This is a genomic window from Micromonospora humida (assembly GCF_016901255.1).
In the GTDB taxonomy this organism is placed as follows: Bacteria; Actinomycetota; Actinomycetes; order Mycobacteriales; family Micromonosporaceae; genus Micromonospora; species Micromonospora wenchangensis.
In genome coordinates, this window is the sequence record NZ_JAFEUC010000004.1 from 57,672 (window position 1) to 481,601 (window position 423,930).

Here is a 423,930-nt window from a genome sequence, read left to right on the forward strand (position 1 = left end):
CCACCCCGCGCGCTCATCGCTGAGCGTCCGGCGGGGCAGGTGCCAATTCCGTCCCCGCCGCAGGGTGCGATGCGGGGAAAGATGAGAGGAATCGACATGACGTCGACGCTCGCCGCCCCCGGTATCGACACCGCCGCCAGCCCCGCCCGTGCCCTGGTCTGCCGCGCCTGCTCCGCCCGCTATCCGCTCGCCGCGCAGCACGCCTGTTACGAGTGTTTCGGCCCGCTGGAGGTCGACTACGACGCCGCCGCGCTGGCGCGCGTCACCCGCGAGCAGATCGAGGCCGGCCCGCAGAACATCTGGCGGTACGCCGCCCTCCTGCCCGCCGGTCAGGACCCGGCCACCCGGGTCACCCTCGACCCGGGGCTGACCCCGCTGGTGGCGGCACCCCATCTCGCCGCCGAGCTGGGCATCAGCGCGCCGCTGTGGGTCAAGGACGACAGCGCCAACCCGACCCACTCGTTCAAGGACCGGGTGGTCTCGGTGGCGCTCACCGCCGCGAAGGCGCTCGGCTTCGAGCGGTTCGCCTGCGCCTCGACCGGCAATCTGGCCAACTCGGTGGCCGCCCACGCGGCCCGTGCCGGCGCACCCTCGGTGGTCTTCATCCCGGGCGACCTGGAGCAGGGCAAGGTGATCACCACCGCCGTCTACGGTGGCGACCTGGTCGCCATCGACGGCTCGTACGACGACGTGAACCGGCTCTGCGGCGAACTGGTGGAGACCGACGAGTTCGAGGACACCGCCTTCGTCAACGTCAACGTCCGGCCCTACTACGCCGAGGGCTCCAAGACCCTCGGGTACGAGGTGGCCGAGCAGCTCGGCTGGCGCATCCCGGCCCAGGTGGTCATCCCGATGGCCTCCGGTGAACTGCTCACCAAGATCGACAAGGCGTTCACCGAGCTGGTCGAGATCGGCCTGGTCGAGGCCCCGGCCGGAGGCTGGCGGGTGTTCGGCGCCCAGTCGGCCGGCTGCAACCCGATCGCCGCCGCCCTGCACGCTGACACCGACACCATCACCCCGGTCCGGCCGACCGGCATCGCCAAGTCCCTCAACATCGGCGACCCCGCCGCCGGCCTGTACGCCCTGGAGGCGGTGCGGCGTACCGGCGGCTGGATGGAGTACGTCGACGACGACGAGATCCGCGCCGGCATCCGGCTGCTGGCCCGCACCACAGGCGTCTTCGCCGAGACGGCCGGTGGGGTGACCGTGGCGGTGCTGCGCAAGCTCGTCGAGTCCGGCCGGCTCGACCCGACCGCCGAGACGGTCGTCTTCAACACCGGCGAGGGCCTGAAGACCATCGACGCGGTCGCCGGTCAGGTCGGCCCCACCCACCGGATCAAGCCGTCCCTGCGGGCCGCCCGCGACGCCGGCCTCCTCTCCTGAACCCGGCGCACCGCCCGCCCCTGCGTCGGTGGTCGACCCATCGGGGCGCGGGTTGCGGTGTCAGCCGGCCGGGATACCGCCTCTTCGGCCCCACTGTGTCGATCATGGGCGCAGGACGGCCCGAGTGGATCTCTGGGTGACCGGGTTTTCGCGGTGCGTGGTGAAAACCCGCCGGGAAGGACTTGACGGCAGGAACCGGGCGGCGGAAGATGCTCCGTGCGGGAGGGCTTTCGCCGGAGACTTTTCAAGTTCTTGCGACCCAACGCCGGAGGCGTTGTGCGAACGTCCCTCCCGACCAACGTGAACCGGGGGCCAGCGGAAATCCGCTGGCCCCCGGTGTCGTCCACGGGAAGACTCGCGGCGTGGCCCTGGACATCGCGACGATCGACCGGACCGATCAGCCCACCCTCGACGCCCTCTACCGGATCGCGGCGACGGTCGAGGCGACGGAATCCCCCGACCTCCCGCCGCTCTGCCGGCGACGCTTCGAGGCACCGCTGTGGCACCCGATGCCCGGCATCGACACCCGGTGGTCGGTGGCCCGGCTCGACGGGGTGCCCGTCGGCTGGGTCCGGGTCAACCTGCACCTGCTGGACAACACCGAGAACGCCAGCATCGAGCTGGCGGTGGACCCGGCGTACCGGCGGCGCGGGGTGGGGCGGGCGTTGTTCGCCCACGCCCGGCGGCTGCTCCGGGAGGCCGGCTGCAAACGGGTGGTCGGCTCCACCGTGACCCCGCTGCCGGACGGGCCGGTCGGGGCGACGCCGGGCGGTCCGGGTGGGACGACACCCGATGAGCCGGGTGCGTCGGCGTCGGGCGGGCCGGGCGGGGAGTCGTCGGTCGGCGCGGTCGGGGTCACCCCGGTGGGGGAGTTTCCCGGGGCCGCCTTCGCGGCGGCGCTCGGTGCCCGGCCGGCGCTGGTCGACGTCCGTCGCCGGCTCGACGTCACCGCGCTCGACCGGGACCGGCTGGCGGCGCTGCGGGCCGGGGCGCGGTCGGCCGCCGCCGGCTACCGCACGGTCCGCTGGCACGGACACCCGCAGTCGGAGCATCTCGCCGACCTCGCCTACCTGGAGGGCCGGTTGCTGGCCGACGCACCCCTGGGTGACCTGGAGTGGGAACCCGAGCGGATGGACGCCGAGCGCATCCAGGGCATGGAGCGGGCGCTGGACGCGCGGGGCGTCCGCCGGTACAGCGTCGCCGCGGTGCACGGGGAGTCCGGCCGGCTGGTCGCGTGGAGCGTGCTCAGCCTGGCCGCGAACACCACCCGGCACGCCTGGCAGCAGATCACCATCGTCGACCCGGCCCACCGGGGGCACCGGCTCGGCCTGCTCTGCAAGGCCGAGAACCTCGAACACACCCTGGCGTACGAGCCGGAGCTAAGCGTGGTCGACACCTACAACGCGGCGGCGAACAGCCACATGATCGCGATCAACGAGCAGCTCGGGTTCCGGCCGGTGGCCGGGTCCACGGAGTGGCAGTCGACCATCTGATCTGTGACACGCCCCTACTGATCTGGTCGTCATCTGTTGCATGATGGCGGGCATGACGGAGACCCCGCACCCGCTGTACGACAGGCACGCCGACACCCTCCACCGGGCGCTGACCGCGATCACCGAGCGGGGGTACTGGTCCGCGTATCCCGAATCACCCAGCCCCCGGGTGTACGGCGAGACGGCCGCCGCCGACGGGAAGGCCGCCTTCGAGGCGTACCTCGGTGGTGACTTCCCGCTCGACCAGCCCGGCACGGCCGACCGGGTCGCCACCGAGACGAGCCCGTTCGGGGTGGCCCTGGACGTGCGCTACCCGCACCCGGGCGCGGACGAGGTGGTCGCCGCCGCCTCCGCCGCCCTGCCGGCCTGGCGCGACGCCGGCCCGCAGACCCGGGTGGGGGTCTGCCTGGAGATCCTCGACCGGCTGCACAAGCACATCTTCGAGCTGGCCAACGCGGTGCAGTTCACCAGCGGGCAGGCGTTCGTGATGGCGTTCCAGGCCGGCGGCGCGCACGCGCTGGACCGGGCCCTGGAGGCGATCGCCTACGCGTACGCCGAGATGACCCGGCACCCGGGGACGGCCGGCTGGGAGAAGGCCGCCGGCAAGGGCGACCCGCTGCGGATGACCAAGACGTTCCACGTGGTGCCGCGCGGGGTGGCCCTGGTGATCGGCTGCAACACCTTCCCGACCTGGAACTCGTACCCCGGGCTGTTCGCCTCGCTGGTCACCGGCAACCCGGTGGTGGTCAAGCCGCACCCCCGCGCGGTGCTGCCCCTGGCGATCACCGTGAGGTACGCCCGGGAGGTGCTCGCCGAGGCCGGCTTCGACCCCGACCTGGTGCTGCTCGCCCCCGAGGCCCCCGGCGAGAAGCTGGCCTCGACGCTGGCCCTGCACCCGGCAGTGAAGATCGTCGACTTCACCGGTTCCACCGGGTACGGCGACTGGCTGGAGGCCAACGCCCGGCAGGCGACGGTCTACACCGAGAAGGCCGGCCTGAACACCGTCGTGATCGACTCCACCGACGACTTCGCCGGGATGTGCCGCAACCTCGGCTTCACGCTGACCCTCTACAGCGGGCAGATGTGCACGACCTCGCAGAACATTCTGATCCCGGCCGGGGGCATCGCCACCGACCAGGGGCACAAGAGCTTCGACGAGGTGGCCGCCGGCATCGCCGCCACCATCGGCAAGCTCACCGCCGACCCGGCCCGGGGCGTCGAGCTGACCGGCGCGATCGTCAACGACGGGGTGCTGGAACGGCTCGACGAGGTCACCAAGGTCGGCGAGACCGTGCTGGAGTCGCGTACCGTCGCCCACCCGGCGCTGCCCGACGCGGTGGTCCGGACGCCCACCGTCGTCAAGCTCGCCGCCACCGACACCGAGGTCTACGGCCGGGAGTGGTTCGGGCCGATCTCGTTCGTCATCGCCACCGACTCGACCGCGCACAGCATCGAGATCATGCGGTCCACCGTGGGGGAGTCCGGCGCGCTGACCGCCGCCGTCTACTCCACCGACGAGGCGGTGCTGGACGCCGTCGAGGCCGCCGCGATCGACGTCGGGGTGCACCTGTCGGCCAACCTCACCGGCGGGGTCTTCGTCAACCAGTCCGCCGCCTTCTCGGACTTCCACGGCAGCGGCGCGAACCCGGCCGCCAACGCCGCCCTCACCGACGGCGCGTACGTGGCCAACCGTTTCCGCATCGTCCAGTCCCGCCGCCCCGCCTGACCCGCCCCCCGGCCTCCCCCGCTCCGCCCCGCCCCCGCTTCCGCCCCGGTGATCAAGAAGTTTGCGTCAGATCGGGGCCTCCGGTTGACCTGAACCTCTTGATCACCGGGGCCGGGTGGGCGGGGTCGGGGTGGCGCGGGGGACGGTCGGGGGTCGGGCGGTCAGGGGCGGGGTGAGGGTCAGGCGGGGCGGCGCATCTGGAGTTCGTTGAGGGCCGGGATCTTGGGGTGCGGGACGCGTACCCCGGTGTCGGTGAAGCCCAGACGGTGGTAGGCCCGGCAGGCGCGGTCGTTGCCGACCACCACCTCCAGCATGAGCTGCGGTCGGCCGCAGGCGCGCGACCAGTCGGCGACCTCGTCGATCAGCGCACCGAGCAGTCCGCTGCCCCGCCAGGAGGGGGTCACGTAGACCGCGTAGACGACGGTCAGGCCCGGCTCGTCGGGGGAGAGGGTGCCGCCCGCGTGCCCGACCAGCCGGCCGCCGGGGTCGGCCACGAACTGGGCGGTGTGACACCCCTGGGACACGTACGCGATCCGGGCCGCGTAGTCGGCGTGCGGCCGGGCGGCGGCCTCGGCGACGGTCTCCAGGAAGGCCAGTGGCGCGTCCGCGAGCATCTCCAGCCGCAGCGCCCGCATCCGGGCCGCGTCCTGCGGACGCACCCGGTGCACGGGGGCCGTGCGGGTCACCGGTGGGGCCGGGGCAGAGGTCATGGAGGCATGCATACCGCAGCGACGTTCACCGATGGGTAACCGGGTCGATACCCGTCTGATTTGACCCCATTTGTGGTCGTGCGCTGTCGTCACTCCTCGTGTAGCGTGCGATTTCGGTCACCGATTCAGCGGCCCTCACCGACCGCCGCAACGGTGGCTCTCCGCTGTCGGCCCGCCGGCAATCCGGAGTTGGAGAACGCCGCGCAGAGTGAGGAAGTGCACCGTGGCACAGGGCACCGTCAAGTGGTTCAACTCCGAAAAGGGCTACGGCTTCATCGCCGTCGACGGCGGGCAGGACGTCTTCGTCCACTTCTCCGCCATCGAAATGGACGGCTACAAGGCGCTCGACGACGGTCAGCGGGTGGAGTTCGAGATCGCCCAGGGCCAGAAGGGCCCGCAGGCCGAACAGGTCCGCGTCATCGCCTGACCTCCCGCCGGTCCCGCCCCGTCCCCGGTGACGGGGCGCATCGGGTTCCCACCCCGGGCTGTTGCCCCGGCGGCCGGGCGGGTTCCCACCCGTCGGGTGCACCGGGTGACGGCTGGCGGTAGCGACCGGTGCCGGGAAAGATCGTGAACCGTCCAGGCGTCCCCGCTGAGGAGGGTTCATGTCCGACCAGTCGCCTTCGGGTCCGCCCGACCCCGCTGCCGGGTCTCCGGGTGGTCCGTGGGGGCAACCCCCCTGGGGCACGCCCTCCGGCCAGCCCGGCTGGGGCGCGCCGCCCGGTCAGCCCGGCTGGGGGACGCCCGGGGCCTGGGCGCCGGGCTGGGGCCATCCGCCCGCCGGTAGTCTCCCGCCCGGGGTCGGTCCGTATCCGGGCCAGGGCGGCGGTCCCGCGCCGTACGCCGGCCCGTGGGGCCCCGAGGACCCGCTGGTCAACCCCCCGTACGCCGGCCTGGAGGGGTGGTTGAGCCGCTGCGCCGGCGCGGTGCGGCGCAGTTGGCGGCCCCTGCTGCCGCTGATGCTGCTCACCCAGGTCGTGCCGGCGGTGGCGGTGTCCCTGCTCTCGCTCGGCATGGGACCCGACGCCACCATGCTGCCCGCCGACGGCTCGCTGCCCGAGGACTACCTCAGCGACCTGGTGATCTACGGCGTCTCGGTGTTCCTGGTCGCGCTGGCGTTCGGGGTGGTGCAGGGCATCGGCTGGGCCGGTGGGACCTGGGTGGTGGCCCGGCAGGCCGCCGGCCAACCCGCCGACCTGCCCGGCGCGCTGCGCTACGGCGCGCGCCGCTGCCTCGGCCTGTGGGGCTGGATGCTGGTGCTGGGCGTGCTCGTCGGTGTCGGGTTCTGCCTCTGCCTGCTGCCCGGCATCTACCTGGCCTTCGCCCTCGCCCTGGCCGGCCCGGTCTACCTGTTCGAGGGGCAGAACCCGGTCGGCCGCTCGTTCCGCATGTTCCACGACCGGCTGGGCATGGTGCTCGGCCGGGTGGCGCTCGTCGCCCTGGCGGTGTTCCTCGGCAGCGTGCTCGGCAGCGTGGTGGAGTCGGTCGGCACCGTGCCGTTCGGCACCGACCCGTTCACCGCGCCGGGCACCGCCGTGGGCGCGGTGGCGGTGATCCTGGTCAGCGCGGTACTGGTCGTCCCGGTCTACCTGGTGCAGCTGGTCGGGCTGGTCGTGACGTACGCCGAGCAGCGGGCGCAGGAGGGGCCGGTGAACGTCACACGACTGGTGGCGGAACTCGGCTGACCGGCCCCATCGTGCTTGCACTCGGCAGGGGAGAGTGCTAAACAAGTCATTGGCACTCGCATACGATGAGTGCCAATGGTCGGGGCGGTAGGGCCACGGTCACACAGACGTCTCGATGGCGTCGGGGTGGCACATGGCCGGTCGTCGCGGGCTGTCCGGCCCGACCGAGGAGGACGTCGTCGTCGCCAGGTGGCGACGTCCCCAAGGTGCGTACACCAGGCGGCCCGTCCGGGGCACAACACCCGGGTGGCCCGTGAGTGTCCAGGAGGACAACGCCGTATGGCCAAGATGATCGCGTTCGACGAAGAGGCTCGCCGCGGCCTCGAGCGGGGCATGAACCAGCTCGCCGACGCCGTGAAGGTGACCCTCGGCCCCAAGGGCCGCAACGTGGTGCTCGAGAAGAAGTGGGGTGCCCCCACCATCACCAACGATGGTGTGAGCATCGCCAAGGAGATCGAGCTCGAGGACCCGTACGAGAAGATCGGCGCCGAGCTGGTCAAGGAGGTCGCCAAGAAGACCGACGACGTCGCCGGTGACGGCACGACGACGGCGACCGTCCTGGCCCAGGCCCTGGTGCGCGAGGGTCTGCGCAACGTGGCCGCCGGTGCCAACCCGATGGCCCTGAAGCGGGGCATCGAGGCCGCCGTGGCCAGCGTCTCGGAGGAGCTGTCCAAGCTCGCCAAGGACGTCGAGACCAAGGAGCAGATCGCCTCCACCGCCTCCATCTCCGCCGGTGACAGCACCGTCGGCGAGATCATCGCCGAGGCGATGGACAAGGTCGGCAAGGAAGGCGTCATCACCGTCGAGGAGAGCAACACCTTCGGGCTGGAGCTGGAGCTCACCGAGGGCATGCGCTTCGACAAGGGCTACATCTCCGCGTACTTCATGACCGACCCGGAGCGTATGGAGGCCGTCTTCGACGACCCGTACCTCCTGATCGTCAACAGCAAGATCTCCTCGGTGAAGGACCTGCTCCCGATCCTGGAGAAGGTCATGCAGTCGGGCAAGCCGCTGCTGATCATCGCCGAGGACCTGGAGGGCGAGGCCCTCGCCACCCTGGTCGTCAACAAGGTCCGGGGCACCTTCAAGTCCGTCGCCGTCAAGGCGCCGGGCTTCGGTGACCGCCGCAAGGCCATGCTGACCGACATCGCCATCCTCACCGGTGGCCAGGTCATCAGCGAGGAGGTCGGCCTCAAGCTCGACGCCGTCAGCCTCGACATGCTGGGCCGCGCCCGCAAGGTCGTGGTGACCAAGGACGAGACCACCATCGTCGACGGTGCCGGCGACGCCGACCAGATCCAGGGCCGGGTCAACCAGATCCGGGCCGAGATCGACAAGAGCGACTCCGACTACGACCGCGAGAAGCTGCAGGAGCGGCTGGCCAAGCTGGCCGGCGGCGTCGCGGTGATCAAGGTCGGCGCGGCCACCGAGGTCGAGCTGAAGGAGCGCAAGCACCGCATCGAGGACGCCGTCCGCAACGCGAAGGCCGCCGTCGAGGAGGGCATCGTCCCGGGTGGTGGCGTCGCGCTGGTGCAGGCCGGCAAGACCGCCTTCGACAAGCTGGACCTGACCGGCGACGAGGCCACCGGCGCGCAGATCGTCAAGATCGCGCTGGACGCCCCGCTGCGGCAGATCGCCGTCAACGCCGGCCTGGAGGGTGGCGTGGTCGTCGAGCGCGTCCGCAACCTGGACGCCGGGCACGGCCTCAACGCCGCCAGCGGTGAGTACGTCGACCTGCTGGCCGCGGGCATCATCGACCCGGCCAAGGTGACCCGGTCGGCGCTGCAGAACGCCGCGTCGATCGCGGCGCTCTTCCTCACCACCGAGGCCGTCGTGGCGGACAAGCCGGAGAAGACCCCGGCCGCCCCGGCTGGCCCGGGTGGCGGGGACATGGACTTCTGAGTCCAGCTCCAACACCGGACGGGGCGGGCCGCGCGAGCGGTCCGCCCCGTTCCGTGTCCGTGGCCCGTGCCCACCCGGGCCGGCTCACCCCGGCGACGGGGAGCGGTCAGCGGCGGGCCGCCCGCACCGCCGCGTACGCGTCGACCAGCCCGGCCCCGCTCGACGCCGTCACCGGGCCGCAACTGAGGTCGGCGGGCCCGGCCGGTTGAGCCGTGTCCCGCAGGATGCTCCGGGTCCGGGCCAGGTCGCCGACCAGCGTCGGATTCGCCGACCACATCAGCGCCACCACACCCGCCACCTGCGGGGTGGCCATCGAGGTGCCGTCCAGCGTGGCGTAACCGCCGCCGGGCATCGCGGAGGTGATCCCCTCCCCCGGGGCGACCAGATCCGGCTTGACCACCCCACCCGCGACGGGACCCCGGCTGGAGAACTCGGCGACCACCCGGTCCCGGTTCACCGCCCCCACCGTCAGCACGTCCGCGTACGGGGCCGGCGGGTCGACGATCGACCGGCAGTCCGGGCCGGTGTTCCCGGCGGCGGCCACCACCAGGATGCCCGCCGCCTCCAGGGCGGCGGTCGCCGGACGTAACGCCCCCGGGTCACAGCCCTCCACCGGTGGGCACCCCCACGAGTTGGTCAGCACGTCCGGGGCACGCGCCGGGCGTCCGTCGATGAACGGGTCGCCACCGGCCGGGAACGGGGCCAGCATGAACTGGAGACAGTCCAGGTAGTGCGCCGGGCTGCCCAGGTTGCGATCGAGGTTGACGCAGCCCACCCACTGCGCACCGGGAGCCACCCCGATGCCGTCCCGCCCCACGGCGCTGCCCGCGGTGTGGGTGCCGTGGCCGCCGGAGTCGGCGGGGGAGCGGGTGTGGTTCCACGGGTCGTACCAGGAGTCGTCGCCGCCCCGGAAGCCGGCGGCCAACGCCGGGTGGGTGCCGTCGACCCCGGAGTCCGAGCTGCCGATCACCACGCCGGTGCCGGTGACGGACAGCTCCGACCAGACCCGGTCGGCCCGGATCATCCGCAGGTTCCACTCCGGCCCGGTCGGTGCGGGCTGGTCGCCCCGGCTGACCGGGGCCGGTGCGGGCAACGGGCGGAGCCGTTGACTGACCAGCACCCGGGCCACCTCGGGCCGACCGGAGAGCCAGGCCCGCACCGCCGGCCCGCCGTCGGTCTCGATCGCGTTGACCAGGTAGTACGGCGTCGGGTCGAGGCCCAGCCGGCTCAGGTCCCGGCGTAGCCCGCCCTGGGTGCGTTCGGCGGTGGCGACGAGCCGGCGGTAGACCTCGGCGGTCCGCGCCTCCCGGCCCGCCCGGCCGGGCGTACCGGCGGGGATGCCGGAGAGGTCGGCCTGCTCGCGGAGCACCACCAGCAGCCGCTCGCCGTACAGGCCGGGCTGGCCGGCGGCCACGTCGACCACCCCGACGGTGAGCAGCAGGACCGCCGCGCCCGACGCGGCGACCAGCCGGCGCGGCGCGCGCCCGCGTGGCCGGGCGAGCAGCACCCCGTACCCGATGGCCAGCAGGAGCGCGACGGCGAACCCGACGCCGGACGCGACCGCGACCCAGTACGGGACGTCGCGGGTGGTGGCCAGCAGGACCGAGATCTCCTCCGGGTCGGTGAGCGCCAGCGGGCCGAACACCGCCAGGCCGACCAGCCAGCGCACCGGCGCGGCACCGGCGGGCCGGCCGGCCCGCCGGGCAGCCACCTGGCACGCACCCAGCGCGAACCCGACGGGCGGGACGAAGAGCAGCGCGGGAAGCTGCACGCCGGAGTGGCCGGTGCCCGCGCCGACCAGCAGCAGGACGACCCCGGCGACCAGGCCGCCGACCAGCACGGTACGGGCGGCCCGGGGTGGCCCGTCGCCGGTGAAGGGGGCCCAGAACCGGTCGTCGAGCAGTGCCCCGGCCAGCAGACCGACCGCCGTCGCGGCGAGCGCGGCGAGCACCGTCTCCAGCAGGCCGCCCAGCGCGCCGAACCGGACCCACGGCAGCAGCAGCGCCAGCCCGGCGGCGATCGCCAGCAGGGTGACCGCCTGCGGCCGGCCGACCCCGCCACCCGGTCCGCGATCGTGGTCGGTCTGCTGGCTGCGCTGCCGGCCCTGGTCGGCGGGTGTGGCGGGCCCGCGCGTGGGGTCGGTGCCCTCGGGGGCGGTGGTCGGGGCGGGCGTGGCGGCGGCCGGCTGGGCGGGGGTGGGTAGCCGGCTGGCCAGCAGCGCGAGCAGGGTCGCCGTCGCGGCCAGCGCGGCCAGGTACGCCTCGTGGTGGACCTGCGGCAGTGCCCGTAGCGACCCGAGGGCGACCAGGGCGAGCGCGGCGGCGAGCCAGGCCCGGCCGGTGACCCGGACCCGGGGTGAGCGGGGGAGCAGGGCCAGCAGCAGCGCGGGCAGGCCGACCAGCAGAGCGGTGGCCAGGCTGAGCGCCGGCCAGAGCCACGCCTGCCGGTCCCATCCCGCGGCGACCTGCAACTGCTCGACCGACCAGCCGACCGCCTGGAGCAGCACGGCGAGGGTGACCGTCCAGCCGCCGGCGAGGGCGGCGGCCACCACCGGCCACGGGCTCGACGGACGGGCGGCGGCGCTCGGCGGGAAGCCGTAGCCCGGCGGAGGTGGTGTGTCGGCCAACATCCGGAAACAGTACGACGTACGTCGCCGTCCGTCGGCGGTGCCGGTCCGACGGCGGTCCCCGCCCGTCGGCGGTGGACCCGGGGCGCGGACCTGCGCGGTCCCCGCCCTCGCGCGGCTCGGCTCCGCCCTGTCCGCCTCGGCGTCCACCTCCCGTGTTCCGTCGTTCTCCCCGGTCGCCGGCTCCGTCCCATGGTCACGGAAAGTGACGGAAGGTGGGGGTGTGGACCTTCACCTCCGGATCCTTTGCTCTGCTGCCCTGGATGCGCCGATCACTGAACGTGCGCGTCGCGTGAAGAGCAGCAGAGCAAAGGATCCGAGGGTGGGAGGTGGGGGGTGGGTGGGGGATGCGGCGATCGGGCTGGTCGCGGCGGTGAGGGGCGGTGTGGGAGGCGGAGGGGATCGGCGGGAGGTGGGCTACGGTGAGTAGTCGAGTTGATCCGGGCGAGTGTTGCTCAGCGTCACCGGGCGGACGGTGGGGAATCCGGCCGGTTCCGGGCCTGCTGCGGGTGGGACCTGGCGGGTTACGGTGGACGGGTGCGTGACCCCAATGTGACCCGATCCGCCGCCGGTCAACTCTCCCCGCAGCGCCGCGCCGCGGATCTGCGCCGGCTGCGGGCCGAGCGGTTCGACGTGCTGGTCATCGGAGGCGGGGCGACCGGGGCCGGTGCCGCGCTCGACGCCGCCTCGCGGGGGCTCAAGGTCGCCCTGGTCGAGGCCCGCGACTTCGCCGCCGGCACCTCCAGCCGGTCCAGCAAGCTGATCCACGGCGGCCTGCGCTACCTGGAGCAGTTGGAGTTCCACCTGGTCCACGAGGCGCTGACCGAGCGCGGGCTGCTCGCCACCCGGCTCGCCCCGCACCTGGTCCGGCCGGTCCCGTTCCTGATCCCGCTCCCCGCCGGGCGGGGGCTGCGCGACCTGCCGGCCCGGCTGTTCCGCCGCTCCTACTACGGGGCCGGCGTGGCCGCCTACGACGCCTTCGCCGGGCTGTTCGGCACCGGCCGGGGGATGCCGCTGCACCGGCACCTGACCCGGGAGGGTGCCCGCCGGGTCTTCCCCAGCCTGCGGGCCGACGCGCTGGCCGGGGCCATCCGCTACTACGACGGGCAGGTCGACGACGCCCGGCTGGTGGTGACCCTCGCCCGCACCGCCGCCAGCCTCGGCGCGACCGTGGTGAGCAGCGCCCGTGCCGTCGGGCTGGTGCGGCAGGCCCGGGAGGTCACCGGGGTCCGGGTCCGCGACCTGGAGGCGCCCCCCGGCTCCCCGGACGCCGAGTTCGAGGTACGCGCCCGTACCGTCATCGCCGCCACCGGCGTGTGGAGCGACGACATGTCCCGGATGCTCAACGACGTCGGGCTGCGCCCCGGCGTGCGGGTCCGGGCCTCCAAGGGGGTGCACCTGGTGGTGCCCCGCTCGGCGATCACCGGCGAGACCGGGCTGATCGTGCGCACCGCGACCAGTGTGCTGTTCGTCATCCCCTGGGGCGGGCACTGGATCATCGGCACCACCGACACCGACTGGCGGCTCGACCGCTCCCATCCGGCCGCCTCCGCCCGCGACATCCAGTACCTGCTCGACCAGGTCAACCTGGTCCTGGACCGGCCGCTGTCCAGCGCCGACATCGAGGGCGTCTACGCCGGGCTGCGTCCGCTGCTGGCCGGCGAGGCCGACTCCACCTCCAAGCTCTCCCGGGAACACGCCGTCTTCGAGCCGATGCTCGGGCTGCTGCTGGTGGCCGGCGGCAAGTACACGACCTACCGGGTGATGGCCGCCGACGTCGTCGACCGGGCCGCCCACCGGCTCGGCGGCGTACGTCCCTCGCGCACCGCCGACCTGCCGCTGCTCGGCGCCGACGGGTACGCCTCGATGTGGCGGGACCGGGCCGACCTGGCCCGCCGGCACGGGGTGCCCGTCGGCGTGGTCGAACACCTGCTGGAGCGGTACGGCACGCTCACCCTGGAGGTGCTGGCGCTGATCGCCGCCGACCCGCTGCTCGCCTCACCGCTGGCCGGCGCACCCGAGTACCTGGCCGCCGAGGTGACCTACGCCACCCGCTCCGAGGGGGCGCTGCACCTGGAGGACGTGCTGACCCGGCGTACCCGGATCTCCTTCGAGACGGCCCACCGGGGCCTCGACTCGGCCGGGCACACGGCGGAGTTGATGGGGGCGGTGCTCGGCTGGGACGCGGCCACCCGGGAGCGGGAGATCGCGCACTACCGCGCCCGGGTCGAGGCCGAGCGGGAGTCGCAGCTCATGCCGGACGACGCGACCGCCGACGCGGCCCGCCTCGGTGCCCCCGACGTCCGGGGTTTCGCCGCCGACCGGGGTGTCGACGGTGTCGAGGACGGCCCGCTGCACCTGCCGACCTCCTCCCGCTGACCGGCCCCGGGGCCGGTTCCACCAGGCGGTGCGGGGCCGGTCGGCCGGTTCCGGACGGCACCGGGGTGGGATAGGTTCCGGCCCGTGGTTCCCCCTCAGTGGTCACGCGCGCTCCTCGTCCCCGCCGTCATGACGGTCACCCTGACCGGCTGCGCGATGGTCGACCGGGAGGGCGGGTCCACAGCGGAGGGCCGGGGCGCGACGACAGCGCCGGGGGCGACCCGGGTAAGCCTGATGCAGAAGCTCGGCGAGGACGGTCCACTGCGCTCGCTGACCGTCGAGCCGGACGGCCGGTGGGAGTGCGCCGACTGTGCCGGTGACGGGGTCACCTCGGCCGGTTCCCTGGACCCGGAACAGGTCCAGCGGTTGCACCGGCTGCTGGCCGACCCGCGGCTGGCCCAGGAGACCGACCAGGCCCGCCGGTACCGGGCGACCTGCATCGACGCGTTGACGTCCAGCCTGCTCACCACGGCCGGCCTGATCACCTCGCAGGACTGCCCGGGTGAGGAACGACCGGCGGTGGCCGGCGAGATCCTGCTCCTGCTGACCCAGGCGACCCCGGCCGAGCCGACCCGCTGAGCCTTCCCGACCCGCTCAGCCTTCCCGACCCGCTGAGCCTTCCCGGCCCGCTCAGAACACCTTGCCCGGGTTGAACAGCCCGGCCGGGTCGAGCGCCGCCTTGATCGCCTGGTGCACCCGGACGCCGACCGGCCCGATCTCCCGGGCCAGCCAGTCCCGCTTGAGCAGCCCGACGCCGTGCTCGCCGGTGCAGGTGCCACCGAGTTCCAGCCCGAGCCGGATGATCTCGTCGAAGGCCCGTCGGCCCCGTTCCAGGCTCGCCGGGTCGGCCCGGTCCACCACGATGTTCGGGTGCAGGTTGCCGTCACCGGCGTGGCCGACCACCCCGATCGGCACCCCGCACTCGGTGGCGATCCGGGCCACCCCGTCCAGCAGCGTCGCGAGCGCCCCCCGGGGCACCGCCACGTCGTCGATGATCAGGCCGCCGTTGCCGTCCGGGTAGGTGTCGACGGCGAACTTCTCCATCGCCGGGTGGGCCAGCCGGCGGGCCTGCAGCAGCGCCGCCGCCTCCACCGCGTCGGTCGCCGCGTACACCTCCTGCGCGCCGGCCGCCGCGCAGACCTCGGCGATCCGGGCCAGGTCGTCCGCCGCCCGGGGGCCGGTGTCGGCGGCGGCGAGCAGCAGCGCCTGCGCGTCGGTCCGCAACCCCATCGGCCGGTACGCCTCGATCGCCCGCAGGTGCGTCCGGTCCAGCAACTCCAGCAGGCTCGGGGTGAGCCCCCGCGCGGCGATCCCGGCGACCGCCGTACCCGCCCCGCCGGTCGAGCCGAAGACCGCCACCATGGTCAGCGACTCCTCCGGGGCGGGCCGCAGCGCCACGGTGACCTCGGTGATCACGCCGAGGGTGCCCTCCGCGCCGACGAAGAGCCGGGTCAGGTCGTACCCGGCCACGCCCTTGGCGGTACGCCGGCCGGTGCGCAGCACCTCACCGGAGGCCAGCACCACCTCCAGCCCGAGGACGTACTCGGTGGTCACCCCGTACTTGACGCAGCACATCCCCCCGGCGTTGGTGGAGACGTTGCCGCCGATGGTGGAGGACTCCCAGGACCCCGGGTCGGGCGGGTAGTACAGGCCCTGTTCCCGGACGGCGCGGGCCAGCGTGGCGTTCACCACGCCCGGCTGCACCACGGCGATCCGGGCCACCGGGTCGATCTCCCGGATCGCGGTCATCGCGACGGTGCTCACCACCACCGCGCCGTCCACCGCGTTCGCCGCACCGGCCAGGCCGGTCCGCGCCCCCTGCGGCACCACGGGTACGCCGTGCCGGGCCGCCGCCCGGACCACCGCCACCACCTGTGCGGTGTCCCGGGGGCGGACGACCACCAGCGGCGTGCCGGCGGCGCAGAGGTCCGCCTCGTCGCGCCGGTGCAGCCGGAGCAGGTCCGGGTCGGTGAGGACGGCCTCGTCGCCGAGGGCCGCCCGCAGGTCGTCGAGGAGGGGGGAGCCAGCCATGCGGCCGAGGCTAACCGGCGGCTAGATTGGCCGCCATGCTGTACCTGGACCGGCCCGCCTGGCCGTGGCGCGGTCGGCTCTGGTCGCACCTGATCAGCGACGTCTCCCCGGCCGAGCTGCACGTGTTCGCCGAGACGCTGGGGGTGCCCCGGCGCGGGTTCGACCGGGACCACTACGACATCCCCGCCGACCGGTTCGCCGTGGCGGTGTGGCTCGGTGCCCGGGTGGTGCCCAGCCGGGAGATCGTCCGCCTCCTGTACGCCTCCGGCCTGCGCCGCCCCAAACACCTCGACCCGGGGCGCCGGTGACGCCGGACGGTGGATCAGCGTAGCCCGGACAGCTCGCGGCGGAGGTTGGCGCGGGCCGGTTCCTCCCACCGGGCGGCCAGCGGGGGCAGCCGGAACAGGGCGGGCAGGGCGAGCAGCCCGTCGAGGACCCGCGCCCGGCCGGTACGGAAGTCCGCCTCGGGCACGTGTGCGTACTCGGCGCGGATCGCGGCGGCGTACCCGTCGTACACCTCGGGGGGTGTGGCCAGGACGGCCAGGTCGGCGTCGCAGAGCAACGCGCCGTCACGGTCGCCGGGCGCGGTACGGTGCCCGGCGGTGAGCAGCACCAGCCGGCGGACCTCGGCCACCGTGGCGGCCGGCACCCCCAGCCCGGTGAGCAGGGTGCCGGCCAGCTCCGCGCTGGCCCGTTCGTTGGCGTCGGCGGCGCGCGGGTCGTAGACGGCGTCGTGCGTCCACGCGGCGAGTGCGACCCGTTCCGGCCGGTCGGCCAGGTCGGCGTGCCGGTCGACCACGTCCAGCACCGCCCGCAGGTGGTGCGCCGTGTGGTAGCGCCGGTGCGGTTCCCGCCATCGGGTCAGCAGGTCGGCCCCGGCGGCGGTGAGCGCCGGCCCGTCGGCGGCCCCGGCGGCGAGCGCCGCCGCCATCCACCTGTCGATCAGCTCGGTCACCCGGACGATTGTGCCGCAGGGATGAACCGGTGTGGCGTGGGTAGTCCCCGCCATGGCGCTGGCCCGGGACCGACGACCGTCGCTGCTGCATCGGGCCGGGCTGCGTGACGCCGGCGACGACGTCGACACCGCGCGGATCGCCGAGGCGGTGGCCTACCTGCGCCACCGGGGTCGGGCCACCCTGCGCGACCGGCTGCACCAGGTGCACCTGGCGACGGGCCTGGCCGTGCAGGCGGGGCTGGCCGCCGCGCTGGCCTGGATCGTGTCGCACCACCTGCTGGGCAACCCGCAACCGGTCTTCGCGCCGATCTCGGCGGTCGGCACCCTGGCCGCCTCGGTCGGCCAGCGGCTGCGCCGGACCGTGGAGCTGATCGTCGGGGTGGCGGTGGGGGTGTTCCTCGGCGACGTGCTGATCTACTTCCTCGGCACCGGGGGCTGGCAGCTCGGGTTGGTGGTGACCGCGGCCATTCTGCTCACCACCTTCTTCGGGGCCAGCGTCGCGGTGGTGATCCAGGCCGCCGCGACGGCCGTGCTGATCGTCACGCTGAGCCCGTCCACCGAGGATCTGGAGCTGCCCCGGTTCGTCGACGCGTTCGTCGGCGGCGGCATCGCCCTGCTGGTCACCGCGATCCTGCTGCCGCTCAACCCGCTCCGGGTGATCAACCGGGCGGCCCGGCCGGCGCTGGACCTGCTCGCCGACCAGCTCGACGTCTGCGCGCAGGCGCTGCGCGACCGGGACCGGGGAGCCGCCCAGCGGGCGCTGGACCGGCTCCGCGAGAACAAGGAGGAGCTGGCCACCTTCACCGAGGCGATCGAGGGGGCCAAGGAGACCAGCACGCTCTCCCCGGCCCGCTGGCACCGGCGCAGCGAACTGACCCACTACGCCGAGGCGGCCGAGCCGATCGACCGGGCGATGCGCAACAGCGGCACCCTGATCCGGCGGTCGGTCACCATGATCGAGGACGACGAGCCGGTACCCGACCCGATGCCGGACGCGGTGGTCCACCTGGCCGAGTCGGTCCGCCTGCTGCGGCACGAGTTCGCCGTCGGGGACGAGCCGGAGCGGGCCCGGGAACGGTCGCTGCGCGCGGTCAGCGAGGCCGGCCGGGCGTACGACCAGGGGGTCGGGTTCTCCGGCAGCGTGGTGATCGCCCAGGTGCGTACCACCGCCAGTGACCTGCTGGTCGCCTCGGGGATCGAGCAGGAGGACGCCAACCGGCTGATCCGGCAGGCGTTCGGCGACAAGGACAAACCGGGTGGCGGTCCGGCCGAGCAGCACGCCGCCCCGAAACCCCCGACCGCGCCGCCGCTGGGCTGACCCCGGCCGTGGACCGTGCCGCCCCGCACCGGGAGAGCCCGGCCGAACGGGCCGGGGATGACTACGCTGATCCACATGGCCGACACCCCGCCCGGCGGGCCCCCGCCGCCGCCCGCGCCCGCCGTACCGTCGCCGGACGCCGCCGCGCCCCGGATGCCGCTGCGCCGGCTCGGCTGGCGGCGGGTCCTGGTGCTGGCCGGGGTGGTGCTGCTGATCGCGGCCTGCGCGGTCTACATGCTCTACACGCTCGGCTCCAACCTGGGTCTGGACGCGCTGCTGGTCGGGGTGACCGCGGCGATCCTGCCGGTGCCCGTCCTGGTGGCCTGCTTCCTCTGGCTCGACCGGTACGAACCCGAACCGCTGAAGTACCTGATCTTCTGCTTCGCCTGGGGCGCGTTCGTCTCGACCGCCGCGTCGCTGACCGTCAACAACAGCTTCGCCGCCCTGTTCAAGGAGTGGGGGGTGTCGTCGTCGCTGACCGGGGTGCTGGTGGCCCCGTTCATCGAGGAGCTGACCAAGGCGCTCGGCCCGATCCTGCTGCTGATCTTCCGCCGCCGGGAGTGGTCCGGGATCACCGACGGCCTGGTCTACTGCGGGCTGTCCGCCGTCGGGTTCGCCATGGTGGAGAACATCCTCTACCTGGGTGGCCTCGGGTACGCCTCGGGCGTCGACCAGTGGGGGCCGGCCACCGGCGTACGCAACGTCATCGTCATCTTCATCTCGCGGATCCTCTTCTTCGGCTTCGCCCACCCGCTGTTCACCTCGATGACCGGGGTGGGGCTGGGCATCGCCGCCCGCACCGCCGACCGGCGGGTACGGGTGCTCGCCCCGATCGCCGGCCTGCTGCTGGCGATGATGCTGCACGGCACCTGGAACCTGATCCCGACGCTGGTCCAGGCCACCGGCCAAGCGGTGATCTTCTTCTACGGGATGGTCGCGGTGATGGTGCCGATCTTCTTCGGCATGGTCGGTTTCGCGGTCTGGCTGCGCGCCTGGGAGGGGCGGCTCACCGAGCGGACCCTGCCCGACTACGTGCGGGCGGGCTGGTTGAGCCCGCCCGAGGTGGCCGCCCTGGGCAGCCTGGGCCGGCGGCACGCCGCCCGTACCTGGGCGCGGCGGGTCGGTGGGGACGCCGGGCTGCGCGCGATGCGCGGCTACCAGTTCGCCGCGACCCGGCTGGCGCTGCTGCGCGACGGGATGCGGCGCGGCCTGGACCGCAAGCCGGCGGAGCGGGAGAACACCCTGCGGGAGGAACGGCAGCTGCTGGAGACGATCGCGGCGTACCGGTCGTTCTTCGTCGGCCGGGACCCGCAGACGCCGGTGGGGGTCTGGGACGGTCAGCGCTACCACCTGCGGTTCCCGGACGGTAGCCAGCGGACGGTCGACGCCCCGGACTCGCCGGTGGTGCCGATCCCGGTGGTGCTGACCCCACCGCCGCCCCCGGCCTACCCGGCGGGCTACGGCCCGCCCGGCTGGTACGGCCCCCGCCCGGCCGCCCCGTGGCCGCCCGGCCGGTACTGACCGCCGAACTCTGCCCGGGACCTCCCGCCGCCCGCCGAAGTGGGCGTCGGGCGTCGGCGTGTGCACCGTCCCCGGCCCACGTATGGGCGCGTCGCCCGGGTGGCGGATTCATGAAGAGATTCCGCCTCTCCCTGTTGTCTCCTCGCTGTAGCAGAAACCCGCATATTCGGACGAATCGGTCGAATATGCTATGAGTCGCCCGTAAATGGCTTTAGGTCGCAGACGGGTAGCTCTGGGTATCTGGGTGGCTCTCTGGAGGGGTTCATGAGTAACAGCCGACGGCTGCGGCGGGGACTGAAGCATGGTCGCGCCGCTTCAGGGCTGAGTTCCGCCCTGATGGTGGTCGGGATGACGGGTGGGCCCGCAGTCGCAGCGCAACCCCTGGAAGCCGCGCCGTCCACGCAGGGCGTAGGGACCGGCGCGTCCGTTCCGCTGCACCAGTACGGCGGATGGCCGGAGTCCCGGTCGACGGTCCGCCAGGATGGTGGCGGCCCTGATGATTCGTGGGACAGCTACCCCGACGAGCCGTCGGACTGCGGCCCGCAGGGCTGGCAGGGGCCGTGGGGTGGGCACGACGGCGGCAAGGGCCACTACCCGCACGGCCCGAAGAAGGGCCCCCAGGGCCCACAGGGTGCCCAGGGCCCCCAGGGCGATACGGGTGCCCAGGGCGCGCAGGGCGCAACCGGCGCGCAGGGCACCCAGGGCGCGACCGGCGCGCAGGGCGCGACCGGGGCGCAGGGTGCCCAGGGCGTGCAGGGCGCGCAGGGTGACACCGGTGCTCAGGGTGCCCAAGGGGAGACTGGTGCTCAGGGGCCTCAGGGAGCCCAGGGTGACACCGGTGCGCAGGGCGCTCAAGGCACGCAGGGCGCGCAGGGCCAGACGGGCGCTCAGGGCTTCCAAGGTGCGCAGGGGGACACGGGCGCTCAGGGTGCGACCGGTGCCCAGGGCCCTCAGGGCCCGCAGGGTGACGCTGGCGCGCAGGGTGCTCAGGGCGCGCAGGGCACTCCCGGTGAGACGGGTGCTCAGGGCGCCCAAGGAGCGCAGGGTGCTACCGGTGCTCAGGGGCCGCAGGGTGAGACCGGTGCGCAGGGCGCACAGGGCTTCCAGGGTGCGCAGGGTGAGACCGGCACTCAGGGCGTCCAGGGCCCCCAGGGTGCACAAGGCGTCCCGGGTGAGACAGGCGCTCAGGGTGCTCAGGGCGACGCGGGTGCTCAGGGCGCGCAGGGTCCGCAGGGCGTGCCGGGTGCGGCAGGTGTTCAGGGTGCGCAGGGTTTCCAGGGTGCTCAGGGTGACGCGGGCGCGCAGGGACCGCAGGGCGTGCCGGGTGCGGCGGGTGTTCAGGGTGCGCAGGGTTTCCAGGGTGCTCAGGGTGACGCGGGCGCGCAGGGACCGCAGGGCGTCGCAGGCGTGCAGGGTGCGCAAGGCGACGCAGGCGCACAGGGTCCGCAGGGTGCGGCAGGTGCGCAGGGCGCGCAGGGTGTCGCGGGCGAGACGGGTGCCCAGGGCGCGCAAGGTGCGCAGGGACCGCAGGGCGACACAGGCGCGCAGGGTACTCAGGGCGCGCAGGGTCCGCAGGGCGTAGCGGGTGCGGCGGGTGTTCAGGGTGCGCAGGGTTTCCAGGGTGACGTCGGCGCGCAGGGTGCGGCAGGTGTTCAGGGCCCGCAGGGCGCACAGGGCGATATCGGTCCACAGGGCATCCAGGGCGTCCAGGGTGCCCAGGGCGACATCGGTCCGCAGGGCCCTCAGGGTGCGCAGGGGCCGCAGGGCGACGCGGGCGTCCAGGGTGCCCAGGGCGCGCAGGGAACGGCGGGCAACGGAATCCAGGCGGCCTACATTCAGGGCCCGTTGACCGTCATCGCGGACACCCCCGTTGATTTCGGCTGCGTACCCGGGGACATCGCTGTCGGAACCGGCTACCAGCTCTCGGGTGCGGGCGTGAATCCGGTGCTGATCCAGCCGCTCTCGATCAGTGGCTACCAGTTCACCTTCACCGGCGGCGGTGCCGACATCTGGGTTTCCTGCATCTCGCCCAGCACGCCGGTGGCATTGAATGCCCCGGCGGTCGGCGGCAAGTCGGATCGGGCAACGGCGAACGGTAGCCGTGCCAGCCGGCCGAACCGCAAGTCGGACCGCCCCGGAACCGTCAAGGAGGAGAAATGAGCACACGTCAGATACTGGGTTCACTCGCCTGTGGTGCGGTCCTGCTCGCCGGAGTGCCGGCGTGCAGTGCGAAACCCGCCGACAAGCCGCAGCCCAGCAGTTCCGGTAGCAGCGACAGTACGAACGGCGGTTCCAGCGCCGGAAGCACTGCGGCGGATCTGCTGAAGCTCGGTGTCGAGCAGGGGCAGGCCGGTGACTACGACGCGGCGAAGGCCAGCTTCGAGAAGGTGCTGGCCGCCGAGGCCGACAACAAGTTCGCCTGGTTCAACCTGGGCTTCATCGCCCAGTCGCGCAATCAGGCCGACGAGGCCATCAGCAACTACGACAAGGCGTTGGCGGCCGACGCCGACTACAAGCCGGCCCTCTACAACAAGGCCATCGCCCTGGAGGGCAGGGAGCCGACGACGTCGATGGAGATCTACCGCAAGGTCGTGTCGATCGACGACAAGTCGTCCACCGCCTATCTCCGACTGGGCATGTTGCTGGCCAAGTCCGGTGACGAGGAGGCGGCGCGGGACGCCTTCAAGGCGGCCGTCCGGCTGGACAAGGGGCTCACCTCTTCCGTTCCGGCGAAGTACCGCCCGACGCCGACCGCCCGTTCCTCCGCCTCGGCGGGCAGGTGACCGGCCCGTGCACACACCGCGCGTAACGGTCTTCACCGGAAGCAACCGCACCCGGTTCATCGACGAGTGCTTCCGCTCGCTGGCGGCGCAGACCTTCACCGACTGGGAATGGGTGGTCGTCCTCAACCAGGGGTCCCGGTGGCGGCCCGAGACCCACGACGACCGCATCCGGCTCATCGTCCAGGACGACCTCAACGGCGTGGGTGCCGTGAAGGGGTTCGCCTGCGCCGAGGCCGCCGGGGACATCCTGGTCGAGCTCGACGACGACGATCTGCTCAGCAGCGACTGCCTGCAGGAGATCGTCGACGCCTTCGACGCCCACCCGGAGGTGGGGTTCGTCTACAGCGACACCGCCCAGATCCAGGAGGACGGCGGCCGTTGTGAGGACCGTTTCGCGAGTTCGTTCGGCTGGCGGCACTACGACGAGAAGGTCGACGGCCGCGAGGTGCTGGTCTGCCGGGCGTTGCCGCCGACGCCGCACAACGTGAGCTACATCTGGTACGCGCCGAACCATGTACGCGCCTTCCGGCGGGACATCTACGAGAAGGTCGGCGGATACGACGAGTCGCTCGACGTCGCGGACGACGCCGATCTCATGGCTCGGATCTACCAGGTGAGCGAGTTCCACCACATCCGGAAATGCCTCTACCTGCAGCGGATGCACGCCAAGAACACGCAGCGTATTCCGGAGTTCAACGCCCGCATCCAGCAGCGCACCGTGGAGATCTACGACCGAAACATCCAACAGAACGCGCTGGCCTGGTCGCGGCGTCAGGGACTCCTGGCGCTCGACCTGGGTGCGGCCCACAACAAGCCGGAGGGCTATCTCGGGCTGGACCACCACGACGGGCCGGGCGTCGACATGGTCTGCGATGTGACGAAGGGAGTCGATCTGCCGGACGGCAGCGTCGGGGTCATCCGGGCCGTGGACTTCCTGGAACACATTCCGGACAAGATCGCACTCTTCAACGAGTTGTACCGGTTGCTCGCTCCGAACGGGATGCTGTTGTCGCTGACCCCCAGCACCGACGGCCGGGGCGCCTACCAGGACCCGACGCACGTGGCGTTCTACAACGAGAACTCGTTCTGGTACTTCACGGACGCCAACTACTCCCGTTTCGTGCCGGAGATCCGGTGCCGGTTCCAGGCGTCGCGGTTGGTCACGTACTTCCCCAGCGAATGGCACCAGACGCACAACATCCCGTACGTCTCGGCGAACCTCATCGCGATCAAGGACGACACCCTGCGCAACGGCGGAGTGCTGAACCTGTGACCTGTGGGTGGGACGCCGCCGCGTCGGCGGTCGCTTCCCGCCCGGCCGTGGCCGGTCAGGTCATCAAGGTGGTGAGGAAGTCGCCGAGGCCCTGGGCCATCGCCATCAGGGCCGCCCCGATCCCCTTGAACATCTGGGCGGCCCCGTCCGGGCGGAACGCCATGAAGTAGATCAGGAAGGCGACGCTGCCCCAGAGCAGCACCTTCTTCACGAGTACCGGCATCGTCCCTCCCCAGGGCACCTGGACGTGCCTGGCTTCCCGCCGGGAAGCGGGACAAACCGGTAGACCACCCGGGACGGCTCCCGGGGGCCCCGGGAGAGACCGGACCTACAGGTAGAGGCCGGTGCTGCCGGTGGACTCGCTCTCCACCCGTTCGGCGGCGACGGCGTGCACGTCCCGCTCGCGCAGCAGGACGTACCCCCGGCCGTGCAGTTCGACCTCGGAGCGGTCGTCCGGGTCGAAGAGCACCCGGTCGCCGGCCACCACGGCGCGTACGTGCGGGCCCACGCCCACGGCGGTGGCCCAGGCCAGCCGCTTGCCGACGGCGGCGGTGGCCGGGATGACGATGCCTGCGGTGGAGCGGCGTTCGCCCTCGCTGCCGTCCACCTTCACCAGCACCCGGTCGTGCAGCAGGCGGATCGGCAGGCCGGTGTCGAGGTTCGGGTCGGCGGTCACGCCACGACGCTACCGTGTGGCCCGGTGGCGTCGACCCGGTGGTTGAGCCGATGCGGCACGGGGCAATGAGTGGCGGAACTGCCCTACGGTGGCGGGCGTACGGACGTACCCTGTCCGGGCCGTCGCCGTGGGCGTCCCGGTGTCGTTTCTCAGGAGGTGCGCTTGAGCCGCTTCGAGCGGGTACGCGGCCGACTCCGCCGCGCGTACGAGTCCGGACGGGAGTCGGTCCGCGCGGGGCGCGCCGATCCGACCGACGCGCCCGAGGGGGCCGGAGTGGCCACACCCGCGTCCCCCGGCCCGCCGGCCGCCCCGTCGGCGACGGTGGTCGGGGTCGAACCCCCGGCGGCCATGCACAACTCCACCTCCAGCCGCGACGACGCCGACGTGCCGCACGCGCTGCGGATCGCCGCCGCCTGGTCGTGGCGGTTGATCGTGATCGGCGTGGTCACCTGGGCGCTACTGAAGATCGTCGGGACGATCAGCATCGTGATCATCCCGCTGGCGGTGGCGCTGCTGCTCTCCGCGCTGCTCGCCCCGGCGGTGGGCTGGCTGCTGCGGGCCCGGTTCCCCCGGTCGCTGGCCACCGCGGTGGTGATGGTCGGCGGGCTGGCCGCGGTGGTGGGCACGCTGACCCTGGTGGTCAACGAGTTCATCCAGGGCGTGCCGGAGCTGAGCGAGAAGTCGTCGCAGGGCGTCCGGCAGATCCAGGACTGGCTCAAGACCGGCCCGCTGCACCTGTCGGACAGCCAGCTCAACCGCTACATCGAAGAGGCACAGGGCTGGATCAACGGCAACACCGAGAAGTTCACCAGCGGTGCGCTCGCCACCGCCACCACGCTGGCCGAGCTGCTCACCGGTGCGGTGCTGGTGCTCTTCGCCACCTTCTTCTTCCTGCGCGACGGCAGCCGGATCTGGCGGTTCCTGGTCCGCCTGCTGCCGGTCGCCGCCCGGTGGAAGGTCGACGACGCCGGACGGGCGTCCTGGGCGACGCTCGGCGCGTACGTGCGGGCCACCGTGCTGGTGGCGTTCATCGACGCGGTGGGCATCGGCATCTTCCTGGTCGTCTTCGACGTCCCGTTCGCCTTCCCATTGGCCGCGCTGGTCTTCCTGGGGGCGTTCATCCCGATCGTCGGCGCGTTCCTCTCCGGGGTGGTGGCGGTGCTGGTGGCGCTGGTCGACAGCGGCCCGGTGACCGCCCTGATCATCCTGGGCGTGGTGATCGGCGTGCAGCAGGTCGAGGGTCACCTGCTGCAACCGTTGATCATGGGTCGGGCGGTGGCCATCCACCCGCTCGCGGTGATCATCGGGATCGCCGCCGGGGTGGTCCTCGCCGGCATCACCGGCGCGCTGGTCGCGGTGCCGCTGATCGCGGTGCTCAACACCGCCGTACGCCGGCTCGCCGCCCGCACCGTGCCCGACACCCCACCGGACGCCGTGGTGGTCGCCTCCCAGGCGCCCTGACCCGGACCGGCCGCCGCCCGTTCCCCGCCGGGGAGCGGGCGGCGGCCGTGCGGGGGTCAGGCCTTGGCCAGGCGCTCCAACGCGCCCCGGGCCACCTCCGGCCGGGTGGTGTACCAGAACGGGGGCAGGGAGCGGCGCAGGAACGGCCCGTAGCCACGCGCCGTCTCCAGCCGCGAGTCGAGGACCGCGACCACCCCCCGGTCACCGGTGGCCCGGATCAGCCGGCCCACCCCCTGCGCCAGCCGGACCGCCGCGATCGGCACGCTGACCGCCGAGAAACCGGACCCGCCGCCCGCGTCCACCGCCGCCGCGCGGGCCGCCGCCAGCGGCTCGTCGGGACGCGGGAACGGCAGCCTGTCGATCACCACGAGCTGGCACGAGTCGCCAGGCACGTCCACCCCCTGCCAGAGCGACATCACCCCGAACAGGCAGCTCGACCGTTCCTCGCGGAACCGCCGTACCAGCAGCGGCAGCGCCTCCTCGCCCTGGAGCAGCACCGGCAGGTCGGTGCGCGCCCGCAGCAGCTCCGCGGCCTGCTGCGCGGCCCGCCGGGAGGAGAACAGCCCGAGGGTACGACCACCGAGCGCGCCGACCAGCCGCAGCAACTCCTCGCCGGCCGCCTCGGGCAGCCCGGAGACGCTGGGCCGGGGCAGGTGCGCGGCGACGTACAGGATGCCCTGCCGGGCGTAGTCGAACGGTGAGCCGACGTCGAGCGACGACCAGCCCGGCCCCGACGTGGCCGGCACGACGCCGGTGGCGGCCCGGCTGCCCGGGGCGCTCGCCACCCCGCCGGTATCCGGGCCGGCGGCCCCGACCGCCGTACCGCCGCCGACGACCCCGGTCGACCGGCCGGCAGTGGCGGTGGCCAGCGCGGCGGCGGCCGGGGACGGTGGGGCGGGCGGCGGCGCCTCCAGGCCGAGCGCCCGCGCCACCGTGTCGAACCGGCCGCCCAGCGCCAGCGTCGCCGAGGTGGCGACCACGGTGCGCTCGTCGTACAGGTGGGTGGCGAGGGTGCCGGCGACGGACAGCGGCGCGACCACCAGCGCCCGGCGGCTGCCGTTGTCCGGCTTCTCCACCCAGGCGACGTCGTGGTCGGCCTCCTCCAGCAGCCGCTGCGCGGTGGTCGACAGCTCGTCGAGCACCGCCTTGGCCTGCTGCTTGCGGACCGGGTCCGGATCGTCGGCCTTGATGTCGCCGATCGCGTCGAGGGCGGCCCGGGTGGCCGCGTCCAGCAGCGTGCACGCCTCGCGCAGCGGGCCGGGCAGACCGCCGGTGAGCCGGCCGGCCGGGGCCTCGGCCAGCCCGACGGCGAGCGCGTCGCCGGCCTCGGTGAGCCGGTCGGCGACGTCCGGTCGCAGTAGCGGGCGGGCCCGTCGGGCGGAGCGGTCGATCTGCTCCGGCACCAGCTCGGCCTGGGCTGCCGAGGAGACCCGGTCGGCCAGCTCGTGCGCCTCGTCGACGATCAGCAGCTTGTGCGGCGGCACGATGTGCCGGCCGGCCAGCATGTCCACCGCGAGCAGGCTGTGGTTGGTGACCACCACGTCGGCCTCGCGGGCGCGGGCCCGGGACGCCTCGGCGAAACACTCCTGGCCGAACGGGCAGCGCGACGCCCCCACGCACTCGCGGGCCGGCATCGAGACCAGCCGCCACGCCTGGTCGTCGACGCCCGGGTCCAGCTCGTCCCGGTCGCCGGTGTCGGTCTTCTCGGCCCAGTCGCGCAGCCGCTGGATCTGCTTGCCCATCCGGCCGGCCTCACCGAGCCACTTCGTCCCGCCGGCGGGACGCTCGGCGGGGGCGTCGAAGAGGGTGTCCTCCGGCTCGTCCTCGGTGGAGTTGTCCAGCCGGGCCAGGCAGAGGTAGTGGTGCCGCCCCTTGAGCACGGCGAAGGTCGGGCGGCGGCCGAGCAGCGGCTCGACCGCGTCGGCGAGCCGGGGCAGGTCGTGCTCGACCAGTTGGGACTGCAACGCCAGGGTGGCGGTGGAGACCACCACCGGCCCGTCCACGGTCAGCGCCGGGGCGAGGTAGCCCAGCGACTTGCCGGTGCCGGTGCCCGCCTGCACCAGCAGGTGCTCGCGGGCGGCGACGCTGCGTTCGATCGCCTCGGTCATCTGCTGCTGGCCCGGCCGGGTCGCGCCGCCGGGCACCGCGCCGACCGCCGCCGCCAGCAGCTCGGTGCCGCTCGGCCGGCCACCGCGCCGTCGGCCGGAGCGGGCCGAGGGGGTACTGGGGCCGGCGGCGGTACGGGGCGGAGTCACCGTGCGACGGTACCCGCCGCCGCCGACAGTGGACGTGCCCCCGCCGCCCCGCGTGGCGCGGTCACCGTCCGGATTGCCGTGACCTCGGACGGGTCAACTCGCTGCGGCGGGGAGGGGCCGGAATCGGCTAGGGTGCGATTCATGCCGAGCGACGTGGTCCGCGTGATCTACCGCAAGTACGACGGCAGCGCCCACCGCGACTACCCGGCCCGCCGGCTGGCCGAGGACGACCTCGGGGTGTGGCTGGGGGTGACCGAGGGCACCGCCTCGGTCTACCACGGCCGGCCCTCGGTGGAGCAGATCCCCTTCGTCCTGCTGGTGCCGCACCACGCCTGGTGGACGGGCATGTTCAACCCGCCGCCCCGGACCAGCGAGGTCTACTGCGACATCGCCACCCCGGCCCGCTGGGAGGGCGACGACACCGTCCACCTGGTCGACCTCGACCTGGACGTGGTGCGCCGCCGGACCACCGGTCTGGTGGAGCTGCGCGACGAGGACGAGTTCGCCGAGCACCGGGTCCGGTTCGGCTACCCGGACGACGTGGTGGCGCAGGCACAGGCGGCGGCGGCGAGGCTGCTCACCGCCCTCGGCGACGGCACCGAACCGTTCGCCTCGGCCTACCGGAAGTGGCTGGCTCTGGTGGTCTGACCTGGGTGTGGCCCGACCGACGCGGGGTCACCAACCGATTCCCGGGAGGCGGTCGGTGCGGTGGTGGGCGAGGATCGGGGGATGCGCGCAGACGAGGAGACGGAGGTCGTCGTACCCGAGGGGGCGACGATGCGGCAGTTGTTGCGGGTGCCCGGTGGTGGCGGCCCGGTCGACCTGGGGGCGGTCGATCCCCGTGCCACCCCGGGGTTGCCCGCCGTGGCGGGCCGGGGCCGGGACCGTAAGCCGTGGGCCCGCCGGCAGGTGGAGCTGGTCGGCGCCGGGTTGGCCCGACAGCAGGAGATGCTGTTCGCCACCGCGCGGGCGGCCGGCGAACCGGGCCCGTCGGTGTCGGCTTCCGCCCGGGACGGGGCGCGGCTGGGCCGGGGCCGGCCGGGTCGGCTGCTGCTGGTGCTCCAGGCGATGGACTGCGGGGGCAAGGACGGCACGGTGAAGCGGGTGGCCGGCGCGATGAACCCGCTCGGCCTGCACATCCGCTCGTTCGGGCCGCCGACCCGGCAGGAGTTGCGGCACGACTTCCTGTGGCGGGTCCGCCGGGCGCTGCCCCCGCCCGGGTACGTCGGCGTGTTCAACCGCTCGCACTACGAGGACGTGCTGGTGGCCCGGGTCGACGCGCTGGTGCCGGAGCAGACCTGGCGGGCCCGCTACGACCAGATCAACGCCTTCGAGCGGGAGTTGACCGACGGCGGGGTGACCCTGGTCAAGGTGATGCTGCACATCTCGCCGGACGAGCAGGCGCGGCGGTTGGCGCAGCGGCTGACCGACCCGACGAAGTACTGGAAGTACCAGCCCAGCGACCTCGACTCCCGGGCCCGCTGGGACGACTACCAGGCCGCGTACGCGGAGGCGCTGGGGCGGTGCGACACGGACGCCGCGCCCTGGTTCGTGGTCCCGGCGGACCGCAAGTGGTACCGGGACTGGGCGGTGGCGCACCTGCTGCGGGAGACGTTCGAGGGTCTTGATCTGGGGTATCCGGCTGCCGGTTTCGACGTGGAACGGGAGCGCCAGCGGTTGGCGAGTGGCGGCGGTGACGGCCGAGGTGAACAGCAGATGAACGAGCGGTGAATCGGTTCTGACCAGGGGTAGGCCGGCGGAGACCCGCTCCGGTGGGGTACCTAGCATGCATCAGCGGACGCCCCCTGGGGCGGCGGCCACCCTTCCACCGACACGACGAGGTCCGTGCTGTGAAGTTTTCCTTCCGTCCCACCGAGGGCGCCTTCTACGAGCTCTTCACCAGGGCCGCGCAGAACCTGGTGAAGGGCACGGAGCTGCTCAACGAGCTGGCCCTGCCCGGCGTCGACGTGCAGTCGGTCAGCGAGCGGCTGACCGAGGTCGAGCACGACAGCGACCAGATCACCCACGATCTCTACAAGAAGATCAACTCCACCTTCATCACCCCGTTCGACCGGGAGGACATCTACCGGCTGGGCTCGCTGCTCGACGATGTGATGGACCACCTGGAGGCGGTCGGCAACCTGCTCTACCTCTACGGGCTCACCAAGCTCCCGTCGCTGCCGCGCGAGCTGCACGAGCTGGTCAACGTGCTCGACCTCCAGGCCAAGCTGACCGCCGAGGCGATGCCCCGGCTGAAGTCGATGAAGGATCTCGAGGACTACTGGATCGAGTGCAACCGGCTGGAGAACGACGGCGACCAGGCGTACCGGATGCTGCTGGTCCGGCTCTTCTCCGGCGAGTACGACGCGCTGACCGTGCTGAAGATGAAGGAGGTCGCCGACGAGCTGGAGGCCGCCTGCGACGCCTTCGAGCACGTGGCGAACACCGTCGAGACCATCGCGGTCAAGGAGTCCTGATCCTGTGAGTCCCGAACTCATCGCCGTGCTGGCGGTGATCGCGGTGGCCCTGGCGTTCGACTACACCAACGGCTTCCACGACGCCGCCAACGCGATCGCGACAAGCGTCTCCACCCGGGCGCTGACCCCCCGGATCGCCCTGGGCCTGGCCGCGGTCGGCAACTTCGTCGGCGCGCACTTCGGTGCCGGCGTGGCCAAGACCGTCGGCGACGGCCTGGTCACCCTCCCCACCGGGGTGGGCAGTCTCGGGGTGGTCTTCGCCGGGGTGCTCGGCGCGATCGCCTGGAACCTGATCACCTGGTACTTCGGCCTGCCGTCGTCGTCCTCGCACGCGCTGTTCGGCGGGCTGGTCGGGGCGACCCTGCTCTCCACCGGTGGCGTGGTGCAGTGGGTCACCATCGGCGAGAAGGTCATCCTGCCGATGGTGCTCTCCCCGATCATCGGCCTCACCCTCGGTTACCTGCTGATGCTGGCCATCCTGTGGGCGTTCCGTAAGGGGCAGCCGGGCAAGCTCAACCGGGGCTTCCGGTGGGCGCAGACCGCCTCGGCGGCGGCCATGTCGGTCGGCCACGGCATGCAGGACGCGGCCAAGACCATGGGCATCGTGGTGCTGGCCCTCTACACCGGCGGATTCCAGGACGACAAGACGCACATCCCGGGCTGGGTCTTCTGGACCTCGGCGACCATGCTGGCGCTCGGCACGTACGCCGGTGGGTGGCGGATCATCCGGACCCTCGGCCGTAAGATCATCGACCTGGGTCCGCCGGAGGGCTTCGCGGCCGAGACGGTGGCCAGCGCGGTGCTCTACTTCAACGCCCTGGTGCTCAAGGCCCCGATCTCCACCACCCACACGATCACCTCGGCGATCATGGGGGTGGGCGCGACCAAGCGGCTGTCCGCCGTCCGCTGGAACGTGGCCGGCAACATCGTGCTCGCCTGGATCATCACGTTCCCGGCCGCTGCCCTGATCGCCTGCCTCACCTACCTGCTGGTCCGCCCGCTGTTCTGACCGCCGTCGCCGAGGGTGCCCCGACCCCGGGGCACCCCTCGGCGACGCCGTGCTCAGGCGTAGTCGACGCCGATCCGGCCCCGGATGTCGTCCAGCAGGGCCATCACCTCCAGCGTGACCGCGTGCGGCACCAGCGGGCTCTCGGTCAGCCCGGCCGCCAGGCAGCGCTGCACCTCGGCGGCCTCGTACTGGTAGCCGCCGCCGGCCGGGTCGTCGGTGAGCGTCTCCGGCTCGGCACCGGCCCGGTGCAGCACTGCCGAACCCGGCCGGAAGAACGGCTCGGGCAGTTCGATCCGGCCGGTGGTGCCGGTGATCGCGGCGGTCAGCGGGGTCGCCCCCACCATGCCGCAGCCCAGCGTGGCGACCGCGCCCGAGTCGTACCCGAAGACGATGCCGGTGTTCTCGTCCACCCCCTCCGGGCTGAGCTTCGCCCACGCCTGCACGTGCTGCGGCACGCCGAGCAGCAGGTGCGCCAGGCTCACCGGGTAGACGCCCAGGTCCAGCAGGGCGCCGCCGCCCAGCGCCGGGTTGCGCATCCGGTGCTCCGGCGGGAACGGCCCGGCCACCCCGAAGTCGGCCCGCACACTCGTCACCTCGCCGATCGCCCCGGCCCGGACCAGCTCGACCAGGCGCAGGATCAGCGGGTTGCAGCGCATCCACATGGCCTCCATCAGGAAGACCCCCCGCGCCCGGGCCAGCTCGACCAGCTCGGTGCTGGTGGCCAGGTCCAGGGTGAACGGCTTCTCCAACAGCACCGCCCGCCCGGCCTCCAGGCAGATCCGGGCGGCCTCGTGGTGGGCGGCGTGCGGGGTGGCCACGTAGATCGCGTCCAGCCCGTCGTCGGCCGCCAGCTCGGCCCATGAGCCGTACGCCCGGTCGGCCCCGTACCGGCCGGCGAACTCCTCGGCGCTCCCGATGGTCCGTGAGCCGACCGCGACCAGCTCGGCCCCCGGCACCAGCCCGAGGTCCTCGGCGAACCGGCCGGCGATGTGGCCGGTGGACAGAATCCCCCAACGTGTCATGCGCCCACGCTAACCCGCCGCTCGTCGCCGGTCGGCGGCCTGTCGCCGTCGTCCCGCCCGTCGGTGGGCCCGCCGGCCGGGGGCGTCGGCCGGGGGTCGGGCAGGGGGCGGGGTCGCCGATCCGGGGGCGGTCCGGGCGGCGGGGCTAGGCTCGGCGCATGACGATCGACGGCACCGGTTTCCCCGCCCCGCCGGCCCTGGTCGAGCACGCCCGTCGGTTCCACGCCGAGGGCGGCACCCCGGCGGCACCCCGGGTCGCGGCCACCGTGCTGCTGCTCCGCCCGGCCGGCACCGACTTCGAGGTGTACGTCATCCGCCGGGTCGCCGCGATGGCCTTCGGCGGGGTGTACGCCTTCCCCGGCGGCGGTGTCGACCCGTCGGACTCCGAGGCGCACCTGGACTGGGCCGGGCCCGACCCGGCAGCCTGGGCGGGGCGGCTGGGTGTCACGCCCGAGGCCGCCCGGGCGGTGGTGTGCGCCGCCGCGCGGGAGGTCTTCGAGGAGGCCGGGGTGCTGCTGGCCGGCCCCGACCCGGACACCGTGGTGGGCGACGTCAGCGGTGACGACTGGGAGGCCGCACGGCAGGATCTGGAGGCACGTCGGCGGGGCTTCGCCGGGCTGCTCGCCGAGCGGCAGCTCACCCTGCGGTCCGACCTGCTGCTGCCGTGGAGCCGGTGGATCACCCCGGAGTTCGAGCCGCGCCGCTTCGACACGTACTTCTTCGTCGCTCTGCTGCCCCGGGGGCAGCGGACCCGGGACGTCTCCGGCGAGGCCGACCACACCATGTGGGTCCGCCCGGCGGACGCCCTGGCCCGCGCGCGGGCCGGCGAGCTGACCATGCTCCCGCCCACGCTGGTCACCCTGGCCGAGGTGGTCGCCGCCGCTGGCGGTGGTGCGGCTGCCGGCGGTGCTGGCGCTGGTGGCGGTGGCCTGGCTGCGGTGGCGCGTGCCTCGGCGGCCCGGGACGCGGCCACCCCGGTGACCCCCCGCCTCCACGTCGCCGAGGACGGCACCCCGCACTTCACCCTCGCCTGACCCGCCCCGCCTCCCGCGTCGGGCGAGCGGTCCGGGGCTGCCGGCCCCGCTGCACCCGGTACCGCCGCGCCCACCGTGCAGGTCCACCGAGTGCGCGCCCGGCCCGCCCGCACCGGACCCCGGCCCTGTCACGGCTCCGCACGCCCGGCCCCTTGCTCCGACCTGCGGACGGTCCGGCCCCGCGCGCCTGGCGCAGCGGAGTGGACGGAGGTCAGCCGAAGCGGCCGGTGATGTAGTCCTCGGTCTTCTTCTGGCCGGGGTTGCTGAAGATCTTCTGGGTGTTGTCGTACTCGATGAGCCGGCCGGGGTCACCGGTCTTCTCGATCGAGAAGAAGGCGGTGCGGTCGGAGACCCGGGCCGCCTGCTGCATGTTGTGGGTGACGATGATGATGGTGAACTTGTCCTTGAGCTGGAACATCAGGTCCTCGATGGCCAGCGTCGAGATCGGGTCCAGCGCCGAGCAGGGCTCGTCCATCAGCACCACCTGCGGCTCGACCGCGATGGTCCGGGCGATGCACAGCCGCTGCTGCTGACCGCCGGACAGGCCCGCGCCGGGCTTGCCGAGGCGGTCCTTGACCTCGTCCCACAGGTTCGCCGCGCGCAGCGCCTTCTCGGCGGCCTCGTCCAGGATGGACTTCCGGCGGACCCCGTTGAGCCGCAGCCCGGCCACCACGTTCTCGAAGATGCTCATGGTGGGGAACGGGTTCGGGCGCTGGAACACCATGCCGATCATGCGGCGGACGGCGGTCACGTCGACGTCGCGGTGGTAGACGTCCTGGCCGTCGATGGTCAGGCTGCCCTCGACCCGGGCACCCGGCAGCACCTCGTGCATCCGGTTGATCGACCGCAGGAAGGTCGACTTGCCGCAGCCGGACGGCCCGATCAGGGCGGTGACCGTCTTCGGCTCGACCGTCAGGTTGATGTTCTCGATCGCCTTGAAACCGCCGTAGTACGCGGTCACGTCGGTGGCGTCGATGCGCTTGGCCATGGTGGTACCTCCGGGGTTCATCGGCCGAGCCGGTTGCGGCGGGCCAGCAGCTTCGCGGCGACGGTCAGGACGAGCACGAGGACGACCAGGGTCAACGCCGCGGTCCAGGCCCGTGCCGGGGAGTACTTCGACGCCTCGCCGGCCTGCTGGTAGACGAAGAGGGCCAGCGACGACTGGTTGTTCTCGAACGGGTTGAAGTTGATCGCCGCACCACCACCGGCGACGAGCAGCACCGGGGCGGTCTCACCGGCGGCCCGCGCGATGGAGAGCATGATGCCGGTGACGATGCCGGGCAGCGCGGTCGGCAGCACCACCCGCAGGATGGTCTTCCACTTCGGCACGCCGAGGGCGTACGCACCCTCCCGCAGCGGCGCGGGGACCAGCCGCAGCATCTCCTCGGTGGAACGGACCACCGTGGGCAGCATCAGCACGCTCAACGCGAGCGCGGCGGCGAAGCCGGAGAAGCCGGGCTGGCCGTCGTTGAACCACGGGGACACGATCAGCACCCAGAAGGCCAGCACGAACAGGCCGGTGACGATGGACGGGATGCCCGTCATCACGTCGACGAAGAACCGGATGGTGAAGGCGAACCGGCCCCGGCCGTACTCGACGATGTAGATCGCGCAGAGCACGCCGAGCGGGACGGTGATCGCGGTGGCGATGCCGACCTGCTCCAGGGTGCCCACGATGGCGTGGTACGCGCCGCCGTTGGCGTCCCGGGCCCCGATGTTGTTCATCGAGCTGCCGAAGAAGTCACCGTCGAGCCGGGCGGTGCCCTTGCTGACCAGCGTCCACACCACCGAGGCCAGCGGCAGCACGGCCAGCACCAGGGCGGAGTGGATCAGCGCGCTCCAGAACCGGTTGCGGGCCGAGCGTCGGCCCTCCACCGCGTTCGCCGCGACGAAGAGACCGGTCAGGTAGAGCAGCGCGCCGAGCACCACGACCAGGACCGGGCCGCCGAGGTCGACGCCGTAGACGATGCCGGCGGCGACCAGCAGGGCCAGCACCGCCAGGGCGGGGGCGGCGTACCCGGGCAGGCGTTTCGCCCGCAGGCTGTCCGGCTGGGCCGGTGGGCGGGAACGGCGGGGGGTGAGGGTGGTGGTCATGCGGCCGACTCCGTGAACTCGCGGCGGCGGTAGATGATCGCCCGCGCGGTGATGTTGACGACCAGCGTGATCGCGAAGAGCACCAGGCCGGAGGCGATGAGCGCGCCCCGGCCGGTCTCGTTCGCCTCCGCGAACCGGTTGGCGATGTTCGCGGCGATGCTGTTGCCGCCGTTGGCGAGGATGTTGAACGAGATGGCGTACGTCGAACCGAGGGTCAGCGCGAGCGCGATGGTCTCGCCGAGCGCCCGGCCGAGGCCGAGCATGACCGCGGCGATGATGCCCGGCCGGCCGTACGGCAGCACCGCCGTGCGCAGCATCTCCCAGCGGGTGGCGCCCAGCGCGAGGGCGGCCTCCTCGTTGGCCGTCGGCGTCTGGAGGAACACCTCGCGGGAGAGTGAGGTGATGATCGGCAGCACCATGATCGCCAGGACCAGCGACCCGAGCAGGATCGAGTTGCCGTACGGGCCGTCGCCGAAGATCGGAATCCAGCCGAAGTACCTGTTCAGCCAGGCCGACAGGTCGGCGACCGGCCCGACCAGGTAGTCCCGCCCCCACAGGCCGAACACCACGCTCGGCACGGCGGCCAGCAGGTCGATCACGAAGCCCAGCGCGGTGCCGAGCCGCCGGGGCGCGTAGTGCGACAGGTAGAGGGCGATGCCCAGCGCCACCGGCACCGCGACCAGCAGCGCCAGCAGGGCGGTGAGCACGGTGCCGAAGGCGAGCGCGCCGATGCCGAACGTGGGTGGATCGTCGTTGGGGAACCACCCCTCGAAGGTCCAGAAGTTCGCACTGTTGGCCCGCAGCGCCGGCACGGCCTTGGCGATCAGGAAGACCGCGATGGCCGCGATGATGACCAGCACGGCGACGCCGGCGGCCAGGGTCACGCCACGGAACGCCCGTTCCGCGCCGAACGCGCGGGCCCGGGGCAGCCCGCCGCCTCCGCCGAGGCCACGGTCGTCATCGGGGGTACGGGGGCTGACTGGTGCCTCGGCCACACGCGCCGAGGCACCGGCGGACCGCTCGTGACCCAGGGTCACGGGGTGTCCGCCGGTGCCGGCGTGTGCCGAGCGGTGAGGGGTTTCACCCATCTGCTCGCTCGCTTCGACTTGAGGGGGTGTTGTCGCTCGGGACGGTCAGGCCAGGTTCTTGACCGCGGCCTCGACCTTGGTCCGGACCGAGTCGGGCAGCGGGGCGTAGCCCAGCTCGACCAGCTCGGCCTGGCCCTCGGTGCTGGCGGCGTGGCCCAGCAGGCCCTTGACCAGCGGCAGCTTGTCGGCGGCGATGCCCTTGCTGCACACGATCTCGTAGGTCACCAGGACGATCGGGTACGCCCCGGCCTCCTTGGTGGCGTAGTCGATCGACATCTTGAGGTCGTCGCCCTGGCCCTCGATCTTGGCCCCGGCGATGGTCTTGCCGGCCGACTCGGCGGTCAGCTCGGTGTACTCGCCGGCCCCGTTCTGCACCTTGGCCTTCTTCAGGCCGGAGTTCTCGGCGTACGACCACTCGACGTAGCTGATCGTGCCCTCGGTGCTCTTGACCTTGGAGGCGACACCGTCGGACTTGGGGGCACCGAGGCCACCGGGGGCCTTCCACGCCTTGTTGTTGCCGAAGGTCCACTCGGCCGGCGCGGTCTTCGACAGGTACTTGGTGAAGTTGTCGGTGGTGCCCGACTCGTCGGAGCGGTGCACCGTCTGGATCGCCGAGGCCGGGAGCGTGGCGTTCGGGTTGTCGGCCTTGATCGCCGGGTCGTCCCACTTGGTGACCTTGCCGGCGAAGATCTGCGCCAGGGTGGTCGGCTTGAGCTGGAGGTTATCCAGGCCGCCGACGTTGTAGACGACCGCGACGGGGCCGATCACCATCGGCAGGTTGAGCGCCGCGCCGCCGGTGCACTTGGCGTCGGCCTGCGGCTGCTCCTCCGGCTTGAGGGCGGAGTCGGAACCGGCGAAGTCGGCGGTGCCGGCGATGAACGCCTGGATGCCCGCGCCCGAGCCGGTCGACTCGTAGTTGATCGTGGTGCCGCTGCACTTCTGCTGGTACGCCTTGATCCACTCAGCCATGGCGTTCTTCTGCGCGGAGGAGCCCTGCGCGTTCAGGGTGCCCTTGCCGCAGTCGGCCGCGCTGGCCGAGCCGGAGGCGGAGGCGCTGGCCGGCTCGTTGTTGTCCGAGCCGCAGGCGCTGAGGCCGAGGACCGCAGTAAGAGCGAGGCAGGCAATGGCGCCGTGCCGCTGGAGCTTCACCTGAGGGGTTTCCCTTCACGTCTTTGGTCAGGTCGCCCGGATGGGGCCCGAGTGCCGGCGCTGACCGGCTGACACGAAAGCTAGAAGTGCCAGGTAGACGGTTCGCCGGTCGGAAGTGAACGGGGCATGAACAGCCCCGGCCGGGAAGGTGACCGCTGCCTGAGGGAGGGTTGTCCGTTAGGTGAACTGCCGTCCCGGTATCCGCATTGATGCGACATATCCGGGCAGCCGTTATCCGTGCGTGGCCCCGCCGTTACCGCACGGAGACAACGCCGGTCATGGCCCCGGCCGGTCACCGGCCGGGGTGGAGTGGACGGGAGAGCGTCAGCCCAGGTGGTAGTTGACGTGCCCGCACCAGCGGGCGAACCCGAGCCGTTCGTAGAGCGCGACGGCGGCCGTGTTCGACTCGTCGACGTAGAGCATCACCCGGTCCAGCCCGCGCCGGTCCCGCAGGTAGGCCAGTCCGGCCGTGGTGAGCGCCCGGCCCAGGCCGCCGCCGTGGGCGTCCGGGTCGACCCCCACCACGTAGACCTCACCGGTACGGGCCGAGCCCGGCCGTTCGTGCACCTTGGTCCAGTGGAAGCCGAGCAGCCGCCCGGCGGAGTCGACGGCGAGCAGGAAACCGTCCGGGTCGAACCACGACTCGGCCAGTCGGGCCCGCAGGTCGTCGGTGGTCCACCGGCCCTGCTCGGGGTGCGTGGCGAAGGCACGGGCGTTGAGCGCCAGCCAGGCGTCGTCGTCCGCACCGGGGCGGAAGGACCGCAGCGTCACCCCGTCGGGCAGGTGGGGTGGCGACACCGGGGCGGTCAACGAGCGGCGCAACTGCCAGAGCACCCGGGCCCGGGTGAAGCCGAGGTCGACGGCGAGCGCCGCGGCGGACGGGTGGTCGCCGTGCGCCCAGGCCCGCAGCGGGCCGGTGGCCGCCGCGAGGACGCCCCGGACCAGCGCCCGTCCGGTGCCCCGCCGCCGGAGGGCCGGGTGCACCACCAGCTCCACCCCGACCCCGGACTCCGGCTCGGTGGTGTCCAGGTGGGCGTACCCGGTCAGGGTGCCGTCTGCGGCGCGGGCGGTCAGGTGCCCGGCCGGCGCGTGCGGGTCACGCAGCCGCAGCAGGGTGTGCTCGTCGAACGGGTCGGCCCCGTCGGCGTCGCCGCCGAGCCGGGCCAGGGCCAGCACCTCGGTCACCTCGTCCGGGGTGAGGCGGTCGGTGCGGGCCACCCGGTCGACGGTCGGTTCGACGCTGCTCATCCCGCCACCGTAGTCGGCGTCGCCCGCCCGGTCGGCCCCGCCGGCTCAGTTGGCCCTGCCGGCTCAGTTGGCCCCGCCGGGCGGTAGCGCCTCAAGCTGGAACCGGCCGGTCAGGTCGGGCAGCAGCCGACGCAGCGCGTCCACGGTGCCCTGCCGGTCGCCACCGGCGTCGTGCATGAGCACGACCGCGCCCGGCCCGGTGTCCCGGGAGACCGTCGCGGTGATCTTCGCGGCCCCGGGGACCTGCCAGTCGTTGGGGTCGACGGTCCAGTGCAGCGGAGTCATCCCCAGCCCCTCGGCGACCGACACGACGGGGTACGTCCAGGCCCCGCCGGGCTGCCGGAAGTAGCTGACCGGGGCGTCCGGCACGGCGGCGTGGATGGCGTCGTTGGTGCGGATCAGGTCGGCCCGGATCAGGGCGGGGGAGCGCTTGCCGAGCAGTACGTCGTGGTGCCACGAGTGGTTGCACAGGGTGTGCCCGTCGGCCACGATCGCGCGGATCAGGTCCGGGTGGTCCTGGGCGTTCTCGCCGACCACGCAGAACGTCGCCTTGACCCCGTACGCGCGCAGCACCTCCAGCACCTGCGGGGTGTACGTCGGGTCGGGGCCGTCGTCGAAGGTCAGCGCGACCTCACCGGTGCCGGTGCTGGCGTGGCTGCCGAACGGGCCGTCACCGCCGCTGGCCGGCTGCGGCGTGTCCGGGTCGGCCCCGGTGGTCGGGGTGCCGGCCGGGCTGGACCCGTCGGGGCGGGTGGCGGGCGGCGCGGCCGGGTCGGCGGGTTGTTCGCCGTACTGGGCCCCGTCGACCTGCGCCGATGCGCCGAGAGGCTGACGGGGTGGGTCGGGGATCATGCTGCGACCTAGCGCGTACGCGGACCCGAGCAGGGCGGCCAGCACCAGCGTGACGACGCCGACCGTCCCGACGGTCCCACTGGTCGACCGGGTGCGCATCAGCGCCACCGCCGGTCCGGATCGCGGGACGGCCCTCTCGTCGCCCCCGTGGTCAGTGCACGCACCGTAGCCCCCTTCGCCCCTGCTGATTACGGCACCAAGAATAGAACCGGCAACAGGGGCAAAAGGGGCGTATTGGAAATAGTCCTATCGGGGTGCGGTAATACCGCCCGGGGATCAGACCGGCAGCGGGGCGGGCTCGGACTCGGGCAGCGACCGGGACGACGGAGGGACCACGAACTTGTAGCCCACCTGGCGGACCGTGCCGATCATCGACTCGTACTCCGAGCCGAGCTTGGCCCGCAGCCGCCGGACGTGCACGTCCACCGTCCGGGTGCCGCCGAAGTAGTCGTAGCCCCAGACCTCGCGCAGCAACTGGTCCCGGGTGAACACCCGGCCCGGGTGCTGGGCAAGGAACTTGAGCAGCTCGAACTCCTTGTAGGTGAGGTCGAGCGGCCGGCCCTTCAGCTTCGCCGCGTAGGTGTCCGGGTCGATGTTCAGCTCGCCGGCCCGGATCGAGCCGCCGGCCCCGGACGTGGCGTTGCTCAGCCGACCCACGGCGAGCCGCAGCCGGGCCTCCACCTCGGCCGGCCCCGCCCCGGCCAGGATCACGTCGTCGACGCCCCAGTCGGCGTTCAGGGCGATCAGGCCGGCCTCGGTCACCACCGCGACCAGCGGCACGCCGAGGCCGGTGGCGTGCAGCATGCGACAGGTGGCACGGGCCTCGCTCAACTCGGACCGGGCGTCGACCAGCACCGCGTCCGGGCTGGGCCCGGAAACCAGGGTGCGGACGTCACGCGGTGCGGTACGGACCGAATGCGGCAACAGGTCGAGTGCCGGCAGCACCGCCGAGGGCTCACCTGCGCGCGCGGTCACCAGCAGCAGGAGCTCCACACGATCACCTCCGTCCCGGCGGCCCTTCGGCCGCACGCGACCAGCTGCCCCGCGGGTGGGCAGGGCGCTGAGAACTTGCGTGGGTCCCGGCGTCGCTGACGGGCGGGTAACAGCCTGAGCCTAACCGATTGCGCCGCTGTCACCTCGGCGTCCTTTCCTGTTTGTCGGATCTGCCCGTGATCACCGGTCAGGTTTTAACGTCGCCGAAACCGTGATCCCCGTCGGGCACCCCGTGATCCCCGCCGATCCCCGTCGGTCTGGCACGATCGGGGCGTGTTTCCCTCCACCTCGCCCGAGACCGGCCGTGACCCGTGGGCCGACGACGCCCCCGACGGGCCCGCCGGCCCGGCCGGAGGGCCCGCACCCGGTCCCGCCCCCGACGACGACGCCGGGAGCCGCCGCCAGCGCGGCCCGCGCCGGTTCCGCAAGGGCGGCCAGCCGCGACGCAGCGAGGACGACGAGGTCGAGCCGGACGAGGAACCGGTCGAACCGGTCGAGGTGCGCCGGCCGCTCTCGCTGACCGTCGCCGGTTTCGCCGCCCTGCTCGGCGTCGGCCTGGTGCTCGGCGCGCAGACCGCCGGCCCCGGTCACCGGCTGCCGTTTGCGATCATCGTGTTCGGCGTACAACTGCTCTTCGTGCTGGCCTGGACGATGGCCATGCGCCCGCCCGCGTTGCTGCTGGTCGCGCTGACCAGCGGCGTGGTCGCCGCCGCGGCCGACGTCGCCGCCGTGCAGACCGACGTGGCCGGCCTGGCCCCGCTCGGGTACGTGGCGCTGGGCGGGTTCCTGGTCGGGGTGCTCGGCCAGCTCGTGCGCCGGGTGGACCGGGTCCGGGTGACCGACTCGCTCGGCACCACCCTGCTCATCGTGGTCGGTGTGGTGGCGTTCGCCACCCTGATCACGCTCAGCCGGATTCCCGCCGGCACCCAGGCGATCACCGTCTGCCTGGTCGCCGCCGGCGTCGCCCTCACCGTGGCCCGGCTCACCGACGCCGTGCTCGCCTGGCCCCGGCTCGCGCCGCAGGTGCCCCGGGGGGCCGCCGGGGTGGTCGTCGGGGCGATGGTCGGCACCCTCACCAGCGCCCTGCTCGGCAGCTACCTGGTCGGCTTCACCCCGACCAGCGCCGCGGTGATCGGGCTGGTCACCGCCGCCACCGCCGTGCTGGCCGACCTCGCCGTCGGCTACGCCGAGGCGGGCCGCTTGATGGCCGGCGAGCCACCCACGATGTGGATCGCCCGGCACATGCAGGGGCCGCTCGGCGGGTTCGCGCTCGCCGCTCCGGCGGCGTACGCCATGTGTGTGCTCTTTCTCTGATCCTCCGACGCCGGCTGAGGCCGGCTGACGCGGTGGGGCGCGCGGCGCGATTGGGCGCGGCGGCGCTCGGGTAGTAGCGGTGCGCCGAGGGTGGCGGCATCGATGACCGGCACGTCGCGCACCCGCGACGGCGACGACGGACGGAGACGGGCGTGGCGCAGACGTACGAGGAGCGGCCCCGGCGGCGCGGGCGCAGGTGGCTCGTCGTACTTGTCGTCCTGGTGCTGATCCTGGGCGGGTTGCTGGTGGTGGCCGACCGGGTGGCGGCCGGGCTGGCCGAACGCGCCATCGCCGACCAGGTGCAGCAGGCGATCACCGATCAGGACGCCAGCTCCGCGCCGCCCCAGGTCGACGTGGGCGGCTTCCCGTTCCTCACCCAGGTCGTCGACGGCCGGTACGAGCGGATCTCCATCGTGCTGACCGACGTGCAGGGGTCGGTGGAGGGCAACGCGGTCAGCCTGCCCCGGCTCGACGTGGACGCCCGCAACGTGCGCGCCCCGCTGGACACCATCCGCTCCGGGCAGGGCGAGGTGGTGGCCGAGACGGTGGCCGGCACCGGCACGGTCACCTACGACAGCCTGGCCAAGCTGCTGGACCGGCCGGGGCTCAAGCTCGGTGAGCAGAACGGCAAGCTGGCCGTCACCGCGCCCGTCGACATCCTCGGCCAGAAGCTCACCGTCACCGGCACCGCCGAGGTCACCGTGGCCGACGGCGGGAAGGTGTCGCTGAAGTTCAGCGACCTCAACGCCCAGGGGCTGCCGGCGGTGCCGCTGGCCCGGACCCTGCTGAACAACTACGCCCGGGGCATCTCGGTCGACGTGCCCCTGCCGTCGCTGCCGTTCCAGCTCAACGTGCGCAAGGTCGAGCCGCGCCCGGAGGGGCTCGCGGTGACCGCCGACGCGAAGAACGTCCCGATCAACTCGCCGAGCTGACTCGCCGCTCAGTTGTGGACGCGGACCCGCCCGGCGCTGCCCGCCAGGTGGGTCTGCGTCCCGCATGTTGGTCGTGAGCTGGCACTCTCCGGGACGGCTGGTAGGCTCCGAGCCCATGGGGACGCACCTCACCAAACGGCGCGCGGTCGACCTGTGCCGCGTGGCCACCTGCCTGTGTCGCTCCGTCATCTGACGGCGGGGCTGTCTCCGGCCGCCTAGCGGCCACCGCACCCAGGGTCCTTCCGACCTTCGGTGCCAACCCTCCGAAACGCCCGGCAGCGGCGCCGTCGCACGAACCCGTGATCCGTTCCTCTATGGGTCCCGCGCATGGTGCGACATCACCGATCTCCACCACCCGCGCTGGCTCACCACCCATCCTCACCAGGGAGTGATCTGATGAGTCGCGACACCGCACTCGTCTCGGCCGAATGGGCCGAGAAGAACCTCGACGCCCCGGGCGTCGTCTTCGTCGAGGTCGACGAGGACACCTCGGCCTACGACACCGGCCACATCGCCGGCGCGATCAAGCTCGACTGGAAGACCGACCTGCAGGACCAGGTCCGCCGGGACTTCGTCAACAAGGCCCAGTTCGAGGCGCTGCTCTCCGAGCGGGGCATCGGCAACGACGACATCGTGGTCCTCTACGGCGGCAACAACAACTGGTTCGCCGCGTACGCGTACTGGTACTTCAAGCTCTACGGCCACCGCGACGTCAAGCTGCTCGACGGCGGTCGCAAGAAGTGGGAGCTGGACGCCCGCCCGCTGGTCACCGACGCGGTCACCCGCCCGGCCACCCAGTACGTCGCGCAGGAGCCGGACACCTCGATCCGGGCCTTCCGCGACGAGGTCGTCGCCGCGATCGGCACCAAGAACCTGGTCGACGTGCGCAGCCCCGACGAGTTCGCCGGCCGGCTGCTGGCCCCCGCGCACCTGCCGCAGGAGCAGGCGCAGCGGGCGGGGCACATCCCCACGGCGATCAGCGTGCCGTGGTCCAAGGCGGCCAACGAGGACGGCACCTTCAAGTCCGACGACGAGCTGCGCAAGATCTACGCCGACGCCGGGCTGGACGACGGCAAGGAGACCATCGCCTACTGCCGGATCGGCGAGCGCTCCTCGCACAGCTGGTTCGTCCTGCAGGAGCTGCTCGGCCACCCCAACGTGAAGAACTACGACGGTTCCTGGACCGAGTACGGCTCGTTGGTCGGCGTGCCGGTGGCGCTCGGCGACGAGCCCGGGGAGGCCTGAGCCATGACCGCTCCCACCGCCGCCGGTTGCGCCGCACCGGACCAGTCCGCGCCCCTGCCGGCCAGCCTGGACCTGGAGAAGGAAACCGTCATCACCGGCCAGGTGCTGGCCGAGTCGGGCGACGTCGTGCCCGGCGCGTACGTCCGGCTGCTCGACTCGACGGGTGAGTTCACCGCCGAGGTCGTCACCTCCCCGGCCGGGCAGTTCCGGTTCTTCGCCGCGCCGGGCAACTGGACCCTGCGGGCGCTGTCCCGGCACGGCAACGGCGACACCGCCGTGACCGCCAACCGGGGCATCAACGAGGTCACCGTCACGGTGGCCTGACCCACGCTCACGATCGGCCCGGGGCCGGTCACCCCATCCGGGGTGACCGGCCCCGCGCCGTTCCACCCTCCGGCGGCCCGCCCGACAACCGGATGTCCGCGCCCGGCAGGCACGAGGTGCCCGTCGCCCGGCAGCCCGGGTGTCCGCGCCGGTCGCCCGGCAGCCCGCCCACCGGGCCGTCGCCCGGCCAGCGGTGTCACGAGGTGCAGCCGCCCTGGTGGTCGACCCGCCGGACACAGCGGCGACGCCCACCGAGCCGCCGATCACAGAACACCTGGTGCTGCGGGTCCGTCACGCCCTCCTCGGAGACGGTCGTCTCACCGAGCACCAGCTCCGGCAGGAACGCCAGCGACCTGCCGATCGCGCGGGCCAGCAGCCGCGCCGCCGGCAGGCCGTCGGCGGCGACAGTCAGGTGTACGACGAACCGCTCGCGTTCGGTCGCGGCGGTCACACCCGCACCACCCGGGGCGCGAACCGGGACTGCCAGTCGCGCAGCGCACCCTTGATCCGTGCGTTCTCCTCCCGGGTACGGGCCAGCTCGGCGTGCAGCACGGTCAGCTCGTCGGCGATCCGATGCAGGAACCCGTCCACCTCGGCCGGGTCCAACCCGTGTCGGGACCGCCGGAACCGCTGCTGCCGCACCTGACTCGTGCACAGCGGCCGGTACCCCACCGGTTGGTGCCGGTGCGCCACCGGTCGGTGGTGGTGTGCCGCCGGCCCGTGGTGCCCGGTGTTCTGCCGCCCCGGCGGCCGGGACGGTTGGACGAGACGGTTGCCGGTCCGGTTGCTCGCGGGATGTCTGGCCGGGGCTTGGTTGGCCGGGGGCCGGTTGGTGACCCGGTGCCGGGCGGACGGCCGCTCGACCGCCCCGGGCTGCCCGGCCGTACTGGGCCGGTCGTTTGTCACGGGCCGGTCGGTTGCCGTCGACCGGTTCCGGCGGAACAGCCGGAGGAACCTGCACACGATGGGACCACCTCTCCGCAGGGGCAGCGGGGGATCGTGCTGCCGTGAAAGGTGGCCGGGGCGGGCGGTTTCCCTTCCACTGCACCCACCCCGGCCGGGGGAGAGCCCTGCTCGTTGCCACGCGAGGAGCGCTCGCCGACCAACTTATGTGCGGAGGTGACCCTCGTCAAGCATGTGATCCAAGTCGACTTCCTCTTGTCTCGCGCAGGTGTCTCGTGATCGAATTGGGGTGCCACGCGAGGAGTGCTATGCCTGCATTGCCTGACTACCTCCGAGTTTCGGATTCGATCATGTCGGACACGCGGAGCGGCCGACTCAAGCCGGGGGACAAGCTGCCCTCGATCGCTGAGCTGTGCGAGCTGCACCGGGTGAGCGCGTCAACCATCCGGCAGGTCTTCATCCGGCTTGAAGCGCTCGGAGTGATCGATCGCTATCAAGGCAAGGGCGTCTTCGTCACCGATCCGGCGACCTGGCTGCGCAAGCCCTGACCTGAGTCTGATGGCGCTTTCGGGCTGCGCCGGTGTTGTCTGCGTGCCATTGCCGTTGTCTGTGCGCCGGCCGCCGCTGCCCGCCCGCCGCTGAGTGGCCGGCACTCCGTGATAGCTGGACACCTACACCTGCACCGGCGCTCGGGGCGGGGACAGCGCTGTCCTACTGCTCTGCTGCCCTACTGAATCCGATGGGGGACGCTGTCCCCACAGACAGGTATGCCTGTGAGTCATGAATATGACCCACAGGCATACCTGGTTCCGAACATGGGGTGGCTCCCCGAGCCGCCAGAGAGATCGATCCCCGGCGACCGAAGCTCGACAGGGTGCCGCGGCCAGCACATTGGCGGCGATGTAGCGGTATCAGGGCGGGCGGATACCGCTACATCGGCCCAATAGCGTCGATCACGAGGGACGGACGCGGGGCGGGGCGGGGGGAGAGATGGCGGTGGCCGCCGACCCCGGGCGGGGTCGACGGCCACCGGGTGGGGCCGGTCAGCCGGTCACAGGCCGGATGCCCGGACGCCCGCGCAGGTCGACGTCGGGGTCAGCCCGAAGTTGAGCGTCCCGACGATGCCCGCTTCCACGACGGTGCGCTGGACCTGGGGCACCCAACCGTCCTTGGCCACGATCACCTCGTACCTGCCCTTGGGCAGCCACCAGGCGTAGCGACCCTGGGCGTCGGCGGTGAGCGTGACGCCGGTGGTCGAGCCGACCAGGTTCAGCCGGATCGTCGCCGGGACGCCGACGGTCTGGCCGCCGCAGGTCACCCCGGTCACCGTGCCCTGGATCTTGCCCCAGTTGTTCGGCGGCGAGACGTTCATCTCGACGCCGACCGACGACACCGGGTACGGCGTGTTCGAGGTGAGCCCCAGCTCACCCGAGTACGCCCCGGGCTGGAGCACCCCGGCCGCCGCCGTGGCGGTCAGCGTGACGGTGACCGTCTGGGACGCCCCCGGGGCGAGCGTGAAGCTGGTCGGTGCGGTCGACAGCCACGGCAGGTCACTGGCGTCCGAGCAGCCCTCCAGCCCGCCGAGCCGTTCGCTGTCCGCCGAGCCGACGAACGAGCTGGGCGAACCACCGATCTTGTACGCCCCGCAGGCGGCGGCACCCCGGTACCTGCTGAACTGGGCGTTCGGCAGGTTCTTCCAGGCCCCTGCGACCGGGTCGAAGCCGAGCGTCCGGTTGGTGACCGACGTCGAACCGCCGGTCACCCCGCCGGCCAGCACCAGCATGCCGCCGGCCGACGCGTACTGGGAGCCCCACAGGTCGACCGGGAGGTTCGGCAGCGGGCTCCAGGAATCCGACGCCGGCTCGTACCGCCAGGTGTCGGTGTACTCGTCGGCGGCGACCCCGCCCGCGCAGTACACCTGGCTGCCGATCCCGCCGCAGGACACCCAGGAGACCGGGTGCGGGTACGCCGTGCCGGTGCGGAACGTGCCGGTACGCGGATCGAACACCACCAGCTTGTTGCTCTCCGTGCAGGTGCTGTCGACGCAGCCGCCGACCAGGTACACCTTGCCCCCGGCCACGGCGGTGCCGGCCGCGGCGGCGGGTGCCGGGTTGACCGCCCCGGCCAGGGTGCTCCACGCCCCGACGCCCGGGTCGAAGACGTCCACCGACGGCTCCATGCCGTCGCCTGCGCCCCAGCCGCCGATCACGTACAGCTTGCCGCTGATGCCCACGGCCGACGGCTTGGAACGGGCGTGCGGCAGGTCGGGCAGCGCCGTCCAGACGCCGGTGGCCGGATCGAACACCCAGGCCTTGCGCTCGTTGCCGGTGTCGCCACCGCCGCCGACCGAGTAGACCTTGCCGTCCAGGTTGGCCGCCGCGTTGTCGTAGATCGCGGCGGGCAGGTTGGTGATCCGGGCCCACGCGTCGTCGGCCTGCGGCGCGGCGTCGGCGTTCCCGCCGCCGTAACGGGCACCGGTACGGCCGGTGCTGATCCCCTTGACCACCTGCTCCCGCAGCGGCGCGCCGCCGGTGGACAGCACCTCGAACCCGCCACCGCGTTCCAGCAGCTCCACGGTCGCCGGGGCGGAACCCGTGTTGCGGACCGTCACCTTGGCGGTGCGGGTGCTGCCGTACGGCTGGTGGGCCTCGATCGTGGTGGTGCTGACGGTGAGCCGCCCCGCGGTCAGGGCCAGGTCGGCCCGGCGGGTGCTGTCGGCCACCACGGTCACCTGCTGGGTGACCGGGGTGTACGGCGGCTTGGCGGCGGTGAACGGGTGGGTGCCGGTCAGCCCCGAGAAGAGGTGGTAGAAGCCGTCCGGCAGGTTCGGGTCGTCCGGGGTGGCCGCCGAGACGGCCGTGTCGGTGGGCCGGTCGACGCTGGTCACCGTCACCCCGTTGACCGCCGCGCCGGTGTTGCGGTCGGTGGTGTTACCGACCACCAGCCCACCCGGGACGGGCGTGCAGTCCCGGTTGACCAGCTGGACGTCGTCCACCTGCCACCACCAGGCGAAGGTGCCCTTGAACCGGAAGCGCACCAGCGCCCCCGTCGCACCGGCCGCCGGGGTCAGCGGCACCTCCTCGACCCGGGGGCCGCGCCGGCTGGCGGTCTGGTGCCAGACGTTCGTCCAGCTCGTCCCTGCGTCGGTGGAGACGTCCACGTCGGCGGTGTCGCTGATCCCGACGGCCCGCCAGTCACTGCGGAAACGCAGCAGCGGCGCGGCCGAGGCGGACAGGTCGACCGGCGGGGCGACCAGGTCGGTGTCCTGGGTGTTGCCGGTGCCGAGCTTGTCGCTGTCGATGATCGCGAACCCGCCGGTGCCGCCGGTCAGGTTGCCCCGCGCGCCCGGGTCGTTGAAGACCCAGCCGCCCTTGTCGGTGCGGTTGCGCACCGTCCAGCCCTCGGGCGCGGTGGTGCCGTCGAAGCTCTGCGACAGCAGGGGCGCGCTGAGGCTGCCGGTGTAGCCGGCCGCGACACAGGCCGCCTCGACCGGGACCGGGACGTCGGCAGTGGTGGCCGTCGACCCGACGGTCAGGTCCTTCGTCACCGTCCGGTAGCCCGGGTACTTAGCGGTGACGGTGAGCTTGTAGTCGGTGTTGCCGGCCACGGTGAACGAGTACCGGCCGGTCACCGGGTCGGTGAAGACGGGTCCGCCGGGGCGGCCGGCGACCTCGATCGTGGCGTACAGCGGCCAACCGTGCCCGGAGCCGTCGGTGACCCGGCCGGAGACGGTGACCGTCGGCGTGGCCGTCAGGGCGAAGTCCCGGGTGACCGAGCCGTCCTCCGGGACGGTCACGGTGCCGGTCGCCGTGCGGAAGCCGTACGCGGAGACGGTCAGCGTGGTCTCGCCGGCCGGCACGGTCAACGAGTACCTGCCGTCGGTGCCGGTGCTGACGCTGCGCGCGCCCGTGGCGACGGTGGCACCCGCCACCGGGTCGCCGGTCGCCTCGTCGGTGACCCGGCCGGCGACCTGCCCCACCGGACCGCGCGGGGCCTGCCGGACCGCCTCGTACGCGTTGAGCCGACCCTCGCCGAAGACGTTGTTGTCGGCGGCGGTGCCCCCGCAGGTGGTCGCGTCGACGTCGGTCGCGGTGCGGTCGAGCAGCTCCTCGGTGCCGGTGATGTCCCCGCGCAGGCTGGGCGCGGCCGACCAGATCAGGGCGATCGTGCCGGCGACGTGCGGTGCGGCCATCGAGGTGCCGTTGAACGACGCGTACCCGTTACCGGGGACGCTGGAGCGTACGTTGCTGCCGGGCGCGGCGATGTTCGGCTTCAGCCCGGCCGGGTCGGTGGCGTCGCCCCGGCCGGAGAACCCGGAGATGGCGTTGTTCACGTCGTACGAGCCGACCGCGTACGCGTTGGGGTTGTCACCGGGGGAGCCGGCGCTGCCGCAGGCCGGGCCGTCGTTGCCGGCGGAGAAGACCGGGAACATCCCGGCGGCCCGCCAGGCGGCCACGGTCTGCTGGTACCACGGATCGCCGCCGTCGCCGCCCCAGGAGTTGTTGACGATGTCGGGGCGCAGGTCGGGGCGGGGGTTCTGGCCGTTGAGGTCGGTCGGGGCGAGCACCCACTGGCCGGCGGCCAGCAGCGAGGCGTCCGAGCAGTTGTTGGACTCGCAGCCCTTGGCGGCGATCCACTTCGCGCCGGGGGCGACCCCCACCTGGTTGGCGGACCCGTCGGTGCCGACCATGGTGCCCATGGTGTGGGTGCCGTGGTCGTTGTTGTCGCAGGGGGCGTCCTGCGGGCAGATGCCGGCCGGGTCGTACCAGTCGTAGTTGTGGTCGAACGTCCCGCCACCGAGGTTGCCCCGGTAGGAGTTGACCAGCGCGGGGTGGTCGAACTGCACGCCGCTGTCGATGTTGGCGACGACCAGGCCCTCACCCCGGTCGCCGAACTCGTCCCAGACGCGGGGTGCGCCGATGTTGGTCAGTCCCCACTCGACGGCGTCGGTGCCGGCGCGGGCGGCGGTGCTGCGGACCGGACGGATCAGCGGGTAGCTGCGGGTGGCGGCGATCCGCTCGACCTCGGGCCGGGCGGCGATGGTGTCCAGCAGCGCCCGGTCCCCGGTCACCCGCACCGCGTTGGCGATCCAGTAGGCGGTGTAGGTGGCCTTCCGGTCGTCCAGCACCGCCCGCAGGTCACGCTGGGTCCGGTCGGCGGTGGTGGTGAGCAGCCGGTGCACCTCGGCGGCGCGGGCGTCCGGGCTGCGCAGCCGGGCCGCCTGCCCGAGCGGGGCCTGTTCGCGCAGGTAGACCAGGAAGGTCTCGGTGCCGTCGGCGAGTCCGTCGAGGACCTGCCGGTCCACGGTGGCCCGGGGTGCGGCCGGCGCGGCCCCGGCGGGTAGTGCGGGCTGGGCGGTGAGGCCCAGGAGTCCGGCCGCGAGCGCGGCCACCAATCGCCACCGGGACGGTCGTCCGGTCGGTCGTCTGAGCACGCTGTTCCTCCCCACGTCGTCGGGCCCGATCGGTTCGGGCCCGGCCGCGTGTGCCGGGGTCGCGGCCACGCGGAGCGGCTGAGGAGGTGGCCGGTGTCGGGTGCTGCGTGGGCCCCCACGGCCGCTGTGCATCATGCTCAGCCGGAGAACCAAGCTGATCAATGGATCGGGTCGGTCAGTATTCGGTCAGTAACCGGGCGCCACGCTGACCGCTAGGCTGACGGCAGGCCGCGCCGGCCCCCGTCGTGGGCAGACGGGCCCGTCGGGCAGCGGGCGGCGGGTGCGGTCCTGGGGAGGACGGGTGACCGGTGTCGACATCCCTTTCGTGGTCTGTGTCAGCGCTGACGTCTCGGTCCGGGAGCGGGTGGTCCGCCGGCTCGACGACCTCGGCCCGGTGGTGATCTGCGCCGACCTGGCCGAGCTGCGCGCCATGCTCTTCCCGGGCCCGCCGGTGCCGGCTCCCGCGCCCCCGCCGGAGCAGGGTCCGGTGCACTGCGGCGACCTCCTCGTCGACCCGGCCCGCCACCTGGTCACCTGGCGGGGGGAGCCACTGGCGCTGACCCGGCTGGAACGGGAGCTGCTGGCCCGGCTGGCCGGCGACCCCGGGGCGGTCTGGAGCTACGAACGGATCTTCGGCTCGGTCTGGGGCGGCACCTGGCTGGGCGACGCGGCCATCCTGCACTCGGCGGTCAAGCGGCTGCGCCGCAAGCTGCGCGAGGTGGCCGGTGGCCCGCAGGTGCAGACCGTACGCGGCGTCGGCTACCGGCTCGCCGTACCGCGCGGCTGACCCCGGACACCGGCGGGCGGGCCGGCGGCGGGGGCGTGACACGATGGCCCGGTGAACGGTGCCGTCCAGCAGGGGTACGCCCCACCGACCGGTCCGTCCGCGCCACGCCGCCGGCTGGCCTGGCTGTTGGCCGTGACGGTGACCTGGGCGGTGGTGGTGGGCGGGCTCACCTGGTGGTCGGCCCGGCACGACCCGCCGACCGTCAAGGAACAGCGCACCCTCGCCGACGCCGGCCCGGTGGTCGACCGGGCGCTCGGTGAACTGGTCGCGGCGGTCGGCGACGGGGCCTGGGCGCTGACCGGCCCGCAGGTCGAGCGCGGCTGCCGGATCACCCCGATGGCCGACGGCGCGACCCTGACCCGGGGGCTGGACGTGCTGGTCGCCGAGGGGGGCGAGCGGGCCCTGCTGGACCGGGTCGCCGACCGGCTGCCGGCCGACTGGCGGGCCGGGGTGCGGGCCGGCGCGTCCGGTCCCCGGTTGCGCGCCGACGCCGGGGAGTTCGTCGCCGTGCAGGGCCGGGTCACCAGCGGCGGCCGGGTCCGGTTCACCGCCGACACCGGCTGCCGCCCGGTCGGTGCCGGCTATCCGCAGCCGTCGGCGGCCCCCGCCGACCCCACGCTGGACGCCGCGCTGCGGGCGCTGGGCCGCCCGGCACGGTCCGCCCCGGAACAGGTCACCGCGCCCTGCCCGGGTGGCGGCACCGCCCGTACCGTCGCCGTCTCGGCCGGCGACGCGCCGGTCGCGCTGACCGGCCTGCGTCCGCTGGCCGCCGGCTCCCCGGTGGCCGACCTCCCCGAGGTGTACGCCTACCGCAGCGGCCCGGCCACCGTGCTGGCCGACGGCACCGGCGCGCAGGTACGCCTCGCCGCCTCCACCGGCTGCCCCGGCTGACCCGCCCGCCCGGTCAGCGGCGGGGTCCGTGCTCGCGCGGGGTCCGGCTGCGGCCCAGGGCGTCGACCCGACCCCACCGGCCCGGGATGTCCAGCAGCTCGACCCGACCCATCCCCTCCGGCACCAGCGGATCGATGATCAGGTGCTCACCCTGCGGTTCCAGGCCGAGGATCACCCGCAACAGCAGCAGCGGCGTACCGGCCGACCAGGCCTGCGGGCTGCACGCCGTCGGATACTGCACCGGGTAGTCGGTGAGGGTGCGTTCGAAGCCGGCGAACGCCTCCGGTAGCCGTCCGTTGAAGAACCGGGAGGCGTCGAACATCGCCTCGCAGATCCGCCCCGCCTCCTCCCGGAAGCCGTACCGGCTCAGGCCCCAGGCGATGAACGCGTTGTCGAACGGCCACACCGTGCCGACGTGGTAGCCGATCGGGTTGTAGCGGCCCTCGTCGGTGGCCAGGGTGCGCACCCCCCAGCCGGAGTAGAGCCGGGGACCGAGCAGGTGTTCGGCGATCCGGGCCGCCCGGGGTTCGTCGACGATGCCGCTCCACAGCAGGTGGCCGATGTTGGAGGTGAGCGAGTCGACGTGCCGGCCGTCCGGGTCCAGGGCGACGGCGAAGTACTCCTTCTCCGGAATCCAGAAGTCCCGGTTGAAGCGTTCCTTGAGCGCCGCCGCCTCCCGTTCCAGCCGGTCGGCGTACTCGGGGTCGTTCCAGAACAGCCGGGCCATCCGGGCGCCGCGCCGCTTGGCGTCGTAGGCGTACCCCTGGATCTCGCAGGTGGCCCGGGGGAAGCCGGGCAGCCGGCCGTCGGCGTAGGAGATGGCGTCCCAGGAGTCCTTCCAGCACTGGTTCTCCAGGCCGGTCTCCGGGTTGCGGCTGCGGTACCAGACGTACCCGGTGCCGAGCAGGTCGCCGTAGGTGTCGATCCAGTGCAGGGCGGCGCGGGCGGCGAACTCCAGCCGTTTGACCAGCGCCGCGTCCCCGGTCCACCGCTCGTACTCGTCGAGCAGGATGAGGAACAGCGGGGTCGAGTCGGCGGCCCCGTAGTAGGGGGAGTGCGGCTGCTCCTCGAAGCCGGCGGTCTCGCCGTACCGCAGCTCGTGCAGGATCTTGCCGGGTTCCTCGTCGCGGAAGTCGTCGAGCCGGTAGCCCTGTAGCCCGGCCAGCATCAGGATCGTCGGCGGCACCAGCTCCGGCAGGAACGGCAACACCTGCAACGAGGTGAGCATGCTGTCCCGCCCGAACAGGGTCATGAACCAGGGCAGACCGGCCGCGAGCAGCCGTACGCCCAACGTGATCGACTCGTACCGGAGCGCGGCCAGGTCGTGCAGGCTCTGCCGGTACGCCCCGGCGAGCGGCTCGCAGTCGCAGCCGAGTTGCGGTGCCCGGGCGACCAGGTCCTCCTGTTCGTCGCGGATGACCGACGGCCCGCGTACCGCCCCGAGCGCGGTGATGGCCCGGACGTCCTCGCCGCGCGCGCCGTGGATGACCGGCGTCACGGTCAGCCGGGTGTTCCACTCGCTGTGCGGGGCGACGGTGATCGACCAGGTCATCCCGGCCTGGTCGACGCGGGCGTCGGTGCTGCTGGTGATCATCGCCTCGCGGTGGAACGCCTCCCGCCGGTAGGTCAGCCGCAGCGTGTTGTCCCCGGCGACCGCGCTGGTCCGGCCCTTCTTCGGCTGCTGGTGCTTGATCTCGAAGAGGTCGGCGAAGTCGGAGCCCATCTCCAGCCGCAGGTCGAAGCGCATCTCCCGGCCGGAGTGGTTGAGCACGGTGAGTTCCTCGGTGAAGTTCCCGCCGATCGACCGGGTGCGGATCATCGACACCTTGGCGTCGAGGTAGTGCGTCGGCTCGCCCGGGACGAGGAAGAACCGGGTCTGGTAGGAGTGCGCGTCGTCGACCGAGAGGGCGTGCAGCCGCTCGCCGTCGAGGGTGAGCAGCCAGGTGGACAGGAACCGGGTGTCGAACGAGAACAGCCCGGTCGGGAAGTCGAACGACGGTTCGACGTCGCCGCGCCCGTCGCAGACCAGGAAGGTGTTGCCGTCGAGGATGCTGACCCGCTGCTGCATCACGCCCGCCCGGTCTGCTCACGGGCGGTCTCCCGGGGGTCGCGCACCCCGGGCGGGGTGGGGAAGAACTGCCGGAACACCAGGAACAGCATCACGTTGCCGCTGAACGTCGACTCGTTGCGCAGCACCGCCGCGACGCCCTGGGCGCACCCGGTGACCAGCCGTTCGAAGAGGTCCGCGCTGCTGCTCCAGACCGCGTCCGCCGGGCCGCTGGCCCGTTCCACCACCGCCCGGCCGGGGCTGATCCGCACCTGCCAGTGGTCGGTGTGGTCGTCGTCGACCAGGTCGATCTGCAGCGTTCCGGTGACCGGGGCACGCAGCACCGCCGGGGCACGCGCCGGCAGTGCCGCGAAGAACTCGTCCGTCGCCCGACTCACCTACGCATGGTAGGCAAAATGCGTACATACAGGTGCAAAATCGGCACCGCCCGGTGCGGCCGGGTCAGTAGACCAGCGCCTGCGCGCCCTCGGCCATCGCCTCCTCGACGAAGACCGCCGCGCCGGCGATCCGGACGCCGGGCAGCACGTCGTCCGGGCCGATGTCCCGGCGGGCGGCGCACTGCGTGCAGGCGGTGACCTGGCCGGTGGCGAGGATGACGTCCAGCAGGTCGGTCAGCGGCGCCGAGTGCGGCAGGGTGAACTGCCCGGCCCGACCGGGCACGGCGAACCAGGTGGACTCACCGGTCAGCCAGAGCGACACGGTCACCCCGGCGGCGGCGGCCGTGGCGGCGACCGTGAACGCCTGCGCGCACCGCTCCGGGGCGTCCGCTCCGGCGGTGGCCTTGACGACGAGAGTGCGGCCCATGGGGCCCAGCATAGGATGACCATGATGGTTACCGAGATCGGGTTCGTCAGCCTGCTGGTCGCCGGCCTGGGCGCGCTCGCCGGTGGCCTGGTCTACCTGGCCGTACGCCTGTCGAGAGGTAAGTGGTGAGCGCGAGGAGTGAGCCGGGTTTGCGAGCCCCGCAGTCGCGAACGAAGGAGATCCGGTGAGCGACGAGAACCCCCTTCAGCCGCCGTGGTTGAACGCGCCGCCGGTCGAGGAGTACCCGTACCAGGAGAGCCACGACCTGCGGGTCGGTCCGAAGCTGCATCCGGCGCTGGACGGGCTGCTGCCGTACGTCGGGGTGTGGCGGGGGCGGGGGCGGGGTGGTTTCCCCACCATCGAGGACTTCGACTACGCCCAGGAGATCCGGATCAGCCACGACGGCCGGCCGTTCCTGTTCTACGAGTCCCGGGCCTGGCTGCTCGACGAGGAGAGCCGTCCGGTCCGGCCGGCCGGGCGTGAGGTGGGCTGGTGGCGTCCGGTGCTGGACGGCGAGCGGGTCACCGACGAGCTGGAGGCGTTGATGACCTCGCCGACCGGGATCATGGAGTTGCACATCGGCCGGCGCACCGGTACGCAGATCGAGTTCGCCACCGACGCGGTGGTGCGTACGGCCACCGCCAAGGAGGTGACGGCGGGCGCCCGGCTCTTCGGCATCGTGGAGGGGGCGCTGCTCTACGCCCAGGAGATGGCGGGCATGGGCCACAGCCTCTCCCCGCACCTGTCCGCCCGGCTGATCCGGGTGGCCGGCTGACGTTGATCGACTCAGGTGAGCCGATGTTGCGGCGTCCGCGAGCGGAGATACCGCAACATCGGCCCCGTCGTGTCGATCACGCGAAGCCCAGCAGCCCCCGGAAGCGGGGGGTGTGCGGGGAGGCCGGGCGGGGCTCGCCGTCGAGGGTCCTGACCTCGACCAGGCCGCGTACCGACGAGGTCAGCCAGATTCCGGCGGCGGCGTGCAGCCCGGCCGGGGTGACCATCCGCTCGCCGGGCGTCAGGCCCAGCCCGGTCACGTGGTCGAGCAGCCAGCCGCAGGTGGTGCCGGGCAGGATGCCGGTGCGGTCGGCCGGGACCGTGCACAGGGTGTCGCCGTCCAGCCAGACGACGTTCGCGCCCGGGGCCTCCAGCACGTAGCCGTCGGTCGAGACCCAGAGCACGTCGTCCACGCCGGTCCGGGCGGCCCAGCGGCGCGCGGCGCTGTTGGTGGCGTACGAGATGGACTTGATGCCCGTCGGCAGCCAGGACAGTTCGGGGCGGCCCGTGGCCGGCACCCCGAGGGGCAGGGTGGCGACGGTGACCCCGGCGTGGCGCAGCCGCTTCGCGGCGGCCGGCACCTCGGCCAGGGTGGCGTAGACGGTGGGCAGCCCGCCACCCTCCGGCCCCCGGGTGCAGACCAGGCGCAACGCGCCCTCGATCCCGTCGGGCCAGCCGTCGACGAGGGTGTCCAGCAGCTCCACCAGTGCCGCGTCGGGCGGCAGCGGGAGTTCCAGGGCGGCGGCTCCGACGCGCAGCCGGGCCAGGTGGGCGGTCAGCAGCCAGGGGCGTCCGCCGCGCAGGTGCATGGTCTCGAACAGTCCGTCGCCGCGCAGCGCACCCAGGTCGTCCCCGCGCAGCACCGGCCTCGTCGCGGGGACGACGCCCCGGCCGAGTACGGCGATCCTCGATGCCACCACGACCGCCGAGCCTAGCGGCGGCACGACGTGGCCGGGCGCGGGCCGGCGGCCGAACTATGATCGGACGGTGTCCGAATCCTCGCTGGCGGAAATGCTCCGCTCCCGCGGGTTGCGGCTGACGGCGCAGCGGCAACTGGTCCTCCAAGCCGTGCTCGACCTGGGTCACGCCACACCGGAGCAGGTGCACACCGCGGTCCGTGAGGTGGCCGCCGGGGTCAACATCACCACCATCTACCGGACGCTGGAGCTGCTGGAACGGCTCGGCCTGGTGACCCACACCCACCTGTCGCACGGTTCGCCGACCTACCACGCGGCGGGTGAACACCAGCACATCCACCTGGTCTGCCGCGAGTGCGGCGCGGTCGACGAGATCGACCCGGAGCTGATGCGTCCGCTGGCCGACCAGCTCGCCACCGGGCGGGGCTTCCGGGTGGACATCGGGCACGTGGCGCTCTTCGGCGTCTGCCACAACTGCGAGGACGGGGAACCGACATGATCGACATCGGGGGAGCGGTCGCCGTCGAGGCGATCGACGAGGCCAGCCGGGACCAGCCGGACGCCGAGCACCGGGCGGCCGGGGTACGGGGTGTCGCCGCGCACTACGGCGACCCGCTGCGCGAGCAGCGCACCCTGGCCACCGGGGTCGGTCTGGTGGACCGCTCGCACCGGGGGGTCGTCGCCGTCTCCGGCCCGGAGCGGATCGGTTGGCTGCACACCCTGACCAGCCAGCACCTCGCCGCGCTCGGCCCCGGGCAGGGCACCGAACTGCTGGTGCTCAGCCCGCACGGGCACGTCGAGCAGCACGCCATGGTCACCGAGGACGGCACGACCACCTGGCTGGACACCGAACCGGGGATGACCGCCGGCCTGCTGACGTACCTGGAGAAGATGCGGTTCTTCAGCCAGGTCGAGCCGCGCGACGCCACCGCCGACCATGCGCTGTTGTCGCTGGTCGGGCCGCAGGCCACCGACGCCGTCGCCACGCTGGGCGTGACCGGGCTGGCCGCACCCGAGGTGCTCGCGGTGCCGGGCCCGAAGTTCCGCTCCGGCGAGCTGCCCCCCCGCCCCACCGTCCGCTACGACGTGCAGCCGCTGACCGGTGGCGGGTGGGCCCGACGGGTCCCGCTCGGGGTGGACCTGCTGGTGCCCCGGCCGGCCCTGGACGGGGTCGTCGCCGAACTGCGTGCCGCCGGGGTGCCGGCGGCCGGGCTGTGGGCGTACGAGGCGGTGCGGGTGGCCGCCCGACAGCCCCGGGTCGGGGTGGACACCGACCACCGGACCATCCCCGCCGAGGTGGGTCTGATCGCCCCGGCGGTGCACCTGGACAAGGGCTGCTACCGGGGCCAGGAGACGGTCGCCCGGGTGCACAACCTGGGCCGGCCGCCGCGTCGGCTCGTCCTGCTGCACCTGGACGGGGTGACCACCGACCAGCTTCCGGCGGCGGGCACCCCGGTCACCCTGGACGGCCGGACGGTCGGCTTCGTCGGCACCGCCGTGCACCACTTCGAGCTGGGTCAGGTCGCGCTGGCCGTGGTCAAGCGCAACCTCGCCGACGACGCCCGGCTGTCGGTGGGCGACACCGCCGCCGCCGTCGACCCGGAGTAGCCGACCCGACGACAAGGATGCCCATCTGCTGCCGCAGGGGCGGGAATTTCTTCGCGTAGTTCCCTGCGATGGTGCGGTTCTTCCTGTCCCGGCCCGGCTGTGGCATCGACCTCGGGCGGCCTGGGCGGTTACCATCGCCGGCATGACGACAGGGACGTTGATCACGGTTGCCCCGACCGGCGCGGAGTCGGCCAAGGCGGAGGTGCCGGCGCTGCCGGTGACCCTCGACGAGTTGCTGCTCACCGCCAAGGAGTGCGAGGCGCTCGGCGCTTCCGTGATCCACGTCCACATCCGGGACGACGAGGCCCGTCCCACCCTCGACCAGGGGCGGCTGCGGGAGACGGTGGCGGCGCTGCGCGAGGGCACCGACCTGATCGTGCAGCTCTCCTCCGGCGGCGCGGTGACCGACCCGGAGGCCGACCGGCTGGCCGTGCTGGACGCCGCCCCGGACATGGCCTCCTGCACCATGGGCACTGTCAACTTCGGCGACGACGTCTTCCTCAACCGGTGGGAGTTCATCGTCGACCTGCACACCCGGATGCAGGAACGCGGCATCCTCCCCGAGTACGAGATCTTCGACCTCGGTCACCTCGCCGCCCTGTCCCGCCTGCTCGACCGGTACGGCCTGCCGCACGGCGGGCACGTGCACGTCGACTTCGTGATGGGGGTGCCGGGCGGGATGCCGGGCACCACGGCCACCCTGATCGCCGCCCAGCAGATGCTGCGTGACCTGCCGGCGGGCACCACCTTCTCGGCCACCGGCATCGGCCGCAGCACCATCCCGGTGATGCTGGCCTCGCTGTCCACCGGCGGTCACCTCCGGGTCGGCATGGAGGACACCGTGACGTACGCCAAGGGCCGCCCGGTGGAGTCCAACATGCAGCTCGTCGCCCGCGCGGTCGGCTTCGCGCAGCTCGCCCAGCGCCCGCCGCTGACCACCACCGAGGCCCGTCGGCTGCTGGGCCGGTAGCCCGCCGGCCCGCGCGTCGGCCCGCCCTGGGGCGGTCCGGCGTCGGTAAGCCACGCCCGGCCCGGCGCTCCGTACCCTCGTGGCTGGCGTCGCAGGTCACCCGGGTGCCGGGCGTGTCGGCCCGCGTCGGTACCTTCCCAGGGTGACCAAGACGTACGAGGGTGGCGGGCCGCTCGCCGAGGTGGTCCGGTCGGGGTTCGTGGAGGGCGTGCACCGGGGCTCGGTGGTGGTGCTCGACGCCGCCGGCGCACCGGTTGCCGGTGCCGGGGACGGCACCTCGCCGATCTTCCCCCGGTCGGCCAGCAAGCCGTTGCAGACGCTCGGCATGCTCCGGGCCGGGCTGGCGGCGACCGACCCGGCCGACGTCGCGCTCGTCTCGGCGAGCCACGCCGGTGAGGAGTTCCACCTGGCCCGGGTGGCGGCGCTGCTGCGCTCCGCCGGCCTCGACCCGGACGCCCTGCACTGCCCGCCCGACCTGCCGTTCGGCGAGGCCGCCCGGGAGGCCGTGCTCCGGGAGGGAGGTGGCCCGAGCCGGCTGGCGATGAACTGCTCCGGCAAGCACGCCGGGATGCTGCTGACCTGCCTGGCCGCCGACTGGCCGCTGGACGGGTACTGGCGGCCGGAGCACCCGTTGCAGCGGCGGCTGACCGCCACCATCGAGGAGTTCACCGGGGAGCGGGCGGCGGCGGTCGGGGTGGACGGCTGCGGTGCGCCGGTGCTGGCGGTCTCGCTGACCGGGCTGGCGCGGGCGTTCCTGCGGTTGGTGACCGCCGAGCCGGGCTCCCCGGAGCGTACCGTCGCGGACGCGATGCGGACGCATCCGGAACTGGTCGGCGGCACCGGGGCGGACGACACCCGGCTGATGCGGGGCGTGCCGGGGATGCTGGCGAAGATCGGCGCGGAGGGCGTGCTCGCCGCCGCGCTTCCCGGCGTCGGCGCGGTTGCCCTCAAGATCGACGACGGGGCCACCCGGGCCCGGATGCCGGTGCTGGTCTCCGGGCTGCGCCGGCTCGGCGTGCAGGCCCCCGTCCTGACTGAGTACGCCGAACTGCCCCTGCTGGGTGGTGGTCTCCCCGTCGGCGCGGTCCGTCCCGTCTGGTGACCCGCTCCCACATCCTCACTGTCAGGGGAGGAAGGCGCGCAGGGCGTCGGCCACCGGGGTCGGGCGTTCCAGCGGGACCAGGTGGGCGGCGTCGGGGACGTCGGGGAGGCGGCGGGCGTCCGGGGCCTCGGCGGCGATCCGGTCGGCCAGCCGGATAATGTCCGGAATGTCGACGGCACCGGCGGTGACCAGCACCGGCATGCTCAGCTCGCCGAGCCGGTCGATGGCGGGCGGGTCGAGTTCGACGACGTCCACCGCGCTCAGCGCCTGCTCGGCGGCGAGGGCCCGCCGGTCGGACTCCTCGGCGAAGGCGACGAGCGCCGGGTCCAGATCCTCGGGCCGCCGGTACGGCCCGACCACCCAGAACCGCACCTCACCGGCCGCGCTCGCCGCGAGATCCTCCTCGTCGACCTCACCGACGAGGGTGTTCCACAACTCCTCGGTCTGCTCCGACCACTCGTGCCCGGAGACGGCGGTGCCGAACAGTGCCAGCGCCGACACCCGCTGCGGGTACGCCAGCGCGGTGTCGATCGCCACCGCCCCGCCGAACGAGCAGCCGACCAGGGCGGCCTGCGCGATGCCGAGCGCGTCCAGCGCAGCCCGGACGTCGTCGTGGTGGGCGAAGGACTCCGGCGGCAGCGCCGACTCCCCGTAGCCGCGCAGGTCCAGGCAGATCACCCGGTGCCGGTCGGCGAGGGCGTCCCGGACGCCGTGCCACATCCGCCGGTCGGCGATCCCCGCGTGCAGCAGGAGCACCGGGCTGCCGCTGCCCGTCTCGTCGTACCCCAGGGTGGTGCCGTTGACGGCGATATTCGTGGTCACGCCGTGCAAGGTACGGACCGGGCATCAGGCGTCGCAACGCGGTTTTGTTACCTCGCTAACTCTGGCAAGCGTTTTGCTTGCTGGAGCTAGCAGCGCGGACTACGGTTGGGGCATGGCCGCACCCAAGGATCTACCCGACGTCGGCGGATTCATCCGTGACCTGCGGCGGAACGCCAAGATCTCACTCCGCCAACTCGCCGAGCAGGCGGGGGTGAGCAACCCCTACCTCAGCCAGATCGAGCGGGGCCTGCGCCGGCCCAGCGCCGAGGTGCTCCAGCAGCTCGCCAGCGCGCTGCGGGTCTCCACCCCGGCGATGTACCTGCGGGCCGGGCTGCTCGACGACAAGGAGGGTCAGGGGGTGCTCGCCGCCATCGCGGTCGACCCCGACCTCACGATGGCCCAGAAGCAGTCCCTCAGCCAGATCTACGAGACCTTCCGCCGGGAGAACACCCGCCTGGCCGAGGCCGAAGCCGCCGCCAACCCGTCCGCCGAGGACGAGCCGGTGGCCCCGGCCGGGCCCACCGGCGCACCCGCCGGACCGGCCACCGCCACCGCACCGGACCCGTCCGCTGCGGGCCGGACCGAGACCGCCGTCACCGATCGGACCGCCGTCACCGACGGGACCGCCGCGGCGGCCGTCACCGACGAGACCGCCGTCACGGATCAGCAGCTCGTCACCGACGGGGCGACCGTCACGGATCAGCCGGTCGTCACCGACCGGACCGCCGCCGCGGCGGACCGGCCGGAGACGCCGGCCCCGACGGGCGGCCCGTCCGCGCCGGCCGTGCCGACCGGTGCGGCAGCCGGGATCACCCCGGCGGCCACCGGCCCGGTCACCCCGGAGGGCACCCCGACCGAGGCCGTCCTGGAATCGGTCGCCCGCACCGAGGCGGGCACCGCCCCCGCCCCGACCGGAGCGGGCAGCGCCGGGACGGCACCGCACTCCCCGGACACCGCGCCCACCACCGGCACCCGCGCCGACCGGGCGGATGCCGCATCCACGACCAGCACCAGCAGGGCCGCCGGAGCGGCCGAGGAGGAGTTGTCATGACCCAGCCGAAGACCAACCGCATCCCTGCCCCGCTCTACGCCGCCGCCGGCGCCGGAGAGCTGGCCTACCAGCAGCTACGCAAGCTGCCCACCGTGGCGACCGAGCTGGGCAACCGGGTCGTCGCCGACGGCACCAAGGTCGTCGCCGAGCTGGGCGGCCGGGCCGTCGTCACCGGGGTCGAGCTGCGGCAGAAGGCCACCGAGACCTTCCGTACCGCCAACCTGACCGCCACCGGCCTGCGTGAGCGGGTCGCCCCGACCGAACTGAACCTGGACAAGCTCCGCGCCGAGCTGGACCTGGACAAGCTGCGGGCCGAGCTGGACCTGGACCGGCTGCGCGGTGCCGCCACCCGCAACGCGGCCGTCGTGGTCGCCGGGGCGCAGGCCGCCCAGGAGCGTGCGCTGGCCGCGTACGGTGCGTTGATCGCCCGGGGTGAGCGGGTGGTCGGTGCCGGGGTGCTGGAGGCCGCCGACACCGTCAACGCCGACATCGAGGCGACCGACGCCACCGTGCGCACCGGGACCACGGCGGACACCACGACCGGCCCGGCGGACACCGTGACCACCAGCCCTTCGGACACCGTGACCACCAGCCCTGCGGGCGGGGCCGCCGCCGACCACACGCCGACCCCGGCGGACGTGGCCGAGGTCGTCGAGGCGAAGCCGGCCGCCGCCAAGGCCACCCGGACCCGGGTCAGCAAGGCCGCCAAGGCCACCAAGCCGGCGGCGACCGGGTCGACCGCGACCGGTACGCCGGCGAAGCCGAAGACCACGAAGCGGACCCGCCCGACCGCCGAGTGACCGTTGCCGACACCGGCCCCGGGGGCGTCCTGACGGACGTTTCCGGGGCCGTCGGCATATGCTGGCCGACATGGCCATCGCCGCGCCGATCTTCGTGTTCCACCTCGTCTACGTGATCGACCTGGTCCTGCTCGTGTTCGCACTGGCGGTGCAGGGCATCTCGCTGGTGCACGCGTTCACCCAGCGTTCGGACGCCTTCCCGGCGATCGGGACCCTCCCCAAGGGCGGATGGATCGCCATCCTGGCCGTCTGCATGCTGCTCACCCTGCTCGGTTTCGGCGCGCTGAGCATCTTCGGGCTGATCGGCATCGCGGCCGGTCTGATCTACCTGCTCGACGTCCGGGTGGGGCTGCGTGACCTGCACGACGGCAAAGGGTTCTGGTGAGAGGTTTCCGCTGGCCGCCACCACCGGACGGCGGGCCCCGCACCTGGGGCCCGGGGCCCGGGGCGCCGCGTACCGGGCGACCCGCCCTGCCGGAGCCGGAGACCGAACTGGTCGCCACCCCGCACGACGTGCACCTGGAACGGCTGGTCACCGGCATCGGTGACCCGGTCACCGTGTTCGCGCACGGGTTCGGCAACGGCATCGCCACCACCCGACCGTTCGGCAGCGCGGTGGCCGGTCGCCGGGTCTTCTTCCAGTTCCGGGGGCACGGCCGCTCCGACGCGCCGCCCGGCCCGTGGAGCTACCTCGACCTGGCCCGCGACCTGCGGGCGGTGGCGGATCTCAGCGGCGCCACCCGGGCATTCGGGGCGAGCCTCGGCGCGGGTGCGCTGTGCCGGCTGCTCGCCGAGAGCCCGGACCGGTTCGAGAAGCTGGTCTTCCTGCTCCCCGCCGTCCTCGACCGGCCGCGTGGCCCGATCGCCCAGCAGCGGCTCGCCGACCTGCTGGCGGCGGTGTCCGGCGGCGACGCATCGGCCGTGGCGGACGCGGTCGCCCTGGAGTTGCCGCCGTCGGTCCGCAACACCCCGGCCGGTTGGGCCTACCTGCGCCAACGCCTCGACCAGTTGCTCCGCGACGGGCTCGCCGCCGGCCTGGCGGACCTGCCGGAGCAGTCCCCGCTGGCCGACCTCGCCGCCCTGGCCGGGGTGACCGCCCCGGCCCTGGTGATCGGCTGCGTCGGCGACGACCTGCACCCGACCCACATCGCCGCCGAGCTGGCCGAGGCGTTGCCGCAGGCGACCCTGCACGTCTACGACCGCCCCGGCTTCGCCTGGACCGACCGCGCCGACCTGCGGGACCGGATCTCCACCTTCCTCAACGACTAGCGTCCGCGCCCGCCGTCGGCAGGTGGGCGGCGCGGACGGCACGCAGCCAGCGTTCCACGGTGGCCTCGTCGGGCCGGTCGGGCAGCGGGGTGCGGAGCCGGTCGAAGTCCCGCTCCGCCTCGGCGACCAGGGCTTCCGCCTCGGTGAGCGCGCCGCCCGCGACCCGCTCACCGAACGCCCGGAACCACTGCGGGTCCGCCAGCCGGATCTCCAGCACGCCGGTGGCGTAGAGGGTGCGCCCCTGGTGCAGCAGCCGGGCCAGGTGCCGGGCGTGCTTGGCGCAGCGGCGTCGACCGCCCACCGTCGCGTCGCGGGTCGTCAGCTTGCGGAACTGCTGACTCGCGTACCCGAGGTAGGCGTCGCGGACGCGCGGCGCGCTGAGGAACGCCGACCGGATGGCGATCAGGCGGTCACCGAGTTCGGTGCGGGTCTCGTAGCAGTCGTCGGGGAGCCAGATCAGCTCGGTGGCCGTCGGGTTGCCGCTCAACGCCAGCCGGGCGTACTTGCCGGCCTCGTGCAGGGTGACGTCCGGGTCGGTGGTGACCACCGACTCCCGGGGCGGCCGCAGGCCGTGGAAGGCGACCGTCGGGGCGGCGAAGACGCCGATCCGGTCGACGTCCGAGCCGGGGCCGGCCAGCCCGTAGGCGACCGAGCCGACGATCCCGGAGAGCAGCAGGTGCATGCCGGGAGCATGCCGGATCGAACCGGCACGCGAAACCGGACTTCGGTTGTCAGGTATCACTGCCACCCTCGACGGTATGACGACGACACCGTTGGAGGGAAAGGTCGCGCTGGTGGCCGGCGCGACCCGGGGCGCGGGCCGGCAGATCGCGGTCCAGCTCGGCGCGGCCGGAGCGACGGTCTACGCCACCGGCCGCACCAGCCGGGCCGGCCGCTCCGAGCTGGACCGTCCCGAGACCATCGAAGAGACCGCCGAGCTGGTCACCGCCGCCGGGGGCACCGGCATCGCGGTCCGGGTCGACCACCTGGTGCCCGAGCAGGTACGCGACCTGGTGGCCCGGATCGACGCCGAACAGGGCCGGCTCGACGTGCTGGTCAACGACGTGTGGGGGGCCGATCCCCTGATCACCTGGGAGAAGCCGGTCTGGGAGCAGCCGCTGGACGCCGGGTTCCGCACCCTGCGGCTGGCCGTGGACACCCACATCGTCACCAGCCACTTCGCGCTGCCGCTGCTGATTCGCCGCCCCGGCGGGCTGGTCGTCGAGATCGGCGACGGCACCCGGGCGTACAACGACACGCACTACCGGCTGTCGGTCTTTTACGACCTGGCGAAGGTGTCGGTGACCCGGCTCGCGTACAGCTGGGGGCACGAGCTGTCGCCGCACGGGTGCACCGCCGTGGCGCTCACCCCCGGCTGGATCCGGTCCGAGGCGATGCTGGAGCACTTCGGGGTGACCGAGGAGACCTGGCGCGACGGCGCGGCGAAGGACCCGCACTTCGTGATCTCGGAGACGCCGGCGTTCGTCGGGCGAGCGGTCGTCGCCCTGGCCGCCGACGCCGAGCGGGCCCGCTGGAACCAGGCGTCCGTCTCGGCCGGCGAACTGGCCCGGGTGTACGGCTTCACCGACCTCGACGGCAGCCGACCGGACGCCTTCCGCTACCTCAGCGAGGTGGTCGAGGCGGACCGGCCCGCCGACCCCACCGGCTACCGCTGATCCGGGGGTACGGGGGCGACGCCGTAGAGGGCGGCTGAGCGGGCCGCCGCGTCGACCAGGCGGGCCCGCAGCTCCGGTGGGTCGAGCACCTCCGCCTCCGGGCCGAAGGCGAGCAACTGGGCGTACGCCACCTCGACGGACTCGACGGGCAGCCGGGTCACCACCCACCCCTGCCCGTCGGGTGCCCCGGCGGCGGCCAGCGCCTCCTCGTACGCGAAGGGGGTGTCGGCGAGGAAACGCAGCAGGCGCAGGCCGACGGGGCTGACCCGCACGGTGACCCGCTCGGCGAGCATGCCCCGCAGGAACGACTCGGCCTGCTCCCGCCAGTAGCCGCCCAGGTCGAAGCCGTCGTCGCGGACGAACGTCGCCGGGTCGGGCACGACGTCGACCACCCGGTCCACCCGGTAGGTACGCATCGCGTCACCGACCCGGCCGACGAGATACCAGGTGCCGCTCTTGAGCACCAGCCCGTACGGCTCGACCCGGCGGGTCACCTCCCGTTCGCCGCGCCGGTACCGCAGCACCACCACCCCGTCCCGCCACACCGCGCGGGCCAGCTCGGTCAGCCAGCGGGGCGGGGTGGACTCCCGGAACCAGCCGGGCACGTCCAGGTGGAACCGTTGCCCGGTACGGGCCGGGGCGTCGCGCAGGCTCGGCGGCAACGCGGCGAGCACCTTCAGCTCGGCGGACGCCACCGCGTCGGCCAACCCCAGGTCACCGGCGGGGCCGGGGAGCCCGGCGAGGAAGAGCGCCTCGGCCTCGTCGCGGGTCAGCCCGGTCAGCCGGGTCCGGTAGCCGCCGAGCAGCCGGTACCCGCCGGCCCGTCCCCGGTCGGCGTAGACCGGCACCCCGGCGGCGGACAGCGCCAGCACGTCCCGGTAGACGGTCCGCTCGGACACCTCCAGCTCCCGGGAGAGTTCGGCGGCGGTCATCGTCTCCCGGGCCTGCAACAGCAACACCAGGGAGATCAACCGGGACGCCCGCACCCCTGCATCCTGCCGGCCCGGCCCGGCGCGCGACGCCACCGGGTGTCCGGTGGCGATGGTGTGCGGCCGATAGGCTCTGCGGTCGTGAACGGACCCCGTACGATCGCCGCGCCGGTGACCGGCGCCACCCGTCGTTTCTTCGGCGGCGTGGGCCTGCTCCTGCGCGGCCTCGGCCTGTACGTCCGCAGCCCAGGGCTGATGCTGCTGGGCGTGGTGCCGGCGCTGCTGTCCGCCGCGCTCTTCGTCGCCGCGTTCGCCACCCTGATCTACTTCGTGGACGAGCTGGCGGCGTGGGTGACCCCGTTCGCCGACGACTGGTCGGACACCCCGCGCAGCCTGGTCCGGGTGATCGCCGGGTTGGCTTTCCTCGGGCTCGGCGGGCTGCTCACCGTGGTCGGGTTCACCGCGGTCACCCTGGTCATCGGCGACCCGTTCTACGAGAAGATCTCCGAGCGGGTGGAGGACCGGCTCGGCGGCACCCCCGGCGCGGTGGAGGTGCCGTTCGGGGCGTCGTTGCGGCGCAGCATCGTCGACTCGCTCCGGCTGATCGGGCTCTCGGTGCTGTTCGGCATCCCGCTGTTCCTGGCCGGGTTCATCCCGGTGGTCGGGCAGACCGTGGTGCCGGTGGTCGGTGCGGCGGTGGGCGGCTGGCTGCTCGCCGTGGAGCTGGTCGGTGCGCCGTTCTCCCGGCGCGGGCTGCGGCTGCCGGACCGCCGGGCCCGGCTGAAGGCGGACCGGGCCACCTCGCTCGGCTTCGGGGTGGCGGTCTTCCTGTGCTTCCTGATCCCGCTCGGTGCGGTGCTGGTGATGCCGGCTGCCGTCGCCGGGGCGGCGCTGCTCGCCCGCCGCTCGCTGGGCCAGCACATCGAGGAGAGCTGACGTGGAGGTGACCCTGGTCGAGGGGGACATCACCGCGCAGCGGGTCGACGTGATCGTCAACGCGGCCAACTCGTCGTTGCTCGGCGGGGGAGGGGTCGACGGGGCCATCCATCGCCGGGGCGGGCCGGCGATCCTGGCGGAGTGCCGGGCGCTGCGCGCCTCCCGGTACGGCCGGGGTCTGCCCACCGGGCAGGCGGTCGCCACCACCGCGGGGGACCTGCCGGCCCGTTGGGTGGTGCACACCGTCGGCCCGGTCCACTCCACCACCGAGGACCGATCTGCCCTGCTGCGGGACTGCTACGCCAACAGTCTCGCCGTCGCCGACGGGTTGGGTGCGACCACCGTCGCGTTCCCGCTGATCTCCGCCGGCGTCTACGGCTGGCCGATCGACGACGCGGTACGCCAGGCGCTGACCGTGCTGCGCCCTGCGACGCCGGCCCAGGTCACCGAGGCCCGCCTGGTGCTCTTCGGCGTCGATACCCACGCGATCGCCACCCGCGTCCTCGCCGAGGGCTGACCGGCGGCCGGGCTTCCCCGTGGTGGGGTGATCCGGCCGGATGCGTCGTCAGGTGAGTTCGCGGAGGCAGGACCAACTGGATGCCGTCTGGCGGTAGCCGAGTCGGGTGTTGATCGCCAGCATCGGGGCGTTGGCCTCGTCGTTGGCGGTGTAGGCAGTCCGTACCCCATTGCCGGCGGCCCGGTGCAGCGCGGCCTGCTTGGTCAGTCGCGCCAGCCCTCGGCCCCGGTACTCCGGCCGGGTCGCGGTGTAGTCGGACCACATCCGGTCGCCGTCCCGCTTGACCAGACTGAGCGCGACCAGCGCACCGTCGACCTCGGCGACGGTGCTGGCGTCCCGGTCCAGCCCCGGGTTCTCCCAGCACTCCGACCGCCAGTAGGAGTAGCTGGTCGCGTCCACCGGCACGTCGCCCGGCTCGTCCGGAGCGGCGGCGTCGTCGAGGAGATAGACCTGGTACGGGTCGAGCCCGGTGAGCGGGAGCAGACGTACCCCGGCGGGCGGTTCGGGCATCGGTGGTGCCGGGCGGAGGTCGAGCGCCGAGTAGCGCAGTTCCCGGCTCGGGGTGAACCCGTGCCGGCGGGCGTACGGCAGGGAGTCGGTCAGCGCCCAGGTCCGCACCCGGCGGACCCGGAGCGACCTCAGGTGCGCCAGAGCGGCGGTGAGCAGCGCCGTTCCGGCCCCCCGGCCCCGATGCCCCGGATGCACGTGCAGGGTGGAGATGTCCCCGAAGTCCGGCTCGGAGGTCTGAGCGTTCCGGAACGCCGAAACCCAGCCGGTGATCTGCCCGTCCGTCTCGGCGACCCAGGCCGCCCAGTTCTCCTCGGGTGGTGGTTGGGCGATCATCTGCCGGGTCGACGCGATCCCCCGCACCAAATACGGATGGACGAGCGACCGCAGCGCCACCACCCTCGGCGCGTCGTCTGGTCGGGCGGTACGGATCAGCACCCGTGCCACCCCGCCCCCGGCCGGACTGCGGAGCGCTTTTCCTCGTCGCCGGGAGGCACGGGCGAGGGACGACGCGATACAGCGGTGGCAGGCATGCCCGCGAGCGTAGGCATCCGTCGCAGCCGACTGCTACGGCTTTACGTCGTCCCCTACCGTCGTCGCTCTGGGTAGCGGTTGAGAGGGAATGCGACCGTGGCTACTCCAGGTAATCGCCCGCCCACCCCCATCACCTCTCACTTCCTTCCTTTGCTCTGCTGCCCTCTGCGCAACAGGCGTCTGACCTGGCGCAGGGTGGGCGGACGCCCGGCTGACGCTTATCGCGGACGACTACTCACGGTGCCTGTCGCTTGGATGGCAGCAGAGCAAAGCGTCGAGGTGGGATGTGGGCGGGCTGCGGCTATGTCGCTCAAAGTGATTATGCCGGGCGATGCTCAAATATGCCGGGTGGCCGGGCGGCGGGAAGTGCGGGGAGCAGGGGGCGGGGAAGGGAGCGTCGGGCCGGGAGCGGGGCGGGGGGAGGGAACGGGCGGAGGGAACGGGCGGAGGGGTCAGGCGGACTGCCGGATCACCAGCTCGGTCGGCAGCACCACCGCCCGCTCCACCTCCGCACCATCGGCCAGGGCCAGCAGCAGCCGGGTCATCTTCCGGCCCAGCTCGACGATCGGCTGTCGCACGGTGGTCAGCGGCGGCTCGGTGTAGGCGGCCGTCTCGATGTCGTCGAAGCCGATCACCGCGACGTCGTCCGGCACCCGCCGGCCCGCCTCGTGCAGCGCCCGCAGGGCGGCGTGCGCCATCAGGTCGGAGGCGGCGAAGACCGCGTCCAGATCGGGGTACGCGGCGAGCAGCCGACGCATCGCGATGGTCCCCGACTCGCGGGTGAAGTCGCCGTACTCGATCATCTGCGGCAGGCCGGCGGCGACCACGGTGTCGCGGTAGCCGGCGAGCCGTTCGATGCCGGCGACCATGTCCTGCGGGCCGGCGATGGTGGCGATCCGGCGACGACCGTTGTCGATCAGGTAGCGGGTCGCCCTGGCGACCCCCCCGATGTGGTCCACGTCGATGTAGGGCACGTCGGCGGCGTCCAGCGGCCGGCCGCTGCACACCACCGGGATGCCCAGCCGGGCGAGCCGGCCGGGCAGCGGGTCCTCCCCGTGCAACGAGGCGAAGAGCACCCCGTCGACGTGCCGGCCGGTGGTGTAGCGGGCGACCCGGTCGTGCCCGGCGGGCGAGCCGGCGAGCATCAGCACGAGCTGCTTGTCGGCGGCCTCCAGCTCCTGGGCCGCGCCCCGGATGAGCCCGGGGAAGACCTGGTCGTCGGAGAAGACCCGGGTGGCCGCCTCCGGCAGCACCAGGGCGACCGAGTCGGTCCGCTGGGTGACCAGGCTGCGGGCGGCCAGGTTCGGCACGTACCCCAGCTCGGCCACCGCCCGGCGGACGGCCTCCTGGATCGGCTCGGCGACCGTGGTGGAGCCGTTCACCACCCGGGAGACCGTCGCCCGGGACACGCCGGCCTGCCGGGCGACCTCCTCCAGGGTGGGTCGCTGTGCCGCCGTCATACCCGCCACCACCACCTCGTCACAGCCCGTTCCGGGAGATCACCTCCTGGTACCACCGGGCGCTCGACTTCGGGGTGCGCCGCTGGTTCAGATAGTCGACGTGGACGATCCCGAACCGCTTCCGATAGCCCTCGGCCCACTCGAAGTTGTCCAGCAACGACCATACGAGATAGCCGCGCAGGTCGACTCCGCGGGAGATGGCCTCGTGCGCGGCCCGCAGGTGCCCGTCCAGGTAGGCGATCCGGTCGGCGTCGTGGATCCGGCCCGCCGCGTCGGCCGCCGGGCTGCTGCCGTCGTCGGGGAACGCGCCACCGTTCTCGGTGATCATCAGCGGGAGCCCCGGGTAGTCGGTGGCGATCCGCACCAGCAGCCGGGTCAGCCCGGCTGGCTCGATCTGCCAGCCCATGTCGGACACCGGCCCGGTGGCGGGCAGGAACTCCACCGCCCCCTCGGTGCCCGGGTAGGCGCTGCTGCCCGCCCCGTCCGGGCGGCCCGCGACGTAGGTGGGCGAGTAGTAGTTGATGCCGAGCAGGTCCAGCGGCGCGGCGATGATCTTCTCGTCGCCGTCCCGGACGAACGTGGGCTCCACCATCCGGGCGACGTGTTCGAGCACGTCGGCCGGGTAGCCGGCGCCGGTCAGCGGGTCCAGGAAGATCCGGTTCTGGAGGCCGTCGACGAGACGTACCGCGGCGGCGTCGGCGGCGCTGTCCGGGTCGGCAGGCGCGACGTCCGCCGGGTTGAGGGTGATCCCGACCGTCCGCGCGCCGGCCGCCCGCAGCGCCCGTGCCGCCAGACCGTGCCCCAGCAGCAGATGGTGTACGGCCCGGAACGCCGCCCCCGCGTCCCGCTCACCGGGGGCGTGCACCCCGTTGCCGTACCCGAGGTACGCCGAGCACCACGGCTCGTTGAGCGTCGTCCAGGTGCGGATGCGGTCACCGAGCCGGGCGTGCACCGCCAGGGCGTAGTCGGCGAAGTGCTCGGCGGTCTCCCGGCTGGCCCAGCCGCCCCGGTCCTGCAACGTCTGCGGCAGGTCCCAGTGGTAGAGCGTGACGATCGGGTCGATGCCCCGGTCGAGCAGCGCGTCGGTCAACCGGTCGTAGAAGTCCAGGCCGCGCGGGTTGACCGGGCCGGTGCCGTCCGGCCTGATCCGGGGCCAGGCCACCGAGAACCGGTACGCGGCCAGCCCCAGCTCGGCCATCAGCGCCACGTCGTCGGCGTACCGGTGGTAGTGGTCGCAGGCGACGTCACCGGTGTGCCCCGCGAACACCTTGCCCGGCGTACGGCTGAAGGTGTCCCAGATGGACTCACCGCGACCGTCGTCGCGGGCCGCGCCCTCGATCTGGTACGCGGCGGTCGCCGCGCCCCACACGAAGCCCTCCGGAAATCGAACCTCATTCACGCTTTGACCGCACCTTCCATGATGCCGCCGATGATCTGGCGGCCGAACACGACGAACACCAGCAGCAGCGGCAGCGTCGCGATCGCCGTGCCGGTGAACACCTGCGACATGTCCTGGTAGTAACCATCGGAGAGGGCCCGCAACGACAGCTGCACGGTCGGGTTCTCCGGGTCGTTGAGCACAGCGTACGGCCAGAGGAAGTCGTTCCAGGTCGTCATGAACGTGAGCAGGCCGAGGACGGCGGCGGCCGGGCGCAGCGCGGGCAGTACCACGTTCCAGTAGATCCGCAGCGTGTGGCAGCCGTCGACCCGGGCGGCCTCGATCAGCTCGGTGCTGACCGCCTGGGCCGCGTACTGGCGCATCATGAACACGCCGAACCCGGTGACCAGGGCCGGGACGATCACCGCCGGCAGCCGGTCGTTCCAGTTCAGCTTGGTCATCAGCAGGTACAGCGGGATGACCCCGAGCTGGGTGGGCACCATCATGGTGGCAATGATGATCATGAGCAGCGCGTTGCGGCCCCGGAACCGCAGCTTGGCGAAGGCGAACCCGGCCAGCGTGGAGAAGAGCACCACCGAGAAGGTGACGCTCACCGCGACGATCGTGGAGTTGACCAGGCCGGTGAGGAAGTGCGCGTCGGGGTTGGCGAACAGCCGGGTGATGTTCGCGCCGAGGTTGCCACCGGGGGTGAGCGGTGGCGGAACCTGGCCCATCGCGTCGCTGCTGCGGCTGGCGACCACGAACATCCAGTAGATCGGGAAGATCGACAGCAGGGCGGTGAGCGTCAGCGCCGGGTAGGTGAGCCGGCCGGCCGACCAGATGCGGGTCATCGGTCCCCCTTGCGGGCGCCGCCGCCGAGCCGGCGCAGGATCAGTACGTTGATCGCCGCAACCACCGCGATCAGGGCGAAGAGCAGCCAGGCGACGGCCGAGCCGTAGCCGAAGTTGTAGTGCGGGGCGAAGGCGTTCTCGAACATGTACATGGTCATCGTCTGGGATTCGCGCAGCGGCCCGCCCCGGATCGCGTTGGTGCCGGAGTTGAACAGCCGGGGCTCGGTGAACAGTTGCAGTCCGCCGATCGTGGAGATGATCACCGCGAAGATGATCGTGGGTTTGAGCAGCGGCACGGTGATCGACCAGAACTGCCGGGCCCGCCCGGCCCCGTCGATCGAGGCGGACTCGTACAGGTCGCGCGGGATGGCCTGCATCGCGGCCAGGAAGATCAGCGCGTTGTAGCCGGTCCACCGCCAGTCGACCATGGCGGAGATCGCCGTCCAGGCGGCGAACCGGTTCGCCTTCCAGTCGATCGCGTCGACGCCGACCAGGTCGAGCAGCCAGTTGATCATGCCGAACTCGCGGCCGAAGAGCACCGCGAAGACGATCGCCACCGCCGCCGTCGAGGTGACGTTGGGCACCAGCACCGCCATCCGCCAGGTGGTCCGTGCCCGTAGCCGGCGGTTGAGCAGGTTGGCCAGCCAGAGGGCGGCGAGCAGTTGCGGCACCGTGGAGAGGACGAAGATGCCGAGGGTGTTCACCACCGAGTTCCAGAAGTCGGCGTCGGCCATCAGTTGGGTGTAGTTCTGCGCGCCCACGAAGGCCGGGTCCACCCCCAACAGGTCCCAGTCGTGCAGCGACACCCAGAACGTGTACGCCAGCGGATAGAGCCCGAAGATCGCGAAGAGCAGGAAGAACGGCGTCACGTACAGGTAGGGCGAGTACCTGACGTCGAGCCGGGCCAGCCGGTGCTCCCGCTCCGGCCGTCTGCTCCGGGTCCGTACCGCACCCGGCGGCGGACCGTCGACCTGAACAACCATCTCCCGTGCTCTTCCTCTCGTGGTCCCGGCCTGCACCTGCCCGCCCGGCCGGGGGCGGGGCCGCGGATCGGGCCCGCGGCCCCGCCCCCGCACGGGGTTACTTGGCGGCGGCCTTGCGGGCGTTGGTGGTGGCGTCGGTCCAGCCCTGGGCGGGGTTGCGCTGGCCCAGCTCGACGGTGCGCACGGCGTTCTCCACCTCGGTGCGGACGGCCTGGTTCTTGGGGCCCATGTAGACCGGCTTGAGGCTCTTGGCGCCGGCGGCGAAGATCTTGCCGACCGGGGCGTCGGAGAAGTACGCATTCGTCGAGTTGACGATCGCCGGGTCGTCCAGCGCCTGCGGGGACGACGGCAGCGGCCCCTTCTCCTGGAACGCGCCGATCTGGCCCTTGGCGCTGGTCAGGAACTTGGCCAGCTCGATCGCCTCGGCCTGGTGCCGGCTCTGCTTCGGCACCGCCAGGTAGGAGCCGCCCCAGTTGCCGCCGCTGCCGGGCACCTGGGCGATGTCCCACTTGCCCTTGGCGTCCGGGCCGGCGTTGCCCTCGATCACCCCGGTCATCCAGGCCGGGCAGGCGATGGTGGCGAACTTGGCCTGCTTGAAGGCCGACACCCACTCCTCCGACCAGGCCCCGTACCGGCCGGACAGGCCGGAGTCGATGATGTCGACGGTGGTGTCGTACGCCTGGCGTACCGCCGGGTTGCTGTCGACCACCAGCTTGTCGGCGGTGTCGTAGTAGCTGTAGCCGGTGGTGTTGCCGGCGGTCTGCAACAGGATGGTGTTGAAGGTGTTGGTGGCGGCGTCCAGGAAGGCCGCACCGGTGTTCCTGGCCTTGAACTGCTCGCCGACCCGCACGTAGTCCTGCCAGGTGGGCCAGAGCTTGGACACGGCCTCCCGGTCGGTGGGCAGGCCGGCGGCGGCGAAGAGGTCCTTGCGGTAGCAGATCGCCATCCCGCCGACGTCGGTGCCCAGCCCGATGAGCTGCTTGCCGTCGGCGGTCAGCCCGCCGTTCCACTTCCACTCCAGGAAGTTGCCCCTGAGGTCGGCGGCCCCGTGGTCGAGCAGGTTGACGAAGTTCTGCGGGTTGGCCTTGTACTCGACCAGCAGCCCCTCCTCGATGGCGACCACGTCCCCGGCGCCCTTGCCGGCGGCGAGCCACTGGGTGAGCTTGGGGGAGTACTCGTCGAGGTTGCCGCCGGTGCCCCGCTCCACGATCTTGATGCCGGGGTGGTCGGCCTCGTACTCCCGGTAGAGCTTCTCGTAGCCGAACTGGCCGAACACGTCGACGGTCAGCGTGACCGGCCCGCCGTCGGCGGCCTCGTCGTCGCCGCCGCAGGCGGTGGTGGAGAGCAGCGCGGTGGTGGCCACCAGGGCGATCGCCGCGAGGCGGCGGCGGGAAAAGACACCCATGGGTCGGGACCCCTCTCAGGTCGGTGGTGGGGTGGTGCGTGTATGCGCGGGCCACGTGAGGCGGCGGCCCGGACTCGATCGCGGTGAGAGAGCGCTCTCACGACAGGGTGGTGGGTCGGTCGACTCCTGTCAAGAGAGCGCTCTCTCGCGCCGTCGTCGAACCACACGGCCGACCGCCGGAGCTACGCCGGGAACGCCGTGAGCAGCCGGCCCGGAGCTAACACCGGGAACGCCGAGAGCGGCCGTCCCGGCAGGAACGGCCGCTCCCGGTACGCGGCGTGCGGTGGTACGCGGCGTGCGGTGGTACGCGGGCCGCGGTGGTGCGCGGACCTCAGCCCACGCGCAGGCCCTCCAGCAGGGAACGGTCCCCCGCCACCCCCAGGGTGTCGAAGCTGATCCGGCCCCAGAGGGCCAGCAGCAGGTCGCTGGCCGAGCCGGTGACCTGCACCCGGGCGTGGTGGTCGTCGTGCCCGAAGACCGTCGCGGTGTCCAGCAGGGCCACCCCCTCGCCGCGCATCCGCAGGTACCAGTCCTGGGCGGCGTCGGTCGCGGTCAGGTGCACCACCCCCTGCCACTGCCCCCGGTTGCGCCGACGACCGGACGGCAGCCAGGTGTCCAGCACCTCGCTCACCCCGTCGGCGGCGAGCTTCGCCTCGATCGGGTCACCGGCGGCGATGGCGAGCTGGGCGTCCCACCGGTGCACCGCCGTCTCGTGCGCCACCCGACGCGGCCAGAAGCCGGCCTTCTTGGGCTGCGGCATCGGGTTCCAGGCCGGGGCCTCCGGGTCGAGCGCGTCGAACAGGGTCATCAGTTGGTCGTACTGGTGCTGCCAGAGCTGGAGGGGGGACACCCCGGCGGGCAGCTCGGCGGTGTCGTCGGGGCGGGCCGGCTGGGCGGTGTCGCCGGCACCGGCGAAGGAGTGCACCCAGTGGTAGAGGCCGGCCAGGTGCAGGGTCAGGTCCGCCACCGTCCACCCCGGGCAGGACAGCACGGGTGTCTCCGGCGGGGCCTCGGCGACGGCCGCGGCGAACGCCGGGCCGTCGACCCGGAGCGCTCCCAACCAGAAGTCCTTCGTGGCGTGCAGTCTGCTCATCGCAATCCTCCCCGGGGTGACCCGGCGACCAGTGGGTGCCGCGGCTACCCCTCAGCCTAGGGTGAAAGGCGTGTCAGACGTCTACGCCAAACCGACAACGGACGCGCAACCCGCCGATCCGGCCGCCCTGGCGGAATACACCACCCTGCGCCTCGGTGGCCCCGCCGCCCGCTGCGTGGCCGCCACCAGCGCCGACGAGATCGTCCACCGGGTCCGCGAGGCGCACCGGCGCGACGAACCGGTGCTGGTCCTGGCCGGCGGCAGCAACGTGGTCGTCGGGGACGTCGGCTTCCCCGGCACCGTCGTGCTGATCCGGTCGCGGGGCTTCGCCGTGGTCGCCGAGGACCCCGACACCGTCACCGTACGCGTCGAAGCCGGCGAACCCTGGGACGACCTCGTCGCTGCCACCGTCGGCAACGGCTGGTCCGGCCTGGAGTGCCTCTCCGGCATCCCCGGTTCGGCCGGCGCCACCCCCATCCAGAACGTCGGCGCGTACGGCCAGGAGGTCGCCGAACGGATCACCGGCGTCCAGGTGTACGACCGCGTCGAGGACCGGCTGACCACCGTCGCCGCCCAGGACTGCGGCTTCGCGTACCGGGGGAGCATCTTCAAGTACAGCGACCGCTGGGTGGTGCTCTCGGTCGACTTCCGGCTGGACCGCTCGCCGGTGTCCGGGCCGGTCCGCTACGCCGAACTGGCCCGCTCGCTCGGTGTCGAGGTCGGTGACCGGGTGCCATTGGCCGCCGCCCGGGACACGGTGCTGACCCTGCGCGCCGGCAAGGGCATGGTGCTCGATCCCGCCGACCCGGACACCTGGTCGGCCGGCTCGTTCTTCACCAACCCGGTGCTCGACCGGGCGGCGTACGACCTGCTGCGCGAGCGCGCCGCCGACATCGGCGAACCCCCCTCCTGGCCCTGCCCCGGTGACCTGGTGAAGGTCAGCGCCGCCTGGCTGATCGACAAGGCGGGCTTCGCCAAGGGGCACCCCGGGCCGGGTGGCACCGCCATCTCCGGCAAGCACACCCTGGCCCTGACCAACCACAGCGGCACCGCCCGGACCGCCGACCTGATCGCCCTCGCCCGGGAGATCCGCGACGGCGTCCACGCCCGCTTCGCCGTCCCCCTCCACCCCGAACCCGTCCTCATCAACTGCACCCTCTAACCCCCACCCGCCCCCTCCCACCCCGCCGGCCCCGCCCGCCCCGCCCGTGTTGATCAAGAGGTTTGCGTCATCCTGGCCCCGGGCGGATTCTGACGCAAAGCTCTTGATCAACACGGGCGGGCGCGGGGCACGGGCGCGCAGGTGCGGGTGGGAGTGGGGGTGGGGGTGGGGCGGTCAGGCGGGGGCGATGGTGGGCCAGGGCAGGGTGAGTTCGCCATGACGCCAACGGTGGGGGCGGTCGAGGACGGGCCAGCCGGTGGACCGGAGGGTGCCGACGGCGGTCAGCCACCGTTGGCGGGGACCGAACGGGGCCAGCCCGGCGGCTGCCTGCCAGGCGTCGTCCAGGGCGCGGAGCAGAGCGTGGATACGTTCGCCCGGCACGTTGCGGTGGATCAGCGCCTTCGGCAGGCGCTCGGCCAACCGGGCCGGGCTCTCCAGCGTGGCCAGCCGGGCGGCCAGGGTCAGCGTCCGGGGGCCGGTGGAGTCGATCAGCAGCCAGCCGGCCAGCCGACCCAGCTCGTCGCAGGTGCCCTCGACCAGCACCCCGCCCGGGGCGAGCCGGTCGGTGACCGTCCGCCAGGCGTCGGCGACCTCGCTCTCGTCGTACTGGCGGAGCACGTTGAACGCCCGGACCACGGTGGGCCGCAACCCGGCCAGTTCGAAGCCGCCCCGGGCGAACGTCAACCCCGGTGGGTCGGCGGCCGGCGCGGCGGCGGCCACCCGTACCGGATCGATCTCCAGCCCGACCACCCGGACGTCGGCGCGGACCCGGGCGGCCAGCCGGTCGCGCAGCTCGACGGCGGTGACCGGGGTGGCACCGTAACCGAGGTCCACCACCAGCGGGCCGGCGGCGGCCCGTAGCCGGTCGCCGCAGGTCTCGATGATCCAGTTGTCGACCCGGCGGAGCCGGTTCGGGTTCGTCGTCCCCCGGGTCACCAACCCCACCGGCCGCTGCCGACCCCGGTCAGCCATCCCCGCTCACGACCCGACCCGGTGCACCTTGTGCTGGGCGGCCTGGGCCAGCGGGCGGACCACCAGACGGTCCACGTTGACGTGGTGCGGGAGGGTGGCGCACCAGGCGACGCACTCGGCGACGTCGTCGGCCACCAGCGGCTGCGCCACCCCGGCGTAGGTGGCGTCGGCCTTCGCCGCGTCCCCGCCGAAGCGGTTCAGGCTGAACTCCTCCGTCCGGACCATCCCGGGGTCGATCTCCACCACCCGGACGGGCCGGCCGCACAGCTCCAACCGCAGGGTGCCCGCCACGGCGGTCTGCGCGTGCTTGGCCGCGCTGTATCCGCCGCCGCCCTCGTAGACGGTGAAACCGGCGGTGGACGAGAGCACCACGACCGTTCCGGCGCCGGAGCGCTCCAGGGCCGGCAGCAGGGCCTGGGTGACCCGCAGCGTGCCGAGCACGTTCACGTCGTACATCCACTGCCAGTCGGCGATTGAGCCGGTCTCCACCGGGTCCAGCCCACGCGCCCCGCCGGCGTTGTTGACCAGGACGGTGACCGGGCCGGGGGCGTCGGCGGCGGCGCGGGCCAGCCCGGCCACCGACTCGTCCGAGGTGACGTCGCAGGCCACTGCGGTGGCGCTGCCGCCGGCCGCCGCGATCTCGGCGACCAGACCGGCGAGCCGGTCGGTGCGGCGGGCGGCGGCGAGCACGTGGAAACCCTCGGCGGCGAGCCGGCGGGCGGTGGCCGCGCCGATCCCGCTGGACGCCCCGGTGACGATCGCGACAGAGGTCATCGGGCCATTCTCACCCTGGCGGCGTGACCGGCCGCTCCGGGCCCCGTGATGAGGTCCGTCACGCCTGCGGGCCGGGGCGAGGCATTTCCGAAGCCCGATGGGGAAGATTGCATCCGGCGCGAAGGTTGTCCGAGGAGCGCCGGTCGTGCGGGACGGCATCAACCGTGACAGAAGGAGCGGACGTGGCGGATCAGCACACCGGTGTCGGTCGTCAGCGAGGTTCCCTGCCGTGGCCGCGGCCCCGCCGGATCGCCACCCTGTCGGTGCACACCTCACCGTTGCACCAACCGGGCACCGGCGACGCGGGTGGCATGAACGTCTACATCCTGGAGGTCGCCCGCCGGCTCGCCGAGGCGAACGTCGAGGTGGAGATCTTCACCCGGGCCACCTCCGGTGACCTGCCCCCGGTGGTGGAGATGGCCCCCGGGGTGCACGTCCGGCACGTCACCTCCGGCCCGCTGGAGGGGCTGACCAAGGAGGAGCTGCCCGGTCAGCTCTGTGCCTTCACCGCCGGGGTGCTGCGGGCCGAGGCGGCCCGCCCGCCGGGCCACTACGACCTGATCCACTCGCACTACTGGCTCTCCGGCCAGGTCGGCTGGCTGGCCAAGGAGCGCTGGGGGGTGCCGCTGGTGCACACCGCGCACACCCTGGCGAAGGTGAAGAATGCCCAGCTCGCCGCCGGTGACCGGCCGGAGCCGAAGGCCCGGGTGATCGGCGAGGAACAGGTGGTCGCCGAGGCCGACCGGCTGGTCGCGAACACCCGGGCGGAGGCCACCGACCTGATCGACAGGTACGCCGCCGACCCGGCCCGGGTGACGGTCGTCGAACCGGGGGTTGACCTGGCGCGGTTCCGACCCGTCGCCGGGGACCGGGAGGTCACGACCCGCGCCGCCCGTCGCCGGCTGGGCCTGCCCACCGACGGGTACGTCGTCGCGTTCGTCGGCCGGATCCAGCCGTTGAAGGCCCCCGACGTGCTGGTCCGCGCGGTCGCCGCGTTGCGGGAACGCGACCCGGCCCTCGCCGACCAGGTGACCGTGGTGATCTGCGGCGGCCCGAGCGGCAGTGGCCTGGACCGGCCCACCTCCCTGATCGAGCTGGCCGGTTCGTTGGGGGTCGCCGACCGGGTGCGTTTCCTGCCGCCGCGTACCGGGGACGACCTGCCCGCCCTCTACCGGGCGGCCGACCTGGTGGCGGTGCCCTCGCACAACGAGTCCTTCGGGCTGGTGGCCCTGGAGGCGCAGGCCTGCGGCACGCCGGTGGTCGCCGCCGCCGTGGGTGGCCTGGTCACCGCCGTGCGGGACCAGGTCAGCGGCGTGCTCGTGCACGGCCACGATCCGACCGACTGGGCCCGTACGCTGGCCCGGCTGCTGCCCGACCGGGCCGGTCGGGAGGCGCTGGGTCGGGGGGCCGCCCGGCACGCCCGCAGCTTCTCCTGGGAGCGCACCGTCTCCGGGCTGCTCGCCGTCTACGGCGAGGCGGTCACCGGGCACCGGGAGCGGCTGGCGGCCCGGCTGGCCGACGGTCCGGCGCTCACCGGCTCCTGGTGACCGGATGCCCCGCCCCTCGTCGCCGGGTGGGCCGGCCACGGCGGCCGTAGAGTGGGTCCGATGAGCGCGAAGAGCGAGCTGGCGGCCCTGATCGAGGCGGTCTGCACCGAACGGGAACTGGACTGGGAAGCCACCGGCGAGGGCTCGTACGCGGTCACCCTGCCCGGCACCCACAAGCTCAAGACGATCTGCAACCTGATCGTCGGCGAGCACGCGCTGCGGGTCGAGGCGTTCGTGATGCGCCAGCCCGACGAGCGGCGCGAGGAACTGTGGGCGTGGCTGCTGCAACGCAACGCCCGGATGTACGGGGTGGCGTTCTCGATCGACGCGGTCGGCGACGTCTACCTCACCGGGCGGGTCAACCCGTCCGCCGTCGACGCCGACGAGCTGGACCGGCTGTTCGGCGCGGTGCTCAGCTACGCCGACGAGTCCTTCGACACCATGCTGGAGATCGGGTTCGGCAGTTCCATCCGCCGGGAGTGGGAGTGGCGGGTCAAGCGGGGCGAGTCGACCGCGAACCTGGCCGCCTTCGCCCACCTGTTCACCCCGTCCGCCGGAGGTTCGGACCGGTCCTGACGGGTATGCCGCAGCGCTGCGGCGCGGCAGTGTGGGACCCGCCGCAGGCCGAGGACGGACTGTCGAGGAGCGTGTCATGGCTCAGCGGAACAGCTCAGGTCGCGGCGCGACGGCGACCGGGACCACGCGTCAGGCCGGCAACCGGACCCCGAACACGCCGGGCATCTCCGAGTCGGAGATCTCCCGGATGAGGGTCGACGAGATCCGGGGTCAGTTGCGTCGGCGGGGGGTCTCCGGGATCTCCGCGTTGCGTAAGCCGGAACTGGTGAAGGCGCTCGCGCGGACGTTGCGCGCGGAGGGCCGGGCCGGCGGCGCCGCCCGCCGCAGCACCGGCCCGTCCGGCCGGGCACCCGCCCGCCGGAGCACGGCCGGGGCCGCGAAGGCCAATCCGTCGCGCACGCGGGCGAAGGCGACGCCGGCGAAGGCCGCCCGCGCCACGGGCGTGCGCACCGGCCGGTCCACCTCCCGTTCGGTGCGCTCCGCGCAGCTCATCACGTCTCCGGCGGACCGTCCGGAACGTCCCGGGCGCAGCCTGGTGACCACCAACCACCAGGTGATCCGGAACTGGGCCGCGGCCCGGGGTGCCAAGCCGGCGACCATCGCCGGTACCGAGCGCAACGGCCGGCCGGGGGTGCTCACCTTCGACCTGCCGGGTTACCGGGAGAGCCGTCGGTTGCGGGTGGTGAGCTGGGACGACTGGTTCCGGACGTTCGACTCGCGCAAGCTGAACCTGATCTTCCAGGAGCAGTTGCGGGACGGCCGGCCGAGCAACTTCTTCCGGACCGAGTCACCCGATCGGGAAGACGGCTGAGGGGTTTACCGGAATGGCTGCCGGGTAGCCGCGTGTTGGCAGTCACGGAGCCCGGAACAGGAGCACCGGAGCGGGGACGGTCGGTGTTGTGACCGGCGAGACAGTGCTCGAAGGTTGAATCCGGAATCCGGGCGAACTAACTTTATTGCACCGCGTCACGCTCGGAAACGTTCGGGGGAGCGGCGGATCGATCAGATCCGTGCACCGAGCGAGACGCAATCGGGTGGGTCACGCCGTTGGGGGACGGTGCCACCCGGGAACCGGCGGCGCGAGCGGGCGACGCTTACGGGGGTGAGGGTCGCCCGCCGCCGCCGGGCAGGCGGTACGAGCGCCCACCGCGACCATCGGTCGCCGGTGGGCGCTCTGCCGTTTGAACCGGTGCCACCGCAGGCGCGGCGGGGGCGTACTCAGGCGGGGGTGCGGGCCGGGACCGGCTCGGCGGGTGCGGTCGCGGCAGCCTCGGCCGACTGCGGGGCCGGCGGTCCGACGGCGGTGACCGGCACGACGGGAACCTCGGGGCGGCGCAGGCGGGTCGCCCGGCGTTCCCGGGCCGGCCCGGAGAGCAGGTGCGCCAGCGCGGTCGCCACGCCGATCGCGGCGCAGCCCAGCCAGAGCGTGGCGTTGCCGGCGTGTTCCCGGACCAGTCCACCGAGCAGTGGGGCGACCGCCCCGGCCACCTGCCAGGACAGCGAGAAGACACCCTGGTAGCGGCCCCGTAGCTCGGCCGGGGAGAGTTCGGCGATCAGGGTGGCGTTGGACGGGGAGTTGAGCATCTCGCCGAGCGTCCAGATCAGCACGGTCAGCCCGAAGAACCAGGCGGCGTCGGCGAACGCGGTCAGCCCGAAGCCGACCCCCATCACCACCGAGGCGAGGGCGAGCACGTGCGACCGGCTCCGCCCCCGGATCAGCCGGGGGACGAAGAGCTGCCCCACCACGATCAGCACCCCGTTGAGCGCGATCACCGAGCCGTAGGTGGCGGGGGACAGGCCGGCGTCGCCCATCGCGATCGGCAGCATCGAGATGTGCTGGAGGAAGACCAGCGCGCCGAAGAGGTTGAGCACGACGAACCCCAGGAACACCCGGTCGGCGGCGATGGTGCGCAGCGCACCCACCCGGGGCGGGCCGCTCGTCGCACCCTTGACGGCGCTGGTCGTCGGGGCGCGGCGGGTCTCGCCGACCTTGACGAAGATGATCAGCGCGGTGACCAGGGTGGTGGCCGCGTCGACCACGAACAGCAGCAGGTAGCCGGCCTCGGCGGCGAGGCCGGCGAGCACGGCGGCGCAGGCGAAGCCCAGGTTGATCGCCCAGTAGTTGAGCGAGAACGCGCGCAGCCGGTCCCGCTCCGGCACCACGTCGATCATCATGGCCCCGAAGGCCGGCCGGGCGGCCTCGGCGAACGTGCCGAGCAGCAGCGCGCCCACCGCGACCGCCCAGAGCGGCCGGGCGAAGCCGAGCGTCAGCATCATGGTGGCCGCGCCCAGGTGGGCGGTGAGCAGGGTGGGCCGCCGTCCCCACCGGTCGACCAGGGTGCCGCCCACGGTGGTGCCGACCGCGCCGCCGACCCCCCACAGGCCCATCACCAGGCCGGCCTGGGCGGCCGAGAAGTGGCGGGCCTGGGTCAGGTAGATGGCGAGGAAGACCAGCACGAACGAGCCGAGCCGGTTGATCAGGGTGCCCGTCCAGAGGTACCAGAAGGTCCTCGGTAGCCCGCCTGTGGTCTCCCGGAACCAACCCCGTACCGTCCGCACGCCCGCGCCCCCGCTCAGGTAATGACCGCTGTCCTTGAAGCGCCTTACAACCTAGTTCCGGGGGCGGACACCGGTCATCCGTTTTTCCACGTGGTGGTCGTCACCACCACCGCCCGCGTGTCCCCGGACGCCGTGCGGCAGGATGATCGGCATGACTGCGAGCGAGGGGCCCACCGTCGGGACGCTGGTCCTGCTGCGGCACGGCGAGAGCGACTGGAACGCGAAGAACCTCTTCACCGGCTGGGTCGACGTCGACCTGACCGCCAAGGGTGAGGCGGAGGCGCGCCGCGGCGGCGAACTGCTGCGCGAGCACGACCTGCTGCCGGACGTGGTGCACACCAGCGTGATGCGCCGGGCGATCCGCACCGCCGAGCTGGCGCTGAACGCCGCCGACCGGCACTGGATCGCGGTGCGCCGGTCGTGGCGGCTCAACGAGCGGCACTACGGCGCCCTGCAGGGCAAGAACAAGAAGCAGACCCTTGACGAGTACGGCGAGGAGCAGTTCATGCTCTGGCGTCGCTCGTACGACACGCCGCCGCCGCCGATCGCCGACGACGACGAGTTCTCCCAGGTCGGTGACCCGCGCTACGCGCTGCTGCCGACCGAGCTGATGCCGCGCACCGAGTGCCTCAAGGACGTGGTGGCGCGGATGCTCCCGTACTGGTACGACTCGATCGTGCCGGACATCCTCGCCGGCCGCACCGTGCTGGTGGCGGCGCACGGCAACTCGCTGCGCGCCCTGGTCAAGCACCTCGACCAGATCTCCGACGAGGCGATCGCCAAGCTGAACATCCCCACCGGCATCCCGCTGCGCTACGACCTCGACCCGCAGCTGCGCCCGCTCACCCTGGGCGGGACCTACCTCGACCCGGCCGCCGCCAAGGAGGCCGCTGCCGCCGTCGCCAACCAGGGCCGCTGAGCTGACGACAGGGCTCCCGGCCCGGCGGAGATCGCCGGGCCGGGAGCCCTGTCCCGTCGTCGGGCGGGTGCGGGTCAGCCGGCGGTGGGGGTGGTCTCCCCGGTGATCAGGTAGACCACCCGCTCACCGGCGTTGACCGCGTGGTCGGCGAACCGCTCGTAGAACCGGCCGAGCAGGGTGGCGTCGATGGCGGTCTCCACCCCGTACGGCCACTCGTCGCCGAGCAGCATGCCGAACAGGCTCTTGTGCAGGTCGTCCATGACGTCGTCGTCGCGGTCCAGTTCGGCGGCGATGTCGGCGTCGGGGGTGGCCAGCACCTTGGCGATCTTCTCGGCCATCCGGTCGGCGACCGAGGCCATGTCGGTGAAGACGGGCCGCAGCTCGGCCGGCACCGCCGGGGAGGGGTGCCGGCGCAGCGCGGTCTTCGCCACGTGGTCGGCCAGGTCGCCCATCCGCTCCAGGTCGGCCGCGACGTGCAGCGCGGTGATCATCGCGCGCAGGTCGGAGGCGACCGGGGCCTGGCGGGCGAGCAGGTCACAGACCCGCTCCTCGACGTGCTGGTAGAGGTCGTCGATCTCGGCGTCCCGCGCGATCACGGCCTCGGACGCCTCGCGGTCGGCGGTCAGCAGGCCGCGGGTGGCCTGGCGCATCGCGGCGCGTACGCCGTCGGCCATGTCCACCAGCAGTTGGCTGACGATCTGCAGGTCGGCCCGGAACTCGTCGCGCATCGTCACTTCCTGGGGTCGGTGCCGCCGGTGGTCGCGGGGACCGTTGGCGTACGGGTTGAGCAGGTGCGCGACCCACCGTAGGCGGGGGTGACGGGAGCCCAGATGAACCCGGATGAACGACGCGGGGCCCGGGAGTGAATTTCTGCCAAAGCGAGTGTGGTTCGTCCTGTTATGGGCGATAGCCAGGTTAACAATGACCCTACGATCGCCGCATGGAATGGGCGGTGGCGATCGGGGTGGCCCTGGTGACCGGACTGGTCGCCGGGCTGCTGCTGGCGCGTCCCGTCCAGACCTGGCGACGCCGTGCGGCGTCGTCCGGGGGCGAGGGCCCCCACGGGGACCTGGGGAGGCGTGCGATTCCCGACGACCAGTCCGGCGGGCTCAGCGGGCTCGGCCGCAAGACCATCGACTCGCTGCGCGCCGGCGTCGTGGTGCTCGGCCCGGACGACGTACCGGTGCTGGTGAACCCGGCCGCCCGGGCGATGGGACTGCTCCGTACCGGCGCCACCCCCGGCTCCATCGCGGCCCACCCGCTGATCCGTACCCTCGCCGGACAGGTCCGGCGGACCGGGGTGCGACGCGAGATCGAGCTCGACCTGCCCCGTGGCCGCGACAACGCCGGGGAGAACCCGCTCGGCGTGCACCTGCGGGCGATGGGCATCGGCGGCGGGTACATCGCCGTCGAAGCCGCCGACGTGACCGAGTCACACCGGCTGGCCCGGGTCCGGCGGGACTTCGTGGCCAACGTCAGCCACGAGCTGAAGACCCCGATCGGGGCGCTGCAACTGCTCGCCGAGGCGCTCGTCGACGCCACCGAGCCGGCCGACGGTGCACCCGACCTCTCCGAGGACATGCTGGCCGCCCGCCGGTTCGCCGAGCGCATCCAGCACGAGTCGACCCGGCTCGGCCGGCTGGTGCAGGAGCTGCTGGAGCTGACCCGGCTCCAGGGCGCCGAGCCGCAACCCGCGCCGGAACCCGTCGCGGTCGACTGGGTGATCGCCGAGGTGCTCGACCGGACCCGCACCTCGGCCACCGCCCGCCGGGTCCAGGTGGTCACCGAAGGACAGCGGGGCCTGACCGCGTACGGCAGCGACAGTCAGCTCGCCACCGCCGTGTCCAACCTGGTGGAGAACGCGATCACCTACTCCGGCGAGGACACCACCGTGCGGGTCGTCACCCGGGCCGACGACGACCACGTCACGGTCTCCGTCACCGACCAGGGCATCGGCATCGCCCCCACCGACGTCGACCGGATCTTCGAACGGTTCTACCGGGCCGACCAGGCCCGCTCCCGCGCCACCGGTGGCACCGGCCTCGGCCTGGCCATCGTCAAACACATCGCCAGCAACCATGGCGGCCGGGTGGAGGTGGCGAGCACCCTGGGTGGGGGGTCGACGTTCACCCTCCGGCTACCCGCCAGCCCTCCGGACGCCCTGGAGTCGCTACTGCCGTCCGCTGGTATCGAGCCCGGCCCGACCGACCCTGCGCCGGGCCTGACCGTAGGAAAGGAAACACCCCGTTGAGCCGCGTACTGGTGGTCGAGGACGAGGAGTCGTTCTCCGACGCCCTGTCGTACATGCTCCGCAAGGAGGGTTTCGAGGTCTCCGTCGCCGCGACGGGCACCTCCGCCCTCACCGAGTTCGACCGGACCGGCGCGGACATCGTGCTGCTCGACCTGATGCTCCCGGAGATGTCCGGGACCGAGGTCTGCCGGCAGCTGCGGCAGCGCTCGCACGTGCCGATCATCATGGTGACCGCCCGGGACAGTGAGATCGACAAGGTGGTCGGGCTGGAGATCGGCGCCGACGACTACGTCACCAAGCCGTACTCGCCCCGGGAGCTGGTGGCCCGGATCCGGGCGGTGCTGCGCCGGCAGAGCCCCGAGGTGACCGAGTCGGGGGCCCCGACGCTGGCCGCCGGCCCGGTCCGGATGGACATCGAACGGCACGTGGTCACCGTCGACGGGGCCGCCGTGCAGCTTCCGCTCAAGGAGTTCGAGCTGCTGGAACTGCTGCTGCGCAACGCCGGCCGGGTGCTCACCCGGGGGCAGCTCATCGACCGGGTCTGGGGGGCCGACTACGTCGGGGACACCAAGACCCTCGACGTGCACGTCAAGCGGCTGCGTTCCAAGATCGAACCGGAGCCGTCCGCGCCCCGGTTCATCGTCACCGTGCGCGGGCTGGGCTACAAGTTCGAGCCGTAGGCCGGCACACCGTTCACCCCTGCGGGCTGGCCGGGTGCGGGGCGATCTGACCCTGGCCCAGCCGGGCCGCGCACAGCTCGGCCAGCCTCGCGTACGCGGGCGCGCCGACCAGCGCGGTCAGCTCCGGGCCGTACGACAGGTACATCGGCTCGGTGCCGACGTGCGCGTCGGTCGACGAGGTACACCACCAGTCCAGGTCGTGCCCGCCTGCGCCCCAGCCCCGCCTGTCGAACTCGGCGAGCGTCGACACCAGCACCTTCGTGTCGTCGGGGCGGGTGGTCCACTCCTGGTCCCGGCGGATCGGCAGCTGCCAGCAGACGTCCGGCTTGTACTCCAGCGGGTGCACGCCGTCGCGCAGCGCCTGGCCGTGCAGCGCGCACCCGCCCCCGCCGGGGAAGTCGGCGTCGTTGAGGAACACGCACGGGGCGTCCTCGCCCCGGGTGGCGGTCCGTCGGGCCGGGTTCCTGCCGTCGATCGTGTCGGTCGCGGTCCAGTTCTTCGTACCCTTGCGGAAGTGCTGCCAGGTCTGCGGGGTGAGCCGCTTGACGGCCGCCCGGACCCGCTTCTCGTCGTCGGTGTCGGTGAAGAACGCGCCGTGCGAGCAGCAGCCGTCGGCGGCCCGGCCGGCGACGATGCCGTGGCAGCCCCGGCCGAACACGCACGTCCAGCGGGACAGCAGCCAGGTGAGGTCGGCGCGCACCAGGTGCCGCTCGTCGGCCGGGTCGACGAACTCGATCCACTCCCGGGGGAAGTCCAGCCCGACCTCCCGGCTGCGGGGGTCGTCGGGGGCGTCCACCAGCACGTGCAGCTCCACCTGGCTCGTCACCCGGCCCAGCGTACGCGCGCCCGGTGCGGCCGGCCGGCGTGCCACCGAAACCCGGTGGCCCTAGGGTCTTCCCATGCGGCTGGGTGTGCTCGATGTCGGTTCCAACACGGTTCATCTGCTGGTGGTCGACGCCCACCACGGCGCTCACCCGTGGGCGGCGCACTCCGAGAAGGTGGTGCTGCGGCTGGCCGAGCAGATCGGCCCGGACGGCGCACTCACCCGGGCCGGTGCCGACGGGCTGGTCGAGGCGGTCGGGGCGGCCCGGGCATCGGCCACCGCGCTGGCCGCCGACGACCTGCTGGCCTTCGCGACCAGCGCGGTGCGCGACGCCACCAACGCGGCCGAGGTGCTGACCCGGGTGCGGGAGGAGACCGGCGTACGGCTGGAGGTGCTCTCCGGTGCGGACGAGGCGCGGGCGACGTTCCTCGCGGTCCGGCGCTGGTTCGGCTGGTCGGCGGGGCGGTTGCTGGCGATGGACATCGGCGGCGGCTCGCTGGAGCTGGCCGCCGGCATCGACGAGGACCCGGAGGTGGCGGTGTCGCTGCCGTTGGGGGCCGGCCGGCTGAGCCGGGACCGGCTGCACGTCGACCCGTCCGGGCTGACCCCACCGACCGCCGAGACCGTCGAGGAGCTGCGGGAGTACGTCGACGCGCAGCTCGACCCGGTGGTGGAGAAACTGGCCGGGGTGGGCTGGGAGCGGCCGGTCGCCACCTCGAAGACCTTCCGGACACTGGCCCGGCTGGCCGGGGCGGCCCCCTCCTCGGCGGGCCTGTGGGCGCGGCGCAGCCTCACCCGCACGGGGCTGCGGCAGGTGCTGGGGTTCGTCCGGCACATCCCGCCGGCCCAGCTGCCCGAGCTGGAGGGGGTGAGTGCCGGCCGGGCCCACCAGCTGCTGGCCGGGGCGGTGGTGGCCGAGGCGGTGCTGCGCCGGCTCGACGTGCCGGCGGTGGACATCTGCCCGTGGGCGCTGCGTGAGGGCGTCATCCTCAGACGGTTGGATCAGCTCGAACCGATGTGACGTACGCCGGTCGTTGCGCGGCTTTTGCTGCTGCTCGTCCGGAACTGTGGTGGCGGCCCCGGTTACCCTCGGGGATGTGACTTCCCGCGTCCCGGTGCTCCTGTCCAGTTCCTCGGTCTTCCCTGAGCGGACCGCGGCGGCGTTCCAGCTCGCCGCGGCACTCGGCTACGACGGGGTCGAGGTGATGGTCTGGACCGACGCCGTCAGCCAGGACGCCGGGGCGCTGCGCGGCCTCGCCAAGCACTACGGCGTCCCGGTGCTGTCCGTGCACGCCCCCTGCCTGCTGGTCACCCAGCGGGTGTGGAGCCCCGACCCGTGGGAGCGGCTGCGGCGGGCCGCCGAGCTGGCCGACACGCTGGAGGCACCCACGGTGGTGGTGCACCCGCCGTTCACCTGGCAGCGCGACTACGCCCGCAACTTCGCCGACGGGCTGCGCACCGTCGCCGACCGGTTCACCGGGCTGCACTTCGCGGTGGAGAACATGTACCCGGTGCGGATGGCCGGCCGGCAGTTCGTGCCGTACGTGCCCGGTTGGGACCCGACCGAGGTCGGCTACCCCGCGTACACCCTCGACCTGTCGCACTGCGCCGCGTCGCACAGCGACCCGCTGGCGATGGCCGACCGGATGGGCACCGGCCTGGCCCACGTCCACCTCGGCGACGGCACCGGGGAGGGCCGCGACGAGCACCTGGTGCCCGGCCGGGGCACCCAGCCCTGCGCCGAGCTGCTGCGTTCCCTGGCCGGACGCGGCTTCACCGGCTCGGTCGCGGTGGAGGTGACCACCCGGGGCGCCAAGAGCCGCGCCGTCCGCGAGTCCGACCTCCGCGAATCCCTGGCCTTCGCCCGCGCCCACCTAACCGCCCCCACCCCCCTCAACGCCTGACCCCCGCCCGCCCCCGCTCTCCCGCCCCTCCCGCTCCGCCCCCGCCCGCCCTGCCCCCGGTGATCAAGAGGTTTGCGTCATGTCCGGGCGTGAATCTGACGCGAACCTCTTGATCAACTGACGCAAAGCTCTTGATCACCGAGGCGGCGCGGCAGGGAGGCGGCGCGGTGGGAGCGGTGAGGCGGGCGGGGGAGAGTGGGAGAGCGCGGGGGAGGGGTCAGGGGACCGGGGTGAGGGTGGGTTGTTCGGCGGCGCGCTTGCGGGCGCGGTGGGCGGCCACGTGCGAGCGGGTGGCGCAGCGCTCCGAGCAGAACCGGCGGCAGCAGTTCGACGAGGTGTCCAGGTAGACGTTGCCGCAACGTTCGTCGGCGCAGACCCCGAACCGGGCGCTGCCGTACTCGCAGAGCCACACCGACAGGCCCCACGCCGCGCCGGCCAGGTATTCGGCGCTGACCGAGGCGCCCCGGCTGGTCACGTGCATGTGCCAGTCGCTGGAATCGTGGCCGGAGATGCGCGGCTGCACCGGGAACGCCTCCAGCAGCGCGTTCAGTTCGGCCACCGCCTGGGCGTCGCGCCCCGAGGTGCCGTACTCGAAGACGTCGCGCAACCGCTTCTGCGCCCGTCGGAAGACCGCCAGGTCCCGGTCGGCCACCTCGTCGCGCATCCACGCGTTCTCGTCCGGAATGAGGGCCCGCAGGTCGTCGAGGTCGTCCAGGTGGGCGTTGACGAGGTCAACCCCGGTCCTGGCGTACGCGTCGAAGTTCACCCGACCAACGGTAGACGACTCACGCGGCACGCGGCGCGTCGATGTAGTGCGGCAGGAAGCGCGCGTAACCGTCGGTGATCAGACTCTCGCTCTCCCGGATGCCGACGCCTGCCGACTCGCCGTCGACGATCCAGCTACCCAGCACCATCCGACCCCCGTCGAACTGCGGCAACGGCCGGAACTCCTGATAGCAGAAACCCTCGTCGCCATAGATCCCGGGATTGCTGATCTCCGTGTCGCCGGTCACGATGCGTACCGAACCACCCTCGCGGCCGAGCAGCGGCTTCGCCACGTACTCCGGCATCCCGCGTGGCGAGTCCAGGTACGCCGGCAGCAGGTACTCGTGCCCCGGGTACAGCTCCCAGAGCACGGCCAGCAGCGCCTTGTTCGACAGCAGCAGCTTCCAGGCCGGTTCGATCCAGGTGGTCGGGGTGCCCGGCTCCAGCGCCGGTCGGCCGTACGGCTCGGCCAGCATCCACTCCCACGGGTAGAGCTTGAAGCAATTGGTGACCGGCCGGTCGGCGGCGTCGACGAAGCGCCGGCCGTCCCAGCCGACGTGCTGGATCGGCAGCAGGGTCACGTCCAGCCCGGCCTGCCGGGCCGTCTCGGCCAGGTAGCCGGCGGTGATCTGGTCCTCGCCGGACTCCTCCTCGTTGGACCAGCACACGTGCACCCGCCGGTCGTGCAGCCCCGCCCCGATCTTGGCCCACGCCCCGACCAGCCGCTCGTGCAGGCTGTTCCACTGGTCGGCGTCGGGCCGGGTGTCCTCCAGCCAGTACCACTGCACGATGCTCGCCTCGACCAGGGCGGTCGGGGTGTCGGCGTTGTACTCCAGCAGCTTCGGCGGCCACGTGCCGTCGTAGGCGAGGTCGAACCGGCCGTACAGGGTGGGTGGGCGCTCGTGCAGCGACCGGGCGACCGCCTGCGCCGCCCACGCGGGGATGCCGAACTCGGCGTACCGGCTGCGGGCCACCACGTGCTCGGCGGCGGCCACCGACATCCGGTGCAGCTCCTCGGTCGCCTCCTCCAGCCGCAGCACCTCGTCGAGGTCGAAGGCGTACGCGGCGGACTCGTCCCAGTACGACATGATCTCGCCGTCGGGCAGTTCGGTGTCGACGTACACCAGGCCCTGGGTACGGATCACCGCGTCGAAGTCCGGTCGGGGGGTGACCCGCTCCCGGCGCACCGTCAGCCGCCGCAGGAGGCGAGATGGGTGCCGAATCCGCCGCGCTCCGGCAGCGCGCCGGCCACCGGGTCGGGCGCGGCGGCCCGGGGGTCGATGCCCACGGTCGGCACCTGCATGGCGAGCGCCACGGTGTCCCCGCCACCGACCGGCCCGAGGGCGCAGTCGTCATCGTCGTCGTCGGAGGTGAGGTTGCAGCCGGAGAGGGCGAGTGCCAGCGCGGTGAGCGCGCCGAGCTGCACGGAGGCCGACCGCAGCCGGCGGCGGGGGTGTCGTTCCACGTTCATGGTTGTAACTGATCCACGCCACCGGCGCGTCCCCTGACCGGCCTGCTGCCGTGGCCGGAACCGGTCCGCCCGGCCGCCGGAACCGGTCCGCCCCGCCGCCGGGCGCGGCCGCACGGTCGGGCGTTACGCTCGGCTCATGCTCCGTTCCGTCATCCTCGCCGCCTCCCGGTCATCCCAGGTCGAGCGGCTCGTCGCGACGGCCCCGTTCACCCGGGACGTCGTCCGCCGGTTCGTCGCCGGCACCGGCACCGACGACGCGTTGCGCGCCACCCGCGAACTCGTCGCCGACGGCCTGACGGTCACCCTCGACAACCTCGGCGAGGACACCGTCACCCCCGACCAGGCCACCGCCACCCGGGACGAGTACCTCGCCCTGCTGCGGGCGCTCGACGCCGCCGGGCTCACCCCGGCCGCCGAGGTGAGCGTGAAGCTCTCCGCCCTCGGTCAGCGCTTCGACGAGCAGCTCGCCTACGACAACGCGCGGGCGATCTGCGTGGCGGCCGACGAGGCGGGCACCACGGTCACCCTGGACATGGAGGACCACACCACCACCGACTCGACCCTGGACACGCTGGTCAAGCTGCGCAAGGACCACCCGTCGACCGGAGCGGTGCTCCAGGCGTACCTGCGGCGCACCGAGTCGGACTGCCGGGAGCTGGCGGGTGCCGGGTCGCGGGTCCGGTTGTGCAAGGGCGCGTACGCCGAGCCGGAGTCGGTGGCGTACCAGTCGGCCCGGGAGGTGGACAAGTCGTACGTGCGCTGCCTCAACGTGCTGATGTCCGGGGCGGGCTACCCGATGCTGGCCACCCACGACCCGCGCCTGATCGCCATCGGTGAGGACCGGGCCCGCTGGTTCGACCGGGGGCCCGGCGAGTTCGAGTTCCAGATGCTGTACGGCATCCGCCCCGAGGAGCAGGCCCGGCTGGCCGGCGAGGGCTACACGGTGCGCACCTACCTGCCGTACGGGGAGGACTGGTACGGCTACCTGATGCGCCGTCTCGCCGAGCGCCCCGCGAACCTGGTCTTCTTCGGTCGGGCCCTGGCCTCGAAGAAGTAGGCCACCGGGGAACACCAGGTCACGACCGGGTGAACGACGCCTGGAGCGCGATCAGTTGTGGGAAGGGATCGCGCAGGTCACAGCCGCCCCGCTACCGTACTGGTAACACGCGCGTTGCCGGCCCGTACGGGAGCTCCGTCGGGTGGCGCGCGCCGGGCATGGGATGGGTCGGGTGAGCCATGGCCGGGTCGCAGTCCTCCGACGGTCGGCTGTCGGACGTCAGGTTCCTCACGGTCGCCGAGGTGGCCTCGGTGATGCGGGTCTCCAAGATGACGGTCTACCGCCTGGTGCACAGCGGTGAACTCACCGCCGTGCGGGTGGGCCGGTCGTTCCGGGTGCCCGAGCACGCGGTGCACGACTATCTGCGGGGGGCGTTCCAGGAGACCGCCTGACCCCGCCGATCGCGACGTAACGGGCATCGACGGGGGCGCGTTGGTCCTGCTGACGCTCTCCGGCTACCCTGGAGCCCGATCTGACCGTGCGCCGGTGCGCCCCGACGCCACCAGGCTGGTCCAGGTCCGTTGTCCGTAAAGCGGCCACCGGCGTCACCATCTCGACGCCGAGGGTCCGTCCCGAACGTTGCATTGAAAGGCTGTCGTATGGGCTCGGTGGTCAAGAAGCGTCGCAAGCGCATGGCTAAGAAGAAGCACCGCAAGCTGCTGCGCAAGACCCGCGTCCAGCGTCGCCGTCTCGGCAAGTGACCGACGCCGGGTCACCCCCGGCGTCCGGTACCACTTGCCAACTGTCGACCCCCGGAGGCTCAGGTGATCAGGCCGCGGACATCCCGGCTCGATCACTCCTGCCGGTCAGGGCGTGCACGATGACCCCCGGTGGCACCTCAGGTGCTCCGGGGGTCGTCGTCGTGACCGGGGTCGGTCGCTACCTCGGCGCGCACGTCGCCGCCCGGCTCGCCGCCGACCCCCGGATCGAACGGGTGATCGGCATCGACCCGGCCACCCCCGGCCCCGAGTTCGCCGGCCTGCTCGACCGGGTGGAACGCGTCCGGCTGGACCTCGACTCGCTCGGCGGCCTGCTGGCCGACCTCGACGTCGCCGCCGTGGTCCACCTCGCCCTGGTCACCGCCCCCGACCCGCAGCACGGCGGTCGGGGGGCGATGAAGGAACAGAACGTCATCGGCACCATGCAGCTGCTCGCCGCCTGCCAGCGGGCGCCCCGGCTGCGCAAGCTGGTGGTCCGGTCGTCGACCGCCGCCTACGGCGCGTCCTTCCGCGACCCGGCGGTCTTCACCGAGGAGACCGAGCCCCGTGAGGTGCCGCGCGGCGGTTTCGGCCGCGACATCCTCGACATCGAGGGGTACGTGCGCGGCTTCCGCCGCCGTCGGCCCGACGTGACCGCGACGGTGCTGCGGTTCGCCCCGTTCATCGGCTCCACCGCCGACACCACGCTCACCCGCTACTTCTCCCGGCCGGTGGTGCCCACCGTCTTCGGCCGTGACCCCCGGCTCCAGTTCGTGCACTTCGACGACGCCCTGGAGGTGCTGCACCGGTCCGTCGCCGAGGACCACCCGGGCACGTACAACGTGGCCGGGCCGGGGGTGCTCTCGCTGTCCCAGGCGATCCGTCGGGCCGGCCGGGTGGCCGTACCGGTGTGGGAGCCGGGGCTGTCCGGGGCTGCCGCGATCGCCCGTAACCTCGGCTTCGGCCGCTACGGCCTCGACCAGGTCGACCTGATCGTGCACGGCCGGGTGGTCGACACCCGCCGACTGACCCGGGAGTACGGCTTCACCCCGCGTACCACGGCGGCGGCGTTCGACGACTTCATCCGGGCCCATCACGGCGGGGTGGTGGTCACCCCGGACCGGCTCGCCTCCGCCGAGCAGGCGGTGCTGGAGAGCATCCGGCAGGTCCGCTCCGCCGTCCGGGACCGTACGTGACCGCGCAGAACGGCCACCGTCGGCTCACCACGCCACCCGCCCTTGCCTCGCGCAACGGCTCGGGCCCCGACCCGACCGTCCCCGCGACGCCCCGTCCCACCCCGGCCGCCTCCGATCCGGCCGGCTCCGGTCCGGCGGGTGGGCGCTCGCCGGGGGTGGAGCGGCCCGGTGACCAGTGGGACCGTCGGGTCGCCTCCGGGCTGGCGTTCCTGCGCCGCCGCCTGTCCGGCCAGTACGAGGTGGACGAGTTCGGCTTCGACCCGGAGCTGACCGGGACGGTCTTCCACCCGCTGCTGCGGCTGCTCTACCGCGACTGGTTCCGTACCGAGGTCACCGGCCTGGAACACGTACCCGCAGACGGCGCCGGCCTGGTGGTCGGCAACCACTCCGGCACGGTAGCCCTGGACGCGCTGATCCTCTCCGCGGCCCTGCACGACCAGCATCCCGCCCACCGCTACCTGCGGCTGCTCGGCGCGGACCTGGTCTTCCGGATGCCCGTCGTCTCCGAGTTGGCCCGCAAGACCGGCGGTACGGTCGCCTGCAACCCGGACGCCGAGCGGCTGCTCGGCAACGGGGAGCTGGTGGGCGTCTTCCCGGAGGGGTTCAAGGGCATCGGCAAGCTCTACTCCGACCGCTACAAGCTGCAACGCTTCGGTCGGGGTGGTTTCGTCTCGGCGGCGTTGCGCACCGGCACCCCGATCGTCCCGGTCGCCATCGTCGGCGGCGAGGAGATCTATCCGATGCTCGCCGACATCAAGCCGCTGGCCCGGCTGCTCAAGCTGCCCTACTTCCCGGTCACCCCGACGTTCCCGTTGCTGGGGCCGCTGGGCATGGTGCCGCTGCCGAGCAAGTGGCTGATCGAGTTCTGCCCGCCGATCCCGACCGCGCACCTGACCGACTCGGCCGACGACCCGCTGGTCGTGTTCAACCTCGCCGACCAGGTCCGGGAGACCATCCAGCAGACCCTGCACCAGCTCCTGGAACGCCGCCCCGACCCGTTCGGACCCTGACCGCTCCCCGGAGCCCGGGCGACGCGGTGGCCCGGGTCAGGCCGGGCGGCGGCGTCGGTGCAGTGCCCGACCGGCGGAGACCGCGCCGGCCAGCAACCCGAGCGCGGCCGTCGACGGTACGGCGATCCGCGCGGCCCGGCGACCGGTGCGGAAGTCCCGCACCTCCCAGCCCCGTTCCCGGGCCACCCGCAGCAACGCGCCGTCCGGGTTGACCGCCACCGCGCGTCCCACCGTGGTGAGCATCGGCAGGTCGTTGCTGGAGTCGCTGTAGGCGGTGCAGCGGGGCAGGTCGAGCCCTTCGACCATGGCGAGCTGGGTGACCGCCTCGGCCTTGGCCGGCCCGTGCATCAGCTCGCCCACCAGCCGACCGGTGTACGCCCCGTCGACCACCTCGGCGACGGTGCCGATCGCGCCGGTCAGGCCGAGTCGGGCGGCGATCACCCGGCCGATCTCCACAGGCGCGGCGCTGACCAGCCAGACCCGCTGCCCGGCGTCGAGGTGCCGCTGGGCGAGCCGACGGGTGCCGGCCCAGATCCGGGGCGCCATCAACTCGTCGAAGATCTCCTCGGCGAGCCGTTCGACGTCACCGACCCGCCAGCCCTCGACGAAGGCGAGGGCGGCCTCCCGGGCCTGTGACATGTCGCCGGCGTGCTCGGTGGCCAGCACCCGGTACCGGGCCTGCTGCCAGGCGAACCGGGCCAGGTCGCCGGTGGTGAAGTAGCGGCGGGCGGCGAGCCCCCGGGCGAACCAGTAGATCGACGCGCCGCGCATCATCGTGTTGTCGACGTCGAAGAACGCGGCGGCGCGGGGGTCGGTCGGCGTGGGCCCGACGGCCGTCGCGTCCGCCCATCCGGTGGTGTGTCCGTGGGCGTCGGTGCTGACCGTGACCCTTCGGGTGCCGGCCATGGCGCCTCCCCTCCGACGAGCGACCCTTCATGATCGAGCCTAGTCCGGGCGCGGACCGTGGCCGGCCGGTCGGCACGGGAAGTGTGGCGTGCGGCTCCGTCGCCGGTCAGCGGTCGGTCGGGCAGGTGCCGGGCACCGGGCCGAGGGCGTCGCTGCCGACCGGGGCGGGCAGCGCGCAGGCGAGCGCGGTACGCAGCGCGTCGGAGCGCCGGCGGATGGCGTCGAGCAGGGCGAGGGACTGCCTGGTGCGTTCCCGTTCGGCGGAGCCGGCCCCGTCGAGCAGGCCGCCGACCGCCCGGCGCTGCCCGCTGACGAAGGTGTTCACCGCGTCCAGCGCCGCCGGATCGCCGTGCTGCACGGCACCGCCGGTGAGCAGTCGTACGCCCTGGCGGGTGTCGGCGTCCATGTCGTCGAGCACCGCGCCGAACCCGGTCGCGTCGTCGCGGAGCGTGGCCGCCTCGTCGAGCCGGGTCCGGGCGAAGTCGAGGAAGAGTTGCCCCCGGCTGACGTCCGAGCTGGCCAGGGCGAGCTGGGCGCGTTCGGTGGAGCGCTTCATGCCGTACAGGGCGTCGCCCGGTACCGCGTTCTCGCTGGCGGCCGAGATGCCGGAGACGGCGACCGCCCCGGCCGCGATGCCGACCAGGATCGCGCCCCGGGCGCGGGCCCGTCGGGCGGTCGCCCCGCCCAACAGGGAGCCCCGGCCGGTGGCCTGCGACGTGCCGTCGGTGACCGGTTCGGTGGCGTGCTCGCGTTCGGCGGCGGCCACCAGCATGGCCCGCAGGCCGGCGCGGAACTCGACGTCCACCCGGATGTCGGGTCGTTCGGCGACGAGTCGCTGCCCGACCGCCACGAGCCTGGTGAGCTGGTCGTCGGCGCGGGACCGGACGTGGTGGCGTCGGCCGCCGTTGGCCTCGTCGAGAAGCTGGGCGAAGCGTACGGCCCGACGACGGGAGAAAAGGTCGCTGTCCACCGCAGGCACCCCCTCTCGCTGGTCACGGCCGGTCGGCCGCGGTGGTCCACGCGACCGGCGGCGGCGTGCACCGTCGTACCAGGGTCGTGGTCGGCGGCGCTGCTCCGGACCGGGACGGGTCCGGGGTGCGCCGGACAACCACCGGCCGCACCCGGAGAAACGCTCCGTGCCGGGCCCCGGTTACGGGACGGTCGGGAGTGAAATCACGAAGAGTGATCGTCGCGGCAGGTCAGGGCTGGAAACCGTCCGGAAGCAGACGGGCCAACGCGCGGACCGCTCGGTACTGCAACGCCTTGATCGCTCCCTCGTTCTTGCCCATCGCGCGGGCGGTCTCGGCCACCGAGAGACCCTGGAGGAAGCGGAGCACGATGCACTCCTGCTGCTCCGGGTTGAGCCGGGTGACGGCGGTGAGCAGCGCGACGTTGGTGATGTGCTCGACCACCGCCGCCTCGGGGCTGCCCTCCGGGCCGCGGTCCTCCCGGTCGGCGTCGAGCACGTCACCGGTGGTCACCTCCAGCCGGTAGCGGCCGGACTTGAAGTGGTCGGCGACCAGGTTGCGGGCGATGGTGACCAGCCAGGCTCCGAGGTCGCGGCCCTGCCAGGTGAAGCTGCCGATCCGCTTGAGGGCGCGCAGGAAGGTGTCCGAGGTGAGGTCCTCGGCCAGCTGCCGGTTGCCGACCCGGAAGTAGACGAACCGGAAGACGGTGTCGACGTACCGGTCGTAGATGAGGCCGAACGCCTCGGCCTCGCCGGCCTGGGCCCGCTCCACCAGCGTCCAGACCTCGGTGGCCGGGTCGGACGGGTCGGGGCGGCTCGGGAAGCCGGTGGGGGAGGTGCCGGCGGGCGGCGTCGCGGTGGCGGGCGGTCCGGCGGCCGGGACCGTCGGCTGCCCCCCGGGTACGGCCGGGATCAGGGCGGTGTCGTCGGCGGGTACGGCCGGGATGACGGCGGTGTCGTCGGCCGGCACCACCGGTATCACGGCGGTCTCCCCGCCGGCGGGATCGGTGGTGGCGGGCGGCTCGCCGACCCGTCGGGTCTGCGTCGGCATGGGGGGGCGGGAGTGGGAGGCCACCCGGCCGGCCGGCGTGGCGTTGCCGCCGGGGGCGGCGGGCCGGGGGGCCGCCTCGTTGGGGTGCGGACGCTGGTGCGGCCGGCGGGGCGTCGCCTCCGGGCGGGCCGGGTCGAGCCGTTCGTTGACCGACGCCCGGGGCGTCGGCCCGGTCAGTCCGGTGGGATGATCCGGGTAGCCGAAGGCGGTCACCGGGCCTCCCCGCAGCGGGTCACGACCGTGACCGGACGGCGGCGGGCGGCCGCCGTGCCGGGTCTGCCCCGGACGGGCAGGGCCGTGTGGGGGGGTGCCGACGCGCGGCAGATCCCCTTGAGGTGCTGGTCCAATGCGCGCACAGGCACGGGGGCCTCCTCGGGCTGAGGGGTGTCGACTCACGGCAAATGGGGTGAGCCGACCCGAGTGATGATAGGGCCAACGTCACCCGCGTGTGCCAAGTCCGTTACACAGGGCCAAAGTATTTGCCCGGCCCGCCGACCCCTGGCGGACCGGTTGTCCGTCGTGGTCGGTTGACTTTCACGTCGCGACTTGTTCCTTGATGGAAATTGCAGCCCAGGGGGGTCGTGGAGGGTCACCGGCACCCCGCCCGGCCGGTCCGGCGACGGGGGCCCACGGGCCCGTCCGGCACCGCCCCGGGGGCGGTCGTGTCGGCCCCGTTCGGGTGGTCCCGGTCGACGCTGCGTGACGGTTCGGTGTGTGGGCCTGGCCGGGCGGTCGACGGCGTGCCAGACTCAGCCACCGCGCGACCGGCTCGGGCGTCCCGGGTGTGCCGCACCCGGGGACGGGCGAGACTGGGCGGGCGTGCCCGGCCCGCCGCCGGGCATCCGGCACCGGTGCGCGGCGGTCCGTCCACCGCGCGCATCCCCGTCGCGGCCGAGTCCGGCCGCCCTCACCCGGAGGTCCCGATGTCCACTGCCGCCCGGCTCGCCCTGATCACCCGCCCCGGTTGCCACCTGTGCGACGACGCCAAGGCCGCGCTGGAGCGGGTGGTGGCGGTCACCGGGGACCGGTGGGTGGAGAAGGACGTCACCGGCGACGTGGAGTTGGAGCGTGAGTACGGCGACCGGCTGCCGGTGGTGCTGCTCGACGGCAAAGAGCACGGCTACTGGCGGGTGGAGGAGGAGCGGTTGCTGCGCGACCTGACCACCCCCCAGCTCTAGGGTGGCGCGGATCACGCTGGGTCATCGAGCAAGCGCGATTGGTGAGAGAAGTCGGGATTGCGCAATAATCGCGCGGCGGCACCGCTGGCGTGCCCGATCGATCTTGTGAGATGGGGGAGCAGGTGCAGGGGGGCCGCGATTCAGCAAGATCGCGATTTGTGCACGTCTTCACAAGCGCCTACTCTGTAGTTTCGACGCGCCCTGCTAGCACGGCCGGCTCGCCCGGCCACCGGCGGGGGTCCCCCAACGGGCGGGCACCGGAGCCGGCCGAGGATCGCACCGCACGGAGTCTCATGAGTCAGCACCGTCACCCTGGCGCGCCCGGCCGCGCCGGTGCCGTACCGGCGCTCCCGGACCTCCCGGAGGCGACCGTCGCGCGGCTCCCCGAGTATCTTCGCGCCCTGCACAACCTTGCCGACGCCGGCCACGAGACGGTCTCCAGCGAGGGCCTGGCCGGGGCCGCCGGGGTCAACTCGGCCAAGCTCCGCAAGGACCTCTCCCACCTCGGCTCGTACGGCACCCGGGGGGTCGGCTACGACGTCGCCCTCTTGATCGACCAGATCGAGTTCGTGCTCGGGCTCACCCAGCGCCGGGCGGTCGCCCTGGTCGGGGTGGGTAATCTCGGTCACGCCCTGGCCGGCTACGACGGCTTCGCCAGCCGGGGTTTCCGGATCGCCGCCCTGTTCGACGCCGACGCGTCGCGGGTCGGCGAGATGATCAACGGGCTGGTCGTCCGGCACGTCGACGAGCTGCCCCGGGTCGCCGCCGAGGAGGCGATCTCGATCGGCGTGATCGCCACCCCCGCGCCGGCCGCCCAGGCGGTGGCCGAGCAGTTGGTCGCCGTCGGCGTCACGAGCATCCTCAACTTCGCGCCGTGCGTACTCTCGGTGCCGGACGGGGTCGACGTACGCAAGGTCGATCTCGCCATCGAGCTTCAGATCCTGTCCTTCCACGAGCACCGCAAGGCGTCGTTGACCGCGCTGCCCGCCGCCGGCGGCTCCGCCCTCACCGCCCTGCCCGGCGGGCTCGCGACCCCCGACACCCAGGAGGCGATCGGCACGTGAAGCTGCTCGTCGTCGGCGCGTCCTACCGCACCGCTCCCGTGGCCACGCTGGAGCAGCTTGCCGTCGCCCCCGCCGACCTCACCCGCACCCTGGACCGCCTGGTCGCCCAGCCGTACGTCGCCGAGGCGGTGCTCGTCTCCACCTGCAACCGGGTGGAGGTGTACGCCGCCGTGTCCGGTTTCCACGGCGGTCTCGGCGACGTCTGCGCCGTTCTCGCCGAGCAGGCCGGCGCGCCGCCCGCCGCCTTCGCCAGCCACCTCTACGTGCACTACGACTCGGCCGCCGTCGACCACGTGTTCCGGGTCGCCGCCGGGCTGGACTCCATGGTGGTCGGCGAGGCGCAGATCCTCGGCCAGCTCCGCGACGCCTACCACTGGGCCTCCGGCGCGGACACCGCCGGACGGCTGCTGCACGAGCTGATGCAGCAGGCGCTGCGGGTCGGCAAGCGGGCCCACGCCGAGACCGGCATCGACCGGGCCGGGCAGAGCGTCGTCACGGCCGCCCTGGACCTCACCGCCGAACTGCTCGACGGCGACCTCGCCGGCCGGCCGGCCCTGGTGGTCGGGGCCGGCGCGATGGGCGCGCTGAGCCTGGCGACGCTGTCCCGCCGGGCCGCCGGGCCGCTCACCGTCACCAACCGGGGGGCCGACCGGGCCGTCCGGCTGGCCGAGTCGTACGGGGCGAACGCCGTCCCGATCGCCGGACTCGTCCCCGCGCTCTCCACAGTGGACATCGTAGTGGCCGCCACCGCGGCCACCGAACCGGTCCTCACCGTCGACGTGGTGACCCGGGCGCTCGACCGCCGCGACCCCGACCGGGGGCCGCTGGTCCTGCTCGACCTCGCCGTGCCCCGCGACGTCGCACCCGAGGTGGCCGGGCTGCCCGGCGTCGAGGTGATCGACATCGACCGGATGGCCGCACTGCTCGCCGACGGCCCGGCCGCCGCCGACGCCGCCGAGGTGGGCCGGATCGTGGCCGCCGAGGTCGAGGCGTTCCTGAGCTGGCTGCGCGGGGCCGACGTGGCGCCCACCGTGGCCGCCCTGCGCGGACGCGCCGACGACGTGGTGACCGCCGAACTGCGCCGGCTCGCCCAGCGTCGCCCGGACTTCAGCGACGACCAGCGCGCCGAGGTGGCCCGCACGGTGCACCGGGTGGTGCAACGGCTGCTGCACCAGCCCACCGTCAAGGTCCGCCAGCTCGCCGCCGAACCGGGCGGTGACCAGTACGCCGCGCTGCTGCGCGAACTGTTCGACCTGGAGGTGCCGCAGACCTCCGGGGTCGACGCGGTGCCCGACGTGGTCCAGACCGTCGACGGCCGTGGTTCGTTCGGGGTGGCCGACGTGCCGGCGACCGACACCGACCAGCCGCCCACCGGAGGTGAGCGATGAGTACCCCCCTGCGCCTCGGCACCCGGGGCAGCGCCCTGGCGATGGCCCAGTCCGGCCACGTCGCCGAGGCGATCACCGCGGCGACCGGCCGCGCCGTCGAGCTGGTCGAGGTGGTCACCGCCGGGGACCGGTCGTCCGCGCCGGTGCAGCGCCTCGGCGTCGGCGTCTTCGTGTCGGCGCTGCGCGACGCGTTGACCGCCGGCACCATCGACCTGGCCGTGCACTCCTACAAGGACCTGCCGACCGCCGGGGCGAGCGGGCTGCACGTCGCGGCCGTGCCACCCCGGCAGGACCCGCGCGACGCGCTGGTCGCCACCGGTGGGCGTACCCTCGCCGAGCTGCCGCCGGGGGCCGTGGTCGGCACCGGCGCGCTGCGCCGCATCGCCCAGGTGCACGCCCTCGGCCTGCACCTGGAGGTCACCCCGATCCGGGGCAACGTCGACAGCCGGCTCGCCCGGGTGCTCGGCCCGGACGCCGACCTCGACGCCGTCGTCGTGGCACGGGCCGGGCTGGCCCGGCTCGGCCGCACCGACGTGATCACCGAAACGCTCGACCCGATGCTGATGCTGCCCGCGCCCGCCCAGGGCGCGCTGGCCGTGGAGTGCCGGGCCGACGACTCCGACCTGGTCGAGCTGCTCGCCGTGCTCGACCACGCACCGTCGCGGGCCGCAGTCGTCGCGGAACGCGCGTTGCTGGCCACCCTGGAGGCCGGGTGCTCCGCCCCGGTCGCCGCCTACGCCGAACTCGCCGAAGGCGACGCCGGTGATGAGATCTACCTGCGCGGGGCGGTGATCAGCCCGGACGGTTCGCGAGACATCCGGCTGTCCCGCACCGGAACGCCCGCCGACGCGGCGGAGATCGGCAAGGCACTCGCCGCCGAACTCCTCGAACTCGGCGCCGACTCGATCCTCGGCCACGAAGGAAGCACCGGCCCGGGGACCCAGCAATTTGGGAGCACAGAATGACCCGCACCCGTAAGCCCGTCGGCCGCATCGCGTTCGTCGGTGCCGGACCCGGTGACCCGGGCCTGCTGACCCGCCGGGCCCACGACGCCCTGGTCGACGCCGACCAGGTGGTGTACGACCGGGGAGTCCCCGAGACGCTGCTCGACGTGGTCCGGGCCCAGGCCCGGTCCGACGCCCAGTTCAGCCCCGCCGAGGGCGTGCCGGGCGACGTGGCGAAGATGCTCATCAGCGCGGCCCGCTCCGGGCTCAACGCGGTGCACCTGGTCGCCGGTGACCCGTTCGGCCACGACTCGGTGGTCAAGGAGGTGCAGGCGGTCGCGCGTACCGCCGCGCACTTCGAGGTGGTGCCGGGCGTCGGCCAGGCCGAGGGCGTCGCCACCTACGCCGGGGTGCCGCTGCCCGGGGTACGCACCGCCGCCGACGTGGAGGACGTCGGCGCGCTGGACTTCGACGCGCTCGCCGCGGCCGTCGCCCGGGGTTCGCTGGCCCTGGCGGTCGACGCCGGTGACCTGGCCGCCGTGCGGGACGGTCTGCTGGCCGCCGGGGTGGACGGCAGCACCGGGGTCGGGGTGACCGGCGACGGCACCGGCGAGACGCAGTACACCACCACGTCGAGCGTGGACTCGTTCGTCGCGGCGGCGCTGGGCTTCACCGGCCGGGTGGTGCTCACCGTCGGCGAGGGCGTCGGCCAGCGGGACCGGCTGAGCTGGTGGGAGAACCGCCCGCTGTACGGCTGGAAGGTGCTCGTCCCCCGGACGAAGGAGCAGGCCGGGGCGATGAGCGCCCGGCTGCGCGCGTACGGGGCGATCCCGTGCGAGGTGCCGACGATCGCGGTGGAGCCGCCGCGTACCCCGGCGCAGATGGAGCGGGCGGTCAAGGGGCTGGTCGACGGCCGGTACGCCTGGGTGATCTTCACCTCGGTCAACGCGGTCCGGGCGGTCTGGGAGAAGTTCGCCGAGCACGGTCTCGACGCCCGGCACTTCGGCGGCGTCAAGATCGCCTGCATCGGTGAGGCCACCGCCGACGCGGTGCGCGCCTTCGGCATCCAGCCGGAGCTGGTGCCCGACGGGGAGCAGTCCTCCGAGGGGCTGCTGGCCGAGTTCTCCCCGCACGACGAGATCCTCGACCCGGTCGGCCGGGTGCTGCTGCCCCGCGCCGACATCGCCACCGAGACGCTCGCCGCCGGGCTCACCGAGCGCGGCTGGGAGGTCGACGACGTGACCGCGTACCGGACGGTCCGGGCCGCCCCGCCGCCCGCCGAGATCCGCGACGCGATCAAGTCGGGCGGGTTCGACGCGGTGCTCTTCACGTCCTCCTCCACGGTGCGTAACCTCGTCGGTATCGCCGGGAAGCCGCACGCGCGTACCGTGGTTGCCGTCATCGGGCCCAAGACGGCGGAGACCGCGACGGAGTTCGGCCTGCGGGTCGACGTGCAGCCGCCGCACGCCTCGGTGCCCGACCTGGTCGAGGCGCTCGCCGCCTATGCCGTCGAACTGCGGGAGAAGCTCGCCGCCATGCCGGCGAAGCAGCGTCGGGGTTCGAAGGTGCAGGGGCCCACCGCGCTCAGGTTCCGCTAGCCGTACTGGGAGGCCCCTCATGCCGTACCCCGAGATCCGGCTCCGCCGGCTGCGTCGCAACGCGGCCGTGCGGCGGCTGGTCTCCGAGACCCGCGTCGACCCGGCCGAGCTGGTCGTGCCGATGTTCGTCAAGGAGGGGCTGACCGAGCCACGGGCCATCGCGTCGCTGCCGGGGGTGCTCCAGCACTCCCGGGACTCGCTGCGCAAGGCGGCCGTGGAGGCGGTCCAGGCCGGGGTCGGCGGGATCATGCTGTTCGGGGTGCCCGAACGGCGCGACCCGACCGGCTCCGGCGGCATCGACCCGGCCGGCATCCTCAACGTCGCCATCCGCGACGTGGTGGCCGAGGTCGGCGACGCCACCGTGGTGATGAGTGACCTGTGTCTCGACGAGTTCACCTCGCACGGGCACTGCGGACTGCTCACCCCCGAGGGCGGGGTGGACAACGACGCGACCCTGGCCGCGTACGCCGAGATGGCGGTGGCGCAGGCGGACGCCGGGGTCGGCATGGTCGGCCCGTCCGGGATGATGGACGGCCAGGTGGGCGTGGTCCGCCGGGCCCTCGACGCCGCCGGCCACGCCGACGTGGCGGTGCTGGCGTACGCGGCGAAGTACGCCTCCGCCTTCTACGGCCCGTTCCGCGACGCCGTCGAGTCGGCGCTCGACGGCGACCGGCGCACCTACCAGCAGGACCCGGCGAACCTGCGGGAGTCCCTGCGCGAGGTCGAGCTGGACGTGGCCGAGGGTGCCGACCTGGTGATGGTGAAACCGGCCCTGCCCTACCTCGACGTGGTGGCGGCGGTCCGGGCCGCCGTGGACGTCCCGGTCGCCGCCTACCAGGTCTCCGGCGAGTACGCGATGGTCGAGGCGGCTGCCGCGAACGGGTGGATCGACCGCGAGCGGGTGATGCTGGAGACGCTCACCTCGATCCGTCGGGCCGGCGCGCAGGTCATCCTCACCTACTGGGCGGTCGAGGCCGCCGCTCTGCTGCGCCAGCGCTACTGACCCGGACGCGCTGCCCGCCCTCGGGGCCGCAGCCCGTCCTGAGCGCTGTCACCGGCCCTCGTTCGCGCCACCCGCCCCGGGGGCGTCACCGTCATCCGTCACCGGCGTTCGCCGCCGCTGGTGGCCGCTGCCACCGGACGGGCTGCTGGTTGGGCTGCCACCGGTTGGGCTGCTGCTGGTTGGGCTGCCACCGGTCGGGCTGACCCTCGACCGCGTCGTCCGCCGCCCGGCTTCCGGCACAGGGTGGGCTGGCTCTTGGCCGCCTGCCCGGTCCCGGCACGGGGCGGCTGCCCCCTTACCGCCTCGCCCGCCTGCCTGGTTCCGGCACGGGATGGCTGCCCTCCACCGTCTCGTCTGCCTGCCCCGTTCCGGCACGGGGTGGCTGGCCCTCATCGGCGTCGCCCGCCCGGTTTCGACACGGCTTCGGTTACTGTCCGCATTTGATCGCCCGTCCACCCCTACCCTCCCTCGCACACTTTGCTCTGCTGCCCTCCACGCGACGCTTGCTCTGGGTGTCCGTCGCGGATGGGGCAGCAGAGCAAAGCGTCGGTATGGGGGTGGGGTCTGGTCGGCGATGAAATCCTATTGCCGCAGGTGGGGCGGATTTCGCGGATCTTGAAGGCGTCGGTGAGGTCGACCACCGGGTTACTCCTAGTGACTGAAGCGGTCCGGGCGGCAGAGTCACTTTCTGTAGTCGAGATGGTCGGTCGTTGAGGGAGGGTTTTCCACAGGTGGCGGCGTTGTCCACAGGTGGCGTGGGCGGGGTTGCGACGGTGCCCGGCCGGGCGCGACGGTGGCGACATGACCGACTCCGTCCCGCCGCACGGACCCGCCGCCCATCCCACCCCTGCCGCTCATGCGCCCCCTGCCGCTCATGCGCCCCCAGCCGTCTATGCCACCCCGGCTGCTCATGCCGCCCCGGACGTCGGTTCTGTTCCGGCTTCCGGGGCCATTCCGGGGTCGGCCTGCGGCCCGGCCTCTGGGCCTGATGCGTCCGGGGACGCGCCTGAGGCGTCCAGGGACGCGCCTGAGGCGTTCGGGGGCGCGCCGGGTCGTGCGGGGGACGAGGGGCGGTCGGCGGGGCGATGGGAGGACGAGCCGCCGACCTTCCTCAGCAAGCCGTACGAGCTGCCCTGGCCGGCGGCCGGCATCGTGCGGGCGGTGCGGCGGCGCGCCGACGCGAGTCAACGGGAACTGGCGCGCTGGGCGGGGGTGCACCACGGCACGGTGGGGCGGATCGAGGCGGGTGCGCTCACCCCGAGCATCGCCCTGCTGCGCCGGATCATCGCGGCGGCCGGTTTCCGGCTGGCCGTGGTCGACGAGTTCGGTCGGGTGCTCACCCCGATGCGGGACCGCGACGACATCCGCGACGGTGCCGGCCGCCGCTACCCGTCACACCTGGACACCATCCTCGACCCGGAACCGGGTGAGTGGTGGGCGGACGTCTACGGGCTCGCCCGGCCACCCGAGACGTTCTACCGCAACCGGGCCTACCGGGACGCGATGCGCCGCCGGAGCCAGTGGGAGGTGCGGGTGGCGAAGTACCGCAACGTGCCACCGCCGCCCCGGGTGGTGCGCCCGCAACGGTGACGGCCCGCCGGACCGGCGGGAAGCCGGACCGACGGGCCGTCGGAGGTGCGCGACGCTCAGTCGTCGTCGGTGATGGTGCCGGTCGCCAGCAGGTCGGCGTACCGCAGGTTCAGCGGACCGGCCACCGCGAACGCGATCTTCTCGTCCGCCTCCCGCTTGCGGTCACCACGCACGGTCACCGGGAACGCCAGCGAGGTCTGCCCGGCGGGCAGCGTCCGGCAGCCGACGTACGGCTCGAAGTCCAGCACGACCGTCGCCGTCAGCCCCACCGTGGCGGCGCAGAGCGTGGTCGGCTGGGACAGCGGGCGGGACACGGTGACCTGGAACGTCATCGTGCTGGTGCCCCGGTCACCCTCCACCACGGTGGCGTCGGCCACCCGCAGCGACGGCTGGCTGCGGAACCGGGCCACCTGCGGGTCGTGGTCGCTGGCCCCCCGGGTGCCGTCCCCGGTGAACTCCGCCGGCCAGTCCGCGTTGACGTGCGCGGCCCGGATCTGCACCAGGTCGGCATGCAGCGCGTCGTTGACGAACAGGTTGTCCAACGTCTGCGCCGACCCCTGGAAGCTGTACGAGTACGCCGCCGACGGCACGTCGGCCACCAGGTCGTCCCAGAGGTTGCGCAGGCCGGCCCGGTAGAGCGGTCCGAGCTGGTCCGACGGGGTCGGGTTCGCGCCGGTCGCGATCGGGTCGTCCGGGCGGGGGAAGACGTTCAGGTCCCCGCCGTACACCACCCGGGCGTCCGGGTCGGCCGCCTCGATCGCGGTGACGATCGCGGCCCCGTACGCGGCCTGCTCGGTGCGCTGCCCGACCCGGCTGTCCGGCCCCGACGAGTAGTGGTTGCTCAGCGCGTACAGCAGGTAGGACTCCGACCCGCCGGGCGTCGCCTTCACCACGAACTTGCCCAGCTGCGGGGCCCGGGTGAAGACGTTGTTGCCGTCCTTGCCGGTCGAGGTGTCGGTGTCGGCCGGCAGCACCGCGTTGAGCGCCTTCGGGTTCTGCACGTCCGCGTTGGACGCCAGCCCCGCCGACCGGTACTGCACCGTGGGCGCGGAACCCAGCAGCGGATCGGTGGCGCTCGCCCCGGCCAGCGACAACCGGTCGGTGCGGTACAGGAACGCCGAGGTGATGCCCCGGGCGTCCGCGCCGGTGCGGTCGTACGCCGCCGTGTAGGCGGGACCACCGGCGGCCCGGATCGCCAGCGCCAGGTCCTGGAGGGTGTCCGGCGCGCCGTCGGCGTTGTCGGTGGTGCCGCAGACCAGGCTGCCGCCGGAGACCGAGCAGATGTCCTGGTCCTCGGCCTCCTGCACCAGGATCAGATCCGGGGCGTGCAGGTCGGTGCGGATCTGCGCGGCCAACTCGGACAGGTGCTCCCGGTAGTCGGCCTCGCCCGCCGGCACGTAGTCGAACGGCGGGGACACCCCCGGGCAGCCCGCGTTGCCGGTGAAGTCGCAGCCGTCGAACGGGTCGTCGCGGAAGTCGTACAGGTTCTCCACGTTGTAGGTCGCCACCGCGACCTCCCGGGCCCGGTCCGCCGGACGCGGCGGGTTGTTCGCCGCCGGATCCACCCCGGCGGTCAGGGCCAGCGACTCCGGCTGCACGCTGAACTTGCTGAAGCCGTACGACACCGCGCCGAACGCGTCGGCGGTGAGGGTGTCGAAGGTACGCGCCGGCGGGAGCAGCGCCGTCGAGTCACCGGCGGTGGCCTTCACGCCGCCCCCACCGAGCAGGATGCGCTGCCCGTTGCCGTTGTCGAAGAGCTGCCCCGGCACGTCGTCCAGCGGGTGGGTGTCCCGGAAGACCCGGCGGGCGTACGGGTCGGCCCGCTTCAGCAGCGGATCCGCCCGGTCCACCACCCACACCTCGGAGTCGGCGGTGGAGCCGAACACGTCCCGGGGGCCGGTGACGCCGGAGCCGCTGCGGACCCGCAGCCGGGCCCCCTCGTGCCGCTCCCAGAACCGGTCGGCCGCCGCCGCGTCGGCCGGCGGGACCGCGTCGTCCACGGTCACGGCGGTGTTCACGTCGAGCCCGGTGTCGAGCCGGCGGACCAGCGAGGCACCGGAGAGCTGGGTCTGGTCGAAATACTCCGACACCCGGCCGCGCAGCACCACCTCGTCGCCGACGGTCGGCGCGTAGCCACCGATCAGCGTGGTGAACGCGCCCATGAAGACGAAGATCCCGTCCGAGCTGAGCGGGTCGCCGTCCTCGGTGCCGGTGCGGCTCTGCAGGTAGAAGCCGTACTGGTCGGCGCCGGCCGAGGTGCGGGTCAGCGACTTCTGGGTGATCACGCCCCGCACGTCGTACAGCAGCGGGCTGGTGCCGGTGCCGGAGGGCGGGGCGAGCGGCGAACGGTCGGTGCGCGGGTTCTCGTCGTCGCGGGTCGGGCCCTGCACCTGGCCCACCGACAGCACCCCGTTGGCCTGCACGGTGAGCGGGCAGGTTGCGGTGCCGCCGTCGGCGTCCGTCGCGGTCACGGTGACCGTGTACGTGCCGGCGGGCAGGCCGGTGGCGGTGACCGTCGCGGTCGCCGTGCCACCCGGCGCGGTCGCCGGGGTGAACGCGGTACGGCTGATCGAACCGCCCGCCGGGGCCGGGGTGACCGCGGTGACCGCCAGGTCGACGATCGTGTCGTCCGGGTCGGTGCCGGTGACCTGCCGGGTGCCTGTCGCGCCGGCCTCGATGGTCAGCGTCCCGCCGCAGGTCAGCACGGCCGGCTGGTCGACCGGGCCGCCGCCGTCGAGGGTGTGCGCGCCCAACCCGTCGAAGGTGTCGGTGGCGTAGCCGGCCCACTGGGTGGCCGGGTCGAACGCGTCGGACGGGTCGGTGTCCCCGCTGGACACCGACGGCAGCCGGCGCAGCGTGTTGTCGGCGGTGCTGGTCAGCCCGCTGCCCCACTCGGTGCCCGGGTCGACGCCGACCTGCCCGATCGCGTCGAGCACGACGGCACCCCGACGCAACACGATCGCGTCGTCGCCGTTGAACAGGCTGGCGCCGGTGGTCTGGTCGGCCTGGGCGAGGATCGCCGGGCCGGCCGACGCGGCGGCGAAGACGAAGACGTCCCCGGCTGCGACGGTGCCGGTGAGGGCGATCGTGGTGGCCGTGGTGGACCCGTTGAAATAGAGCTGGAGCTGGTAGCCGCCGGCGGTCAGGTCGATCGCCGCGCCGGTGCCGTTGTACAGCTCGATCGCCTTGTTGTTGGACGAGCCTTCGACGTACTCGGAGATGAACAGGTCGGTGGGCGCGGCGGTGGCCGCGGTGGGAGCGACGCCGAGCACCGGTACGGCGACGACGGCGACGGTGGCGAGCGCGGCGAATCTGCGGCGCAGGCGCATGGGGCCTCCACGATGGGTGGACGGGAACCAACGCACGTTAAGGTGCGTCGCTGTCCGCCGTCCATCCCCCCGGAGGCGATGTGGTGAATTCGCGACAGTGCCGCCCAGCGCCTCCGATCGGACGCCGCCGGCCGCCCTGCTCAGCGGTGGGTGTCGAGCCGGTGCACCAGCTCGGCGACGTCCACGCTGTACTCGCACCAGTCCCGGTCGGGCTGGTAGCCCAGCTCGGCGTTGACCTTGAGCATCGCCTCGTTGGCCTGGGCGTTCCAGGTCTGCACCTCGGTCAGCTCCGGCTCGGCGGACCGCAGCTCCAGCAGCATCCGCGCCTTGATCGCCCGGTCGATGCCGTAGCCCTGGTGGTCACGCACCACGATGGTGTCGTACTGGTCGGCGCGGGTGGGGTGCTGGACCGGCACCACCACCTCGGTCAGGCCGGCCACCGTGCCGGTGCGCTCGTGCAGGGCGAGCACGATGTACGGCTTCATGCCCCGCCGGTGCAGCGTGTCGAGGCTGTCCCGCAGCCGCTGCGGATCGTACGAGCTGGGGCGCAGTTCGCCGTCCTCGACGTCGCGGACCTCGGCCTTCGCCCGCGCGTACGCCTCGATCAGGTCGTCGGACGGCCCGCCCGGGTAGAACTCCAGGTGGTAGCCCGGGTCGACGGCGGCGGCCATCTCGGTCAGCGCCGTCCAGTCGACCGTGCCGAGGTCGAGCACGCTGCGGGTCTCGACGTACTCCCGGGTGAAGCCCAGCGACGAGTAGAACCCGATCGCCGGGGTGTCGCCGACCACCTCGACGCCGATGGACCGGAAGCCCTCCTGGTAGACCCGGCGGGCGGCGGTCAGCACCAGTTCCCGGCCCAGCCCGCTGCGGCGTACCGCCGGGTGCACCAGCACCTCCAGCACGCCGATGTCACCGAGCAGCAGCACGTGTACGTGCCCGATGATCGGGGCGGGACCCCCACCGGGCGGCGGATCGGCGTGGGCCACCCAGGAGATGCGTCGTTCGCCGGGCATCACCTCGGAGAGGTACTCCCGCAGCGAATCCTCCCGCCACGGCGGGTCCTGCGGGAGGTCGGCCGCGAGAACCGCGTTCAGCGTGTCCAGCACGGAGCCGATCTCGGCGGACGACGCGGTCCGGGGGTCCCATTCGCGCACCATCACGTGTCTAGCTTGCCGTCAACGGCTCTTCGGGGGAAGTGTCCGGTCCGGCAATGTATGCGAACGATCACCTCACGTACGGCTTGCGCTCCCGTACTCCTGGGCCTTGTCGAAGACGGCCTGCGCGTAGCGGCGCACGTCGTTGTAGGAGAGGATGGCGCCCCACCAGTCACCGGGGATGGTCATGTTCCGGCCGCCCTGGCACAGGTAGTTACCGGCGGCGAGGGCGGCGTCGTCCAGGTCGTGCGGGTCCTTACGGCCGTCGTTGTCGGCGTCCGCGCCGACCTGCTGCCAGGTGGTCGGGATGAACTGCATCGGCCCGATGGCCCGGTCGTAGACGGTGTCCCGGTCGAACAGCCCCCCGTCGGTGTCGCGGATCAGGGACCGCCCGCCCTTGCCGTCGAGCGGATCACCGATGATCTCCGGTACGGCCCTGCCGTCCGGCCCGAGGGTCGCGCCGTTGGCCTGCCCGTGCCGGGACTCCACGTAGCCGATCGCGGCCAGCGTGGTCCAGCTCAGCTGGCAGCTCCGGTTCGTCTGGGCGAGCACCAGCTCGGCGTAGCCGTACGCCTGCATGGCGACCGGGGAGACGCCCACCTTGCTGCCCACGACCCGGGCCCAGTCGCCCAGCGCGTCGGCGGGCCGGCCGGCGGCGGGCGGTACGGCCGGTCCGCTCGGCACGGCCCCGGCCGACGGAAAGCCGCCCAGCGGCAGGGTGGGGGCGGCGTTACCCGGGAACACCGGCACCCCGGTGGTCGCCCCGGCCGACGGGACCCCGGGGCCGGCGCTGGCGCTGTCGTCCACGGCGACCGGTCGGGGTGCCCGGACCGCGCCCGGCACCACCACCGCACCGACCGCGGCGGTCGCCGCGACCAGCGCGAACAGGAACAGGCCGGGGAGGGTCAACCGGCCGCTGGGGCGGCGTGACCAGGCCCGGGTGGCCCGGGTCGCGGCCCCCATCGCCTGCCGGGGCGGCGGCAGCCGGACGGCGTGCGCGAACGGCACCCGTCGTCGCCGACCGATCTTCGCCCCGGTCGCGGCGCTGCCGCCCGTGCCGCTCTCCCCGGTCCCGTCGCTTTCCCCGGTCCCGTCGGTCTTCGCGGCCGGCTCGGTCTTCGCGGCCGGCTCGGTCTTCGCGGCCGGCTCGGTCTTCTCCGCGGCTTCGGCTTTCGCGGCCGGCCCGGTCTTCGCCGCGGCTTCGGTCTCCGCGGCCGGCTCGGAAGCCTCCCCGTCGTCGGTCTTCGCGGTCCCGTCGGTCTTCGCGGCGGGTCCGGCGGCCGGCTCGGCGGGCTTGGTCCCTTGGCCCGGGGCGGCCTGCTCGGCGGGCCCGGTCCCGCCGTCCTGGGCGGCCGGAGCGTCGGACCCGGGACGGGCGTCCGTCCCGGCGGCCGGCTCAGGAACAGCGGCCGGCTCAGGAGCAGCGGCGGGGCCGTCGCCGGCCGGGACGGCCGGCAGGGTGAGGGCGTCGTGGCGGGGACGGCGGGGGCGGGGGAGCCAGCCGCGTCGTGGAGCGGGGGGCACATCCTCGGGTGGGGTCGCTGCGCGCAGGGGCCGTTCCGTCGAATCTTCGCCGCTCACCACCGTTTGAGTATCACCCATGTCGGCCAGGGAGTCAGGTCCGGCCGTAGGGTGGGCCCATGCCCCGGTACGAGTTCCGCTGCCGCGCCTGCGGCGACACCTTCGAGGTCAACCGACCGATGGCCGAGGCCGGTGCGCCGGCTGACTGCCCCCAGGGGCACGCCGACACGGTCAAGCTGCTGTCCACCGTGGCGGTCACCGGCCGTGGGGGCGGCTCCGCCACCGGTGGCGCTCCGGCGGGTCCCGCCGCCGGCGGTGGCTGTTGCGGCGGCGGCTGCGGCTGTTGACCTGACCGGATCGGCTGGCGCCGGAAGCGGCCGATGTAACGGCTCGACGCACCGGTGCGCCGAGATCAGTGACCCCTTGGGTCTGATATCGCCCGACCGTTCTCACGATGCGTGACCGGTCGACCATAGGGCAGCATGAACCCGACGTCAGGGGTGGAGGTCACGCATGTCGCCACGGATGCACCTCCCGAGCGGTTGGGTGACCTTCGTTTTCACCGACATCGAAGGTTCCACCCGGTTGGCGCAACTGCTCGGGTCCGACTACCGCCCGGTGCTCTGGGAGCACCGCCGGCTGCTGCGTGACACCCTGGCCGAGACCGACGGCGCGGAGCTGCTGACCGAGGGGGACTCGTTCTTCCTCGCCTTCCCGGACGCGTCGGCGGCGCTGACCGCCTGCCTGACCGCGCAGCGGGCGCTGTCCACCCACGACTGGCCCAACCCGGAGGCCGCGCCGAGGGTACGGATGGGGCTGCACACCGGCTTCGCCGAACCCCGCGACGGCGAGTACGCCAGCCCCGAGGTGCACCGGGCCGCCCGGGTGGCCGCCGCCGCGCACGGCGGGCAGGTGCTCTGCTCGGCGTCGACCCAGCGGCTGGCCCACCCGTTGCCCGCCGGGGCGACCCTGATCGACCTGGGCCTGCACCGGCTGCGGGGCTTCGACGACCGGGAACGGTTGTTCCAGCTCGTCGCGCCGGGGCTGGAACGGCAGTTCCCCCGCCCGAACACCGCCGAGGCGCTGGCGCACAACCTGCCCACCCAGGTCACCTCGTTCGTCGGCCGGGACACCGAGCGGGTGGAGCTGGATCTGCTGATCCGCCGCCAGCGGTTGGTCACGGTGGTCGGCGCGGGTGGGGCCGGCAAGACCCGGCTCGCCGTCGAGGTGGCCTCCGGTCAGGTGGAGGCGTACCCGGACGGCGTGTGGTTCGTCGACATCGCCACGGTCACCGACCCGGGGCTGGTGGCGTTCGCGATCGCCGCCGTGCTCGGGGCCCGGCCGGAACCGGGCCGCCCGATCCTGGACACCCTGGTCGAGTACGCGGCCGTCCGGCGGATGCTGGTGGTGCTCGACACCTGTGACGCCCAGCCGGCGGCCTGCGCCGAGGTGATCTCCCGGTTGCTCGCCGGAGGCAGCGGGCTGCGGGTGCTGGCCACCAGCCGGGAGGCGTTCGGCCTGCCCGGCGAGGTGGTGTGGCGGATTCCGCCGCTGGCGGTCGACCCGCAGCCGGGGCGTACCGAGAGCGACGCGGTGGCGCTGCTGCTGGACCGTACGGCGGCGGCCCGGGGTGGCCGGCCGCCGGAGTGGACGGAGGCCGGCGACCTGCGCCGGGTGGTGCAGCGGCTGGACGGGTTGCCGTTGGCGATCGAGCTGGCCGCGGCCCGGTTGCGGGTGCTCTCGGCCGGTCAGTTGGCGGCCCGGCTGGACGACATGCTGGGCACCCTCGACGCCGGCCGGGGCGTGCCGGAGCGACCCCCCGAGCGGGGCTGGGCGGGCAACCAGCAGGACACGGTGGACCTGGTCGCCGCCGCCTCGGGCCAGACGCCGCCGAGCGCCGCGCACCGGGCGGTGCAGCGGTCGGCGACCGAACGGCACCTCACCATGCAGGCCACGGTCACCTGGTCGTACCGGACGTTGGGGCCCCGTGCGGCCCGGCTGCTGCACTGGTTGGCGGTCTTCACCGGGCCGGTGGACCTGGCCACGGTGGAGTGGCTGATCGGTGACGACCCGCTCGACCCACTGTCGGTGCTGGTGGACAAGTCGATGGTGCTGGCCGAGCCGCACGCCTCGGGCAGCACCTACCGGATGCTCGACCCGATCCGGGCGTACGCGGCGCGCAGGCTGGTCGAGACCGGCGAGGAGCAGGCCGCCCGGGACCGGCACGTGGCCTGGGCGCAGCACGCGCTGCACCGGGCCCACCTGGGGGCGGACGGCCGCCCGGTCACCCTGTCGCTGTACGCGGTCGACCCGCTCGCCGGTGAGCTGCGCTCGGCGCTGCGCTGGTCGGCCACCGGGGGCAGTGCCCGGGCCGGGCTGCTGCTGGCCGGTGGGCTGGACCAGTGGTGGCGGGAGCGCGGGCTGTCCCGGGAGGCCCGGCTGTGGCTGTTCCGGCTGTACGGGCGGATCGCCGAGACCGGCGAGGCGATCCCCGAGGCGGAGCTGGCGGCGGCGTACCACCTGCACTCGCTGCACGCCGGTGCGGACGGCGAGTTCGCCGAGGAGCTGCGGTTCTCGCAGCGCGCGGAGGCGGCGGCCCGGCAGGCCGGCGACGCGGGGCTGCTGGCCCGGGTGCTCGCCGGGCGGGCCGTGCCGCTCGTCGACATGGGGCAGTTCACCGAGGCGGAGCGGGTCTGCCGGGAGGTCATCGACTGGGCCAACGAGCAGGAGGTCGGTGGGGACGCGTTGCTCGCCGTGTACCACCTGGCCGAGCTGCTGTGGCGGCGGGGCGCGCTGGTCGAGGCGGCGGAGCTGCTGGGGCGGGCCCGCCCGGTGGAGGCGGCCCGCCCGGTGGAGCGCGGGCGCCGCTCGGTGGACATGCTGCTGGGCATGGTGGCGCTGGCGCGGCGTGACCTGGTGGCCGCGCACGAGCACCTGCTGGTGGCGTTGCGGGCCCGGATGGGGCACGGCTACCACGGGCGGGCCTGCGACACGGTGAACGCGGTGGCGGTGCGCTGCGCGTTGGGCGGGGAGCCGTTGACGGCGGCCCGGCTGTTCGGCGCGGCCCAGGCCACCCGGGCCCGGCTGCGCGGCACCCCGGGCATCTACGGCTCGTACTGGCTCCAGCAGCAGGCCGAGCTGCGACGCATCCTCGGCGACGCGGCCTTCGACGCCGCGTACGGCGAGGGTGGTGAGCTGGGCCTGGAGGAGGCAGCGGCGTTGGCGTTCGCGGTGGAGCACCCGGACATGGCGGCCGACTCGATCCGGTTTCGGGCGACCGGCGTGGTGACGCCCCGGCCGGTCGGCCGCCGCGAGGCGGACCGCCGGGAGGAGTGGGCCTGACCCGTCGTGCCGTCCAGGGTCGCCCGGACGGCACGACGGGCCGGGCGTCGGTCAGCCGCGCCGGGCGGCGGCCCGTTCGGCGTCGGCCTTCATCCGGGCGGCCCGGTCGAGATCGGCCTGCGATACGGCGGCGACCGAACCGAAGATGCTGACCGCCTGGTAGTACGTCCAGGCGAGGCTGGTGCAGGCTGGTCGGACGACGGAGTTGTAGGTGGCGCAGACCCGCTTCAGGTCCTCGTAGAAGGCGCTGTCCAGGCGGGCCTTGTTGGCCGAGAAGATCCCCATCGCCTTGTGGTTGCGGTAGCCGAAGTCGTGCCGGTAGCAGGAGAGGTTGAAGGTGAAGCCGAGCGGGTTGTCCGGGCTCGACGAGCAGTAGTCGGTGGACCAGTCGAAGCCGTAGTCGGCCCAGGCGGCCTGGTTGAGGCGGCCGGCGTTCCAGGCGTTGTAGCTGCTCGCGCTGGTCTGGGTCCAGCTGCTCAGCACGCTGAGCTTCTGCGAGGTGCTCACCGCGGCGGACGCGGGTGAGCCGACGCCGAGCATGCTGAGCAGGGCGAACGTGCCGGCGGCGAGGGCGGTGGCGAGACGACGGGACAAGTTTTCCTCCGCGGGATGGGCGGTACGGTGCGTCACCGGATGGTCACCGGAGTTCGATCAGTCTCGATCAATATCCGGTCGGTGGGGCGTGGCGGAGGCGACGTATTGGTGACATGCGTCGAAACAGACGAATGCCCCGGGTGCGTGGGCACCCGGGGCGTCCGAGGTCGATCAGATCAGCGCACCACCCGGGCCGGCGAGGCGGCGCTCTCGTTCCACAGCCGGTCCAGCGCGGTCACCTGGTAGGTGTAAGCCCGGCCGGGCTCGGCGGTGCCGTCCACCCAGGACTGCGGTTGCCCGGGGGTGGCCCGGACCGTGCCGACCAGGTGCGCGGCGTCCGCCCGGCCGCACCCGTCGACCGGGCCGGACCCGTCGAAGCGGTAGACCGCGTACGAGGTGGCGTCGGCGAGCGGGCCCTTCCCGTCCGCCGGCTGCCGCCAGTGCAGCCGTACCCCGTCGGCGGTGCGCTCGGCGCGGGTGAACACCGGGCGCGGCAGCGGCTTCGCCGGCAGGTGCGCCATGGCCGGCACCAGCGCCGGGCGGGAGTAGTGCGCGGCGGCGTAGCGGCTCGTCGCGCCCAGCCGGTCGGCCCGTACCTGCACGGCCGAGAAGTGCACGTTGCCGAGCACCTCCGGGTACGCCCGGTTCAGCGTCAGGTGGTCCGACAGTTCCTGCGGGTTCATCCAGTACGTGCCGTACGCCGGGTCACCGCTCTTGTAGTCCGCCTGGCCGATGTAGAGCTGCACCCGGGTGCCCCGCACCGTCTGCGCCCACCAGGGCACCAGCCGGGCGTAGTCGGCGGCCGGATACTGGCCGATGTACCAGTAGAGCTGCGGCACGATGTAGTCGATCCACTCCTGCTTGACCCACCTGCGGGTGTCGGCCGAGATGATGTCGTACGACTGGCTGCCGGTGGTGTCCGAGCCGTCCGGGTCGGCGCTGGCGTTGCGCCAGATGCCGAACGGGCTCACCCCGAACTTCACCCACGGCTTGACCGCCTTGATCCGGCCGCCCATCTCCTGGATCAGCAGGTCGATGTTGTCCCGCCGCCAGGCGGCCCGGTCGGTGAACCCCCGGTGGTACGCGGCGAACGTGGCGTCGTCGGGCACCGGGTAGGTGCCGCTCGGGTACGGGTAGAAGTAGTCGTCGAAGTGCACGCCGTCGAGGTCGTACCGGCGGACCGCGTCCAGCATCGCGGTCTGGACGAACTCGCGGACCTGCGGGACGCCGGGGTCGTAGTAGAGCCGGCTGCCGGCGACGCCGGCCGGCGGGTAGGCGAAGGTCCACTCCGGGTGCTGCCGGGCCGGGTGGTCCGGGGCGAGCTGCCCCAGGTCGGCGCCCGCACCCCCGGGTGCCGGCATGGAGATCCGGTACGGGTTGAACCAGGCGTGGAACTCCAGGTTCCGCAGGTGTGACTCGGCGACCAGGAAGGCCAGCGGATCCCAGCCCGGGTCCTGCCCCCGTACCCCGGTCAGGTACTCCGACCACGGCTCGTACGGCGACGGCCAGAACGCGTCGGCGGTCGGCCGGACCTGCACCACCACGGCGTTGTGGTGCAGCCGCTGCGCGAGGTCGAGCCAGCCCCGGTACTCGGCCTGCTGGGCGGCGATCCGGTCGGGGGCGGTACGCGAGCCCGCGCTCGGCCAGTCGATATTCACCACCGACGAGATCCACATGGCCCGGAACTGCCGCTTCGGCACCGCCGGATCGACCACGCACTCGTCACCCGCCGTGGCGCTGCCGGCGGCCACCCCGGTCGTCGCGGCACCGCCACCCCCGCCGGTGGCCGCGGCTGTTCCGGTTCCCCCGCCGGTGGCTGCCGCCGTTTCGGTTCCCCTGCCGGTGGCCGCGGCCGGCCCGCTCCCCGCGAGCCCGCTGACCGCTACCAGCGCCAACCCGACCACACCGATCCCGAGTCTGCTCACCACACTCTCCCTCCTCCGGTACCGGCCCACCCGCCCGCCTCCTCCGCCGCTCGCCCTAACACCCCTCCGACCGCTCGCCCTTCCGCCTCCCCGCCCCGCCTCCGGCCGCTCCCCGACGCCCCCACCTCGCGGCGGTGATCAAGAGGTTTGCGTCAGCGGAAGCGCCAGAATTGACGCGAACCTCTTGATCACCGGGGCGGGGCGGGGCGGGGCGGGTGGGGGCGGGGAGCGAGGGGAGGGTGGCGGGAAGTGGCGGGTTGGGTGGGGGGATGGGAGGAAATTTTCATACTTGGGGGTGCTGGTGCAAGGGGTGGTTGCAGGGGATGTGGGTGGGGGTGACCGAAAGTGGTTAGCGGGGGACAGGGCGTTGATATGGGTGGGGTGATTGGGGTGGGGTTGGGGTGGGTAGCAACGCCCGGCACCGGCCGTCAGCAGGGCGGTCGCGGTGGTGGGAGGGGTGAGCGCAGTGTCCGTGCTGCGAACCAAACCGATCAAGGACGTGGTTGCCCAGGGCAACGCCGACGGCAGTGACGGCACCCCCGGTCTGAAACGACGACTCGGAGCCCGCGACCTCACCGGGTTCGGCATCGGCATCGTGATCGGCACCGGCATCTTCACCCTCACCGGCATCGAGGCGCGCGACAGCGCCGGGCCGGGTGTGGTGATCTCGTTCGCCATCGCCGGGGCGGTCGCCCTGCTCGCCGCCCTCTGCTACGCCGAACTGGCGTCCAGCGTGCCGACCGCCGGCAGCGCCTACACCTACGCGTACGCCACGATGGGCGAGATCGTCGCGTGGATCATCGGGTGGGACCTGCTGTTGGAGTTCGCGCTCGGTGCGGCGGTGGTGGCCCGGGGCTGGTCCGGTTACCTCGCCGAACTGTTCGGCCTGCCGAGCACCTGGTTCGCCGAAGAGGGCAGCGTGGTCAACGTCGGGGCGATCGGCATCGTGCTGCTGCTCGGCGTGGTCGCCATCGTCGGCATCCGCGAGTCGGCCCGGATCACCAACCTGCTGGTCCTGGTAAAGGTGGGCATCTGCGTCTTCGTCGTGGTCGCCGGGTTGTTCTTCGTCAAGGCGGCCAACCTCACCCCGTTCATCCCGCCGGCCGAGCCGGCCGGTGCCGGCGACGACGGGATCAAGCAGCCCGTCACCCAGGCGCTGTTCGGGCTGGAACCCTCCGTCTTCGGTTTCGTCGGGGTGCTCACCGCCGCCGCCGTGGTCTTCTTCGCGTACACCGGCTTCGAGGCGGTGGCGAACCTGGGTGAGGAGACCAGGCGGCCCAAGCGGGACCTGACCCTGGGGCTGTTCGGCACCCTGCTGATCTCCACCACGCTCTACATCGCAGTCTCGCTGGTCGTGGTCGGCATGGTGCCGTACACCGAGATCGACCGGGGTGCCCCGATCGCGGCGGCCTTCAACGCGGTCGGGGCGGGTTGGGCCGGGGTGCTCGTCTCCATCGCCGCCGTCGCCGGCCTGACCAGCGTGATCCTGGTCGACCTGGTGGCCATGGGCCGGATCGGCTTCGCCATCTCCCGGGACGGCCTGCTCCCACCCGCCGTGGCGAAGATCCACCCGCGCTGGGGGACGCCGTACCGGATCTCGGCGGTGATGACGGTCGCGGTGGCGCTGCTCGCCGGGTTCCTGCCGCTGTCGGCCCTGGCCGACCTGGTCAGCATCGGCGCGCTCTGCGCCTTCATGATCGTCTCGATCGCGGTGCCGATCCTGCGCCGCAAGCGCCCCGACCTGGAACGGCCGTTCCGGGTCCCGTTCTCCCCGGTGCTGCCGATCTTCACCGCGCTGGCCTGCCTCTACCTGACGCTCAACCTGTCGGTCGAGACCTGGATCAGGTTCCTGGTCTGGATGGCGCTCGGCGGCGTCGTCTACTTCTGCTACGGCTACCGGCGTAATCGCCTCGCCGTCCAGGAGGCCGAGGAGCGCGCCAAGGAACCCGCCTCCGCCTGACCGCCCGGCGGGTGCCGGCCGGGACCACCGGCCGGCACCCGCCGGGCCCGGTGGGGTCAGGGGCGCGGTGCGAAGCGCAGCAGATTCCAGGAGATCCCCGGCAGGCGTACGACGCAGCGGTCGCCGTCGACGGTGCCGGTGGGCAGCTCCCGGGGGGTCACCCGGTCGGGCTCGGCCTCGGTGTTGACCGCGTCCGGGTCGTCCCCGGCGACGAGGGCGAGGTGCTGCACCGGGTGCAGCCCCGACAGGCCCCGCAGGTCGAGATCCAGGGGGAGGTCGTCGGTGCCCCGGTTGACCGCGAACACGGTCAGCGCGCCGGACTCCTCGTCGTGCAGTGCGACGGTGTCCAACACCGGCACGTCGCCGTACCGCTTCGTGGCGTAGTGCGGTGAGACCGGCTCGGTGCGCAGCACGGTGCCCGTGGCGTACCGGGCGGTCAGGGCGAACGGGTGGAAGATGCTCTGCCGCCAGGCCGGCCCGCCGGTGCGGGTGCGGATCGGGGCGATCACGTTGACCAGCTGCGCCTGGCAGGCCACGCCGACCCGGTCGGCGTGCCGGAGCATGGTGATCAGCAGGTCGCCGACGACCACCGCGTCGACAGCCGTGTACTCGTCTTCGAGCAGCTCCGGCGCCTCGACCCAGCCGCGCCGGTCCAGGTCGGCCTGGACTCGGGACTGGTACCAGACGTTCCACTCGTCGAAGGAGATCTTCAGCTTGCGGGTCTGCCGCAGCCGGGCGGCCACATGGTCGGCGGTGGCGACGACCTCGCTGATGAACTGGTCCATGTCGACGGCTGAGGCGAGCAGGCTGGCCCGGTCGCCGTCGGTCGGGTCGTAGTAGGTGTGCGCCGAGACGTAGTCGACCTGCTCGTAGGTGTGTTCCAGCACGGTCGCCTCCCAGGAGGCAAAGGTGGGCATGCCCCGGCCGGAACTGCCGCAGGCGACCAGGCTGACCGAGGGGTCGATCAGCTTCATCGCCCGCGCGGTCTCGGCGGCGAGCCGGCCGTACTCCTCGGCGGTCTTGTGGCCGACCTGCCAGGGGCCGTCCAGTTCGTTGCCGAGGCACCACAACCGCACCCCGTACGGCTCCTGCGCGCCGTGTGCGCGGCGCAGGTCGGACAGCCGGGTGCCGCCCGGGTGGTTGGCGTATTCCAGCAGGTCGCACGCCTCCTGCACGCCCCGGGTGCCGAGGTTGACCGCCATCATCGGCTCGACCTGTGCGGCGGTGGCCCAGGTCATGAACTCGTCGAGGCCGAACGCGTTGGTCTCGATGGTCTTCCAGGCCAGGTCCAGCCGGCGGGGGCGGTCGTCGACCGGGCCGACGCCGTCCTCCCAGCGGTAGCCGGAGACGAAGTTGCCGCCGGGGTAGCGGACCACGGAGACGCCCAGTTCCCGGGTCAGCTCCAGCACGTCGCGGCGCAGGCCGGACGGGTCGGCTCCGGGGTGCCCCGGTTCGTGGATGCCGCCGTACACGCAGCGGCCCAGGTGTTCCACGAAGGAACCGAAGAGCCGGCGGTCCACCGGGCCGATCGTGAAGGCCGGGTCGATCGTCAACCGCGCTGCACGCACGGGCCCCACCTCTTCCCTGAGCTGCTCGGAGCGACTGCGGTCGATGCACCGCCCCGCGTTTGTATACCGTTGTCGCCAACGTTGTAAAGGATCTGTCGCGGGCCACCGTCGGCCGGCGGACGTGGGAGGGAGCGGGGACGTGCGCCACCGCCTCAAGGACGTCGCCGAGCGGGCCGGGGTGTCGGTCAAGACCGTGTCGAACGTGGTCAACGGCTACCAGCACGTCCGTCCGGAGACCCGGGCCCGGGTCGAGGCGGCGATCGCCGAACTCCGCTACCGACCCAATCTGTCGGCCCGCAACCTGCGCAAGGGGCGTACCGGCGTGATCGCCCTCGCCGTGCCGGAGCTGGACGTGCCGTACTTCGCCGAGCTGGCGCGGCACGTGGTGGCCGCCGCCGCCGACCACGGCTGGACCGTGCTCATCGACCAGACCGGCGGTGGCCGGGAACGGGAGAAGGTGGCCGCCGCCGGCGTGGGCGACCACATGATCGACGGGCTGATCTTCAGTCCGCTGTCGCTGTCCGCCGACGACCTCGTCGGCCTGGAACTGCCGATGGTGCTGCTCGGCGAGCGGACGGACCACGGCCGGGCCGACCACGTGATGATCGACAACGTGGCCGCCGCCCGGGAGATGACCGCCCACCTGATCGGTCTCGGCCGCCGCCGGGTCGCCGCCGTCGGCGCGCAGCACACCCCCGAGGGTGCCGGCGCCCGCCTCCGGCTGGCCGGCTACACCGCCGCCCTGGCCGACGCCGGCATCGGGTACGACGAGCGCCTCGTCGCCGACACGCCGGCCTGGCACCGCGCCGACGGGGCCGCCGCCATGCGTCACCTGCTCGCCTCGGGTGCCCGCCCGGACGCGGTCTTCTGCTTCAGCGACACCCTCGCCCTCGGCGCGCTACGCGCCCTGCACGAGGCCGGTCTGCGGGTTCCCGCCGACGTCGCCGTCGCCGGCTTCGACGACATCGAGGACGGCCGGTTCAGCGTCCCCACCCTGACCACGGTCAGCCCGGACAAGGAACGGATCGCCCGGCTCGCCGTCGACCTGCTCGCCGGACGGCTGGCCGGTGAGCGGGACGCGCCTGCCCGGGAGGTCACCGCACCGCACCGGCTGGCCTTCCGGGAAAGCACCGCCTGACGCCTTCGTCCGCCCGCGCTACCGGCCCCCGGCGGCTGCCGTTTCGCCACAGCCACAGCCACAGCCACAGCCACAGCCGCAGGCACTGGCTCACAGTCAGTCGAAGAAGCGGGCCAGGTGGGCGGGGGACACCGGTGGCGCGTCGGCGGGCAGCGGGGTCAGGTCGGCGAAGATGGACGCGCCGTCGCAGCCGGCGTGCAGTGGATACCAGCGTGGGGTCCCCGGCGGGCGCTGGCCGCACACCCCCTTGATCGTCTGTACGTCCAGCAGCCGGACGTGGGTCGGGTCGGCCACCGCGTTGACATGCCCCCACCAGGGGCTCATCACGTGCAGCACGCCACCCGGGCGGAGCACCCGGTGGCACTCGTCCACCAGCGGCAGGAAGTCGATCAGGTGCTCCAGGATGTGCACCGTGAAGATCACGTCGACGGAATCGTCGGCCAGCGGCAGCGACCCGGACAGGTCCGCCACCGCGTCCACCCCCGGGGCGGGGAAGATGTCCAACCCGAGGTTCGCCGGATACTGCTTCTGACCGCCGCAGCCCAGGTCCACCACCACCGGGTCCCGACCGGCGACCCGCACCCGCCCCCACACGCCGTACACCCCGGCCAGCCGGCCGACCAGCTCGCGGACCAGCCGCAACTGCTCCGGTCCGGGCACCTCCCCGCTCAGGTGGGCGACCCCCCGGTCGAACCGCACCGCCACGGCGAGCCCGCGTAACCGCTCGTCGTGGCGGGCCTGCTCGGCCCAGGCAGCTTCGAGGAACCCGTCGAGCGCCCGCAGCCGTTCGGCCGAGGGCGGTGCCTGCGCCAACGCGACCATGGCCACCTCCCGCCGGCCGTTACCCGCTTCCCGGCCCGGCACACCACCCGATCTGCTTCGCCAGCGCCGGCCGGGTCAGCCGCCGGCACGTCGGGTGGGCCGGCCGACGGCCCGGATGCGCTGCCGGGGCGCACCTGCCGCCTTCGGGCGCTTGAGGTGATAGCGGTGCAGCTCGTTGTGGCCCTCCAGGGACGGGTCCTCGCTCATGCCGACGAGTTCCCAGCCCTGGTCACCGGCCCGGTTCAGATGCGCCAGCGCGGTGTCACCGTAGGCGGTGACGTCGGTCATCGAGCCGTCCGGGCCGTACCAGACGAAGACGACCTCCCAGCTGAGGTCGGAGGCGGTCGGCTGGCGACGGCGGACCAGCAGCGCGTACTCCCATCTGAGCATGACCCCATTGTCACCCGGCGGCCGACGGGTGACGCCGATCAGTCCTCGGCGATCCGTCCGTCGGCGACCCGCAGCCGCCTGTCGACGCTGACCGCCTCCAGCATCCGCCGGTCGTGGGTGACCAGCAGCAGCGTCCCCGGGTAGCCGGCCAGCGCCGACTCCAACTGCTCGATGGCCGCCAGGTCGAGGTGGTTGGTCGGCTCGTCGAGCACCAGCAGGTTGACCCCCCGGCCCTGCAGCAGCGCCAGCGCCGCCCGGGTCCGCTCGCCCGGCGACAGCGTCGCCGCCGGCCGCAGCACGTGCGCGGCGCGCAGGCCGAACTTGGCCAGCAGTGTCCGCGCATCCGCCGGTGCCATTTCCGGTACGGCGGCCCCGAACGCCTCCAGCAGCGGCTCGTCGCCGAGGAACAGCCCCCGGGCCTGGTCGACCTCGCCGACCACCACCCCCGGGCCGAGCGCGGCGTGCCCGGCGTCGAGCGGAAGCCGACCCAGCAACGCCCCCAGCAGGGTGGTCTTGCCGGAGCCGTTCGCCCCGGTGATCGCCACCCGGTCGGCCCAGTCGATCTGGAGGTTCACCGGCCCCAGGGTGAAGGCGCCCCGGCGGACCACCGCGTCGCGCAGCGAGGCCACCACCGCGCCGGCCCGGGGCGCGGCGGCGATCTCCATCCGCAGCTCCCACTCCTTGCGGGGCTCCTCGACCACGTCGAGGCGTTCGATCAGCCGCTCGGTCTGCTTCGCCTTGGCCGCCTGCTTCTCCGTCGCCTCGGCCCGGAACTTCCGGCCGATCTTGTCGTTGTCGGTGGCCTTGCGGCGGGCGTTCTTCACGCCCTTCTCCATCCAGGCCCGCTGGGTGCGGGCCCGGGCCTCCAACGCGGCCCGGGTGTCGGCATACTCCTCGAAGTCGGCCCGGGCGTGCCGGCGGGCCACCTCCCGCTCCTCCAGATACGCGCCGTAGCCGCCGCCGTAGTGCCGGACCTGCTGCTGTGCCGGGTCGAGTTCGAGCACCCGGGTCACCGTCCGGGTCAGGAACTCCCGGTCGTGGCTGACCAGCACCGTGCCGGCGCGCAGCCCGGTGACGAACCGTTCCAGCCGGTCCAGGCCGGCCAGGTCCAGGTCGTTGGTGGGCTCGTCGAGCAGGAAGACGTCGTAGCGGCTGAGCAGCAGGGAGGCCAGCCCGGCGCGGGCCGCCTGGCCGCCGGACAGGCCGGTCATCGGGTGGTCCAGGTCGACGGTGAGCCCCAACTCGGCGGCGACCTGCTCGGCGCGTTCCTCCAGGTCCGCCCCGCCGAGGTCGAGCCACCGCTCCAACGCCCCGGCGTACGCGTCGTCGGCACCGGCCGTGCCCGCGGTGAGCGCTTCGGCGGCCGCGTCCAGGGCGGCCTGCGCGCCGGTGACCCCGGTCCGGCGGGCCAGGAAGTCGCGGACGGTCTCGCCCGCCCGGCGTTCCGTCTCCTGCGGCAGGTAGCCCACCGAGGCCCCCGGCGGGCTCAGCGTGACGCTGCCCTCCTCCACCGGCTGCACCCCGGCCAGCGTGCGCAGCAGTGTCGACTTGCCCGCCCCGTTGACCCCCACCAGCCCCACCACGTCGCCGGGAGCGACGACCAGGTCGAGGTCACTGAAGAGCATCCGCTCCCCGTGCCCGGCGGCGAGTCCCTTGGCGATCATCGTGGCGCTCATGAGGCCCCGAGCCTAGCGCCCGCCGATCCGGGGCGGGGACACCGCGCGGCCCGGCCCGGCCCGCTGCCGCCCGGTCGACGGGGGCGGTGGTCCGTGCGCCAGATCGTGGAGAGTTCTTGCGGCCATGGCGACAACAACTCTCCACGAACCTGCGCCCTCGCCGCCTATGCAGGTCACCGCCGCCCGTCGCCACCGCCGGCACGTCTCCCGGGTCGGCCGGTGGTCGGGCTGCCGGCCCGCGTCGGCGGAAGGTGGGGGACGGGCGGGAGAAACGGGGGCGGGTGGGGCAAGGTGGGTGGGTGGGATTGACGTTGGCGATCGACTGCGGCGGCGGCGGCATCAAGGGCTCGGTGCTGGACGGGGACGGCACCCTGCGGGCGTCGGTGATCCGGGTGGACACCCCGTACCCGTTGCCGCCGGAGCTGTTCGTCAAGACGCTGCTGGAGCTGGCCGGCCGGCTGCCCCCGGCGGACCGGGTCACGGTGGGGATGCCGGGCATGATCCGGCACGGGGTCGTGGTGGCCACGCCGCACTACGTGACCCGGTCCGGGCCGCGCAGCCGCGTCGACCCCGACCTGCTCGCCGAGTGGTCCGGGTACGACGCGCGGCGGGCGGTCACCGAGGCGTTCGGGATGCCGGCGCTGGTGCTCAACGACGCCGAGGTGCACGGTGCCGGGGTGGTCGCCGGGACCGGCTGCGAGCTGGTGCTGACCCTCGGCACCGGGCTGGGCAGCGCGCTCTTCGACGGCGGGCGGCTCGCCCCGCACCTGGAGCTGTCCCACGCCCCGGTCCGTTGGGGCACCACCTACGACACGTACGTCGGGGAGCCGGAGCGGCGGCGGCTCGGCGACGCCTTCTGGTCTCGCCGCATCCGGCAGGTGGTGGACGGGCTGCGCCCGGTGTTCCGCTGGGACCGGCTCTATCTCGGCGGCGGCAACTCGCGGCTGATCCGCCCCGAGCAGGTGGCCCGGATGGGCGACGACGTGGTGATCGTGCCCAACACGGCCGGAATCGTCGGCGGTGTCCGGGCCTGGCAGTTGACGGGCGAACGGGACGACCCGGCCTCCTGAGTCACAAGTCGACCCCCAGGAACACTCGCGGTACGCCCGGTGTTGTGCCAGCGTCGGAGCAATGGCGACGTGACGCGAGGGGGTGGGTCGGGATGGATCTTCTGGCGGAGTACCGACGGGCGACCATGTACTTCGAGATGGGTGACCCGAGCGGAGCGGTCCGGCTGCTGGAGCCGATCGTGGCGGCCGAGCCCGGCAACTCCTCCGTACGTCAGCTGCTGGCCCGGGCGTACTTCCAGACCGCCCAGCTCGGCCGCGCCGAGGAGCAGTTGCGGGAGCTGGTCGACCGGGACCCCAGCGACCACTACGCCCACCACGTGCTGGGCCGGACGCTGGAGCGGCTGAACCGCTACCCGGACGCATTGCGCCACCTGCGCATCGCGGCGGCCATGCACTCGACCAACGACGACTACGTGACCGCGCTGCGCCGGGTGGAGAGCCGGGTCGGCAACGGTCGCTGAGTCGGAGACCGCGCCGGGCCGGGGGAAGGGGTTACTACCCTTCCCCCGGCCCGGTTCCGCGTCTGGTCCAGGCCAGGAACCGCTCGAACAGCTCGGCCGGGGTCGGTACGGCGTTCGGGTTGAGGGTGACCAGGTCGCCGGTGGCGTCGAACAGTTGCCCGGCCATGTGGACGGACAGCCCGACCCGGTCCCGCCGGTATTCGAGGATCAGCAGCAGCCGGGCGGGCTGACACGGCCAGGGCGCGGCGCACACCCGGCACAGCCAGAGCGGCCGCATCGGTACGTGTGGCCGGACAGCCCCGCCTGGGCGGGCATGCACCGCCGATGCGTTCGAACTGCGTCGAGTTCCGGTATCGAACCGGTCACGCGGTCTGCTGGCACTGCTCCGGCTGAGGTCCATCGAGTTCTCCGTGGCGTCGACCATCAGCGTGTGGGACGAGCGGGCCGTGCGGGCTGCTGCGACATCAGTCCAGCGTGTGGGCCTGCTCGCCACTTGTCAAGGTGCAAGGGTGTATTTGCCAAGGTGCAGTCTGACTAGCTGCGGTTTGACCACTGGCGGTCTGGCTACTCTCGCGCCGTGCCACGCCACCTCTACGGGGCGGGCGAGATCACGACCCGGCTCGGCGTCAGCCGGCAACGGGCACGTCAGATCATCGACCGGCCCGACTTCCCCAAGCCGTACGACCGGCTCGGGATGGGTGCCGTGTGGCTCAAGGCCGAGGTCGAGGCGTGGATCCGCGAACACCGCCCCCACCTCGGCGAGGCGGACCACGACGAAGAGTCCGCCTGACTCGGCCAGTGGTCGTCGACGGGGTGCTCATGCCGGAGCACCCGACGAAGCCTGAGCCTCGTCCCGACGCGTGCCGGCCTACGATTGGCCTGCCATGGCGGCTGCGCAGGTGGGGGAGGCGGGATGAAGCTCAAGCTGGACCTGCACGACATCTTCAACAAGGGCCACGACATCGACCGCGCCCTGCGCGGGATCATGGACGAGGCGGTGGCGAAGAAGGCCACCCTGGTCGAGATCATCCCGGGTAAGGGATCCGGCCAGCTCAAGAAGAAGGTGCTGCGCTTCCTCGACCAGAAGGACGTCAAGCAGCTCTACCACCGGGTCGAGAAGGACTCCAAGAACTTCGGCCGCCTCTTCGTCCACTTCCGCTGGAAGTAGCGCTGTTAGGCGGCGGTTCCTGTGCTCACGTGGACAGCGACGACCGGAGCGTGTCTCCAGCGGGTACGTCGCATTGTTGGGGGAGTTAGCGGATCGATGAGAGCGCGGGGTGGCGCTGGCTGGAACATCTGAGGTGCTCGTATGGCTCATCCTGACGTTGTAGCTTTGGTCATAGGTCGATGACATTCTGTGGTGGTGACGACGACCACTAAGCCTCGTGCTGAGGGTGCTGGCGAGCGAAAGAACCTTCCCCCAGCGATGTTGGCCGCTCTCTGGACCGTCAGTAACGGCCAGTGCTATGCCCCCAACTGCCCAATGCCGGTCGTGCTGGAGGTGCGGCCCGGTGTGTACCAGAAGAACTCTCAGGTAGCCCACATTTACGGCGTGAAGCCGAAGTCTGCCCGGTTCCAGGGAGAGATGTCTGCGGAGGAACGTGACTCGTTTGCCAACTTGCTCCTACTCTGCCTGGCCCATCACGAGGAGGTGGACGGCGACGAGAGCCGGTATACGCCCGAGGTGCTGAAGTCTTGGAAGGCTCGGCATGAGGGTGAGGCGGGCGCCGTGCTTGCCAGGTTGCGAGTACCCGACACTGAGACCCTGGGCAGGGTGCTGACGGAACTCGCGGAACCTCCACTAGAGCGGCTTGAGGCTGTGACCAAGCGGTTGGAGGAGACTGGCGTGGCCAACTCTGAGACCGTCGCGGAGCTTAGAGGCATCATTGCGACCATTGCGGCGGTTGGAGGTGGGGTGAGCGGCCAGACGGCACGGTCCCTTGCTTACGCGGCCGAAGTGTTCGGCGAAGGCAGTTTCGACCGTAGTGCCCGCGCTGCTGCATACGCTGCGGAGGTGTTCGAGGGTGACAGTTTCGGCCGCAGCGTCCGCGCGGCTGCCCAGGTCGCCGATACTTTGCCTCACTTGGTCAAGCAGCTAGAGCGGGCAGTTCGGCGGATGAGTCAGTTCCAATAGTCCCAGGTACGATCACGACGGCCGGTCAGAAGTCCAGGACGGCGACCGTCTCCCCCTCGCTCTGCTCGCCGGTCGGCCGGAAGCCCAGCTTCAGATAGAAGCCCTCCGCCCCGCCCTCGCGGGGCACCCAGGTGACGTACGCCCGGTTGCCGCCCCGGGCGCGGATCTCCGCGCACACCGCCTCGACGGCGAACCGCCCGTAACCCTTCCCCTGGGCGTCGGCGGCGATGTTGAGTTTCCAGAGGCCGGACCGGACGTCATCGGGGTTGTCGCCCCACGCGTAGTCGAGGAAGGCCATCAGGAAGCCGACCAACCGGTCGCCATCGAAGATCAGCCTCGGCCAGGCGATGTCCGGGAAGACGTACGCCTCGGCCAGTGACTTGACCACCGGCCCGACCAGATCCTCCTGATCGGGCCGCACCGACAGTTTGAGCGCCGCCTCGTAGTTCTCCGGGGTGACCTTCTCCAGCCGCATCCTGCGGACCGTAGTCCGCCCCGCCGGTCCGGGCGACCGGTTATCCGGGCCATCCGGGGCGCCCCACCGTGTTCAGGCTGCCGACAGCCTCCGTACGACGTACTGGTTGAGGCTCATCCCGTCTTCTGCGGCATGGATGGCCAACTCGCGGTGCAGGCTTTCACCGACGCGCACGTTGAATTTGCCCGAGTACCTCCGATCGGCATACGGCTCCGGGACTTCCTCGCCCTGCTGCTCCAGGTCTGCGACCACCTCACAGAGTAGGTCGCGGAGTCCTTGCAGGGCTTCGATCTGCGAGGGGGCCAGCCAGGACAGCGAGGGAAACTCGGCGCAGGTGGCGACAAACTCGTTGTCCTGCGCCGACCACGTGACGCGATAGGTGTAGTGACTCACCTCGGGGCGAACGTCCTGCATCACATGGCCTCCCACGCTCCGGACATATGGTATCGCCTGTGGTGCTAGCGGCAGGCGCTCGTCAGAGTGGATAGGTGCGGGCGACCGCCAACATCTCCGAGGTGTGCGACCCCACCACCCCCACCCCCGCAGGCCGGGGACGGAACCCCGGCAGCCCTTCCAGCCCGTCGCTGGCGTCCATCGCCCGCAACGCCACCTGCCCCGCCCGGGGCCGCACGGTCAGGGTGATCTCGACCCCGTCGGCAGGTGGGGCGTGGAACACGATCCCGAAACCCCACCGGTCGAGCGACGCCTCCTCGACCGTCAGTTGCCGTCCGACCGGCACCTCATGCCCGGCCACCTCGGCCCGGGTCACCTCGGCGGTGGTGGCGTCCACGTGCAGGGTGGCCAGCCGGACGGTGCGCTGGGGGAGCAGCCGCAGCCGCAGGGTGCGCAGCCCACCGGCGGTGGTGTCCGCCAGCACCTGCACCGTGGGAGCGGTCAGGTTCGCCGCCGGTGCCGGGCCGCCGCGCAGGTCGGGATCGCCCAGGCCGGGGAAGCCGTCGACGGCGGCGGGACCGTCGACGTATCCGGCGGTCCACGGCTGCGGGTCGGCCTCCCGGGTGAGCCACTGCGCCTCGCTGGTGTCGGCGTCCAGGGCGTACATCAGGTGGGTGGGCACGGGGTGGTCGGCGTCGAACCGGTCGACCGCCAGGCCGACCCCGGCGAACAGGGTGGCGGCGAGCGCGGCGGCGACGGCCGGCAGCGCGCCGAGCCGGCGGGCGCGGGCGGCGACCATGCCCCGCTGGCCGCCGGCCGCCGGGTGCAGCAGGTCGAGCACCGGCAGCGCGGCCAGCCCCAGCAGCACCGCGAACAGGGCCGCGACCCCGCCCATCGCCATCCCCAGCGCGGGGAAGAGCAGCACCACCGTCGGTAGCAGGATCACCACGGCGACCGCGCCGGCCAGGGTCACCGCGACCACCGGCCACGGGCCGTCGATCCGGGTACGCAGCGCCACCAGGCCGGCGAGCGCGCCGGCCAGCGCCGGCAGGGTGGCCAGGTACGCCCCGCCGGGCACCAGCGCGGCCAGCACCACCCCGAGCAGGGCGAGCCAGCCGAGCCCACCGACGGCCAGCGCCGCCGGGCCGACCCGGCGGCGGGCCAGCGCGTACCAGGTGAGCAGGATCGCGGCGGCGAGCGCCACCACCGCCAACCGGTACCAGACCGGACGGTACGGGTCGAGCAGCTCGGCGTAGCCGGGGCGCAGCGCGGTGATCCCCGCCCACAGCAGTTGGGCGGCGACCGGGGCGGCCACGATCGGCACCAGCGCCAGCCCGAACCCGGCGAACAGGCGACCGGTGCCGGCCCGGCCGGTGTGCCGGACCTGCCAGCCCAGCACCAGCACCCCGAGCACCGCCAGGGCGGCCAGTGGCCAGGTCAGCCAGCCGGGGTAGCGGACCAGTCCGCCCGGCATCGGGAAGTAGGTGGCGTCGTGGCCGGACTTCAGCGCCGTCAGGTCGGCGCGGCCGAACTCCCGGGCCAGCCCGAGCGCGTTGTCGCCGTGCATCTGGAGGCTGCCCCGGTCCATCGCCGCCGGGGTGTCCAGCGGGGTGTGGTAGATCGCGCCCCCGTCGATGTACGCCGCGTTCAACCCGACGAAGTCGTTGTCGAGGAACGCGGTGAAGTCGGTGTCGTTGGGCAGCGCCCGGTAGATCTCCACCGCGAACGAGGTGCCCACCGGGTGCGGGGCGCCCCGGCCGAAGGCGGCCACCAGTTCGGCGTTGTTCCGGGACGTCTCGAACATGATCACCGGGCCGGTGGAGCCCCGCGCCTCCAGGTTGAGCACCACCCCGCCGTCGGCGGCCAGCGGGTGACTCGCCGCGAACGCCGCCGCCCCGCACAGGCAGGCCTCCTCGGCGTCGGTCAGCACGAACACGACGTCGTTGCGGGGCCGGGGACCGGCGGCCAGCGCGCGGGCCACCTCCAGCACGGTGGAGGTGCCGGCCGCGTCGTCGTTGCCACCCGGGCCGGTCTGCACCGAGTCGTAGTGCGCCACCAGGAAGACCCGGCCGGTGGAGGCGGTCCCGGGCAGCCGGGCCACCACGTTGCGGACCCGGGCGAAGGTGGCCCCGCCGGCCGCCCCGCTGAGCTGCCCGGCCTCCGGGGCGACGGTGTCCTGTACCTCGGTCTGCAGGCCCAGCCCGCTCAGCACCCCGACCAGGTGCTCACGGACCTGGTCGTTGGCGGCGCTGCCGGCCGGGTGCGGGCGTTGCGCCACCGTCTGCACCGTCCGGTACGCCCGCCCGGCGCTGAACTCGTCGGCCGGGGCGTCGACCGGCCGGGGCGTCGGGGTGGCCAGGGTGACCAGCACGACCGCGCCCACCGCGACCAGCGCCAGCAGGGCGGCCAGGGCGGCGGGCGGGCGACGCCGGGGCCGGGCCAGCGCCCGGTCGGCGGCGGAGGCGGGGGGTGCGCCCACGGGAACTCCTCGAAGGTGGTGCGGAGGTGGTGCACCATCCTGCCCCCGCCGGGGCGCGGCCGGGGCGTACCGGAACCGAACCGTGACGCGCGGCGCTGACCGGACGCTCACCTGGTGACGGCCTTGCCCGGGAACGCCCGGACCGGGCGGACCGTGTTGTGTGCGACCGTTGTCTAATACAGGATCAGCAGGGCACTCGGAAGGAGCCCGACATCACCAGCGAACTCCCGCGTCTCGCGGCGGTGACCCGGTCGCACCGGGGGCCTGGCCTGGCCGGGCCCTCCGTCGCGCCGTACCCGCACGGCGGGCTCGGGCCCCACCCCAACCTGCCGCCGGGCGAACGGCTGCGGGTGCTGCTGGTCGAGGACGACGAGGGCGACGCCTTCCTGGTCGGTGAGCTGCTCGCCGAGACCAACTCGATGATCGACCTGCTGGTCGCCACCAGCCTCAGCGAGGCCCGGCAGCGCATCGCCGGGGTCGACTGCGTGCTGCTCGACCTCGGCCTGCCCGACGCGCAGGGCCTGGACGGGCTGCGCCGGGTGCTGGAGATGTCCAGCGGCGCGGCGGTCTGCGTGCTGACCGGACGCTCCGACGAGCACCTCGGCATCGTCGCGGTCGCCGAGGGTGCCCAGGACTACCTGGTCAAGGGGCAGGTCGACGGGGTGCTGCTGACCCGCGCCCTGCGCTACGCGGTGGAACGCAAGCGGGCCGACGAGAACGCCCGCCGGCTGCGCGAGGTCGAGCTGCGCCAGGCCGAGTCGGCCCGACTGGAACGGGGCCTGCTGCCCCAGCCGCTGATGACCACCGACGAGGTGGCGGTGCACACCTTCTACCGGCCGGGCCGGCACGCGGCGCTCATCGGCGGGGACTTCTTCGACGTGGTGCAGACCCGGCCGGACCGGGTCGACCTGATCGTCGGCGACGTGTGCGGGCACGGCGTGGACGAGGCCGCCCTCGGTGTCGAGCTGCGGGTGGCCTGGCGGGCGTTGATCCTGGCCGGGGTGCCCGACGACGAGGTGCTGCCCGCCCTGGAGCAGGTGCTGATGAGCGAGCGCCGGCTACAGGAGATCTTCGCCACCGTCGCCACCGCCCGGCTCGACCTGGCCGCCAACCGGGCCACCGTCCGGCTGGCCGGCCACCCGCCGCCGCTGCTGCTGTCCGGCGGCAAGGTCGGGCCGGTACCGGCCCGGGGCGGCCTGCTGCTCGGCGTACGACCCCGCCGTCCCGTCGCGTTCGACCTGGAGTTCGACACCGATGACTGGTCCCTGCTGATGTACACCGACGGCCTGATCGAGGGGCGGGTGGGTGACGGCGACGACCGGTTGGACGTCGACGGGCTGACCGGCCTGCTCCAGGAGCGCGCCAACCACGCCGTGCCGCTGTCCGAGCTGCCCGCCTGGCTGGTCGGTCGGGCGGAGCAGATCAACGGCGGGCCGCTCGCCGACGACGTCGCCATGCTGCTGGTCACCCGGGGCGGTGGCCGGTGAACACGTACCGCCGGGGGTGGACCCTGCGTCGTCGGGTGCTGGCGCTGCTGGCCGTGGTCGGCGTGCTGCTGGTCGGGCTGGCCGTGGCCGAGGCGGTGGTGGCGGCGAAGAACCGCGCCTACACCGACGCGCTGCTCACCCGCACCGGCCCGCTGCGCGTGCAGGGGCAGGAGATGCTCAACGCGCTGCTCGACCAGGAGACCGGCATCCGGGGGTACGCGGTCAGCGGCAACCGCGCCGACCTGGCCCCGTACGAGCAGGGGGTGCAGCAGGAGCGCGACGTGGCCGCCACGATCGCCGACCTGAGCCGCGACTACCCGGCGGTCGCCGCCGCGCTGCGCACCGCGCAGCAGCAGGCGGCGGACTGGCGGCGGACGGTGGCCGAGCCGGTGATCGCCACCACCGGGAGCAGCGGCACCGCCGCCGGTCAGGCGTTGATCACCGCTCAGGCCCGGCAGCAGTTCGACGAGATCCGGGCGTCGGTGGGTGACCTCCAGACGGCGATCCTGACCGAGCGGGAGAAGGGCGCCCGGGACATCGAGCGCACCGGCAACATGCTGGTGATGCTGCTGATCGTCGCGGCGGTGGTGGTCGTGCTCGCGGGCACGCTGATGCTGCTCTCCCTGGAGCGGATGGTGATCCGGCCGCTGACCGGCCTGGCGCAGCAGGTGCGGGAGGTCGCCGCCGGCGACTACCAGCACCACATCGCCGGGTCGGGGCCGCCGGAGTTCCGCCGGCTCGCCGACGACGTCGACGTGATGCGGCAGAAGATCGCCAAGGACCTGGCCGAGGTGCGGGCCGCCCGGGAGAACATCGAGTGGGTCAACAGCCAGTTGCAGAAGCAGGCCGAGGAGCTGACCCGTTCCAACCGTGACCTGGAGCAGTTCGCCTACGTCGCCTCGCACGACCTGCAGGAGCCGCTGCGCAAGGTGGCCAGCTTCTGCCAGCTGCTGCAACGCCGGTACGCGGGGCAGCTCGACGAGCGGGCCGACCAGTACATCGCGTTCGCGGTCGACGGCGCGCAGCGGATGCAGCGCCTGATCAACGACCTGCTGGCGTTCTCCCGAATCGGCCGGCTCACCACCGGCTTCGTCGACGTCGACCTGAACAAGGTGATGGGCGACGTGGCCAGCCAGACCGAGCCGGGCCGGCAGTACGCCGACGCCGAGCTGACCTGGGGCGAGCTGCCGGTGATCCGGGGCGAGGAGCCGCTGCTCACCAACCTGCTGGTCAACCTGGTCAGCAACTCGGTGAAGTTCCGCCGCCCGGACGTCGCGCCGAAGGTGCGGGTCTCGGCCCGGCTGGTCGGTGACGAGTGGGAGATCACCTGCCAGGACAACGGCATCGGCATCGAGGCCGAGTTCGCCGACAAGATCTTCGTGATCTTCCAGCGGCTGCACGCCAAGGACGCCTACCCTGGCACCGGCATCGGCCTGGCCATCGTCAAGAAGATCGTCGAGTACCACGGCGGTCGGGTCTGGGTCGACACCGACCAGGCCGAGGGAACGGCGATCCGGTTCACCCTGCCGGCCCGGCCGGAGGACGTCGAGGCGGCGAAGGCGGCGGCCGAGGCGGACGCGGCGGCGACCGCCGGGGACACCGACGTGCCGGCCGACGGGCAGAGCCCGGCGACCACCGACGACGCCGCTCCCGGCCCGGTCGGGGAGACGGCCGACGAGGCCGGCCCGGCGGCCCGACCGACGCCGGTCGGCCGGCAACCGGACGGCACGCAGGACGAGGACCCACCCGGCGGGCCGCCGGGGCACGGCACGACGGGTGGCACGAAGGAGAGGGTCGGATGACCGCGCCGGCGGACGGCAAGAGCCCGATCGAGGTCCTGCTGGTCGAGGACGACCCGGGTGACGTGTTGATGACCCAGGAGGCGTTCGAGGAGCACAAGCTCCGCAACCGGTTGACGGTCGTCTCCGACGGTGCCGAGGCGCTGGCCTACCTGCGGCGCGAGGGCCGGTACGCGGACGCGGTGACCCCCGACCTGATCCTGCTCGACCTGAACCTGCCCCGACGGGACGGCCGGGAGGTGCTGGAGGAGATCAAGAACGACGAGGAGCTGCGGCGCATCCCGGTCGTGGTGCTGACCACCTCCCAGGCCGACGAGGACATCCTGCGCAGCTACCAGCTGCACGCCAACGCCTACGTGACCAAGCCGGTGGACTTCGAACGTTTCATCTCGGTGGTCCGGCAGATCGACGAGTTCTTCGTCAGCGTGGTCAAGCTGCCGCCGCGTGGCTGACCACCTGCTCGACGACGTCGACGCGCTGCTGCGGGAGACCGCGGCGAGCGTGGTGTTGCCGCTGTTCCGCAAGCTGGACGACGCCGACGTCACCGAGAAAGCCCCGGGCGACCTGGTCACCGTCGCCGACCAGCGCGCCGAGGAGCGGATCTCGGCGGAACTGCGCCGGTTGCTGCCGGGTTCCCTGGTCGTCGGCGAGGAGGCGGTCGCCGCGGACGGGTCGCTGCTGCGTCACCTGCGCGGCGACGGCGACGTGTGGGTGGTCGACCCGGTCGACGGGACGGGGAACTTCGCCGCCGGGCGGCGACCGTTCGCGCTGATGGTGGCCCTGCTCTCCGGCGGCGAGCCGGCCGCGTCCTGGGTGTTCGACCCGCTGGCCGGGACGATGGCCGTGGCCCGAGCCGGGGCCGGCACCCGGCTGGACGGCCGGCCGGTCCGCGAGACCCCCGTCCTGCCGCCGAATCGGCTGCGCGGCACCGCGATGGTGCAGTACCTGCCCCGGGCCACCCGGGACCGGGTGGCGGCCGGCCGCAGCCGGATCGGGGAGCTGCTGCCCGGCCAGCACTGCGCCGGGCGGGAGTACCTCGACCTGCTCACCGGTGACCAGCAGTTCGTCCTGTTCTGGCGGACCCTGCCCTGGGACCATGCCCCCGGCGCGCTGCTGGTGCGCGAGGCCGGCGGGGTGGCCCGCCGCTTCGACGGCACCGACTACCACCCGGCCGACGACGGCACGGGCCTGCTGGTCGCCTCCGACGAGCAGACCTGGCACGAGGTCCACGACGCCCTGCTCGGCGACTGACCCGCCGGTCCGGCTCCGGGGCTCCGGCGGGCCGCGCCACCGGCCCGGCCGCCGGTTCCACCGCCTGAGGAATCGACGACGGTGGACCCTCGGCTACCGGTTCGACACTCCCGGTCGAGGGTCGCCGTCCGGTGCCGTCACGGGCCTGGTGACCGGGCGTGATTGCGGTAATGTGACCGGCGGTCTCCGCCCCCAGGCCGCCAACCGGGGCCGGCGGGACCGCCGCCGCACCGGCCCCCGGCCGGGCGTCGGCGGCAGAGGGAAGGACACCTGCGTGCCCAGGACCAACCTGACCCGGCCGTTGACCGTGCTGCTCACCGCGGTGGCGCTGCTGCTCGGCGTCGGCGCGGTGCCCGCCGCGGCGGAGCCCGGCGAGGGTGGCACCAAGCAGCTCAAGGACGCGCTGACGGCGGCGGCGAAGGGGCACATCGAGGCCAAGGCCAAGCTGGACACCTCCAAGCGGCGGCAGGCCGCGCTGACCGCCGAGCTGAAGGTGATCGAGGGGCGGCTGGGTGAACTGACCACCCAGGTGGGCGAGGTGGCCGCGCAGTCGTACCGGGTGGGCCGGTTGACGCCGACGTCGATGCTGCTCAACACGGCCAGCCCGGAGGCGTTCCTCAAGCGGGCCGCCGACCTGGACATGATGGCCCAGCGGGACGGCAAGCAGCTCCGCGCCCTGGCCGAGGCCCGGCAGACCGCCGCCGAGGCCACCCTCGCCATCAACGCCGAGGTCCGCGAGCAGCAGAAGCAGCTCGCCACGCTGGCGAAGAAGAAGCGGGACGCGGAACGCGCCCTGGCCACCGTCAGCTCGGGTAGCAGCGCCGGTTTCAGCGGCGGATCGAGTTCGGCGAAGCCGGCCCCGCGCAACTCCGACGGGTCGTGGCCCAGCGAGTCGTGTTCGGTGAACGACCCGACCACCTCCGGCTGCATCACCCCGCGCACCCTGCACGCCATGCAGCAGGCCAAGGCGGCCGGCTACAAGCGGTATGTGTCCTGCCACCGCAGCGGCGGGGGCGGCGAGCACCCCAAGGGGCGGGCCTGCGACTTCTCGGCCGCCACCAGCGGCTTCAAGGACGAGACGGCCACCGGCGGGGACAAGGCGTACGGCGACAGCCTGGCCAACTACTTCAAGAACAACGCCAACCGGCTCGGCGTGCTCTACGTGATCTGGTACCGGCAGATCTGGATGCCGAACACCGGCTGGCGGGCGTACAGCGGGTCGGGCAGCCCGGCCGCCGACCACACAAACCATGTTCATCTTTCGATGTACTGACCGTCGGGCCCAGGAACGGGACGTAGCATCGCGACGGTGAGCAGCTCATCGTCCGACGTCGTGACAGTTCCGACGCCTCCCGCACCGACGCCCTCCCGGGCCCTGCCCAACGGGCTCGCCGCGTTCCTGGTCTTCTTCGCAAGTGGCGCGGTGCTGGTGCTGGAGACGGTCTCGTTGCGCCTCGTCGGCCCGTACGTCGGGGTGACCCTCCAGGTGACCAGCTCGGTGATCGGCATCGCGTTGGCCGCCATCGCGTACGGGGCGTGGACGGGCGGCTGGCTGGCCGACCGGCGGGACCCGCGCGGGCTGCTCGCCCCGGCGCTGATCCTGGCCGGCATCGCCGCCGCGGTCACCCTGCCGGTGGTCAGGTACGCCGGTGAGCTGCTGCGCGGCGGCGCGGTCAGCGGCATCCTGCTGCTCACCGCGTTGGCCGTGTTCGTGCCGGCGGCGCTGCTGTCGGCGGTCACCCCGCTGGTGGTGAAGCTGCAACTGTCCGACCTGCGGCGTACCGGGCAGGTCGTCGGCCGGCTGTCCGGCATCGGCACCCTCGGCGGCATCACCGCCACCCTGGTCACCGGGTTCGTGCTGGTGGCGGCGCTGCCCAGCACGGTCATCCTGATCGGGCTGGCGGTGGCGCTCGGCGTGGCCGGGCTGGCGCTCGGGGTCTATCTGCGCCGGCAGGAGGCCGCCGCGCTGCCCGGACCGACCCGGGCGAAGGCCGCCCTGGCGGTGCTCGGGCTGGTCGCGGCGGGGCTGAGCGCGGTCGCGCCGAACCCGTGCGACGTGGAGACCGCCTACCACTGCGCCCGGGTGGAACGTGATCCGGACCGGGCCGGCGGGCGCACCCTCTACCTCAACTCGGCCCAGCACTCGTACGTCGACCTGAACGACCCGACCCACCTGGAGTACGAGTACACGCAGTGGATCGGCGCGGTCGCCGACGTGCTCGCCCCGAAGGGGCAGCGGCTGGACGCGCTGCACCTGGGCGGGGGCGGGTTCACCATGCCCCGCTATCTGAGCGCCACCCGGCCGGGCACCGACAACGTGGTCTTCGAGATCGACGGTGAGCTGGTCGACCTGGACCGGCGGGAGTTGGGCGTCCGGACCGGGTCGGGGCTGCGGGCGGAGGTGGGCGACGCCCGGATGCTGGTCGGCGGCGAGCCGGCCGACAGCCGGGACCTGGTGGTCGGGGACGCCTTCGGGCACCTGGTGGTGCCGTGGCACCTGGCGACCCGGGAGATGGCGGCGGAGGTCGACCGGGTGCTCCGCCCCGGCGGCATCTACGTGCAGAACGTTATCGACTACCCGCCGGGCCGGTTCATCCGCTCGGAGCTGGCGACCGTGGCCGCCGAGTTCGAGCACCTGGCGCTGGTCGCGCCGCCGGAGGCGATCGCCGGGCGGCAGGGCAGTAACTTCCTCATCGTCGCCTCGAACGCCCCGCTGCCGCTGGAGGCGCTGCGGACCCGGCTGGGCACGGTGGCGAAGATCCCGGACATGCTCGCCGGCAGCGAGGTGACCCGGTTCGTCGACGGCGCGCTGGTGTTGACCGACGACTACGCCCCGGTGGACCAACTGCTCGCGACCGCCTGATCGGGTGACTTTCCTGACCGATTACGACCACCGAGGTGTAGGGCGGGCCGTCCCGGGCAACTCGGTCGACCATGGGTGCAGGAGTCCGGAACGCCGCCCAGCTCCTCGGTGAGCGGTACCGGCTGATCGAGCAGCTCGGCGCGGGCGGCATGTCCGTGGTGTGGCGCGGCTACGACCAGGTGCTCGGCCGTCAGGTCGCGGTCAAGGTGCTCGCCTCGCGGCTGGCCAGCGACCGGGCCTTCCGGCACCGGATCAGGATCGAGGCGCAGGCCGCCGCCCGGCTCTGCCACCCCAACATCACCAACGTGTACGACTACGGCGAGTCCGAGCAGGTCGGGCTGACCGTGCCGTACGTGGTGATGGAGCTGGTGGACGGTGGCCCGCTCACCGCGCGGCTCGGCCGCGACGGGCAGCTTCCCTGGCGGGAGGCGGTGACGATCGGCGCGGAGGTGACCTCCGCGCTGGCCACCGCGCACGCCCGGGGGGTGGTGCACCGCGACGTGACCCCGGGCAACGTGATGCTGACGGCGACCGGGGTGAAGGTCGTCGACTTCGGCATCTCGGCACTGGTCGGGGAGAGCGAGAAGGGGCCGGACGGCGCACTGCTCGGCACCCCCGCCTACCTCGCCCCGGAACGCCTCGACAACGGCCAGGTCTCCCCGGCCACCGACGTGTACGCGGTCGGGCTGCTGCTCTACCGGATGCTCACCGGGCGGTTGCCCTGGCAGGCCAGCACCACCACGCAGATGCTGCGGGCGCACATGTACCACGACCCGGAGCCGATGCCCCCGGTCCGCGGGCTTCCCGACGAGGTGGTCGAGCTGGTCGGCCGCTGCCTGGCCAAGCGCCCCGAGGACCGGCCGTCGACGGCCGAGGTGGCCCGTACCCTCGCCTCGGCGGCCGGGATGGTCGCGGCGGTGCCCGTCCCACCGGCACCCGGGCGGGGTGACCCGGCACTGCTCGCCAACGCCGGCACCACGATCCTGCCCTGGTCGGCCGACACCGACGCGTTGCCCTTCTCGGGCCGTACCCGCACCCGCCGGGCCGCTGCCCGCCGCCGACGGATCGAGGCCGGGGTGGCCGCCGCGAGCCTGGTGGCCGTCACCGCGGCCATCTGGGGGGTGACCTCGCGCAGCCCCGCCAGCGGTGGCGTCGACCCGCCCACCGAGGCCCGGATGGGATTGCCCGAGACCATCGGGTGCGAGGTCGAGTACGCGCTGCGCAGCGACTCCGGCAAGGACTTCGCCGCCCAGCTCACGCTGACCAACACCGGTCCCCGGGAGCTGCGGGACTGGACGATGAGCTTCGCGTTCCCCGGCCAGCAGACCATCACCACGACCACCCCCGGGATACGCCAGGAGGGTCGCATGGTGCGGGTCACCCCGGCGGCCGGGCGGGCCGCGCTGGCCCCGGGCGGGTCGGACAAGGTCGCGCTGACCGGCCGGTACACCGGGGGCAACCCGCTGCCGCTGGAGTTCACCGTCGGCGATTCGAGCTGCGGGGTACGGGTCTCCGGGGTGGCCGGTAGCGCACCCGTGGTGAAGCCACCGGCGGCGAAGAAGCCGGCGGCCAAGAAACCGGCGAAGACGTCAGGCAAGGGCGGTTCCGGCGCGGCCGGGCCGGCGAAACCCAAGCCGAAGGCCGAGAAGCCGGCCAAGGGGCCGGGCCCGGCGGCGGGTAAGGGAGCGGGTGCGGCCAAGGGAAAAGCGGGAAAGTGACGGGGAAGGGAGGCAAGGGCGCAGGTGGCGGTGGCCCGGGTGGCGGTCCCGGTAAGGGGCCCCGGGGCTGAGGCCGAGGGCTGCGACCCGGTCGCGGTGGGAGGTCGGTGCGGTCAGCGTAGGGCGGCGAACCGCTGCACCTGGGCGATCCCGCCCTCGACGACGAGGATGCTGCCCGGTCCGAGCACCGTGTCCGGGTCGGCGTACCGGAAGCGTTCCCCGGCCGGTTTCGCACCGACCACCATCACCCCGTAGCGTTCCTGCACGGCCAGGTCCCGCAGCCGGTGACCGACCAGCGGCGGGGGCACCGGCACCTTGGCGATGGCGAAGTCGTCGCCGAACTCCATGAAGTCGAGCATCCGGCTGACGATCAGGTGGGCCACCCGTTCCCCGGTCTCCGCCTCGGGGAAGACCACGTGGTGGGCGCCGACCGAGGCGAGGATCTTGGCGTGTTTGCGGGACGTGGCCCGCGCCCAGATCTGCGGTACGCCCACCTCGGTCAGTGCCAGCACGGTGAGCACGCTGGCCTCCACCGAGGCGCCGATGGCGACCACCACCCGGGTGAAGTCGCCGATACCGAGCTGCCGCAGCGCCTGTTCCTCGGTGGCGTCGGCCTGCACCACCCGGTCCAGCGACACCGACCAGCGCTGCACCCGGTCGGGGTCGCGGTCCACGGCGAGCACCTGGTGGCCGAGCCGGGTCAACGCCCCGGCCAGGTGGCAACCGAACCGGCCCAGCCCGATCACGGCGATGTCGCCGTCGCCCTCGTCCCTAGCCGACAACGGGTTGCTCCTTCGGGTAGCGGTACAGCCGGCGTCGGGTGTTCAACGCGATCGCCGAGCCGAGGGTGAGTGGCCCGATCCGCCCGACGTACATCAGCACGGTGAGCACCAGTTGCCCCGAGGCGGGCAGGTGCGGGGTGAGCCCGACGGTGAGGCCGGCGGTGCTGAACGCCGAGGTCACCTCGAACAGCGTCTCGTTGGACCGGACGTCGGTGGTGAGCACGGTCAGGCCGAGCGTGCCGACGGTCACCAGCGCGACGCTGAGCAGGGCCACCGTCAGTGCCTGGCGTTGGCTGGCCACCGCGATCCGGCGGCGGCCCACGGTGACGTCCGGCTCGCCGCGCAGCTCCGCCCAGATGACGAAGCCGAGCAGGAAGAACGTGGAGACCTTGATCCCACCGGCGGTGCTGGCGCTGCCACCACCGATGAACATCAGGGCGATGAGCAGCGGGTAACTCTCCTCACGCAGCGCGGCCACGCCGATCACGTCGAATCCGCCGGTACGGCTGAGCGCGATCTGGGTGAACGTGGCGAGCAGCTTGTCCGGGGTGTCGTAGGTGCCGATGGTGAACGGGTTGTCCCACTCGGTGGTGAGCAGCCCGACGAAGCCCACCGCCACCAGCACCACACTGCCCCAGACGGTCAGCTTGGTGGCCACCGCCCAGCGGCCCGGTCGGCGACGCTGGCGGAACGCCTCGAACAGCGCGGGGAAGCCCAACCCGCCGACGATCGCGCCGAACGCCAACGGCAGCGCCACCCACGGGTCACGGGCGAAGCCGACCAGCCCGTCGGTGTAGAGGGTGAAACCGCCGTTGTTGAACGCCTGGATCGAGTGGAACACCCCTGACCACAGCGCCCGGCCCGGGGGATAGTCGTAGGCGAGCCGGAGCCGGGCGGTGACCACCGCGGTCATCACCAGTTCGCAGCCGAACACCGTGCCGGCGATGCGCAGCAGCAGCCGGCGCAGGTCGGCCGGGCCGTACTCGGCCGTCTCGGCCTGCACCAGCAACCGGTTGCGCAGCCCGAGTTGCCGGGTGACCGCCAGGCTGACCAGGGCCGCGCCGGTGAGGATGCCCAGCCCGCCGACCTGGGTGAGCACGGTGATCATCACCAGCCCGAACCCGTTCCAGTAGTTCGGGGTGTCGGTGACCGCCATGCCGGTGACCGAGACCGCCGAGGTGGCGGTGAACAGCGCGGTGACCGGCGGGGTGTAGCGGTGCGCGCTGGTGGCCCAGGGCAGCATCAGCAGGCCGGTGCCGATCGCGATCGTCACCAGGAAACCGAACGGCACCAGCCGGACGGGGTGACGAAGGAACCGGCGCACCAGACAATCCTGTCGATTCCGGCGGGATCGGGTCGGTGAATCGCGTATCCCGGCCCGGTCCCGGTTTCCCCGCAGGGTTCACCTGGCGGCCAGTCGGCGACCAACTGGCGGTCAGCCGCGCCCGGTCTGCTGTGAGCGCCCGTTGGGGCGTACCGGCGCTCGGCCGGGTGCCCATACGACCAAGGAGACCGCGTTGCGACGTACCCTTTCCGCTCTCGGTGTGGCCGGCGCGCTGCTCGCCGTGGCCGTCGCCGTCCCGGTGGCCGTTCCCGGCGCCGCCTCGGCCCGCGAGGACGACGCGGACCGCGCCGACCGGGCCACCCACCGGCCCCTGGTGATCGCCCACCGGGGGGCCAGCGGCTACCGCCCGGAACACACCCTGGAGGCGTACCGGCTGGCGATCCGGATGGGCGCCGACTACATCGAACCCGACCTGGTCTCGACCCGGGACCGGGTGCTGGTCGCCCGGCACGAGAACGAGATCTCCGGTACGACCGACGTGGCGGCCCGCCCGGAGTTCGCCGGCCGCAAGGCCACCAAGACCATCGACGGGTTGCCGGTCACCGGCTGGTTCACCGAGGACTTCACCCTGGCCGAGCTGAAGACGCTGCGGGCCAAGGAGCGGCTGCCCCAGGTGCGGGTGGCGAACACCGCGTTCGACGGCCGGTTCGCGGTGCCCACCTTCCAGGAGGTGCTGGACCTGGCCCGGGCCGAGTCGAAGGCGCGGGGCCGCACCATCGGCGTCTACCCGGAGACCAAGCACCCCACCTACTTCGCCTCGATCGGGCTGCCGCTGGAGGAGCCGCTGGTCACGGTGCTGCGCCGCAACAAGCTGACCCACCGCGACGACCCGGTCTTCATCCAGTCCTTCGAGACCGCCAACCTGCGCACCCTCGACCGGATGATCGACGTGCCGCTGGTCCAGCTCCTCGACGCCACCGGCCGGCCGTACGACTTCACCGCCGCCGGTGACCCGCGCACCTACCAGGACCTGGCCACCGCCGCCGGTCTGCGTGGGATCGCCCGGTACGCCGACGGGGTCGGCCTCAACAAGAACCTGATCATCCCCCGGGACGCCACCGGCAAGCTGCTCGCCCCGACCACGGTGGTCCGCGACGCGCACCGGCACAAGCTGCTGGTGCACGCCTGGACGTTCCGCGCCGAGAACCAGTTCCTCCCGGTCGACTTCCGGATCGGCGCCGACCCGAACGCCCGGGGCGACATCACCGCCGAGTACGAACTCTTCCTCGGTCTCGGCCTGGACGGCGTCTTCGCCGACCAGGCGGACACCGCCGTCGCCGCCCGCGCCGGTCTCCCCACCCGCTGATCCGGCGGGTGGTTCGGGTTGGTGCGGGCTGTGTCGTCGATGTGGCGGTGTCCCCTCGCTCGGACACCGCTACATCGGCCCACAGGAGTCGATCGAGACGGCGGCCGGCGCCCTAGAGTCGGGGCATGGGCGTTGACAGGGTGCCGCCGGCAGGAAGCGCCGGTCGGGTACGTGCCGTCTACCCCGGCAGCTTCGACCCCTTCACCCCCGGGCACCTGGACGTGGTGGGCCGGGCCCGCGCCCTCTTCGACGAGGTGGTCGTGCTCGTCGCGGTCAACGGCAGCAAGCGCCCGGGCGTCGACGAGGAGCAGCGGGCCGCCGACGTCCGGGCGGGCCTGCCGGCGGGATGGACCTCCGTCACCGTCGCCGCCTGGCGCGGATTGACCGCCGAGTACTGCCTCCGCCACGGGGCGGGAGTGATCGTCCGGGGCGTGCGGAACACCACCGACTTCCAGGCCGAGTGCCGGCTCGCCGCGATGAACCAGTCGCTGGGCGTCCCCACGGTCTTCCTGCCCGCCCAGCCCGAACTGGCGGCGATGTCGTCGACCGTCGTACGCACGCTCGGGAAGCCGCTGCCGCGATAGCCCGGCTCACCGGGCGGTCAGGCGCTTGATCCGCGCGATGTCGCCGATGTTGCGGTATTCCTTCGCCCGGACACCGCGACATCGGCCCAAGGGGGTGGAGGTACCCCGGGTCTCGGGCGGGTGGGCGCGGCGACCGGGGTCGGGACGTGGATCAGTCGCCACCGGCGCGACGGCGTGCCGCCGGAAGTCCGGTCACAGACTCCCACCCCCGGTGCTGCGGAGGTTGCTGCCGTCCGTCGGGTTCCGGTGATCGTCCAGGCGGCGGCGGGCCTGCTCCGATGCCGCCAGGTCACGTACCTGCCGGTCCCCGTCGGTCACCGGCCGGCGGCTACGACGCCACCATGCCACTGCTGCGAGGGCCACGAGTACGACGATGAGGATGATGAGCCAACGCATTTCCGCCTCCAGAGGGTGAGGGCTCTGCCACCCAGAGTGGACCCCCGGGTCAAGGAGCCCCGACCCAGGGGCGGGGCGGTTCCTCACGCTTGCCGGGTGCGCCGGTCCGGCGGCCGGCGATGCGTGCACGCCCGGTCGCCCCGGTGATCAAGAACTTTGCGTCACCCTGAGCGCGGATCATGACGTAAACCTCTTGATCAACTGCGTGGGAGGTCGGGGTGTCCGGTCGGGGTGGTAGGAATGCCGGATGAGTGGGGATCGGACGGCGGTGCGGGAGCGGGCCGAGGAGGTGCTGCGGCGGCTGGCCGGCGCGCACGCCCGGCTGCGGGAGGACCAGTGGCGGGCCATCGAGGCGCTGGTGGTGGACCGGCGGCGGGTGCTCTGCGTGCAGCGCACCGGGTGGGGCAAGTCGGCGGTCTACTTCGTGGCCACCGCCCTGCTGCGCGAACGCGGCGAGCACGGGCCGACGGTCATCGTCTCGCCGCTGCTGGCGCTCATGCGTAACCAGGTGGAGGCGGCGGCCCGCGCCGGCATCCGGGCCCGCACCATCAACTCCGCCAACCTCGACGAGTGGGACGAGATCACCGCCGAGATCCACGCCGGCACGGTGGACGTGCTGCTGATCAGCCCCGAGCGGCTCAACAACCCCGACTTCCGGGACGCCGTCCTGCCGAGGCTGGCCGCCACCACCGGGCTGCTGGTGGTCGACGAGGCGCACTGCGTGTCCGACTGGGGGCACGACTTCCGGCCCGACTACCGCCGGCTGCGTACCTTCCTGGGCAACCTGCCGGAGCGGACCCCGGTGCTCGCCACCACCGCCACCGCCAACGAGCGGGTGACCCGGGACGTCGCCGAACAACTCGGCACCGAACCCACCCCGCCCGCCGCCGGCCGCCACGCATCCGCCGCTGAGCGCGCCGTGTCGCCCGCCGACGCCGGTGCGTCGACCGCCGATCCTGCGGTGCCGCCCGCCGACGCCGGTGGGCGACGGGCCGACGTGCTGGTGCTGCGGGGCACCCTGGACCGGGAGTCGTTGCGCCTCGGCGTGCTCGACCTGCCCAGCCCGGCGCACCGGCTGGCCTGGCTCGCCGACCACCTGGACGCGCTGCCCGGTTCGGGGATCATCTACACGCTCACCGTGGCGGCGGCCACCGAGACCGCCGACTTCCTGCGCGGGCGCGGCTGGTCGGTGGCCTCGTACACCGGCCAGGCCGAGGACGCCGACCGCCGCGCCGCCGAACAGGACCTGCTCGACAACAAGATCAAGGCGCTGGTGGCGACCAGTGCGCTCGGGATGGGGTTCGACAAGCCCGACCTCGGTTTCGTGGTGCACCTGGGTGCGCCGCCCTCGCCGATCGCCTACTACCAGCAGGTCGGCCGTGCCGGTCGGGCCGTCGAACACGCCGAGGTGCTGCTGCTGCCCGGCGTCGAGGACGCCGCGATCTGGCGCTACTTCGCCTCGCTCGCCTTCCCGCCGGAGGAGCAGGTACGCGCCGTGCTGGCCGCCCTGCACACCGACCGGCCGCTCTCCACGCAGGCCCTGGAACCCCTCGTCGACCTGCGCCGGACCCGCCTCGAACTGATGCTCAAGGTGCTCGACGTCGACGGCGCGGTCCGCCGGGTGCGCGGGGGCTGGCTCGCCACCGGCGAACCCTGGACCTACGACGAGGCCCGGTTGCGCCGCGTCGCCGAGGCCCGCACCGCCGAGCAGCAGGCCATGCGCGAGTACGCCGCGACGCCCGGCTGCCGGATGCGGTACCTGCGGGACTGCCTCGACGATACCGGGGCGGACGACTGCGGCCGGTGCGACCGCTGCGCCGCGCCCCTGTTCACCGCCGACGTGTCCGATCCCGCGCTGACCGCCGCGCAGACCTTCCTCGGCCGCCCCGGGGTGCAGATCGCCCCCAAGAAGCTCTGGCCGACCGGCCTCGACGCGGTCGGCGTACCGCTGAAGGGGCGGATTCCGCCGACGGAGCAGGCGCTGGCCGGTCGGGCCGTGGGGCGACTGTCCGACCTGGGCTGGGGCGGCCGGCTGCGGGGCCTGGTCGGCCCCGGCACGGCCGACGGCCCGGTGCCCGACGACGTGACGGCGGCCGTGGTGGAGGTGCTGAAGGCCTGGGCCCACGGCGACGACCCGTGGCCGCGCCGGCCGGCCGGGGTGGTCGCGGTCGGCTCCCGCAGCCACCCGACCCTGGTCGCGTTGCTCGCCGAGCGGATCGCCACGGTCGGTCGGCTGCCCCTGCTCGGCCTGGTCATCCCCTCCGGTCCGGCCGGGGGCGGCGGGCCGCGCGGCAACAGCGCCCAGCGGGTACGCGCCCTGCACGACGCCTTCACCGTCACCGACGAGACTGCCGGTGCGTTGGCCGGGCTGGACGGCCCCGTGCTACTCGTCGACGACCTGGTCGACTCCGGGTGGACGATGACGATGGCGGCCCGCCTGCTGCGCCGGGCCGGCGCCCCCGACGTCCTCCCGCTGGCCCTCGCCGTCGCCGGCTGACCCAGGCCCGGGTCGATGGCGGCGGTGAGCGGCTCCGCCGGAGGGTCGACCACCGGCCGATCCGGCTCGGGTCGACCGAGGCGGCGAGCGGCCATTCCACGCCGCCGGCAGCCGGTGGGTCGATCCGGGTCGCGGACCTACCGGCGGTCGACGGGGCGGGCGGAAAAGTTCCCCGGCCGGCCGTGATGCGACCGCCGCCACGGTGTCCGGCCGTCGCCCCGGTGCCGCCGGGGTCGACGGTACGGTGGGCGAATGGCCGACCAGCGATCCGTCACCCGGCCCGCCGGCCCGGCAGGCCATGGCGGCCCGGCCCCCGACCGGGACACCCGGGTGGGCCGGCCGGGCCGGGGTGCCGACGCGGGCACCGCGCCCCCGACGGACCAGCAGGACCGGGGCAGCGACGCAGGGGTCGCGCAGCCGGCGGACCAGCAGGACTCGGGCGGCGCGGAACCCGGCGGATGGACCCTGTCAGGCGGCACCACGGCCCGGGACGGGGCGTCGACGATGGGGCCGGACCGGGCCACGCTGCGGCTGGCGCTGGTGGTGGGCGGTCTGGTGCTGGCCGTCCTGCTCGGCTTCGGGCTCGGCCGGGCCAACGGGCGGCCGACCGACCGTACGGCGGCGACCGTCGCGACCGCCGCCGGGGACCACACCCACGCTCCGGGCACCGGGGCGCACCAGCACGACGGCACCGGCGGGGACTCCTCCGGTGATGCGGCCACCGGCCTGTCCGTCAGCTCCGGCGGTTACACACTCGTCCCGTCGGGCGGGGAGTTCACCGCCGGGCGGGCCGGTGAACTGCGGTTCCAGATCCGCGACGCGCAGCGCCGGCCGGTCACCCGGTTCGCGATCGTGCACGACAAGCCGATGCATCTGGTGGTGGTACGCCGCGACCTCACCGGATTCCAGCACCTACACCCGACGATGGCCGCCGACGGCACCTGGTCGATCCCGCTGACCCTGCCGCAGCCGGGCGTCTGGCGGGCGTACACGGATTTCACGGCGGTCGCCGACGACGGCCGGCAGACCCCGGCGACGCTGGGCGTGGACCTGGTCGCCCCGGGGGAGTACGCGCCCCGCCCGCTGCCCGCCCCGGCCACCCGGGCGGCCGTCGACGGGTTCACCGTCGACTACGAGGGCACCCCGCAGGTGGGCGCCGCCGTGCCGCTGCGGTTCACGGTCCGGGACCCGGCGGGACGCCCCGCCGCCCTGGAGCGCTACCTCGGCGCGTACGGGCATCTGGTCGCCCTCCGCGAGGGGGACCTGGGCTACCTGCACGTGCACCCGGGCCCGGGGCCGGCCACCGACACGGTGACGTTCTGGCTGACCGCGCCCGGACCCGGCAGCTACCGGATGTACCTGGACTTCCAGGTGGCGGGCGTGGTTCGCACCGCCGAGTTCACCCTGACCGTGCGCTGAGGCCGGTGGCCCCGGGCGGGCCCCGGCGCGGCCCGGATCGACCGGGGGACGGCGCGGCGGTCAGCCGGCGCGGCGGACCGGGCGGCGGGCCAGGTAGCGCAGCAGGTCCCGGATGTGGTGTTTCTCCTCGGCGGGTACCGCCGGATCGGCCAGCCGGTCGAGGATCACCCGGACATCCGCCTCCACCGGCCCGTCGTCGGCGCGGCGGCGGGGGGTGGGCCCCGAGTCGGGCAGGCCGAGCGCCCGGAATGCCGCCGCGACCGGCAGGTCGAGGGCGGCGCAGAAACCGCGCACCTTGGCCAGCTCGGGGTAGTCCTGCCAGTCACCGGCGAGCCAGCGGAACACGGTGGACCGACCGACACCGGTGTGGGCAGCGAGGTCGCTCACCGTCCAACCCCGCTCGTCACGGGCGTCGTCGATGGCCCGTCGCACGAAGCGGGCGAACGCCATCTGGGGTGAAACCTCTGTCGAACCCATGCCTGGAGATCGTCCTCTTCGGGTGGGAGCCGGGGTGTCCGGTGCGCCCTCCGAGGGTAGTACGACGACGGTCCGGTGCAATTCCCCGTACCGGTCGTCCGAGCGCCGTTACAACGTCCACCCGGGGTAACGGCGCAGGTCGTGGCCGGTTGCGGCGCCGGTCGTGACGCAGCGTCAGTTGCCGTAGGTCAATTGAATCCGGCGGGTCCGTCCACCCGTCGCGCATCCGGTGAGGAGCAGCATGGCCGAGTCCGACCGTCCGGTGCCGCACCGCCCGGGTGCGGTCAGCCTCTTCTTCGTCGTCAAGGCGGCGGTGTTCGCCCTGGGTTTCTGGAGCTGGCTGCTGGTGCTGGTGTTCACCGGTGACGCAGTGACCGGGGCGCACGTGCTGGCGGCCGCCGGCGCCGTCACCACCACCCTGGTGGGGGTGCTGCTCGGCGTCCGGCTGGCCCTGCAACGCAGCGCCGCTGTCCGGCACGCCGAACTCAAACGGCTCCTGGTCGACATCTCCTGGAACGCGTTCGCCGCCGCCGGCAACGCCGAGCTGTCCGGCACCGTGGTGCCGTTCCCCACCGCGCCCGGCGACGACGAGCGGGGGCCGCGTCAGCGGATCTCCTCGATCGTCGACCGGGGGCCGGGGGAGCGCCCCGGCGGCCGGCGGCGCTGAACCCGGCTCAGCGCGGCGCGGTGACCGTGCCGCCGTCCCGCACGGCGTCCCCGTCCGGGTCGGCCAGCAGCGTGGCCAGGCGCGGGGTCACCTGCCACTGGTCGACCAGTTGCCGGTACTCGGCCGACTGCGGGTCGCCGCCGCCGGTGCCGGTCCGGCGGGCCCGGATCAGCAGGTTCCGGGGGGTGTGCCGGGAGTCGACGAACTCGACGACCTCGGCCCGGTAGCCGTGCGACCGCAGCAGCCCGGCCCGCAGCGCGTCGGTGAGCACGTCGGCGAAGCGTTCCCGCAGGATGCCCTGCCGGGTCAGCAGCTCGTACGGTGCCGGGGCCGGCCGGGCGCGTAGCTGCGCCGCGAGGTCGTGGTGGCAGCACGGCGCGGCGAGGACCCACCGGGCGTTCCAGCGCACCGCGCGGGCCAGCGCCTCGTCGGTGGCGGTGTCGCAGGCGTGCAGGGCGAGCACCAGGTCGGGGGCGGGTTCCACCACCGCGTCGGCGATCGTCCCGGCCACGAAGGTGACCCGGTCGGCCCAGCCGAGGCGTTCGGCCAGCTCGCTGTTGCGCTGCCGTTGGTCCTCCCGCACGTCCACCCCGACCAGTTCCACGTCGAGCCCGCGGCCGGTCAGGTAGCGGTAGGCGGCGAAGGTCAGGTAGGCGTTGCCGCAGCCCAGGTCGACCACGCGCAGCCGCCCGGTGAGGTCGTCGGGCAGGGTGGCGGCCAGCGCCCGCAGGAAGGCGTCCACCTGCCGGCGTTTCGCGGCGTTGCCGCCGATCTCGGCGAAGATCGGGTCACCCGGGTCGAGCAGGTACTCCTTGGCCCGGTCGTGGTCGTCCGCCGGCGCGGCCGGCCGGCTGGCCGTCGCCCGGTGCACCTGCGCCTCGCCGGACTTGGTCACCCGCAGCTGGAGGGTCGCCCCGGCGGTCTCCACGTGCCAGTTGCCGAAGGGCTCGGCGAGCAGCGCGTCGACCGCCGCGCCGGCCTCCGCGCCGGGGGCCACGTTCCGGGTGTACGGCCGGGCGCCGTCGGACGTGGAGATCTGCAACCGGGGGCCGGCCTTGAGGGCGACCGGGCGGAGTTCGGCCCGTACCACCGACGGGCGCTGGCCCCGGCGTCGGCCGGCGGCGACGGCACGGGTCAGGGCGGGGTCGAGCAGCAACGCCCGGACCTCGGTCAGGGCGGCGTCCAACGGTTCCGGCATGGGTCCATCATCCTTTCCACCCCGGCGGCTGCCGCTCCCGGCCCGCCCCGGCTGGGACGTCGGCCACCGGTGTGTGCCGCCTCCGGGCGGGCTCCGGCAGGGGTGCGGGCCCGGTAGGGCGTGGGGCCGCCGGGGCGACGTGTCCACCGGCGCAGACGGGACATCCCCCGGACCGTCGGACGGCCGGGGGATGTCGTCGGTGCTGTCGGGTCAGTCGGCGGTGGCCTCGGCCGGCGCGTCCGCGCCGGAGCCGCCCCCACCGCGCCGGCGACGGCGGCGACGCGGCCGGCCCGGCTCACCCTCGGTGGCCGACCCGGCGGCGACGGCGGGCTCGCCGGTCGGGCCGGCGGCGGTGTCGGTGGACCCGCCGGTGGTCACCGTGGTCGACTCGCCCCCGACCACCTCGCCGGCCCGGCGACGACGCCGGCTACGAGGGGTACGGGTGCCTTCCTCGGCGGCCTCCACGGGCGTTCCGGTGGCGTCCGGCACGTCGGAGTCGGGGCGGGCCCGACGCCGGTCACCGCGTCCACCGCCCCGGCCGCTGCTCTCGCCCCGGCCGCTGCTCTCGCCGCGCCCCCGGCTCTCGCCGCGCCGACCGCCCCGGCCACCGCTCTCGCCCCGGCGGGGCCGCCCGCCCAGGTCCTCCTCGACCTCGGCGGAGAGCCCGGCGCGGGTCCGCTCGGCGGTCGGCAGGGTGCCGGTCATCTCGGGGGAGATGTCCAGGTCGGTGTAGAGGTGCGGGGAGGTGTGGTAGGTCTCCGGCGGCTCGGGCATGTCGAGGCCGAGCGTCTTGTCGATGATCCGCCACCGGGGCATGTCGTCCCAGTCGACGAAGGTGACCGCGACCCCGGTCGCCCCGGCCCGGCCGGTACGACCGATCCGGTGGGTGTAGGTGTCCTGGTCCTCGGGGCAGTCGTAGTTGATGACGTGGGTGACGCCGCTGACGTCGATGCCCCGGGCGGCCACGTCGGTGGCGACCAGGGTGTCGATCTTGCCGGCCCGGAACGCGCGCAGCGCCCGTTCCCGCGCGCCCTGGCCCAGGTCGCCGTGCACGGCGGCCACCGCGAAGCCCCGGAAGTCGAGGTCCTCGGCGACCCGGTCGGCGGCCCGCTTGGTCCGGGTAAAGATCATGGTCAGCCCGCGCCCCTCGGCCTGGAGGATCCGCGCCACGATCTCGATCTTGTTCATCGAGTGGGTGCGGTACGCCAGCTGCTGGGTCTGCGGGGACGGGCCGGTCTCGGCGGTGTGCCCGGCGTGGATCGTCACCGGCCGGCGCAGGAACCGCCGGGAGAGGGTGACGATCGGGTCCGGCATGGTCGCCGAGAAGAGCATGGTCTGCCGGTCCTCCGGCAGCATCGCCAGGATCTTCTCGACGTCGTCGAGGAAGCCCAGGTCGAGCATCCGGTCGGCCTCGTCGAGCACCAGCGCGCGGACCCGGTCCAGCCGCAGGTGCTTCTGCTTCTGCAGGTCCATCAGCCGGCCGGGGGTGCCGACCAGGATCTCCACGCCCTTGCGCAGCGCGTCGATCTGCGGCTCGTACGCGACGCCGCCGTAGATCGGCAGCACCCGGACGCCCCGGGTACGGCCGGCGGCGGCGAGGTCCTTGGCGACCTGGATGCCCAGCTCGCGGGTGGGTACGACGACAAGCGCCTGCGGCACTCCGTCACTGCCCTCGCCCGGGGCCAGGAGCCGCTCCAGCAGCGGTACGCCGAAGCCGAGGGTCTTGCCGGTGCCGGTCGGCGCCTGCCCGATCATGTCGGTACCGCGCATCGCGATCGGGATCGCGTACTCCTGGATGGCGAAGGCGCGGGTGATGCCCGCCGCGGCCAGGGCCTCGACGGTCTCGGGTCGCGCGCCGAGCGCGGCGAACGTGGGGGCCTCCGGGCGGACCGGGGCGGTGGGGGCCAGTTCCTGGCCCTCCAGTTGGTCGAGAATTTGTTCGCTCATCTGGATCTGGGGGTGCCCTCTCGTGGTGCGCCCCGTGGTGTCCTCAGGGCGCGGTCGGTATGGCGTGGGCCACGCGATCGACGGCGGAGAATCGCCGTGTCAGACCGGGCCGCACGCGCGCCGTGGGCAGGACTTCGATCAAATCGGCGCCCACGGCAACTACCTCATCCTACCCGAGCGGGTGGGTACACACCCCTGACCTGGGTGGTCGGCTTTTCGGCAGGGGTGAAAAATGTGACCCGCGTCACCGGGTCGCCCTGCGGCGGGCAGCGCCCGCCGCAGGGTCGGACCGGTTCAGCGAACGGTGAAACCGACCGCGCGGGCGGACGCCTCGGCGATCTCGACGTAGGCGACCTTGGTGACCGGCACGATGACCCGTCGACCCTTCTCGTCGGTCAGGGAGAGCGTCCCCTCCGCCTTGGCGAAGGCGTCGGTCACGATCTGCTCGATCTCGGCCGGCGACTGCGCGCTCTCCAGAACCAGCTCGCGCGGCGCGTACTGCACGCCGATCTTGACCTCCACTGTGCCTCCTCAGGTGGGCGAGATAGCCGCCGATCGGAAGGCTATCCGATCTCGGGGCCGGATGTTCAGGCCGACTCACCCTGGAGCGGGAAGCTCGCGATGCCCCGCCACGACAGGGCCGCGACCAGCGCCTCCGCCTCGGCCTTCGGCACCTGCCGGCCACCGGCCAGCCAGAACTGGGCGGCGGTCTCGGCCGCACCGACCAGGCCGGAGGCGAGCAGCTCGGCGTGGGCTTGGCTGACCCCGGTGTCCGAGATGATGGTGTCGGTGATCGCCGCGATGCAGCCCTGCTCCACCCGCTCGACCCGTTGGCGCACGGCCGGGTCGTTGCGCAGGTCGGATTCGAAGACGAGCCGGAACGCCTCGCTCTCGTGGTCGACGAAGTCGAAGTACGCCTGCACCGACGCGCCGACCCGCTCCTTGTTGTCGTTGGTGCCGCGCATCGCGTCGTGCACCTTGGCGACGATGGCGTCACAGTGCGTGTCGAGCAGCGCCAGGTACAGATCCATCTTTCCCGGGAAGTGCTGGTACAGCACCGGCTTGGAAACCCCGGCCCGCTCGGCGATGTCGTCCATGGCGGCGGCGTGGTAGCCCTGCGCCACGAACACCTCCTGCGCCGCCGCGAGTAGCTGCTTACGGCGTGCCGAACGGGGCAGCCGGGTGGGCCGGCCGGCAGTCTGCGCACCGTTCCCCACAGCGGTCATGGGAACCTCCGAGTTTCGTCATTCCAGCCGGCACTTTTACCCCGTACCGGTCAGGGCACTCACCCCGGCCCCGGAATTGGCCCGCCGCTGTAACTTATCGCCACTGTCACCACACGGTAGCCTCAGCGGGGGCGACCAAGGAGCGCGCGGTGAGTGAAACAGGGCAACCCGGTGCCGCCACCCCGGGAGAGCACGGCGACGGGACGGGTCAGCAGGACGACCTGGCCCGTTCCGCCAGTGGGTGGGCACCTGCGACCGGGTGGTCCGGCGGCGGCGACGCCCCTGGTTACCGGGAGGCCGGATCGCCGTGGAACCGACCCGACCCCGCCGGGGGCTGGGGTGGCCAGCCGGCACGGCACGGTGATCTACCTGCGCCGTTCGCCACGCCGCCGGCCGAGGAGGAGACACCCCGCAACGGCCGGGCGCACCGTAATGGTCACGACTCGGCACCGGATTTCCCGGCCCCGCTGCGTCGCCCGGTGAGCGCCCCGCCCGGCAGGCCGGGTGACCCCGTCGTCGATCCCCGGGTCACCGACGGTGACCGGCTGGCCGTGCCGGCCCCCCGGCCGGCGTCCCCGACCGGGCCGCCCGACCCGGAGGCCGCCCGGCACGCCTCCGACGACCCCGCCGCACCCCGGCCGGCCCACTGGCCCGCAGGCGACCTGCCCACCTCGGCCCCACCCGCGGTGCAGGTCCCCCCGGTGGGCACCGCCGCCTCCGGCTTCGAGGTGCCCCCCGGCTTCCACGCCCCCGAGCGGGGCGGGGCCGGTTCCGCCCCGCGCGACGACCCCCGCGACCGCTTCGCCGGGCCGTTCGGGCCACGCGGGACCGACCGCCCCGAACCCACCGCCGGCACCGGGCCGTCCGGGACGGACCCCCGGGGCGTCGGCGCGCGCGGTGCCGGGGAGCCGTCGCCGGGCGAGCGCCGGGCGACCGCCGGGCCGGACGAGCCGGACTGGTCCGGACCGAGTTGGAACCGGCCGAGCTGGGGCGGGACCTGGGCACCCTCCTGGTCGCGGGACGAGGAACCCCCCGCCGGCCGACGGACCCGCGCCGAACGCGCGGCGGAGTGGTCGGCCGAGGCCGCCCGCCCGTACGAGCCGGTGCGTGCCGAGCCGGCCCGCCCCTACGAGCCGGTGCGTGCCGAGCCCGCCCGGCCGTACGAGCCGGTGCGCTCCGAGGTGCCCCGCCCGTACGAGCTGACCCGGACCGAACCGGCCACCCCACCGACCCTCCCGGAGCCCACCGTGGAGCGGCCCGGTCGGGAACGGCCGGCCGCCGAGCGGGTCGCCCCGGGGCGTCCCGGTGTCGACAACCCCGAGCGCGCCTGGTCCGGGCACACCGGGGAACACCCCCTGCCGAACCGGGACGAGCGCGCCGACCGGTCGGAACGGCACGAGCCCACCGACCGCTCCGAGCGCGACCGGCCCGGCCCGGACTGGTCCGAGCGGGGCACCCGACCGGAGCGGGACTGGTCCGACCCCGCCGGGCGGGACTGGGCCGACCGTTCCGGGCGGGACTGGGCCGACCGGTCCGAGCGGGACTGGGCCGAGCCGTCCGGGCGGACCTGGTCCGCTTCCGGCGAGCGGGACCGGTCGCCGGTCGAGCCGCCCGCGCCGCAACGGTTGCACCCCGCCGACCGGCCCGGCTGGTCGACGGGGGGATCCGCCGAGGCGCCCCCCGCCCCCCGGGACGTGCCGGCCGGCCCGCCGTCCCCGCCCCGGGACGAGCCCGCCGGTCGGGACGAGCCGGGTGCCGTGCCGCCCCCGACCCGCGACGAGCCCACCGGCCTGCGGGAGGAACGGGCCGCCACGCTGCCCGCCGCCGTCCGCGCCGACCAGCCGTTCCGGCTTCCGCGCGACGAACCGTCGCCCCGGCCGGCGACCCCCCCGGCCGTCCGCGCCGACCAGCCGTTCCGACTCCGGTCGGTACCGACCGAGCCGGCCGCCCCCACCGACCTGCCTGGCCACCCGCCGGAGCCCGCCTCCACCGCCGGTGCCCCCGCCACGAGCGGGCCACGCCGCCTGGACCAGATCCCCGCAGCGCCCGCCCCGACGAGCGCGCCCCCCTACGCGGCCCGCCGATCCGCGCCCGACCCGCTGACCACGACCGAGCCGGTGGTGGACGGACGGAGACCGGAGCGGGGCACGGTGGTGCTGCCGCAGCGCGTCCCCGCCGAACCGGACGTGCCCGTCGTGCCGGAGCCGCCAGCCGTGGAGCCCCCCGCCGAGACCCCGGAACTCGCCCGGATCGCCACCCACCTGCGCCGCGACGACGAGCCCGCGCCGCTGCGGGAACGTCCCGAGGGCTTCGACGTCAACGCGATCCTGGACGCCGTACGTGAGGTGGCCGGGGTCCGCGACGCGGCGCTGCGACGTACCCCGGCCGGGGCGCACAGTCTGCGGCTCGACCTGTCCGACGGGGCCGACCCGGCGGAGGTGAGCCGGCTGGTGGCCCGCCTGCTCCAGGAGCGGATGGGTCTCGCCGCCGCACCGCAGAGCCTGTCCGGTGAACCGAGCGCCGCGGTGCCGCCGCCGATGCGCCGCCGGACCGGTGAACCCCGCGTCGTCGAGCCGACCGCCGGGCTGCCGACCCCGGCGGCCGAGCGGCCGGCCGGTGATCCGGCCCGGTCGGCGGCGGAGTCACCGGCCGCCGGGGCGCGCACCGACACGACGACCGGCGGCCCGGCGCGTGACGCCGAGGACCCGCCGGCAGAGCAGTCACCGATGGTGTCCGGGGTGCCCCGGCGACGCCGGCAGTCGACCCCGCACCGGGGCCGGGCCAGTGTGGAGGAGACCCTCCCGGGGGCCCTACCGCCCACCGGCAGCCCGGCGACGCTCAACGCGTCGTACTCGGGCGGGCAGATGACCACGACGGAGACCGCGCCCTCGCGCCCGCTGGACACCGGCGGCGTGCCGGGGCCCCGGGTGGTCATCGACCACGTCCAGGTGAGCACCTTCGGCCTGGACGCCAACGTCGAGGTGCGCCTGCTCACCGCCGGTGAGCCTGCCTCCGGGCACGCCACCGGCCCGGCCGTGGACGGGTACGTCCTGCGGCTGTGCGCGGTGGCCGCCGCCGCGGCGGTCGACGAGTTGCTGCGGCACGCCGAGCGCACCGCCGAACGGGGGCGGTGCTTCGTCGAGCACGCGGCCGTGGTGCCGTTCGGCAACTGCGAGGTGGCGACCGTGGTGGTGCTGCTGGTCTGTGACGGCTGGGTGGAGCAGCTGGCCGGGTCGGCGCTGGTCTCCGGTGACCCGCGTCAGGCGGTGGTGCGGGCGACCCTGGCGGCGGTCAACCGTCGCCTGGAGGCGTTGCTCGCCTGATCTGTCACATTGTCGGTACGGGGCCGGAACGGGAACACTTGCCGGTATGAAGCGCGCCGCCCTCTGGCCCGAGGAGCACCTGCCCCCGCACCGGCTGCCCCCGCCCTGGCCCGGCCGGCCGGTACGCCTCGACGGCACGGTCACCTATGTCCGGGACACCCCGGCCACCGGCCCGGACGCGGAACCGGCGCTGTACGTGCACGGGCTGGGTGGTTCGTCGCAGAACTGGACGGACCTCGCCGGACTGCTCGCCGACCGGCTCGACGGGCAGGCCATCGACCTGCCGGGCTTCGGGCGCAGCGAGCCGGGGCTGCGGTACACGATCCCGGCCTTCGCCGACCGGGTGGTGCGCTGGATCGAGCATTCCGGGCGGGGCCCGGTGCACCTGTTCGGCAACTCGCTGGGCGGCGCGGTCTCGGTGTACGTCGCCGGTCGCCGGCCGGACCTGGTGCGTACCCTGACGCTGATCTCCCCGGCGCTGCCGTTCCTGAACTTCGGCCGCTCGTTGCAGGGGCGGATGCTGCCGCTGCTGGCCATCCCGCGCGGGGAGCGGCTGGCCGCCTGGCGGCTGGCCCAGCTCGCCCCGGAGGTGATGGCCCAGCAGGCGATGGAGGCGTGCGTGGCCGACCTGAGCCGGATCAGCGAGCAGCGCCGGCAGGAGGCGTTGGAGGAGATCCGGGTCCGCTACGAGGCACCCCACTACGCCGCCGCGTACGTCCGCACGTTCCGGGGGCTGGTCGCCAGTTTCCTGCGGTCGTACCTGCCGGGGCCGGAGTCGCTGTGGCGGATCGCCGCCGGCATCGGCGCACCCACGCTGGTGGTCGGGGGGATGAAGGACCGGCTGGTGGACGTCCGGGTGGCCCCGCAGACCGCCCGGGTCATCCCGGACAGCCGGCTGATGATGCTGGCCGACGTAGGGCACGTGGCCCAGTTGGAGGTGCCGCGTACGGTGGCCCGCGCCGTGTTGCACCTGCTCGCCGAGTCGACGCCGGGTCCGTCGCCGCAACGGCCCGTGACCCTGCCCGGTGATGACGCGCCGGGGTCCGGCGATGACGGAAGGTGGCGTCCCGGCGTGGCATCCTGAGCCGGATGTCTGCGCTCCCCTCCCGTGGCCCCCGTCCGATCCGGCTCCCGCGGCCGACGTCCGGCACCGCCCGGTGGCGTCCGATGGCGCTGGTGCTCCTGCTGCTGGTGGTGACCTCCGGCGGGCTGGCCGTCGCCACCCCGCCGCCGGCTGCCGGTCGGCCGGTCGCCGGTCCGGCGGTGACGCCGGGCGGCCCGGAGAACGCCGGTCGCCCGCTGGGCCCGGCCGGTCCACCCGGCGTACCCGCGTCCGGTGTCATCGCCGGACCGCCCGGTCTCGCCGGATCATTCGGTGCCGGGGGATCGTTCGGTGGTGGCGGGCCGGTCGTGGGGGCCGGGCCGGTGGGTGCGCCCGCCGGGGTCGGGTCGGTCCCGCCGGTGTCGGCGTCGGCCGGTGCCGTGGCCCCGGCGGGGACCGTGCCGCCGTTGGCGCTGTCCGGTCCGGTGCCGGTGACCGGCCGGGGCACCTTCCGCTACGACGACCGGGCCGGGTCGACGCTCGGCCGCTCGGGCGGCCTGCGGCGCTACCGGGTGGCCGTGGAGGACGGCTCCGGCGAGGACGTCCGGGACTTCTCCGACCAGGTGCAGACGGCCCTGGCCGGGCCGGGGAGCTGGGTCGACGGCGGCCGGTTGCGGCTGCGCCGGGTGCCGGGGAACGCGCCGTCCGACTTCACCGTGCTGCTGGCGACCCGCAGCACGGCGGGGCGGCTGTGCCGGGCCGGGGGTGTGGACATCCGGGTCGGTGGCGTGCCGTACACGTCGTGCCGCGCGCCCGGGAAGGTGATCATCAACCTGGACCGGTGGCGGACGTCGGTGCCGCACTTCGTCCGGGCCGGGGTGCCGCTGCCGGTCTACCGGACGTACGTGGTGAACCACGAGGTGGGCCACCAGTTGGGGCACCGCCACGAGGGGTGCCCGGGGGCGGGCCGGCCGGCGCCGGTGATGCAGCAGCAGTCGCTGTTCCTGCGGGGCTGCACGGCGAACCCGTGGCCGTACCGCGACGGCCGCCGGTACGCCGGCCCGGCGCTCTGAGTTCCCGGTGGTGTGTCCGGGCAGGCGCCGGTTGTCGGACGGTTACCGAGAAGTGAAACATGTTCTTGTAATTTGCGGCAATAGCGCATTTATGCCCGATTAGTCTGCCATGCTGGCCGGGTGAGCACCGAGTCCGCCGAGCGCCCGGAGCCGCCGGCCGCCGGCCGGCCCGACCCGCGCCACACCGACCCGTACCGGGCCGACCCGCGCCCCACCGAGGCGTACCCGCGTCACGCCGAGCCGTACCGGGCCCGGCCGCGCCACGTCGGCCCGCGCTCGGCGTGGTGGCACGGCGAGCCGGGCGTCGGGCCGCGCTGTAGCCGCCGGATGCGCCGTCGGCGACGGCGGGCCGTCCTGCTCGGCCTGGCCCTGCTCGGTGCCGGCGTGGGCGGGTTCGTCACCCTTCAACCGGAGCGCGGCCCGAGCAGCCCCGAGCAGGTCGCCGGCCGGGTGGCCGACGGGGCCGGCGGTGGCCGGCTGCCCGACGGGATACGCGCGGAACGGACCACCGTCGCCTATCCGCGCAGCGGACCCGGCCGCTTCACCGCCGCCGACGGCCGCTCCGAGGTGTACGGCTTCGACGGCCCGCTGCACCGCTACCGGATCGAGGTGGAGCAGGACACCGGGCAGGACGTGGACGCGTTCGCCGCCGCCGTCGACGCCACGCTAGGCGACCCGAACAGTTGGATCCGCTCCGGCGAGCTGCGCCTGCAGCGGGTGCCGGAGATCGCCGCCGCCGACTTCACCATCTATCTCGCCACCCCCGCCACCTCCGAGCGGATGTGCGCCGAGGGTGGGCTCGACACCGAGGGCTACACCTCCTGCCGACTGCCCGGTCGGGTGGTCATCAACCTGGCCCGCTGGATGGAGGCGGTGCCGGACTACGGCGCACCCCTGTCGGTCTACCGGACGTACGTGGTGAACCACGAGGTGGGGCACGAACTCGGCGAGGAACACCAGGCCTGCCCCGGCCACGGTGAGCCGGCGCCGGTGATGCAGCAGCAGACGTACGGGCTGGACGGCTGCGTGGCGAACGCCTGGCCGTACGTCGACGGCTCGCTCTACTCCGGCGATCTCGTACCCGGCAGTTGAGATATTCCCGCTCCCGCATGTCGGACGGGGTGTCACTGCTCATGGCCGAAGGGTGGTCGTCCGAGCAACAATGGCTCGGTTCGCCATCTGCCGATCACCGGGGAGTCCACCGTGTCGTTGCCCCCGCTCGTCGAACCCGCCGCCGAGCTGACCGTTGACGAGATCCGTCGCTACTCCCGTCACCTGATCATCCCCGATGTGGGGGTCGAGGGGCAGAAGCGGTTGAAGAACGCCCGGGTGCTCTGCGTGGGTGCCGGTGGCCTCGGTTCGCCGGCCCTGATGTACCTGGCCGCCGCCGGGGTCGGGACGCTCGGCATCATCGACTTCGACACCGTCGACGAGTCCAACCTGCAGCGCCAGATCATCCACGGCGTCTCCGACATCGGCCGGTCCAAGGCCGAGTCCGCCGCCGCGTCGATCCGCGAGATCAACCCGCTGGTCCAGGTGGAGATCCACAACACCGCCCTGGACCGGGAGAACGTCCGGGAGATCTTCGCCCAGTACGACCTGATCGTCGACGGCACCGACAACTTCGCCACCCGCTACATGGTCAACGACGCGGCGGTGCTGCTCGGCAAGCCGTACGTCTGGGGGTCGATCTACCGGTTCGACGGCCAGGCGTCGGTGTTCTGGGCCGAGCACGGCCCCTGCTACCGCTGCCTCTACCCGGAGCCCCCGCCGCCCGGCATGGTGCCGTCCTGCGCCGAGGGTGGCGTGCTCGGCGTGCTCTGCGCGTCGATCGGGTCGATCCAGGTCAACGAGGCGATCAAGCTGCTCGCCGGGATCGGTGAGCCGCTGGTCGGCCGGCTGATGGTCTACGACGCCCTGGAGATGAGCTACCGCAAGATCAAGGTCCGGAAGGACCCGAACTGCGTGCTCTGCGGGGAGAACCCCACCGTCACCGACCTGCTGGAGGACTACGAGGACTTCTGCGGCGCGGTCTCCGAGGCCGCCCAGGAGGCGATCGTCGACGCGACCATCACCGCCACCGAGCTCAAGGAGTGGCAGGACGCCGGCAAGGACATCTTCCTGGTCGACGTCCGGGAGCCCGCCGAGTACGAGATCGTCCGTATTCCCGGCTCCACCCTGATCCCCAAGGGCGAAATCATCTCGGGCGAGGCGCTGGCCAAGCTCCCCCAGGACAAGCAGGTCGTGCTGCACTGCAAGTCCGGGGTCCGCTCCGCCGAGGCGCTCGCCGCGCTCAAGGCGGCCGGGTTCCGCGACGCGGTGCACGTCCAGGGCGGGGTGCTCTCCTGGATCAAGCAGATCGATCCCTCGCTGCCGGCGTACTGACCTGGGCCCGGGGCCGGGGGCGGTGCCGAACCGTCCCCGGCCCCGACCGATTCCCCGAGGCGGGATCGCGTTCGCGCCGGTAGCGTCAACGTCGTGGTGGACTTGGATGCCGCGGTCGGCTTCGTCGTGGCGCACGGCGACGCGGTGGATCGCGCCCGACTGTCCCGGTTGCGCACCGGTGCGCCCGTACCCCCCGACCTGCTCGACGCGGCCGAGGTCGGGCAGACCCTCGACGGCGGCTGGCCGGCCCTGCTCGGCGGTGACGTGCCGTCCATCGACGCCACCTGCTTCCGCCTCGCCGAGTTGGACGACCTCGGCGCGCTCGGTCGGCCGGCGGCCCGGCACGCCCTGGACTGGCTGGCCGCCCGGCAACTGCCCGACGGCGGCTGGGACGAGGACCCGAGGCTGGCCGGCAGTGCCCCCGAATGGGCCACCCCGGGTGACCCGGAGGCCCGGCTCTACCTCTCGGCCAACGCCGCGTACTGGCTCAGCGTGGCCGGTCGGGACGCCCGCGCCGCCGGACCGCTCGACCACCGCGTCGGCGGCGCGTACGCGGGGGTGGTGCAGGCGGCGGCGCAGGCCCTGGCCGGTCAGCTCGCCCCCGACGGGAGCTGGCCGTCGTTCCTGGCCGCCGGCTGGTTGAGCGCGGCCGTGCTGCACCGCCAGCAGCTCTACTACGAGTCGGCCCGGATCCAGGCGGTGCTGGCCGAGCGCATTCCGAAGCTCTCCCCGGCCGACGTGGCCGCGCTGGCCGCCACGCTGCGCCGGGTCGAGGTGGGCGAGGAGCAGTGGGTGCTGGTGTCGGCCCGCCGACGGCTCGCCGAGACCCAACGCAGCGACGGCGGTTGGGACAGCGACGACGGCCACCAGTTCGACGTGCACACCACGCTCACCGCGATCCGCGCCTGCCGTCCGATCGGCCCGGTCCTCCCGCCCGGCTCCCCGAGCGCCCCGATGGGCTCGCCGGTGACGCCACCCGGCTCACCTGTCGTGCGCCGGGCCCGGCCGGTCCCGCCGACCGACGACGAGCCCGGCACCTGGTGACCCCGGGTCCGGGCGTGGCCCGGGGCCGGGTGGCTCAGCGCAGGTGACCGTCGCCGGTCACCACGTACTTGGTGGAGGTCAGCTCGGGCAGCCCCATCGGGCCCCGGGCGTGCAGCTTCTGGGTGGAGATGCCGATCTCCGCGCCGAAGCCGAACTCGCCGCCGTCGGTGAACCGGGTGGAGGCGTTGACCATCACCGCCGCCGCGTCGACCCGGGCCACGAACTCCCGGGCGGCGGCCTGCGAGTCGGTGACGATCGCCTCGGTGTGCCCGGTGCCGTAGCGGCGGATGTGCGCGACCGCCGCGTCGAGCGAGCCGACCACGGCGACGGAGATGTCGGCCGAGAGGTATTCGGTGGCGAAGTCCTCGTCGGTGGCGGCCACCACGGCGGGGGAGTACGCGGCGACCTCGGGGGAGCCGTGTACGGTCACCCCGGCCTCGGCGAACGCGGCCAGCACCGCCGGCAGGAACGCGTCGGCGACGTCGGCGTGCACCAGCAGCGACTCGGCGGTGTTGCAGGTGGAGAGGCGCTGGGTCTTGGCGTTCAGGGCGATCGCCACCGCCTTGGCCGGGTCGGCGGCGGCGTCCACGTAGACGTGGCAGTTGCCCACCCCGGTCTCGATCACCGGCACCGTCGACTCCTCGACCACGGTGCGGATCAGCGACGCACCGCCGCGCGGGATCAGCACGTCGACCAGGCCCCGGGCCCGCATCAGCTCCTTGACCGAGTCGCGGGAGGCGGCGTCGAGCAACTGCACCGCGTCGGCCGGCAGACCCGCGCCGGCCACCGCGTCGCGCAGCACCGCCACCAGCGCCGCGTTGGAGTGCGCGGCCGAGGACGACCCGCGCAGCAGCGCCGCGTTGCCGGACTTCAGGCAGATGCCGGCCGCGTCCACCGTCACGTTCGGCCGGGCCTCGTAGATGATCCCGACCACCCCGAACGGCACCCGCACCTGCCGCAGCTCCAGCCCGTTGGGCAGGGTCGAACCCCGGACCACCTCACCCACCGGGTCGGGCAGCGCGGCCATCTCGCGCAGCGCGTCGGCGATGCCTGCCACCCGGTCCGCGTCGAGGGCGAGCCGGTCCAGCACGGCCGCGCTCAGCCCGGCCTCCCGCCCGGCCGCCAGGTCCGCCGCGTTCGCGGTGAGGATCTCCGGCGTACGCGTCACCAGCGCGTCGGCCATCGCGTGCAGCGCGGCATCCTTGACCGTACGGGTGGCCACGGCGAGGGCTTCCGCCGCGTCCCGGGCCCGCCGGGCCTGCTCGACGACGCTCATTGCGTACTCCTTCGGATCTTCCGGAAGCGCCCGCGTGGGACGCCTGACGTCACAGCAGCACCAGGTCGTCGCGGTGGACGACCTCACGTTCGTACGCCGGGCCGAGCGCCGCGGCGAGTTCGGAGGTGGAGCGGCCGAGCAGTCCGGGCAGCTCCACCGCGTCGTAGTTGACCAGCCCCCGGGCCACCGACGCCCCGTCGACGTCGACCAGGTCCACCGGGTCCCCGGCGGTGAAGGTGCCGTCCACGGCGGTGATCCCGGCCGGCAGCAGCGACTTGCGCCGGCCCACCACGGCCTGCACCGCGCCCGGGTCCAGGTGCAGCCGGCCCCGGGGGGCGGTGGCGTGCGCCAGCCAGAACAGCCGGGCCGCCGGGCGTCGCCGGGCCGGGTGGAAGAAGGTGCCCACCGGTTCCCCGGCCAGCGCGTCGCCGGCCAGCGGGGCGGCGGTCAGCACCACCGGGATGCCGAAGCCGGTGGCGATCCGGGCCGCCTCGACCTTGGTGACCATGCCGCCGGTGCCGACCCCGGCCCGGCCGGCCCCGCCGATGTCGACGCCGGCCAGGTCGGCCTCGCCGCGTACCTCGGTGATCCGGGTGCTGCCGGGGCGGGTCGGGTCGCCGGTCCAGAGCGCGTCGACGTCGGAGAGCAGCACCAGCAGGTCGGCGTCGACCAGGGCGGCGACCAGGGCGGCCAGCCGGTCGTTGTCGCCGAACCGGATCTCCTCGGTGGCGACCGTGTCGTTCTCGTTGACGATCGGCACCGCCCGCAGGTCGAGCAGCTTGCGCAGGGTCCGGTACGCGTTGCGGTAGTGCGCCCGCCGGGTCACGTCGTCGACGGTGAGCAGGACCTGCCCGACGGTGAGCCGGTGCCGGGCGAAGCCGGCCGCGTACCGGCCGATCAGCAGGCCCTGGCCGACGCTGGCGGCGGCCTGCTGGGTGGCCAGGTCGCGCGGACGGCGGGGGAGCCCGAGCGGGGCGAGCCCGGCGGCGATCGCACCGGAGGAGACCAGCACCACCTCGCGGCCGGCGGCGGCGAGCGCGCCGAGCGCGTCGACCAGGGTGTCGACCCGGGCGTCGTCCAGGCCGCCGGTCGCGGTGGTCAGCGAGGACGAACCGATCTTGACGACGATCCGTCGGGCCTGGGTGACTGCTTCGCGCACCCGCCCATTCTGCGTGGTCGGTGCCGGCGGACCCCGTCGCGTTCCCATATCCTGGCCGGTCGTGACGCCTGAGGAGTACGTGGAGGCGGTGCTCGCGCTGGTCGAGCGGATTCCGCCGGGCCGGGTGATGTCCTACGGGGCGATCGCCGACGCGTTGGCCGAGCGCTCCGGGCGGGCCTCGGCCCGGCTGGTCGGCGCGATCATGGCCCGGCACGGTGGTGGGGTGCCCTGGCACCGGGTGGTGAACGCGGCGGGCCGGCTGCCACCCGGGCACGAGGTGCGGGCGCGGGCCCTGCTGCGGGCCGAGGGCTGCCCGCTGCGCGGTGCCGGGGTGGATCTGGATGCCGCCAAATGGTGGCCGGATGAGGGGCGGTGACCCGGCGGTAACGTGAGTAACATTCGGCCGCATGGAAGCGCCACCGGCCGGGCCCGGCTCCCCACCCGGCGGCCCGCCCGCGTCGGCCGGCGGCCCGCGTGCGTCGGCTGACGGCCCGCGTGCGTCGGCTGACGGCCCGCCCGCGCCGACCGCCGGGCCGACCAGGTCGACCGGTGCCGACGGGGCCGAGTTGCCGCGTCGGGTGCACGCCGGCTACGCGCTCGGCTCGCTGGCCACCGGGGCGTTCGGGACCGTGCCCGGGTTGCTGCTGCTGCCCTACCTGACCGACACCCTCGGGGTGGCCGCCGGACTGGCCGCCCTGCTGGTGCTGCTGCCCAAGGCGTGGGACGTGCTGGTCAACCCGGTCGCCGGGCGGATCTCCGACCGCACCCGCTCCCGCTGGGGGCCGCGCCGGCCGTGGCTGCTCGGCGCCGGGCTCGCCCTGGCGGTGCTCTTCGCCGCCATCTTCGCCGCGCCCTTCGGCGTCGGGCCGGCCGCCGGGGCGTACGTGGCCGTCGCGTTCCTCGCCACCGCCACCGCGTTCGCCTTCTTCCAGGTCCCGTACGTGGCGATGCCCGCCGAGCTGACCGATGACGCGGCGGAGCGTACCCGGCTGATGGGCTGGCGGGTCGCGGTGCTGGCGCTGGCCATCCTGATCTCCGGCGCGGTGGCCCCGGTGGTGGTGACCGCCGGCGGCGAGGGGGTGGCCGGGCACCGCTGGATGGGGGTGTTCGTCGCCGTGCTGATCGCGCTCGGCGCGCTCGGCGCGTTCCTCGGCACCCGGTCGGCGGCGACCGGCACGGTGACCGCCACCGAGCCGACGCTGCGCGCCCAGCTCGCGGTGGTCGCCGCCGACCGGCCGTTCCGGGCGCTGCTGCTCTGCTTCGTCGTCCAGTCCGCCGGGGTGGCGACCGTCCTGGCCGGGGTCAGCTACTTCGCCGCCCAGATCCTGCGCGACCCGACCACCGGACCGACCGTGCTGTTCGCCTGCTTCGTCGGGCCGGCGCTGCTGGTGATGCCGCTGTGGACCCGGCTCGGCGCGCGCCTGGGCAAGAAGACCGCGCTGGTCGCCGCCTCGCTGCTGTTGGCCGCCGGTGCGGCGGCGCTGGTGGCCGCGCCGGTGCTGCCCGCCGTCGCCGTCTACGCGGTGGTCGCGCTGCTCGGCGTCGGGTACGCCGGCCAGCAGGTCTTCGCGCTGGCGCTGCTGCCCGACTGCGTGGCCGCCTCGACCGCGCGTACCGGTCGACGCCAGGCCGGCGTCTTCACCGGCCTGTGGACCGCTGGCGAAACCTTCGGTCTGGCCCTCGGCCCCGGCATCTACGGCCTGGTCCTGGCCCTCTCCGGCTACGTCTCCTCGGCCACCGGCACCGCCGCCCCCCAGACCCCCACCGCCCGCCTGGGTGTCCTCCTGGGCTTCACCCTCGTCCCCGCCCTCCTCATCGCCCCCGCCACCCTCCTCCTCCGCCCCCACCCCTACCTCCCCCCACCCCACACCCCCACCCACCTCGTCGATCATGGAGTTGCGGCGGGGACGGAAGCCGCGAAAACCCACGGAGAGGCCACCACAAGTCCATGATCGACAAGAACGGGGTGCCTGCCGAGCGGGTGCTGGACGAGATCCGACAGCTCAGGGCGGGGGATCGGCCGGTGCACGGGGGGCGGCTGTTCGCCTACGTGTACGACCCGGGCGTCGGCGGGCTCGACGCGTTGGGGGCGGCGGCCCACGCGGAGAGCGCCCACGTCAACGGGCTCGACCCGACCGCCTTCCCGTCCCTGCTGGCGATGGAGAACTGGCTCGTCGGGGCGGCCGGCGGGCTGCTCGGCGGCGGGCCGGGCAGCGCCGCGCCCGACGTGGTCGGCAGCGTCACCAGCGGCGGGACCGAGTCGCTGATCCTGGCCGTCAAGGCCGCCCGGGACGCCCGCCCGGAGCTGACCGCACCCCGGATCGTGGTGCCGGCCAGCGGGCACGCCGCCTTCGCCAAGGCCGCCCACCTGCTGCGGGTCGGCCTCGACACGGTTCCCGTCGACCCGGTCACGTTGCGCCCGTCGGTGGCGGACATGGCCACCGCGATCGGCCCGGAGACGGTGCTGGTCGCCTGCTCCGCCCCGTCGTACGCGCACGGCGTGGTCGACCCGGTGGCCGGGATCGCGCAGGTCGCGGCGGCGGCCGGGGTGCGCTGCCACGTGGACGCCTGCTTCGGCGGCTGGACCCTGCCCTACCTGCGTCGCCTCGGCGTGCCGGTGCCACCGTTCGACTTCACCGTCGACGGGGTCACCTCGATCTCCGTCGACCTGCACAAGTACGCGTACGCCCCGAAGGGGGTGTCGGTGCTGCTGCACCGGGACGCGACGCTGCGCTCCCCGCAGTACTTCGCGTACGCCGACTGGCCCGGTTACACCATGGTCAACCCGGTGCTCGCCTCGACCCGCTCGGGTGGCCCGATCGCCGCCGCGTACGCCACGCTGCGGCACCTCGGCGACGACGGCTACCTGCGGTTGGCCGCCACCACCCGGGACGCGGTCGGCACCCTGGCCGCCGCCGTACGCGGGGTCGACGGGCTGCGGCTGATGGCCGAACCGGAATCCACCGTGGTCTGCTTCACCGGCACCGACCCGGCACTCGACCTGTTCGTCCTGGTCGACGAGCTGACCGCCCGGGGCTGGCACACCCAACCCCAGCTCCGGTACGCGGACCTGCCCGCCAGCGTGCACCTCACGGTGACCGCCTCGGTGGCCCCCCGGGTGGCCGAATTCGGCCCGGACCTGACCGCCGCGGTGGCCGCCGCCCGCCAGGCCGGGCCGGTCGAGCTGCCGGCCGACCTGGTCGCCCTGGCCGGATCGTTGACCCCGGAGGCGCTCACCCCCGAGCTGATCGGTGGACTCGCCGCCGGCCTCGGGCTCGGTGCCGGGCCACCGGACCGGATGGCGGTGGTGAACACCCTGCTCGACGCCGCCCCCGCCGCGCTGCGGGAACGGCTGCTGGTGGAGTTCGTCGGCCTGCTGCAACGCCCCACCTGGTGACCCTGCGTCCCGGCCGGCGGCCGGGACGGGTGGTCGCGGTGGCGGGGCGGCGTCGTCGGAAGGTCTCCGCCGGGGCGCGGGGACGGCCCTGGCCGGACCGGCGGGTGCACCGGGCGGCTGTGGTTGACTGTCCGTGGGCGGACAGCGGGTCGGCGGGGACGGGAGGCGGTCGTGCAGTTGCCGGGAGTGCTCGGCGAGCCGATCCGGTTCGTCCTCAACTGGGGTCGCCGCTACTCGCTCTGGGTGTTCAACTTCGGCCTGGCCTGCTGCGCGATCGAGTTCATCGCCACCAGCATGGGTCGGCACGACTTCATCCGGCTCGGCGTCATCCCGTTCGCCCACGGCCCCCGGCAGGCCGACCTGATGGTGGTCTCCGGCACGGTGACCGACAAGATGGCCCCGGCGATCAAGCGGCTGTACGACCAGATGCCTGAGCCGAAGTACGTCATCTCCTTCGGGTCCTGCGCCAACTGCGGTGGCCCGTACTGGGACTCGTACTCGGTGACCAAGGGCGTCGACCAGCTCATCCCGGTCGACGTCTACGTGCCCGGCTGCCCGCCCCGGCCGGAGGCGCTCCTGCACGGCATCCTCCGCCTCCAGGAGAAGATCGCCGCCGAACAGTCCGGCATCGGCGGCGTGGACCGCACCGACCCCCTGGCCTCCCCGGCCGACGCCGGGGCACCACCGGCCGGCGGCCCGTCCTCCCGTTCGGTGGAGTCGCTGACCGCCCCACCGATACACCGCCCCGACTGAGGCGCCGCCCGACCGAGTCCCGCCGCGACGTCCCGATCGAGCGCACGTGACAGATGCGGGCCTCGGCAGGACACCGTGTCCGGGCCCGGTTCGCGCGTGCCCTGCCCCGGCATAATCAGCCATGGTGAAGCTCGATGTTCCGGGTGGCACGCCAGCGGCCCGAGGCGAGGAGGGAACCGCGGTGGTAGCGCCAGAAGACGTGCCGAGGAACCAGAGTTCCGACGAGCGGCCGACCCTGCGGCGACGCCTGAGCCGCCACTACAACGAGAGGCTGGACGGCAGCGGCCGGGGAGCCGTGCTGAGCGCCCTCATCGGCCTGGTGACAGCCCTGCTCGGGGCTGCGGTGGCGATCTACGTGGCGACCAAGGGCGACGACAAGAACGCGCCACCGGACGCCAGGCCGAGTGCCGGAGCGAGTAGCCCGGCCAACGCCCCGCCGGTGCCGAGTTCACCGGCCGCGCCGAGTCCCACGGCCACCCCGAGCCCTACGGCTGTTCCGTCGACCGAGGCGGGCCCCACCACGGCCGCCCCGTCCGACGGCGCGGTCCGGTGGAGCGGCGAGGTGCGGTTCGCCACCTACGGCGTCGATCTCGACACCGTGCCGGCGACGGTGCAGAGGTACTGGTCGACCGACGCGGACCTCAGTCGGGATTCGGCGAGCGCGGATGACGGGCTGCACGCGGAATGGGGACAGCTCGCCCTGTGGCCGGGGCCGGGCACGCCCTCGCGGCAGCAATGCGCCGAGCGCGTCTCCACGCACGGTGCGGAGCGGGTTCACATCCCGGTCGGCAGAATCGGTTGCCTGACCACCAACAAGGACCACGTTGCCATGTTCACGGTCATCCGCTATCCGGACGACTCCTTCCAGGTGACCGCCCACGTCACGGTCTGGACCCCGGCAGAGGGCTCCTGATCCACCGCCTCCCGCCCCGCTGGCGTGAAACGGCCGGACACGCGCCGCGACGGGCTGCCGAGCCACCTCGCCGCGAGGCTGCCGTCGAGCTGGGCGCAGCCGTCCACCGCCCACCTGCCCGGTTGACCGAGCGCTTCACCGGCTGGGCGCGACCGGGGGGTGGGTGGGCCGGGCGGGACGGTGGCGGGCGGGGATTAGCGTGCGGGGCATGACCGACTCCGTGGACCGACGGTCCGCTTTCATCGTCGACGTGTTGACCGAGGAGTTCGGCGCGTCGATGGCGCTCGACCCGGCGGCGTTCCGCCGGAAGTTCCGCAAGATGGCCGCCTCCCCGTTCGCCTTCTACCGGGGCAGCGCCTCGTTGTTCTACGCCGACCAGCGCGGTGACTTCGCCGACGACGCGTTCCTCGACGAGCAGACCAGCCGGGTGTGGATCCACGGCGACCTGCACGCCGAGAACTTCGGCACCTACATGAACGCCTCCGGGCACCTCGTGTTCAACGTCAACGACTTCGACGAGGCGTACGTCGGGCCGTTCTCCTGGGACCTGAAGCGACTCGCCGCCAGCGTGGCGTTGCTCGGCTACGCAAAGGCCCTGTCCGACCGGGCGATCGGTGAGCTGGTCACCGGGTTCGCCCGGTCGTACCTGACCGAGCTGCGGGCCATCGCCGCCGGTGGGGACGACGCGATCGGCTCGATCACCCTGGACAACGCCGACGGGGTGCTGCGCCGGGTGCTCCAGGAGGCCCGGCTGAACACCCGGGTCGACCTGCTGGCCGCGCAGACCACCGTCGACAACTACGAGCGGCGGTTCTCCCTCGGCGACGGGGTGTTCGAGATCGACGCGGAGACCCGCAAGAAGGTGTGCGCCGCGTTCACCGGGTACCTGGACACCCTGCCCCCCTCGACGGCCCGGCTGCGACCGGTCGCCACCCAGATCAAGGACGTGGTGCTGCGCAAGGGGGTGGGCATCGGCTCGGCCGGGCTGCCGTCGTACAACCTGCTGCTGGAGGGGCACACCGAGGCGTTGGAGAACGACGTCGTCATCTACATGAAGCAGGCGCAGGTGCCGGCGGTGGCCCGGCACATCGACGACGAGCGGGTCCGGGGCTACTTCCGGCACCAGGGGCACCGCACGGCCGAGTCGCAGCGGGCGTTGCAGGCGCACGCCGACCCGTGGCTGGGCTTCACCGAGCTGGACGGGGCGGGTCAGCTCGTCGCCGAGGTCTCCCCGTACGCCGCCGACCTGGACTGGTCGGACGTCAACGAGCCGGAAGAGCTGGCCGGGGTGCTCGCCGACCTGGGTCGGGCGGTGGCCCGGATGCACTCGGTCGCCGACGACGAGTCCAGCCACGACCTGGTCGACTACTCCACCGAGGAGGCGATCGTCGCGGCGATCGGCGACGACACCGACGGCTTCGTCGGGCACCTGGTCGAGTTCGCCCACGCGTACGGCGTCCGGGCCCGCACCGACCACCAGCTCTTCGTGGACCTGTTCCGCAACGGCCGGCTGCCCGGCATCTGAGCCGGGCCGGCGGGCGTCACAGCCCGAACTCCAGCACCACCTTGATGTCGTCGTCGGCGTGGGCGTACGCCTGTGCGTACGCCGACACCGGCACCCGGCGGGTGATCAGCGCGTTCAGCCACGACTGGTCGGCCCGGGCGAGCGCCCGGGCGGCCAGGTCCCAGTGCCGCCGGTTGGCGTTGACCGAGCCGAACACCACGTTGTTCTCCAGCACCAACGCCCGGTTGAGCGCCCCGGCGTCGAAGTCGATGGTCCGCCCGCCGCTGGACACCCCGGTCAGGCAGACGATCCCGGCGGGGCCGACCTTGCACATGGTCTCCAGCACCACGGTCGGCGCGCCGGTGCACTCGACCACCACGTCCGGCTCGAAGTCCAGCTCGTCGACCGGCACCGTGTGGTACGTCGCCCCGAGCGCCCGGACCAGGTCCGGCTTCGGACCGGTGGTATTGCGGTCCAGCACGTGCACCGACAGGCCACGCTGGACGGCCAGCAGGGCCGCCAGCAGCCCGATCGGCCCGGCCCCGGTGACCAGCACGGTCTGCGGTTTCCACTCCGCCCGGGTGCCGATCTGCGCGATGTGGTCCCACGCCTTCGCCACCACGCTCGCCGGCTCCAGCAGCATGCCGACCGGGGCGAGGACGGGGTCCAACCCGACGGCGAACTTCGGCTGAACCCGCCACCGGTCCCGGGCGAAGCCGGTCAGCCCCTTGATCCCGTGCTCGGTGTACCGCCCGTTGCGGCACATGTCCCACTCGTCGACGGCGCAGTTCGGGCAGGGCACCGGGTCGGGGTGGCGGACGATGCCGGCCACCAGGTCGCCGGGTTGCAGGGTGCCGGACGGGTCCTCCAGCACCCGGCCGAGGGACTCGTGGCCGAGCACCAGTTCCCGCTGGCCGGGCGGGGCCTCCCCGTAGTCCCCGGCGATGATCTCCTGGTCGGTGCCGCAGATGCCGACGGCGACCGCCTCGACCAGGATGGCCCCCTCCTCGGCCGGCGGCTCCGGCCAGTCCTGCACCAGCCGCAGCGAGTCGCGGACCCCGGGAGTCACCGTCACAGCGCGCACGGCCCCATCTTTCCCCGCCCCGCCCCGCCCCGCCGGCCAAAGTGCCAGATGCCCGCCCCCGCCCCGCCGGACGAGCCCGCCGGGCCCGCCGGACGACGCCCGCCGGAACTGTCGTACGGCGTGACGCGGGGCCGTCCGTTCACCTCATCCAGGTGTCCGCCGGGCGCGTACGACCGGGCGGGCGGGCCCGGCGTCGGGGCGGCGGCCATAGGATCAACCGCATGACTCCGGAAGAGGTCGGTCGGCGGGTGGTCGCGCTGCTCACGCCGGTCGAGGCGACCGCGTCGGTGTCCGGCGGGCAGGCCCACGCCCGGGCCACCGTCGACGTACCCCCGGTGGCCTGGGCGGACACGCTCCGCGCGGTGCGCGACGACGCCGAGCTGGCCTGCGACTTCTTCGACTGGCTCTCCGCCGTCGACGAGTTGGCCGCCGGCTTCGACGTGGTGGTCCACCTGTGGTCGACCCGGCACCGGCACGGCGTGCTGCTGCGGACCCGGGTGCCGAGACAGTCGCCGACGGTGGCGTCGGTGGTCGACGTGTTCCCGGGCGCGGCCTGGCACGAGCGGGAGACCCACGAGATGTTCGGTGTCGACTTCACCGGCCACCGGGATCTGGCCCCGCTGCTGCTGCCGCCCGAGTTCGAGGGGCATCCGCTGCGCAAGGAGTTCGTGCTCGCCTCCCGGGTGGCCAAACCGTGGCCGGGGGCGAAGGAACCAGGCGAATCCGAGGCCGGTGGCGGTCGTCGGGCGGTCCGCCCGCCCGGGGTGCCCGCCCCGGGGGAGTGGGGCGCGGTGCCGGCCCCGGCCGGCCCGGTGACGGTGGGTGAGGGCGCTCCGGCCCGCGCGCCCCGGGAGCGGCCGGCCCGGCCCGCCGCGGGGGCCCGTCCGCCGCGTACCCCCCGCTCCGGCGCGGCCGGCGACGGCCCGGCGCGCGGTGACCAGGGTGGCGACCAGGGGGGTACGGCCTGATGCCGACCTGGTTGGAGCTGGTGATCCGGATCGGCGGGGTGCTCGTCGCCTTCCTCACCCTGCCGCTGATCGTCGGTCAGGCCGAGCACAAGGTGATGGCGCACATGCAGGGCCGGCTCGGTCCGATGTACGCCGGTGGCTTCCACGGCTGGGCGCAGCTCGTCGCCGACGGGATCAAGTTCGTCCAGAAGGAGGACATCACTCCGCGCGAGGCGGACCGGGCGGTGTTCCGGCTGGCGCCGGTGGTGGCCCTGGTGCCCTACCTGCTGGTGTTGCTGGTGATCCCGCTCGGCCCGGACGACCTGGTCGGGCAGCCGCTGGACATCGGCCTGTTCTTCGTCCTGGCGGTGGTCGGGGTCGGCGTGGTGGCGGTGCTGATGTCGGCTTGGGCCTCGGCCAACAAGTACAGCCTGCTCGGTGGGTTGCGCGGGGCGGCCCAGCTACTTGGCTACGAGCTGCCGTTGGTGCTGGCCGCCGCCTCGGTGGCGGTGGCGGCCGGGACGCTGAGTCTCGGCGGGATCGTCGAGGCGTGGCAGCCGTGGTGGCTGCTCTGGCAGGCCCCCGCCATGATCGTGTTCTTCGTGGCCGGGCTGGCCGAGATCCGACGGCCCCCGTTCGACATGCCGGTGGCCGACTCGGAGCTGGTGTTCGGCTACATGACCGAGTACACCGGCCTGCGGTTCGCGTTCTTCCTGCTCGCCGAGTACGTCGGGATCGTGGTGATCGCCGCGCTGACCACCGTGCTGTTCCTCGGTGGCTGGCAGGGCCCGTTCGCCGACGCACAGCTCGGGTGGCTGTGGACCCTGCTGAAGGTCTTTGCCGTCTCGTTCGTCATCATCTGGCTGCGGGTGTCGTTTCCCCGGCTGCGGGAGGACCAGCTCCAGCGGCTGTGCTGGCTGGTCCTGGTGCCGGCCGCACTGGCGCAACTGGTCCTCACCACCGCCGTACGCCTCACCCTGAACTGAGCGCCGGCCCGGAGGGGCCCCGGGACACTGTCCGGGGCCCCTCCGGCGCGCTCACGGCGCGGCGTAGAGCAGGCGGTTCGGGGAACCGACCCCCGGGTTGACGACCTTGCCGGTGGTGGCGGCGGTGATCAGGGCGCTCTTGGCGGTGGCGAGGGTCGCCGACGGGTTGGTCTGCCGGTAGCGGGCCAGCCAGCCGGTGACGTGCGGGGCCGCCATCGAGGTGCCGGACCAGCCGCTGGCGACGGCGGTGTTCGAGGCGATGCCGGCGGAGGTGATGTCGACCCCCGGGGCGAAGATGTCGACGCAGGTCCCGTAGCTGGAGAACGAGGCCCGGTTGTCGTTGATGTCGGTGGCCGCGACGGTGATCCCCCGGGTGGAGCGGGGGCCGTTGGTGCAGGCGTCGGTGTTGAAGTTGTTGGCGATGAACACCGGGTACACGCCGTGGTCGATCAGGTTCTCGATCGAGGTGTTGGCGGAGGTGCCGTAGCCCTGGAGGCTGAAGTTCGCCACCGAGACGGTCGCGTGGTTGGTGGCCAGCCAGTCGACGCCCTCGATCAGGTCGGTGCTCCACCCGGAGTTGTCGCACTGGAGCACCCGGACCGCCCGCAGCGTCACCGACTTGGCGACCCCGTAGGTGGTGCCGCCGATGGTGCCGGCGACGTGCGTGCCGTGGCCGTGGCAGTCGTTGGTGCCGTTGCCGTCACCGACCGCGTCGTAGACCCCGGCGGCCCGGGTGCCGAAGTCGACGTGGGTGGCCCGGATACCGGAGTCGACGATGTACGCGGTCACCCCGGAACCGGTCGAGGTGTAGCCGAAGCTGTTGCTCAGTGGCAGGTTGCGCTGGTCGATGCGGTCCAGCCCCCACGACGGCGGGTTGCTCTGCACGGCCTGGATGGACACGCCACCGGCCTGGGCCCGCTCGGCGCGGGCCGTCGTCGGTCCGGTCCGGTCCGGGGTGGTGCTGGTCAGCCCGCCCTCGATCCGGGTGTCCCGCTCGACGTACTGCACGGCCGGGTCGTTGCGGACGGCGGCGAGGGCGGCCGGCGGCAGCACGGCGGCGTACCCGTCGAGGACCTGGGTGTAGCGGTTCAGCACGGTGCCGCCGGCCCGCTCGGCGACGGCGGCCGACTGGTCGGTGCGGGCGAGGCGGGCGGTGCGCTCGCCGCTGACCGGCTTGTCGGAGAGGACGACGATGTACCGGTCCGGCGCGGCTTGCGCGCTGCCGGCCAGCAGCGGCGCGGGCGCGGCCCGCCCCGGGCCGGGGGTGGCCGGTGCCGCGACGGCGGCGTTGGTGGTGGTGGCGAGCGCGCCGGCGAGAACACCGGCGAGTACGCCCAGACGTGCGGTCCTGCTACCCAGCTTGCGCAAGGCTAGATCCTCCTCAAGAGGGGAGTCCGTAGTGGACTGGTAGCCCGTCGACGGGAATCGCGGCGACGGACATCCCCTAGTCGAACAGGTCATATTGACCATCGTGTTAACTCTTGGGCACTGAAGGTGAATGTGCGACAGCTCTCAGTGTCCGGATTCGACTGTGGTCCGGCGACCGGCCGGAACGGCGGTGGCCCGGTGACCGCCCGGCCGTAGTGGCTCGCGTTCAGGTGGGGCGACGGCAGCGCGCCCCCGCCCGGTGGTCCGGGCGGGGGCGCGTGGCCGGTGGCGGTTCAGCCGATCGGGGTGTGCTCCGCCGGCACCTGCTCGGCCGGCAGCGGGGGCGGCGGGGGCGTGCCGTCGCCGAACGGTCGGCCGCCGAGCGCCTCCCGCCCGTGCGGGCTGAGCCAGTTGACCAGGTCCGGGCCGAGCGGCACCACCCCGGTCGGGTTGATGTCCCGGTGCACCTCGTAGTAGTGCCGCTTGATGTGGTCGAAGTCGATGGTGTCGCCGAACCCGGGGGTGGTGAACAGGTCCCGCGCGTACGCCCACAGCACCGGCATCTCGCTCAGCTTCTGCCGGTTGCACTTGAAGTGGCCGTGGTAGACCGGGTCGAAGCGGACCAGCGTGGTGAACAGCCGCACGTCGGCCTCGGTGATGGTGTCCCCGACCAGGTAACGCTGGTTGGCGAGCCGGTCGCTGAGCCAGTCCAGCCGGTCGAACAGCCGCCGGTACGCCTTCTCGTACGCCTCCTGCGAACCGGCGAACCCGCACCGGTACACCCCGTTGTTGACGTCGGCGAACACCACCGCGTTCACCTCGTCGATCTCGGCGCGCAGCGCCTCCGGGTAGAGCTGCGGGGCGCCCTCGCGGTGGTACGCCGTCCACTGGGTGGACAGGTCCAGGGTCATCTGCGCGTAGTCGTTGGTGACCACCTGCCCGGTCGGCACGTCCACGATCGCCGGCACGGTGATCCCCCGGTCGTAGTCGGGGTAGCGGGCGAAGAACGCCTCGGCCAGCCGTTCGATGCCGAGCACCGGGTCGCGCCCGTCCGGGTCCAGGTCGAACGTCCAGCTCCGGGCGTCGTGGGTGGGCCCGGCCACCGCCATCGGCAGCGCCTCCTCCAGCCCGAGCAACCGCCGTACGATGATCATGCGGTTGGCCCACGGGCAGGCCCGGCTGACGACCAGCCGGTAGCGGCCCGGCTCGACCGGGTAGCCGTCCCGCCCGTCGACGGTGATCCGGGTGGCGATGTAGCGCTGGTCCCGGGTGAACTCACCGCCCGGCTCGACGTACTTGCCGCCGGTCTGGGTCGCCGTCGTGCCGTTGCTCTCCGCCATCGTGTCGCCTTTCGTCCGCTTCGGCTCCCATCATGGCGGGTCCGGCGTCCGGTGGCACGGTAACGCGGGCCTAGGCTGCCGGCATGATCGACGTGGAGGTGGTGGCCCGGCGGTTCGTGGCCGACGTGTGGAACGCCGGCCGCGAGGAGTCGGCCGACGAACTGGTCGCCGAGGAGTGCCCGGGGCTCGGCGGCACCGGCCCGGCGGCGGTGCTGGCCTGGCACCGGGACCGCCGGGCCGCCTTCCCCGACCTGCGCTACAAGCTGGTGGACGTGGTGGCGGCCGGGGACCGGGTGGCGCTGCGCTGGCGGGCCGCCGGCACCCAGGCGGGACAGTTCGGCCCGGTGCCGCCGACCGGGCAGGTGGTCAGCTACTCCGGGGCGACGTTCCTGCGCTTCGACGCCGCCGGGCGGATCGTCGACGTGTGGAGCGTCAACGAGCTGTTCCAACTGCTGCAACAGTTGGGTGTGGAGATGCTGCCGCCGCTCACCGACGCCGGGGCGTGATCCGGGCGATCGACAGGTTCACCGGGAACGGCTCACCGGTGTCGACGAACTTCGTCCACCGCCCGGTCTCCAGGTAGACCTCGTTCACCGCGTCGATCTTGTAGGTGTGCACGACCAGACCGTCGTCCTCCACCTCGATCCGCCAGTAGAACGGGATGCCGGCCTGCGCGTAGAGGGTCGGCTTGAGCACCCGGTCGATGGAGCGGGTGCTGGGGGAGACGATCTCGACGGCCAGCACCACCTCGTGCGGCTCGTACCGGGACGGTTCGCGGGCGGCGGCGGTGGACGTGGTCACCAGCACGTCGGGAATGAACGAGCGGGTCCGGTTGATCCGCACCTCCACGGCCTGGGTCACGTCGTAGTCGTCGGGGCACTCCTCTTCGAGCGCGACCATCAGGCGGCCGGCGATGGTCTGGTGGACACGGGTGGGGGAGGGGGACACGATCAGCACTCCATCGAGAAGTTCGCGGCGGCGGCCGTCCTCGGGCAGCGCGTCCAGATCGTCAGTCGTCCAGCCGCCCTCGGGCGGATGGTCGTTCTGCAGCGCGGCGGTCATCGGTCGGTCCTTCCCGGTGCGTCGTTCTCCCCGCCTGTCAGGGTAACGCCGGCAAACGCCGGGTGGTGGTCGCGCACGCCGTGGCCACAGGGCAGGATGACCCCATGAGCGAGCGAGTCGGGGCGACACGGTGAGCGAGCACGGCGGGGGCACCGGCGGCGGGCTGGTGAAGGGGCTGGCGGTCACGTTGAAGACGATGACCCGCCGGTCGCACACCCAGCAGTACCCCGACGTCGCCCCCGAGTTGCCGCCCCGCTCCCGGGGCGTGATCGCGCTGCTGACCGAGAACTGCACGGTCTGCATGCTCTGCGCCCGCGAGTGCCCCGACTGGTGCATCTACATCGACTCGCACAAGGAGGAGGTGGCGGTGGCCGGCGCGGCCCGTCCCCGCCAGCGCAACGTCCTCGACAAGTTCGACATCGACTTCTCGCTCTGCATGTACTGCGGCATCTGCATCGAGGTCTGCCCGTTCGACGCCCTCTACTGGTCGCCCGAGTTCGAGTACGCCGAGTACGACATCAAGGACCTGCTGCACGACCGGGACCACCTCGGCCAGTGGATGGCCACGGTGCCGCCGCCGCCCGCGCACGACCCGCACGGCGAGCCGGCCAAGGAGGAGACCACCGCCGCGCGCAAGGCCGCCGCCCCGACCAGCTCCGCCGCCCGCCCCACCGTGGTACGCCCCGAGCCCGGCCCCGCCGACGACGGAGGTGCTCCCCGGTGACCGGTGCGGACGTGCTGCTGCTCGCCCTGGGCGCGGTGGCGGTCGGGTCGGGGGTGCTGGTGGTCGCCACGAAACACCTGGTCCGGGCCGGCCTCTACCTGGTGCTCTGCCTGGGCGCGCTGGCCGGCGACTACCTGGTACTCACCGCCGAACTGGTCGCCTGGGTGCAGGTGCTGATCTACGTGGGCGCGGTGGTGGTGCTGCTGCTGTTCGCGGTGATGCTGACCCGGGCCCCGATCGGGGCGTCCGACGACCTGGACCGGCCGGGCTGGCCGGCCGCGCTGATCGGCGCGGGCACCGGGCTGGGCCTGACCGCGCTGCTGGTCGACGCGTTCCGCTGGTCGACGGTGGAGCTGCCCGCGGCGGGCACCGCCGAGGGCATCGGCGAGCAGGTGTTCCGCTCCTGGGTACTGCCGTTCGAGGTGCTGTCGGTGCTGCTGCTGGCCGCCCTGGTCGGCGCGGTCATCCTGTCCCGCCCCGACATCGGCCGCCGCCCCGACACCGCCCCGTCGTCGTCGCGCACCGAGGTCATCCGGTGAGGCCGGTCATCCCGTACGTCACGGCCGCGCTGCTGTTCGGCCTGGGCGTCTACGGCGTGCTGCGGCGACGCAACGCGGTGCTGGTGCTGATGGCGGTGGAGCTGATGCTCAACGCGGTCAACCTGATCCTGGTCACCGCCGACACCACCGTGCGGGCGGTCCTGCCGCACTCCGGGCAGGTCTTCGCGCTGTTCGTGATCGTCCTGGCCGCCGCCGAGATCGGTGTCGGGCTGGCCATCGTGCTCCAGCTCTACCGGCTGCGGGCCAGCGTCACCGTCGACGACGTGCCGCTGACCGAGCCGACCGGGGACCGGGCCGGTCCGACGGGTGACGTCACGGTCGGGTCGGCCGGCGTCCGCGCGGAGGCCGGGCGGTGACCGGGCTGCTCGGGGCGGCGCTGCCGGTCGTACCCCTGGTTGCCGGGTTGCTCGGGTTGCTGCTGCCGCCGGCACCGCAGGGCGCGACCACCGGGGAGGGCGCGGCCCGGCGGGCGGCGATCGGCCTCGGGGTGGCCGGCGCGGCCGGCGCGCTGCTGGTCGCGGTGCTACTGCTGGTACGGGTCGGCGACCCGGTGGAGACCAGCACCACCTGGATCGACCTCGGGGGGCTGCGGGTCACCCTCGGGGTACGGCTGGACGGCGTCGCCGCGCTGGTCGCGGTCGCCGTGGCGGCGGTGGCGCTGGCGGTGCAGGTCTACTCGGTGGCCTACCTGCGGCGCGGCCCGCACGACGACGTCGAGGTGGACCACCGCTATCCGCCCTACGCCGCGCAGATCAGCCTGTTCACCGCCGCGATGCTGCTGGTGGTGGTCAGCGGCGACCTGATCCTGCTGCTGGTCGGCTGGGAGGTGATGGGCCTCTGCTCGTACCTGCTGATCGCCCACGACCGACGGCTGCCCGAGGCGCCCGCCGCCGCGATGAAGGCGTTCCTGGTCACCCGGGTGGGTGACGTCGGGTTCCTGCTCGGCATCGCGCTGCTCGGCGTCTCCGCCGGCAGTTTCCGGATCGCCGACGTGCTCGCCCACGACCACTCCACCGGCATCCTGACCGCCGCCTGCCTGCTGCTGCTCGCCGGGGTGGCCGGCAAGAGCGCCCAGTTCCCGCTGCACACCTGGTTGCCGGACGCGATGGCCGGCCCGACGCCGATCTCCGCGCTGATCCACGCCGCGACCATGGTCGCCGCCGGGGTGTACGCGGTGACCCGGCTCTACCCGCTGTTCACCCGGGCCCCGGTGGCGCTGGCGGTGCTCGGCGTGCTCGCCTCGATCACCCTGCTGCTCGGCGCGCTCGCCGCCACCGCCCAGGACGACCTGAAGCGGGTGCTCGCCTGGTCGACGGTCTCCCAGCTCGGCTACATGACCGGCGCGCTCGCCGTCGGTGCCCCGGCCGCCGCGCTGTTCCACCTGCTCACCCATGCCGCGTTCAAGGCGCTGCTGTTCCTCGCCGCCGGTGCGGTGATCCACGCCGTCGGCACCACCCTGCTGTCCCGGATGGGTGGGCTGCGCCGCAGCATGCCTGTCACCTTCTGGTGCACCCTGATCGGCCTGGGCGCGCTGGCCGGGGTGCCGCCGCTGTCCGGGTTCTGGAGCAAGGACGGTGTGCTCGCCGCCGCCGAGGCCGCCGCGTTCGACGGCACCGGCCCCGCCCCGACCTGGGTGGGGTGGCTGGTCTGGCTGGCCGGGCTGCTCGGGGTGCTGCTCACCGCCGCGTACGCCACCCGGCTGCTGCTGCGCGCCTTCTTCGGCGAGCCCCGGCTGCCGCTGCTGCACCCGCACGACCCGCCGGCGGCGATGCGTTGGCCGGTGCTGCTGCTGGCCGTCCCGGCCGCGCTGCTCGGCCTGGCCGCGTTCTGGCCGCCGTTCACCGACCGGCTGCGGGGCACCGCCGCCGACGTCGACCTGGTCCACCTCGCCCCGGCGGTGCTGTTGCCGATCGTGCTGCTGCTGGCCGGGGCGGGGCTGGCCTGGGCCGGCTGGCGGCGGGACCCGGCAGCCGATCCGGCCCGCGCGCTGGGTCCGCTGCGGCCGGTGTTCGCCCGCGCCTTCCGCCTCGACGACCTGCAACACACCCTCGTGGTACGCCCCACGACGGCGCTCGCCCGGGTGACCCGTACCGGTGACGAGGTCGGGGTGGACGGCCTGGTGGAGGGGATCGGCCGGGGCACCTCCACCCTCGGTGCCGGGCTGGCCGCGCTGCACCGGGCGGCGCTGCCCCGCGCGACGGCGGCGGTGCTGGCCGGTGCCCTGCTGATCGGCCTCGCCGCCGCCCTGATCGGAGTCTCCTCATGAGCGCGAGGAGTGCAGCGCAGCGGAGCCCCGCAGTCGCGAATGAAAGGTCGGTTCGGTGAGCGCGAGGAGTGCAGCGCAGCGGAGCCCCGCAGTCGCGAACGAGAGGCGGGCCCGGTGAGCGCGAGGAGTGCAGCGCAGCGGAGCCCCGCAGTCGCGAACGAGAGGCGGGCCCCATGACTGTTGGGCAGGTGTTGCTGGTCGCGGTGCTGGTGCTGCCGGCGGTGGGGGCGGCGCTGGTGGCCGTGCTCCCCGGGGAGCGGGCGGCCCGGCTGCTGGGTACGGCGGTCGCCGGCCTGACCCTGGTCGGGGCGGCGCTGCTGGTGCTCGGCGACCACGGCTGGTTCGGCTACGGTCCGGCTCCCGCCGTACAGCCCTGGCACGAGGTCGACCTGCCCTGGGTGCCCGGCCTCGACCTGCGTTTCCACCTCGGGGTGGACGGCATCTCCTGGCCGCTGGTGGTGCTCACCGCCCTGCTCACCCTGCTCTGCTGCGGCTACACCGTGCGCCGGGTGCCCGAGGGCCGGGGGAGCGGCCGGGCGTTGGTGGCGTTGCTGCTGGTGGTCGAGGTGGGCATCCTGGGCACCTTCCTCGCCCTCGACCTGGTGCTCTTCTTCGTCTTCTTCGAGGTCGTCCTGCTGCCGATGTACGCGATCATCGCCGGCTGGGGCGGCACCGGCGATGACCTGCCGGCACGCGACGCGGCCCGCGCGGCGGCCCGCAAGTTCGCCCTCTACACGCTCTTCGGCTCGGTGCTGCTGCTGGTCGGCGTGTTCGTCGTGGTGGCCGCCGCCGGCACCGCCGACATCGTCGCGCTGACCGGCGGGGTGGGGCTGTCGCGGGGCACCCAGTTGGCCGCGTTCGCCCTGCTCGGGTTGGCGTTCGCGGTGAAGGCCCCGCTCTGGCCGCTGCACACCTGGCTGCCCGACGCGCACACCCAGGCACCCACCGTCGGCAGCGTCATCCTCGCCGGGGTCCTGCTCAAGATGGGCACGTACGGCCTGATCCGGGTCGCCGTCGGGGTGGCCCCGGAGGGTGCCCGCTGGGCCGCGCCGATCCTCGGGGTGCTGGCCGTCGCGGCGATCCTCGTCGGCTCCCTGGTCTGTCTGGCCCAGGACGACCTGAAGCGGCTGATCGCCTACTCCAGCGTCGGACACATGGGGTTCGTGCTGCTCGGGGTGGCGACGCTGACCGCCACCGGCATCCAGGCGGCGCTGATCGGCAACGTGGCACACGGGGTGATCACCGGGCTGCTGTTCTTCCTCGCCGGGGCGGTCAAGGACCGGGCCCACACGGGGGCGCTGGCCGAGTTGTCCGGGCTGCGGGAGACCGCGCCCCGGCTGGCCGGTCTGCTCGGCTTCGCGGCGGTCGCCTCACTCGGCCTGCCCGGCCTGGCCGGGTTCTGGGGTGAGGCGTTCGCGGTGGTCGCGGCCGTCGAGCGGGGCGGGCCGCTGTGGACCACGCTGGCGGTGCTGGCGGCGGTCGGCGGGGCGCTCACCGCCGCGTACTTCCTGCGGTTGCTGCGCCGGGTCACCCACGGCCGGCCCAGCCCGGCGGTGGGCCGGTTCACCCCCGCCCTGGCCGGGGTGGAGCTGACCGCCTGGGTTCCGCTGGTCCTGCTCGCCCTCGCCGTCGGCCTGGCACCCACCCTGGTGCTCGGCTACGCCACCGGCCCGGTGGACGCCCTGGTGGCGGTGGTCCGGTGACGTCCGCAGTCGCGAACGGAGGTGAGCACCGATGAGCGTGGTGCAGAGCGTCGACAACGTGGCGTTGCTGCCGGCGTACCTGGCGGCCGGCACCGCCGTACTCGTGCTGCTGGCGGATCTGCTGGTCGGCCGGGCCGGCGCGACGGTGGCCGTGGCCTGCGCGGGCGTCGTCGCCACCGGGGTCGGTGCGGTGGTGGTGGGCGGGGCCGGCACCCGGCGGACCTTCTGCATGGGGGCCGACTGCTCGTGGGTGTTCGACGGCCGGGCGGCCCTGGTCGCCGGGGTCTTCGCCCTGCTCACCCTGGGGGTGCTCGGGCTCTCCGGGCCGCTGCTGCGGGGCGGTCCGACGCCCGTCGGGGAGTACTGCTTCCTGCTGGCCTGCTCGATGACCGGTGGCGTGGTGCTGGGCGCGGCCGGTGACCTGATCACCCTGATCGTCGCCCTGGAGACCCTGACCCTGCCGTTGTACGTGCTGGTGGGTCTGCGCCGGGGCAGCCTGGCCAGTGCCGAGGCGGCGGTCACCTTCTTCGTGGTGAGCGTGGTGGCCACGACGGTCACCCTGCTCGGCGCGGCCCTGCTCTACGCGGCGACCGGCGGTCTGCACCTGGACCGGCTCGGCGGGCTGCTGGCCGACGCGCCCGACGTGCCGCTGGTGCCGGCGGCGGTGGCGTTGGTGGTGCTCGGGCTGGCCTTCAAGGTGGCGGCGGTGCCGTTCCACGCCTGGGCGCCGGCCACCTACGACGGGGCGCCCCTGCCGGTGGCGGCCTACCTGTCCACCGCGTCGAAGCTGGGCGGGGTGGTGGCCCTGCTGGCGGTGGTGCAGCGGGCGCTGCCGGCCGAGGTGACCGGCCCGGTGCTGGCCCTGCTGGCGGTGCTCACCATGACCGTGGGCAACCTGGTGGCGCTGCGCCAGCGGCGTACCGTCCGGTTGCTCGCCTGGTCGTCGGTGGCCCAGGCCGGCTACATCCTGGCGCCGCTGGGGGTGCTGGCGTCGGCCGCCGGCCGGGCCGACGACGTCCGGGCCGGCGCGTACGCCGCCGCGGTGGCGTACGCGGTCTTCTTCGTGGTGGTGGAGCTGGCGGCGTTCGCGGCGCTGGTGGCGCTGCGTCCGGCCGGTGCGGACGGCGGCGCGGTGGCGGACCTGCGTGGGGTGGGCCGGCGGCGGCCCTGGGCCGGGGCGGCGTTCGCGTTGGCCCTGGTCGGGCTGGCCGGCCTGCCGCCCGGGCTGGCGGGGTTGTTCGCCAAGGTGACCGTGGTCCGGGCGGTGCTGGACGGCGGGGCCGGCTGGCTGGCCGTGGCGGTGGCGCTGAACGCGGTTATCGGCCTGGCCTACTACCTGCGCCTCGCCGCCACCCTGTACGCCGACCCGACCGCTCCTGCCCCTGCCGGGGAGCCGGCCGCGACCGGCGTCCCCGCCCGAACCGGGCAGCCGGCCGCGCCCGTCGGGGTCGCGCCCGGGGTGACGCCCGGCCGGGTGGCCTGGCCGGTCTCCGTGGCGCTGGCCGGGGCGACCGCGCTGGCCGTGGTGATCGGCTTCGCCCCCCAACTGGTGCTGGATCTCGCCTCCCGCTGACCGGCCCGCTCGGAGCTTGCGCGCCGGCGGGCCGGACGCCCCCGACCTGGTGTCCCGGGTCGTCCCCGGTGTCCGGTCCGTTCAGCGGGTTCCCAGCTTCTGTCAGTCAACTGCCAGTCATGAGCTGGATGGTTGGCGGGTACCGGTGACGTTGTACCGGTCAGCGGGTCCCGCGTGATCCGCGCACCGAAGGAGCGATCGTGCATCACAACCGTCTGAAGACCGCAGCGCTGCTGGGCCTGCTGACCTCGCTGATCCTCGCGGTCGGCTACTGGTTCGGTGGGAGCGGTGGCCTCGTCGTCGCCGTCGTCGTCTCGTTGCTGATGAACGGCGTGACCTACTTCTTCTCCGACAAGCTCGCGTTGCGCTCGATGCGGGCGCAACCGGTCAGCGAGGCGCAGTTCCCCGAGCTGTACCGGATGGTGCGTGAGCTGGCCACCGAGGCCGGGCAGCCGATGCCCCGGCTGTACGTGAGCCCCACCTCGCAGCCCAACGCGTTCGCGACCGGTCGTAACCCGGCCAACGCGGCGGTCTGCGTCACCCAGGGGATCACCGAGATCCTCGACTACCGCGAGCTGCGCGGGGTGATCGGCCACGAGCTGTCCCACGTCTACAACCGGGACATCCTGATCTCCAGCGTGGCGGCCGGGCTGGCCGGCATCATCACCATGCTGGCGAACCTGGCGTTCTTCATCCCGCTGGGCGGCAGCAACGACGAGGACGGCCCGAACCCGGCCGTGCTGCTGCTCACCATCATCCTCGGCCCGATCGCGGCCACCGTGATCCAGTTGGCGATCAGCCGCAGCCGGGAGTTCCAGGCCGACGCCTCGGGTGCGCAGCTCACCCGGGACCCGTTGGCCCTGGCCAGCGCCCTCCGCAAGATCCACCTGGGTACCCAGGCCCGGCCGCTGCCCGCCCAGGGCCAGCTCACCAGCACCGCCCACCTGATGATCGACAACCCGTTCAAGCGGGATGGCGGCATCGCCGCGCTCTTCTCCACCCACCCCCGGATGGAGGAGCGGGTGGCCCGGCTGGAGCAGATGGCCCGCAACACCGGCCCGGTGCAGTTCCAGCGCTGACCCCGACCGACACCGCGCCCGCGTCCACGTTCCGGACGCGGGCGCGGTCGTCTGCGCGCGGCGCCCCCGCGCCGGGACCACCGGCGCGCGGTGGTCGGGGTCAGCGGTCCATCGCGGTACCCCCGCCGGGGAGCCGGGCCGCCGGAGGGGGTCAGTGCGGGGAAACGGTCGGTTGCGGGCCGGCGTCGGCCGGCAGCCGGTCGGGGCGGGTCAGCAGCACCACGACCAGGAGCAGCACCCCGGCCAGCAGGTAGGCCACGGCCGGCCCGAACAGCGCGGCGGCCGACCCGAGCAGGAAGATCCCGCAGCCGGCGACGACGATGTTGGCGGCCACGATGGTCGCCTCCACCTGCCCCATCCGCTCCACCGGGGCCAGCTGGGCAAAGGTGGCCTGCGCGCCGATCAGCCACCCGCCGCCCGCCCCGATCAGGGCGTTGGCGCAGGCCAGCGCCCACACCGGGGCGTGCGTGGCGACCAGCAGGGCGGCCAGCAGCAGCGCCCCGGCCAGGGCGGCGGCCACGGTGACCTGCCCGGCCAGCCGGCCCAGCCAGGTGCCCCGCCCCAACACCAGCACGAAGACCGCGCCGCCCAGCGCCGAGGAGGCCAGCACCACCGGCCGCCAGGCCCCGGCGGCGAGGTCCGGGGCGAGGGTCTCCGGTAGCGCGCCGGAGAGCACCGTGGCGAGGGTGAGCAGGGCCACACCGCGCAGCACCGGGTGCCCGGCGATGGTCCGCAGGCCGGCGGTGGCCGGCGGGCGCGGCCCGCGCCGCCGCTGCTGCCCGGTCGGCAGACCGGCCAGCACCACCGCCGCGACGAGGAACGAGACCAGGTCGATCAGGAGCGCCACCCGGGGGCCGAGGGCCACGGTGATGCTCGCCCCGGCCAGCAGCCCCACCACCTGGCCGATCTGGTTGGCGAAGGCCGACAGCCCGAACAGCGGCAGCCGCAGCGGGGCGTCCACCGACTCGGCGGCGACCGCCACGTTGACGCTGGAGTAGGCGGCCCGGACCGCGCCGAGCAGACCGGCCGCGACGATCGCCGGCACCGGCCGGGGCACCGCGAAGGGGACCGCGATCAGCACCGCGCCGGCCACCGAGAGCCAGACCAGCAGGGTACGGCGGGCCGGCACGTCCAGCCAGCCGCTGAACACCGTGGCGACCAGCAGGGCGGGCAGGGCGCGGGCGGCGTACACGGCGGCCGGCCCGAGGACCGACTGCGTCTGGTCGTACGCGAGCAGCAGCAGCGCGGCCAGCCCCACGAAGTCGCCCAGCTCGGAGATCCCCCGGGCGGTGACCAGGCGGGAGGCGACCGGATGCCGGAACAGGGCCAGGTAACCGGGGGGCGGTGAGAACCGCTCGTCGGCGTCGGTCATCAGGTCGTCGGGTCCGCTTCCTCGACCCCGTTCTGCTGGTGACTGGTGCTCTTGCGGAGCACCGGGGCAGCTTCCCGGCGGCGGCTGCCCGGGGACGCCGGGCCGGGCCGGCGGCGTTCGGTCGTCGTGCCGACCATTGGACCTCCTACGACATCGGGGGCGATCCAGCGGTGTATGTATCTGGGTCGATCAGCAAGTTACCCTCTCGCAGCCACCGGGTCAGCGGCCCCGGATGTGAGTGAATCGACCATTCCCGGAGCGACCTGCGGCGTTAGGGTCTACAGGGTTCTGAGTCGTTACCTGATCGTCTCCTGGGAGGTGTGCCGTGTCCGCACTGCGCCAGTACCTGGGCGTCTGGCGGATTCCCGGCGCCCCACTGCTGCTGCTCCTCGGCGTCGTCGGCCGGCTGGGCATCGGCATGACCCCGCTGGCGTTGCTGCTGGTCGTGGAGCAGGTCACCGGGCGGTACTCCCTCGCCGCCGTGGCCGGCGGAATCTACGCGCTGTCCGGTGCCGCGCTCAGCCCGGTCGCCGGCCGGATCGCCGACCGGGTCGGGCCCACGCCGGTGCTGCTGGTCACCGCCGTGGCGCATCCGCTGGCCCTGTTCGCGCTGCTCGGGGCCAGTCGCGCCGAGAACGCCGACCTGCGCCTGATCTACCTGGCGGCCGGGCTGGCCGGGGCCACCTACCCGCCGCTGACCGCCGCCATCCGGGGTGCCTGGAACGACCTGACCGCCCCGGCGACCGGCCGCTACCAGCTCCGCAACACCGCGCTGGCCGCCGAGACGTCGCTGTTCGAGGTCGTCTTCGTGCTCGGCCCGCTGCTCGTGGCCGCCTTCGTCCTGCTGGCCGACGCCGCCGCCGCACTGGTCGGCGCGGCCGTGGTGACCCTGGTCGGCACCGGCGGGGTGGCGCTGGGCCGGGTGATGCGCGCCTGGCGCCCGCACGCCCGCGAGCACCACGCCCGGGGCCTCGGCCCGCTGCGGGTCGGCGGGTTCCCGGCGCTGCTGGTCTGCGTGGCGAGCCTCGGCATCGCGTTCGGAGCGGCCGGGGTGATCGTGCCGGCGTTCGCCGGCAACCAGCCCACCGACGACCCACAGAGCCTGGCCGGCCTGCTGCTCGCCGTCTGGGGGGTGGGCAGCGCCGTGGGTGGTTTCTGGTTCGGGGTACGCCGCCCGGCGGCCAACATGACCCGCCAGTTCGCCTGGCTGCTCGGGGCGGTGGCCGGCACCCTGGCGATCTTCGCGGTGATGCCCGGCCCGGTGTCCCTCGGCATCGCCCTGGTGATCGGCGGAGCCACCATCGCCCCCGCGCTGACCCTGGAGAACACCCTGGTCGGGCGGATCACCCCGACGGGCATGCTCAACGAGGCGTACACCTGGGTGGTGACCATGTCGGTGGCGGCGAGCGCGGCCGGCGGCGCGGTCGCTGGCCTGATCGTCGACCACGCCGGCGGGGTGCCCTGGGCGTTCCTGTTCGCCGCCGGGGCGGTCGGCGTCGGGGCCGGCGTCGCGGCGCTGCCCGGCGGCCCGATCGCCCGCGCCGAGGCCGCCGCCACCCGCGCCGAACACCCCGTTACCGTCTGACCATCGTGCGCGCCCCTCGGGGGTACGCGGTCCCGCTGTCGTCCGGGGTCCGTGCGTGCGCCGGGCGGCCGTCCCCGTGGGGACGACCGCCCGGCCGGGTGGAGCCTGGCTACCGGGTCAGCGGTAGTTGGTGAACTGGAGGGCCACCCCGAAGTCCTCGCCCTTGAGCAGCGAGATGACGGTCTGGAGGTCGTCCTTCTTCTTGCCGGTGACCCGGAGCTGGTCGCCCTGGATCTGCGCCTGGACACCCTTCGGGCCCTCGTCGCGGATCTTCTTGCTGATCGCCTTGGCCTTCTCCGACTCGATGCCCTGGATCACCTTGGCGTCGATCTTGTAGACCTTGCCCGAGGCGCGGGGGTCACCGGCGTCCAGGGACTTCAACGAGATGTTCCGCTTGACCAGCTTCTCCTTGAACACGTCCAGGGCGGCGCTGACCCGCTCCTCGGTCTCGGCCTGAAGGCTGATCGCCTCCTCACCCGACCAGGAGATCTCGGCGCCGGTGCCACGGAAGTCGAACCGCTGGGCAAGCTCCTTCTCCGTCTGGCGAAGGGCGTTGTCGACCTCCTGCCGGTCGACCTTGCTCACGATGTCGAACGACGGGTTCGCTGCCATGCTGATGCTCCTGCTTGTCCGGCGGTCTGTCAGGGTCGTCGCGGTGCTGACCAGCCCCACGACCCTCTGACGGTACCCGGTTGCCACGCCCCCGGGGGCGACCGCTATCCTTGCTCCGCTGCCGCGTTACGACGCGGCGGTGTGCCCTGGCGGGTTGCCCGAGCGGCCAATGGGAGCGGACTGTAAATCCGTCGCGAAAGCTACAGAGGTTCGAATCCTCTACCCGCCACCAGGAGCACAGAGAAGCCCCTTACCTGCTGAAACGCAGGTGAGGGGCTTCTCTCGTCGATCCCACTGAGTCTCACTCAGTGCCGTTGGATCTCCCTCGTCACGGCAAATACGCGGCGGAGTTCGGTCAAGATCCTTCCTGGTCCTCGATCCTGAGCGCATTCTCGATCCGCCTCTTGGCGGCCTCCTGCTGACCGTCGATACACTTCGCGTAGACCTTCATCAGGACGTGCACACTGTGCCTGGCCCACTCGGCGACCTGCGGAGAGGGAACCTCGGGCTGCCGTCCGAGTCGGTCGATGACCTGTAGTAGAAGCTCTCCCGGGAGAGGGCGCTGACCGAAGCGCAGGTCGCCTCGCCGCTCGTTCGCCGGCCACACGACCTACGTCACGTGGCGGCCTCGCTCTGGCCGAACACCAGCGTTCTGCCGAGCGAGGCTGCCCGGAGCCTGGGCCACGGCACCGCCGTCCTGCTCCCTGTCTACGCCAACTGTATCGACGGGGGAGATGACATCGTGAATGGCAAGATCAGCGATGCGCTCGCATATGTGCCGGCGGTTCGAACCGGCAGAGGTGGGAGTCGGGATAAATAGAGAGTGGCGGTGGACCGTCGATCGGGAGCGGCTTGACCAGACGGGGACACTCGTAATCATGTGGCGACCATGTGTAGCTTGCTCGGCGTCGAGGGTTTCAGCTCAGGCAGGCGGTACACGGTGAAGGTGCATTCTGCTTGCGATCGGGAGGTGGCAACGGCGGGCACCCGAAGCCTTGCACCAGTACGGCGATATCGAGACCGCGCCATGTGGTTGACGCTTATCCCGCTGCTCCTAGCGCTGGTACTCGCGGGCTGCGACCCGGAGGGGGAGGGCAAGGGCAAGGTCAAATACAAGCCTGCGCTGCTGCCGGTGGCCCTGACAGTCGGTCCGGATGGCGTTGCGGTTGAGGGCGAGACGAGCATCGTCACCCCGATCGGCGAGTTCTCAATCGGAGCGGAGTACTCCCTCCCACCTCGAGATGGAAGCACGATCTACGTCTTGCTTCGGGACCGCAAGAAGGGTGCCACCGGGTTCGACAGTGTGTTCAAGGTTCAGACCGGACGCGACCAGCTCACCGTGGTCGTGAACGGAACCACCACCATCCAGGTCAAGGATGGCCAAGTCTTGATCGACGTCACCGGTGGCGCTGTCAAGAGGATCCAGTTCAAGCGAGTGGATCAAGCGAACGTGAAGGAAGGTGGGGACTCGTACTGGTCCAGCATTGGCGTGAAGTGGAGCCAGGGCTGGGACTCCTCCCTCTACAAGCCCTTCGTGCTCACCCGCTGGGCATACGACGACTCGACAATCGACAAGTGGTACGGCCTGGGGTTTGTCTGGTTCCTGCTGCGCTTGGCGCTCACCCTTGTGCTGCTGCTCGTAGATTTGGTGCTGAGTTCGATCTTCTTGCTGGCGCAGATCGCCTATTTGATCTTCGGCTCGACTGGACGGAACGTTGTATGGGGGGTTGTCATCCTGCTGGCGGTCATCGGGGCGATCCGCGGGTTCCTCTACTACTGATCTGGACGTTCTGCGTGTGGGTAGATTGTGGACGGCCAGCACCTCAGTCTCGTATCCGTCCCCTCCGACCGGTCGACTGGGCCGACCGTGTCATACACGTGTCGCTGTTCGATCATGTTCACGAGGGAGCGAGGCCCGATCCAGCGGGTGCCTGTCGGGCGGCAAACCGGGTGCACCAGGCCAGTGTGGCGTCGTCGTACGCCTTGGCGCGCGGCCACCGTCTGCCCTGCGGATCGCCGGCCTCCGCCGCCCGGACCCGCCGGATCACCTCGCCCGGCCCCTCTGCGGCGATGAGCGCGAGCACCTCCGGCCAGTCCGCCAGCGCGAACTGGTCCACGATGCGGCTGGCCCCGTCACTGAGCAGGACGGCACCCCTGATGTCCGCGACAGGACGGCTCCCGGTCAGCGCTTCCGTCGCCACCCCAGGATCGTCGGCGGCGACCCAGAACCCGCCGGGCCGGTTGCGATGGACGCGCGTGCTTTCGATGTATTCGCGCAGCGCCCGGTCGTGTTCGGCGCTCCCGTTCGGGGTGGCGTCCATCGCGGCGCGGTAGCGGCTGCCGACGGCGTCCACCCGCCCGTCGGTGATCACCTCGGGGGCGTTCCCGGCGTGGTCGAGGACCAGCACGGAGTCGGCGAGCGCGAGGTGGTCGGCGCGGTCGTCGTCGATCCGGAAGATGGTGACGGTCGCTGACGGACTGCTCGGGTCGCCGATGTCGCAGGTGTCCCGGTGCGCGTCGGCGACCTCCGCGATGGCCTGACCGAGGATGGCGGTGAGTTCCCGACCGTCGTCGGCTGCGAGCTGGGCGAGCAGCGCCCCGCCGAGCCGGCGGGTGTACCAGGCGACGCCATGCCGGCAGGTCGAGGTGGTGCCGGCCAGCCCGGCCCCGTCGAGCAGGACGACGGCATTCGGTACGGCACCGACGAAGTCCTCATTCGGCTGGTCGGGCTTGGCCGGGCTCGTTGCCATGACGACCTGCATCAGCGTCCTCCATGCCGTTCAGGGACCGATGAACCGTGGCGTCGGTGGCCGGCTTCGGGGCGGTGACCCATGGGCAGGTCCGTCCGAACCACCCGAGGTACGAGGATCGCTGGTCGATGTGACGTGCGGGTTATCCGATTTCGGTGGACCGTCGCCGGGTCAGGGTGACCCCGGCGAGGACCAGGGCGATACCGACCACGATCGCGGTCGTGACAGCCTCGCGGAGGATCGCCCAGCCGAGGATCACGGCGACGACGGGCAGCAGGTAGGTGACCACCGAGGCGGCGGTCGGCCCCTCGTCGTCGATGATGCGGTAGTTCAGGACGTAGGCGGCCCCGGTGCCGAGCACCCCGAGAACGAGCAGGCTCGCCACCGCGTCGAGCCGCCACACCGGCGACTCCAGGCCGGCGAACGGCAGCGCAGGCACCAGCAGCACGGTGGCCGCGCCGAGCTGGGCCGCCGACAGTACGAGCGGCGGGATCCCGCGTCCAGACAGGAACCGGCCCATGTAGACGTAGCCGAGTCCGTAGCTGGCGGCTGCGGCGAGGCAGGCGAGGCCGCCCCAACTGGCGATCTCGCTCGCGGATTCCCACGGCGAGAAGATGACCACGACGCCGAGGAACCCGAGGGTGAACCCGGCGGCCTTCTTGACGGTGACGGCCCGGTCGACGCCGACGAGGAACGCCAACAGCAGCGTCCACAGCGGCGTGGTCGCGTTCAACACCCCCGCCACGTTCGACCCGATCGTCTCCTCCGCGACGCTGAACAACAGGTACGGCACGGCGTTGGCGACCAGGGCCGCGACGAACAGGTGACCCCACAGCCGACCCTGCCTCGGGAAGTGGAGTCCCCGGGACAGGGCGATCGGGGTCAGGACCAGGAAGCCGAGCAGGAGCCGGGCGAACACGATCTGCACCGGGTTGAAGCCCCGCAACGCGAGCTTGATCCAGAGGAAGCCGGAGCCCCACAGCAGCGCGAGACCGGTGACCCGGGCGATACCTGCCCGGGTCACCCGCTGGCGGTCAGTCTTCACCGAAATCCCGTCATTCAGGGTGTTCGCATCGGTTCGGGTCATGTGGATGACTTACCTGATCCGCTCGCGGAGGAACAGGGCCCGGTCTCCCGGAGCAGGTCGACGGGAGTTGACCGGGCGCGCGGATGATGCGGGCACCGGTGGGCGGGCCGGGGGAGGAGCGGTGAGCGGGGCGGCCCACAGCGGCGCGCCCCTGCGGCGTCGGCGAGGATCGCGGGATGTCCGACGACCGCTTCATGCGTATCCACAGCCCCGAGTTCCAGGCGATGGCGGCGAGGGTGCTGCGGGCCACCGAGTTGACCTCCCGGCTGAACGTGCTGCCCTTCGACGACGAGGCCGGCCGGACGGAGCTGTTGGCGCAGCTTCTCGGCCGGCCGCTGCCGGCGCGGGTCACCATCTATCCGCCGTTCTACACCGATCACGGCCTCAATCTGGAGATCGCGGAGCGGGTGTTCATCAACCAGAACTGCACGTTCCTCGACTATGCCGGCATCCGGCTCGGCGAGGGCGTCATGATCGGCCCGAAGGCCACCTTCATCACCCTCGGTCACCCGGTCGACCCCGTGCAGCGGCGGGAGTGGCTGACCGGTGCGCCCATCGACGTGGCGGAGAACGTCTGGATCGGGGCCGGCGCGACGATCCTCCCCGGCGTCCGCATCGGCCGCGACGCCGTGGTGGCGGCCGGCGCGGTGGTCGCCGACGACATCCCGCCCGCCACCCTGGTCACCGGCCCCAAAGCGGGTGTACGCCGCCAGTGGTGACCCCCGGCCGCCGCGCCGTTGGGTCGAGGTAGCGGTATCGGGGTGGGGCGGATACCGCTACCTCGGCCCAGTTGCGTTGATCATGCGCGACGCCCGTCCCGGTCGGGGAGGCCGCGCGGGCTACGGCGTGGCCTCGTGGCCGGGCATGCCGTGGGTACGCCGCCGCTGCTTCATCTCCGCCTCGTAGAGGTGCCGCCGGCCGTCGGCCAACATCTCCCGGGCGTACCGCTCGATCTCCTGGAACGTGGCGTAGTAGCCGTCGTCGAACTCCTCCACGATCTGGAACGTCCACCGGCCGGGCAGCAGGTTGCGCCCCAGCAGCTCGTGTTCGACCCGGTCGGCCACCTCGTCGTGCCCGGCCCCGCGCAGCAGCTCCACCACCCGGTCCAGGGTGAGGTCCGCGCCGCCGACGAGCTGGTGCGCGGAGTAGAGGTGACCGCGCACCCGGTGGATCGTCTCCAACGCCTCGCTCAGCTTGCCCAACGCCTCGACCGTCGCGTCGTCGACTCCCGTCGGCCGCGCGTGCTCCTCGTCCACCGCACCGTTCTGACCTGCCATAACCCCCGACATACCCCCAAACCGCCCCAGCTATCCCGCCCCTGCTCAATCCGCCAGGCGGAACGCCAGCTGCGTCTTCCACGTGCTGCGGTCGGGGTCGTCGTCCGGGCCGAGGTGGTATATCTCCAGCCGGCAGCCCCAGCGTTCACCCGTCCCGGTGTCGCCGGCGTCCCAGCGCAACCCGTGGCGCCGGGCCCACTCCAGGAACGCCCCGGTGACCGCCACCAGTTCGTCGGGGTCGCCGACGTGGGTGGTGGTGAGGTAGCGGCCGGCCGGCAGCACGCCGGTGCCCAGGGGCGCCTCGACCGCGAGCTGCGTGCCGGCCGGCAGCGGCACGCCCGCCTCGACCTCCAGCTCCCGCGCCATGTCGATCACGTGGTAGCGCAGGAAGTCCGGGCCGGCCGGGGTGATCCCCCGCGCGGTCAGCCAGTCGGCCAGGTCCGACAGGGCGGCCGCGGCGTCGCCGATGGTCGCCATGGTCACCGTGCGTCTGATCCCCAGATACGGCTGGGCCGCCCGTTCCTCGATCACCGGCGTCGCCGGTGTCTGCGATGTCATGGATTCACGACATCATCGGGGTACGACATCACGGGGCCCGCCCGCCTCGGCGGGTGTTTCACCTGCTCGCGCCGGCTCGCCACCGTACGCGCGTTTTGTCGTTGATCTGGTGCGGAGTCCGTCGACTCCCGACAGGCCGCTTCCGTACCTGACGAAATGAGCTATGGTGATCGATGTGACGGTTCCGGGAGCAGTCGTCGCGGCCCTCGACTACGACGGCCGCACCGCTACCCGGAGAACGGCCCCGCGCCGTTAAGATCGGGTTTGCGTCGATAGTGACATTGGGCGATTCGTGGAGGCTGTTACCCGTCCTGGTGCCGCTGATCTGGCACGGGGAGGTGACGGTGGTGGGCCGAACGGCGGAACCTCTCCGCTGCTCGGACCAGCGCCGCTCTCCCCGCTTTTCTGGGTACCCGAGGTGTGGCACGATCGTGGAACCTCCACCATCCCCCGTGAACACTCTCTCGACAGGAGCAATCATGTCTGGTCGAAGGCTGGGCCGGCTGTTTGGCTCGCTCCTCGTGCTCGCCACCATCCTGGGTGGACTCGCCGTCGCCGGCGTCCAGTCCATCGACGGCAGCGCGCAAATGGCGGACGTCGTCTGGACGATGGGCGGCGCGCGCTAAGCCCCCGCGTCGTCCCCGCTCCCGGTGTCCTGGGGGTGACGTCTCTCAGGGAGAGGGTGGCGCATGGCCAGCCGAGATCAGCGGCGTAAGTCCACCGAACGCGCCTGGTTCATCACCGCCCCCCTGGCCCTGCTGGCCATCGTCTTCAGCACCGCGATCGGTGTCCTGCGACCCGAGTTCGGGAAGTGGGGCCTGGCGTTCGTTCTCTTCGTGGCGATGACGGGGATCAGCATCCCGGTCCTCAACGTCATAGTCCGGCGGCAGTCCGTCGGGGTGACGTTGACCGAGGTGCCCCTCGTCGTCGCGCTCTTCTTCCTGCCACCGCTGATCGTGGTGCTCATATACACGCTCTCCGTGCTGATCTGGAGCGCGTCACACCGGTTCGCCCCGGCCAAGCTGTGGTTCAACGTCGCGAAGGCGGCGGCGGCCACCTCGTTGGCCGGGCTGCTCCTACTGGCCCTGCCCCCGCTGGAGGGGGTGGGGCCGGGCACCTGGGGCATCCTGTTCCTGGCGGTCAACACCATCACCCTGGTCAGCCTGCTCTCGGTGGCCGGGGTGCACGTGCTGCTACAGGGCTGGCAGGCCGGCCGGGAGGCGCTGCGTACCGCGCCGTCGGTCTTCCTCACCACCTCGATCAACGCCTCGGTGGGCCTGCTCGTCCTGATCGCGTTGAAGACCACCTGGTGGTCGGTGCTGCTGCTGGCGGCGTTGTTCGCGGCGTTGTTCCAGGTCTACCGCTCCTACTCACAGTTCTTCCGGCAGCACCGCACCCTGACCGGCATGTACGACCTGACCCGGTTGCTCACCAACAGCGCCGAGGGGGCGCTCGCCGACATCCTCCTCGACCGGGTGCGGGCCCTGATGCAGGCCGAGTACGCCACCCTGTGGCTGCCTGCCCAGCGTCGGCACCCCGAGGTGCTGCTGACCGCCCGGGTCGACACCCCGGGCCTGCTGGACTTCGCGCCCACCCCGACGGTCTTCCGGGAACAGGCCCGTGAGCTGGGCAAGACGCTGTCCATCGGGCGGCTGCTCGGCGACGACACGGCCCTGCGCCGGGAGGTCGGCGCGCAGCAGGTCAAGGACGCGATCGTGGTGCCGCTGCGGTCCGGCCAGGCGGTGATCGGCACCCTGGAGGTCACCAACCGGCTCAGCGACATCGGCCACTTCACCACCAGCGACATCCCCGTCTTCGAGACCGTGGCCGCGCACGCCGCCGTCGCCCTGGAGAATTCGCGGCTGGTCGACCGGCTGCGCCACGACGCCTACCACGACGCGCTGACAACGCTGCCCAACCGGCGGCGGATCACCGCCGCGCTGGCCGAGGCGGTCAAGATCCGGGCTCCCGGCGAGGTGGTCGCCGTCCTGCTCTTCGACGTCGACGGCCTGCGGCAGGTCAACGAGTCACTGGGCCACGCGGCGGGGGACAAGGTCCTCGTCGAGGTGGCCGAGCGGCTGCGCGCCTGCGCCCCCTCGTCGGCCCTGGTGGGTCGGGCCGGTGGGGACGAGTTTCTGGTGACGCTGCGGCTGGAGAACGCCGAGGCGGCTCTGGAACTGGCCGCCCAGCTCCGCGAGCAGATCCGCGACGAGATGGTCTTCGACGCGCTCACCCTCGACGTGGACACCGCGGTCGGGGTGGCGGTGCACCCGGATCACGGCAGTGACGCCGCCGTGCTCCTGCAACGGGTCGACCTGGCGGCCACCGCGGCCAAGGCGGTGCCGGGCAGCGTGCAGTTGTTCAACCCGGCGCTGGAGTCGCGGTCGCTGCGCCGGCTCGGGCTCGCCGGTGACCTGCGTCGCGCCCTCGACGAGGGGGAGCTGGAGGTCTACTTCCAGCCGAAGGTGACGCTGCGGGACCGCCGCCTGCTCGGGGTGGAGTGCCTGGCCCGCTGGGAGCACCCGGCGCACGGCACGGTCTCCCCGGAGGACTTCGTGGCGGTCGCCGAGCACACCGGGCAGTTGGGACGGCTCACCGAGTTCGTCCTGCGGGAGGGGCTGCGCCGCAGCCGGGACTGGAGCCGCACCGGGCAGCCGTTGGCGGTGGCGGTCAACATCGCCGCCCGCTCGCTGACCGACAGGCACTTCCCGGACCGGGTCGGTGAGCTGCTGACCGAGTACGGTGTCCCGCCGCAGCTGCTGACCGTGGAGATCCCGGAGGCGGCGGTCCTCGACGGCACCGAGCGGCCCATCCCCACCCTGCGCCGGCTGCGGGACCTCGGCGTCCGGCTGGCGGTGGACGACTTCGGCACGGGCAACTCGTCGCTGGCCCAGCTGCGTCGACTGCCGGTGCACGAGGTGAAGGTGGACCGGTCGTTCGTGCAGGGGATGGCGACCGACCCGGGGGACCTGGCGATCGTGAACGCGGTGGTGTCGCTGTCCCAGCAGTTCGGCCTGTCGGTGGTGGCCGAGGGGGTGGAGAGCGAGCTGACCCTCGAACTGCTCCAGGACATCGGCTGCGAGATCGGGCAGGGCTTCCTGTTCAGCCGGCCGCTGCCGTACGAGCGGCTGGAGGCCTGGTTCGGTGCCCAGACCGACCAGGAGGCGATCGACCCGGACGCGCTGCCGAGGCTCCGCGTCGTACCCTGAGCTGCGGCGATGCGGGACAGGGGGATCCCATTTCACCCCCGGCGCGGTGCCGTGTAATGTATCCCCTGCGCGACGCCCTCCGGGGTGATCGGGTAGGCCCCCTTAGCTCAGTCGGCAGAGCGTCTCCATGGTAAGGAGAAGGTCTACGGTTCGATTCCGTAAGGGGGCTCAGAGGGTCCGGCTGGACCCGCCTGCGGCGGTGTAGCTCAGATGGCAGAGCAAGCGGCTCATAATCGCTGTGTCGCCGGTTCAAGTCCGGCCACCGCTACTCTCGTCCTTCGGGCTCATCCCCGGTGGTCGGTGGGACGGGCGCCACTGGCGCCCGCTTTGCATGTCCAGGCGCTGTCCGCGTAGGCTGATGCGCTGTAGTTGATATCCGTAGCGAGGAAGGCACTCCGCCGTGGCGAAGGCGACCGATGTCCGGCCGAAGATCACTTTGGCGTGTGTGGAGTGCAAGGAGCGCAACTACATCACGCGCAAGAACCGCCGCAACGACCCGGACCGCATCGAGCTGAAGAAGTTCTGCCCCCGGGACGGCAAGCACACGATCCACCGCGAGACCCGCTGACCTGCGGCCGGCAGTAGCCGGCCCGGTCCGCAGCGCTTCCCCGGACGCCGATCCGCACGGTTGGCGCGACCCTTTTCAGGGTCGCCCGCCCGTACGGGTCGGCGTTCGTGCGTCCCGTGTAGGTTCGGCGGCATGTCCCTGGACCCGTCCTTCGTCGGCCGGACGTACCCGCCGACCGCCCCCTACCAGGTGGGCCGAGAAAAGATCCGCGAGTTCGCCACCGCCATCGGCGCGACCGACCCGGCCCACCACGACCCGGCGGCGGCCCAGGCGCTCGGCCACCCGGACGTGGTCGCCCCGCCCACCTTCCCGGTCCTGATCACCATGGCCGCCAGCCAGCAGATCGTCGACGATCCGGCGCTCGGGGTCGACTACAGCCGGGTGGTGCACGGCGACCAGCGGTTCGCCTACACCCGGCCGGTGGTGGCCGGGGACGAGTTGGTCTGTGTGAACACCATCGAGGAGATCAGCTCCCGCAGCGGGCACGGCTTCCTCACCACCCGCACCGACGTGACCACCGTGGCCGGTGAGCCGGTGGTCGCCGTCTGGTCCAAGCTCGTCGTCCGTGGGGAGTCCTGACGTGGACCTGTCGACCCGTACGTTCCGGGTGACCCGGGCGGACCTGGTCCGCTACGCGGGCGCCTCGGGGGACTTCAACCCGATCCACTGGAGCGACCGGACCGCCACGAAGGTGGGGCTGCCCGGGGTGATCGCTCACGGCATGTTCACCATGGCGCTGGTCGGTCGGGCGGTCACCGAGTGGGCCGGCGCGCCCGACGCGGTGGTCGAGTTCGGGGTGCGGTTCACCCGGCCGGTGGTCGTCCCCGACGACGACGAGGGCACCGAGATCACCGTCGACGCGGTGGTCAAGGAGGTCACCGAAACCGGCCTGACCAGGCTCGATGTGACCGCCCGGTGCGGTGGCGAGAAGGTCCTGTCGCAGGCGCGGGCGACCGTGCGGACGGCCGACTGAGGGCTCGTCGGCACCGACCGGGCGGGACCGGTTGGGAAAGTCGGGGTGCTACCCGTACACTGGTCCGCCGTGGGGCAAGTGACCCCTGCTCGGCCGTGCAGGCCGGGTGGGGCGAGCGTTGCCGCACAGGGGTGTAGCTCAATTGGCAGAGCAGCGGTCTCCAAAACCGCAGGCTGCAGGTTCAAGTCCTGTCACCCCTGCGCCTCAGGCCTGACCGTTCCCGTGGGTCGCGCCGCCGCAAGGCGGCGTCCGGCCCGTGGTGGTGGCATCGGCGGGGTGGCTTCGAGGCGACTCGGAGCCCTTCGTCCGGTCCGCCGGCCGCGGCCCGTCGCGGGACGGTTGGTCCGGCCGGCGTGACCAGCGCCGCGTACGCCTCCCGGCGTACGAACCGACATCCCGCGACGGAGGGCGAAGTGGCCGAGAGCAAGCGGCGCGGCGAGGACGCCGGCGACGACGGTCTGCGCGACGAGCGTGACGAGGTCGTCGACGAGGTGACCGCCGACAGCGACGCCACCGACGACGACGCCACCGACGCGGACGAGCCGGTATCCCGGGGTGGCACCGCGACCCGGTCGCGGACCCGTGCGGGTGCCGCCGACAGCAAGTCGAAGACCCGCTCCGAGACCGACCGGGTGGGGCCGTTCGGCCGCATCGCGCGTTTCTTCCGCGAGGTCGTCGCCGAACTGCGTAAGGTCATCTGGCCGACCCGCAAGGAGCTGCTGACCTACACCGCCGTGGTGGTCACCTTCGTCGCGGTGATGCTGACCATCGTGGGCCTGCTCGACTTCGCCTTCGCGAAGGGCGTGCTGTGGGTCTTCGGCAGCCCCAGCTGACCGGCCGACTGAGCCGATAGTGACGGAAGTGAGCAAGCGTGCCTGAGTACGACGAGACCGCCGGGACCACGGACGACCAGTCCACGGTCGCGACGGCGGCGAGTGACGAGTCGGTCGAGGCCGCCAGCGAGCCGGAATTCCCGACCACGGAGCCGGAGCCGGACGAGGACTACGACCCGGTCGCCGAGCTGCGCCAGAAGCTGCGCTACGCGCCCGGCGACTGGTACGTGGTGCACTCGTACGCCGGTTACGAGAACAAGGTCAAGACCAACCTTGAGACCCGGATCACCTCCCTCGACATGGAGGAGTTCATCTACCAGGTCGAGGTCCCGACCCGGGAAGAGGTCGAGGTCAAGAACGGCAAGCGTTCCCAGATCCAGGCCAAGGTCTTCCCCGGCTACATCCTGGTCCGGATGGAGCTGACCGCCGAGTCCTACTCCTGCGTGCGCAACACGCCGGGGGTCACCGGGTTCGTGGGGGCCACCGACCGGGCCGACCGGCCGGCGCCGCTGAGCCTCGACGAGGTGCTCAAGTGGCTGGCCCCGGCGGTGGAGACCGAGCAGAAGAAGGCCAAGCCCGAGATCAAGGTCCTCGACTTCGAGGTGGGCGACTCGGTCACCGTCACCGACGGGGCGTTCGCCTCGCTGCCGGCGACGATCAGCGAGATCAACGCCGACCAGCAGAAGCTCAAGGTGCTGGTGTCGATCTTCGGCCGGGAGACCCCGGTCGAGCTGAACTTCAACCAGGTCGCCAAGATCTGACGTCGTTGTCGTCGCCGGCGGTGGGCCACGGCCCGCCGCCGGCGACGTCGTTACGCCCCGGCGTGGACCTCGGCGCAGAGGGTCGCCGGGCGCTGCGCTACCCTTGAATGTCGTCGCTGTGGCACCGCGCTGACCGTGCGCGCCCGTGGCCGGCACCTTTCCCAGTTCCAAGCCCCAGGAAGTGACATGCCTCCGAAGAAGAAGCTCGTCAAGACGTTCACGCTTCAGCTGAAGGCGGGCCAGGCGACCCCGGCACCGCCGGTGGGCCCCGCGCTCGGTCAGCACGGCGTGAACATCATGGAGTTCTGCAAGTCCTACAACGCGCAGACCGAGTCCCAGCGGGGCGACATCGTCCCCGCCGAGATCAGCGTCTACGAGGACCGCTCCTTCACCTTCGTCCTGAAGACCCCGCCCGCCGCCCGGCTGCTGCTCAAGGCCGCCGGCGTGGACAAGGGCTCCGGCGTGCCGCAGAGCCAGAAGGTCGGCTCGGTGAGCCAGGCCCAGGTGCGCGAGATCGCCGAGAAGAAGATGGTCGACCTCAACGCCAACGACATCGACCAGGCTGCGAAGATCATCGCCGGTACCGCCCGGTCGATGGGCATCGTCGTCAACGACTGACGCCCGTCAGTCCCCCAGACCAGTTCGTGGGAGGGCGCGCGTCGACCGCGGCCCGCCAGAGACCACAGGAGTAACCCGAGATGCAGCGCAGCAAGACGTACCGCAAGGCCGCCGAGGCGATCGACAAGTCGAAGCTCTACACCCCGGCCGAGGCGGTCAAGCTCGCCAAGGACACCACCAGCGCCAAGTTCGACGCCACGGTCGAGGTCGCCATGCGCCTCGGCGTCGACCCCCGCAAGGCGGACCAGATGGTCCGCGGCGTGGTCAACCTGCCGCACGGCACCGGTAAGACCGCCCGCGTGATCGTCTTCGCCGCCGGCGCGAAGGCCGAGGAGGCCGCCGCCGCCGGTGCCGACGAGGTGGGCACGGACGAGCTGGTCGCCCGGATCCAGGGCGGCTGGCTGGACTTCGACGCGGCGATCGCCACGCCGGACCAGATGGCCAAGATCGGCCGGATCGCGCGGATCCTGGGCCCGCGCGGCCTGATGCCGAACCCGAAGACGGGCACGGTGACCATGGACGTCACCAAGGCCGTCTCGGACATCAAGGGCGGCAAGATCACCTTCCGGGTGGACAAGCACTCCAACCTCCACCTGATCATCGGCAAGGCCTCGTTCTCCGAGACCCAGCTGATCGACAACTACGCCGCGGTGCTGGACGAGGTGCTCCGCGCCAAGCCGTCCGCGGCCAAGGGCAAGTACCTCAAGAAGGTCACCCTGGCCACCACGATGGGTCCGGGCGTCCCGATCGACCCGAACGTGGTGAAGAACCTCCAGGAGACCGCCGTCGAGGGCTGATCTCGACCGCTCCCGCGCAGGGGCCCCGCCACGCACCGTGGCGGGGCCCCTGCCGTGTGTCGGGCTGTGGCAGGCTCACCCCATGCGACTGGAGGACGTCCGGCTCCGCTACCGCCGGGGCGGCCCCTGGGTACTGCGCGGCGTCTCGGCCCGCCTCGACCCGGGCGAGGTGGCGGTGGTGCTCGGCCGCAACGGGGCCGGCAAGTCGACCCTGCTGCAACTCTGCGCCGGGGTGCTACGTCCGGTCCGGGGCCGGGTGGTCGACCGCCCGCACCGGGTCGGCTGGGTGCCCGAGCGGTTCCCCGCCGACCAGCCGTTCACCGTGACCCGCTACCTCACCGCCATGGGCCGGGCCGCCGGCCTGGGCCGGGCCGACGCCGACCGGGCCGTCGACAGGTGGATCGACCGGCTGGGCCTGGCCCCGTTCCGTGCGGTCCGCCTGCCCGACCTGTCCAAGGGCACCGCGCAGAAGGTCGGCCTGGCCCAGGCGATGCTGCGGACCCCCGGTCTGCTGGTCCTCGACGAGCCCTGGGAGGGGCTGGACGCCGCCGCCCGGGGTCTGGTCCCGGAACTGGTCGACGAGGTGCTGGCGGCCGGGGGAGCGGTCCTGGTCAGTGACCACCGGGGCGAGACGGTCCGGCTCCCCGGGGCCCGGCACTGGACGGTCGCCGACGGCCTGGTCACCGACGAGCCGGCCGCCGGTGACGCCGCCGCCGCCGCCGTCGCCGTCGCCGTGGTCGAGGTCGCGGTGCCGGCCGCGCGGGTGGCCGGCACCGTCGCCCGGTTACGCGCCGACGGCCACCAGATCCTGCGGGTACGCGAACCCGCCGGCACGCCCCCGGGGGCGGCTGCGCCGCCGGCACCCGTCCCGCCCACCGGGGCCGGGTCGGCGGGTGAGCCGGTGCGGGACGGCCGGGCGGGGGAGGTGGCCCGGTGAGCGCGCTGGTCCGGATGCGGCTGGCCGGCTTCCTGCGTACCGGACGGGCGCTGGCGCCGCTGCTGGCCGGCCTGCTGGCCCTCGGCATCCTGTACGGCGGCGGCCGGGCCCGCCCGGCGGAGGCGTACGGCGTCAGTGCGGTGGTGCTCTTCCCGGTGCTGGCCTGGCAGACCAAGATCCTGCTGGACGTCGAGCCGGACGTGCAGCGCCGGCTGGCGCAGGTGCTTGTCGGTCCGGTCCGTGAGCGGCTCGCCGGGCTGCTCGCGGCGGTGCTCGCCGGGGTGGGCACGGTGCTGGTCGCGCTGCTCTTCCCGTGGCTGGTCGGCGGGGTGGCCGCGTCCGGTCCGGGTGATCCGCCGGTGGTGGCGGCGTTGGCCCTCGGCCTGTGGGCGCACCTGCTCGCCCTGCTGCCCGCGGTGGCCCTGGGCGCCCTGGCCAGCCGGGCGCTGACCCGCAGCGCCGGGTACGGCGTCGCCGTGCTCGCCCTGGGCGCGGTCGGCACCCTCGCGCTGGGCCTGCGCGGCTCGGTGGCGCCCTGGCTGGTGCCGCCGGTGCTGGCCACCGCGCGGGCGCTCGCCGGTTCCCTGCCCACCGGCACCGCGCTGCTCCTGTCGGCCTGGGCGCTGGCCTGGGCGGGGGCGGCACTGGCCGGCTACGTGCGGTGGCGGCGGGTCCGCCCGTGACCGGCGGAGGGCGATTTGGTGATGGCCGGGCCGTCGCGTAACCTGGTGCGGTAGTTCCACCCAGAGACCGCTGGTCACCGTGCTCCGGCACGGTCGAAGGCTCCGCGATGACGGGCGACCCGCGCAGGGCGGTAAGCGTAGTTCGGTTCCTCCCCGTGGTCCGCCGACCATGGTGATCGGCCCCGCCCTCGCCCCGCGCGCCCTGCGCCGGGGCTTTTTCGTTGTCGTGACGCCTCCGGCGCCGTCACCGAGCCCCGTGCTCCCCGACGGCGACCAGCTCCGAGTAACGAGAGAGGAGGGACATGGCGGACAAGCCGATCCGGGCCGACAAGGCCACGGCCGTCGCTGAGCTGACCGAGAGCTTCCGTACCTCGGGCGCTGCGGTGCTCACCGAGTACCGTGGTCTGACGGTTTCCCAGCTCACCCAGCTGCGGCGCTCGCTCGGCAAGGAGACCACCTACACGGTCGCGAAGAACACGCTGGCCAAGCGTGCCGCGACCGAGGCGGGCATCTCCGGCCTCGACGAGCTGTTCACCGGTCCTACCGCGCTGACTTTCGTTTCGGGCGACGTCGTCGAGGCGGCGAAGGGTCTTCGCGACTTCGCGAAGGCCAACCCGAAGCTCGTCATCAAGGGCGGTGTGTTCGAGGGCAAGGCCATTTCCGCGGCCGAGGTCACGAAGCTCGCCGACCTGGAGTCCCGTGAGGTGCTGCTGGCCAAGCTGGCCGGCGCGATGAAGGGCAACCTGAGCAAGGCCGCGGCCCTGTTCCAGGCGCCGCTCTCCAAGGCCGCCCGCGCGGCGGCCGCCCTGGCGGACAAGAAGCGCGAGCAGGAGGGCGCCGAGGCGGCCTGAGGCCTCCCGGCGCACCACGTTCTTTAATTTTCATTGCGAGAAAGGACGCCAGACATGGCGAAGCTCAGCACCGACGAGCTGCTCGACGCGTTCAAGGAGATGACGCTGATCGAGCTCTCCGAGTTCGTGAAGCAGTTCGAGGAGACCTTCGAGGTCACCGCCGCCGCGCCGGTCGCGGTCGCCGCCGCGGGTGGTGCCGGTGGCGCCGCCGCCGCGCCGGTCGAGGAGGAGAAGGACGAGTTCGACGTCGTCCTCGAGGCCGACGGTGGCAAGAAGATCCAGGTCATCAAGGTCGTGCGTGAGCTGACCGGCCTGGGCCTCAAGGAGGCCAAGGACGCGGTCGAGGCCGCGCCGAAGGCGATCCTGGAGAAGGTCAACAAGGAGACCGCCGAGAAGGCGAAGGCCAAGCTCGAGGGTGAGGGTGCCAAGGTCACCCTCAAGTGACCTGGGGTCGGCCCCTGTGGTCGACCGTGGCGCGTGTCCGGCTCGGGTGAGCCGCGGCACACCGCACAATGAACGGGCGGTGATCCGACAGACGGATCACCGCCCGTCATGCTTGGTGACTCCGGGTATCAGTGGTGTGAGCAGGGTGTTCGCACTCGTGGTGCGACATGGCGGTGTCGCGGTGGGTAGCCCATCCGTGGGAAACCCGGCGAGCAGGCGCTTGGAGCCTCTTGACGTGGCCCCGGCCTGCCAGGCACGCTGACACCAGCAAGACCTTCCGCGCTTGCGACGGCCCCCTCTTGGGTAAGGCTGCGGCAGCACCAGCAGCCGCTCCACCCGAGCGGTCCGACAGGAACGTCGTGTTCCGAGCGGCCCGGTACGACCCCCTTCTCCGGGGTCCCGAGGCGCGTTCCGCGACGACCTGCGGGATGGGCTGGACAGCGGTTAGCCTCTCGGCTACACTGCTAGTTTGCGCTGCCTTCCGACTTGACCCCTGCTCGGAAATGTCCGGTTACGGATATTTCTGGTGGGGTCATTGGAGTGCACGCGTACCAGCCGTTCTGCAGCACCGGTCCTCGGAAGGACGCATCTTGGCAGCTTCCCGCCCTGCGAAGACCAGTCGTACGTCGAGCGCTTTCGCGCCCCGCCGAGTTTCTTTCGGCAGGATCACCGAACACCTCGAGGTCCCCAACCTCCTCGCCATCCAGAACGAGTCCTTCGACTGGCTCGTCGGCAACGAGGCTTGGCAGGGCCGGTCGGCGGACGACCCGCACGCACGCTCGGGTCTCGCGGAAATCCTCGACGAGATCAGTCCCATTGAGGACTTTTCCGGCACCATGTCGCTGTCCTTCTCGGCACCGCGCTTCGACGAGGTCAAGGCCTCGATCGAGGAGTGCAAGGAGAAGGACCTGACCTACTGCGCCCCGCTGTTCGTGACGGCGGAGTTCACCAACAACACCACCGGCGAGATCAAGAGCCAGACGGTGTTCATGGGTGACTTCCCGATGATGACGCCCAAGGGCACCTTCATCATCAACGGCACCGAGCGCGTCGTGGTCAGCCAGCTCGTCCGGTCCCCGGGCGTCTACTTCGACAAGCAGCCGGACAAGACCTCCGACCGCGACCTCTCCAGCGTCAAGGTCATCCCCAGCCGGGGTGCCTGGCTGGAGTTCGACATCGACAAGCGCGACACGGTCGGCGTCCGTATCGACCGCAAGCGCCGGCAGGCCGTCACGGTCCTGCTCAAGGCCATCGGTTGGTCCGCCGAGCAGATCCGCGAGAAGTTCGGCTGGTCCGAGCTGATGATGACCACGCTCGAGAAGGACCACATCGCCGGCCAGGACGAGGCCCTGCTCGACATCTACCGCAAGCTCCGCCCTGGCGAGCCGCCGACCCGCGAGAACGCCCAGACCCTGCTCGACAACCTCTTCTTCAACCCGAAGCGGTACGACGTCGCCAAGGTCGGGCGCTACAAGTTCAACAAGAAGCTCGAACTCGACGTGCCGATCACCACCGGCACGCTCACCGAGGACGACGTCGTCGCCACCGTGGAGTACCTCTGCCGGCTGCACGCCGGTGAGGACGGCTACGAGGCCGACGACATCGACCACTTCGGCAACCGTCGCCTGCGTACCGTGGGCGAGCTGATCCAGAACCAGGTCCGGGTGGGTCTCTCCCGGATGGAGCGGGTCGTCCGCGAGCGGATGACCACCCAGGACGTCGAGGCGATCACGCCGCAGACCCTGATCAACATCCGCCCGGTGGTGGCGGCGATCAAGGAGTTCTTCGGCACGTCGCAGCTGTCCCAGTTCATGGACCAGACCAACCCGCTGGCGGGCCTGACCCACCGGCGGCGGCTGAGCGCGCTCGGCCCGGGTGGTCTGTCCCGGGAGCGGGCCGGCTTCGAGGTCCGCGACGTGCACCCGTCCCACTACGGCCGGATGTGCCCGATCGAGACGCCGGAAGGCCCGAACATCGGCCTGATCGGCGCGCTGTCCACCTTCGCCCGGGTCAACCCGTTCGGCTTCATCGAGACGCCGTACCGGAAGGTCGTCGAGGGTCGGGTCACCGACCAGATCGACTACCTGACCGCGGACGAGGAGGACCGGTTCGTCAAGGCCCAGGCCAACGCGCCGCTCAAGGCCGACGGCACGTTCGCCGAGGACCGGGTGCTGTGTCGCCGTAAGGGTGGCGAGACCGAGGACGTCGTCCCCGGCGCCGTCGACTACATGGACGTGTCGCCGCGGCAGATGACCTCGGTCGCGACCGCGATGATCCCGTTCCTGGAGCACGACGACGCCAACCGCGCGCTGATGGGCGCCAACATGCAGCGTCAGGCGGTGCCGCTGGTCAAGGCGGAGTCGCCGCTGGTCGGCACCGGCATGGAATACCGTGCCGCGGTCGACGCCGGTGACGTGGTGGTGGCCGAGGTCGGTGGCGTGATCGAGGATCTCTGCGCCGACTACATCACCATCCACCAGGACGACGGCCACCGCCGGACGTACCTGCTGCACAAGTTCCGCCGCTCCAACGCCGGCTCCTGCGTCAACCAGAAGCCGGTCGTCTTCGAGGGCGACCGCGTCGAGGCCGGCCAGGTCATCGCCGACGGTCCGTGCACCGACGAGGGCGAGATGGCGCTCGGACGCAACCTGCTGGTGGCGTTCATGTGCTGGGAGGGCCACAACTACGAGGACGCGATCATCCTGTCGCAGCGTCTCGTGCAGCAGGACGTGCTCACCTCGATCCACATCGAGGAGCACGAGGTCGACGCCCGGGACACCAAGCTCGGCCCGGAGGAGATCACCCGGGACATCCCGAACGTCAGCGAGGAGATGCTCGCCGACCTCGACGAGCGCGGCATCATCCGGATCGGCGCCGAGGTCGTCCCCGGCGACATCCTGGTCGGCAAGGTCACGCCGAAGGGCGAGACCGAGCTGACCCCGGAGGAGCGGCTGCTGCGCGCGATCTTCGGTGAGAAGGCGCGTGAGGTCCGGGACACCTCGCTGAAGGTGCCGCACGGCGAGACCGGCACGGTCATCGGGGTGCGGACCTTCTCCCGCGAGGACGGCGACGAACTGCCGCCGGGCGTCAACGAGCTGGTCCGGGTGTACGTCGCCCAGAAGCGCAAGATCCAGGACGGCGACAAGCTCGCCGGCCGGCACGGCAACAAGGGTGTCATCTCGAAGATCCTGCCGATCGAGGACATGCCGTTCCTGGAGGACGGCACCCCGGTCGACATCGTGCTGAACCCGCTGGGTGTGCCGTCCCGGATGAACATCGGTCAGGTCCTGGAGACCCACCTCGGGTGGGTGGCCAAGACGGGCTGGAGCGTGGACGGCGACGACACCGAGTGGAAGCGTCAGCTCCGCTCGATCGAGGCGCACGAGTCCGAGCCGGACACCAACGTGGCCACGCCGGTCTTCGACGGTGCCCGCGAGGAGGAGATCTCCGGTCTGCTCTCGTCGACCCTGCCCAACCGGGACGGCAAGCAGCTGATCGGTTCCTCCGGCAAGGCGCAGCTGTTCGACGGCCGTTCCGGCGAGCCGCTGCCCGACCCGATCGCGGTCGGCTACATCTACATCCTGAAGCTCAACCACCTGGTCGACGACAAGATCCACGCCCGGTCGACCGGACCGTACTCGATGATCACGCAGCAGCCGCTGGGTGGTAAGGCGCAGTTCGGTGGCCAGCGCTTCGGTGAGATGGAGTGCTGGGCCATGCAGGCGTACGGCGCCGCCTACGCCCTGCAGGAACTGCTGACCATCAAGTCCGACGACGTCCTGGGCCGGGTCAAGGTCTACGAGGCGATCGTCAAGGGCGAGAACATCCCGGAGCCGGGCATCCCGGAGTCGTTCAAGGTGCTGCTCAAGGAGCTCCAGTCGCTGTGCCTGAACGTCGAGGTGCTCAGCAGCGACGGGGTGGCCCTGGAGATGCGCGAGACCGACGACGAGGTGTTCCGGGCCGCGGAGGAGCTGGGCATCGACCTGTCCCGGCGCGAGCCGAGCTCGGTCGAAGAGGTGTAAGTGGTGCGGGTCGGGGGCCGGCTGTCCGGCTCCCGACCCCGCCCGTGATCTAGCTGTAAAGACGACGACATAGGGGACATAGTGCTCGACGTCAACTTCTTCGACGAGCTGCGCATCGGCCTCGCGACCGCGGACGACATCCGTCAGTGGTCGCACGGCGAGGTCAAGAAGCCCGAGACGATCAACTACCGCACCCTCAAGCCGGAGAAGGACGGGCTCTTCTGCGAGAAGATCTTCGGTCCTCAGCGGGACTGGGAGTGCTACTGCGGCAAGTACAAGCGGGTCCGGTTCAAGGGCATCATCTGTGAGCGCTGCGGCGTCGAGGTGACCCGCTCCAAGGTCCGTCGTGAGCGGATGGGGCACATCGAGCTGGCCGCTCCGGTGACCCACATCTGGTACTTCAAGGGCGTGCCGAGCCGGCTGGGCTACCTGCTGGACCTCGCCCCCAAGGACCTCGAAAAGATCATCTACTTCGCCTCGTACGTCGTGACGAGCGTGGACGCCGAGGCGCGTCACCGTGACCTCTCGACGATCGAGAACGAGATCCTCGCCGAGAAGCGGCAGTCCGAGAACAGCCGCGACTCGGAGATCGAGAAGCGGGCCGCCAAGCTGGAGGCCGACCTGGCCGAGCTGGAGGCCGAGGGTGCCAAGGCGGACGTCCGGCGCAAGGTCAAGGAGGGCGGAGAGCGCGAGATGCGCCAGATCCGCGACCGGGCCCAGCGCGAGATCGACCGCCTCGACGAGGTCCTCGACACCTTCCGCAAGCTCGACTCCAAGCAGCTGGTCACCGACGAGCTGCTCTACCGCGAGCTGCGTGACCGGTTCGGCGAGTACTTCACCGGTGGCATGGGCGCCGAGGCGATCAAGGCGCTGGTCCAGAACATGGACCTCGACGCCGAGGCTGAGAGCCTGCGCGAGACCATCCGCTCCGGCAAGGGCCAGCGCAAGATCCGCGCGCTCAAGCGGCTGAAGGTCGTCGCGGCGTTCCTGAACACCCGCAACTCGCCGCTGGGCATGGTGCTGGACTGCGTCCCGGTCATCCCGCCGGACCTGCGCCCGATGGTGCAGCTCGACGGTGGCCGCTTCGCGACCTCCGACCTGAACGACCTGTACCGCCGTGTGATCAACCGGAACAACCGGCTCAAGCGGCTGATCGACCTCGGTGCCCCCGAGATCATCGTCAACAACGAGAAGCGGATGCTCCAGGAGGCCGTCGACGCGCTGTTCGACAACGGCCGTCGCGGCCGGCCGGTCACCGGCCCGGGTAACCGCCCGCTCAAGTCGCTGTCCGACATGCTCAAGGGCAAGCAGGGCCGGTTCCGGCAGAACCTGCTCGGCAAGCGCGTCGACTACTCCGGCCGTTCGGTCATCGTGGTCGGCCCCAAGCTGAAGCTGCACCAGTGCGGCCTGCCCAAGCAGATGGCGCTGGAGCTGTTCAAGCCGTTCGTGATGAAGCGGCTGGTCGACCTCAACCACGCGCAGAACATCAAGTCCGCCAAGCGGATGGTCGAGCGGCAGCGCCCGGTCGTGTGGGACGTGCTGGAAGAGGTCATCGGCGAGCACCCGGTGCTGCTCAACCGCGCGCCGACGCTGCACCGCCTGGGCATCCAGGCCTTCGAGCCGCAGCTGGTCGAGGGCAAGGCGATCCAGATCCACCCGCTGGTCTGCACCGCGTTCAACGCCGACTTCGACGGTGACCAGATGGCGGTGCACGTGCCGCTGTCGGCCGAGGCCCAGGCCGAGGCGCGGATCCTGATGCTGTCGTCGAACAACATCCTCAAGCCGGCCGACGGCAAGCCCGTCACCATGCCCACCCAGGACATGGTCATCGGCCTCTACCACCTCACCCACCTGACCCCGGGCGGGGTCGGCGAGGGCCGGGCGTTCAGCTCGGACGCCGAGGCGCGGATGGCCTTCGACGCGGGCGAGCTGCACCTGCAGACCCCGGTCAAGATCCGGCTGCGGGACGTGATCGGTGTCGACAACGGCAACGGCGCGGAGCCGTGGGTCGCCCCGGAGGGCTGGGTCGAGGGTGAGCCGCTGACCGTGGAGACCACGCTCGGCCGGGTCCTGTTCAACGAGACGCTGCCGCAGGGCTACCGCTTCGTGAACTACGAGATCCGCAAGGGTCAGCTCTCCGCGATCGTCAACGACCTCGCCGAGCGCTTCCCCAAGGTGGCGCTGGCCGCCACCCTGGACGGCCTCAAGGAGGCCGGGTTCCACTGGGCCACCTGGTCCGGCGTCACCATCGGCATGGAGGACGTCATCGCTCCGCCGCGCAAGCGGGAGATCCTGGAGCGGTACGAGAAGGAAGCCGACCGGATCGACAAGCAGTACCAGCGTGGTCTGATGACCGCCGAGGAGCGTCGCGGCGAACTCATCGAGATCTGGACCAAGGCGACCAACGAGGTCGCCAAGGAGATGGACACCGCGCTGCCGCAGGAGAACCCGCTGTGGAAGATGATCAACTCGGGTGCCCGCGGTAACCTGCTTCAGCTCCGGCAGATCGCGGCGATCCGTGGTCTGGTGGCCAACCCGAAGGGCGAGATCATCCCGCGACCCATCAAGGCGTCGTACCGGGAGGGTCTGTCCGTGCTGGAGTACTTCATCTCCACGCACGGTGCCCGTAAGGGTCTGGCGGACACCGCGCTGCGGACCGCCGACTCGGGTTACCTGACCCGTCGTCTGGTGGACGTCTCGCAGGACGTCATCATCCGCGAGGAGGACTGCGGCACCGACCGGGCGATCCCGATGCAGATCGGCGAGCGTCTGGAGGGTGGCCGGCTGGTCGTCCACGAGCACGCCGAGACCAGCGTGCACGCCCGTACCCTGGCCGACGACATCAAGGGGCCGGACGGCACCGTGGTGGCCCACCGGGGTCAGGACATCAACTCCATCGGGGTCGACAAGATCGTCGCCGCCGGGGTGGAGACGGTCCGGGTGCGCAGCGTGCTCACCTGCGAGTCGAAGCTGGGCGTCTGCGGTGCGTGCTACGGCCGTTCGCTGCCGACCGGCAAGACCGTGGACGTCGGCGAGGCGGTCGGCATCATCGCCGCCCAGTCGATCGGTGAGCCGGGTACCCAGCTGACGATGCGTACCTTCCACACCGGTGGTGTCGCGGGTGAGGACATCACCCAGGGTCTGCCGCGTGTCCAGGAGATCTTCGAGGCCCGTATCCCGAAGGGCAAGGCGCCCATCGCCGACACCCCGGGCCGGATCCGGATCGAGGACGGCGAGCGGTCCCGGAAGATCATCGTGGTGCCGGACGACGGCAGCGACGAGATCGTCTACGACAAGATCTCCAAGCGGGTCCGGCTGCGGACCCACGACGGGGACCACGTCGAGGTCGGCGAGAAGCTCACCGAGGGCACCATCGACCCGCACGAGCTGCTGCGCATCCTCGGCCCGCGCGCGGTCCAGGTCCACCTGACCCAGGAGGTCCAGGAGGTCTACCGCTCGCAGGGTGTGCTCATCCACGACAAGCACATCGAGATCATCATCCGCCAGATGCTCAAGCGGGTGACGGTCATCGACTCCGGCTCGACCGAGTTCCTGCCGGGTGTGCTGGTCGACCGGGCGCTGTTCGAGTCGGAGAACCGCCGGCTCGTCGGTGAGGGTGGCGAGCCCGCCGCCGGTCGTCCGGTGCTGATGGGTATCACCAAGGCCTCGCTGGCCACCGACTCCTGGCTCTCGGCGGCCTCCTTCCAGGAGACCACCCGGGTGCTGACCGACGCGGCGATCAACTCGCGCAGCGACTCGCTGGTCGGCCTCAAGGAGAACGTGATCATCGGTAAGCTCATCCCGGCCGGTACCGGCATCAGCAAGTACCGCAACGTCCGGGTCGAGCCGACCGAGGAGGCGAAGGCCAAGGTCTACTCGATGACCGGCTACCCGGAGACCGACTACGGCTTCGGGCCGGCCAGCGGCCAGGCGGTTCCGCTGGACGACTTCGACTTCGGGTCGTACCGCTGAGCACCAGCTGACGAGGAAGGCCCCCGGCGTCGCGCCGGGGGCCTTCCTCGTTTCGGGCCGGTGTCCGTCGGCACGTGTCCGGTACGGCCGGCGGCCGGGCATGATGGTGGGCATGACGACCGCAGCGGGGCAGGTGCCGTTGGCGTACCAGCCACCACGTCATCCGCTCGACCCCGACCCGGTACGCGCCACCAAGGCACGGGCCGTTTTCGCGCTCGGGTTGATCGGGGCGTTGACCGGGCTCTTCGTCGGCGGGGTGGTGCCCGCCACGATCGCCCTCCAGTTGGCCCGGCAGGCCCGCCGGGAGGCGTACGCCTCGGGTGGGTTCCTCACCGGCGCGGCCTGGCTGCGGCGGGGGGAGCGGCTGGCGCGGGTGGGCCTGGTGCTGGTCGCGGTCGCGGTGGTGACGTTGGTGGTGATCGGCGTGGTCCGGCTGGCCGGTTCCCCGTACGGGCAGGACTTCGCCCCGAACGTCGACTGACCCGTCGGGGTGATGATCCGGCAGGGGGCACCCGCTGTGCGCGGCGGCGGTAGCCTGGCCGGGGTCCGTCGCGTGACGGTGGACCCACATCGCGACAGGAGGACCACGTGACGGAACCGGCGCCGCCGTCGGGAGGCGACCCGGGCCGACCGCCCGCCGGCTCCCCGGAGCCGGCCGCGCCCGGCACCGACGCCGGAGCGAACCGCCCACCCGACCCGTGGGCCGCGGGCCCGTGGGGCGCGCCGTCCGAGCCCGGCCCGGTGCACGGTGCCGGCATCCCGCCGGAGGCCACCCCCCTCGGGTACGCCCCTCCGCCGACGTCCGGGGCCGGCGGCACACCGTCGGGTGGCGGGCCGGCCGGCGCTGTTCCGTTCGGTGGTGGTCCGTCAGGTGGCGGGCCGTTCGGCGGTGGGTCACCGTCGGGTGGCGGGCCGTTCGCCGGGGTCGGCGGACCGCCCGCCGGGCCGTCGCCGTATCCCGGCCCGGGTGCGGCGTACCCCGGGACAGGCGCGCCCGGGGCGTACCCGGGACAGCCGGCGGCCGGGACGGGCTGGCGGGCGCCGTCGGGGCACGGGCACGGACCGCTGCCCCCACCGCCACCGGACGCCCCGCGCGCCCCCAAGCGGGTCGACGCCGTGCCGGGCACCCCCTTCGGGGTGGTGCACCTGGACGTGCCGGCGGTCACCTCCGGGCCGGCGGTGGGCTCGTTGATCGCCGGCATCGGGTCGATTCTGGTGTCGTTCCTGGTGATCTGCTTCGGCGTCGGGGGAGCGCAGCTCGGCGGGGCCTGGGCGGCCGGTGCGTTCACGGTGCCGGGGGTGCTGGCCGGTGCGGCGGCGATCGTCGCCGGGCTGCTGGCCCGCCGGCAGATCCGCCGGGCCGCGCCACCGCCGGCGGTGCGGTTCACCGGCCGGGGGCTGGCGACGGCCGGGATCAGCTGCGGTGGCGTGGGGTTGGTGCTCAGCCTGCTGGGCCTGGGGCTGGCGTTGCTGGTGCAGTTGGCGTGACCCCCGTCGCCCGGGGGTGACGGGCTGCGGCGCACGGCAGCCGGTACACTGGACAGCCTAGGGGCCCGTCACGGGCGAGCAGGCAGGGCGCAGGGCGCGACCGACGGGGATCTGAGACCCGGCGGACCAGCCCGTTTTGACCTGCGAGGCTGTGGTAGGTACTCTTTCCCCTTGCGCCCGGGCATGCCCGGGCGACTCGTGCGTGCGCGGGATCCGGATTGATCCGGAGATCGAGCGGCCGTACGACACAGTCGACAGGACCCGGCGGGCGGACGACCACGCGCCGGTGACAGAAGCCGGTGCCACCCGCGCGAGCGACGGCACCGGGACCGCGAACCGGGCGACACACCCGACCGCGGGTACCGGGACCGCCGCGAGGTGGATCCGGTCGGAATGTAGGAGAGTCGGCCATCAGGTCGGCTAACGAGCAGACGGCGCGGTCGCGTGATGCGGCCGAAGGGAGCGGAGAAACCCGGTGCCCACCATTCAGCAGCTGGTCCGAAAGGGCCGCCAGGCCAAGACGACCAAGACCAAGACCCCGGCGCTGAAGGGATCCCCTCAGCGGCGCGGTGTGTGCACCCGCGTGTACACCACCACCCCCAAGAAGCCGAACTCGGCGCTCCGCAAGGTCGCGCGTGTCAAGCTCAGCAGCCAGATCGAGGTGACCGCCTACATCCCGGGCGTGGGTCACAACCTCCAGGAGCACTCGATCGTGCTCGTTCGCGGCGGCCGGGTGAAGGACCTCCCCGGCGTGCGTTACAAGATCGTCCGCGGTTCGCTGGACACCCAGGGTGTCCGCAACCGCAAGCAGGCGCGCAGCCGGTACGGCGCGAAGAAGGAGAAGAGCTGACATGCCGCGTAAGGGACCCGCTCCGCGGAAGCCGCTGGTCGCTGACCCGGTGTACAACTCGCCGCTGGTCACCCAGCTGGTCAACAAGATCCTGATGCGCGGTAAGCGTCAGCTCGCCGAGCGCATCGTGTACGCCGCCCTGGAGGGCTGCCGCGAGAAGAGCGGCACCGACCCGGTCGTCACGCTCAAGCGTGCGATGGACAACGTCAAGCCGACCCTGGAGGTGCGCAGCCGCCGGGTCGGTGGCGCCACCTACCAGGTGCCGGTCGAGGTCCGTCCGGCCCGGGCGACCACCCTCGGTCTGCGCTGGCTGGTCACGTACTCCAAGGCCCGCCGCGAGAAGACCATGGTCGAGCGGCTGATGAACGAGCTGCTCGACGCGAGCAACGGTCTGGGCGCCGCCGTCAAGCGACGCGAGGACACCCACAAGATGGCGGAGTCCAACAAGGCCTTCGCGCACTACCGCTGGTAACAGCCTGGTTCCGGCGCCGGACCGGCGCCGGAACCGCCACCGGTCGAGTCGAGACGACGATAAGTAGGGATTGAAGTGGCCGCCGCAGACGCGCTCGCCAACGTACGCAACATCGGCATCATGGCGCACATCGATGCCGGTAAGACCACGACCACCGAGCGGATCCTGTTCTACACCGGTATCACCTACAAGATCGGTGAGGTCCACGAGGGCGCTGCCGTCATGGACTGGATGGAGCAGGAGCAGGAGCGTGGTATCACCATCACCTCCGCTGCCACCAAGTGTGAGTGGAAGGGCCACACGATCCAGATCATCGACACGCCCGGTCACGTCGACTTCACGGTCGAGGTCGAGCGGTCGTTGCGGGTGCTGGATGGTGCGGTCGCGGTCTACGACGGCGTGGCCGGCGTGGAGCCGCAGACGGAGAACGTCTGGCGGCAGGCCGACAAGTACCACGTCCCGCGGATGTGCTTCGTCAACAAGCTCGACCGCACGGGCGCGGACTTCTTCCGCTGCGTTCAGATGATGATCGACCGGCTCAACGCCACCCCGCTGGTGCTCCAGATCCCGATCGGGCTCGAGGGCGACCACATCGGCGTCGTCGACCTGATCGGCATGCGCGCCCTCACCTGGCGCGGGGAGACCCAGAAGGGTGAGGACTACGCCATCGAGGAGATCCCGGCCGACCTGGCCGACTCCGCGGCGGAGTGGCGCGAGAAGCTGATGGAGACCCTGGCCGACGTCGACGACGCGGTGATGGAGAAGTACCTGGAGGGCGAGGAGATCTCCGTCGAGGAGATCAAGGCCGCCATCCGGCGGGCCACCATCGCCAGCAAGGCCAACCCGGTGCTGTGCGGCTCGGCGTTCAAGAACAAGGGCGTGCAGCCCATGCTCGACGCCGTGGTCGACTTCCTGCCGTCGCCGCTGGACGTGCCGGCCATCGAGGGCACCGCGACCGACGGTGAGACGCCGTTGCAGCGCAAGCCGTCGAAGGCGGAGCCCTTCTCCGGCCTGGCCTTCAAGATCCAGACCGACAAGCACCTCGGCAAGCTCACCTACGTCCGGGTCTACTCGGGCGTGGTCGAGACCGGTAACCAGGTGGTGAACTCCACCAAGGACCGCAAGGAGCGGATCGGCAAGATCTACCAGATGCACGCCAACAAGCGGGAAGAGCGCGGCTCGGCCCAGGCTGGCGACATCATCGCGGTGCAGGGTCTCAAGCAGACCACCACCGGTGACACCCTCTGCGACCCGGCGAACCCGGTCATCCTGGAGTCGATGACCTTCCCCGAGCCGGTCATCGAGGTCGCGATCGAGCCGAAGACCAAGGCCGACCAGGAGAAGCTCAGCACCGCCATCCAGCGGCTGGCCGAGGAGGACCCGACCTTCCGCGTCAAGCTGGACGAGGAGACCGGTCAGACGGTCATCGCCGGCATGGGCGAGCTGCACCTGGACATCCTGGTCGACCGGATGCGCCGCGAGTTCAACGTCGAGGCGAACATCGGCAAGCCGCAGGTGGCGTACCGTGAGACGATCCGCCGCAAGGTGGACAAGATCGAGTACACCCACAAGAAGCAGACCGGTGGCTCCGGCCAGTACGCCCGCGTCATCGTGAGCATCGAGCCGCTGCCGCTGGACAACGAGTCGCCGACCTACGAGTTCGCCAACGCCGTCACCGGTGGCCGCATCCCCCGGGAGTTCATCCCGTCAGTGGACGCCGGTGCGCAGGACGCCATGCAGTACGGCATCCTGGCGGGCTTCCCGCTGGTCGGTGTCAAGCTGACCCTGCTGGACGGCCAGTACCACGAGGTCGACTCGTCCGAAATGGCATTCAAGATCGCCGGTTCGATGGTGATGAAGGAGGCGGCCCGCAAGGCCGACCCCGCGCTCCTCGAACCGATGATGGCCGTTGAGGTCACCACTCCCGAGGAGAACATGGGTGACGTCATCGGCGACCTCAACTCCCGCCGCGGCATCATCCAGGCGATGGAGGAGCGCAGCGGCGCCCGCATCGTGAGGGCCCTGGTGCCGTTGTCGGAGATGTTCGGCTACGTCGGCGACCTGCGGTCGAAGACCCAGGGCCGGGCAAGCTACAGCATGCAGTTCGACTCCTACGCCGAGGTGCCGCAGAGCGTGGCGAAGGAGATCATCGCCAAGGCGACGGGTGAGTGACGCTCACCTGCTGCTGATCCGGTGAGCCGGGGCCGGTCGCGGACGGGAGTCCCGCCCGCGACCACCTCGGTCGGGTTGTGTGAATCCGGGCCTGTAGGCTTCATCGCCGCAGAACCCACCAAGCTCTCCGGCCGTTGGCCGGAAAGGCTGTCGACAGAGTCCTAAGCGCCGTCCGGCGCGCCGGGGCGAGAAGAACCAAGAAGTCCACAGGAGGACACCAGTGGCGAAGGCGAAGTTCGAGCGGACTAAGCCGCACGTCAACATCGGCACCATTGGTCACATCGACCACGGTAAGACGACGCTGACGGCGGCCATCACGAAGGTCCTGCACGACCAGTACCCGGACCTCAACCCGTACACGCCGTTCGACGAGATCGACAAGGCGCCGGAGGAGAAGGCCCGCGGTATCACGATCTCGATCGCGCACGTCGAGTACCAGACCGAGGCGCGGCACTACGCGCACGTCGACTGCCCCGGGCACGCCGACTACATCAAGAACATGATCACCGGTGCCGCCCAGATGGACGGCGCGATCCTGGTGGTCGCGGCGACCGACGGTCCGATGCCGCAGACCCGCGAGCACGTGCTGCTGGCCCGTCAGGTCGGTGTGCCGTACATCGTCGTGGCGCTCAACAAGAGCGACATGGTCGACGACGAGGAGCTCCTGGAGCTCGTCGAGCTCGAGGTCCGCGAGCTGCTGTCGGCGCAGGAGTACCCGGGTGACGACCTGCCGGTCGTCCGGGTCTCGGCGCTCAAGGCCCTCGAGGGCGACCCCGAGTGGACCGGCCGCCTGCTGGAGCTGATGAACGCGGTCGACACCGCGATCCCGCAGCCCGAGCGGGAGACCGAGAAGCCGTTCCTCATGCCGATCGAGGACGTCTTCACGATCACCGGTCGTGGCACCGTCGTCACCGGTCGCGCCGAGCGCGGCATCCTCAAGCCGAACGAGGAGGTGGAGATCGTCGGCATCCGCGAGAAGTCGCAGAAGACGGTCTGCACCGGCATCGAGATGTTCCGCAAGCTGCTCGACGAGGCCCGCGCGGGCGAGAACGTCGGTCTGCTGCTGCGTGGCATCAAGCGCGAGGACGTCGAGCGCGGCATGGTGGTCGTCAAGCCGGGCACCAGCACCCCGCACACGGAGTTCGAGGCGACGGTCTACATCCTCTCCAAGGAGGAGGGCGGCCGGCACACCCCGTTCTTCCAGAACTACCGCCCGCAGTTCTACTTCCGCACCACCGACGTCACCGGTGTCGTCACCCTCCCCGAGGGCACCGAGATGGTCATGCCGGGCGACAACACCACGATGGCCGTCAAGCTCATCCAGCCCATCGCGATGGAGGACAACCTCAAGTTCGCGATCCGCGAGGGTGGTCGTACGGTCGGCGCGGGTCGCGTCACCAAGATCATCAAGTGACCCAGGTAACCCCGATTAGCGTCGCCGCCGGTCGTGCGGCATACTAGTCAGGTTGCGTAACGACGGTTAGTCGCCCGTGTCCGGCGAAGGCTGGACCTCCGGGAAGACCAACAGTCGCGCGTAGGGTGGTTGATCGCCCCTGGCGGTCAACCACCCTCGCACGGCGTCCAGATCGCTGTGATGCGATCGGCGCCTTGACCCACCGCGTGGTCAGAGGATCGCTCCGGAGTCCCGGGGCGGAGCCTGGTCCGAGGGCGCGACACGCCCGACCGCGGGGGTCGGCGAAGTGGGCCTGTGCCAGCCGGTACAGGTGCCCGCAACACAGCGGCATCGAGAGAAGGAACAGAAGCCACCATGGCGGGACAGAAGATCCGCATCCGGCTCAAGGCCTATGACCACGAGGTCGTCGACTCCTCGGCGCGGAAGATCGTCGAGACGGTGACGCGCACCGGGGCGCAGGTCGCGGGCCCGGTGCCGCTGCCCACGGAGATCAACCGTTTCTGCGTCATCCGCTCGCCGCACAAGTACAAGGACTCGCGCGAGCACTTCGAGATGCGTACGCACAAGCGGCTGATCGACATCATCGACCCGACCCCGAAGACGGTCGACTCGCTCATGCGCCTCGACCTGCCGGCTGGCGTCGACATCGAGATCAAGCTGTAGGGACCGGACAAATGGACAGGCAAGTCAAGGGGATCCTGGGCGCAAAGCTCGGCATGACCCAGGTCTGGGACAACAACAAGGTTGTCCCCGTGACCGTGGTTCAGGCCGGCCCCTGCGTCGTCAGCCAGGTTCGTAGCGCCGAGAAGGACGGTTACTCCGCGGTCCAGCTCGCCTACGGCACGATCGACCCGCGCAAGGCCAAGAAGCCGCTCGCCGGGCACTACGCCAAGGCGGACGTGGCGCCGCGCCGGCACATCGTCGAGCTGCGCACCGTCGACGCCGCGGACTACTCGCTCGGCCAGGAGGTCACGGTCGAGGAGTTCCCGGTCGGCGTGGTCATCGACGTCACCGGCAAGACCAAGGGCAAGGGCTACGCCGGCCCGATGAAGCGGCACGGCTTCCACGGTCTGCGCGCCAGCCACGGTGTCGAGCGCAAGCACCGCTCGCCGGGCTCCATCGGCGCCTGCGCGACCCCGGGTCGCGTCTTCAAGGGCACCCGGATGGCGGGTCGGATGGGTGGCGTGCGCTACACCGTCCAGAACCTGACCGTCCAGGCGGTCGACACCGAGAACAACCTCCTGCTCGTCCGTGGTGCCATTCCCGGCCCCAAGGGCGCGCTGGTCCTGGTCCGCACCGCGGCCAAGACGAAGGCGAAGAAGGGCGGTGTGGCCAAGTGACCACCGTTGACGTCCGCAACGTCGAAGGCGCCACGAGCGGCTCCGTCGAGCTGCCGGCCGACATCTTCGACGTCCAGGCCAACATCGCGTTGATGCACCAGGTCGTGGTGGCTCAGCTCGCGGCGGCCCGGCAGGGCACCCACAAGGCCAAGACCCGTGGCGAGGTCGCCGGCGGCGGCAAGAAGCCGTACAAGCAGAAGGGCACCGGTCGCGCCCGGCAGGGCTCGATCCGCGCGCCGCAGTTCGCCGGCGGTGGCGTGGTCCACGGCCCGGTGCCGCGCGACTACAGCCAGCGGACCCCGAAGAAGATGAAGGCCGCCGCCCTGCGTGGCGCCCTCTCCGACCGGGCCCGCGCCGGCCAGGTGCACGTCGTCGAGGCCTTCGTCTCGGGCGAGAAGCCGTCGACCAAGGCGGCCCTGGCCACCCTGGCCAAGCTGACCGAGGCCCGGCGGGTGCTGGTCGTGCTGAGCAGCACCGACGAGCTGAACTGGGTGTCGCTGCGCAACGAGCCGCGGGTGCACCTGATCGAGTCCGGCCAGCTCAACACGTACGACGTGCTGGTGGCCGACGACGTGGTCTTCACCAAGGACGCCCTGGACGAGTTCCTGGGCGTGCCCGCGGAGGCCGGCCCCGCGGCCGAGTCCGCCGAGACCACCGAGGAGGGTGGCAAGTGAGCACGATCGCCGACCCGCGGGACGTCATCGTCGCGCCGGTCGTCTCGGAGAAGAGCTACAGCGAGCTGAACCGGAACTGGTACACCTTCCTGGTGCACCCGGACGCGAACAAGACCGAGATCAAGATCGCTATCCAGCAGATCTTCAACGTCCGCGTCCTGACGGTCAACACGCTCAACCGCCAGGGCAAGCGCAAGCGCACCAAGACCGGCTTCGGTCAGCGCAAGGCGACCAAGCGGGCGATCGTGAAGCTGGCTGACGGTGACCGTATCGAGGCCTTCGGCGGCCCGGTCAGCTGAGGGGTGTAGACAATGGCTATCCGTAAGTACAAGCCGACGACGCCGGGCCGACGTGGCTCCAGCGTTGCCGACTTCGCCGAGATCACCCGGTCCACGCCGGAGAAGTCCCTGCTGGCCCCGCTGCCGAAGAAGGGCGGACGCAACGCCCACGGCCGGATCACCGCCCGGCACCACGGCGGCGGCCACAAGCGGCAGTACCGCCTGATCGACTTCAAGCGGGTCGACAAGGACGGCGTGCCGGCGAAGGTCGCGCACATCGAGTACGACCCGAACCGCACCGCGCGCATCGCGCTGCTGCACTACGCCGACGGCGAGAAGCGCTACATCCTCGCGCCGAAGGACCTGAAGCAGGGCGACCGGGTCGAGTCCGGGCCGGGCGCCGACATCAAGCCGGGCAACAACCTGCCGCTGCGCAACATCCCGGTCGGTACCACCGTCCACAACGTGGAGCTGCGTCCGGGCGGCGGCGCCAAGCTGGCCCGTTCGGCCGGCGTCGGCATCCAGCTGCTCGGCCGGGAGGGCGTGTACGCGACCCTGCGTATGCCGTCCGGTGAGATCCGGCGGGTCGACGTGCGCTGCCGCGCCAGCGTCGGCGAGATCGGCAACGCCGACCAGTCGAACATCAACTGGGGCAAGGCCGGCCGGATGCGGTGGAAGGGCAAGCGCCCGACCGTCCGTGGTGTCGCGATGAACCCGGTCGACCACCCGCACGGTGGTGGTGAGGGTAAGACCTCCGGTGGTCGCCACCCGGTGAACCCGCAGGGTAAGCCCGAGGGCCGCACCCGTCGTAAGGGCCAGCCGAGCGACCGGCTGATCGTCCGCCGCCGCTACGCCACGCGTAAGCGCGGCTGAGGGAGATAGAGCATGCCTCGCAGCCTGAAGAAGGGCCCGTTCATCGACGACCACCTGCTCAAGAAGGTGGAGACGCAGAACGACAAGGGCTCGAAGAACGTCATCAAGACCTGGTCGCGCCGCTCGACGATCATCCCCGAGATGCTCGGGCACACGATCGCCGTGCACGACGGACGCAAGCACGTCCCGGTGTTCGTGACCGAGGCCATGGTCGGGCACAAGCTCGGCGAGTTCGCGCTGACCCGCACGTTCAAGGGTCACGAGAAGGACGACCGGAAGAGCCGCCGGCGCTGACGCCGCGGGCATACGGATAGAGGAACAAGGGGTTACAGCGATGCCAGGAAAGGGCGACGCTCCGGTGCTTCCGGGCGCGCGGGCGGTTGCGCGACACGTGCGCATCTCGCCGATGAAGGCGCGCCGGGTGGTCAACCTCGTCCGCGGCCTGCCCGCGAAGGAGGCGCTCACGGTGCTGCAGTTCGCGCCGCAGGCGGCGAGCGAGCAGGTGTACAAGGTGCTCGCGAGCGCGATCGCCAACGCGGAGAACAACGAGCGGCTGGACCCTGACGCGCTGCTCGTCAGCGAGGCGTTCGTCGACGAGGGCCCGACCATGAAGCGGTTCCGGCCGCGGGCGCAGGGCCGGGCCTACCGGATCCGCAAGCGCACCTGCCACATCACGGTGGCGGTCGAGGCGGTCGCGCCGGCCGCGCCGAAGAAGTCCGCGGCGAAGAAGGCGGCACCGGCGCAGCAGGCCGAGCCCGCAGCGACCGAGAGCAAGACGGAGGGTGCCGAGTAATGGGTCAGAAGGTTCACCCCACTGGATTCCGGCTCGGCATCTCGACCGACTGGAAGTCCCGCTGGTTCGCGGACAAGCTCTACAAGGACTACATCGGCGAGGACGTCAAGATCCGCCGGATGATGTCCAAGGGCCTCGAGCGTGCCGGCATCTCCAAGGTCGACATCGAGCGCACCCGGGACCGCGTCCGGGTCGACATCCACACCGCCCGGCCGGGCATCGTCATCGGCCGTAAGGGTGCGGAGGCCGACCGGATCCGCGGCGAGCTGGAGAAGCTCACCGGCAAGCAGGTGCAGCTGAACATCATCGAGGTCAAGAACCCCGAGTCGGACGCGCAGCTGGTCGCCCAGGGCGTCGCCGAGCAGCTCTCCAGCCGGGTCAGCTTCCGTCGGGCCATGCGCAAGTCGATGCAGTCGGCGATGAAGAACCCCGTCTGCAAGGGCATCCGGGTCCAGGTCTCGGGCCGCCTCGGTGGCGCCGAGATGAGCCGGACGGAGTTCTACCGCGAGGGTCGGGTTCCGCTGCACACGCTGCGGGCCAACATCGAGTACGGCTTCTTCGAGGCGCGTACCACCTTCGGCCGGATCGGCGTGAAGGTCTGGATCTACAAGGGCGACGCCGTGCCGGGCCGGGAGGCTCCGGCCGAGGCCGGCCCGTCCCGCCCGCGTCGTGGTGAGCGTGGCGACCGGCCCGAGCGGCCGCGTCGTGGCCGGTCGGGTTCGTCGGGTACGACCGCCGGTGGTACCGAGGCCGGCCGGGCTGCCGCGACCACCATCGCGCAGCAGGCCGAGACGCCGAGTGGCGAGCCGGTCGACAGCTCCGCTGTCGCCGCGGCCGCCACCCAGCCGGCAGAAACGCAGCAGGAGGGCTGACAGATGCTGATGCCGCGCAAGCCCCCGAAGGGCTTCCGCAAGCCGCACCACCCGGACCGCCACGGCGCGTCCAAGGGCGGTAACCGGGTGGTGTTCGGCGAGTTCGGAATCCAGGCTCTCGAGCCGGCGTACGTGACCAACCGGCAGATCGAGTCGGCACGTATCGCCATGACCCGGCACATCAAGCGTGGCGGCAAGGTGTGGATCACGGTCTTCCCGGACCAGGCCCTCACCAAGAAGCCGGCCGAAACCCGGATGGGTTCCGGCAAGGGCTCGCCCGAGTGGTGGGTCGCGAACGTCAAGCCGGGGCGGGTTCTCTTCGAGATGTCCTTCCCCAACGAGCAGATCGCGCGAGAGGCGATGCGTCGCGCGATCCACAAGCTCCCGATGAAGTGCCGCATTGTTACGCGCGAAGTGGGTGAATCCTGATGGCAGCGGGCGTCAAGCCCTCCGAGCTGCGTGAACTCTCCGAGGAGGAGCTGGTCACGAAGCTGCGCGAGGCCAAGGCGGAGCTGTTCAACCTCCGCGTGCAGGCCGCGACCGGTCAGCTGGACAACAACCGGCGGCTGCAGGTCATCCGTCGGGAGATCGCCCGGATCTACACGATCATGCGTGAGCGCGAGCTGGGTCTCTCGGCCGCGCCGACTGAGGTGACTGCATCATGAGTGAGACCGAGAACACCGCCACCACCGTGCGGGCCCGCCGTAAGGTCCGTGAGGGCCTGGTGGTCAGCGACAAGATGGACAAGACCGTCGTGGTCGAGGTCGAGGACCGGGTCAAGCACGCGCTGTACGGCAAGATCATGCGCCGTACCAGCAAGCTGAAGGTCCACGACGAGCAGAACGCTGCCGGCATCGGTGACCGGGTCCTGATCATGGAGACCCGGCCGCTGTCCGCCACCAAGCGTTGGCGGATCGTGGAGATCCTCGAGAAGGCCAAGTAGCGAAGGCTCGAGCTCGGCCGGTTTCGGTCGGGCGCAGGTTCCGCCAGGCTCCGGCCGTCCGCGAGGGCGGCCGGAGAACCGGCAGACATAGGAGATAGACGTGATTCAGCAGGAGTCGCGACTGCGCGTCGCCGACAACACGGGTGCCCGGGAGATCCTGTGCATCCGGGTTCTCGGTGGCTCCGGTCGGCGCTACGCGAGCATCGGCGACGTCATCGTGGCCACCGTCAAGGACGCGATCCCGGGTGCCGGTGTCAAGAAGGGCGACGTCGTCAAGGCCGTCGTCGTCCGCACCGCCAAGGAGAGGCGGCGGCCGGACGGCTCGTACATCCGTTTCGACGAGAACGCCGCCGTCATCATCAAGGACGGCGGGGACCCGCGCGGGACCCGCATCTTCGGCCCGGTGGGCCGCGAGCTGCGGGACAAGCGGTTCATGAAGATCATTTCCCTCGCGCCGGAGGTGTTGTGACCGTGAAGGTCAAGAAGGGCGACACGGTCATCGTCATCGCCGGCAAGGACAAGGGTGCCAAGGGCAAGGTCATCGCGGCCTACCCGCGGCAGGACAAGGTCCTCGTCGAAGGCGTGAACCGGGTCAAGAAGCACACCCGAGTCAGCACCACCCAGCGCGGCGCCAAGACCGGTGGCATCGTCACCCAGGAGGCCCCGATCCACGTCTCGAACGTGCAGGTCCTGGACTCCGACGGGAACCCGACCCGGGTCGGCTACCGGTTCGACGACAACGGCCAGAAGGTCCGCATCGCGCGTAGCACCGGTAAGGACCTGTGATGACCACGGCTACCGAAACCAAGACCCTGCCGCGCCTCAAGGAGCGGTACCGCAACGAGATCGTGGCCAAGCTGCAGGAGCAGCACAGCTACGGCAACCCCATGCAGGTGCCGCGGCTGGTCAAGATCGTCGTCAACATGGGCGTGGGCGAGGCCGCCCGCGACGCCAAGCTGATCGACGGCGCCGTCCGCGACCTGGCCACGATCACCGGCCAGAAGCCGCAGGTGCGTCGGGCCACCAAGTCGATCGCGCAGTTCAAGCTGCGTGAGGGCATGCCGATCGGCGCGAAGGTGACCCTGCGCGGCGACCGGATGTGGGAGTTCCTGGACCGGCTGCTGTCGATCGCGCTGCCGCGTATCCGTGACTTCCGCGGTCTGGACGGACGCAAGCTCGACGGGCACGGCAACTACACGTTCGGTCTGACCGAGCAGTCGGTGTTCCACGAGATCGACCAGGACAGGATCGATCGCCAGCGGGGCATGGACATCACGGTGGTCACGACCGCCACGACCGACGACGAGGGCCGGGCGCTGCTCAAGCTCCTGGGCTTCCCGTTCAAGGAGAACTGAGATGGCCAAGAAGGCGCTGATCCTCAAGGCCGCCGCGAAGCCGAAGTTCTCGGTTCGCGCGTACACCCGCTGCCAGCGGTGCGGGCGTCCGAAGGCGGTCTACCGCAAGTTCGGCCTCTGCCGGGTGTGCATCCGGGAGATGGCCCACCGCGGTGAGCTGCCCGGCGTGTCCAAGGCTTCCTGGTAATAGCCCGGCGCGCTCCGCGCGTCAGCTGAACTGTCTCTTCGCCGTAGGCCCCGGGCCGTGCCCGGGGAACCCCGGCGAGAAAGGTTGACGAATTTCATGACGATGACCGACCCGATCGCAGACATGCTCACGCGTCTGCGGAACGCCAACCAGGCGTACCACGACCGGGTGACGATGCCCTACTCGAAGATCAAGGCGAACATCGCCGAGGTCCTCAAGGCCGAGGGTTACATCGCCACCTGGTTGGTCGAGGAGCCCGAGGAGGGCGCCGTCGGCAAGCGACTGGTCGTCGAGCTGAAGTACGGCCAGAACCGGGAGCGGAGCCTGGCCGGCATCAAGCGCGTGTCCAAGCCCGGTCTCCGGGTGTACGCCAAGTCGGACGGGCTCCCGCGGGTGCTCGGCGGGCTGGGCGTGGCGATCATTTCGACGTCCCAGGGGCTGCTCACCGACCGGCAGGCCCGCAAGCGGAGCGTTGGCGGGGAAGTCCTCGCCTTCGTCTGGTAACGGGAGACAGGTAGAAATGTCGCGTATTGGACGTAAGTCGATCCCGGTGCCTTCCGGCGTCGACATCACGATCGAGGGCCAGACCGTCAAGGTCAAGGGCCCCAAGGGCGAGCTGTCCCACACGCTCGCCGAGCCGATCTCCGCGGAGCGGGGCGAGGACGGCCAGCTGCACGTCAACCGGCCGAACGACGAGCGCAAGGCCAAGGAGCTGCACGGCCTGAGCCGTACCCTGGTCGCCAACATGATCGTCGGGGTCACCGAGGGCTACCGCAAGAGCCTGGAGATCGCCGGCACCGGTTACCGGGTCACCGCCAAGGGCAAGGACCTGGAGTTCGCGCTCGGGTTCTCGCACCCGGTCCTGGTCCCCGCGCCGGACGGCATCACCTTCACGGTGGAGCGGCCGACGCTGTTCCACGTGGCCGGCATCGACAAGCAGCAGGTCGGTGAGGTCGCCGCCAACATCCGGAAGATCCGCCCGCCGGAGCCCTACAAGGGCAAGGGTGTCAAGTACCAGGGCGAGGTCATCCGCCGCAAGGCCGGAAAGGCAGGTAAGAAGTGAGCGCCACGCTGCTCAAGCGCCGCCGCGGCGTCGCCGCCAAGCGCGCCGTCGGCCGTGCGCGTCGACACTTCCGGGTCCGCAAGAACGTCAGCGGCACCGCCGAGCGTCCCCGCCTGGTGGTCACCCGCTCGCTGCGGCACATGGTCGCCCAGATCGTCGACGACACCAAGGGTCACACCCTGGCGTCGGCCTCGACCCTGGACGCGTCGCTGCGCGGTGCGGAGGGCGACAAGAGCGCCCTGGCCGGCAAGGTCGGCAGCCTGCTCGCCGAGCGGGCCAAGGCCGCCGGTGTGTCCAAGGTCGTCTTCGACCGTGGTGGCAACCGGTACGCGGGGCGGGTCGCCGCGCTTGCCGACGCCGCCCGCGAAGCCGGGCTCGAGTTCTAGAAACCCCGTCACGAGAGATAAGGAAGGCTGCTGATGCCAGGTCAACAGCGCCGTGGCGGCGGGTCCGGTGGCAACGAGGGTGGTCGCCGCGACAACCGCCGTGAGGGCGGCCGCGGAAACGCGCCCGTCGAGAAGACCCCGCACCTCGAGCGGGTCGTCGCGATCAACCGCGTCGCCAAGGTCGTGAAGGGTGGTCGTCGCTTCAGCTTCACCGCCCTGGTGATCGTGGGCGACGGCGACGGCACGGTCGGCGTGGGCTACGGAAAGGCCAAGGAGGTGCCCGCGGCGATCGCCAAGGGCGTCGAGGAGGCCAAGAAGCACTTCTTCAAGGTGCCGCGGATCGGCCAGTCGATCCCGCACCCGATCCAGGGTGAGGCCGCGGCCGGTGTGGTGCTGCTCAAGCCGGCGTCCGCCGGTACGGGCGTCATCGCCGGTGGCCCGGTGCGTGCCGTGCTGGAGTGCGCGGGCATCCACGACGTGCTCTCCAAGAGCCTCGGCTCGTCCAACCCCATCAACATCGTGCACGCCACGGTGGCGGCGCTGAAGGGGCTCGAGTCCCCGGAGGCCGTCGCGGCCCGTCGTGGCCTGCCGGTCGAGGACGTGGCACCGGCCGCCATGCTGGCGTCGCGGGCGGGGGTGGCGTCCTGATGGCACGCCTGAAGGTCACCCAGATCCGGTCCGAGATCGGGAGGAAGCAGAACCAGCGGCACTCGCTGCGTTCGCTCGGCCTGAAGCGGATCAATGACGTGGTGGTCAAGGAGGACCGTCCCGAGATTCGGGGCATGATCTTCACGGTCAGCCACCTCGTGAAGGTCGAGGAGGTCGAGTAATGACGATCAAGGTTCACCATCTGCGTCCGGCCCCGGGCGCCAAGACCGCGAAGACCCGGGTGGGTCGCGGTGAGGGCTCCAAGGGCAAGACCGCCGGTCGCGGTACCAAGGGCTCCAAGGCCCGCAAGAACATCTCGGCGGCGTTCGAGGGTGGGCAGATGCCCATCCACATGCGCCTGCCGAAGATGAAGGGCTTCAAGAACAAGTTCAAGGTCGTCTTCCAGGTGGTCAACCTGGACCGGCTGGCCGAACTGTTCCCCAACGGCGGCCAGGTCGGCCCGCTGGAGCTGGTCGAGGCCGGCGCGGTCCGCAAGGGCCACCCGGTCAAGATCCTCGGCACCGGCGACCTCGGCGGCGTGACCCTCCAGGTGTCGGCGCAGGCGTTCAGCGCGTCGGCCAAGGAGAAGATCACCGCTGCCGGCGGCTCGGTCACCGAGCTGTAGGTCAGGCAGACCATGGCGCCCGCTCAGTTCATCGTGACTGGGCGGGCGCCCTGGTCTACCCGGAGCGTGTGCGCCGGGTAACATCGGATTCGGTTTATGTAGCCGGGCACACCTGCCCGGAGCGGGATCGGGCTGTTAGAGTCCCTTCCCAGCCATGGATATCGGGCACTTGCCCGGCACCCACCCCACCCGCCAGGGACCACCACCGGGCGGCCCGCGCGCAGGAGGAAGAAGTTGCTGTCCGCCTTTCTCAGTGCGTTCCGTACGCCTGACCTGCGCAAGAAGCTGCTGTTCACAGTAGGCATCATCGCGGTCTACCGGCTCGGCGCCACTCTGCCCAGCCCCGGCGTCTCGTACGGCAACGTGCAGAAGTGTCTCGACAGTCTGCAGGGCCAGAACACGGGCGTGCTCAACCTGCTCGACCTGTTCTCCGGCGGCGCGCTGTTGCAGCTCTCGGTCTTCGCGCTGGGCATCATGCCCTACATCACCGCGTCGATCATCCTGCAGCTGCTGACGGTGGTCATCCCCCGGCTGGAGCAGCTCCGCAAGGAGGGCCAGGCCGGCCAGGCGAAGATCACCCAGTACACCCGCTACCTGACCCTCGGCCTGGGCATCCTCCAGTCGTCGGCGTTCGTGGCGCTGGCCCGTTCCGGCCAGCTGTTCCAGAACCGCTGCGACCAGTTCCCGATCGTGCCCGAGGGCACCGGCATCCCGGACTGGCTGACCCTCAGCATCCTGGTCATGACGATGACCGCCGGCACCGGCATGGTGATGTGGCTCGGCGAGCTGATCACCGACCGGGGCGTCGGCAACGGCATGTCCGTCCTCATCTTCACCTCGATCGCGGCCCGGCTCCCCAGCGAGGGCTGGAAGATCAAGACCAACGAGGGCTGGGGCAAGTTCGCCCTGGTGCTCGCCCTGGTCCTGGTGGTCATCACCGCGGTCTGCTTCATCGAGCAGGCGCAGCGCCGCATCCCGGTGCAGTACGCCAAGCGGATGATCGGCCGGCGGATGTACGGCGGCACCTCCACCTACATCCCGCTGAAGGTGAACCAGGCCGGTGTCATCCCGGTCATCTTCGCCTCGTCGCTGCTCTACCTGCCGCAGCTCGCGCTCCAGTTCTTCGACCAGAACGACCCGGGCAAGACCCAGGCCTGGATCCAGAACAACATCGTGCAGGCCGACGCGCCGCTGCACATCGTGATCTACTTCCTGTTGATCATCTTCTTCACGTACTTCTACGTGTCGATCACGTTCAACCCGACCGAGGTCGCGGACAACATGAAGAAGTACGGCGGCTTCGTGCCGGGCATCCGCCCCGGCAAGCCGACCGCCGACTACCTCGACTTCATCCTCAGCCGGATCACCCTGCCGGGCGCGCTCTACCTGGGTATCGTGGCGGTCCTGCCGAACTTCTTCTTCATCTGGCTGAACAGCCAGCAGTTCCAGAACTTCCCGTTCGGCGGCACCGCTGTGCTCATCATGGTCGGCGTCGGTCTGGAGACCGTGAAGCAGATCGAGAGCCAACTCATGCAGCGGAACTACGAAGGGTTCCTGCGGTAGATGCGACTCGTTCTGGTTGGCCCGCCGGGCGCGGGCAAGGGCACACAGGCGGAGTTCATCGCCGCACACCTCTCGGTGCCGAAGATCTCGACCGGTGACATCTTCCGGGCCAACGTCTCCCAGGGGACGCCCCTGGGAGTCGAGGCGAAGCGGTACATGGACGCGGGCAAGCTGGTTCCGGACGAGGTGACCATCAACATGGTCCGGGACCGGCTCGCCGAGCCGGACGCCTCCGAGGGCTTCCTGCTCGACGGGTTCCCGCGTACCACCCCGCAGGCCGCCGCGCTGGACAAGCTCCTCGCCGACCTGGGCACCGCGCTGGATCTGGTGCTGGAGCTGGTCGTCGACGACGACGAGGTGATCCGGCGGCTCTCCGGCCGGCGCACCTGCCGGGGCTGCGGCAAGATCTGGCACGTCGAATTCGACGCCCCCAGCCGGGAGGGTGTCTGCGACCGGTGCGGCGCCGAGCTGTTCCAGCGCGACGACGACAAGCCGGAGACCATCGCGGCCCGCCTGCGGGAGTACGCCGACAAGACCGCTCCGCTGGTCGACTACTACGGCGCGCAGAACAAGCTGGTCGGGATCGACGCCACCGGCCCGGTGGAGGACGTCACCGTCCGCGCGATCGACGCGCTGCGCTCGTACGGCGGCTGACCTCCCGCCGGGGCCCGGCGGATAGAGTGCGAACAGCGGGGTACGCGACGTGCCCCGCTGTTTCGCTGTGCAAGGCAACGAAAGGTGACCGCTCCATGCGCCGTGCCCAGCTGGACATCCAGCTGAAGACCCCTGACCAGATCCAGAAGATGCGGGCCGCCGGCCTGGTGGTCGCCGAGGCCCTGCGCCGGATGAGCGCGGCGGTCGCCCCCGGGGTGAGTACGGCAGACCTCGACGCCATCGCCGAGGCGACCATCCGCGAGGCGGGCGCGATCCCGTCGTTCAAGGGCTACCACGGCTTCCCCGCCTCGATCTGCTCGTCGGTCAACGAGCAGGTGGTGCACGCGATCCCCGCCGCCGACCAGGTGCTCAGGGAGGGCGACCTGATCTCGATCGACTGCGGCGCGGTGCTGGACGGCTGGCACGGCGACGCGGCGGTCACCGTCGGGGTGGGCGAGGTCGACCCGGCGCTGTTGAAGATGGCCTCGGTCGCCGAGGACGCCATGTGGGCCGGGATCGCCGCCGCCGCGCGGGGTGCCGCGAACGGCCGTGGCCGGCTCACCGACATCTCGCACGCCGTCGAGACAGCCGTGCGCCGGGGTGGCCGGTACGGCATCGTCGACGGCTACGGCGGCCACGGCATCGGCACCGAGATGCACCAGGATCCGCACGTGCTCAACCACGGCCGGCCCGGCAAGGGGCCACGCCTGGTGCCGGGCATGGCGCTGGCGATCGAGCCGATGATCACGATGGGTTCCCCGCGTACCGTCGAGTTGTCCGACGGGTGGACGGTGGTCACCCGGGACCGGTCGATGGCGGTGCACGTCGAGCACTCGATGGCGCTGCTGGAGGACGGGGTCTGGGTGCTGACCGCGTTCGACGGCGGGCGGGCGCGGCTCGGCGACCTGGTGACCGCCCGGCAGCCGGCCGACTCCCCGGCCACCTGACCCGTCACGGTTCCCGACCTACGGCCTCCGCCCCACGGCCACACCCGCACGAGGCCCCCCGCGCTACGGCTCCGGCCCCCTGCCCGGCCGACGTCCGCCTCGCCGGTGTCTCTCGTCGCCGCCGGCCCGGTCGAGGCACGTCCCGAGCTGGCTGGTTCCCCGGGCGGGGTGGTTCCCTGGGCGGGCGGTGTCCGGTTGGGGCGTGGCCGGGCGGTGCGGTGGTGCGGTGTCGCGGTTGCGGTGTCCGGGCGTGCTGTTCTCGGTGGTTCACGCCGTCGTGTCCCGTTCTCCGGCGGGGCCGATGCCGGTAGAGCACCCCGGGTCCTTTCGAGCTGATGTGGTTGACGACTCAACCGCCGGCCGGGAGCGGACGTGATCCCCGTCGTGGGCGGAGGGGAGCGTCGGTGGATCGCAGGCCGTGAAGATCACCCGGGGCACGGAAGAGGCACCTGAATCGCTGATGTCATCAGGTCGAAAGGACCCGAGGACGGATGCGGTGGGGAGGGGCGGTCACCGGTGAGCGGAGACACGGGTGGCCCTTCGCGGAGAGCGCCGAAGCGGCCCGACGACCCCTCGGGGTCGGTTACCGAGAGGACCGCCCGGTAGCCGCGGACCGGGCTGGTCGGGGCCGGTGTCGGTGCCGTTGCGCCGGCCGGGCCAGCGCCGTGCGGGCCAGCGCCGGCCGGGCCAGCGCCGTGCGGGCCAGCGCCGTGCGGGAGTGCCGGTCGGGCCAGCGCTGGCCAGGTCAGCGCCGGCCAGCGGTGACGGTGACGGTGGCGGTGCCCCCCGGTCCGGTAGTCGCCCTGTGGCCCGGTGGGCGGTTGCGGGTTCGGCGGCGGTGGACCCGTGGTGTCATGCTTGCCGGCATGGAGGGGCGAGCCGGCACGCCGGGGCGGGAACGGATGCGGGCGGCGGACGCCGACCGGGAGGCGACGGCGGAACGACTCCGGGTCGCCCTGGAAGAGGGCCGGCTGGACCTGCACGAGTACGACGAGCGCCTGCAACAGACGTACGGGGCGAAGACGTACGCGGAGCTGGACACCGTCCTGGCTGATCTGCCGGCACCGGCGTCCGCGCAGCGCTCCGCGCTGGCCCCGCTCGACCCGCAGGCCCCGCCGGTGTCCGGTTCCGGGGAGTCGGTGCCCGACCGGGAGGTGACGCCGGAGCCGCCGGTGACCGGGGGCACCGTGGTGGGCGAGCCGGTGCCCGTGGGTGCCGGCTCCGGCCGGTGGCCGGTCGAGGTGTGGGTGCCCTGGCTGCGGGTGGCGGCCCTGCTCACCGTGATCTGGGCGATCTCCTCGGTCGGCAGCCGGGAACTGCTGTTCTACTGGCCGGTATGGGCGCTCGGCCCGTGGGGGGTTCTGCTGCTCCTGCGTACCACGGGCGGGGTTGCCGGCGGCGCTCCCGCCCGGCGGGACCGCCGGCGGGCGGCGCGCGACACGCGGCGGCGCAAGCGCCGCAAGTAGCGCCGGAACGACCGCCGACAGCCGGGCGTTGCGGGGGAGGACGCCCGGTTTCGTCCGGATGGGCGACACCACCGGTGGCCGGTTTGGCGACCACCAGTGGGCGGGCGTACACTTTCAGATCGGCGCACAGCGTCCACTCCGGCATGCCCACCACGCGCTTCGGTGGGAGCCCGGAGCCGCGGCTGGCGCGGGTCCCCGATGACCGTCGGGCGGCCCGTGTAAGACGTTGTGGGTCGTCCGGAACAACCGACGTCAGGACAGCGGAGTACATGCCGAAAAAAGACGGAGCCATCGAGATCGAGGGTCGGGTCATCGAGCCTCTGCCGAACGCCATGTTCCGGGTGGAACTCGCGAACGGCCACAAGGTGCTGGCTCACATCAGCGGCAAGATGCGGCAGCACTACATCCGCATCCTGCCGGAGGACCGGGTCGTCGTCGAACTCTCGCCGTACGACCTGACCCGCGGACGCATCGTCTACCGCTACAAGTAAAGCCTGACGGCGGCCGGGAAGTCCCCGTGTCCGTCTTCGACGTCCGGAGTCGCGGTCACCGCGTCACCGGGCCGGATGGGAAGTAAGGCAACCGTGAAGGTCAAGCCGAGCGTCAAGAGGATCTGCAACAAGTGCCGGGTTATCCGCCGGCACGGCCGGGTCATGGTGATCTGCACCGACCCGCGCCACAAGCAGCGCCAGGGCTGATCCGAGCCCGCCCTCCGCGTGACGGAGGGCGGCGGACCGGTCCGGGTCGCGCAGATCCGACGACAACACGTCACCAGCTCGTCCCAGCCGCGGAACGTACGCATGCGTACCTTCTCGTGGCCAACCCCCGGTCGGAGGCCGGGGCCCGCTCGGGCAGCGGCCGTCCGGTCGCCGGCGCACGACGCGCCGGACCCGGAACTGGTCGGTAGCGGGGTGGGACGGGTCCACACCTCCGCCACACATCACGAGGAGTACGCCCGCACATGGCACGTCTAGTCGGCGTGGATCTCCCCCGCGAGAAGCGGATGGAGATCGCGCTCACCTACATCTTCGGGGTCGGTCGCACCCGTGCCCAGGAGACGCTCGCCGCTACCGGCATCTCGCCGGACAAGCGCGCTCGGGACCTCACGGACGAGGAGCTCGTTCAGCTCCGCGACCACATCGAGTCGAACTACAAGGTTGAAGGCGACCTGCGCCGCGAGGTCGCCGCCGACATCCGCCGCAAGGTCGAGATCGGCTGCTACGCCGGCATCCGGCACCGCCGGGGCCTGCCCGTGCGTGGCCAGCGGACGCGGACCAACGCCCGCACCCGCAAGGGCCCGAAGCGGACCGTGGCCGGCAAGAAGAAGCCCGGCAAGAAGTAATTCCCACGCCGGCGCCCAGGCGAAGAGCCAGCAGCCGATCGAGAACCCATACAGGAGCGCAGAAGACTTATGCCACCGAAGGCTCGTGCCGGAGCCGCAGTCAAGAAGGTCCGGCGCAAGGAACGCAAGAACGTCGCCCACGGGCAGGCGCACATCAAGAGCACGTTCAACAACACCATCGTGTCCATCACGGACCCGACCGGTGCGGTCATCTCCTGGGCCTCCGCCGGCCAGGTTGGCTTCAAGGGCTCCCGCAAGTCGACCCCGTTCGCCGCGCAGCTGGCCGCCGAGGCCGCCGCGCGCCGGGCGATGGAGCACGGCATGCGCAAGGTCGACGTGTTCGTCAAGGGTCCCGGCTCCGGCCGGGAGACCGCCATCCGTTCGCTGCAGGCCGTCGGGCTTGAGGTCGGCCAGATCGCCGACGTCACCCCGCAGCCGCACAACGGGTGCCGTCCGCCGAAGCGTCGCCGGGTCTGAGAGGTTAGAGAGAGATGGCTCGTTACACCGGTGCTGACTGCCGCCGTTGCCGGCGGGAGAAGATGAAGCTGTTCCTCAAGGGCAGCAAGTGCGATGGCCCGAAGTGCCCGTTCGAGTCCCGGCCGTTCCCGCCCGGACAGCACGGCCGTGGCCGCACGAAGGAGACGGAGTACCTGCTCCAGCTCCGCGAGAAGCAGAAGGCCCGCCGCGTGTACGGCGTGCTGGAGAAGCAGTTCCGCGGGTACTACGAGGAGGCCGTGGCCAAGCAGGCCAAGACCGGTGAGGTCCTCCTGCAGATCCTCGAGTCGCGGCTCGACAACGTGGTCTACCGGGCCGGGTACGCGCACTCCCGGGACATGGCCCGCCAGCTTGTCAAGCACGGTCACTTCACCGTGAACGGCAAGAAGGTCGACATCCCGTCGTACCGCGTCAAGGAGCACGACATCATCGAGGTCCGGGGCAAGAGCAAGGAGCTCACCCCGTTCATCGTGGCGCAGGCCCAGGCCGGCTCGAAGACCGTTCCGGCGTGGCTGGAGGCGATCCCGAGCCAGATGAAGGTCCTGGTGCACTCGCTCCCGGCCCGCCAGGTGATCGACACCCAGGTCCAGGAGCAGCTGATCGTCGAGCTCTACTCCAAGTAGGGCCCGTTGCGGTGGCCCGTCCTGCGGGGCGGGCCACCGGAACAGTTTGTGTCGTGGACGTCATATAGCGGGCGTCCCGGAAGAGAAGAGAAGAAATGCTCATCAGCCAGCGACCGTCTCTCTCCGAAGAGTCGATCAACGAGACCCGATCCCGGTTCACCATCGAGCCGCTGGAGCCCGGCTTCGGCTACACCCTGGGCAACTCGCTGCGGCGTACGCTGCTGTCGTCCATCCCGGGTGCCGCGGTCACCTCGATCAAGATCGACGGTGTGCTGCACGAGTTCACCACGATCCCCGGGGTCAAGGAGGACGTGGTCGAGCTCGTCATGAACATCAAGGAGCTCTGCGTCAGCTCCGAGCACGACGAGCCGGTCAGCATGTACCTGCGCAAGCAGGGGCCGGGCGACGTGACCGCCGGTGACATCCAGCCCCCGGCCGGTGTCTCGGTGCACAACCCCGACCTGAAGCTCGCCACCCTCAACGGCAAGGGCCGGCTCGACATGGAGCTGACCGTCGAGCGGGGTCGCGGCTACGTGACGGCGGCGCAGAACAAGCAGGCCGGCGCCGAGATCGGCCGGATCCCGGTCGACTCGATCTACTCGCCGGTGCTGAAGGTGACGTACCGCGTCGAGGCGACCCGTGTCGAGCAGCGGACCGACTTCGACCGGCTGATCATCGACGTCGAGACCAAGCCGTCGATGGGCCCGCGTACCGCGCTGGCCTCCGCCGGTTCGACGCTGGTGGAGCTGTTCGGGCTGGCCCGGGAGCTGGACGAGACCGCCGAGGGCATCGACATCGGGCCGTCCCCGCAGGACGCCCAGCTCGCGGCCGACCTCGCCCTGCCGATCGAGGAGCTGGACCTCACCGTCCGCTCCTACAACTGCCTCAAGCGCGAGGGCATCAACTCCGTTGGTGAGCTGATCGGGCGTACCGAGGCCGACCTCCTCGACATCCGCAACTTCGGTCAGAAGTCGATCGACGAGGTCAAGATGAAGCTCGCCGGGATGGGTCTGGGGCTGAAGGACTCGGCTCCGAACTTCGACCCGGCACACGTCGTGGACGCCTTCGGTGAGGCCGACTACGACACCGACGACTATCGCGAGACCGAGCAGCTCTAGTCCGCGCTGCCGCCACACCTGAGGAGCACCAAGCATGCCCACGCCCACCAAGGGCCCCCGCCTCGGCGGCAGCCCCGCGCACGAGCGGCTGATGCTGGCCAACCTGGCCACCGCGCTGTTCCAGCACGGCAAGATCCAGACCACCGAGACGAAGGCCCGGCGGCTGCGTCCGCTGGCCGAGCAGCTCATCACCAAGGCCAAGCGGGGCGACCTCGCCTCCCGCCGTCGGGTGCTGGGCGTCGTCAAGGACAAGGACGTGGTCTACTCCCTGTTCGACCAGATCGCGCCCCGGTACGCCAACCGCAACGGTGGCTACACCCGGATCGTGAAGACCGGCCCGCGCAAGGGTGACGCCGCTCCGATGGCGATCATCGAGCTGGTGGAGGAGCTTCAGGTCGCCGAGCCGAAGGCGAACAAGAAGACCGCCGCCCGCAAGTCCGCCCAGCAGGACAAGGTCGAGGCGCTCGCCCCGGCCGAGGAGACCCCGGCGGCCCCGGCCGACCAGGACTCCGAGGCGCCGGTCTCGGCGTCCGGTGACACCGCCGCCGCCCGCGAGGACAGCGACGAGGCTACCGAGACCGAGGCCACCGAGAAGAAGGCCTGAGCAACGGCAGCACCGTCGGGCCCGGCATCCCTTCCTGGGGTGCCGGGCCCGACGTCGTGAACGGGAGGTACGAGATGGACGAGCGGATCCGGCTGCGGCTGGACGTCTCGTACGACGGCACCGACTTCTCCGGCTGGGCCGCCCAGCCGACCCGGCGCACGGTGGCCGGGGTGCTGGTCGCGACGCTGGACCTGGTGCTCGGGGCGGGCACCGTGACCGGCCTGACCGTGGCCGGGCGGACCGACGCCGGGGTGCACGCCACCGGGCAGGTCTGCCACCTCGACCTGCCCGCCGCCGTCTGGGCGGAGCACCGGGAGCGGCTGCTGCGCCGGCTGGCCCGGCTGCTCCCCGGTGACGTCCGGGTCCGGGCGATGACGGAGGTGCCGGCCGACTTCGACGCCCGTTTCTCGGCCACCTTCCGCCGGTACGAGTACCGGGTGACCGACGCCCCGTGGGGTGCCGAGCCGCTGCGGCGGTGGGACACCCTCGCCTGGCCCCGGGCGTTGGACCCGGCCGCCCTGAACGTCGCGGCGGCCGGCCTGGTCGGGGAGCACGACTTCGCCGCGTACTGCCGGCGCAAGGAGAACGCCACGACGGTGCGCGAGGTGACCCGGCTGGACTGGCGGCGGGACCCGGACGGCATCCTGGTCGCCACCGTGCAGGCCGACGCGTTCTGCCAGGCGATGGTGCGCAGCCTGGTGGGGGCGATGCTGACCGCCGGGGACGGTCGACGTCCGGTCGGGTGGCCGGCGGGGCTGCTCGCCCGGCGGGAACGCTCAAGCGAGGTGACGGTCGCGCCGGCGCACGGGTTGACCCTGGTGGCCGTCGGCTATCCGGCCGACCCGGCCGACTACGCCGACCGCGCCGACCGGACCCGCCGGTTGCGGCTGCCGGTGGAGTCCTGACCCGGGGCTACCGGCGGGCGGCGGCGTTGCGCTGGCGTGCCGACTCGTAGAGCACGACGGTCGCGGCGGCCGCCGCGTTCAGGGAGCTGGCGGCCCCGGACATCGGCACCCGGACGAGCTGGTCGCAGGCGTCCCGCCAGCCGACGCTGAGACCGGTGGTCTCGTTGCCGATCAGGGTCAGCGTGGGCTGCGTGAAGTCGTAGTCGGCGGCATCCAGTGTGGCGTGCTCGTCGGCGCCCGCGATGCCGATGTGGACACCGCCGGCCCGCACGTCGGCGACCCACGACAGCACCGCCTGGTGCGAGGGTGCCCGGACCACCGGCAGCGCGAACAGTGAGCCGGTGCTCGCCCGTACCGACTTCGGGTCGTACACGTCGGCGGCGTGGCCGGTGACGACGACGCCGGACGCGCCGAAGGCGTCCGCGGACCGGATGAGGGTCCCGATGTTGCCGGGGCTGCCGGGCCTGTCGAACACGACGGTGAGCATGGTCGGCCCGACCGGGATGCGGCGCAGGTCGTCCTCGGGTAGGGCGACCACGGCCAGCAGCTCCGGCACCGTGTCCGCCTTGCCGCCCAGCTCGTGCATCAGGTCGGGGGCGACGGCGTACCGCTCGGCCCGGACGGTGTCCAGGGTTGCGCGGGCCCAGCCGGACAACTGGACGTCGGCGTCGTAGAGCAGCTCCCGGACCTGCCAGCCGTGTTCGACGGCCATCGCGATCGGGCGTACGCCCTGCACGAGGAACTCGCCGCGACGCTGCCGCTTGGTCCGGTTGCGCAGCAGGGCCTCCCACTGCTGGAACCGCGCGCTGCGGCCACTCACCCGTCCCCTCACCGGTGGTCCCGCCTCCCCGGTACCGCAGGGTCGGGGGTGTCCTGCCCGAGTCCCCGGCGGATCGCGATCTCCACGGGCGAGTACGCGCCGTCGGGTCGTTCCAGTTCGTACGGTGCCGCCGGCATCAGCGGCGGCTGGGCCATGAAGCGCGGTCGCGTCCCGTGGTGCGGCTGCGCCGCGTGCACCAGGAACGGATGGCAGAGGAAGACGTCACCCGGGGACCCGGTGGCCAGGGCGACCGGCCGGTGGTCCGACGCCGCCACCAGGTCGGGCGCGAGGTCGAGGCCGCTCGCCCCGTCCTCCCCGTACTTTTCGAGCACCTTCGGCACGTCGAGGTGTGAGCCGACCCTGATCCGGGTCGGGGCGTCCCCGTCACCGACCTCGCTGAACAGGAACAGCATCAGCAGTGCCCGACCCCGGGAGCGGATGTTCGTGAAGTACCAGTTCGCGCCCTCCGGAAGGTAGCTGCCCTCGATGTGCCAGCCCGCGTCGTCCGGCTCGTCGGGGTGTGGGAAGCGCAACGGGAACGTGCCCAGTGAGTAGCGCGGCTCCCAGCGTCCCGCGCCGACGAGCAGGTCGTACGCGTGGTGGAGGAACGGGGAGTTGGGCGCGGCGGCGAACGGCCCCTGCGCCATGCCGGGCACCCAGTGCACGGGTTTCGTCCAGGTGTCCGGGTCGTCCGGGTCGCAGCCGGTCTCCCGCCACAGCAGCCGCGCGCAGTCCGTGGCCACGCGCGGCGCGACGGCGCCCGCCAGCTTCACGAAACCGTCGCGCAGGAACCGGGATACCAGTGTCGTGTCGTCCATGCGCCCATCGTGTGGCGGCACCGGTACCGACCGCCCGACACTTCCCGCTCCGCTTCTGTCGGGTGTGCCGCCCGCGCGTCGGCCCACGATACGAACGACCGGGTCGCCCCGCACCACGGCTCAGGTTCCGCCGCAGCGCCGAAGGGAACGAACGCATGGACACCCGCATCGTCGGCCGTCCCGCATTCCGGCTCGTGGGGCACGCCACCCGGGTTCCCCTGATCCACCGGGGCGTCAACCCGTACATCAAGCGGCATGTCGCGGCGCTGCCGGCGCAGGAGCACCTGCGCCTGAAGACGCTCGGTGACGCCGAGCCGGCCGGTCTGCTCGCGGTCTGCGACGACCTCGACGCGGACTACGACGAGGGCAGCGAGCTGACGTACCTGCACGGGGTGGCCGTGTCCCGGTGCACGCCGGTCCCGGCCGACCTGGACGTGATCGAGGTGCCGGCGGGCCGTTGGGTGGTCATCCGGGTCGTGGGGCCGTATCCGCAGATCCTGCAGCGGACCTGGGCGGCTGCCGCGACCGGGTGGTTCCCCTTCAACCCGTGGCGTCTGAGGCCGGGCCCGGAGATCGTCGCGGTGCCCGAGCCGACGGACGACCCCGGCAGTCCGACCCGCGAACTCTGGTTGCCCGTCGAACCGGCGTAGCGACCGGGCACGCCGCCGGCCAGTCCCAGGCCGGCTCCTCAGACGCAGGCCCGGCCGCTCCGGCCGGGCCTGCGTCGCCGGCGGTCAGTCGCCGGGCAGTTCGTCGGTGTCCGGGTCGTCGCCGGGCGGGGAGGCGGTGGGCGTCCGGCGGGTCCCGGCGGACGGGGTGGCCGAGGCGCCGCTGGCCCTGGCGGTGGGCTGGTCCACGCTGACGCCGGCCGCGCGACGGTCCAGCACGCCCTTGTCCAGGTGCAGCTCGATCAGGTCGTAGATGATCTCGCGGACGTCGCGGTCACCGGCCGGGACGGCACCGGCGTCGTCCCGGGTGACCAGGCAGTAGGCGACGTAGTGGCCGCGTACCTGCCAGGCGACACGGGCGGCGGCGGTGGCGACCGACTCGGTGTCCTCCCCGGCGGGCATGCCCCGGAACCGGCCACGCCGGTCGTCGAGCAGCGGCCTGATCCGTTCCCGGACGCGTTGCGCGGTGGCCAGGTCGGTCAGGTTGAGCAGGCCGGCGGTGAGCAGGTGGTCGCCGTCGGGGGAGCGCAGGGTGGCCCGGACCACCTGGCTGCATCCGAGGGTGACCAGCAGGTCGGCGATCTCACCGGTGGCGGCCACGGCGCAGTTCGCGCCGGCCTGGGTCTTGAGCACCTGGTACTCGTGCCGGTCGACGCCGACGACCAGGGTCTTGTCGGGGAAGACCTCCTTGACGGTCAACGGCTGCCGGTCGACGTCCCGGGAGTCCAGCGGACCGGTGGCGGCCTGGTCGGTCGGGGCGGCGCTCACCGTCGCCGTCGGCGCCGCCCCGTTCTGCGCCGGGTCGTCGGTGGCGGTGCGGTCGATGAGCAGCAGGGCACCGCTGATGCCGCAGAGGCCGAGCAGCATCAGCACCGCCGCCCCGCCGACGGCGATCTGCCAGAGCCGGCCGCCGCGGGCGTCGCCGGAGCGGCGGGACCGGGACCGCTGCGGCGAGGACGTCGGGGCGGGCACCTGGACGGCGGAGCGGATCGGGACGGGATCGGCCTCCGGCGGTGCCGGCCGGGTGGTCCGGGGCAGGGAGGGGGCCGGGAAGCGGGACGGGGAGGGCCCGGCCGGTGCGGTCGGGCCGGGTTGCACCAGCGGCAGGTCCGCCCCGGGCCGCGGGTTCTCCTCAAACGCGTCCTCAGCGGACTCGTACCGATATACCATGTCGCCCAGAGTAGGGTTCATTGCCCCTTTAGGGGATAAAACTAGGAAATACCGCGCATGGCGCGTCGGGTCCACGGACCACCACCCCGGCGACCCACCGGGCACACCGACCGCCGACGACGGGACCGGTCGGGGCCGGTGGAAGAATGCCCCGGTGACCGGCGACCACTACTTCACCCCGGAGCCCAGCGCCCCGGCCCACCCCCGCGAGGTCGAGTTCCACGTCGCCGGGCGCGACTACACGCTCGTCTCCGCCAGCGGGGTCTTCTCCGCCGCCCGGCTCGACCCCGGCACCGCCGTACTGCTGCGCAAGGCCGCGCTGCCGACCGCCGACACCGGCGGTCACCTGCTCGACATCGGCTCCGGGTTCGGGCCGATCAGCTGTGTGCTGGCCGACCTCGCGCCGACCGCCACCGTGTGGGCGGTCGACGTCAACGCGCGGGCCCGCGAGCTGACCGCCGCGAACGCCGCCCGCGTCGACGCGGCCGACCGGGTGCACGCGGTCGCCCCGGACGAGGTGCCGGCCGAGGTCACCTTCACCCAGATCTGGTCCAACCCGCCGATCCACATCGGCAAGCCCGAACTGCACGCGCTGCTGCGCCGCTGGCTGCCCCGGCTCGCCCCGGACGGCGTCGGCTGGCTGGTGGTGGCCCGGCACCTCGGCGGCGACTCGCTGCACCGCTGGCTGGGCGACGAGGGATTCACCGTCGTGCGGCAGGCCAGCCAGCGGGGCTACCGGGTGCTGCGGGTCACCCGGTAATCGAGTGTCGCCCGGCCCCGCGCCTCGGGCAGGATGCCGACGTGGGATACGTGGACGTGGCAGCGGTCGGGTACATCCTCCCGGACGGTCGGGAACTCTTCGCCGACGTGTCGTTCCGGGTCGGTGAGGGCGCCAAGGTCGCCCTGGTCGGGCCGAACGGCGCCGGCAAGACGACGCTGCTGCGGATGGTCGCCGGTGACCTGCCGGTGCGTACCGGCGTGATCGCCCGATCCGGTGGGCTCGGCGTGATGCGGCAGTTCATCGGCATGATCGGCGACGAGTCGACACTGGCCGACCTGGCCCTGTCGCTGGCCCCACCGGCGCTGCGCGCGGCCGGCCACCGGCTCGCCGACACCGAACGGGCCATGCGTGAGGCCGAACTGCGCGGCAAGTACAGCACCGCCGCCGGCAAGGCCCAGCTGGCGTACGCCGACGCGCTGGCCGCCTGGGGTGAGGCCGGCGGGTACGACGCCGAGGTGCTCTTCGACACCGTCACCACCACCGTGCTCGACCTGCCCTGGGAAGCCTCCCGGGACCGCCCGGTGCGCACCCTGTCGGGCGGGCAGCAGAAGCGCTTCGCCCTGGAGTTGCTGCTGCGCGGCCCCGACGAGGTGCTGCTGCTCGACGAGCCGGACAACTTCCTCGACGTACCCGGCAAACGCTGGCTGGAGCAACGGCTGCGCGAGTCCACCAAGTCGGTGCTGTACGTCTCGCACGACCGGGAACTGCTCGCGCACACCGCCGACCGGGTGGCCGCCGTCGAAGGGGGCAGTGCCTGGGTGCACCCGGGCGGCTTCGCGAGCTGGCACGAGGCCCGTACGGCCCGGCACGCCCGCCTCGACGAACTGCGCCGCCGCTGGGACGAGGAACACCAGAAGCTGCGCGAGCTGATGCTGATGTACAAGCAGAAGGCCGCGTACAACGACGGGCTCGCCTCCCGCTACCAGGCGGCACAGACCCGGCTGCGCAAGTTCGAGGAGGCCGGGCCGCCGCCCGTACCGCCGAAGGACCAGGACATCCGGATGCGGCTGGCCGGCGGGCGGACCGGCAAACGCGCGGTGATCTGCGAACAGCTGGAGCTGGACGGCCTGACCTACCCCTTCGACCTGGAGCTGTGGTACGGCGACCGGGTGGCGGTGCTCGGGGCCAACGGCACCGGCAAGTCGCACTTCCTGCGCCTGCTGGCCCGGGGCGGCACCGACCCCGACCCGGCCAACGGCCCGGTGGACGGGGCCGCCGCGCTGGCCCCGGTGGCCCATGCCGGGGTGGTCCGGCTGGGCGCCCGGGTCCGGCCGGGACACTTCTCGCAGACCCACGACCGGCCGGAGCTGATGGCGAAGACCCTGGTCGAGGCGCTGTGGCGCGGTGACGAGCACCGGGACGGGATGGACCGGCACGCGGCGATGGCGGCGCTGAGCCGCTACGAGCTGGCCGGCCAGGGCGACCAGCGGTTCGGCACCCTCTCCGGCGGCCAGCAGGCCCGGTTCCTGGTGCTGCTGCTGGAACTGTCCGGGGCCACCCTGCTGCTGCTCGACGAGCCGACCGACAACCTCGACCTGGCCTCGGCGGAGGCGTTGGAGGCGGGACTGACCGCGTTCGCCGGGACGGTGGTGGCGGTCACCCACGACCGCTGGTTCACCCGCTCGTTCGACAGGTTCGTGCTGTTCCGGGGTGACGGCGACGTGGTGGAGACCCCGGAGCCGGTCTGGGACGTCGGCTGAGCCGGTCGCGCTCATCGTGAGGCGACGACCACGCCTGGTCATCGGGCGCGGTCGTCGCCGGTCGGGGCCGATCCGGGCGGCATAGGGTGGCTCTCGTGACTGAGATGACCTACCGCCGGCTGGGCGACTCCGGGCTCGTGGTGTCCGTGGTCGGCATCGGCTGCAACAACTTCGGCCGCAAGCTCGACATCGACGGCACCCGGGCGGTGGTCGACGCCGCGCTCGACGCCGGGATCACCTTCTTCGACACCGCCGACATCTACGGCGAGCCGCCGGGCGGTTCGGAGGAACTGCTCGGGCAGGCCCTCAAGGGGCGGCGCGACGACGTGGTGCTGGCCACCAAGTTCGGCATGTCGATGGGCGGGCGCAACGGCCGCGACTTCGGGGTACGCGGCTCCCGGCGGTACGTGGTGCGGGCCGTCGAGGCGTCGCTGCGCCGGCTCGGCACCGACCACATCGACCTGTACCAGCTGCACGAGCCCGACCCGGACACCCCGGTCGACGAGACGCTCGCAGCCCTCGACGACCTGGTCCGTGCCGGCAAGGTACGCTACCTGGGCAACTCCAACTTCTCCGGCTGGCAGATCGCCGACGCCGACTGGACGGCGAAGACCCGGGGGCTGACCCGGTTCATCAGCGCGCAGAACCACTACAACCTGCTCCACCGGGACGCCGAGGTCGAGATCATCCCGGCCTGCGAGCGGTTCGGCCTCGGACTGCTGCCGTTCTTCCCGCTGGCCAACGGCCTGCTCACCGGCAAGTACCGGCGCGACAGCGCCCCGCCCGCCGGCAGCCGCCTCGCCGGTGGCGGCCGGTACGCCGAACGGCTCGCCGCCGCCCGCTGGGACACCATCGAGGCGCTGGAGGCGTTCGCTGCGCAGCGGGGGCTGACGCTGCTCCAGGTGGCCATCGGCGGGCTGGCCGCCCGCCCGGCGGTGGCCTCGGTCATCGCCGGCGCCACCACCGCCGAGCAGGTCCGCGCGAACGCCGCCGCCGGCGGTTGGCAGCCCACCGACGACGACCTCGACGCGCTGGACGCCCTGCTCTGAGCACACCGGCCGGACACGGTCGGGCCCGGACACCGTCGCGGTGTCCGGGCCCGACCGGTCACGTGGTGCTCAGCCGCCCAGGCCGGCCGGTTCGTCGGGCCCGGGGTGCGCCCGGCGACGCCACCACAGCAGCGTCAACCCGGCGACGACCACCACGGCGAGGCCGCCGGCCAACCACCGCCACCAGACCGTTCCGGTCTCCCGCGCCCCGGCCGCCGGGCGTTCGACGGCGACCGGCGACGGCGACTGGGCCACCCGGGCCTGCACCTGCGCGGTCGCCGTGCTCTGGTAGGGGGCGGGGGCGCTGACCGTCACCCGCCAGTCGCCGGGGGAGAGCAGCGGGCCGCTGCTGTAGAAGCCCTGCCCCTCCCCGGACGGCTCGATCTGCACCGGCCCGGCCGTCCGGCCACCCTCGCCCTCGGCGGTCAGGGTGAGCCGGACCGGTTGGTCCAGCCGGTGTCCGTCGGCGTACACGGCCATCACGGTCACCCCGCCGGCACCGTCACCGGCCACCGTCAGCTTGACCTTCCCGCCGTGCGCCGCCGCCGGCCCCGCCGGCAGGGCCACCAGGGCCGCCACGACCAGCGCGGCGAGGGCTCTCAAGCTACGCATCGACGTCTCCCTTCCGATGTGGAGGGGCCGCCCCCACCGTCGGTGTCGACGGTGGGAGCGGCCCCGTGGTGCTCCTTACAGCGAACCGCCCTTGGCGATCCGGGTGGGGTCGGCACCGAGCCGGCCGGCCCCGTCGACCGACTTGTTGTTGTTCGCCTTGACGCCGGCCTTGGTGGCCGCGCCGCCGAGCCGGACGATCATGGCGTCGGCGTCACGGACCAGCACGTCCCGCACGTCGGTGTCGGTCACCACCGCGGTGTCGGTGGCCAACGCCTTGAAGGCGGTCAACTGCTGCACCGCCCGCTTGTCGTTGCCCGCCGCCTCGGACTCCCGCACCGCGTCCAGCTTGTTGGACAGCTGACGGTGCGCCTTGGTGGTGAGTCGTCCGGTCGCCTTGAACCGGTCCAGCAGGTTCTGCATGTCCCGGAACGAGGTGGTGACGAAGAACCGGACCGTCGAGGTGGTGGAGTTGCCCGCCTTGTCGGTCGCGGTCACCGTCAGCTCGTGCAGGCCGAGCGGCAGCTCGTACAGCGCCTGCAGGGTGCCGCTGGTGTACGCCCGGCCGTCCAGCACGCCGGAGGTCGTCTTGATGCCGGAGGTCGGGTCGACCGCCTGCCACGAGATCCGGACGTCCTGGCTGTCACCGTAGAGCTGGCCGTCGGCGATGCCGGAGACCAGCAGCGTCGGCTTGGTGCCGTCGATCTTCACGACCGCCGACTTCAGCGCCTCGACGTTGCCGGCGGCGTCGGTGGCCCGGTACAGCAGCTCGTGCGTGCCGTCCCCGGTCACCTCGACCGGCGTGGTGTACGCCGTCCAGGCGCCGCCGTCGAGCGACCACTCCAGCTTCTTCACCCCGGAACCGGCGTCGGTGGAGGTGATGACCACCGGGACGGTGCCGTTGTGCCAGCCGTCGTCGTTGGCCGGGGCGAACGACGCCGAGCTGACCGGCGCGGTGGCGTCGATCTTCACGGCGACCTTCTTCGTCGCCTCCACGTTGCCGGCCGCGTCGGTCGAGCGGAACCGCACCTCGTGGGTGCCGTCCCCGGTGACCTGCACCGGCTCGGTGTACGCGGTCCACGTGGTGGCCCCGTCGAGCTGGTACTCGGTGCTCGCCACCCCGCTACCGCCGGCCTCGTCGGCCGCCGCCAGCGTCACGGTGACCGGGCCGGTGTACCAGCCCTCGGTCGGGGTGCCGGAGACGGTGGCCGTGGTCACCGGGGCGGTCGTGTCGGCCGCCTTGGTGGAGAGCCGGAAGTAGTCGAACGAGGCCGTCTTCGAGGTGGCCGCGTTCGCGCCGAGGGTGAACAGACCGATCTTCGGGGTGGCCCCGACGGCGGTGTTCGTCACCGTCTCGAACGTGGTCCACTCCTGCCCGTCCGCCGAGTAGGACGCGGTGAAGGTGTCACCGGCCCGGGCGAGGCGCAGGTACCACACCCCCGAGGTCAGGTTGGAGACCTGGGGCTGCGGGTTCTGCGTCACCCCGGCGAGTTCGCCACGGAACTCGATCCGCCGGGAGACCGCCTGCCCGGCCTGGTTGTCCACGATGTAGTCCAACTTGACGTAGTTGTCGTCGTCGGCGTGGACGATCAGACCGGCCTGCTGGTACTGCTCGGCCAGCGCGCTGCCGTCGACCTTCGTCTCCAGGGTCCAGTCGCCGCTCGGCGCGGTCTGGAGGATGAAGTTCGTCGGCCCGGTGTTGCTGGTGCCGTAGATGTCACCCTTCGGCACGTCGATCTTCAGTGCGCCGTCGGCCACCCGGTAGGCGGCCGGGTCCTCCCGGAGCACCGCGTTCCACCGGCACTTGTCGAGCGTGGTGCCGGTGAACTCGTCCGACGGGCTGACCGGGCCGGCCGGGGCGTCCGGCGAGACCAGGAACGAGTCGAACACCGCGTCCACCACCGGGGCGGTGGTGCCGCCGTTGAGGGCGAGCAGACCGATCCGCGGGTTGGTGATGCCGGCCAGCGCGGCGGACCGGCCGACCGGGGTGAACGTGGCACCGTCGGTCGAGAACTGCGCGGTCAGGTTGGTGCCGTCGCTGATCAGCCGCAGCCAGATGGTGTCACCGGCCGGGGCGGCCACGGCGTCGGCCGCGTCGTTGCGCGGAGTCCCGGCGGTCTCCCGGATGAACTCCACCTTGCGCGACCCGCCGTAGAGCAGGTCCACCTTGGCGTAGTTGTCGTCGTCGCCGTAGATCAGCAGGCCGGCCTGCTGGTAGTCGGCGGTGACGGGCACGGTGACCTTCGTGGTGGCCTGCCAGGCCCCGCTGGGTGCGGGCTGGAGCACCAGGTTGGTCGCGTCGTTGCGGGAGCCGTACAGGTCACCGGAGGAGGTGGGCAGCCGCAGCGACCCGCCGGAGACCGAGTAGAGCTGGTTCTCCCGGACCACCGTCCAGCGGTCCTTGTCCAGGGTGTTGCCGGTGAACTCGTCCGACCGCGCCCCGAGGCAGGAGTTGTTCGGCGCGTCCACCTTGACCGGGACGGTCGCGTAGGACTTCGCGCCCCGGCTGTCCGTCACCGTCAGGGTGGCGGTGAAGGTGCCCGGGGTGGTGTAGGTGTGGGTGGCGTTCAGGGTCGTCGCCGTCCCGCCGTCACCGAAGTCCCAGGCGTACGTCAGCGGGGTGTCACCCTCGGTGTCGGTGGCCGTGCCGGTGAAGGTCACGGTGACCGGCGCGGTGCCGGTCGCCGGGGTGGCGGTGGCCGTCACCTGCGGCGGCGCGTTGTCGGTCACGCCCCGTCCGATGAAGTCCATCCAGTTGACGTTGAACAGCGAACCGGTGCCACCGGCGGGGTCCTTGGCGACGAAGTACAGCGCGCCCTCGGCACCGGCCGTCACCGGCGCGGTCACGTCGACGAACTGCTGCCAGCCGCCCGTGCCGGGCACGGTGGCGGTGGCCACGACCGGACCGTCGACGGCACCGGCGTGCACGTCGATCCGACCGCCCTGGACCTCGGAGGCCACCCGGAACCGGATCTGCTCGACCCCGGTCAGGTTGGCCGGGACGAGCGACCACCAGTCGCCGTCCTCGATGAAGCCGATGTTCTGGCCGCCACCGGCGGGGTCGGTGGTGGTCTCCTTCTGCACGCCCGGGTCACCGCCGCCGGTGCTGCCCGGGGCCCGCCCGGTGGCCGTGAAGTACTCGGCCTGCTTGCGCTTGGGCTGGAGGATCTCGATCGCCCGGCCGGTCAGCGGGCCGGCGCCGCCGGTGCCGCCGTCGTCGGTGTAGGTGGCCTCGAAGACGGCGAAGACGTTCGCCTCCGCGCCGTGCCCGGACGCCAGCGAGGTCTGCACGGTGCCGGTGCAGCCGGTGTGCTGCTCCAGCGGGTGGGCGTGCTCGTCGTGGCCGAGCAGCACCTGCAGCTGCACCCGGTCACAGTCGACGGTGCCGTCCTCCGGGTCGGTCACCTTGATCGTGTACTTGACCTGGTCGCCCCACTCGAAGAAACCGCCGCTGGGCGGGAACTCGATGGTCACCGTCGGGGCGGTGTTGCCGACCGTCACCGGCACGTTCGCCACGGCGGTACGGCCCTTGGGGTTGGTGACGGTGAGCTGCGCGGTGTAGTCGCCGGCCGCGGTGTAGGTGTGGGTGGGGTTCGCCTCGGTGGAGGTCTGCCCGTCACCGAACTTCCACGCGTAGGTCAGCGTGCCGCCGTCCGGGTCACGGGACCCGGCGCTGGAGAACTTCACGGTCAGCGGTGCCGCCCCGGAGGTGGGGTCGGCGCTGGCCTCGGCGATGGGGGCGCGGTCACCTGCGGTGTAGTCGATCCGGTAGATCCCGGAGTCGTCGTTGTTGCCGCCGAAGCCGGTGCCCCACTCGATCATGTAGAGCGCGCCGTCCGGACCGAACTCGAAGTCCATCGGGCGGATCATCGGCATGCCGGTGAGCAGCTGGTTGATGTCGATCAGCGTCTTGCCGTCCGCGCTGACCTGCATCGTGTACATCTTCGACTGGTTCCACTCGCCGAGCAGCGCCTTGCCGTCGTAGTACGCCGGCCACTTGCGGCTCGACGTGCTGTCGGCGTCGTAGCGGTAGACCGGGCCACCCATCGGGGCGCCGCCGCCGCCGATCTCGGGGAAGCGCGGGTCGCCGGCGTAGCCGTAGTCCACGGTCGCCGCGATGGCCGGCGGCAGGTTGGTCAGGCCGGTGTTGTTGGGCGAGTCGTTGACCGGCGCGGCGCAGTCGAACTTCGCCCCGCTCGGCCCGGACGGGAAGGTGTAGTCGTTGTACGCCTTGTTGTTGCCGGTGCAGTACGGCCAGCCGTAGTTGCCGGCCGTGGCGACGATGTTCCACTCCACCAGGCCCTCGGGGCCACGGTTCGGGTTGGCCGCCGAGGCGTCCGGCCCGTAGTCGGCGACGTAGAGGGTGTCGGTCTTCTGGTCGACGCCGATCCGGAACGGGTTACGGAAGCCCATGCCGAAGATCTCCGGACGGGTCTTCGCGGTGCCCGGGGCGAACAGGTTGCCCGTCGGGACGGTGTAGGTGCCGTCGTCCTCCGGGTGGATCCGGATCACCTTGCCGCGCAGGTCGTTGGTGTTGCCGGCGCTGCGCTGCGCGTCGTAGTCCTGCCGGCCGGCCCGCTCGTCGATCGGCGTGAACGCGTTCGACTCGAACGGGTTGGTGTTGTCGCCGGTGGCGAGGTAGAGGTTGCCCTTCGAGTCGAAGGTCATGCTGCCGCCGGCGTGGCAGCAGGTGTTGCGCTGGGTGTCGACCTGGAGCACGACCTTCTCGGTGGCCTTGTCGATGGTGTCACCGTTGACGGTGAACCGGGACAGGTAGTTGCGCGGGGCGCCACCGGCCGGTGCGTAGTACAGGTAGATCCACTTGTTGGTGGTGAAGTCCGGGTCGAGGCGCAACCCGAGCAGGCCGTCCTCGTTGCCGGTGAACACGTCCAGCCGGGTCGCGGTGACCGTGTTGCCGGTGTCCGGCTTCACGATCTGCACCCGGCCGTCACGCTCGGCGTAGAACACCCGGCCGTCCGGAGCGATGTCCAGCTCCATCGGGTTGTTGGTGTTGCTGTCGAGGGTGATCTTCTCGAAGTTCGAGGTCTTGGTGGCGCCGCAGTCGGCGTTCTCGACCCCGGCCGCGGTGCGGATGCCGCCGAGCAGGTGGCTGAGGAACTCCGGCTCGGTGTACGACGCCTGGGTGTGGCCGCCGCCGGTGTACCAGGAGCGACCGCCGTCGTAGTCCTGGCACCAGGCGGTGGGGTGGTCGGCGCCCATCGCGCCGGCGCCCGGGCTGTAGGACTTCTCGTCCAGGCTGGCCAGCACGTGCACCTTGGAGCGGGGGTTGGTGCGGAAGTTGTACCACTCGTCGAACCGGGACCAGCGGGCCGGCAGGTCGGCCGTCGACGGGTGCGCGGGGTCCTCGACCTTGACGGTGGCCTGCTGGTTGGCCGGGTGGCCGGAGAAGTACGCGCCGACCAGGTTGCCGTACCAGGCCCAGTCGTACTCGGTGTCCGAGGCGGCGTGCACGCCGGCGTAGCCGCCGCCGGCCTTGATGTAGCGCTCGAACGCGGCCTGCTGGGTGGCGTCGAGCACGTCACCGGTGGTGGAGAGCCAGATCACCGCCTGGTATTTCGCCAGGTTGGTGTCGTTGAAGGCGGCTCCGTCCTCGGTGGTGTCGACGGTGAACCCGTTGTCGGTGCCGAGCTTCTGGATCGCGGCGATGCCGGCCGGGATGGCGTCGTGCCGGAATCCGGCGGTCTTGGAGAAGACCAGGACCGAGAAGGGTTCGGCGGCGGCTGCTGCCGCCGGTGCCGGTGCGGCCTGTGGCAGGGCCGACGCGGCGGGAGCGGCCTGGGCGGCGGTGCCGCCGATCAGGCCGCTGGCGAGTAGGGAGAGGGCCAGTAGACCGGCACCCAGTGGGCCGCGACGTGCGCGGCGATGGCGGGATGGAGACACTCCATGCTCCTTTTGTCCGTGCTGGACAGTGGTGGGGGCATGGGGACGACTCGCCGCAGACCGTCCCCGGTCGGATCGGTGTGGGCCCGCCGAGGTCCGCACCAGTGGCGATCAGGTGCGGGCCACGCCGAGGCTCCGCACCGGAATAATGTCGATCGGTTGAACAAATTAGCGCCGCTGGATTGGTTTCCGGCAAGGCATGAGCATGTAACGATTCGGTATCGGCGACTCGCTTTTCCGGCCTTATGTGGATACAAGCCGACAACCGTATGCATCGATAGTCCTGGATCAATCTAACACCCCTTGGCGGATCAGCGGATCTGTCGTACGGTCACAGACACGTGACCCACGGGAGCCCGGTACACCGGGCTGAGAGGGGGGCTGAGAGCCCCCGACCGTAGAACCTGATCCGGGTAATGCCGGCGCAGGGAGGAGAGTTGCCGTGCCGTCCCTCGGCCGACTGCATCTGATCACCGACACCCGCCCCGGGTGCGACCCGCTCGCCGTCGTACGGGCCGCCCTCCCGGTGGCCCGCGCCGACCTCGTCGTCCAGGTACGGGTCGACGACGACACCACCGACCGGCAGGCGTACGACCTGGCCCGACGGGTACGCGCGCTCTGCGTGCCGTACGGGGCGACCTGCCTGGTCAACGACCGGCTGCACGTCGCCCTCGCGGTGGACGCCCACGGCGGCCACGTCGGCGCGGACGACCTACCCGTCGCGGCGGCCCGCCGGGTCCTCGGCCCCGCCGCCGTGCTCGGCGCGACCGCCCGGGAACCGGGTACCGCCGCCCGGGCCGTCGCCGCCGGGGCCAGCTACCTGGGCGTCGGCCCGTGCCACCCCACCGCCACCAAGACCGGCCTGCCCGACCCGATCGGCCCGGCCGGCATCCGCGCCGTCGCCGCGGCCGTCGACGTGCCGGTGATCGCCATCGGCGGGGTCACCGCCGCCACGGTGCCGGCGCTGCGGGCCGCCGGGGCCCACGGGGTGGCGGTGGTCGGGGCGCTGTCCGCCGCCGCCGACCCGGGCCGGGCCACCGCCGAACTGATCGCGGCACTGACGTGCTGACCCGGCCCGACGTCGCCATCGTGGGCGCGGGGCCGGTCGGGTTGGCGATCGCCTGGCGCTGCGCCACCCGGGGCCTGCGGGTGGCCGTGCACGACCCGGCCCCCGGCTCCGGCGCGTCCCGGGTCGCCGCCGGGATGCTCGCCCCGGTCGCCGAGGCGTACTTCGGGGAACGGGAGCTGACCGGGCTGCTCACCGCGTCCGCCGCCCGCTGGCCGGGTTTCGCCGCCGAACTGACCGAAGCCACCGGAACGGAGTTCGGCTACCGCACCGACGGCACCCTCGTCGTCGGGCTGACCGGGGACGACCTGGCCGAGGCACGCCGGCTCTGGTCGTACCAGCAGGGGTTGGGGCTGCCGATCAGCGCGCTGCGGCCGTCGCAGCTACGGGAGCGCGAACCGGCGCTGACCCCCCGGCTGCGCGGCGGCGCGGTCGCCCCCGGCGACCACCAGGTCGACCCGCGCCGGCTGGTCGACGCGTTGCGGGTCGCCGCCGGACAGGCCGGCGCGACCCTGCTGCCCGGCGCGGTGACCCGACTGGCCGAGGTGGACGCGCCCGTCGTCGTGGTCGCCGCCGGCTGCGGCGCCGCCGCGCTGACCGGGCTGCCGGTCCGCCCGGTCAAGGGTCAGGTGCTGCGGCTGCGCGCGCCCGACCACCGCCCGCCCGGCTTCCGGCACGTCATCCGGGGGTACGCCGACGGCGAGTCGGTCTACCTCGTCCCCCGCGACGACGGCGAGGTGGTGCTCGGGGCGACCGTCGAGGAACGCACCGACACCGAGGTGACCACCGGGGCGGTGCTGCGGCTGCTGCGGGCCGCCGTCGACCTCGTCCCCGAACTCGCCGAGTACGCGCTGACCGAGGCGACCGCCGGGCTGCGCCCCGGCACCCCGGACAACGCGCCGATCCTCGGCCCGCTGCCCGGCCGGCCCGGCGTACTCGCCGCCACCGGCCACCACCGGCACGGCATCGTGCTCACCCCGGTCACCGCCGACCTGATCACCGACCTGATCGTCACCGGTCAGCCGGACCCCCTGCTCACCCCCTTCACCGCCGACCGGTTCCACTGAGGAGGAAGACGTGCGACTGATCGTCAACGGCGTCGGACGCGAGCTGACCGGCGGCACGACCGTCGCGGACCTGGTCGCCACGGTCACCGGGCAGCGGCGCGGCCTCGCCGTCGCGGTCAACGGCGAGGTGGTCCCCCGGGGCGGCTGGCCGGCGACCGTGCTGCGCGACGGCGACCGGGTCGAGGTGCTCAGCGCCGCCCAGGGCGGGTGACCCGGATGCCCCTCACCATCGCCGGACGGACCCTCACCTCCCGGCTCATCCTCGGCACCGGCGGCGCGGCCAACCTGCACGTGCTGGAACAGGCGATCCGGGCCTCCGGAACCGGACTGGTCACCCTCGCCCTGCGCCGCGTCGACACCGCCCCCGGCACCGCCGGTGGCCTGCTCGACCTGCTCGACCGGTGCGCGGTGCGGCTGCTGCCCAACACCGCCGGCTGCTACACCGCCGCCGAAGCGGTCAAGGTGGCCCGGCTGGCCCGGGAGGCGTTCGACACCGACTGGGTCAAGCTGGAGGTGATCGGCGACGAACGCACCCTGCTCCCCGACGGGGTGGAGCTGCTGCGGGCCGCCGAGGAACTCGTCGCCGACGGGTTCGTCGTGCTGCCGTACACCTCCGACGACCCGGTGCTGGCCCGCCGGCTGGCCGACGTCGGCTGCGCGGCGGTGATGCCGGCCGGTGCGCCGATCGGTTCCGGACTGGGCATCACCAACCCGCACCACATCCGGCTGATCCGGCAGAGCGTCGACGTGCCGGTGATCCTCGACGCCGGGATCGGCACCGCCTCCGACGCGGCGCTCGCCATGGAACTGGGCTGCGACGGGGTGCTGCTGGCCAGCGCCGTCACCCGGGCCGCCGACCCGACGGCGATGGCCACCGCCATGCGGTACGGCGTACGGGCCGGGCGGCTCGCGTACACCGCCGGGCGGATCCCCCGCCGCTTCCACGCCCTCGCCTCCACCCCCGACGACGGAAGACCCGACCTGTGACCCCGCGCGGGGTGGTGCTGCTGACCGACCGGCTGGTGGCGCGTGGCGACCTCGTCGACGTGGTCGCGGGGGCGGTACGCGGTGGCGTGCGGTGGGTGGTGCTGCGGGAGAAGGACCTGCCCCGCGCCGAACGGGCCGCCCTCGCCGTCGACCTGCGGGCCGTCCTGACGCAGGCCGGCGGCACCCTGATCGTGGCCGGCCCCGACCCGCTGGACGGGGACGCCGTCCACCTGCCCGCCGCCGGACCGTACCCGCCGCCGGCCGTCGGGCTGGTCGGCCGGTCCTGCCACGCCGCGGCGGAGCTGGCCCGACTCGGCACCGAGGACTACGTGACGCTCTCCCCGGTCTGGCCCACCCGCAGCAAACCCGGTTACGGCCCACCGCTGCGCCCGGACAAGCTGCGCGACCTGATCCGGCGCAGCCCGGTGCCCGTGCTCGCCCTGGGCGGGATCGAGACACCGGAGCAGGTGACGGCCTGTGTCGACGCGGGCGCGGTCGGGGTGGCGGTGCTCGGGGCGGTCATGCGGGCCGCCGACCCGACCGCGGTCGCGGCGACCCTCACCAGGGTCTTCGCCACCCGCACCCCGATCACCGACGCGTCGCCCGAGGAGACGACATGACACCGACGACAGTGCTCACCATCGCCGGTTCCGATTCCGGCGGCGGCGCCGGCATCCAGGCCGACCTGAAGGTGTTCGCCGCCCTCGGCGCGTACGGGACCAGCGTGCTGACCGCCGTCACCGCGCAGAACACCCGGGGCGTGGACGCCGTGCTGCCGCTGCCGCCGCGCACCGTCACCGAGCAGCTCGACAGCGTGCTCGGCGACTTCGCGGTCCGGGCGGTGAAGACCGGGATGCTCGGCACCCCGGCGGTCGCCGACGCGGTGGCCGAGGCGGCGAAGGCGGGCCGGCTGCCGCACCTCGTCGTCGACCCGGTGCTCGTCGCCACCAGCGGACACCGGCTCGGTGTGGTGGCGGCGGTCGAGCGGCTGCTGCCGTACGCCCGGGTGGCGACGCCGAACTGCGCGGAGGCCGCCGCCCTCACCGGACGCCCGGTGACCACGGTCGAGGAGATGGTCGCCGCGGCGCAGGCCCTGGCGGCCGGCGGCCCCGAGTACGTGGTGGTCACCGGCGGCGACGTCGACGCGGCGGGCGAGTCGGTCGACGTGCTGGCCGGCGGTGCGACGACCACCCTGCTGCGCGCCCCCCGGGTGGACACCCGGCACAGCCACGGCACCGGCTGTTCGTTCTCGGCGGCGATCGCCGTCCGGCTGGCCGCCGGCGACCCGGTGCCGGTCGCGGTCGCCACCGCCAAGGAGTACGTCACCCGCGCGCTGACCGGCGCGCGGGGTTGGGAACTGGGCGCGGGACGCGGCCCGCTCGACCACTTCGGCTGGTCCCGATGACCATCAGGGAGGCTGTCATGCAGGCACGTCGCAAGGTCTACGTCGAGGGGTCCCGGCCGGACGTCCGGGTGCCGTTCGCCGAGGTGGAGCTGGCCGGGGACAACCCGCCGCTGCGCCTCTACGACACGTCGGGCCCCGGCTCGGATCCGGAGGTGGGGCTGCCGCCGCTGCGCGGGCCGTGGATCGCCGAGCGGGGTGACGTCGCGCCGGTCCGGGGCGCGGGCACCCCGCTGGCCGGCGTCGACGCCAGGCGACCCACCCAGCTCCGGTACGCCCGCGCCGGGGTGGTCACCCCGGAGATGGAGTTCGTGGCGATCCGGGAGGGGCTGCCGCCGGAGCTGGTGCGCGACGAGATCGCCGCCGGCCGGGCGGTGCTGCCGCTCAACGTCAACCATCCCGAGTGCGAGCCGGCGATCATCGGCAAGGCGTTCCTGGTGAAGGTCAACGCCAACATCGGCACCTCGGCGGTGACCTCGTCGGTCGCCGAGGAGGTGGAGAAGCTGACCTGGGCCACCCGGTGGGGCGCGGACACCGTGATGGACCTGTCGACGGGCAAGCGGATCCACGAGACCCGGGAGGCGATCGTCCGCAACTCGCCGGTGCCGATCGGCACCGTGCCGATCTACCAGGCGCTGGAGAAGGTCGGTGGCGACCCGGTCAAGCTGAGCTGGGAGGTGTTCCGGGAGACCGTCATCGAGCAGGCCGAGCAGGGCGTCGACTACATGACGGTGCACGCGGGGGTGCTGCTGCCGTACGTGCCGCTGGCCGTCGACCGGGTCACCGGGATCGTCTCCCGGGGCGGCTCGATCATGGCGGCCTGGTGCCTGGCGCACCACGAGGAGAACTTCCTCTACACCAACTTCCGCGAGCTGTGCGCGATCCTCGCCCGCTACGACGTGACGTTCTCCCTCGGCGACGGCCTGCGCCCCGGCTCGATCGCCGACGCCAACGACGAGGCCCAGTTCGCCGAGCTGCGCACCCTGGGCGAGCTGACCCGGATCGCCTGGGAGTACGACGTGCAGGTGATGATCGAGGGCCCCGGTCACGTGCCGATGCACAAGATCAAGGAGAACGTGGACCTCCAGCAGGAGTGGTGCCACGAGGCCCCGTTCTACACCCTCGGCCCGCTGACCACCGACATCGCCCCCGCGTACGACCACATCACCTCGGCGATCGGGGCCGCGATGATCGGCATGTACGGCACCGCGATGCTGTGTTACGTCACCCCGAAGGAGCACCTCGGACTGCCCGACCGGGACGAAGTGAAGGCGGGCGTGATCGCGTACAAGATCGCGGCGCACGCGGCCGACCTGGCCAAGGGGCACCCCGGAGCGCAGGCCTGGGACGACGCGCTGTCCAAGGCGCGGTTCGAGTTCCGCTGGGAGGACCAGTTCAACCTGTCGCTGGACCCGGAGACCGCCCGTTCCTACCACGACGCGACCCTGCCGGCGGAGCCGGCGAAGACCGCCCACTTCTGCTCCATGTGCGGCCCGAAGTTCTGCTCCATGAAGATCACCCAGGAGCTGAAGGAGTACGCCGCCCAGGGCATGCAGACCAAGTCGGCGGAGTTCCGCTCCACCGGCAACCGCGTCTACCTCCCCCTCGCCTGACCGGTTCTGCTCCGGTGATCAAGAGCTTCGCGTCAGTTTCCGCGCGGCGGATGACGCAAAGCTCTTGATCACCACCCTCCGCCGGCTGCTCGCCCGTTTCGTCCTGGTTGTTGTTCGGTGATCAAGAGGTTTGCGTCAGGTCTTGCCGGGCGGGTGGGGTGACGCAAAGCTCTTGATCACCGGGGGCAGACCGGGGGTGGGGTGGGCTGGGTGGGGGGAGTGGGGGTGGGGGGTTAGTCGCGGTGGTGGTGGCGGCCGCTGGTGCGCAGGGAGCGTCGGCCGCTGTCCCGGTCCGGTTCGTTGTCGGCCAGGGGCTTGCCCAGGCCGGTGACCCAGTCGACGTACTCGTCGTCCGGCGTCGCCGACTTCGGGTCGACTTCGTCCGTTGGGGCGTCCTGCGGGGAGCGGTTACGCCGGAACAGTCCCCGTCGGCCCCTGGCCTTCCCGGTCTGCTCCGGCGCGTTGCCGTCGCCGGGCGCGTTGCCGTCCTCCGGAGCGGGCCCGGACTGGTCAGGGTCGGCAGGCGGACCGTCCACCGGCGCGGTGCCGCTGGACTCCTCCGGCTCCCAGCGGAGACTGACCGGCTTCGGGGCGTCCGTCTGCTCGGTGGCACCCGGTTCGGGAAACGGCAGGGCGGCCCGGGCCGGTGCGGGCCGGTGGGCACCGGCCGGGCCACCCGTACCGCCGAGATCCGGCAGGTGGTGGCGGGGGCGGGGGGTGGCCTCGACGCCACCCGGCGCGACGTGCCGTACGCCGGCCACCGGCGGCACGTCCTCGGTGATCGGCGTGGCCGCAGCGGTGCCGCCCCGGCTGGTGGTCTCCGGTGCCGTCGTGCCGACCGGGGCGGCGTTGACGCCATCCGGTGTCGGGCTGCCGGTCGGGCCGGAGCCGGCCGGTCGGTCCTCCCCGGTACCGCCTGTCTCTGCGACGGGCGAGGGTTCGGGGCGTCCAGCGGGGACGGCCGCAGCTCCGGTCGCGGTGGACCGGGCGCGGCTGGCCCGCTTCGCCCGGGGCTTGGGCGTGGCCATGGACTCCTCCCCGGTGGCCGGCCCGGCACCTGCTGCCGGCCGCACTGCGCCGACCTCGCTGCCCGCCTGTTCGGCGGCTGCCGCCTTCCGCTGGCCTGAGCGGCTTCGCGGCGACCCGGCCCGACCAGCTCCCGCCCCCGCGGACGACGTCGCATCCGGTGCGTCCCCGGCCGGCCCGTCCGGGGTGGCTGCCGCCGGGTCCGGCCCGGTCGGGGCCGGCCGGTTCGGGCTCGGAGCCGGCTCGATCGGGGTCGAGCCGCTCCAGGTCGCCCCGGTCGTGCTCGCCCCGGTCGGGGTCAGGCCGGTCGGGGCCGCAGCGGCCGGGGCCGCGCCGGTCCGGCTCGGTTCGGGCCTGGTCGGGGGTGGGGTGGTGCGGGAGGCGTGCCGGTCGGCGACCGTGGCGGCGGGGTCCGGCCAGTCCCAGTGGGCCGGGTGGCGGCCGGTGCCCGGCGCGTCAGGCGACGGCCACCCCGGACCGGTGCCCGGTACCGCCGGCACCCCGCCGACCCCCGACGCGATGTCGGCCGAGGACCCGGAGGCCATCGCGGAGGCGGCGGCAGCGGGCCGGTCGGTGGCGCGAGAGCGGGCGGCGTCCGGTCGGTCGGGGTGGAGGGCGCGGGTGGCGGCGCTCAGGTCCACGGTGACCGGCTCGTCCGCGCCGGTGCCGGCCAGCTCGGAGCCGGTGAGATCGGAGCCGGTCAGGCCGGTCCGGTCCGGTCCGGAGCCGGCAGCGGCGGTGCGGGCCGGGTCGGACACGGCCGGCAGCGGGGCGAGGATGTCGGTCGGCTCGATCGCCGTCCCGCCGTCGCGGCGGGCGGCGCGGGCGGGCAGCAGCGGCCAGCGCGCCACGGTGGCGGCGACCGAGCCGAGCGCGCCGGCGACGACCGCGATCACCGCGCCGTAGTACGGGGCGAGCTGGTACCGGTCCACCTGGTCACCCGGCCCGGCGGTCAGGTAGGCGAAGGCGAGCAGCACCGGCCCGGCGACCCCGGTCGCCCCTCCGGTCAGCGGGGGGTGTCCCCGTCGCCGGGCCAGCCCGCCGGTCACCGCGCCGGCCACCAGCGCGATCACGGGCAGCAGCAGCATAGCCAGCCGCTGTGCCTGGTCCGCCCCGAGCCAGGAGGGTTCCAGCACCCCCAGGCGTACGGTGCGCAGCGGCTCGCTGGACAGCACCGCCGGTGCGACCGACAGGAGCGCGACCAGCCAGATCGTCCCGCCCAGCAGGGCGACGTTCCAGCCCAGCGGGGGGCGCAGCAGGACGGCCGAGGCGGCGCCCGCGCCGACCACCGCCCCGGCGACCGCGCAGATGCCGACCGCCCAGACCGGGTCGACGGCGGTCAGGTCGGCGGCCCGCGCGGGCTGCATGCAGAGCGGGGCGACGACCAGCGCGCCGAGCGCGGCGACACCGGAGATCGCGAGCTGGACGGGGGTGCCCTCCGGCAGTCCCTCGCGCCGGGCGAGCCGGCCGGTGAGGACCGCGCCGACCACGGCGGCGGTCACCGCGAACCAGCCCACCCAGGCGAGCTGGGCCGGCCAGCGGTTGACGTCGGTGAAGTCGCCGGTGAGTCGGACGATGCCGAAGCCGTACGCGATGCCGAGTTGGCCGGCCCCGGCCAACATGCTCACCCCGAGTGCGGTGAGCAGCAGTTTGCCCCACGTCCGAAAGGCCATGTGGCGCACGTTACGGCCCGGTGCCCCCGATCGCCACTGCGGCGCGGCGCGGCCGGGACGACCTGTTACCCAAGCTCTACCAGCGACTACTTCAGCTCGACCAGGCGGGCCAGGTAGGTCGTGTCCCCGACGTTGGTGAGCATGTGGACGGCGCCCGGGTCCCGGTAGACCACCCCGCCGGTGGGTTCGTCGGCGTCGATCCGGGTGCCGTCGATCGTCTGCACCACGTTCTTCGCGCCCTCGATCGCGACCACCAGGTACGGGTGGTCGTGCCGGTGCAGCGGCTGCCGCTCGCCCGGGGCCAGCCGGATGTGCCAGACCCGCACCCGGTCGTTCTCGAAGACGATCTCCTGGCCGACCGGGCCGAGTTCGAGGTCGTGCGTCACGTCGGTCATCGGGTTCCGTCCAGTTGGGGGAGCACCTCGGCGGCGATGAGCTCCAGGTGGTCGAGGTCGTCGAGGTCGATCAGCCGCAGGTGCACCCGGGTCGCGCCGATCGCGGCGAACTCGCCGATCCGGTCGACCAGTTGGGCGGGGGAGCCGACCACCGGGTCCTCCGGCGGCAGGGCGCTCTTGACGTGCAGCGGCGCGGCCCGGCGGTGGGCTTCGGCGTCGGTGCGCCCGATCGCCACCACGATCCCGGCGGAGAGCACCAGCGGGGCCCGCCCCGACTCGGCCCGGCCGGCCCGGTCGCAGGCTTCCCGTACCCGGTCGTACGCCTCGGCGGTCTCCTCGACCGACTTGAACGGCATGTTGAACTCGTCGGCGTACCGGGCGGCGAGGTCGGGGGTGCGCTTCGGTCCCCGGCCGCCGACGATGACCGGCGGGCCGGGCTGCTGGACCGGTTTGGGCAGGGCCGGGGCGTCGACGAGCCGGTAGTGCTCACCGGCCCAGCTGTACGTCTCGCCGACCGGGGTGCGCCACAGCCCGGTGACGATCTCCAGTTGCTCGGCGAGCCGGTCGAAGCGTTCGCCGACGCCGGGGAAGGGGATGCCGTAGGCGGTGTGTTCCCGCTCGTACCAGCCGGCGCCGATGCCCAGCTCGACCCGTCCGCCGCTCATCTGGTCGACCTGGGCGACCATCACGGCCAGCGGGCCGGGCAGCCGGAAGGTGGCCGAGGTGACCAGGGTGCCGAGCCGGATGCGGGAGGTTTCGCGGGCGAGCGCGGCCAGGGTCAGCCAGGCGTCGGTGGGGCCGGGCAGCCCGGGTTCGTCGCCCATCGCCCGGTAGTGGTCGGCCCGCAGGAACCCGTCGAAGCCGCCGGCCTCGCAGAGCTGGGCGAACCGGAGCTGGTCGTCGTAGCTGGCACCCCGGTGGGGTTCGGTGAAGATCGCCACCCGCACGGTCATCATCCCTCCACCCCGGCTGTCGCCGGCAGGTCCCGCTCCATCAGCAGTTCGTGCAGGTCGGCGCTGACCCGGGCGACGTCGGCCAGGTGCGCGTTGCGGCCGAGGGTACGGGGCCGGGGGATGTCCACGTCGACGATCTTGCGGATCCGGCCGGGGCGGGGGCTGAGCACGACCACCCGGTCGGCCAGCAGCACCGCCTCGTCGATGGAGTGGGTGACGAAGACGACTGTCGCGCCGGTCTCCATGTGCACCCGTTGCAGTTCCCCGGAGAGTTCCTCGCGGGTGAGCGCGTCCAGGGCGGAGAAGGGTTCGTCCATCAGCATCACCCGGGGCTCGCCGATCAGCGACCGGCACAGTGACACCCGCTGCTGCATGCCGCCGGAGAGTTCGTGCGGCAGGCGTTTCTCGAAGCCGGCCAGGCCGGAGAGTTCCAGCAGCTGGCGGGCGCGGTCGCGGTGTTTGGCGCGGCTCCAGCCGAAGATCTCGGCCGGCAGCAGCACGTTGTCGAGCACGGTGCGCCAGGGGAGCAGGGCCGGCTTCTGGAAGAGCATCGCGACGTCCCGGCGGGGCCGGGTGATCCGGCTACCGGCTACGGTGATCTCGCCGCCGCTGACCGGCAGCAGCCCGGCGATCATCCGGAGCAGGGTGGACTTGCCGCAGCCGGAGCGGCCGAGCACGGCGACGAACTCGCCCTCGGCCACGTCGAGGTCGATCCCGCGCAACGCCTCGACCCGCCCGGAACGGCCGTCGAACGTACGCGACACATCGGACAGTCGGATCATCGCCGTCGGTCTCCCCTGATTCGGCGGTCAGGAATCCGACAAGGATATCCCCAGCGTGCTGGCCGCTCACTGTCCGGGGTGGAACGCAGTTGTTTCCGTTCCGCAACCCGATCCGCCTGGTGTGGTGACGGTAAGTGTCTCGTACTCTGTGCCAGCGAAGAGTCCCTTCACGACGGCGGCTCGGTGCCCCCTCACGCCGTGCCGCCGACCGACAACCCCCTCCGGGTACACCGCCCGGTCGGAAAGGACATGGTGCACAGATGACAAGGCTGACCCGCACGGTCGCCGCGGCCACCCTGGCCACCGCCCTCGCCCTGGTCTCCGCCTGCAGTGGCGGGTCCGACTCGGCGGATGCAAAGACCGGCGACGGCTCGTCGCTGGAGAAGGTGACCTACCTCACCTCGTTCGGCAACTTCGGCCGTGACTCCTACGCCTGGGTGGCGAAGGACAAGGGCTTCTTCAAGGAGGCCGGCTTCGACGTGGAGATCAAGCCCGGTCAGGGCACCGGCGCGGTGATCCAGACCATCGTCGGCGGCCAGGCCGACTTCGGTCCGATCGACCTGACCGGTGGCCTGCTCCAGGTCGGCAACGGGCAGGCCAAGGACTTCGTGGCGGTGGCCGCGATCCAGCAGCGCACCATGGCCGCCATCGTCTCGGTCGAGGGCAAGAACATCGCCACGCCCAAGGACCTGGAGGGCAAGAAGCTCGCGGACACCCCCGGCTCCGTCGTGCGCAACCTCTTCCCGACCTACGCCCGGATGGCCGGGGTGGACTACACCAAGGTCACCTGGGTCAACGACCAGGCGCAGAACCTGATGGGCACGCTGGCCTCCGGCCAGGTCGACGGCATCGGCCAGTTCGTCGTCGGCCAGCCGACCGTCGAGGCGGTCACCAAGAAGAAGCCCGTCGTGCTGCCGTACAGCAACGTGATGCAGGACCTCTACGGCAACGCGCTGATCACCTCCAGCAAGATGGCCAAGGAGAACCCGGACAAGGTGAAGAAGTTCACCGCCGCGCTGCTCAAGGGCCTGGAGTACGCCCTGGCCAACCCGCAGGAGGCGGCCGACATCCTGAAGAAGAACGTGGCCGCCACCAACCCGGCCGCCGCCGCGGCCGAGCTGCAGCTGATGGCCGGTTACGTCCGTTCCAGCAACTCCGGCACCGCCATCGGCACCCTGGACAGCGACCGGGTGGCCAAGAGCATCGCCATCCTCCAGGGCGCCGGCGCGCTCAAGTCGAACATCACGCCGGACCAGATCATCAACTTCGACCTCGTACCGAAGGCCTGACCGACACCGACGGTGCCACGGGGGTGCGACCCAGCGGGACGACCGGTGGGCGCACCCCCGTCGTGTGCCGGCCCTGGTGCCGGCAGGAGAGGAGGACCCTGTGACGGAGTCGATCCGGACCCGTCCCGTACCCGGGTCGGCCGGACCGCCGAGCGCCGTGCCGACCGTGCCCCCGACGCCCGGCCGGTCACCCTGGTCCCGGATACGCCCCGCGACGGTCGGCCTGCCGCTGCTCGGCCTGGTGGTCACCGTGGCCGTCTGGTGGGCGGTCACCTCCGGGCTGCACCTGGTGCACCCGGCGTCCCTGCCGCCGCCGCAGGCGGTCGGGACGTCACTGACCTCCTCGGCTGACGTGCTCTTCCCGGCGCTGGGTACGACCACGCTGATGACGGTGCTCGGCTTCCTGCTGTCGGCGGTCGCCGGGGTGCTGATCGGGATGGCGCTGGCCGCCTCCCGGCGGGCCGAGCGGATGTTCGCCCCGCTGCTGGTGGCGATCAACGCGGTCCCGAAGATCGCGCTCGGGCCGCTGCTGGTGGTTTCGGTCGGCTGGGGGACCAAGCCGATCCTGACCATGGTGTTCCTGCTCTGCTTCTTCCCGATCGTGCTCTCCACCGCCACCGGCCTGACCACCACCCCGGCCGACCTGGCCGAGTTGGCCCGGTCACTGAACGCCTCCTGGTGGCAGTCGTTCCGCAAGGTCCGGTTCCCGGCCGCGCTGCCGCAGATCTTCGTCGGGCTGAAGGTGGCGATGCCGCTGGCCGCGATCGGCGCGGTGATCGGGGAGTTCTACTCTGACAAGCCGGGGCTGGGCTACCAGATCCTCCAGTACAACGGCGTCGGCGACACGGCGACCGCGTGGGCGGCGATCGTGCTGATCGCCGCCATGAGCATCCTGCTCTACTCGGCGTTGTCGCTGGTGGAGCGGCTGGCCCTGCCCTGGGTGCGGGCCACCACCTCGGCCCGCTGACCCGTCCCGGGGCGACACCCCGACGCCACTGACGGGCCGACCCCACCCGGGGTCGGCCCGTCAGCGAGCGGTGGTCAGCCCGCCAGCCGCCACCGGCCGCCGCGCGCGACGAGCGTGGTCAACGCCTGCGGCATCAGGCCGGAGTGGTTGTCCGGGGTCATCCGGATCGGCCCGGACAGACCGTCGAGCTGGGACGTCTCCAACACGTCGCGCAGTCCGTCGCGGTCGACCCTGCCGTCGGAGCCGCCGGAGCGCAGCGCCGAGTCGGCGATCAGCTGCACGGCGTCGGCGGCGAACGACGACAGTCCGTTGTAGCCGCCGAACCGGGCGGTGTAGTCCTGGAACCACTGTCGACGGGCGGCCTTGGCCGGGGTGGTGGCGATGACGTCGTCGATCACCATGGTCTGCGTGAAGATCAACGTGGCCCGTTCGGTGGCCTGGCCGGAACCGCCCAGGAAGAGGTCGCCGGCCGCGGCGGCGTCGAAGAAGAGCGATCCGCCGTAGCCGGACTGGTCGGCGGCGGTGGCGGCGAGGGTGGCCTGCTCCGGCGGGGTCCAGATGATCAGGGCGGCGGGGTCGCGGTTGGTCAGCCGGCGCACCGGCGCGGCCAGTTCGGTGTCGGTGGTGCGGACGGCCTCGGCGCGTACCCGCTTGATGGTGGTCTTGCCGAACTCGGCGTCCAGCGCGGTCAGGCCCTCACGCCCGTAGTCGTCGTCGCTGTGCAGGACACCGACCTCGGTGATCCCGCGCCGCCGCAGCTCGGCGGTGAGCGCGGCGGCGCTGTCGGTCGCGTTCGGCGCGAGCTTGAACACGTACCGGCGTTCGGGGACCGGGTTGGCGACCGCACCGGACGGGGCGAGCGCGATGGTCGGGACCTTCCGCTCGTTGATGGTGCGCACGGCGTCGACGGCGCACTGGTTGCAACCGCCCATGATGATGGCGTTGACCGTGGCGTCGTTGCTGAAGTCGCCGATGTTGCGCAGCGACTCGGCGGCGTCGGAGCGGTTGTCCTTGACCACCAGCCTGATCTTCCGGTCGCCCAGGGCGCCGGACGAGTTCAACTGGTCGACCTTCAGTTCCAGGGCGCGCTGGTACGCCTTGCCGACCGGTGCGGCGACACCGGAGAGTTCGAGATCGGCGGCGATGGTGATCGGGCTGCTGTCCTTCTCTGCCGCGCCGAACGAGCAGCCGGTGAGCGTGGCGGCCAGCACGGCCGATGCGAGCGCCACGATGGTCGCGGAGCGGATGGGGCTCAACTCAGTCCTCCAGGTGCGGCGCGGGCGGAGCCCGGTCACCGCCGCTAGTCCGTCCTCAGTGGAGAAACGGGATTGTGTGCCGTACGGTGTGCGCGAAAGCCTGCAAAACCTTGCCAATGCGGGGGCGTGCGGTCAAGCGCGATGCTGACGGCGGTTTCGGGACGCGAATCTCACATTGTGGGGACATCAGATATTTACCCATGCTCACTCATCAGAGGCGAACGAACACTCTGGAGTGACATGCCCTGTTCAGGGGTGGCCTGCTCAGCAGGGAAAATGGTGACCAGACCACTGGTCGCCCGATTCCTGTCCGAACGCGGCTTCCCAAACAGGATCTTCTCTGATGAAATCGCGGCCGTGCCGCGCGTGGCGCTGTCCGTCGCACCAGGCGCGGGTCGGCGGGTCAGGCGTATGGAAGATACGACGGAGGCGATGTCGTGAGCACCGGACCGACGACCCTGCCCGAGCCAGGCGAAAACGCCCGACCCGAACGGGAACGCCGACTGCCCCGGTTGCGGGATGCGCGGATTCGTTCCAAGCTCGCCCTCATTCTGGTCGTACCGGTCGCCGCGGTCATCGCGTTGGCAACAATCCGACTTGTTTCCACTACTGAGGGTGCTGTCGACGCGACCCAGATCCGGTCGCTGACCGCACTGTCCATCGACGTCTCCGCGCTGACGCAGGATCTGCACAAGGAACGGATGGCGGCCGCCGCCTACCTGGCGAACCCGCAGCTGCGCCCGGACGACTACAACCTGCGGGTGCGGGCCACCGGCGAGCGGATCAACGAGTACCGGGCCGAGCGGGCCGACCTCGGCGAGGTCCCGTCCGCCGTACGGGACCGGCTCAAGGTGATCGACGACCACCTGCGCACGCTCGACGCGACCCGGCAGGAGGTGCTCGACCGCCGGCAGATGCCGGTCGCCGAGGCCACCCTGCGGTACGGCGTGATCCTCACCGACCTGGTCTCGTACGGCGACACCCTGGCCCAGTTGCCCGGCCAGGAGAGCCTCGCGGACGCCCGCCGCGCGGTGGCCGCGTTCAGCCGGGCCAAGTCGGCCGTCGCCGAGGAGGAGGCGGTCGCCTACACCGCGCTGGTCGGCGGACGCCTCGACGAGGAGCAGTTCTCCTCCTTCGTGGCGACCCTGACCAGCCAGCAGGAGGCGCTGCTCGGCTTCGCCCTCGCCGCCGACCCCACCCAGCGCGCACTCGTCAACAGCGCGGTCTCCGGTGACGCCGTCGGCCTCGCCGACCGGGTGGCCGCCGACATCACCCGCTCGGTCGGTCAGCGCAGCCCGGTCAGCGCCGGTGATGCCAGCGCCGCGATCGGCGCGGTCAACGACCTGATGCGGTGGACCGAGATCCAGCTCCAGGACACCCTGCTCACCCGCTCCGAGCAGGCTCGCAGCGACGTCATCCAGCAGGCCGTCATCGAGACGGTGCTGGTGCTGCTCACCCTCATCGTGGCGATCACCCTCGCGGTGGTGCTGGCCCGCTCGCTCAACCACTCGCTGCGCCGGCTGCGGGAGGGCGCGCTGTCGGTGGCCAACCACGACCTGCCGGACGCGGTCAAGCGGCTGCAGAACATGGGCAGCGTCGGCGACGGCGGGGTCGACGAGATCGTCCGCCAGGTGCGGGACCCGATCCGGTTGACCAACCGGGACGAGGTCGGCCAGGTGGCCCTGGCGTTCAACGTCGTGCACCGGGAGGCCGTCCGGGTCGCCGCCGAGCAGGCGGCGCTGCGGACCAGCGTCTCGGCAATGTTCCTCAACCTGGCCCGGCGCAGTCAGACCCTGGTCGACCGGATGATCGGCGAACTGGACGCGATCGAGCGCGGCGAGGAGGACCCGAAGCGGCTCGCCCAGCTCTTCGAGCTGGACCACCTCGCCACCCGGATGCGCCGCAACGACGAGAACCTGCTGGTCCTGGCCGGTGCCGACTCGGCCGTGCCGCGCCGCGACGACGCGCTACTGGTCGACGTCCTGCGCGCCGCCCAGTCCGAGGTGGAGCTGTACAACCGGATCGAGTTCGGCACCGTCGACACCGACATCTCGGTCGCCGCCCACGCCGTCAACGACGTGGTACGCCTCGTCGCCGAGCTGCTGGACAACGCCACCCGCTTCTCGCCGCCCACCACCACGGTGGTCGCCGACGGCCGGCGCATCCGCGACTACGTGCTGATCCAGATCGAGGACCGTGGCCTCGGCCTCACCGACGAGCAGCTCGACTCGCTCAACCGCCGACTCGCCGCCCCGCCGACGGTGGACGTGGCCGCCTTCCGGCTGATGGGTCTCGCCGTGGTCAGCCGGCTCGCCAGCCGGTACAGCATCCGGGTGGAGCTGCGCCGCAACGTCGAGGGCGGCACCGTCGCCCAGGTGACGCTGCCCAACGCCACCGTGGTGCTCCCCGCCCACCGGGGTCGGGACCAGGCGATCAGCCGGCCCCGTCAGCCGCTGGCGGTCGAGCAGCCGCCCGCCCCCGCCGGTATCGGTGGGGCCCTCAACGGGGCCCGCAGCGCGTCGGCGACCCTGACTGACCAGTGGCGCAACACCCCGCCGGCCCCGGCCCCCTGGCAGCCGCCGGTGGACGCCCGGGACACCGCCCCCGCCGTGCAGTTCGGCGGGCCGGTCTCCGCCCCGCCGTTCGCCCCGGCCCCCACCCCGGCGACCGCCGACTCCGGATTCAACGCGTTCTCGGCCGGCAGCCCCACGGTGGCGAACCCGACCATCGACCCGCTGCCACGGCGGGCCGCGCCCGGCGAGCCCGCCCCGGTGCTGCCGACCGGCCCGGTCGCCGGTGCCGCACCGCACCCGACGGAGTCGTATGGCGCGGGCGCCATGCCGTTCGCCGGCGCACCGGCCGCGGCCCCGTACGCGGGAGCACCGGCGGCGACCCCGTTCGCCCCGGCCGCCGCCGCGTCGTTCGCCCCGGCCGCCCCGCCGGCCGCGTACGCCGCCCCCGCCGCACAGCCGTACACCGCGCCGGCCACCTCGTACGCCCCGCCGGCCCCGTCGACGCCGGTGGTGGCCCGACCGGACCGGCCGGCCGACTCGCCGATCTTCCGGGAGATGGAGGCGGTGTGGTTCCGGTCCCACGGGGACGACGCCACCGCGATCTTCACCCGGCCCCGGTTCGACGAGGAGCCGCCGACCGCCCCGGCCCGCCCGAACGGCGCGACCACGCCGTCGCGCCCGCCGCTGCCCACCCGGGTGCCGACCGCGCCGACCGCCGCCGGCACGCCGACCGTGACGCCCGCCGCCCCGGAAGCGCCGGCCGCGACCGGTCCGGTTCCGCCCGCCGCGACCGGTCCCGTTCCGCCGGCCGCGACCGGTCCCGTACCGCCCGCCGCCACCGCGTCGCCGACATACGGCACACCCCCGCCGGCCGCCCCCGAGGCACCGGCGACCCCGCCGGCCACCGACGCCGACGCGTGGCGGACGGCGGCCGACGACGGCTGGACCCGGGCCAGCCAGGCGGCCGAGCCGGCCAACGCCGGCACCACCCGGTCCGGCCTGCCCAAGCGGGTTCCCCAGGCACAGCTCGTGCCCGGCGGGATCGAGCCGAAGAGCGGCCGGGACCGCAGCCGCCGCACCCCCGACGAAGTACGCGGCCTGCTCTCGGCCTACCACCGCGGCGTGCAGCGCGGTCGCACGGCGGGCGCGGACCCCAACAGCACCTCGACCAAGGAGACGAACCGATGAACAGGCCAGCTGCCATGCAGGACATGGGTTGGCTGCTCACCAACTTCGCCGACAGCGTGGCGGGTATCGCCCACGTGGTGGCGGTGTCCGCGGACGGGCTGCTGCTCGCCTCCTCGCGGGACCTGCCCGCCGACCGGGCCGACCAGCTCGCGGCGATCACCTCCGGCGTGGTGAGTCTGACCGAGGGTGCCGCCCGGATGTTCAGCGCTGGCGGGGTGCTGCAGACAGTGATCGAGATGGACAGCGGCTACCTGTTCCTGATGTCGATCAGCGACGGGTCGTCCATGGCGGTGCTCGCCGCCCGCAGCTGTGACGTGGGTCAGGTCGGCTACGAGATGGCGCTGCTGGTCGAGCGGGTGGGCGCGGCGCTGGTGCCGCTGCCGCGGGACGCTGTGCGTTCGTAGCCACGGCGGGGGCCGGGCGCGACCGCGTCCGGCCCGAGTGACGAAGCATCCGGGCCCGGACCCGGGCGGGAGGAGGTGATCGAGGGATGGACCCCCGGCGGGACCCACGTGGAGCGCTGGTACGTCCGTACGCGGTCACCCGGGGCCGCACCGAACCGAGCCGGGACATCGCGCTGGAGGCGGTGCTCAGCTCCAACGCGACCCAGGTGGCCGAGTCCCGCTTCGCCGGGCACGACAAGTACCGAATCGCCACCGTCTGCGAGGGACGGGCGCAGTCGCTGGCGGAGATCGCCGCGTACACCCGGATGCCACTGGGCGTCACCCGGGTGCTGGTCGCCGACCTGGTCGCCGACGGTCTGCTCACGCTACACACTGCCGCTCCCGCCGAGGGGTTCGAGGAGCGAATGGAAATCCTTGGAAGGGTGCTAAGTGGACTTCGCAGGCTATGACCCCGCCGGGTCGCGCCAGAGCCGGGGAATCGTCTCCGCGAAGATCGTGGTCGCGGGCGGCTTCGGCGTGGGCAAGACGACCCTGGTCGGGGCGATCTCCGAGATCACGCCGCTGACCACAGAGGCGCTGATGACCGCCGCCGGTGTCGGCATCGACGACCCGTCGAAGGTGCCCGGCAAGGAGACCACCACGGTCGCCATGGACTTCGGCCGGATCACCATGGCGCAGGACCTGATCCTGTACCTGTTCGGCACGCCCGGCCAGACCCGGTTCTGGTTCATGTGGGACGAGATCATCCGGGGCGCGGTGGGCGCCGCCGTCCTGGTGGACACCCGCCGGATCACCGACGCCTTCGCCCCGCTGGACTACTTCGAGAACCGCAAACTCCCGTACGTGGTGGCGCTGAACCGGTTCGACGGCTCGGACCTGTACGAGCCGGAGGAGGTCCGGGAGGCGCTGGCCATCTCGGCGGACGTGCCGCTGGTGATGTGCGACGCCCGCGACCGCGAGTCGGTCAAGCAGGTGCTGGTGACCGTGGTGGAACACGCCATGATCCGGCTCCAGGCCGAGCACGGACGGGGCTTCCCCACCCCGGTGGGCTGAACCTGACCCGGCCCGCCCCGCCGCGTGACGGTGGGGCGGGCACCCGGGTCACTCCACCCGGAGCCGGTAGCCGCGCTTGACCACGGTCTGCACCACCCGGGGCGCGCGCAGCCCCACCCGCAACCGGGCGACCGCCATCTCCACCGCGTGCTCGTCGGCCCCCCGGGGCAGCGTGCGGAGCAGTTCCGTCCGGGACAGCACCCGGCCGGGCCGGGTGGCCAGGGCCCGCAGCACCGCCATCGGGGCGGGGGCCAGCGGGCGCAGTTCCCCGTCGATGACGGCGGCGTGCCCGCGCAGGGTCAGCAGGTGCCCGGCCGCCTTCACGGTGACGGTACGGCGGGGCAGCTCGTCCACGATGGTGCGGACCAGCGCGCCGAGCCGGGCCCGGCTCGGCGCGCTGACCGGCACCCCCCGCCGGACCAGGGGTTCGGCGGTCACCGCGCCGACGCAGCTGACCAGGACGTCCCCGCGCAACGCGGCCAGGACCGTCTCGGTCCGGTCCCCGGCGGCCCGCAGCAGCGCCTCCGCCGCCGGGGCGGAGGTGAAGGTGACGGCGTCGACCAGACGGCCGGCGACCAGGTCGATCAGCCGGTGCAGCGGGGCCGGGTCGGTCGGTGGGGCCCACCGGTAGACGGGCACCTCGATCACCGTGGCGCCGGCCGCCTCCAGCGCCTCGGTGCACTCCGGCTGCCGGTCGCCGTGCAGTTGCATGGCTATCACCTGCCCGGCCACGCCGCGCCGGCACAGGTGCTCCACCACCTCCTCGCAGCTCTCCGAGGCCGGCGACCACTGGTCGTGCAGGCCGGCGGCGCGGATCGCCCCCCGCGCCTTGGGGCCCCGGGCCACCACGTAGGCCCGGGACAGCACGCCCTTCAGCGGCTCGGCCAACCCCCAGCCCTCGGCCGCCTCCAGCCAGCCGCGCATGCCGATGCCGGTGTTGGCCATCAGCACGTCCGGCGGCCGGTCCAGGCAGGCCCGGGTGGCGTCCCGCAGGTCGGTGTCGTCGGCCAGCGGCACGATCCGCAGGGCCGGGGCGAGCACCACCCGGGCACCGCGCCGTTCCAGCAACGCGGCCAGTTCGTCGCGTCGCCGGTCGGCGGTCACCCCGATGGTGAAGCCGGCCAGTTCGTCCCGCATCACTCCTCCTGTCGCAGCCGCACCTCGACCAGGCCGTCCCGGCAGCGGACGTCGTACCGGGGCAGGGTCACCCCGGGCAGGTCCAGGCAGAGCCCGGTTCGCAGGTCGTACACCTGCTTGTGCAGGGGAGAGGCGACGGTGGGCGCCCCGTCCCGGCTGCCGACGATGCCCCGCGACATCACGTACGCGCGGCTGAGCGGGTCGAGATTGTCCACCGCGAACAGTTCGTCGTCGATCCGGAAGATCGCCACCTGGACGCCGTCGACGAGAGCGGCGACGCCCCGTTCGGGCTCCAGCCGGTCCAGCGGGCAGACCCGGGTCCAGTCGACGGTGACGGTGCCGCTCATCGCCGCACCTCCGGCAGGCCGAGGGCGACCGGCTGGCGACGTCGGGCGGGTGCCCCGTCGGGTGGTGCGCCCCCGTCGGGTGGGACGGTGGCGGGCCGGGTGTCGCGCGTCGGCACCGGCTGGCCGCGTTCCACCGCGAAGGTGATCGACGGGTCCGGCACGTCGGGGGCGTTGACGAACGAGGTGAACCGGCGCAGCCGGTCGGGGTCGTCGAGCACGTCGCGCCACTCGTCGGAGTAGGAGGTGACGTGCCGGGCCATCGCCGCGTCGAGTTCGGCGCAGAGCCCCAGCGAGTCGTCGACGATCACCGAGCGCAGGTGTTCGAGGCCGCCGTCCATCGCCTCGATCCAGGCGGAGGTGCGTTGCAGCCGGTCGGCGGTGCGGACGTAGAACATCAGGAACCTGTCGATCAGCGTGATCAGTTCCTCGGTGGTCAGGTCGGTGGCGAACAGGTCGGCGTGCCGGGGCCGGAAGCCGCCGTTGCCGCCGAGGTAGAGGTTCCAGCCGGTGTCGGTGGCGATGATGCCGAAGTCCTTGCTGCGCGCCTCGGCGCACTCCCGGGCACAGCCGGAGACGGCGGACTTGAGCTTGTGCGGGGCGCGCAGTCCCCGGTAGCGCAGTTCCAGCGCGACGGCCAGGCCGACCGAGTCCTGCACCCCGTACCGGCACCAGGTCTCGCCGACGCAGGACTTCACCGTGCGCAGCGCCTTGCCGTACGCGTGGCCGGACTCGAAGCCGGCGTCGACCAGCCGCCGCCAGATCTGCGGGAGCTGCTCGACCCGCGCACCGAACAGGTCGATCCGCTGCCCGCCGGTGATCTTGGTGTAGAGCTGGAAGTCGCGGGCCACCTCGCCGATCACGATCAGCTTGTCCGGGGTGATCTCGCCGCCCGGGATCCGGGGCACCACCGAGTAGCTGCCGTCGCGTTGCAGGTTGGCCAGGAAGTGGTCGTTGGTGTCCTGCAGTGACGCCTGCTCGCCGTCGAGCACGTGGCCGGTGCCCAGCGAGGCGAGGATCGAGGCCACCACCGGCTTGCAGACGTCGCAGCCCCGGCCCCGGCCGTGCTCGGCCACGAGCTGCGAGAACGTCCGGATGCCGCGCACCCGGACGATGTCGAACAACTCCTGCCGGCTGGCGTCGAAGTGCTCGCACAGCGCCGTGGACTGCTGCACCCCGGCCGCGTCGAGCAGTTGCTTGAGCATCGGAACGCAGGAGCCGCAGCTCGTCCCGGCCCGGGTGCACGCCTTCAACGCCGGCACGTCGCATGCCCCGCCGGCGATCGCCGCGTCGATGTCGTCGCGGGTCACCGCGTTGCACGAGCAGACCTGCGCCGCGCCGGGCAGCGCGGTCACCCCGCCGCCGCCCTCGCCGGCCGGGGCGAGCAGCGTCAACGGGGGAGCGGGCAGCGGGCCGCCGACGCTGGCCCGCAGCGTCGGGTAGGCGGTCGCGTCCCCGACCAGCACCCCGCCGAGCAGCGTCCGCGCGTCGTCGGAGAGGACCAGCTTCGCGTACGAGCGGGTGGCCGGGTCGGTGAACGTGACGTCCAGGCAGCCCGGGGTGGTGCCGTGGGCGTCACCGAACGAGGCCACGTCGACGCCGAGCAGCTTGAGTTTCGTGGCACTGTCCGCGCCGGGGAAGGTGGCCGCGCCGCCGAGCAGCCGGTCGGCCACCACCTCGGCCATCGCGTACCCGGGGGCGACCAGACCGTGGCAGGTGCCGTCGACGGCGGCGCACTCGCCGACCGCCCAGATCCGCTCGTCGTCGCTGCGGCAGGCCGCGTCGACCAGCACCCCGCCGCGTGGGCCGAGGGCCAGGCCGGCGGCGCGGGCCAGCTCGTCGCGCGGCCGGATACCGGCGGCCACCACGACCAGGTCGGCGTCGACCGTGCCGCCGTCGGAGAGGTCCAGGGCGGCGACCGTGCCGGCCGGGCCGGGCCGCAGCGCGGTGGTGCCGACCCCGAGGTGGGTGGTGACGCCCAGCTCCTCGACGTAGCGGCGCAGCATCGCCCCGCCCGCCTCGTCGACCTGCACCGGCATCAGCCGGGGCGCGAACTCCACCACGTGGGTCCGCAGCCCCAGCAGGCGCAGCGCGTTGGCGGCCTCCAGCCCGAGCAGGCCACCGCCGATGACCGCCCCGGTCGACCGGCCCCGGGCGTGCTCCCGGATCGCCTCCAGGTCGTCCAGGGTGCGGTAGACGAAGACGCCGGGCAGGTCGGTGCCGGCCACCGGCGGGACGAACGGGTACGACCCGGTGGCCAGCACGAGTGCGTCGTACGGGTGCTCCCCGGTCGCGGTGGTCACCACCCGCCGGTCCCGGTCGATCCCGGTGACCGGCTCACCGAGGCGCAGCTCCACCCCGTCGTCGGGGGTGTGCAGGTTCAGTTCCTCGGCGGTGACCCCGTCGAAGAACGCGGACAGTCGGACCCGGTCGTACGCCGGGCGGGATTCCTCGGCGAGCACCGTCACCTGCCAGTGCCGGTCGTGGTCGCGGGCGCGCAGCGCCTCGACGAACCGCTGGCCGACCATGCCGTTGCCGACGACGACCAAACGTCCACCGGTCATCGGGTCACCTCCTCGTGGTGTCATCACGGTCATCGGGTCGTCCCCACCGAGTCCACTCCGGACAGCCAGTCGACGATGCCGCCGACGGCCTGCCGGCAGCCGCCGCAGCCGGTTCCGGCCCGGGTCGCGGCGACCACCTCGTCGACCGTCCGGGCGCCGGCCCGCCAGCAGCGGACCAGGGTGCCCTTGTCGACGTCGTTGCACTGGCAGACGGTTGCCGCGTCCGGCATCAGCGCCGGGGACGCGGCGGGTGTCGCGGGGGCGTTGCCGATCGACCGGCCGAGCAGCAGTGCCCGCCGGTCGGTGGGGACCGGGGCACCCCGGTCGAAGAGCTGCACCACCGTGCCGACCGCCGGGTTGTCGCCGAGCAGGATCGCCCCGGTGAGCCGGTCGTGGTGGATGCGTATCCGGGCGTACGTCCCCCGGGTCGGGTCGGCGAAGGTCAGTTCCTCGCCGGGGCCGCCGGCCGGGTCGCCCATCGCGGCCAGGTCGATCCCGGCGGCCTTGAGCCGGGTGACCACCGGCCGGGGCCGGTAGCGGGCGGCGGGGTCCTCGCCGGTGAGCAGCCGGGCCACCACCCGGGCCTGCGCCCAGGCGGGCGCGACCAGCCCGGTCGGGCCCTGGCCGGGTGGCCGTGCGCAGTCGCCGATCGCCGAGATCGCCTCGTCCGCGGTGCGCAGCCGGTCGTCGACCAGCACCCCCCGGTCGACGGCCAGCCCGGCGGCGGCGGCCAGGTCGGTGTCGGGACGGACCCCGCAGGAGAGCACCAGCAGGTCGGCGTGCAGGGCGGTGCCGTCGGCCAGGTCGAGCCGGACCCCGTCAGGGTCGCTGGCCAGCCCGGTCGCCGGCACCCCCAGCCGGGTGGCCACGCCGAGCCCGGCCAGCGTGCCGGCGAGCACCGCGCCGGCGGTCGGGTCGAGCTGCCGTTCCATCAGGTGCGGGTGGGGGTGGACCACGGTCACCGCGAGCCCCCGGGCGGCCAGCCCGCGCGCCGCCTCCAGGCCGAGCAGCCCTCCGCCGAGCACCAGCGCGGTGCGCGCCGAGCGGGCGGTGGCGAGGATGCGGCGGCAGTCGGCCAGGGTACGGAAGACGGCCACCCGGGGCGGCAGGTCGGCCGGGTCGAGGCCGGCCAGCGGGGGCACCACGGCCCGGCTGCCGGTGGCGAGGACCAGGTGGTCGTAGTCGAGGTCGCCGTCGGGGGTGCGCACCGTGCGGGCCGCCCGGTCGATCGCGGTGACCGGCGCGCCGGTCCGCACGTCGGTGCCCTGCCCGGCGACCTCGGCCAGCTCCACGTCGGGCTCGTCGACCTTGCCCGCCAGCAGCGTGGACAGCATGATCCGGTTGTACGCCCGGTGCGGTTCCGCCCCGAGCACGGTGACCTTGCGGTCCCCGTTGCGGGCGTGCAGCTCGGTGGCGAGCCGGGCACCGGCCATGCCGTACCCGACGATCACGATGTGGCCGGTCATGCCCGCTCCACCCGGACCGCGCAGATCTTGAACTCGGGCATCCCGGAGACCGGGTCGAGGGCGTCGTTGGTGACCGAGTTGGCGCGGGCCGCCCCGGGCCAGTGGAACGGGGCGAAGACGGTGTCCGGCCGGATGGTCGGGCTGAGTCGGGCCGGTGCCCGCAGCTCACCCCGGCGGGAGGCGACCCGTACCTCGTCGCCGTCGCCGACGCCGAGCCGGGTGGCCAGGTCGGGGTGCAGTTCGACGAAGCCGTGCGGGGCGGCCCGGCGCAGCGCGTCGACCCGCCGGGTCTGCGTGCCGGACTGGTACTGGGCGAGTACCCGCCCGGTCGTGAAGTGCAGCGGATAGTCGGCGCAGACCGGCTCGGCCGCCGGCCGGTGCCGTACGGCGTGGAACCGGGCCCGGCCGGTCGGGGTGGGGAACGTGTCGGCGAAGAGCCGGGGGGAGTCCGGTCCGTCCGGGTCGGGGCACGGCCAGAAGACCCCGTCGGCGGATTCGATCCGCTCCCAGCTCACCCCGGCGTAGTCGGCGACGCCACCGGCGGAGGCCCGGCGCAGCTCGGCGAAGACGACCCTCGGGTCGGTGGGGAAGCGGTCCACGGCGGGACCGGCGGCGGGGCCGGTCGGCACCGGGTCGGGGGCGTCGAGGCGGGCCGCGAGGTCGGCGAGGACCGTCAGGTCGGTGCGGACGCCGGGCGGCGGTCGACGCAGCGCGCGGCGGCGCAGCACCCGACCCTCCAGATTGGTCATCGTGCCGTCCTCCTCGGCCCACTGGGCCACCGGGAGCACCACGTCGGCCAGTTCGGCCGTCTCGGAGCGCAGGAAATCGGCCACCACCAGTAGGTCCAGCCCGCGCAGGCGGGACTCGACCCGGGCGGCCCGGGGCGCGGAGACCACCGGGTTGGAGCCGAAGACCAGCAGCGCGCGGGGGCCGTCGGGGGTGCCGAGCGAGTCGAGCAACTGGTAGGCGGGCACCCCGGGGCCGGGCAACTCGGCCGGGTCGACGCCCCAGACCCCCGCGACGTGGGCGCGGGCGGCCGGATCGTCGATCTTCCGGTAGCCGGGGAGCTGGTCGGACTTCTGGCCGTGTTCGCGTCCGCCCTGGCCGTTGCCCTGACCGGTGAGGCAGCCGTACCCGGAGTGTGGGCGGCCGGGCAGACCGAGGGCGAGGGCGAGGTTGACGTAGGCGCTGACCGTGTCGACGCCCTTGGCGTGCTGTTCGGCGCCCCGGGCGGTGAGGATCATCGCCGAACCGGCGGTGCCGAGCGCGCGGGCGGTCGCCTCCAGGTCGGCCACCGGCACCCCGGAGAGCCGTTCCACCTCGGCCGGCCAGTACTCGGCGACGGTACGGCGTACCGCGTCGAAGCCCTCGGTGCGGGCGGCGACGTACTCCCGGTCGATCAGCCCCTCGGTGAGCGCGATGTGCAGCAGCGCGTTGGCGACCGCGAGATCGGTGCCGGGCAGCGGTTGCAGGTGCAGGTCGGCCTGGCGGGCGGTGGCGGTGAGCCGGGGGTCGACCACGATCAGCCGGCCGCCCCGGGCCCGCTGGTCGGTCACGTGCCGCATCAGCGGCGGCATGGTCTCGGCCGGGTTCGTCCCGACCAGCAGCAGGGTGTCGGTGCGGCCCAGGTCGGTCAGCGGGAACGGCAGCCCCCGGTCGACGCCGAAGGCGCGCAGACCGGCGGCCGCGGCCGAGGACATGCACCACCGGCCGTTGTAGTCGATGTGCCGGGTCCGCAGCGCCACCCGGGCGAACTTGCCGAGGGCGTACGCCTTCTCGTTGGTGAGCCCGCCGCCGCCGAAGACGGCGACCGCGTCCCGCCCGTGGGCCCGCTGGACGGTGCGCAGCCCGTCGACGATCCGGTCCAGCGCGGCCGCCCAGGTCGCCGGGCGCAGCGTGCCGGACGGATCGCGGACCAGCGGGGTGGTCAACCGGTCGGGGTGGTCGAGCAGGTCGGCGGCGGTCCAGCCCTTCTGGCACAGCCCGCCGCGATTGGTGGGGAACTGTCGGGGCTGGACCTCGATCCGGCCGTCGTCGGTGTCCCGCAGGACCATGCCGCACTGGAGCGCGCAGTACGGGCAGTGCGTTTCCGCCTCGCGGGGTGGCTGCCCCGTTCGTGTCGCGGCGCGTGCACCGTCTGTCATGTCCGCAAAGCGTGCCGCCGGCCGGTTTCCGACCGGGGTCCCTTCTGTTTCGGTCCTGTCAAGAGCGGTTCACACCGCACCGGGGCATCGGAGCGGACGGTGGGGTCTATAATATGAGACAGGTTTCCTAATATGTGAGAGGGGTGGATCGTGGACGTGACGGCGGCCTTCGATGCGGTGGCGGGCTCCTACGATCAGGCCCGCCGCCGGCTCGTCCCCTGCTTCGACGACTTCTACGGCACCGCCGTCGAGGTGGCGGCCCCGCCGCTGCGGGCCGCGCTCGCCGCCGGTCGTACCCCCGAGGTGCTCGACCTGGGCGCCGGCACCGGGCTGCTCTCGCTGCTGCTCACCGCAGCGCTGCCCGGGGTGCGGGTGACCCTGGTCGACGGGGCGGCGCGGATGCTCGCGGTGGCCGCCGACGGACTGACCGCCCGGGGGGTGGCGCACCGCACCGTCGTGGCCGACCTGGCAGATCCGCTGCCCGTCGGCCGGTACGACGCGGTGGTCTCCGCCCTGGCCGTGCACCACCTCGACGACGACGGCAAACGCGCCCTCTACCGGCGGGCGGCCGGCGCGCTCGTCCCCGGCGGGGTGTTCGTCAACGCCGAGCAGGTGGCCGGTCCCACCCCGACCCTGGACCGTCGGTACGACGACGTCTGGCTGGCGCAGACCGCCGCCCGGGGCTCCGACGCCGACGAGATCGCCGCCGCCCGGCAGCGGATGCGGCACGACCGTCCGGCGTCGGTGGCCGACCAGTGCCGGTGGCTGGCCGACGCCGGCCTGGTCGACGTGGACTGCTTCTACAAGGCGTGGCGGTTCGCGGTCTTCGGCGGGCGCCGCCCGGCCTGACCCGGGCTGTCGCGGGCGGCGGTCCGGGTCATGGGGATGACCGGTGGTCATACCCGGGGTAGGATCAGCGGCATGACTGCCAAGGTGACCCTCTCGTTCTCGGACGAGACGATCGAGGAGGCCCGCCGGTTCGCCAAGCGGGAGGGGCTGTCCCTCTCTGCCTGGATGGACCAGGCCGCCCGGGAGAAGGCCCTGCGGGAGGTCTTCACCGCACACGCCGAAGCGGTCGGCCGGGCCGGGCTCGACCTGGAATCCGCCGCCCTCGCCGACGCCAGCGAGGTGGGGATGGTCGCCGACGTGCTCTTCGGTGGTCGCCCGCGTGCTGCGTAGGGGAGAGGTCTGGCGCATCGAGGGCGCCCGGGAACGGCTCGGCCTGGTGATCAGCTCCGACGTCTACAACTCCACCGACGTGCCGATCGTGATCGTCGCCGAGGTGGTCGAGACGGCGCTGCTGCGGGACTCCCCGCTCGCCGTGCCGATGGGTGGCAACGTGGTCATGCCCGACCGGCTGTCCGCGCCGATGAAGAAGTGGTTCACCGAGTGCGTGGATATCGCCGACACCGAGACCATGCAGCGGGTGAACCGCGCGCTGCGCATCCTCCAGGAACTCTGACCACCTCACGGCAGGCCGCCGGGCGACGTGCGGTTCCCGTTTCCGGAACGACCCAACCGGGCCACCACCGGGAAACCGGCACTGCTTAGCATCCCTCTTCATATCGATGAGGAGGAATCGCCGTGAGTACGCTCGCCAGTAGCAGCAACTCCGCCGCCGACCCGGCGGGCGCCATCGACGCACAGCCGGAGGCCGATCCGTCGACTTCCGCCGATCCGCCTGCCGCCCGGGGCGCCGGACGCCGGCACCGGCTCGACGACTGGCGGCCCGAGGACCCCACCTTCTGGCGGACGACCGGAGCGCCGATCGCCCGCCGTAACCTTTGGGTGTCGATCTTCGCCGAGCACGTCGGTTTCTCGGTGTGGAGCCTCTGGTCGGTCACCGTGCTCTTCCTCGGCCCGGCGTACGGCATCGACCCGGCGGGCAAGTTCCTGCTCACCGCCGTGCCGGCCGCGCTGGGCGCGGTGCTGCGGCTGCCGTACACCCTGGCCGTGGCCCGCTTCGGCGGGCGGAACTGGACCATCGTCAGCGCGCTGCTGCTGCTCGTGCCGGCGGTGCCGATGACGGTGCTGCTGGAACCGGGGGTGTCCTACACCACGCTGATGGTGCTGGCCTGCCTGACCGGGGTCGGCGGCGGCAACTTCGCCTCGTCGATGGCGAACATCAACCTGTTCTTCCCCGACCGGCTCAAGGGCCGCGCGCTCGGGCTCAACGCCGGCGGCGGCAACCTCGGCGTACCGGCCGTGCAACTGGTCGGGCTCGCGGTGCTGGCCACCGCCGGGGCCGCGTACCCCCGGCTGGTGCCGGCGGTCTACCTGCCGCTGATCGTGCTGGCCGCGCTCGCCGCCGCCCGCTGGCTGGACAACATCCCGGACGCCCACAACGAGCCCGGCGCGCTGCGCGAGGCAGCCCGCGACCGGCACACCTGGGTGATGTCCCTGCTGTACGTGGGCACCTTCGGCTCCTTCATCGGCTTCGGTTTCGCCTTCGGCCAGGTGCTCCAGCTCCAGTTCGCCGAGCGCTTCCCCACCCCGGTCGACGCGGCCTGGCTGACCTTCCTCGGACCACTGATCGGTTCGCTGATCCGGCCCGTCGGTGGGCAGCTCGCCGACCGGCTCGGCGGGGCCCGGGTGACCTTCTGGAACTTCGTCGCGATGGCAGTCGGCGCCAGCCTGGTGCTCTTCGCCGCCCGGGAACGGTCGTTCCCGCTCTACCTGACCGGGTTCCTGTCGCTGTTCGTCTTCTCCGGCATCGGCAACGGCTCCACGTACAAGATGATCCCGGCGATCTTCCGGGCCCGCGCGACGGCCGAGGCGGAGCTGACCGGTGACCCGGCCGCCGCGCAGCGCCGGGCCCGGCGGCTCTCCGGTGCCCTGATCGGCATCGCCGGAGCGGTCGGCGCCTCGGGCGGGGTGCTGGTGAACGTCGCCTTCCGGCAGTCCTTCCTCACCTCCGGCAACGCGGACGCCGCCTATCTGGCCTTCATCGGGTGGTACGCGCTCTGCTTCGTGGTGACCTGGACGGTCTACCTGCGGCCCGGCCCGGGTAGGCTCACCGGAGTGTGACCATGGTCATGCGGGAAAACCGCAGGCCACGCCGGTCTACCCCCCGTTTTGACCAGCCGACGGGGCGGCGGGTATCGTTGCCTGCTGTTGTACGACATCCAGAGGCGTGCCGCTCAGGTACGCTTGGTCGTTCGTGCGCGCTGGTCCGGCCGGGAAGCCTCTGGTCACCTCGGCGCGCGACCCCAGACCGACGACGAGACAAGGTAGACCTGTGCGTACGTACAGCCCGAAGCCGGGTGAGATCGAGCGTCAGTGGCACGTTATCGACGCCTCTGATGTCGTGCTGGGCCGCCTGGCCACCCACGCCGCCACGCTGCTGCGCGGCAAGCACAAGCCGACTTTCGCGCCGCACGTCGACACGGGCGACTTCGTCGTCATCGTGAACGCGGGCAAGGTGGCGCTGACCGGCAACAAGCGGCAGACCAAGGTCGCCTACCGGCACTCCGGTTACCCGGGCGGCCTCAAGCAGGTCGGCTACGAGGAGCTGCTGACCAAGCGGCCCGAGCGGGCGATCGAGCTGGCCGTGAAGGGCATGCTCCCGCACAACAAGCTGGGCCGTCAGCTGATCAAGAAGCTGAAGGTCTACGCCGGTGCCGAGCACCCGCACCTGGCGCAGCAGCCGGTGCCGTTCGAGATCAAGCAGATCGCGCAGTGAGCGAGGGCGAAGGAAACAGCATGACCGACATCACCGAGACCGAGGTTGCCGCGGAAGTCCCCGAGGCCACCGAGGCGCCCGCGCCCGTCGCCCGCGCGCCGCGTGGTGACCGCCCGATCCAGACCGTCGGCCGCCGCAAGGAGGCCATCGTCCGGGTCCGCATCGTCCCCGGCAGCGGCAAGATCACCTGCAACGGCCGCGACCTCGAGGCCTACTTCCCGAGCAAGGTGCACCAGCAGCTCATCAAGGACCCGCTGGTCACCGCCGAGAAGCCCGAGGCGTTCGACGTCATCGCCAACCTGCGTGGCGGCGGCACCACCGGCCAGGCCGGTGCGCTGCGGCTGGCCATCGCCCGCGCGCTGATCGTCAGCGAGCCGGACGACCGTCCGGCCCTGAAGAAGGCCGGCTTCCTCACCCGGGACGCCCGGGTCAAGGAGAGCAAGAAGTACGGTCTCAAGAAGGCCCGTAAGGCACCCCAGTACTCGAAGCGCTGATCACCGACAGCGCGTTGTACTTCTGACGGACGGCCGGGTCCGCCTCCCCCAACGGGGAGGTGGCCCGGCCGTTCCGCTTTCTCCACTCATCGCAGTCGCACCGGAGGTTGGCGGGTATGGGTCGGTTGTTCGGCACGGACGGCGTACGCGGGCGGGCGAACGTCGACCTCACCCCGGAACTGGCGCTCGCGGTGGCCGTGGCCGCCGCGCACACACTGGCCGAGTCGGACCGCAGCCACCCGCCCCTGGCCGTCGTCGGTCGGGACACCCGGGCCAGCGGCGAGATGCTGGAGGCCGCCGTGGTCGCCGGCCTCACCAGCGCCGGGGCCAGCGTCGTCCGGGTCGGCGTGCTGCCCACCCCCGCCGTGGCGTTCCTGACCGCCGAGGCCAAGGCCGACCTGGGCGTGATGCTCTCCGCCTCGCACAACCCGATGCCGGACAACGGGATAAAGCTCTTCGCCGCCGGCGGGCACAAGCTGCCCGACGAGATCGAGCTGCGGATCGAGGCCGCCGTCGAGGCCAACGCCACCACCGCCTGGGACCGCCCCGTCGGTGCCGGGGTCGGCCGGGTGCACGACCTGCTCGACGGCGCCGACCACTACGTGCAGCACCTCGTCGGCACCGTGCCGCACCCCCTCGACGGAATCAAGGTGGTGGTCGACTGCGCCAACGGCGCCGCCGCCGAGGTCGCCCCGGTGGCCTACCGGGAGGCCGGTGCCGAGGTCATCGCGATCCACGCCGAGCCGGACGGCCTCAACATCAACGACGAGTGCGGTTCCAACCACCTCGACGGCCTGCGGGCCGCCGTGGTCGAGCACGGCGCGCACCTGGGCCTCGCCCATGACGGCGACGCCGACCGCTGCGTCGCGGTCGACGCCAACGGCGAGGAGGTCGACGGCGACGAGCTGATGGCGATCCTCGCGCTGGCCCTGCGCGACGCCGGCGAGCTGACCCGGGACACCCTGGTCGCCACCGTGATGAGCAACCTCGGCCTGCGGCTGGCCATGTCCGCGCAGGGCATCCGGCTGGTCGAGACCAAGGTCGGCGACCGGTACGTGCTGGAGGAGCTGCGCGCCTCCGGCCTCGCCCTCGGCGGCGAGCAGAGCGGACACCTCGTCATGCCCGCGCACGCCACCACCGGCGACGGGGTGCTCACCGGCCTGCACCTGATGGCCCGGATGGCCGCCACCGGCCGGTCCCTGGCCGAGCTGGCCTCCGTGGTCACCAAGCTGCCGCAGGTGCTGATCAACGTGGCGGTCGGGGACCGTACCGTCGGTGCCACCGCGCCCGCCGTCACGGCCGAGGTCGAACGGGCCGAGGCCGAGCTGGGGGAGACCGGCCGGGTGCTGCTGCGCCCGTCGGGCACCGAACCGTTGGTGCGGGTGATGGTCGAGGCGGGCACCGAGGAGACCGCCCGGTCGGTGGCCGAACGGATCGCCGAGCAGGTCCGCACCGCCAGCCCCGCCGGCTGACCGGCCCCGGGTCCGCCGCCCGCCGGCCCCGGCGGGATCAGCGGGTGGCGGCCAGTTCGCGTAGCCGGGTGACGGCCTCGGTCAGCACCCCGGGGCGCTTGCAGAAGGCGAACCGGACCAGCCGGCGGCCGGCCTCGGCGTCGTCGTAGAAGACCTGGGTGGGTACCGCCACCACACCACAGCGTTCCGGCAGGGAACGGCAGAACTCCAACCCGTCCCGACCGCCGAGGTCGGTGATGTCGGCGGTGACGAAGTACGTCCCCTCCGGGGTGAGCACCGCGAAACCGGCGTCGGTCAGGCCACCGATCAGCAGGTCCCGCTGCCGTTGGAGGCTGTCGCGGAAGCCGGTGTAGTAGTCGTCGGGCAGGGCCAGCGCCACGGCGACCGCCGGTTGCAGCGGCCCCGCGTTGACGTAGGTGAGGAACTGCTTGACCCGCAGCACCGCCGACACCAGCGGGGCGGGCCCACTGACCCAGCCCACCTTCCAGCCGGTGCAGGAGAAGGTCTTGCCGGCCGACGAGATGCGCAGGGTGCGTTCCCACATCCCCGGCAGGGTGGCCAGCGGCAGGTGCGCGGCGGCGGCGTCGGTGAAGACGAGGTGCTCGTACACCTCGTCGGTGACCGCGTACACGTCGTGTTCCCGGCAGAGGTCGGCGACCAGGGTCAGCTCCGGTGCGGTGAAGACCTTCCCGGTCGGGTTGTGCGGCGAGTTCAGCAGAACCAGCCGGGTACGCGGCCCGAACGCGGCCCGCAGCTCGTCGGGGTCGAAGGCGTACCGGCCGTCGTCGCCGGGGCGCAGCGTCACCGGTCGCCGTACCGCCCCGGCCAGGGCTATCGATGCCGCGTACGAGTCGTAGTACGGCTCGAAGCAGATCACCTCGTCACCCGGCTCGCAGAGCGCGAGGATGCTGGCGGCGATCGCCTCGGTGGCCCCGGCGGTGACGATCACCTCGCCGTCGGGGTCGTACGTCAGGCCGTGGAAGCGGAGCTGGTGCTCGGCGACGGCCCGACGCAGCACGGGCACCCCCGGACCGGGCGGGTACTGGTTGTGCCCGGAGCGCAGCGCCTCGGCGGCGGCGGCCAGCATCTCCGGCGGCCCGTCGGTGTCCGGGAAGCCCTGGCCCAGGTTGACCGCACCGGTCCGGACGGCGAGCGCGGACATCTCCGCGAAGACGGTCGTCCCGAACGGACGCATCCGGGCCACCAGCGGGTCGACATCGGTCGGTGTCGTCACGCCCGTCAGCCTACGGCCCGAGACCGCCCCTGCCACCAGGGCTCGTCACCGCCTTTCCGCCGCCGAGCCGCCCTCCCGCGCTGCTCCGGCGTGCCGCCGGTGATCCGTCGTGGTCAGCGGATCGGGTTGGCGTGGCACTGCACCCGCCAGTCGTCCGGACCGGCCACGTCGGTGACCCGCGGTCGGGTGCCGACGGTGGTGGCGCACCGGAACCCGCCCGGGTTGCCGTCGGAGCGGGCGGCGCTGACCAGCACCCGGTTCGGATCGTCGGTACGCAGCTCCATCCGCCAGGGCAGCCGTACCTTCTCCTGCTGGATGAAGTAGCCGTCCCCGTCGTAGAACTGGAGGTCCACCGGGCCGGTGCCGGTCACCTCGTAGGTCACCGGGTACCGGCCGGGGCCGTCGGCCGGCCGGGTGGCCGGTGCGGAGGGTTGGAACGGCTGCGGCGGGCTCCAGCTCGGCTCGGGTTCGTCGTCGTAGTAACCGCGACCGTAGGGGTCCTCGGTCGCCGTGTCCGGCCCGGTCCCGCCCAGCAGGGCGCCGCCGCCGCAGAAACAGGCGCAGCCGACGAGGGCGAGCACCACGACCACCGCGACCACGATGCCCACCACCGCGCCGGCGCTGGTGGAGGTGCGCCCGCCAGGTGGCGGGTAGCCGGGGTGGGCGAACGGCGGCGGATAACCCGGCGGCGGCCAGCCGTGACCGGGCGGTCCGCCGGGCCAGCCGGTGGGTTGCCCGCCGGGGACTCCGGGTGGGCCGGCGGGCCAGGCGGCACCGGGGGCCGGGCCGGGCCGGTCGCTACCGGGCCAGCCGGGGCCGGGTGGTGCTCCGGGTACGCCGGGCCAGCCTCCCGGGACCGCGCCGGCCCAACCTGCGGGCGGGGAACCGCCGGGGCTCCCGGCGGACCAGTCACCCGGAGTGACGGGCGTGCCGGACGGATCGGCGGGCGCGGCCGACGGATCAGCCGATGTGCCGGGAAGAGTCGGGCCGGGGAAGGCCGGACCGTGCGGGTAGGGAGACGTCGGGCCGGCCGGGCCGGGGTAGGGGGCGGCGGTCGGGTCGGGTGTCGATCCGTGGGCCCAGGGGGTGGGGGCCACCCAGGGCTGCGGGACCGCGAGTGGGTCCGGCGGGGCCCATGCGGACGGGCCCGTGGTGCCGGCGGGGCCGGGAGCCGGGTCGCCGGACGCCTGGGGTGTCGGGCCGCCGACCGCGGGAGCGGGGTCGCCGGGTGGGGGCGCGGGATCGCTGGGGGATGGCGTGTCGGACATCGCTGCTCCGGGGACGGAAGGGGAGGAAAGGGGCGAGCGGGCCGTCCCAGGGACGTTCCAGGGGTCGCCGAGAGACTGACGTACCGGCGGGCCACCCGCAACCCCGTACGTCCGGACGGGGGTGACGGTCGTCCGGTTGCCGCCCGTCACCGCCCGATCGCTCAAATTCGGTGATCGTTTGCCCGGCTTCCGCGCACACGAGGTGAGCGAAACTGGGTTAGGCTGCGAACCATGTGTGGAATCGTGGGTTACGCCGGCGCGCGCCCGGCGCTCGGCATCGTGCTCGACGGATTGCGGCGGCTGGAATACCGGGGATACGACTCGGCCGGGGTCGCGATCGTCTGCGACGACGAGCTGCTCACCGAGAAGAAGGCCGGCAAGCTGGCCAACCTGGAAAAGGTCCTCTCCGAGCGGGCCGCCACCAACCCCGACGACTGCGCCGCCAGCCCGGTCGGCATCGGCGACGGCACCACCGGCATCGGCCACACCCGGTGGGCCACCCACGGCGGCCCGACCGACCGCAACGCCCACCCGCACGTGGCCCCCGACGGCCGGGTCGCCGTGATCCACAACGGCATCATCGAGAACTTCGCCAAGCTCCGCGCCGAGCTGGAGGACGACGGCGTCCAGTTCACCAGCGACACCGACACCGAGTGCGCCGCCCACCTGCTCTCCCACGCGCTCGCCGAACTGCGGGCGGCCGGCGGCACCGACGGCCCGCAGTTGCTCGCCGCCGCGATGCGGGTGGTGTGCCGCCGGTTGGAGGGCGCGTTCACCCTGCTCGCCGTCGATGCCGCCATCCCGGGCGCGGTGGTCGGCGCCCGGCGCAACTCGCCGCTGGTGGTCGGCCGGGGTGACGGGGAGAACTACCTGGCCAGTGACGTGGCGGCGTTCATCGAGCACACCCGCGAGGCGGTCGAGCTGGGCCAGGACCAGCTCGTGCTGATCACCGCCGACAGCATCGAGATCACCGACTTCGACGGTCAGCCGGCCACCGGCAAGGACTTCCACATCGACTGGGACTCCTCGGCCGCCGAGAAGGGTGGTTACGACTGGTTCATGCTCAAGGAGATCGAGGAGCAGCCGCAGGCCATCGCGGACACGCTGCTCGGCCGGCTCACCGAGACCGGGGAGATCGCCCTCGACGAGGTCCGCCTCAGCGACCAGGACCTGCGCGACGTCGATAAGATCTTCATCGTTGCCTGCGGCACCGCGTACCACTCGGGCATGGTCGCCAAGTACGCCATCGAGCACTGGACCCGCATCCCCTGCGAGGTGGAACTGGCCAGCGAGTTCCGTTACCGCGACCCGGTGCTCGACCGGTCCACCCTGATCGTGGTGATCTCGCAGTCCGGCGAGACGATGGACACCCTGATGGCGCTGCGGCACGCCAAGGAGCAGAAGGCCCGGGTGCTGGCCATCTGCAACACCAACGGCTCCACCATCCCGCGCGAGTCCGACGCGGTGCTCTACACCCACGGCGGCCCGGAGATCGCCGTCGCCTCGACCAAGGCGTTCCTCACCCAGCTGGTCGCCTGCTACCTGATCGGCCTGCACCTGGCCCAGGTGCGGGGGATCAAGTTCGCCGACGAGGTCGGCGCGGTCGTCGCCCAGCTCCAGGAGATGCCGGGCAAGCTGCGGGAGCTGCTGGACCGGATCGAGCCGGTGCGGGAGCTGGCCCGGGAGCTGAAGTCGGAGCCGACGGTGCTGTTCATCGGCCGGCACGTCGGCTACCCGGTGGCCCTGGAGGGCGCGCTCAAGCTCAAGGAGCTGGCGTACATGCACGCCGAGGGGTTCGCCGCCGGTGAGCTGAAGCACGGGCCGATCGCCCTGATCGACAAGGGCACCCCGGTGATCTGCGTGGTGCCGTCGCCGGTCGGCCGGGGCATGCTGCACGACAAGGTCGTCTCCAACATCCAGGAGGTCCGGGCCCGGGGCGCCCGGACCATCGTGATCGCCGAGGAGGGCGACGAGGCGGTGGTCCGCTACGCCGACCACCTGATCTACGTGCCGCGTACGCCGACCCTGCTCGCGCCGCTGGTCACCACCGTGCCGTTGCAGGTGCTCGCGGCCGAGATCGCCGCCGCCCGGGGACACGACGTGGACCAGCCGCGCAACCTGGCGAAGTCGGTCACCGTGGAGTAGGACGCCGCTCACCGGCCCAGCACGATCCGGGCCATCCCGTCCAGGGCGGGGTTGTCGGGCTCCCAGTAACCGGTGTGGCCGCCCCGACCACTGGGGAAGGTCCGGCCGCCGAAGCCCGGATCGCTCGGATCGTGCCCGAACCACAACCGGTGGTCGTCCGGGCGGAACAGCGAGGCGGCGCTCGCCAGCGGCGAGGTGGCCAGCACCGCCCGGCCGGCCAGCTCCCGGGACGGCTCGACCAGCCGGATCACGTCATCGCCGGCGGTGCTCGACCAGACCTGCCCCGGTGGCAGGCCGAGCGCCCCGGCCCGGTCCACCCCCACCCCCGGTGACCCGACGAAGGCCAGCGCGTCGGCGGCCAGCCCGTGGTCGCGGGCGGCGCTGCCCACCACCAGCGAGCCGTAGCTGTGCCCCAGTACGGTCTGCCGGGCCGCCGGCCCGTCGTGGGTGGCGCGCAGCCCCTCCTGGAAGCGGTGCAGGTCGGGCCCGGCGTCCCGGGCCTGGGCCGGTGAGGACGCCTCGGGCAGGAAGTCGGGGGCGTCGTAGTCCAGCCAGAGCACCGCCGCCGTCTCGTCACCGGGGGCGAGGGCGGTGCACCGGTCCTGCACCCGGGCCGCCCGACCCAGCTCGCCGGGGACGTCGGCGAGGTCACTTGTCATCCCCGGCACGTAGGTCAGCACCCGGTGGGCCCGGTCCGGGTTGCCCAGCGCGACGATCGCCCGGCCGTCGCCGCGCGGGTCGAGTCCGAGCAGGTAGGGCCGGGGTCCCGTCGTCGCGGCGAGCCGCCCGGCGAGGCCGTCCAGGGCGGCCAGCGTCCGGTCGATCCGGCGCAGCCGGGAGCGCCCGCCCGACCCGCTGGCCGACACCGTCCGGCGTTCGGCCAACAGGGCCTCCCGGTGCCCGGCCAGCAGCAGCCGGTTCGCCTGGTCCCGGGCCGCCGCCGGCACCCCGTCGCGCGGGCCGATCCGGGCCGGCTCGTGCAGCACCAGCCAGCGCCGCTGGGCCGGGGTGAGGCCGTCCCACCAGGCGCGGACCGCCGCCGGCGTGGCATCGTCGGTCGGCCGGCCCGGTGGTGGCCGCTGCACCCAGCCGGTGCGGGCCGCCCCGGTCAACTCGGCCAGCCGGCCGGCGACCTCCCGGTCGGCCACGTCGGCCAGCGCGAGCGCCTCCCGCAGCGCCGCCGCCACCTGGGCCACCGCCGCCGGCGATCCCGCCCCGCCACCGTTGCCACCCCCGCCGCCGGACAGGCCGGGGCGGGCACCCGCCCAAGCCGGCAGCACACCCGACTCGGGGCCGCGCCAGGTCGGGGGGACCGCCCGCAGTCCGCCGTGCCGGTCGACCGCCACGCCGGTACGGTCGGCCAGCGCCACCGCCTCGGCGAGCCGGCCCTTGGCCACCCGCAGCCGACCGGCGAACTCGGCGAGCACCTGATCGGTCTCGACCAGCGCCGGCAGGATGGTGCCCAGCTCCGCGCGCAGCCCGTCGAGCCGGCCGCCGGCCCTGGTGGCCGCCCCACCCGACCAGCCCGTCCGCAGCGTCGCCGCCCGCTCGGCCAGCCCGGACCGCCGTCGGGTGACCGGCGCCTCCAGCCCGCGCCAGGCCACCCCCGCCGCCACCCAGTCGCTCGGGGAGGCGGCCCAGAGCTGGGCGTACCCGATCATCGGGGTCGACCGGCCAGCCGCCCGGCGGCCCGGTCGTCGGCTGCCGCGTACGCTTCGGCGGCGTCGCGCAGCGCGGTACCGGTCTCGGCGACCCGTACGCCGAGCACCCCGTGCCAGGCGTGCACCGCCGACTCCAGCCCGGCCAGGGCGGCCTCGGCCCGCCAACCCGGCGAGGACAGCACCAGCCCGGGGTGACCCGCCAGCCCCCGGGCCAGCGCGTACGCCTCGTCGGCCAGGCCGCCGGCGGTCGCCCGCAGCACCGGCAGGTCCACCCGCACCGGCTCGTCCGTCATCGTCCGCCTCCCGCCCCCGCCCGGCCCGCCGCCGTGACCTGTGCCGCCGACGCTAGGTGGCGGGGCGGTCGGCCGGTGGGCCCTGTGGACGACGGGCGGTGGGCGTACCCCCGGGTTGTCCACAGGTCTTGCCGGCCGCGACGCCGGTGGGTAATCTGCCGCCTCCACCGCCGGTAGGGTGATCCCGACCACGGCGGACGGGCCCGACCGGGACGGGCGGGACGGCCGCCCGGCGGCGCAGACGGGGGTGGCATGAGATCGGTGTGGCGGGTGTCGGACGTACGCGCGGCGGAGGCCGGCCTGATGGCCACCGTGCCCCCGGGGACGCTCATGCAGCGGGCGGCGGCCGGGCTGGCCCGGCGGTGCGCCCTGCTGCTCGCCGACCGGGGCGGGGTGTACGGCGCGCGGGTGCTGCTGCTGGTCGGCAGCGGCGACAACGGCGGCGACGCGTTGTACGCCGGTGAGCGGCTGGCCCGCCGGGGTGCCCAGGTCGCCGTGCTGGCGACCGCCCCCGGGCGGGCGCACGCCGACGGACTGGCGGCGCTGCGGGCCGCCGGGGGTCGACTGGTCGACGCCCCGCCCGCCACGGTCGACCTGGTGCTCGACGGGATCGTCGGGATCGGGGGCACCGGCGGGCTGCGGGACGCCGCCGACGAACTCGTCGCCGGCCTGCCCGGCTTGCGGGGCCGCGACGGCGGCCGGGCCACCGTCGTCGCGGTGGACGTGCCCAGCGGGGTGGCGGTGGACACCGGCGACGTACCGACGGACGGGACGGGCCGGCCCCGCGCCGTGCGGGCCGACGTGACGGTGGCGTTCGGCGCGCTCAAGCCGGCCCTGGTGGTCGGTCCGGCGGCACCGCTGGCCGGGCAGGTCGAGCTGGTCGACATCGGGCTCGGCCCGTGGCTGCGCGGCACCCCCGCGCTGCGGGTCACGCAGTGGTCGGACGTGCGCGACTGGTGGCCCCGCACCGGTGCCGCCTCCGAGAAGTACAGCCGGGGCGTGGTCGGGGTGGCCACCGGCTCGCGGACCTACCCGGGGGCGGCGGTGCTCTCGGTGGGTGGCGCGCTGGCCGGCCCCACCGGCCTGGTCCGGTACGCCGGTGGTGCCCGGGACGAGGTGGTCCGGCAGCACCCGTCGGTGATCGCCACCGAACGGGTCGCCGGGGCGGGTCGGGTGCAGACCTGGGTCTGCGGCTCGGGCCTGGGCACCGACGAGCAGGCCGGGGCGGAACTGCGCGCGGTACTGGCCGCGCCGGTGCCCGTGGTGCTCGACGCGGACGCGTTGACCCTGCTGGTGGACGGCTCGCTCGCCGACCGGCTGCGCAACCGGGACGCCCCGATCGTGGTCACCCCGCACGACCGGGAGTTCGCCAGGCTGTGCGGCGAGGAGCCGGGGGCCGACCGGGTCGCCGCCGCGCTGCGGCTGGCCGCCTGGATGAACGCGACGGTGCTGCTCAAGGGGGACCGCACGGTGGTCGGCACGCCGGACGGCCGGGCGTACGTCAACCCGACCGGCAGTCCCGCGTTGGCCACCGGGGGCACCGGGGACGTGCTGGCCGGGCTGCTCGGTTCGCTGCTCGCCGCCGGGCTGGCCCCGGAACGGGCGGCGGCCGTCGCGGCGTACCTGCACGGGCTGGCCGGCCGGGAGGCGGCCTGCGGCGGCCCGGTGACCGCGCCGGACGTGGCGACCGCACTGCGTACGGTGGCGGCCCCGCTGCTCTGAACCGGGGCGGGCGGGGTGGCCGGGGTCGGCGTCCACCGACCGGGTGATCACCGACGCCAGTAGGCTGGGCGTATGTGGCAGGCCGAGGTACGTGTCGATCTGGACGCGATCCGTCAGAACGTGGCCCGGCTCCGGTCGGGCACCAGCGCCGAGCTGATGGCGGTGGTGAAGGGCGACGGGTACGGCCACGGCATGGTCCCGTCGGCGCGGGCCGCGCTCGACGCGGGGGCGGACTGGCTGGGGGTGTGCACCCTCGACGAGGCGTTGACGCTGCGCCGGGCCGGGATCACCGCGCCGGTGCTGGCCTGGCTGCTCGACCCGGGGCTGCCCCTGCACGAGGGGGTGGCGGCCGGGGTGGACCTGGCCGCCGCGAGCCTGTCCCAGCTCGCCGAGATGGTCGAGGCGGGCCGGGCGGCCGACCGGCCGGCCCGGCTGCACCTGAAGATCGACACCGGCCTGGCCCGGGGCGGGGCCACCGTCGCCGACTGGCCGACCCTGCTGGACGCCGCCGCGAAGGCCCAGGCCGACGGCCTGGTCGAGGTGGTCGGCGTGTGGAGCCACTTCGTGTACGCGGACTCGCCCGGCCACCCCACCACCGACCGGCAGCTGGCGGTCTTCCACGAGGGGCTGGCCATGGTCGAGCGGGCCGGCCTGCGCCCGCGCTACCGGCACCTGGCCAACTCCGCGGCCACCCTGACCCGCCCCGACACCCACTTCGACCTGGTCCGACCCGGGATCGCCGTGTACGGGCTGTCGCCGATCGCCGGTCAGCAGTTCGGGCTGCGTCGGGCGATGACCGCGCGGGCCCGGGTGATGCTCACCAAGCGGGTCCCCGCCGGCACCGGTGTGTCGTACGGCCACACCTACGCCACCGGGGCGGAGGCGAACCTGGCGGTGGTGCCGCTCGGCTACGCCGACGGGGTGCCCCGGCACGCCTCCAACGTCGGCCCGGTGCAGCTCGGCGGGAAACGACGCACCATCTCCGGCCGGGTCTGCATGGACCAGTTCGTGCTCGACTGCGGCGACGACGAGGTGGCCGCCGGTGACGTGGCCACCCTCTTCGGCAGCGGCGACGACGGCATGCCCACCGCCGACGACTGGGCCGAGGCGGTCGGCACGATCAACTACGAGATCGTCACCCGGTTCGGCGGGGTCCGGGTGCCCCGGGTCTACGACGGTGAGCGGTCGTGAGCGCCGTCAGCCGGTTCCGGGTGCCCCGGCCGAGGACCGCCGCCGGCAGGGTCGCCGGCGTGGTCGGGGCCGCGGTGGGGGTGGCCGCCGCCGGGCTGGCCGCCGGGGTGGCCACCGAACGGGCCCTGGTCCGCCGGCTCAAGGCCGACCCGGCCGACCCGTACGCCGGGGAGGACTTCGGCGCGCAGCGCTACGACGAGGCGTACCGGCTGGAGTTGCCGGACGGCACCGACATCCACGTCGAGGTGGTCGAGCCGACCCGGCCGGTGCCGGGGCACCCGACCGTGGTGCTGGTGCACGGTTTCTGCCTGGACATGGGGACGTTCCACTTCCAGCGCAAGCTGCTGGCCGAGCGGGGCGACCACCGGATCGTCGCGTACGACCAGCCGGGGCACGGCCGGTCGGGCCGGTTGGAGACCGGCGAGTACGACCTCGCCGCGCTCGGGCACACCCTGCGCAAGGTGATCGACGCGACCGCCCCGGAGGGGCCGTTGGTGCTGGTCGGGCACTCGATGGGCGGGATGACCATCATGGCGTTCGCCGAGGCGTACCCGGAGTTGTTCGGTGACCGGGTGGTCGGCACGGTGCTGATGGCCACGTCGGGCGGGTTGCTCGCCGAGACGAAGCTGGTCGCCCCGGCCCTGCTCGGCCGGGTCGGCTCGCCGGTGCTGTTCATGATGAACAACGCCACCCGGTACGGCGGGATCGTGATCGACCGGGCCCGCAGGTCGACGTCCAACGTGGCCTGGCTGCTGACCCGCCGTTACGGCTTCGGCACCCCGAAACCCAGCCCGGCCCTGGTGTCGTACGTGGAACGGATGAACTCCCGGACGTCGGCCGACACGGTGACCCGCTACCTGCGCACCCTGGCCACCCACTCACGGTTCCCGGCGCTGGCCGCGCTGAGCGGCACACCGGTGCTGGTGGTGGTGGGCGACAAGGACATGATCACGCCGGTAATCCACTCGGACGAGATCGTCCGCCGGTTGCCGCACGCCGAATACCTCAAGATCCATGACAGTGGGCACGTGGTGATGCTGGAACACGCCGACGAGGTCAACGCCGCGCTGGAACGCTTCCTGGAGGCGTTGTGAGCGTGCGCGTCACGCTGCCCACGGTCGAGGACACGCACGCCTTCGGCCGCCGGCTCGCCGGGGTGCTGCGCGCCGGTGACCTGCTGCTGCTCACCGGCCCGCTGGGGGCCGGCAAGACCGCCCTCACCCAGGGGCTCGGCACCGGGCTGGGGGTACGCGGCGACGTCACCTCGCCGACCTTCGTGATCGCCCGGGTGCACCGACCCGACCCGGCGCGCGGCGGCACGGTGGCCCTGGTGCACGCCGACGCGTACCGGTTGGGTGACGCGACCGACCCGCGCGCCGAGATCGACGACCTGGACCTGGACGCCTCGGTGGACGACTCGGTGACCGTGGTCGAGTGGGGTGAGGGGCTGGTCGAGCAGCTTTCCGACACCCACCTGCGGGTACGCATCGACCGGCGCGACGACGACACCCGGGTGGTCGAGTTGGAGCCGGTGGGCGGGGACTGGGCGGACCGCCTGACCGCGCTGCGTTGATCCGGCCCTGGGGCGTGGGGTGTCGTACCCGCTGCCTAGAGTGCCGGGGACTTCGTTGTGAAAGGTTGCCGATGCCCGACGACACCCCCACCCTCGACCTGCTCGCACTGCTGCCGCAGGAGTGGCGTGCCGTGCTCACCCCGCACCTGGACCCGGCCCGGACGGCGGCGCTTGCCGAATTCGTGGCCCGCGAGTACGCCACCCAGACCGTCTTCCCGCCGCAGGAGGACCTCTTCTCCGCCTACCGGCTGTGCGGCCCGGAGCAGTGCCGGGTGCTGATCCTCGGCCAGGACCCGTACCACAAGGCGGGGCAGGCGCACGGGCTGAGCTTCAGCGTGCGTGAGGGGGTGTCCGTGCCGCCGTCGCTGCGCAACGTCTTCAAGGAGTTGAGCGAGGACCTCGGGGTGCCCAAGCCGCGCAGCGGCAACCTCGACGGGTGGGCGGCGCAGGGTGTGCTGCTGCTCAACGCGGTGCTCACCGTCCGGCAGGCCAGCCCCGGTTCGCACGGCAACAAGGGCTGGGAGGAGTTCACCGACGCGACCATCCGCGCCCTGGACGCCCGGGACGAGCCGGTGGTGTTCCTGCTCTGGGGCGGGTACGCCCGCAAGAAGGCGGCCCTGGTCACCAACCCCCGGCACGTGGTGCTGGAGGCCGGTCACCCGAGCCCGATGAACCCGCGTGGCTTCCTCGGCAGCCGCCCGTTCAGCGCCACCAACAAGGCCCTCGCCGACGCGGGCCTGCCCACGATCGACTGGGAGCGCTCGGCCGGCTGACCCGCCCGCCCACCCGGCCCGCCCCTCGCGGCTGTCGGCCGCCCGTCCCACCTCCTCGGCCACCGGCCACCTCCCTGGCCCACCTCCCTCGGCCCGCTGCCCAGGGAGGCGGGTGGCCGAGGGGTGGGTCGACTCAGGTGCGGTCGGCGGCCGAGCGTTGGCGGTGTCGGTGCAGCAGGGCGGCGGCCTGCGGGTCGGTCAGCTCCACCATGACCAGCGGGACCACCCGGTAGCTGCGGTCCCCGTGTCGCACCTCGATCGCCTCCGGGAACTCGTCGCACAGTTGGGCGCGGATCCCGCCGTACCGGGTCATCCAGTAGTGCTCGCCCGGCTCCTCCGGCTCCAGGTACAGTCCGCCGAACTCCCGCCACCTGGCGTTCCAGCGCTGTCCGTAGGCGGCTTCCAGCCAGGCGGTGAACCGGGCGGAGTCGCGCCACCGGACGGCGATCTCGACCGCGTCGACCGGCACCGGCGCGCCTTGGAGCAGCGCGGCGGTGCTGCCGGTCAGCAGGTGGGGCAACTCGCCCAGCCGATCGAGCAGCCGATCCAGCCCCAGCTCGTCGATCCGGTCGGCGAGCGACCGCGCGGCAAGGGCGTCCATCTCGGCGTCGAGGTGGCTGTCGAGCGGCTGGGCTGTGACGGCGAGTTGCCGGCCGAGGGCGGCGAAGAGTCGCTCTACCAGATCGAGGCTCGGCACCCGCCCACCGCGCTCGACGCGGGCCACCGCGCTCTGACTCGTCCCTGCCCGTTCCGCCAGTTGCTGCTGGGTGAGCCGCTGGACGCTGCGTTCCCGACGAAGCAGGGCGGCGATTTCCGTGGCGAGCCGACTACTCTCAGGCATCCCTGGATGATGATATGCCGGCAGTGAGCGGTATGCCTGTGGGTCATATTTATGACCCACAGGCATACCGCTCTACGTCGGATATCACTCCCCGCCTGGCCGGCTCCCCATCCGGTGGTCCGTCGACGGGGCCAGGAGCCAAGGATCTTCTGTCGAAGACCAGAAGCCGAGGCAGCACCGACGGCCGGAGCCCAGGGGCGGTGGCAGGGGTGAGGACGGAGTCGGGGCGGGGAATGGGAGCGCGGGCGGGGTGTGGCCGGGCGGCGCGGGTGGACGGCTAGGCTGGCTTACCGTGCTCGTACTGGTGGTGGACTCCTCGACCCCCGCGGTCACCGCGGCGCTGGCCGAGGTCACGGCGGACGGCGTCGCGCTGCGGGCGCACCGGTGCACGGTCGACGCCCGCGCCCACGGTGAACTGCTCGCCCCGCAGGTCGAGGCGGTGCTCGCCGACGTCGACGCCAGGCCGGCCGACCTCGGTGCGATCGTCGCCGGGCTCGGTCCCGGCCCCTTCACCGGGCTCCGGGTCGGGCTGGTCACCGCCGCCACCATGGGCCAGGTGCTCGGCATCCCCACGTACGGCGTCTGCTCGCTCGACGGCATCGGCCATCGCGGCCCGGCCCCGGCCGGCACTACCGGCGGCACGGCCGTGGGGGAGCAGCGGGTGCTGGTCGCCGCCGACGCCCGGCGCAAGGAGGTCTACTGGGCGGTCTACGACGGCACCGGCCGGCGGATCGTCGGTCCGGAGGTGGACGCCCCGGCGGTCGCCGCCGCCCGCGCCCGGGAACTGGCCGTCACCGAGGCGGTCGGGGACGGCGCCCACCGCTACGCCGACGTGCTCGGCCTGCCGCTGCGCGCCGAACCCCGCTACCCCGAGGCCGCCGCGCTGGTCGCCCTGGCCGCCGAACGGATCCGGGCGGGTGCCCCCGGCGAGACGCTCACCCCGCTGTACCTGCGCCGCCCGGACGCGGTCGCGGCGACCAGCCGCAAGTCGGTGCTCCCGTGACGGTACGCATCGACCGGTTCCGCTGGTGGCACATCGCCGAGGTAATGCCGATCGAGGCGGACCTGTTCGGCCCCGAACAGTGGTCGCCGGCGATGTTCTGGAACGAGCTGGCCAGCGGCCGCCACTACCGGGTCGCCCTGGACGACGACGGGTCGCTGCTGGGCTACGCCGGCCTGGCCGTCGACCCGGACGGCGAGTCGTGGGTGCAGAACATCGCGGTCCGCCGGGACGCCCAACGGCGCGGGATCGGCCGGGCGCTGTTGGAGGACCTGCTCGCGGAGACCGCCCGGCGCGGGGTCGGCAGCGTCCTGCTGGAGGTGGCCGTCGACAACGCCCCCGCCCAGCGGCTCTACGCGGGGTACGGGTTCGAGCCGATCGGCGTACGGCGGGGCTACTACCAACCGAGCAACACCGACGCGCTGGTCATGCGGCGCGACGCGGAACCGGGCGCGGACGGGACGGACCATGGCTGACGAACCGCTGATCCTCGGGATCGAGACCTCCTGCGACGAGACCGGGGTGGGCATCGTGCGCGGGCACACCCTGCTCGCCGACGCGCTGGCCTCCAGCGTGGACGAACACGCCCGGTTCGGCGGGGTGGTGCCCGAGGTGGCCAGCCGGGCCCACCTGGAGGCCATCGTGCCGACCATGGACCGGGCGCTGCGCGATGCGGGGGTGACCCTCGCCGACATCGACGCGATCGCGGTCACCTCCGGTCCCGGCCTGGCCGGGGCCCTGCTGGTCGGGGTGGCCGCCGCGAAGGGTTACGCGCTGGCCGCCGAGAAGCCGGTGTACGGGGTGAACCACCTGGCCGCCCACGTCGCGGTGGACACCCTGGAGCACGGTGCGCTACCCGCGCCGGCGATCGCCATGCTGGTCTCCGGTGGACACTCCTCCCTGCTGCGCGTCGACGACCTGGCCCGGGGGGTGACCCCGCTGGGCGCGACCATCGACGACGCGGCAGGTGAGGCGTTCGACAAGGTGGCCCGGCTGCTCGGCCTGCCGTTCCCGGGTGGCCCGTACATCGACCGGGAGGCGCGCTCCGGTGACCCGGCGTCGATCGCCTTCCCGCGTGGCCTGACCGCCGCGAAGGATCTCGTCGCCCACCGCTACGACTTTTCCTTCTCCGGATTGAAGACGGCGGTGGCCCGCTGGGTGGAGGCGCGGCGGCGGGCCGGTGAGTCGGTGCCGGTGGCCGACGTGGCGGCCGCCTTCCAGGAGGCGGTCTGCGACGTGCTCACCGGCAAGGCGTTGGCCGCCTGCCGGGAACACGGGATCGACACCCTGGTCATCGGCGGGGGCGTGGCGGCGAACTCGCGGCTGCGGGCGATGGCCGAGCAGCGGGCGCAGCGGTACGGCATCCGGGTCCGAACGCCCCGGCCGGGGTTGTGCACCGACAACGGCGCGATGGTCGCCGCGCTCGGGTCGCATCTGGTGGCCGCCGGGGTACGTCCGAGCCGGCTGGACCTGCCCGCCGACTCGGCGTTGCCACTGACCACGGTCAGCGTGTGAGGGGAGGGACCGACGTGATCGTACGGATGTGGGAGGCGCGGGCCGAGTCGTACGGCTTCGCCGACCTGATCACCTGGGTGTGCGAGACGGCGCTGCCGGAGTTCGAGCACGATCCGCTGCACCTGTCCAGCGAGGTCTTCTCCTCCACCGACCACCGGGTGGTGGTCATCTCGAAATGGCGCAGCAGCCCCCGGTCGCTGCCCGAGCCGCCGGCCACCCTGGTCGCCCGTCCCCCGCACACCTGGGACTTCACCCAGGTCGACCGCTGACCGGTCCGTCCCCGGCGGAGGGTGCGGAAAGCCCGACGGCCCGCCGGCGGTGGTGCCGCCTGCGGGCCGTCGGGTCAGGTGCGCCTGGTCAACTGCGGCGCGTGATCCGCCAGGTGGCGTAGCCGCCCGCGCCGAGCGCGAGCAGGAAGACCGCCCAGACGACCGTGGTGCTGATCGCGACCGACGGGCCGGCGGCACCGGCCTGGGCGGCGGCGACCAGCGAGTCGTTCTGCGCGGCCGGGATCGCGGCCGGCGGCATCTGCTGCCAGCGGACCAGTCCGGTGCTCTCCAGCATGGCCATGTGGTCGTTGACGAACTTGTTGGCCTCGTCGGCGAGCTTGCGGACGGTGTTGTCCCGGGTGCTGGCCCGGACCGCGCCGATCACCGGGAAGATCTTGCCGTGGGCCACCCGGAGCCGGGTCACGAAGATCTGGTCGAACTGAGCACCGGAGGCGTTCTGCATCTCGGTCAGCCACCCCTTCTGCTCGGTGGTGGGATCGCTCGGCAGCGTCGCGCCCAGCTTGTTGGCGGCCTGCACCACCAGCTCGTCGAGGACGCCGTGCTGCCGGGCGATCTCCGCGCCGACCTCCCGCACCCGCGCGGACTGGCCCTTCTCGGCGGCCATCGTGCCGGCCGGCATCTCCCAGAGCCCGGCCAACCGGACGCCGTTGAGCAGCGTCATGTCGGCGGCGTTCATCTGGTTGCCGGGTGCGGCGACCGCCATGCCGGGTAGCACGACCAGCCCGGCCAGGAAGGTGACGACCAGCACCGCCACCCGGTGGGTCCGGTTCCCTCGCCGACGACGTACGGAATCCAGCGGTGCCATGCTGCGGTGCCTCCTCGATCCGGGCCGACCTGTCCTGCCGGGCAGCGACCCGCCGGCTGCCCGTCCGTCCACTGGTACGGACTGTCGGGCCGATCAGTTCACCCGGCGGGGCACGAGTCGGGAGGTTCCGTTCAGGCGGCGTCGAGCGGGTCGGCGAGGAGCCGTTCGAAGGCCAGCTCGGCCGCACCGACCAGGGCCGCGTCGTCGCCGAGTTTCGGGGTCCGCAGCCGGACGTGTTCCAGGCAGGCGGGCAGCCCGGTCTCGTTGAGCCGGCTGCGGACCTGGGCGGCGGCGGCCAGGTAGAGATCCCGCATCGTGCCGCCGAAGATGACCATCTCCGGGTTGAAGATGTTGACCAGGTTCGCCACCCCGAAGCCGAGCCAGTCCCCGGCGTGCCGGACGGCGGTCTGGGCGCGGGCGTCACCCCGGTCGGCGGCGTCGAACACGGCCAGCAGCGCGTCGCGGCCCCGGGCCTCGGAGCGGCCGGCGGCCCGCAGCAGCCCGTACTCGCCGATCTGGGTCTCCCAGCAGCCCCGGGAGCCGCACTCGCAGGGGGTACCGTCGCGCACCACCACCATGTGTCCGACCTCGCCGCCGTAGCCGCCGTGGCCGGTCAGCCGGCGGCCACCGGCGATGATGCCGGCACCGACGCCGACGTCCCCGTACAGGTAGATGACGTTGTCGCAGCCGGCGGCGACGCCCCGGGCGTGCTCGGCGAACGCGGCGACGTCGGCCACGTTGCCCACCGTGACCGGCAGCTCGACGCCGAGTTCGACGGCGAGGGCGGCCCCGATCGGCTCGTCCACCCAGCCGGTGGTGGGGCCGAGCCGGACCAGCCCGTCGGCCCTGCGGACCATGCCGCAGACGGCGACGCCGGCACCGACGCAGATCGACTCCGGGGGTACCCGCTCCCGCATCTGCTTGAGGGCGCCGGCCAGCATCGGGACGGTCTCCCCGGCGTCCAGGTCACGCGGCCGGTCCAGGTCCCGGCGGTCGAGCACCTCGCCGCCGAGCCCGACCCGCGCGGCCCGCAGCCGGTCCACCTCGATCGAGTACGCGTACGCGTAGACCCGGTCGGACTCGGGCCGGACGACCAGTGATGGTCGTCCGGCCCGGCCCGTCTCCTTCGGTGTGCCCTCGCTGACCAGTCCGGCCCCGGCGAGGTCGGCGGTGAGTGCGCCGATGGTGCTGCGGTTGAGCCCGAGGGCGGTGGTGAGTTCCGCGCGGGAGGTGGCGCCGTGCACGTGGACGTGCCGGAGCAGCGCCCCGAGGTTCTGCCGTCGGATCTCGTCCTGGCTCGGTCCTACCCGCATCGTCGCTGGCACCCCACGTTCCGCCGCTGGAGTACGCGGATCAGCGCGTTCCGGAGGCGGCGGCGCGACGGCGCGACAGCGCGTCCACGCTGGCCGCGAGGAGCAGCACCACACCGGTGACGACGTACTTCACCCCGGCGCTGTAGCCCATCAGGCCCATGCCGTTGTCGATGACGGCGACCACCGCGCCACCGAGCACCGCGTCGAGGACCCGGCCCTTGCCGCCGAAGAGGCTGGTGCCGCCGATCACCGCCGCGCCGACGGCGTAGAGCAGCACGTTGCTGCCGCCGGTGTTCGGGTCGACCGAGTTGGCCCGGCTGGCCGCGACGATGCCGCCGACCGCCGCCATGGACGAGCAGATCACGAAGACCGAGATCCGGATCCGGTCGACGTTGATGCCGGCCCGACGGGCGGCCTCCTTGTTGCCGCCGACGGCGTAGACGTGCCGGCCGTAGCTGGTGCGCTGGAGCACGAAGGTCCAGACGATCAGCAGCACCGCGATGACCGGCACCACGATCGGCACGCCCTTGAGCGAGTTGATCAGGACGTTGCGGCTGCGCTCCTGGTTGAGGATGTAGACCGCGATTCCGAGGATCAGGGTCAGACCGCCGATGCGGGCGAGCACCACCGCCATCGGGTCGGTGGTCAGCCCCCGGGACAGCCGCTTGCGATGCCGCAGCAGTTGCACGGCGGCGTACCCGCCGATGGCGACGGCGGCCAGCCCCCAGCCGACGGCCGGGGGCAGGTTGCGGTTGGCGATCGCCACCAGCACCTCGTCGTTGACCGAGATGTTGGCGCCACCGCTGATCAGCATCAGCACGATGCCCTGGAAGGCGAGGAAGCCGGCCAGGGTGACCACGAACGACGGAATACCGATCTTGGCGACCAGGAAGCCGAGCACGGTGCCGATGACCACGCCGGTGATGATCGCCGCGAGCACGGCCACGTACCAGGGGTAGCCGGCCTTGGTGGCGACGTTGGCCAGGATGGCCGCGCACACCCCGCTGGCGAAGCCGGCGGAGAGGTCGATCTCGCCGAGCAGCAGGACGAAGACCAGCCCCATGGCGATCAGGGTGACCGCCGCGCCCTGGGTGAACAGGTTGGCGAAGTTGCCGGCGGTGAGGAACGACGGCCGCATGATCGAGAAGACGGTGCAGAGCACGATCAGCCCGAGTACGGCGGGCAGCGCGCCGATGTCGCCGCCGCGGACCCGGCTCCAGTAGCCGCGCAGGTGGCTGCCGACGGTCGGCGGCGGCGTGACCGCCGCCGGGCCTTCCTTGCGCACGGCGGTGGTGGTCATCGAACGCCTCCTGGAGTGGTGTCGGCGGGCCCCGCGCCGGTGCCGTTGCCGGCGGTGACCGGTTCGCCGGTGAGACCGAGGTTGCCGGAACGGCCGGCGGTGATCAACTCGACGACCTGCGAGTGGGTGATGTCGGTGGTCTTCACCTGGGCGACCATCTGGCCGAGGTAGAGCGCGGCGATCCGGTCGGAGACCGCGAAGACGTCGTTCATGTTGTGCGAGATCAGCACCACGGCCAGGCCCTTGTCGGCCAGCCGGCGGACCAGTTCGAGGACCTGGGCGGTCTGTGCCACGCCCAGCGCGGCGGTCGGCTCGTCGAGGATGACCAGCTTGCTGTTCCAGAGCACCGCCTTGGCGATGGCGACGGTCTGCCGCTGCCCGCCGGAGAGGCTGGAGACGTGCTGGCGCAGCGACTTCACCGTCCGTACGGAGAGCCCGGCGAGGGTCTCCGCCGCCATCTGCTCCATGATCGGCTCGTCGAGCACCAGCCCGCTGTGCTTCTCCCGGCCGAGGAACATGTTCTGCACGATGTCGAGGTTGTCGCAGAGCGCGAGGTCCTGGTAGACGACCTCGATGCCCAGGTTGGCGGCGTCCCGGGGGCTGGTGATGGTCACCGGTCGGCCGTCGAAGAGGAACTCGCCGGCGTCGGCCGGGTAGATGCCGCTGATGCACTTGACCAGGGTGGACTTGCCGGCGCCGTTGTCGCCGACCAGTGCGGTCACCTCTCCGGCGTGGGCGGCGAGGGCGACGTCGCGCAGGACCTGGACGGGACCGAAGCTCTTGTCGATCCCGCGCAGTTCCAGCAGGGGGGTCGCGGACACGGGGGTCTCCTTCGGACGGAGGGAAGATCTCGGAGCCCGTCCGGCGGCGAGCGCCGCCCGGCACGAGGTTCCGTGCCGGGCGGCGTCGCGTCGGCGGGGTACGACGCTCGTCGTACGGTCAGCTGATGCCGTTGGCGGTGCAGAGCGCGGCGTACGCGCCGGTGCAGAGCTTCGCCTTGTCGACGTAGCCGTCGGCCACGACGTCCTTGACGGTCGCCTTGTCGATCGCCTTCGGCTCCAGCAGCACGGACGGGACGTCCCGGCCGCTCTCCGGGTCCTTGACCGTCTGCCCGGTCTCCTTGCGCTCGCCCTTGGCCACGGCGATGGCCAGCTCGGCGGCCGCGTCGGCCTCCTTCTTGACGGCCTTGTAGACGGTCATGCACTGGTCACCGGCGAGGATGTTCTGCAGGCCGGTCACGTCGGCGTCCTGGCCGGTCACCGGGACCTTGCCGTTGAGCTTGTTCTTCTTCAGCACCGAGACGGCCGCGTTGCCGAGACCGTCGTTGGCGGAGAGCACACCGTCGATCTTGCCGCCGGTCTGGGTGAGCATCTGCTCGAAGATCGTGGCGGCCTGCGCCGGGTCCCAGTCCGGCACCGACTGGTCTGGGCCCTTGGTGTATTCCTTCGACTCGAACTTCGGCTTGAGCACCGAGTCGTAGCCGTTCTTGAACAGGGTGGCGTTGTTGTCGGTCGGCGAGCCGTTGAGGTAGGCGACCGTCGGGTTCTTGACGCCCTTCTCGGTCAGGCACTTGACCAGGCCCTCGCCCTGGAGCTTGCCGACGGCCTCGTTGTCGAAGCTGACGTAGTACTGCGCGGACCCGCCCAGGGTGAGCCGGTCGTAGTCGATCGTGGCGACACCCTGCGACTTCGCCTTGTCCAGCACGGCCTTGCCGGTGCCGGAGTCCAGGTTGACGATCATCAGGGTGGTGACCCCGCTGGTGATCATCTGGTCGGCGATGGTCTGGAAGGCGTTCTTGTCGTTCTGCGCGTTCTGGATGTCCGACTCGACACCGGCGGCGTCGAAGGCGGCCTTGAGGAACCTGCGGTCGGCGGTCTCCCAGCGGGCGGAGGACTTGCTGTCCGGCAGGATCACGCCGATCTTCGGCTTCTTGGCGGTGTCGCCGCCGGCCTCGTTGCTGCTGGAGTCGTCGCCGCAGGCGGCCATGCTGCCGGTGGCCAGCAGGCCCACGGCGGCGAAGGTGAGGAAGCCCTTGCGCATCTGCACGGGTCCTTTCGAGGGTGGGGGAGGAGTGGTCGGTGTTTTGTTGTGTCCGGCAACGTATTCCCGGCCGCGAGTCGGGCGCAAGACTGCCGAGGTCAGAAGTTTGTTGGCGGCGGTAACAATTCAGCAACGCGGTTGTCACCCCCGGGACACCCGCCCCGCAATCACGCTGCGTGTCCGGTCTGCAACCGGTCACCCGGGGTCGTCTCAGCCGGCGGCGATCCGCACGGTGCGGGCGTCGGTGAGGGCCACCAGGTCCGCCGGGGCGAGCTGGAGCTGCAACCCCCGCCGGCCGGCCGACACGTAGACGGTGTCGTGGTCCAGGGCGGAGACGTCGACCACCGTCGGTAACCGTCGCCGCTGGCCCAGCGGGCTGATCCCGCCCCGCACGTAACCGGTGCTCCGCTCGGCGGCGGCCCGGTCGGCCAGCGCGGCCCGCTTGCCGCCCAGCGCCGCGGCCAGCGCCTTGAGGCTCAGCTCGCCGGTGACCGGGACGACCGCCACCGCCAGTGCCCCGTCGACCTCGGCGACGAGCGTCTTGAACACCCGCTCCGGTGGCACGCCGAGCGCCGCCGCGACCAGCGCGCCGTAGTTCGGCGCGTCCGGCGCGACGTCGTACGGGTGGGTGCGGTGGGCGATCTTCCGCTTGGTCAGCAGCGCCGTCGCCGCGGTGGCCTGTCCCGCCATGCCGGACACGCTAGCCCGGCGGGCCCCCGTCCGCGACCGGTCGGCCGACCAGCACCGTCGGCGCCCCGGCCACCCGGGTCAGCACCAGGCTGGCCGGATTCTCCCCGGCCAGTCGCAGGTCCCGGCGTAGCTGCTCGGGCGACAACGCCGAGCCCCGCTTGAGGATCTCCACCCGGCCGACCCGGCGCTCCCGCAGCAGTGCGCGCAGCCGCTTCAGCGAGAACGGCAGCACGTCGACGATCTCCAGGCACCTGCCGAACGGGGTCGGGCGTGGGACGTCCGCGTAGAGGTAGGCGATGCTCGGGTCGGCGAGCGTCGCGTCGAGGGTGTCGGCCAGTTCGGCGACCAGGTGCGCCCGGACCACCGCCGGGTCCGGGTCGTACAGGTAGCGCCGTACCGGCCCGACTCCCGCCTCGACGTCACCCGTGCCGGTCAGTTGGTGGCTCCGCTCCGGCAGGTCACCGGGGACGGCCGGCTGGTGGCCGTCGGTCGCCCCGGCACCGGGACCGGTGGGCCGGTCCCCGGGGGTCGCCTGGCCGCCCGCCGGCCGCTGCCGGTCGGCGGGCCCCGCCCGCAGCACGGTCGCCCGGCGGGGCACCCCGGCGAGCGGGCCGCCCCACAGGGCCGCCTCGACCAGGTCGCCGTCGACGCTGACCCACTCCGCCTCGGCGTCGGCCGGGATCCGGGCGTGGTCGATGCCGGGGGCCACCTTCACCACCGTGTGCGGCACCCGCGCGGCCAGCCCGGTGACGAAGTCCCACGGCGGCGAGTAGGCGTCCGGGTCGAAGATCCGCCGTCCGGTGCCGGCCCGCCGTCGGGCCGGATCGCAGAAGACCGCGTCGACCCGGGTCACGTCGAACGCCGTCGCGTCGCCGCACTCCACGGTGAACCGGTCGGCCAGCCCGACGGCCTCGGCGTTCGCGGCGGCCAGCGCGGCGGTGACCGGGTCGGCCTCCACCCCGTACACCCGGATGCCGGCGCGGGCGGCGGCGAGCGCGTCGGCACCGAGGCCGCAACCCAGGTCAGCGAGGGTGCGCACCCCGGCGGCGGCGAGCCGGGCGGCCCGCCGGTCGGCGACCACCCGGCGGGTGGCCTGCTCCAGGCCGGGTCGGGTGAGGAACATCCCGGCCGCCTCCGGGCCGAACTTGCCGACCGCGCGGCGGCGCAGCTCGGCCTGGGTCAGGGCGGCGGCGGCCAGCCCGGCCGGCACCCCGCGCGAGCGCAGCGCCGCGGCCGCGACCAGCGGGTCGCCGCCGGCCACCCCGGTCGCCGCGGCGAGCGCGGCCGACCCCTCGGCGGTACGCAGCGCGGCGAACTGGTCGAGATCCACCCGCCCATTGTCCGGCTCGGCCGGGAGATCGACTCAGGCGGGCCGATGTTGCGGTGTCCGAGCGGTGTCGTCACCGCAACATCGTCACCCTTGAGTTGATCATGGCGGGCGGCGACACGAAGGGCGGCAGATTGGCACTCTCCTTGACGGAGTGCTAGCCGAGGAATAACCTGCGATTAGCACTCTCACCCCGAGGGTGCCAGCGTTCGGGCCGTCCGGCCCGGGTGCTGAACGCCAGGCGGACCGGCACCCGCGACGACGGCCCCGCCCGGTGGCATGTGGCAGATTGACGCTGGTCGGACTCTCGGCCGGCAACGAAACCAAGTACCCCAGGAGGGTATGCCCGTGACTACCGCGACCAAGGTTGCGATCAAGCCGCTCGAGGACCGGATCGTGGTCCAGGCGAACGAGGCTGAGACCACCACGGCGTCGGGCATCGTGATCCCCGACACCGCCAAGGAGAAGCCGCAGGAGGGCACCGTCCTCGCCGTCGGCCCCGGCCGGATCGACGACAAGGGCAACCGCGTGCCGCTCGACGTCAACGTCGGCGACACCGTCCTCTACTCGAAGTACGGCGGCACCGAGATCAAGTACGCCGGCGAGGAGTACCTGGTGCTCTCCGCCCGCGACGTTCTCGCGGTCATCGAGAAGTAACCAACCGATTCCCGTGTCGTCGCCCCGGTCCGGCTCGCCGGGCCGGGGCGACGTCGCTTCGAAGGGACATTCATGGCGAAGATCCTGAGCTTCTCGGACGACGCCCGGCACCTGCTGGAGCACGGTGTCAACGCCCTCGCGGACGCGGTCAAGGTCACCCTCGGCCCGCGCGGGCGCAACGTCGTCCTGGACAAGAAATTCGGTGCGCCCACGATCACCAACGATGGTGTGACCATCGCCAAGGAGATCGAGCTCACCAACCCGTACGAGAACCTCGGCGCGCAGTTGGTCAAGGAGGTGGCGACGAAGACCAACGACGTCGCCGGCGACGGGACCACCACCGCGACCGTGCTGGCCCAGGCCATGGTCCGCGAGGGCCTGCGCAACGTGGCCGCCGGGGCCAACCCGACCGGCCTCAAGCGGGGCGTCGACGCGGCGGCCACCAAGGTCTCCGAGTCGCTGCTCGGCCGGGCCGTCGAGGTGGCCGACAAGAAGGCGATCGCGCACGTCGCGACGATCTCGGCGCAGGACGCCACCATCGGTGAGCTGATCGCCGAGGCGATGGAGCGGGTCGGCCGTGACGGTGTCATCACCGTCGAGGAGGGCTCCACCCTCAGCACCGAGCTGGAGGTGACCGAGGGTCTCCAGTTCGACAAGGGCTTCATCTCGCCGAACTTCGTCACCGACTCGGAGTCGCAGGAGTCGGTGCTGGAGGACCCGTACATCCTCATCACCACGCAGAAGATCTCGGCGATCGAAGAGCTGCTGCCGCTGCTGGAGAAGGTTCTCCAGAACAACAAGCCGCTGCTGATCGTCGCCGAGGACGTCGAGGGCCAGGCGCTGTCCACCCTGGTGGTCAACGCGATCCGCAAGACCGTCAAGGTCTGCGCGGTCAAGGCCCCCGGCTTCGGTGACCGCCGCAAGGCGATGCTCCAGGACATGGCGATCCTGACCGGCGCCGAGCTGGTCGCCCCGGAGCTGGGCTACCGGCTCGACCAGGTCGGCCTGGAGGCGCTCGGCACCGCCCGGCGCGTCGTGGTCGACAAGGAGAACACCACGGTCGTCGACGGCGGCGGCAAGTCCGCCGAGGTCGCCGACCGGGTCGCCCAGATCCGCAAGGAGATCGAGGCGTCCGACTCCGACTGGGACCGGGAGAAGCTGGCCGAGCGGCTGGCGAAGCTCTCCGGTGGCATCGCGGTCATCAAGGCGGGCGCGGCGACCGAGGTCGAGATGAAGGAGCGCAAGCACCGCATCGAGGACGCGATCGCCGCCACCAAGGCCGCGGTCGAGGAGGGGACGGTTCCCGGCGGCGGTGCCGCGCTGGCCCAGATCCGCTCGGTGCTCGACGACGACCTCGGCCTGACCGGCGACGAGAAGGTCGGTGTCTCGATCGTGCGCAAGGCGCTGGTCGAGCCGCTGCGCTGGATCGCCCAGAACGCCGGCCACGACGGCTACGTGGTGGTGGAGAAGGTCGCCGGCCAGGACTGGGGCCAGGGCCTCGACGCCGCCCGGGGCGAGTACGTCGACCTGGTCAAGTCCGGCATCATCGACCCGGTGAAGGTGACCCGCAACGCGGTCACCAACGCCGCGTCGATCGCCGGCCTCCTGCTGACCACCGAGAGCCTGGTGGTCGAGAAGCCGGAGCAGCCGGAGCCGGCCGCCGCCGGTGGGCACGGCCACGGCCACGGTCACGGCCACCAGCACGGCCCGGGTTTCTGACCCGGTAGCACGCCAGCTCAGGGCGCACCGTCGTACTTCGGCGGTGCGCCCTGACGCGTACGGTGACCGCTGCTTACGGAACGGTGACGTGGTTGGCGGCCGGCCCGGTCGATCGACGACACTGGCCGGATGAGCACCACCCCCCGTGGCTTCGCCGCGCTGGCCGGGGTCACCGCCGCCGTGGTGGCCATCGGTGTCGCCGAGCCGGTCGCCGTCCTCACCGGTCCCCGCTCCGCCCCGCTGATCGCGGTCGGCGGGGTCGTGGTCGACACGGTCCCCGAGCCGCTCAAGCAGTTCGCCATCGACGTCTTCGGCAGGTACGACAAGATCGCCCTGCTGGTCGGCACGGCGGTGCTGCTGGCGGCGTTCGCCGCCGGGATCGGTGTGCTCGCCGCGCGTCGGCTCGCGGTCGGGCTGGTGGGCATCGCGGCGTTCACCGGTCTCGGTGTCGCCGCCGCGCTCACCCGGGCCGGCGCGGATGCCGCCGATGCGCTCCCCGCCCTGGTCGGCGGGGGGTTGGGCGGGCTGGTGCTCTGGGCCTTCGTGGCCGGTCCCTGGCAGCTCGACCCGTGGCCCTGGCAGCCGCCCACCCCGCTGCCGGCCGCCCACCCCGGGCCGCCCCCGGTGCCCGGGACGTCGCCGGCCGTCGGGTCGCTTCCGGCCGGTGGGCCGCCGGTGGCCGGTCCAGCGGTGGACCGGGGCGACGGTGTGCCGGCTGCCGGGTCGACGGCGGGCGAACGCCGGGGGGCCGACGGGCCGGGTACCCCTGCGGGTCCGGCCGGCGGGTCGCCCGTCGGCAGGGAGCCGTTGGAGTCGACCGACCCGGAGTCCCGGCGGCGGTTCCTGCGTGGTGCGGGTCTGCTCGCGGGCGTGGCGACCGTGGCGGGGCTGGGCGGGCACTGGCTCGCCGGGCGGCGGGGGGTGTCGGCGGCCCGGGAGGCGGTCGCGTTGCCCACCCCGTCGGCGGTGGCGCCGACGGTGCCCGCGGGGGCAGACCTGTCCCTGGCGCAGCTCGCCCCCTACACCACGCCGAACGGCGGCTTCTACCGGATCGACACGGCGCTGGTGGTGCCGCAGGTGGATCCGGAGACCTGGCGGCTGCGCATCCACGGTCGGGTGCGCAACCCGATCGAGTTGACCTTCGCCGAGTTGCTCGCCCGCCCGATGGTGGAGCGGTACGTCACCCTCGCCTGCGTCTCCAACGAGGTGGGTGGGGATCTGATCGGCAACGCCCGGTGGCTGGGCGTACCGATCCGGGAACTGCTCGACGAGGCGGAACCGGAGGAGGGGGCCGACCAGGTGGTCGGCCGCTCGGTCGACGGTTGGACCTGCGGCACCCCGACGGCGGCGCTGCGCGACGGGCGGGACGCCCTGCTGGCGGTGGGGATGAACGGCGAGCCGCTGCCCGTCGAGCACGGCTTCCCGGTGCGGATGGTGGTGCCGGGCCTCTACGGGTACGTGTCGGCCTGCAAGTGGGTGACCGAGCTGGAGCTGACCAGTTTCGCCGACTTCGACGCGTACTGGGTGCCGCGTGGCTGGTCGGCGCAGGGGCCGGTGAAGACGCAGTCGCGGATCGACACCCCCCGCGCGCGTAACCGGCTCACCACGGGCGAGGTGACGGTGGCCGGGGTGGCCTGGGCGCAGCACCGGGGGATCAGCCGGGTCGAGGTACGCGTCGACGGCGGCACGTGGCAGGAGGCGACCCTCGCCCCGACGGTGTCGGTGGACACCTGGGTGCAGTGGTCGTGGCGGTGGGCGGCGACCCCGGGTGAGCACACCCTCCAGGTGCGGGCGACCGACCGGGACGGCGAGACGCAGACCCCGTTGACCGCGCCGGTCGCCCCGGACGGAGCGACCGGGTGGCACAGCGTCACAGTTACCGTGCGCTGATTCCTCATCAGCGTTAAGTCATCAAGATTGATCAATGTGCGGATAGCCGAAAATTCCACAGTGATATCGAGGGTTGAGGCTGTGGGAGCGCTCCCGTAACATACCTGACGCGACTGTTAACGTTAACCTAACAACGGCCACCACCAATGTGCAGGTCGCCATCCCGTCAGGAGGGTGTTTTATGTCCAGATCCAGATCGGCCAATGTCGGCCTGATCTCGGCCGGTGTCGCGTTGCTGGCGTCGGCGTCGGTAGTCACCGCGCTGCCCGCAGGCGCGGCGGCGGCGGGATGCTCGGTGAACTACACCGTCTCCTCGGAGTGGGGCGGTGGCTTCGGGGCCAACGTCGCCATCACCAACCTGGGCGACGCGCTGAGCAGTTGGACGCTGACCTGGTCCTTTGCCTCCGGGCAGTCGGTGACCCAGGCGTGGAACGCGACCGTGACGCAGAGCGGCTCGGCGGTGACCGCCAAGAACGTCAGCTACAACGGCGCGATCCCCACCAACGGCTCGGTGTCGTTCGGCTTCAACGGGGCCTGGACGTCCAGCAACCCCGTCCCGACGAGCTTCGCGCTCAACGGGGTGGCCTGCAACGGTGGCACGACGCCGACCAACCCGCCCACCACGCCGCCGACGACCGCGCCCCCCACCACCCCGCCCCCCACGACCCCGCCGCCGACCACGCCCCCGCCGACCACCCCGCCGCCGACGGGCAACTGCTCCCTGCCGACGTCCTACCGCTGGTCGTCGACCGGTCCGCTGGCGCAGCCGAAGGCCGGCTGGGCGTCACTCAAGGACTTCACCATCGCCCCCTACCAGGGCAAGCAGTTGGTGTACGCCACCACCCACAGCAGCAGCGCCACCGGCGGCTGGGGTTCGATGAACTTCGGCCTGGTCGACAACCTCAACCAGCTCGGCACGGCGCCCCAGAACACCATGAGCCAGAGCACCGTCGCGCCGTCGCTGTTCTACTTCGCGCCGAAGAACATCTGGATCCTCGCCCACCAGTGGGGCCCGACGTCGTTCTCGTACCGCACGTCGACCAACCCGGCCAACGCCAACGGCTGGTCGGCCGCGCAGACCCTGTCGACCGCGAAGATCACCGACTCCGGCACCGGCGTGATCGACCAGACGATCATCGGCGACGACCAGAACATGTACCTGTTCTTCGCCGGTGACAACGGCAAGATCTACCGCCAGATCATGCCGATCGGGAACTTTCCGGGCAGCTTCGGCTCCAGCTACACGACCATCATGAGCGACACCTCGGAGAACATCTTCGAGGCGCCGCAGGTCTACAAGGTCGCGGGCCGCAACCAGTACCTGATGATCATCGAGGCCCGGACCAGCGGCTGGGAGCGCTACTTCCGCTCGTTCACGGCGACCAGCCTGGGCGGCACCTGGACGCCGAACGCGACGACCTACAACAACCCGTTCGCGGGCAAGGCCAACAGCGGTGCCACCTGGACCAACGACATCAGCCACGGCGAGCTGCTGCGCACCAGCGCGGACCAGACCAACACGATCGACCCGTGCAACCTGCAACTGCTCTACCAGGGCCGCGCCACGAACTCGGGTGGTGACTACGGCCTCCTGCCCTACCGGCCGGGTCTGCTGACCCTGCAGCGCTGACGGCGTGACGCAGGTACGACCCCGCTGTTCCTGACTCCCGCGACCGGCGGCGAAAGCCGTACCGGGTGAGCCGCACGACGGCTCGGAGCAGGATCGGGTGGAATGAAGGGGCGGGTCCGGCACAGCCGGGCCCGCCCCGCTTTTCGTACCTGCCGGCCCGGCGTCGGACCACGGGCCGGGAAACGACGAGGCCGCACTCCGATTTCCGGAGCGCGGCCTCGTCGAGGTGTGGCGGGTCGGTCAAGCGATCTTGCGCTGGGCCGGTACGGCGGTCTTGTGCGAAGCGCCGAGCCGGGCCTCCATGCGGGCGATGTCCACCCGGGTCTGCCGGCGGTCGGCCAGGTCCTCCCAGCCGAGGGCGAGCAGCCGCAGCCGCTCGGACTCGCTGAGGCCGCCCCAGACGCCGTACGGCTCCCGCACGGACAGGGCGTGCGCCGCGCACTCGGCCCGCACGGGGCAGGCCTGACAGACGGACTTGGCGCCGGACTCCCGGCGCAGCCGGGACGAACCGCGCTCGCCGTCCGGGTGGAAGAACTGCGCGCTGTCCCGACCCCGACAGGCGCCGAGACGCTGCCAGTCCCACAGATCGACGATGGGTCCGGGCAGTCTACGTACGTTCGACATCAGCACCCCTCCTCCCGCGCGGCACCGCGGAGATCCTCGTTGAACCGGCGTCCGGGCTGTGGTCCGCGCTGGCGTACCCCGTTTCCGGCGTGGAGCCTCGGTACCCGAACCCTCGCCGACTCACACGTGTTGAGATCGAAAACCCGAAGCCTCCTGCGTCATATGACCCAAATGTCGGAAAAGTTCAGAGGATTGCCCGGAACCTCCTCCCCGGTGGACCCCGTCATGGTCTGCTCGTGTCCGGAGAGGAGACCACCGTGCGTACCGTTCTCGTATGCGTTCGGACACCGATCGCCGCGCAGCAGTTGACCAACGCGGCGGCGCGACTCGGCCTGGCCGCGGTCGTCCGGACAGCCGTCTCCGATCCCGAGGTGATGCTGCGGCTCGCCGAGCGCCCGGTCGACGTGGTGCTGGCGGACACGGCGCTCACCCGACCGGACAGCGCCGGCTTCGTGCGCCGGGTGCTCGCCCGCGCCCCGCAGGCCGCGGTGCTGCTGCTCGGCACCGAGGAGTCGGAGGCGGCGGCGGCCACCATCAGCGCCGGGGCCCGGGGCCTGATCCAGGGTGCCGACCACGACCTCACCAGCGCGGTGGCGAAGGCGTTGCTGCTGCTCGCGGCGCCCGGCCGGTCCGCCCGGCACCGGGTCGCCGACCCCGCCCGGGACACCGCCGCAGTCGGCGCGCCCCCGCGACCCGGTCGCCCGCCCGTGCCGGGCTGGTCGCCGCCGCCGGCCGACGGTACGCCCGGCGCGCCGTCGGTGGTGCCCGTGCAACGCGGCGACGACGAGGTCGAGGGGGAGTCGGAGGGCACGCCGGCCGAGCCGGCCCCGGCCACCGGGTTGCCGCGTCCGACCTCCGGCGCCCGCGCCGGCCGGACCTCGGTCGGGCTGACCGAACGCGAACTCCAGGTGCTGCTCGGCATGGCCGAGGGCAAGAGCAACGCGGAGATCGGCCGGGAGTTGTTCGTCTCGGAGGACACGGTCAAGACGCACGCCCGGCGGCTGTTCCGCAAGCTCGGCGCGCGGGACCGGGCGCACGCGGTGGCCGCCGGCTTCCGCGCCGGCCTGGTCGCCTGACCGCCCCCGCCCCGGCGGTGGCGGGTCGGGTTGGCCCGGGGGTCAGTCGTCGGAGTCGGTGTCGTCGCCCGCGGACTCGGTGAGCGTGTCGTGCACCCCGTCGGCGTAGCCCCGGGCGTAGTCCCAGGTGACGTAGTGGTCCGGGTCGGGATCGTAGGCCGGCTCGTGCACCCGGGGCCGACCCGAGCTGAGCAGGTGCCGCAGGTTGCCCCGGAGCAGGTCCCAGTCGAAGTAGTGCGGCTCGCGACAGTCCTCGCACTCGATGACCAGCCCGCGCACCCCGATCGGGGACAGCAGGGCCTGGTAGATCTCCAGGTCGGCGAGGTCTTCCAGCACGTCCTGCCGCTCGACCTCGGTCAGCGGGTCGAGCGGGGCGTCGTCGCCCGGATCGTCCAGCCCCGCAGCCGGATCGGCCGGGTCGCCGTTGAACGGGTCGATGGGCTCGTCGTGCACCCCCTCACCGTAGACCCAACCCTCGCCGCACGCGCCCCCCGGCGGTCGCTGTGGCGTCGCCGACCCCGACCGGTCGCCGGCGAGGGCCGCCCTGCTCAGTGGGTACGATGAGACGACTCGCCGTCACCCCGGCGTGCGCCGGTTGCCGCGCGCGCCGCCTCGCTGAATCCCGTCCGAGCAGCTCAGGGGAGCAATCGTGGAGAATTCGCCCAGCACCGATCTTCCTGCCGGCACCGATCTTCCGGCCGGTGTCGACAGCGGCGAGTGGGGCGGCCACCTGCCGGAGCTGCCCGCCGGGTCGGCGCGGGTGGTGCCGCTCGGCCTGACCTTCGACGACGTGCTGCTCCAGCCCGGCGAGTCGGACGTGGTGCCCAGCCGGGTGAACACCCGCACCCGGCTCACCCGCAACGTCGAGCTGTCCATCCCGCTGCTGTCCAGCGCGATGGACACCGTCACCGAGGCCCGGATGGCGATCGCGATGGCCCGCCAGGGCGGCATCGGCGTGCTGCACCGCAACCTCTCCCTGGAGGACCAGGCGCTCCAGGTCGACCTGGTCAAGCGCTCCGAGTCCGGCATGATCACCAACCCGGTGACGGCCAGCCCCGAGGACACCCTGCGTGAGGTCGACGAGCTGTGCGGCCGGTACCGCATCTCCGGCGTCCCGGTGGTCGACGGCGAGGGCCAGCTCGTGGGCATCGTCACCAACCGGGACATGCGGTTCGTCTCCGACCCGGCCACCCCGGTCCACGCGATCATGACCCGGACGCCGCTGGTCACCGCCCCGGTGGGGGTGAGCAAGGACGACGCGCTCTCCCTGCTGCGCCAGCACAAGGTCGAGAAGCTGCCGATCGTGGACGACTCGGGACGGCTGCGCGGCCTGATCACCGTCAAGGACTTCACCAAGAGCGAGCAGTACCCGGACGCCACCAAGGACGACGCCGGCCGGTTGCGGGTCGCCGCCGCCATCGGCGTCGGCGAGGACGCCTACAAGCGGGCCCGGACCCTGGTCGACGCGGGTGTCGACGTGCTGATCGTGGACACCGCGCACGGCCACCAGCGGGCCGTGCTGGACATGGTCCGCCGGCTCAAGGCCGACGTGACGATCGACATCGTGGGCGGCAACGTGGCCACCTATGCCGGGGCGAAGGCCCTGGTCGACGCCGGTGCCGACGGCGTCAAGGTGGGGGTCGGCCCGGGTGCCATCTGCACCACCCGGATCGTCGCCGGGGTCGGCGTGCCGCAGGTGACCGCGATCATGGAGGCGGCCCGCGCGGCCCGTCCGGCAGGCGTCCCGGTGATCGGCGACGGCGGCATCCAGTATTCCGGTGACATCGCCAAGGCCCTGGTGGCCGGTGCCGACACGGTGATGCTCGGCAGTCTGCTGGCCGGCTGCGAGGAGAGCCCCGGCGAGCTGATCTTCGTCAACGGCAAGCAGTTCAAGGCGTACCGGGGGATGGGCTCGCTGGGCGCGATGCAGTCCCGGGGCCAGGCCAAGTCGTACAGCAAGGACCGCTACTTCCAGCAGGACGTGCTCAGCGACGACAAGCTGGTGCCGGAGGGCGTGGAGGGCCAGGTGCCCTACCGGGGGCCGCTGTCCCGGGTGGCCCACCAGCTGGTCGGCGGGCTGCGGCTGGCGATGGGGTACGCCGGCGCGGAGAACATTCCCGACCTGCACCACCGGGGCCAGCTCATCCGGATCACGGCGGCCGGGCTCAAGGAGAGCCACCCGCACGACATCCAGATGACCGTCGAGGCCCCCAACTACCACACCCGCTGACCCACCACCCCAAACCACCTGGAGTCCCTCATGCGTGACGTGGTCGAGATCGGGCTGGGCAAGACCGCGCAGCGCGGCTACCACCTGGACGACATCGCCATCGTGCCCAGCCGGCGGACCAGGGACGTCGACGACGTCTCCACCGGCTGGCAGCTCGACGCCTACCAGTTCGACATCCCCTGCGTCGCCCACCCGTCGGACGCCACCATGAGCCCCGCCTCGGCCGTCCGGCTCGGGCAGCTCGGCGGCCTGGGCGTGCTCAACGTCGAGGGCCTCTGGACCCGCTACGAGAACCCGACCAAGGTGCTGGAGGAATTGGCCGGGCTGGGCGAGGACGCCCGCGCGACCAAGCGGCTCCAGGAGGTCTACGCCGAGCCGATCCGCCCCGACCTGATCGCCGAGCGGGTCCGCGAGCTGCGGGCCGGCGGCAGCACGGTGGCCGTGCGGGTGTCCCCGCAGCACACCCTCGCGCTGGCCCCGGTGATCCTCGACGCGGGCGTCGACATCCTGGTCATCCAGGGCACCATCGTCTCGGCCGAGCACGTCTCGACCACCGACGAGCCGCTGAACCTCAAGGAGTTCATCGCCGACCTCGACCTGCCGGTGGTCGTCGGCGGCTGCACCGACTACAAGACGGCGCTGCACCTGATGCGTACCGGCGCGGCCGGGGTGATCGTCGGCATCGGCGGTGACGACTGGTCGACCAGCGAGTCGGTGCTCGGCATCCGGGTGCCGATGGCCACCGCGATCGCCGACGCCGCCGCGGCCCGCCGCGACTACCTCGACGAGACCGGTGGACGCTACGTGCACCTCATCGCCGACGGCGACATCCAGACCTCCGGTGACATCGCCAAGGCGCTCGGCTGCGGCGCGGACGCGGTGATGCTCGGCGAGCCGCTGTCGCTGTGCGAGGAGGCCCCGGCCGGCGGCGCCTGGTGGCACTCGGCGGCCAGCCACCCGTCCCTGCCGCGTGGGGCGTTCGAGGTGGCCGGCGAACCGCTCGGGGAGATGGAGCGGCTGCTCTTCGGCCCCGCCGACGAGCCGGACGGCCAGCTCAACCTGTTCGGTGGGCTGCGTCGCGCGATGGCCAAGTGCGGCTACCGCGACCTGAAGGAGTTCCAGCGGGTCGGGCTGGTCCTCGACCGCTGACGCGGGTCCGTCGCGGCCGGTCGGCTCCACCATGGGGCCGGCCGGCCGTACCGTCGCCCCGATCGTCGTGCGGCGTTGCAGGCACCCGGGGCCGGCCGGATCGGTAGGCTGCGCGGACGGCGGCGGCGAACGGGGGACGAAGGTGGCCATGAGCCGGAACCGGCGCGGGCTCGCGCTGCTCGTCACCGTGGCGCTCGCCCTGGCCGGCTGCACCGCCGACCCGGAACCCCGGCGGGAATCCCGGTCGACTCCGACGCCTGAGGCGACCCCGGGGGTGACCCCCGGCCCGGCCGGCGTCGGCGACCCGTACTTCCCGACCGCCGGCAACAGCGGGTACGACGTCGAGCGGTACACCCTCAAGGTCCGCTACGACCCGACCAGCGACGAGCTGCGCGGCGACGCCACCGTCCGGGCCACCGCCGACACCGATCTGCCGCTGTTCCACCTCGACCTGGCCGGGCTGACGGTGCGCCGGGTGACCGTGGACGGCACCCCGGCCCGGCACACCCGCGAGGGCACCGAGCTGGTGGTCACCCCGGCCGCGCCGGTCCGCGCCGGGACGGCCTTCACCGTCCAGGTCGGGTACGACGGCCGGCCGGAGCCGCTGCGCAACGAGACGATCGGCGAGGGCGGCTGGCTGCACACCGCCGACGGCGCGGTTGCGCTCGGCCAACCCGAGTCGGCGAGCACCTGGTTCCCGGTCAACGACCACCCCTCCGACAAGGCCGCCTACGACTTCGAGATCACCGTGCCGAAGGGGCTGGTCGTGGTCGCCAACGGCGTGCCGAAGGGGCAGCGCCCGGCGGCCGGCGGCTTCACCACGTGGCGCTGGTCGGAGGCCGCCCCGATGGCCAGCTACCTGAGCACGGTGGTGATCGGGAAATACCGCACCAGCACCGGCGAGCACCGGGGCCGGCCGGTGTTCAGCGCGGTCGCCGCCAGCCTGCCCCGGGGGGCGGCCGACGAGTCGGTCGCCCGCACCGTGGCGGTCGCCGACTACCTGGAGAGCGTCTTCGGGCCGTACCCGTTCGCGGCGTACGGCGGGGTGGTGGTCGACGAGCCCCGGATCAGGTACGCGTTGGAGACGCAGAGCCGGCCGGTCTACTCGGCCAACTTCTTCCGGGGCGGCGAGAACACCGGGGTGGTCGCGCACGAGCTGGCCCACCAGTGGTTCGGCGACAGCGTGTCGGTGGCCCGCTGGTCGGACATCTGGCTCAACGAGGGGCTGGCCACGTACGCCGAGTGGCTCTGGGCCGAGCACCAGGGCCGGGACACCGCCCAGGCCGCCTTCGAGCAGCGGTACGCGTCCTCCGACGACCAGGTCTGGCGGGTGCCGCCCGGTGCGCCCGGGGTGGCGAACCTGTTCAGCGACTCGGTCTACGAGCGCGGCGGGATGACCGTGCACGCGTTGCGGGTGACGGTCGGCGACGACGCCTTCTTCCGGCTCCTCAAGACCTGGGCGGCCGACAAGCGCAACGGCAACGCCACCACCGCCGAGTTCGTGGCGACCGCCGAGCGGGTCTGCGGGCAGCAGCTCGACGACCTCTTCGCCGCCTGGCTGTACGGCACCGAGCGTCCCGCCCCGCCCACCCGCCGCTGAGCACGTCCCCCGGCGGTCAGTTCTTCACCCGCAGCTCGGGGTGGGCGTCCAGGTACTTCTCGGCGTCACCGGCCTTGAGCGCGGGCAGGAATCCCTTGCCGACGCTGGTGAGTTGCTCGCCCCGGTAGCTGCCGCCCTTGCCCACCCCGTCGCCGGGCAGCCCGACCAGGGTGATCCGGTCGGCGCTCAGCCCGCCGAGGGCGTACGCCAGGTCGACGATGCGCGGGCCGCCCGCGTAGACCAGGGTGTCGCCGAGCGCCGACACCACCTGCTCCACCCGGTCGGGTTGGCGGGCCAGGTTCTCGTTGAGGATCTTGGCGGCCAGCGCCCGGAGGAGCTGCTGCTGGTGGCGCTGCCGGGCGTAGTCGCCGCCGGCGATGTAGCGCTGCCGGGCGTAGTCCAGCGCCTGCCAGCCGTTGAGGTGCCGCTCACCCTTCTCGTAGACCATCTGCGGGCCGGTGTATCCGCCGCCGCCCCGGGCCGGCTCGCGGTATTTGCCGTCCGGCCGGCGGTGCAGCGAGGGGACCCGCTGGTCGACGTAGAGGTCCACCCCGCCGAGGCTGTCGACCAGCCGGTCGAAGCCGTTGAAGGTGACCACCGCACCGGCGTCGAAGCGCAGCCCGGTGTACCCGGCGACCGTGCTGCGCAGCAGCTCGTACCCCTGGGCGGCGCTGGGGTTCTTGGGTTTGCCCGGCACCCGGCTGCCGTAGCTCATCGCGTGGGTGAGTTTCGTCCGGCCGCCCCCGTAGCCCGACTTCGGGAACTTCGGTATGTCGACCACCAGGTCGCGGGGGAGCGAGAAGAGGTACGCCCGGTCCAGCCCGGCCGGCACGTGCAGGATCAGCACCGCGTCGCCGTGCGGTTCCCAGCCGGGCACGCTGACCCGGGTGTCCACCCCGACCAGGAGCAGGTTGAGCGGGCCGGTGATCGAGGCCCCGGGGGGCGGGGTCGGGCTGGGGGTGGGGCTCGGCGTCGGCGTCGGGCCGGTGGTCGTGGCGGCCGGCCCGGCCGTGCGCCGTGGCTCGTCGTCGCGGACCACCCGGGTCACCACCAGGGCGGCCACCCCCATCAGGACGACCACGGCCAGGGCGGCCAGCCCCCACACCCAGCGTGGTCGTCCCGTTCCGGTTTCCTGAGTCATCGCTCGCCACCCCCGTCTGCACAACGCTTCGACCGGCCCTGCGGGTTGCGGTCGGCGACGGTCAGCATGATCGCGCGAAATCCGGCACTGGCGCGATGGCTACCCGCCGGTAATGATGCGGTCATGCGGTACGACGTGCTCGTCATCGGCTCCGGCTTCGGCGGCAGCGTCACCGCGCTGCGCCTGGCCGAGAAGGGCTACACCGTCGGTGTGCTGGAGGCGGGCCGGCGGTTCGCCGACGACGAGTTCCCGCAGACCTCCTGGCGGCTGCGCCGGTTCCTCTGGGCCCCCCGCCTGGGCTGCTACGGGCTGCAACGGATCACCCTGCTCCGCCCGGCCGCCCGGGGTGCCGCGAGCGGGGTGCTGGTGCTCTCCGGTGCCGGCGTCGGCGGTGGCTCCCTGGTCTACGCGAACACCCTCTACCAGCCACCGGACGCCTTCTACACCGATCCGCAGTGGCGTGACGTCACCGACTGGCGGGCGGAACTCGCCAGCCACTACGACCAGGCCGGACGGATGCTCGGGGTCACCCCGTACCCCCGGCACACCGGCGCGGACCGGGCGATGCGGGCGGTGGCCGAACGGATGGGGGTCGGGCACACCTTCGGTCCGACCCCGGTGGGGGTGCACCTCGGCCGCCCCGGGCAGCGGGTGGCGGACCCGTACTTCGGCGGGGCGGGGCCGGAGCGCACCGGCTGTACGCACTGCGGTTCGTGCATGACCGGCTGCCGGCACGGCGCCAAGAACACCCTGGTCAAGAACTACCTGTGGCTTGCCGAACGGCTCGGCGCGCGGGTCCACCCGCTGACCACGGTCACCGCCGTACGGCCGGCCGACGGCGGCGGCTACCTGGTGCACGCCGTGCGTACCGGTGCCTGGCTGCGGCGGCGTCGCCAGGTGTTCCACGCCGACCAGGTGGTCTTCGCGGCCGGCGCGCTCGGCACCCAGCGGCTGCTGCACGCGATGAAGCAGACCGGCGCGCTGCCGCACCTGTCGGACCGCCTCGGCGCGCTGACCCGGACGAACTCGGAGGCGATCCTCGGCGCGTCGGTCGACCGCCGGCAGGCCCGGCGGCGGGGGCTGGACTTCACCGACGGGGTGGCGATCACCAGCTCGTTCCATCCCGACCCGCAGACCCACGTCGAGCCGGTCCGCTACGGCCGGGGCGCGAACGCGATGGGGCTGCTCCAGTCGCTGCTCGTCGACGGCGGCCCGCACCGGGTGCGGCGCTGGCTGGGCGCGATCGTGCGGCACCCCCGGCTGGCCGCCCGGATGCTCTCGGTGCGGCACTGGTCCGAGCGGACGGTGATCGCCCTGGTGATGCAGTCGACTGACAACTCGCTGACCACCCGCTGGCAGCGGGGGCCGCTGGGCCGGCGGCGGCTGGTGTCCGGCCCCGGGCACGGCGCACCCCATCCGACCTGGATTCCGGCCGGCAACCGGGCGGTCCGGCTGCTCGCCGAGGAGATCGGCGGCACCCCGGGCGGGGCGCTCACCGAACCGTTCGACGTCCCGCTGACCGCGCACCTGCTCGGCGGGGCGGTGATCGGCGCCACCCCGGCCGACGGCGTGGTCGACCCCTGGCACCGGGTGTACGGCCACCCGGGGCTGCACGTGGTCGACGGGGCGGCGGTCTCGGCGAACCTCGGGGTGAACCCGTCGCTGACGATCACCGCGCAGGCGGAGCGGGCGATGTCGTACTGGCCGAACCGGGGGGAGGCGGATCCCCGGCCGCCGCTCGGGTCGGCGTACACCCGGGTGGCGGCGGTGCGTCCGCGGCACCCGGCGGTCCCGGCGGACGCCCCCGGCGCGCTGCGCGGCTGACCGGCGCTGACCGGGCGCGGCGCGCCGGGGGCGGCCCGTGCCGGGGGCGGGTGTGACTGTCGGTAGGCTTTGCCCACATGAGCACGCCTCGCCCCGTCCTCGTGGTGGACTTCGGAGCCCAGTACGCCCAGCTCATCGCGCGCCGGGTGCGCGAGGCGAAGGTCTATTCGGAGATCGTCCCGCACTCCATGCCGGTCGCCGAGATGCTGGCGAAGGACCCGGCCGCGATCATCCTGTCCGGCGGCCCGTCCAGTGTCTACGCCCCCGACGCCCCGCAGATCGACGCCGGGCTGTTCGACGCGGGCGTCCCCGTCTTCGGTATCTGCTACGGCTTCCAGGCGATGGCCCAGGCGCTCGGCGGCACGGTCGCCCGGACCGGCAACCGGGAGTACGGCGGCACCCCGCTGCGTCCCCGGCTGCTCGACCCGGGGGTGCTGCTGCGGGACCTGCCGGCGGACCTGCCGGTCTGGATGAGCCACGGCGACGCGGTGACCGAGGCCCCCGCCGGGTTCACGGTGACCGCCGAGTCGGCCGGCGCCCCGGTCGCCGCCTTCGAGGATCTGGCCGGCCGTCGGGCCGGTGTGCAGTTCCACCCCGAGGTGGGGCACACCGCGCAGGGGCAGGAGATGCTCCGCCGTTTCCTCTACGACATCGCCGGCATCGAGCCCACCTGGACCCCGCAGAACATCATCGACGAGCAGGTTGCCCGGATCCGGGCCCAGGTCGGGGACAAGGAGGTCATCTGCGGCCTGTCCGGCGGGGTGGACTCGGCGGTCGCCGCCGCGCTGGTCCACGAGGCGGTGGGCGACCAGCTCACCTGCGTCTTCGTCGACCACGGCCTGCTGCGCGCCGGTGAGGCCGAGCAGGTGGAGAAGGACTACGTGGCGGCCACCGGCATCAAGCTGAAGGTGGTCGACGCGGCCGACCGGTTCCTCGGCGCGCTGGCCGGGGTGACCGACCCGGAGCAGAAGCGGAAGATCATCGGCCGGGAGTTCATCCGGGTCTTCGAGGCCGCCGCCCGGGAGATCGCCGCCCACGGCGACGTCGAGTTCCTGGTGCAGGGCACCCTCTACCCGGACGTGGTCGAGTCCGGCGGCGGCACCGGCACCGCCAACATCAAGAGCCACCACAACGTCGGCGGGCTGCCGGAGGATCTGAAGTTCGCCCTGGTCGAGCCGCTGCGCACGCTGTTCAAGGACGAGGTCCGGGCGCTCGGGCTCCAGTTGGGCCTGCCCGAGGCGATGGTCTGGCGGCACCCGTTCCCGGGGCCGGGGCTGGCCATCCGGATCATCGGCGCGGTCGACCGGGAGCGGTTGGCGCTGCTGCGCCAGGCCGACCTGATCGCCCGGGAGGAGTTGACGGCCGCCGGCCTGGACCGGGGCGTCTGGCAGTTCCCGGTGGTGCTCCTGGCCGACGTGCGCAGCGTCGGGGTGCAGGGTGACGGGCGCAGCTACGGGCATCCCGTGGTGCTGCGCCCGGTCTCCAGCGAGGACGCGATGACCGCCGACTGGTCCCGGCTGCCCTACGAGGTGGTGGCCCGGATCTCCACCCGGATCACCAACGAGGTCGCCGAGGTCAACCGGGTGGTCCTGGACGTGACCAGCAAGCCGCCGGGCACCATCGAGTGGGAGTGAGCGGGGTTCAGCCGGCCGTCGGCGGGGCCGCCGGCGGCTGAGGCTGCCCTCCGGTCGCCGGCCAGGTGGCCGGCTCCGCCGGCGTCGGCCAGGTCGGCTGCGGCTGCGCCGTCGGGTCCGCCGGGTGTGGCCAGGCCGGCGCGCCGGCCGGCTCCTCGGGCATCAGGAACCACATGATCGGGTACGCCAGGGCGGCGACACCGCCGGTGAGCAGGGTCGCCACCGCGAACAGCACCCGGACCAGGGTGGGGTCGACGGCGAAGTAGCGGCCGATGCCGCTGGCGACGCCGGCCACCATGCGGTCGGTGGTCGGCCTGCGGAGTTGTTTGTACGGGGCGTGGGGGGTGCTCGTCGAGGTCATGTCTCCACGGTCCGCGCCGGCCGCCCCGTCGACCTCGGTGACCGCCCGGAGTCCTACCCTGATCGATCCCTGAGTGGCCAGCCCTGAGTCAGGAATCCGACTCTTTTCCGCGTCGGTAACGCGACCCGGGGAGAATTTGGCTCCGTGACCACCTTGCTGGAGCCGCTCCGCAGGATCGCGGCATATGCAGTCTGTGCAGATTCAGTCGGCCGAGTGTTGCTGGTCCGCGCATCGGAGCGCTCCGGCACCCCCGGCGTATGGTCCCTGCCCGGTGGGGCGGTCGACCACGGCGAGGACCCGAACCACACCGTCGTCCGGGAGACCGCCGCCGAGACGGGCCTCTCGGTCGCCGTCGCCGGCCTGGCGGACGTCCTGGCCGACATGCGCGCCCTGCCCGAGCGGGGCATCACCATCCACACCGACCGCCTGATCTACCAGGTGTCGGTACGTGGCGGCACCCTCACCGACCGGGTGGACCGCTCCACCGACCTGGCCCGCTGGTACACCCTCGACGAGGCACGGGAGCTGCCGCTGCGGGCCTTCACCGCCCGCGCGCTCGGGCTGCCGGCGTCCTCGGCCGACGTGGTCCCCGACGAGGCCCCCGAGTTCCCCTCGTTCTACGCCGTGCCCGGCCCGGACGGGCTGCACCGGGCGCAGCGCTTCGCCGCGTACGCGGTGGCCACCGACCCGGAGGGTCGGGTGCTGCTGACCCGGGTCTCCGACGGCTACCCGGGTGCGGGCTGCTGGCACCTGCCCGGCGGCGGCACCGACTACGGCGAGCAGCCGGGTGCGGCGCTGATCCGGGAACTGGTCGAGGAGACCGGGCAGACCGGCCGGCTGGTCGAGCTGCTCGGGGTGGCCAGCCACCGCGACGCCGCCTCGCTCGGCCCCGAGGGCTACCCGATCGACTGGCACGGCGTGCGGGCCTTCTACCGGGTGATGGTCGACCAGCCCGCCCCGCCGACCGTCACCGACGTGGGCGGCTCGACCTGCGAGGCCCGCTGGTTCGCCCGGGACGAGTTGGGCGCCCTGCCCACCGACCGGCTCACCGAGGTCACCGCCGAGGCGGTCCAGGCCGCCCGGCTCACCGCCTGACCTGCCCCGCCCGCCGGCGGCGTCGATGCGCCCACCGGTGGCCCGGCACGACGGCACCCGCCCCGCCCGGACGACCGCTAGCCTCATGATCGACGGCGGATCGGGGAGGGCGACGTGCAGGAGCGACGACGGATCGCGGCGCACGGCTGGTGTACGGACGAGGCGGGCCGGGTGCTGCTGGTACGCGGGCGGCGCGCCGCCGGCGACACCACCGGCGACCCGGCGTCCGATCCGGCGGCGGGGTTCTGGCGGCTGCCCGGGGGCACCGTGCGGCACGCGGAGCATCCGGCCGACACCGTGGTCCGCGAGTGCGCCGGGCAGTCCGGGCTGGCCGTCGCGGTCGCCGGGATACGCGCCGCCGTGGCCGACCTGACCGCTGCGGACCCGGCGGACCCCGCCGGGCCGGTGCACACCGACCGGTTGGTGTTCGACGTCACGATCCCCGGTGACCGGCCGGTGGCCGCAGGAGCGCCGCCGGCGGTGGCCGGCGGCGGTGACGGCCCCGGTGAGCTGGCCTGGTGCACCCCGCAGGAGGCGGCGACGCTGCCGCTGGTGCCGTTCACCGCCGACCTGCTCGGCCTGCCCGTCCCGCCGCCCGCCGGCCCACCACCCGGCGTGCCGGTCGAGCCGGTGGCGGCGGAGTCGGCCGACCGGCGGCAGCGGTTCGCCGCGTACGGGCTGGTCACCGATCCCGGCGGGCGGGTGCTGCTCACCATGATCGCGCCCGGCTATCCGGGTGCCGGACTCTGGCACCTGCCCGGCGGGGGGACCGATCACGGTGAGCAACCGGTCGACGGGCTGTTACGGGAGCTGGTGGAGGAATCGGGTCAGTCTGGTCGGGTGGACCGGCTGATTCTGGCCGACAATCTCCACAATCCGGGCGCGATGGGCCCCGAGGGGCGTCCGCTGGACTGGCACGGCGTGCGGGTGATCTACCGCGTGCTTGTCGATGAGCCGACCGAGCCGGTGGTGACCGAACAGGCCGGTGGATCGACGGCTAGCGCTGCCTGGTTTACGTATTCCCAGCTCAGCGGCTTGGAGATGACGGATGTCGCGGTTCTGGCGACCCGGTGGCCGGTCGGCTGACGGACGCTCGCCGAGCCGACCTGGTGGTGCTCCGGTAAAGTCGGCCCTGCGGTTGGCGAAGAAAACGGGCGATGAAGCCCGAAAAACGGACCCAGAAGTCCGAGATGGGAACAAGGCAGCGGTTTGCGCGGTTAACGAGGTTATAAGTACCGCCGGCAGCTATCGCCAACCACCACGCCGCTGTGCAATGGTGTACTCCGCTTAACGGCTGCCGGGCCAAGAGCGGTCCGGCACGAGACAGCCGGACACCCGCCCGCACGGGCGGCCAGCCAATCCGGTGATGGAGGAAACGTGCCGAGAGCCCCATGGCGCCGGCGTCGTACGACTGACAGTCCGCGCCCCGCAGGGCGTCGCTGGGCGGGCCGGTTGCGCCGCAGCAGCACATTCGCCCGCCAGGTACTGCTGGTCCGGGTGGGTCGCCGGGACGGTGACCAGCTCAACGGCACCGATCTGGTCCTTCCCGAGCACCGCGTCGACCGCCAGCGTCGCCGGTACGGCTTCGACCGTCGCGGTATCACCCTCGACCGCGCCGAGATCGAGGCGGTCGCCCCGGTCAGCCCGGTCCTGGGCCCCACCACCGGAGTCGACGAGTCGCCCGCGATGGCGATCCCGCTGCTCCCCGGCGCGCGTACCCCCGCCCGGCGGATGAAGTTCGCGCTGGTCAACGCCTGCACCCTGGCGAGCCTGGTGCTCGGCATCAACGCCATCTTCGTCGCCATGAACGGCCAGCCCCGCATCGCGGCCCTGCTGCTGATCGCCTGCGTCGCGTTCGACGGCCTCGACGGCGCGCTCGCCCGGAAGTTCGGCGTGGCCAGCCCGTTCGGCGCCCAGATGGACTCGCTGGCCGACATGTGCTCCTTCGGCCTGGCCGCCCCGGTGGTGGTCTACGCCTCGCTGGCCGGATCGGCCCCCACCGCCGCCGCGGCGGTCGCCGCAGCACTGGTCGCGTCGTGCGCCGCGATCAGGCTCGCCCGGTTCAACGTCTCGCCCAAGGACGGCCGGTTCTTCTGCGGCGTACCCACCACGATGGCGGCGGCCGTGCTCGCGCTCGGCGTGGCCATCGAACTGCCGCTGCCGGCCGCCGTGCAGATCGGCGGGGTGGCGCTGCTCGCCTTCACGATGGTCTCCAGCTTCCCGTACGCCAAGCTGGCCCGGCTGGTCAAGCTGCCGCCGTGGCTGTGGCTGGCCCCGGCCGTCGGTGCACTTGTCGACATCCGGCTCACCTTCGCCCTCGTGGTGGTGGGCTACCTGGTCAGCGGGCCGCTGCTCTGGCTGCACCAGCGCCGTACCGTCTGACCCGTCCAGCAGCTACACGACAGGGGCGCCGCGACCGCGGCGCCCCTGTTCCGTGTCGGTGCCGGCTCAGCTCCAGCGGGCGATGACCGAGGAACCGCCGACCACCTTGTCGCCGGGGCCGACCAGCGGGGCGGCGGCGTCGGCCGGCAGGTAGACGTCGGTCCGGGAGCCGAAGCGGATCAGCCCGAACCGCTCGCCCCGGGCCAGCAGCGCCCCCACCGGAGCCCGCTGCACGATCCGCCGGGCGATCAACCCGGTCCGCTGCGCCACCACCACCGTGCCGTGGGCGGTGTCCAACACCGTGTAGGCGGCGACGTTGTGCTCCGCGTCCGGCTTCATCGCGTTGACGAAGCCGCCGTCGGCGACGAAGTAGTCGACCACCTTGCCGGCCACCGGCGAGCGGTTGACGTGCACGTCCAGCACCGACAGGAAGACCGCGATCCGCAGCCACTCGCCGTCGCCGAACCGCTCGTCGTGCAGCCGTTGCACCGACAGCACCTGACCGTCGGCGGCGGCGACCACCGCGGACGGGTCCTCCGGCACGTCCCGCTGCGGGTCCCGGAAGAACGCGGCCACCGGTGCGGCGGCCAGCGCCGGCACCAGCCACAGCTTCGACTTCGGCCGGGCGACCCGGGCGACGGCGGCCAGGCCGAGCGCGATGCCTGCCGCGGCGACCCCGTTCGAGTCGATGTGCATGCCCCGGGTCAGCGGCACGCTCGACGGCCGGTACGCCGGGGCGAGCCGGGCGGCCGACGCGGCACTGGCCGGGGTGAACCGCAGGTGGTGCACCCGTACCGGCGGGGAGTTGCGGACCACCAGGTCGGAACGCACACCGTGCAGGACGCCCTGCCGGTCCAGCTCGGCGGCGGCCCCCTCGGTGCGGAACACCGGCGCGGCGACGCTGAGCACCGCGCCGTCGGTCAGGTACTTGGTGAGGCCGTCGACGGCGTCGCGGGTCTGCTCACCGGTGCCGGTGAACGGCTCGGCGGCGATGACCAGCTCGGCGGCGTCCGCCTCGGCCAGGGAGTCGACCACCCGTACCCGGTCGGCGACCCAGCGGCCCTGGGCCGTCACGTGGTCGCGCAGCGTGGCGGCGTCGGTCGTCGGGTCCGGCACGACGGTCAGCGTGTCGCCCGGCAGCAGCGCGTCGATCGCCGCGGCGAGGACCGCGGCCCCGGGGGCCGCACCCACCAGGAGGGCTGCCTTCGGGTCGTTGCGTCGGGCGAGTTCGGCGACGAGGGTACGGGCGGCACGCTCGCCGATGCGGACCGGACCGAACGGACCGGAGGGGCGCACGGCGGGGGACTGGGTCATGTCGGGCGGGCTCCTGACGGGGTAGACGGACGTCGCGGCGGGACCGCCTCGGGTGCCCGGACGAGGCGCACCCGGGCCGGTGCCGGGCCGCCTGGCGCGGCCACCGGCGGGGCTCGCCCGACGGAGGCGGGATCTCCCCGGCCAGCATACGAGCCGGCACGGGCCGCCCGCACCGGCGCGGTCAGCCCGGTGTCCGTGGTCAGGTGCCGGGCGGACCGGTGACCGGGTCGTCGGCCGGCCACCGGCGGGTGTCCCCGTCGCCGACCCGGGCCGGCTCGTCCTGCCCGGGTCGACGGTCCACCGCGCCCGGCTGTCCCGGCTCGTCCGCCGCGTCACCGAGGCGCAGTTCGGCGGTGTCCCGCCAGCCGGCCCGGTCGTCGGACCCACCCCCGGGACCGTCCGGCGGGCTGCCCGCCGGGCCGCTCACCGGCCGACCCGCCGGGTCGGCCGGGTCCGGCGTGGGGGCCGTGCCGCTGCCGGCGGCCGGCGGTACGGCGTCGGTGGTCCGCGCCGACCGCACCGCGCCGACCAGGCCGAGCAGCCCGATCAGTACCAGAGCGCCGGCCAGGAACCAGCCCACCGCCGGCAGTGCCAACCCGAGGATCTGGGCCAGCAGCCACCAGAGGGCGAGGCCGACGAAGAGCAGCCCGAAGACGAACGACACCAGGTCGGTGCGGTGGGCCTTCACCGGGACACCTCCAGGTTGCCGGCGTTGACCTGGACGGTGAGCCGCAGCGTGCCGCCGCCGGCCCCGTCCGGGCCCAGGTCGGTAATCTGCCGTGCCTGTCCCTCGAATCCGGCGCTACGTCGCCCGAACACGGTCGCCTCCCCGGCCTTGACGTTGGTCACCACGGTGACGTCCACGTTCGGCGGGACCACGATGGTGGCCGCCCCGAAGTTGACCACCACGGTGATGTCGGTGTCCTGCTTGTCGAAGTCCACCGCCCGCAGGTCCAGGGTGGTGTCGCCGAAGCTGTTCTCGTAGCGGTCGGCCAACTCCTGGTAGCTGGTCGGTGCCCAGGTGACCGCTCCGTCGACGCCCCGCACCCGGTCGTAGGACTCGGCGACGGTGGCGACGGCGAGCGCGGCGGCGGCGACCAGACCGAGGGCGATCAGCCAGCGGGCCCGCCCGAACCAGGTGCCCACCAGCAGGCCGAGCCCGATGGTGGCGAGCACCGCCGCGAAGTAGCCGGCCGCGCCGATCGGGAAGACGTCCAGCAGGTCCAGGATGGCCACCACGCCGAGGACCAGGAAGATCAGCGAGAAGGTCGCGGCACCCAGCGCCGAGCGTTCCTTCGGCTTCTTCGGCGGTTTGACCCGGGGCGCGGGCGGGGGCGGTGGCGGGCCCGCCTGGGCGTACGGGCCGTGCGGGGCGAACGGTGGCCGGTAGCCCGTACCGGGTGACGGCGGGACCACGACCGGTGCGGCGGCCGGTCGACCGGGCACCGGTGGGCGGGGCGGCCAGTTCGGCGCTTCCGCCCGGGTCCCGGTGATCTCCATCGGCCGGGCCGGCGGCCAGGGCGGCAGCGCGGCGGTCGGGCCCTGTGCGGGCCAGCCCGCCACCCCGCCGGTCCGGGGGGCCGCCGGGGCGCCGGCCGGGAACGGCACGGCGGGTGCGGGCGGGGTGAACGGCGCGGGCGCCGGGTAACCGACCGGGGGCACCGGTCCGGGCGGCCCGGCCGGTGCGGGGGCCGGAGCGGCGGCGGCGAAGCCGGACCGGCCGTCCCGGTTGAGCAGCAGCGCGCCGCCGATCAGGATCGCCGCGCCCAGCAGCACCGCCCGGAACGCGTCGGTGACGATGTAGCCGAAGCTGACCGCTACCAGGATGGTCAGCACGATCACGGTGATCGGGGACATGCTCGACCGGCCCCGCCCGAGCATCGACTCCAGCGGGGAGGCGCTGTCGCCCTCGCCCGGGATGATCAACCAGGCGGCCACGTAGACCAGGATGCCGACCCCGCCGAAGAACCCGAGCACGGCGAGCAGTACCCGCCACAGCACCGGGTCGGTGTTGGTGGCCCGGCCGATCGCCGCGCAGACCCCGGCGAGGTAGCGGCCGTCGCGGGGCCGGATCAGGCCGTACCGGGAGGTGAAGCTGGCCCCGCCGGACGGTGGGGGGTAGCCACCGGGCGGCGGTGGCGCGTCGTCGCCCCCCGTGGGCGACGCGGGCGCCGTGGGGTACGGCCCGGCGGCGGGACCGGGCGGTGGCGTACCACCCGGTGCGGCCACCGGAGGGTACGGCGGCGGGGCGGGGTCCTCGGTCATGACTCGATCCTGCGCCGTCGTCGGGCCGGGTTACCTCCGGAACCGACCCTGACCCCACCCTGAGATCCCGACGGGCGGATGTCGGGGGCGTCCCCGTGGTCGGCGGCGTCCCGGGCGTGTGACGATCGGATCGGCACCGTACCGCCAGGTGTCCGTCCACCACCCATCGTGACCAGGGAGCCTCCGATCAGCGTCGTGACCCCGCCGCCACCCCGCCTCTACCGGGCGCCCGAGCACCGGTTGGCCGCCGGGGTGGCCGCCGGCATCGCCGACCACCTCGGCATCTCGGTGCTACGGGTCCGCGTCGCGTTCATGGTGCTGCTCGGGCTCAGTGGCCTGGGCCTGCTGCTGTACGCGGCGTTCTGGGCGGTGGTGCCGCTGCGACCCGGCGACACCGCCACGCCGCCCCGCCGCGACCCCGGGCAGTTGCTGCCGTTCGTGGCGATCGGCCTCGGTGTGCTGCTGGTCCAGGTGATGCTCTTCGACTCGGTCGGCGCGGCGGGCACCGCCGGCTGGCTGGTGGCGATCATCGCGGTCGGCGCCGGGGTGATCTGGCACCAGTCCGCGCCGGAACGTCGTCGGCAGTGGAGCGGATCGATGCCGGTGCCGTGGCTCGGCGCGGTGGTGGAGGAGACCGACCGGCGGGCCCTCGTGCTCCGTTTCGCCGGTGGCGCGGTGCTGGTCGCCGTCGGCATCATCGGGGTGGCGGCGGTCTACTCGCCGGTGCAGAACCTCGACGCGGTGGTCAACGGCGTGATCTTCGCGCTGGTCGGGCTGGTCGGCGTCGGGGTGGTCGCCGCGCCGGTGCTCTGGCGGACGTGGAACCAGCTCCGCTCGGAACGGGAGGGGCGCATCCGCGAGCAGGAGCGTGCCGAACTGGCCGCCATGGTGCACGATCAGGTGCTGCACACCCTCGCCCTGATCCAGCGCAACGCCAGCGACGTCAAGACGGTGCAGCGCCTCGCCCGGGGCCAGGAGCGGTCGTTGCGCAACTGGCTCTACAAGCCGACCGCCTCGCCCACCGAGCGGTTCGCGGCGGCGCTGGAGCAGGCCGCCGCCGAGGTGGAGGACACCTTCGCGATCACCGTCGAGGCGGTGGTGGTGGGCGACCGGGAGACCGACGAACGGGTGGGCGCGCTGGTGGCGGCGGCCCGGGAGGCGCTGGTCAACGCGGCCCGGCATGCCGGGGTGCAGACGGTGTCGCTCTATGCCGAGGTCGAGCCGGAGCAGGTGAGCGTCTTCGTCCGGGACCGGGGCAAGGGCTTCGACCCGGATACCGTGGAGGATCACCGGCACGGGGTCCGAGGGTCGATCATCGGGCGGATGAAACGGCACGGTGGCCGGGCGGAGATCCGTTCCGAGCCCGGGGAGGGGACGGAGGTCCGGTTGATGCTGCCGATCACCGGCACCGGCTCCACGGCGGAAAGGGACAACTGAGATGGCGGAACAGTCGATGGAACCGGGGACGGGCACGCCGGAACGGGCGCAACGGTTGAAGGTCTTCCTGGTCGACGACCACGCCATGTTCCGGGCCGGGGTCCGGGCCGAACTGGGGGCGCACGTCGAGGTGGTGGGGGAGGCGAGCACGGTGGCCGAGGCGGTCGCCCGGATCGCCGCCACCGGGCCGGACGTGGTGCTGCTCGACGTCCACATGCCCGACGGCGGCGGACGGGCGGTGCTGGACGCGATGCGCCGCAGCCACCCGCAGGTGAAGTTCCTCGCGCTGAGCGTGTCCGACGCCGCCGAGGACGTGATCGGGCTGATCCGGGCGGGTGCCCGGGGCTACGTGACCAAGACCATCTCCCCGGACGAGCTGACCGACGCGATCCGCCGGGTGGCCGACGGGGACGCCGTGTTCAGTCCCCGGCTGGCCGGGTTCGTGCTGGACGCCTTCGCCGCCCGGCCGGATGCCCCGGTCGCGGACCCCGAGCTGGACCAGCTCACCAACCGCGAGCGCGAGGTGCTACGGCTGCTCGCCCGGGGGTACGCGTACAAGGAGATCGCCAAGGAGCTGTTCATCTCGATCAAGACGGTCGAGACGCACGTGTCGAACGTACTGCGCAAGCTCCAGATGTCCAACCGGTACGAGTTGTCCCGCTGGGCGGCGGACCGACGACTCGTCTGACACCTCCCATTCCGGGAGCATCACCCCAGGGCTGACAAGAGATCAATTCGTGTCGCATAATGCCCCGTCGTCTTCGTGCGTGCGGGTGGTGTCACGACCCCGCCCCGGCGACGACGCACACCGGCCCGCCGGGAGCGGGCCGACCCCTGGGGAGAGGTGCACGGAACTGATGTTCGGAGAACGAGGACGACGCTGGGCGGGTATCGCCACGGCGCTCGTCACCGGTGGGGCGCTGGTGCTCGCCGCAGCCGGTCCGGCCGCCGCCGAGCCGGCGACGAAGGGCGTGGCGCGGGCGGTGCCGGGCACCAGCGTCACGCTGAAGCTGGACGGTCGGGCGCAGAAGACCTCGGCGCTGGCCCTGGAGCTGAAAGACGGCACCGTGCCGGTCTTCTGCATCGACTTTCACACCCCGGTGGCCCGCAACGGCGAGTACGCCGAGGGCAGCTGGGACGAGTCGGAGGTGAAGAACCTCGGCCGGGTGCAGTGGGTGCTCACCCACGGCTACCCCAACGCCGACCGGGCGAAGCTGCTCGCCGCGGCCGGGGCGAGCCTGCCCGCCGGGCTGGCCGACTCCCGGCGCGACGCGCTGCTCTACTTCGGCACCCAGACGGCCGTCTGGCACTTCAGCGACGGCATCACCCTGGGCGACTGGGAGCGGGGGCTGACCGCCGCCGCCGAGTACGACGTGATCCGCCGGGTGCACGACTACCTGGTGCGCAACGCCACCGACCAGCCGGAGCCGAAGGCCGAGCTGAGCCTGGACCCGGCCTCGGCCACCGCGACCACGGGCGGGCGGGCGGGGCCGTTCACCGTGCACGGGCCGGCCGGGGAGATCGCGCTGAAGGTCGAGGGCGGCAGCGCCGTCGACGCCGAGGGGCGTCCGGTCGGCACGACCACCAACGGCGGCCGGTTCTGGCTGACCGCCACCACCGCCGGCCGGGTCACCGTGACGGTCTCCGCCCCGGACTCGGTCTCCTTCGGGCGGGTCTTCCTCTTCTCCGGCGGCAAGAACGCCAAGCAGAAGCTGATCCTGGGTGGCAGCACCGGCACCTCGGTCACCGCCGACGCGGCGGCGACCTTCGCCGCCGCTCCGGCCTCGCCGTCGCCGTCGGCCTCGCCGTCCGGGTCGCCGTCGCCGTCGCCGTCACCCTCGACGGCGTCCCCGTCGTCGTCGGCCCCGGCGGAGTCCTCGTCGCCGCCGGCCAGTCCGGCGCCGTCGACCTCGCCGGCCAGCAACGGCGGTGGCCTGCCGCTGACCGGGTCGCCGATCGCGCTGGCCGCCCTGGCCGGGATGGCGCTGCTCGCGTTCGGCGCGGTGGCCGTGCTGCTGGTCCGTCGCCGCCGGATCCGCTTCACCGTCTGAGGTACGGGTTTCTCCGGCCCCGGCACCGCAACGGTGCCGGGGCCGGCCCGTCTCCGCCGGCCCACCGGCCCACCGGTGGTGGGGACACCGTCGGCGGCGGGCACGGACCGGCGAACCGGTATCGTCGGCCGGCCGGGCGGGACTTGGCTCCGCCCGGCGGAAGTCACCATCATCCGGATGGTCGAAATCGGCCAACTCTCGGTCGACGTCGAACCGCCTCGACCGGACGGCGGGAAAGCTCACACTTGCTACTCGCCGGTCACTACCTGGTGGAGCGAAGTTGCTGTCTTTCCTGCTCAGAGCGGTACGACCAGGGCATCTCATGATCTTTTCTCAAGTATCGGCAACATGGCGGGCAACTAACGGCTTGATAACGGCACCTTCACGTAATGGGCCGGTGGGTGTCACAGTGGCAGCACCTCACCCCTGACGTGAGGCACCCGTGTGTCCCGGTCGACCACGTAACCGCTGCCCATGGCGCGGATCGTGGTCGTCGAGCCTGCCCGGGGGCCGAGTGCGGGAGTGCGGTGGCCCGGCGGATCGGTCCCCCTGGGGTGTCCCGATTTCTCTGCGGTAACCGGTGATCCGCAACACAGGATCGCCGTGCGGTGTCACCCCCCAACGTGCGTGAAACCCACGACGGAACCAGGTTAGAAAGAGGAGGCCCCTCGGAATGAGAGTCTCGAAGCGGGCGAGCGGCGCCATCGCGGTGGGTGCGGCGTTCGCGCTCATCGCGTCCGGCTGCTCCAGCGGCAACGACGACGAAGGCGGCAGCGCCAGCAGCTCGGACGGTGCCATCGTCGTCGACGGCACCGAGCCGGAGAACCCCCTGGTTCCGGCGAACACCACCGAGACCGGTGGCGGCAAGATCATCGACTGGCTCTGGACCGGCCTGGTCGAGTACCCGAACAACGGTGGCGCGCCGCAGAACGCGCTGGCCGAGTCGATCGAGACCAGCGACTCCAAGGTCTACAAGATCAAGATCAAGCAGAACACGAAGTTCCACGACGGCACCCCCGTCAAGGCCAAGAACTTCGTGGACGCCTGGAACTGGGGCGCGTACTCGCCGAACGGCGCGCAGAACGCCAGCTTCTTCGCCGACATCGCCGGCTTCGCCGACGTCAACACCTCCGACCCGGACGGCGACGGCCCGAAGAAGGCCCCCGAGCCCAAGGCCAAGGAGATGTCCGGCCTCAAGGTCGTCGACGACTGGAACTTCGAGGTCACGCTCGCCGCGCCGACCGCCGTGTTCCCGACCAAGCTCGGCTACAGCACCTTCATGCCGCTGCCGGACGCCTTCTTCTCGCAGGGCGCCGAGGCTTTCGGCAAGAAGCCGATCGGTAACGGCCCGGTCAGCTTCGTCTCGTGGGAGAACAACGTCGCGATCAAGCTGACGCGGTTCGACGACTACAACCTGCGCGACAAGATGAAGATCAAGGACGTCACCGTCAAGATCTACCAGGACGACACGGCGGCCTACAACGACCTGGTCTCCAACAACCTGGACTTCCAGCAGCAGGTTCCGGTCTCCTCGCTGGCCGGCGACAAGTGGAAGGCCGACCTGGCCGACCGGGCGATCCCGTCGACCACGCCGTCCACCGGCATCATCGCGTTCCCGATCTACGACAAGCGCTTCCAGAACCCGAAGCTGCGCAAGGCGATCTCGCTGTCGATCAACCGGCAGGAGATCACCGACAAGATCTTCTTCGGTAACCGCAAGCCGGCCGACAGCTGGGCCAACCCGCTGACCCCGGGTGCCAAGCCGGGCAACTGCACCGCCTGCCAGTTCAAGCCGGACGAGGCCAAGCAGCTCCTGACCGAGGCCGGCGGCTTCACCGGGCAGCTGAAGATGTACTACAACGCCGACGCCAGCCACAAGGACTGGATGGAGGCCGTCGCCGGGCAGATCAAGAACACCCTGGGTATCGACGCGGTCGCCGTCGGTGTGCCGACCTTCGCGGTCTTCCGGCAGAACATCAACGCCCACAAGATGGACGGCGCCTACCGCGCCGGTTGGCAGCAGGACTACCCGGACGTCGAGAACTGGATCAACCCGCTCTACGTGACCGGTGGCTCCTCGAACGACGGTCTCTACAGCAACCCCGAGGTGGACGCCCTGTCCAAGCAGGCCAGCTCCGCCCCGAGCCTGGAGGCCTCGCACGAGCTGTTCGCCAAGGCGGTCGAGAAGATCGACCAGGACGTTCCGTCGATGCCGATCTACTTCGGTGGCCAGCAGTCCGGTCACTCCGAGAAGATCAAGAAGATGGAGCTGACCAACGTCGGCGAGCTCGACATCACCTCCGTCGAGCTCTGATCCGAACGGTCTGACCCCGGGTCGGGCTCGCCTACCGGTGAGCCCGACCCGGGGCCGTTCCGCGAGTGGGTGCACCCCACCCCTCGCCACGTTGTCGCCACCCGTGTCGGCCGCACCCCCGCCCCCGGCACACCCCTTGTCAGGAGGACCACCCCATGGGCCGTTATCTGGTGAGACGGCTGCTCCAACTCGTCCCGGTGTTCATCGGGACGACGCTGATGATCTACCTGCTGGTGTGGAAGGTCCCCGGGGACCCGTTCGCCGGCAAGTGCGGTGACCGTGGCTGCCCGGACAACTACCGGGCCATGATGACCGAGAAGTTCCAGCTGGATCAGCCCTGGTTCGTGCAGTACGCCACCTACATGAAGAACCTCCTGCAAGGCGACTTCGGGACCACCTGGTCGGGGCGCGACGTCGGCGAGATCATCGCCACCGCGTACCCGAACACCCTCAAGCTGGCCCTGGTGGCCCTGGCCATCGAGGGTGTCATCGGTCTCACCGCCGGTGTGCTCACCGGCCTGCGCCGCAACGGCTTCCTGGACAACCTGGTCCTGGTCTCCACGCTCTTCCTGATCGCGCTGCCGGTCTTCGTGGTCGGCTTCGTGCTCCAGTGGTTCTTCGGCGTGAAGCTGGGCATCGTCAAGCCGACCGTCTCCAACGAGATGCGGATCACCGAACTGCTCCTACCGGGCTTCGTGCTGGGCAGCGCGTCGATGGCGTACATCGCCCGGGTGTCACGCACCAGCATCGCGGAGAACCGCCGTGCCGACTACGTGCGTACCGCGATCGCCAAGGGGCTGCCGATGCGCCGGGTGGTCGGTATCCACCTGCTGCGCAACTCGCTGATCCCGGTGGTTACCCTGCTCGGCACCGACCTCGGCGCGCTGATGGGTGGCGCGATCATCACCGAGGGCATCTTCGGCATCAACGGCATCGGCCGCACCGTGCTGCGGGCGATCGTCACCAAGGAGAGCGCTACCGTTGTCTCCATCGTGGTCGTGCTGGTGCTCGTCTACCTGGTGATGAATCTGCTGGTGGACCTGCTCTACGCCGCGTTGGACCCGAGGATCCGCTATGAGTGAGCGCAGCAGCGAACGAATCGTCATTGCAGTGTGCGCGGGCAACCAGGCCGGCGCCGAGCGCAGCGAGGTGCAGGCATGAGCGACCCGAGTGCCGCTTCGATCGTGAGCACGCCCCGTCCCGAGCAGTTGACCGAGGCAAGTTCCCCGGCCACCGCAGGCCCGGCGGGCAAGAAGGAGAAGCCGCGCAGCCTGCTCGGCGACGCCTGGATCGACCTGCGTCGCAAGCCGCTGTTCTGGATCTCCGCCATCTTCATCGTGCTCTTCGTGGTGATGTCGGCCTTCCCGTCGTTGTTCACCTCCGGTGACCCGACTGCCACCGCGCTCTCCCGCAGCCGGGTCGAGCCCTCCGGCGACGCGTGGTTCGGCTACGACGTGCTCGGGCGGGACGTCTACGCCCGGGTGATCTACGGCGCCAACGCCTCGATCGTGGTCTCGCTGCTCTCCACGATCGGCACCCTGCTGATCGGTGGGACGGTCGGCGTCATCGCGGGCTACAAAGGCGGCTGGATCGACGGCCTGCTCTCCCGGATCACCGACATCTTCTTCGGCCTGCCGTTCGTGCTCGGCGCGATCGTCATCCTCACCACGTTCAACGGTGCCGGCTCCAACAACGGCGAGTGGGAGATCAAGTTCCTGGTGATCGGCTCGCTGGTGCTGCTGAGCTGGCCGGTGGTGATGCGGCTGATGCGTTCCTCGGTGCTCGCCACCAAGGAGGCCGACTACATCGTGGCGGCCCGCGCGATGGGTGCCAGCACCGGTCGGATCATCTTCAAGCACCTGCTGCCGAACTGCCTGGCCCCGCTGCTGGTCTACGGGACGATCATGATCGGCTCCTTCATCGGCGCCGAGGCCACCCTCTCCTTCCTGGGTATCGGCCTGCAGAGCCCGGTGGTCTCCTGGGGCATCATGATCAATGAAGCGCAGAACTACCTCCGGGTCTCGCCCTTCCTGCTCTTCTTCCCCTCCGCGTTCCTCGTCACCGCCGTGCTGAGCTTCGTCATGCTCGGCGAGGCGGTCCGCGAGGCCCTCGACCCGAAGCTCCGATAGGGGAGACTGAGTTGTCCGACATTCTCGTGTCCGAGCAGTCCGCGCCCGGCGCCGACGGATCCGGCCGCCCCTCCGGTCGGCTGCTCGAGGTCGACGACCTGCGGGTGGAGTTCCGCACCCGGGACGGCGTCGCCAAGGTCATCAACGGAGTCACGTACCACGTCGACGCGGGGGAGACCCTCGCCGTGCTCGGCGAGTCCGGCTCCGGTAAGAGCGTCACCGCGCAGACCATCATGGGCATCCTGGACATGCCGCCCGGCTTCGTCACCGGCGGTCAGGTCCGCTTCCACGGCAAGGACATGCTCACCATGTCCGCCGAGGAACGTCGCCGCATCCGTGGCGAGGGCATCGCGATGATCTTCCAGGACTCGCTCTCCGCCCTGAACCCGGTCTTCACCGTGGGGTTCCAGATCGCCGAGCAGTTCCGGGTCCGGCGCGGCATGAGCCGTTCCGACGCCAAGAAGCGTGCGATCGAGATGCTCGACCAGGTCAAGATCCCGAACGCCAAGGGCCGGTTCAGCAACTTTCCGCACCAGTTCTCCGGCGGCATGCGGCAGCGCGCGATGATCGCGATGTCGCTGGCACTCGACCCCGAGGTGCTGATCGCCGACGAGCCGACCACCGCGCTCGACGTGACCGTGCAGGCCCAGATCATGGACCTGCTCGGCGAACTCCAGCGGGAACGCCGGATGGGTATGATCCTGATCACCCACGACCTCGGCGTGGTCGCCGACGTCGCGGACCGGATCGCGGTCATGTACGCCGGCCGGATCGTCGAGGAAGCCGACGTCTACGACCTGTACGCCAAGCCGGCGCACCCGTACACCCTCGGCCTGCTCAACTCGATCCCCCGGCTGGACGAGAAGGGGCAGCAGCTCCGCACCATCAAGGGCCTCCCGCCGAACCTGATGAACATCCCGCCGGGCTGCCCGTTCAACCCGCGCTGCCCCATGGCGCAGCCGGTGTGCCGGGAGACCGTCCCCCCGCTGTTGCAGATCGGCACCGGTCGGGCCAGCGCCTGCCACTTCGCCGAGGAGCTGGTGAACCGTGACTGACAACATCATCGAAGTCCGTGACCTGGTCAAGCACTACCCGGTCACCCGGGGCATCGTGTTCAAGAAGACCATCGGCCAGGTCAAGGCCGTCGACGGCGTCTCGTTCGACCTCAAGGCCGGCGAGACGCTGGGCGTGGTGGGCGAGTCGGGCTGCGGCAAGTCGACGCTGAGCCGGGTCCTGATGAACCTGGAGAAGCCCACCGCCGGCACGGTGCACTACAAGGGCCAGGACATCGCCAAGCTCTCCGGTGGCGCGCTGCGGCGGCTGCGCCGGCAGATCCAGCTGGTGATGCAGGACCCGTACACCTCGCTGAACCCGCGGATGACCGTCGGCGACCTGATCGGCGAGCCGTTCGAGATCCACCCGGAGGTCGCGCCGCGGGGCAGCCGCCGCGACAAGGTCAAGGAACTGCTCGATCTGGTCGGCCTCAACCCGGAGCACATCAACCGGTACCCGCACCAGTTCTCCGGCGGCCAGCGGCAGCGCATCGGCATCGCCCGCGCGCTCGCCCTGCGCCCCGAGGTGATCGTCTGCGACGAGCCGGTCTCCGCCCTGGACGTCTCGATCCAGGCCCAGGTGATGAACCTGCTGGAGAAGCTCCAGAACGAGCTGGGCCTGTCGTACGTGTTCATCGCGCACGACCTGTCGGTGGTCCGGCACCTGTCGGACCGGGTCGCGGTGATGTACCTCGGCAAGATCGTGGAGATCGGCACCGAGGACGAGATCTACGAGCGGCCGACCCACCCGTACACCCAGGCGCTGCTGTCGGCGGTGCCGGTGCCGGACCCGACGCTGCGGGAGAACAAGGCGATCATCCGGCTCACCGGCGACGTGCCCTCGCCGATCAGCCCGCCGTCGGGCTGCCGGTTCCGCACCCGGTGCTGGAAGGCGCAGGACGTCTGCGCCGAGCAGCCGCCGCTGCTGGAGATCCGCCCCGGCTCGGACCACCCGAGCGCCTGCCACTTCGCCGAGAAGCGGGAGATCGTCGCCACGCACGAGGCGTGACCCGACCGGACCGCCTGCCACCGTCCACCCGACGGCGGCAGGCGGTCCGTCGTTCACGGCGGCCCACACCCGCCGGGTCGCCGTTACAGCGGCCCGCGCCCGGCCCGCAGCAGCAACAGCGCGAGCTGGGTGCCGTCGGCCCCCAGCTCGCTGCGGAAACGTTCCAGGATCTCCCGCTCCCGGGAGAGCACCAGCCGGGTGCCCCCGGAGGCCATCCGGGTCACCCCGACCTCCTGGGACAGCGCCGCGCGCTCCTGCCAGAGCGCGATCAGCGTACGGTCGATCTCGTCGATCCGTTCCCTGATCGCCACGATCCGCTCGGCCGCCACCGTGTCGCCGGTGCCGGTACGGGCGGCCGCGGCTCCGGTCGGATCGGCCTCCGTGGGCTGCGCCCCGGCCGGATCGTCGTGCCGCGCGGGGCCACCGCTGGACTCCACCACGTCAGTCATCATCGTCGTACCCCTCGGGTCTCGGGCCCGGTGTTCGGATCCCGGGACGAAAAAGCCCCGGGCTCTCCGAGCCCGGGGCTTTCGTAGGTCTGTCGATCAGGCGCGACCCACGGCTGCCGGACTCCCGGTGCCGTAGTAAAAGAAGAACCGCCGCTCGATCACGTCGTCGAGTATGCCGACCGGTGACCGGCCGCGCAAGCACCCGGACGGCCGAGGGAAGGGCCCGCCCGTCGTCGCGTCCACGCGCAGACGGGGGGCCCTTCCCGCCGGTCAGCCCAGCCGGGTGATGCGGTCCGCCGCCGTGGGGGCGACCGGCGCGCCGGCACCCAGGTACGCCACCAGGGCGTCCACGTCGAAGCCGGGGGCGGTGGTCCGGCCGGTGCCGCCCGCCAGCTCGGTGAACCCGTCCCCGCCGTTGGCGAGGAAGTCGTTCGTGGTGACCCGGAAGCTGGCCGCCGGGTCGACCGGGGTGCCGTTCAGGGCCAGCGCGCTCACCCGCGAGCCGGCCGGCGCGGTGCTGTCGTAGGAGTAGGTCAGCCCGGCCGACGGCTGGAGGATGCGCTGGGTGGTCTGCCCCTTGAAGCCGACGAACTGCTGCTCCAGCACGTCCTTGAGCTGCGCGCCGGTGAACGTCTGGGTGACCACCAGGTTGTTGAACGGCTGCACGGTGAACGCCTCGCCGTAGGTCACCTCACCCGGGGCCTCGCCACCGGCCGACGCCGCGTACGACAGGGAGGCCCGCACGCCGCCCGGGTTCATCAGCGCGAGCTGCGCCCCGTCGCCCTTCGTGTACGCCAGCTGCGCGTCGGCGATCACGTCACCCATCGGGCTCTCCCCGTTGGGCCGGGCGTCCCGGACGATGTCCGCGCTGATCTTCCCGACCACCCGGTTGGCGATCGGGGCGACCGCCGTGCGGTACTTGTCGGCCAGCGCCTTCGCGCCCGCGTCGACCAGCGCCGGGTTCTTGGCGAACACCCCGCCGGTCTGCTGCCAGGTCCCGTCGGCGTTGCGTACGCCGTTCTCCACGATCACGTTCTTCGCGGTGATGCCGGTGAACCGGCCGGTCCGCCGGTCCAGCGAGTAGTCGATGTCGGTGACCAGCTGACCGTTGTTGCCGGCGCTGGTGACCACGCTCGGCTTGCCCGAGGAGTTCGGCAGCGAGCAGGAGTAGAAGCGGTGGGTGTGCCCGGAGACCACCACGCCGAACTCCGGCCGCAGGCCCTTGACGATGTCGACGATCGGGCCGGAGAAGTTGGCGCAGTCGGAGACGCCCGGGGTGGCCGGCGGCGCGGACTGCGCGCCGCCCTCGTGCACCAGCAGCACCATCGCCTTGACACCGAACAGTTTGAGCAGGCCACCCCACTTGTTGGCGGTCTGCACCTCGTCGGTGAAGGTGACGTCCTTGATGCCGGCCGGGTTGACGATGCCCGGGGTGCCCTCCAGGGTGACCCCTACGAAGCCGACCGGCACGCCGCCGACGAACTTCACGTCGATCGGGGGCAGGATCGGCAGCTTGGTCTTCTTGTTGATGGTGTTGGCGGCAAGGTAGGTGAACTTCGCGCCGGCGAAGCCGTCGCCGTCCTGGCAGCCGTCGACCGGGTGGCAGCCGCCCTTGTCGATCCGGAGCAGCTCCTTGACGCCCTCGTCGAACTCGTGGTTGCCGACCGAGCTGACGTCCAGGCCGACCTGGTTCATCAGCTCGATGGTGGGCTCGTCGTGGAAGGCGGCGCTGACCAGCGGGGTGGCCCCGATCAGGTCGCCGGCGCCGACGGTGGTGGTGGACCGGCCCTCGGCCTTCGCCTCGGCCCGCAGCTTCTTCAGCCAGGTGGCCAGGTATTCCACCCCGCCGGCCGGGGTGCCGTTGACGGTGGCGCCGCTGCCGCCGGGCGGGTCGATCGCGCCGTGGAAGTCGTTGTAGCTGAGGAACTGGCCCTTGACCTCGCCACCCGTCGCGGTGGCGTACGAGACGGCGACCGGGGCGAGGCCGGCCCCGGGGGCGGCGTCGGCCGGCGGCGTGGTGGCGCGGCCGGTGATGGGCAGGCTGGCCACGACGGCCAGGGCGAGGGCCGGCGCGGCGAGGTGACGCAGCACGGCCCGACCGCGCGAGCGCGGTTGACTCATGGTTGTTCTCCCAAGTCGTCTACGGGGGAGCAGGCGGGGATTTCCCGGGTCATCGTCGCGCCTCGGGGCGGAAGATGCCAGTGGGGCCACCGTGACAGGTTCGTCTCAGTCCGGGCCGGTCGGCGGCCGGGACGTGCGCGCGGTGGCGGGGCACGATCCGCGCCGGGCGTGCGCGGGCGGGAAGTGTCCGCCCGACGGCATAGACTCGCCGTGCGATGCATCCTCTCTTCGACATCCCCGCGTCCCCGCCCGCGCCCGAGTCCGCGCCGGTTCCGCCGCGCCGGCCGGGCCCGACCCGCCACCTCGACCCGCAGGCCCTGGTGGAGGGCCTGAACGGTCCCCAGCGCGACGCGGTCACCCACGCCGGCTCGCCGCTGCTGATCGTGGCCGGGGCCGGGTCCGGCAAGACCCGGGTGCTCACCCACCGGATCGCCTACCTGCTCGCCGCGCGGGACGTCCATCCCGGCGAGATCATCGCGATCACCTTCACCAACAAGGCCGCCGGTGAGATGAAGGAGCGGGTGGCCCACCTGGTCGGCCCGCGCGCCCGGCTGATGTGGGTGTCGACGTTCCACTCCGCCTGCGTGCGCATCCTGCGCGCCGAGCACGAGCACGCCGGCCTGAAGTCGACCTTCTCCATCTACGACGCCGACGACTCCCGCCGGCTGATGCAGCTGGTCGCCCGGGAGCTGGATCTCGACCCGAAGCGCTACCCGGCCCGGGGGTTGGCCGCCCAGGTGTCCAACCTGAAGAACGAGCTGGTCGACCCGGAGGAGTTCGCCGGCCGGGCCAAGGGGCCCAACGAGCGGGCGCTGGCCGAGGCGTACACGCTCTACCAGCGGCGGCTGCGGGAGGCGCACGCGCTGGACTTCGACGACCTGATCATGACGACGGTGCACCTGCTCCAGTCGCACCCGCACGTCGCGGAGAGCTACCGACGCCGGTTCCGGCACGTCCTGGTCGACGAGTACCAGGACACCAACCACGCGCAGTACACCCTGATCAAGGAACTGGTCGCCGGCACCGAGGGGCTCGCCCCGGCCGAGTTGTGCGTCGTCGGTGACGCCGACCAGTCGATCTACGCGTTCCGGGGCGCGACGATCCGCAACATCCTGGAGTTCGAGCGGGACTTCACCGACGCCCGCACCATCCTGCTGGAGCAGAACTACCGCTCCACCCAGACCATCCTCAGCGCGGCCAACGCGGTGATCGACCGGAACACCTCCCGCAAGCCCAAGCGGCTGTGGAGCGACGCCGGCGCGGGCGAGCAGATCGTCGGCTACGTCGCCGACACCGAGCACGCCGAGGCCGACTGGGTGGGCCGGGAGGTCGACCGGTTGGTCGACGCGGGGGAGACCCGCCCCGGCGACGTCGCCGTCTTCTACCGCACCAACGCCCAGTCCCGGGTCTTCGAGGAGGTGTTCATCCGGGTCGGCCTGCCCTACAAGGTGGTCGGCGGGGTGCGCTTCTACGAGCGCAAGGAGGTCCGCGACGCGCTGGCCTACCTGCGCGCGGTGGTCAACGACGACGACACGGTCAGCCTCCGCCGGGTGCTGAACACCCCGCGCCGGGGCATCGGCGACCGGGCCGAGGCGTGCGTCGAGGCGCTGTCCAGCCGGGAGCGGATCTCCTTCGGGGCGGCGCTGCGCCGGGCCCGGGAGGCGCCGGGCATCTCCACCCGGGCCGCCAACTCCATCGCCGAGTTCGTCGCGCTGCTCGACGGTGCCCGTGAGCTGGCCGAGGAGGGCACCCCGGAGGAGGTGCTGGAGGCGCTGCTGACCCGTTCGGGCTACCTGACCGAGCTGGAGGAGAGCGTCGACCCGCAGGACGCCGGCCGGGTCGACAACCTCCAGGAACTGGTGAGCGTCGCCCGCGAGTACACCGAGCGGATCGAGGCGCTGGGTGCCGACGACGAGCGGGCCACCCTGGCCGGTTTCCTGGAGCAGGTGGCGCTGGTCGCCGACGCCGACCAGATCCCTTCCGACGACCCCGACCACCAGGGCGTGGTCACCCTGATGACCCTGCACACCGCCAAGGGCCTGGAGTTCCCGGTGGTGTTCCTGACGGGCCTGGAGGACGGCGTCTTCCCCCACCTGCGGTCGCTGGGCGACACCCGGGAGCTGGAGGAGGAGCGGCGGCTGGCGTACGTGGGCATCACCCGGGCCCGGCAGCGGCTCTACCTGTCCCGGGCGGTCACCCGTTCGGCGTGGGGGCAGCCGTCGTACAACCCGCCGTCGCGGTTCCTGGAGGAGTTGCCGCCGGAGCTGGTGCGCTGGGAGCGCACCGAGGGGACGTACACCTCGTGGGCCGGTGGGGGCGGCGGCGTCGGGGGGCGCGCGGACCGCGCGCCCGGCGGGCGGAGCGGCTTCACCGGGGGTACGCCGAGGGCGGCGGAGCTGGCGAAACGGCTCGGGGTGGACGCCAGTCGACTGGCCACCGCGAGCGAGCTGCCGCAGGGGCCGAAGGTGTCGGCCGGCGACCGGGTCAACCACCAGCGTTACGGCCTGGGGCGGGTGCTCGCGGTCGAGGGGCACGGGCCGAGCGCCCGCGCGCAGATCGACTTCGGCGACCAGACCATGTGGCTGGTGCTGCGGCACGCCCCGCTCGACAAGCTCTGAGTCGACGCCGACGGGCCCGGTCCGGCGTGCTGCCGGGTCGGGCCCGTCGGCGGTACGGCTCAGCAGGCCACGTCGATGCCCCGGGCGCGCAGGAACGGCGCCGGGTCGATCTGGTTCCACATCTGCCCCTGGTGCACCTCGAAGTGCAGGTGGGGGCCGGTGGAGTCGCCGGTGGAGCCCTCGTAGCCGATCACCTCGCCGACGCCGACCCGGTCACCGACGGCGACCTTCACGCTGCTCTGGTGGGCGTAGTGGGTCAGGTAGCCGTTGCCGTGGTCGATGAAGACCGAGATGCCGTAGCCGTCGCCGACGTCGCCGGCCTTGACGACCGTGCCGGCGGCGGCGGCGCGGATCGGGGTGCCGGCCGGCAGGGCGAAGTCGATGCCGGCGTGCAGGGTGCCCCAGCGCTGCCCGTAGCAGGAGGTGACCTGCGCTCCGGCCATCGGGATCACCCAGGACGGCTTCGGCTTCGGCGTGGTCGCCTTCCTGGCGGTGGCCTTCGGTTTCGCGGCGACCTTCGGTTTCGCGGTGGCCTTGCGGGTCGCCGTGGCCGTCGGGGCGGGGCTGGCGGTGGTGGGGGTCGGCCCGGCGGTGGGGCTGGCCGGGGCGGCCGACTCGCGGGCGGACCGGTCGGCGCGGGCGGCGGCCTCGGCCCGCTCCCGGGCGTCGAGCGCGACGGCCGCCGGTTCCGGGGCGTCGTCCCGGTCGAGGGTGGTGACCGTGGCGACCCCGGCCAGGCCGAGGCCGACCAGCGCGGCGACGCCGACGGCCAGGGTGCGTACGCCCCGCGGGTGACGACGCCGGTGCCGGACCACGGCGGCGGAGATCCGGGCTCCGGGGCCGGTGCGGGTGGACTTCTGGTCGCGGGTGGTGCCGTCGTCCGGGCGGTTGTTGTCTTCCAGCACGGTGGACCTTCAACTACTCAGGGGGTTTCGGACCCGGACCATCCTGGGTGTCGAAGTGCGCCGGGCCGGGTAGGGGTACCAGCCGGTAACCCGGATGTGCCGGCAGCCTGCCCGGCTATGTCCCGCCGGGGTGGTGTCTGACCTGTTGCCCGGCGTGACCCTGACGTGGCCTCGGTCACACTGCGGAGTGTGACGCAGCAGACTTGGCCCCACGCGAAACCGCCCGGATCCGTAGATCCGGGCGGTGAACAGGCGTTACCGAGCGTCAGGAAGCGGCTGCTTCGGTGTAGTACGCCTCCACTTGCAGCTTGATGTCCACTCCGCGCTCCTGGAGCCACGGCACCGGGTCGAGGGGCTGGCCCTTGACATGGACCTCCAGGTGCAGGTGCGCGCCGTAGGAGTGGCCGGTGTTGCCGACCAGTCCGAGCTGGTCGCCCGCCTTCACCTGCTGGCCCTCGTGCACGCTCACCGCGGAGGAGTGGCCGTAGATGGCCTCGCTGCCGTCGGCGTGCTGCACGATCACCGCGTAGCCGTAGCCGCCGAACCAGCCGGCCTTGGTGACCGTCCCGGAGTGGATGGCCACGTAGGGGGTGCCCTCGGGCGCGACCAGGTCGATGCCGGTGTGCAGCTTGCCCCAGCGCATGCCGTACGGGGAGTTGAAGTCGTAGCCCTGCATGGGCAGCAGCCACGGGTCCTGCTCGCTGACACCCGGCTGGCTGTCCCGGGCGTCGTTGCGGGTGGCCCGGTCGGCGGCGTCGGCGCGGGCGGCGGCGTCCTGGCTGGTGATCGAGGCCTGCCGCAGCTCGTCGAGGACCGACGGGCTGACGCTCTTGGCGTCCGGCATCGCCCCCGCGCCGAGCGCGACGATCCCGGCACCGACGAAGGCGGTGGTCACGACCGCCGCGTAGCGGCTCCGTGGGGGGGTGGGTACACGGCGACGGCCGCGATATCTATCGGGCTCAGACGACAGGCGCTGGCGCACGCACACCCTCCGTTGTCGGGGATCCGATGCAACCTCCGACCGATCGGTGCAGCCGCCCCGACGATCGTTGATCGCGTCATCACCCGTCCGTGGACCTGATGACAACCGTGGACACGTTAGCCCTCCGCCGCTCCGGTCACAAGCGTGGCCCGCGGATCGGCGATTCGTTCTGTCCCTTTCCGTCCATCATTGTCATAGCTCCAGACGCCGGACGGCTGTCCCTCTTCCTGCCCGTTCGTCGCGCACAGTGACCGATCGGCGGAGGCGTCCGGCTTCCTGGGGGCGGGCCGGGACGGTAGGGGTCCGGCCCGGGTTCTCCACACCCGGTGGGCCGGGTTACCGTTCGTTCAGCTGGTAGCCGCGGAGCCGTGAAGGGTGTGCGCTGATGAACTCTCGTATCCGGGTAGTCGTCGCGAAGCCGGGCCTCGACGGCCACGACCGGGGTGCCAAGGTGGTGGCGCGTGCCCTGCGTGACGCGGGTATGGAGGTCATCTACACCGGCCTGCACCAGACCCCGGAGCAGATCGTCGAGACCGCCATCCAGGAGGACGCCGACGCGGTCGGCCTCTCGGTGCTCTCCGGCGCGCACATGACGCTCTTCCGCCGGGTGCTGGAGCTGCTCGCCGAGCGGGACGCGCGGGACGTGGTCGTCTTCGGCGGCGGCATCATCCCCGACGCCGACATTCCCGAGCTGGTGGAGATCGGCGTCAAGAAGATCTTCACGCCGGGCGCGACCACCCAGTCGATCGTCGAGTGGGTCCGCGCCAACGTGGCCCAGCCGGTCGCCTGACGACCCCCGGGTGCGCCGCACCCGTCCGTACGCCGACGGTGGTGGGCCGGTTTCCGGCCGCCGCCGTTTCGTCGTGCCGTGACCCCGACGGCGGCCGGGGTGGCATCAGGCGGGAGGGCTTTTCGAATCCGGGCAGGGTGAAGGGCCGGACGCACCCCTCACACGCCCGGCCCTTCTATGCACGATGCCCCGCCGCCACCCCTCGACCGACAGGGCATCGGCCGCTCCCGTCTTCGCGCTGATCAGCGCTCCGACATCAGACTCAACGACGCCCGTACGGTGGGGTTACGCGTTACGTGGGACAACCTGTGGACCGATCTGTGCCACCGGCGAGTCGCCGACGGCGCGCTGTGCATTACCGCACACCGCGCACCCGCTCGGTTGCCGCCGGTGCCCACCTCGCTAGGCTGCGGCCAATGGCCTGTTTCAACTGATGACAGGCGTCAACGGAGTTTCCACAACGCTGGCGGCGGCGCGACGGCGCGCCGCGGAGACGGGACGGGACGCGCAATCGTGGACCTGTACGAGTACCAGGGGCGGGACCTGTTCGAGCGGCACGGCTTGCCCGTGCTCGCCGGCGGCGTCGCCACGACCCCGGAGGAGGCCCGCGCGATCGCCGAACGCCTCGGCGGCCGGGTGGTCGTCAAGGCGCAGGTGAAGGTCGGCGGCCGAGGCAAGGCCGGCGGCGTCAAACTGGCCGAGGGCACCGACGAGACGGTGGCCAGGGCCACCGACATCCTCGGCATGGACATCAAGGGGCACACCGTCCACAAGGTCATGATCACCGTGACCGCGGACGTGGCCGAGGAGTACTACTTCTCCTACCTGCTCGACCGGGCGAACCGCACCTTCCTCTGCATCGCCAGCGTGGCCGGCGGCATGGACATCGAGCAGGTCGCCGCCGAGACCCCCGACAAGGTGGTCAAGGCCCCGATCGACGCCGTCAAGGGCGTGGACGAGGCGAAGGCCCGGGAGATCGTCGACGCGGCCGGGTTCCCGGCCGAGGTCGCCGACCAGGTCGTCGCGGTCGCGGTGGGGCTGTGGAAGGCGTTCGTCGCCGAGGACGCCACCCTGGTCGAGGTGAACCCGCTGGCCAAGACGGGCGACGGCACGCTGCTGCTGCTCGACGCCAAGGTCACCCTGGACGAGAACGCCGGCTTCCGGCACCCGGACCACGAGGCCCTGGTCGACCAGGCCGCGGTGGACCCGCTGGAGCAGGCCGCCAAGGAGAAGGACCTCAACTACGTCAAGCTCGACGGCGAGGTCGGCATCATCGGCAACGGCGCGGGTCTGGTCATGTCCACCCTCGACGTGGTGGCCTACGCGGGCGAGCGGCACGGCAACGTCAAGCCCGCCAACTTCCTCGACATCGGCGGCGGCGCGAGCGCCGCGGTGATGGCCAACGGCCTGGAGATCGTGCTCTCCGACCCGTCGGTGCGCAGCGTCTTCGTCAACGTCTTCGGCGGCATCACCGCCTGCGACGAGGTCGCCAACGGCATCATCCAGGCGTTGGCCCTGCTGGAGGAGCGCGGCGAGAAGGTCGCCAAGCCGCTCGTGGTCCGGCTCGACGGCAACAACGCGGAGGCCGGTCGGGCGATCCTCGACGGCGCCGGGAACCCGCTGGTACAGCGGGTCGACACCATGGACGGCGCGGCCGAGCGGGCCGCCGAGCTGGCAGCTGCGGGGGTCTGACGATGGCGATCTGGCTGACCAAGGAATCCAAGGTCATCGTGCAGGGGATGACCGGCTCCGAGGGTTCCAAGCACACCCGGCGGATGCTCGCCGCCGGCACCAACGTCGTCGGCGGGGTCAACCCGCGCAAGGCCGGCACCACCGTCGACTTCGACGGCACCGAACTGCCGGTGTTCGCCTCCGTCGCGGACGCGATGCGGGAGACCGGGGCGGACGTCACGGTGATCTTCGTCCCGCCGCAGTTCACCAAGGGTGCGGTGGTCGAGGCGATCGACGCGGCGATCCCGCTCGCCGTGGTCATCACCGAGGGCGTGCCGGTGCACGACACCGCCTCGTTCTGGGCGTACAACGTCGCCAAGGGCGAGCAGACCCGGATCATCGGGCCCAACTGCCCCGGCATCGCCTCGCCGGGCGCGTCCAACGCCGGCATCATCCCGGCCGACATCACCGGCTCCGGCCGGATCGGCCTGGTCAGCAAGAGCGGCACGCTGACCTACCAGATGATGTACGAGCTGCGCGACATCGGCTTCTCCACCTGTGTCGGCATCGGCGGTGACCCGATCATCGGGACCACCCACATCGACGCGCTCGCCGCGTTCGAGGCCGACCCGGACACCGACGCGATCGTGATGATCGGCGAGATCGGCGGCGACGCCGAGGAGCGGGCCGCCGAGTTCATCAAGGACAACGTCACCAAGCCGGTGGTCGGCTACATCGCCGGCTTCACCGCGCCCCCCGGCAAGACCATGGGGCACGCCGGCGCGATCATCTCCGGCTCGGCGGGCACCGCCGAGGCCAAGCAGCAGGCGCTGGAGGCGGTCGGCGTCAAGGTCGGCAAGACCCCGACCGAGACGGCCAAGCTGATGCGGGAGCTGATGTCCGGCCGCTGAGCCGGTGGCCCGCACCCGGGCTGACGACGTACCGACCGAGGGGGTCGACCGGAGACGGTCGGCCCCCTCAGTTGTTCCACAGCGGATAGGTCCCGCTGGCCCGCCAGATCGCCGTGCCGATGATGTTGATCACGCCGAACGCGATGGCCAGGTAGCCGAGGACCGGCGACTGGCCGTACCGCTTGGCGTCGCGGATCGACAGGTAGCCGAAGACGATGCCCAGGATGCCGCAGCAGATCAGGCCGAGGACGATGCCGAGCACCCCCCAGAGCGTGGTGCGGTCCCGCCCGGCCGCGGCCGGTGGCGGTGGGTACGGAGCGTTCACGGCTTCCTCCGGGCGATCGGTGCCGCGACTTCGGTCGCGTCCCTGCGCCGAGGCTAAACCGGATCGGGGCCGCACGGCGGTGGATCACGGAACTCGCCGCCACCGGGTGGCCCCGACGGGCAGCCACCACCGGCGCGGCATGCCAGAGTAGAGCCGATGTCCTCGACCACCCCTGATCAGCCCCGCCGTCCCAGCGGTGCCCGCACCGGCAGGCCGCCCGGCCGTGCCGGCGGTGCCCGGGTGCCCGCACCCCGCCGGCCGGAGCAGTCCGGGCGCTCCCGGGCGCCGCTGCCCGTCGCCGCCGGGGTGGCCGCGGCCGGCGCGGCCGTCACCTCGTACCTGCCGGTGGCGGTGGTGCTCGGGTTGGCCCAGCTCAGCGAGGACGCCGGCTCGCTGGTCGGTGCGCTGCGCGCCGGGCTCGCCGGCTGGCTGCTCGGGCACGGCGTGCCGCTGGAGACCACCGCCGGCCGGCTCGGCCTCGTCCCGCTGACGCTCTGCGCGTTCGCCTTCTGGCGGCTGAGTCGGGCCGGGGTGCACGCCAGCCGCGCGGTCGGCGCCCGCGGCGGCCGGTCACCCCGGCAGGCGGCCACCGTCGCCCTCGCGGTCGGCACCGGGTACGCGGTGTTCGGTGTCCTGGCCGCGCTGCTGGTCGGCAGCGCCGGCCTGCGGGTGTCCCCGGTCCGGTCCGGGCTGACCCTGCTGCTGTTCGGCACGCTGGCCGCCCTGGTCGGGGCGGCCCGCACCACCGCCGTCACCCGCCTGCTCGCCGACCGTGCGCCACCCGTGCTGCGCGACGGCGTCCGCACCGGCCTGGTCGCGGCTCTGCTGCTGCTCGCCGCCGGGGCGAGCGCGGCGGGCCTGGCGGTGGCGACCGGCGGGGGAGACGCCGCCGACCTGATCGGGGCCTACCGGACCGGGGTCGCCGGGCAGGCCGGGATCACCCTGGTCAGCCTCGCCTACGCGCCGAACGCCACCGTCTGGTCGGTGGCCTACCTGCTCGGCCCCGGGTTCGCCGTCGGCACCGGCACGGCGGTCCGGCTCAGCGAGGTGTCCGTCGGGTCGCTACCGGCCGTACCCCTGCTCGCCGGGCTGCCCAGCGGCCCGGTCGACGGGCTCGGCGCGGCGCTGCTGGCGGTGCCGGTGCTGGCCGGTATGACGGCGGGCTGGCTGCTCGCCCGCCGGCTGCTCCGTCCGGACGCCGACGAGTGGACCCCGCCGGCCTGGCCGGCGCTGCTCGGTCCGGCCGTGCTCGCCGGCCCGGTGGTCGGCCTGGTCGTCGGGCTCGCCGCGGCGGCCTCCGGCGGCCCGCTCGGCGGCGGCCGGCTGGCCGAGATCGGTCCGGTGCCGTGGCAGGTGGCGGCGGTGGCCACGGCGGTGGTCACGGTCGGCGCGCTGCTCGGGGCCGTCGCCGCCAAGGTGCTCGACCGGCCGTCGTCGGCCCGGCCCCGGCCGGCCGCCGACCGCCCCCGCAGGGCTCCGGAGCGGCCCGCCCCGGCCGGGGACCGGTCCCGGCCGACCCGGGAGCGCCCCCGGTCGTCCGAGGACCGCCCGCCCCGCCCGGTACCCGACTGACCGCCCCGTGCCGGACTGCCGGCGTAATCCCGTCGGACACGCGACGAGGGGCGCCCCGGACGGTGCCGGGACGCCCCTCGATCGTGCCCGCCCGGTCAGGGCGAGGTGGGCAGCGTGAAACTACCGATGATGTTGAGAAGCAGCAGCAGGATGCCGAGACCGACCGCGATCGCCCCGCAGATCAGGCCGGCCTTGGCCTGACCGCCGTTGCTGGCCAGACCCTGGTTCGCCTTCTGCATGCCCAGCCAGCCGGTGATCGCCGCGCCGATACCGAGCGGAATACCCAGGTAGAGGCAGCAGAGCAGCGGGATGGACGCGATGCCGAGGATCAGCGACACCAGACCGAGGGTGTTCTGCTGCCCCTGCGGCGCCGGGTAGCCGGCCCCCGGGTAGGAGCCGGCCGCCGCGGCGTACGGCTGCTGCCCGTAGGGGTCCTTGTGGACGGGCTGGCCGTACGGGTCCGGCTGGAAGGGCTGACCGTACGGCTGGCCCGAGGTGGGCTGGGGGCCGTACGGGTCGTGGGTGGGCTGCCCGTACGGCGGCTGTTGCCCGTACGGCGCCGCCGGCTGCTGCCCGTACGGTGCCTGCGGCGCGGCGTACGGGTCCTGCGGCTGGCCCGAGACGGGCTGCTGCCCGTACGGATCGTGCGGGGGCTGCTGGCCGTACGGGTCGTGGCCGGGGTTTCCGGGCTGCATCTCGGCTGCTCCTCAGTCGTGGGCCGTCAGTAGCTGCTGGTGCTGCTGCCGTCGATCGCACCCATCACACCACCGAAGAGGCAGCACAGCAGCACGATGACGAGCCACACGCCGCCGATGATGAAGGCCAGCTTCGACCACTTCTTGGACTCGCGGGCGGCGGCCTCGGCGCCCGCGTAGTCGCCCTGCTGCAGGGCCGGGTTGACCTTCGAGGCGTTGATGATGGCCGGGATCGCCAGCGGCCAGAAGAAGAAGATGGCCACGATCGACGCGGTCATGTTGTTGTTGATCGGCTGCTGCGGGTTGGGGTAGCCGGGCTGCATCTGCAGTACTCCTCGTTCACGTCGGTACGGCGTACGTACCTGATCATGGGCTTGTGGGGCGCGGTGGCGGGCACGGCCCGGCCACCGGGCGACCGGCAGCGTACCGTGTCCGGGCGACACGCGTGATCACCCGAAACGTCGCCGCCCGCAGGATGGGCGTGCCGACCTGCCCGCTAGGGTGGCCGGGTGACCGAGCCCGCGTCCGTCGCCCGCCTCGTCGTCCTCGTCTCCGGCTCCGGCAGCAACCTCCAGGCGCTGCTGGACGCCACCGCCGACCCCGGCTACGGGGCCCGGGTGGTGGCCGTCGGCGCCGACCGGGACGGCATCGTCGGGCTGGACCGGGCCGCCGCCGCCGGGGTGCCGACCTTCGTCGACCGGGTGAAGGACCACCCCACCCGCGCCGACTGGGACAAGGCCCTGACCGCGCACGTCGCCGAGCACCGGCCCGACCTGGTGATCTCGGCGGGTTTCCTGAAGCTGGTCGGGCCGCAGTTCCTGGCGGCCTTCGGCGACCGCTACCTGAACACGCACAACACGCTGCTGCCGGCGTTCCCCGGCATCCACGGCCCCCGGGACGCGCTCGCCTACGGCGTCAAGGTCACCGGGGCCACCCTCTTCTTCGTCGACGCCGGGATGGACACCGGCCCGATCGTCGCGCAGGTGACGGTGCCGGTCCTCGACGACGACGACGAGGAGACGCTCACCGAGCGCATCAAGGAAGCCGAGCGCCGCCAGCTCGTCGAGCAGGTCGGTCGCCTGGTCCGTTCAGGTTGGACGATCACCGGAAGAAAGGTCACGGTTCCGTGAGTGCCCCGCAGGACTCCCGCCGCCCGATCAGGCGGGCGCTGGTCAGCGTCTACGACAAGAGCGGCCTGGTCGAGCTGGCCCGTACGCTGCACGAGGCCGGGGTCGAGATCGTCTCGACCGGTTCCACCGCGTCGACGATCTCCGGCGCGGGTGTGCCGGTGACCCCGGTCGAGCAGGTGACCGGCTTCCCCGAGATCCTCGACGGCCGGGTCAAGACCCTGCACCCCAAGATCCACGGCGGGCTCCTGGCCGACCTGCGCAAGGAGTCGCACGCCGACCAGCTCGCCGGGCACGGCATCGCCGGCATCGACGTCCTGGTCTCCAACCTCTACCCGTTCCAGGAAACCGTCGCCTCCGGCGCGTCGGCGGACGAGTGCGTCGAGCAGATCGACATCGGCGGGCCGGCGATGGTCCGGGCCGCCGCCAAGAACCACGCCTCGGTCGCCGTGGTGACCGACCCGGCCGCGTACCCGGCGCTGGTCGCCGCGCTGGCCGAGGGCGGGTTCACGCTGGCCCAGCGGCGGGCGCTGGCCGCCCGCGCGTTCGCCGACATCGCCGAGTACGACGTGGCGGTCGCCGACTGGTTCGCCGGCACCGCCGCCCCGGCCGAGGACGGCTGGCCGCACTTCGCCGGGCTGGCGCTGCGCCGGCAGGCGACGCTGCGCTACGGCGAGAACCCGCACCAGGGTGCCGCCGTCTACGCCGACCCGGGCAGCCCGCCGGGGCTGGCCCAGGCCGAGCAGTTGCACGGCAAGGAGATGTCCTACAACAACTACGTCGACGCGGACGCCGCCTGGCGGGCCGCGAACGACTTCCCCGACCAGCCGGCGGTGGCGGTCATCAAGCACGCCAACCCGTGCGGCATCGCCGTCGGCGCGGACGTCGCCGAGGCCCACCGCAAGGCGCACGCCTGCGACCCGGTCTCCGCGTTCGGCGGGGTGATCGCCGTCAACCGGCCGGTCTCGGTGGAGTTGGCCGGGCAGGTCGCGGAGATCTTCACCGAGGTGCTGGTGGCACCGGACTTCGAGCCCGGCGCGGTGGAGATCCTCCAGGGCAGGAAGAACATCCGGCTGCTGCGCGCCCCGGCCTTCGCCCCGCTGCCGGCCGAGTGGCGGCAGGTGACCGGGGGGGTCCTCGTCCAGCAGCGGGACCGCATCGACGCCGAGGGCGACGACCCGGCGAACTGGAAGCTCGCCACCGGCGAGGCGGCCGACGAGGCCACCCTGCGGGATCTCGCGCTGGCCTGGCGGGCGGTCCGCGCGGTGAAGAGCAACGCGATCCTGCTGGCGAAGGACGGCGCGTCGGTCGGGGTGGGGATGGGTCAGGTCAACCGGGTCGACTCGGCCCGGCTGGCGGTGAGCCGGGCCGGCGCGGAGCGGGCCCGGGGTTCCGTCGCCGCCTCCGACGCCTTCTTCCCGTTCGCCGACGGCGCGCAGATCCTGATCGACGCCGGGGTGAAGGCGATCGTGCAGCCCGGCGGCTCGATCCGCGACGAGGACACCATCGCCGCCTGCCAGCAGGCCGGCGTCACCATGTACCTGACCGGCACCCGGCACTTCTTCCACTGATCCACCCGTGGTGCTCCCGCGCCCCGGCGCGGGAGCACCCGGTCAGCCCTGGCCCGTCGGGTCGGACGGCGGGCGCAGCGCGGCGAAGTGGCAGGCGCTGGGGTGCGGGTCGGCGGGGCGGGGGACGGTCGGCGGGTCCTCCCGGGCGCAGATGTCCTCGGCCTTCCAGCAGCGGGTGCGGAAGTGGCAGCCGGACGGCGGGTCGGCCGGACTGGGCACGTCGCCGGTCAACCGGATGATGCCGGCCGCGCCCCGGGCCTGCGGGTCGGGCACCGGCACCGCGGACAGCAGCGCCTGGGTGTACGGGTGGGTGGCCCGTTCGTAGATCTCCTCCTCGGTGCCGATCTCCACGATCCGGCCGAGGTACATCACCGCGACCCGGTCGCAGATGTGCCGGACCACCGACAGGTCGTGCGCGATGAACACGTACGACAGCCCGAACTCGTCCTGGAGCTGCTCCAACAGGTTGATCACCTGGGCCTGGATCGAGACGTCCAGGGCGGAGACCGGCTCGTCGCAGACGATCACCTCGGGACGCAGGGCGAGCGCGCGGGCGATGCCGATGCGTTGCCGCTGGCCGCCGGAGAACTGGTGCGGGTACCGGTTGACGTGCTCCGGGTTCAGCCCGACCACGTCCAGCAGCTCCTGCACCCGGCCGCGCTTGCTGCCCCTGGGTGCCGCGTCCGGGTGGATGTCGAACGGCTCCCCGATGATGTCGCCGACCGTCATCCGGGGGTTCAGCGAGGTGTACGGGTCCTGCATCACCATCTGCATGTTGCGCCGTAACCGACGTAGTTCGCCCCCGGCGGCGGTGAGCAGGTCGCGGCCGTCCAGGGTGGCCCGGCCGGAGGTGGGCGTCTCCAGCCGCATCAGCACCCGGGCGAGGGTCGACTTGCCGCAGCCGGACTCGCCGACGATGCCGAGCGTCTCGCCCCGGCGCAGCGTGAAGCTGACCCCGTCGACGGCCCGGACCGCGCCGACCTGCCGGCGGAAGAGCACCCCCCTGGTGATCGGGAAGTGTTTGACCAGGTCGTCGACCGTGAGGATGGTCTCGCCCCGGACCTTGGCCGGGTCAGCGGTCGCGGTCATCGTGGACCTCCTGGGCGAAGTGGCACGCGCTGGTCCGGCCGTCGGCGAGGACCAGGTCGTCGGGCACCACGTCCACGCACACCTGCCGCACGTACGGGCAGCGGGGGTGGAACGGGCAGCCGCCCGGGATGCGCATCAGGTTCGGCGGCAGGCCCCGGATGGTGGACAGTTCCCGGCCGCGCACGTCCAGCCGGGGAATCGAGGCCAGCAACCCCTTGGTGTACGGGTGGGCCGGTGCCCGGTACAGCGGGTGGACGTCGGCGTGCTCGACGATCCGGCCGGCGTACATGACGGCGATCCGGTCCGCGACGCCGGCCACCACCCCCAGGTCGTGGGTGATCAGGATCATCGCCATGTCGAGGTCGCGGCGCAGGTCGGCCAGCAGGTCCATGATCTGGGCCTGCACGGTGACGTCGAGGGCGGTGGTCGGTTCGTCGGCGATCAGCACCTTCGGGTTCAGCGCCAGCGCCATGGCGATCATGACGCGTTGCCGCATGCCGCCGGAGAACTGGTGCGGGTGGTCGCCGAGCCGTCCGGCCGCCCCGGGGATGCGTACCAGGTCCATCAGCTCGACGGTGCGCCGTCGGGCGTCGGCGCGGGACATCCCGTCGCGGTGCCGCAGCGTCTCGCCGATCTGCCAGCCGACCGGGAAGACCGGGTTCAACGCCGACAGGGCGTCCTGGAAGATCATCGCGATCTCCTTGCCGCGTACCTGCCGGCGCTGCTCCTCGGGCAGGGTGAGCAGGTCGCGGCCCCGGTAGCGGATCTGGCCGGAACGGATCACCGCCGGTGGGGTGTCCAGGATGCCCATCACCGCCTGGGCGGTGACCGACTTGCCGGAGCCGGACTCGCCGAGCACGGCAAGCGTCTCGCCCGGGTCCAGGTGGTAGGAGACCCCGTTGATCACCTTGGCCACCCCCTCGCCGGTGCGGAACTCGACGTGCAGGTCGCGTACGTCAAGCAGGTGCCCGCCGGGCGGGGTGGGTGAGGCCGGCGTGGGCCGGGAGGTGGACTCGGTCACCGGATCTGCCTCTCGCTCGCGCCCGGGGTGGACATCGGCCTCACCGCAGCTTCGGGTCGAAGGCGTCGCGGATCGCGTCGCCGAGCATGATGAAGGCGAGCACGGTCAGCGCGAGGAAGGCGGACGGGACGACCAGCGGCGTCGCCGACTCGCGCATGTGCACCCGGCCGGCGTCGATCTCGATGCCCCAGGAGATGGTCGGGGCCTTCAGCCCGATGCCGAGGAAGCTCAGGGTCGCCTCGGCGGCGATGAACGAGCCGAGCGCGATGGTCAGCACCACGATCGCCGGGGCGAGCGCGTTGGGCAGGATGTGCCGCCACATGATCCGGCCGTGGCCCGCGCCGAGCATCCGGGCGGCGGCGACGTAGTCCTGCTCCTTCGCGGTGATCACCGAGGAGCGGACCACCCGGGCGGCGGTGGTCCAGCCGAGCACCGCCAGCACGAAGATCACCGCGAACAGCCGGACCGTGTCGCTGCTGGTGCTGACCCGCTTGAGCAGCACGATCGCGGCCAGCAGCAGCGGGATGCCGAGCACGATGTCGATCACCCGGGAGAGCACCGCGTCGACCCAGCGGCCGAAGTACCCGGCCACCATCCCGACGACCAGCGCGATGGCCCCGGTGAGCAGGGCGGACAGCGCACCGACCAGCAGCGAGGCGCGGGCCCCGTAGACGGCGCGGGCGTACGTGTCGCAGCCCTGGAAGTCGTACCCGAAGATGGCCCCGCCGGACGCCCCGGCGTGCTGGCGGGACAGCACGCAGTCGCGCGGGTCGTTGGCGGTGAACAGCGACGGCACGGCGGCCATCGCGGCGACCAGCACGACCAGCACCAGGCTGATCCAGAAGACCGGCTTGCGGCGCAGGTCGCGCCAGGCGTCCCCGGCCAGGCTGCGGGGCTTCTGCGGTACGCCCACCCGGTCGGGTGTGCCCGGCTCGCCGGAGACCCCGCGCCTGGCGGCCTGGTCCTCCGTCGCCGCCACCGTCTCGAAGTCGCTCATGCCGTCACCTCGTTGTGCTCACTCATAGCGGATCCTCGGGTCGAGGACGGCGTACAGGACGTCCACCACCAGGTTGGCGACGAGGTAGACCACGACGAGGACGCTGACGATGCCCACCACCAGCGGGCCGTCCTCGGTGCGGATGCCCCGGAACAGGTTGAAGCCGACCCCAGGGATGTTGAACACGCCCTCGGTGATGATCGCGCCGCTCATCAGGTTGCCCAGTTCGACACCGAGGAAGGTGATCACGGGGATGAGCGAGTTGCGCAGCACGTGCACGCCGATGATCCGCCGCCGGGCCAGCCCCTTGGACCGGGCGGTACGCACGTAGTCGGCGCGCAGGTTCTCCGCGACCGAGGTACGGGTCAGCCGCAGCGCGGTGGCCAGCGACAGCGAGCCGAGCACGATGCCGGGCAGCAGCAGGGCCCACAGGTCGGGGTCGGCGCCGGCGGTGGGTGGGAAGACGGGCCACCGCACGCCGAGCAGGTACTGGGCGAGCGGGGCCAGCACGATGGTGGGGATGCCCAGCACCAGCAGGGTCAGCACCAGGGTGGCGTTGTCGAACAGGCTGGCCCGGCGGATGCCGGCGAGCACCCCGGCGGTGACCCCGAACAGGATCGTCACGGCCATCGCGATCAGCGCCAGCTTGACGGTGACCGGCCAGGCGGCGGCGAGGATGTCCCCGATCGAGCGGCCGGTCAGCGACTGCCCGAGGTCACCCTGGAGCAGGTTCTTGAGGTAGTCGAGGTAGCGGTAGAGGAAGCCGCCGACGCCGGTGCGGTCGAGGTGGAACTTCTCCGTCAGGTACGCCCGCTGCGCCGGGGTCACCGGCCGTTCCCCGGCCAGCGCCTGGATCGGGTCGCCCTGGCCGGCGAACATCAGGGCGTACACGATCAGGGTGGTCCCGAAGAAGGCGAGGACCATCTGGAGCAGACGCCGCAGAACGAAGCGGAACATACTGTGCAGTCTTGCCCAAAAGCGGCGGAGACGGAGGCGGGTCGGGTCACCGTCCACCGATGACCCGACCCGTTGCTCCCGCCGGCGGCCCCGTTGCCGCCGACGCGCCTGCACGTGCCGGCGGCCCGCTCGCCGCCGACGCCCTCCCGGACTAGCTGACCGCCTCGATCTTCAGCAGGTCGACCCGGTCGAAGAGGTCCATCTGGACGTTCTTCACCTTGGTCGAGTGGCCGAAGTTGTTCTGGCCGTAGCGCAGCGGGATCACCGGCATGTCCTTGGCCAGCAGGTCCTCGGCCGCCTGGTACCTGGCGATCGCGGCCTCCTCGTTCGGCGCCTTGGCGCCCTCGGCGAGGAGCTTGTCGAACTCGGGGTTGCTGTAGCCGTAGTAGTTCGACGAGCCGTTGGTGCTGTACAGCGGGCCGAGGTAGTTCTCCATCGACGGGTAGTCCATCACCCAACCCATCCGGAACAGACCCACCGGCTGCTTCGCCTTGACCTTGGTCAGCAGGTCGGCGAACTTGGGCTCGGCGGTGCCGACGCACTCCACGCCCAGGTTGGCCTTGAGCTGGTTGCAGGTCGCGTCGATCCAGTCCTTGTGCCCGCCGTCGCCGTTGTACGACAGTTCGATCTTCTTCGGGCCGCCGGCCGCCTCGTACGCCGCCTTCGCCTTGGCCGGGTCGAACTCGCCGGCCGCGCCGATGGTGTTCTCCCGGTAGCCCGCGACCACCGGCGAGACGAACGAGCGGGCCGGCTGCTGCGAGTCCTTGAAGATCGACTTGGTGATCTCGTCCCGGTCGATCGCCATCGAGATCGCCTTGCGCACCTCGGGCTTGCTGAACTCCTTCTGGAAGGTCGGGAAGGCCAGTACCTGCAACGACGACGCGGGGCTCTGCCGGAACCGGTCGCCCAGGTCGGTGGCGGCGGTGGACAGGTTCTCGGTCGGGATCGTCTTGATCACGTCGAGGTTGTCCGAGAGTACGTCCGCGTACGCGGCGGTCGGCTGCTGGTAGATCCGGAACTCGACGCCGCCCACCTTCGGCTGCTCGCCGGGAAAGGCGTCGTAGCGTTCCACCTCGACCTTGGCGTCGTGCTGCCAGGAGCCCTTCATCCGGAACGGGCCCTGCCCGACCGGGGCCTGCTCGTAGCCCTCCTTGAGCACGCCGGGGGCCGAGAAGGCGGCCTTCGGCAGCGGGTAGAAGGCGGTGTACCCGAGCATCGTCTTGAACTCGCTGTACGGCTCGGTCAGCGTCACGGTGAAGGTCAGGTCGTCGACCTTCTTCAGCCCGGACAGCCGCTCGGCGGCCGGCTTGTCGCCCTGGAGGTCGGCGTACCCGGCGATCTTCTCGAAGAAGTAGCTGGAGTTCTGCCCGTTGGGGGCGTACGCGCCGTAGTTCCAGGCGTCGAGGTAGTTGTCGGCGGTGACCTTCTCGCCGTTGTGGAAGGTGTAGCCGTCCTTGAGCTTGACCGTCCAGACCCTGTTGTCCGACGACGTGACCGACTCGGCCGCCACCTCGTAGGGCTTGTTGGCCTCGTCGTAGTCGACGAGTGGGCTGAACAGGGCGGCGAGCACCTGCGAACCGCTGGTCTCGTTGGTGTTGGTCGGCACCAGGTGCTGCGGCTCGGCGATCTCGATCCGCACGGCCGCGTCGGGGTCGGACTGACCGGTTCCGCTGCCGCCGCCCGAGCCGCAGGCCGCCAGGCCCAGGGTCACCGCGAGCGGGAGAGCGGTCCAGGCAGCAAGCCTGCGCACACGCATGGGGGTCTCCTCATCTCATCACGGAGCGCAGCCGGACCCGGCGTTGGGTGACTCTGCGCAACGTCCGGCAACGGTAGGTCGGGTTGGGCCCGTCGACAACGACAGCGTTGCGATCACCGGCTGCGGCCTTGTCGTCGACGACCGTTACTGGTATCGGAAACCCAGCGAAATGCCTGCTCGATGGCGGGTGACGAGGGTGGTTTCACGGTGCCGTCAGGGTGGATCGCCCGTCGTGACCGCCCGGACGCCCGATCTCCGGTCCGGGCCCGACGCGTCCCTCCCGTCCGGTTCACTGTGTGAGCCGGCCCGCACTTGGTCACTCAGAGTGAATAACGGCACATCACGGAAAGTCACGGGTTCCCCGTCGTCGGTCCGCCGTCCGCCGACCATGAGACGATCTGGTCGTGACGGCGATCATCCTGGACGGCAAGGCGACCGCAGCCGAGATCAAGGACGAGCTGCGGGTACGCGTCAAGGCGTTGGCCGAGCGGGGGGTCACCCCCGGCCTGGGCACGGTCCTGGTCGGCGCGGACCCCGGCTCCGAGGCGTACGTCAACGGCAAGCACCGCGACTGCGCCGAGGTGGGCATCGCCTCGATCCGCCGCGAGCTGCCCGCCGACGCCACCGGGCAGCAGCTCGACGACGTCCTGGCCGAGCTGAACGCCGACCCGGGCTGCCACGGCTACATCGTCCAGCTGCCGCTGCCGGGGCACCTGGACACCCAGCGGGCGCTGGAGATGATCGACCCGGACAAGGACGCCGACGGCCTGCACCCGGTGAACCTGGGCCGGCTGGTGCTCGGCTACGACGGCCCGCTGCCCTGCACCCCGCGCGGCATCGTCGAGCTGCTCCGCCGCTACGACGTGCCGCTGCGCGGCGCCAACGTCGCGCTCGTCGGCCGGGGCAACACCGTCGGCCGCCCGCTCGGTCTGCTGCTCAACCGGCGCAGTGAGAACGCGACGGTGACCCTCTGCCACACCGGCACCCTCGACCTCGCGGCCCACACCCGCGCCGCCGACATCGTCATCGTCGCCGCCGGGGTGCCCGGCCTGCTCACCGCCGACATGATCACGCCGGGGGCCACAGTGGTGGACGTCGGCATCACCCGGGTGATCGGCGACGACGGCAAGGGCCGCTACACCGGCGACGTCGACCCGGAGGTGGCGCAGGTGGCCGGTCGGCTGGCCCCGATGCCCGGCGGCGTCGGGCCGATGACCCGGGCCATGCTGCTCACCAACGTCGTCGAACGCGCCGAGCGCGGCTGACCCGCAGGCCGTCGCCCCTGCTCGGCGGCGGTGGCACGGGGCCGGGCCACCGCCCGCCGCGGCACCCGCCGGGAACCGGGCGGTGGTGACGTTGGCCCCATCCCGGGGATGGTCGCCGCCCCTGGCCGAAACGGTGCCGGGATGACTGTTACGGTCGGGAAAACCGACTGGTAGCAGGGAGTGGGACGACCATGGGTAAGAAGGTCACTGTCGTCGGGGCCGGCTTCTACGGCTCCACCACCGCACAGCGCCTGGCCGAGTACGACGTCTTCGACACCGTCGTCATCACCGACATCGTGGAGGGCAAGCCGGCGGGTCTCGCGCTGGACCTCAACCAGTCCCGCGCGGTCGAGGGCTTCGAGACCAAGGTCGTCGGCGTCACCACCGGCCCCAACGGTGAGGGCTACGAGGCCATCGAGGGCTCCGACGTCGTGGTGATCACCGCCGGTCTGCCCCGCAAGCCGGGCATGAGCCGGATGGACCTGCTGGAGACCAACGCCAAGATCGTGCGGCAGGTCGCCGAGAACGTCGCCAAGTACGCCCCGAACGCCGTCGTCATCGTGGTGTCCAACCCGCTCGACGAGATGACCGCGCTGGCCCAGCTCGCCACCCAGTTCCCCAGGAACCGGGTGCTCGGCCAGGCCGGCATGCTCGACACCGCCCGGTTCACCAACTTCGTCGCCGAGGCCCTCGACGTACCGGTGAAGTCGGTCAAGACGCTGACCCTCGGCTCGCACGGCGACACGATGGTGCCGGTGCCCTCGCAGAGCACCGTCAACGGCAAGCCGCTGCGTGACGCGATGCCCGCCGAGCAGATCGAGGAGCTGGTCGTCAAGACCCGCAACGGTGGCGCCGAGGTCGTCGCGCTGCTCAAGACCGGTTCGGCGTACTACGCGCCGTCTGCCGCCGCCGCCCGGATGGCGCGGGCCGTGGCCGAGGACTCCGGCGCGGTCATGCCCGTCTGCGCCTGGGTCGACGGCGAGTACGGCATCTCCGGGGTCTACCTGGGCGTCGAGGCCGAGATCGGCGCCGAGGGCGTGAAGCGGGTCGTCGAGACCGACCTGGACGCCGACGAGCTGGCCAGCCTCAAGGAGGCCGCCGAGGCCGTCCGCGCCAAGCAGGCCGACGTCGCCAGCATGTGATCCGCTGAACCATCCGCCGCAGGGGCGGGACGGCACCCGCCGTCCCGCCCCTGCGCCGTCCCCGCCGGTCGCCCCCGCCCCGCCGGTCGCCTCGCCCGGCGGTCGCCCCGCCCCGCCCCGGTGATCAAGAGGTTTGCGTCAAGCCACCGCCCGGACGTGACGCGAACCTCTTGATCACCGGGCTGCCGCTCCGGGGCGGGTTTCCGCCGGTCGGCTTTGCGGTGGTGTGCGGCGGTCGCCCCGGGGAATGCCTCCGGGCGTGGCCCACCCGGGCGTTTTTCCGCCGGCCGGTGCCGCCGGGTGGAGGCCGGCTCGGTACCGCCGACCAGTTTCCAGTACGCTCGTACTGCTTGAGCACGTGTCCCCCGAGAGGAGCGCCGGCCGATGGCGAAGATCAAGGTAAACAACCCGGTCGTGGAGCTCGACGGCGACGAGATGACCCGGATCATCTGGAAGCAGATCCGCGAGCAGCTGATCCTGCCCTACCTCGACGTCGACCTGCACTACTACGACCTGTCGATCCAGCACCGGGACGCCACCGACGACCAGGTGACCATCGACGCCGCGAACGCCATCAAGGAGCACGGCGTCGGCGTCAAGTGCGCCACCATCACCCCGGACGAGGCCCGGGTCGAGGAGTTCGGCCTCAAGAAGATGTGGCGCTCGCCGAACGGCACCATCCGTAACATCCTCGGCGGCGTGGTCTTCCGCGAGCCGATCATCATGTCGAACGTGCCGCGGCTCGTCCCGGGCTGGACCAAGCCGATCATCATCGGCCGGCACGCGCACGGCGACCAGTACAAGGCCACCGACTTCGTGGTCCCCGGTCCGGGCACGGTCACCATCACGTACACCCCGGCCGACGGCGGCACCCCGATGGAGATGGAGGTCGCCAACTTCCCCGGCGGCGGCATCGCCATGGGCATGTACAACTACGACGAGTCGATCCGGGACTTCGCCCGCGCCTCGTTCCGGTACGGCCTGGACCGCAACTACCCGGTCTACATGTCGACCAAGAACACCATCCTCAAGGCGTACGACGGCCGGTTCAAGGACCTCTTCGCCGAGGTGTTCGAGAACGAGTTCAAGGACGAGTTCGCCGCCGCCGGCCTCACCTACGAGCACCGGCTCATCGACGACATGGTCGCCGCCGCGCTCAAGTGGGAGGGCGGCTACGTCTGGGCCTGCAAGAACTACGACGGTGACGTGCAGTCCGACACCGTCGCGCAGGGCTTCGGCTCGCTCGGCCTGATGACCTCCGTGCTGCTCTCCCCGGACGGTCGTACCGTCGAGGCGGAGGCCGCCCACGGCACCGTCACCCGGCACTACCGGCAGTACCAGAAGGGCGAGAAGACCTCGACCAACCCGATCGCCTCGATCTACGCCTGGACCCGGGGCCTCGCCCACCGGGGCAAGCTGGACGGCACCCCCGCGGTCACCGAGTTCGCCGACACCCTGGAGCAGGTCATCGTCGACACCGTCGAGAGCGGCCAGATGACCAAGGACCTCGCGCTGCTCATCTCGCGGGACGCCCCGTGGCAGACCACCGACGAGTTCATGAACACCCTCGACGAGAACCTGGCGCGCAAGCTCGGCGCCTGACCCTCGCCCGTACCCACGGAACCCGCCGGCGGACCGCCGGCGGGTTCCGTCGTCTCCGGCGCGTCGCGGCCCCCGCACCGGGGGACAGCGGCGCCACCCGTCCGGGTGACGGCCGCGTCACCGGCCCGGAAAAAGGTCGTTGAGCTGGGTGGACGTGGTGCCAGTCGCGTCCAGGGAGGTTGTCGTCGGTCGTCGCACGGCACCGGTGCCGACCGGCCAGCCTTCCCGGCTGTCGAGCACAGCCAGCCGTCCCTTCCCCGCGGGGGGCCCTGTTCCGGGGCCCCCCGCGCCCTGCCTGCGAGGTCAGGCGGCGCGCAACAGTTCGGCGGCCCGCTCGGGGGCGATGTCGTTGATGAAGACCCCCATCCCGGACTCGGAACCGGCCAGGTACTTCAGCTTGTCCCTCGCCCGCCGGACGCTGAACAGTTGCAGGTGCAGGTGACCCAACTCCCGGTCGATCCGCACGGGCGCCTGGTGCCAGGCCGCGATGTACGGCATGGGCAGGTCGAACAGCCCGTCGAACCGGCGCAGCACGTCCAGGTAGAGCGGGCCGAAGGCGTCCCGTTCGGCGTCGTCGAGCGCCGGGATGTCCGGCACCGGCCGGTGCGGCGCGACGTGCACCTCGAACGGCCACCGGGCCGCCGCCGGCACGTACGCCGTCCAGTGCTCGTTCGCCGCGACCACCCGGTCCCCGGCGGCGCGCTCGGCGGCGAGCACGTCGGCGTAGAGGTTGCCGCCGCCGGTGCGTTCCGCGTGCCGGCGGGCCGCCGCCAGCATCGACCGGGTACGCGGCGTGACGAACGGGTACGCGTAGATCTGGCCGTGCGGGTGGTGCAGGGTCACGCCGATCTCCACGCCCCGGTTCTCGAAGCAGAACACCTGCTCCACCCCGGGCAGCGCGCCGACCGCCGTGGTCCGGTCGGCCAGCGCGTCGAGCACCAGCCGGACCCGGGCGGGGGAGAGGCTGGCGAAGGACGCCTCGTGGTCGTCGGTGAAGCAGACCACCTCGCAGCGCCCCTGGCCGGGGCGGACCGGGGTGAACCCGGTGATCTCGGCCGGCTCGTCGGCGATCCGCTGGCTCAGTGAGGGGAACCGGTTCTCGAAGACCGCCACGTCGTAGTCGGGCGCGGGGATCTCGCTGTGCCGGTCGCCCCGCGACGGGCACAGCGGGCACTGGTCGGCCGGCGGGAGGAAGGTCCGGGTCTGCCGGTGCACCGCCACCGCCACCCACTCGTCGGTGAGCGGGTCGTAGCGGAGCTGGGAGGCGGGTGGTGGCGGCGGCAGCTCCCGCCGGTCCGGCTGGTCCCGGACGGCGTCGTCGCGCTCGTCGAAGTAGATCAGCTCGCGGCCGTCGGCCAACTCGATCGCCGTACGCTTCACCGCGTCGTCTCCCGCCCGGTAGCCCGGCCCGTACCTGTCACGATCACCAGTTCGCCCACCTTCTCGTCGATCACCCGGCGCGCCTCGGGGGCCAACCGGTCGTCGCTGACCAGCACGTCGGCGGCGCCCAGGCCGACGATGGAGGAGATGCCGACGGTGCCCCACTTGGTGTGGTCGGCGAGGACGACCAGCCGGTCGGCGGCCTCCACCAGGGCCCGGTCGGTCTCCGCCTCCATCAGGTTCGGGGTGGTGAAACCGGCCCGCTCGGTGATCCCGTGCACGCCGAGGAAGAGCAGGTCCAGGTGCAGCGAGCGGATGGCCTCCACCGCCAGCGGGCCGACCAGCGCGTCGGACGGGGTGCGTACCCCGCCGGTCAGCACCACGGTCTGGTCGGGGCGGCCGGCGGTGTGCAGGATCTCGGCCACCGGCAGCGAGTTGGTCACCACGGTCAGCCCCGGCACGTCGACCAGGCGTCGGGCCAGCTCGGCGGTGGTGGTGCCGGCGGAGAGGGCGACCGCCGCACCCGGGCGGACCAGTTCGGCGGCCCGGGAGGCGATGGCGGCCTTCTCGGCGGACTGCCGGACGGACTTGGCGTGGAAGCCCGGTTCGTCGGTCGAGCCCGGGTCGGTGACGGTCGCCCCGCCGTGCACCTTGGCCAGCAGGCCCCGGTCGTGCAGCGCGTCCAGGTCACGCCGGATGGTCATGTCGGAGACACCGAACTCGGCGGCCAGCTCGGTGACCCGGACACCCCCGGCGGTGCGGACCCGGTCGAGGATCGTCGCCTGCCGCTGCCGCGCCAGCATCCGCCGTACCTCCCGGGCCCCCGCACCTGCACGCGCTCGCACGTGTTCCAACAAGATTGAACACTAGCGCGCAGCGGGCAGGGGCGGAAGTGGAACCCCCGAGGTCAGGCGGACGGCAGCCGCGGCTCCACCCAGCCGGTCTCGGTCAGATGGGTCATCACCGCCTGCACCGCCTCGTCGATGCTCTGGTCGGTGGTGTCGACCACCAGATCGGCGTCGGTGGGCGTCTCGTACGGGTCGTCGATGCCGGTCATCCCGGTGAGCAGGCCGGCGCGGGCGCGGGCGTACAGGCCCTTGCGGTCGCGCTGCTCACAGACCTCCAACGGGGTGGCCACGTGCACCAGCAGGAAACCCGCCCCGGCGGAGCGGGCCATCTCCCGCACGGCGGCCCGCGCCTGCGCGTACGGGGCGATCGGGCAGCAGATCCCCACCCCCCGGTGCCGGGCGATCTCGGCCGCCACCCAGCCGATCCGGCGCACGTTCGCGTCCCGGTCCGCCCGGCTGAACGTCAACCCGGCCGACAACTCCCGACGCACCACGTCACCGTCGAGCAGGGTGATCGTCCGGTCGCCCTGCTCGCGCAGCAGATCGGCCAGGCCCCGGGCGATCGTCGACTTGCCGGAGCCGGAGAGCCCGGTGAGGAAGACCACCAGCCCCCGGTGCCGGCGCGGCGGGCGGGCCCGGCTCAGCTCCTTGGCCACCGCCGGCGGGGTGTGCCACTCGGGCAACGGGAAACCCCGGTCGAGCAGGTCGTCGATCTCCGCCTCGCTCAGCGCCAGCTTACGGTTGCGCGGCGGGATGTCGTCCCGCCAGCGCCACTGGCCGTCCCGGCTGTCGTAGGCGAGCTCGCGGGGGACCAGCACCCGCAGCCCCGCCCCGGAGAGCATGCCGCCGGTGGACAGCAGGTGGGTCACCCCGTAGGCGGCGGAGATCCGGGCCCGCAGCAGCGCGTCGCTGATCTCGTCGGCCCGGCGGGGCAGCGGGACGGCGACCAGCGTCGCCGGGGGCATCCGGTCGCGGGCGGCGAAGATGCTGCGGACCAAGGCTTCGGTGGGCAGTCCGGCCGCGCCGTCCTCGCCGACCGGGATCATCACCAGCAGATGCGCGCCGAGGGTACGGGCCGCGTGCGCGATCTGCGCCAGTTGCGGCCGGTGCAGCGGCCGGTCGGCGATCACCCCGAGCACCCGGCCCGGGGGCAGCAACGGACGCACCTCGTCCGGCCCCCGGCGCAGCCGCTGGAACGGGCCGTGTCCGCCGTCGCCGAGCCGGCGTACCGGGCCGCCCAGCCCGGCCACGCCCTCGCGGACCTGCCAGACGTCGGTCACCTCCAGCCCGGCCACCGGGGCGCCCTCGCCGTCGGTGAGCACCAGCGTCCGCCGGCCCGGGTCGGCCGGGTCCAGCCCGTCGGCGACGGCGGTGGGCACCTGGAGGGTCACCGGGACCGGCCAGGACGTGCCGTCGGCCAGTCTGCCGCGACGCTGCAACGAGGCCAGGTCGGCGCGGGTCATGAAGCCGGCCAGCGGGGTGTACGCCCCACTCACCAGCAGCTCCAGATCGGCCAGCTCACCGGGGCGTGGCGCGTACGCGGGGGCGTCCCGCAGCACGTCCTCGGGCAGCACTGAACCGTTGCTCATCCGTACCCCTCACTCGCTGGCCGGATCACAGTTTCTCAGCCGGCCGGCGATCGGTCGAGAGTGCCACTCCACTCCCGACCCGGAAGTGGATCACCGGTGGCGTGTCCCGGCCGGTCGGTGGGGGGTGTCAACCGGCCGGGACCAGGGACGCGGCGCCGAACGAGACCGCGAATCGTTGACACCAGATGGTGACACTCGTCAGCGCGGCGAGGTCGGTGCCGGCCGGGACGGCGTACGCCTGGTCGCCGCGGTTGCCCTTGAGCCGGCCCAGCTCCGCCCGGCGGCCGTCGTCGAAGACGTGCCAACCGGCCCGGCCGGGGCGGACCGGCTGGTCGGAGAGCCAGACCCGCAGATCCGGGCCGTTCGAGGTGTCCAGCCCGACCAGTTCCAGCCGGTGCCGGCCGTCGGCGGTGCGGACGATCCGGGCGGTGCCCGAGGTGTCGTGTTCGTGACTGACGAACGTCCCCCGGCTCACCACCACCGGCCGGGTGGCCGGGGAACCGTCCGTGGGCGTGGTCCGGGGTGGGGTGCCGGCGGGCGCGGTCTGCGGGGCGGTCCCGGTCGGGGTGGTCCCGGCCACGCCGCCGTCGGCGGGTGTGGTGCCGTCGGCGGCCACGGTGCCGGTCGGGGCGGCGTCGTCGACGTCGGAGAGCCGCTCGTCGACCTGGCGGTCGGCCACCACCTTCCAGGGCTGGAACCAGTACAGGCCGAAGGCGGCACCGACGCCGAGGACGACGACGGCGACCCAGGCCAGCGGGGCACGGGACAGGCGACGGAACATGCCGTCCAGTCTCGCCGCGCCACCGCGACCGGTCACCCGTCACCGGGGTTACGGAAGCCTTACCGCCCCGCCCGCTCGATCGACCCGCCCGGGCCGGCACGGCGGTGCCGGGTTCGACGGACACCGCCGGATCGCCGATCGGGCGCGGACCGTCGGCCCGGCCGATCGGGGCGGGGCTGGTCAGGGGCGGGTATCAGGGGAGACCCGGGGCGATTCCGGATACCCGCCGGGGTGGCCGGTCCCTAGGCTGGCGGACGTGACACTGATCGCGACCGAGTCGCTCACCAAGACGTACGGAGGCCGGGTCACCGCGCTGGCCGACCTGACCGTCGCGGTCGAGCCGGGGATCATCGGTCTCGTCGGCGCGAACGGCGCCGGCAAGTCGACCCTGATCAAGATTCTGCTGGGCCTGCTCCCGCCGACCAGCGGACGGGTCTCCGTGCTCGACCTCGACCCCACCACCGACCCGGCGGCGGTCCGCGCCCGGGTCGGTTACATGCCCGAACACGAGGCGCTTCCGCCCGACCTCTCCGCCGCCGAACTCGTCACCCACCTGGGGCGGATGAGCGGCCTGCCCCGTACGGTGGCCCGCGAGCGCGCCTCCGAGACGCTGCGCCACGTCGGCCTCTACGAGGAGCGGTACCGCCCGGTGGGCGGCTACTCCACCGGTATGAAGCAGCGCGTCAAGCTCGCCCAGGCCCTGGTGCACGACCCGGATCTGCTGCTGCTCGACGAGCCCACCAACGGCCTCGACCCGGCCGGCCGGGACGCCATGCTCGCCCTGGTCCACCGGATCGGCACCGAGTTCGGCATCTCCGTCCTGGTCTGCTCGCACCTGCTCGGCGAGGTGGAGCGGATCTGCGACACCCTGGTCGCCATCGACGGGGGGCGGCTGCTGCGCGCCGACCGGATCGACGCGATGACCTCGGCCACCGACCTGCTCGCCGTCGAGGTCAGCGAGGGCACCGACCAGCTGGCCGGCCGGCTCGCCGCGCTCGACCTGCCGGTGACCCGCGACGGCCGGATGCTGCTCGTCCCGCTCGTCGACGAGCGCACCTACGACCTGATCCTCGGCGCGGTCGCCGAGCTGGACCTGCCGCTGCACCGGCTGGACCAGCGCCGGCACCGGGTGGCCGAACTCTTCGCCCCGAGGGAGCCCAGCAATGCCTGAGCCGACCGGCGTCATCCACGACATCGGCTACCAGCGGTACACCGGCCCGAGGCTGGGCCGCCGGCACGTGTTCGGCGCGCTCTACCTGCACGGCCTGCGGACCGTCTTCGGGCTCGGCCGCAGCGCCAAGGCGAAGATCTTCCCCTGGTTGGTGGTCGGCATCGTGACGGTGGTGGCCGCCGGCCTCACCGCCGTGCGCAGCCAGATCGGCGAGGTGGTCATGACGTACGCCCAGTTCGCCGACGCGATGAGCTGGCTGGTCATCTTCTTCGTCGCGGTGGCCGCCCCCGAGCTGGTCTCCCGGGACCTGCGCAGCGGCGTGCTCCCGCTGTACTTCTCCCGGCCGCTGCCGCGCGACGACTACGCGCTGGCCAAGCTGCTCTCCCTGGTCAGCGCGCTGTGGCTGCTGCTGGGCGGGCCGCAGCTGGTGATGTTCCTGGGGGCGGCGTTCACCACCTCCGACGGCCTGCGCGGGACCTGGAACGAGCTGCTGGACCTGCTGCCCGGGTTGCTCTACGCGGGGCTGTGGGCGGCGGTCTTCGCCTCGATCGGTCTGCTGGTCGCCTCGCTCACCGGCAAGCGGGCCTTCGCCGCCGGTGGCATCGTGGCGGTCTTCCTGATGACCACCCCGGTCGTCGGCGTGCTGTCGATCCTGCCCTCGCGGGCCGTCAACGAGCTGGCCCTGTTGGCCTCACCGTCGACCCTGGTACAGGGGGTCGGCTCGTGGGCGTTGCAGGACCTGCTCTACCCGGGCGCCGGCACCGGCCCGCCGATCGGCGGCTTCGGCCCGGTCTACGCGGTCGTCGCCGTGCTGCTGGTCACCGCCTGCACCGCCCTGCTGCTGCTGCGATACCGGAAGGTGGCCGCCCGATGACCACACTCGACACCGACGCCCGGCCGGTGGTCACCACCAGCACCCTGGATCTCGCCGGGGTCTCCCGCTGGTACGGCAACGTGGTGGCGGTCAACGACGTCACCATGCGGCTCGGCCCCGGGGTGACCGGCCTGCTCGGCCCGAACGGCGCCGGCAAGACCACCCTGCTGCACATGATGGCCGGCTTCCTCGCCCCGTCCCGGGGCACGCTCACCCTCGACGGGGAGTCCACCTGGCGCAACCCGGGCGTCTACCGGCGGCTCGGGCTGGTCAGCGAGCGGGAGGCGGTGCACTCCTTCCTCACCGCCAAGGAGTTCGTGCTGGCCAGCGCGAAGCTGCACCGGCTGCCCGACCCCGAGGCCGCCGCCCGCCGGGCGATCGAACTGGTCGAGATGACCGACGCGCAGGACCGCCGGATCGGCACGTACTCCAAGGGCATGCGGCAGCGGACCCGGGTGGCCGCCGCGCTGGTGCACGACCCGCAGGTGCTGCTGCTCGACGAGCCGTTCAACGGGATGGACCCGCGCCAGCGGCTGCACATGATGGGCCTGCTGCACTCCCTCGGCGACGCCGGGCGGACGATCCTGTTCAGCTCGCACATCCTGGAGGAGGTCGAGCAGGTCTCCGGCACGGTGCAGGTGATGGTGGCCGGCCGGCTGGCCGCCTCCGGTGACTTCCGCACCATCCGCCGGTTGATGACCAACCGGCCGCACGTCTTCGCGGTCCGCTCCACCGACGACCGGGCGTTGGCCGTGGCGCTGATGGCCGACCCGTCGGTCGCGGGCGTCGAGCTGGACAAGAACGGCCTGACCGTACGCGCCGGCGACTACGGCGCGTTCACCCGGGCGCTGCCCAGGATCGCGCTCGCCCGGCAGATCCGGGTCCGGCAGTTGACCCCCGAGGACGAGTCCCTGGAGAGCGTCTTCTCCTACCTGGTGGAGGCCTGATGTCGACCGTTTCCTGGATCACCGCGCGCGGGCTGTTCGGCCGTCGCCGGTTCCTCATGCTGCTGCCGCTGCCGGCGGTGCTGGTGCTGCTGGCCGTCCTGTGCCGGTCGCTCGGGGTGGACCCGGGCCAGTGGGCGACGCCGGTGCTGGTCGGCCTCGGCCTGGCCGTGGTGCTGCCGGTGGTGGCGCTCATCGTCGGCACCGGCGTGCTCGGCGCGGAGATCGACGACGGCACGGTGGTGCACATCCTGACCAAGCCGCTGCCCCGCTGGCAGATCGTGCTGCCGAAACTCGCGGTGGCCGCCGGGGTCAGCGCGGCCACCGTCGCCGTGCCGCTCTACGTCGCGGGCGTGCTCGCCGACTCGGTACGCCTCGGCCTGGGCCTGGTCGTCGCCTCGGCGCTCGGCGCGCTGGCCTACTCGGCGCTGTTCCTGGCGCTCAGCCTGGTCACCCGGCGGCCGGTGCTGCTCGGCCTGGTCTACGTGCTGATCTGGGAGGGGCTGCTGGGCAACTTCGTCAGCGGCACCCGGGTGCTGTCGATCCAGCAGTGGGTGATCGCCCTGGCCGACAAGATCGCCCCGACCGACCTGCTGTCGACCACCGTCTCGGTGCCGGTGGCGGTGGTGCTGACCGCCATGGTCAGCGTCGGCTTCACCGTGTTGGCCATCGACCGGCTCCGCTCCTTCAGCGTCGCCGGCGAAACCAGCTGACCCTGCCCCACCTGCCTCACCCTGTCCGCCCCGCCCGCCCCGCCCGCCCCGCCCGCCCCGCTCGGGCGGGCGGGGCGGACAGCCCCTGATCGACGCAGTTGCGCCGGTGTGGCGGCATCCAGGCGACTGGATACCGCCACACCGGCGATCTAGCGCCGACCCGTCGGCCCGCGTCAGAATGCGCTGGCGATGACGAGTTCGGGGGCGCGGTCGGGGAGCAGGTCGAGGGTGGTGATCCGGCCGGCGGCGCGCACGTCGTCGGCGACCAGGGTGAGCTGGTCGAGCAGGCCGGCCGGGCCCAGCGCCTCGGCCAGCGGGACCTCCGCCCGCATCGACAGCCTGCGCTCGGACTTGGCCCGCCGGACCTGGCCCAGCGCGTCCCCGGCCAGCCGCAGCAGGGCCGGGTCACCGGTGCCGGTGATCGCCCGCCCCACCTCGTAGGTGGTCGGCCAGGGGGCCCGGTGCACCGAGCCGTACCGCCACCACGACCAGACCTCCTCGGTCACGTACGGCAGCACCGGGGCGAACAACCGCAACTGCACCGACAGGGCGGTGGCGAGCGCCGCCCGGGCCGAGTCGGCACCCGGCCCGGTGCCGTAGGCGCGTTCCTTCACCAACTCGATGTAGTCGTCACAGAACCGCCAGAAGAACGCCTCGGTGGCCTGTAGGGCGGCCGTGTGGTCATACCCGTCGAAGGCGGCGGTCGCGGTGGCGACCACGGTGGACAGCTCGGCGAGCAGGGCGGTGTCCAACGGGGTGGTCGCCGGGGTGCGCAGGGCGTCGGCGGCGCCCAGCCCCAACGCGAACTTCGACGCGTTGAGCAGCTTGGTGGCCAGCCGCCGACCCACCCTGATCTGCGCCGGGTCGAAGGCCAGGTCCATGCCGGGCCGGCCGTTGGCCGCCCAGTAGCGCACCGCGTCCGAGCCGTGCTGTTCCAGCAGCGCCATCGGGGTGACCACGTTCCCCTTGGACTTGGACATCTTCTTGCGGTCCGGGTCGAGGATCCAGCCGGAGAGCACCGCGTCCCGCCAGGGCAGCACCCCGTGCTCCAGGTGGGCACGCACGACCGTGCCGAAGAGCCAGGTCCGGATGATCTCCTGCCCCTGCGGGCGCAGGTCCATCGGGAAGATCCGGTCGAACAACTCCGGGTCGGTCTCCCAACCGCCGACGATCTGCGGGGTCAACGACGAGGTGGCCCACGTGTCCAGCACGTCCGGGTCGCCGACGAACCCGCCGGGCACGCCGCGCTGCGACTCGTCGTAGCCGGGCGGCGGCTCACCCGACGGGTCGACCGGCAGCGACGCCTCGTCCGGTGTGAGAGGGTTGGCATGGTCCGGCTCGCCAAAGGCGTCGAGCCGGTACCACACCGGCACCGGCACCCCGAAGAAGCGTTGCCTGCTGACCAGCCAGTCCCCGGTCAGCCCGCCCACCCAGTGCGCGTACCGGTGCCCCATGTGCTCCGGCACCCAGCGCAGCTCGTCGCCCCGGGCCAGCAGCTCCGTCCGCAGCCCGGTGTCCCGACCGCCGTTGCGCAGGTACCACTGCCGGGTCGAGACGATCTCCAACGGCCGGTCGCCGCGCTCGTAGAACTTCACCGGATGGGTGATCTCGCGCGGCTCGCCGACCAGGTCACCGGCGTCGCGCAGCGACTCCACGACGGCCCGCCGGGCGGCGTTGACCGACTGCCCGGAAAGCGTGGCGTAGGGTCCGACCGGCACGCCGTCCGGCGGCTCGGCCAGCAGCCGGCCGTCCCTGCCGATCACCACCCGGGTCGCCAGGTCGAGGTCCCGCCACCAGGTCACGTCGGTCAGGTCACCGAACGTACAGACCATCGCGACGCCGGTGCCCTTGCCCGGGTCCGCCAGCGGGTGCGCGCGCACCGGCACCTCGACCCCGAACACGGGGGTACGCACGGTCGCGCCCACCAGGTCGGCGTACCGCTCGTCGTCGGGGTGGCAGACCACCGCCACACAGGCCGGCAGCAGCTCCGGCCGGGTGGTGTCGATCAGCACCTCCCGCCCGTCCGGCCCGGTGAACCGCAGCCGGTGGTACGCCCCCGGACGCTCCCGGTCCTCCAGTTCCGCCTGCGCCACGGCGGTGCCGAACCCGACGTCCCACAGCGTCGGTGCCTGCGCCTGGTACGCCTCGCCCCGGGCCAGGTTGCGCAGGAACATCCGCTGCGAGGTGGCCCGCGCCGCCCGCCCGATCGTGGTGTACGTCAACGACCAGTCCACGGACAGCCCGAGCCGCCGCCAGAGCGCCTCGAAGACCTGCTCGTCGTCGGCGGTCAACCGTTCACACAGCTCGACGAAGTTGCGGCGGGAGATCGGCGTCGGCTCCCGACGCCGGGCCTCGGTGACCGGGGCGTCGGGCGGCTGCCACGCCGGGTCGTACGGCAGGGACGGGTCGCAGCTCACCCCGTAGACGTTCTGCACCCGGCGTTCGGTGGGCAGGCCGTTGTCGTCCCAGCCCATCGGGTAGAACACGTTGCGCCCGCGCATCCGCTGGAACCGGGCCACCGTGTCGGTGTGCGTGTAGGAGAAGACGTGCCCCATGTGCAGCTCGCCGGATACGGTCGGCGGCGGAGTGTCGATGGCGTACACGTCGTCGCCGCGACCGTGCCGACGCGGGGTCCCCACCGTCGACCCGCGACCCGCTACGGTCGCCTTCTCCCGGTCGAACGCGTACGTGCCCTCCTCCTGCCAGCGGCGCGCCCAGCGTTCCTCGATGCCGTCCAGGGTGGGACGTTCGGGAACACCGGCGCGGGCCGTCCTCGCCGTATCAGTCATCGGTCGATCGTAGGCAGCCGTCGACCTCTCGCCCACGGCTTTACCGGGCGTGCCGGCGGCACCGCACCGGATGCCCGGCGCACCCCGGGCCCGCCCGCCGGCTAAACGAGCCGCCAACCGGGAACCGCCAACCGGGAACCGTCGCCCGGACGCGCCCGCTGGCCGGGCCGGGCGACCTACCGGTTCGAGGAGCCGGTGGGCGGGGCGAGCAGCGGTCCCTGGGTGGCGATCTGGAAGTCGAGCCCGGTGCGGTCGTTGACCCGGTCGAGGATCACCGAGACCGACGCGTAGGTGTTCTTCTCGTCGGGGTTGGTGCAGGGCCCCTCGCCGGGGTCACCGTTGCTGAGGATGCCCAGCGCCCGCCCGTCGGACTCGGTGAACAGCGGGCCGCCGCTGTCCCCCGGCCGGGCGCACACCCGCACGTCGATGCCGCCGCCGGCCTTGCCGATGACCTCGCCGCAGCGGGTGCCCGGCAGGTAACCGGCCCCGGCGCCCGAGTCGACGTACTGCTCACCGGCCTTCGGGGTGTACGCCGAGCCGGTGGCGCAGACCACCCAGCCGGCCTGCACGGTGGCGTACGGCGTGACGCCGGTGATCGGCACGTCGCGGCTGCCCCTGCCGGCGCAGGCCGGGTTGTCGGCCACGCACCAGTAGTTGACCAGGCTCGGGGTGTTGCTGCCGGCACCGCGCCTCGGGTACGCCCAACGGGTGCTGGCCCCCTTGGCGTAGGGCAGGATCGCGTAGTCGTGGGGGAACTCGTTCTCGGCCAGCACCGGGTTGGTCGACTCCAGGCCCACCGGCACCTTCGGACCGAGGAACTGGTGCCAGGTGTCGTCGACGCGCTGGTGCCGGCCGCCCACCACGCAGTGCCCGGCGGTCAGCACGTAGTACCGCCCCGACTTCGCCCGGACGTTGAAGCCGGTGGTGCAGCCGCCGACGGTGCCGTCGTCGCGGGGCACGTCCAGCCGGATGCCGCCGCGCATCGGCGCCTGCGCGCAGTAGCGCGGGTCGCACGCCTTGGGGATCGTGCCCGCGTCGAACCGGGCCCGGATCCGCGCCGGCACCCCGGCCGTGTCGAGCGCGCCGGCCAGCCGGGCGTCGTCGGCGGGCACCGCGTCGCCGGTGAGCACCAGCACCTCGTTGGCCCGCTCGTCGACCACCACGTCCCGCCCGGCGGTGACGCCCAGCGTCCCGGCCAGCCGGGTCGCCGCCGCGTCCAGGTCCCGCCGTGAGTGCCGGACCGGCACGACGGTGACGTGCCGGGCGTCCGGCAGCCCGGCGACCGCCTCGGTGACCCGGGCCGGGTCGGTGGCGGCGATGGTGAGCACCCCGCCGCCGGCCTGGTCCAGCCACATCCCGGCGTACGCGTCGGGGAAACGGGCGGCCAGGGTGTCGGCCAGCGGCGCGGACAGCTCCTGGAGGGCCAACCGGCGGGCGGCCTCGTCGGGGCCGACCCGGTAACGGTCGCTGAGGTAGCTCACCGAGGCGGGGGCGGCCTGCGCGACCTGGGCCGCCGGGCGGCTCGCCACCGGTGCCGGCCGCGGTGCGGCAGGCGTCGCGGCCCGCCCACCGGCGTCGGCGCGGGTCGCCGCGCGGGCCTGCCCGGCGACCGGGACCGCCCCGGCCGCCCAGGTGCCCCCTGCCGGTTCGCCGGCCGGAGCGGCGCCCCGGTCCACGGCCAACGCCACCCCGGCCGTCCCCACCGTGCTCAGCGCCAGCGCCGCCGCCAGCACCACTCGTCCACGGATCCGCACGCCGCAACCTCCCCGTATGCCGGCGACGCGACCGGCCCCGCCGCGCCCGCCCGACCGGTCGGACCGGTGGAAGCGGGGTGGGGCCCGTCGATGCGGGCAGAGTCTATCCGCCCGGTGAGCCACCGGTGGTCCCGGCGGACCGGATCAGCTCAGCGACTCGCGCCACTGCCGGTGCAGCGTGGCGTACCGGCCGCCGGTGGCGGCGAGCCGGGCCGGTGGGCCGTCCTCGACGATCCGTCCGGAGTCGACGACCAGCACCCGGTCGGCGGTCTCCACCGTGGAGAGCCGGTGCGCGATCACCAGCGCGGTGCGGTCCCGCAGCACGCTGGCCAGCGCCTGCTGCACGAGCCGCTCGGTCGGCACGTCCAGCGACGACGTCGCCTCGTCCAGGATCAGCACCCGGGGGTCGGCCAGGAACGCGCGGGCGAACGCGACGAGCTGCCGCTGCCCGGCGGAGAGCCGCCCGCCGCGCCGGTGCACCTCGGTGGCGTACCCGTCGGGCAGGGCGGCGATGAAGTCGTGCGCGCCGATCGCCCGCGCCGCCGCCTGCACCGCCGCGTCGGAGGCGTCCGGCCGGCCGAACCGGATGTTCTCCGCCACCGTGCCGCCGAACAGGTGGTTCTCCTGGGTCACCAGCACCACCGCGCGCCGCAGCTCGGCGTCGGACAGGTCCCGCAGGTCGACCCCGTCCAGCTCGACCGTGCCGGCGTCCGGGTCGTGGAAGCGGGCGAGCAGCTTCGCCACCGTCGACTTGCCGGCACCGGTCGGGCCGATCAGGGCCACCGTCTGCCCGGCCGGCACGGCCAGGTCCAGCCCGGTCAGGATCGGCGTCTGCGGCCGGTAACCGAAGGAGACGGCACGCAACGTCACCGCGCCCCGCCCCGGCCCGGCCGGCAACGGCACCGGTGCGGCCGGTTCGGGCACCCCCGGTCGTTCGTCGAGCACCCCGGCGAGCTTCTCCAGGGCGGCGGTCGCCGACTGGAGGGAGTTGTAGAACTGGCTCAGCTCCTGCATCGGGTCGAAGAACCGGCGCAGGTAGAGCAGGAACGCGGCGAGCACCCCCACCGCGGTGTCGCCGCCCAGCACCCGCCAGCCGCCGTACCCGAGCACCGTGGCCACCGTGACGTTGCCGATCACCTTGATCCCCGGTGAGTACGTGGCGATCAGCCGGAACCCGTGCAGGCTGGCCCGCCGGTACTCGTCGTTGACCGCCTCGAAGATCTCCTGGTTGCGCGGCTCACGGCGGAACGCCTGCACCGCCCGGATGCCGCGCAGCGACTCGACGAAGTGGACGATCACCAGCGCCACCGCCTCCCGGCTGTGCCGGTAGGCCTGGGCCGAGGCGTGGGCGAACCAGCGGGACAGCCAGAACAGGAACGGGAACGCCAGCAGGGTCACCGCCGCCAGCGGCAGGTCCAGCCAGAGCAGGATGGCGGCCACCGACAGCACCGACAGCGCGGCGGCGACCAGGGTGTCGATCCCCCCGTCGACCAGCTCGGCGATGGAGTCGACGTCGCTGGTGAGCCGGGACACCACCCGACCGGAGGTGTAGCGCTCGTGGAAGCCGACCGAGAGGGTCAGCAGGTGGCCGTACACCCGCTGGCGGAGGTCGAGCAGGACGGCCTGGCCGATCCGGGCGGAGCGGGTGAGGTAGCTGCGCCGGGCGGCGTACTCGGTGAGGGCCGCGACGGCGAACGCGCCCGCGACGGCGGCCAACGGACCCGGGTCACCGGCGCGCAGCGGCGGCACCGCCCGGTCGATGCCGAGCATGACCAGGTACGGCCCGGCCATCGCGGCGGCGTTCTGGGCCAGCAGCAGGCCCACCGCCACGCCGAGCGACCGTCGGTGCGGGCGGAGCAGGTCACGCAGCAGCGCCCGGCTACGCTCCCGCAGCCGGGCCACCGCCTCCGGGGAGTCGTCCTCGGCCCGGCTGCGGTCGGCGTCCGGGTCGGTGGCCCGCCCCCGCCAGTGCGCCAGCGCGGCGGCCCGGCCGTCGCCCCCGGCGGTGCCGTGTCGCCCGTGGCGGCCGTCGCCCCCGGCCGGGCCCTGCTGCCGGGGCGGCCGGCGGATCACGAGCGCACCAGGCCCGGTGCCGGCGTGGGCTCGGCGGCGAGCACCGCCCGGTACGCCGGCACCGTGGCCAGCAGGTCGCAGTGCCGGCCGACGGCGGTGATCCGGCCCCCGTCGAGCAGCGCCACCCGGTCGGCCAGCGCGACCGTCGACGGCCGGTGCACCACCAGCAGCGCGGTGGTGTCCCGCAGCACCCGGCGCAGCGCCGCCTCGACCAGCGCCTCGGTGTGCACGTCCAGGGCGGAGAGCGGGTCGTCGAGGACCAGCAGCGCCGGCCGGCCGAGCACCGCGCGGGCCAGCGCCAGCCGTTGCCGCTGCCCGCCGGAGAGCGACAGGCCCTGCTCGCCCACCCGGGTCGCCAACCCCCACGGCAGGTCGTACGCGAAGTCGGCCTGGGCCAGCGCCAGCGCGGCCCGGACCTCGTCGTCGGTGGCGTCCGGGCAGCCCAGGGTGAGGTTCTCCCAGACCGACATGGAGAACAGCGTCGGCTCCTCGAAGGCCACCCCGACCAGCCGGCGCAGCGCGTCCAGACGTACCCCGCGCAGGTCGTGCCCGTCCAGGGTGATCCGGCCACCGCTGACGTCGTGCAGCCGGGGCACCAGGGAGAGCAGGGTGCTCTTGCCGCAGCCGGTCGCCCCCACCAGGGCCAGCGTCTCGCCCGGCTCGACGGTCAGTTCGATCTCCCGCAGCACCGGTTCGGCGCTGCCCGGGTAGCGGAACGACACCCCCTCGAAGCGGAGCCGGCCGCGCACCGCCGAGCGGGCCAGCGGTACGGCGTCCGGGGCGTCCACGATCGACGGCGGCGTGTCCAGCACCTCCTGGATGCGGTCGGCGGCGGTGGCCGCCTCCTGCCCGTTGGCGATGATCCAGCCGAGCGACTGCACCGGCCAGATCAGCATGAGCTGGAGACTGACGAAGGCGACCAACTCCCCGATGGTCAGCGCGCCCCGGGCGACCAGCGTCGCGCCGCCGACCAGCGTCGCGCCCAGGGTCAGGTTGGGCACCAGGTCGAACAGGGCCGACGCGCCGGCCAGCAGCGCCCCCTTGGCCACGCCGGTGTCGTGCAGCGCGCGGGCCCGCCCGGCGAACCGGTCGGCCAGCTCCGGCCCCCGCCCGTACGCCTTCATGGTGCGCAGCCCCTGCGCGGTCTCCTCGACCAGGGTGGCCACGTCACCCTGCTGGTCCTGCATCCGCCGCGACGAGGTGTGGTAGTGCCTGCCGAACCGGCGGCTGATCAGGAACAGCGGCACCGCGCTGGCCGCCACCAGCAGTCCCAGCGGCCCGTGCAGGCGGATCAGCAGGATCACCACGGCGACGTAGGTGACCACGTTGAGCACCAGGAACAGCAGCCCGAAGGAGAGGAACCGGCGTAGCACCGACAGGTCGCTGATCGCCCGGGACAGCAGCTGCCCGGACTGCCAACGGTCGTGGAAACCGGCCGGCAGGCGTTGCAGGTGGGCGTAGAGGTCGGCGCGGATGGTCGCCTCCATGCCGACCGAGGAGGAGGACTGGCTCCACCGTCGGATGAAGATCAACACTGCCTCGACCAGGCCGAGCAGCAGGGCCAGCCCGCCGAGACGGAGCAGCCCCGCCGGTTCGTGCCGGGCGACCGGCCCGTCCACCACCCGCTGCACCAGCAGGGGTACGGCCAGGCCCGCCCCGGTGGCGGCCAACGCCGCCGCCAGCAGCAGGACGTACGCGGCGGCGTACGGTCGCAGGTAGCGGCGCAGCCGCCAGAGGTTGCGCAGCGACCGGACCCGACCGTCCGCCCTCGGGGCCGGGTCGCCGTCGCGCTGCGCAGGCACTACCCGACGGTAGCGTCGAACGGCGTCGATGCGGCTGTCAGCTTGCCGTCAGCCGCCGCTCGTGACCGAGCAGCCACTGCTTCACCGGCAGCCCGTACCGGTAGCCGCCGAGGGTGCCGTCGGTGCGCAGCACCCGGTGGCAGGGCACGAAGAGGGCGGCGGCGTTACGGGCACAGGCGGCGGCCGCCGCCCGCACCGCGGCGGGCCGGCCGGCCAGCGCGGCGTACCCGGTGTAGGTGACCGGCTCGCCCGCTTTGACGTCGCGCAGCACGGCCCAGGCGTGGGCCTGGAACGCCCCGCCGCTGTGCTGCCGCACCGGCACCCCGTCGATCGCGGTCAGGTCCCCGTCGAGGTAGGCGCGGACGGCGGCGGTCACCGGGCCGAGGTCGGCGTACGGCTCCAGCGGGCCACGCAGGCTCGGGTGCACCAGCGTCAGCAGGCTGTCCGGGTCGGCGGTGAACCCGGCGGCCCGGACCGCGCCGTCCGGGTCGACGAGCACGCTGAGCGGGCCGGTCGGGGTGTCCATGGTGGTCGTGCCGATGGTGGTGGTGCCGAGGGTCGTCATGCCGCTCTCCAGAGTCTGATCGCCGCGTACGACCGCCAGGGCCGCCAGCGGTCGGCGTACGTGTCCAGGGTGGTGGGGGTGGCCGGCAGGCCGAGGGCGGCGGCGCCCCGGCGTACCGCGAGGTCGGTGGGGAGCAGGACGTCGGGGTCGCCGAGGGCCCGCATGGCCAGGTAGCCGGCGGTCCACGGGCCGATCCCGGGCAGCGCGGTCAACCGTCGTACCGTCTCCGCCCGGTCGCCGCCCGGTTCCAGGTCGACCTCCCCGGCGGCGACGGCGCGGGCCAGCGCGCGGATCGTCTCCCGTCGGGCGGCCGGCATCCCGAACGCCGCATCCGGCAACCCCAGCACCTCCTCCGCCCCCGGAAACCCCCACACCCCCCACCCGTCCGCCCCGCCCCCGCCCGTCTCGCGGCCCCCGCCCGCTTCGGCGGGGTGATCAAGAGGTTTGCGTCGCCGGGAAGCGCTCTCCGTGACGCAAACCTCTTGATCACCGGGGCCAGGGTCGGAGCCGGGGCTGGGGGCTGGGCGGGGAGTGTGGGTGAGGAGGCGGGTGAGGGTGGTGCGGGCGGCGGACAGGGAGACCTGTTGGCCGATGATGGCCCGTAGCGCCATCTCGAAACCGTCCACCGCCCGGGGTACCCGCACGCCGGGTTCGGCGGCGACTATCCCGGCCAGGGCCGGATCGGCGGCCAGCGTCTGGTCGACCGCCTCCGGGTCGGCATCCAGGTCGAACAGGCGACGGCAGCGGGCCACCGCCGGGGCAAGGTCCCGCAGGTCGGCCAGGCGCAACGTCGCCACGACGTACCCGGTCGTCGGCGTCAGCGCGATCTGCGCCGGGCCGTGCGGCAGCCGCAACCCCCGGCGGTACGTCCCGTCGCGCACCTCCTCCAGCCCGGGCAGCGTCCGGGCGGCCAGGAACCCCAGCAGGGCGGCGGCGTGCAGCGGCGGCCGGTACGCCAGCCGCAGCGTGATCGTGCCCGCCCCGCCCGGCGTCGGCGGACCGCCCCGTCCGGTACGCAACTGCGACGGCACCGTCCCGTACACCTGGCGGACGGTGTCGTTGAACTGCCGTACGCTGCCGAACCCGGCCGCGAACGCCACCTCCGCGAGGCCCAGCCCGGTCGTCTCGATCAGCGTCCGGGCGGTCTGGGCGCGTTGGGCCCGCGCCAGCGCCAGTGGCCCGGCACCCAGCTCCGCCCGGAGCATCCGGTGCAGGTGCCGTTGCGTGTAGCCCAGCCGGGCGGCCAACCCGGGTACGCCGTCCCGGTCGACCACCCCGTCGGCGATGAGCCGCATGGCGCGACCCACCACGTCGGCGCGGACGTCCCACTGCGGTGAGCCGGGCGCGGCGTCCGGCCGGCACCGGCGGCAGGCCCGCAGGCCGGCCCCCTGCGCGGCGGCTGCCGACGGGAAGAAACGGACGTTACGCCGCTTCGGCGTGATCGCCGGGCAGGACGGCCGGCAGTAGATTCCGGTCGACGTGACGCCCGTGTAGAACCAGCCGTCGAACCGCTGGTCACGGCTGTCCACGGCGCGGTAGCACCGTTCGAAGTCCAACTCCACGCCACCGATCATGCCCGCAGCTCACCGGCGGTAGCTCGCGGGAATCGGACCTGAGCGTGCGGGCGGCGGTGACCTCCCCACCCCGGCCGTCCCGGGGTGGGGAGGTGGTGCTCAGCGCGCGGGAACGGGGCCGGTCGCGGGCCCCTGGTCGACGGGCGGTGCGCTGCGGGCGGGCGCCGGTGCGGTGACCGGCCCGGTGCGCGGTCCGTCGACGCGTGGCGCGGGCGACGCCGGAACAGGCGACGCGGGTACGGCGGTCGTCGCCGGAGCGGGCGACGCGGGGATGGCGGGCGGTGCCGGAGTGGACGGCGCAGGCGACGCGGGTACGGCCGTCGGGGCCGGCTTGCCCGGCGATGCGGGAATGGTGCTCCGGGCCGGTGCCGGCGCGCCGCGGCCGGTCCGGACACCCTGGTCGACGCGGGGTTCGGTCACCGTTGCCGGGACGGGTGCGGCGGGCGGCCCGCTCGGCGTCGAGGCCGGTGCGGCGGGCGGGGCGTCCCCGCCACTGCTGGCGGCCATCGCCAGCGGGGTGGCGATCAGCATGGCGGCGAGGACCCCCGCCGCGCTCATCGTGATCGTGACGCGGCGGCGGGACCGGGCCCGGCGTTCCGCCCGGTTCAGGTGGTCGTGCACTGTCGGTGCCTCCTCGGCGAGGTCGGAGAGGGTGGCGCGGATGAGGTTCTCAAGGGGCGTGGTCACCGCCGTACCTCCAGCAGTTCGATGTCCGGCAGGAGTTGCCGCAGCCGGGCCACGGCCCGGTGGGTGCGGCTGCGCACGGTGCCGACCGAGCAGCCGAGCGCGGCGGCCACCTGGGTCTCGGTCAGGTCCTCGTAGTAGCGCAGGACCACGACCGTGCGCTGGGCCGCCGGCAGCGCGCGCAGCGCGGCCCGCATCGCCAGCCGTACGTCGGTGCCGCCGAAGAGGTCCGGTCCGGTCCGGTCGTCGACGCCGGTGTGCAGCGTCTCCCGGTACCGGCGCAGCCGTCGCCACCAGCTGACCTGCTCCCGGTACATGACCGTGCGCAGGTAGCCCTCCGGGTCGGTGTGGCGCAGGTCACGCCACCTCGGAATGGTCTTGGCCAGCGCCGACTGGAACAGGTCCTCGGCGGCGTGCCGGTCCCCGGTGAGCAGGTACGCGACCCGCATCAGGGCCGGTGCCCGGCTGGCCACGAACTCGGCCAGCCGGGCCCGATCGTCCTCGTCCACCCACCCTCCCCGTCGTTGTCTGTCACCGATACAGACGCCCCAGCTCACCCCGCCTATCCCGGTCGCCGGGATCAGTTTCCGGCTCGGAAAGTGTCGGTAGTGGTCGGTAGCGTCCCGGCACCAACTCCAGAAAGGGTGCGGCGATGGCGAGCGTGACCGGGCGGGGTGACCCTCGGTCAGGGCGGGGGCGGCTGGACGACGCCGCCGCGCAGGGCCTCTACGACCGGATGCGGGTGGTCGCGCCGGCCGCCTTCGGCGCGATCGAGCGGGACCGGGCCGACGATCCGGCACGGCCGTTCGCCGACACCGCCTGCGGCCGGCTCGTCGGCTCCCTCGACGCGGCCGGCCTGCGGGCGCTGGGCATGTGGGCGCACCACTGGTGCATGCGGTTCTACGACGACGACACCCGGGTCGGCCGACGGCTGGTCCGGGAGATCGCCGGCCGACGGGCACTGGGCTGGACGGTCGACGAGGTGCGCTGGATGCTCGGCGAGTCGGAGCGGGCCGGCCCGAGCGCCCGGGACCGGCTCACCCTGCCGCTCGCGGCGGCCGGCGAGCTGCCCGGGGTGGCCGACGGCGGGGCGGGCTGGCGACTCGCCGGGTGACCCCGGTCGGCGGGCCGGGGGACGGCGGTGGCGCAGGATGGCAGCGGAGCCAGCCGCAGAAGGGACAAGCATGCCCGCCATCGAGCCGACGATCGTCGCCACCAGCATGGGTTTCGCCAGCCGCAACCGGGGCCCGTGGGACGCCGCCCCCGGGCCGGTCTTCGACCTGATGGCCGGGCTGGCGCAGGCCGACGAGCCGCGGATCTGCTACCTCAACCAGGCCGTCGGCGACCAGCCCACCGCGCTGACGGTCTTCCACGGCGCGTTCGCCGGCACCCGCTACCGCCCCTCGCACCTGGCGCTGTTCCCGATGCCCAACGTCGAGGACGTCCGGGCGCACCTGCTGGGCCAGGACATCATCTGGGTCGGCGGCGGCAGCGTGGCCAACCTGTGCGCGGTGTGGCGGGTGCACGGGCTGCCGGAGATCCTGCGCGAGTGCTGGGAGGCCGGGGTGGTGCTCGGCGGCGTCTCCGCCGGTTCGATCTGCTGGCACGTCGGTGGCCCCACCGACAGTTACGGCCGGGAGCTGCGCGCCTACGCCGACGGCCTGGGCTGGCTGCCGTACGGCAACGGGGTGCACTACGACAGCGAGGCGCAGCGCCGGCCGCTGCTGCACCGGCTGGTCGCCGACGGCACGCTGCCGGCCAGCCACTGCACCGACGACGGGGTGGGGCTGGTCTACCGGGGCACCCGGCTGGCCGAGGCGGTCGCCGACCGGCCCGGGGTGGCCGCGTACGAGGTGGTGGCGGACGGTGCCGGCGGGGTGCGGGAGACCCGGATCGAACCCCGGTTGCTCACCGCCTGAGCTGTCCCGGCGGTGCCGACGGGGTCGCCTGCCGGGTGACGGCGTAAGCTGGCCCGTCGTGAGTCTCACCATCGGCATCGTCGGCCTGCCCAACGTCGGCAAGAGCACCCTGTTCAACGCGTTGACCAAGAACGACGTGCTCGCGGCGAACTACCCGTTCGCCACGATCGAGCCCAACGTCGGCGTGGTGGGGCTGCCGGACGCGCGGCTCGACAAGCTCGCCGAGATCTTCTCGTCGCAGAAGGTACTGCCCGCGCCGGTGTCGTTCGTCGACATCGCCGGCCTGGTCCGGGGGGCCTCGAAGGGGCAGGGCCGGGGCAACGCGTTCCTGGCGAACATCCGGGACGCCTCGGCCATCTGCCAGGTGGTGCGGGCCTTCTCCGACCCGAACGTGGTGCACGTCGACGGCAAGGTCTCGCCCGCCGACGACATCGAGACGATCAACACGGAGCTGATCCTCGCCGACCTGCAGACCCTGGAGAAGGCGCTGCCCCGGCTGGAGAAGGAGGCCAAGCTCCGCAAGGACCGGGCCGCCGCCGTGACCGCCGCGAAGCAGGCCGTCGAGGTGCTCGACGGCGGCACCACCCTGTACGCCGGTGCCGCCGCCGCCAAGATCGAGTTGGAGCACCTGCGGGAGCTGCACCTGCTCACCACGAAGCCGTTCCTCTACGTCTTCAACGTCGACGAGGCCGAACTGGGCAACGCCGCCTTCCTCGACGAGCTGCGCGCCCTGGTGGCCCCCGCCGAGGCCGTCTTCATGGACGCCAAGATCGAATCCGAGCTGGTGGACCTGCCCGAGGAGGAGGCCCGCGAGCTGCTGGAGTCGATCGGGCAGTCCGAGCCGGGGCTGGACCAGCTCGTCCGGGTCGGCTTCCGCACGCTCGGGCTCCAGACGTACCTCACGGCGGGGCCGAAGGAGGCACGGGCCTGGACCGTGCCGGTCGGCGCGACCGCCCCGGAGGCCGCCGGGGTGATCCACAGCGACTTCCAGCGCGGCTTCATCAAGGCCGAGGTGGTCTCCTACGACGACCTGGTCGCGGCCGGTTCGATGGCGGCGGCGAAGGCCGCCGGCAAGGTCCGGATCGAGGGCAAGGAGTACGTCATGCAGGACGGCGACGTGGTGGAGTTCCGGTTCAACGTCTGATTCCGGTCCAACCTCTACCGCATCGGATCGGTTCGCTCGGCGGCGGTAACACCATGGTATGGTCGATCGATGGCGAGGACGAAGAAGGTCACGATCACGCTGCCGGCAGAGCTGCTGGAGAGCATGAAGACGCACACCGACAACGTCTCCGGCTACCTCACCGAGCTGGCCGAGCGGGCCGAGCGGCGCAGACTTCTCCGGGAGGAGTTGGATCGCTACCAAGGCGACCTGGGGGCGTTCACTGACGAGGAAATGGCCGAGGCTCGGGCGCTCCTGCACGGGACCGAGGAGATCGGGCGTGCGGCGTGAGCCTTGAGTCGCTCGTGCTCGACTCGCAGGGCTTCTCAGGGTGGATCGACCAGGATCGAAAGGTGATGCGCCTGCTGGAGCAGGCGGAGCGGGACGGGGTCGATCTCGCCATGTCGGCGGCCACGATCATCGAGGTCTCCCACCCCGGTGTGGACATCGCGCGGCTGAACTGGTTGCTGTCCCGGATCCGGGTGGAGGCGGTGACGAAGGAGAGTGCCCGTCGCAGTGCTGCGCTACTCAAGGCGGCAGGGCTGCATGGGCACAGGTACGCCATCGACGCCATGGTCGCCGAGGTGGCGCTACGGCTACCCGCACCGGTGGCGCTCCTGACATCCGATGTCGACGACATGGTCAAGCTGTGCGGGCGGCAGGTTCGGACCATAGCGCTGTAGGTGAATCGCGTTGTCGGGCCTATCGACCGGTCCTACGGTGATCCGGTGACGATCCGAGACGCCGAGGACGGCGACTGGCCTACGATCTACCCCTTCTTCAGCGAGATCGTGGCGCAGGGCCGCTCGTACGCGTTCCCCGGGAACCTGTCCCTGGAGCAGGCCCGTGGGTGGTGGATGGAGTCCCCTCCGGGGCGCACCGTCGTCGCGGTCGACGGGCCGACCGTTCTCGGCAGCGCGAAGATGGGTCCGAACCGGCCCGGTCGCGGCGCACATGTGGCAACGGCCAGTTTCATGGTCGACCCACGGCATTCCGGTCGTGGCGTCGGTCGCGCCCTCGGCGAGCACGTCGTCGGCTGGGCGCGGGCCGCAGGCTACCGGAGCATCCAGTTCAACGCGGTCGTCGAGTCGAACGAGGTCGCGGTCCGGCTGTGGCGTTCGTTGGGTTTCGAGGTGCTCACCACCGTCCCCGAGGCGTTCGACCACCCCGAGCACGGCCTGGTGGGGCTGCACGTGATGTTCCTGAATCTGGGCGCTCCCGAGCCACCGTCGCGGTGACCGGCGACGGGATCCGATGTGGTTCGCTCCAGCGTGTGGTGGTCGCCACCCTCAGGCCTTGCGGGCCGGCACCAGCCCGTCCAGATCGAGTGTGATCTCGAACGGCGTCGTGGTGCGCAGGCCGTGTCGATGGATCACGGCCGGCACATACGACCGGGTGGGCTCGTCGAGTTCGTAGGCGTGGACCACCGGTGATCCGTCCTCCTCCTCGACGCGCCAGTAGTTGGCGATGCCGGCTTCCGCGTACTTGCGCAGCTTGACCGTACGGTCGCGGTGGGCCGACTCCGGCGACACCACCTCCACGACCAGGAGGGTCTCCTCAGGTGTGTAGAAGGTCCGCGACGGGTCGTAAGGTGCTGCCGCTGCCAGGAGGTCGGGCTCGGGACGGTTCCATCTGTCGAGTCGGATCGTGATCTCCCTGTCGACCTCGACGCCTGGGGGCGCCTGGTTGGTCAGGGCGTTCACCAGCGCGGTGACCGTCCGGGCGTGCCAGACCCGCTGGGGGGACATCATGAAGACGAGCGCTCCGTCGATCAGTTCGGTGTGACGGGGTGCCTCGGCGAGCGTGTCGAGGTCGTCTGCGTACCACCCCTCCGGGCGGGGCGGCCGCATCCACTCGGGCACCGCAGTCATGCCGTCACCGTAGCATTCGGTAGTCGCGGTCCCGGCCTCCTGTGCTCGCTCGCCCGGGCTCTGCTCCGCCACGGAACGCGGTGGAGTTCCGCATCGACGTCCGAGCCCGCCGGTACGGTCGGGCCATGGTCACGACGTTGACGCCCGCGCTGCCGGACGGTCGGACCGGCGGGCGGATCGGTGGCGCACCGCCGGTCGCGATCGAGTCCCACCCGGTGCTGGCGACGCACCGCTACCTCCTGACGCTCCCTGCGGACTCCGCGCCCTGGACCGGCGGTCGTGAGGTGTCGGTGCTGCTGCGCGAGGGATTCGAGATCGCCGACGACGACCTCGAATACCCGCGCATGGCGATGGGGGGCGTACCGGCCCTCGCCGCGGGGCTCCCGCCCGGAACTCGGCTGGCCGGGGCTGCGCTGCGCATCATTGACGGAGTGCGACGGCGACGTCGTTCCGTTCGTGCGCATCGGCACCGAACCGGTGCTCATCCAGAACGACCCGACCTACGCGGACGCGGTGCTCGCCGACGGGCACGACTTCCTCTTCCAGGTCGACGAGGAGGGGTGGCCGGTGGCAGGCGAACTGGACGACGCCCGGGTGAGCCGCGCGTCACCCCGTCGCGGGCAGCGGGCCGGGGCGGTGCGGGCCTACCGTGACGGCGTGACGTTGCGACTGGAACCGATGACCGACGAGCAGTACCTCCGCTACCGCGAACACGCCGAGGAGGACTATGCGCGCGACATCGTCGCCTCCGGGGCGATGCCGTTGCCGGAGGCGCGGGAGAAGGCCCGACAGGACTTCCAGGGTCTGCTGCCCGACGGTCTGGCCACCGAGGGGCACCGGCTGTGGACGGCGTACGACGGCGACGCCGAGGTCGGTCGGCTCTGGCTGCACCTGGAGCAGAAGTCCGACGGCCTGCACGCCTTCGGCTACGACTTCGCGGTGCGCGAGGAGCTGCGCCGCCGGGGCCACGGCCGGGCGATCATCGAGGCCGCCGAGCGGCTGTGCCGGGAGCTGGGGGTGGTCGCCATCGGGCTGAACGTCTTCGGCTTCAACAACGGCGCGCGGGCGCTCTACGAGCAGATGGGCTTCGAGGCCACCGCCATCCGCATGATCAAACGGCTGTAGTACGCCGGCACACCCCGGGGTCGGGACAGTGCGCCCCGACCCCGGCCGGTCCACCCCTCAGCGGCGGTAGACCGAGATGTGCGACGTGCTGGTGTCGTCGAACGGGTGCCGGTGCCAGTCGGCGTACCGGGCGACGAGCCGCAGGCCGGCCCGGTGGGCCAGCTCGTCGATCTGCTCCGGCCAGCAGTAGCGCATCGCGAAGGGCTCCAGGTGCACGCCGTCGCGGTCGAAGGTGACGGTCTGCCGGACGAAGGTCTGCGCCGCCCGGTCGTACTGGTGCAGCCGGATGGTGGCCGAGTCCTCGGTCACCGACCGCATCTGCACCTGTTCGTCCCGGTCGAAGGTGGCCGCGTCGGGCACGAACGCCTCGACGACGAACTCGCCGCCGGGGACCAGCACCCGGGCCACGTTGCGGAAGCAGTCCTGCTGCCGCTCGGCACGGACCAGGTTGAACAGGGTGTTGAACACCAGGTAGACCAGCCGGTACGGGCCTGTCACCGGCACGTCGGCCATGTCGCCGACGGTCACCGGCATGCTGTCGCCGCCGGGCTTGGCGCGCAGCTTCGCCACCATCTCCGGTGACGCCTCCACCCCGTCGACGGGTACGCCCCGGGCGGCGAGCGGCAACGCCACCCGACCCGTCCCGACGGCGAGTTCGAGCACCCGCCCGTCGCCGGCCCGCTCGGCGAGGAAGTCCACCGCCGGGCCCGGGTCGGGGTTGCCGGGGCTGTCGTACCTGTCGGCCCACATCCTGCCGAAGTGGCCCGGATCATCGAACACCGACATCAGCGACCCCCGTTCGGGGTGCCGGCCGGTCCGGTGTCACCGGCGCATGGTCGCGCCGTCACTGCCGTGGTGGTGCTGGTGGTCACGAAGCCTCGATTCCCGCTGCTGGTCGATGGTGGGCGCCTGGGTGGACCTCGTGGCGTACGACATGTCGTCTGCTCCCTCCGGTCGGCTTCGTCCCCAGCCAAGCAGCGGGCCGGTCAGCGGGGCAACCCGGTTTCCGGGTGGGTCAGGTCGAGCGTCCAGTGCCGGGTGCGGATGACGTGGTCGTTGAACTCGACGTCCTCCTCGCCGAGCAGACTGAACCCGAGCGCCCGGCAGATGGCGTTCGACGGCCCGTTGGTGACCGCCGGGAAGGCGTGCACGGTGTCCGCCCGCCCCTCGGTGCGGGCCTGGTCGAGCAGCGCCCGGACGGCGCGTTTGGCCAGGCCCCGGCCCTGGAACTCGGGCAGCACCATCCAGCCGATCTCGGTGACCGCCTCGTCGTCCGGCCCGCGCCAGAGGGTGACGGTGCCGGCGACCGCGTCGTCCACCACGATCATCTTGATCAGCGCGACGCCGTCGGCGGCGAGTCGGGCGTCCCGGCGGACCTGCCGGGCCACGTGGGCGGCCGGCAGCGGTCCGCCGAGTTCGGCCATCATCGCCGGGTCGCAGCGCATCCGCTGGTACGCCTCGACGTCGGTGGCCAGCACGTCACGCAGGAACACGCCGCACCCGCTCCCGCCGGCCACTGTGGAGACCCGTCCGCATGCGCCCGAGTATTCCAAAGGCCGACCCGCCGCGGGGGTCAGGCGGGGCGGGCCGGGGCGAGGGACCGGGCCAGCCGGGCGAGGCCGTCATCGCCGTGACCGGCGGCGATCGCCTGCTCGACGACCGACCGGGCGGCGCGCAACACCCCGGAGTCGATCCCGTGGGCGTCGGTGGTCGCGATGACGTGGCCGAGGCCCGCGCCGGCCGAGGCGACGGTGGACCGGTCGCCGGGGAACCGGTCCTCGGTGAGCTGGTCGGCGAAGCGGGCCGTCATCTCGGCCAGCATCGGGGCGATCCCGGCCGCGTACCGGGCGAACGACCGGGGGGCGATGCCCTCGGCCGAGGCCAGCGCGAAGGCGTGGGTCAGGCCGCTGACCGCCGTGCCGAACAGGTCGAGCAACGCCATGTCGTACGCCGCCGCCGCGCCCGGGTCCGGGCCGAGGTATCCGGGGGTGCCGCCGAACGCCGCCAGGACGGACCGGACGGCGTCGAAGCCGGACCGGCTGCCGCACCACAGGGCCGTGGCGGCGGGTGTGCCGATGGTCGGCGTCGGGGTGAGGATGGCACCCTTCACCAGGTCGACCCGCTGCCCGGCGGCCCAGTCCGCCAGCGCCCGCGCCTCGTCCGGTCGGCCGGTGGTGACGTCGACGAGGGTGCGACCGGCCCAGTCGTCGTGGGCGGCCAGCACGGCGTCGACCGCCGCCGGGTCCCGCAGGCAGGTGATCACGACGGGGGCGGCCCGGACCGCCCCGGTGACGGTCGGCGCGGCCGTCGCGCCGAGCGCGACGAGGGGGCCGGCCCGCTCCGGCGTACGGTTCCAGACGGTCGTCGGGGTCCCGGCGGAGATCAGGGTGGCGGCGAGCGCCCGGCCCATCGGACCCAGGCCGAGCACCGCCACCGGCGTACGGTGCGTGAGTTGTCGATCGCTCATGCCGGGGACGGTAGACCTTCTCGTTGACGTGAAGGTCAAGTCCGCGGTCTGCTGTGCGGCATGCGGATCGGTGAACTGGCCCGGCGGGCCGGGGTGAGCACCAGGGCCCTGCGCTACTACGAGGAGCAGGGCCTGCTGCGGCCGCAACGGCGGCCGAGCGGCTACCGCGACTACGGCGAGCAGGCGTTGACCACGGTGCGGCACATCCGGCTGCTGCTCTCGGCCGGGCTCGGTACGGCCGTGATCGCCGAGATCCTGCCCTGCGTGCCGGACGACACCACGGTGCTCGCCCCCACCTGCCCCGAACTGCTCGACGGCCTGGCCGGGGAACGGGCCCGGATCACCGCGTCCATCCAGCGGCTCACCGCGGCCCGGGACATCCTCGACGCCCTGATCGCCACGGGTGGTCCCGCCCGGCGGCCGTGAGCCGGCCGCCGGGACACGTCGGCGGGCGGGCCGGTGGTCAGGAGATGTAGTGCAGGATCACGTTGTGCACGTGGTGGCTCTTCTGCGCGCCCCGGAACTCCACCTCGTAGGTGTGGGTGCCGACGTGCACGGCGATCGCGCCGGTGGAGAAGAACTCCCCGCCCCACGACTTGTTGCTCACCACGCTCACGCTGGTGATCTTCGAGTACGGGATGCTGGTGATCGCGAACTTCTTGCCCACGAACGAGCGGTCCTGGATGATCACCCGCCGGTCGGTCAGGCCGATGAACCCGGTGCCGGTGCCGATGGCGTCGTAGACGGCGATGATCTGTTCCCCGTCGAGCAGTCCACTGCGGATCTGCTGGAACTGCTCCTTGCGGTCGTACGTCACATTTGCCATGGGTTCCACGGTAGGAAGTGGGCGCCAGTGTCGGCCGGTGCCCGTCCGTCAGCCCGGTCGACTAGTCTCCCCATGCCTGGCCGGACGCGGGCGACGGGGGAGGGAAGCGGTGTGACCAGCGAACGTTCCGAGACGCAGCCCGCCGACGAGTCGCGGCCGGAGCCGCCGGACACCTCGGTCGGCGCCGACGACGCGGCCCCGGCCGACGCGGCGACCCCGTCCCCCACCGGTGCCGACGCGCCCCCGTCCCCTGCGGCATCACCGAACCCGGCCCCGGGTGGCACCGGGGACGCGGAGGCGGGCCGGGCGTCGGGTGCCGTGCCCGACTGGGAGCCGTGGCCGCAGCGTCCCGCCGCCCGGGGCCGGCTGAACCGGCTGGCCGTGGTCACGCTGGTGCTGGGCCTGCTCGGCGGGGTGCTGGCGCCGGTCACCGCCGGCTTCGCGCTGCGCCGGATCAGGCGGGACGGCGAGCGGGGCCGGGGCCTGGTGATCGCCGGGCTGGTGCTGCTCGGTGGCTGGGTGCTGGCCGGCCTGGTGGCCCTGGGCGTCACGATGACCGGGTCCGACCCGGACCCCGGGCTACGCGGGCTGCGGGTGGGGGACTGTTTCCGGGTGCCGTCCGGCGCCACCGCCAGCCGGACCGCGCCCGAGGAGGTCACCCGGGTCGCCTGCGACACCCCGCACCACGCCGAGTACGTCGACGACTTCCCCGCCTACGAGCGCTCCGCCGACGAGCGGTACCCCGGCGCGGCGGTGCTCTCCCAGCGGGCCGAGACGCTCTGCCGTCAGCGGCAGCGCAGTTACGTGGTGGACCCGCTGGGCCTGCCGGCCGAGGTGCGGCTGAGCTGGTACCTGCCGACCCGGGTCGACTGGTCCACCGACCCCACCATCACCTGCTACCTGACCGCCCCGGGCGGGTTGTCCCGGTCGCTGCGGATGGACACCACGGTGCTCGACCCGGCGCAGCTCGGCTACCTGCTGGCCAGCCGGGACTGGACGCAGGTGCGGGCCGCCCTGGTGGCCAGCGCGCCGACCAGCACCCCGGCCGGGCTGCGGGACGCGGTGCGGCGGGCCGAGACCATCCACACCGACATGTGGTTCCGGCTGCGCCGGGAGACCTGGCCGGAGGCGGTCCGCCCGGCGATGGAGCGGCTGCTCACCGAGATGGAGCAGGACGAGCCGACCTGGCGGGACGCCGACGGCGAACCCGACCGGGGCCGGCTGCTCCAGGTGGTCGCGCAGGCCGGGCAGCATCCGGACCCGGCCACCGAGCTGGCCGTACGCCAGGCGCTGGGGTTGCCGACGGCGCAGGGTGAGCCGATGCGCTGAGCCGACCGAGGGGTGGTGTTCCGGCCACTCGGCGCGGACGGGTCGGACGTTCCGCCGACCGGTCCGTGCCCCGAACGGCTCTAGGCTGGCGGCGGGGACACGGCTGACGACGGGGGTCGACGATGGCGCAAGCGGGCGGGCCTGCGTCGCCGCCGGGCGTTCAGTCCGCCATCACCGCGCGGTACGCGTCCTCGATCCGGGCGGCGAGCAGCACCTCACCCTCGGTGAGCGGTTCCCCGTCGCCGTGCCCGACCCGGATGCGGGTCTCGGTGTCCCGCCGGCTGATGTCCGGTCGCAGCCGCAGCGCGTCCGCGACGACCTTGACCCGCTCGGTCAATGCCGCGTGCTGGGTGTCGTCCATGACCAGGGTGCGGCGGATCTGCTCTCCGTCGCGGGTCCACCCGTGCAGGAGTGTGAGGGCGTCACTGAGATAGTCGTGCTTGCTTCGACTGGTGAACAGCGCGCGCATCACCGCACCTCCCAGGCGCCGTTGCCGGCTTGTGGCCAAATCGTCGCCGTCCCGTGTCCTCGTGGTGTTAACAGTCTGTCGGCCTCATGGCGGTGTGTCCACGCCCACACTTCCGTCTCTTATTGGCCTACCGGTCGGCGACGGTACCCAAACCGACGATTGATCTGGCACGCTGGACGCCCGTGCAGACCGAACGGCGTAGCGGAAACGGACCGACCGACCGGCGTGAGCCGAGAGTGGTCGTAGGAGCGGCGATCATCTCCGCCGGGCGGGTGCTCGCCTGCGCGCGTACCGCGCCCCCCGAGGTCGCCGGCATGTTCGAGTTCCCCGGCGGCAAGGTCGAGCCGGGCGAGAGCGAGACGGCGGCGCTGGTCCGCGAGTGCGCCGAGGAGTTGGCCGTCCGGGTGGAGGTCGGCGACCGGGTCGGCCGGGACGTCCGGATGGCCCACGGCCGGTCGGTGCTGAAGGTGTACGCGGCACGTCTGCTGCACGGCGACCAGCCCCGCGCGCTGGAACACTCCGCGATGCGCTGGCTCGCCGCCGACGAACTGCACAGTGTCACCTGGCTCCCCGCCGACGTGCCCATCGTCGCCGCCCTCCGCCCGCTGCTGGCCGCCGGCTGACGGCGGCGGGTGCCCGGCCGACACGGCGACGGGGGCCGACGGCGTGTGCCGTCGACCCCCGTCGACCTCGTCGTGCCCGCTCCGGCGGATGTCACGCCGTAGCGATGCCGGCCGTCCCGGCCCGGTGCCGTTCGTCCGGCCCGGTGCCCGTCAGGCCGGTTCGGTGCCTGTCGTGCCGGTTCGGTGCCCGTCGGGCTGGTTCAGTGCCCGTCGGGCCGGTTCAGTGCTTCTCGTCCTGGCTCGGGTGGGCGAAGTTGAGGTGCTCCGGCGGCAGCGGGAAGGTGACGTCGTCACCGAACGGCGACGGGGCCGCCGCCCGGTCGAAGGTCAACTCCGTCAGCGGGAGCTTGCCCCGGTCGTCGACCGCCGGCATGGTCGGGTGCGGGACCTCGCGGTGCCAGTTCACGCCCTGCTGGGCCTGGGCCTCCGCAGCCGGGTCGCCGGAGCCTCCGGCGTGCGAGTGGACTCCAGCCTGACGGGCGCCGCTGTGCACCACGGACCCCTTTCCCCCGCTGTTCGCGGTGCTCGGGGGCGTCTCGCCCCGACGGAAGATCTTGCTACCGAGCCATACCAGGGGATCGTACCTGCGGTCGACGACCCGTTCCTTCATGGGGATGATCCCGTTGTCGGTGATCTTGATGTGCTCGGGGCAGACCTCGGTGCAGCACTTGGTGATGTTGCAGAAGCCGAGCCCCTGCTCCTGCTGCGCGTACTGCTTGCGGTCGGTCTTCGCGTCCAGCGGGTGCATGTCCAGCTCGGCGGCCCGGATGAAGAACCGGGGGCCGGAGAAGGCCGGCTTGTTCTCCTCGTGGTCGCGGATCACGTGGCACACGTTCTGGCACAGGAAGCACTCGATGCACTTGCGGAACTCCTGCGAGCGTTCCACGTCGACCTGCTGCATCCGGTACTCGCCCGGCGCCAGGTCGGCCGGCGGGGCGAAGGCCGGCGTCTCCCGGGCCTTCTCGTAGTTGAACGAGACGTCCGTGACCAGGTCCCGGATCACCGGGAAGGTGCGCAGCGGGGTGACCGTGACGGTCTCGGACTCCTCGAACGTCGACATCCGCGTCATGCAGCTCAGCCGGGGCTTGCCGTTGATCTCCATCGAGCAGGAGCCGCACTTGCCGGCCTTGCAGTTCCACCGGCAGGCCAGATCCGGCGCGTCGGTGGCCTGGAGCCGGTGGATGACGTCGAGGACGACCTCGCCCTCGTTCACCTCGACCGAGTAGTCCTGGAGGTCACCGCCGGTCTCGTCGCCCCGCCAGATGCGGAAATCCCTCTTGCTTCCCATCAGTTCGCCTCCTCACCGACGGCGTCGAAGTCGGCCAGCTCCTCGTCGGTCAGGTACTTGGCCAGCTCGGTACGGTCGAAGAGGCCGATCAGCTCGGCCCGCATCTTCGGCAGCGGCTTGTGCTCCAGCCGGACGGTGTCGCCGTCCAGGGCGCAGACCAGGTTGACCCGACGCCAGCTCGGATCCATGGTCGGGAAGTCCTCCCGGGTGTGCCCGCCGCGCGACTCCTGCCGCTCCAGCGCCGCCTTCGCGGTGCACTCCGAGACGACGAGCATGTTGCGCAGATCCAGCGCCAGGTGCCAGCCCGGGTTGTAGCGCCGGCCGCCGACCGCGCTCACCTTCGCCACCCGCTCGCGCAGCTCGGCCAGCCGGCGCAGGGCGTCGACCAGCTCCCCCTCCCGGCGGATGATCCCGACCAGATCCCCCATCACCGCCTGGAGGTCCTGCTGGAGGGTGTAGGGGCTCTCCCCGGTGTCCCGCTGCAACGGCGCCAGCGCCGCCTCCACGGCGGTCTCCACCGCGCTCACCGGCACCTTCGGGCGCGAGGTCAACTGATCGGTGTACGACGCCGCGTGCCCGCCCGCCCGCTTGCCGAAGACCAGCAGGTCGGACAGGGAGTTGCCGCCCAACCGGTTGGAGCCGTGCATGCCACCGGAGACCTCACCGGCGGCGAACAGCCCCTGCACGGTGCCGTACGCGGCCCCGGAGTCCGGGTCCACCTCCACGCCGCCCATCACGTAGTGGCAGGTCGGCCCGACCTCCATCGGCTCGGCGGTGATGTCGACGTCGGCCAGCTCCTTGAACTGGTGGTACATCGACGGCAGCCGGCGACGGATCTCGTCGGCCGAACGCCGGGAGGCGATGTCCAGGTAGACGCCGCCGGCCGGCGTACCCCGACCGGCCTTGACCTCGCTGTTGATCGCGCGGGCGACCTCGTCGCGGGGCAGCAGCTCCGGCGGACGCCGGTTGTTGTCCGGGTCGGTGTACCAGCGGTCCGCCTCCTCCTCGGTCTCCGCGTACTGCTTGCGGAAGACGTCGGGGACGTAGTCGAACATGAACCGCTTGCCGTCGGAGTTCTTCAGCACGCCGCCGTCACCCCGGACCGACTCGGTGACCAGGATGCCCTTCACCGAGGGCGGCCAGACCATGCCGGTCGGGTGGAACTGGAGGAACTCCATGTTGATCAGGGTGGCCCCGGCGCGCAGCGCCAGCGCGTGCCCGTCCCCGGTGTACTCCCAGGAGTTCGAGGTGACCTTGTAGGACCGGCCGACCCCGCCGGTCGCCAGCACCACCGCCGGCGCCTCGAAGAGGATGAACTCGCCGGACTCCCGGTAGTAGCCGAACGCCCCGGCCACCCGGTCGCCGTCGAGCAGCAGCTCGGTGATGGTCGTCTCGGAGAAGACCTTGATCCGGGCCTCGTAGTCGCCGAGGTCGCGCTTGTCCTCCTGCTGGAGGGAGACGATCTTCTGCTGGAGGGTGCGGATCAGCTCCAGGCCGGTCCGGTCGCCGACGTGCGCCAGCCGGGGGTACTCATGCCCGCCGAAGTTGCGCTGGGAGATCTTGCCGTCCTTCGTCCGGTCGAAGAGCGCCCCGTACGTCTCCAGCTCCCAGATCCGCTGCGGCGACTCCTTCGCGTGCAGCTCGGCCATCCGGAAGTTGTTGAGGAACTTGCCGCCGCGCATGGTGTCGCGGAAGTGCACCTGCCAGTTGTCCCGGCTGTTCACGTTCCCCATCGCGGCCGCCGCGCCGCCCTCGGCCATCACGGTGTGCGCCTTGCCGAAGAGCGACTTGGAGATGATCGCGGTCTTCTTGCCGGCGAGCCGGGCCTCGATCGCCGCGCGCAGGCCGGCGCCGCCGGCCCCGATCACGACGACGTCGTAGTGGTGTCGTTCGATGCGAGTGGTAGTGGTCATGTCGCCGCGCCCTCTAGTTGATGAACCGCAGGTCGCTGAACCAGCCGGCGGCGATGGCCATCACGTAGAAGTCGGTGAAGGCCAGCGTGCCGAGGGTGATCCAGGCGAGCTGCATGTGCCGGGTGTTCAGCTTGGACACGAAGGTCCAGGCCCGGTACCGCACCGGGTGCGCGGAGAAGTGCTTGAGCCGCCCGCCGATGATGTGCCGGCACGAGTGGCAGGAGATGGTGTACGCCCACAGCATCACCACGTTGCCCAGCAGGATGATGTTGCCCAGCCCGAAGCCGAAGCCCTCCGGCGAGTGGAAGGCGAGGACCGCGTCCCAGGTGTTGATCAGCGAGATGATCGCGGCGGCGTAGAAGAAGTAGCGGTGCAGGTTCTGCCCGAGCAGCGGGAACCGGGTCTCCCCGGAGTAGGACTTGTGCCCGTCCGGCACCGCGCAGGCCGGTGGCGACAGCCAGAACGACCGGTAGTACGCCTTGCGGTAGTAGTAGCAGGTCAACCGGAACAGCAGCAGGAACGGCAGGGTCAGCGCCGCGTCCGGGATGATCCACCAGCCGGGCAGGAAACTGCCGAAGTGCGAGGAGCCCTCGACGCACCGGTCGGTCACACAGGGGGAGTAGAACGGCGTCAGGTAGTGGTACTGGTCCACCCAGTACCACTTGTGCATGAACACCCGGACGGTCGCGTACGCCACCCAGGCACTGAGCCCGACGACGGTGATCAGGGGGGCGAACCACCAGCGGTCGGTCCGCAACGTCTTCGCCGCGATGGCGGCGCGCGCCCGCGCCCCCCGCGGCTTCGTTGCCGTTGATGTCATTCGAGTCGTCTTCCTGACGGGACGGGCCCTCGCGGGCGGCGGTTCACGTTCCGTGCCGGTCAGTGGACCGGCCGGACCGTGTCCACTGCCGCGTGGTGCGCAAGCAGGCAGCCGCGCCGGGACATCGGCGCAGCTAAGTGACACACGTTACGCCGATCATCACGATCGGGCCGCGCAACGCAGTGTCCCGTGTGTCCCGCACCTTGGAAAGACCCGAGCCATGATCAATGTGCCGTAGGCGTCAGGCGGCTGCGGGGCCGGCCGCGCGGGCGCTGCGGCACCGGTCAGCCCGACGCACCGCCGGTGAAGTTCCACGAGGCCAGCCGCAGTGGCGGCCCCTCCCACCAGCCGCCGTCGAACCGGTCCGGCTGCCGGACCGGCCGCCGGCCGAGGCCGAGCACCGCCCCCGGCCCCAACGCCCGGGGGTACGCCTCGGTGAACCGGAAGTTCCGCACCGCCCGCACCGGCACGCCGTCCTCGACCAGCCACACCCCGTTGCGGGTCAACCCGGTGATCACCAGGCTCTTCGGATCGAGCACCCGGGTGTACCAGAAATCGCTGACCAGCAGCCCCCGGGCCATCGGCGCGACCAGCGCGGCGGTGTCCGCGTCCGCCACCGCCCCCGCGACCGGGCCGCCGCCGCTCGCCGGGCCCACCGCACCGCCCTGCGGGCCCACCGCGCCATCGTCCGCACCCCCGTCGGCCGCCGCCTGCGGTGCACCGGGCATCCGGAGATTGCGGGGGATCGGGCCGAAGGTGGCGCCGCCCGGCGCCCCGTGGCCGGTCGACGACGTGCCCGCCCCGGCGGCGCTGCGCCGGTCGTGGGCCACCGCGCGGGTGGTGCCCGCCTCGACCAGGGTCAGCGCCGTACGCGGCGTGCCCTCCAGGTCGAACGGCATCGCCCCGCCGTACGTCGGATCGTCGAGGAGGGTCACCGCAGGATCGAACTGGGCGGTGCCGGGGCGGGCGAACGACTGGCCCTCGACGTGCCGCTTGCCGTTGAAGCCGTACCAGGCGAGATTCTGCAACAGGTCGGCTACCGCGGCCGGTTCGAGGACCACCTCGTACCGGCCCGGGGGCAGCTCGACCGGGTCGGCGGCGGCCCGTGCCTTCCCCGCCGCCCGGACCCCCAGGACCGTGCCGTCCACCTCGTCGAGGCGACCGGCGCAGATCCGGGCCACCCCGTCCGCGCCGCCCGTGCGGGCGATGCCGTCCATCGCCGCCTCGGTGGTGCGCCCCTGCGCCGCCTGGCCGGCCGAGTTGGCGAACGCCGCCGACCGGTAGGAGGTGCGGCAGTACCCGGCCGCCTCCAGCCCGTCCACCGCGTCGACGAAGGCCCGGACGCGGTCGGCGCGGGCCGCCGGCTCGGCGTAGGCGGTGGCCTCGTCGAGCAGGCCGTTGGAGCGCACCGCCGACGGTGGGGTCAGCCCCGGCCAGGCCGGGTCGGGCGGGCAGAGCCGGGCCGCGGCGAGGGTCCGCCCGACCAGGGCCCGCAGCCCGTCCGGGCCGACCAGGCTGCCGCCCCCGGCGGCCGTCCGACCGTCGACGTGCACCCGCAGCCGGACCGTCACCTGCGACTCGGCGACGTTCTGGTGGATGAACGAGTTGGCGAACCGGGTCAACGCCAGATCGTGCCGGACGACGGTGACCTCGGCCTCGGCGGCCGGGCCGGCCATCTCGTGGACCAGCTCCACCACCCGGGCGGCGACGTCCAGCTCGGTCGCCCCGGGGTCCCGCAGGCCGGTCATGCCCGCACCCCCACCCGGACGCCCCGGAACCGGGCCGGCGCCGCCGGATGCCCGGTGTGCCCGATCTGGCCGGGCTGGCCCTTGCCGCAGTTCGGGGTGCCCCACGGGACGATCTCGGAGGAGAGCATGTCCATCGACCGCCAGAACAGCGGACCGATGCCGGTGTAGGTGGGGTTGCGCAGCATCCGGCCGCGCCGGCCGTTGCGCACCTCCCAGGCGATCTCGCAGCCGAACTGGAAGTTCAGCCGTCGGTCGTCGATCGACCAGGACCGGTTGACGTCCATCAGCACCCCGTCGTCGGTGGCCGCGATGATCTCGTCGAGGGTGTGCGGACCGGGTTCCAGGCCCACGTTGGTCATCCGCACCATCGGCAGCCGGGCCCAGCCGTCGGCGCGTACGCTGCCGCCGTAACCGAGGCCGGCGACGGCGGCCGAATCCCGGCCGGCGAGCACCCCGACCCAGCGGCCCTCGCGTACCGCGTCGCGTCGGACCGCCGGGGAGCCCTCGTCGTCGAAGCCGAAGCTGCCCAGCGCGCCGGGGATCGTCGGGTCGATGGTGACGTTCATCAGCTCGGAGCCGTAGCGCAGCGACCCGAGCTGGGCCAGGTCGAGCCAGGAGGTGCCGGCGAAGGCGGCCTCCCAGCCGAGGATGCGGTCCAGCTCGATGGCGTGCCCGACCGATTCGTGGATCTGCAACGCGAGCTGCTCGTCGCCCAGGATCAGGTCGGTCTCGCCGGCCGGGCACTGCGGGGCGGTGAGCAGCGCCCGGGACTCGTCGGCGATCCGGGCGGCGTGCGCGGTCAGGTCGAGCGACTCGACCAGCTCCCATCCGGTGGTGCCGTACTGGCCCCGGTAGCTCGGCCAGGAGCGGCGCTGGGTCTCGTGCTCGCCGATCGAGGTGGCCGAGATGCCGCCGCCGCACTCGCGGATGTGCTGGTCGATGCGGTGTCCCTCGCTGGAGACGAACCACTTGCGGGTGTCCCAGATCTGGTAGAGCCCCTCGGCCAGGTCGGCCCCCTGCCCGCGCGCCGCCTCGGTGGCCCGGACCAGCAGGTCGCCCTTGTCGGACAGCGGCACGCCGAGCGGATCGACCGCGCAGTCGGAGGACCAGCTCGCCACCACCGGCTCGGCCGGGGTCAGCGTGATCGGTGGGCCGGCAACCCGGGCGCTCGCGGCGGCCACCTCCGCGGCCCGCCGGCCGGCTGCGCGGGCCGCCGCGTCGGACAGCTCGGGTACGGCGTGGAAGCCCCACCCCGACCCGACCAGCGCGCGTACGCCCAGGCCGAGGCTCTCGTCCTGGGTCAGCTCCTCGATCGCGCCGTTGCGCGCGGACATCGACTCGTAGCGCCGGTGCATCACCCGGGCGTCGGCATACCGGGCACCGGCGTCGAGAGCGGCCTGTACGGCTGCGGCTGCCGCGTCGAACTCGGTCATGGACCGACCCTAGGCCAGTCCACCGACATCCGTCAGGGCACCAGATCCTCGGGCCGGATCGTGGCCCGCACCGGGTCGAGTAGGCGCAGGGCCTCGCCCCGTTTGGTGGCGGAGTGTTCCGTGTAGTGGCGTCCCCGTCGACGGTAGAGGCGTAGCGCGCCGGTCTTCTGCTCCACCAGCAGATACCACCCGATGCCGGCGGCCGCGTAGTAGTGCATCTTGAGGACCTTGTCGGTGGACGCGTTGCTCGGCGAGATGATCTCGCAGACGAGGTGCACCTCGTCCGCCTCGATCATCGGCTCGTCCAGATTCACGGGGTCGGTGATGACGAGGTCGGGGATGGGGATGCGGCCGGGGCGAAGCCGGACGTTCACCGCCTCCAGCAGTTCCAGACCGGCCTGCTCGGCCGCCGGTTCGAGTATGTTGCCTAGTTTGCGCGAGATGCGCTGGTGGCGGGGGGTGGGGGCTGGGGTCACGTGGAGGCTCCCGTCGAAGAGTTCGACGCGTTGAGATGTCTCGTCGAGGGAGAGGTACTCCTCTTCGGTCCACGGTCCGTCGTGGCCGAACACCGCTGCGGTCATGGTCGGTCACCTCCACCTCGTGTCGCCGGGCATCCTCCACCGGGCACCTCGCCCATGGTCGCACCCCGGGTGCGATGGGACGGCGTCCGCACCGTGTGGCGACTACGCTGTGGTCCGGCGCCAGCTCGCTGTCCGTAGCTTATTTTCAGCCTCGTCTGTTTGTTGTAGGTTCCCTACAACCCGAGGGAGGCGGTCGTGGACAGTCCGCAAGCAGCGCCGCCCGGCCCGCCGGACGCCGGCCCGGCCGTGCCGGAGCCGCGCGGTGGCGACGACCCGTACCTGCGGGTGGACGACCTGCGGGTGCGGTTCGACACGGCCGACGGCGTGGTGCGCGCGGTCGACGGGGTGTCCTTCGCCGTGCCGCGCGGCCGGACGCTCGGCATCGTCGGCGAGTCGGGCTCCGGCAAGAGCGTCACCGCGCTGGCCGTGCTCGGCCTGCACGACCCCCGACGCGGCACCGTCACCGGCACGATCAGCGTCGGCGGACGGCAACTCGTCGGCCTTGGCGAGGACCGGGTACGCCGGCTGCGCGGCCGCGACGTGGCGATGATCTTCCAGGACCCGCTCTCCGCGCTGCACCCCTACTACAGCGTGGGGCGGCAGATCGCCGAGGCGTACCGGGTGCACCACCCCCGGGCGGGGCGGCGGGCGGCGCGGACCCGTGCCGTGGACATGCTCGACCGGGTGGGCATCCCGCAGCCGGCCCGCCGCTACGACCAGTACCCGCACGAGTTCTCCGGCGGGATGCGGCAACGGGCGATGATCGCGATGGCGCTGGTCAACGACCCGGCCCTGGTCATCGCCGACGAGCCGACCACCGCGCTGGACGTGACGGTGCAGGCCCAGATCCTCGACCTGCTCGCCGACCTCCAGGCCGAGTTCCACACCGCGATCGTGCTGATCACCCACGATCTGGGGGTGGTCGCCCAGGTCGCCGACGACGTGCTGGTCATGTACGCCGGGCGGGTGGTCGAGCGGGGGAGCGTGACGCAGGTGCTCCGCCGGCCGCAGCACCCGTACACCTGGGGGTTGCTCTCCAGCGTGCCGTCGCTGCACGGCGACCCGGACGCGGACCTGGTGCCCATCCCGGGCAACCCGCCCTCCCTGATCGACCTGCCGGCCGGCTGCGCGTTCCACCCCCGCTGCCGGTACGCCGACGACCGCTCCCGCGCCGAGGTGCCGCAGCTCGTCCCGGCCGGCGCGGACGGCCACCTGGTCGCCTGCCACCTGCCCGCCGACGACCGCACCCGCCTGGCCGCCGGCTCCCTGAGCGAGAGGCGGCTGCCATGAGCGCGAGGAACGTAGCGCAGCGGAGTCCCGCAGTCGCGGGCAAGAGGCGGCTGCCATGAGCGCGAGGAACGTAGCGCAGCGGAGTCCCGCAGTCGCGGACGAGAGGCGGCTGCCGTGAACGCGGGCGAGCCGTTGTTGCGGGTGCGGGGGTTGACCAAGCACTTCCCGGTCCGCACCGGCCTGCGGTCGCGGGGGCTGGTGCGGGCCGTGGACGGGCTTGACTTCGACGTGCGGCCCGGCGAGACGTTGGGCCTGGTGGGGGAGTCCGGCTGCGGCAAGAGCACCACCGGCCGGATGCTGGTCCGGCTGCTGGAGCCGACCGCCGGGACGATCGAGTTCGCCGGCCGGGACATCACCCACGCCCGTCGGCGTGAGCTGCGTCCACTACGGCAGGACCTGCAGATCATCTTCCAGGACCCGTACGCCTCGCTGAACCCCCGGCACACCGTCGGGCGGATCGTGGCGATGCCGTTGCAGGTCAACGGGATCGACCCGCCCGGCGGGGTGAAGGCGCGGGTCCGGGAGCTGCTGGAGCTGGTCGGGCTGAACCCGGAGCACTACAACCGCTACCCGCACGAGTTCTCCGGCGGGCAGCGGCAGCGGGTCGGGATCGCCCGCGCGCTGGCCCTGCGGCCGAAGCTGATCGTCGCGGACGAGCCGGTCTCCGCCCTCGACGTCTCGATCCAGGCGCAGGTGGTGAACCTGCTGCGGGACCTGCAACGCGACCTCGGCCTGGCGTTCGTGTTCATCGCGCACGACCTGGCCGTGGTGCGGCACTTCTGCCAGCGGGTCGCGGTCATGTACCTGGGCCGGATCGTGGAGATCGGCGACCGGGACGACATCTACCGGTCTCCCCGGCACCCGTACACCCGGGCGCTGCTGTCGGCGGTCCCGGAGGTGAGCGCGCCGGGTGGGGCGGGGCGGATCAGGCTGACCGGGGACGTGCCCACGCCGCTGGACCCGCCGTCGGGCTGCCGGTTCCGGACCCGGTGTCCCCGGGCGCGGGACGTCTGCGCCCGTGAGGAGCCGGCGCTGGTGGTCGACGACGACGGCGGCGGCCGGCACGCCACCGCATGCCACTTCCCGGAGACCGGCCCGCCGCCGGCCGGGCCGGGCGGTGCCGTGGCGGCTGCCGGCGCGGATCGGGTCGGCGGCGGCACCGAGGAGGTGGCGACATGAGCGTGTCCCCGGTCGACCCGGCGACGCTGGTCGAGGCCGAGACCGCGACGGGTGGCGACCCGCCCGGTTCCGGGTTCGTCGGGCGCTCGCCCGGCCAACTCGCCTGGGCCCGGCTGCGGCGGGACCGGACCGGGCTGGTCAGCGGCGGGATGCTGGTGTTCTTCGTGCTGGTGGCGCTCGCCGTGCCGCTGATCGAGTGGGCGTACGGGACCGGTCCCCGGGAGCAGTTCCAGTCCCGGCTGGACGGGTTCGGGATGCCGCTCGGCTACGCCGGCGGGGTGACCGGGGAACACTGGTTCGGGCTGGAACCGGGGCTGGGCCGGGACATCTTCATCCGGCTGGTGCACGGGCTGCGTACCTCGCTGTTCATCGCCGTGGCGGCGGCGGTGACCACGGCGGCGATCGGTGTCGTGCTGGGCACCGTCGCCGGCTACCTGGGCGGCTGGCTGGACGCGGTGGTCAACTGGGTCACCGACCTGACCCTGGCGATGCCGTTCCTGATCATCGCGTTGGCGTTGACGCCGACCATCGCGCTGCGCTTCTACGGCCAGCGGGAGGAGGTGCCGGCCGCCTTCCAGATCGGGGTGCTGATCGCCATCTTCGCGCTGTTCGGCTGGACGGGCACCGCCCGGCTGGTGCGCGGGCAGGTGATCGCGCTGCGTGAGCGGGAGTTCGTGGAGGCGGCGCGGGCCAGCGGCGCGGGACTGGGGCACATGCTGTTCCGGCAACTGCTGCCGAACCTCTGGGCGCCGATCCTGGTGTCCTTCTCGCTGGCGGTGCCGGCGTACATCACCAGCGAGGCGGCGCTGTCGTTCATCGGCGTCGGGCTGACCGACGCCACCCCCAGCTTCGGCCGGATGATCTACCGCAGCCTGGACTACCTCCAGACCGATCCGGCGTACGTCTTCTTCCCCGGCATCACGATCTTCGCGCTCGTGTTCGCCTTCAACCTCTTCGGCGACGCGCTGCGCGACGCGCTCGACCCGAAGTCGTCCCGGTAGGAGGGCCCGGCGATGGCGCGGTTCCTGGTCAAGCGGCTCTTCTCGGCGGCGTTGACGCTCTTCGCGGTCAGCGTGCTCAGCTTCCTGATGTTCTTCGCCCTGCCCCGGGACCCGGTCACCGGCATGTGCCCCAAGAACTGCAACCCGGAACGGCTGGAGCGGGTCCGTCAGGAACTGGGCCTGCGCGACCCGCTGATCAGCCAGTACGCCGGCTACATGAAGGGCATCGTGACCGGCCGGGATCTCGGCAGCGCCCAGGGCGGCCGGTGCGACGCACCCTGCCTGGGCTGGTCGTACGTGTCCAACGAGGCGGTCAGCGACACCATCGCCCGGGTGCTGCCGGTGACGTTGAGCATCGTCGTCCCGGCGGCGGTGCTGTGGCTGCTGCTCGGGGTGGGTCTGGGCATGGTCTCGGCGCTGCGCCGGGGCACCTGGCTGGACCGGGCGGCGATCGGCTTCTCGCTGGCCGGGGCGTCGTTGCAGCTCTACTTCGTGGGGGCGGTGCTGCTGCTGGTGTTCGTCTACACGCTGCACTGGCTGCCGGTGCCGAGCTACACGCCGTTGTCCGACGACCCGCTGCGGTGGGCCGGCGGGCTGGTGCTGGCCTGGCTGGCGCTGGCGTTCCTGTTCTCCGCGATCTACGCCCGGCTGTCCCGGGCGCAGATGCTGGAGACGCTGTCGGAGGACTTCGTCCGCACCGCGCGGGCCAAGGGCCTGGCCAGACGCACCGTGTACGGGCGGCACGCGCTGCGCGCGGCGATCACGCCGGTGGTGACCATCGCCGGCCTGGACGTCGGCGGTGCGCTCGGCGGCACGGTGATCACCGAGACGACCTTCGGCCTGGGCGGCATGGGGCGTACGGCGGTCGACGCGGTGCGCGCCGGTGACCTGCCCACCATCATGGCGACCGTGCTGATCGCGGCGGTCTTCGTGGTGCTGGCGAACGTGCTGGTGGACCTGCTGTACGCGGCGATCGACCCCCGGGTGCGGTTGCGCTGACCGGCCCGTCGGGCGGTGGAAGTTACCGGCATCTGCTAAACAGTCCGAAGTTTTTCTTCTTGACGATCCCGGACGTCGGCGGCCACCTCCGCCGCCGAACGGGTGGAGGAGGTAGGAGATGCGACCACGCGCAGCAGCCGCCGTCGGCGGGGCGATCGCCCTGGTGGTGGCGTTGGGGGCCTGCTCGGAGAACACGGGCGAGGGCACCACCGTGGACACCGACCGGCAGCAGACCGGGGTGATCGCCACCGACCCGAAGGACTCCCAGGGCCCCGCCGCCGAGGTCGACGGGGCGACCCGGGGTGGCACCTTCACCATCATCCGGGAGACCCCCATCTCCCACCTGGACCCGCAGCGGACGTACTCGTTCGCCGGCCTGATGGCCAACCCGCTGTTCGCCCGCTACCTGACCACCTGGAAGGACGACGGCAACGGTGGCCTGGTCCTGGTCGGTGACCTGGCGCAGAACCCGGGCAACAACGTGAACAGCGACTGCCGGGTCTGGGAGTTCACCGTCAAGGACGGGGTGAAGTTCGAGGACGGCAGCCCGATCACGTCCCGGGAGATCGCGTACGGCATCGCCCGCTCCTTCGACCCCGACCTGACCGGCGGCCCCACCTACCTCCAGGAGTGGCTCGCCGACACCCCGCAGTACGACACGAAGTGGGACTTCCGGAAGAACAAGACCTCGCTGCCGCCGGGGCTGACCACCCCGGATGCGAAGACGCTGCGGTTCGAGTTCGCCAAGCCCCGCTGCGACCTGCCGTTCGCGGTCTCGCTGCCGACCACCGCGCCGCTGCGGCCGGACCAGGACACCGGCGTCAACCTGGACCAGCGACCGTTCTCCTCCGGGCCGTACAAGATCGCCAAGAACCAGGCCGGGGTGCAGCTCACCCTGGACCGTAACCCGCACTGGGACGCCGCCACCGACCCGGTCCGCCACCAGTACCCGGACCAGTTCGTCTGGACCTTCGGGCCGACCGCCGACGCGGCCGTCAACCGGGTGATCGCCGACAACGGCACCGACCAGAGCGCGCTGGCCTGGAACTACGTGCCCGCCTCGCTGGTCGCCCGGGTCGCCCAGGACCGGGGTCTCAAGTCGCGCAGCGTCCTGTCGCCGACGCCGAGCGCCAACCAGCTCGTCATCAACAACCAGCGGGTCACCGACCTCGCCGTCCGCCGGGCGCTCAACTACGCCATCGACCGCGACGGCCTGGTCAAGGCGCTCGGCGGGCAGACCGTCGCCCAGCCGATGACCACCCTGATGCCGCCGTCCACCATCGGCTACCAGGCGTACGACGCCTACCCGGCCGGTGCCAACGGCGACGTCGACAAGGCCAAGGAGCTGCTCGCCGGCAAGACCCCGGAGCTGGTTCTCGGGGTGGCCGACAACACCACCGAGCAGCAGATGGGCACCCAGCTCAAGGCCAACCTGGAACGTGCCGGATTCAGGATCACGCTGCGGAACATCCCGGACGACGCGAAACTCGACGAGATCAAGAAGAAGAACAACCCGTGGGACCTCTACATCGGCAACTGGGCCGCCGACTGGCCCAGCGGCGCGTCGATCCTGCCGGTGCTCTACGACGGCCGCACGATCAGGGCCGAGGGCAACAGCAACCAGGCGTACTTCAACGATCCGGCGGTCAACGCCGAGATCGACCGCATCCAGGCCATGCCCCCGGCCGACCAGGGGCCCGAGTGGGGCAAGCTCGACCGGCGGATCATGACCGAGTACGCCCCGGTGGTGCCGCTCTTCGTGGACGTGGCCTACACGGTGCACGGCTCGAAGGTGGGCGGGGTGTTCATCTCCAGCGTCTTCGGCTACCCCTCGTTCGTCAACGCCCACGTCAAGCAGTGACCGCACGCTGAGCCGGAACCGGGCTCCCTCCCGACGCCGATCGGGAGGGAGCCCGTCGGCTCTGTTGGACAATTGGTGACATGAGCGAGCCCGCCGCCGAACTGCCGATCTCCGATGCCCGCGACAGTCTTGCGGACGTCGTCTCCCGCGCCCACTACGCCGGGCGGATCACCTCTGTCACCCGGCGTGGGCAGCGACTGGCCGCCATCGTCCCCGCCGAGCTGGCCGAGGCGATCGAACGCGCCGAGGATGCCGCCGACGTCGCTGCCGCCCGGGAGGCCCTGGCCCGCATCGACGAGGGCGACACGCCCGTTCCGCTGACCGAGCTGCGCCGCGAGTTGGACCCTGGTGCCTACCCGGGCGGGGTGTTGTAGCGGTCGAGCGTCGCCTTGGAGGTCGAGGCGTCCTGGAAGGTAAGCTCCCAGGGGCCGGTGTTGACGTCCATGTCCTTGCCGAACCCGACCCACTTCCCGGCCATCCGTCGACCGGTCGGCTCCACCAGCAGTTGGATGGCGCCGTGGTAGCGGGCTCCCCGGTAGTGGCCGGCGGGGTCGGTCTGCTCCACCCAGGTCCCGGTGACGACGGCACCGTCCACGCTGAGATCCAGCGACAGCGACGATGCCGCCGAGCCGGGCAGGCTGCGCACGGTCAACCGGTCGCCGTGCTGGAGCACCACCACGAAGTGCTGCCCGGCGAAGGATTCGCCGCGACTGCTGGAGTGGTATTGATAGCGGCTGAGCCACACCCCCTCGTGTGACCCGTGCGCGGCGGCTGATCTGGGCGTCGGGGTGGCCAGGTCGGACATGGGCGAGGTGACACCGTCGCCGCCGTGCTGGTCGTCGACCGCGTCGCCGTCAGGGGACGTGGCGAAGCCGAGCAGTGTGATGGGCAGACCGGTGACGACCTCCAACGCACGGGCGTACACGGGCCGAGGGGCGGCGGTCATCCCGGACTCCCAACGTTGGACGAGCCGCTTGTTGGCGTCGTTGGGTTCGCCGGCACGGTGGCCGGCGGCCTGCAGCGCACGGGCGAAATCGTCCTGGCTCAAGCGCATCCTGGTCCGGACGGCGCGCAGTGCGAGGTTGGGGGCGGCCATGCCGTCAGGGTACCGTCATGTCGCCCAAATGTCGTCCGCAGGATGACCTTTTTGTCATTCGCTATGCCGTCGTGCGCGGCGACATTCCAGCGTCAAATCTGTGTAGCATGCGGTGGCTGGATCTGCCGCCGCGTTGTCGACGGAGGTGGCGGTGGAACGTCAAGGCGACGAGCCGGGGTGAGCAGATCGACGCCGCCGAGCGGGAGGCGGCCCGGCAGCGGATTCTGGCGCAGGCCGAGGCGGAGCGGATACCCGTGGAGGAAACGACCCGGGCGGTGCCGGATCGGCGGTGGCGCGGTGAGCGGTGACGCGGTGCCGATCGGTCGGCGGGTCGCGTACCTGCGGGTGCGGCGGAAGCTGTCGCAGCAGTCCTTCGCCGATCGGCTCGGCAAGTCGAAGAGCTGGGTGGACAAGGTCGAGCGTGGCATCCGCCCACTGGAACGGGTGTCGACCATCCGCGAGGTCGCGGCGGTACTGCGGGTCGACACCGCGATGTTGCTCGGTCGGGACGCCCAACCCGCCGAGGTGGCCGCACGCGATACGGGCGTCGCCCGGATCAGAGCGGCGCTGTCGACGTACGAGATGGTTCTTGGCCGGGCGGCGGGCCGGGAAGTGATGTCGACGGATCGACTGGCGCGGGCGTTGGGGCACGCGTGGGCGGCGTACCAGCAGGCCCGGTATCCGCGCCTGGTGGAGTTGCTGCCCGGACTGTTGACCGAGGTGCATCGTGCCCACGTGCGGGACCCGGAGGCGTACCGGGTGGCGGTGGTGCAGGCGTACCGGGTGACGGCGGCGCTGCTGGTGAAGCTGGACGAGCGAAGCCTTGCCTGGTTGGCCGCCGATCGGGCGATGTCCGCCGCCACCGGTGACCGGGTGTTGCTGGCGGGCGCGGCGGTGCAACTCGGTCAGGTGCTGCGGACGGTGGCGCGGGCGCGGTCGGTGATGCTGGCCGCCGCGTACCAGATCGCCCCGGTCGATCCCAACCGTGGTACGCCGCAGGAGTGGTCGTTGTGCGGATCGCTACGGGTGCAGGCTGCATTGATCGCGGCACGGACGGGGGACGATTGGGCGGCCGACGACCTGTTGGACGAGGCCACCGAGATGGCCGCCCAGGTCGGCGACGGTCACGACCATCACCGGACGGGGTTCGGGCCGGCGGCCGTCGAGGCGGGACGGGTCACCGCCGCCGTGGAACTGGGCGACGGCCCGCAGGCGGTCGCCCGGCACGAGGAGGTGATCGGGTGGGACGGGTGGCGCTGGCTGCCGGTCGAGCACCGGGCCGCCCACCTGGTCGACGCGGCGCGCGGGTACCTGCTGACCGGCGATCCGGTCGGCGCGGCGCGGGCACTGATCCGCGCCGACCGTGTCGCGCCCGCCGAGGTCCGGCACCGGCCCGTGGTACGGAAGGTGGTCGATCAACTCGCCCGCGACCCGCGTGCTCCCACCACGATCACCCCGCTCGCCGTCAGCCTCGGGCTGCTCTGACGAGGAGCGGTCCCGCCTGCCGGATCGCCCGGCGGCGTCGACCCGGGCGGCGAAGATGATCCGCTGACCGGGTCGCGCGACGGGCCGGCGGTCAGTCGACCCGCAGGGCCAGTAGGGCGCTCTTCAGTTCCTGCTCGACGTACTGCCGGGAATCCCGGTCGGCGACCATCAGCAGGTAGCTGTCCTGGCGGGCCGGAATTCCCGACACCGAGAACCGGAACTGGCAGGTGCCGTCGGCGAGTGCACGGGCGTCGGTCAACCGTCCACCGGCGAATCCGAGGCCGGCGAAGATGACCACCTGGGCACCCTCTTGGACGTCGGCGTGGCCGCCCGTCCCGGAGCAGCCACCATGACCGTCGGTGACGAAGGACCCCCTGTCGCCGAGCAGCACCGTGCCCGAGGCCACGAACGTCTCCCCCGGCGGCCGGTTCGCCGCGACCGGGGTTCGGGCCCTGGTGCTGTTGCCCACGAACATTCCCCCTGCGAGCAGCAGCCCAGCAGCAGCCCCGGCCCACATCCACCCGGGACGACGTCGCGTGGTCCGCTCCTCGTACAAGGGCTGCATGTCGTCTCCGGGGTGTCGGGCGGACGGGACCCCCGAAAGTGTGATCGACGCTGCCCTTTCCCACAGCCCCGTGCCTACGCTCGGTCGCTCCGTCCACCACCCGACCCCGATGATCAAGAGGTTTGCGTCAGATCCCGGCCGGCGGGTTCGACCGGTCTGTGCAAGTGATCGTTGATCACGGTATGGATCGGTCGAAGGAGTGGGGATGGCGCGGGCGCATGTGTTGACAGCGGGTCATCGGCAGGTGATTGAGCATCTGTGGG

Annotated in this window: 389 protein-coding genes, 4 tRNA genes, 10 pseudogenes and 2 riboswitches (1 of these 405 cut by a window edge); of the genes and pseudogenes, 253 read left to right on the forward strand and 150 right to left on the reverse strand. The window is 72.7% G+C overall.

The genetic code is table 11. From position 1 onward, the window contains the following. A riboswitch (SAM riboswitch) is annotated at positions 1 to 88 on the forward strand (it extends 48 nt beyond the left edge of the window). A gap of 8 nt (positions 89 to 96) precedes the next feature. From thrC to paaN, 3 genes are all read left to right on the forward strand, one after another. Next, positions 97 to 1,383 (forward strand): threonine synthase, encoded by a 1,287-nt coding sequence (gene thrC, locus JQX11_RS09875; protein WP_204924705.1) that lies wholly within the window; start codon positions 97 to 99, stop codon positions 1,381 to 1,383. 362 nt (positions 1,384 to 1,745) lie between these two features. After that, positions 1,746 to 2,876, forward strand: coding sequence for a GNAT family N-acetyltransferase (locus tag JQX11_RS09880; protein ID WP_307826136.1), 1,131 nt, complete (start codon positions 1,746 to 1,748; stop codon positions 2,874 to 2,876). 52 nt (positions 2,877 to 2,928) lie between these two features. Continuing rightward, complete coding sequence (gene paaN, locus JQX11_RS09885; protein ID WP_204924706.1) at positions 2,929 to 4,602, forward strand: phenylacetic acid degradation protein PaaN; 1,674 nt, start codon at positions 2,929 to 2,931, stop codon at positions 4,600 to 4,602. A gap of 179 nt (positions 4,603 to 4,781) precedes the next feature. On the opposite strand, the gene JQX11_RS09890 is transcribed toward paaN, so the two are convergent. Next, entirely contained in the window at positions 4,782 to 5,312 is a 531-nt protein-coding gene (locus JQX11_RS09890) for a GNAT family N-acetyltransferase (RefSeq protein WP_204924707.1), read from the reverse strand. A 223-nt stretch (positions 5,313 to 5,535) separates the two neighbouring features. Between JQX11_RS09890 and JQX11_RS09895 the strand changes: the two genes are divergently transcribed. The 3 genes from JQX11_RS09895 to groL (JQX11_RS09905) all read left to right on the forward strand — a co-directional run bounded on the left by JQX11_RS09895 (position 5,536) and on the right by groL (JQX11_RS09905) (position 8,899). Continuing rightward, positions 5,536 to 5,739: a cold-shock protein gene (locus JQX11_RS09895; protein WP_204924708.1), complete on the forward strand. Its 204-nt coding sequence runs from the start codon at positions 5,536 to 5,538 to the stop codon at positions 5,737 to 5,739. A gap of 478 nt (positions 5,740 to 6,217) precedes the next feature. Then, positions 6,218 to 6,997 (forward strand): hypothetical protein, encoded by a 780-nt coding sequence (locus JQX11_RS09900; protein WP_204924709.1) that lies wholly within the window; start codon positions 6,218 to 6,220, stop codon positions 6,995 to 6,997. A gap of 279 nt (positions 6,998 to 7,276) precedes the next feature. After that, positions 7,277 to 8,899 carry a chaperonin GroEL gene (gene groL / locus JQX11_RS09905; RefSeq protein ID WP_204924710.1) on the forward strand — a complete coding sequence of 541 codons (1,623 nt, stop codon included), beginning with the start codon at positions 7,277 to 7,279 and terminating at the stop codon, positions 8,897 to 8,899. Between the two features lie 106 nt (positions 8,900 to 9,005). Here groL (JQX11_RS09905) and JQX11_RS09910 read toward each other — a convergent pair whose 3' ends face one another. Beyond that, positions 9,006 to 11,528, reverse strand: coding sequence for a S8 family serine peptidase (locus JQX11_RS09910; RefSeq protein ID WP_204924711.1), 2,523 nt, complete (start codon positions 11,526 to 11,528; stop codon positions 9,006 to 9,008). 534 nt (positions 11,529 to 12,062) lie between these two features. On the opposite strand from JQX11_RS09910, the gene JQX11_RS09915 reads away from it, so the two are divergent. Both JQX11_RS09915 and JQX11_RS09920 read left to right on the forward strand, forming a co-directional pair. After that, entirely contained in the window at positions 12,063 to 13,904 is a 1,842-nt protein-coding gene (locus JQX11_RS09915; RefSeq protein ID WP_372444571.1) for a glycerol-3-phosphate dehydrogenase/oxidase, read from the forward strand. Positions 13,905 to 13,988: 84 nt separating this feature from the next. Then, entirely contained in the window at positions 13,989 to 14,483 is a 495-nt protein-coding gene (locus tag JQX11_RS09920; protein ID WP_307826137.1) for a hypothetical protein, read from the forward strand. A gap of 51 nt (positions 14,484 to 14,534) precedes the next feature. Here JQX11_RS09920 and JQX11_RS09925 read toward each other — a convergent pair whose 3' ends face one another. Then, positions 14,535 to 15,935 (reverse strand): FAD-binding oxidoreductase, encoded by a 1,401-nt coding sequence (locus JQX11_RS09925; protein ID WP_204924712.1) that lies wholly within the window; start codon positions 15,933 to 15,935, stop codon positions 14,535 to 14,537. Positions 15,936 to 15,970: 35 nt separating this feature from the next. Here JQX11_RS09925 and JQX11_RS09930 point away from each other — a divergent pair, with 35 nt between their 5' ends. Further along, entirely contained in the window at positions 15,971 to 16,243 is a 273-nt protein-coding gene (locus JQX11_RS09930) for a DUF4031 domain-containing protein (protein ID WP_204924713.1), read from the forward strand. A 14-nt stretch (positions 16,244 to 16,257) separates the two neighbouring features. Here JQX11_RS09930 and JQX11_RS09935 read toward each other — a convergent pair whose 3' ends face one another. Continuing rightward, positions 16,258 to 16,890 carry an HD domain-containing protein gene (locus JQX11_RS09935; protein ID WP_204924714.1) on the reverse strand — a complete coding sequence of 211 codons (633 nt, stop codon included), beginning with the start codon at positions 16,888 to 16,890 and terminating at the stop codon, positions 16,258 to 16,260. A gap of 58 nt (positions 16,891 to 16,948) precedes the next feature. Here JQX11_RS09935 and JQX11_RS09940 point away from each other — a divergent pair, with 58 nt between their 5' ends. Further along, positions 16,949 to 18,208, forward strand: coding sequence for an FUSC family protein (locus JQX11_RS09940; RefSeq protein WP_372444578.1), 1,260 nt, complete (start codon positions 16,949 to 16,951; stop codon positions 18,206 to 18,208). 8 nt (positions 18,209 to 18,216) lie between these two features. After that, positions 18,217 to 19,729: pseudogene (locus JQX11_RS09945) on the forward strand (PrsW family intramembrane metalloprotease). Positions 19,730 to 20,044: 315 nt separating this feature from the next. Here JQX11_RS09945 and JQX11_RS09950 read toward each other — a convergent pair. Beyond that, positions 20,045 to 21,241: a hypothetical protein gene (locus tag JQX11_RS09950; protein WP_204925033.1), complete on the reverse strand. Its 1,197-nt coding sequence runs from the start codon at positions 21,239 to 21,241 to the stop codon at positions 20,045 to 20,047. A gap of 333 nt (positions 21,242 to 21,574) precedes the next feature. On the opposite strand from JQX11_RS09950, the gene JQX11_RS32270 reads away from it, so the two are divergent. The 3 genes from JQX11_RS32270 to JQX11_RS33345 are packed head-to-tail and all read left to right on the forward strand — an operon-like array spanning position 21,575 to position 23,785. Continuing rightward, positions 21,575 to 21,889: a hypothetical protein gene (locus JQX11_RS32270; RefSeq protein WP_232377623.1), complete on the forward strand. Its 315-nt coding sequence runs from the start codon at positions 21,575 to 21,577 to the stop codon at positions 21,887 to 21,889. Beyond that, positions 21,886 to 22,512: a tetratricopeptide repeat protein gene (locus JQX11_RS09960; RefSeq protein WP_204924717.1), complete on the forward strand. Its 627-nt coding sequence runs from the start codon at positions 21,886 to 21,888 to the stop codon at positions 22,510 to 22,512. The genes JQX11_RS32270 and JQX11_RS09960 overlap by 4 nt, the downstream gene beginning before the upstream one ends. A gap of 7 nt (positions 22,513 to 22,519) precedes the next feature. Then, entirely contained in the window at positions 22,520 to 23,785 is a 1,266-nt protein-coding gene (locus JQX11_RS33345; protein ID WP_204924718.1) for a glycosyltransferase, read from the forward strand. Positions 23,786 to 23,840: 55 nt separating this feature from the next. Here the strand turns inward: JQX11_RS33345 and JQX11_RS09970 are convergent, their stop codons facing one another. Beyond that, the gene (locus tag JQX11_RS09970; RefSeq protein ID WP_204924719.1) at positions 23,841 to 24,008 is read right to left on the reverse strand and encodes a hypothetical protein; all 168 of its coding nucleotides are present in this window, start codon (positions 24,006 to 24,008) and stop codon (positions 23,841 to 23,843) included. Between the two features lie 105 nt (positions 24,009 to 24,113). Beyond that, entirely contained in the window at positions 24,114 to 24,461 is a 348-nt protein-coding gene (locus tag JQX11_RS09975; RefSeq protein WP_204924720.1) for a GroES family chaperonin, read from the reverse strand. A gap of 156 nt (positions 24,462 to 24,617) precedes the next feature. On the opposite strand from JQX11_RS09975, the gene JQX11_RS09980 reads away from it, so the two are divergent. Then, on the forward strand, positions 24,618 to 25,922 hold the full coding sequence (locus JQX11_RS09980; protein ID WP_372444572.1) for an AI-2E family transporter: 1,305 nt from the start codon (positions 24,618 to 24,620) through the stop codon (positions 25,920 to 25,922). Between the two features lie 56 nt (positions 25,923 to 25,978). Here JQX11_RS09980 and JQX11_RS33550 read toward each other — a convergent pair. Together JQX11_RS33550 and JQX11_RS33555 are read right to left on the reverse strand one after the other, a co-directional pair. Continuing rightward, positions 25,979 to 26,665 (reverse strand): annotated as a pseudogene (locus tag JQX11_RS33550) (ATP-dependent DNA helicase); the annotation flags it as partial. Between the two features lie 150 nt (positions 26,666 to 26,815). Then, a pseudogene (locus JQX11_RS33555) lies at positions 26,816 to 28,177 on the reverse strand (ATP-dependent DNA helicase); the annotation flags it as partial. 141 nt (positions 28,178 to 28,318) lie between these two features. Between JQX11_RS33555 and JQX11_RS09990 the strand changes: the two are divergent. From JQX11_RS09990 to JQX11_RS10005, 4 genes are all read left to right on the forward strand, one after another. Beyond that, complete coding sequence (locus tag JQX11_RS09990) at positions 28,319 to 28,825, forward strand: DUF402 domain-containing protein (protein ID WP_204924723.1); 507 nt, start codon at positions 28,319 to 28,321, stop codon at positions 28,823 to 28,825. 81 nt (positions 28,826 to 28,906) lie between these two features. Beyond that, positions 28,907 to 29,908 carry a PPK2 family polyphosphate kinase gene (locus JQX11_RS09995; RefSeq protein ID WP_232377624.1) on the forward strand — a complete coding sequence of 334 codons (1,002 nt, stop codon included), beginning with the start codon at positions 28,907 to 28,909 and terminating at the stop codon, positions 29,906 to 29,908. A gap of 119 nt (positions 29,909 to 30,027) precedes the next feature. After that, positions 30,028 to 30,654: a DUF47 domain-containing protein gene (locus JQX11_RS10000; protein ID WP_067311399.1), complete on the forward strand. Its 627-nt coding sequence runs from the start codon at positions 30,028 to 30,030 to the stop codon at positions 30,652 to 30,654. 4 nt (positions 30,655 to 30,658) lie between these two features. Further along, positions 30,659 to 31,663 carry an inorganic phosphate transporter gene (locus JQX11_RS10005; protein ID WP_204924724.1) on the forward strand — a complete coding sequence of 335 codons (1,005 nt, stop codon included), beginning with the start codon at positions 30,659 to 30,661 and terminating at the stop codon, positions 31,661 to 31,663. A gap of 53 nt (positions 31,664 to 31,716) precedes the next feature. Here the strand turns inward: JQX11_RS10005 and JQX11_RS10010 are convergent, their stop codons facing one another. Further along, positions 31,717 to 32,685 (reverse strand): Gfo/Idh/MocA family protein, encoded by a 969-nt coding sequence (locus JQX11_RS10010; protein ID WP_204924725.1) that lies wholly within the window; start codon positions 32,683 to 32,685, stop codon positions 31,717 to 31,719. A gap of 158 nt (positions 32,686 to 32,843) precedes the next feature. Here JQX11_RS10010 and JQX11_RS10015 point away from each other — a divergent pair, with 158 nt between their 5' ends. Next, positions 32,844 to 33,719: an NUDIX hydrolase gene (locus JQX11_RS10015; protein ID WP_204924726.1), complete on the forward strand. Its 876-nt coding sequence runs from the start codon at positions 32,844 to 32,846 to the stop codon at positions 33,717 to 33,719. A 211-nt stretch (positions 33,720 to 33,930) separates the two neighbouring features. Here the strand turns inward: JQX11_RS10015 and pstB are convergent, their stop codons facing one another. The 7 genes from pstB to JQX11_RS10050 form a co-directional block, all read right to left on the reverse strand. Next, positions 33,931 to 34,707: a phosphate ABC transporter ATP-binding protein PstB gene (gene pstB, locus JQX11_RS10020; RefSeq protein ID WP_145921987.1), complete on the reverse strand. Its 777-nt coding sequence runs from the start codon at positions 34,705 to 34,707 to the stop codon at positions 33,931 to 33,933. Between the two features lie 17 nt (positions 34,708 to 34,724). Then, positions 34,725 to 35,813, reverse strand: a complete 1,089-nt coding sequence (gene pstA, locus JQX11_RS10025) for a phosphate ABC transporter permease PstA (RefSeq protein WP_204924727.1) — start codon at positions 35,811 to 35,813, stop codon at positions 34,725 to 34,727. Next, positions 35,810 to 36,901 carry a phosphate ABC transporter permease subunit PstC gene (gene pstC / locus JQX11_RS10030; protein WP_088643170.1) on the reverse strand — a complete coding sequence of 364 codons (1,092 nt, stop codon included), beginning with the start codon at positions 36,899 to 36,901 and terminating at the stop codon, positions 35,810 to 35,812. The genes pstA and pstC overlap by 4 nt, the downstream gene beginning before the upstream one ends. A 45-nt stretch (positions 36,902 to 36,946) precedes the next feature. Then, positions 36,947 to 38,050 carry a phosphate ABC transporter substrate-binding protein PstS gene (gene pstS / locus JQX11_RS10035; protein ID WP_204924728.1) on the reverse strand — a complete coding sequence of 368 codons (1,104 nt, stop codon included), beginning with the start codon at positions 38,048 to 38,050 and terminating at the stop codon, positions 36,947 to 36,949. A gap of 324 nt (positions 38,051 to 38,374) precedes the next feature. Further along, entirely contained in the window at positions 38,375 to 39,298 is a 924-nt protein-coding gene (gene mshD / locus JQX11_RS10040; protein WP_204924729.1) for a mycothiol synthase, read from the reverse strand. A 63-nt stretch (positions 39,299 to 39,361) separates the two neighbouring features. Continuing rightward, entirely contained in the window at positions 39,362 to 40,249 is an 888-nt protein-coding gene (locus tag JQX11_RS10045) for a polysaccharide deacetylase family protein (protein WP_204924730.1), read from the reverse strand. A gap of 177 nt (positions 40,250 to 40,426) precedes the next feature. Then, entirely contained in the window at positions 40,427 to 41,143 is a 717-nt protein-coding gene (locus JQX11_RS10050; RefSeq protein ID WP_088643167.1) for a winged helix-turn-helix transcriptional regulator, read from the reverse strand. 273 nt (positions 41,144 to 41,416) lie between these two features. On the opposite strand from JQX11_RS10050, the gene JQX11_RS10055 reads away from it, so the two are divergent. From JQX11_RS10055 to JQX11_RS10070, 5 genes are all read left to right on the forward strand, one after another. Continuing rightward, the gene (locus tag JQX11_RS10055) at positions 41,417 to 42,457 is read left to right on the forward strand and encodes a hypothetical protein (RefSeq protein WP_204924731.1); all 1,041 of its coding nucleotides are present in this window, start codon (positions 41,417 to 41,419) and stop codon (positions 42,455 to 42,457) included. 152 nt (positions 42,458 to 42,609) lie between these two features. After that, positions 42,610 to 43,389 (forward strand): LmeA family phospholipid-binding protein, encoded by a 780-nt coding sequence (locus JQX11_RS10060; RefSeq protein ID WP_204924732.1) that lies wholly within the window; start codon positions 42,610 to 42,612, stop codon positions 43,387 to 43,389. Positions 43,390 to 43,504: 115 nt separating this feature from the next. Beyond that, positions 43,505 to 43,582: an Ms5788A family Cys-rich leader peptide gene (locus JQX11_RS33560; RefSeq protein ID WP_323135737.1), complete on the forward strand. Its 78-nt coding sequence runs from the start codon at positions 43,505 to 43,507 to the stop codon at positions 43,580 to 43,582. Positions 43,583 to 43,785: 203 nt separating this feature from the next. After that, positions 43,786 to 44,634: a sulfurtransferase gene (locus tag JQX11_RS10065; protein WP_204924733.1), complete on the forward strand. Its 849-nt coding sequence runs from the start codon at positions 43,786 to 43,788 to the stop codon at positions 44,632 to 44,634. Between the two features lie 3 nt (positions 44,635 to 44,637). After that, entirely contained in the window at positions 44,638 to 44,958 is a 321-nt protein-coding gene (locus JQX11_RS10070; protein WP_204924734.1) for a DUF1416 domain-containing protein, read from the forward strand. A gap of 202 nt (positions 44,959 to 45,160) precedes the next feature. On the opposite strand, the pseudogene JQX11_RS10075 reads toward JQX11_RS10070, so the two are convergent. Together JQX11_RS10075 and JQX11_RS10080 are read right to left on the reverse strand one after the other, a co-directional pair. Continuing rightward, a pseudogene (locus tag JQX11_RS10075) lies at positions 45,161 to 45,409 on the reverse strand (hypothetical protein); the annotation flags it as partial. Continuing rightward, positions 45,406 to 45,651 (reverse strand): DivIVA domain-containing protein, encoded by a 246-nt coding sequence (locus JQX11_RS10080; protein ID WP_372444573.1) that lies wholly within the window; start codon positions 45,649 to 45,651, stop codon positions 45,406 to 45,408. The pseudogene JQX11_RS10075 and the gene JQX11_RS10080, both read right to left, overlap by 4 nt. A 518-nt stretch (positions 45,652 to 46,169) precedes the next feature. Between JQX11_RS10080 and JQX11_RS10085 the strand changes: the two genes are divergently transcribed. Further along, positions 46,170 to 46,409, forward strand: a complete 240-nt coding sequence (locus JQX11_RS10085; protein ID WP_204924737.1) for a winged helix-turn-helix domain-containing protein — start codon at positions 46,170 to 46,172, stop codon at positions 46,407 to 46,409. Between the two features lie 503 nt (positions 46,410 to 46,912). Here JQX11_RS10085 and JQX11_RS10090 read toward each other — a convergent pair. Then, positions 46,913 to 51,295 (reverse strand): S8 family serine peptidase, encoded by a 4,383-nt coding sequence (locus tag JQX11_RS10090; RefSeq protein WP_372444574.1) that lies wholly within the window; start codon positions 51,293 to 51,295, stop codon positions 46,913 to 46,915. Positions 51,296 to 51,596: 301 nt separating this feature from the next. On the opposite strand from JQX11_RS10090, the gene JQX11_RS10095 reads away from it, so the two are divergent. Next, positions 51,597 to 52,082: a winged helix-turn-helix domain-containing protein gene (locus JQX11_RS10095; protein ID WP_307826139.1), complete on the forward strand. Its 486-nt coding sequence runs from the start codon at positions 51,597 to 51,599 to the stop codon at positions 52,080 to 52,082. A gap of 114 nt (positions 52,083 to 52,196) precedes the next feature. After that, positions 52,197 to 52,973 carry a hypothetical protein gene (locus JQX11_RS10100; protein ID WP_204925009.1) on the forward strand — a complete coding sequence of 259 codons (777 nt, stop codon included), beginning with the start codon at positions 52,197 to 52,199 and terminating at the stop codon, positions 52,971 to 52,973. A gap of 13 nt (positions 52,974 to 52,986) precedes the next feature. On the opposite strand, the gene JQX11_RS10105 is transcribed toward JQX11_RS10100, so the two are convergent. From JQX11_RS10105 to JQX11_RS10115, 3 genes are all read right to left on the reverse strand, one after another. Further along, a complete protein-coding gene (locus JQX11_RS10105; protein WP_204925010.1) occupies positions 52,987 to 55,041 on the reverse strand; it encodes an amylo-alpha-1,6-glucosidase in 2,055 nt (684 codons plus the stop codon). Further along, positions 55,041 to 55,418 (reverse strand): SCP2 sterol-binding domain-containing protein, encoded by a 378-nt coding sequence (locus JQX11_RS10110; RefSeq protein ID WP_204924738.1) that lies wholly within the window; start codon positions 55,416 to 55,418, stop codon positions 55,041 to 55,043. The genes JQX11_RS10105 and JQX11_RS10110 overlap by 1 nt, the downstream gene beginning before the upstream one ends. Before the next feature lie 64 nt (positions 55,419 to 55,482). Next, entirely contained in the window at positions 55,483 to 55,857 is a 375-nt protein-coding gene (locus JQX11_RS10115; protein WP_145921867.1) for a DsrE family protein, read from the reverse strand. Positions 55,858 to 55,869: 12 nt separating this feature from the next. Between JQX11_RS10115 and mtfM the strand changes: the two genes are divergently transcribed. Both mtfM and JQX11_RS10120 read left to right on the forward strand, forming a co-directional pair. Continuing rightward, on the forward strand, positions 55,870 to 55,974 hold the full coding sequence (gene mtfM, locus JQX11_RS33020) for a small membrane protein MtfM (protein WP_067315095.1): 105 nt from the start codon (positions 55,870 to 55,872) through the stop codon (positions 55,972 to 55,974). 55 nt (positions 55,975 to 56,029) lie between these two features. Next, positions 56,030 to 56,620, forward strand: coding sequence for a heme-binding beta-barrel domain-containing protein (locus JQX11_RS10120; RefSeq protein WP_204924739.1), 591 nt, complete (start codon positions 56,030 to 56,032; stop codon positions 56,618 to 56,620). 76 nt (positions 56,621 to 56,696) lie between these two features. Here the strand turns inward: JQX11_RS10120 and JQX11_RS10125 are convergent, their stop codons facing one another. Continuing rightward, the gene (locus JQX11_RS10125) at positions 56,697 to 57,539 is read right to left on the reverse strand and encodes an aminotransferase class IV (protein WP_204924740.1); all 843 of its coding nucleotides are present in this window, start codon (positions 57,537 to 57,539) and stop codon (positions 56,697 to 56,699) included. Positions 57,540 to 57,630: 91 nt separating this feature from the next. Between JQX11_RS10125 and JQX11_RS10130 the strand changes: the two genes are divergently transcribed. The 4 genes from JQX11_RS10130 to JQX11_RS10145 all read left to right on the forward strand — a co-directional run bounded on the left by JQX11_RS10130 (position 57,631) and on the right by JQX11_RS10145 (position 61,216). Then, on the forward strand, positions 57,631 to 58,035 hold the full coding sequence (locus JQX11_RS10130; protein ID WP_204925011.1) for a Fur family transcriptional regulator: 405 nt from the start codon (positions 57,631 to 57,633) through the stop codon (positions 58,033 to 58,035). Then, positions 58,032 to 59,144, forward strand: coding sequence for a CAF17-like 4Fe-4S cluster assembly/insertion protein YgfZ (ygfZ, locus tag JQX11_RS10135; RefSeq protein ID WP_204924741.1), 1,113 nt, complete (start codon positions 58,032 to 58,034; stop codon positions 59,142 to 59,144). Before JQX11_RS10130 ends, ygfZ begins: the two co-directional genes overlap by 4 nt. Positions 59,145 to 59,286: 142 nt before the next feature. Further along, positions 59,287 to 60,114, forward strand: a complete 828-nt coding sequence (locus JQX11_RS10140) for a beta-keto acid cleavage family enzyme (RefSeq protein WP_204924742.1) — start codon at positions 59,287 to 59,289, stop codon at positions 60,112 to 60,114. Between the two features lie 142 nt (positions 60,115 to 60,256). Further along, a complete protein-coding gene (locus JQX11_RS10145; protein ID WP_204924743.1) occupies positions 60,257 to 61,216 on the forward strand; it encodes an asparaginase in 960 nt (319 codons plus the stop codon). A gap of 21 nt (positions 61,217 to 61,237) precedes the next feature. Here JQX11_RS10145 and JQX11_RS10150 read toward each other — a convergent pair whose 3' ends face one another. Next, positions 61,238 to 62,038: an alpha/beta fold hydrolase gene (locus JQX11_RS10150; protein WP_307826140.1), complete on the reverse strand. Its 801-nt coding sequence runs from the start codon at positions 62,036 to 62,038 to the stop codon at positions 61,238 to 61,240. 112 nt (positions 62,039 to 62,150) lie between these two features. On the opposite strand from JQX11_RS10150, the pseudogene JQX11_RS33685 reads away from it, so the two are divergent. From JQX11_RS33685 to JQX11_RS10170, 4 genes and pseudogenes are all read left to right on the forward strand, one after another. Beyond that, a pseudogene (locus tag JQX11_RS33685) lies at positions 62,151 to 62,520 on the forward strand (helix-turn-helix domain-containing protein); the annotation flags it as partial. Positions 62,521 to 63,085: 565 nt separating this feature from the next. Beyond that, a complete protein-coding gene (locus JQX11_RS10160) occupies positions 63,086 to 63,889 on the forward strand; it encodes a hypothetical protein (protein ID WP_204924745.1) in 804 nt (267 codons plus the stop codon). 70 nt (positions 63,890 to 63,959) lie between these two features. Then, positions 63,960 to 64,274, forward strand: coding sequence for a DUF2516 family protein (locus JQX11_RS10165; protein ID WP_088643267.1), 315 nt, complete (start codon positions 63,960 to 63,962; stop codon positions 64,272 to 64,274). Further along, positions 64,271 to 65,158, forward strand: a complete 888-nt coding sequence (locus JQX11_RS10170) for an alpha/beta fold hydrolase (RefSeq protein WP_204924746.1) — start codon at positions 64,271 to 64,273, stop codon at positions 65,156 to 65,158. The genes JQX11_RS10165 and JQX11_RS10170 overlap by 4 nt, the downstream gene beginning before the upstream one ends. On the opposite strand, the gene JQX11_RS10175 is transcribed toward JQX11_RS10170, so the two are convergent. Next, a complete protein-coding gene (locus tag JQX11_RS10175) occupies positions 65,148 to 65,840 on the reverse strand; it encodes a nucleotidyltransferase domain-containing protein (RefSeq protein WP_204924747.1) in 693 nt (230 codons plus the stop codon). The genes JQX11_RS10170 and JQX11_RS10175 overlap by 11 nt on opposite strands. Before the next feature lie 76 nt (positions 65,841 to 65,916). Here JQX11_RS10175 and JQX11_RS10180 point away from each other — a divergent pair, with 76 nt between their 5' ends. Beyond that, positions 65,917 to 66,834 carry an SDR family oxidoreductase gene (locus JQX11_RS10180; protein ID WP_204924748.1) on the forward strand — a complete coding sequence of 306 codons (918 nt, stop codon included), beginning with the start codon at positions 65,917 to 65,919 and terminating at the stop codon, positions 66,832 to 66,834. Here JQX11_RS10180 and JQX11_RS10185 read toward each other — a convergent pair. Further along, positions 66,825 to 67,820 (reverse strand): helix-turn-helix transcriptional regulator, encoded by a 996-nt coding sequence (locus tag JQX11_RS10185; RefSeq protein WP_204924749.1) that lies wholly within the window; start codon positions 67,818 to 67,820, stop codon positions 66,825 to 66,827. The two genes, JQX11_RS10180 and JQX11_RS10185, sit on opposite strands and share 10 nt — an antisense overlap. An 84-nt stretch (positions 67,821 to 67,904) precedes the next feature. On the opposite strand from JQX11_RS10185, the gene JQX11_RS10190 reads away from it, so the two are divergent. Beyond that, the gene (locus tag JQX11_RS10190; RefSeq protein ID WP_204924750.1) at positions 67,905 to 68,699 is read left to right on the forward strand and encodes an EI24 domain-containing protein; all 795 of its coding nucleotides are present in this window, start codon (positions 67,905 to 67,907) and stop codon (positions 68,697 to 68,699) included. Between the two features lies 1 nt (position 68,700). Then, the gene (locus JQX11_RS10195) at positions 68,701 to 69,216 is read left to right on the forward strand and encodes an O-acetyl-ADP-ribose deacetylase (protein ID WP_204924751.1); all 516 of its coding nucleotides are present in this window, start codon (positions 68,701 to 68,703) and stop codon (positions 69,214 to 69,216) included. A 48-nt stretch (positions 69,217 to 69,264) separates the two neighbouring features. Here the strand turns inward: JQX11_RS10195 and JQX11_RS10200 are convergent, their stop codons facing one another. The 7 genes from JQX11_RS10200 to JQX11_RS10230 form a co-directional block, all read right to left on the reverse strand. Next, positions 69,265 to 70,161, reverse strand: a complete 897-nt coding sequence (locus tag JQX11_RS10200) for a GNAT family N-acetyltransferase (protein ID WP_204924752.1) — start codon at positions 70,159 to 70,161, stop codon at positions 69,265 to 69,267. A gap of 548 nt (positions 70,162 to 70,709) precedes the next feature. Continuing rightward, positions 70,710 to 71,717 (reverse strand): LacI family DNA-binding transcriptional regulator, encoded by a 1,008-nt coding sequence (locus JQX11_RS10205; RefSeq protein WP_088646085.1) that lies wholly within the window; start codon positions 71,715 to 71,717, stop codon positions 70,710 to 70,712. A 19-nt stretch (positions 71,718 to 71,736) separates the two neighbouring features. Continuing rightward, positions 71,737 to 73,116: a GH1 family beta-glucosidase gene (locus JQX11_RS10210; protein ID WP_204924753.1), complete on the reverse strand. Its 1,380-nt coding sequence runs from the start codon at positions 73,114 to 73,116 to the stop codon at positions 71,737 to 71,739. Next, positions 73,113 to 73,946: a carbohydrate ABC transporter permease gene (locus JQX11_RS10215; RefSeq protein ID WP_204924754.1), complete on the reverse strand. Its 834-nt coding sequence runs from the start codon at positions 73,944 to 73,946 to the stop codon at positions 73,113 to 73,115. Before JQX11_RS10215 ends, JQX11_RS10210 begins: the two co-directional genes overlap by 4 nt. Further along, positions 73,943 to 74,929, reverse strand: a complete 987-nt coding sequence (locus JQX11_RS10220; protein ID WP_088646088.1) for a carbohydrate ABC transporter permease — start codon at positions 74,927 to 74,929, stop codon at positions 73,943 to 73,945. Before JQX11_RS10220 ends, JQX11_RS10215 begins: the two co-directional genes overlap by 4 nt. Before the next feature lie 97 nt (positions 74,930 to 75,026). After that, on the reverse strand, positions 75,027 to 76,334 hold the full coding sequence (locus JQX11_RS10225; protein WP_204924755.1) for an ABC transporter substrate-binding protein: 1,308 nt from the start codon (positions 76,332 to 76,334) through the stop codon (positions 75,027 to 75,029). A 331-nt stretch (positions 76,335 to 76,665) separates the two neighbouring features. Beyond that, positions 76,666 to 77,427 (reverse strand): maleylpyruvate isomerase family mycothiol-dependent enzyme, encoded by a 762-nt coding sequence (locus JQX11_RS10230; protein WP_204924756.1) that lies wholly within the window; start codon positions 77,425 to 77,427, stop codon positions 76,666 to 76,668. Positions 77,428 to 77,497: 70 nt separating this feature from the next. Here JQX11_RS10230 and JQX11_RS10235 point away from each other — a divergent pair, with 70 nt between their 5' ends. After that, entirely contained in the window at positions 77,498 to 78,589 is a 1,092-nt protein-coding gene (locus tag JQX11_RS10235; protein ID WP_204924757.1) for a UDP-N-acetylmuramate dehydrogenase, read from the forward strand. A 174-nt stretch (positions 78,590 to 78,763) separates the two neighbouring features. On the opposite strand, the gene JQX11_RS10240 is transcribed toward JQX11_RS10235, so the two are convergent. Together JQX11_RS10240 and JQX11_RS10245 are read right to left on the reverse strand one after the other, a co-directional pair. Beyond that, positions 78,764 to 79,561, reverse strand: a complete 798-nt coding sequence (locus JQX11_RS10240) for a class I SAM-dependent methyltransferase (RefSeq protein ID WP_204924758.1) — start codon at positions 79,559 to 79,561, stop codon at positions 78,764 to 78,766. A gap of 6 nt (positions 79,562 to 79,567) precedes the next feature. Then, entirely contained in the window at positions 79,568 to 80,335 is a 768-nt protein-coding gene (locus JQX11_RS10245) for an SDR family oxidoreductase (protein WP_204924759.1), read from the reverse strand. A 182-nt stretch (positions 80,336 to 80,517) separates the two neighbouring features. Here JQX11_RS10245 and mshA point away from each other — a divergent pair, with 182 nt between their 5' ends. The 3 genes from mshA (at position 80,518) to JQX11_RS10260 (ending at position 83,269) form a co-directional block, all read left to right on the forward strand. Beyond that, positions 80,518 to 81,882: a D-inositol-3-phosphate glycosyltransferase gene (gene mshA, locus JQX11_RS10250; protein WP_204924760.1), complete on the forward strand. Its 1,365-nt coding sequence runs from the start codon at positions 80,518 to 80,520 to the stop codon at positions 81,880 to 81,882. A 60-nt stretch (positions 81,883 to 81,942) separates the two neighbouring features. Further along, positions 81,943 to 82,458: a type III secretion system chaperone family protein gene (locus JQX11_RS10255; RefSeq protein WP_204924761.1), complete on the forward strand. Its 516-nt coding sequence runs from the start codon at positions 81,943 to 81,945 to the stop codon at positions 82,456 to 82,458. A gap of 76 nt (positions 82,459 to 82,534) precedes the next feature. Further along, on the forward strand, positions 82,535 to 83,269 hold the full coding sequence (locus tag JQX11_RS10260) for a hypothetical protein (protein ID WP_204924762.1): 735 nt from the start codon (positions 82,535 to 82,537) through the stop codon (positions 83,267 to 83,269). A 407-nt stretch (positions 83,270 to 83,676) separates the two neighbouring features. Here the strand turns inward: JQX11_RS10260 and JQX11_RS10265 are convergent, their stop codons facing one another. Then, a complete protein-coding gene (locus JQX11_RS10265) occupies positions 83,677 to 85,017 on the reverse strand; it encodes an MDR family MFS transporter (RefSeq protein ID WP_204924763.1) in 1,341 nt (446 codons plus the stop codon). Between the two features lie 151 nt (positions 85,018 to 85,168). Between JQX11_RS10265 and JQX11_RS10270 the strand changes: the two genes are divergently transcribed. Beyond that, the gene (locus JQX11_RS10270) at positions 85,169 to 85,936 is read left to right on the forward strand and encodes a phosphoglyceromutase (RefSeq protein ID WP_088646098.1); all 768 of its coding nucleotides are present in this window, start codon (positions 85,169 to 85,171) and stop codon (positions 85,934 to 85,936) included. A gap of 74 nt (positions 85,937 to 86,010) precedes the next feature. Here JQX11_RS10270 and phoU read toward each other — a convergent pair whose 3' ends face one another. Then, positions 86,011 to 86,664, reverse strand: a complete 654-nt coding sequence (gene phoU / locus JQX11_RS10275) for a phosphate signaling complex protein PhoU (protein WP_204924764.1) — start codon at positions 86,662 to 86,664, stop codon at positions 86,011 to 86,013. Between the two features lie 212 nt (positions 86,665 to 86,876). Between phoU and JQX11_RS10280 the strand changes: the two genes are divergently transcribed. Beyond that, the gene (locus JQX11_RS10280; protein WP_204924765.1) at positions 86,877 to 88,187 is read left to right on the forward strand and encodes a sensor histidine kinase; all 1,311 of its coding nucleotides are present in this window, start codon (positions 86,877 to 86,879) and stop codon (positions 88,185 to 88,187) included. Then, on the forward strand, positions 88,184 to 88,867 hold the full coding sequence (locus JQX11_RS10285; protein WP_067314784.1) for a response regulator: 684 nt from the start codon (positions 88,184 to 88,186) through the stop codon (positions 88,865 to 88,867). Before JQX11_RS10280 ends, JQX11_RS10285 begins: the two co-directional genes overlap by 4 nt. Before the next feature lie 13 nt (positions 88,868 to 88,880). Here the strand turns inward: JQX11_RS10285 and JQX11_RS10290 are convergent, their stop codons facing one another. Next, positions 88,881 to 89,693, reverse strand: coding sequence for a DUF3109 family protein (locus tag JQX11_RS10290; RefSeq protein ID WP_204924766.1), 813 nt, complete (start codon positions 89,691 to 89,693; stop codon positions 88,881 to 88,883). A 73-nt stretch (positions 89,694 to 89,766) separates the two neighbouring features. On the opposite strand from JQX11_RS10290, the gene JQX11_RS10295 reads away from it, so the two are divergent. Then, positions 89,767 to 90,711 carry a Ppx/GppA phosphatase family protein gene (locus JQX11_RS10295; RefSeq protein ID WP_204924767.1) on the forward strand — a complete coding sequence of 315 codons (945 nt, stop codon included), beginning with the start codon at positions 89,767 to 89,769 and terminating at the stop codon, positions 90,709 to 90,711. A gap of 76 nt (positions 90,712 to 90,787) precedes the next feature. Beyond that, positions 90,788 to 91,594, forward strand: coding sequence for a sugar phosphate isomerase/epimerase family protein (locus JQX11_RS10300; RefSeq protein WP_204924768.1), 807 nt, complete (start codon positions 90,788 to 90,790; stop codon positions 91,592 to 91,594). 217 nt (positions 91,595 to 91,811) lie between these two features. Here JQX11_RS10300 and JQX11_RS10305 read toward each other — a convergent pair whose 3' ends face one another. Genes JQX11_RS10305 through JQX11_RS10315 form a run of 3 tightly spaced genes read right to left on the reverse strand, consistent with a single transcriptional unit; the run spans position 91,812 to position 93,830 of the window. Further along, positions 91,812 to 92,360: a CGNR zinc finger domain-containing protein gene (locus JQX11_RS10305; RefSeq protein ID WP_088646103.1), complete on the reverse strand. Its 549-nt coding sequence runs from the start codon at positions 92,358 to 92,360 to the stop codon at positions 91,812 to 91,814. Between the two features lie 19 nt (positions 92,361 to 92,379). Further along, on the reverse strand, positions 92,380 to 93,546 hold the full coding sequence (locus JQX11_RS10310) for a glutathionylspermidine synthase family protein (protein ID WP_204924769.1): 1,167 nt from the start codon (positions 93,544 to 93,546) through the stop codon (positions 92,380 to 92,382). Between the two features lie 2 nt (positions 93,547 to 93,548). Further along, positions 93,549 to 93,830 carry a hypothetical protein gene (locus JQX11_RS10315; protein ID WP_232377627.1) on the reverse strand — a complete coding sequence of 94 codons (282 nt, stop codon included), beginning with the start codon at positions 93,828 to 93,830 and terminating at the stop codon, positions 93,549 to 93,551. Positions 93,831 to 93,966: 136 nt separating this feature from the next. On the opposite strand from JQX11_RS10315, the gene JQX11_RS10320 reads away from it, so the two are divergent. The 5 genes from JQX11_RS10320 to JQX11_RS10340 all read left to right on the forward strand — a co-directional run bounded on the left by JQX11_RS10320 (position 93,967) and on the right by JQX11_RS10340 (position 97,791). Next, positions 93,967 to 94,887: a proline dehydrogenase family protein gene (locus JQX11_RS10320; protein ID WP_204924770.1), complete on the forward strand. Its 921-nt coding sequence runs from the start codon at positions 93,967 to 93,969 to the stop codon at positions 94,885 to 94,887. A 179-nt stretch (positions 94,888 to 95,066) separates the two neighbouring features. Beyond that, on the forward strand, positions 95,067 to 95,279 hold the full coding sequence (locus JQX11_RS10325) for a helix-turn-helix domain-containing protein (protein WP_088646105.1): 213 nt from the start codon (positions 95,067 to 95,069) through the stop codon (positions 95,277 to 95,279). 207 nt (positions 95,280 to 95,486) lie between these two features. After that, complete coding sequence (locus tag JQX11_RS10330) at positions 95,487 to 95,588, forward strand: 30S ribosomal protein bS22 (RefSeq protein ID WP_007465623.1); 102 nt, start codon at positions 95,487 to 95,489, stop codon at positions 95,586 to 95,588. Positions 95,589 to 95,707: 119 nt separating this feature from the next. Continuing rightward, a complete protein-coding gene (locus JQX11_RS10335) occupies positions 95,708 to 96,781 on the forward strand; it encodes an NAD-dependent epimerase/dehydratase family protein (protein ID WP_204924771.1) in 1,074 nt (357 codons plus the stop codon). 155 nt (positions 96,782 to 96,936) lie between these two features. Continuing rightward, complete coding sequence (locus JQX11_RS10340; protein ID WP_204925012.1) at positions 96,937 to 97,791, forward strand: lysophospholipid acyltransferase family protein; 855 nt, start codon at positions 96,937 to 96,939, stop codon at positions 97,789 to 97,791. Positions 97,792 to 97,827: 36 nt separating this feature from the next. Here JQX11_RS10340 and JQX11_RS10345 read toward each other — a convergent pair whose 3' ends face one another. The 3 genes and pseudogenes from JQX11_RS10345 to JQX11_RS10355 all read right to left on the reverse strand — a co-directional run. Then, positions 97,828 to 98,697 carry an HAD family hydrolase gene (locus JQX11_RS10345; protein ID WP_204924772.1) on the reverse strand — a complete coding sequence of 290 codons (870 nt, stop codon included), beginning with the start codon at positions 98,695 to 98,697 and terminating at the stop codon, positions 97,828 to 97,830. A 106-nt stretch (positions 98,698 to 98,803) separates the two neighbouring features. Further along, positions 98,804 to 99,667 carry a DUF5667 domain-containing protein gene (locus JQX11_RS10350; RefSeq protein ID WP_204924773.1) on the reverse strand — a complete coding sequence of 288 codons (864 nt, stop codon included), beginning with the start codon at positions 99,665 to 99,667 and terminating at the stop codon, positions 98,804 to 98,806. 229 nt (positions 99,668 to 99,896) lie between these two features. Further along, positions 99,897 to 100,742, reverse strand: a pseudogene (locus tag JQX11_RS10355) (ECF subfamily RNA polymerase sigma factor, BldN family); the annotation flags it as partial. Between the two features lie 896 nt (positions 100,743 to 101,638). Here JQX11_RS10355 and JQX11_RS10360 point away from each other — a divergent pair. The 7 genes from JQX11_RS10360 (at position 101,639) to JQX11_RS32285 (ending at position 109,480) form a co-directional block, all read left to right on the forward strand. Continuing rightward, positions 101,639 to 101,893: a glutaredoxin family protein gene (locus JQX11_RS10360; protein WP_204924775.1), complete on the forward strand. Its 255-nt coding sequence runs from the start codon at positions 101,639 to 101,641 to the stop codon at positions 101,891 to 101,893. Positions 101,894 to 102,186: 293 nt separating this feature from the next. Further along, positions 102,187 to 102,957, forward strand: coding sequence for a redox-sensing transcriptional repressor Rex (locus JQX11_RS10365; RefSeq protein WP_145921832.1), 771 nt, complete (start codon positions 102,187 to 102,189; stop codon positions 102,955 to 102,957). Beyond that, positions 102,954 to 104,345 carry a glutamyl-tRNA reductase gene (locus JQX11_RS10370; protein ID WP_204924776.1) on the forward strand — a complete coding sequence of 464 codons (1,392 nt, stop codon included), beginning with the start codon at positions 102,954 to 102,956 and terminating at the stop codon, positions 104,343 to 104,345. Before JQX11_RS10365 ends, JQX11_RS10370 begins: the two co-directional genes overlap by 4 nt. Then, the gene (gene hemC / locus JQX11_RS10375; RefSeq protein WP_204924777.1) at positions 104,342 to 105,310 is read left to right on the forward strand and encodes a hydroxymethylbilane synthase; all 969 of its coding nucleotides are present in this window, start codon (positions 104,342 to 104,344) and stop codon (positions 105,308 to 105,310) included. The genes JQX11_RS10370 and hemC overlap by 4 nt, the downstream gene beginning before the upstream one ends. Next, a complete protein-coding gene (locus tag JQX11_RS10380; protein WP_204924778.1) occupies positions 105,307 to 106,887 on the forward strand; it encodes a bifunctional uroporphyrinogen-III C-methyltransferase/uroporphyrinogen-III synthase in 1,581 nt (526 codons plus the stop codon). Before hemC ends, JQX11_RS10380 begins: the two co-directional genes overlap by 4 nt. Positions 106,888 to 106,906: 19 nt before the next feature. Next, positions 106,907 to 107,890: a porphobilinogen synthase gene (gene hemB / locus JQX11_RS10385; protein WP_204924779.1), complete on the forward strand. Its 984-nt coding sequence runs from the start codon at positions 106,907 to 106,909 to the stop codon at positions 107,888 to 107,890. 1,161 nt (positions 107,891 to 109,051) lie between these two features. Next, positions 109,052 to 109,480, forward strand: a complete 429-nt coding sequence (locus JQX11_RS32285; protein WP_307826141.1) for a helix-turn-helix transcriptional regulator — start codon at positions 109,052 to 109,054, stop codon at positions 109,478 to 109,480. 56 nt (positions 109,481 to 109,536) lie between these two features. Here JQX11_RS32285 and JQX11_RS10395 read toward each other — a convergent pair whose 3' ends face one another. From JQX11_RS10395 to JQX11_RS10405, 3 genes are all read right to left on the reverse strand, one after another. Continuing rightward, complete coding sequence (locus JQX11_RS10395) at positions 109,537 to 112,809, reverse strand: lamin tail domain-containing protein (protein WP_204924781.1); 3,273 nt, start codon at positions 112,807 to 112,809, stop codon at positions 109,537 to 109,539. 140 nt (positions 112,810 to 112,949) lie between these two features. Beyond that, complete coding sequence (locus JQX11_RS10400; protein ID WP_204925013.1) at positions 112,950 to 113,966, reverse strand: GNAT family N-acetyltransferase; 1,017 nt, start codon at positions 113,964 to 113,966, stop codon at positions 112,950 to 112,952. A gap of 72 nt (positions 113,967 to 114,038) precedes the next feature. Next, the gene (locus tag JQX11_RS10405; protein WP_443673939.1) at positions 114,039 to 115,421 is read right to left on the reverse strand and encodes a lytic transglycosylase domain-containing protein; all 1,383 of its coding nucleotides are present in this window, start codon (positions 115,419 to 115,421) and stop codon (positions 114,039 to 114,041) included. Between the two features lie 182 nt (positions 115,422 to 115,603). Between JQX11_RS10405 and JQX11_RS10410 the strand changes: the two genes are divergently transcribed. Beyond that, complete coding sequence (locus JQX11_RS10410) at positions 115,604 to 115,831, forward strand: FmdB family zinc ribbon protein (RefSeq protein ID WP_204924783.1); 228 nt, start codon at positions 115,604 to 115,606, stop codon at positions 115,829 to 115,831. 166 nt (positions 115,832 to 115,997) lie between these two features. Further along, positions 115,998 to 118,826: an ATP-binding protein gene (locus JQX11_RS10415; RefSeq protein WP_204924784.1), complete on the forward strand. Its 2,829-nt coding sequence runs from the start codon at positions 115,998 to 116,000 to the stop codon at positions 118,824 to 118,826. A 51-nt stretch (positions 118,827 to 118,877) separates the two neighbouring features. Here JQX11_RS10415 and JQX11_RS10420 read toward each other — a convergent pair whose 3' ends face one another. Together JQX11_RS10420 and JQX11_RS10425 are read right to left on the reverse strand one after the other, a co-directional pair. Continuing rightward, on the reverse strand, positions 118,878 to 119,420 hold the full coding sequence (locus JQX11_RS10420) for a phospholipase (RefSeq protein WP_204924785.1): 543 nt from the start codon (positions 119,418 to 119,420) through the stop codon (positions 118,878 to 118,880). A 176-nt stretch (positions 119,421 to 119,596) separates the two neighbouring features. Next, positions 119,597 to 121,345, reverse strand: coding sequence for a glycoside hydrolase family 10-like protein (locus tag JQX11_RS10425; RefSeq protein ID WP_443673937.1), 1,749 nt, complete (start codon positions 121,343 to 121,345; stop codon positions 119,597 to 119,599). 457 nt (positions 121,346 to 121,802) lie between these two features. On the opposite strand from JQX11_RS10425, the gene JQX11_RS10430 reads away from it, so the two are divergent. Next, positions 121,803 to 123,305, forward strand: coding sequence for an amino acid permease (locus JQX11_RS10430; protein ID WP_372444575.1), 1,503 nt, complete (start codon positions 121,803 to 121,805; stop codon positions 123,303 to 123,305). A 56-nt stretch (positions 123,306 to 123,361) separates the two neighbouring features. On the opposite strand, the gene arfA is transcribed toward JQX11_RS10430, so the two are convergent. After that, positions 123,362 to 124,873: an arabinosylfuranosidase ArfA gene (gene arfA, locus JQX11_RS10435; protein WP_204924786.1), complete on the reverse strand. Its 1,512-nt coding sequence runs from the start codon at positions 124,871 to 124,873 to the stop codon at positions 123,362 to 123,364. A 139-nt stretch (positions 124,874 to 125,012) separates the two neighbouring features. Between arfA and JQX11_RS10440 the strand changes: the two genes are divergently transcribed. Continuing rightward, the gene (locus tag JQX11_RS10440) at positions 125,013 to 126,011 is read left to right on the forward strand and encodes a LacI family DNA-binding transcriptional regulator (protein WP_204924787.1); all 999 of its coding nucleotides are present in this window, start codon (positions 125,013 to 125,015) and stop codon (positions 126,009 to 126,011) included. 96 nt (positions 126,012 to 126,107) lie between these two features. Here JQX11_RS10440 and JQX11_RS10445 read toward each other — a convergent pair whose 3' ends face one another. From JQX11_RS10445 to JQX11_RS10455, 3 genes and pseudogenes are all read right to left on the reverse strand, one after another. Continuing rightward, positions 126,108 to 126,833 carry a methyltransferase domain-containing protein gene (locus tag JQX11_RS10445; protein ID WP_204924788.1) on the reverse strand — a complete coding sequence of 242 codons (726 nt, stop codon included), beginning with the start codon at positions 126,831 to 126,833 and terminating at the stop codon, positions 126,108 to 126,110. 144 nt (positions 126,834 to 126,977) lie between these two features. After that, positions 126,978 to 127,223, reverse strand: a pseudogene (locus JQX11_RS10450) (hypothetical protein); the annotation flags it as partial. 38 nt (positions 127,224 to 127,261) lie between these two features. Next, a complete protein-coding gene (locus JQX11_RS10455; protein ID WP_204924789.1) occupies positions 127,262 to 128,899 on the reverse strand; it encodes an ABC-F family ATP-binding cassette domain-containing protein in 1,638 nt (545 codons plus the stop codon). Positions 128,900 to 129,198: 299 nt separating this feature from the next. On the opposite strand from JQX11_RS10455, the gene JQX11_RS10460 reads away from it, so the two are divergent. Further along, positions 129,199 to 129,969, forward strand: coding sequence for an ROK family protein (locus tag JQX11_RS10460; protein WP_204924790.1), 771 nt, complete (start codon positions 129,199 to 129,201; stop codon positions 129,967 to 129,969). Between the two features lie 92 nt (positions 129,970 to 130,061). Beyond that, entirely contained in the window at positions 130,062 to 130,430 is a 369-nt protein-coding gene (locus JQX11_RS10465) for a tetratricopeptide repeat protein (protein WP_088644718.1), read from the forward strand. A gap of 34 nt (positions 130,431 to 130,464) precedes the next feature. On the opposite strand, the gene JQX11_RS10470 is transcribed toward JQX11_RS10465, so the two are convergent. Further along, positions 130,465 to 130,707 carry a hypothetical protein gene (locus JQX11_RS10470; protein ID WP_232377628.1) on the reverse strand — a complete coding sequence of 81 codons (243 nt, stop codon included), beginning with the start codon at positions 130,705 to 130,707 and terminating at the stop codon, positions 130,465 to 130,467. Between the two features lie 300 nt (positions 130,708 to 131,007). Here JQX11_RS10470 and JQX11_RS10475 point away from each other — a divergent pair, with 300 nt between their 5' ends. The 3 genes from JQX11_RS10475 to JQX11_RS10485 all read left to right on the forward strand — a co-directional run bounded on the left by JQX11_RS10475 (position 131,008) and on the right by JQX11_RS10485 (position 132,564). Further along, positions 131,008 to 131,220, forward strand: coding sequence for a helix-turn-helix transcriptional regulator (locus JQX11_RS10475; RefSeq protein ID WP_204924792.1), 213 nt, complete (start codon positions 131,008 to 131,010; stop codon positions 131,218 to 131,220). A 123-nt stretch (positions 131,221 to 131,343) separates the two neighbouring features. Next, positions 131,344 to 131,598 (forward strand): Smr/MutS family protein, encoded by a 255-nt coding sequence (locus tag JQX11_RS10480; RefSeq protein ID WP_067315484.1) that lies wholly within the window; start codon positions 131,344 to 131,346, stop codon positions 131,596 to 131,598. A 195-nt stretch (positions 131,599 to 131,793) separates the two neighbouring features. Then, entirely contained in the window at positions 131,794 to 132,564 is a 771-nt protein-coding gene (locus tag JQX11_RS10485) for a hypothetical protein (RefSeq protein WP_307826143.1), read from the forward strand. Between the two features lie 25 nt (positions 132,565 to 132,589). Here the strand turns inward: JQX11_RS10485 and JQX11_RS10490 are convergent, their stop codons facing one another. From JQX11_RS10490 to JQX11_RS10500, 3 genes are all read right to left on the reverse strand, one after another. Next, on the reverse strand, positions 132,590 to 133,039 hold the full coding sequence (locus JQX11_RS10490) for a GNAT family N-acetyltransferase (RefSeq protein ID WP_204924793.1): 450 nt from the start codon (positions 133,037 to 133,039) through the stop codon (positions 132,590 to 132,592). Between the two features lie 72 nt (positions 133,040 to 133,111). After that, the gene (locus JQX11_RS10495) at positions 133,112 to 133,453 is read right to left on the reverse strand and encodes a type II toxin-antitoxin system HicB family antitoxin (RefSeq protein WP_204924794.1); all 342 of its coding nucleotides are present in this window, start codon (positions 133,451 to 133,453) and stop codon (positions 133,112 to 133,114) included. A 61-nt stretch (positions 133,454 to 133,514) separates the two neighbouring features. Then, complete coding sequence (locus JQX11_RS10500; RefSeq protein WP_204924795.1) at positions 133,515 to 135,911, reverse strand: M28 family peptidase; 2,397 nt, start codon at positions 135,909 to 135,911, stop codon at positions 133,515 to 133,517. Between the two features lie 242 nt (positions 135,912 to 136,153). Between JQX11_RS10500 and JQX11_RS10505 the strand changes: the two genes are divergently transcribed. The 7 genes from JQX11_RS10505 to JQX11_RS10535 all read left to right on the forward strand — a co-directional run bounded on the left by JQX11_RS10505 (position 136,154) and on the right by JQX11_RS10535 (position 145,029). Continuing rightward, the gene (locus JQX11_RS10505) at positions 136,154 to 137,398 is read left to right on the forward strand and encodes a PP2C family protein-serine/threonine phosphatase (RefSeq protein ID WP_204924796.1); all 1,245 of its coding nucleotides are present in this window, start codon (positions 136,154 to 136,156) and stop codon (positions 137,396 to 137,398) included. Beyond that, complete coding sequence (locus JQX11_RS10510) at positions 137,395 to 139,200, forward strand: sensor histidine kinase (RefSeq protein ID WP_204924797.1); 1,806 nt, start codon at positions 137,395 to 137,397, stop codon at positions 139,198 to 139,200. The genes JQX11_RS10505 and JQX11_RS10510 overlap by 4 nt, the downstream gene beginning before the upstream one ends. Next, entirely contained in the window at positions 139,197 to 139,649 is a 453-nt protein-coding gene (locus tag JQX11_RS10515; protein WP_088644726.1) for a response regulator, read from the forward strand. Before JQX11_RS10510 ends, JQX11_RS10515 begins: the two co-directional genes overlap by 4 nt. Then, positions 139,642 to 140,448, forward strand: coding sequence for an inositol monophosphatase family protein (locus JQX11_RS10520; RefSeq protein ID WP_204924798.1), 807 nt, complete (start codon positions 139,642 to 139,644; stop codon positions 140,446 to 140,448). Before JQX11_RS10515 ends, JQX11_RS10520 begins: the two co-directional genes overlap by 8 nt. 274 nt (positions 140,449 to 140,722) lie before the next feature. Next, complete coding sequence (locus JQX11_RS10525; protein ID WP_204924799.1) at positions 140,723 to 141,721, forward strand: coiled-coil domain-containing protein; 999 nt, start codon at positions 140,723 to 140,725, stop codon at positions 141,719 to 141,721. A gap of 36 nt (positions 141,722 to 141,757) precedes the next feature. Beyond that, complete coding sequence (locus tag JQX11_RS10530; protein WP_204924800.1) at positions 141,758 to 143,311, forward strand: fused MFS/spermidine synthase; 1,554 nt, start codon at positions 141,758 to 141,760, stop codon at positions 143,309 to 143,311. Between the two features lie 71 nt (positions 143,312 to 143,382). Beyond that, a complete protein-coding gene (locus JQX11_RS10535) occupies positions 143,383 to 145,029 on the forward strand; it encodes a serine/threonine-protein kinase (RefSeq protein WP_204924801.1) in 1,647 nt (548 codons plus the stop codon). A gap of 113 nt (positions 145,030 to 145,142) precedes the next feature. Here the strand turns inward: JQX11_RS10535 and JQX11_RS10540 are convergent, their stop codons facing one another. Further along, positions 145,143 to 145,811 carry a potassium channel family protein gene (locus JQX11_RS10540; RefSeq protein ID WP_232377629.1) on the reverse strand — a complete coding sequence of 223 codons (669 nt, stop codon included), beginning with the start codon at positions 145,809 to 145,811 and terminating at the stop codon, positions 145,143 to 145,145. Then, on the reverse strand, positions 145,801 to 147,135 hold the full coding sequence (locus JQX11_RS10545; RefSeq protein ID WP_204924802.1) for a TrkH family potassium uptake protein: 1,335 nt from the start codon (positions 147,133 to 147,135) through the stop codon (positions 145,801 to 145,803). Before JQX11_RS10545 ends, JQX11_RS10540 begins: the two co-directional genes overlap by 11 nt. A 193-nt stretch (positions 147,136 to 147,328) precedes the next feature. Between JQX11_RS10545 and JQX11_RS10550 the strand changes: the two genes are divergently transcribed. From JQX11_RS10550 to JQX11_RS10565, 4 genes are all read left to right on the forward strand, one after another. Beyond that, positions 147,329 to 148,462 (forward strand): glycerophosphodiester phosphodiesterase, encoded by a 1,134-nt coding sequence (locus JQX11_RS10550; RefSeq protein ID WP_204924803.1) that lies wholly within the window; start codon positions 147,329 to 147,331, stop codon positions 148,460 to 148,462. 125 nt (positions 148,463 to 148,587) lie between these two features. After that, positions 148,588 to 149,046: a pantetheine-phosphate adenylyltransferase gene (coaD, locus tag JQX11_RS10555; RefSeq protein WP_204924804.1), complete on the forward strand. Its 459-nt coding sequence runs from the start codon at positions 148,588 to 148,590 to the stop codon at positions 149,044 to 149,046. A gap of 643 nt (positions 149,047 to 149,689) precedes the next feature. Next, entirely contained in the window at positions 149,690 to 151,939 is a 2,250-nt protein-coding gene (locus JQX11_RS10560) for a RecQ family ATP-dependent DNA helicase (RefSeq protein ID WP_204924805.1), read from the forward strand. A 252-nt stretch (positions 151,940 to 152,191) separates the two neighbouring features. Further along, positions 152,192 to 153,358, forward strand: coding sequence for a DUF8832 domain-containing protein (locus tag JQX11_RS10565; RefSeq protein WP_204924806.1), 1,167 nt, complete (start codon positions 152,192 to 152,194; stop codon positions 153,356 to 153,358). A 60-nt stretch (positions 153,359 to 153,418) separates the two neighbouring features. Here JQX11_RS10565 and JQX11_RS10570 read toward each other — a convergent pair whose 3' ends face one another. Further along, the gene (locus JQX11_RS10570; protein ID WP_088644737.1) at positions 153,419 to 153,835 is read right to left on the reverse strand and encodes a helix-turn-helix domain-containing protein; all 417 of its coding nucleotides are present in this window, start codon (positions 153,833 to 153,835) and stop codon (positions 153,419 to 153,421) included. A gap of 241 nt (positions 153,836 to 154,076) precedes the next feature. Here JQX11_RS10570 and JQX11_RS10575 point away from each other — a divergent pair, with 241 nt between their 5' ends. After that, the gene (locus tag JQX11_RS10575) at positions 154,077 to 154,502 is read left to right on the forward strand and encodes a hypothetical protein (RefSeq protein ID WP_204924807.1); all 426 of its coding nucleotides are present in this window, start codon (positions 154,077 to 154,079) and stop codon (positions 154,500 to 154,502) included. A 7-nt stretch (positions 154,503 to 154,509) separates the two neighbouring features. Here the strand turns inward: JQX11_RS10575 and JQX11_RS10580 are convergent, their stop codons facing one another. From JQX11_RS10580 to JQX11_RS10595, 4 genes are all read right to left on the reverse strand, one after another. Continuing rightward, a complete protein-coding gene (locus tag JQX11_RS10580; protein ID WP_204924808.1) occupies positions 154,510 to 155,700 on the reverse strand; it encodes a class I SAM-dependent methyltransferase in 1,191 nt (396 codons plus the stop codon). Between the two features lie 210 nt (positions 155,701 to 155,910). Further along, positions 155,911 to 157,647, reverse strand: a complete 1,737-nt coding sequence (locus JQX11_RS10585) for a DEAD/DEAH box helicase (protein ID WP_204924809.1) — start codon at positions 157,645 to 157,647, stop codon at positions 155,911 to 155,913. Between the two features lie 294 nt (positions 157,648 to 157,941). Then, positions 157,942 to 158,169 carry a DUF3107 domain-containing protein gene (locus JQX11_RS10590; protein WP_088644741.1) on the reverse strand — a complete coding sequence of 76 codons (228 nt, stop codon included), beginning with the start codon at positions 158,167 to 158,169 and terminating at the stop codon, positions 157,942 to 157,944. Between the two features lie 65 nt (positions 158,170 to 158,234). After that, positions 158,235 to 158,873, reverse strand: a complete 639-nt coding sequence (locus JQX11_RS10595) for a TetR/AcrR family transcriptional regulator (protein WP_204924810.1) — start codon at positions 158,871 to 158,873, stop codon at positions 158,235 to 158,237. 149 nt (positions 158,874 to 159,022) lie between these two features. Here JQX11_RS10595 and JQX11_RS32290 point away from each other — a divergent pair, with 149 nt between their 5' ends. The 6 genes and pseudogenes from JQX11_RS32290 to JQX11_RS10625 all read left to right on the forward strand — a co-directional run. Then, entirely contained in the window at positions 159,023 to 162,196 is a 3,174-nt protein-coding gene (locus tag JQX11_RS32290; protein WP_307826144.1) for a hypothetical protein, read from the forward strand. A gap of 46 nt (positions 162,197 to 162,242) precedes the next feature. Beyond that, entirely contained in the window at positions 162,243 to 163,280 is a 1,038-nt protein-coding gene (locus tag JQX11_RS10605; protein ID WP_204924811.1) for an alpha/beta fold hydrolase, read from the forward strand. A gap of 83 nt (positions 163,281 to 163,363) precedes the next feature. After that, the gene (locus JQX11_RS10610; protein ID WP_204924812.1) at positions 163,364 to 164,311 is read left to right on the forward strand and encodes a DUF3152 domain-containing protein; all 948 of its coding nucleotides are present in this window, start codon (positions 163,364 to 163,366) and stop codon (positions 164,309 to 164,311) included. Positions 164,312 to 164,431: 120 nt separating this feature from the next. Continuing rightward, entirely contained in the window at positions 164,432 to 165,403 is a 972-nt protein-coding gene (locus JQX11_RS10615) for a DUF3152 domain-containing protein (RefSeq protein ID WP_307826145.1), read from the forward strand. 111 nt (positions 165,404 to 165,514) lie between these two features. Next, entirely contained in the window at positions 165,515 to 166,696 is a 1,182-nt protein-coding gene (gene moeZ / locus JQX11_RS10620; protein WP_204924813.1) for an adenylyltransferase/sulfurtransferase MoeZ, read from the forward strand. Positions 166,697 to 166,789: 93 nt separating this feature from the next. Next, positions 166,790 to 167,608: pseudogene (locus JQX11_RS10625) on the forward strand (prenyltransferase/squalene oxidase repeat-containing protein); the annotation flags it as partial. A 166-nt stretch (positions 167,609 to 167,774) separates the two neighbouring features. Here JQX11_RS10625 and JQX11_RS10630 read toward each other — a convergent pair. Beyond that, the gene (locus tag JQX11_RS10630; protein ID WP_204924815.1) at positions 167,775 to 169,016 is read right to left on the reverse strand and encodes a glutamate-5-semialdehyde dehydrogenase; all 1,242 of its coding nucleotides are present in this window, start codon (positions 169,014 to 169,016) and stop codon (positions 167,775 to 167,777) included. 49 nt (positions 169,017 to 169,065) lie between these two features. Beyond that, a complete protein-coding gene (gene proB / locus JQX11_RS10635) occupies positions 169,066 to 170,223 on the reverse strand; it encodes a glutamate 5-kinase (protein ID WP_204924816.1) in 1,158 nt (385 codons plus the stop codon). A gap of 13 nt (positions 170,224 to 170,236) precedes the next feature. Between proB and JQX11_RS10640 the strand changes: the two genes are divergently transcribed. The 6 genes from JQX11_RS10640 (at position 170,237) to JQX11_RS10665 (ending at position 176,763) form a co-directional block, all read left to right on the forward strand. Further along, positions 170,237 to 170,551, forward strand: a complete 315-nt coding sequence (locus JQX11_RS10640) for an MGMT family protein (RefSeq protein ID WP_204924817.1) — start codon at positions 170,237 to 170,239, stop codon at positions 170,549 to 170,551. Between the two features lie 31 nt (positions 170,552 to 170,582). Next, on the forward strand, positions 170,583 to 172,127 hold the full coding sequence (locus JQX11_RS10645; RefSeq protein WP_204924818.1) for an MFS transporter: 1,545 nt from the start codon (positions 170,583 to 170,585) through the stop codon (positions 172,125 to 172,127). Further along, positions 172,124 to 173,572 carry a pyridoxal phosphate-dependent decarboxylase family protein gene (locus JQX11_RS10650; RefSeq protein ID WP_204924819.1) on the forward strand — a complete coding sequence of 483 codons (1,449 nt, stop codon included), beginning with the start codon at positions 172,124 to 172,126 and terminating at the stop codon, positions 173,570 to 173,572. Before JQX11_RS10645 ends, JQX11_RS10650 begins: the two co-directional genes overlap by 4 nt. Positions 173,573 to 173,743: 171 nt before the next feature. Further along, a complete protein-coding gene (locus JQX11_RS10655; protein WP_204924820.1) occupies positions 173,744 to 174,325 on the forward strand; it encodes an NADH-quinone oxidoreductase subunit B in 582 nt (193 codons plus the stop codon). Between the two features lie 181 nt (positions 174,326 to 174,506). Further along, the gene (locus tag JQX11_RS10660) at positions 174,507 to 175,238 is read left to right on the forward strand and encodes a hypothetical protein (protein ID WP_204924821.1); all 732 of its coding nucleotides are present in this window, start codon (positions 174,507 to 174,509) and stop codon (positions 175,236 to 175,238) included. Between the two features lie 208 nt (positions 175,239 to 175,446). Further along, complete coding sequence (locus tag JQX11_RS10665; RefSeq protein WP_204924822.1) at positions 175,447 to 176,763, forward strand: DUF2252 domain-containing protein; 1,317 nt, start codon at positions 175,447 to 175,449, stop codon at positions 176,761 to 176,763. Positions 176,764 to 176,779: 16 nt separating this feature from the next. On the opposite strand, the gene JQX11_RS10670 is transcribed toward JQX11_RS10665, so the two are convergent. After that, on the reverse strand, positions 176,780 to 177,826 hold the full coding sequence (locus JQX11_RS10670) for a glucose 1-dehydrogenase (RefSeq protein ID WP_204924823.1): 1,047 nt from the start codon (positions 177,824 to 177,826) through the stop codon (positions 176,780 to 176,782). 221 nt (positions 177,827 to 178,047) lie between these two features. Here JQX11_RS10670 and JQX11_RS10675 point away from each other — a divergent pair, with 221 nt between their 5' ends. Continuing rightward, positions 178,048 to 178,794: an NADH-quinone oxidoreductase subunit C gene (locus tag JQX11_RS10675; protein ID WP_204924824.1), complete on the forward strand. Its 747-nt coding sequence runs from the start codon at positions 178,048 to 178,050 to the stop codon at positions 178,792 to 178,794. Continuing rightward, complete coding sequence (locus tag JQX11_RS10680; protein ID WP_088644755.1) at positions 178,794 to 179,759, forward strand: complex I subunit 1/NuoH family protein; 966 nt, start codon at positions 178,794 to 178,796, stop codon at positions 179,757 to 179,759. Before JQX11_RS10675 ends, JQX11_RS10680 begins: the two co-directional genes overlap by 1 nt. A gap of 51 nt (positions 179,760 to 179,810) precedes the next feature. Here the strand turns inward: JQX11_RS10680 and JQX11_RS10685 are convergent, their stop codons facing one another. Continuing rightward, positions 179,811 to 181,127, reverse strand: a complete 1,317-nt coding sequence (locus tag JQX11_RS10685; RefSeq protein WP_204924825.1) for a S8 family peptidase — start codon at positions 181,125 to 181,127, stop codon at positions 179,811 to 179,813. Between the two features lie 293 nt (positions 181,128 to 181,420). Continuing rightward, positions 181,421 to 182,467 carry a glutathione S-transferase family protein gene (locus JQX11_RS10690; RefSeq protein WP_204924826.1) on the reverse strand — a complete coding sequence of 349 codons (1,047 nt, stop codon included), beginning with the start codon at positions 182,465 to 182,467 and terminating at the stop codon, positions 181,421 to 181,423. A gap of 83 nt (positions 182,468 to 182,550) precedes the next feature. On the opposite strand from JQX11_RS10690, the gene JQX11_RS10695 reads away from it, so the two are divergent. Next, positions 182,551 to 182,973 (forward strand): ester cyclase, encoded by a 423-nt coding sequence (locus JQX11_RS10695; protein WP_204924827.1) that lies wholly within the window; start codon positions 182,551 to 182,553, stop codon positions 182,971 to 182,973. On the opposite strand, the gene JQX11_RS10700 is transcribed toward JQX11_RS10695, so the two are convergent. Further along, a complete protein-coding gene (locus JQX11_RS10700; protein ID WP_204924828.1) occupies positions 182,954 to 183,529 on the reverse strand; it encodes a Uma2 family endonuclease in 576 nt (191 codons plus the stop codon). The two genes, JQX11_RS10695 and JQX11_RS10700, sit on opposite strands and share 20 nt — an antisense overlap. A gap of 130 nt (positions 183,530 to 183,659) precedes the next feature. On the opposite strand from JQX11_RS10700, the gene JQX11_RS10705 reads away from it, so the two are divergent. The 7 genes from JQX11_RS10705 to htpX all read left to right on the forward strand — a co-directional run bounded on the left by JQX11_RS10705 (position 183,660) and on the right by htpX (position 191,434). Next, positions 183,660 to 184,253, forward strand: a complete 594-nt coding sequence (locus JQX11_RS10705) for a NuoI/complex I 23 kDa subunit family protein (RefSeq protein ID WP_204924829.1) — start codon at positions 183,660 to 183,662, stop codon at positions 184,251 to 184,253. Next, complete coding sequence (locus JQX11_RS10710; protein ID WP_204924830.1) at positions 184,250 to 184,792, forward strand: NADH-quinone oxidoreductase subunit J family protein; 543 nt, start codon at positions 184,250 to 184,252, stop codon at positions 184,790 to 184,792. Before JQX11_RS10705 ends, JQX11_RS10710 begins: the two co-directional genes overlap by 4 nt. Continuing rightward, positions 184,789 to 185,169 (forward strand): NADH-quinone oxidoreductase subunit NuoK, encoded by a 381-nt coding sequence (gene nuoK / locus JQX11_RS10715; RefSeq protein ID WP_307826146.1) that lies wholly within the window; start codon positions 184,789 to 184,791, stop codon positions 185,167 to 185,169. The genes JQX11_RS10710 and nuoK overlap by 4 nt, the downstream gene beginning before the upstream one ends. Continuing rightward, complete coding sequence (locus JQX11_RS10720; RefSeq protein WP_204924831.1) at positions 185,166 to 187,079, forward strand: NADH-quinone oxidoreductase subunit 5 family protein; 1,914 nt, start codon at positions 185,166 to 185,168, stop codon at positions 187,077 to 187,079. Before nuoK ends, JQX11_RS10720 begins: the two co-directional genes overlap by 4 nt. 173 nt (positions 187,080 to 187,252) lie before the next feature. Beyond that, complete coding sequence (locus JQX11_RS10725; RefSeq protein ID WP_204924832.1) at positions 187,253 to 188,782, forward strand: complex I subunit 4 family protein; 1,530 nt, start codon at positions 187,253 to 187,255, stop codon at positions 188,780 to 188,782. A 31-nt stretch (positions 188,783 to 188,813) separates the two neighbouring features. Next, positions 188,814 to 190,355 carry an NADH-quinone oxidoreductase subunit N gene (locus JQX11_RS10730; RefSeq protein WP_204924833.1) on the forward strand — a complete coding sequence of 514 codons (1,542 nt, stop codon included), beginning with the start codon at positions 188,814 to 188,816 and terminating at the stop codon, positions 190,353 to 190,355. 200 nt (positions 190,356 to 190,555) lie between these two features. Beyond that, positions 190,556 to 191,434, forward strand: a complete 879-nt coding sequence (gene htpX / locus JQX11_RS10735; RefSeq protein ID WP_204924834.1) for a zinc metalloprotease HtpX — start codon at positions 190,556 to 190,558, stop codon at positions 191,432 to 191,434. Between the two features lie 151 nt (positions 191,435 to 191,585). Here the strand turns inward: htpX and JQX11_RS10740 are convergent, their stop codons facing one another. Together JQX11_RS10740 and JQX11_RS10745 are read right to left on the reverse strand one after the other, a co-directional pair. Next, the gene (locus JQX11_RS10740; RefSeq protein WP_204924835.1) at positions 191,586 to 192,806 is read right to left on the reverse strand and encodes an MFS transporter; all 1,221 of its coding nucleotides are present in this window, start codon (positions 192,804 to 192,806) and stop codon (positions 191,586 to 191,588) included. Then, entirely contained in the window at positions 192,806 to 192,943 is a 138-nt protein-coding gene (locus JQX11_RS10745) for a hypothetical protein (protein WP_204924836.1), read from the reverse strand. The genes JQX11_RS10740 and JQX11_RS10745 overlap by 1 nt, the downstream gene beginning before the upstream one ends. 188 nt (positions 192,944 to 193,131) lie before the next feature. Between JQX11_RS10745 and JQX11_RS10750 the strand changes: the two genes are divergently transcribed. Continuing rightward, a complete protein-coding gene (locus tag JQX11_RS10750; protein WP_204924837.1) occupies positions 193,132 to 194,391 on the forward strand; it encodes an MFS transporter in 1,260 nt (419 codons plus the stop codon). Between the two features lie 117 nt (positions 194,392 to 194,508). Here JQX11_RS10750 and JQX11_RS10755 read toward each other — a convergent pair whose 3' ends face one another. Beyond that, a complete protein-coding gene (locus tag JQX11_RS10755; RefSeq protein ID WP_204924838.1) occupies positions 194,509 to 195,003 on the reverse strand; it encodes a YajQ family cyclic di-GMP-binding protein in 495 nt (164 codons plus the stop codon). A 148-nt stretch (positions 195,004 to 195,151) separates the two neighbouring features. Between JQX11_RS10755 and JQX11_RS10760 the strand changes: the two genes are divergently transcribed. After that, positions 195,152 to 195,235, forward strand: a tRNA-Tyr gene (locus JQX11_RS10760). 666 nt (positions 195,236 to 195,901) lie between these two features. After that, a complete protein-coding gene (locus JQX11_RS10765) occupies positions 195,902 to 196,783 on the forward strand; it encodes a hypothetical protein (protein ID WP_204924839.1) in 882 nt (293 codons plus the stop codon). A 118-nt stretch (positions 196,784 to 196,901) separates the two neighbouring features. On the opposite strand, the gene JQX11_RS10770 is transcribed toward JQX11_RS10765, so the two are convergent. Then, positions 196,902 to 197,765, reverse strand: coding sequence for a protein phosphatase 2C domain-containing protein (locus JQX11_RS10770; RefSeq protein WP_204924840.1), 864 nt, complete (start codon positions 197,763 to 197,765; stop codon positions 196,902 to 196,904). Positions 197,766 to 197,895: 130 nt separating this feature from the next. Beyond that, positions 197,896 to 198,798 carry a DMT family transporter gene (locus tag JQX11_RS10775; protein WP_204924841.1) on the reverse strand — a complete coding sequence of 301 codons (903 nt, stop codon included), beginning with the start codon at positions 198,796 to 198,798 and terminating at the stop codon, positions 197,896 to 197,898. A 218-nt stretch (positions 198,799 to 199,016) separates the two neighbouring features. Here JQX11_RS10775 and JQX11_RS10780 point away from each other — a divergent pair, with 218 nt between their 5' ends. Further along, the gene (locus JQX11_RS10780) at positions 199,017 to 199,559 is read left to right on the forward strand and encodes a DapH/DapD/GlmU-related protein (protein ID WP_204924842.1); all 543 of its coding nucleotides are present in this window, start codon (positions 199,017 to 199,019) and stop codon (positions 199,557 to 199,559) included. 120 nt (positions 199,560 to 199,679) lie between these two features. Here JQX11_RS10780 and JQX11_RS10785 read toward each other — a convergent pair whose 3' ends face one another. Together JQX11_RS10785 and JQX11_RS10790 are read right to left on the reverse strand one after the other, a co-directional pair. Beyond that, entirely contained in the window at positions 199,680 to 200,117 is a 438-nt protein-coding gene (locus JQX11_RS10785) for a hypothetical protein (RefSeq protein ID WP_204924843.1), read from the reverse strand. Between the two features lie 45 nt (positions 200,118 to 200,162). Then, complete coding sequence (locus JQX11_RS10790; protein ID WP_204924844.1) at positions 200,163 to 200,675, reverse strand: GyrI-like domain-containing protein; 513 nt, start codon at positions 200,673 to 200,675, stop codon at positions 200,163 to 200,165. Positions 200,676 to 201,154: 479 nt separating this feature from the next. Between JQX11_RS10790 and JQX11_RS10795 the strand changes: the two genes are divergently transcribed. The 57 genes from JQX11_RS10795 to truA all read left to right on the forward strand — a co-directional run bounded on the left by JQX11_RS10795 (position 201,155) and on the right by truA (position 245,493). Next, complete coding sequence (locus JQX11_RS10795; protein ID WP_169733070.1) at positions 201,155 to 201,301, forward strand: hypothetical protein; 147 nt, start codon at positions 201,155 to 201,157, stop codon at positions 201,299 to 201,301. Between the two features lie 63 nt (positions 201,302 to 201,364). Further along, on the forward strand, positions 201,365 to 203,884 hold the full coding sequence (locus JQX11_RS10800) for a putative bifunctional diguanylate cyclase/phosphodiesterase (protein WP_204924845.1): 2,520 nt from the start codon (positions 201,365 to 201,367) through the stop codon (positions 203,882 to 203,884). 96 nt (positions 203,885 to 203,980) lie between these two features. Next, positions 203,981 to 204,053 (forward strand) — tRNA-Thr (locus tag JQX11_RS10805). Between the two features lie 26 nt (positions 204,054 to 204,079). Beyond that, positions 204,080 to 204,152, forward strand: a tRNA-Met gene (locus tag JQX11_RS10810). Between the two features lie 132 nt (positions 204,153 to 204,284). Next, a complete protein-coding gene (gene rpmG / locus JQX11_RS10815; RefSeq protein WP_067301359.1) occupies positions 204,285 to 204,452 on the forward strand; it encodes a 50S ribosomal protein L33 in 168 nt (55 codons plus the stop codon). Between the two features lie 132 nt (positions 204,453 to 204,584). Then, positions 204,585 to 205,031 carry a MaoC family dehydratase N-terminal domain-containing protein gene (locus JQX11_RS10820; RefSeq protein WP_204924846.1) on the forward strand — a complete coding sequence of 149 codons (447 nt, stop codon included), beginning with the start codon at positions 204,585 to 204,587 and terminating at the stop codon, positions 205,029 to 205,031. 1 nt (position 205,032) lies between these two features. Further along, a complete protein-coding gene (locus tag JQX11_RS10825; RefSeq protein ID WP_204924847.1) occupies positions 205,033 to 205,425 on the forward strand; it encodes a MaoC family dehydratase in 393 nt (130 codons plus the stop codon). A gap of 127 nt (positions 205,426 to 205,552) precedes the next feature. Continuing rightward, positions 205,553 to 205,625 (forward strand) — tRNA-Trp (locus JQX11_RS10830). 213 nt (positions 205,626 to 205,838) lie between these two features. Continuing rightward, the gene (gene secE / locus JQX11_RS10835) at positions 205,839 to 206,258 is read left to right on the forward strand and encodes a preprotein translocase subunit SecE (protein ID WP_088644787.1); all 420 of its coding nucleotides are present in this window, start codon (positions 205,839 to 205,841) and stop codon (positions 206,256 to 206,258) included. A gap of 38 nt (positions 206,259 to 206,296) precedes the next feature. Beyond that, positions 206,297 to 207,019, forward strand: coding sequence for a transcription termination/antitermination protein NusG (gene nusG / locus JQX11_RS10840; protein ID WP_204924848.1), 723 nt, complete (start codon positions 206,297 to 206,299; stop codon positions 207,017 to 207,019). Positions 207,020 to 207,205: 186 nt separating this feature from the next. Beyond that, entirely contained in the window at positions 207,206 to 207,637 is a 432-nt protein-coding gene (gene rplK / locus JQX11_RS10845) for a 50S ribosomal protein L11 (RefSeq protein ID WP_088644789.1), read from the forward strand. 80 nt (positions 207,638 to 207,717) lie between these two features. Next, a complete protein-coding gene (rplA, locus tag JQX11_RS10850; RefSeq protein WP_204924849.1) occupies positions 207,718 to 208,434 on the forward strand; it encodes a 50S ribosomal protein L1 in 717 nt (238 codons plus the stop codon). Positions 208,435 to 208,516: 82 nt separating this feature from the next. Continuing rightward, positions 208,517 to 209,371, forward strand: coding sequence for an ABC transporter ATP-binding protein (locus JQX11_RS10855; RefSeq protein ID WP_204924850.1), 855 nt, complete (start codon positions 208,517 to 208,519; stop codon positions 209,369 to 209,371). Then, the gene (locus tag JQX11_RS10860; protein WP_204924851.1) at positions 209,368 to 210,054 is read left to right on the forward strand and encodes a hypothetical protein; all 687 of its coding nucleotides are present in this window, start codon (positions 209,368 to 209,370) and stop codon (positions 210,052 to 210,054) included. The genes JQX11_RS10855 and JQX11_RS10860 overlap by 4 nt, the downstream gene beginning before the upstream one ends. Before the next feature lie 302 nt (positions 210,055 to 210,356). Further along, positions 210,357 to 210,905, forward strand: a complete 549-nt coding sequence (gene rplJ / locus JQX11_RS10865; RefSeq protein ID WP_088644793.1) for a 50S ribosomal protein L10 — start codon at positions 210,357 to 210,359, stop codon at positions 210,903 to 210,905. A gap of 54 nt (positions 210,906 to 210,959) precedes the next feature. Beyond that, positions 210,960 to 211,349, forward strand: coding sequence for a 50S ribosomal protein L7/L12 (gene rplL, locus JQX11_RS10870; RefSeq protein WP_091276487.1), 390 nt, complete (start codon positions 210,960 to 210,962; stop codon positions 211,347 to 211,349). Between the two features lie 590 nt (positions 211,350 to 211,939). Continuing rightward, the gene (rpoB, locus tag JQX11_RS10875) at positions 211,940 to 215,371 is read left to right on the forward strand and encodes a DNA-directed RNA polymerase subunit beta (RefSeq protein ID WP_204924852.1); all 3,432 of its coding nucleotides are present in this window, start codon (positions 211,940 to 211,942) and stop codon (positions 215,369 to 215,371) included. 81 nt (positions 215,372 to 215,452) lie between these two features. Beyond that, a complete protein-coding gene (locus JQX11_RS10880; protein WP_145921755.1) occupies positions 215,453 to 219,343 on the forward strand; it encodes a DNA-directed RNA polymerase subunit beta' in 3,891 nt (1,296 codons plus the stop codon). A 112-nt stretch (positions 219,344 to 219,455) separates the two neighbouring features. After that, positions 219,456 to 219,824: a hypothetical protein gene (locus JQX11_RS10885; RefSeq protein ID WP_204924853.1), complete on the forward strand. Its 369-nt coding sequence runs from the start codon at positions 219,456 to 219,458 to the stop codon at positions 219,822 to 219,824. Positions 219,825 to 220,459: 635 nt separating this feature from the next. After that, positions 220,460 to 220,831 (forward strand): DUF4190 domain-containing protein, encoded by a 372-nt coding sequence (locus tag JQX11_RS10890; RefSeq protein WP_204925021.1) that lies wholly within the window; start codon positions 220,460 to 220,462, stop codon positions 220,829 to 220,831. A 475-nt stretch (positions 220,832 to 221,306) separates the two neighbouring features. Further along, complete coding sequence (rpsL, locus tag JQX11_RS10895; RefSeq protein WP_007465318.1) at positions 221,307 to 221,681, forward strand: 30S ribosomal protein S12; 375 nt, start codon at positions 221,307 to 221,309, stop codon at positions 221,679 to 221,681. 1 nt (position 221,682) lies between these two features. After that, entirely contained in the window at positions 221,683 to 222,153 is a 471-nt protein-coding gene (gene rpsG / locus JQX11_RS10900; protein ID WP_088647009.1) for a 30S ribosomal protein S7, read from the forward strand. 75 nt (positions 222,154 to 222,228) lie between these two features. Continuing rightward, complete coding sequence (gene fusA / locus JQX11_RS10905) at positions 222,229 to 224,325, forward strand: elongation factor G (protein WP_204924854.1); 2,097 nt, start codon at positions 222,229 to 222,231, stop codon at positions 224,323 to 224,325. 220 nt (positions 224,326 to 224,545) lie between these two features. Beyond that, positions 224,546 to 225,739, forward strand: coding sequence for an elongation factor Tu (gene tuf, locus JQX11_RS10910; protein ID WP_204924855.1), 1,194 nt, complete (start codon positions 224,546 to 224,548; stop codon positions 225,737 to 225,739). Between the two features lie 354 nt (positions 225,740 to 226,093). Further along, on the forward strand, positions 226,094 to 226,402 hold the full coding sequence (rpsJ, locus tag JQX11_RS10915; RefSeq protein WP_007073037.1) for a 30S ribosomal protein S10: 309 nt from the start codon (positions 226,094 to 226,096) through the stop codon (positions 226,400 to 226,402). 11 nt (positions 226,403 to 226,413) lie between these two features. Continuing rightward, positions 226,414 to 227,079 (forward strand): 50S ribosomal protein L3, encoded by a 666-nt coding sequence (gene rplC, locus JQX11_RS10920; protein WP_204924856.1) that lies wholly within the window; start codon positions 226,414 to 226,416, stop codon positions 227,077 to 227,079. Further along, complete coding sequence (gene rplD, locus JQX11_RS10925) at positions 227,076 to 227,753, forward strand: 50S ribosomal protein L4 (RefSeq protein WP_204924857.1); 678 nt, start codon at positions 227,076 to 227,078, stop codon at positions 227,751 to 227,753. The genes rplC and rplD overlap by 4 nt, the downstream gene beginning before the upstream one ends. Continuing rightward, positions 227,750 to 228,052, forward strand: a complete 303-nt coding sequence (rplW, locus tag JQX11_RS10930) for a 50S ribosomal protein L23 (protein WP_067301418.1) — start codon at positions 227,750 to 227,752, stop codon at positions 228,050 to 228,052. The genes rplD and rplW overlap by 4 nt, the downstream gene beginning before the upstream one ends. Positions 228,053 to 228,064: 12 nt before the next feature. Beyond that, positions 228,065 to 228,904 (forward strand): 50S ribosomal protein L2, encoded by an 840-nt coding sequence (gene rplB, locus JQX11_RS10935; protein ID WP_204924858.1) that lies wholly within the window; start codon positions 228,065 to 228,067, stop codon positions 228,902 to 228,904. Positions 228,905 to 228,916: 12 nt separating this feature from the next. Next, on the forward strand, positions 228,917 to 229,198 hold the full coding sequence (gene rpsS, locus JQX11_RS10940; RefSeq protein WP_088647003.1) for a 30S ribosomal protein S19: 282 nt from the start codon (positions 228,917 to 228,919) through the stop codon (positions 229,196 to 229,198). A 40-nt stretch (positions 229,199 to 229,238) separates the two neighbouring features. Beyond that, the gene (gene rplV / locus JQX11_RS10945; protein WP_088647002.1) at positions 229,239 to 229,697 is read left to right on the forward strand and encodes a 50S ribosomal protein L22; all 459 of its coding nucleotides are present in this window, start codon (positions 229,239 to 229,241) and stop codon (positions 229,695 to 229,697) included. Next, the gene (gene rpsC, locus JQX11_RS10950; protein ID WP_088647001.1) at positions 229,697 to 230,569 is read left to right on the forward strand and encodes a 30S ribosomal protein S3; all 873 of its coding nucleotides are present in this window, start codon (positions 229,697 to 229,699) and stop codon (positions 230,567 to 230,569) included. Before rplV ends, rpsC begins: the two co-directional genes overlap by 1 nt. A 3-nt stretch (positions 230,570 to 230,572) precedes the next feature. Continuing rightward, entirely contained in the window at positions 230,573 to 230,998 is a 426-nt protein-coding gene (gene rplP / locus JQX11_RS10955; protein WP_088647000.1) for a 50S ribosomal protein L16, read from the forward strand. Continuing rightward, positions 230,998 to 231,234, forward strand: coding sequence for a 50S ribosomal protein L29 (gene rpmC, locus JQX11_RS10960; RefSeq protein ID WP_013288628.1), 237 nt, complete (start codon positions 230,998 to 231,000; stop codon positions 231,232 to 231,234). Before rplP ends, rpmC begins: the two co-directional genes overlap by 1 nt. After that, on the forward strand, positions 231,231 to 231,512 hold the full coding sequence (rpsQ, locus tag JQX11_RS10965) for a 30S ribosomal protein S17 (protein WP_088646999.1): 282 nt from the start codon (positions 231,231 to 231,233) through the stop codon (positions 231,510 to 231,512). The genes rpmC and rpsQ overlap by 4 nt, the downstream gene beginning before the upstream one ends. Before the next feature lie 100 nt (positions 231,513 to 231,612). After that, positions 231,613 to 231,981, forward strand: a complete 369-nt coding sequence (rplN, locus tag JQX11_RS10970; protein ID WP_007465279.1) for a 50S ribosomal protein L14 — start codon at positions 231,613 to 231,615, stop codon at positions 231,979 to 231,981. Beyond that, positions 231,978 to 232,298 carry a 50S ribosomal protein L24 gene (gene rplX, locus JQX11_RS10975; RefSeq protein WP_194821781.1) on the forward strand — a complete coding sequence of 107 codons (321 nt, stop codon included), beginning with the start codon at positions 231,978 to 231,980 and terminating at the stop codon, positions 232,296 to 232,298. The genes rplN and rplX overlap by 4 nt, the downstream gene beginning before the upstream one ends. Then, positions 232,298 to 232,867: a 50S ribosomal protein L5 gene (gene rplE, locus JQX11_RS10980; protein WP_067301437.1), complete on the forward strand. Its 570-nt coding sequence runs from the start codon at positions 232,298 to 232,300 to the stop codon at positions 232,865 to 232,867. Before rplX ends, rplE begins: the two co-directional genes overlap by 1 nt. Position 232,868: 1 nt before the next feature. Continuing rightward, positions 232,869 to 233,054: a type Z 30S ribosomal protein S14 gene (locus JQX11_RS10985; protein WP_007073023.1), complete on the forward strand. Its 186-nt coding sequence runs from the start codon at positions 232,869 to 232,871 to the stop codon at positions 233,052 to 233,054. A gap of 96 nt (positions 233,055 to 233,150) precedes the next feature. After that, on the forward strand, positions 233,151 to 233,558 hold the full coding sequence (rpsH, locus tag JQX11_RS10990; protein WP_067301438.1) for a 30S ribosomal protein S8: 408 nt from the start codon (positions 233,151 to 233,153) through the stop codon (positions 233,556 to 233,558). 16 nt (positions 233,559 to 233,574) lie between these two features. After that, positions 233,575 to 234,117, forward strand: coding sequence for a 50S ribosomal protein L6 (rplF, locus tag JQX11_RS10995; RefSeq protein WP_204924859.1), 543 nt, complete (start codon positions 233,575 to 233,577; stop codon positions 234,115 to 234,117). Then, positions 234,114 to 234,503 carry a 50S ribosomal protein L18 gene (gene rplR, locus JQX11_RS11000; RefSeq protein WP_030489594.1) on the forward strand — a complete coding sequence of 130 codons (390 nt, stop codon included), beginning with the start codon at positions 234,114 to 234,116 and terminating at the stop codon, positions 234,501 to 234,503. Before rplF ends, rplR begins: the two co-directional genes overlap by 4 nt. Before the next feature lie 33 nt (positions 234,504 to 234,536). Then, positions 234,537 to 235,151, forward strand: coding sequence for a 30S ribosomal protein S5 (rpsE, locus tag JQX11_RS11005; protein ID WP_088646996.1), 615 nt, complete (start codon positions 234,537 to 234,539; stop codon positions 235,149 to 235,151). Continuing rightward, entirely contained in the window at positions 235,151 to 235,333 is a 183-nt protein-coding gene (gene rpmD / locus JQX11_RS11010; protein ID WP_088646995.1) for a 50S ribosomal protein L30, read from the forward strand. The genes rpsE and rpmD overlap by 1 nt, the downstream gene beginning before the upstream one ends. Further along, positions 235,333 to 235,776 carry a 50S ribosomal protein L15 gene (gene rplO, locus JQX11_RS11015; RefSeq protein WP_088646994.1) on the forward strand — a complete coding sequence of 148 codons (444 nt, stop codon included), beginning with the start codon at positions 235,333 to 235,335 and terminating at the stop codon, positions 235,774 to 235,776. Before rpmD ends, rplO begins: the two co-directional genes overlap by 1 nt. 234 nt (positions 235,777 to 236,010) lie before the next feature. Then, entirely contained in the window at positions 236,011 to 237,339 is a 1,329-nt protein-coding gene (gene secY, locus JQX11_RS11020) for a preprotein translocase subunit SecY (protein ID WP_088646993.1), read from the forward strand. Further along, positions 237,340 to 237,993 (forward strand): adenylate kinase, encoded by a 654-nt coding sequence (locus tag JQX11_RS11025; RefSeq protein ID WP_088646992.1) that lies wholly within the window; start codon positions 237,340 to 237,342, stop codon positions 237,991 to 237,993. A gap of 95 nt (positions 237,994 to 238,088) precedes the next feature. After that, the gene (map, locus tag JQX11_RS11030; RefSeq protein WP_145921748.1) at positions 238,089 to 238,940 is read left to right on the forward strand and encodes a type I methionyl aminopeptidase; all 852 of its coding nucleotides are present in this window, start codon (positions 238,089 to 238,091) and stop codon (positions 238,938 to 238,940) included. Positions 238,941 to 239,806: 866 nt separating this feature from the next. Continuing rightward, a complete protein-coding gene (locus tag JQX11_RS11035) occupies positions 239,807 to 240,406 on the forward strand; it encodes a DUF1707 SHOCT-like domain-containing protein (protein WP_372444576.1) in 600 nt (199 codons plus the stop codon). A 269-nt stretch (positions 240,407 to 240,675) separates the two neighbouring features. After that, positions 240,676 to 240,897, forward strand: coding sequence for a translation initiation factor IF-1 (infA, locus tag JQX11_RS11040; protein WP_007073013.1), 222 nt, complete (start codon positions 240,676 to 240,678; stop codon positions 240,895 to 240,897). A gap of 93 nt (positions 240,898 to 240,990) precedes the next feature. Further along, positions 240,991 to 241,104 carry a 50S ribosomal protein L36 gene (gene rpmJ, locus JQX11_RS11045; RefSeq protein ID WP_012184307.1) on the forward strand — a complete coding sequence of 38 codons (114 nt, stop codon included), beginning with the start codon at positions 240,991 to 240,993 and terminating at the stop codon, positions 241,102 to 241,104. A gap of 263 nt (positions 241,105 to 241,367) precedes the next feature. Continuing rightward, complete coding sequence (gene rpsM / locus JQX11_RS11050) at positions 241,368 to 241,748, forward strand: 30S ribosomal protein S13 (protein ID WP_091241981.1); 381 nt, start codon at positions 241,368 to 241,370, stop codon at positions 241,746 to 241,748. 69 nt (positions 241,749 to 241,817) lie between these two features. Beyond that, a complete protein-coding gene (rpsK, locus tag JQX11_RS11055) occupies positions 241,818 to 242,225 on the forward strand; it encodes a 30S ribosomal protein S11 (RefSeq protein ID WP_030329919.1) in 408 nt (135 codons plus the stop codon). Positions 242,226 to 242,239: 14 nt separating this feature from the next. Next, positions 242,240 to 242,866, forward strand: a complete 627-nt coding sequence (gene rpsD / locus JQX11_RS11060; protein ID WP_067301470.1) for a 30S ribosomal protein S4 — start codon at positions 242,240 to 242,242, stop codon at positions 242,864 to 242,866. A 95-nt stretch (positions 242,867 to 242,961) separates the two neighbouring features. Beyond that, positions 242,962 to 243,984, forward strand: coding sequence for a DNA-directed RNA polymerase subunit alpha (locus tag JQX11_RS11065; protein ID WP_007073009.1), 1,023 nt, complete (start codon positions 242,962 to 242,964; stop codon positions 243,982 to 243,984). Between the two features lie 34 nt (positions 243,985 to 244,018). Beyond that, a complete protein-coding gene (gene rplQ / locus JQX11_RS11070) occupies positions 244,019 to 244,588 on the forward strand; it encodes a 50S ribosomal protein L17 (protein WP_204924860.1) in 570 nt (189 codons plus the stop codon). Between the two features lie 74 nt (positions 244,589 to 244,662). Further along, on the forward strand, positions 244,663 to 245,493 hold the full coding sequence (truA, locus tag JQX11_RS11075; protein WP_204924861.1) for a tRNA pseudouridine(38-40) synthase TruA: 831 nt from the start codon (positions 244,663 to 244,665) through the stop codon (positions 245,491 to 245,493). 7 nt (positions 245,494 to 245,500) lie between these two features. On the opposite strand, the gene JQX11_RS11080 is transcribed toward truA, so the two are convergent. Together JQX11_RS11080 and JQX11_RS11085 are read right to left on the reverse strand one after the other, a co-directional pair. Further along, positions 245,501 to 246,313 carry a TrmH family RNA methyltransferase gene (locus JQX11_RS11080; RefSeq protein ID WP_372444577.1) on the reverse strand — a complete coding sequence of 271 codons (813 nt, stop codon included), beginning with the start codon at positions 246,311 to 246,313 and terminating at the stop codon, positions 245,501 to 245,503. An 8-nt stretch (positions 246,314 to 246,321) separates the two neighbouring features. Then, a complete protein-coding gene (locus JQX11_RS11085) occupies positions 246,322 to 247,131 on the reverse strand; it encodes a phytanoyl-CoA dioxygenase family protein (protein WP_204924863.1) in 810 nt (269 codons plus the stop codon). Between the two features lie 155 nt (positions 247,132 to 247,286). Here JQX11_RS11085 and JQX11_RS11090 point away from each other — a divergent pair, with 155 nt between their 5' ends. After that, complete coding sequence (locus JQX11_RS11090; RefSeq protein WP_204924864.1) at positions 247,287 to 247,781, forward strand: GyrI-like domain-containing protein; 495 nt, start codon at positions 247,287 to 247,289, stop codon at positions 247,779 to 247,781. A gap of 84 nt (positions 247,782 to 247,865) precedes the next feature. Here the strand turns inward: JQX11_RS11090 and JQX11_RS11095 are convergent, their stop codons facing one another. Beyond that, complete coding sequence (locus JQX11_RS11095) at positions 247,866 to 248,969, reverse strand: hypothetical protein (protein WP_204924865.1); 1,104 nt, start codon at positions 248,967 to 248,969, stop codon at positions 247,866 to 247,868. A gap of 154 nt (positions 248,970 to 249,123) precedes the next feature. Here JQX11_RS11095 and JQX11_RS11100 point away from each other — a divergent pair, with 154 nt between their 5' ends. From JQX11_RS11100 to JQX11_RS11110, 3 genes are all read left to right on the forward strand, one after another. Continuing rightward, positions 249,124 to 249,729: a class I SAM-dependent methyltransferase gene (locus tag JQX11_RS11100; protein ID WP_204924866.1), complete on the forward strand. Its 606-nt coding sequence runs from the start codon at positions 249,124 to 249,126 to the stop codon at positions 249,727 to 249,729. A gap of 41 nt (positions 249,730 to 249,770) precedes the next feature. After that, positions 249,771 to 251,450 (forward strand): ABC-F family ATP-binding cassette domain-containing protein, encoded by a 1,680-nt coding sequence (locus tag JQX11_RS11105; RefSeq protein ID WP_204924867.1) that lies wholly within the window; start codon positions 249,771 to 249,773, stop codon positions 251,448 to 251,450. A gap of 86 nt (positions 251,451 to 251,536) precedes the next feature. Next, entirely contained in the window at positions 251,537 to 252,499 is a 963-nt protein-coding gene (locus JQX11_RS11110; RefSeq protein ID WP_204924868.1) for an aldo/keto reductase, read from the forward strand. 69 nt (positions 252,500 to 252,568) lie between these two features. Here the strand turns inward: JQX11_RS11110 and JQX11_RS11115 are convergent, their stop codons facing one another. Both JQX11_RS11115 and JQX11_RS11120 read right to left on the reverse strand, forming a co-directional pair. Next, a complete protein-coding gene (locus tag JQX11_RS11115; RefSeq protein ID WP_204924869.1) occupies positions 252,569 to 253,111 on the reverse strand; it encodes a hypothetical protein in 543 nt (180 codons plus the stop codon). Between the two features lie 75 nt (positions 253,112 to 253,186). Continuing rightward, positions 253,187 to 259,009 (reverse strand): ThuA domain-containing protein, encoded by a 5,823-nt coding sequence (locus tag JQX11_RS11120; RefSeq protein ID WP_204924870.1) that lies wholly within the window; start codon positions 259,007 to 259,009, stop codon positions 253,187 to 253,189. 338 nt (positions 259,010 to 259,347) lie between these two features. Further along, positions 259,348 to 259,457: riboswitch (TPP riboswitch) on the forward strand. Between JQX11_RS11120 and thiE the strand changes: the two genes are divergently transcribed. The 7 genes from thiE (at position 259,452) to thiC (ending at position 265,144) form a co-directional block, all read left to right on the forward strand. Then, complete coding sequence (thiE, locus tag JQX11_RS11125; RefSeq protein WP_204924871.1) at positions 259,452 to 260,078, forward strand: thiamine phosphate synthase; 627 nt, start codon at positions 259,452 to 259,454, stop codon at positions 260,076 to 260,078. (Overlaps the previous riboswitch by 6 nt.) Then, entirely contained in the window at positions 260,072 to 261,142 is a 1,071-nt protein-coding gene (thiO, locus tag JQX11_RS11130; protein ID WP_204924872.1) for a glycine oxidase ThiO, read from the forward strand. The genes thiE and thiO overlap by 7 nt, the downstream gene beginning before the upstream one ends. 10 nt (positions 261,143 to 261,152) lie before the next feature. Then, positions 261,153 to 261,353: a sulfur carrier protein ThiS gene (gene thiS, locus JQX11_RS11135; RefSeq protein ID WP_204924873.1), complete on the forward strand. Its 201-nt coding sequence runs from the start codon at positions 261,153 to 261,155 to the stop codon at positions 261,351 to 261,353. A gap of 5 nt (positions 261,354 to 261,358) precedes the next feature. Further along, positions 261,359 to 262,129, forward strand: coding sequence for a thiazole synthase (locus JQX11_RS11140; protein ID WP_204924874.1), 771 nt, complete (start codon positions 261,359 to 261,361; stop codon positions 262,127 to 262,129). Next, positions 262,126 to 262,749 carry a thiamine phosphate synthase gene (locus tag JQX11_RS11145; RefSeq protein WP_204924875.1) on the forward strand — a complete coding sequence of 208 codons (624 nt, stop codon included), beginning with the start codon at positions 262,126 to 262,128 and terminating at the stop codon, positions 262,747 to 262,749. The genes JQX11_RS11140 and JQX11_RS11145 overlap by 4 nt, the downstream gene beginning before the upstream one ends. Then, positions 262,746 to 263,534 (forward strand): bifunctional hydroxymethylpyrimidine kinase/phosphomethylpyrimidine kinase, encoded by a 789-nt coding sequence (gene thiD / locus JQX11_RS11150; protein WP_204924876.1) that lies wholly within the window; start codon positions 262,746 to 262,748, stop codon positions 263,532 to 263,534. Before JQX11_RS11145 ends, thiD begins: the two co-directional genes overlap by 4 nt. Positions 263,535 to 263,551: 17 nt before the next feature. Next, positions 263,552 to 265,144: a phosphomethylpyrimidine synthase ThiC gene (gene thiC, locus JQX11_RS11155; RefSeq protein ID WP_204924877.1), complete on the forward strand. Its 1,593-nt coding sequence runs from the start codon at positions 263,552 to 263,554 to the stop codon at positions 265,142 to 265,144. Positions 265,145 to 265,377: 233 nt separating this feature from the next. Here thiC and JQX11_RS11160 read toward each other — a convergent pair whose 3' ends face one another. The 4 genes from JQX11_RS11160 to JQX11_RS11175 all read right to left on the reverse strand — a co-directional run bounded on the left by JQX11_RS11160 (position 265,378) and on the right by JQX11_RS11175 (position 269,973). Continuing rightward, positions 265,378 to 267,843, reverse strand: a complete 2,466-nt coding sequence (locus tag JQX11_RS11160; RefSeq protein WP_204924878.1) for a hypothetical protein — start codon at positions 267,841 to 267,843, stop codon at positions 265,378 to 265,380. Positions 267,844 to 267,929: 86 nt separating this feature from the next. Continuing rightward, the gene (locus JQX11_RS11165) at positions 267,930 to 268,238 is read right to left on the reverse strand and encodes a cupin domain-containing protein (RefSeq protein WP_145921730.1); all 309 of its coding nucleotides are present in this window, start codon (positions 268,236 to 268,238) and stop codon (positions 267,930 to 267,932) included. Beyond that, positions 268,235 to 269,185: an LLM class F420-dependent oxidoreductase gene (locus JQX11_RS11170; protein WP_204925024.1), complete on the reverse strand. Its 951-nt coding sequence runs from the start codon at positions 269,183 to 269,185 to the stop codon at positions 268,235 to 268,237. The genes JQX11_RS11165 and JQX11_RS11170 overlap by 4 nt, the downstream gene beginning before the upstream one ends. A 5-nt stretch (positions 269,186 to 269,190) precedes the next feature. Further along, positions 269,191 to 269,973, reverse strand: coding sequence for an ABC transporter ATP-binding protein (locus tag JQX11_RS11175; RefSeq protein WP_204924879.1), 783 nt, complete (start codon positions 269,971 to 269,973; stop codon positions 269,191 to 269,193). Positions 269,974 to 270,233: 260 nt separating this feature from the next. Between JQX11_RS11175 and JQX11_RS11180 the strand changes: the two genes are divergently transcribed. After that, entirely contained in the window at positions 270,234 to 271,262 is a 1,029-nt protein-coding gene (locus JQX11_RS11180; RefSeq protein ID WP_204924880.1) for an ABC transporter substrate-binding protein, read from the forward strand. A 100-nt stretch (positions 271,263 to 271,362) separates the two neighbouring features. After that, positions 271,363 to 272,229: an ABC transporter permease gene (locus JQX11_RS11185; protein WP_204924881.1), complete on the forward strand. Its 867-nt coding sequence runs from the start codon at positions 271,363 to 271,365 to the stop codon at positions 272,227 to 272,229. Between the two features lie 74 nt (positions 272,230 to 272,303). Here the strand turns inward: JQX11_RS11185 and JQX11_RS11190 are convergent, their stop codons facing one another. Continuing rightward, positions 272,304 to 273,485 carry an ABC transporter substrate-binding protein gene (locus JQX11_RS11190; RefSeq protein ID WP_204924882.1) on the reverse strand — a complete coding sequence of 394 codons (1,182 nt, stop codon included), beginning with the start codon at positions 273,483 to 273,485 and terminating at the stop codon, positions 272,304 to 272,306. Between the two features lie 437 nt (positions 273,486 to 273,922). On the opposite strand from JQX11_RS11190, the gene JQX11_RS11195 reads away from it, so the two are divergent. The 4 genes from JQX11_RS11195 (at position 273,923) to JQX11_RS11210 (ending at position 278,643) form a co-directional block, all read left to right on the forward strand. Continuing rightward, a complete protein-coding gene (locus tag JQX11_RS11195; protein ID WP_204924883.1) occupies positions 273,923 to 277,186 on the forward strand; it encodes a sensor histidine kinase in 3,264 nt (1,087 codons plus the stop codon). Then, complete coding sequence (locus JQX11_RS11200) at positions 277,183 to 277,590, forward strand: roadblock/LC7 domain-containing protein (protein ID WP_030329975.1); 408 nt, start codon at positions 277,183 to 277,185, stop codon at positions 277,588 to 277,590. Before JQX11_RS11195 ends, JQX11_RS11200 begins: the two co-directional genes overlap by 4 nt. Positions 277,591 to 277,676: 86 nt before the next feature. Continuing rightward, entirely contained in the window at positions 277,677 to 278,039 is a 363-nt protein-coding gene (locus tag JQX11_RS11205; RefSeq protein ID WP_204924884.1) for a DUF742 domain-containing protein, read from the forward strand. Then, on the forward strand, positions 278,020 to 278,643 hold the full coding sequence (locus JQX11_RS11210; protein WP_088647419.1) for a GTP-binding protein: 624 nt from the start codon (positions 278,020 to 278,022) through the stop codon (positions 278,641 to 278,643). The genes JQX11_RS11205 and JQX11_RS11210 overlap by 20 nt, the downstream gene beginning before the upstream one ends. Positions 278,644 to 278,691: 48 nt before the next feature. On the opposite strand, the gene JQX11_RS11215 is transcribed toward JQX11_RS11210, so the two are convergent. The 5 genes from JQX11_RS11215 to JQX11_RS11235 are packed head-to-tail and all read right to left on the reverse strand — an operon-like array spanning position 278,692 to position 286,298. Continuing rightward, the gene (locus JQX11_RS11215) at positions 278,692 to 279,780 is read right to left on the reverse strand and encodes a uroporphyrinogen-III synthase (protein ID WP_204924885.1); all 1,089 of its coding nucleotides are present in this window, start codon (positions 279,778 to 279,780) and stop codon (positions 278,692 to 278,694) included. Next, positions 279,780 to 280,127 (reverse strand): nitrite reductase small subunit NirD, encoded by a 348-nt coding sequence (gene nirD, locus JQX11_RS11220; RefSeq protein ID WP_204924886.1) that lies wholly within the window; start codon positions 280,125 to 280,127, stop codon positions 279,780 to 279,782. Before nirD ends, JQX11_RS11215 begins: the two co-directional genes overlap by 1 nt. Further along, entirely contained in the window at positions 280,124 to 282,688 is a 2,565-nt protein-coding gene (gene nirB, locus JQX11_RS11225; RefSeq protein ID WP_204924887.1) for a nitrite reductase large subunit NirB, read from the reverse strand. The genes nirD and nirB overlap by 4 nt, the downstream gene beginning before the upstream one ends. 29 nt (positions 282,689 to 282,717) lie before the next feature. Next, the gene (locus tag JQX11_RS11230) at positions 282,718 to 284,154 is read right to left on the reverse strand and encodes an FAD-dependent oxidoreductase (protein WP_204924888.1); all 1,437 of its coding nucleotides are present in this window, start codon (positions 284,152 to 284,154) and stop codon (positions 282,718 to 282,720) included. Continuing rightward, positions 284,151 to 286,298 (reverse strand): molybdopterin oxidoreductase family protein, encoded by a 2,148-nt coding sequence (locus JQX11_RS11235; RefSeq protein ID WP_204924889.1) that lies wholly within the window; start codon positions 286,296 to 286,298, stop codon positions 284,151 to 284,153. The genes JQX11_RS11230 and JQX11_RS11235 overlap by 4 nt, the downstream gene beginning before the upstream one ends. Before the next feature lie 150 nt (positions 286,299 to 286,448). Between JQX11_RS11235 and JQX11_RS11240 the strand changes: the two genes are divergently transcribed. From JQX11_RS11240 to glmM, 7 genes are all read left to right on the forward strand, one after another. After that, positions 286,449 to 287,147 (forward strand): class I SAM-dependent methyltransferase, encoded by a 699-nt coding sequence (locus JQX11_RS11240; RefSeq protein ID WP_204924890.1) that lies wholly within the window; start codon positions 286,449 to 286,451, stop codon positions 287,145 to 287,147. Positions 287,148 to 287,219: 72 nt separating this feature from the next. Beyond that, on the forward strand, positions 287,220 to 287,477 hold the full coding sequence (locus tag JQX11_RS11245; protein ID WP_088647412.1) for a DUF6364 family protein: 258 nt from the start codon (positions 287,220 to 287,222) through the stop codon (positions 287,475 to 287,477). After that, on the forward strand, positions 287,455 to 287,760 hold the full coding sequence (locus JQX11_RS11250) for a type II toxin-antitoxin system PemK/MazF family toxin (protein ID WP_204924891.1): 306 nt from the start codon (positions 287,455 to 287,457) through the stop codon (positions 287,758 to 287,760). The genes JQX11_RS11245 and JQX11_RS11250 overlap by 23 nt, the downstream gene beginning before the upstream one ends. Positions 287,761 to 287,933: 173 nt before the next feature. After that, a complete protein-coding gene (locus JQX11_RS11255) occupies positions 287,934 to 289,325 on the forward strand; it encodes an MFS transporter (RefSeq protein ID WP_204925025.1) in 1,392 nt (463 codons plus the stop codon). Positions 289,326 to 289,536: 211 nt separating this feature from the next. After that, positions 289,537 to 289,980 carry a 50S ribosomal protein L13 gene (gene rplM, locus JQX11_RS11260; RefSeq protein WP_088647410.1) on the forward strand — a complete coding sequence of 148 codons (444 nt, stop codon included), beginning with the start codon at positions 289,537 to 289,539 and terminating at the stop codon, positions 289,978 to 289,980. A 20-nt stretch (positions 289,981 to 290,000) separates the two neighbouring features. Further along, the gene (gene rpsI / locus JQX11_RS11265; RefSeq protein ID WP_204924892.1) at positions 290,001 to 290,474 is read left to right on the forward strand and encodes a 30S ribosomal protein S9; all 474 of its coding nucleotides are present in this window, start codon (positions 290,001 to 290,003) and stop codon (positions 290,472 to 290,474) included. A 116-nt stretch (positions 290,475 to 290,590) separates the two neighbouring features. Continuing rightward, the gene (glmM, locus tag JQX11_RS11270; RefSeq protein ID WP_204924893.1) at positions 290,591 to 291,946 is read left to right on the forward strand and encodes a phosphoglucosamine mutase; all 1,356 of its coding nucleotides are present in this window, start codon (positions 290,591 to 290,593) and stop codon (positions 291,944 to 291,946) included. Between the two features lie 37 nt (positions 291,947 to 291,983). Here the strand turns inward: glmM and JQX11_RS11275 are convergent, their stop codons facing one another. Both JQX11_RS11275 and JQX11_RS11280 read right to left on the reverse strand, forming a co-directional pair. After that, positions 291,984 to 293,180, reverse strand: coding sequence for a pyridoxal phosphate-dependent aminotransferase (locus tag JQX11_RS11275; RefSeq protein WP_204924894.1), 1,197 nt, complete (start codon positions 293,178 to 293,180; stop codon positions 291,984 to 291,986). 113 nt (positions 293,181 to 293,293) lie between these two features. Continuing rightward, positions 293,294 to 293,791: a hypothetical protein gene (locus JQX11_RS11280; protein WP_204924895.1), complete on the reverse strand. Its 498-nt coding sequence runs from the start codon at positions 293,789 to 293,791 to the stop codon at positions 293,294 to 293,296. 888 nt (positions 293,792 to 294,679) lie between these two features. Here JQX11_RS11280 and glmS point away from each other — a divergent pair. After that, positions 294,680 to 296,593 (forward strand): glutamine--fructose-6-phosphate transaminase (isomerizing), encoded by a 1,914-nt coding sequence (gene glmS / locus JQX11_RS11285; RefSeq protein WP_204924896.1) that lies wholly within the window; start codon positions 294,680 to 294,682, stop codon positions 296,591 to 296,593. An 8-nt stretch (positions 296,594 to 296,601) separates the two neighbouring features. Here glmS and JQX11_RS11290 read toward each other — a convergent pair whose 3' ends face one another. Both JQX11_RS11290 and JQX11_RS11295 read right to left on the reverse strand, forming a co-directional pair. Continuing rightward, complete coding sequence (locus tag JQX11_RS11290; RefSeq protein ID WP_204924897.1) at positions 296,602 to 298,254, reverse strand: alpha/beta hydrolase; 1,653 nt, start codon at positions 298,252 to 298,254, stop codon at positions 296,602 to 296,604. Next, positions 298,251 to 298,547 carry a hypothetical protein gene (locus JQX11_RS11295; protein WP_204924898.1) on the reverse strand — a complete coding sequence of 99 codons (297 nt, stop codon included), beginning with the start codon at positions 298,545 to 298,547 and terminating at the stop codon, positions 298,251 to 298,253. Before JQX11_RS11295 ends, JQX11_RS11290 begins: the two co-directional genes overlap by 4 nt. Positions 298,548 to 298,799: 252 nt before the next feature. Here JQX11_RS11295 and JQX11_RS11300 point away from each other — a divergent pair, with 252 nt between their 5' ends. The 5 genes from JQX11_RS11300 (at position 298,800) to ung (ending at position 303,806) form a co-directional block, all read left to right on the forward strand. Continuing rightward, positions 298,800 to 300,269, forward strand: coding sequence for an NAD(P)H-hydrate dehydratase (locus JQX11_RS11300; protein WP_204924899.1), 1,470 nt, complete (start codon positions 298,800 to 298,802; stop codon positions 300,267 to 300,269). Positions 300,270 to 300,341: 72 nt separating this feature from the next. Then, positions 300,342 to 301,460: an alanine racemase gene (alr, locus tag JQX11_RS11305; RefSeq protein WP_204924900.1), complete on the forward strand. Its 1,119-nt coding sequence runs from the start codon at positions 300,342 to 300,344 to the stop codon at positions 301,458 to 301,460. Further along, positions 301,457 to 302,554, forward strand: a complete 1,098-nt coding sequence (locus tag JQX11_RS11310; protein ID WP_204924901.1) for an alpha/beta fold hydrolase — start codon at positions 301,457 to 301,459, stop codon at positions 302,552 to 302,554. The genes alr and JQX11_RS11310 overlap by 4 nt, the downstream gene beginning before the upstream one ends. Continuing rightward, a complete protein-coding gene (gene tsaE, locus JQX11_RS11315) occupies positions 302,551 to 303,033 on the forward strand; it encodes a tRNA (adenosine(37)-N6)-threonylcarbamoyltransferase complex ATPase subunit type 1 TsaE (RefSeq protein WP_204924902.1) in 483 nt (160 codons plus the stop codon). The genes JQX11_RS11310 and tsaE overlap by 4 nt, the downstream gene beginning before the upstream one ends. Positions 303,034 to 303,104: 71 nt before the next feature. Next, complete coding sequence (gene ung, locus JQX11_RS11320) at positions 303,105 to 303,806, forward strand: uracil-DNA glycosylase (protein ID WP_204924903.1); 702 nt, start codon at positions 303,105 to 303,107, stop codon at positions 303,804 to 303,806. A 133-nt stretch (positions 303,807 to 303,939) separates the two neighbouring features. On the opposite strand, the gene JQX11_RS11325 is transcribed toward ung, so the two are convergent. After that, positions 303,940 to 304,647, reverse strand: coding sequence for a helix-turn-helix domain-containing protein (locus tag JQX11_RS11325; RefSeq protein ID WP_204924904.1), 708 nt, complete (start codon positions 304,645 to 304,647; stop codon positions 303,940 to 303,942). Positions 304,648 to 304,939: 292 nt separating this feature from the next. Between JQX11_RS11325 and tsaB the strand changes: the two genes are divergently transcribed. From tsaB to JQX11_RS11345, 4 genes are read left to right on the forward strand one after another with little or no spacing between them, the layout of a single operon-like run. Beyond that, positions 304,940 to 305,650, forward strand: a complete 711-nt coding sequence (gene tsaB, locus JQX11_RS11330; RefSeq protein ID WP_204924905.1) for a tRNA (adenosine(37)-N6)-threonylcarbamoyltransferase complex dimerization subunit type 1 TsaB — start codon at positions 304,940 to 304,942, stop codon at positions 305,648 to 305,650. A gap of 44 nt (positions 305,651 to 305,694) precedes the next feature. Then, the gene (rimI, locus tag JQX11_RS11335; protein WP_204925026.1) at positions 305,695 to 306,123 is read left to right on the forward strand and encodes a ribosomal protein S18-alanine N-acetyltransferase; all 429 of its coding nucleotides are present in this window, start codon (positions 305,695 to 305,697) and stop codon (positions 306,121 to 306,123) included. Then, positions 306,116 to 307,162 carry a tRNA (adenosine(37)-N6)-threonylcarbamoyltransferase complex transferase subunit TsaD gene (gene tsaD / locus JQX11_RS11340; protein ID WP_204924906.1) on the forward strand — a complete coding sequence of 349 codons (1,047 nt, stop codon included), beginning with the start codon at positions 306,116 to 306,118 and terminating at the stop codon, positions 307,160 to 307,162. The genes rimI and tsaD overlap by 8 nt, the downstream gene beginning before the upstream one ends. A 14-nt stretch (positions 307,163 to 307,176) precedes the next feature. Further along, positions 307,177 to 307,431, forward strand: coding sequence for a hypothetical protein (locus JQX11_RS11345; RefSeq protein WP_204924907.1), 255 nt, complete (start codon positions 307,177 to 307,179; stop codon positions 307,429 to 307,431). Between the two features lie 88 nt (positions 307,432 to 307,519). Here JQX11_RS11345 and JQX11_RS11350 read toward each other — a convergent pair whose 3' ends face one another. From JQX11_RS11350 to JQX11_RS11380, 7 genes are all read right to left on the reverse strand, one after another. After that, positions 307,520 to 308,257 carry a DUF4142 domain-containing protein gene (locus JQX11_RS11350; protein ID WP_204924908.1) on the reverse strand — a complete coding sequence of 246 codons (738 nt, stop codon included), beginning with the start codon at positions 308,255 to 308,257 and terminating at the stop codon, positions 307,520 to 307,522. 131 nt (positions 308,258 to 308,388) lie between these two features. Continuing rightward, positions 308,389 to 309,570, reverse strand: coding sequence for an ROK family protein (locus JQX11_RS11355; RefSeq protein ID WP_204924909.1), 1,182 nt, complete (start codon positions 309,568 to 309,570; stop codon positions 308,389 to 308,391). 40 nt (positions 309,571 to 309,610) lie between these two features. Further along, the gene (locus JQX11_RS11360) at positions 309,611 to 310,870 is read right to left on the reverse strand and encodes a sugar ABC transporter permease (RefSeq protein WP_204924910.1); all 1,260 of its coding nucleotides are present in this window, start codon (positions 310,868 to 310,870) and stop codon (positions 309,611 to 309,613) included. After that, a complete protein-coding gene (locus tag JQX11_RS11365; RefSeq protein ID WP_204924911.1) occupies positions 310,867 to 311,691 on the reverse strand; it encodes an ATP-binding cassette domain-containing protein in 825 nt (274 codons plus the stop codon). Before JQX11_RS11365 ends, JQX11_RS11360 begins: the two co-directional genes overlap by 4 nt. A gap of 118 nt (positions 311,692 to 311,809) precedes the next feature. Beyond that, positions 311,810 to 312,910 carry a sugar ABC transporter substrate-binding protein gene (locus JQX11_RS11370; RefSeq protein WP_204924912.1) on the reverse strand — a complete coding sequence of 367 codons (1,101 nt, stop codon included), beginning with the start codon at positions 312,908 to 312,910 and terminating at the stop codon, positions 311,810 to 311,812. A 210-nt stretch (positions 312,911 to 313,120) separates the two neighbouring features. Continuing rightward, positions 313,121 to 313,600 carry a Cys-tRNA(Pro) deacylase gene (ybaK, locus tag JQX11_RS11375; RefSeq protein ID WP_204924913.1) on the reverse strand — a complete coding sequence of 160 codons (480 nt, stop codon included), beginning with the start codon at positions 313,598 to 313,600 and terminating at the stop codon, positions 313,121 to 313,123. A gap of 10 nt (positions 313,601 to 313,610) precedes the next feature. Beyond that, complete coding sequence (locus JQX11_RS11380; protein WP_204924914.1) at positions 313,611 to 314,930, reverse strand: THUMP-like domain-containing protein; 1,320 nt, start codon at positions 314,928 to 314,930, stop codon at positions 313,611 to 313,613. Between the two features lie 345 nt (positions 314,931 to 315,275). Between JQX11_RS11380 and groES the strand changes: the two genes are divergently transcribed. The 4 genes from groES (at position 315,276) to JQX11_RS11400 (ending at position 320,823) form a co-directional block, all read left to right on the forward strand. Next, a complete protein-coding gene (groES, locus tag JQX11_RS11385) occupies positions 315,276 to 315,584 on the forward strand; it encodes a co-chaperone GroES (protein WP_504739411.1) in 309 nt (102 codons plus the stop codon). Between the two features lie 72 nt (positions 315,585 to 315,656). Then, the gene (gene groL / locus JQX11_RS11390; protein ID WP_204924916.1) at positions 315,657 to 317,303 is read left to right on the forward strand and encodes a chaperonin GroEL; all 1,647 of its coding nucleotides are present in this window, start codon (positions 315,657 to 315,659) and stop codon (positions 317,301 to 317,303) included. Positions 317,304 to 317,432: 129 nt separating this feature from the next. Next, positions 317,433 to 319,193 (forward strand): molybdopterin-dependent oxidoreductase, encoded by a 1,761-nt coding sequence (locus JQX11_RS33570; protein WP_204924917.1) that lies wholly within the window; start codon positions 317,433 to 317,435, stop codon positions 319,191 to 319,193. 181 nt (positions 319,194 to 319,374) lie between these two features. Continuing rightward, the gene (locus tag JQX11_RS11400) at positions 319,375 to 320,823 is read left to right on the forward strand and encodes a non-reducing end alpha-L-arabinofuranosidase family hydrolase (protein ID WP_204924918.1); all 1,449 of its coding nucleotides are present in this window, start codon (positions 319,375 to 319,377) and stop codon (positions 320,821 to 320,823) included. A 240-nt stretch (positions 320,824 to 321,063) separates the two neighbouring features. On the opposite strand, the gene JQX11_RS11405 is transcribed toward JQX11_RS11400, so the two are convergent. Then, the gene (locus JQX11_RS11405; RefSeq protein WP_088645816.1) at positions 321,064 to 321,447 is read right to left on the reverse strand and encodes a WhiB family transcriptional regulator; all 384 of its coding nucleotides are present in this window, start codon (positions 321,445 to 321,447) and stop codon (positions 321,064 to 321,066) included. A 257-nt stretch (positions 321,448 to 321,704) separates the two neighbouring features. Here JQX11_RS11405 and JQX11_RS11410 point away from each other — a divergent pair, with 257 nt between their 5' ends. Beyond that, complete coding sequence (locus JQX11_RS11410; protein WP_204924919.1) at positions 321,705 to 322,523, forward strand: helix-turn-helix transcriptional regulator; 819 nt, start codon at positions 321,705 to 321,707, stop codon at positions 322,521 to 322,523. A gap of 42 nt (positions 322,524 to 322,565) precedes the next feature. Here JQX11_RS11410 and JQX11_RS11415 read toward each other — a convergent pair whose 3' ends face one another. Further along, positions 322,566 to 322,976: a DUF5319 domain-containing protein gene (locus JQX11_RS11415; protein ID WP_088645783.1), complete on the reverse strand. Its 411-nt coding sequence runs from the start codon at positions 322,974 to 322,976 to the stop codon at positions 322,566 to 322,568. A gap of 196 nt (positions 322,977 to 323,172) precedes the next feature. Here JQX11_RS11415 and guaB point away from each other — a divergent pair, with 196 nt between their 5' ends. The 3 genes from guaB (at position 323,173) to JQX11_RS11430 (ending at position 327,502) form a co-directional block, all read left to right on the forward strand. Then, the gene (guaB, locus tag JQX11_RS11420) at positions 323,173 to 324,753 is read left to right on the forward strand and encodes an IMP dehydrogenase (protein ID WP_204924920.1); all 1,581 of its coding nucleotides are present in this window, start codon (positions 323,173 to 323,175) and stop codon (positions 324,751 to 324,753) included. A 30-nt stretch (positions 324,754 to 324,783) separates the two neighbouring features. Continuing rightward, entirely contained in the window at positions 324,784 to 325,902 is a 1,119-nt protein-coding gene (locus tag JQX11_RS11425) for a GuaB3 family IMP dehydrogenase-related protein (RefSeq protein ID WP_204924921.1), read from the forward strand. Between the two features lie 148 nt (positions 325,903 to 326,050). Next, positions 326,051 to 327,502 carry a M1 family metallopeptidase gene (locus JQX11_RS11430; RefSeq protein WP_204924922.1) on the forward strand — a complete coding sequence of 484 codons (1,452 nt, stop codon included), beginning with the start codon at positions 326,051 to 326,053 and terminating at the stop codon, positions 327,500 to 327,502. A gap of 16 nt (positions 327,503 to 327,518) precedes the next feature. Here JQX11_RS11430 and JQX11_RS11435 read toward each other — a convergent pair whose 3' ends face one another. Continuing rightward, the gene (locus JQX11_RS11435; protein WP_204924923.1) at positions 327,519 to 328,643 is read right to left on the reverse strand and encodes an LCP family protein; all 1,125 of its coding nucleotides are present in this window, start codon (positions 328,641 to 328,643) and stop codon (positions 327,519 to 327,521) included. Positions 328,644 to 328,766: 123 nt separating this feature from the next. Between JQX11_RS11435 and JQX11_RS11440 the strand changes: the two genes are divergently transcribed. Together JQX11_RS11440 and guaA are read left to right on the forward strand one after the other, a co-directional pair. After that, entirely contained in the window at positions 328,767 to 330,467 is a 1,701-nt protein-coding gene (locus JQX11_RS11440) for an FAD-dependent oxidoreductase (protein ID WP_204924924.1), read from the forward strand. A gap of 77 nt (positions 330,468 to 330,544) precedes the next feature. Next, a complete protein-coding gene (gene guaA, locus JQX11_RS11445; protein WP_204924925.1) occupies positions 330,545 to 332,101 on the forward strand; it encodes a glutamine-hydrolyzing GMP synthase in 1,557 nt (518 codons plus the stop codon). 7 nt (positions 332,102 to 332,108) lie between these two features. On the opposite strand, the gene JQX11_RS11450 is transcribed toward guaA, so the two are convergent. Then, positions 332,109 to 332,462, reverse strand: a complete 354-nt coding sequence (locus tag JQX11_RS11450; RefSeq protein ID WP_204924926.1) for a PspC domain-containing protein — start codon at positions 332,460 to 332,462, stop codon at positions 332,109 to 332,111. A gap of 144 nt (positions 332,463 to 332,606) precedes the next feature. On the opposite strand from JQX11_RS11450, the gene JQX11_RS11455 reads away from it, so the two are divergent. The 3 genes from JQX11_RS11455 to JQX11_RS11465 all read left to right on the forward strand — a co-directional run bounded on the left by JQX11_RS11455 (position 332,607) and on the right by JQX11_RS11465 (position 335,939). Beyond that, complete coding sequence (locus JQX11_RS11455; RefSeq protein WP_088645791.1) at positions 332,607 to 333,557, forward strand: NUDIX hydrolase; 951 nt, start codon at positions 332,607 to 332,609, stop codon at positions 333,555 to 333,557. A 114-nt stretch (positions 333,558 to 333,671) separates the two neighbouring features. Next, complete coding sequence (locus JQX11_RS11460; RefSeq protein ID WP_204924927.1) at positions 333,672 to 334,643, forward strand: NUDIX hydrolase; 972 nt, start codon at positions 333,672 to 333,674, stop codon at positions 334,641 to 334,643. A 366-nt stretch (positions 334,644 to 335,009) separates the two neighbouring features. Beyond that, positions 335,010 to 335,939: a CDP-alcohol phosphatidyltransferase family protein gene (locus JQX11_RS11465; protein ID WP_204924928.1), complete on the forward strand. Its 930-nt coding sequence runs from the start codon at positions 335,010 to 335,012 to the stop codon at positions 335,937 to 335,939. Positions 335,940 to 336,005: 66 nt separating this feature from the next. On the opposite strand, the gene JQX11_RS11470 is transcribed toward JQX11_RS11465, so the two are convergent. The 3 genes and pseudogenes from JQX11_RS11470 to JQX11_RS11480 form a co-directional block, all read right to left on the reverse strand. Beyond that, positions 336,006 to 337,253 (reverse strand): phosphatidylserine decarboxylase, encoded by a 1,248-nt coding sequence (locus tag JQX11_RS11470; RefSeq protein ID WP_204924929.1) that lies wholly within the window; start codon positions 337,251 to 337,253, stop codon positions 336,006 to 336,008. Positions 337,254 to 337,695: 442 nt separating this feature from the next. After that, positions 337,696 to 337,941: pseudogene (locus JQX11_RS11475) on the reverse strand (hypothetical protein); the annotation flags it as partial. Continuing rightward, a complete protein-coding gene (locus JQX11_RS11480; protein WP_204924930.1) occupies positions 337,938 to 339,518 on the reverse strand; it encodes a PspC domain-containing protein in 1,581 nt (526 codons plus the stop codon). The gene JQX11_RS11480 and the pseudogene JQX11_RS11475, both read right to left, overlap by 4 nt. A 168-nt stretch (positions 339,519 to 339,686) precedes the next feature. Between JQX11_RS11480 and JQX11_RS11485 the strand changes: the two genes are divergently transcribed. The 8 genes from JQX11_RS11485 (at position 339,687) to JQX11_RS11520 (ending at position 349,510) form a co-directional block, all read left to right on the forward strand. Continuing rightward, a complete protein-coding gene (locus JQX11_RS11485; RefSeq protein WP_204924931.1) occupies positions 339,687 to 340,955 on the forward strand; it encodes an ATP-binding protein in 1,269 nt (422 codons plus the stop codon). A gap of 1 nt (position 340,956) precedes the next feature. Then, positions 340,957 to 341,643 carry a response regulator gene (locus JQX11_RS11490; protein ID WP_204924932.1) on the forward strand — a complete coding sequence of 229 codons (687 nt, stop codon included), beginning with the start codon at positions 340,957 to 340,959 and terminating at the stop codon, positions 341,641 to 341,643. Between the two features lie 169 nt (positions 341,644 to 341,812). Beyond that, a complete protein-coding gene (locus JQX11_RS11495) occupies positions 341,813 to 343,006 on the forward strand; it encodes a thioester domain-containing protein (RefSeq protein WP_232377633.1) in 1,194 nt (397 codons plus the stop codon). Between the two features lie 673 nt (positions 343,007 to 343,679). Continuing rightward, on the forward strand, positions 343,680 to 345,320 hold the full coding sequence (locus JQX11_RS11500; RefSeq protein WP_204924933.1) for a peptide ABC transporter substrate-binding protein: 1,641 nt from the start codon (positions 343,680 to 343,682) through the stop codon (positions 345,318 to 345,320). 155 nt (positions 345,321 to 345,475) lie between these two features. After that, the gene (locus JQX11_RS11505) at positions 345,476 to 346,402 is read left to right on the forward strand and encodes an ABC transporter permease (RefSeq protein ID WP_204924934.1); all 927 of its coding nucleotides are present in this window, start codon (positions 345,476 to 345,478) and stop codon (positions 346,400 to 346,402) included. A 75-nt stretch (positions 346,403 to 346,477) separates the two neighbouring features. Continuing rightward, positions 346,478 to 347,449 (forward strand): ABC transporter permease, encoded by a 972-nt coding sequence (locus JQX11_RS11510; protein WP_204924935.1) that lies wholly within the window; start codon positions 346,478 to 346,480, stop codon positions 347,447 to 347,449. A 26-nt stretch (positions 347,450 to 347,475) separates the two neighbouring features. Next, positions 347,476 to 348,504, forward strand: coding sequence for an ABC transporter ATP-binding protein (locus JQX11_RS11515; protein ID WP_204925028.1), 1,029 nt, complete (start codon positions 347,476 to 347,478; stop codon positions 348,502 to 348,504). After that, positions 348,497 to 349,510 carry an ABC transporter ATP-binding protein gene (locus JQX11_RS11520; protein WP_204924936.1) on the forward strand — a complete coding sequence of 338 codons (1,014 nt, stop codon included), beginning with the start codon at positions 348,497 to 348,499 and terminating at the stop codon, positions 349,508 to 349,510. Before JQX11_RS11515 ends, JQX11_RS11520 begins: the two co-directional genes overlap by 8 nt. An 83-nt stretch (positions 349,511 to 349,593) precedes the next feature. Here JQX11_RS11520 and JQX11_RS11525 read toward each other — a convergent pair whose 3' ends face one another. Next, positions 349,594 to 349,962 carry a chorismate mutase gene (locus tag JQX11_RS11525; protein WP_204924937.1) on the reverse strand — a complete coding sequence of 123 codons (369 nt, stop codon included), beginning with the start codon at positions 349,960 to 349,962 and terminating at the stop codon, positions 349,594 to 349,596. 267 nt (positions 349,963 to 350,229) lie between these two features. Then, positions 350,230 to 352,080 (reverse strand): bifunctional metallophosphatase/5'-nucleotidase, encoded by a 1,851-nt coding sequence (locus JQX11_RS11530; protein WP_204924938.1) that lies wholly within the window; start codon positions 352,078 to 352,080, stop codon positions 350,230 to 350,232. Positions 352,081 to 352,295: 215 nt separating this feature from the next. Between JQX11_RS11530 and pcrA the strand changes: the two genes are divergently transcribed. Further along, positions 352,296 to 354,698: a DNA helicase PcrA gene (gene pcrA, locus JQX11_RS11535; protein WP_204924939.1), complete on the forward strand. Its 2,403-nt coding sequence runs from the start codon at positions 352,296 to 352,298 to the stop codon at positions 354,696 to 354,698. Between the two features lie 59 nt (positions 354,699 to 354,757). On the opposite strand, the gene JQX11_RS11540 is transcribed toward pcrA, so the two are convergent. Beyond that, positions 354,758 to 355,525, reverse strand: coding sequence for a M23 family metallopeptidase (locus JQX11_RS11540; protein WP_204925029.1), 768 nt, complete (start codon positions 355,523 to 355,525; stop codon positions 354,758 to 354,760). 343 nt (positions 355,526 to 355,868) lie between these two features. Next, positions 355,869 to 356,585, reverse strand: coding sequence for a M23 family metallopeptidase (locus tag JQX11_RS11545; RefSeq protein WP_204924940.1), 717 nt, complete (start codon positions 356,583 to 356,585; stop codon positions 355,869 to 355,871). 385 nt (positions 356,586 to 356,970) lie between these two features. Between JQX11_RS11545 and icmB the strand changes: the two genes are divergently transcribed. From icmB to sucD, 3 genes are all read left to right on the forward strand, one after another. Continuing rightward, positions 356,971 to 357,375, forward strand: a complete 405-nt coding sequence (icmB, locus tag JQX11_RS11550; protein ID WP_088645808.1) for a coenzyme B12-dependent isobutyryl CoA mutase small subunit — start codon at positions 356,971 to 356,973, stop codon at positions 357,373 to 357,375. 513 nt (positions 357,376 to 357,888) lie between these two features. Beyond that, positions 357,889 to 359,067, forward strand: a complete 1,179-nt coding sequence (gene sucC, locus JQX11_RS11555) for an ADP-forming succinate--CoA ligase subunit beta (RefSeq protein WP_204924941.1) — start codon at positions 357,889 to 357,891, stop codon at positions 359,065 to 359,067. Positions 359,068 to 359,069: 2 nt separating this feature from the next. Next, positions 359,070 to 359,957, forward strand: coding sequence for a succinate--CoA ligase subunit alpha (gene sucD / locus JQX11_RS11560; protein ID WP_204924942.1), 888 nt, complete (start codon positions 359,070 to 359,072; stop codon positions 359,955 to 359,957). A gap of 67 nt (positions 359,958 to 360,024) precedes the next feature. Here sucD and JQX11_RS11565 read toward each other — a convergent pair whose 3' ends face one another. After that, the gene (locus JQX11_RS11565; RefSeq protein ID WP_145921668.1) at positions 360,025 to 360,282 is read right to left on the reverse strand and encodes a hypothetical protein; all 258 of its coding nucleotides are present in this window, start codon (positions 360,280 to 360,282) and stop codon (positions 360,025 to 360,027) included. A gap of 156 nt (positions 360,283 to 360,438) precedes the next feature. On the opposite strand from JQX11_RS11565, the pseudogene JQX11_RS11570 reads away from it, so the two are divergent. Continuing rightward, positions 360,439 to 361,713 (forward strand): annotated as a pseudogene (locus tag JQX11_RS11570) (cell division protein PerM); the annotation flags it as partial. A 236-nt stretch (positions 361,714 to 361,949) separates the two neighbouring features. Here the strand turns inward: JQX11_RS11570 and JQX11_RS11575 are convergent. Continuing rightward, complete coding sequence (locus JQX11_RS11575) at positions 361,950 to 362,549, reverse strand: DUF4190 domain-containing protein (protein ID WP_204924943.1); 600 nt, start codon at positions 362,547 to 362,549, stop codon at positions 361,950 to 361,952. A 26-nt stretch (positions 362,550 to 362,575) separates the two neighbouring features. Next, on the reverse strand, positions 362,576 to 362,872 hold the full coding sequence (locus JQX11_RS11580; RefSeq protein ID WP_088647169.1) for a CD225/dispanin family protein: 297 nt from the start codon (positions 362,870 to 362,872) through the stop codon (positions 362,576 to 362,578). Between the two features lie 186 nt (positions 362,873 to 363,058). Between JQX11_RS11580 and purN the strand changes: the two genes are divergently transcribed. Together purN and purH are read left to right on the forward strand one after the other, a co-directional pair. Then, complete coding sequence (gene purN / locus JQX11_RS11585; RefSeq protein ID WP_204924944.1) at positions 363,059 to 363,679, forward strand: phosphoribosylglycinamide formyltransferase; 621 nt, start codon at positions 363,059 to 363,061, stop codon at positions 363,677 to 363,679. Next, positions 363,676 to 365,247 (forward strand): bifunctional phosphoribosylaminoimidazolecarboxamide formyltransferase/IMP cyclohydrolase, encoded by a 1,572-nt coding sequence (gene purH, locus JQX11_RS11590; protein ID WP_204924945.1) that lies wholly within the window; start codon positions 363,676 to 363,678, stop codon positions 365,245 to 365,247. Before purN ends, purH begins: the two co-directional genes overlap by 4 nt. Positions 365,248 to 365,289: 42 nt before the next feature. Here the strand turns inward: purH and JQX11_RS11595 are convergent, their stop codons facing one another. The 5 genes from JQX11_RS11595 to JQX11_RS11615 all read right to left on the reverse strand — a co-directional run bounded on the left by JQX11_RS11595 (position 365,290) and on the right by JQX11_RS11615 (position 371,067). Then, positions 365,290 to 366,336, reverse strand: a complete 1,047-nt coding sequence (locus JQX11_RS11595) for an ABC transporter ATP-binding protein (RefSeq protein WP_204924946.1) — start codon at positions 366,334 to 366,336, stop codon at positions 365,290 to 365,292. Next, positions 366,320 to 367,357 (reverse strand): ABC transporter ATP-binding protein, encoded by a 1,038-nt coding sequence (locus tag JQX11_RS11600; protein WP_204924947.1) that lies wholly within the window; start codon positions 367,355 to 367,357, stop codon positions 366,320 to 366,322. Before JQX11_RS11600 ends, JQX11_RS11595 begins: the two co-directional genes overlap by 17 nt. Positions 367,358 to 367,397: 40 nt before the next feature. Further along, positions 367,398 to 368,354, reverse strand: a complete 957-nt coding sequence (locus JQX11_RS11605; protein ID WP_088647164.1) for an ABC transporter permease — start codon at positions 368,352 to 368,354, stop codon at positions 367,398 to 367,400. An 18-nt stretch (positions 368,355 to 368,372) separates the two neighbouring features. Further along, on the reverse strand, positions 368,373 to 369,311 hold the full coding sequence (locus JQX11_RS11610; protein ID WP_204924948.1) for an ABC transporter permease: 939 nt from the start codon (positions 369,309 to 369,311) through the stop codon (positions 368,373 to 368,375). 151 nt (positions 369,312 to 369,462) lie between these two features. Continuing rightward, positions 369,463 to 371,067 carry a peptide ABC transporter substrate-binding protein gene (locus JQX11_RS11615; protein WP_204924949.1) on the reverse strand — a complete coding sequence of 535 codons (1,605 nt, stop codon included), beginning with the start codon at positions 371,065 to 371,067 and terminating at the stop codon, positions 369,463 to 369,465. Positions 371,068 to 371,471: 404 nt separating this feature from the next. On the opposite strand from JQX11_RS11615, the gene JQX11_RS11620 reads away from it, so the two are divergent. The 3 genes from JQX11_RS11620 to JQX11_RS11630 all read left to right on the forward strand — a co-directional run bounded on the left by JQX11_RS11620 (position 371,472) and on the right by JQX11_RS11630 (position 375,076). Further along, on the forward strand, positions 371,472 to 372,332 hold the full coding sequence (locus JQX11_RS11620; RefSeq protein ID WP_204924950.1) for a bifunctional methylenetetrahydrofolate dehydrogenase/methenyltetrahydrofolate cyclohydrolase: 861 nt from the start codon (positions 371,472 to 371,474) through the stop codon (positions 372,330 to 372,332). Positions 372,333 to 372,523: 191 nt separating this feature from the next. Continuing rightward, positions 372,524 to 373,474: a malate dehydrogenase gene (locus JQX11_RS11625; protein ID WP_088647160.1), complete on the forward strand. Its 951-nt coding sequence runs from the start codon at positions 372,524 to 372,526 to the stop codon at positions 373,472 to 373,474. A 384-nt stretch (positions 373,475 to 373,858) separates the two neighbouring features. After that, positions 373,859 to 375,076: an NADP-dependent isocitrate dehydrogenase gene (locus JQX11_RS11630; RefSeq protein ID WP_145921657.1), complete on the forward strand. Its 1,218-nt coding sequence runs from the start codon at positions 373,859 to 373,861 to the stop codon at positions 375,074 to 375,076. A 303-nt stretch (positions 375,077 to 375,379) separates the two neighbouring features. Here JQX11_RS11630 and galT read toward each other — a convergent pair whose 3' ends face one another. From galT to JQX11_RS11650, 4 genes are all read right to left on the reverse strand, one after another. Then, a complete protein-coding gene (gene galT / locus JQX11_RS11635) occupies positions 375,380 to 376,456 on the reverse strand; it encodes a galactose-1-phosphate uridylyltransferase (RefSeq protein WP_204924951.1) in 1,077 nt (358 codons plus the stop codon). Next, the gene (locus JQX11_RS11640; protein WP_204924952.1) at positions 376,453 to 377,259 is read right to left on the reverse strand and encodes a DeoR/GlpR family DNA-binding transcription regulator; all 807 of its coding nucleotides are present in this window, start codon (positions 377,257 to 377,259) and stop codon (positions 376,453 to 376,455) included. Before JQX11_RS11640 ends, galT begins: the two co-directional genes overlap by 4 nt. 104 nt (positions 377,260 to 377,363) lie before the next feature. Continuing rightward, the gene (gene cysC / locus JQX11_RS11645; RefSeq protein ID WP_204924953.1) at positions 377,364 to 378,893 is read right to left on the reverse strand and encodes an adenylyl-sulfate kinase; all 1,530 of its coding nucleotides are present in this window, start codon (positions 378,891 to 378,893) and stop codon (positions 377,364 to 377,366) included. Between the two features lie 127 nt (positions 378,894 to 379,020). After that, positions 379,021 to 379,674, reverse strand: coding sequence for a DM13 domain-containing protein (locus JQX11_RS11650; RefSeq protein WP_204924954.1), 654 nt, complete (start codon positions 379,672 to 379,674; stop codon positions 379,021 to 379,023). On the opposite strand from JQX11_RS11650, the gene JQX11_RS11655 reads away from it, so the two are divergent. Genes JQX11_RS11655 through JQX11_RS11670 form a run of 4 tightly spaced genes read left to right on the forward strand, consistent with a single transcriptional unit; the run spans position 379,673 to position 383,376 of the window. Beyond that, a complete protein-coding gene (locus JQX11_RS11655; RefSeq protein ID WP_443673938.1) occupies positions 379,673 to 380,845 on the forward strand; it encodes an ABC transporter ATP-binding protein in 1,173 nt (390 codons plus the stop codon). The genes JQX11_RS11650 and JQX11_RS11655 overlap by 2 nt on opposite strands. After that, complete coding sequence (locus JQX11_RS11660; protein WP_204924956.1) at positions 380,838 to 381,719, forward strand: ABC transporter permease; 882 nt, start codon at positions 380,838 to 380,840, stop codon at positions 381,717 to 381,719. The genes JQX11_RS11655 and JQX11_RS11660 overlap by 8 nt, the downstream gene beginning before the upstream one ends. Next, positions 381,716 to 382,666 carry an ABC transporter ATP-binding protein gene (locus tag JQX11_RS11665; protein ID WP_204924957.1) on the forward strand — a complete coding sequence of 317 codons (951 nt, stop codon included), beginning with the start codon at positions 381,716 to 381,718 and terminating at the stop codon, positions 382,664 to 382,666. The genes JQX11_RS11660 and JQX11_RS11665 overlap by 4 nt, the downstream gene beginning before the upstream one ends. Continuing rightward, positions 382,666 to 383,376, forward strand: a complete 711-nt coding sequence (locus tag JQX11_RS11670; RefSeq protein WP_204924958.1) for an ABC transporter permease — start codon at positions 382,666 to 382,668, stop codon at positions 383,374 to 383,376. Before JQX11_RS11665 ends, JQX11_RS11670 begins: the two co-directional genes overlap by 1 nt. A gap of 173 nt (positions 383,377 to 383,549) precedes the next feature. Here the strand turns inward: JQX11_RS11670 and valS are convergent, their stop codons facing one another. From valS to JQX11_RS11710, 8 genes are all read right to left on the reverse strand, one after another. Next, complete coding sequence (valS, locus tag JQX11_RS11675) at positions 383,550 to 386,165, reverse strand: valine--tRNA ligase (protein ID WP_204924959.1); 2,616 nt, start codon at positions 386,163 to 386,165, stop codon at positions 383,550 to 383,552. 176 nt (positions 386,166 to 386,341) lie between these two features. Beyond that, entirely contained in the window at positions 386,342 to 387,919 is a 1,578-nt protein-coding gene (locus JQX11_RS11680; RefSeq protein WP_204924960.1) for a trypsin-like peptidase domain-containing protein, read from the reverse strand. Positions 387,920 to 388,063: 144 nt separating this feature from the next. Then, positions 388,064 to 389,896 (reverse strand): ABC transporter ATP-binding protein, encoded by a 1,833-nt coding sequence (locus tag JQX11_RS11685; RefSeq protein WP_204925030.1) that lies wholly within the window; start codon positions 389,894 to 389,896, stop codon positions 388,064 to 388,066. Positions 389,897 to 389,988: 92 nt separating this feature from the next. Continuing rightward, positions 389,989 to 391,794 carry an ABC transporter ATP-binding protein gene (locus tag JQX11_RS11690; RefSeq protein ID WP_204924961.1) on the reverse strand — a complete coding sequence of 602 codons (1,806 nt, stop codon included), beginning with the start codon at positions 391,792 to 391,794 and terminating at the stop codon, positions 389,989 to 389,991. 37 nt (positions 391,795 to 391,831) lie between these two features. Beyond that, a complete protein-coding gene (locus tag JQX11_RS11695; RefSeq protein WP_232377635.1) occupies positions 391,832 to 392,359 on the reverse strand; it encodes a methylated-DNA--[protein]-cysteine S-methyltransferase in 528 nt (175 codons plus the stop codon). Next, on the reverse strand, positions 392,356 to 393,921 hold the full coding sequence (locus JQX11_RS11700; protein ID WP_204924962.1) for a DNA-3-methyladenine glycosylase 2 family protein: 1,566 nt from the start codon (positions 393,919 to 393,921) through the stop codon (positions 392,356 to 392,358). Before JQX11_RS11700 ends, JQX11_RS11695 begins: the two co-directional genes overlap by 4 nt. A gap of 111 nt (positions 393,922 to 394,032) precedes the next feature. Beyond that, complete coding sequence (locus JQX11_RS11705) at positions 394,033 to 394,620, reverse strand: hypothetical protein (RefSeq protein WP_204924963.1); 588 nt, start codon at positions 394,618 to 394,620, stop codon at positions 394,033 to 394,035. Then, a complete protein-coding gene (locus JQX11_RS11710; protein ID WP_204924964.1) occupies positions 394,617 to 395,126 on the reverse strand; it encodes a SigE family RNA polymerase sigma factor in 510 nt (169 codons plus the stop codon). Before JQX11_RS11710 ends, JQX11_RS11705 begins: the two co-directional genes overlap by 4 nt. Positions 395,127 to 395,269: 143 nt before the next feature. Here JQX11_RS11710 and JQX11_RS11715 point away from each other — a divergent pair, with 143 nt between their 5' ends. The 6 genes from JQX11_RS11715 (at position 395,270) to JQX11_RS11740 (ending at position 398,936) form a co-directional block, all read left to right on the forward strand. Then, the gene (locus JQX11_RS11715; protein ID WP_204924965.1) at positions 395,270 to 395,731 is read left to right on the forward strand and encodes a hypothetical protein; all 462 of its coding nucleotides are present in this window, start codon (positions 395,270 to 395,272) and stop codon (positions 395,729 to 395,731) included. Positions 395,732 to 395,801: 70 nt separating this feature from the next. After that, on the forward strand, positions 395,802 to 396,536 hold the full coding sequence (locus JQX11_RS11720) for a Type 1 glutamine amidotransferase-like domain-containing protein (RefSeq protein WP_204924966.1): 735 nt from the start codon (positions 395,802 to 395,804) through the stop codon (positions 396,534 to 396,536). 58 nt (positions 396,537 to 396,594) lie between these two features. Next, on the forward strand, positions 396,595 to 397,680 hold the full coding sequence (gene ychF, locus JQX11_RS11725) for a redox-regulated ATPase YchF (RefSeq protein WP_088647525.1): 1,086 nt from the start codon (positions 396,595 to 396,597) through the stop codon (positions 397,678 to 397,680). 69 nt (positions 397,681 to 397,749) lie between these two features. Further along, the gene (locus JQX11_RS11730; protein ID WP_145921637.1) at positions 397,750 to 397,989 is read left to right on the forward strand and encodes a hypothetical protein; all 240 of its coding nucleotides are present in this window, start codon (positions 397,750 to 397,752) and stop codon (positions 397,987 to 397,989) included. Continuing rightward, positions 397,986 to 398,381, forward strand: a complete 396-nt coding sequence (locus JQX11_RS11735) for a PIN domain-containing protein (protein ID WP_204924967.1) — start codon at positions 397,986 to 397,988, stop codon at positions 398,379 to 398,381. Before JQX11_RS11730 ends, JQX11_RS11735 begins: the two co-directional genes overlap by 4 nt. A gap of 45 nt (positions 398,382 to 398,426) precedes the next feature. Continuing rightward, complete coding sequence (locus tag JQX11_RS11740) at positions 398,427 to 398,936, forward strand: GNAT family N-acetyltransferase (RefSeq protein ID WP_204924968.1); 510 nt, start codon at positions 398,427 to 398,429, stop codon at positions 398,934 to 398,936. Positions 398,937 to 398,987: 51 nt separating this feature from the next. On the opposite strand, the gene JQX11_RS11745 is transcribed toward JQX11_RS11740, so the two are convergent. Next, entirely contained in the window at positions 398,988 to 399,569 is a 582-nt protein-coding gene (locus JQX11_RS11745) for a Uma2 family endonuclease (protein ID WP_204924969.1), read from the reverse strand. Between the two features lie 456 nt (positions 399,570 to 400,025). Between JQX11_RS11745 and JQX11_RS33360 the strand changes: the two genes are divergently transcribed. After that, positions 400,026 to 400,694, forward strand: coding sequence for a GNAT family N-acetyltransferase (locus JQX11_RS33360; protein ID WP_204924970.1), 669 nt, complete (start codon positions 400,026 to 400,028; stop codon positions 400,692 to 400,694). Between the two features lie 57 nt (positions 400,695 to 400,751). Here the strand turns inward: JQX11_RS33360 and JQX11_RS11755 are convergent, their stop codons facing one another. From JQX11_RS11755 to JQX11_RS11765, 3 genes are all read right to left on the reverse strand, one after another. Continuing rightward, entirely contained in the window at positions 400,752 to 401,480 is a 729-nt protein-coding gene (locus tag JQX11_RS11755; protein ID WP_204924971.1) for a class I SAM-dependent DNA methyltransferase, read from the reverse strand. 200 nt (positions 401,481 to 401,680) lie between these two features. Then, entirely contained in the window at positions 401,681 to 402,187 is a 507-nt protein-coding gene (locus JQX11_RS11760; RefSeq protein ID WP_204924972.1) for a GNAT family N-acetyltransferase, read from the reverse strand. A gap of 80 nt (positions 402,188 to 402,267) precedes the next feature. Then, positions 402,268 to 403,161, reverse strand: coding sequence for an NAD(P)-dependent oxidoreductase (locus JQX11_RS11765; RefSeq protein WP_204924973.1), 894 nt, complete (start codon positions 403,159 to 403,161; stop codon positions 402,268 to 402,270). A 60-nt stretch (positions 403,162 to 403,221) separates the two neighbouring features. On the opposite strand from JQX11_RS11765, the gene JQX11_RS11770 reads away from it, so the two are divergent. Continuing rightward, positions 403,222 to 403,587, forward strand: a complete 366-nt coding sequence (locus JQX11_RS11770) for a MerR family transcriptional regulator (RefSeq protein WP_088647520.1) — start codon at positions 403,222 to 403,224, stop codon at positions 403,585 to 403,587. 37 nt (positions 403,588 to 403,624) lie between these two features. On the opposite strand, the gene JQX11_RS11775 is transcribed toward JQX11_RS11770, so the two are convergent. After that, positions 403,625 to 403,987, reverse strand: a complete 363-nt coding sequence (locus JQX11_RS11775; RefSeq protein WP_088647519.1) for a PH domain-containing protein — start codon at positions 403,985 to 403,987, stop codon at positions 403,625 to 403,627. Positions 403,988 to 404,098: 111 nt separating this feature from the next. Here JQX11_RS11775 and JQX11_RS33365 point away from each other — a divergent pair, with 111 nt between their 5' ends. Then, a complete protein-coding gene (locus tag JQX11_RS33365; protein WP_204924974.1) occupies positions 404,099 to 405,316 on the forward strand; it encodes a DUF4190 domain-containing protein in 1,218 nt (405 codons plus the stop codon). A gap of 160 nt (positions 405,317 to 405,476) precedes the next feature. Here JQX11_RS33365 and JQX11_RS11785 read toward each other — a convergent pair whose 3' ends face one another. Beyond that, the gene (locus JQX11_RS11785; protein ID WP_088647517.1) at positions 405,477 to 405,785 is read right to left on the reverse strand and encodes a 4a-hydroxytetrahydrobiopterin dehydratase; all 309 of its coding nucleotides are present in this window, start codon (positions 405,783 to 405,785) and stop codon (positions 405,477 to 405,479) included. Positions 405,786 to 405,967: 182 nt separating this feature from the next. Here JQX11_RS11785 and JQX11_RS11790 point away from each other — a divergent pair, with 182 nt between their 5' ends. Next, positions 405,968 to 406,408 (forward strand): (deoxy)nucleoside triphosphate pyrophosphohydrolase, encoded by a 441-nt coding sequence (locus JQX11_RS11790; RefSeq protein WP_088647516.1) that lies wholly within the window; start codon positions 405,968 to 405,970, stop codon positions 406,406 to 406,408. Between the two features lie 220 nt (positions 406,409 to 406,628). On the opposite strand, the gene JQX11_RS11795 is transcribed toward JQX11_RS11790, so the two are convergent. From JQX11_RS11795 to JQX11_RS11820, 6 genes are all read right to left on the reverse strand, one after another. Then, entirely contained in the window at positions 406,629 to 407,696 is a 1,068-nt protein-coding gene (locus JQX11_RS11795; protein WP_204924976.1) for a succinate dehydrogenase/fumarate reductase iron-sulfur subunit, read from the reverse strand. Beyond that, positions 407,696 to 409,609: a fumarate reductase/succinate dehydrogenase flavoprotein subunit gene (locus JQX11_RS11800; protein ID WP_204924977.1), complete on the reverse strand. Its 1,914-nt coding sequence runs from the start codon at positions 409,607 to 409,609 to the stop codon at positions 407,696 to 407,698. Before JQX11_RS11800 ends, JQX11_RS11795 begins: the two co-directional genes overlap by 1 nt. A 13-nt stretch (positions 409,610 to 409,622) precedes the next feature. Then, positions 409,623 to 410,429: a succinate dehydrogenase subunit SdhC gene (sdhC, locus tag JQX11_RS11805; RefSeq protein WP_088644275.1), complete on the reverse strand. Its 807-nt coding sequence runs from the start codon at positions 410,427 to 410,429 to the stop codon at positions 409,623 to 409,625. Positions 410,430 to 410,713: 284 nt separating this feature from the next. Beyond that, on the reverse strand, positions 410,714 to 412,177 hold the full coding sequence (locus JQX11_RS11810) for a TldD/PmbA family protein (RefSeq protein ID WP_204924978.1): 1,464 nt from the start codon (positions 412,175 to 412,177) through the stop codon (positions 410,714 to 410,716). Continuing rightward, positions 412,174 to 413,610, reverse strand: coding sequence for a TldD/PmbA family protein (locus JQX11_RS11815; RefSeq protein WP_204924979.1), 1,437 nt, complete (start codon positions 413,608 to 413,610; stop codon positions 412,174 to 412,176). Before JQX11_RS11815 ends, JQX11_RS11810 begins: the two co-directional genes overlap by 4 nt. Before the next feature lie 32 nt (positions 413,611 to 413,642). After that, positions 413,643 to 414,191 carry a Uma2 family endonuclease gene (locus JQX11_RS11820; protein WP_204924980.1) on the reverse strand — a complete coding sequence of 183 codons (549 nt, stop codon included), beginning with the start codon at positions 414,189 to 414,191 and terminating at the stop codon, positions 413,643 to 413,645. A gap of 246 nt (positions 414,192 to 414,437) precedes the next feature. Here JQX11_RS11820 and JQX11_RS11825 point away from each other — a divergent pair, with 246 nt between their 5' ends. The 6 genes from JQX11_RS11825 (at position 414,438) to JQX11_RS11850 (ending at position 420,895) form a co-directional block, all read left to right on the forward strand. Continuing rightward, a complete protein-coding gene (locus tag JQX11_RS11825; RefSeq protein WP_372444579.1) occupies positions 414,438 to 415,481 on the forward strand; it encodes an ABC transporter ATP-binding protein in 1,044 nt (347 codons plus the stop codon). A gap of 114 nt (positions 415,482 to 415,595) precedes the next feature. Further along, a complete protein-coding gene (locus JQX11_RS11830) occupies positions 415,596 to 416,660 on the forward strand; it encodes an ABC transporter ATP-binding protein (RefSeq protein WP_307826148.1) in 1,065 nt (354 codons plus the stop codon). Then, positions 416,657 to 417,661 (forward strand): ABC transporter permease, encoded by a 1,005-nt coding sequence (locus JQX11_RS11835; RefSeq protein WP_204924982.1) that lies wholly within the window; start codon positions 416,657 to 416,659, stop codon positions 417,659 to 417,661. The genes JQX11_RS11830 and JQX11_RS11835 overlap by 4 nt, the downstream gene beginning before the upstream one ends. A 12-nt stretch (positions 417,662 to 417,673) precedes the next feature. Beyond that, positions 417,674 to 418,660 (forward strand): ABC transporter permease, encoded by a 987-nt coding sequence (locus JQX11_RS11840; protein ID WP_204924983.1) that lies wholly within the window; start codon positions 417,674 to 417,676, stop codon positions 418,658 to 418,660. A 118-nt stretch (positions 418,661 to 418,778) separates the two neighbouring features. Further along, a complete protein-coding gene (locus JQX11_RS11845) occupies positions 418,779 to 420,521 on the forward strand; it encodes an ABC transporter substrate-binding protein (RefSeq protein ID WP_204924984.1) in 1,743 nt (580 codons plus the stop codon). 80 nt (positions 420,522 to 420,601) lie between these two features. Continuing rightward, entirely contained in the window at positions 420,602 to 420,895 is a 294-nt protein-coding gene (locus JQX11_RS11850; RefSeq protein ID WP_204924985.1) for a type II toxin-antitoxin system prevent-host-death family antitoxin, read from the forward strand. On the opposite strand, the gene JQX11_RS11855 is transcribed toward JQX11_RS11850, so the two are convergent. Continuing rightward, positions 420,874 to 421,617 (reverse strand): helix-turn-helix domain-containing protein, encoded by a 744-nt coding sequence (locus JQX11_RS11855; protein ID WP_204924986.1) that lies wholly within the window; start codon positions 421,615 to 421,617, stop codon positions 420,874 to 420,876. The genes JQX11_RS11850 and JQX11_RS11855 overlap by 22 nt on opposite strands. 107 nt (positions 421,618 to 421,724) lie before the next feature. Between JQX11_RS11855 and JQX11_RS32305 the strand changes: the two genes are divergently transcribed. Further along, the gene (locus JQX11_RS32305; protein ID WP_232377637.1) at positions 421,725 to 421,925 is read left to right on the forward strand and encodes a hypothetical protein; all 201 of its coding nucleotides are present in this window, start codon (positions 421,725 to 421,727) and stop codon (positions 421,923 to 421,925) included. Beyond that, the gene (locus JQX11_RS11860; protein WP_307826149.1) at positions 421,915 to 423,102 is read left to right on the forward strand and encodes a helix-turn-helix domain-containing protein; all 1,188 of its coding nucleotides are present in this window, start codon (positions 421,915 to 421,917) and stop codon (positions 423,100 to 423,102) included. The genes JQX11_RS32305 and JQX11_RS11860 overlap by 11 nt, the downstream gene beginning before the upstream one ends. A 91-nt stretch (positions 423,103 to 423,193) precedes the next feature. Here the strand turns inward: JQX11_RS11860 and JQX11_RS11865 are convergent, their stop codons facing one another. Next, on the reverse strand, positions 423,194 to 423,667 hold the full coding sequence (locus JQX11_RS11865; RefSeq protein WP_204924987.1) for a hypothetical protein: 474 nt from the start codon (positions 423,665 to 423,667) through the stop codon (positions 423,194 to 423,196). Between the last annotated feature and the right edge of the window lie 263 nt (positions 423,668 to 423,930).

Excerpts from the sequence above, each read along its gene's own strand:
- thrC (WP_204924705.1), top strand. The coding sequence starts at position 97 with ATGACGTCGACGCTCGCCGCCCCCGGTATCGACACCGCCGCCAGCCCC.
- paaN (WP_204924706.1), top strand. The coding sequence starts at position 2,929 with ATGACGGAGACCCCGCACCCGCTGTACGACAGGCACGCCGACACCCTC.
- JQX11_RS09890 (WP_204924707.1), bottom strand. The coding sequence starts at position 5,312 with ATGACCTCTGCCCCGGCCCCACCGGTGACCCGCACGGCCCCCGTGCAC.
- groL (WP_204924710.1), top strand. The coding sequence starts at position 7,277 with ATGGCCAAGATGATCGCGTTCGACGAAGAGGCTCGCCGCGGCCTCGAG.
- JQX11_RS09910 (WP_204924711.1), bottom strand. The coding sequence starts at position 11,528 with ATGTTGGCCGACACACCACCTCCGCCGGGCTACGGCTTCCCGCCGAGC.
- JQX11_RS09925 (WP_204924712.1), bottom strand. The coding sequence starts at position 15,935 with ATGGCTGGCTCCCCCCTCCTCGACGACCTGCGGGCGGCCCTCGGCGAC.
- JQX11_RS09930 (WP_204924713.1), top strand. The coding sequence starts at position 15,971 with ATGCTGTACCTGGACCGGCCCGCCTGGCCGTGGCGCGGTCGGCTCTGG.
- JQX11_RS09960 (WP_204924717.1), top strand. The coding sequence starts at position 21,886 with ATGAGCACACGTCAGATACTGGGTTCACTCGCCTGTGGTGCGGTCCTG.
- JQX11_RS09970 (WP_204924719.1), bottom strand. The coding sequence starts at position 24,008 with ATGCCGGTACTCGTGAAGAAGGTGCTGCTCTGGGGCAGCGTCGCCTTC.
- JQX11_RS09990 (WP_204924723.1), top strand. The coding sequence starts at position 28,319 with ATGCCGAGCGACGTGGTCCGCGTGATCTACCGCAAGTACGACGGCAGC.
- JQX11_RS09995 (WP_232377624.1), top strand. The coding sequence starts at position 28,907 with ATGCGCGCAGACGAGGAGACGGAGGTCGTCGTACCCGAGGGGGCGACG.
- JQX11_RS10010 (WP_204924725.1), bottom strand. The coding sequence starts at position 32,685 with ATGACACGTTGGGGGATTCTGTCCACCGGCCACATCGCCGGCCGGTTC.
- JQX11_RS10015 (WP_204924726.1), top strand. The coding sequence starts at position 32,844 with ATGACGATCGACGGCACCGGTTTCCCCGCCCCGCCGGCCCTGGTCGAG.
- pstB (WP_145921987.1), bottom strand. The coding sequence starts at position 34,707 with ATGGCCAAGCGCATCGACGCCACCGACGTGACCGCGTACTACGGCGGT.
- pstA (WP_204924727.1), bottom strand. The coding sequence starts at position 35,813 with ATGACCACCACCCTCACCCCCCGCCGTTCCCGCCCACCGGCCCAGCCG.
- pstC (WP_088643170.1), bottom strand. The coding sequence starts at position 36,901 with ATGGGTGAAACCCCTCACCGCTCGGCACACGCCGGCACCGGCGGACAC.
- mshD (WP_204924729.1), bottom strand. The coding sequence starts at position 39,298 with ATGAGCAGCGTCGAACCGACCGTCGACCGGGTGGCCCGCACCGACCGC.
- JQX11_RS10045 (WP_204924730.1), bottom strand. The coding sequence starts at position 40,249 with ATGCGCACCCGGTCGACCAGTGGGACCGTCGGGACGGTCGGCGTCGTC.
- JQX11_RS33560 (WP_323135737.1), top strand. The coding sequence starts at position 43,505 with ATGGGGACGCACCTCACCAAACGGCGCGCGGTCGACCTGTGCCGCGTG.
- JQX11_RS10065 (WP_204924733.1), top strand. The coding sequence starts at position 43,786 with ATGAGTCGCGACACCGCACTCGTCTCGGCCGAATGGGCCGAGAAGAAC.
- JQX11_RS10070 (WP_204924734.1), top strand. The coding sequence starts at position 44,638 with ATGACCGCTCCCACCGCCGCCGGTTGCGCCGCACCGGACCAGTCCGCG.
- JQX11_RS10085 (WP_204924737.1), top strand. The coding sequence starts at position 46,170 with ATGCCTGCATTGCCTGACTACCTCCGAGTTTCGGATTCGATCATGTCG.
- JQX11_RS10105 (WP_204925010.1), bottom strand. The coding sequence starts at position 55,041 with ATGCAGCAGCGGGTCAGCATCCTCGACGGCAACACCTTCCTGGTCTGC.
- JQX11_RS10115 (WP_145921867.1), bottom strand. The coding sequence starts at position 55,857 with ATGCTGGGCCCCATGGGCCGCACTCTCGTCGTCAAGGCCACCGCCGGA.
- mtfM (WP_067315095.1), top strand. The coding sequence starts at position 55,870 with ATGGTTACCGAGATCGGGTTCGTCAGCCTGCTGGTCGCCGGCCTGGGC.
- JQX11_RS10130 (WP_204925011.1), top strand. The coding sequence starts at position 57,631 with ATGCTCCGCTCCCGCGGGTTGCGGCTGACGGCGCAGCGGCAACTGGTC.
- ygfZ (WP_204924741.1), top strand. The coding sequence starts at position 58,032 with ATGATCGACATCGGGGGAGCGGTCGCCGTCGAGGCGATCGACGAGGCC.
- JQX11_RS10140 (WP_204924742.1), top strand. The coding sequence starts at position 59,287 with ATGACGACAGGGACGTTGATCACGGTTGCCCCGACCGGCGCGGAGTCG.
- JQX11_RS10160 (WP_204924745.1), top strand. The coding sequence starts at position 63,086 with ATGACCCAGCCGAAGACCAACCGCATCCCTGCCCCGCTCTACGCCGCC.
- JQX11_RS10165 (WP_088643267.1), top strand. The coding sequence starts at position 63,960 with ATGGCCATCGCCGCGCCGATCTTCGTGTTCCACCTCGTCTACGTGATC.
- JQX11_RS10175 (WP_204924747.1), bottom strand. The coding sequence starts at position 65,840 with ATGCACCTGCTGCTCTCCGGGATCGTCGGCTCGGTCGCCTACGGGCTG.
- JQX11_RS10180 (WP_204924748.1), top strand. The coding sequence starts at position 65,917 with ATGACGACGACACCGTTGGAGGGAAAGGTCGCGCTGGTGGCCGGCGCG.
- JQX11_RS10205 (WP_088646085.1), bottom strand. The coding sequence starts at position 71,717 with ATGACGGCGGCACAGCGACCCACCCTGGAGGAGGTCGCCCGGCAGGCC.
- JQX11_RS10215 (WP_204924754.1), bottom strand. The coding sequence starts at position 73,946 with ATGACCCGCATCTGGTCGGCCGGCCGGCTCACCTACCCGGCGCTGACG.
- JQX11_RS10220 (WP_088646088.1), bottom strand. The coding sequence starts at position 74,929 with ATGGTTGTTCAGGTCGACGGTCCGCCGCCGGGTGCGGTACGGACCCGG.
- JQX11_RS10225 (WP_204924755.1), bottom strand. The coding sequence starts at position 76,334 with ATGGGTGTCTTTTCCCGCCGCCGCCTCGCGGCGATCGCCCTGGTGGCC.
- JQX11_RS10230 (WP_204924756.1), bottom strand. The coding sequence starts at position 77,427 with ATGAGCAGACTGCACGCCACGAAGGACTTCTGGTTGGGAGCGCTCCGG.
- JQX11_RS10240 (WP_204924758.1), bottom strand. The coding sequence starts at position 79,561 with ATGGCTGACCGGGGTCGGCAGCGGCCGGTGGGGTTGGTGACCCGGGGG.
- JQX11_RS10245 (WP_204924759.1), bottom strand. The coding sequence starts at position 80,335 with ATGACCTCTGTCGCGATCGTCACCGGGGCGTCCAGCGGGATCGGCGCG.
- JQX11_RS10255 (WP_204924761.1), top strand. The coding sequence starts at position 81,943 with ATGAGCGCGAAGAGCGAGCTGGCGGCCCTGATCGAGGCGGTCTGCACC.
- JQX11_RS10260 (WP_204924762.1), top strand. The coding sequence starts at position 82,535 with ATGGCTCAGCGGAACAGCTCAGGTCGCGGCGCGACGGCGACCGGGACC.
- JQX11_RS10270 (WP_088646098.1), top strand. The coding sequence starts at position 85,169 with ATGACTGCGAGCGAGGGGCCCACCGTCGGGACGCTGGTCCTGCTGCGG.
- phoU (WP_204924764.1), bottom strand. The coding sequence starts at position 86,664 with ATGCGCGACGAGTTCCGGGCCGACCTGCAGATCGTCAGCCAACTGCTG.
- JQX11_RS10280 (WP_204924765.1), top strand. The coding sequence starts at position 86,877 with ATGGAATGGGCGGTGGCGATCGGGGTGGCCCTGGTGACCGGACTGGTC.
- JQX11_RS10295 (WP_204924767.1), top strand. The coding sequence starts at position 89,767 with ATGCGGCTGGGTGTGCTCGATGTCGGTTCCAACACGGTTCATCTGCTG.
- JQX11_RS10315 (WP_232377627.1), bottom strand. The coding sequence starts at position 93,830 with ATGAACGTGGAACGACACCCCCGCCGCCGGCTGCGGTCGGCCTCCGTG.
- JQX11_RS10320 (WP_204924770.1), top strand. The coding sequence starts at position 93,967 with ATGCTCCGTTCCGTCATCCTCGCCGCCTCCCGGTCATCCCAGGTCGAG.
- JQX11_RS10325 (WP_088646105.1), top strand. The coding sequence starts at position 95,067 with ATGGCCGGGTCGCAGTCCTCCGACGGTCGGCTGTCGGACGTCAGGTTC.
- JQX11_RS10330 (WP_007465623.1), top strand. The coding sequence starts at position 95,487 with ATGGGCTCGGTGGTCAAGAAGCGTCGCAAGCGCATGGCTAAGAAGAAG.
- JQX11_RS10335 (WP_204924771.1), top strand. The coding sequence starts at position 95,708 with ATGACCCCCGGTGGCACCTCAGGTGCTCCGGGGGTCGTCGTCGTGACC.
- JQX11_RS10345 (WP_204924772.1), bottom strand. The coding sequence starts at position 98,697 with ATGGCCGGCACCCGAAGGGTCACGGTCAGCACCGACGCCCACGGACAC.
- JQX11_RS10360 (WP_204924775.1), top strand. The coding sequence starts at position 101,639 with ATGTCCACTGCCGCCCGGCTCGCCCTGATCACCCGCCCCGGTTGCCAC.
- JQX11_RS10365 (WP_145921832.1), top strand. The coding sequence starts at position 102,187 with ATGAGTCAGCACCGTCACCCTGGCGCGCCCGGCCGCGCCGGTGCCGTA.
- hemC (WP_204924777.1), top strand. The coding sequence starts at position 104,342 with ATGAGTACCCCCCTGCGCCTCGGCACCCGGGGCAGCGCCCTGGCGATG.
- JQX11_RS10380 (WP_204924778.1), top strand. The coding sequence starts at position 105,307 with ATGACCCGCACCCGTAAGCCCGTCGGCCGCATCGCGTTCGTCGGTGCC.
- hemB (WP_204924779.1), top strand. The coding sequence starts at position 106,907 with ATGCCGTACCCCGAGATCCGGCTCCGCCGGCTGCGTCGCAACGCGGCC.
- JQX11_RS10395 (WP_204924781.1), bottom strand. The coding sequence starts at position 112,809 with ATGCGCCTGCGCCGCAGATTCGCCGCGCTCGCCACCGTCGCCGTCGTC.
- JQX11_RS10400 (WP_204925013.1), bottom strand. The coding sequence starts at position 113,966 with ATGGTGCGCGAATGGGACCCCCGGACCGCGTCGTCCGCCGAGATCGGC.
- JQX11_RS10410 (WP_204924783.1), top strand. The coding sequence starts at position 115,604 with ATGCCCCGGTACGAGTTCCGCTGCCGCGCCTGCGGCGACACCTTCGAG.
- JQX11_RS10415 (WP_204924784.1), top strand. The coding sequence starts at position 115,998 with ATGTCGCCACGGATGCACCTCCCGAGCGGTTGGGTGACCTTCGTTTTC.
- JQX11_RS10445 (WP_204924788.1), bottom strand. The coding sequence starts at position 126,833 with ATGGTCGCGTTGGCGCAGGCACCGCCCTCGGCCGAACGGCTGCGGGCG.
- JQX11_RS10455 (WP_204924789.1), bottom strand. The coding sequence starts at position 128,899 with ATGAGCGCCACGATGATCGCCAAGGGACTCGCCGCCGGGCACGGGGAG.
- JQX11_RS10465 (WP_088644718.1), top strand. The coding sequence starts at position 130,062 with ATGGATCTTCTGGCGGAGTACCGACGGGCGACCATGTACTTCGAGATG.
- JQX11_RS10470 (WP_232377628.1), bottom strand. The coding sequence starts at position 130,707 with ATGCGGCCGCTCTGGCTGTGCCGGGTGTGCGCCGCGCCCTGGCCGTGT.
- JQX11_RS10480 (WP_067315484.1), top strand. The coding sequence starts at position 131,344 with ATGAAGCTCAAGCTGGACCTGCACGACATCTTCAACAAGGGCCACGAC.
- JQX11_RS10490 (WP_204924793.1), bottom strand. The coding sequence starts at position 133,039 with ATGCGGCTGGAGAAGGTCACCCCGGAGAACTACGAGGCGGCGCTCAAA.
- JQX11_RS10495 (WP_204924794.1), bottom strand. The coding sequence starts at position 133,453 with ATGCAGGACGTTCGCCCCGAGGTGAGTCACTACACCTATCGCGTCACG.
- JQX11_RS10515 (WP_088644726.1), top strand. The coding sequence starts at position 139,197 with ATGACCGCGCCGGCGGACGGCAAGAGCCCGATCGAGGTCCTGCTGGTC.
- JQX11_RS10535 (WP_204924801.1), top strand. The coding sequence starts at position 143,383 with ATGGGTGCAGGAGTCCGGAACGCCGCCCAGCTCCTCGGTGAGCGGTAC.
- coaD (WP_204924804.1), top strand. The coding sequence starts at position 148,588 with ATGGGCGTTGACAGGGTGCCGCCGGCAGGAAGCGCCGGTCGGGTACGT.
- JQX11_RS10560 (WP_204924805.1), top strand. The coding sequence starts at position 149,690 with ATGAGTGGGGATCGGACGGCGGTGCGGGAGCGGGCCGAGGAGGTGCTG.
- JQX11_RS10565 (WP_204924806.1), top strand. The coding sequence starts at position 152,192 with ATGGCCGACCAGCGATCCGTCACCCGGCCCGCCGGCCCGGCAGGCCAT.
- JQX11_RS10570 (WP_088644737.1), bottom strand. The coding sequence starts at position 153,835 with ATGGGTTCGACAGAGGTTTCACCCCAGATGGCGTTCGCCCGCTTCGTG.
- JQX11_RS10575 (WP_204924807.1), top strand. The coding sequence starts at position 154,077 with ATGGCCGAGTCCGACCGTCCGGTGCCGCACCGCCCGGGTGCGGTCAGC.
- JQX11_RS10580 (WP_204924808.1), bottom strand. The coding sequence starts at position 155,700 with ATGCCGGAACCGTTGGACGCCGCCCTGACCGAGGTCCGGGCGTTGCTG.
- JQX11_RS10585 (WP_204924809.1), bottom strand. The coding sequence starts at position 157,647 with ATGAGCGAACAAATTCTCGACCAACTGGAGGGCCAGGAACTGGCCCCC.
- JQX11_RS10595 (WP_204924810.1), bottom strand. The coding sequence starts at position 158,873 with ATGACCGCTGTGGGGAACGGTGCGCAGACTGCCGGCCGGCCCACCCGG.
- JQX11_RS10605 (WP_204924811.1), top strand. The coding sequence starts at position 162,243 with ATGAAGCGCGCCGCCCTCTGGCCCGAGGAGCACCTGCCCCCGCACCGG.
- JQX11_RS10610 (WP_204924812.1), top strand. The coding sequence starts at position 163,364 with ATGGCGCTGGTGCTCCTGCTGCTGGTGGTGACCTCCGGCGGGCTGGCC.
- JQX11_RS10630 (WP_204924815.1), bottom strand. The coding sequence starts at position 169,016 with ATGAGCGTCGTCGAGCAGGCCCGGCGGGCCCGGGACGCGGCGGAAGCC.
- proB (WP_204924816.1), bottom strand. The coding sequence starts at position 170,223 with ATGGGAACGCGACGGGGTCCGCCGGCACCGACCACGCAGAATGGGCGG.
- JQX11_RS10645 (WP_204924818.1), top strand. The coding sequence starts at position 170,583 with ATGGAAGCGCCACCGGCCGGGCCCGGCTCCCCACCCGGCGGCCCGCCC.
- JQX11_RS10650 (WP_204924819.1), top strand. The coding sequence starts at position 172,124 with ATGATCGACAAGAACGGGGTGCCTGCCGAGCGGGTGCTGGACGAGATC.
- JQX11_RS10665 (WP_204924822.1), top strand. The coding sequence starts at position 175,447 with ATGACCGACTCCGTGGACCGACGGTCCGCTTTCATCGTCGACGTGTTG.
- JQX11_RS10675 (WP_204924824.1), top strand. The coding sequence starts at position 178,048 with ATGACTCCGGAAGAGGTCGGTCGGCGGGTGGTCGCGCTGCTCACGCCG.
- JQX11_RS10680 (WP_088644755.1), top strand. The coding sequence starts at position 178,794 with ATGCCGACCTGGTTGGAGCTGGTGATCCGGATCGGCGGGGTGCTCGTC.
- JQX11_RS10690 (WP_204924826.1), bottom strand. The coding sequence starts at position 182,467 with ATGGCGGAGAGCAACGGCACGACGGCGACCCAGACCGGCGGCAAGTAC.
- JQX11_RS10695 (WP_204924827.1), top strand. The coding sequence starts at position 182,551 with ATGATCGACGTGGAGGTGGTGGCCCGGCGGTTCGTGGCCGACGTGTGG.
- JQX11_RS10700 (WP_204924828.1), bottom strand. The coding sequence starts at position 183,529 with ATGACCGCCGCGCTGCAGAACGACCATCCGCCCGAGGGCGGCTGGACG.
- JQX11_RS10725 (WP_204924832.1), top strand. The coding sequence starts at position 187,253 with ATGACTGTTGGGCAGGTGTTGCTGGTCGCGGTGCTGGTGCTGCCGGCG.
- JQX11_RS10730 (WP_204924833.1), top strand. The coding sequence starts at position 188,814 with ATGAGCGTGGTGCAGAGCGTCGACAACGTGGCGTTGCTGCCGGCGTAC.
- JQX11_RS10740 (WP_204924835.1), bottom strand. The coding sequence starts at position 192,806 with ATGACCGACGCCGACGAGCGGTTCTCACCGCCCCCCGGTTACCTGGCC.
- JQX11_RS10745 (WP_204924836.1), bottom strand. The coding sequence starts at position 192,943 with ATGGTCGGCACGACGACCGAACGCCGCCGGCCCGGCCCGGCGTCCCCG.
- JQX11_RS10755 (WP_204924838.1), bottom strand. The coding sequence starts at position 195,003 with ATGGCAGCGAACCCGTCGTTCGACATCGTGAGCAAGGTCGACCGGCAG.
- JQX11_RS10770 (WP_204924840.1), bottom strand. The coding sequence starts at position 197,765 with ATGCAGGTCGTCATGGCAACGAGCCCGGCCAAGCCCGACCAGCCGAAT.
- JQX11_RS10780 (WP_204924842.1), top strand. The coding sequence starts at position 199,017 with ATGTCCGACGACCGCTTCATGCGTATCCACAGCCCCGAGTTCCAGGCG.
- JQX11_RS10785 (WP_204924843.1), bottom strand. The coding sequence starts at position 200,117 with ATGGCAGGTCAGAACGGTGCGGTGGACGAGGAGCACGCGCGGCCGACG.
- JQX11_RS10790 (WP_204924844.1), bottom strand. The coding sequence starts at position 200,675 with ATGACATCGCAGACACCGGCGACGCCGGTGATCGAGGAACGGGCGGCC.
- JQX11_RS10795 (WP_169733070.1), top strand. The coding sequence starts at position 201,155 with ATGTCTGGTCGAAGGCTGGGCCGGCTGTTTGGCTCGCTCCTCGTGCTC.
- JQX11_RS10800 (WP_204924845.1), top strand. The coding sequence starts at position 201,365 with ATGGCCAGCCGAGATCAGCGGCGTAAGTCCACCGAACGCGCCTGGTTC.
- JQX11_RS10820 (WP_204924846.1), top strand. The coding sequence starts at position 204,585 with ATGTCCCTGGACCCGTCCTTCGTCGGCCGGACGTACCCGCCGACCGCC.
- rplK (WP_088644789.1), top strand. The coding sequence starts at position 207,206 with ATGCCTCCGAAGAAGAAGCTCGTCAAGACGTTCACGCTTCAGCTGAAG.
- rplA (WP_204924849.1), top strand. The coding sequence starts at position 207,718 with ATGCAGCGCAGCAAGACGTACCGCAAGGCCGCCGAGGCGATCGACAAG.
- JQX11_RS10855 (WP_204924850.1), top strand. The coding sequence starts at position 208,517 with ATGCGACTGGAGGACGTCCGGCTCCGCTACCGCCGGGGCGGCCCCTGG.
- rplJ (WP_088644793.1), top strand. The coding sequence starts at position 210,357 with ATGGCGGACAAGCCGATCCGGGCCGACAAGGCCACGGCCGTCGCTGAG.
- rplL (WP_091276487.1), top strand. The coding sequence starts at position 210,960 with ATGGCGAAGCTCAGCACCGACGAGCTGCTCGACGCGTTCAAGGAGATG.
- JQX11_RS10885 (WP_204924853.1), top strand. The coding sequence starts at position 219,456 with ATGACGACCGCAGCGGGGCAGGTGCCGTTGGCGTACCAGCCACCACGT.
- rpsG (WP_088647009.1), top strand. The coding sequence starts at position 221,683 with ATGCCGCGTAAGGGACCCGCTCCGCGGAAGCCGCTGGTCGCTGACCCG.
- rpsJ (WP_007073037.1), top strand. The coding sequence starts at position 226,094 with ATGGCGGGACAGAAGATCCGCATCCGGCTCAAGGCCTATGACCACGAG.
- rplC (WP_204924856.1), top strand. The coding sequence starts at position 226,414 with ATGGACAGGCAAGTCAAGGGGATCCTGGGCGCAAAGCTCGGCATGACC.
- rplB (WP_204924858.1), top strand. The coding sequence starts at position 228,065 with ATGGCTATCCGTAAGTACAAGCCGACGACGCCGGGCCGACGTGGCTCC.
- rpsS (WP_088647003.1), top strand. The coding sequence starts at position 228,917 with ATGCCTCGCAGCCTGAAGAAGGGCCCGTTCATCGACGACCACCTGCTC.
- rplV (WP_088647002.1), top strand. The coding sequence starts at position 229,239 with ATGCCAGGAAAGGGCGACGCTCCGGTGCTTCCGGGCGCGCGGGCGGTT.
- rpsC (WP_088647001.1), top strand. The coding sequence starts at position 229,697 with ATGGGTCAGAAGGTTCACCCCACTGGATTCCGGCTCGGCATCTCGACC.
- rplP (WP_088647000.1), top strand. The coding sequence starts at position 230,573 with ATGCTGATGCCGCGCAAGCCCCCGAAGGGCTTCCGCAAGCCGCACCAC.
- rpmC (WP_013288628.1), top strand. The coding sequence starts at position 230,998 with ATGGCAGCGGGCGTCAAGCCCTCCGAGCTGCGTGAACTCTCCGAGGAG.
- rpsQ (WP_088646999.1), top strand. The coding sequence starts at position 231,231 with ATGAGTGAGACCGAGAACACCGCCACCACCGTGCGGGCCCGCCGTAAG.
- rplE (WP_067301437.1), top strand. The coding sequence starts at position 232,298 with ATGACCACGGCTACCGAAACCAAGACCCTGCCGCGCCTCAAGGAGCGG.
- JQX11_RS10985 (WP_007073023.1), top strand. The coding sequence starts at position 232,869 with ATGGCCAAGAAGGCGCTGATCCTCAAGGCCGCCGCGAAGCCGAAGTTC.
- rpsH (WP_067301438.1), top strand. The coding sequence starts at position 233,151 with ATGACGATGACCGACCCGATCGCAGACATGCTCACGCGTCTGCGGAAC.
- rplF (WP_204924859.1), top strand. The coding sequence starts at position 233,575 with ATGTCGCGTATTGGACGTAAGTCGATCCCGGTGCCTTCCGGCGTCGAC.
- rpsE (WP_088646996.1), top strand. The coding sequence starts at position 234,537 with ATGCCAGGTCAACAGCGCCGTGGCGGCGGGTCCGGTGGCAACGAGGGT.
- rpmD (WP_088646995.1), top strand. The coding sequence starts at position 235,151 with ATGGCACGCCTGAAGGTCACCCAGATCCGGTCCGAGATCGGGAGGAAG.
- rplO (WP_088646994.1), top strand. The coding sequence starts at position 235,333 with ATGACGATCAAGGTTCACCATCTGCGTCCGGCCCCGGGCGCCAAGACC.
- JQX11_RS11025 (WP_088646992.1), top strand. The coding sequence starts at position 237,340 with ATGCGACTCGTTCTGGTTGGCCCGCCGGGCGCGGGCAAGGGCACACAG.
- map (WP_145921748.1), top strand. The coding sequence starts at position 238,089 with ATGCGCCGTGCCCAGCTGGACATCCAGCTGAAGACCCCTGACCAGATC.
- JQX11_RS11035 (WP_372444576.1), top strand. The coding sequence starts at position 239,807 with ATGGAGGGGCGAGCCGGCACGCCGGGGCGGGAACGGATGCGGGCGGCG.
- infA (WP_007073013.1), top strand. The coding sequence starts at position 240,676 with ATGCCGAAAAAAGACGGAGCCATCGAGATCGAGGGTCGGGTCATCGAG.
- rpsM (WP_091241981.1), top strand. The coding sequence starts at position 241,368 with ATGGCACGTCTAGTCGGCGTGGATCTCCCCCGCGAGAAGCGGATGGAG.
- rpsK (WP_030329919.1), top strand. The coding sequence starts at position 241,818 with ATGCCACCGAAGGCTCGTGCCGGAGCCGCAGTCAAGAAGGTCCGGCGC.
- rpsD (WP_067301470.1), top strand. The coding sequence starts at position 242,240 with ATGGCTCGTTACACCGGTGCTGACTGCCGCCGTTGCCGGCGGGAGAAG.
- JQX11_RS11065 (WP_007073009.1), top strand. The coding sequence starts at position 242,962 with ATGCTCATCAGCCAGCGACCGTCTCTCTCCGAAGAGTCGATCAACGAG.
- rplQ (WP_204924860.1), top strand. The coding sequence starts at position 244,019 with ATGCCCACGCCCACCAAGGGCCCCCGCCTCGGCGGCAGCCCCGCGCAC.
- truA (WP_204924861.1), top strand. The coding sequence starts at position 244,663 with ATGGACGAGCGGATCCGGCTGCGGCTGGACGTCTCGTACGACGGCACC.
- JQX11_RS11085 (WP_204924863.1), bottom strand. The coding sequence starts at position 247,131 with ATGGACGACACGACACTGGTATCCCGGTTCCTGCGCGACGGTTTCGTG.
- JQX11_RS11090 (WP_204924864.1), top strand. The coding sequence starts at position 247,287 with ATGGACACCCGCATCGTCGGCCGTCCCGCATTCCGGCTCGTGGGGCAC.
- JQX11_RS11095 (WP_204924865.1), bottom strand. The coding sequence starts at position 248,969 with ATGGTATATCGGTACGAGTCCGCTGAGGACGCGTTTGAGGAGAACCCG.
- JQX11_RS11115 (WP_204924869.1), bottom strand. The coding sequence starts at position 253,111 with ATGCGTAGCTTGAGAGCCCTCGCCGCGCTGGTCGTGGCGGCCCTGGTG.
- JQX11_RS11140 (WP_204924874.1), top strand. The coding sequence starts at position 261,359 with ATGCCCCTCACCATCGCCGGACGGACCCTCACCTCCCGGCTCATCCTC.
- thiD (WP_204924876.1), top strand. The coding sequence starts at position 262,746 with ATGACACCGACGACAGTGCTCACCATCGCCGGTTCCGATTCCGGCGGC.
- thiC (WP_204924877.1), top strand. The coding sequence starts at position 263,552 with ATGCAGGCACGTCGCAAGGTCTACGTCGAGGGGTCCCGGCCGGACGTC.
- JQX11_RS11160 (WP_204924878.1), bottom strand. The coding sequence starts at position 267,843 with ATGGCCTTTCGGACGTGGGGCAAACTGCTGCTCACCGCACTCGGGGTG.
- JQX11_RS11165 (WP_145921730.1), bottom strand. The coding sequence starts at position 268,238 with ATGACCGACGTGACGCACGACCTCGAACTCGGCCCGGTCGGCCAGGAG.
- JQX11_RS11175 (WP_204924879.1), bottom strand. The coding sequence starts at position 269,973 with ATGATCCGACTGTCCGATGTGTCGCGTACGTTCGACGGCCGTTCCGGG.
- JQX11_RS11180 (WP_204924880.1), top strand. The coding sequence starts at position 270,234 with ATGACAAGGCTGACCCGCACGGTCGCCGCGGCCACCCTGGCCACCGCC.
- JQX11_RS11200 (WP_030329975.1), top strand. The coding sequence starts at position 277,183 with ATGAACAGGCCAGCTGCCATGCAGGACATGGGTTGGCTGCTCACCAAC.
- JQX11_RS11205 (WP_204924884.1), top strand. The coding sequence starts at position 277,677 with ATGGACCCCCGGCGGGACCCACGTGGAGCGCTGGTACGTCCGTACGCG.
- JQX11_RS11215 (WP_204924885.1), bottom strand. The coding sequence starts at position 279,780 with ATGCGGGACGAACTGGCCGGCTTCACCATCGGGGTGACCGCCGACCGG.
- nirD (WP_204924886.1), bottom strand. The coding sequence starts at position 280,127 with ATGAGCGGCACCGTCACCGTCGACTGGACCCGGGTCTGCCCGCTGGAC.
- nirB (WP_204924887.1), bottom strand. The coding sequence starts at position 282,688 with ATGACCGGTGGACGTTTGGTCGTCGTCGGCAACGGCATGGTCGGCCAG.
- JQX11_RS11230 (WP_204924888.1), bottom strand. The coding sequence starts at position 284,154 with ATGACCGGCCACATCGTGATCGTCGGGTACGGCATGGCCGGTGCCCGG.
- JQX11_RS11235 (WP_204924889.1), bottom strand. The coding sequence starts at position 286,298 with ATGACAGACGGTGCACGCGCCGCGACACGAACGGGGCAGCCACCCCGC.
- JQX11_RS11245 (WP_088647412.1), top strand. The coding sequence starts at position 287,220 with ATGACTGCCAAGGTGACCCTCTCGTTCTCGGACGAGACGATCGAGGAG.
- rpsI (WP_204924892.1), top strand. The coding sequence starts at position 290,001 with ATGACCGACATCACCGAGACCGAGGTTGCCGCGGAAGTCCCCGAGGCC.
- glmM (WP_204924893.1), top strand. The coding sequence starts at position 290,591 with ATGGGTCGGTTGTTCGGCACGGACGGCGTACGCGGGCGGGCGAACGTC.
- glmS (WP_204924896.1), top strand. The coding sequence starts at position 294,680 with ATGTGTGGAATCGTGGGTTACGCCGGCGCGCGCCCGGCGCTCGGCATC.
- JQX11_RS11290 (WP_204924897.1), bottom strand. The coding sequence starts at position 298,254 with ATGATCGGGTACGCCCAGCTCTGGGCCGCCTCCCCGAGCGACTGGGTG.
- JQX11_RS11295 (WP_204924898.1), bottom strand. The coding sequence starts at position 298,547 with ATGACGGACGAGCCGGTGCGGGTGGACCTGCCGGTGCTGCGGGCGACC.
- JQX11_RS11300 (WP_204924899.1), top strand. The coding sequence starts at position 298,800 with ATGAGATCGGTGTGGCGGGTGTCGGACGTACGCGCGGCGGAGGCCGGC.
- alr (WP_204924900.1), top strand. The coding sequence starts at position 300,342 with ATGTGGCAGGCCGAGGTACGTGTCGATCTGGACGCGATCCGTCAGAAC.
- ung (WP_204924903.1), top strand. The coding sequence starts at position 303,105 with ATGCCCGACGACACCCCCACCCTCGACCTGCTCGCACTGCTGCCGCAG.
- JQX11_RS11325 (WP_204924904.1), bottom strand. The coding sequence starts at position 304,647 with ATGCCTGAGAGTAGTCGGCTCGCCACGGAAATCGCCGCCCTGCTTCGT.
- rimI (WP_204925026.1), top strand. The coding sequence starts at position 305,695 with ATGCCGATCGAGGCGGACCTGTTCGGCCCCGAACAGTGGTCGCCGGCG.
- tsaD (WP_204924906.1), top strand. The coding sequence starts at position 306,116 with ATGGCTGACGAACCGCTGATCCTCGGGATCGAGACCTCCTGCGACGAG.
- JQX11_RS11350 (WP_204924908.1), bottom strand. The coding sequence starts at position 308,257 with ATGGCACCGCTGGATTCCGTACGTCGTCGGCGAGGGAACCGGACCCAC.
- JQX11_RS11355 (WP_204924909.1), bottom strand. The coding sequence starts at position 309,570 with ATGCGGGTAGGACCGAGCCAGGACGAGATCCGACGGCAGAACCTCGGG.
- JQX11_RS11360 (WP_204924910.1), bottom strand. The coding sequence starts at position 310,870 with ATGACCACCACCGCCGTGCGCAAGGAAGGCCCGGCGGCGGTCACGCCG.
- JQX11_RS11370 (WP_204924912.1), bottom strand. The coding sequence starts at position 312,910 with ATGCGCAAGGGCTTCCTCACCTTCGCCGCCGTGGGCCTGCTGGCCACC.
- ybaK (WP_204924913.1), bottom strand. The coding sequence starts at position 313,600 with ATGGCGGGACAGGCCACCGCGGCGACGGCGCTGCTGACCAAGCGGAAG.
- groL (WP_204924916.1), top strand. The coding sequence starts at position 315,657 with ATGGCGAAGATCCTGAGCTTCTCGGACGACGCCCGGCACCTGCTGGAG.
- JQX11_RS33570 (WP_204924917.1), top strand. The coding sequence starts at position 317,433 with ATGAGCACCACCCCCCGTGGCTTCGCCGCGCTGGCCGGGGTCACCGCC.
- JQX11_RS11400 (WP_204924918.1), top strand. The coding sequence starts at position 319,375 with ATGTCCAGATCCAGATCGGCCAATGTCGGCCTGATCTCGGCCGGTGTC.
- JQX11_RS11405 (WP_088645816.1), bottom strand. The coding sequence starts at position 321,447 with ATGTCGAACGTACGTAGACTGCCCGGACCCATCGTCGATCTGTGGGAC.
- JQX11_RS11425 (WP_204924921.1), top strand. The coding sequence starts at position 324,784 with ATGCGTGACGTGGTCGAGATCGGGCTGGGCAAGACCGCGCAGCGCGGC.
- JQX11_RS11430 (WP_204924922.1), top strand. The coding sequence starts at position 326,051 with ATGAGCCGGAACCGGCGCGGGCTCGCGCTGCTCGTCACCGTGGCGCTC.
- JQX11_RS11435 (WP_204924923.1), bottom strand. The coding sequence starts at position 328,643 with ATGACTCAGGAAACCGGAACGGGACGACCACGCTGGGTGTGGGGGCTG.
- JQX11_RS11440 (WP_204924924.1), top strand. The coding sequence starts at position 328,767 with ATGCGGTACGACGTGCTCGTCATCGGCTCCGGCTTCGGCGGCAGCGTC.
- guaA (WP_204924925.1), top strand. The coding sequence starts at position 330,545 with ATGAGCACGCCTCGCCCCGTCCTCGTGGTGGACTTCGGAGCCCAGTAC.
- JQX11_RS11450 (WP_204924926.1), bottom strand. The coding sequence starts at position 332,462 with ATGACCTCGACGAGCACCCCCCACGCCCCGTACAAACAACTCCGCAGG.
- JQX11_RS11470 (WP_204924929.1), bottom strand. The coding sequence starts at position 337,253 with ATGACCCAGTCCCCCGCCGTGCGCCCCTCCGGTCCGTTCGGTCCGGTC.
- JQX11_RS11480 (WP_204924930.1), bottom strand. The coding sequence starts at position 339,518 with ATGACCGAGGACCCCGCCCCGCCGCCGTACCCTCCGGTGGCCGCACCG.
- JQX11_RS11490 (WP_204924932.1), top strand. The coding sequence starts at position 340,957 with ATGGCGGAACAGTCGATGGAACCGGGGACGGGCACGCCGGAACGGGCG.
- JQX11_RS11495 (WP_232377633.1), top strand. The coding sequence starts at position 341,813 with ATGTTCGGAGAACGAGGACGACGCTGGGCGGGTATCGCCACGGCGCTC.
- JQX11_RS11500 (WP_204924933.1), top strand. The coding sequence starts at position 343,680 with ATGAGAGTCTCGAAGCGGGCGAGCGGCGCCATCGCGGTGGGTGCGGCG.
- JQX11_RS11505 (WP_204924934.1), top strand. The coding sequence starts at position 345,476 with ATGGGCCGTTATCTGGTGAGACGGCTGCTCCAACTCGTCCCGGTGTTC.
- JQX11_RS11510 (WP_204924935.1), top strand. The coding sequence starts at position 346,478 with ATGAGCGACCCGAGTGCCGCTTCGATCGTGAGCACGCCCCGTCCCGAG.
- JQX11_RS11525 (WP_204924937.1), bottom strand. The coding sequence starts at position 349,962 with ATGATGACTGACGTGGTGGAGTCCAGCGGTGGCCCCGCGCGGCACGAC.
- JQX11_RS11530 (WP_204924938.1), bottom strand. The coding sequence starts at position 352,080 with ATGAGTCAACCGCGCTCGCGCGGTCGGGCCGTGCTGCGTCACCTCGCC.
- pcrA (WP_204924939.1), top strand. The coding sequence starts at position 352,296 with ATGCATCCTCTCTTCGACATCCCCGCGTCCCCGCCCGCGCCCGAGTCC.
- icmB (WP_088645808.1), top strand. The coding sequence starts at position 356,971 with ATGAACTCTCGTATCCGGGTAGTCGTCGCGAAGCCGGGCCTCGACGGC.
- sucD (WP_204924942.1), top strand. The coding sequence starts at position 359,070 with ATGGCGATCTGGCTGACCAAGGAATCCAAGGTCATCGTGCAGGGGATG.
- JQX11_RS11575 (WP_204924943.1), bottom strand. The coding sequence starts at position 362,549 with ATGCAGCCCGGAAACCCCGGCCACGACCCGTACGGCCAGCAGCCCCCG.
- JQX11_RS11580 (WP_088647169.1), bottom strand. The coding sequence starts at position 362,872 with ATGCAGCCCGGCTACCCCAACCCGCAGCAGCCGATCAACAACAACATG.
- JQX11_RS11595 (WP_204924946.1), bottom strand. The coding sequence starts at position 366,336 with ATGACCGCGACCGCTGACCCGGCCAAGGTCCGGGGCGAGACCATCCTC.
- JQX11_RS11605 (WP_088647164.1), bottom strand. The coding sequence starts at position 368,354 with ATGAGCGACTTCGAGACGGTGGCGGCGACGGAGGACCAGGCCGCCAGG.
- JQX11_RS11610 (WP_204924948.1), bottom strand. The coding sequence starts at position 369,311 with ATGTTCCGCTTCGTTCTGCGGCGTCTGCTCCAGATGGTCCTCGCCTTC.
- JQX11_RS11615 (WP_204924949.1), bottom strand. The coding sequence starts at position 371,067 with ATGCGTGTGCGCAGGCTTGCTGCCTGGACCGCTCTCCCGCTCGCGGTG.
- JQX11_RS11625 (WP_088647160.1), top strand. The coding sequence starts at position 372,524 with ATGGGTAAGAAGGTCACTGTCGTCGGGGCCGGCTTCTACGGCTCCACC.
- JQX11_RS11630 (WP_145921657.1), top strand. The coding sequence starts at position 373,859 with ATGGCGAAGATCAAGGTAAACAACCCGGTCGTGGAGCTCGACGGCGAC.
- JQX11_RS11640 (WP_204924952.1), bottom strand. The coding sequence starts at position 377,259 with ATGCTGGCGCGGCAGCGGCAGGCGACGATCCTCGACCGGGTCCGCACC.
- cysC (WP_204924953.1), bottom strand. The coding sequence starts at position 378,893 with ATGAGCAACGGTTCAGTGCTGCCCGAGGACGTGCTGCGGGACGCCCCC.
- JQX11_RS11655 (WP_443673938.1), top strand. The coding sequence starts at position 379,673 with ATGCCGTCCAGTCTCGCCGCGCCACCGCGACCGGTCACCCGTCACCGG.
- JQX11_RS11650 (WP_204924954.1), bottom strand. The coding sequence starts at position 379,674 with ATGTTCCGTCGCCTGTCCCGTGCCCCGCTGGCCTGGGTCGCCGTCGTC.
- JQX11_RS11660 (WP_204924956.1), top strand. The coding sequence starts at position 380,838 with ATGCCTGAGCCGACCGGCGTCATCCACGACATCGGCTACCAGCGGTAC.
- JQX11_RS11665 (WP_204924957.1), top strand. The coding sequence starts at position 381,716 with ATGACCACACTCGACACCGACGCCCGGCCGGTGGTCACCACCAGCACC.
- JQX11_RS11670 (WP_204924958.1), top strand. The coding sequence starts at position 382,666 with ATGTCGACCGTTTCCTGGATCACCGCGCGCGGGCTGTTCGGCCGTCGC.
- valS (WP_204924959.1), bottom strand. The coding sequence starts at position 386,165 with ATGACTGATACGGCGAGGACGGCCCGCGCCGGTGTTCCCGAACGTCCC.
- JQX11_RS11695 (WP_232377635.1), bottom strand. The coding sequence starts at position 392,359 with ATGACGACCCTCGGCACCACCACCATCGGCACGACCACCATGGACACC.
- JQX11_RS11715 (WP_204924965.1), top strand. The coding sequence starts at position 395,270 with ATGGCGAGCGTGACCGGGCGGGGTGACCCTCGGTCAGGGCGGGGGCGG.
- JQX11_RS11720 (WP_204924966.1), top strand. The coding sequence starts at position 395,802 with ATGCCCGCCATCGAGCCGACGATCGTCGCCACCAGCATGGGTTTCGCC.
- JQX11_RS11730 (WP_145921637.1), top strand. The coding sequence starts at position 397,750 with ATGGCGAGGACGAAGAAGGTCACGATCACGCTGCCGGCAGAGCTGCTG.
- JQX11_RS11745 (WP_204924969.1), bottom strand. The coding sequence starts at position 399,569 with ATGACTGCGGTGCCCGAGTGGATGCGGCCGCCCCGCCCGGAGGGGTGG.
- JQX11_RS11755 (WP_204924971.1), bottom strand. The coding sequence starts at position 401,480 with ATGTCGGTGTTCGATGATCCGGGCCACTTCGGCAGGATGTGGGCCGAC.
- JQX11_RS11765 (WP_204924973.1), bottom strand. The coding sequence starts at position 403,161 with ATGAGCGATCGACAACTCACGCACCGTACGCCGGTGGCGGTGCTCGGC.
- JQX11_RS11770 (WP_088647520.1), top strand. The coding sequence starts at position 403,222 with ATGCGGATCGGTGAACTGGCCCGGCGGGCCGGGGTGAGCACCAGGGCC.
- JQX11_RS11775 (WP_088647519.1), bottom strand. The coding sequence starts at position 403,987 with ATGGCAAATGTGACGTACGACCGCAAGGAGCAGTTCCAGCAGATCCGC.
- JQX11_RS11785 (WP_088647517.1), bottom strand. The coding sequence starts at position 405,785 with ATGCGCGCGCTGTTCACCAGTCGAAGCAAGCACGACTATCTCAGTGAC.
- JQX11_RS11795 (WP_204924976.1), bottom strand. The coding sequence starts at position 407,696 with ATGGGAAGCAAGAGGGATTTCCGCATCTGGCGGGGCGACGAGACCGGC.
- JQX11_RS11800 (WP_204924977.1), bottom strand. The coding sequence starts at position 409,609 with ATGACCACTACCACTCGCATCGAACGACACCACTACGACGTCGTCGTG.
- sdhC (WP_088644275.1), bottom strand. The coding sequence starts at position 410,429 with ATGACATCAACGGCAACGAAGCCGCGGGGGGCGCGGGCGCGCGCCGCC.
- JQX11_RS11810 (WP_204924978.1), bottom strand. The coding sequence starts at position 412,177 with ATGACCGGCCTGCGGGACCCCGGGGCGACCGAGCTGGACGTCGCCGCC.
- JQX11_RS11815 (WP_204924979.1), bottom strand. The coding sequence starts at position 413,610 with ATGACCGAGTTCGACGCGGCAGCCGCAGCCGTACAGGCCGCTCTCGAC.
- JQX11_RS11820 (WP_204924980.1), bottom strand. The coding sequence starts at position 414,191 with ATGACCGCAGCGGTGTTCGGCCACGACGGACCGTGGACCGAAGAGGAG.
- JQX11_RS11835 (WP_204924982.1), top strand. The coding sequence starts at position 416,657 with ATGAGCGTGTCCCCGGTCGACCCGGCGACGCTGGTCGAGGCCGAGACC.
- JQX11_RS11840 (WP_204924983.1), top strand. The coding sequence starts at position 417,674 with ATGGCGCGGTTCCTGGTCAAGCGGCTCTTCTCGGCGGCGTTGACGCTC.
- JQX11_RS11845 (WP_204924984.1), top strand. The coding sequence starts at position 418,779 with ATGCGACCACGCGCAGCAGCCGCCGTCGGCGGGGCGATCGCCCTGGTG.
- JQX11_RS11850 (WP_204924985.1), top strand. The coding sequence starts at position 420,602 with ATGAGCGAGCCCGCCGCCGAACTGCCGATCTCCGATGCCCGCGACAGT.
- JQX11_RS11855 (WP_204924986.1), bottom strand. The coding sequence starts at position 421,617 with ATGGCCGCCCCCAACCTCGCACTGCGCGCCGTCCGGACCAGGATGCGC.
- JQX11_RS32305 (WP_232377637.1), top strand. The coding sequence starts at position 421,725 with ATGCGGTGGCTGGATCTGCCGCCGCGTTGTCGACGGAGGTGGCGGTGG.
- JQX11_RS11865 (WP_204924987.1), bottom strand. The coding sequence starts at position 423,667 with ATGCAGCCCTTGTACGAGGAGCGGACCACGCGACGTCGTCCCGGGTGG.